Source organism: Bacillus sp. JZ34 (assembly GCF_053903205.1).
This window is the reverse complement of sequence record NZ_CP096403.1, coordinates 2,707,272-3,162,229: the sequence shown is the minus strand read 5'-3', so window position 1 is coordinate 3,162,229 and position 454,958 is coordinate 2,707,272. Positions and strand designations below refer to the sequence as shown.

Sequence of the window (454,958 nt, the reverse complement as noted above, 5' to 3'; positions counted from 1 at the left end):
CAGGCTTACCTGAAGAACATGCGGATAAAACAGCTGACTTACTCATCTTTGCAGATGAACGAGGTGTTCACTCACATGGTGCAGTGAGAATGCAATACTACTCCGAACGTACATTAAAGGGTGGATATAACCTGAACCCCGACTTAAGCTTCGTAAAAACGGGTCCAGCATCAGGGATTTACCATGGAGATAATGCGTTAGGACATTATGTGAGTTATCAAGCAATGAAAAAGGCAATCGAATTAGCAAAAACATCAGGTATCGGTGTTGTCGGTGTAAAAGAAATGGGACACAGTGGTGCGATTGGTTATTATGCACGTCAAGCAGCATTAGAAGGTATGGTGGCATTAACAGTATGTCAATCTGATCCCATGGTTGTGCCATTTGGCGGTACCGAACCGTACTTTGGCACCAACCCAATTGCTTTTAGTGCGCCTCGAAAAGATGGCAGTCCAATACTGTTTGATATGGCAACAACGGTACAAGCCTGGGGGAAAATCTTAGATGCAAGAAGTAAAAACAAGTCTATTCCAGACTCATGGGCAGTGGATAAAAATGGAGCACCAACAACAGACCCGTTTAAGGTAAATGCATTATTACCAATGGCTGGGCCTAAAGGATACGGGTTAATGATGATGGTGGATATTTTATCGGGGAGTTTACTCGGCTTGCCATTTGGCAAGCATGTCACTTCCATGTATAAAGATTTATCAGAGTACCGTCGCTTAGGGCAGCTTCATCTCGTGATCAATCCTGAATACTTTGGCGGGAAGGAGCAATTCCTGGAAAAAATATCTCAAATGGTTGAAGAATTACATGATAACCCGCCTGCTGAAGGATTTGACAAAGTGTATTATCCCGGTGAAATTCAAATAGATGTGATGAAACAGTATAAAAAAACAGGTATCCCAGTTACAAAGGAAATTTTAGATTATTTAGAGTCAGACAACATTTACTAATCATGTAATGGAAGGGGGAGAATCAGATGCGAGTATCTAAACAGGAGCTGTTTCATTTAATCAAACAGAAGCTAATCAAAGCTGGATTAAATGAAGGAGCCGCACACGATGTTTCAGATGTATTGACATTCGCCGATCATAGAGGGATCCATTCCCATGGAGCAGTACGTGTGGAATACTATGCCGAACGAATCGCAAAAGGCGGTATTACAGCAAACCCAAACTACACATTTGAACAAACAGGACCTGCATCCGCTGTCTTTAGCGGAGATAATGGTCCAGGTCACCAAGCAGCAAAACAAGCGATGGAAAAAGCAATCGAAATGGCAAAAAATTCAGGTGTGGCTGTTGTAGGCATGAAGAATATTTCGCATAGTGGTGCATTGGGTTACTTTGTTGAAATGGCAGCAGAACAGGACATGGTTGCTTTAAGTATGTGCCAATCAGATCCAATGGTCGTACCGTTTGGAGGAACAGAACCATACTTTGGCACCAATCCGATTGCTTATAGTGTACCATCGGCTGATGAACGCATAATCACATTTGATATGGCGACAACTGTTCAGGCATGGGGAAAAGTATTGGATGCCAGAAGTAAAAATGAATCGATCCCGGAAACATGGGCAGTAGATGCAGCCGGTGCACCAACAACGAATGCAAGAGATGTTCATGCACTTGTGCCAATTGCTGGTCCAAAAGGTTATGGATTGATGATGATGGTGGATATTTTATCGGGCAGTCTTCTTGGAGTACCTCATGGCGTACATGTATCCTCCATGTATCAAGATCTGACAAAAGGCCGCGATTTAGGGCAAATTCATATTGTTATCAATCCCGCATACTTCACAGATTTAACTGCTTTTAAACAACAGATTTCGACGATGCTCGATGAATTAAAAGCACAACCGGCAGCTGAAGGCTATGGAGAAATTTATTATCCGGGTGAGCGCGGTAAATTAAGAAGTGCCAAATATGATAAAGAAGGAATTGAAATTGTAGACGATATTTATAACTACCTCGTTTCAGGCGATGTTCATTACAATCGCTATCATGGAAAGAATAGATTTGCAGAATAACAAAATGGAGGATCATTATGTTATACACAATTATAAAAGAAAACACCTATCAAGATTCTATCGTGTTAATGCTTTTATCAAACAAGTTATCTGCAATAGATGGTGTAAACAAAGTATCGATCATGATGGGAACACCAGCTAACAAAGATATTTTTAAATCTTCGGGTTTAGGCACAGATGAATTGGAAAAAGCAAATCCAAATGACATTGTTATCGTTATAGATACAAATCAAGAAGAAAAAGTAGCGGCAGTGAAAGAAGAAGTAGAAGCAGCTTTAAAAGGTGATGCCGCTTCACAAGACGCATCTAAAGGCCAAGAAGCACATAACTGGAAGCGCGCAATGGAACTTGCGAACAACCCTAATTTGGCATTGATCTCCATTCCTGGTCAGTATGCAGCAATGGAAGCGGAAAATGCATTGAATGAGGGGTTACATGTATTTGTATTCAGCGACAATGTATCTAAAGAAGATGAGGTTAAGTTGAAACAAAAGGCGCATGAAAAAGGATTATTAGTAATGGGACCAGACTGCGGGACCGGAATTATCCATGGTGTGCCACTTGCATTTACAAATATCGTGAATGAAGGAGATATTGGCGTTGTGGGTGCATCAGGTACAGGAATTCAGGAAGTGACAAGCATCATTGACCGTTATGGTAAAGGTGTAACAAACGCAATTGGTACAGGTGGTCGGGATTTATCGACAGAGGTTGGTGCTATCACGGTTTTAGATAGTATCAAAGCATTGAACCAAGATCCAAAAGTAAAAGTGATTACAGTAATTTCCAAACCGCCTGCAGAGGAAGTGCAGCAAAAAGTATTAAACGTATTAAGAAATATTGAAAAACCGGTTGTTACGTTATTTTTAGGAGATCAACCAACTTATCAGGAAGAAAATATTTATCATGCGTATACACTTGAAGAAGCAGCGGTTGTATCTGTTCAATTATCCAATGGTGACAAACCGAATTTTAAACCGACATTGGCTGAAGATGTAAATGTGTCGTTAAAAGATTCACAAGTTGGTATTAAAGGTTATTACTCAGGTGGTACTTTGGCATCTGAAGCAGCTATGTTATTGAAAGAGGCATTTAAAGAGGAAGTACTTGAAGAGAAGAAAGAAGCCTATATCCTAAAAACAAAACATCATGAAATTATTGACTTAGGCGATGATATGTATACCCAAGGGAAGCCGCACCCGATGATTGATCCTGAAAAGCGTATCGAAATGCTTGAAACATCGGGAAACGACCCTGAAACAGCAGTCATCATGATTGATAACGTTATTGGCTATGGCAGTCATGATGATATGGCAAGTGAATTAGCACCAGCCATTAAACGTATGTTAGCCAATGCACATCAGGGAGGCCGCGAACTTGCAGTTCTTGTAACAGTTGTAGGTACAACTAAAGATCCTCAAGGTTATGAAAAGCAAATTGAAACCTTAAAAGAAAGTGGTGCAATCATTTGTGAGACAAACGACCAAATGGTTCGTACCGCGATTAAACTGGCACGAGGAAAAGTGGAACAGCCAGTCCTTGATATACAAAAATTTGAACATACCCAAGAAGACTTAACAGTAGACGAAAAAATTGTGTCCTTAATTAACAAGAAGCCAAGTGTCATCAATATTGGGCTGAAAAGTTTTACAGCAGCTGTTCAGAACAGCGGATCAGAGTGTGTTCAATTTAACTGGCGTCCAATTGCTGGCGGTGATGAAAAGTTAATGAAAGTACTTCAATTTCTAAACTACTATGAAGGAGAGACAATCTAATGGGGTACAAAACAATAAATGAAGCGAACGAAGCTGTTATCCAGAAGATCATAGCAGCTGAACCATTCTTAACGGATGTTGTACCTGCCAAGTCTGTGATTCCTGAATTAGAAGATTACGTGTTATTACATGCCGGGCCTCCAATTAAATATGAAAATATGACAGATCCTATGCAAGGCTCTTGTGTTGGAGCGATTCTTTTTGAAGGATGGGCAGAAGATGAAGAGGGAGCGCGTGAACTACTTGAAAACAATAAGATTACATTTATTCCATGTCATCATGTGAATGCAGTTGGACCAATGGGAGGCATTACATCACCTAATATGCCGGTTCTTGTTGTGGTGAACAAAGAGAGCGGCAACGAGGCGTACTGTCAAATGAACGAAGGCATCGGTGCAGTATTACGCTTCGGTGCTTATCATGAGCAGGTAATCAATCGCCTGCACTGGATGAAAGATGTGTTGGGTCCGGTGTTAAGTAAGGCATTAAGAAAAATTGATGGAGGCTTAAACGTTAATGTATTGATGGCTAAAGCTATAGCAATGGGGGATGAATTTCACCAGCGCAATATTGCAGCGTCATTGGTGTTTTTAAAAGAAGTTGCTCCAGTAATTGCAGCATTAGATGATGTTGAAAACGAACAAAGAACAGAAGTGATCCAATTTTTAGCTGATACAGACCAATTTTTCTTAAACATTGCCATGGCGACAGGAAAAGCAATGATGGATGCAGCGCGTACAATCAAACATGGTACAGTCGTTACCGCAATGTGCCGAAACGGTGAAAACTTTGGCATCCGTATTGCAGGTATGGGAGATGAGTGGTTTACAGCACCTGTTCATACACCACAAGGGTTATATTTTACCGGCTACTCAGCGGAAGATGCAAACACAGATATCGGAGATTCAGCGATTACAGAAACAATCGGTGTTGGCGGTGTAGCAATGATTGCTGCCCCTGCAGTAACACGTTTTGTTGGAACAGGCGGATTTAATGATGCGCTTGAAACAAGCAATCAAATGGCTGAGATCTGTGTTGGAGAAAATCCGAACTTTGTGATTCCGACGTGGGACTTCAAAGGTGCGTGTTTAGGTATTGATGCACGTAAAGTTGTTGAAACAGGCATCACGCCGGTAATCAACACAGGCATTGCACATAAAATTGCCGGATATGGGCAAATTGGTGCTGGTACAGTTCATCCTCCAATCGAATGTTTTGAGAAAGCAATCACAGCATATGCTGAAAAACTGGGTTTTCAAGAATGATTTTACAGGCAAGTGCGATTGGTTCAATCGCACTTCAGCTATTAATTGAGGGAAAAACATTTACTGTGCACAGCATTTTTGAAAAAGGTATAAATATTGTTGATCAGAATGATGAATTGATATTTATCGGCACAAATGAAAATGGGACCTTTCCATTTGGAATTTTGCTTGGTTCACAAACGAAGCAAACATTAAAAGCAGGTCTTGAGGTGGGAGATTCATTACACGTTCGCAATAACCATCTTTCCCACAACTGCTTTAAACTCAATTTTAATGCGAAAATACTTCCGTTATATACGGATTTTAAACATGCAAACATCAATAAGTTAAAAGAAAACATGAAACAGATTTCATTTAAATCGTATGAATCTACTGATTTTGAATCAGTTCATGTGTCGGACTTGATAAATAAATTACACGATCCAACTGAAAATTTAGAAGAGGAGTTTCGTTACTTTATCGGACGAGGCCAAGGTTTAACCCCAACAGGTGACGATATACTGGTCGGTATATTATATGGACATTTCATCAACTCTTTTATCGCACAAAACCACCTCGAAACATTGGGGAATCTCATTAGAAAACCCTTAACAACCCTTGTTAGCACGCGCTTTTTAACTTGTGCTATAGAAGGTTTATTTAGTTCGAAAATTACAAGATTACAACATGATCCATCTTTGAAAAGTATGAAAAGCCTTATAAAAGTAGGTTCTTCTTCTGGGATGGATACTTTATACGGAATTTATATGGCTTTAACAAAGGAGTGAAAGAAATGGGGAAAAGAGTAGTACTGGCACTAGGAGGTAATGCAATTTTACAGCCAAAACAAGAAGCAACTTATGCCAATCAACTCAAAAATGTAATCTCTGCAACACGTCATATGATTGAAATCAAAGAAGCAGGACATAAAATTGTGATTACACATGGCAATGGTCCGCAAGTGGGGAATATTATTGCTCAAAACGAAGCTGCCAAAAATGTCGTTGAACCACTGCCAATCTATGCTTGTAATGCAGAATCACAGGGATTCATTGGTTATATGCTGGAAAAAGCTTTGAAAAACCATATGAAAGAACGGGGCATTGCTGCGAATGTAGCTACATTTCTAACCATGGTCGAAGTGGACAAGGATGACAAAGCATTTGAAAAACCAACGAAACCAATAGGAGTATTTTATTCAGAGGAAGAGGCGAAGCAATTAGAAGAGAAAGGGTTTACGATGTCAGAAGATGCAGGGCGAGGCTACAGACGAGTTGTGCCTTCCCCGGAACCGAAAGTGATCCATGGAATAGAAGAGATTCGGCGTTTAATTGATGAAACGATTGTTATCTCCTCTGGCGGCGGCGGTATACCTGTATATCGTGATGAGAGCGGTCTATTACACGGTCTTGAAGCAGTTATAGACAAAGATCGTTCAGGATTAAAGCTTGCACAACAAGTAAATGCTGACGTTTTCATGATGTTGACAGACGTACCAAATGTATTTATCAATTTTGGCAAAGAAAATGAGCAAAAACTAAGCCGAATTACAGTAGAAGAAGCTGAACAATATGTGGCAGAAGGGCAATTTCCTGCTGGCAGTATGCTGCCAAAGATCCAAGCGGCTATAGAATTTGCAAAGTCAGGTAAAGAGGCAATGATTTGTTCATTGGATCAAGCGGTAGCTGCGCTAGATGGAAAAGCGGGGACACGCATAACAAAATAAGACAATCCGTGTTGTTCATAAGGAGGATAAAAAGCCAAAATTCCTCCTTTTTTCAGATATGACCACAGACAGATTTCGAAAAGATACAATCTATGAAGTCTAAATCGAAAGTCAAAGGAAGAGTAGAAAATAATGGATCATTTAAAAGTTGAAGGAGGAAGTTTGATGACAAAAGAGACGGGATCAGTTGAAGGTAAAGGAAAACAACCACTGATTCCCTATTGGGTTAAAGTTGTTATCGTATTTTTCTTCGGTTGGGTAGCTCTTTATGCAACGCGAACAATATTAAACCCGATTATGGGGGATATTGAATCAGCGTTTTCATTAAGCAAGGCACAACTTGGCTTAATTATGAGTATATTTTTCATCGGTTATGCAGGTATGAACGTTCCTGCAGGAATATTAGGAGATAAAATTGGAAAAAAACGAGTGTTGGTTCCAGGTGTTATTCTATTTGGATCGCTAGCAGCAGTTACAGGAATGATGCCTACATTTTTTCTATTTATCTCTGCATGGCTTATGGTTGGTATGGCTCAGGGGGTATATTATGGGCCGCAATATGGAATATCATCCGAAATGATCCCGAAGAACCGTTTAACATTAGGTAGTGCTGTAATTAATGCAGGGATGGCTTTCGGTACTTCAATTGGCTATTATATCTCCAGTTATGTTGTAGGAGAATGGGGATTCGGATGGAGAATTCCATTTTTTATCATCGGAGTGCCGGTTGTACTTATTGGTATTGCAATGGCAATTGTAATTAAAGACAAGCCCAAAAATGATAAAGAGGTTAAAGGCACCGCTGAACCGTTTAAGTTTTCATCTTTATTTAATAGAAACTTAATTTTGGCTTATATTATTATTTTCTGCTCTATTTACGGATTCTTTATGATTATTACTTGGTTGCCATACTATTTAGAAACAGCACGCGGTTTAACCGGAGGAAATATCGCCTTTGTTGCATCACTTGTTCCATGGGCCGCGATTCCAGGTTCATTATTTTTTAGTTGGCTGTCAGATAAGCTAGGCCGGCGTAAACCAGTTTTGCTTATGATGTTACCGTTTGGTATTTTATCAACAGCTGCAATTGTTTACTTTGATAGCTTACCAATTCTGTATATGACACTAATTGTGTATGGAATTGTAGGGAAAATTAGCGTTAATCCCGTTTTAATTGCGGTTGTAGCTAATAATGCACCAAAGCAATCATTAAGTACAGCATTTGGATTCTACAACTTTGTTGGAATGTTAGGTTCCATTTTAGCTCCGTATATTACAGGCTGGCTTACAGACGCTACAGGAAGTATGAATATAGGATTTTATTTTGCAGCAGCTCTGTTAGTCATCGCATTGATTGCAACATATTTAATAGATGAAAGTAATTTGCCCTCTGTTGATAAAGCAGCTAAAAATCATTAGTCAGTAAAAGCTTATGACTTCTTCACTGTAATTGTGATTCAAGCAGCATAACAAAGGCGACAGCCAGACTGATAGATGCAAATAATAAACAATTCGGGATCGCGGTGTAAAAATTGGGCTGCGTCTGCAAAACAGCATGGGCTAAAATGACGCTGGACAAAGCAGCGCGCTCAGGCTTGGAGGCAAATGCATATGTGAAAAGAAACAAGACGGGAAAGAACTGAGCGGCAGCTCAGCTGGAGGAAACGGAAAAGTGCTCCCGGGTCAGACATCCTGTTATACACCGATGGTTTATGTTCTCGATCCGCGTTCTTCATATGCGATGTGGAAATATTATCATTCATCAAGCGGAACCCTCGCTTATGCCTAGATAAGTTCGTATTTATATTAAAGCAATGAAAGCACCCTTTCAGCAAGGGTGCTTTTTGCTGTCTTATCAGTCCCGGTTTCTCATTTCTTGAAGAGTCATTTGACCTAATGAAGGGGCAGAAATAGCGGGGGATTCAAAAAAACTGTGCAAAATGAACTATTACTATTAATTTATATAGGGGGAAAAATATAGTATGATAAGAAATGAATAAAATACAAAAAAATTGAATATCGGCAGAAAGGAGCTCCATATGAACAAAATCGCCGCGGAAGAAGTCGCCAACATGCTCAATACATGGTACCGCGCCATTAGAAGAAGCGATGCTGAACAGTCGATCAGGCTGTTTGAACAAATCAAACCGCTGCTGGCAGACATGGAGGAAGATCAGGAAGTTTTGATCTACTATTCCCTGCTGGAACTGCGGCATAAAATTATGCTCTACGATTCGAGAGGCAAAAAGATAGAGCAGCACGACGTATCGGCCGGCGACAGTGCTGCATCACATATGACATCCTATTACTACTACCTGTTTTCAGGAGCTTATGAAGTGTATAAAAAAAATTATGAGCAGGCAATCAGCTTCTATAAAATTGCCGAGAAGAAGCTTGCTCATGTACATGATGAAATTGAAGTTGCCCAATTTCACGATAAAGTCGGAAAGCTCTACTATTACTTGGGCCAGAATATCGTCTCTTTAAACCATACCCGGCAGGCGATGGAAATTTTCAAAGGACATGGCGACCATGACATGAACCTTGTCTCAACTTATATTACAATGGCCGGAAATTATACTGAGATGGGGAAATATACAGAGGCGGAAGAATATTTAACAGAAGCAATCCATACTGTCAGAAAAGCCGGCGACCATTTTAAAGAAATGCAGCTCCTTCATAATTTTGCCTTGCTTTATGCGGCGATGGACAAATCGGACAAGAGCATTCAATTTTTGGACATCGTTTTGAATGATCATGCATATGCTGCATCTGATTATTATTTCAATGTCGTGTTTTTAATGATCAAAGAGCTGTTTAAAACCGGAGACTATGAACGCGCCGCAGCCTTTTACAAAGAAGGGAAGGAAAGGTCGCAATCTGCGGCGAATGAAATATTTGACGCTAAAATCGATCTTTTATATGCGGCTTATGCTGGATGTGGTGAACAGGCGGTTAAAGACTGCAAAGACAACATAGAAATCCTCTTTCAAGCAAAGCAATACGACAGTGCCAGAGAACTATCTCTCTTAACGGCCAATGTTTACAGATCAAAGTCTCTTTATAAAGAGGCCGCACATTTCTTTTTGGAAGCGATTAAAGCGGAAGAAAAAATGAAAAAAGTGGAGGGAATGTGATGAAAAAACTGTTCATTGTTGCTGCGATTGCTGCCGTCGTATGTTCGGGATGGTTTGCGGCAGAAACTCATTCGCCATCCGGCGACATGCAGATTGCTGAAAAGATGGTTGGTTAAAACGAATACTCGGAACAAATATTGAATATCCGCTCCTCCAGCAACGGGGCGGATTTTTCTTCGGATAAAGGTAAAGGATTGGAGGATATGAACAACACATAAGCTCTAAAATATTTAAAATTATGGCATGATAAACGCGGCTATGGCCTTGAATACATCTTCACCACTACTTATGGTGATTGAACTTGGGTCAAATTTTATAACAAAATTGTATATTTAAATTACAACAAAAAGAGAGGAATAGTCATAAATGGGTGAAAAAAATAAAGGAAAAAACTACTCTATTGAGGATCATATTTTTTCAATTTTGGTTGTTCTTCTTATGTGTGTATTTCTTATTTCTTCCCCTTTTCTGATATTCTTCGGAGTCTTTAAATTGGTGGCTTTGGCACCAGATGTGTCAATCAATACAAAAGGTACTTTTGATTCTGTGATCGTTTTATTTAAGTTTTTTGTTCTCACTGTGGTAGTTGTAGGGATTGTAGACGTAGTCTTTTCTCAGATTTTATTGAAAAAAAGGAGATTTCTCAATTTTATTATTGAAGCTTTGTTGATGTTTTGTGTTTTTTATCTATATGTATTGATTTATTCAATGAATTCTCAGGAGATTGTTATACGGAATCATGGTGTATTCTTAGTATCTTTATTTTTGTTTATTTTGTATTTGCTAATAAATGTAGCATATATCGTTTCACGACGGCTATATAAGGCAACTATGAAAAACATACAGAAAAAAAACAACTAATAGAGCAGGCTGCTGTCTGCTCTTTTAAAATTCATCTATAATTGCCAAAAGTTCTGTGTCATTAATTTGAATAGGCTCTTAATCCGAACTACGTCAAGGATTTTAGAATCAAAGTTAATCAATGTTCAACCTCTTATATTTTGGTAAGTAATGGGTGATAAGGCGAAAGCAAAGATAAGATAAGATAAGCAGCTTCAGGAACAGCAGCAAGATCTAGAGAGGTCCTAAAAGAGCTTGGTTAAAAACTTAATTTTTTAAATATTGAAAACATTTACTTTGTTTGTTATGATGCCTTTAGTAAAGTTTAGTGAATATGGATCTTAAAGACAGGGCGGGATGAAAATGGCGACGATTAAAGAAATTGCGCTTCAGGCTAAAGTATCAAGCACAACGGTTTCAAGGGTTTTGAACCATGACCAGTCATTAGCGGTGGCACCTGAAACAAGGAAGCGGATTTTGGATATTGCAGACCGGCTCGGCTATAAAAACACGCGCAGACGCCGCGACGTATATGTCTCAGAAAGCGGGGAAAGCCCGCGAATCGGCATTGTTGTCTGCCAATCACAGGAAGAAGAGCTGAACGATCCATACTTTTATTCCATCAGGCAAGGAATTGAAAGCGAGTGTTTTGATAGAGGAGCGTTTATTACGAAGTTTATTCAGCTGAGCAGCATCCGCTCAAATCAGCTTGCAGGCGATGTCGACGGCTTAATCGTCATCGGAAGGATCGATTTTGCCGGCTTGCAGCAGTGCATGGGCGCGCTCAACAACGTCGTGTACATCAACCATACAGACAATGAAGAATTGCGCGACTCGGTTGTCGTCGATTTTGAGAAGGCGACGGGGAGGGCGCTGAACCATTTGAAATCGCTCGGCTATACAAGGCTCGGTTATATCGGCGGAAGAGAAAAAGAGCACTTTCGAATCAGCGATCAGGAGACAAACGTCATTGAAATTGAAGACAAACGGCTGACTGCGTTTCTGGAGACGGCCGGTTCGGAAAACGCGAAGCATATTTATGTCGGCGAGTATTCGATGCAGCAAGGCTATGAGCTGATGAAAAAAGCGATTCTTGAGAAAAACGTTCCCGAAGCTTTTTTTATCGCCAGCGATTCGATGGCCATCGGCGCGCTCCGGGCTCTTCGAGAATCGGGACTCAAGGTTCCCGAAGATGTTGCCATCGTCAGCTTCAACGGCATTGAAGCGTCCGAATTTGCTAATCCGCCATTGACTACCGTAAAGGTTCATACAGAAGAGATGGGCCGGACGGGTGTGAAACTGCTGCTCGACAGAATGAAAGGACGGGAACTCCCGCTGAAAGTGACCGTACCTTCAGAACTGATGATTCGGGAAAGCTGCGGATTCAGCAAGCGGGGCTAATAGTAAGGATCAGGCGCTTTTCAAGGAGGTGAGGCAAATAGGTTTACTAAATGACAGTAAATAATGAAAGTGCATTTTACCCACCGTCAAAATTTCATAATTGGAGTGAAATTGATGAAAAAAATTATTTTCTCTTTTATTCTCCTGATCATTTTGCCTGCACTAGCAGCGGGCTGCTCGGGAAAGAATGCCGGAAAGAACGGAGACGTCACACTCACAATGTTTTCGACAATGACAAAAGACAGTGAAAAACAGACGCTCAGAAGCATCGCAGATGATTTTGAAAAAGAAAATGAAGGCATCAAAATCGATATCAGCTTTCCCGGACCGGACTATGAAAATATGCTGCGTGTCAAAATGGCGGCAAATGACATGCCTGACTTGTTCGATACGCACGGCTGGGCGAAGATCCGCTACGGGGAATACACCGCAGATTTAAAAGACATGGAATGGGTGAAGCATCTCGACCCAAACCTCGATCCGATTTTGAAGGATGAAAAAGGCAAAGTATATGCCTATCCTTTCAATCAGGCAAAAGACGGGATCGTCTATAATGCCGGTTTGTTGCAGAAATACGGTCTCAAGCCTCCACACACGTTGGATGAACTGATGCACGCGCTGGAAACGATCAAAGAAAAAAGCAATGGGAATGTCATTCCTTTTTGGTTCGCAGGTTCAGATAAAGGCGCTTTAGCTCAGTTTTATGATCAGTTTGCCACCCCGCTTCTCATCACAGATGATCGCCGCAATGAAAAAAAAGCTTTGGAAAACGGCACATTCAACTGGTCCGGCTACACACTTCTCGCAGAAACCTTTAAAGAAATGCAGGAAAAGCAATTGATCAATAAAGATATCCTAACGGCAAAACCGTCGCAATTGGTCGAATTAATGGCACAAGGAAAAATCGGCTTTACTCTCTCGGTCACATCGATCGGCCCTGATACGAGAGAAGTCAATCCTGATATCCAGTTAGGCGTGATGCCGACGCCAGCCGTTTATGAAGGCGACAAACCGAGCTGGATTGGAGGAGAGCGCCATACCGTTGCTGTCTGGAAAGACTCTGAACACCTCGAAGAAGCAAAGCGGTTTATTCAATTCGCCGCACAGCCCAAATATGCGAAAAAGATCGCCGAAGCCACCTCATTTCCTCAAGCGTTAACCAACACAGAAGCCGAAAACTACTATTCTAAGTTTTATGATCAATATAAAGAAATCGAAATCGAACCGTACTTTGACCGTGTCTACCTCCCGAGCGGAATGTGGGACGTCATGGGGACGACGGGACAGGAACTTTTGGCCGGTACGTTAACGCCGAAGCAGGTATCGGAAAAAATGAAACAGGAGTACAGCAGACTGCAAGATCAATAGAAAGGATCGTTTTCATCATGATGAAAAAAGAAGGGTGAAATGATGAGCGAATTAGCTAAAGGAAAAAGTCTGACTATTACGAAAAGTAAAAGGGGATTTGTGAAGAAAAGCGGATCACTCTGGTGGATGTATCTTCCCGCCTTGGCGCTTGTATCCATTTTTATGATTTATCCGTTTGCCAGCGGCATTAAAATCACGTTTACGAACTGGAACGGTTTTTCACAGTCGTATGACTGGATCGGCTTTGCCCAATATAAACGGATGCTGGCCGACCCGGCCACATGGCTTGTCGTCAGAAACACCCTGCTGTATGGACTGGGCAGTACGATTTTGCAAAATGTCATCGGTCTTCTCTATGCTCTCCTGCTGTTTAAAAGCATCAGAATGAAAGCGCTGACACGTACGGTTGTCTATTTGCCCGTCATCATCAGCCCGCTGATCATGGGGTATATCTGGTATTTCTTCTTCTCCTATGAAGGAGGCGCCTTGAACGATGTGCTGAAATTATTCGGAGCAGCTCCTGTAAACGCTTTGAGCAGCCCGGAAATCAATCCGTGGATCATCGTATTTGTGAATTCGTACCAGTTTGTCGGTATTGCGATGGTCATTTATTTAGCAGGTCTCGGAAGCATTCCGAAAGATTTTTATGAAGCGGCGCAAATTGACGGGGCAAGCGGTTTTCAGCAGTTTTGGAAGATTACGCTGCCGCTGTTGATGCCTTCTGTCACAATCAACATGGTCATCAATATCATCGGCGGACTGAAGCTGTTTGATGTCATTTTAGCGCTGACAGGCGGCGGTCCGGGAAATGCTTCGCAATCGATGTCGACTTTTATGTACGATTTGTATTTTAAAAGGCAGGATGCCGGTTATGCAGCCGCACAGGGGGTTTTCATGGCGGCGTTGATACTGCTGATCAGCTTTACGGCTCTTATTTATTTTAAGCGCAAGGAGGTCGAAGCCTAGATGAATCACCAAGAGAAAAAGAAGCGGGCGCTGTGGACGGCACTGGCGGCATGCATTACCGTTTTTCACCTGATTCCATTTTATATTTTGCTGACGACAGCGCTGAAAGCAAAGGGGGATTTCAGCTCGAAATGGAAGTTCCCTGACGAAATCAGCCTCGGTAATTTCGCAGAAGCATGGGATAAAGCAGGTCTGGCCGGCTCGTTTTTCAATACCGCTGCGATCACTCTTGCTTCGGCGGCTCTGTTGATTATGATCGGCTCTCTGGCGGCCTATCCCCTCGCCAGACGAAGAACAAAGCTCAATCAAGCCGTATACTTTCTGTTTATCGGCATTATGATCATTCCGCCGCTGACATCAATGGTTCCTTTATACAAAATGGTGGTGGAGTTCGGCATGCTGAATACGCTCGAAATCGCGATATTGAATAATACGGCGGCTTATATGCCCTTGACAATTTTTTTGTATGCCGGATTTATCCGTTCGACGATTCCGAAAGAGCTTGAAGAGGCGGCAAGAATCGACGGGGCGAGCACGGCGGGCATTTTCTTCAGAATTGTCTTTCCTTTATTAAAGCCGGTGACTGCGACGATTTGCATTATTGCCTGCGTATTCATTTGGAACGACTATCAGTTTTCGATCTTTTTCCTTCAAGACAAAAGTGTGCAGACTTTGACTGTGGCGATTGCCGGATTCTTTGGGCAAAATGCGAACAACCTGCACTTGGTGGCTGCAGCTTCACTGATGGCGATGCTGCCGATGACGATTCTATTTTTATTCCTGCAAAAGTATTTTATAAAAGGATTATCAGCAGGAGCGCTAAAAGGTTAGCGGAAATTTCACGGGGAAAGGAAGATATGAATGACTAAAATTGCTTTTATCGGAGCCGGAAGCACGATTTTTGCGAAAAATGTGCTGGGGGACTGCCTGATGGTTCCGGCGGTCAACGGATTTGAATTTGCTTTGTATGATATCGATCCGCAGCGTCTCAAAGAATCTAAAGAAATGCTTGAACATTTAAAAAACCGCTATAACAACACGGTATCGATCCGCGCTTATGACGATAGAAAAGAAGCTTTGGCGGGGGCGAAATATGTGATCAATGCCATTCAGGTCGGCGGCTATAAACCGGGCACAGTCATCGATTTTGAGATCCCGAAAAAGTACGGCCTCAAACAGACGATTGCCGATACGGTCGGAATCGGCGGGATATTCAGGGCGCTGCGGACGATTCCCGTTTTATTGGATATGGCAAAAGACATCGAATGCGCGGCGCCCGACGCCTGGCTCTTAAATTACACAAACCCGATGGCTTCTTTAACCGGTGCGCTGCTTCGCTACACGGACGTGAGAACGGTCGGTCTTTGCCACAGCGTACAAGTATGCACAAAAGACCTTTTCAAATCCCTCGGCATGAAGCATGAACGAATCGAAGAAAGAATCGCCGGTATCAATCATATGGCCTGGCTTCTTGAAGTAAAGCAAGACGGAAAAGACTTGTATCCAGAAATCAAAAAACGGGCAAAAGAAAAGCAGAAAACGAAACATGATGACATGGTCAGATTTGAACTGATGGATAAATTCGGCTACTATGTGACCGAATCATCCGAACATAACGCGGAGTACCACCCTTATTTCATCAAAAGCCATTATCCCGAACTGATTGAAGAGCTGAATATTCCGATTGACGAATATTTGAGAAGGTGCGAGAAGCAGATTCAAAACTGGGAAAAGATGCGCGGCGAAATCGTCGGCAACCGGCATTTAACCCACGAGCGGTCAAACGAATACGGCTCAAGAATCATCGAAGCGATGGAAACCGGACAGCCGTTTACATTCGGGGGAAATGTCTTGAATAAAGGATTGATTCCAAACCTTCCGGAAAAAGCCGTCGTTGAAGTGACGTGCGTCGCTGAACGGAACCGGATCACTCCGTGCGCTGCGGGCGAGCTGCCTGAACAGCTGGCGGCTTTAAACCGGACCAATATCAATACACAGCTGTTAACGATTGAAGCGGCAATAACAAAAAGAAAAGAGCACATTTACCATGCCGCATTGCTTGATCCGCATACGGCTGCGGAATTATCGATGGATGATATTGTAAGCATGTGCGATGAATTGATCGAAGCACACGGTGACTGGCTGCCGGAATTTGAATAAAAAAATAAAGCCCGAGCGAAGGGATCAGCCTTCAGCTCGGACTTTTTTCATGCGGGGGTGTGAATATTTTTCCGACTTTTGATGAAGCAATCGGAAGAATGGAGGAAGCATCGCGATCACGAGCACCACCCGCAACACTTGAACGGCGACGACGAACGTAGAGTCGGCGTGAAGCGTGACAGATGTTGTCGCCATTTCCGCGATTCCCCCCGGAGCAAACGCCAATATGGCCGTTGTCAGGGAAATGCCTGCCGCTTTAGCGGTGACGGCGGCGCTTAAAATCATCGCAATGATCAGTCCGACGGAGCTGGCAAGTGCGACGATCAGCGTTTTTCTGACGCCGATAAACATTTCTTTGCTGATTTTTGAACCGATCGTCGCGCCGAGACAAATTTGCGACAGCACTGAAAAGCCGTGGGGCCACCAGGCTGTTGCGCTGAGCCCGGTCATTGAAGCGCCTGCGATTTGCAGAACGGCCGCACCGGTCATGCTTCCGAGCAGCCATGGCGCCGGAAACCGCAGTGCTTTCATCGCTTTGCATACCCCGAATCCGCCCAGCACGATCAGCGCAGTCCATGCGATATGAGGCGCTTCAAAAGCCGATGTTCCCGCGGCGATCACTTGGCTGCCGGCAGTATGGGCGTCAGGCTGCTTCGCATTTATGAAAAAAACGAAAAAAGGAATGGTCATGACGACCAGAAGCACACGTATCATCTGCACGAGACTGACGATTGCCGTGTTCGCTCCCACTTCCTGAGCGATGCCCGGCATCGCGGAAAGCCCGCCGGGGGCCGTTCCCACAAAACTCGTCAGCATATCGGTCTTGCTGAACCTCCATAAGACAAAGCCCGACAGCATGGCGAACACGACGGAAAGGAGGAGCATGACGCCGACAATCAGCCAATTTTCCTTAAAAATCGAAATCACGGACATATTGATTTTCTGGCCGAGCTCAATTCCCAATAGCATTTGGCCGAACTGAAGCCAGCCATGATGGATGCCGTTTTGTCTGACAGCAGCCTTTAACGGTGACGGGCGAAACAGCGACAGACAAGCGGCTGCTGTCATTGTGCCGACCATCCAGCCGATCGTCATGCCGGTCAAAGAGAGAAGAAATCCCCCAAAACTGCTGATTAATATCAATAATATATCCCGAAGGAAATCTCTTTTTTCCCTCAAATGAAAAACCTTCTTCCTGATTACTGCAATCATTTTGTTCACTAAGTAAAGTAATTCTATATATCACTATATAATAATTTTAGTGATTGGTAAAATACGAATTTATTTAAAAGATTAATAAGAAAAACTGATCGTTCATTTTTGAACATAACAGATGGAACATATGAATACATTAAATTAGATTCGATCACAAATAGAGGTGAACCGATATGAAACATTCCAAGGAATCATTCACCAAAGTCAAATCGTATCGTCCGTTTCACAGCGCTTTTGATCCGTGTCCTCCGATCGGTAAAAGATATTACAGAACCCCTCCAAATCTATATCTAGGTTTTCAGCCCCGCGGCCTTCCGCAGTTTTCCCCGATGGAGGCGCTGCAAAAAGGGACGCTTTGGCCCGTATTTTACGATCATTATGAAAATCCGTATGAAGATGGGAGGTAAGGGGGGTGACGAACTCTTTACCGCAAGACTATTATCAAAGGCTCCATGAAATTCAGGCCGTCGATTTTGTCATCGTTGAGCTGATGCTTTACCTTGATACACATCCCGATGATACCGACGCCATCAGACAATACAACCAGTATGCCGGGTATTCAAGAAAACTGAAAGCGAAGTTTGAATCAAAATACGGCCCTTTGACGCAAGGGAGCCCGGATCAGACGGAATCCTATTGGAGCTGGAAAAAAAGTCCCTGGCCGTGGCAAGTTTAATAGAGGAAGGGAGTCAGGTTCATGTGGCTTTATGAGAAAAAACTGCAGTATCCTGTTAGGGTGAGAGAATGCAATCCGAGACTTGCCAAATTTTTGATTGAGCAATACGGCGGAGCGGACGGCGAATTGGCTGCGGCGCTTCGCTATTTGAACCAGCGCTACAGCATTCCTGACAAAGTCGTCGGACTGCTGACGGACATCGGTACGGAAGAGTTTGCTCACCTTGAAATGATTGCGACGATGGTATATAAATTAACAAAAGACGCGACACCCGAACAGATGAAGGAAGCCGGGCTCGGCGATCATTACGCAGACCATGACAAAGCCCTGTTTTACCATAACGCTGCCGGCGTCCCGTTCACCGCTACATACATCCAGGCAAAAGGCGATCCGATTGCCGATTTATATGAAGATATAGCGGCTGAAGAAAAAGCGAGGGCTACGTATCAATGGCTGATTGACATGTCGGATGATCCGGATTTAAATGACGGGCTGGCATTTTTACGGGAAAGGGAAATCGTTCATTCACAGCGCTTCCGCGAAGCTGTCGAAATTTTGAAGGAAGAGCGCGACAGTAAAAAAGTATTTTAAACAGCAAAAAGCCGAAATACGATTGGTATTTTCGGCTTTTTGTTTACTGCACAGGGCTCGCAAGCAGCTCTTCTGCGCGGTCGCGAAGCACATACTTTTGGACTTTTCCGGAAGCGGTCAGCGGGTATTCGTCGATCAGAAATACGTACTCCGGAATTTTGTAATATGAAAGCTGTCCTTTGCAAAAATCTCTGACATCTTCAAGCGTCAGCTTTTTGCCCGGTTTGCATTTAATAAAGGCCGCCGTTTCCCCGTATTTTTCATCAGGAACGCCGACAACCTGTACATCGACAATATCCTCATGTTCATAAAGGAATTCCTCTATTTCACGCGGGTATATGTTTTCACCGCCGCGGACGATCATATCTTTTAAGCGGCCGGTAATCCTCACGTATCCGTCCCGGTCCATTTCGGCCAAATCGCCGGTATGGAGCCAGCCGTCTTCATCAATGACCTTTTTGGTGGCTTCGTCCATTTTATAGTATCCCTTCATGACGAGGTATCCTCTTGTGCACAGTTCGCCTTGCTCGTCCGGGCCGAGCGTTTCCCCCGTGTCAGGATCCACAATTTTCATTTCTACATGCGGATGCACTTTACCGACTGTTTCAACGCGGCGTTCGATCGTGTCGGTGACCGTTGTCTGCGTAATCACGGGTGAAGACTCCGTTTGTCCGTATGCGATTGTGATATCCGTCATATTCATTTGCTTCATCACTTTTTTCATCACTTCTTTAGGACACGGGGAGCCTGCCATGATCCCGGTCCGCAATGAAGATAGGTCATAGTTTGCAAAATCGGGGTGGGTGAGCTCGGCGATAAACATTGTCGGCACACCCTGCAGTCCTGTACATCGCTCTTTTTCGACCGTTTGTAGGACGATGTCCGGTTTGAATTCGATGATCGGCAGCATGGCCGCGCCTGACGCGACACAGGCAAGCGTGCTTAGCACACAGCCGAAGCAGTGAAACAGAGGAACCGGAATGCACAGCCTGTCTTCGCTCGTCAGCCCCATTCTGTCGGCAACGATCGCCGCATTATTGACGATATTGTAGTGAGTCAGCATCACACCTTTTGGAAAGCCTGTTGTTCCCGACGTATACTGCATATTGATCACATCATCGTGTGTGAGTGATTGCTCTCTTTCGAAAAGGTCGGCATCAGAGACCGTTTCGCCCAGTTTGGCGATGTCGGCAAAAGCCGTCATATGTTCAGGGACTTTATTCTTGCCAAGGTAGACGAGATTTTTCAGCTTCGGCAGCTTTTCCGGATTTTTCATGATCTCGTCGACCATATCGATATAGGATGTCCCTTTGTAGCCGTCCATTAGAAAGAGGGTGGTGGAATCGGAATGTTCCAATAAGTACTCAAGTTCTCTCGCCTGATAGCTTGTATTGACGGTGACGAGCACAGCGCCGATTCTTGCCGTCGCAAACTGGAGCAGAATCCATTCCGGTATATTGGATGCCCAGATGGCGACATGCTCTCCTTTTTGAATGCCGAGCGCGAGCAGCCCTTTTGCAATTTTAGAGGTTTCTTCAACAAGCTCCTGATACGAATATCTTAAATCGAGCTCAGAATATACAACCGCTTCATGATTCGGAAACCGGCCGGCGGTTGATTTTAAAAGCCCGCCGATCGTTTGTTTTTTTAATGTAATCATAATGCCTCCTTGCCTCCCGAATAAAAACTGTTTCTATTATAGCACTTTGTTCTAGTACCAGGTACTATAAAGAATTAGTTTTTTCTTAGCCGGGAAGATAATGTTAATACTGTTCGGTATTGTGCAATTCCGCCGGCAGCCACGATTCCTGCAATAGCAAGAAATAGCGCTGCCCCGCCGAACTTGATGAACATCATCCCGCCTAAAAAAGGACCGATTGTCCGGGAAATATCCCAATGCAGGCCGAAAAATGCAAAATATCTGCCCCGCATATGATCGGGAGCAAGGCGCGAGACAAAGGTTTGCATGTGATTCAGCAGCATGCTTTCTGCCGCCGTAAATAAAACGGCAGTCGAGAGCAGCCAAAAGATCGATGATGAAAAAGCGAAACCAATCGCTGCCACAGCGTAGCATACATATGATATGGAAACGACCGTTTGGATGTTCAGTCCTTCCGTCCATTTGACAAGCGGAATTTGCATCGTAATGCTAAGAAGGGCGCGGCACACTGTATAAACAGTCAAGATGAATAGGAAATCTTCAAAAAGAGTTTCGAGATAAAGGCGGTAGTTTGACTCCAGTTGAGCATAGAACAGGCTGACGGGGACCGACAAGAACATCAAGGACAGAACCGGACGGTGCTGAAAAAATACCTTTTTTGCGGAAAGAAGTTTTTCCCTCTCCAAAATCTCCTTTTGCCTTTTTGACCGCCATACCTCGGGCATTTTAAAATAAACAGCAAGCCAATAGAGAAAAAACGCACATGCCTGAAAGCCGAACATCAGGCTTGGCTGATAGGAATAGACTGCAAGTCCGGCGGCCGGACCGACCGCTGCGCCCAACCCTTCAATGGCATGAAGGACAGCGAACGCTTCAGAGCGACGCCCGCTTTCGGTGCTGTCCGTTATTTGGGCCCGCTGCGCAGGGATGTACAAAGCTCCCCCAATGCCGTTCAGCACATAAAAAAGAGCGAACAGCCAAATGTGATCTGCCATCATAAAACCGGCGGCAGAGACGGTCTGAAAGGCGAGCGCCGCCAGGATCACCTTCCGTCTTCCGATCCGATCCGTCAGTCCACCTGCGGCAAGCGTCACCGCGACCTCGGTCAGCGGTCTTGCTCCGATGACGAGCATCACCGGCAATATGCCAGTTCCAAGCACATCATACAGATAAAAAAGGAGGAAAGGGGCCAGCATGGCTCCCGTTATTCCGGTCAGGAACTCTCCGAAGAAGCAAATCAGCACGGGAGAACCGTACCTTTGTTTTAAACGGTTCATTTCATATCCTCCTTCAACATAGCAGTGCAATTAGTGTAAAATGGAAAATCATCAGTAAAAAGGACAGAAAACCAGGGGAGAAATTTCCCCTTTTATAAAGCGGGGGATAACGGAGATGAAATCGATCGAACATTACATGGAACTTACCGCGGGAATTAAATGCGAAAGCGAAGGGGAGGCAGAAGAGATTTCAGTCAGTGAAATCGCGGATATTCTGTATTGTACACCGAGGAACGCAAAACTGATTTTAGCGAAACTTGAAGGTTTGCAGTGGATTGCTTGGAAAAGGGGAAGGGGGAGAGGAAACAAATCAGAAATCCGCTTTTTAAAAGAACCTTGTGAACTGCTGCTTGAAACGGCGAAAAATGATACGAAAGAAGGTAAAATCGACCGGGCGAGACACCTTCTCGAAGCATATCAGCATTCGTGCCCGGACGCTTTGCCGTCATATAAAGAGTGGCTTGAGCGCGTTTTCGGCTTTCAGACCGAATCGGAGGGCAGCAAGCAAAAAGATGTGCTGAGGCTCATGACCGCGATGGAGCCAGAGCATTTTAAGCGTCTTGATCCGTGCCGTATTTATCTGCGTTCAGAGAGCCATGTCGTTAAGCAGGTATGTGATACATTGATCCGTTTTAATGAAAAGGAAGGAGGTTTTATGCCGCATCTTGCCCACCACTGGGAATGTGACGCCGACCAAAAAACGTGGACGTTCTATTTGAGGAAAGGGATCTATTTCCATGATGGCACAACATTGACAGCTGAGGATGTTAAATACTCGTTTGAGCGTTTTATGCTGGATGATGAAAATAAATGCAAATGGCTCGCAGAGGATATCGGAAATGTTGCGGTCAGGGATGAATATAGTTTTGATATTTGTTTAAAGGCAAAAAATTCGCTGTTTTTGCATCATCTTTGCGATGAAAGGCTGTCTATTTTAAACCGCCATCAGAATGACGGACTGTTGATCGGGACGGGTCCTTTCAGACTTGTCCGCCGGGATGACCGGATTCTCGCGCTTGAAGCGCATGAGCGATATTTTCAAGGGCGGGCTTTTTTAGACCGGATCGAACTATGGTATATGGATGGCAATTTTTCTCTTGTCGACTACGGTTTTTATATGGAAAAAGAAGAACAAAGTCGGGTTTTCGATGAATGGCACGAGGAAAGGAATGTTCAGTACATCTCGGTGAATGCAAACAAATCGGGGCCTCTCAAGCATAAGGCGTTCAGGAAGGCTTTGCGGCAAATCATTTCCCCTTCACATATGGTCAGTGAATTAGCCGGACAACGGACGGCTCCGGCGGGAGGCTTTCTAAACCGGGATCTTCCGCCTGAATCCGGGGACGACGACATCGGCAAGCTGCTTATGGAAGGCCATTACAAAGGCGATCCGCTTCGGCTTTATACGTTTTCCGAACCGGATCACCGGGAGGATGCGTCATGGATCCAAAAGAGGTGCAGGCGGTACGGCATCGCACTAGAGGTTTGTTATATGAAAGCGGATGAGCTCATGAAGGAAGAAGTGATCGCAAAAGCCGATTTGATTCACGACAGTGCGACATTCGGACGTTCGGAAGAAATGAGCTGGCTGCACCTCCTTTTAACGGAAAACAGCTTTTTACACGTCCATATGCCGGGGGAATGGCAGAGGAAGTCCGCCTTGATGAGGGATCAGCTTCGTTTCATTGATGAACATTCCAAGCGGATCAGCCTTCTGTGTGAGGCGGACCGCGCCTTGGCAGAAGAGGTTTACACGATTCCGCTATATCAAAACAATATTCGCGTTAAAGCGGGGGAAGCCATTCAAGGCATTGTGCTTAACGAAGAAGGATGGATTGATTTTTACGGCATCTGGTACAAAAAAGAGGCTCTTCTGTAAGAGCCCCTCCATTGTGTTTCTTAATGACCGGAATGTCCTCCATCCGCTGACTTAATTTCCAATATGTCATCAAGAACGCCTTGCGTTCGAAATGAAATCTCATTTTCTGATCCGAGAATGAATGCATGGTTATAAGGGCCGTCCTGCGGTCTGTCCCGAAAAGAAGGCTCGATCTCGGATAAATAGCTGTACATCGTACTGTCTGCCTGTCCATTTTTGAGTAAAAGCAGAGGAGCGTGCTTTCCCAAATGGGAAAATGGCGCTCCGGCAAGCGCCAGCTCGGGCGCGGCCGTTGATGCGAAGGACAGTCCGTGTCCCGGATCTGTGATTCCCCACCCAAAACCGGTGTTTTTATCGCTGAATTTCGCAAACGCAATCGAATTTGCGACAGGAGTATCTCCGGAAATTCTTTTGACTGTTCCATATTCCTTTAATGCATCCTCCGTTTTTTCTGAAACGGCTTTTTTAGGGCCGAGAATATAGATGTTTGCTTTGCCGTCCCTTTTCTTTAATGCTGCGGCCGTCTCTTCGGGAATGCCTTTTTTGTTCACGTACAGGATCGGCTCAGGCATGTGGGCGATCCAGTTTACAGCGGGGAGCGAATAAAGTTCCGCATCTTCCTCGGATGATCCGATGATAACGCTTTTCGGATACTCATCGGCTGCATCCGCGTATTCTTTGTCAATCTCTTTTGCCAGATCAGCCTCGTTCTTCCCTTTCAGCTCTTTTATTTTAAAAGAGTTCAAAGCTTGAAGTGAATCGAATTCTCCGACAGCCATGATTTGCGTTCCGTCTGAAGTGCCCGTCGGGTTCAAGCGCTTGATTTCATTCTGAATCTGCCCGGAGATTTTCCCTTTTTCCGCGATTAAAACAGGTCCGTTATTCGGGTGATGGATCAGATCAGCTGATGCAAGAGCTGCCTGCCATGATCCGCCCGAAACTAAAATCACTGCGCCCGGCCTGTTTTGTTTATGAGTGGCCGGCCATATCGTTTGAGAGGTTTTGATGCTCATTTCTTCCGGTGTATTCGCGTCAAGTCTTGTCGTGTTCTTTGTGTTTTTCACCAGAAGCCCTTCTTCCGCTCGCTTATTGAAATCATTCGGAAGAGAAACGGCGTCTTTTTCTTTCATCTCCGAATGATTCTTCGTATGATGCTCCTTATGTCCGTCCGTCTTTCCCGAGCCGGAATTTTGGCATGCTGCGAGCGGAAGCGCGAAAACAAGCATGACAAAAAGTAAACCGGATTTCAATTTCATGGTGTTTTCCTCCTTTTTGGTCCAGATTACTGAGTAGTATACCCGGGAAATGTGCAAAACTGGTGCAGACATCTCGACATTTGTTACATATTAGAAGGCAGCGTGATGATAAATTCGCTTCCTTTCGGGGTTCTGTTTTTTACTGCAATCTGACCGCCGTGAAGCTCGACGATTTCTTTCGCGATGGCCAGGCCCAGCCCGGTACCGCCGGTTTGTCTCGATCTCGACTTATCGACCCGGTAAAAGCGCTCAAAAATATAATCCAGTTCTTCTTCCGGAATGCCGCAGCCTTCGTCCGCTATCGTAATCTTGACCTGATCCTCTGCTTTTGTTGCGGTGACGGACGCTGTTGAATCAGGATCGGAGTATTGGCGGGCGTTGTTCAGCAAATTTGAGATCACTTGTGAAAAACGGACTTCATCGACTGAGACATAAAGATCCGCCGGGATGTCGAACGAAAGGCTGATTCGTTTTTCCGAAAAAGCGACCGCCGCTTTCTGAACTTCTTTTTTTATGAATGTGTGCAGGTGAACCTGTTTCTTACTGATTTGAAATCCAGGCTGTTTCAGTTTTGTCAGCAAAAATAAATCGTCAACAAGGGTGTTTAAATTGTCCGCTTCCTCTTTGATGATCGACAAGTACTGATTTCTGGCTTGTGGATCGAGTTTATCTCTCATCGCGACATCTGTGTAGCCTTTTATATATGTGATCGGAGTCCGCAGCTCATGAGCGACGCTTGACAGAAAATCGTTTCGTTCTTTTTGAAGCCTGCTGAGATTTGAAGAAAGGCTTTCGATTGATGCGGCGAGCTCGCCGAGTTCATCGTTCCGTTTGATATCAAGCGGAATCGAAGCTTGACCGTTTTTGATACTTTCGGTTGCTTCCTTCAGTTTAATAATCGGCTTCGCTAATACACGGCTGAACCAAAGAATAGCTGCGGCAGTTAAGACGCCGGTTAAGCCAAAGCTGAGGAAAAACCGCTTCGTAATGCTTGCCACCAAGGCTTTTATCGAGGAGGTCTCCAAATACATGAAGACGTAGCCGGCCGTTTCCCGTCCGTTCATGATCGGACTGATCGTACAAATATACTTTGATGTATTCCAATGGGACGATAAAGCGGTCCCTTTCCTCGGGATGTGTTTTTCTTCGAAATGAAGGTGTTCCGTCATGTCTCCCCGGGCAGACTGCGCCAATACGCGTCTATTTTGGTCCGTTATGATTACGTTTGTCCGGGCTTCGGTTTCCATCAGGGTGACGTGGTCTATCGTCCTTTTGTCAAAATGTTTTTCGAGGACGTCTCTGTGGCTGTTGCCCCTTAGTTGGAGCGCGCGGATTTCTTCGTTTATTCTTGTGTTGATAATCGTTGTATACAGCGCCGCAAAAAGGATGGTTTCGATGAAAAGGATTAAAATGAAAAATGAACCTGCGAGCTTAAATGAAATCTTTTTCATGCTCCGGTTCCTTTGCTTGTCCATTTGTAGCCGACGCCGTAGACGGTCCGGAGATGATCTTCAACCGGAAAGCCAGCTTTTTTCAATCGGTTTCGCAAATTTCTCATGTGTGAATCGATGGTGCGGGGCTCGATATCAGAGTTGAACCCCCAGATGTTCTCAATCAATTGGTCTCTCGAAAGCGCTTGATCCGTGTGGTTTAAGAGCGTCCCGAGCAGATCGAATTCACTTGGCGTAATGCCGATTTCCCGTTGATTGACATGCAGGGTATGATGCTGTTTATTCCAGATTAAACCGCGGAACCGGATTTCATGAAACCGACGGGTCCTGCGCAGGACAGCTTCTATTCTGGCAAGCAGCACTTTTTCGCTGAACGGTTTTGTTAAATAATCGTCTGCGCCGCAATTCAATCCGCGCACAATGTCATCCTGCCCGTTTTTGGCGGTGAGCATGATAATCGGAACGTTTGTCAATCTGTGGATCTCTTGGCACACCATCCATCCGTCCATCTCAGGCATCATAATATCGAGAATAACAAGATCAAAATTGTTCATTTTTATTAAATCCAGGGCTTCTTTTCCGGTGGCGGCTTTTGTGCACGAATAATGTTCTAAATAAAGCTCCAGCAGATCGAGCATCCGGATTTCATCATCGACAAGCAGCACGTTCAATGTTTTAGCACCTCTTTAGTCAAAATAAAAGTCCGCTATTTTAAAAATATACCCTATAAGGGTATATTGATCAAGGCGGATCATCTCTTTGTTAAGAAGTATAAAAACCAGACTGCATGGTTTTGTTCGTCAGCTGCCGCCCGCTTGAACGCCTCCCGTATCGCCCGGTCTTTCACATAGTCTGCGATGTCCAAATAAAAATCAACCGTTTCCTGTTCGTCTTTAAATGCGAACTCCAGCGCGTTTCGATACTGTTCCGGACAAGGCTCAGTTATGGAAATGTCAGGCTTTCGGCCGGTAAGAGACGTATAAAATGTTAGGAACGCATTAAAGTGGCGAATTTCATCTTGTCTGATTTCTAAAATCCGCTTTTTTGTTTCGGAATCCGGCGCCTTTTGGGCGATTTTTTGATAGCAGACGACCGCGCTGTGCTCTCCGTTTACCGCTTTTTCAAGATCCTTGATCAGCTTGTCGTTTTGCCTGGCGGGATAGGCGGGAAGATACGGCTGAACATACCACATCTTTTTCACCTCAACACTTTATATTTGACGTCCTGTCATTATATGTATGTGCTTGCATGCATGTGCCTATGGAAGGTTGAGCCTCGAACATGTGTCAAAATGATGTGCGGTGAGCACAATCTATTTTAAAAAAATGAAGTTTGACGTAAAATGGTTGTTAGTGCCGAATTAATGACATACATATCAAAATGGAGTGAGACTATTGAAAAAGGTAATATTGACGGCCGTGGCTTTATTGATGTCGGTTGTTTTGTTCGCCGGCTGCCAGGCGGAAAAAGGGGGATCAGCCAAGGGGAAGTCTGAAAAAGTTCAAATTACGGTTTCCGCGGCTGCGAGTCTCAAAGATGTATTAGCGGAACTTTCCTCTGTATATGAGAAAGATCATCCGAATGTCTCCATAAAGTTTAATTTTGGTTCATCGGGTGCATTGCAGCAGCAGATCGAACAGGGCGCTCCGGCTGACTTGTTTTTTTCTGCCGCCGAGGACAAATTTAATAGAGTAGTTAATCAGGGGTTAATTGACAAAAAAGACTCTGTCAAGCTGGTCGAAAACAGTCTGGTGCTGATCGTTCCGAAAGGGAAAAATCAGCATGTCAACAGCTTCAAAGATTTGGCGGAGGGCAAAATCGAAAAACTTGCGGTCGGCAAACCCGAATCAGTGCCAGCCGGAAAATACGCAAAAGAAACGTTGACGAACCTTGACGTATGGTCTAAAGTGCAATCTAAAATCGTCTACTGCAAAGATGTAAGGCAGGTCCTTTCTTATATCGAAACAGGCAACGCGGATGCCGGAATCGTTTACCGGACGGACGCCCTTTTATCAGATCAGGTCGAGACTGTCGAGACGGCGAAAAGCGATCTGCATACACCGATTGTCTACCCGCTCGGAATTGTAAAAAATACAAAGCACAGGGAACAGTCTGAGGAATTTTATCAATTCCTGCAAAGCGACCAAGCCGTTAAGGCAATGGAAAAGTACGGATTTAAGAAGGGCTGACCGCCGTTATGCTTGAGGAATTCTTTTCCCCGATTGAAATTTCAATTCAAGTATCAGTCGCAGCGGGCATCATCGCAGTTTTGCTTGGAACTGCTGCGGCGAGGCTCCTGGCGAACAGAAACTTTAAAGGCAAGTCTGTTATCGAGACGGTGATGATGCTGCCGCTCGTTCTGCCGCCGACCGTTGTCGGATTCTTTTTAATCGTGATCTTCGGAAGGCAGAGCGTGATCGGACGCTTGATAGAAAACGTATTTCAAGCACCGGTTATTTTTACCTGGTGGGCAGCCGTGATCGCCGCTGCGGTTGTCGCGTTCCCGTTAATGTATCAGTCAGCAAAATCAGGATTTTCGGCTGTCGACCGCGATATCGAGGATGCCGCGAGGGTTGATGGAGCAAGCGAGTGGAGGGTGTTCCTCTTTGTCACCGTTCCCCTCGCATCAAATGGAATCATGACGGGGATTGTACTCAGCTTTGCGAGGGCGCTTGGCGAGTTTGGCGCAACGCTGATGTTTGCAGGTATCATCCCGGGGGTGACGCAGACGGTGCCGACGGCGATATACTTGGCGATCGATTCGGGAAATATGACGCTGGCATGGATGTGGGTCGCCTCTATCGCGATCATCTCGTTTTTGATGCTGTTTTTTGTGCAGTTCAAGCAAAAATAGCCGTATGGGGTGCAAGTGCTCATACGGTTTTTTCCCAGTTTTGGAGAATGGTTATTTTGCAGATGTTTCGATAGAATAAAGAGTAAGAAACAGAAAGGAGACGAGCTTAGTGGGAGCAGTATTTTTATCAGGCAGATCCGGGAGTGGGAAAACGACCTTTATCCTGAATGAAATCAGAGAAAAACTTCGTGATGAACCGCTCGGAAAACCGATCATTTTTCTAGTCCCGGATCAAATGACGTTTTTAATGGAATACGAGCTTAGCAAAACACCTGATTTGGGCGGAACTATCCGCGCCCAAGTGTACAGTTTTTCAAGGCTTGCCTGGCGAGTGCTCCAGCATACCGGAGGCATGAATCGGCCGTTTTTGACGGGGACGGGCATTCAGATGCTGCTGCGGAGACTGATTGAAGAGCATAAGAGCGAGTTTAAAGTCTATCAAAACGCAAGCGATAAAAGCGGATTTACGGAGCAGGTGGAACGGATGCTGACCGAATTTAAACGGCATTGTCTGCAGCCTGAAAGGATCCGGGACATGATAGAGGGGACGGGCAAATCGGAATACGAAGATGAACGGATCCTTTCCGATAAATTGCACGACTTATATATTTTATACAGCAAGCTTGAGGAAAATCTGGAGAATCAATATGTTCAATCTGAGGATTATTTGACGCTTTTGGCCGAGCAGATTCCGTATGCGGATGAGATTAGAAACGCTGCCGTTTACGTGGACGGATTTCACCAATTTACGCCACAGGAGATGAACGTGCTGGAACAGCTGATGGTACATGCGGAGGAGATCACTTTTTCGCTGACGGCGGATCAGCCGTTTACGGCCAACAGCCCGAATGAGCTCCATCTGTTCAGAATGACCGGGAAGGCGTACTATGACCTTTACCAGAAGGCGAAGGAACTTGGCCTTGATCCGTCAGAAGTGCGGCTGGAAGAAACGAAACGGCACCAGCAACATTCGGAGCTCCGGCACCTTGAACGCTATTTTGACGAGCGTCCTGCAAAACCGTATCGCGGACGGACGGAATCGCTCCGCATCATGCAGGCGTCGAACAGAAGAACCGAGATTGAAGGAATTGCGCGCGAGATTCATTCTTTAATTCGCCAGGGCCGCTTCAGGCTTAGGGATATCGCCGTTATTGCCCGCAATGTTGAAGATTATAAAGATACGATAAAAGAAGTTTTTAAAGACTGCGAACTTCCTTTTTTCATAGACGGCAAGGAATCGATGCAAAATCATCCGCTCATTGAGCTGATCCGTTCGACGCTTGATATCATTAAAGGAAACTGGCGGTATGAAGCGGTGTTCCGCTGTGTCAAAACGGAACTTTTATTCCCGGAAGGACAGCCGAAGGAACGGCTGCGCGAACAGATTGACCAGCTTGAAAACTACTGTATTGCGTATGGCATTAAAGGAGACAGATGGACAAGCAAAGATCCGTTTGTTTACAGAAGGTACTCTTCTCTGGATGAGGATTTTGCCAAGACAGACAAAGAGATTGAAACGGAAAATATGCTCAATGAACTAAAGGGCTGGATCGTTCCACCGATCCACAGGCTGCAGAAGCGCTTGAAAAAAGCTGAAACCGTCAGGGAAATGGCCGAAGCCGTTTACCTTTATCTTGAAGAAGCCGATGTTCCGATGAAGCTTGAACAGGAAAGGCGGCTGGCCGAAGAAAGCGGTAGGATTGCAGAGTCGCGCCAGCATGAGCAAGTATGGGATGCCGTTATTCAACTGTTGGACGAGTTTGTTGAAATGATGGGCACAGAGCGGATATCGTTTGCTTTATTTCAGCAAATGATTGAAACGGGCTTGGAGTCTTTGAAATTCGCGCTGATTCCGCCCGCTCTTGATCAAGTGTTTATCGGCAATATGGACCTTTCAAGGATGTACGGCACGAAATGCACATTTCTCATCGGTGTAAACGACGGCATACTTCCGGCGAGGCCTTCGGACGACGGCGTGCTTTCAGACGATGACCGGGAGTGGCTGAAACGAAACGGCGCACAGCTGGCGGCGACGGGTCGAGAGCAGCTCTTGGATGAGAATTTTCTGATCTACATGACGCTTTCCAGCCCGTCTGAAAAGCTCTATGTCTCCTATCCGATCGCAGATTCGGAAGGGAAGACGCTGCTTCCTTCAACAGTGGTGAAACGGCTGAATGAGCTGTTCCCGGACGGCGAAGAGAAGATGCTGATTCATGAACCCGAGCAGCTGGACGACGAAGCCCAGCTTGAATTTCTCGTGAATAAAGGCGCCGCCTTGAGCCATTTGGCAGGGCAGCTCGGCATTTGGACGAGGCAGTATGCGATCAGCGATGTATGGTGGAGTACATACAACTTTTTAATGAATGAGCCTGACCGCATCTTTTCTCAAAATATCCTGTCCAGCCTGTTTTTCAGAAACAAGGTCGAAAACTTGAACCGGCATGTGAGCCGCGATTTATATGGGGAGCACATTCAGGGAAGCGTGTCGCGGATGGAGACGTTCAAAGCCTGTCCGTTTTCCCATTTTGCTTCGCACGGTTTAAAGCTGAAGGAACGTCAATTTTTCAAGCTTGAAGCTCCGGATATCGGTCAGCTGTTCCACTCGGCGCTGAAGCTGATTTCAGATCGGCTTCACGAGCTTAAACTGGATTGGCGCGACTTAACGAAAGCCCAATGCGAGACTTTGTCAAGCGATGCAGTTGAACGGCTCGCGCCAAAGCTGCAAAAAGAGATTTTGCTCAGTTCGAACCGTCATCATTACGTGAAGCAGAAGCTGCAAAAAATCATTGCCAGGGTATCGGGCATTTTAAGCGAGCATGCAAAAGCAAGCGGGTTTGCCCCCGTCGGCATCGAGCTCGGATTCGGGGGGAAAGGTCCGCTTCCTCCAATGCGTTTTACCTTGAAGAACGGCTGCACAATGGAGCTTGTCGGCCGGATCGACAGAGTGGATAAAGCGGAGAGCTCAAAAGGGCTGCTGCTTAGGATTGTCGACTATAAATCAAGCGATAAAGGCCTCGATTTGGCCGAGGTGTATTACGGCCTCGCCCTGCAAATGCTGACATATCTCGATTTGTCGATCACACATTCAACCGATTGGCTCGGCATGAAGGCATCCCCTGCAGGCGTGCTTTATTTTCATGTGCACGATCCGATGATCCAGGCTTCGGTGCCGCTCGGCCTTGATGAAATAGAAAAAGAGATTTTCAAAAAGTTCAAGATGAAAGGGCTGCTCTTGGGAGACCAGGAAGCGGTCAAGCTGATGGATACCACGCTGGAACAAGGCAGGTCGAACATGATCAGCGCAGGCTTGAAAAAAGACGGCTCGCTCCGTTCGGATTCTGACGTTATTGCAGAAGAGGATTTTCATGTATTAAGGCGCCATATCCGCCGGACATTTCAGAAGGCCGGCGAGGAGATCACAGACGGTAAAGTGTCGATCGAGCCTTACAAGCTAAAAGACCGGACACCGTGCACATATTGTTCGTACCGGTCATTCTGCCAGTTTGACGAATCGCTTGAGGAAAACGAATACCGGATATTAAAACCCGAAAAAGACAACGTGATTTTGGAGCGGCTGAAAAAGGAGGATGAGACAGATGGAGATTTCTAAACCGAAGGGCAGCAATTGGACTGATGACCAATGGAAGGCGATCGTCTCATCCGGCCGGGACATTTTAGTTGCGGCAGCGGCCGGCTCCGGAAAAACGGCCGTGCTGGTTGAGCGGATCATTCGGAAAATAACGGATCAGGAACATCCCGTAGATGTCGACAGGCTGCTTGTCGTCACCTTTACGAATGCATCTGCGGCTGAAATGAAGCACAGGATCGGCGAAGCACTCGAAAAAGAGCTTGCCGAAAATCCGGGATCGCTTCATTTGCGCAGACAGCTTGCTTTATTAAACAAAGCGAGCATATCAACATTGCACTCATTCTGTCTTCAAGTCATCCGCAAATACTATTATTTGATCGATGTTGATCCGGCTTTCCGGATCGCCGATCAGACGGAAGGCGAGCTGCTTGGCGATGAGGTGCTGGACGAGCTGTTTGAAGAAGAATACAAAAAGCAAGATCCGGCCTTTTTTGAACTTGTGGACAGATATACGACAGACCGTCATGACCTCGATTTGCAGCATCTCGTCAAGCGGGTCTACGAGTTTTCCCGTTCGCATCCCGATCCGGAAGGCTGGCTTCACACATTTGTTGATCTGTATGACGCGGCTTCAGATACGAAAGTTGAGGCTCTGCCGTTTTATTCTTACATTAAAGAAGACATCGCACTCGTTCTGGAGGGGATGCGGCAAAAGCTGACGCGTGCGCTTGATTTGACGAAGCAGCCAGGGGGGCCTGCGCCGCGCGCCGAAAATTTCCTCGATGATTTAGCGCAGATTGACAGGCTGATTCAGCAGCAGAATGATTTTTCGGCTCTGTACGAGCTTGTACCGGCCGTTTCGTTTCAAAGATTGAAGCCGTGCAAAGGAGATGCGTACGATCCTCGATTGGTTGATGAGGCCGCAGATCTCCGCAACAGCGCGAAAAAGCAACTTGAAAAGCTGAAAAGCGATTATTTTAGGCGAACTCCCGAGCAGCACCTTGAGAGCTTGAGGGAAATGAAGCCGGTCATTCAGACGCTCGTCCAGCTCGTGTTGGAGTATGGCAAGCGGTTTGCGGACGCGAAAAAGGAAAAAGCGATCGTCGATTTCTCAGACCTTGAACACGACTGCCTTGCGATTTTATCCGGGAAAAACCAAGCCGGCGAAGCCGTGCCGAGCGAAGCGGCGAAGTTTTACCGCCATCAGTTCCATGAAGTGCTTGTTGATGAATATCAGGATACGAACTTGGTCCAGGAAGCGATTTTAAAGCTCGTCGCCAAAGAGGAGCATGAGGGGAACCTGTTTATGGTGGGCGATGTCAAGCAGTCGATTTACCGGTTCCGCCTGGCAGAACCGCTTTTGTTCCTCTCGAAATATAAACGCTTTACAGACGATGGCTCGGGTTCCGGTCAAAAAATCGATTTAAATAAAAACTTCAGAAGCCGTTCAGATATTTTGGACAGCACGAACTTTTTATTCAAGCAGCTCATGGGAGAAAAGGTCGGGGAAGTCGAATATGACGAACAAGCCGAATTGAAGCTTGGCGCGTCTTATCCGTCGAACGAAGCGACAAAAACGGAGCTTCTGCTCATCGAAAACCAGAGCGGCGCGCAGGATGAAGAGGCTGAAGAGCTTGAGGCGGTCCAGCTTGAAGCAAGAGCGATCGCCGGACAAATCCGCAGGCTGATAACAGAAAAATTTCAAGTATATGATGCCAAAGCGAAAGCGTCGCGGAACATCCAGTACCGTGATATCGTGGTGCTTTTGCGGTCGATGCCTTGGGCGCCGCAAATTATGGACGAGTTTAAACAGCAGGGGATTCCGGTATACGCGAACCTCTCAACGGGTTATTTTGAAGCGACAGAAGTATCGGTCACACTGTCTTTATTAAAAATCATCGATAATGCTTATCAGGACATCCCGCTTGCGTCCGTTCTCAGATCGCCTGTTGTAGGTCTTGACGAAAATGAGCTTTCCTTGATCAGAATCAAGGATAAAAAAGCGCCGTTTTACGAAGCGATGAAAGCATACCTTTCTGCAGCAGACGGCGATGAGAGGCTCAGCGAAAAGCTTCGCCGCTTTGACGCCCTGCTCAAAAAGTGGAGAGCGTATGCGAAAAACCACTCTGTGGCAGAGCTGATCTGGGAAATCTACCGGGATACGAAGTATTTGGATTATGTCGGCGGAATGCCGGGCGGAAAACAGCGGCAGGCCAATTTGCGCGCGCTTTACGACAGGGCGAGATCCTATGAAGCGACATCGTTCCGCGGTTTGTTCCGCTTTTTAAGGTTTATTGAGCGGATGCAGGAGCGGGGTGATGATCTCGGAACGGCAAGAGCTCTGAGCGAACAGGAAGACGTTGTTCGGCTGATGACGATCCACTCAAGCAAAGGGCTTGAATTTCCTGTCGTATTTACCGCCGGTCTCGGACGAAATTTTAATATGATGGACTTGAACAAGTCTTATCTGCTGGATAAAGAACTCGGTTTCGGAACGAAGTTTATTCATCCGAAGTGGCGGATCAGCTATCCGACGCTGCCGCTGATCGCGATGAAGAAAAAGCTCCGCCGCGAGCTTTTATCAGAGGAGCTGCGCGTCTTGTATGTCGCTCTTACCCGGGCCAAGGAAAAGCTGTACCTGGTCGGGACGGCTAAGGATAAAGAAAAGCTGCTTGCCGACTGGCGGTCACAAGCGGCGGGGTCTGAGTGGCTGCTTCCGGATTATGAACGGTTTCAGGCGAAATCTTACCTGGATTTCATCGGACCTGCTTTGATGAGACACAGAGATATGGATGAATCCGGCGCGCCGCTGGTGATTGATGAGATCCGTGAACATCCGGCGCGCTTTCAGGTCAGCTGGCTGTCGGCCGCGGATCTTCAAGCAGAAGATATTGATCAGGCCGGTGAAGAAAGACACGGCCGGCTCTCCCAAATTCAAATGGGGCTTCCGATCGATGGTTCGTTTGAGTATGAGCAACAAGTCAGAGAAAGGCTGACATGGTCATATCCATACAAAGACGCCGCCAAAGTCCGAACAAAACAGTCTGTCTCAGAAATGAAAAGGCAGAAGGAGTATGAGGATGAGTACGGCGACCGCTCGCTGATTCGCCCAACCAAGGATGCTCTCCTGTTTAAACGGCCGTCCTTTATGATGGCAAAAGGCCTGACCGCTTCCGAACGGGGAACGGCGATGCACACCGTCATGCAGCATATTCCGCTGACCCGTGCGCTTGAAATGAATGAGCTCAGCCGCCTCCTAGACAGGCTTGTTGAGAAAGAGCTATTAACAGAAGACCAGCGGGCAGCGATTGAGGAAGACGATATTCTCGCATTCTTTGATACGGAAATCGGACAAAAGCTTCTCGGCGCCCGCCGCGTCGAACGGGAAGTTCCCTTTAACATGACGCTGTCCGCCAAAGAGGTTTATCCTGATCTTGAGTCAGCCGACGAACCTGTATTGATACAGGGAATTATCGATTGTTTATTCGAGACGGAGGACGGTTTTTACCTTCTTGATTACAAAACCGACCGGATACACGGAAAGTACCGAAACGGATTCGAAGGGGCCGAACCGATTTTAAGGAAGCGTTACGAAACACAAATTCAGCTTTATGCACGAGCCGTTGAAACGATGATTAAAATGCCGCTCAAAGGGCGTGCACTGTACTTTTTTGACGGAGGACATGTGCTCTTATTTTAATATGAAACCGGCGTCCCCCTGACGATTTCGGGGGGAGCTTTAATGAAAAGAGAGGTGAGGCACACATGCGAATTTTACATACAGCGGACTGGCATTTGGGAAAAACGCTTGAAGGGAGAAGCCGCCTGAAAGAACAGGCGGACTTTCTTGAAGAGCTCACAAGGATCGTAAAAGATGAAAAGATCGACGCCGTTATCATGGCCGGAGACGCATTTGACACAGTGAATCCGCCTGCACTGGCTGAACAGCTTTTTTATGAAAGCCTCTCCGCCTTGTCTGACAAAGGAAACCGTCCGGTCGTCGTGATTGCCGGCAACCATGATAATCCGGACCGCCTTTCCGCGGCCTCTCCGTTAACGACAGACCATGGCATCCACTTGATCGGGTACCCGAAGACTGAGCCAGTTGATATAGAAGTCGCTTCTAGGGGGGAGATCCTGTCAGTCGCAGCGCTCGCCTATCCTTCCGAGTCCAGACTGAATGAAGTGCTGTCGGAAACATTTGACGAAAAACTGCTGCGCGACCAGTATGATGAGAAAATCAAGCAGACCTTTCAGCGTATGTGCGGCAAGGCGAGAAAGGATGCGGTGCAGATTGCGGCAAGCCATATTTATGTGGCGGGCGGCAGCCAGACGGATTCTGAGCGGCCGATCGAAGTCGGAGGCGCATATACGGTGGCTGCGGAAAGCCTGCCGGAAAACGCCGCCTATGTGGCGCTCGGGCATCTTCATCGCCCGCAGACGATCAAACGGGCCCGCACGCTTGCCAGATATTCAGGTTCACCGCTTGCCTACAGCTTTTCTGAAGCGGGATACGCAAAATCGGTCACCATTGTCGAAGCCGCACCCGGTCAAACGGCATCATGGGAAGAGGTCCATTTGACGAGTGGAAAACCGCTCGTTAAATGGAAGGCGGAAAAAGGGATGTCCCAAGTATACAGCTGGCTGGAGGAAGAGCGGGACAAAAACGCGTGGATCGACCTTGAAATCCATCTGACAGACCAGCTGTCGATTGAAGAAATTCACCGTTTGAGAAAAGCGCATCAAGGCATCATCCATATTCGTCCGGTTTTTGAGGAAGCCGCCTCGGATGAAGAGAAGATCCGGTCCAGAAACGTTCCGATTGAAGAACGGTTTATAGCGTTTTATGAAAGACAAACCGGTGGAGCGGTTCCCGATGAAGAAACCGTCAAACTGTTTCTGGAGCTCGCCGCAGGATCGGAACAGGAAGAGGGTGATGAAACATGAAGCCGATTTCTCTGTCTATTAAGGGGCTGCACAGTTTCAGGCAGGAGCAGGTGATCGATTTTGAGCGCCTGTGCGATGCCGGTGTATTCGGTATCTTCGGGCCGACCGGAAGCGGCAAGTCGTCGATTCTTGACGCGATGACTCTTGCTTTGTATGGGAAGGTGGAGCGGGCCGCCAATAATACGCACGGTATTTTGAATCATGCCGAAGATGAGCTTGCTGTATCGTTTACGTTTAAGCTGCAGACAGGCCATGAGACGGCTTATAAAGTGGAACGGGTCTTTAAGCGGACAGATGCCGTCAAGGTCAAAACATCGATCTGCCGCTTCATTGAAATGAAAGAGGAACAAATCGTTCTGGCCGATAAAGCGAATGAAGTAAACCGGAAAATCGAAGAGCTGCTGGGCTTGACGATCGACGATTTTACAAGGGCAGTCGTCCTGCCGCAAGGTAAATTCGCCGAATTTCTTTCCTTAAAAGGAGCGGAGCGGCGGCAGATGCTTCAGCGCCTGTTCAACCTCGAACAATACGGGGACAGGCTCGTCAAAAAACTGAAGAAACAGGCGCAAACAGCGCAGGCTAGAAAAAATGAGATGCTTGCCGAGCAGGCTGGATTGGGCGATGCGGGGGAAGAGGCGCTGAAACAGGCGGAACAGCATCTCGAAGAAGCTGAAAGCCTTTTGCAAAGCAAGAAGCGCGAACGAGACGCAGAAGCGCAGCGCTTTGCGGAGTATCAGGAGATTTGGAATCTGCAGCAGGAAAAAGAAAGCTATCTAAAAAAAGAGGCGGAGCTTTTAAAGAAACAGGAACAGATTCGGGAAAAAGAAAGCCGCCTGCACCTCGCCGAAACGGCAAATACGCTCAAGCCTTATGCAGACGCCTTGCTGGCAGCGCGGGAAGATGCCGAACGCGCACACCGGGAAGAAAAACAAGCGCGGGAACAATTAGAACAATATGAAGAGCTTCATAAAAAAACAGAGCGCGAGTACGAGGATTTCAGGCGTCTTAAAAATGAAAAGGAACCGGAGCTTCTCAAGCAAGAAGAACAGCTCACCGCTTTGAAGGAAATTGAAAACAAGCGGCTAGCCGCACAGGCCGAGGCCGAGAAGAAGCAGCGCGAACAGCGTTTGAAAGAAGAGGAAATCAAGCATGCGGCAGACGAGCTGGCCAAGGTGAAAAGTCTGCTTGAACGCGGGACAGCCAAGCAGAATCAGCTGAAAGCGGAGCTGAAATCTGTCCAGGTATCTAGCGAAGAGCGTAAAAACTGCCGAAATGCCAATCAGCTTGCTTTTCACATTCAACAGCTTAACAACGATGCCGCTTTAGAAAAGGAACGGCTTGGTCAGCAGGAGACGCTGATTAAAGAGCTCCAGCAAGAACAGCAAGCGGTGGATCAAAAGGTAAAAGCTGAAACCGAACGCATCGAGGCATTGTTTGCCGCTGTCGAACGAGCGTACGCGCTCGTTTGCGAAACAGACAGATCGCTCTCTGAGACCATCCGTGTGGCATCTCAAAAAAAAGAAGAGATTGCGGCAAAACGGGAACAGGCAAACCGTGATCAGCTGGCAATCGAACTGGCAAAGCAGCTCAAAGACGGAGAGCCTTGTCCGGTCTGCGGATCTGTACATCATGAAATGCCCGCCCGCGTCGGCATAGAAAGCCTGTCCTTTAAAGAGGCGGATTCCGAACTGGAGAAAACGGAAGCCATCATCGCTGAAGCCGGTGCGCTGGCTCAGGAGTTTTTCTCGGCCAAAGTGGCACTCGAACAGCAATCCGACCACCTGGTGAGCGAATGCCCGTTTTTAGTCAAGAGCAAACATGAACTGCCTGAAACCGCTGCATCGATAGAAGAAGGCACCATTCCCGAACGGTACAACCGCATCAGCTTTGAATGGAAAGGAATCAGACAGGATCTCGCCGAGACAAAAAGCAGGATGTCCAAGCTCCTTCACACATATAAAGAGCTCTGCAAGAAACGCGACCAAATCAGCGAGCGACTCAGCCATGAAGAAAGGGAGCGTAACAGGCTTCAAAACCGCGTCCGCGAATTAAATGACCAGTTAAATGAACGCCGAAAAAGCTTCGGCGAACAATTCGACGGCCTCTCTTATGAACAGGCTGAAAAATGGCAAAAAACGATTGAAGAAAAAGATCTGGCCGCAGAGGAATTCGAAAAGCGTATCGAAACGAGCGTCGGCTTTCTCACAAAACATGAACAGCAAAAAGAGAAGCTCACCGAGCGCTTGTTTGCGCTTGATAAAGAAAAGCTCGACCTCCGCTATGCGGTCGAAAGCCTTAATAAAGAAATAAACGATTATCAAAAAGAGCTGATGGGCTATCCCGATACAGCTGCGATCGACAAAAAGCTTCAAGACGTGAAAACGCAATTGGCCAAGCTGCATGAGCAGGAACAGACGCTTTACGGACGGCTCAAAGAGACCGAATCCGAAGTCAGCCGTTTAAGAGGACAGACAAAAGGGTGTGAGCTCGCTTTGCGTGAAGCGGAAGCAAGGCTTGCGAAAGCGTCGGACATCTGGCAGGAAAAATCCGGAGGTACACCGTTTGAAAAGGCCTCTGAAGTGAAAGCGAGCATTTTAGACCGCGATGATCTTGCCCGGCTGAAAGAAGACATTCAAATGCATTGGGATCAGACAAAACAGTGCGAGTCCAATATCAAGCGGATTACGGAAAAGCTTGATGGGAGATCGGTTTCTGAGGAGAGTTGGGAAAAAGCCGCCGTCACGAAGGACAAAGCTGAGGAGGCATTCAGCAAAGCCTTGGAAGAAAGGGGCGCGGCCGGCAAAGCTCTCGCCGTCATCCGCGAGAACCATAAAAGGTTTAAGGAACTTGAAGCATCATTGGCTGAATGGCAGACATACATCGACCGTCTTGATAAACTCCAAGCCGTCTTTAAAGGAAACAGCTTTGTTGAATACTTGGCAGAAGAGCAGCTTGAAAGCGTCACAAGAGACGCATCTGCAAGACTCGGCGAACTGACAAGACAGAGGTATGCGATTGAAGTCGACTCAGAAGGCGGTTTTGTGATGAGGGACGATGCCAACGGCGGAGTCAAGCGTCCTGTTACGAGTCTGTCAGGTGGGGAGACGTTTCTGACTTCACTGGCGCTTGCGCTTGCACTTTCGGCACAGATCCAGCTTCGCGGAGAGTATCCGCTCCAATTCTTCTTTTTGGACGAAGGGTTTGGCACGCTTGATCAGGATTTGCTGGATACGGTCGTGACCGCATTGGAGAAGCTTCAGTCTGACAATCTGTCGGTCGGTGTGATCAGCCACGTTCAGGAACTTCGGGCCAGGCTGCCGAAGAAGCTGATTGTCCATCCGGCTGAACCGAGCGGCAAAGGCACAGCTGTATCGCTTGAAATGATTTAACCTGATAACCAAAAAGCAGCCTTCTTCTAGTGGAAGAGGCTGCTTTATGCATTTCCGACAACATTCTGGTCGCTTACATCCGGGTCTATATAATTTGTCGCGTTTATACCATTGTTGACGATAAGGAAATCTCCAGTATTACCAGCACCAGAACCGAGTGCAGACTTTGAAGAGCTTTTTGGAGATAGATAAAAAGAATCGCCGAAATTCACTACTCCTCCTGAGATTTCATTGATTTTAATGGGTCCGACAATGGCTGGCATGATTGATCGACATCCTTTATAGAAGTCTCTGAACCAGTATATGTCGGCCGGGCGGTTATTGTGAGTTCCTTGCAGGAGGAAGCTTTCTGATATGTTTGACTCTCGCCTCGGAAATCATGCGGCGCGTCGAACCAACCTGAAAAACTGAAGAAGAAGATACCCCGGCAATTTTTACAGCTCTGACTCGAATGACGGGAACCTCATGGAAAAAAGCTGATGAGACGCCGGTTTCCGGTAATAAATGTGGTATCGGCTGCTGAAAGAGAGGGAAATCTTCCTGATTAAATGAGCCTTCATTTCCGAAAAAAAGTGAAAGGTAGCGCTGAACAGCGAGAATTTTCACTTTAGGAATAATCTCTTCGACATCCCCGATTTGCAGCGTGCTGGTGATCCCTACTGAATGAACTTTCAAAAACTTTACTTTTGACGTTCTGATCATCTTGATTCCGGCGCCAGCGGGACAAACGGCCCGACAATGAGAGATTCAGGCGGTGTATCAAAAATTGATGACAGGGAAATGCATTCTGTATCTCCGATTAAAAAAACAGATGAGCTTGAAACCCCGGTAATGTTAATATTACCTACATCCAAACAGCGGTTCACAACGGTAAAATTCATGTGTTTTCATTTCCTTTCATTTCGTCAGGAATCGATTTGAGAAAGTGTTCGATTGCCCGTGCGATATCACGCTTCACATAATCGGCCAGCCGTTCTGCATGCTCGCGGGGCTGGATGTTTTCGTCAGGCTGCACATGTTTGACGTAATAGCGGATGCGGCTGTCGATTTGCTTTCTGATGTCTTCGATGATATGGTGGCGGTTTGTATCGTCCAGTTTACTGTCATACCGGTCTTCCAGCTGTTCCAGCAAACGAGGGGTTTCTTCGTTTAAGTAGGCATCGACGAGCTGTCTCGTTTGCTGCATCAGCTGGCCGTCGAGTTCCTGCTGCAGCATTCCGATACCTGGCGGCTGCTGGCTGATTTCAAAGTTTTCCACCTGGTCAGGATCTGTCGGATTAAGCCCGATGTTGAGCGTTCCGTCCAAGCGTTCAATTTTTAATTGATCAAATTTGTATTCGATCCGGTCAATCCGGGTACCGGGATTTTCTTTCAGCTGGTTCAATTCCGACTGCAATGCGGCAATCTGCCTTTCGAGGCGCTGGATTTGCGCATCCTGCTGCTGCAAATACCCATACCAGTTCTGTGGATTGCTTTGTTTCATGAGATTACACCCCCGTGTATCCTATGGTACTGTAACAGAAGGAGCATGAAGAGGAACGAGAGTTGGTTGAGTCCCGTCTTCAAAAGCGTCGTCAAAAACTTCGCCGCCGGCGACAGGCGGGGCTGCTTCCGTGTAGCTCCCTGTATTATAAAGGTTGGAAAGTGTTTTAATGGAGCCCGCGCTCCCGATCTGCAAGACGGAAGAGTTGCTGATGCCTTCGACTCTTAAATAGTTGATTTGAATCGATTGGTTGATATAAAAATTCATGCCCCCACCTCCTTACAGGTTGCCTGCGAGCGGCTGATCAATCATATCGTTGTCATATGTGTTGGTGATGCTGTTCTGGTTATATACGCTGAGTCCGTCTCCGGTATTGAAACTGCCGGCGCCTGCGAATGTTTTAACTTCTGCATAAGGAGAAATCGTGATGCAGTCTCCGACATGAACAACGCCGCTCGTACCGACGGCATTTACTTTAAAAGCTCCGACAATAGCTGGCATGATGGCACACCCTTTAAGTAATCACACGTTTTTTATGGGCTATACACCATATCCTATGTTGATTAGGCGCTTTTGTGATAAAAAAAGAGGTTTTGCCGTGAGTGCTGATCACATGCGGGTGAAACTTATCAGATTGGAAAACGTATGAATAAGAAAAACGGTGCGATAAGGGAAGGGGGAGGAGACATGTATTTTCAATTGAATGCGGTGTCAATTGCTGCAGCCCTGCTGTTCTTTTCAGCAGCCTATGCAGTCGGAATAAAAAAACAAACTTGGATATTGCGGGGATTTCGCCGGGAAAGAGTAAGGGATCAGGATAAGCTGGCCAAAATCGCAGGGTATTTCTTTTTGAACAGCGGATTTTTGTTATTCTTGAACGGGTTTGTTTATATTCCGTATCAAGAGTCCTTTACACCTTCGGTCATTCTTGCCTACGGTGTGTGCACGATGATTTATGTTCAAAAAACAATGGCCGAATAGCCAAAGCTGCGACCTGAAATCATTGGATGAGGAAACGGAGGAGAGGGAAGGCCGGGCATCAGGCGCAGCTTGCAGTCGGAGGTCATGATGTATGGCGGCCTTTTCTTTCTTCCGCATGTATCACGCAGTTCTCATCCTTTTGCATTCGTTGGTTCAGCAAGTTGTCCAATTCCTGACTGCATTGAATGGCCTCTTTGGAGTTGATGCCGAATTTTTCGGCAGCTTCAAATAAGGCCAGTCTTTTTGCTTCAATTTTATTGTTCATCATGGCAGTCTCCAACTTTCGATTTGTATTTTGAGTCGGTGATTTCAGGTATTCAGCAATGATGTTCCTTGATATTGCTAGTATACCTTATTTTGTGTTAAAGGGATTTTTTTCGCCAATATGACAAAAAATGTGACATTTTTTTTGAAGGAGAGCGCCCGTTTATAATCGGGAAAGCTCGAAAAGCAGAAACCGCTTCCTCTGTTCGATAAAATGGAAAATTTGTTTTTGCTCATCTTCGAGTCGGCTGTATGTGACGGTTGTATAAGGATCATATTCAAGAAAAGGCGCGATTGTCTCATGCCAGTCTACCGCAAACCGCGAAAGCCGACTGATTGTAAATTGGCGGTGCAAGACGTTTTTCATTAAATTGAAGTATTGGGACTGAAAAGCCGGGATGTCGAGCAGTCTCGCAGACAGTGTATTATAGCCTTTCGCCGGAATCCTGTTATGTTCCATTTCTTCCCCGTGAATATTCCGTCCCCATGTCGCGTCATAATCCCATGGAATAATTTGAAACGTTTTTGTGCGATCGTTTAAATAAAGCGCATAGTTATGGACGAAGCCGTCGAAGTTTTGGGTGCAGACGGCGCCGATGAGCCACAGCAAATATTGTTTGACATCGAGATAGCGTTTGATTTCCTTTTCAAATATGTCGTCTTTTGCGGTATTAATAAAGTAGATAAATTCCTGGAGGTAATCATCGTGGCGGCTAGACCCCGTTTTTCTTTCATATCCCTGCATGAGATTTTGCTTAGCCTTTTTATCGAAGGAGCTCAGCAGAGAAAAATTAGCATCGTCATCAACGGCATAATAAATGGCCCCCCTTTCTAAATTTCTCCTCTTTAAGAAATGATCGTCAACAGATTCGATTTTTAAATAGATGCCTTCTTTTTTTTCGTTGAGATAAAGGAAAGCGTGCGATGCTGCCGGCGCAAGAACGCCGATTTGTTCAAAAAAATGAAAGGATAGCCTGTTTCTGATGAAAGACGGGTCGTGATATTCGGCGTTCAAATGAAACGCAGCTTCTTCAGCCTTTTCTTTTCTGTCCGGATATTGAATGAAATAGGACTTCTTTGTCAGTTTGCGGGTATGGGCCCCTCTGTATGACACTGCGACAGGCGTCTTTGCTGAACCGGTCAAGAGCATGCCCGGAACGGCTTCATCACTCCAGACGTCTTTTTTCAACTCAAGCAGATGCTTCGGATGAATGTGCAGCCTGAAGGCCGGCAAGGCAGTGGCACTCATCATCATTTCCTCCTTTTTCAGCTGACATATCATATGTGAAAACAGCCAGTCCCGGAAGCGGACCGCCTAAGTTTGAACAAAAACAGTCATTTGCCTCAGTACACTTGTCTTTACGGTGCGTATGATAAATCAGGACATAAAAAAGGAAGAACAGGAGGTTACAAGATGAGTGGTGTCCATGATCATGACATTAAAGAGGCGGTAGATCAGCTGAAGAGCGAAGGCAGAGACCATTATTTAGACCGGGAACCCGAAGAATCCGCCGGCTCGGGAAAAGAGCGGCGTCCGCATAACATTTGGGATCTTTGGTGGGGGATCAAGCCGGACAGAAGCAAAAAACATCATAAAAGCAAGAAGCATGACGACCATGAAAAACCGGATAAAAGCAAGCACGACAAAAGCAAGAAACCCGACAAAAGCAAGAAACCCGACAAAAGCAAGAAACCTGATGACTGCAAGAAACCCGACAAAAGCAAGAAACCTGATGACTGCAAAAAGCCTGACAAAAGCAAGAAACCTGACGGCTGTAAAAAACCGGATAAAAGCAAAAAGCCTCACGATTGCAAAAAACGGGATAAATGCAGAAGTAAACGCCCCGATCATCATCGCTGCAAGAAGACTCACCATCATAAACGAGGCGGCTATGAAACCATTACAAAATGGTCTGACGGAAATCTGACCGAAGTCATCTACCGGAAAAAATAAGAGAAGCGGCTTACTGCATGGTGAGCCGCCATTTTCTTTTCCGGGAAGGAACGCCCGGGACTTTCGAAGCTGTTTGCTGAAAGCGAAAAGGAATTTTCGTTTTTTTAGAGAATATGTAGAATAGTTTTAAATCATACTGCGGGGGAATATTTATGAAGTTTGCGACAGCAAAGCTACACAGCCGTACATTTGTAGGGCTTGTCATGGATGAGAAGATAATGGATTTGCAAAAGGCGGAAAAAAAGCTGTTTGAGCTTGAAACGATACCTGAAACGCTTATCGAATGCGTAAGCGAGGGAGAGAAGTTTGTCCGCCATGTCGAACAGCTAGTGGAATGGTCAAAAAAGAAAAACAGCGAAGAGAGCGGTTCGTATATTTATCCGCTGTCAGACGTTGATTTGCTTGCGCCGATTCCCGAACCGCGGAAAAACGTGATCTGCATCGGAAAAAATTATCGGGATCATGCGATTGAAATGGGAAGTGAAGCAGATATTCCCGAACATATCATGGTGTTTACAAAAGCGCCGACTTCGGTTATCGGCCACATGGAAGGGATTGATGCCCACGAAGGCGTGACAGAGGCGCTCGATTATGAAGGCGAGCTCGCGGTTGTCATCGGCAAAACGGGAAAGAACATCCCGAAAGCTGAAGCCCTCGACTATGTGTTCGGCTATACGATCATCAATGATGTGACGGCGCGCGATCTGCAAAAGAGGCACAAGCAGTTTTTTATCGGCAAAAGCCTTGATACGACTTGCCCGATGGGGCCGTTTCTTGTACATAAATCAATGATTGAAGATGCAGGCGACTTGAGGGTTGAGACGAGAGTGAACGGCGAACTCCGCCAGTCGGGCAGCACAGAGGACATGATTTTTCCGATTGCGGACATGATCGAAACGCTGTCTAAAGGAATGACGCTTGAAGCGGGGGATATTATCGCAACCGGTACGCCGTCAGGAGTCGGCAAAGGCTTTAATCCGCCAAAGTTCCTCCGAAAAGGCGATCAAGTCGACATTACGATCGAACCGATCGGAACGCTTTCCAATCCAGTGAAATAAAAAACTTTTATAAAAATATGCGAGATTGCCAGGGGGCTATTTTTCGAATCAACGGCAAGTACACAGCCTGTTTTCGACATGTGTTATGGCTGCTCGCAGATTGTTTATCAATAATGATTGATGTTTGGGAGGAAAGAAATTGTTCTTTAGAAAAATGACGGAAAAGGAAAAGAAAAGTACTGAAAAAGCGACAAAAGTAGGATTTGTTTTTTATATGATTGCTTTATCGGTAAGTTCCGCATATTCATTTTTTATAGAATCAGGATTTAATATTTCATTTTTGATTTTAATGGTTGGTTTAATCGTATTTTTTACCAGTGATTTCATATTCAATAAAATCACTGGCTAAAATGAAATGGAAGACAGACAAGCCGCTCAGCCGATCTGTAAAATGATTTGAGACACTGGGTGAAATGTTATCCCTGCCTGATAAAGGAGGATCTCGAAGGAAGGTTCAGGCAGAGTTTTGGCTGAAACGCTTTCCAATCCAGTGAAATAAAGGATTGTCAAAAGATTGGCTTTAGCATATAATGAAGCTGTCAAACTTTTTAGAAATGAGGGATGTGTGATGAGAATGGATATTGTCTTTTTTGCCCAACAAACGATCATTGCACAGCCCATGTAATATTTCGACTGGTATTCTTCAAATGGATCTGGTGATATTTCCATGGGCTGTCGAAGCGGCTCATGGAGTGTTTATATGTTGAGAGAGCCGTGTATTTGCGGCTCTTTTTTTGTTTGAAAAATCATCAGATCTTTAGGAGGAAACCACATTGAATTTATCTGCATTAGGCATCAAATATATCATGGAAGCTTTAAAGGACGAGGAAGGTCTGATTTTAGGAAGGATCGCCCTTGAGCATAAAAGGTTGTACCGGGTATGGACGGAAGAGGGAGAATGGCTGGCCGAAATCTCAGGCAGGCTGCGGTTTGAAGCGGAGAGCCGCGGAGACTACCCCGCTGTCGGCGATTGGGTGTATATGCGTCCACGCGGTGGCGAAAAGAAGGGAATGATCACGGAGATCGTTCCCCGGTTCAGCAAATTTTCGCGCAAAGCGGCGGGGGAGCCGGCAGAGGAACAGATCACCGCAGCAAACGTCAACACGATCTTTCTCGTCAATGCGCTCGGTCTGGATTTTAATGTGAGAAGAATCGAACGCTATTTGCTGCTGGCTTGGGAAAGCGGAGCCAATCCCGTCATTGTCTTGAGCAAAGCCGACATCGCTGACCGGATTGAAGAAAAGGTGCGCCAGGCGGAATCCGTGGCATTCGGGGTGCCGATTCATGTCATCAGCGCTCATGAAGGCAATGGGATGGATGAGTTGAAAGCGTATGTGAAACAAGGAGAAACCGTCGCCCTTTTAGGGTCGTCAGGCGTCGGCAAATCAACGATCATCAACTTTTTTCTGAACGAAGACAGGCAGGCGGTCCAGTCTGTCCGTGAAGATGACGACAAAGGGCGGCATACGACGACACACAGGGAAATGTTCTTGCTGCCTGAAGGCGGACTTTTAATCGATACGCCGGGGATGCGGGCATTGGAGCTTTGGGAATCGGAAGAAGGATTCAGACAGAGCTTCAGCGATATTGACCAGCTTGCAAAAAACTGCCGATTTTCAGACTGCATGCATCAAACAGAACCCGGCTGCTCCGTGCAGGAGGCGCTGGCTGACGGCAGACTCGATGCCGGCCGGTTCCAAAGCTACCTGAAATTAAAAAAAGAGCTCGAATACCTCGAAAGAAAAACGGATAAACGGGCCGCGCAGCAGGAAAAAAAGCGGTGGAAACAGATAACGAAAAGCATGAAAAAGAACAAACGCAAATAAATGAAAAAGGCGCTGATGAATGATCTCAGCGTCTTTTTTGCTGCGGAAATGACAGCGTTCACATTGTTTTGTTTAATGGACCGGTTCATGATAAGATAAGAACGATACCTGATTTGATAGGGGGAAAAATGAATATGACGCATATGCATATCACGTCTTGGGTGATCGCGCTCATTTTAGTGTTCGTTGCTTACGGACTTTACTCTTCTGGAAACAGCAAAGGCGCAAAAATTACACATATGATTCTCCGCTTATTCTATATTATCGTTATCATTACCGGGGCGCAGCTCTTTTTAAAGTTCACGGCATGGAACGGAGAATACATAGCGAAGGCCTTGCTCGGCCTCATCACCATCGGATTCATGGAAATGCTTTTAATTCGCAGGAAAAACGGAAAAGCGGCCACCGGGATCTGGATCGGCTTTATTGTCGTTCTGCTCTTGACGGTTGTGCTTGGGCTCCGTCTTCCACTCGGCTTTAAATTGTTTTAATTAAAAGACATCGGTTCTTTATGAGAACTGGTGTCTTTTTATGTCGGCGGCTTGAAGGTTGAAATCATCACGATTCGTTCCCCGTCTGAAGCGGTCCATTCGAATCTGTCCTTCCATTCCTCTTTTCGTTCGTAATGATGCTGCAGGGCGCATTGTTTCATATCATGAGAAAACTGATAAAACGAAACGCCCTTCACATCCTTTTTCCCGGGCCAAAAGCTCAAGCCGTTATAGGCGAAGACGCAGTCAAAGACGGAAAAGCCGAGGCTGTTCAGCTGATCCAAAAAAGAATAGAACTGTCCGTCTTCCAGATCGTTCAAAAATTCGAGAAATGCCTGTTTTACCGTTTTCAGATAACGGATCGATTCTCCGCCTGTCAGCTTCACGGTCTCCGGCTTTTCCGTGACGGCGAATTGATCAAACAGTTCGGCTTTTTGCCATTCTCCGTCTATGCTGATGAAAACTCCGGGACTGTTCAGGCTTTCAACCAAAAATAAATCTCCTTCTTCGTTTTCAATCAGGCAGATCCCGTCTTCCATTAAAATTTTGCCGTAAATCCATTTGCGCTTTTCGGCGTAAATTCGTTTTTGGCGTTCGGTGTCCATGGGCGGTCTCCTTTCTTATTTCGTTTTTTCCAAAACGGGCTTGTCTCATACAAGACTCTGTTGGACAATTCAACTATTATTTTAAGGTGCATAAAATAGGTAAAGTGACAAAGGAAGTGAAGCCTAAAGCAGAGGAAGAACATTAGAATTGGAGCTGATCGACAATGTGTGGAATAACGGGGTGGGTCGATTTTAAGAAGCCGCTTGTTCAGGAGCAGTCTGTCATGGAGAAAATGACTGATACGCTTTCGAACAGAGGACCTGATGATACGAATATTTGGGGAAAGCGCCATGTTTTATTCGGACATAAACGCTTGGCAGTTGTGGATCTGGAAGGCGGCAGACAGCCGATGACCCGCACACACCAAGGGTACGATTATACGATTTGCTATAACGGCGAACTCTATAATACGGAGGATTTGCGGAAAGAGCTTAGGCAGCGGGGGCATCAATTCAAGAGCCACTCAGATACAGAGGTTTTGCTTCATTCATACATGGAATGGAAAGAGGAATGCATCGACAGGCTGAACGGAATTTTTGCATTTACGGTATGGGATGAAAAGCGCGATCTTCTTTTTGCGGCACGCGACAGGCTCGGCGTTAAACCGTTCTTTTACACCGAACAGGGCTCATCATTTCTGTTCGGATCTGAAATCAAAGCGATTCTCGCTCACCCGGAAGTGAAAGCAAAGGTCGACCGTTCAGGGCTGGCCGAAATTTTCGGCCTCGGGCCGTCGCGATCGCCGGGGAGCGGTGTTTTTAAAGGAATAAAAGAGATCCGCCCGGGGCATGCGATGATTTTCTCAAAAGACGGTTTAACGGTTTGGCGCTACTGGAATGTGAAAAGCGAGAAGCATACCGACAGCTTTGACGAAACGGTGGAAAATGTGCGGTCGCTGTTTCAGGACGCCGTCACAAGGCAGCTTGTGTCTGATGTGCCGGTATGCACGTTTTTATCAGGTGGGGTTGATTCGAGCGCCATTACCGCAACGGCCGCCAAGCATTTTGAGGAAGAAGGGAAGGGGCCGCTTCATACGTTTTCGATCGATTATGAAGACAATGAACAATATTTTACGTCAAGTTCATTTCAGCCAAACGCCGACGGACCGTGGATTAAAAAAATGTCCGATGCATTCGCAACGGTTCACCACAACTGCGTGATTTCCCAGGAGGAGCTGGCCGCTTATTTGGAAGAAGCCGTACTGGTCCGTGATTTGCCGGGGATGGCTGATGTCGATTCTTCTTTGCTGTGGTTTTGCCGCGAGATTAAAAAGGACTTTGTCGTGAGTCTTTCCGGGGAATGCGCGGACGAAATTTTCGGCGGCTACCCTTGGTTCCATTCGGCAGAAGATGTGAAAGGTTTCCCATGGATGAGATCAATGGAAGAACGGATCGCACTTCTGCAGGACGGCTGGCAGAAAAAACTGAACCTCGGCGAATATGTGAAGGCGAAATACGAGGAAACGGTTAAAGAAACACCGCTGCTTGAAGGAGAAACGGGTGCGGAGAAACGAAGGAGAGAGCTGTTTTACTTAAATATGCTCTGGTTTATGACAACGCTCTTGGATCGAAAAGACAGAATGAGCATGGGGGCGAGCCTCGAAGTCAGGGTTCCGTTTGCGGACCACAGGCTTGTCGAGTATGTCTGGAATATTCCGTGGGATGTCAAAATGCATGGCAGCCGTGAAAAAGGCATCTTCCGCAAGGCTCTTGAAGGCATTTTGCCTGATGAAGTGCTGTATCGCAAAAAAAGTCCATATCCGAAAACGCACCACCCCGCTTATACGAAAGCCGTCATTCGTTGGCTGGAGTCATTGCTGGAGCAAAAAGACTCGGCGCTTTATGTTTTCTTAGACAAGAAAAAACTGGAGCGGCTGATTGAGACGGAGGGCGCATCATTTCAAGTTCCCTGGTACGGACAATTGATGAAGGGACCGCAGTTGATCGCACACCTTGCCCAAATCCATACTTGGTTTGAGAATTATCGAATTGATATTGAGGAATAACATAAAACACCCGGCATAAGCCGGGTGTTCTGCGTTTTGGCAAAAGAAACGGCGGCGTTATTTGAACACCGCCGCTGATTTCAATGATCGGCAGACTGGATGGAAGAGAGTCAAACCTGTTCTGTTTTGGAAGACGGTCCCGGCTTTAAATTGTTGATCCGTGAGACAAGATCGGTTCCGAAAGCGGAGCTGACGTCAACATCGCCCTGTTCGATGTAGCTTTCTTTATACTCGTACGCCGAAGAACCGTGTTCGGCATAATCGAGTCCGGATATTTCCTCTTCTTTTGATACCCGGATCGGAGTGAAAGCTTTCATTACTGCAGTGACAGCCGATGTAGCAGCGAGGGTCCAGGCTGCGATCGCCAAAATGCCGACGGCTTGAATGCCGAGCTGTGCGGCTCCTCCTCCGTAAAAGAGACCGCTCGATGTATTGAAAAGCCCGACTGCAAGCGTCCCCCAAACACCGCAAACACCGTGAACGGCAATGGCGCCGACGGGATCGTCAAGCTTCAGCACCTGATCGATAAACTGAACGCCGACAACTAAAATGACACCTGCGATGCATCCGATTAATATCGCGCCTGTAAATGAAACGCCGTCCGCGCCCGCGGTAATTCCGACAAGGCCGCCAAGCGCGCCGTTCAGCGTCAGGGAAGGGTCGATCCTGCCGTAGCGGAAATAAGTGAACAGCGCCGAGCTGACGACTCCGCCCGACGCGGCTAAAAGGGTTGTGGTGATGACATGCGGGACGGCGGCGGGATCAGCCGCAAGCGTGCTTCCGCCGTTGAACCCAAACCAGCCGAACCACAGGATAAAGACGCCGAGTGCGCCCAGCGGAATGCTGTGTCCTGGAATGGCATTGACCTTTCCGTTTGCATATTTTCCAATCCGCGGCCCGAGAAAGATGACAGCCGCAACCGCGCCCGCAGCACCTGTCATGTGAACGATCGCAGATCCGGCAAAATCAACAAATCCGAGGTCATACAGCCAGCCTTCCCCCCAAGTCCAATGGCCGACAACCGGGTAGATGAGACCGGTCATAAACAGCGTCAAAATCATATAGCTACCAAGCTTCATCCGTTCAGCGACAGCGCCGGAAATAATGGTCGCGCACGTAGCGGCAAACACGGCCTGAAAGACGAAAAATCCGACATCCTGATCACCTGCTAAAGCAAAACCGCTTGTGCCGATGAACCCGCCGGCGCTGTCCCCGAACATCAACGCGTATCCGGCGAAGAAATAAAGGATGGAGCCGATAGAGACCGTCAGAAAGTTTTTCATTAAAATGTTTAACGTGTTTTTAGCTCTGGTAAAGCCAGATTCAATCATCGCGAAACCGGCGTGCATAAAAAAGACGAGCAGAGTGCCGATGGCCATCCATATCATGTTGACCGAATCATTGACCGATTGCGCCGTCGGTTCTGCGGCCAGAGCTGATGCTGCGAGGAAAAAACTGAGGAACAGGACGAAAGATACCTTGGTTTTCATAAGAATCATCCTTTCTTAAAGTATCGGCAAAAAGAGGCGGGGTGGAGCCGGTCGTTTTACACAATCGCTTCTTTTCCGGATTCCCCTGTCCGGATTCGAACCGCATTTTCAATCGGGAGCACAAAGATTTTTCCGTCGCCAACCGTATTTGTCGAACATGTGCTTTCGATGATTTGGATAATTTCATCAACGCTCTCCGATTCAATCACCATTTCGACTTTCACTTTAGGCAGCAGCTTGATTTCGTAGGAGGTGCCGCGAAACAAAGCCTGTTTCCCGCGCTGTTGCCCGCAGCCGGCAACCTCTGAGACCGTTAATCCGTTTATGCCAACCTCTTCAAGCTTTTTGCGGAGGCGGGGAAACTGTTCAGGGCGTATAATCGTTTCGATTTTTTTCACAATGTAAATCCTCCTTTTGGTGTAAGGTTTTATTACGTGTATTGTTATGTTTATTATCATACGTAATATCAAATTGAAAATCAATACGAATTTTCAAAAAAATTAATCTATTAGACCTATTATCAGAGAGATCTGTATTCACAGAATAAAATTCTTGTGATGTTTTATGACATTAAAAAACCTGCTTTCAGTTGAAAGCAGGTTATGCCGCAAAGCCTTTTTGTAGCCACATTTTAGATCTCCATCTTCTGTACATCAAAATTCCCCTGACCCACTCGTCGGCGATGAAGGAAAACCATATTCCCGCCAGGCCGAATCCGAGCTGAATGCCGAAAATATAAGCGATCGGAAGGCCGATTCCCCACATTGAGACAATTGCCATATAAACCGGATATTTCGCGTCTCCAGCAGCTCTGAGAGAATTAATGATGACCACGTTAAACGAGCGGCCAGGCTCCAGGATAATCGTCAAAAGGATCAGTATACTGGCCGTTGCGATAATATCGGGATTGCTGCTGAAAATGCCGATCAGCTGTTTGGAAAACACAGCGAAGAGAACGGAAGTAAATGTTGTAATGGCCAGAGCCCACCAGAGGCTCTTCAGACAGCGGCTGTACGCTTCATCAAATTGTTTCGCGCCGATATGGCGTCCGATTAAGATTTGCGTTCCCTGGCTGATCGCTGTGCCGAAAAGCATGATGAACATCATCAAATTTTGGGTATAGACCTTTGTCGTCAGCGCCTGCGCGCCCATCAGCGTGATAAAATAGGTGACAATCATCTGTGACGCGTTATACGAAAGCTGCTCCCCTGCTGAAGGTATCCCGATTTTCAGCAGTTTTTTCAGATGGCTTTTCTTTAAGACAAACAGCCGTTTGGACAACATCGGCATGCCGACGCGCTTTTTGACGAGCAGAGCGATCGCGAACAGGCCGATGATGCGCGCGATCGAAGTGGACATTGCTACGCCGGCCACGCCTAAAACCGGAAAGCCGAACGGCCCGAATATGACAAGATAGTTGCCGGCGATGTTCAGGATATTCATGCCGATGGTTACAACCATTGTGTCCTTTGTATGCCCGTAGCTTTTCAAAATGGCGCTGAACGTCATAATGAGCGCTTGAATAAAGGACAGTCCGCCGACGATCTGGAGAAAGATGCCGGCCTCGGCCAGCAGGTTGGCGGACAGGCCCATCATCAATAAAAGCGGTTTGGCAAATATATAAATCACCGCGCTGATGAATAGACTGATGATAAAATTGGCGCTGATAGAAACATAGCCGACTTCCATCGCTTCGGCTTTTTGCCGCGCTCCTAAAAATTGAGAAATAATAACGGTTGTTCCTGTGGCGATAAAACCGAACATCACAATGATCAAGTTCAGCATTTGGTTGCTGACGCCGACGGCTGCCACGCTGTCATCGGAATATTGGCTGAGCATCAGGGTATCTGCGTTGCCCATTAACATATATAATGAAACCTCGATAAATATAGGCCAGGTCAATGCGAATAAAGAGAGGTTTTGAGGTGCTGTTTTTTTCATGGCGTTTGACCCCTTTCTTTTAAAAAATCCGTTTTATAGTGTAACGCCATTTTCTTATAATAAGAAGAGACGAAACCGATACTTCTTGGAGAAATACGACTTGATGAAAAGGGGAGAGAACATGGAACATATCATCTTTACAATTCCGCCGCTCCCTGTGTTGATTACCGGCGGAGAAGGACTGTTCAAAAAAGGGGAAAAGCATGTGAGGCGTGAATATTCCGTGTTTGATCTCTTATATGTAATACAGGGGGAACTATTTTTGACTGAGGACGGCGACCCCCATCAGATCCGGGAAGGGGAATATATCATCCTTGTACCGGGGCTTGAGCATTATGGACACCAAGGCTGTCAAGACGATACCCGCTATTTTTGGCTGCACTTTCAGGAGCCGTCTTATGGCTTTGCACAGCAGGGAGGTGAGAACTGGACCGAGCTCAAGCTGAAGAAGGGGACGTTTGAAACGCCGACATTATATCATTTAAAGATTCCGAGAAAGGGAAAGATCGACCAAAAAGCGTTTATTGAACAGCAGTTTAGACGTTTGATTGACGATTCTGCCCAAAATTCCGACCTGCCTCTTCGGAAGCAGCTCTTGTTCGAAGAGCTGCTGATTCACCTGCAGAAGGAGGCGTTCCACATTCCTTCGGCGAGTGAGCGTGTGGCATCTGAAGCGCAGCATTACATCGACCGCCACTATAAGGAGAAGCTCAGCATGGAGCAGCTCTCGGCTGCCCTTCACTATCACCAGGACTACATTACCCGCTGCATGCAAAAGGCGTTCGGCATCACACCGGGCCAATACGCCAATAAGGCGAAGGTTTTTGAAGCGAAGCGGCTCCTTTCTTCGACAAACGACAAAATGTCATCGATTGCCGAACAAGTCGGAATCGATGATCCGACTTATTTCTCAAAGCTGTTTAAACAAATAGAAGGGATTTCGCCTGTTGAATACAGAAAGATGATGAAGAGAAATATTGAGTGATATTTTCAAAGCATAGGAGGAGAAAAGTTTGGCATCCATCAATGGTGAAAAAGTAAAGCTGCGCACGATCACAATGGATGACCTGCCCGGATTATGGAGAATGATTTACGGAACCCGAAACCCTGAATGGAAAAAATGGGATGCCCCTTATTTTCCGCTTCAGCCCGAACCGTTTCAATATTTTCTCGACTCTTTTGTGCCGGCTTTAAAAGAAAAACCGCCGCGCTATTTGGCGATTGAGATCGAAGGAGAGCTGAAAGGAACCGTTTCTTACTATTGGGAGTGCCGGCCGACACGCTGGCTGGAATGCGGGATCGGCATCTATGATCCGCGGTTCTGGAACGGAGGTTACGGCACGGAAGCCGTAGAATTATGGGTCGGCTTCCTATTTGAAAACGTCGATGTGCCGAGAATCGGAATGACGACGTGGTCCGGCAACAGGCGGATGATGAGGTGCGCCGAAAAAGCGGGGTTTAAGATGGAAGGCCGGATTCGCAAAGTCAGATATTATGACGGGGTCTATTATGATTCAATCAGATACGGAATATTGCGGGAGGAGTGGGAGCTGATTTGCGGCGGTAGCTGACACGCTCTATAATGTAATATTAGATATCTTTCATCAGCGGACTAGAGGGGACCAAAATGAAAAAAACCATTTATGATGTAGCGGAAGCGGCAGGCGTTTCGATTTCCACGGTTTCCCGGGTGATCAACAATACCGGGAGAATCAGCAGGTCGACAAGGCAAAGAGTGCATGCCGTCATGAAAGAACTCGATTATCAGCCGAATGTTCACGCTTCTGCGCTTACCGGAAAGCGCACGAACATTATCGGCCTGTTGACGCCCGATATTGCAAACCCTTTTTTCGGAGAGCTTGCCAAAAGCGTTGAAGAGCGGGCGGGCGAGCTTGGATTCAGCATGATGATATGCAGTACCGACCGCGATCCGAAAAAGGAGACAACGTATTTCTCGGTGCTCAAGCAAAAAAGCGTCGACGGCATCATTTTTGCGACCGGCATCGAAAATCAGGAGAGCATGGATGCGCTCGAGGATATTGCAAAAGAGGGCATACCGCTCGTGATGATTTCTCAGGACCGCGCCCTTGTTCCGCTGGATGTCGTGGTCATCGACGATTTTATGGGCGGATACTTAGCGACGCGGCATTTAATTTCGCTCGGCCATAAGACAATCGCCTGCATCGCCGGCGACGGATCGACAACCGGAGAAAAAGACAGGCTGAAAGGCTTCCAAAAAGCGATGGATGAAGCCGGCATCAAAGTGAATGAATCGCTCATCGCCGGTACCGGTTTTTCCCTGGAATGCGGCAAAAAAGCAGCCGCTCAGATTTTCGAAAGCAACATTCCGACCGCCGTTTTCGCCATGAATGATGTGCTTGCGTGCGGAGTCATTCAGACTGCAAGGGAATGGGGGCTCCAAGTTCCAACGGATTTATCTGTCATCGGCTTTGATAATACGTTTTTAGCCGAAATGACCGATCCGCCGCTTACGACAGTGTCGCAGCCGATTGAAGAAATGGGCCGCCGTGCGGCCGAGCTGCTGGCCGAAGAAATCAGCGGCGAGAAAAGTTCGAAAAACAAAATCATTCTCATGCCTGAACTTGTCGTCAGACAGTCGACGGCACCTCCATTTAAAAAAGATGCACATGCTGAAAAGAGCGGGTTTTGATAGAAAAAACGCTCTTTTTTTAAAAAATAAGAGCAAGCGCTTGCTCTCGTTAAATCCTAAAAAGCATTGCGGATAAAATAAATACAGGGTAAAATCAGAATTGAAATGAGCAAGCGCTTTCAATATGTGAGAAGGGAGAGAAGAAAATGACAGAACGAGTGAGATGCGCCGTATTAGGGCTCGGAAGGCTCGGCTATTACCATGCGAAAAACCTCAAAACCGAGGTGCCCGGGGTCCTGCTCGCCGCTGTGGCCGATCCCGCAGAGGGGAGGGCGAGGGAGATTGCCGCCGAACTGGGTGTTGAAAAGTGGTTTGAAGATCCGTTTGAATGTCTCCACGATCCAGAGATTGATGCCGTCGTCATCGTTACACCGACATCAACCCATGCCGAAGTGATCAAACAGGCGGCCGAATGCGGCAAACAGATTTTCGTCGAGAAGCCGCTGACATTAAATCTTGAAGAATCGATTGAAATCATTTCTAAAGTCAAAGAAACGGGCGTGATTTGCCAGGTGGGGTTTATGAGGCGGTTTGATCCTGCTTATGCGGATGCCAAAAGGAGGATCGATGCCGGAGAGATCGGCAAACCGATCTATTATAAAGGGTTTACGCGCGATTTTGGCTCTCCTCCGGCCGAATTCATTAAAAAAAGCGGCGGTATTTTCGTAGATTGTTCGATTCACGATTATGATATCGCGCGTTATTTAATGGGGGCTGAAATTACTTCGGTTTCCGGCCACGGAAGGGTTTTGAAGCACGCGTTCATGCCGGGATGCCATGATGTCGATCAAGCGCTCACCTATATGGAGTTTGATTCGGGGGCGGCGGGTGATGCGGAAGCAAGCCGCAATTCGTCTTACGGCCACGATATACGCGCCGAAATTATCGGGACGGACGGCAGCATCTTCATCGGGACGCTGCGGAACCCGGCGGTTACCGTGCGGACCGGGCAGGGGAGCAGCTATAATATCATTCCGGATTTCCAGGCGAGGTTCCATGAAGCGTACTGCTTAGAGATGCAGCACTTTGCCAAGTGTGTTCGCAACAAAACGAAACCGATTGTGACTGAAGTGGATGCGGCAGTCAATCTGGAAATCGCGCTTGCGGCCTCAGAATCCTGGTCAACAGGCAAGACCGTCAAGATTCAGTATCAGACGAAACAGCTTACGGTATGAAACGGGGCTCATAAACGGGCTGTGATAAAGACAAAGTATGCCGGAGATCATCCTGCGGTCAATAGGATCAACAGAAAGAAGGGCGGAAGAAAGCATTTCTCCGCCCGATGCCGCCCTTTCTCTCAGCGTTTTCAATCAACTGCAAGCCCCTTATTGCACATTCAGATTCGGTCTCAGATTCACCCGATAGTCCACCTCGACATCCATCTTCTCCCAACGATGCAGCCACGCTTTGTCGCTCATCGGCTTCGTAAACGGAAACAGCGCTTCACCGCCGACTTCAAGCGGATCAACCCGAATGTTTTGCATGTCCTTTATCATGTCCGTTGTTTTCTTTTCCAATTCGGATTCCACATCATGGACAAGTGCGCTGAACTCGCTTTGATCCTGCAGGTTTTTGTCGCCTGTGTATTCTTCAATGCCCGCGTTTATGCTGACTTTCATTGATAAAGCTGTATTGTTTTGATTTAAGTCAAATGTGACGGTTGAGCGGGCTTGGCCGATTATGATTGACAAGTTGGGAATCGTGAGGAACTTCAGATACCTGTTATTGTTGAGCAGCTGAAAAATTTGATCGTCTATGCCGGTCAGTGTCTTCACGAATTTGTCGTTTCGGAAAAGTCCTGTTCCTTCATATGTGAACTGGTTACCATCGGTTCTGAAAACAGGCACGTAAGGATCTGAATAGTGGGTGTACAGCTGGTTTTTGAATTGATGCAGGTTAACGATGCTCATTTCACCCTGGTTGGCTCTTTCAAAATGCCTTAACGTCTGATAAAGATAAAAGTCAAAATTCTCGCTTTGCTTCAATTCGTTCAGTATATATTTGTCAAAATCGCCGTTGACGACGATGAGATAAAGGCGAGGGCCGATTTTCGGGTCTGACAGAAGCGTGTTGATAATCGGAAGTATGCCTTTTTCAGCGAGATTTTCTTCGATCATCACCATTCTCAGCTGCCCGTTTTTCAGCTCGTTGTAATAATTTAAATTAAATCGCTTGCCGACTTGTTTGATCATATTGACTTCGGTGCTGAATAGCCGCTTCTTTTCAAGGCCCACCGGAGGGACGGTGGTGCTCATTGAGATCTTTCCTTTTTTCCCTTCTTTGATATACCAAAAGGTAACCGGTGAGATTTCTTCAATCTCATTGTTTTCAACAAATGGAGAGCAGCCCTCAATCGTCATGAAAATCACAAGTGCGATACAGCCGTTTAATATGAGGCGTTTCCCGCTGATCATTGCATGCGCCCCTTTCGTTTTCCGGCGATGACAAGAATAGCCGGAGTCAATGCGTAAGTGACGGCTCCGATGGATACTTCGATCAAAAACCACATATCTTGCTGCTTTCCGGATTGCCAAAACCAGGTGCTTAACACGAGCGAAAATCCCATGAGCAATAGGAAGCTGAACAGAAATCCTCTTCGCGTCACAGGCTTGGCCATTCTTTTAAACAAAATGCGGAGGCCTCCGTAAAAGCAGAGTAAAAAAATCGCGATTACAAACGCAAAATGAAACATATGGGCAGACAGTAGAAACGTATCGATCCGCTCCAAAATCGGCGACTGCAAATAGCGGAGCATGTTTATCACCGGAAAAATGGTTTCCAGCAAATAAGAGGAGCCGTAGAAAAATAATGCACCGATAAACAAAAACAAATATTCGAAGAGTGAAATCGCATTACCGACCGATAAACATTTCAGCACATTAGCTTCCTTGCTGAACCATGGAGCCAGACAAATCAAATACTCGGGACTGGAAAAAGAAGACCACATGACGAGCAGCGCCTTCCAAGAATGTTCAGTCCAGTCAAAAGGAATCAACGGATATAAATCGGTCAAGGAAGCGATCGGGGGGATATAAAACCTGATAAAAATGAACACGATCCAAAATGATGACATAAAGGCAATGATGACAAATCGCATCGTATTTTCCATGCCGTGGGAGGCCGCATATCCGCTGATCACCAGAATCAAGATCACAAGCCAGTTGATATTGATGGCGGGAAAGATGAAGTGTCTCACCGTTTCGGCGTAGCTTGTGATCATGATCGCGATCTTTAACGCGAGCTGAATTAAGCCGATCAGGATAAAAAAGCGCAGCTTGCGTTCGCCGAAGAGAGCGGCAAAGCCTTCATAGCCTTTTGCGGCCGCTGGAGAAGACAGCCATTTGGACAACAGGTACAAGTTGAACTGTGACAGCATTCCGACAGCGAGCATAACGAACATCATGTAAGGGTGAACCAGATACATCGGCAGAACCAAGATGAAAAAAAGAACTTGCATACGGTTGGCGATGAGGGCGATGTAAATTCCGCCGAGAGGCCGTGTCTTGTGAAATAATTGAAAAGAACTCAAGCCGCTTCATCTCCTTTTAACGTACCGCCATTTTTGCAAGGTATGCAGATATTCGGGGCGCTTTTTCAGCCAGATCAAAGGACTTCGTATAAAAAGATCGAGCCAATCGCGCCAATATAACGGAGTAATCGGCGCAAAATAAGGCTGCTTGAGAGAAGTAAGCCCGTTCAAATGAACAAACAGTCCGATCATTCCGAAGATCAATCCGAAAAAACCGAGGCAGGCGGAGAACACGAGCATCGTAAAATGAATCAAAGTGTGCCCTTTAGCTACGATGTAGTTAGGCACCAAAAATGACGCGACCGTTGAGATGCCGACCAAAACGATTAGCACTTTGCTGACGAAGCCCGCCTGCACCGCTGCTTCTCCAATCACAATCCCCGAGATAACCCCCAATGTTGAACTTGATTTTGTCGGCATCCGCACGCTGGCTTCCTTAATAATTTCAATGACGAGCAGCATAAGAACCGCTTCCCAAAACGGGGTGAACGGCACTTTGCTCCTTGATTCGATCAGCACATAAAGGATCTGGAGCGGAAACATATGATAATGATGAGTCGACAAAGCCACATAAAAAGGGATGAGCAAAATAGACAGAAAAAAACTGGCGTAGCGCAGCATTCTAAAAAAGCTGGCAACCGGCCAGCGCGTCGTATAATCTTCAGCGGAGTGAAAAAGGTGAAAAAACGTGATCGGTGCATGTAATACAAACGGCGTCTGATCGACCAAAATGGCGACTTTGCCAATGCTTAAATTGTATGCGGAAATGTCGGGACGCTCGGTCTGCTGGAACTGCGGAAAAATCGAATGATGATGATCTTCAATCAATTCAGTGAGCTGTGCGGAATCGAAGATCATGTCAAAATCGGTTTCCGCGATTTTTTTTCTGGCTTCCTCAATCAATTCCGGATTGGTTAATCCGGCAATATAAACGATAACAACAGATGTTTTGCTGAGCGAACAGACCGTCAGCCTTTCCGCTTTTAAATTGGTTAAAGGCAGCCTGCGCCGCAGCAAAGAAAGATTGACGTCGAGCTGCTCGGTAAAACTGTCTTTCGGACCGTACATCACCGTTTCGGTTTGAGACGGTTCGATCTGCCGGCCGACCCGATTTTCAATGGGAATGGCAAACCACTGCTGCCTGTCCGGATCATGGATGATGATCGAACCGGACATCAGCCACTCCTTTGCGGTTTCTAAAGATACGATCGGTTCAACGTGCAAAACAAAGGTTTTTAAACAGCGATATATTGACTCTTCTTCGGCGCTCATGATCAGAGGCCTGATGATCGACTGTTGGAGCATGACCCGATCAATGATGGTATGTAAATAGTAAAATACTGCTTTTTGTCCGCCTTTTGTTTCATGCTCTTCGATCACCGCATCAGCCATACCGGCGGTGGCGTCAAGAAGGGCATCTTTCGTAATGGGAGCGCTCCGCAATCCGGCTCCCTTTCTTTTATATTTTCGAAACATGGACATCCCTCATCAGCGATTGATCATTGCCGGGTTACCGGATGTCCTTATTGTGCTCGCTGCTTCTCAGGTTTATGCGGACAGAAGCCGCGTTCCCGCAGGATCAGGTAAACAGCGAGGCGCCGAGGTAGGCGGCAAGCCCCCACATGACAGCCGCAGATCCTTTATTGAACAAGGTCATGACGACCCCCTGTGAATCGAGCTGTTTGAGAAGTCTTCCCGCTGCGGCAAGTCCAAGGAACCATAGCCACGAAACGATCATACATGCACAGGTGAACAGCCAAAGATCCGCACCTTCATACGCTAAAGAGTTGGTGCCGATCACGCCGACGATATCGAGCAAGGCGTGCGGATTTAAGAGCGATACGGCCGCAGCAAAAGCGATTTGCTTTTTGGGCGGCATAGCTTCGGACGCGTTTCCTACCGCCGGTTTGCTCTTCCATGTGATCCATCCCATATAAATGAGAAACAAAAATCCTCCGGTCAAAAGGACAAATTTAACTTCAGGAAGGCCGGCGACAGCCGCGGAAATACCTGTGACTGCCAGTATAATCAGGAGGGAATCGCACAACGATGCGGAGATCACAAGCGGCAAGACACGCCAAATGCTCGATGATGCGGCCCCTTGCTGAAAAATCAGGACATTTTGCGCGCCGAGCGGCAAGATCAGTCCAAAAGCGAGAATCATTCCGTGAATAACTGCGTTCATGACTGTTAAAACCCCTTTCATTCAAAACATCCGTTTTATTGTAGAGTAAGAAGCGGGGAATGTCTCCGGCCATTTGGCTGGTCTAATTGCCCAGCCAAATGCTATCTTTTAAAAAAGGAGCTGAACATGAAGTGAACAGACAGCTGAACAGACATTCAGACATTCCGTTATACCAGCAAATCGAACAGATCATAAAAGAGAAGATTTTACAGGGCGAATGGCCGGCCGGGACGAAAATCCCTTCACAACGCAAGCTGGCATCTATCTTTCAAGTGAATAGAAGCACGGTTACCGCGGCTCTGGACGAGCTGACAGCCCAAGGATTTCTTGAAGGCAACCGGGGCGGAGGCACAAAGGTGGCCAATCAAACATGGTCACAATTGACGGCGGGGCCGCCGCTTGACTGGACGAGTTATGTACGTTCGGGAATTCACCGTCCCAATTCAATGACGGTTCAGGAAATCAACAGGCAGGAGTTTACAGAAGGGATCATCAGGCTCGGCACAGGTGAATTAGCGCCTGAACTGCTGCCCTATCAACAGATGGAAGAGATTCTTCGCCGCGCACCGTCTGATAGGCTGATGCTCGGGTATGAAGAAGCGAAAGGAAGCCGCTATACAAGAGAGGTGCTGGCGGAGCATCTGGGCCGGAAGGGTGTGCGTGTATCGGCCGACTCGATTCTGATTGTCTCCGGAGCGCTCCAAGCGCTGCAGCTCATATCGATCGGCCTTTTGAAGCGGAGAGCCGTCGTGTTGGCGGAAAAGCCGTCATACCTATACTCGCTGCACGTTTTTCAATCGATGGACATGCGGCTTTGCGGGCTTCCAATGGATGGCGGGGGATTAGACCCGTCCGTCATTCCGGCGGTAAAAAAACGGCATGGCGCCGATTTACTGTACACGATTCCGTCATTTCACAATCCGACGGGCAAACTGATGTCGGAAAACCGGAAGCGCGAGCTGATTCAAATGAGCAAAAGGCTGTCGCTCCCGGTTATTGAAGATGACGCATACGGCGACTTGCGGCTTGACGGTCCGCCGTCATCGCCGCTGAAGGCCATGGACAGAGAAGGCAGCATTCTTTATGTCAGTACACTATCGAAAACAGTCAGCCCCGGCCTTCGCATCGGCTGGGTCGCAGGCCCGGAGCCCGTCATCGAGAGGCTGGCCGATATTAAAATGCAGACTGACTACGGCTCAAGTTCATTGTCGCAATGGGTGGCTGCAAAGTGGCTTTCAAGCGGACTTTATGATGAAAATCTCAGCTGGATCAAAGGTGAACTGAGACGAAGGCGGGATGAGGCGCTCCGGTGTCTTGAGACCTATTGCAGAGGAATCGCCCGCTGGGAAAAGCCTTCAGGCGGGTTTTACATTTGGGTCACATTTCTAAAGCCGCTCTCGCTCAGCGCTTTGTTCGAACAAGCATTACAGAAAAACATCCTCATCAATCCCGGCACTCTCTACGATAAAGAAGCTAAATACAGCATCAGATTGTCCTATTCGTACGCCTCTTTGCCAGAGCTTCGCTACGGCATTCAAACGATCGCAGAACTCGCCGGGAAGCTCATGTGAGTCCCGGCTGTACCGGCTGCTGAAAAATCGACGTTCAGCAGCCGCCCCTTTTTATTTCAGGCCTCGGGTTATTTAAAAACAGTCCAAAAAATCCCATTAACATATCATTCAAGGAACTATTGATTCATATTAGCAGCTGGATTTGCAGTAGAGGAAATCTTCATGTTTCCTCATTGTGAGAAACGCCCTATTTTTCTGAATCTTATTGACATGCCGGTGTCACAAAATATACACTTTTTTTGTCATTGAAAATGATAATCTTTATCAATTGGAGGAATGCTTTCTATGCCTGTACAAACGAGTTCTAAAAATCAAGTGTTTTTGGAGCAGCAAAATAGAAGAGAGTCTAATGCGCGTTCATATCCGAGAAGATTTCCGCTCGCCATGCAAACCGCGGAAGGTGTCTTGGTGACTGATGCGGATGGAAAGCAATATTATGACTGCCTGGCAGGAGCGGGGACGCTTGCGCTTGGTCATAATCATCCAGTTGTGATTGAAGCGATTCAAAAAATGCTTGATGAAAAACGCCCGCTGCACACGCTTGATATCACTTCGGAAATCAAAGAAGAGTTTGTCAGCGAAGTATTTGCAAGCCTTCCTGAGGCGTTTGCCAAACGGGCGAAGATTCAGTTTTGCGGTCCGACCGGCGGCGATGCGATCGAAGCCGCTCTCAAGCTTGTCAAAACGGCAACGGGGAGAAGAACCATCTTGTCGTTTCACGGTGCCTATCATGGTGCAACTCATGGAACGATGGCGCTGAGCGGTAATTTATCTCCAAAGGAAAATGTCCAGGGACTTATGCCTGATGTGCATTTCCTGCCATATCCGTATGAATACCGCTGCCCGTTTGGAAGAGGAGGAGAGGCGAGCCACAAGCTGTCGAGCGCATATATCGAAAATATGCTGGATGATCCGGAAAGCGGAATTTTACAGCCGGCCGGGATGATCTTTGAAGCCGTACAAGGAGAAGGAGGCTCAGTTCCGGCTCGGGCTGAATGGATAAAAGAAATGAGAAGGATCACAAAAGAACGCGGAATCCCTCTGATCATTGATGAAGTGCAGACCGGCATCGGCAGAACCGGAAAAATGTTTGCGTTCGAGCACGCCGGCATTATACCGGATGTCATCGTCCTTTCAAAAGCGATCGGCGGAAGTCTTCCTCTGTCTGTCGTCATCTATGATCAAGACCTTGATCAGTGGGGACCGGGGGCGCATATCGGTACATTCAGAGGGAACCAGATGGCGATGGCGGCCGGAAGTGCAACGTTAAAATATATAAAAGAGCACGATGTACTGTCACATGTAGAAAAAGTCGGCGCGAAGCTCATGCAGGAATTGCAAGACATTCAGGAACACGTTCCTGAAATCGGTGATGTCCGGGGACGGGGGCTGATGATCGGCGCCGAAATTGTCGCACCGCATAAAAAACAAAACACAAACGGCAGCTATCCGGCTGATGCGGAGCTTGCAAGCGTGATTCAAAGAAAATGCTTTGAAAAAGGACTGATCGTTGAAACGGGAGGCCGCCATGGAAGCGTGATCCGCTTCTTGCCGCCGCTCATCGTAACAGAGGCGCAAATCGACGATATCATCACGATCTTCAGAGAGGCCGTCTATGAAGCAGTCAAGTAAACAGAAAAACTTTGATTCCCTGTTTATGCACAACGGCGAACAGGGGATCAAAGCATACCGTGACGCGGCCGAGGCCGCTGTAGAGACGCTGTGGGCCGATTGGAAAAATAAAATGAAGCCCTACAGCGGGAAGATGCCGAATGAATTAAAGCACGAAATTAAAAACTTGTTTTCGTTTAAGGAAGCGGGAGAACCGCTTGCGGATGTTCTCGCCGATCTAAAAGAAGCCTATTTGCCGCACCGGATTCATGTTGAAGATCCAAAATGCGCCGCACACTTGCACTGTCCGCCGCTCATCCCGGCACTCGCTGCAGAAATGCTGATCAGTGTGCTGAATCAGTCGATGGATTCGTTTGATCAAAGCGGAGCGGCTTCATTGATCGAGGAAGAAATGGTGCAGTGGCTTTGCCGAAAGTTCGAGTACGGAAAGGATGCTGACGGAACATTTACGAGCGGAGGCACACAGTCTAATTACATGGGGCTTCTGTTGGCCCGCGATGCTTTCTGTGAAAAGCAGTGGAACTGGAACGTACAGAAGGACGGACTGCCGCCGGAAGCGGACAGGCTGCGGATCCTCTGTTCAAAGGATGCTCATTTTACCGTGAAAAAGTCGGCTTCCCAGCTCGGACTCGGAGAGCGCGCCGTCGTACTCGTCGATACAGATGATGAAAAGCGGATGAGCCTTTACGATTTAAAGCGAAAAACAACGCTGCTTGAGGAATCGGGCTTACATCCATTTGCGATTGTTGCCACATGCGGTACGACGGACTTCGGAAGCATCGATCCGCTTTCCGAGCTTGCGGATGCCGCGCATGCCGGCGGGCTTTGGCTTCACGTTGATGCCGCGTATGGCGGGGCGTTGATTTTGAGCAGAACCCGCCGCTATAAATTGGCCGGTATCGACAGGGCCGACTCCATCAGCGTCGACTTCCACAAGCAGTTTTATCAGCCGGTCAGCTGCGGCGCTTTTCTTGTCAAAGACAGAAGGCATTTCCGCTTGATTGGTTATCATGCCGATTATTTAAATCCTGAAGAGGATGAAGCGGAGGGAATCGTTCATCTCGTCAATAAATCGATTCAGACGACGAGGCGCTTTGACGCTTTAAAGCTGTTTGTCTCGCTGCGTGTGCTTGGAGAAGATACATTCGCCGAGATGATTGACTGGACATTCGCATTGGCCGAAGCGGCAGCGGAAAAAATCTCAGCAAGCGATCGGTTCGAACTGCTGAATCCGCACCCTGAACTGAACGCTGTCGTTTTCCGCTGCCTCGCCTCAGAAGACGACGCAGAGAACGACCGTTTGAATAAATGTATCCACAGAGAATTGTTCAGAATGGGACAGGCGGTGATCGCCAAGACGGCAGCAGCCGGGAAAACGTATTTAAAATTCACGCTGCTGAATCCGCGGACGACGCTTTCGGATCTTGACGACATTCTCGGCAGGATTCAAGAGCTGGCAAGTCTTTATACGAATAGCAGGAGGGTAACAAGATGAGTTCATTTAAAGAAATAGCAGAAAACGCTACGATTCAAAGTTTTTTAAATTGCTATTTGCGTGAAACCGGCATCAAAACCCGTGAGATCGCGGACGGCTCTCAAAAAACGCTGATTGTTCCGCTAAAACGCCAGCAAATCGAGCTGATCGTTCCGATCAAGTACTGGTCGAAGACGGGAAGGCACCTTTTCTCATTTCCGCTTTACTATCAAACAACCCAAAACAAGCCGCTTCCGCTCGACTATGTCACGCTCGTCTCCCTCGCTTCAAAAGAATTGCTTCTTCAGCAAAACCGCGGGGGTGCCGAGGATGAATTCTTGCTCAGAGTCATTTTGAGCTGCCGCAATATCAGCCGTTATGTGGAAGAACGGGCCGGTGATCAAAATGAGCTTAGCCGCGCTGATTTTACGTTTATCGAAGCGGAGCAGTCGCTCTTGCTCGGTCATCTGATGCACCCGACGCCAAAAAGCAGGCAGGGCATGAAACCTGAAGAGGAAAACATTTTCTCACCTGAATTGAAAGGGGAGTTTCAGCTTCATTACTTTAAGGCGCATGCCTCGCTCGTTCTGCACGATTCAAGTACTGGAACAAAAGCGCCGCTAGTCATACAAGAGGAATTGAGAAACGACCCGATGATTGATAATGCGTGGCTAGACGAGCAAACGGCCGATCCGGATTTTGCGCTTCTTCCCGCACACCCGCTCCAGGCGAGAGCTTTGCTGGAGGAGCCGTATGTGCAAAAATTGATCGATCAAGGTCTCCTTACATATCTCGGTGCAAAGGGCAGGACGTTCACGGCGACATCCTCCGTCCGCACGGTTTACAGCAAGCACTCGCGCTATATGTACAAATTCTCGGTCCCGATCAAAATCACGAATTCGCTTCGTGTGAACAAGCAGAAAGAATTGGACAGAGGTGTTGAAATGGCCCGGCTGCTTCAGACAGAACTCGGTCAAAGGTTAAAACAGGAGTTTCCGGGCTTTCACGTTATCACAGATCCTGCCTACATCTCGATTCGGGGGGAGAACGGGGAGTCCGGCTTTGAAGTCGTGATTAGGGAGAATCCGTTTTATGAAGACGACCGTTCTGCATGTCTGGTCGCCGGGCTTTGCCAAGATCACGCCTTCGGGAAAGAGTCGCGGCTGTCCTCTGTTATCCGCGGGCTGGCGTTAAAAGAAGGGCGGACAACGGAAGAAGTGAGCATTGATTGGTTTGACAAATATTTATCCATTTCGCTAGAGCCTGTTTTATGGCTGTTTGAAACATACGGGCTGGCGATTGAAGCGCACCAGCAAAACGCCGTTATCCGCTTAAAAAACGGCTATCCGGAGACGTTTTACTACAGGGATAATCAAGGCTATTACTACAGCGAATCAAAAGCCGGGATTCTTTCCAAGCTGATCGAAGACTTGAGCGAAAGGAGCGAGACGATCTGCACGGACGGCGTGGCTGTTGAGAGACTGCGCTATTATTTCTTCTTCAACCATCTGTTTGGGCTGGTGAACGGGTTTGGCTGCGAAGGGCTGATCCGGGAAGAAACGCTCCTGTCCATGATCAGAGAGCGGCTTGAAAAAGCGGAACACATTTACGGCATCACTGAGTTGACGGACAGCCTGCTTCGGTTTTCGGAGCTTCCGTGCAAGGCCAATCTGCTGACGAGATTTTACGACATGGATGAGCTGACGGGCTCGCTTGAAACCCAGTCTCGTTATACGTCTGTCGGCAATCCGCTGTTAAAGGAGGCGGCGGCCGTCTAATGAACGACCGGATCACATTTCAAAAAGCGGACTATGCAAGAGACGTATCGCTCGTCTATCGCTGGATGCAGGAGGAGCACGTCATCCCGTTTTGGCATTTAAACATGCCGTTTGCAAAATTTGAAGACCATTTTCACAAGGCCATCACAGACCCCCACCAAACGCTGTACATCGGCTCTATCGACGGTGTGCCCATGAGCTACTGGGAGTCGTACTGGGTCAAGGGGGACGTCATTGAACACCACTATGATAATGAACCTTTTGACCAGGGCATCCACCTGTTGATCGGAGAAAAAGAGTACTTGGGAAAAGGGCTGGCCCTTCCGCTTTTAAAAGCGATGGTCTGTATGCAATTTGCCGAGCCTAACACAAAAAAGGTCATCGCAGAGCCGGATATCCGCAACAAAAAAATGATTCATGTTTTTGAAAAATGCGGGTTTCGCCGGATTAAACCTGTGAATCTCCCTGATAAAACCGGATTATTGATGTTTTGCGAACGAGAACGTTTTTTTGAAAAGGGGAAAAAAGATGAACTCTACAAAGAGAGCCACTGATTTATATGATGTCATCGGCGTCGGCATCGGGCCGTTTAACCTCGGTCTTGCCGCATTAGCCGATTCCGTGCCTGAGATTAATGCGCTGTTTTTTGAACGAAATGAAAGCTTTAACTGGCATCCCGGCATGCTGATTGAAGGGACGACACTGCAGGTGCCGTTTTTAGCCGACTTGGTGAGCATGGCCGATGTGACAAGCGAATACAGCTTTTTAAACTATCTCCAGCAGCATAACCGTCTGTATTCTTTTTATTTTCTGGAAGACTTTCATATTCCGAGAAAGGAATACAACCACTACTGCCGCTGGGTGGCAGAACAGCTTGACTCGTGCCGCTTCGGGATGAATGTTGAAAGCATATCGCTCATTGAATCGAATCCGGAGGCGCTTTTTAAAGTGCGGGTCGTGAATCGGGAAAACGGCGGGGAAGCCGTTTATTACACGAGGCATGTTGCGCTTGGCATTGGGACGGGCCCGCACGTTCCCGAAACGCTCTCAGACGCTTTGGGAGGCTCGGTGTTCCATTCAGCTGAGTATTTAATGAGAAAGCCCGACGGATTTAAAGGGAAAAGGGTGGCCGTCGTCGGCTCCGGTCAAAGCGCAGCCGAGGTGTTTTATGACCTCGTCGGTGAAGATGAAGCGGAGCATGTCAGCTGGCTCACCCGCTCAAAAGGCTTCTTCCCGATGGAATATTCGAACCTCGGGCTCGAATATTTTTCACCTGATTATATCGATTTTTTCTATCAGCTTCCACAGTGGAAAAAAGATGAATTGCTAACGCAGCAGGATCTCCTTTATAAAGGAATCAGCGCGAAGACGATCAGCGATATTTATCATCTTCTGTATGAGCGGACCTGCGGAGGGCGGGAAGCGGCTTTTGATCTTCAGTCCATGACAGAAGTCAAGCAGATCGAACAGCATGGAGAAACGCTGATTCTGCACTGCGCAAACCGGGTGAATGAAGAACGGTTTGAGCGGCAGGCAGATGTGGTCGTCCTGGCGACGGGCTATAAAGAGAGGCTGCCGGAGTGTCTGGCACCTGTTGACAGCCTGATTGAAAAGGACGCGGGCGGCCGCTATGTCATTACGCGCGACTATAGACTGGTGACAGCTGCAACAGCAAAAAACCATATTTTCGTTCAAAACGGAGAGCTGCACACGCACGGTGTCGGAGCGCCTGACTTGGGACTCGGCGCTTACCGGAACTCGGTGATCATCAATCAGCTAGCCGGGAGAGAAGTATACAACGTCAGCCACAAAACGGTTTTCCAGACATTCGGAACAGGAATCACCGAAAAAACCGCGGTGCCAAACGGCTAATAAAGGAGGCATTTTCATGTTGTTTCAAGATGAATTAAAGAGGGTCCTCAATCCGGACAGGTGGACAGAAGTCAATCGGCGATTACTGGCGAAGATGCTTTCTGAGTATATGTATGAGGATATCATCAAGCCCGATTTCATTGAAACTGAAGACGGCATCAACCGGTATGAGCTGAGAACGGCGGAGGATAAGGTGTACCGGTTTGCCGCCAAACCCCGCATGTTTGACAGTTTTGACGCGATGCCGGAGACGATTGAAGTCTTCAAGAGCGGACAATGGACAAAACAAGTGAGCGCGATTGAATTTCTCCTCGATATCCAGCCGCATATCCCGATGAGTCCGGAAACAGCGGGGCATTTGATCAAAGAGTTCAACCATACGATGCTGGCGGATGCTCATCTTTTGGCAAAGGATGCGCTTACGGCTGACGAGCTGACCGAAGCCGATTATGCCGTCATTGAAGGCGAGATGACAGGCCATCCGTGGATCGTCTACAACAAAGGAAGAATCGGTTTTGGCTATGATGACTACCTCCGGTTTGCACCGGAAAATCAGAGAGCCGAACGGCTGCTGTGGATCGCTGTACACAAAGAGACCGCGTCATTCCACTCAGTTGAAGGACTCGATTATGAAACGCTGATTCATAAAGAGCTTGATGAGCTGACTTTAAGGCAGTTCGCTAAAGTGATAGAAAAGCAGGACGCAGCCAGTGAAGACTATTATTATCTGCCCGTCCACAAATGGCAGTGGACAAATACAATCATTCAGCAGTTTCCGGAAGAAATTGCTTCAAAAGCGATCATTCCTTTAGGGGAAGGCGGAGACGAGTACCTGCCGCAGCAGTCGATCAGGACCTTTACAAACATCACAAACAAACACAAGCATCATATTAAACTGCCGATGAGCATTTTAAATACGCTTGTATACAGAGGACTGCCGTCGGAGCGGACGGTGATCGCGCCGAGAATTACTGAGCATATTAAAGGGATCGCCGAAAACGACGCATTTCTAAAAGATGAATGCAGGGTGATCCTGCCGGGCGAAAATGCCAGTCTGAACGTTGATCACCAATACTATCATGCTCTTGAAAAAGCCCCGTATCAATATTTGGAAATGCTCGGCGCTATTTTCAGAGAAAGCATTTATACGTATTTGGAAGATGGAGAGCAGCCTGTTACGCTCGCTTCTTTAACATACATTGATCAAGGCGGCGTGCCGTTTATCAGGCGCCTGATCGAAAAGTCGGAGCTGTCAGCGGAGGAGTGGATCGGAAAGCTGTTTAACACCGTGATGCCGCCGCTTCTGCATTTCATGTACCGCTACGGAACCGTATTTTCGCCGCACGGACAAAATACGATTCTCGTCTTAAAAGATTATCAGCCGCACAGGCTGGCGATTAAAGATTTTGTAGATGACGTCAATATCAGCGACCAGCCGCTGCCTGAACTGAGCGGTTTGACAGAAGATTTAAAAGTCGTTCTCAGAAGCGAGCCGCCGGAAGGGCTTGTGCAGTTTATCTTTACAGGGCTTTTCATTTGCCATTTGCGCTATGTGGCCAACATTTTGGAAAATGACGGTCTGCTTCCTGAAAAGCGCCTGTGGAAAGCTTTGGCTGATGCGATTTTGGAATATCAGCAGAGATTCCCTGAACTGCATGAGCGCTTCGAATTGTTCGACTTATTCAAGCCGGAATTGACGAAGCTCTGCCTCAACAGAAACCGGATGGTCGACTACGGCTATAAGGACGGAGATGACCGCCCGCATGCCTCCGAATTCGGAAAAGTGACAAACGCGCTTGCGCAATTTAAAAAAGAGGCCGCAAAGCTTTAATGCTCATGCGGCAGAGAATGCCCCGCTTCCGGCGGGGGTTTTTTATGTCAATTTCTTATACATCAAAATATGAGGTCCGATCGGCGGTATATCGTAGACCCCGCCTTGTTCGCTGAAGCCGAGCTTTTTATAGTACCCGCTCACAGATGTCCTGGCGTTGCACCATAAAAGGTCTGCGCCTTTTTTCCGAAGAAGCTCTTCGGCATGGCGGATAAGCGTACTGCCCGCTTTTTGCTCGCGGTACCCTTCAAGTGTCGCCATCCCTCTCAGCTGATACTGTTTTTGGCCTTCAAGCTCTGAATGTTCGGCTTTATGAAAGGAGGCGATGCTGATCAGCCTGTCCCGATAATATCCGCCGAGGTGAAACGTGCCCCCGAGCAAATCGGTTTCATACTTGCATGCTTCCAGCGGCTGATTCGGCCGGAGAATGCGGTGCCTGATCTCATACGTATCTTCCGCGTTTATAGGTTTGACTTCAATCATATGATTCCTCCTTCAGTTGCAGTTCAGATTGGGCGAACGAAATTCCGCGTGCTGTTGAAACCATGACTGTCATTCCATTATATAACGTTGGCGGAAACGATCAAAGCAGTATAAACACCTTCACCTGATCTGCCTTTAAAGAATCATTTCCCCCGAGAGGCGATCCCTAATCCCTATATCGTAAATGGCGGAATATACCGTCCGTCCACATCTGTAAACTGATATTCTTTGGCTAAATCACCAACTCTTAACGCACGTCCGCTTTTCTCCATCACATCCGGATCTTTGGCCAATGCTGTGATTCCGCGTCCGACATAATAAGGCGTTTCGGTTTTCCTTAAATCTTCTGACTCCTGCCAATCCGCCTCATCTGATTCATGGTACTTCAGCACAAGTTCGGTTCTCATAAATCCCGGCGAAACGGCAAGAACGGTAATGTTGTCCCGTTTTAATTCCAATGAAAGACCGTACGCCATCCGGACGATGGCGTTCTTGGCCAAATCGTAATAAAACTGTCCGGTGTATTTGTTCTCATCCCAAAAGGTCGTATGAATGATAAGAGCTTGTTTATTTTCGCGAAGGAGCGGCACGGCGAAGTGGTTCGTCGCCAGCTGGGCGCGCACCCCTGCGGTGAACATCGTATCCCAATTTTTTAATGACAATTCCCAAAAAGGCTTTGCCTCGACACCCAGATCGTGCGCACCCCATACATTGTTGATCAAGATATCCAGTTTTCCTTGTTCTTCGCGAATTTTAGCGATGACAGCCTCTGTTTCTGAATCGTTCGTATGATCACATCTTACAGCAATACCCTTTCCGCCGGAAGCTTCAATTTGTGACACGGTGTCATCAATTGTACCGGGCCATTGATTCGTGGAAGCCCCCCTGATGCTGCGGCCTGTCATATACACGGTTGCACCGGCTTTTCCAAGTTCGACAGCGATGGCGCGGCCGGCGCCTCTGCTTCCGCCTGTTACGAGAGCGATTTTTCCTTTCAGCGGTTTCATTCATCCCATTCCTTTCATTATAAAAGATATGCTCATTATAAAAGCTGAATCTTGACAACCATTGTCATATTTTATTAAATAAGTTCATCCATTGATAAAAAAAGGTGGTCATATGAGAGGAGATCGACTGATATCTATTCTTTTAATGCTTCAGGCGCAGGGACAAATGACGGCGAAAGAATTAGCGGAAAGGCTGGAAGTCTCGGAGCGGACGATTTACAGAGATATGGAAGCGTTAAGCGGAGCTGGAATTCCCGTTGTGGCCGAGCGCGGGATTAACGGAGGCTGGTCATTGCTTGATGATTACCAAACCACTTTAACCGGTTTAAAAGAATCTGAAATACGCGCATTATTTGTCCCGCTTTCTGAACAATTGCTGGACGATCTCGGATTAACCCGCATATCCGAAGAAGCCCGAAATAAACTGATAGCCTCGCTGCCTTCGGTATATCGTCAAAACGCAAAAGACGTGTGGAACCGAATATATATTGATACCCGTGCATGGCGCCATAAGAAAGAAAAAGCAGCATCCTTTGAAGTGCTGAAAGATGCCATATGGAAAGATCAAAAATTAAAAATCGTTTATCAGCGGGCAGATGGACAAACAGCTGATCGAATTGTAGCACCGCTTGGACTGGTAGCTAAAGGGTCAAACTGGTATCTGATTGCATCTAAAGAAAATGGGGAGATTCGAAATTACAGGGCTTCACGGATTCATTCTGCCGCTCCTGTCCGCGAAACATTTGAAAGGCCCGAAAACTTTGATATTGCTCACGTATGGCAGTCTTCAACAAAGGAATTTATCGAAAGGCTGCCGACGTATGAAGTGCGGGTGAAGGCGGCGCAGGACATCTTGCCGAGGCTGTCGTTTACCAATTATTTTGTGCGGATCATCGAAACAAATGAGGTCGATCAGGAGGGGTGGATACCCGTTACATTATCTTTTGATACGGAAGAAGAAGCGAAAAGGTATATACTCGGGTTCGCAGAGCACATAAGGATCATTGAACCTAAAGAACTGCACGGGAAGATACTCAACATGGCTGAATCCATTGTTGCTCATTATAAATCCTGAAGTATTCGCGGCATATGTTACGACCATACAAAATGAACCCTGCAGGCCGCAAACGGCAAGCAGGGTCTTCGGGTTAATGAACATTGAAATATCTGGCTTCCGGATGGGAGACAACGATCGCTGATACGGAAGCTTCGGGCTCCATCATAAAGCCGTCTGTTAAATGAACGCCGATTCCTTCGGGCTGGATGAGTCTGAAGAGTTTTTCCTGATCTTCGAGATTCGGACAGGCCGGGTATCCGAAGGAGTAGCGCTGTCCCTGGTATTTCGCCTGAAAACGCTGTTCCATCGTGAAGTCTGGTGCATCAGGGAAGCCCCAGCGGTCGCGGATAACTTGGTGCGTCCGTTCGGCGAGTCCTTCGGCCAGTTCAAGAGCAAGCGCTTGTACCGCATGACTTTTCAAGTAGTCGCCTTCCTCCTTAAAGCGGTTTGCGGCTGCTCTTACATGTCTGCCCGCTGTCACGGCAAAGAACGAGACATAATCAAGCTCTCCTTTCGGTCGGACATAATCGGAAATACAGCGGTACGGAAGCTTTTCCTGCCTAGGAAAAACAAACGTTTCAAGGATGCTGTCTTTGTTCCCGGGGTCTAAAATATGGAGCGAATCCCCGTCGCTGTACGCGGGGAAAAATTGATATACGACCGCGGGGTCGAACCAGCCGTGCTCTTTCCCGTCTCTCAGCAACTCGTCAATCAGCTCTTTCAGCTCCAGTGCTTTCGGATGCTGTTCAGCCAGGAGTTTTTTGACTTTTCCTTTCAAGCCGAGGTGATGGCCGAGCAGCATTTGTTCATTGACATACGGCACGATATAGGAAAGGTCGATATTTTTCAAATAGTGCCGCTTCAAGTCTTCCGGCTGAAAGACCGGCGCCTGCGGAACGTGCGCCCGTTTTTCAAGCATTTCAATCACGGCTTTCGTCTGCTTTTTTTCTGCGACGGCGGCGGGTGCAGCAGCTTCTTTTTTCTCGAGAAACTGCGACGGGTCCGTCCGCAGCTGATTGGCGAGCGATAAGCCGTCCATGGCGTCCTTCGCGTATAAAACCGGCCCTTTATATTCAGGCGAAATTTTCATGTTTGTGAACTTTCTTGAAAGAGCGGCTCCGCCGACCATAATCGGGATGGAAATATCCGCTTTGTCGAGGTCCTGCGCTGTAACGACCATTTGCTGCGCCGATTTGACGAGCAGGCCGGACAGACCGATGATATCGGGATTCTCTTTGCGGACCGCTTCAATTAATTCCTGCGGTGTCACTTTAATCCCAAGATCGACAACCTTGTAGCCGTTGTTGCTTAAAATGATGTCGACTAAGTTTTTGCCGATATCATGGACATCGCCTTTAACGGTTGCCAAAACGATCTTTCCTTTGCCGCTGTCGTCTTTCTTTTCCATATACTGTTCGAGAAAGGAAACGGCAGCTTTCATGACTTCTGCCGACTGCAGCACTTCAGCGACAATCAGCTCATTGTTGTTAAACAGCCGTCCGACCTCCGCCATGCCATCCATAAGCGGACCGTTGATCACGTCGAGCGGGGCGGCAAATTTTTTCAACGCTTGTTCGAGATCGGGAATCAAGCCTTCTTTTGTACCCTCGATGACGTACTCAGACAAGCGCTCTTCCAGGGAAAGAGATGTTTTCGGCTGTTTGTCCGTTTTTTTCTTTCCGCGGTAGAAGTCAGTGAAGGATGCGAGCGTTTTGTCATCAGTGTGAAACAGAAGTTTTTCAGCCATTTCGACTTCTTCTTTAGGAATGGAAGCGAACCGCTCAAGCTTTTCCGTGTTGACGATCGCGTAATCAAGCCCGGCCTGTGTTGCGTGGTACAAGAATACAGCATTTAAGATTTCCCGGCCGACGGGCGGAAGACCGAATGAGACGTTGCTGACGCCGAGAATCGTTAAACATTCAGGGAGCCGCTCTTTGATGAGGCGGATGCCTTCGATCGTTTCTTTAGCTGAGCCGATGTATTGTTCATCACCTGTTCCGACAGGGAAGACGAGCGGATCGAAGATGATATCGCTGGCCGGTATTCCGTACTTTTCGGTGAGCAGCTGATGCGACCTGACGGCGACGGCCAGCTTCTTTTCCGCGGTGACCGCCATTCCCTCTTCATCGATCGTGCCGACGACGAGTGCCCCTCCGAACTGTTTGACGAGCGGAAGGATGTCAGCGAACCGTTCTTCGCCGTCTTCAAGGTTGATTGAATTGATGATCGCTTTTCCCTGTGAGTATTTCAGCGCCTTTTCAATCACCGTTTTGTCCGTCGAGTCGATGACAAACGGGGCTTTTACTTTTTTCATCGCTTCTGTTAAGAAGCCTTCCATATCTTCCGCTTCATCGCGGTCCGGGTCTGCAAGGCAGATGTCGATGACATGGGCGCCGTTTTTCACTTGGGCTCTCGCGATTTCGGATGCTTCCTCAAATTTCTGTTCGGCGATCAGCCGCTTGAATTTTCTCGATCCGATGACATTTGTCCGCTCCCCGACAAAAAGGGGACGCATCGTTTCTTCATAAATTAGTCCGTCGATCCCTGAGACGGTGTGCGGCTTTTTTTCCGAAGGGACCGTCCGCGGCGGCAGCGAGGCTACTTCATCGGCCAGCGCTTCAATATGGGCGGGCGTCGTTCCGCAGCAGCCGCCGACAATGTTCAGCCAGCCTTCTTCTGCAAACGCCTTGATTTTTTTCGCGAGCGATTGCGGTGATTCATGGTATTGTCCCTCCTCATCGGGGAGGCCGGCATTCGGATAGCAGCTGACGGCCGTCCTCGCAAGGGAAGAAAGGGTTCTGATGTGATCTGTCATAAATTCCGGGCCCGTCGCGCAATTTAAACCGACGCTGACCGGCTTCATATGCTCGAGTGAGATATAGAACGATTCGATATCCTGGCCGGCCAGTGTCGTGCCCATCGGTTCGATCGTGCCTGATACCATGAGGGGAAGGGTTTTGCTGGTTTTTTCGAAGGCTTGTCTGATGCCGATAAAGCCCGCTTTAACGTTCAGCATATCCTGGCTCGTTTCGAGCAGCAAGAGGTCGGCTCCCCCTGTGATCAGCGCTCTTGCCTGTTCCTCGTAATTATCGATCAGCTCGTCAAAGGTCGTGCCGCCGGTGACGGAAAGGGTTTTTGTCGTCGGACCCATCGCGCCGGCGACAAACCTTGGCCATTCAGGTGTGGAAAACTTTTCGGCGGCCGCTTTGGCGAGTTTGACTGAAGCGAGGTTGACTTCATAGGCGCGCTGCCCGAGGTCGTACTCGTCCAGAACGAGCCGTGTGGCTCCGAATGTATTGGTTTCGATGATATCGGCTTTAGCGGCCAGATAGGCTTCGTGGATGCCCTGAATGATATGAGGTGCCGTGATGCTTAGAAATTCATTGCACCCTTCATAGGTCTCGCCGCCGAAGTCAGCGGCGGACAAACCGGCATTCTGGATCATCGTTCCCATCGCACCGTCAAGGACGAGGATTTTTTTCTTCAGCTGGTCATTGATGTTAGACATTTGTTTTCTCCTTTTCTTTCTGGTGGATATATGCCGTCAGTTCGGCGGTTAAATCAGACCGCAAAAACGGTGTGATCAGATAAATGCCGTTGAACAGGTCGCACGCCGCATCAAGCAGGGAGCGGGCGATCGCGAGCCCTTCCTCGGCCTGTTTTTGTTTGTCATTTCCCGCCAGCGCCATCTTTTCGCGGATTGAATCGGACAGTTTGATGCCGGGGATTTCGTTGTGGATGAATTCCGCGTTGCGGCTGCTGGTCAGCGGCATGACGCCGATATAGATCGGTGTTTCAAGATGCTTTGTTTCTTCGTGGATTTTGATGAGCTGCTCCTCTGAATAGACAGGCTGGGAAATGAAATAGTCTGCGCCGCAGGCGATTTTTTTCTCAAGCCGTTTCACCGCTTTGTCAATGTGTCTGACATTCGGATTGAAGGCGGCCGCCACTGAGAAATTTGTTTTCTTGCCGAGCGGTTTACCTGAATATGACAAGCCTTCGTTAAACTGTTTGATCAGGCTGATCAAATCGAACGATGTCAGGTCATAGACGGAAGTCGCTCCCGGAAAGTCGCCGATTTTCGACGGATCGCCGGTAATCGCCAGCACGTCTGACAGCCCCAGTGTATCGAGCCCCATTAGATGGGACTGCAGGCCGATCAGGTTGCGGTCTCTGCATGTAATATGGATCAGCGACCTCATATCGAGGCGCTGTTTTAAGAGCGCGCCGCAGGCGACATTGCTGATCCTCGGTGTGGCAAGCGAGTTGTCCGCCAATGTCAGTGCATCGATTCCGGCTGATTGAAGCTCTTTAGCGGCGTGCAAAAATTTCTCAAAGTTTAATTGTTTTGGAGGATCGAGTTCGACGATAATGGACCGTTTTTGCTTGGCCAGATCGTCGAGAACGGGCTCTGTCCTTTCGTTTTGAACAGCAAGCGCCGCTTTCTTTCTGATTTTCACGTGCTTTTCGGTGACTGGAGGAAGCCCTTTGACCGCCTCAGCCATCGCCCTGATGTGGTTCGGCGTGGTTCCGCAGCAGCCGCCGATGATCCGTGCGCCTTGATTGCGGAATTCCTCCGCGCTTTCCCTGAAATATTCATCATCTGTCTCATAAACAAGCCTGCCTTCGACAAGGGACGGGAGGCTGCTGTTCGGATAGACGGAAAGATAGGCGTCTTCTAAAAGCGGGACTTCTTCAAGCGCTCTGATCATATGATAAGGGCCGAGGCGGCAGTTGATGCCAACGACGTCTGCGCCGAGGGATGCCAGCTGCTTCAGGCCGTCCGCAAGCGGGGTTCCGTCCTGAAGAACGCCCTCTTCGTGCATTGAGACATTCAAAATGATTGGCAGCTCTGTTTCCTTTCTGGCAATCTTTAAAACTTCGCGCGCTTCTTCTAAATCATAATAGGTTTCGAGCAGAAGTCCGTCCAGCTGCTCATTTAACAGAAGATAGAGCTGTTCGCGGAAGCTTCTTTTAATGTCCTCGAGAGAATACGAGTTTTTGTTGAACGTCCGGATTCCGCCGAGCGTACCGAGAACATAAGCAGAACCGGCGGCGGAGCGGGCGAGACGGACCGCTTTTTCGTTGATTTGTTTTGTTTCGTCTTCGAGCCCGTATCTGGACAGCTTGATGAAGTTTGCGCCGTACGTGTTCGTTTGAATGATATCGGCGCCGGCCTGTACATATGCTTCGTGGACGCGTCTCACTTCTTCGGGCTTGGAGATGTTCAGTTCCTCAAAACACCTGTCGATCCCGTAGGAATACAGAAGTGTGCCCATTGCGCCGTCCGCGATTAACGTTTTGCTTTTTATATCCTCCAAAAAACCCATCGTTTTCCCCCTTAAGCATTTTTGATAAACAAAAAAGTCTTCTGTGAAGCAGAAGACTTTTCATCGACATTGTCCGTCTTCTTATCTTCCAAGCAGACTGCTTGCTGGATTTAGCACCTTGGTCATGAATATTCATTCACCGGTTGCTGAGGCTTCATCGGGCCAGTCCCTCTGCCTCTCTTGATAAGAACAGCTATTTAGTTTCTATTGATTACTTTTACTCAATTTACCGAAAATCGGGAGAATAATCAACAGTAAATTAAGAATTTATCGAAAATTTATAAATTGGACATCAATCGGCAGGTCGGCTTCCCTCACCATCGCGATGATTTGCTGAAGGTCGTCTTTATTTTTTCCGGTTACGCGGACTTGATCATCCTGCACTTGCGATTTAACTTTCAGACCCGATTTTTTTATCAGGTTATTGATTTTTTTCGCGTTTTCTTTGTCGATGCCCTGAACTAGTTTTCCGCGCTGTCTGACCGTGCCGCCTGAAGCGTTCTCAAGCTTTGAGTATTCGATGTTTTTCGTCGGGACGTTCCGCTTGATCAGTTTGCCGACAAGCACGTCTTTCAGCTGGTTCATTTTAAATTCGTCGTCCGATACGAGAACGAGCTCGTCTCCTTCGAGTGTGATGCTGCTTTTTGACCCTTTGAAATCATAGCGTGTGCCGATTTCCTTGAGAGCGGTCTGAATTGCGTTTTGAACTTCAGGCAGTTCAACCTTTGAGACGATATCAAATGAGCTTTCTTTCGCCATGTGAAAACCTCCATCCATTTTACTTATGAGTCAATTATAGTAGAATAAGGTGAAACTTCCAATATCGAGCGGTTTGCCTGGCCGCGATCCGGCAATAATTTTAACATTGGAGGAATAATAAGAAAAAGAAAAACAGGCGGATAAGAAAGGAAGAAACAGTATGAAACCAGGACAGCAGCTAACATTGAAAATAGATCATAAAGCCGATTACGGTTACTTTTTGACGGACGGCGAAACGGCGGTCCTTCTGCATCAGAGCGAGATCACGGAGGATATTGAAGACAGAGAAGAGGTCGATGTCTTTTTATATGTCGATCATGAAGATCGCTTGGCGGCTACGATGAGAAAGCCGATGATCAGCGCTGAACAGTACGGCTGGGTGGAAGTCGTTGATGCCGTCAGCGGCATGGGGGTTTTCGTCGATGTCGGGCTCTCGAAGGACGCCCTCGTTGCGACAGAGCATCTCCCGCCGTATGAATCAGTATGGCCGCAAAAAGGGGACAGGCTGTACTGTATGCTGAAAATCACGGGGCACGGAAGGATGTTTGCCAAACCGGCGCCGGAGGATAAGATCAGCGAGCTGTTTAGTGAAGCTTCACCCGGTCTGATGAATAAAGAGCTCACCGGAACGATCTACCGCTTGATCGCATCAGGCTCTTTTATGATTTCCGAAACCGGCATCAGAGGCTTTATCCATTCTTCTGAGCGAAAGGAAGAGCCGAGGCTTGGGGAAAAGCTGACCGCAAGGGTGATCAAAGTAAAAGAAGACGGTTCTGTTAATCTGTCGCTTCTGCCAAGAAAGCAGGATGCCTTGTCGGTTGATGCAGAACAAATTTTGACTTATATGAGAACGAGAAACGGCGCGATGCCGTTCTGGGATAAAAGTGACCCTGAGGATATCAAAGAGCGCTTCAACATGAGCAAAGCAGCATTTAAAAGGGCGCTCGGCCATCTGATGAAACAGGATAAAATCTATCAGGAAGAGGGCTGGACATACGAGAAAAAATAAATATGAGGCGGCGTCCGATGAGGACGCCGCCGGTTTTTTACAAGTGATCAGGCTTCTTTGATTCCTGGTGTTTACCGGCTTGTCTGTTCTTTTCAGCGAGCCGGTTTTTCTGCTGGTTGACGGCGTTGTTGTCAACTGGCTTTTTATCATCATCTTTCATGAGGAAGCACCTCCTGTCAAAATGTCGCTTTTAGCTTGCACACTGCCGGCGAAACTATGTACTCTCCCAACCGCGATGTTTTTTGCCGGGAAGTTTATGCCTCCTTGTACCGCCAGCATACACATATCATAAGACCCAAAAAAAGGAGACTTGGTATGAAACATTGCTGCTCAGTTTATATTCAAAGTGTTTCGGCAGGAGGAGTCGTCAATTTTGGCGGTGCGTTCAAAATTTGTCCGATCACAATGGAAAAAGTGGTCGAGGGGTCTGGAGGTCCTGATGTCGCGACAGCGGCTGCCGGTTTTCTTGATGGAGCGCTTACACCGGTCGCCGCTGAAGGAACAGTCACCGAAGACAGCTGACGAAGAAGGCCTGCTTTTATCAAGCAGGCCTCAGCGTGTCGACAAACCCTCGCATTCGTTGTCAGGCCTGCGCGTCGGTGCTCACGAATTGCAACATTCGCTCCGCTCCGATGCTCGGCCTTCCTAAACTGCAAGGGTTTTCAATCACGCTGATAGGATGACAAAATCCCAAAACTAAGAGCCGTTTTGGGATTTTGTCAACAATCTAAGGCCTGCTTTTATCAAGCAGGCCTCTGTTTTACCTTATCTTTTGTCTTTCCCCGGAAAAAAGACCGCCAATGTTCCGGGGCCGGAATGGGCGCCGACCGCTGAACCGACCATGTTGACGACGATTTCCCCCGGCTGAAATTCGGCTTCGATCATCCGTTTGACCTCTTCGGCCGTCTCTTCGTCATCTCCGTGGCTGATGCCGACCGTCTGTCCGCTCAAATCGACGCTTCTTTCTTTCATCAATTCGATCATCCGTTTGAGCAGCTTCTTTTTGCCCCGGATTTTTTCCAAGGGGACAAGCTTGCCGTCTTCAACATGCAGGAGCGGTTTAATATTCAGCAAACCGCCGACAAAAGCCGATGCTTTGCTGATTCTTCCGCCTCTTGCCAAATAAGTCAGGTCATCTACGGTAAAAATATGTTCAAGATGTTCGCAAAAGTCCTTTACAGACGATTCAATTTCTTGTATTGTATTGCCGTTAGTTGCGAGTTTAAGGGCGTGCTTAACCGCGAGCCCATAGCCTAATGAAGCGCATTTTGAGTCGATGATCCGCAGATCGAAATCAGGGAACTCTTCCTTGACTTCGTTTGCTGCCATCACAGCCGTCTGGTATGTTCCGGAAAGCTCTGAAGAAAAGGCGATATAGAGAGCGGGTTTGTTTTCGCCGGCCAGCTCGCTGAATGCATTCTTGAACCGCATCATGGACGGCTGGGACGTTTTCGGCGCTTTGCCTTCGCGCATCGCTTCATAAACGTCCAGAGGCTGAATCGTCAGAAGGTCATCGTACTCTTTTTCATCAAGCAGCACCTTTAACGGAATAAATGAGATGTGATGTTCATCATAAAAAGATTTCGGCAAATCTGCCGCACTGTCTGCTAAAAGGTGAACGTTCATTTGAACCCCTTCTTTCTAAAAAATGGTGGAAAAGGACGCCAAACTGTCCTTCGGTATATTTCGTTTTTTAGGTCAACTATATCATATATTTTTACATTGACGTTTTCAAAATATTGTTTTAAGGGTAAACCAAATATATACGAAAGTAGCGGAGGAACTAAATATGGTCATAGCTGAAGCAAAAAAATTGTTCATTGTCATCATCGGCGCCTTGTTAAATGCCATCGGATTGAATCTGTTTCTGATTCCCGCCGATGTTTACGCCAGCGGCTTTACGGGGGTGGCGCAGCTTTTATCGAGTGCGCTTGACCAGTACAGCCCGATTTACTTTTCAACGGGGACGCTATTGTTTATTTTAAACATTCCCGTCGGGATTCTGGGCTGGCTGAAGGTCGGGCGCTCATTTACGGTTTACAGCATTTTGAGCGTAGCCTTGACGACGGTCTTTTTAGGAATGCTCCCTGAGGCGAGCCTGTCAAACGATATTTTGCTGAACGCCGTGTTCGGCGGGGTGATCGCCGCGGTCGGAATCGGCCTGACCCTTAAATACGGGGCTTCAACGGGCGGTTTGGATATTATCGCGATGATCCTGGCGAAGTGGAAAGACAAACCGGTCGGCACCTATTTCTTTATTTTAAACGGTGCGATCATTTTAACAGCAGGATTATTGAACGGGTGGGAGAAAGCATTATATACGCTCGTTACACTATATGTGACAACCAGGGTGATCGATGCCATCCACACCCGTCACGCCAAGCTCACCGTTATGATTGTCACAAAGAAAGCGGAGGAGATCAAAGAAGCGATTTACGGAAAGATGGTCCGCGGCATTACAACCGTTCCGGCGAAAGGCGCCTTTACGAATGAACAGAAAGAAATGATGATCATTGTGATTACAAGATACGAATTATACGACTTGGAAAAAATCATTAATGAAGTGGATCCAAATGCTTTCACAAACGTCGTGCAGACAACGCAGGTTTTAGGGTTTTTCCGCAAAGATTAATGAAAGGGTGAATGAATGCGGCTGATTTCCATGATTGTAATGTTGCTGTTTGTCGGTGGATGCGGGCAAAACGGGGATCAAGTCCCCGATAAGGAGGTATCAGGGGAAGTGAATAACGGGAGTGTAACATTAACGGTTGAACCCGTTCAGAAGCAGGGAGAAATCGAATTTCGGATGTCGGTTGTCAACCATACGGATGATGTGGCAGAGTTTGAATTCAGCAGCGGACAGAAATTTGAACTGATCGTCAGCGACAAAGAAGGGAATGAAAGGTACCGCTATTCGAAAGGAAAAATGTTTACGCAGGCGTTCCAGACGATGACGCTCAAACCGAAAGAGTCTTACGATTTTACTGATGTATGGAAAGAGGTGCCTGAACCCGGCACATATGAAGTAAACGTGACATTTTTGGGAAGATCGGAACAGTTTGCAACTTTGAGGACCGGCAAAACGTTTGAAGTGAAATAGCCGTCAAAAAAGGCATCCCGGGAAGGATGCCTTTTTGTATGCTGTCAGGCAGAAGGGAAGGCGGCTGCCTGAACACCGCCCTGTGACCGTTAATATTGATCCCCGTTGAAAATAGAATTTTTAACGATAACGTAGTCTACGTTGCGGATCGCATCGAGCTTGTTTCCTCCCGCGTAAGAAATGGATGATTGCAGATCCTGTTCCATTTCTGTCAGCGTATCCATGATCGCGCCTTTATGCTCCACGTACATTTTTTTGCCTTCGACATTTTTCTTTTCACCTTTTTGGTACTCAGAAGCGGAACCAAAATATTCTTTGTAAAGCTTGCCGTCTTTTTCGATCGTTGCCCCCGGCGATTCTTCATGTCCGGCAAACAGCGAACCGATCATGACCATCGTCGCCCCGAATCTGACCGATTTGGCGATGTCCCCGTGAGTGCGGATGCCGCCGTCTGCAATGATCGGCTTGCTCGCCGCTTTTGCACACCAGCGCAGCGCAGCCAGCTGCCAGCCGCCCGTTCCAAAACCGGTTTTAATTTTTGTAATGCAGACTTTTCCGGGACCGATGCCGACTTTTGTAGCGTCGGCGCCGGCGTTTTCAAGTTCTCTCACAGCTTCGGGCGTTCCGACATTTCCTGCGATCACGAAGCTGTCCGGAAGATGTTTTTTAATGTGCTGAATCATATTGATGACGGCGTTCGAGTGACCGTGAGCGATATCGATCGTGATGTAATCAGGCGTGAGATTCTCTTTCACCAGCTCTTCGATAAACGCGTATTCGTCATCTTTGACTCCGACGCTGATTGAAGAAAACAAACCGCGCGCCTTCATGTCTTTTACAAAATCGATCCGTGTTTCCGGCTCAAAGCGGTGCATCACATAAAAGTAACCGTTTTCCGCTAATGAAACAGCCAGCTTTTCATCTATAATGGTCTGCATATTGGCGGGCACCACAGGCAGTTTAAATGTTCTTCCGCCGAACTGCACGGACGGATCACATTCAGAGCGGCTCTTGACGATGCACTTTGCAGGAATTAGTTGAATATCCTCGTAATCAAACACGTTTTCCAATATAAAAACCCCCAAAAACGAATATTTATTTATTTGTTATATAAAATGTTCGCCTTTTATAATGTACTTCCTTTTGCTTCCGATGTCAAATTTTTATGTTTTGAAATTTGAACATAAAAAAGGAGCCGTGCCGATGGCACAGACTCCTCTCCGGCTGTCAAAAAGCCGGCGTGTTGTTATGATCGTTGATCTAGCTGCTCCTGAAGATCGTGAAGCTGGCGCCGTTCGGCATCAGTTGAATTGGCGTATGCCGAGGAAAGGGCGTTTTTGGCTCTTGCAACGGCTTTCGCCTTTTCGCCTGAATCTGTCGAAGCTTCAGCTTCATGAACGGCTGCTTTGGCCATTTGAAACAGTTCGTTTCTCATGTTACAGCCCTCCGCATTCCGTCGGGCCGCTCTTTTGTTCAGCCTCTTCTAATGTGGAGCGGTAAGGGAACCTGGCGGCATGCTGTTTAAGCGAATCCTTGCCTTGCTGAATAAACCGTTTTGATTTGCTGCGTTTACCCATCTTGAAATTCCCCCTTAACACGAGTGACGGTCCGGTGCGGCCGTCTTCTCATAGTATTGCCGTTTTGAAAAGCCGTTTATGAATGGCAAATTATAATATTATAAAGCGAAGTAGTCCTTCAAAAAGACTGCGATTCCGTCTTCTTCGTTTGATTTTGTAACCTTGTTTGCAACGCTTTTTACCCCTTCGATGCCGTTGCCCATCGCCACGCCGCAGCCCGCGAACTCAAGCATTTCAAGGTCGTTGTCTTCATCGCCGAAGGCAATGACCCGCTCAGGCGGTATCCCGTAATAGTCCGTGATTTTCTCTAAGCCGACCGCTTTATTGATGCCGCTTTTAATCAGTTCGATCACATGCCACGGAGCCGCCCATCTTCGATGATCGACCATCTCCGCGTGAACGTCTGACAGGTAGGAGCGGATCGCCGGAACATCCTCTTCTTTTGCGTGGATCAGTACGCTTGTCACATCCTGGCCGAGGTTTGTCCTTAAATCTCCGACCGTAATATTCGGGCTGCCCATCGTAAAGACATCAATCAGTTTTTCGTCATGATAATGAAAATAAACATCATCGACAATTTCAGCAAGGATATTATGTACGTTGTATGTCTCGCTGACTTCAATAATCTGTTTGACCACCTCGAGATCAAGAGATGTATGGAAGCGTCCCCAGCTTTGATCTTTAGGATGATGGACAAACGCCCCGTTGAAATTGACGATCGGCGTATCGAGCTGGAGCTGATCATAATACACGGAGCTTGCTCGGAACGGTCTTCCCGTAGAAATGCACACGTAATGTCCATCTTCCCGCAGCTTGCGGATGACGTCGCTGGAGCTTTCCGAGATGGTCTTGTCGTCTTTTAATAATGTACCGTCTAAGTCCAATGCAATTAAATATGGTTTTGTCTCCATAAATGCTCCTTTGTTGTGAATTTGAAAGTTCTGACTACCTATAGTGTATCTTTTTACCTTCTTTATTGTCTACATGTTAAACTTATGATGATGGACATCCTAAAAGGAGGAAGAAACAGTCGTGATCATAATCGAGAAGCAACATATTTCAAACATTCCTCTTTTGCATATTGTAAAAGAGGAGAAAAAAGAGAAAGCTCTTCCTCTTGTTTTCTTCATACATGGTTTTACAAGCGCAAAAGAGCATAACCTTCACTTCGCATATCTGCTTGCCGAAAAAGGAATGCGCGTGGTCCTGCCTGAGGCTCTTTATCACGGGGAGAGGGAAGAACAGCTCACTCAGGAAGAGCTCGCCCCGAGGTTTTGGGAGATCGTCACGAATGAAATCAAAGAGCTCGAAGTGCTGAAAAACCACTTTGAACAGGAAAACCTGATTGAAAAGGGCCGTATCGGCGCCGCCGGAACTTCGATGGGCGGTATTGTCACGCTCGGCGCTTTGACACAATACGAATGGATTACAACTGCCGTCAGTTTAATGGGCAGTCCCGCCTATGTAGAATTTTTTGATCAACAGCTCGCTTTTATGCGTGAAAAGAAAATTGAACTTCCTTTCACAGAAGGACAAATCGAACAGCAGCGCGATAAACTGAAGCGTTTTGACTTGAGTCTGCAGCCGGACAAATTGAAGATGAGGCCGCTTTTATTTTGGCACGGCAAACAGGATGGCACCGTTCCGTTTGCTTTGGCGCGCCGCTTCTATGAATCGACGATTCCGCTGTATGAAACTCGGCCTGATTTGCTGCATTTTATCGAAGATGAGCGGGCCGGGCATAAAGTATCAAGGGAAGGCCTTTTGAAAACAGTCGAATGGTTTGATGCGCACCTTTAAGTGCTATCGGTTTAGAAAATGAAAGAAGTGCGTTATACTGATGAAAAAAGGAGTGAGGAAGAGTGGATGAAGCATTAAAAGAGAACATCATGGGCGCCCTTGAACAGGTCGTTGACCCTGAACTGGGCGTCGATATCGTCAATCTCGGCCTTGTATATGACGTGGATATGGATGAGAACGGCAAAACTGACGTGACTATGACTTTGACTTCAATGGGCTGTCCACTGGCACCGATCATTGTGGATGAAGTCAAAAAAGCGCTCGCAGATATTCCTGAAGTCAAGGAAGTTGACGTTCATATCGTCTGGAATCCGCCTTGGACACGGGACAAAATGTCGCGATATGCGAAAATCGCACTTGGCATACAATAACGTTTCCAGAGCCTGCTCAACCGTTGACAGGCTCTTTCTGTTTTGAAAAGGGAGCCGCTGTAATAGATAACACGGGCGTATCCAGGCAGATCGCCACTCCCGTTATAAAAAGAACGCTTGTACAAGCGTTCTTTTTTTATTGCAAAAACGCCAGCCGGCACATTCTCCGGTTTGAAAAGCGGAGAATCCGGGAAGAAGGGAACGGAGCACGACCAAGCCGCTGAAAAAGGACCGCCGGCGGGAAGAAAGAACCAATATGAAAGATGAAAAAAATATTAAATATACAATTGAATTAATTTTTATTCATGTTATAATGTTAAATAATTTCACAAAGACCAAGAAGGTGAACTTGTTTTGAAAATAGGTATTATAGGTGCTACTGGCTATGGAGGGGCAGAGATTATGAGGATTATGAAGTTGCACCCTTATGTAGATGAATGCATATTGTATTCATCGAGTGATGAGGGAGCCCGCTATGATGCCGCATACCCGCACCTTATGAAACTGACAGATCAACACCTGCAACCGATCGAAGTAAAGAAAATTGCGAACGAAATCGATTTTTTATTTATGGCTGCGCCTCCGGGGGTATCCAGCCGGCTGACGCCACAGTTTGATGCATATGACATACCGATCATTGACCTGTCCGGCGATCTCAGGCTGCAGAACCCGAGCGCCTATGAAAAGTGGTATAAAAGGGAAGCCGCCCCTGAACACGTGATTCAAAAAGCGGTATACGGACTGTCTGAGCTGAATCGGGAAGACATTAAAACGGCGCAGTACATAGCCAATCCAGGTTGTTTCCCGACAGCGGTTCTTCTCGGCTTGGCGCCGCTCGTCAAAAGCGGCAGCATCAACGAATCTTTTGTCATCATCGATGCGAAAACAGGGGTATCGGGAGCAGGCAGAAAGGCGTCGATGGGCACTCACTTTTCAGAGATCAATGACAATTTCAAAATATATAAGGTAAACGAACACCAGCATACGCCTGAAATCGAGCAGACTGTTAAACAATGGGACTCCGCATTTAAACCGATCACATTCAGCACGCATTTAGTTCCGATGACAAGGGGCATTATGGCGACCATCTACACAGAACTGAAAGACAGCATGGATGCCGAACAGCTCCAACTTATTTTTTCAAAATTTTATAAAGATTCATACTTTGTCAGAGTGAGAGAACCCGGTTCGTTCCCTGCAACTAAAGAGGTGTACGGCAGCAATTTTTGCGATATCGGCGTTACCGTTGATGAACGGACGAACAGAGTGACAATTGTGTCAGTGATCGATAACTTGATGAAGGGAGCCGCGGGTCAGGCTGTTCAAAACTTCAACATTATGAACGGCTGGAGCGAAACCGCCGGGCTTGAATTTACGCCAATTTATCCATAAGACGGGAGAGAACAAACATATGATTCAGGTGAGTCAAGACAGCATAAAAAAAACAGACGGAAATGTCGCTTCGCCTAAAGGCTATTTGGCAAAAGGGGTTCACTGCGGCCTCCGCTATTCAAAAAAGGATCTTGGAATTATCATCAGCTCAAGACCGGCGGTGAGCGCCGCCGTTTATACGCAAAGCCACTTTCAGGCTGCGCCGATCAAGGTGACGCAGGAAAGTCTCAAAAAAAGCGCGCATCTGCAAGCCGTCATCGTCAACAGCGCAAATGCCAACGCATGTACGGGAGAGCAGGGCTTAAAAGATGCATATGAGATGCGCCGCCAAAGCGCTGATATGCTTGGGATCGAGCCGGAACTGGTGGCCGTGTCCTCAACCGGCGTCATCGGCGAATACCTCAATATGGAGAGCATTACAAAAGGCATCAGCCTTCTCGCCGAGACTGAGCCTGCCGAAGGCGATTTCGAAGAAGCGATCTTAACGACAGACACGGTGATCAAACAAACGTGCTATGAACTGATGATCGGCGGTCAAAGAGTGACGATTGGCGGAGCAGCCAAAGGGTCGGGGATGATCCACCCGAATATGGCGACGATGCTCGGCTTTGTCACAACAGATGCATGCATCGAAGAAAGCGCGCTGCAAAGGGCATTAAGGGAAATTACGGACGTTTCATTCAACCAGATCACAGTCGACGGCGACACATCGACTAACGATATGGTGCTCGTCATGGCGAACGGATGCGCCGGAAATGAGCGCCTCCATGAAGAACACGAAGATTGGCCGGTTTTCAAAAAAGGCCTGCAGCTTGCCTGCACAGACCTCGCCAAACAAATCGCGAGAGACGGGGAAGGGGCGACAAAGCTGATCGAGGTTGAAGTGAACGGTGCGAAAAGCAATCTTGAAGCGCAAATCATCGCCAAAAAAATCGTCGGCTCAAACCTTGTAAAAACCGCGGTTTACGGAACGGATGCGAACTGGGGCAGAATCATTGTCGCGATCGGAGACAGCATGGCTGCTGTGACACCGGAGAAGGTAGAAATCTACCTGGGCGGCCAATGCCTTTTTAAAAATAACGAACCGCAGCCGTTTTCAGAAGAGCTGGCCAAAACATATTTAGAAAACAGCGAAGTGAAAATCGAGGTTCGCTTGCAGGAAGGTGACGGAAAGGGTACGGCTTGGGGCTGCGATTTAACTTATGAATACGTCAAAATCAATGCGAGCTATCGGACGTAAAAAGGGGATCACAATGGATAAAACAATCGTTTTTAAATGCGGCGGAAGCGTCATCCGCGAACTATCGGACGAATTTTTTCAAAATCTGAAAGAGCTGACCGAAAGCGGCTGGAAAATCGCACTCGTCCACGGGGGCGGGCCCGATATTACAAAGATGCTGAAGAAACTCAATATTCGAAGCGAATTCGTCAACGGACAGCGTAAGACGACAAAAGCGGTTCTTGAAGTCGCTGAAATGGTCTTATCCGGTTCGATCAACAAATTTTTCGTTGCCGAGCTGACAAAGCACGGCCTTCCGGCTGTCGGCGTATCAGGAAAAGACGGGGGACTGCTCCTTGCCGACTATTTAAATGAAAAAGAATACGGTCAGGTCGGGCGCATTAAAAAAGTAAACGGCCGAATGGCCGAAGCGCTCATGGAAAAAGGCTTTATTCCGGTTATCGCCCCCCTCTCGATGACGGATGGCTGTGAGACTTTGAATGTGAACGCCGATTTGGCGGCGTCGGCTGTTGCGGCAGCCTTGCACGCTGACAAATTAATGTTTGTGACAGACGTTAAAGGGATTATGAAAAACGAAGAAATGCTGAAAGAGCTGACGCCGGCAGACATCGAAAGCCTGATTGCTGAAGGCGTGATCTCGGGAGGCATGATACCAAAAGTGCATTCTGCAAAAGAAGCCCTCACAGATGAAGTGGATGAAGTGATGATCGTGAGCGGAAAAGGATCTTTCCTCACGAAAGACGATTTCATCGGCACGAAAATCATTAAACAAAAGGAGGCCGTATCGTGAGTCATTTATTTCAGACGTACAGCCGCTGGAATATCAATATTAAAAAAGCGAAAGGCACGATCGTTCAGGATGAGAAGGGGAACGCTTATCTTGATTTCGTCCAGGGAATCGCGGTCTGCAATCTCGGGCATTGCCCCGATTCAGTGACAGCTGCTGTCAAAAAACAGCTTGATGATGTCTGGCATGTTTCCAATCTGTTTCAAAATGAGCTTCAAGAAAAGGTTGCACAGCTTCTTGCCAAAAACAGTGCAGGCGATCTTGTCTTCTTTTGCAACAGCGGGGCGGAAGCGAATGAAGGGGCGGTGAAGCTCGCACGAAAACATACGCAAAAAACAAAAATCATAACGTTTCAGCAATCGTTCCACGGACGCACGTATGCGGGAATGGCCGCAACCGGACAGGAAAAGATCAAGCTCGGATTCGGACCGATGCTTGAAGGATTCCACTACTTACCTTACAACGAGCCGAAAGCATTTGCCGAATTGCAGGATGAAAAAGATATCGCGGCAGTGATGCTCGAGCCGATTCAAGGCGAAGGCGGCGTCATCCCTGCGAGCAGGGAATTTCTGCAGAGCGTTCAAGATTTTTGCCGCGATAAGCAGGCTCTCCTTATCGTCGACGAAGTTCAAACAGGAATTGGACGCACCGGTAAAGCTTTCGGATATGAACACGAAGGGCTGTCACCTGATATCATCACCGTCGCGAAAGGACTGGGCAGCGGTTTTCCGGTCGGAGCCGTGATCGGGAAAAAAGAGCTTTCAGAAGCGTTCTCTCCGGGTTCCCACGGCTCGACATTCGGAGGGAACATGCTGGCGATGGCTGCGGCAAACGCCACGTTGGAGACCATTTTTGAAAGCAGCTTTCTTGAAGAAGTGAGCGCCAAAGGAGCATTTTTGCATCAACAGCTGAAAGAAAAGCTTCAATTTCCGCTTGTAAAAGATATCCGCGGGAAAGGGCTGATCGCCGGAATCGAGTGCAAGGAACCTGTACAGCCGCTGATCGAAGCGCTTCAAAAGGAAGGTTTGCTCGTTCTTCCCGCGGGTCCGAACGTCATCAGACTTCTGCCGCCATTGACGGTTGCGAAAAGTGAAATCAAAGCGGCCGTGGAAAAACTGAAAGCTGTCATGGCAGATCATTCAGCTGTAAAACAGTAATTTTTTTTCGATATGTAAGTATAAAAATTCATGAATATCATTATTTATTCATCAAAGGTGGGCATAAGATGGAAGGATATTTAGTTCTTGAAGATGGTACATCCTTCAGCGGTGAACTGGACGGTCTTGACGGCTGCACCGGTGAAGTCGTCTTTTTTACGGGCATGACCGGCTATCAGGAGGTTTTGACAGACCCTTCTTATAAAGGCCAGATTATTGTCTTTACGTACCCGCTGATTGGCAACTACGGAATAAACGAAAGCGATGATGAAAGCAAACGGCCTCAGGTGAAAGGGGTTGTCGTCTATGAAGCGTGCGACAGGTTTTCCCATCATCAGGCGACAGAAAGCCTTCGGGAATACTTGGCGAAGTGGGATGTTCCGCTTTTATCGCACGTGGACACAAGAGCGGTTGTTCAGCATATCAGGGCAAAGGGGACGCTGAATGCCAGACTGACGAAACAAAAGGACGGCATTCCGGCTCCGCGCCAGCTGGAAAACTATGCGGCACAGGTTGCCGGACAAAACGAAAACGGCGCCTTTAGGGAAGGCAATACGCATATTGCGGTGATCGATTTCGGCTATAAAAAGTCGATCGCTTCATCGCTTGCAAACCGGGGCTGCAAAGTAACGGTCGTTCCCTATCAAGAGATGGACGGCATTTCAAAGCTGAATCCGGACGGGATCGTCCTTTCAAACGGGCCGGGCGATCCGAAAGCGATCCTTCCATATATGGATGCACTCCGGGATATCATCTCTTCCTATCCGACTCTCGGCATCTGTCTCGGGCACCAGCTGATCGCGCTCGCATTCGGAAGCGACACGTATAAGCTTCCGTTCGGCCACAGGGGAGCCAATCATCCGGTCATGGACAAAGAGACCGGACGCGTGTTCATGACAAGCCAAAACCACAGCTATGTCGTCGATCGGGACACCATCAGCGAAAATGAATTTTCCGTCAGATTTTATCATGTCAACGACGGTTCAGTAGAAGGGCTGATGCATAAAACACTGCCTGTCATATCCGTTCAGTTTCATCCGGAAGCCCATCCGGGACCGGCTGAAAGCGAGTGGATATTCGGCGAATATTTGAAGAAATTGAACGAAGCAAGGAGAGAGATCGCCCATGCCTAAAGATCAAACCATCAAAAGCATTCTCGTTATCGGGTCGGGGCCGATTATCATCGGGCAGGCCGCTGAATTCGACTACTCCGGAACCCAGGGCTGCATGGCGCTGAAAAGCGAAGGCTACCGGGTGATTCTTGTCAACAGCAACCCGGCGACCATCATGACCGATGAATCTTTTGCAGATGAAATCTATTTTGAGCCCTTGACAGTGGAAAGCCTCACACAAATCATCAAGCGTGAAAAACCGGACGGACTGCTCGCCAATCTGGGCGGACAGACAGCGCTGAATTTGGCTGTCGAGCTCGAAAAGGCCGGCATTCTTAAAACATACGGGGTAAAGCTGCTTGGAACATCTGTTGATACGATCGAAAAGGGCGAAGACAGGGAAAAGTTCCGCGCCTTGATGAAGGAGCTGAACGAACCTGTGCCGGATTCAGAAATTGTTGACAATCATGATGATGCGCTTCGTTTTGCGCTCTCAATCGGTTTTCCGATTATCGTGCGGCCGGCCTATACATTGGGCGGAAAAGGAGGCGGCATCGCGGCGACGAAAGAGGAGTTCCTGCCTTTAATCGAAAGCGCCCTCCTCGCAAGCCCGATTCACCAATGTCTTGTCGAAAAAAGCATTGCCGGTTTTAAAGAAATCGAATACGAAGTCATGCGTGACAGAAACAATACATGCATTACCGTCTGCAATATGGAAAACATCGATCCGGTCGGCGTCCATACGGGGGATTCGATCGTTGTCGCCCCGTCGCAGACATTAACGGATGCGGATTATCAAATGCTTCGTTCTGCCAGCTTAAAGATCATTTCCGCGCTCGATGTCGTCGGCGGCTGCAACATTCAATTCGCCCTGGACCCGGAAAGCAAAAATTATTATGTCATCGAGGTGAATCCGAGAGTAAGCCGTTCATCGGCCCTCGCCTCAAAAGCGACCGGCTATCCGATCGCAAAAATGGCGGCTAAACTGGCTGTCGGCTACACGCTTGCCGAGCTGAAAAATCCGCTCACAGATTCGACATACGCCAGCTTCGAGCCTGCTCTTGACTATGTCGTCGTCAAATTTCCGCGCTGGCCGTTCGACAAATTCAAACAAGCCGACCGTAAGCTCGGCACGAAAATGAAAGCGACGGGAGAAGTCATGGCGATTGACCGCAATCTTGAAGCGGCCCTGCAAAAAGCGGTCGCATCCCTTGAGCTGAAAACGTCAGGAACCCATTTGCCCGAACTTGGCGGCGCATCTTCAGAAGTGTTGTGGAAGCTGCTTGAGACTCCTGATGACCGCCGTTTCTTTGCGGTCATGGAGCTGCTGAGCAGGGGGGCTTCCATCAGCGAGATACACGAGAAAACGAAAATCGATAACTATTTCCTTCATGTGTTTTCTAATATCATTCAGCTGGAAAACATGTTGATGGAACAGGGAGACGCGCTGTCCGTCAGCCTTTTGAAAAAGGTAAAAGAAAAGGGATTTACCGACTTTACGATCGCTTCCCTCACCGGAAAGACGGAAGAAGAAGTGCGCGCGTTCCGCAAGAAAATGGGCATAGCCGCATCCTTTAAAATCGTCGATACATGCGCAGCTGAATTTGATGCGAAGACAAACTATTTTTACTCGACGTATTTTGGGAAAAGCGACGGAGACATCTCTCAAAAAACGAAAAAGCGCGCCCTGATCATCGGTTCCGGCCCGATACGGATCGGCCAGGGAGTCGAGTTTGACTACAGCGCCGTGCACGGCGTCATGACGCTGAAAAACCTCGGGTTTGAAACGATCATGCTGAACAACAACCCGGAAACCGTCAGCACGGATTATGAAATGGCAGACCGCCTGTACTTTGAACCGATTACACCCGAGCATATTCTCAATGTCGCTGAAGCGGAAGATATCGATTTTGCGATTGTTCAATTCGGCGGCCAATCCGCCATCAATGTGGCTGAAGCGATTGAAAAAGCGGGCATCACCCTGCTTGGGACATCATCGGAAACCCTTGACATACTTGAAGACCGTGATCAATTTTATCAGCTTCTTGACGAGCTCGGCATTTCTCATGCTAAAGGAGAAACGGCTTCATCAAAAGCGGAAGCGGTGCAGAAAGCAAACGAAATCGGCTATCCTGTGCTGATCAGGCCGTCATATGTGATCGGCGGCATGGGCATGATGATCGTTCACTCCGAAGCAGAGCTCAGAGAGCTGCTGGGCGGAGCGTCGCAAATGCCTTACCCGATTCTGATCGATCAATACGTATCGGGAAAAGAGTTTGAAATCGACCTTGTCAGCGATGGCGACGATCTCTACATCCCGACTTATATCGAGCATATTGAAAAAGCGGGCGTGCATTCAGGTGACAGCTACGCGATTTTGCCGGGGCCTTCGGTCACTCCGGAGATGAAAAGCGCCGCGCGGGATGCTTCCGCAAAAATCGTCCGCAAGCTCGGATTTAAAGGTATTATGAACATTCAATTTATAGCGGACGCGGATGAACTGCTCATCCTTGAAGTCAATCCGAGGGCGAGCCGGACGGTTCCGGTTGTCAGCAAGGTGATGGGGGTTCCGATGATCCCGCTTGCGGCGCAGCTGTTGGCCGGTTCGTCACTCAAAGAGTTGAACCCTGCCGCCAAAAACTCACGCGGCGTTGCCGTGAAGTTTCCGGTCTTTTCATCGCACGCTATTCAGGATGTCGATTTGAAGCTTGGACCGGAAATGAAATCGACCGGAGAAGGCATGTATGTCGGCTTCAATCCGGAAAGCGCCCTGAAGAAAATCTTTGCGGGAATCTGGCAAACGAAAGGCTGCATTTACATGGAAGGGGCCGGCGAGCTTCGTTCTCTCGCAGAACAGGCGGGTTTCACCGTACAGTCGGACGATTTTCCAGGCTGGATCAAACGGAAAGACAAAGCGCTGCACATCCATTTAGCCGAATCAAAAGAGGCGAGCAAGCAGCGAATGGAAGCCGTCACCCACGGTGTGGCGGTGATGACAGAGGAAGAGACGGTGCGGGCATTTTTGACGAGCGGGCATGGAACGACTAAAGCCGTGTCGCTTAAAGATTTATATAAAAAGGAAGTGGAGACATGTCTACTGTAAACATCGGGGCGACCCGGGAAATCAATCTGACGGGTAAGGATTTTTTAAGCCTGAAAGACTTTTCAAAAGAAGAGATCGTTTATTTGCTGAAAGAGGCAGCAGCGATGAAGCAAAATAAAATTCAAGACATCTTTAAAGGAAAAACATTGGCGATGATCTTTGAAAAGTCGTCGACGAGAACGCGCGTATCGTTTGAAGCCGGAATGGCGCAGCTCGGCGGAAACGCCCTGTTTTTAAGCAGTAAAGACATGCAGCTGGGCAGAGGGGAAACGATCGCAGATACCGCGAAAGTGCTTTCGGGTTATGTCGACGCGATTATGATCCGCACATTCGAACACGAAAAAGTCGAAGAGCTTGCCAAGCACGCCGAGATTCCCGTGATCAACGGATTGACCGATCTTTTTCATCCGTGTCAGGCGCTTAGTGACCTCTTGACGATTCAAGAGACGAAAGGAACATTAAAAGGGCTGAAAGCCGTTTATGTTGGAGACGGAAACAATGTCGCGCATTCGCTGTTAATCGGCTGTGCGAAAGTGGGATGCGACATTACGGTTGCTTCGCCTGAAGGGTATGAGCCGAATCAGGAAGTGGTAAGACTGGCCGAGGGATTCGCCGAAGAGTCCGGAGCGGCCGTCACAATCACAAATGACCCCGTGTCAGCCGTTCAACAAGCGGATGTCATCTATTCTGATGTGTTTACAAGCATGGGCCAAGAGAAAGAAGCCGAAGAACGGATGAATATCTTTGCTCCTTATCAGGTCAACAGAGCGCTTGTCTCCCATGCCAAACCGGATTACGTCTTTCTGCACTGCCTTCCTGCCCACAGGGAAGAAGAGGTCACCGCAGAGATCATCGACGGCCCGAATTCAGCGGTATTCCAGCAGGCTGAAAACCGCCTGCACGTCCAAAAAGCTTTATTAAAAGCACTGTTATCTTAAATAAAAAACAGCTGATCACAATTGATCAGCTGTTTTTTTAGGCGAATATCAAAACGGCGATGCCGATGACAAAGCAGTAAATCGAGAAATAAACCAAGTTTCCTTTCGCCATAATATTCATGAACCAGCGCAATGAAAAGTATGTAGCGATAATCGATGCGATGAACGCAAACAAATAAGGAAGGAAAAGCTCCCCTAAACGCGGATCATGAAAAATATCGGTAATGCTTAAAATGGTCCCGCCAAGACTGACCGGTATGTACAGTAAAAATGAAAACCTGAGCGCGGTTTCAGATTTGAGGCCGAGCGCCATCGCAGGGACGATCGTCGCTCCCGAACGGCTGATGCCGGGAACAAGTGCAACCATTTGCGACAAGCCGATGATCACGGCGTCTCTCAGTCTGATTTCGCCGTCGTTTTTGCAGCCGCGCAAATTGCGAATGAGAAACAATGCCAGACCCGTGATCAGCAAAGTAACCGCGGTGATCCGGACGCCGTCTTTAAAGAAAGCCGAAATCTCATCATCAAATAAAACACCGATGACACCGGCAGGAATCGTGGCGATGATCAGATAGATGATAAACCTGAAGTCCGCTTTTCCTTTTTCATTTTTTGATGTGACATAAGACAGTCCGTTTACCGCCAGCCTGAAAATATCGTTTTTATAGACGAGCAATACGGCAATTAAAGAACCGGCATTCATTAAAAGCTCAAAACTGAAGCCTTCAATGTTCAAGCCTAAAAAGTGCTGTGCCAGCACCAAGTGGCCGCTTGAAGAAACAGGAATCGGCTCTGTGAGTCCCTGAAGCAACCCTAAAAGGATATACTTGATCAACATTAAAAAATCCATGATACTCCTCCGTTTCCCACAAGTTGTGACGCCCTTTTAAAAGACGGAATGAACGGGCGGTTCGTTTTAATTTTCGGAACACTTTTCTCATTAAACTATACAAAGCAAACAGATGTAAAGATAAAATCGACATGTTTTTTGGGAGAGTGGGGCAATCTAATAATAAAAGGGAGTGAAGCAAATGGGACAGCAGCGTCAATTCCGGCCGGGCCAAAAAGCGCCCAATAATGGAGTGTATGTGGAGATCGGCGAAACGGGAAGCATGGTTCAGAACCCTCAACAAATCAAATTGAGCGCCGGCGAGTTCTTCCCTGAAACCTCCAACCATAACCGGCTCTGGACATATAAAAGAAAGCCTTAAAAAAACAGCCGTCGGACGGCTGTCTGTCTAAAGCAAAAAACCCCGCTTTCAAAAGCCGGGGTTTTAATGTTGACTTGCATCCTGTTTAACAGGCATAATTTCTCCAAGAACAATAACGGCTGCGGTGATGATAAAGCCCATAATGACACTGGTTTGAAGGTCATACCCAGCACCGTTCATGGCGCCGACAATATAGCAGGCCATCTGCGTCAAAAGAAATGTCCAGAAAAAAGCGACCACAAATCGCACGTTTCCCACCTCGTCCTTCTCATTCAATTCTAAAACTTATCATACCATATACATAGCCAGCTGGAAAAGACATTTTAGTGAACAAGACAGGGCTTTCAACTCTGTTTTCAGAAATATCAGAAAGGGTATTTCATTAAAGTTTACTTTTCATCATGAAGACTGGGACTTTTCCTTATTCGTTTGCTGCACGTACGACATAAAATAATGAGCAGATTACGGCAGGAAGGAGGCAGGCAAGTGATGAAAATAACCGAACGTTTTTTTCAAATGGATTCAGAATGGAACGTGGTTCATCTTCCGTACAAGCCGAACGGTTTTCTGGTGTTCATTTTCGGCGACCGGAACCATTTTGTCGGGGAAGATTCGAGCTTCTGGCTTCAGCATTACGGAAGAAATCAGCTTCTAACGAGCCTGAGAAACAAAGGCTATACCCTGGTAAACAGCAATTTGTTCGGCAGGCACTGGGGCTCCGAAAAAGCGGTTGCATACGCCAAACAGCTGATTCATTACGTGTTCAAACAAGAGATTTTAAATGAAAAAATTCATCTATTGGCGGAAGGCACAGGGGCCCTCATTGCAGATGAGCTCCTTCGCTCGATCCCGAACCAAATACGTTCTGCAGCGATGGTTAATCCTTGCCTCGATCTTCAGGCTCATCATAAACGAGAAAAAGAAAACAAGTTTTTCTACAAACAGTTTATTAAAGAAATTGCCGAAAGCTACGGAATTACGGAGCGGGAGGCAGCCGATTATCCGTTCAAAAGCATATCCCCTTATCACAATCTCGTACCCGTTCATATTTGGCAAAGACTGAACGGCTCACCGTATCCGTATATGATCCATGCCAAAACGTTTGAGGAGCGCCAGCTTAAAGGCCGTCACAGCGTGGGGCTTACCCTGCACCTGTCCGAACATCCTCAGCGCATTCATTCAGCAATCGCGAACTTTTTCAAAACGCATGAAAAAGTCTTATAGAGAATAGAATAATAGCAGCCCGAAAATGATGAAAAGGGCTGTTTTTTGCTTGGTAAAAAAAGCTGAAACGAAAGGTGGTCCATCGAATGAAGCCGGCACTTGTATATGGAGCAGATGAGTTCTTCGGCCTTTCATTTTGTGAACATCTACTTGAAGAGGGTGTTGACATAGATGTAAAGCTGGAACAGACAAGCGACGAAAAAAAGCTGATGTATCTCGAAGAGCGGCTGATGTGGCTGGGAAGAAACGAGCATTTCCGTCTCATCGAAAAAGAGCTTGAAGCCCCGTACGAACAAGTCTTCATCCAATACACAGGCTCAGTGCCGGAAGAAGCGCTGGCTGCAGGCGTTGAAAACAAGCCTGTTATTCTGTTTGTCTACCAGGAACAATTCGAAGATGATTTACGCGCCGGCATGGAGGAAAAGGGTGTTGAACTGATCGTGCTTCCGGATCTGTTCGGTCCGTGGGACGTCAGGGCAGAGGATAAACAAAACAGGGACGGAGCGCTTTTTGTGAACGACGCGGCCGCACAAGCCGCTGCCTGTGCTGTTGAAAAAGATTTTTCAGATTTGCAGTTTGTACAGAAGACGCCATACGATAAAGCCGATGAGATCATTGAAGAATGGATCAGACAAATGTCTACATTTTTCGACAAAAAATAAGAAAGATCTTCCTAATTTACACTTGAAAGGATACAATAAAGATAGATTTGAATTGCTGTTTTTTCGAAAGGGAGTTGAACATGGCATGGTGTACAGGCTTGTCGCGATTTTTTTCATTCTCCTGGCGCTAAGCGGCTGCGGACAATCGCCGCTGAAAGGGAAAATTGAAAAAGTCGGTTTGCTTGTCCCTGATACGATAAATGACCAAGTATGGGGAACCAAAGGATATAAAGGATTATTAAGAATACAATCCGTCTACAATGTCGACGTCTATTATAAAGAGGGAATCGATAATGACGCTGCCATTAAAATGGCTGTAGAAGATTTTCACAAAAAAGGCGTCAACCTCATCTACGGGCACGGAAGCGAATATGAAAAAGCCTTTAATGAGATATGCAAAGATTATCCTGATATTCATTTTGTTTTAATGAACTCGAAAGCCGACCACCCAAATGTGACAAGCATATCGCTTGAAGGAGAAGCGATGGGGTTCTTCGGCGGAATGACGGCGGCCCATCAGTCAAAAACAAAGAAAATCGGCGTGCTCGCAACGTATAAATGGCAGCCTGAAGTAGAAGGATTTTCCGAAGGGGCTAAATACCTCGATCCGGACATTGAGGTGATGACAGAATATGTCGGCCAGTGGGACGACAGCGAAAATGCCGTCAAACTGTATGAAAAAATGAAGAAGGCAGGCGCGGATGTTGTGTATCCGGCCGGAGACGGGTATAATGTCCCTGTCATTGAACAAATCAAAAAGGACGGGCTGTACGCTATCGGATATGTAAGCGACCAGTCGGAATTGGGTGAGAATGTCGTTTTGACAAGCACCATACAGCATGTAGACGACGCTTATGAACTCACCGCCGACGAGTTTAATAAAGGAACGCTTAAAGGCGGCAAGCGCTCATTTGACATTCAAGACGGCGTCATCGAAATGGGAGAATTCAGCCCTGTTGTCGATCAGTCATTTCAAGAAAAGATGAATCGGCTGATTGACGAATACAAAAAAACAAACAAACTGCCAAACGAACATTGAGGTGATCAAGATGCACGAAAAATCAATGGAATTTTTGCAAATTGCCATGAAATACGTTCCTGAAGCGAAAGCAGAGATGGAGAAAGCGGGAATCGAACTTTCCCCGGAAATGCTTGAGCCATTCATGAACTTGTTTACGAAAGTGATGGCCGAGGCTTACGAGCTCGGTAAAGCGGAAGCCGGTTCAGACGCCTGACTTAAACGCCCGCAAACGCTTAAAAAGCCACTTTTCAGAAGAAGTGGCTTTTTTATATGGAAATCTTATTTTTCAAAGCGCTGACCATTGAGCCGATTTCTTTAAACACAGGCTTCAGCTCATCGAGCGAATCCATAATTTCTCCAACCTGATTCAACACGTGCATATAATCGGCTTCTTGGGATACTTCAGCGTCTTCGGCGGTTTCCGCTTCCGCATCCGTCTCCGTCTCCGTCTCTTCATGCCTGCCGGGTGCGTTTGCGCCAAACATCATTTTTGTGAAAAAATCGTCGTTCGCCACTCTTCATCCCTCCTTTTTCATATATATCACTACTATATGAATGTTTTGGTCTGCTAGATTAGACGAATATATTGCCAACTAAAAAAAAATAGGGTAGGATTAGTACCAGATACTAATAATAACTCATAACATTAGTTGGAAAAAATCATGAATAAAGGAGTCTTTCCTATGAAAGCTGGAATTATTGGAATCGGCCGGTACATCCCTGAAAAGGTGCTGACCAATTTCGACTTGGAAAAAATGGTTGAAACTTCTGACGAGTGGATTCGTACAAGAACAGGCATAGAAGAAAGAAGAATCGCAGCTGAAGATGAGAAAACATCCGACATGGCTGTGGCCGCCGCTAGAAGAGCGATGGAAGACGCAAACATCGAGGCGGAAGATCTTGATATGATTCTCGTCGCCACCGTTACTCCTGACCAGGCATTCCCGACAGTGTCCTGCATGATTCAAGAAAAGCTCGGTGCATTCAATGCCTGTGCAATGGATATCAGCGCAGCGTGCGCCGGTTTTATGTACGGTTTAGTCACTGGAAAACAGTTTATCGAAGCCGGGACGTATAAGCATGTGCTTGTCATCGGAGTTGAAAAGCTTTCAGGCATTACGGACTGGGATGACCGCAATACCGCTGTTCTGTTCGGAGACGGAGCGGGCGCCGCAGTTGTCGGGCCTGTCAGCGACGATAAAGGGATTTTGTCTTTTGAGCTCGGTGCAGACGGCAGAGGCGGAAAGCACTTGTACTTGGATGAAAAAGATCATACAATCATGAATGGCAGAGAAGTGTTCAAGTTTGCGGTCCGCCAAATGGGTGAATCCAGTGTGAATGTCATTGAAAAAGCCGGATTATCCAAAGAGGATGTCGACTTTTTGGTGCCGCATCAAGCCAACATCCGGATCATGGAAGCGGCGCGCGAACGTTTGGAGCTTCCAGTCGAAAAAATGTCTAAAACGGTTCATAAATACGGAAACACATCAGCTGCTTCTATTCCGATTTCTCTTGTGGAAGAGCTTGAAGCTGGTAAAATAAAAGACGGTGACGTCATTGTGATGGTCGGCTTCGGCGGAGGTTTGACATGGGGAGCCATCGCCATGCGCTGGGGCCGCTAAAAGAAAGGTGAGGTGCAACTTATGAATAGTAAAAGAGTAGTCATTACCGGATTAGGAGCTTTATCACCTCTTGGTAATGACGTCAAAACGAGCTGGAACAACGCGGTTAACGGGGTTTCCGGAATCGGCCCGATTACAAGGGTGAACGCGGACGAGTATCCAGCTAAAGTAGCCGCGGAACTGAAAGATTTTAAGATAGAAGATTACATGGATAAAAAAGACGCGAGAAAAATGGACCGCTTCACACAATATGCCGTTGTGTCGGCGAAAATGGCCGTGGAAGACGCGGGGCTCGACATTAACGAGAGCAACGCAGACCGGGTCGGCGTCTGGGTCGGTTCTGGGATCGGCGGCCTTGAAACGCTTGAACAGCAGTTCGAAACATTTTTAACAAAAGGACCGCGGCGCGTCAGCCCGTTCTTTGTACCGATGATGATTCCTGACATGGCGACCGGCCAGATTTCGATTTCTCTCGGTGCAAAAGGGGTCAACTCTTGTACGGTGACGGCTTGCGCGACGGGTACGAACTCAATCGGCGACGCCTTTAAAGTCATTCAGCGCGGCGATGCAGATGTCATGATCTCCGGCGGAACGGAAGCCCCGCTTACAAGAATGTCGTTTGCCGGCTTTTCCGCCAATAAAGCGCTCTCCACTAATCCGGATCCGAAAACGGCAAGCCGCCCGTTTGACAAAAACCGCGACGGCTTCGTCATGGGAGAAGGAGCGGGAATCGTCGTTCTTGAGGAGCTTGAGCACGCGTTAAACCGCGGAGCGACAATCTACGCGGAAGTGGTCGGCTACGGATCAACGGGAGACGCCTATCATATCACGGCTCCTGCGCCAAATGGGGAAGGCGGCGTCAGAGCCATGAAAGAAGCGATCAAAGATGCGGGTCTGTCTCCTGATAGCATTGATTATATCAATGCGCACGGAACAAGCACGCCGTACAATGATAAATTTGAAACGATCGCCATTAAAGAAGTGTTCGGAGAGCATGCCTACAAGCTTGCCGTCAGCTCGACAAAATCGATGACAGGGCACTTGCTCGGGGCTGCCGGAGGCATCGAAGCGATTTTCTCCGTCCTTGCCATTAAGGAAGGCATCATTCCTCCGACAATCAATATCGAAACGCCTGATGAAGATTGCGATCTGGACTATGTACCGGATCAAGCCCGCCGCCAGGACGTAAATGTTGTGCTCAGCAACTCGCTCGGTTTCGGCGGACACAACGCAACGCTGATTTTCAAAAAATATGAATAACCGCAATATAAACGGCTGCCATTTTAGATGGTGGCCGTTTTTTTTAGCGTGCATACCATACAGATGAAAAAGGAGTGTGATCTAAATGAGTATAGCAAGCACGTATGAATGGCTTGAACAGGCTTCATCCGTGCGGGAATTGTCAAGCTTTCTCCTGCCGTATTTTAAAGGCGCTTCAAAAGCGGATGCGGCGGCGATTGTCAGCCACCTGCAGACCCACGGCATGTTCCGTTCGTGGACGGACGGCGAGCGTACGATGAAGCAGCTTAAGAAAAACAGCGTATTTCAGCATGTCAGACGGGAAGAACAGCTGCTCTGCAAAAGATGGAATGGGCCGGATGTTCCGATTTTCATCCTGCCGGTCGATGAAAGAAACCGCAAAATCCGCGTCGAATTCGGCTCGAAATCAGGCCTTGCGTTCAGCGACAAATTATTTTTGTTTTTATCGGCCGATCTTCCCCGGTCATCGATTTCTGCGATCATGACGCACGAATATAATCACGTTTGCCGGTTAGAAAATATGCCGAAAGAAGAAAAAAAGATGACGCTGCTTGATACAATCATTCTCGAAGGCATCGCAGAATATGCCGTTTTCGAACGGTTGGGGGAAGCCGAAACAGCTGCATGGACGTCATATTACTCCGAAAAACAGCTTTGTCATTTCCAGGACCGGTTCGTAAAGCCTCATTTCGAGCTGCGCCGACATGATAACCGACTATTCTCCAATATTTTATTTGGAAAAGGTCCTTACCCCGACATGGTCGGATATGCTGTCGGTTACAGTATTGTAAAAAAATATTTATCGGCTCGAAATTTGAAGGTTGCCGACGTTTTATCCTTCCCGTCAGAAGACTTTATAAAGCTATCGCTTTAAAATACTAAAATTATGGGATTAAATTAATATTATTACAAAAAATCAAAAAACTCCTTGCTTTTGTAATGATTATGTAATAATATACAACTATAAAATTTTAAGATAATTCAGTCATATTAAGAAAATTCTAAAAAAGTAATATATTAGTTTTTCGTAATATTTAACTTCTGGTCTATGGAAGGGGAATCTGGATGAGCGCATTGCTGGAAGTCAATGATTTAAAAACTTATTTTTTCAGAAAAAAACAGCCGATACCCGCAGTGGACGGCGTCGATTTTTCAATCAAAAAAGGAGAAACCGTGGCGCTGGTCGGTGAATCGGGATCCGGTAAAAGCATCACGTCTCTGTCTATCATGGGACTCGTCGAGGGCTCGGGCGGAAAGATCATGAACGGTTCCATCAAGCTCGAAGGACGGGATCTCGTTACATACAAAGAACAAGATTTATGCAAGATCCGCGGAAATGAAATCTCGATGATTTTTCAGGAGCCGATGACCTCGCTCAATCCGGTTTTGACGATCGGCGAACAAATCACAGAGGTGCTGATCTATCATAAAAAGCTATCGAAAAAAGAAGCTGCCAAAAAAGCGGTAGAATTATTAAAGCTTGTCGGATTTTCGAGGGCAGGCGAGCTGATGAAAGAATATCCGCACCGCCTGTCGGGCGGCATGAGGCAGAGGGTGATGATCGCCATTGCCTTAAGCTGCAATCCGAAGCTGCTCATCGCGGATGAACCGACTACAGCGCTTGACGTCACCATTCAAGCGCAAGTGCTGGAACTGATGAAAGACCTATGCGACAAATTCGATACCTCCATACTTCTCATTACCCACGATCTCGGCGTTGTGTCCGAAATTGCGGACCGCGTGATCGTCATGTATTGCGGACAAGTTGTTGAAAATGCCACAGTAGATGAACTATTCGATGAACCCCTGCATCCCTACACAAAAGGACTGTTAAACTCCATCCCTGTTATTGAAGGCTCCATTGAAAAATTAACAGCCATTAAAGGAAATGTGCCGACGCCTGACAACCTTCCGGCCGGCTGCCGGTTTGCTCCGAGGTGTCCGAGTGCGGGCGACAAATGCTGGGGCGCGCAGCCGGACTTGAAGACGCGTCCGGACGGCCGGTCTGTCAGATGTTTTTTATATGAGGAGGGAGAATAAGGGATGACTTCATCAGCTGAACCATTACAGCCCGGAGAGGAAATGAACCCGCAAGAATCCCTTCTGGAGCTGAAAGATGTCAAAAAGTACTTTCCGATCCGCTCAGGGATATTTCAGAAAAAAATCGGCGACGTCAAAGCGGTGGACGGCATTAGCTTTTCGCTTAAACGCGGCGAAACACTCGGCATTGTCGGTGAATCGGGCTGCGGAAAGTCGACCGCCGGACGGACGATGATCCGCCTTTATAAACCGACGGCAGGACAGATCTTTTACAAAGGTCGCGACATTTCAAGTTTGTCGGAAGAAGCGTTGAGAAAGAGCGTCCGCAAAAACATCCAGATGGTTTTCCAAGATCCGTTTGCCTCACTGAACCCGAGAAAAACGCTGCGTTCCATCATCAAAGAACCCTTCAACACGCATCATATGTACAATTTCAAAGAGCGCAACGAAAAAGCCGAAGAGCTTTTGGCTAAGGTCGGGCTGCACCCGTCGTTTGCGAACCGCTATCCCCACGAATTTTCCGGAGGGCAGCGCCAGCGGATCGGAATCGCGCGGGCGCTGGCTTTAAATCCGGAGCTTATTATCGCCGATGAACCGGTATCCGCATTGGACGTGTCAATCCAGGCTCAAGTGATCAACCTGATGGAAGAGCTTCAGGAAGAATTCAATCTGACATATTTGTTCATTTCCCATGACTTGAGCGTCGTCCGCCATATCAGCGACAGGGTCGGCGTCATGTATCTCGGCAAAATGATGGAGCTGACAGACAAGCATGAGCTGTACGACAACCCGCTTCATCCATACACGCAGGCGCTTCTGTCCGCCGTTCCCGTCACTAGGAAGAAAGGCGGAACAAAGCGGGAGCGAATCGTTTTAAAAGGCGAGCTGCCGAGTCCCGCCAACCCTCCGAAAGGCTGTGTCTTTCATACGAGGTGTCCGGCCGCAAAAGCGATTTGCGCGGAAGCCGAACCTGCTTTCAAGGAAGTGAAAACAAACCATTTCGTGGCATGTCACCTTTACGAATAAAGGGGAAGGCCGTCACATATTAAATCCTTGAGAGGGGGAATGTCTTCTTTAAAAAACGGGGGTCAATCGGGTGGAAAGAAGGACAACAGTTTAATAAGGGGGAATTCATAAAATGAATAAACGCAAAACAGGATTTTCAATTTTAAGCTTGCTGCTGATCTTATCGATTTTTCTAACGGCCTGCAACAGCGGCGAAGTCGGAGGGGATGAAAAAGAAGGCAAATCTGACGGGAAGCCGCAGCAGGGCGGAGATCTGATTGCTGGATCCACAGGTGAACCGACGCTGTTTAATTCACTGTATTCAACTGATACAGCAAGTTCAGATATTGAAAGACTGATCTACAACACTTTGTTAGACGTTAATGAGAAACTTGAAGTGGAAAACCAACTCGCTGATGAAGTAAAGGAATCGGAGGATGGGTTAACATTCGATGTGAAGCTAAAAGAAGGTGTCAAGTTTCACGACGGTGAAGAAATGACAGCCGACGATGTCGTTTTTACTTACAGCATTCCGATGAGTGATGAATACGTTGGAGAACGCGGCTCAAACTTTAAAATGATAGAGTCTGTCACGAAAAAAGGTAAATATGAAGTGCAGTTTAAATTAAAGAAGCAGGATCCGTATTTTTACAATGTTACACTTGCCAGTTACGGTATTCTGCCTAAGCACATTTTAAAAGATGTCCCAATCAGCAAACTCGGTGAACACGAATTCAATCGAAAGAATCCGATTGGAACAGGACCGTTTAAATTTAAAGAATGGAAAGAAGGACAATATGTAAAGGTTGAGGCTTTTGATGATTATTATGCCGGGCGTCCTCATTTAGATTCGATCACGTATAAAATTATTCCGGATTCAAATGCAGCGCTGTCACAGCTGCAAGCTGGAGATGTCGATTACTTGGTCGTTACACCAGGACCAGACTATAAAACGGCCGAGAAATTTAACAATGTGAAGATGGAAACCGATTTAGGTTTGAATTATACGTATATCGGCTGGAACGAAAGAAATGAGCTGTTTAAGGATAAAAAGGTTCGCCAAGCGCTGACACATGCGCTTGACCGCCAGGCGCTCGTTGACCAAGTTCTAGATGGAGATGGGGAAATCGCGAACATCCCGGAAAGCCCGCTTTCATGGAACTACCCGGATAACAAAGATAAGTTTAAAACGTTTGAATACGATCCAGAGAAAGCAAAAAAACTGCTCAAAGAAGCAGGATGGACAGACTCAGATGGTGATGGGATTTTAGATAAGGACGGCAAAAAGTTTTCTTTCGTTATTAAAACGAACCAAGGAAACAAAACACGGGAAGACCTCGCGGTTGTTGTTCAGCAGCAATTAAAAGAAATTGGGATTCAAGCAAAACCGCAGATTGTTGAATGGAGTGCTTTAATTGAACAAATGAACCCACCGAATTGGGATTTTGATGCGATGATCATGGGCTGGAGCCTTGCTACGTTCCCTGATCAGAGCAACATTTTCCATTCGAAAGAAGCTGAAAAAGGACTAAACTATGTTTGGTATCAAAATGAAAAGCTTGATAAACTGCTGGATGAAGCTAAAACGTTGAAGGACCGTGAAGAATATAAAAAGGCGTATGAAGATATTTACGAAATTCTGGCGGAAGATCAGCCGTATACATTCTTGTATTATACGAATTACCATAGAGCGATGCCTAAAAATATGAAAGGCTACGTATTCCATCCGAAAGAAGATTTCTATAAAGCCGAAGACTGGTGGCTGGATCAAAAATAACGAGAATCCCTTGAGGGAAGTGTAGCTTGCAGCTTCCTTCCCTTCCTTCTTAATGACTTTTAAAAAAGGGGATAAAAAATGATTACATATATCATTCGAAGGACGCTCATGTCGATTCCAATATTATTTGGTATTACAATTTTGTCATTTGCGATTATGAAAGCAGCGCCGGGAGATCCAATGGCATTGATGATGGATCCGACCATCAGCGCGGGAGACCGTGAAAAATTCATTGAAAAATACGGGTTGGATGAACCTGAACACGTTCAATATTTAAAGTGGCTCGGAAATATGGTTCAAGGTGACTTCGGTACTTCAATCGTTAGAAAAGGAACGCCAGTGACTGATTTGATTATGGCGAGGCTGCCGAATACGTTATTGTTAATGCTCGTTTCAACCATTTTGGCTCTCCTCATATCGATCCCGCTTGGAGTGCTTTCAGCTAGGCGGCCATATTCTAAATTGGATTATGGCATCACATTCACATCATTTATCGGTCTTGCTGTCCCAAATTTTTGGCTTGGACTGATTCTAATCATGTTTCTTGCTGTTAATTTAGGATGGTTTCCAACCGGGGGCGTTATGACTCTGAATGCCGATTTTAGTTTATGGGATCGCATTCATCATCTAATTTTGCCTGCATTCGTCCTGGCGACCGCAGATATGGCGGGACTCACCCGCTACACGAGATCGAGCATGCTTGATGTGCTCAGGCAAGACTACATGCGGACAGCGAGAGCAAAGGGTTTTAAAGAAAATCGTGTCGTGTACAAGCATGGGCTTCGAAATGGTTTGCTTCCGGTTATTACGATCTTTGGTCTGATGATTCCTTCTTTCATCGGCGGAGCTGTCGTTACTGAACAGATTTTCAGTTGGCCAGGACTTGGAAAGCTGTTTGTCGACTCTGCTTTCCAGAGGGACTATCCTGTCATTATGGCAATGACGGTTATTTCAGCCACACTTGTTGTCATTGGGAATTTAGTTGCGGATATTCTTTATGCAATGGTCGATCCGCGGATTGAGTATTAATGAAGGAGGGAATTGATTCATGACACAGACAAATCCATCGACACCTTCGCCGGAGATCACATTGCAGGAAAATGTCGCACCAAAGCCCGAGACAATGACAAAAATCTTTTTTGAAAAGTTTTATAAAAACAAGCTGGCGGTAATTGGAGGAGTTTTATTATTTATTATTATCCTATCAGCGATTTTTGCTCCGGTGATCGCTCCATACCCGCCGGAACAGCAAAACCTTCTGAATAAGCTAAAACCGCCAAGTGGTGAACATCTAATGGGAACAGACAAGTTTGGCCGAGATATTTTCAGCCGTTTACTTTATGGGGCTCGGGTTTCTTTACTTGTAGGCTTTGCCTCTGTACTTGGATCGATTACGATAGGTACGGTGGTCGGCGCAATCGCCGGCTACTTTGGCGGAATAATCGACGCTATTATGATGAGACTGGTGGATATTGTATTATCCATACCCGACATCTTTCTGTTAATCACGCTGGTCACCATCTTCCAGCCGGGCATAGATAAACTGATTTTAATATTCGCCTTGACGAGATGGACGACGACAGCGCGCCTTGTCCGGAGCGAGTTTTTGTCCTTGAGGTCGAGGGAGTTCGTCTTGGCGGCGAAAACGATCGGTACAAGAAATTACAAAATCATTTTTTCTCATATCCTTCCGAATGCGATGGGGCCGATTATCGTTGCCGCGACGCTTTCCGTCGGTACCGTAATCCTTGCGGAATCGGCATTAAGCTATCTTGGATTCGGGGTTCAGCCGCCGATGGCAAGCTGGGGAAACATGCTTCAGGATGCACAGAACTTTACGATCATGATCCAGGCGTGGTGGTATCCGCTGTTCCCGGGCCTGATGATCCTGCTCACTGTGCTGTGCTTTAACTTCTTAGGCGACGGACTCCGCGATGCGCTTGATCCGAAGAATATTAAATGATTTATGCAGTGTATTACAGAGGAAATATTTTAACAAAATGGAAGGTCAATAGATTTAGTTTCAATGAATGTATGTAGTGGACATTGAACGAATGTTTCCTGTTAGTCGATAAAGAACACTTTCATAAATGAGGTACCAAAGGGAATATCATTCGTAAATCTTTGGTATCTCACTTTGTTCAAACAGAAGCAGGTCTTCCAACTCCTGAAGATCTTTTGGAACTGTTAGATGAACAAATGGGCGCTGTAGCAAAAAAATAAATCGCTTTGTTAAATGAATAGAGGTTATAACGATGTTAAGCGTATTGAAAAATAAAAACTTTTTATTTTTGATATTAGGGCGTTTGGTAACCAATATTGGGGACAGTATGTATACAGTTGCGGCAATGTGGCTTGTGTTTGATTTATCAAAAAGTACATTTTATTCCGGATTAGCTGGTTTTTTGACGATGTTCCCAACTGTTTTGCAATTTTTAACAGGTCCGATTGTTGATAAAGTCAGATTAAATAAAGTTTTGGTTTGGAGTCAACTCATCCAAGCTATTTTGGTGTTGATTATTCCGCTTTTTTATTTCATTGGATATTTGAACATTTGGATCATCATGATGATTATGCCTCTTATCGTATTCATTGAGCAATTTACTTATCCTGCGCAATCTGCCGCACTGCCTAAAATAATCAAAAGTCAAGATCTAGTTAAAGCAAACTCACTTATGTCATTTTCATATCAAGGTACAGATATTATATTTACTGGTATTGCAGGTATTGTGATTGCTTCGGCAGGAGCTATAAGCATATACTTAGTTGACTCTTTCACTTTTTTGTTAGCGGCGCTGTTTTTTAAGTGCGTAAAATTAGAACAAAAAAATGAGATAGAACATAAGCCCCGATTCCACTTCAAAAAAGTCATACACAATTATACAACGGATATAAAAGAGGGATTTACACTCATTCGTCATTCCCTCATTCCAAAAATCCTCTTGGGCTCGATGATTTCTAACTTCATGCTTAGTGCGACGATTGTGATTTTGCCAAGCTTCTCTTCGATTAGAGGAGGAGAAGAATACTATGGATATTATTTGGCTTCCATGTCATGCGGTTTACTGTTAGGTTCAATATTCGCAACAGTGTTTGGCCGATTCGCGATAGGATCACTTACGATATACGGATTTTTCATTTCAGGGGTTTTATGGAGTATTTCGGCGATCGCCACCTCTTCATACATATCGATTATTTTATTTGGTTTGTCTCAAATATCCATCGGCGTGACAAACGTCATTTTCATGTCCATTTTGCAAAGCATACTGCCGGAAGAGTTTATAGGGAGAGTTTTTTCTTTTATCGCAAGTTTGACAAGCATAGCAGCTCCTTTTGGATCTTTGCTGGGAGGGTTTACCGCGTCATTGATCGGCAGCGATAAGGTTTTCTTTATAGGAGGAATTGCCATGCTGTTTGTATCTGTTTATTGGGTGTTTCAGTCTTCTTTAAGATCAATTCCTTCATCAGAAAAAATAAACGCTAAAGAATACAGCTTTTTTACAAACGTGTTGAATAAATAATGTGTGAATTGCTTCATTCAGTCATCATGATTTTGCCCATTGTCTGGACTCCGCGATACGCTTGATCCGAAGAATATGAAATAAAAAGCTGAGGGATTGCCGCCCTTGGCTTTTTTTTAACGGCAATTGCCATAATCTCATCCGCTTGGAATAAATTCCTGCCCCCTTGCCTATACTGTGGACAACAGTTTTTATTAAAAGTGAGGGGTTAGAAATGTTGTTTCTTCATGATGTGTGGGTGAATTGGTTTGAGGGAGAAGAAAATGGCTACAACGTCTGCCACTTTCATGAATGGCGGAAGGAAGACAGTGTTGAATTGCTTGACCAGGTGCCTTTGTTAAGGGTGTCGTCCGTTTTGTTTCACTACATAGAAAATGATTTGTCAGAGCTTCCGGCCGAATTATTGAACGAGGTTCATCAAAAAGCGTATATTCGTAAAAATCATGAGCGGACACAGCTTGATCATTGTTTCGTCGTAACGGACGGCATTGGTATTCTCGCGGTCGATACGGCCGGTTACACAATACCGGTAAGAAAAAGCCGCCTCATTCCGAGACAGGAGCAGCTCGTTTATGAAATGGTGAAGGACGTTGAAGCGGAAACTTACGAGTTTGCACCAGAGAAGCTGCAATCTTCCAAAGAATACCACATTTTATCTTTATCACCGGAGCATGTCAGAGGATTAACGAGAAAAGAACGCCAGCTCAAACAGCTGCTGTTCATGGCGCTCGATCAGCTCAAAGGGCTCCAAAATCGGGCCGAGATCGCTTATTGGTACACCGAATGGAATCCGTATATGTATGAACAGATCAAGCGCATGACATTTGAAGAAATCTGGGACATGCTTTTCAATGAGACGATCGACGGATGGTCAGACAAACACAGGGACTTTTGTGAAAATTTGATTAAAGGACAGCCGTTTTTTGAAAAGCTTTGGGAAATTGAGAATGAGTCTAAAGTCAACTAAATTAAGAATCAAGACTGCCGGAAGTACGGCGGTCTTTTTATTTGTAAAAGCGAAAATTCTATATTGAAAAATAAAAAATATGAGCTGTCTTTCTGACAAAGCGGTCAATGAAGGACTGGAGACATGTGTTTTGAATCATTTATTATAGAAATATCGTGATCCGGAGGCAAGTGAATGCGGAGCTGCGGCTGTTCTCTATGAAAAACACCTTCCGATTATCGTACAAATCGGAAGGTGTTTTTGGATCAGCGTCTTTTTCGGCCGAGTCCCATCGCGTTTTCCATTTTTTTCAGCATCTTGTTTGCTGTTTGATTTGCGCGTTTGGCGCCTTCGTCCAAAATCCGGTCCAGCTCTTCAGATTCGATCAATTCGTGGTAACGGTCTTGAATCGGTTTCAGCGCGCCGATGACGACTTCGGCAAGGTCTGATTTAAATTCGCCGTAGCCTTTGCCTTCGTATTTTGCTTCAAGCTCTTCGATTGAGGCTTGTCCGAGAATCGAATAGATCGTCAGAAGGTTGGATACACCGGGTTTGTTTTCTTTATCATATTTGACGATTCCGTCGGAATCCGTGACAGCGCTTTTGATTTTTTTCTCAAGCTGTTTTGGTTCGTCGAGCAGGGTGATGAACGCTTTTTGGTTCGGATCTGATTTGCTCATCTTTTTGAGCGGGTCGGCAAGCGACATAATGCGGGCGCCGACCTTCGGTATTTTAACCTCCGGAACCGTAAAAATGTCATTATATTTCTTATTGAAACGCTCCGCCAAGTTCCGGGTTAATTCAAGATGCTGCTTCTGATCTTCTCCGACAGGGACGACGTCTGTTCCATAAAGCAGAATGTCCGCCGCCATTAATGGAGGATATGTCAAAAGCCCGGAGACGACGGCTTCCTTTCCGGCTGATTTATCTTTGTACTGCGTCATGCGCTCAAGCTCGCCGATGTAGGCGACACACTGGAGCATCCATCCCGCCTGGGCGTGTGCAGGCACTTCCGATTGGATAAACAGCGTCGCTTTTTTCGGATCGAGGCCGATCGCCAAATACAGCGCGGCAAGGTTCCGGATGTTCTTTCTCAGCGCGAGCCGGTCCTGTGGGACTGTGATCGCGTGCTGATCGACGATGCAGAAGTAACAGTTGTAGTCATCCTGCAAGTCGACAAACTGCTTCATCGCTCCGATATAGTTGCCGAGGGTGACAGAGCCGCTCGGCTGGATACCGGAAAAAATCGTTTTTTTCATGTGAATCCCTCTTTCCATTTCAAAATAAAAAGGCCCATTCTTCCCTTAAAAGAAAAGGGACGAATGAACCGTGGTGCCACCCTGATTATTTCATTATGCTCAAAATGAAATCGCTCTAGACGTTTGTAACGGAGTCTTCTCCGGCTGAGCCTACTTATCCGTGTTCGGTCAGCTGCTCCGAAGCCCATTCCACATTCGCCATTATCCGCTCCCAGCACCGCGGACTCTCTTTAAATGGGAAGAAATGTGTACTCTTCTTCTTCATCGCATGTTATTCATAATTTTATTATATATAAATTTTAAATGAAAGTCGACAGCCTTGGGGAAAAGAAAACGAATACCGGGCTGAATAAAGTTGGCGCGGCGGCATCTGGTTCGATATAAAGAATGGTTAATGTTATACGTGTAAAACGTTTTAACCTGTAAAACATAAACTTTCCTTTTAATGTGGTTACGCTTTAAAACAGAGAAGTGTATTTGTACATTTGGCAGAAAACCTGACAATCATAAATAGTTTGAATAAAAAAATAATTGAAAATTAATATTGCAATAAATTATTCTATTAATTATAATGAATTTGTTCACCTCGGTGTTACAGGTTTCTTACATAACAAATATTCAGAAAAGACGAAACAGAGGAAAAAGTATGGCAAGTGGGCCTATTACTTTTTTATGATAAATCTGAATGTTCAGGAGTAAGGAACTAAAAAAACAAGAAATTGGGGGGGTTTCTCTTTGAAGAAGCGTTTGTCATTTATCAGTTTAATGCTCATTTTCACACTCGTCCTCAGCGCCTGCGGCTTCGGCTCAAGCTCCGGTGACGGCGGTAAAAAAGACAGCAAAGGGAAAGACACATTAAATGTCAACATTAAAACAGAACCGTTTTCACTACATCCGGGACTCGCAAACGATTCGGTGTCTGCAAACGTGCTTCGTCAGACTTTTGAAGGATTGACGACAATCGGTAAAGATGGAAAGCCGGTTGAAGCGGCAGCCGAAAAAATCGAAGTCAGCGACGACCAAAAAACATACACATTCACGCTCCGCGACGCGAAATGGTCAAATGGAGATCCTGTAACAGCAGAGGATTTTGAATACGCATGGAAATGGGCGCTCGACCCTAAAAACGAATCGCAATATGCGTATCAGCTTTACTACTTAAAAGGCGGAGAAGCAGCGAACACCGGCAAAGGGAAAATTGAAGATGTCGGCGTTAAAGCTGTTAATGATAAGACTTTAAAAGTCGAGCTTGAAAAACCGACACCGTATTTTACTGAACTGACAGCATTCTACACATATATGCCAGTCAATAAAAAGGTAGCAGAGAAGAATGCGAAATGGTACACAAACGCAGATGAGAACTACGTATCTAACGGACCTTTCAAAATGGCGAAATGGAAGCACAGCGGAAACATCGTACTGGAGAAAAACGACCAGTACTGGGATAAAGACGCTGTTAAGCTGAAGAAAATCAATATGGCGATGGTCAACGATCCGAACACTGGTCTGAACATGTACAAAAAAGGCGAGCTAGACTTTGTAGGACAGCCGCTTGACCAGATTTCAACGGATGCGATTCCAAGCCTGAAAAAAGAAGGCCTGAACATTGATCCGTTCGCATCGGTTTACCTGTACAAATTCAACACTGAAGCGGCTCCGCTGAACAATGTCAACATCCGTAAGGCGCTGACATACGCGATCAACCGCGAAGCGATCGTCAAAAACATCACGCAAGCGGAACAGCTGCCTGCGATGGGATTAGTGCCGCCGGCAGTCCACGGCTTTGAGTCAAATAAAGGCTATTTCAAAGACCATGATGTTGATAAGGCGAAAGAATACTTGGAAAAAGGTTTGAAAGAGCTCGGTTTGAAAAAAGCGTCAGACCTTCCGAAAATCACGCTTTCCTTCAACACGGATGAAGCACACCAAAAAATCGCTCAAGCCGTTCAGGAAATGTGGAACAAGGAACTGGGCTTAGATGTCGAATTAGGCAATGAAGAATGGAACGTATACATCGATAAGCTCCATGCAGGAAACTATCAAATCGGCCGTTTAGGCTGGACCGCCGACTTTAACGACGGAATGAACTTCCTTGAAACATACCGCGACAAAGAAGGCGGAAACAATGATACGAACTGGGAAAACGCAAAGTATAAAGAGCTGCTGAATAAAGCATCGAGAGAAACTGATTCAGCGAAACGCATCGAGCTGATGAAAGAAGCAGAAAGCATCATCATGGATGAGCTGCCGGTCGCACCGATCTACTTCTACACAATGCCGTATCTTCATGATGAAAGCTTAAAAGACTTTGTTCTAACTGGTACTGGTGAGATCTATTTCAAAACCGCGCATTTTGAATAAAATTGCATGAAAGTATATGGGGTTTAGACTTCCCCCCATATACTTTTATTTATGAAAAGAAGTTAATAGACTGAATATTCGGAGGTGTGTAAAATTGATTAAATTTTTAGGCCGTCGTCTTGTTTATATGTTAATTTCTCTCTGGGTTATCGTCACAGCTACCTTCTTCCTGATGAGAGCGATACCGGGCGGACCCTTTTCAGGCGAGAGGAAACTTCCCCCTGCAATTGAAGCCAGTCTCAATTCCTACTATGGTTTAGACCAGCCTCTTTTTAAACAATATCTCGATTATTTAGTATCGGTAGCAAAGTGGGATTTCGGGCCGTCATTTAAATATAAGGGACAAACTGTGAACGACTTGATCAGCTCAGGTTTTCCGATTTCTTTTACACTTGGATTGGAAGCGATTTGCCTTGCGCTCGCTTTCGGCGTATTGTTTGGCGTGATCGCCGCGCTGAAGCGAAACAAGTGGCAGGACTACACAGCGATGATCATTGCGGTTGTCGGGATCTCTGTTCCGAACTTCATCATGGCTGCACTTCTTCAATACGTGCTGGCAATGAAGCTGGGCATGTTCCCTGTCGCACAATGGGAGTCATGGGGACATACTGTGCTTCCTGCCATCGCAGTCGCCTCGATGCCGATGGCGTTTATCGCTCGTTTGACGCGTTCGAGCATGCTTGAAGTGCTGAGCAGCGACTATATCCGCACGGCACGTGCAAAAGGTTTGAGCACACCGGCCGTTACGTTTAAGCATGCGATACGAAATGCCATCATGCCGGTTGTTACATATATGGGGCCAATGGCGGCGTCCATTTTGACAGGAACGTTTGTCGTCGAAAAAGTATTCGGTATACCGGGACTCGGCATGCACTTTGTCACCAGCATTACGAACCGAGACTACACGGTGATCATGGGTGTTACCGTCTTCTTCGGGGCAATCTTGCTGCTTTGCGTCTTGATTGTCGATCTTTTATACGGCTTAATTGATCCGCGCATTAAACTGTTTGGCGCTAAGAAAGGGGAGTAATAGGATGCAGCAAATACCAAAAGACATGTTTGAACCTGCAGCTGTTGACCATAGCGAAGCCGAAAAGATCTCAAAGAAAAACCTTTCATTTTGGACAGACGTATTCTTGAGATTTAAAGAAAACAAGCTGGCGCTGTTTGGACTGGTGGTTCTGATCCTGATCGCTCTGATGGCTATTTTCGCGCCGGTATTCTCAAGCTTTCAATATGAAGAAACGGATTTAACGAATGCGAACCAGCCGCCGAGCGGCGAGCACTGGTTTGGAACAGATGACCTTGGAAGGGACGTATTCGTCCGTACATGGGTCGGCGCACGCATCTCGCTGACAATCGGACTGGCTGCCGCGCTGATCGACGTTTTGATCGGTGTGATATGGGGTGCGATATCAGGCATCAGAGGCGGACGTACTGACGAAATTATGATGAGAATTGCAGATGTTTTATGGGCGATTCCTTCCTTATTAATGACGATCCTGCTGCTCGTAGTGATGGGAAAAGGCTTGGTCACGATGATCGTCGCGATGGTTATTACGGGATGGATCAACATGGCGAGAATCGTCCGTGGACAAGTACTCCAGCTCAAAAATCAGGAGTTTGTGCTCGCCTCAAGAACTTTGGGAGCGAAAAACTCGCGCATCATCAGAAAGCACTTGCTGCCCAACATCATGAGCCCGATCTTGGTCACCATGACATTAACCGTGCCTACGGCTATTTTCTATGAAGCGTTTTTAAGCTACCTCGGCCTCGGGGTTCCACAGCCGCTTGCAAGCTGGGGAACGATGGCTACAGACGGTGTGCAGGGATTGGAGTATTACCCGTGGCGCCTGTTCTTCCCGGCTACTTTTATCTGTCTGACCATGTTTGCATTCAACGTTATCGGCGACGGACTGCGCGACGCTTTAGATCCGAAGCTGCGTAAATAAAGGAGTGAGAAAGATGAAACACTTACTTGAAGTGAAAGATTTAGCCATTTCTTTTAAAACATACGCCGGAGAAGTACAGGCGATCCGCGGCGTCAACTTTCATGTTGACAAAGGAGAGACGCTTGCGATCGTCGGAGAATCCGGATCAGGCAAAAGCGTCACTTCGCAGGCGATTATGAAACTGATTCCGATGCCGCCGGGCTATTTTAAAAACGGACAAATTTTATTTGACGGACAAGATCTGGTTCCGAAAACGGAAAAACAAATGCAGTCAATCAGGGGAAAAGAGATCGGCATGATCTTTCAGGATCCGATGACTTCTTTGAACCCGACGATGAAAGTCGGCCGTCAAATCACAGAAGTGCTGTTTAAGCATGAAAAGATCTCAAAAGAAGAGGCCAATAAGCGGGCGGTAGAGCTTCTCAGCCTGGTCGGAATTCCGATGCCTGAACGCCGCGTCAACCAGTATCCGCACGAATTCAGCGGCGGGATGCGGCAGCGCGTCGTCATCGCGATGGCGCTTGCAGCCAATCCAAAGCTTTTAATCGCGGACGAACCGACGACAGCTCTTGATGTGACGATTCAGGCGCAGATTTTAGAGCTGATGAAAGAATTGCAGAAAAAGATCGAGACATCCATCATTTTTATTACGCACGATCTCGGCGTTGTCGCGAATGTCGCAGACAGAGTCGCCGTCATGTACGCGGGACAAATTGTGGAGATCGGTACGGTCGACGAGATTTTCTACAACCCGAAGCATCCGTATACATGGGGGCTGTTGGCATCAATGCCGAGCCTTGACAACGACGGTGATGAAGAATTAATGGCGATACCGGGGTCTCCGCCTGATTTGACCAATCCGCCGAAGGGCGATGCTTTTGCATTAAGAAGCCCTTACGCAATGAAAATCGATTTTGAACAAGAACCGCCGATGTTTAAAATATCTGATACACACTATGTGAAGTCATGGCTTTTGCACCCGGACGCTCCAAAAGTCGAGCCGCCGGCGGCTGTCAAAAGCAAGATGAAGGAGTTTAAAAATCAGTATGAAAAACCGGTTGAAGTGAAAGAAGGTGAATGATGTGGCAGAAAAACTGCTCGAAATCAAGAATTTAAAACAGCACTTTTCAACGCCGAAAGGGATTGTGAAAGCTGTTGACGGAATCTCTTTTGACATTTTCAAAGGAGAGACGCTCGGTCTTGTCGGTGAATCCGGCTGCGGAAAGTCGACGACTGGCCGTTCGATCATTCGTTTGTATCAAGCGACTTCCGGAGAAGTCTTGTTTAAGGGAAAGAATGTCCACGACAAAAAGTCTGCCAAGGACCTTCTCGAATTCAACCGGAAGATGCAGATGATTTTTCAGGACCCATATGCTTCCTTGAACCCACGGATGACGGTTGCCGACATCATCGCAGAAGGAATTGACATCCACGGTTTGGCCAAAACGAAAAAAGAGCGGCTTGAGCGCGTTCATGAACTCCTCAAACTCGTCGGCTTAAATAAAGAGCACGCGAACCGCTATCCGCACGAATTTTCCGGCGGACAGCGCCAGCGGATCGGAATCGCAAGGGCGCTTGCGGTCGAGCCGGAATTCATCATTGCCGATGAACCGATCTCCGCTCTGGACGTGTCCATTCAAGCGCAAGTCGTTAATTTAATGAAGGATTTACAAAAGGAAAGAGGGCTTACATACCTTTTCATCGCTCACGATCTGTCGATGGTCAAATATATCAGCGACAGGATCGGCGTCATGTATTTTGGGAAGCTTGTTGAATTGGCGCCGGCAGATGAACTGTATGAAAATCCGCTTCACCCGTATACACAATCATTGCTTTCCGCCATTCCGCTCCCTGATCCGGATTATGAGCGTACGCGCGTGCGGAAGACGTATGATCCAAGCGTCCACCAGCTGAAAGGCGACGAACAGATGGAGCTTCGTGAAGTAAAGCCCGGCCATTTCGTCATGTGTACAGAGGAAGAATTTAAAGCCTATCAAACCAAATAAACGAAGCAGGAAGACAGCCGTCACAAGGCTGTCTTTTTTTATGCCGAACAACCGCCGGCAATTTTTTGAGAAAAAATTTGAAACCTTCGCGGGAGACAACCGTCTTAGTATATGTAGGTAACATGCTCAGCTTCACTGAAGCTCCTTTCTAAAAAGATTTTGTTTAAACTAAAAAGAAAGCGGGTATATCTAAAGTGTGAAATTAGAACATCCATAAGGAGCAAATCAATGAACTGGTATGAGAAGCTTAGCGAGTATTTCCCAATTGAAGAAATGAAATCAAAAGAGCACATGGAAGCATTGTTAAAGGAACAAAACGATATTTACCATAAAGAAGAAGGCCGTCATCATGTGTTGATGTACGCCGAATTCGACTCTTTTATTTTCATCGACTATTTATTCGTTTCTAAAGACGCGCGAGGACAGGGACTTGGTTCCAAGCTGATTGAGAAGCTGAAAAAGAAAAACAAACCGATCCTCCTCGAAGTCGAGCCCGTGGATGAAGATGATGCCGATACGGCGAAACGTCTTAAATTTTATCAAAAGGAAAACTTTAAACACGCTGAGTCGATTGGTTACCGTCGCCGGTCACTCGCAACCGGCAAAGTGAACAAAATGGAGATTTTGTATTGGTCTCCAAAATCAAACACAGAGAAAGAAGTGTTTGACGCGATGAAAGAAACGTACGAAAAAATCCATACATACAAAGATGAGAAGTGGTATGGAGAATCTTATGAAGATGTGGATGACGTCCTTACGATTGTTGACGATCATAAACAAAAGAACATTTTCGATGAATTGAGCTAAATGAGAATAACAGATGGCATAAAAAAGCAAAAGTCGCTGGATTGTCAAAAAATTTCTGTTACAGACTGTTCACACTTACTTTTTTATAGTATAATACTCAATAAAGATTACTTTTTTAGATTTATTTCAATTTAAGAATACGCTAATTTCATTCTACTTTTTAAGGAGTGAAGCAATATGGTTACATTATATACATCCCCAAGCTGCACGTCTTGCAGAAAGGCGCGCGCATGGTTAGAAGAACATGATATTCCGTATACGGAAAGAAATATTTTTTCAGAGCCTTTATCAATTGATGAAATAAAAGAGATTTTACGAATGACGGAGGACGGAACAGACGAAATTATTTCAACCCGTTCCAAAGTGTTCCAAAAATTGAACGTCAACCTTGAAACAATGCCGCTTCAAGAGCTGTACCAGCTCATCAATGAACATCCGGGCCTTTTGCGCCGTCCGATCATCATTGACGAAAAGCGCCTGCAGGTTGGATACAACGAAGACGAAATCCGCCGCTTCCTGCCGCGCAAAGTGCGCACATTCCAGCTTCGTGAAGCGCAGCGTCTCGCAAACTAAAAGAAGGCTGAATTTTTCAGCCTTCTTTTTTTAATGCTTTTCACTCGTCTGTTCATAATAAATACTGGCTAGAATCACAAAAATCACCGTCAGGACGGGCAGCAGCATTTCGAGGGTGCTATGCTGCGCCATAAAGGAAGACAACTCCTGCTCCCTGACGATCATTTCGCCGCCGGTATAAGCGAGCAGTCCGCTTCCCGCGTATATGAAGAGCGGAAACTTTGCAAGGGCCGCTTGAATCAGCCTGCTGCCCCAAATGATGACCGGGACGGAGACCATCAAGCCGACAACGACTAGCATCAGGCGTCCGTGCGAAGCTCCAGCGACCGCAATCACATTATCGAGCGACATGAACAAATCGGCAATCACGATGATACGGATCGCCTTAAATAAAGATGTCCCGCCTTTGACATGCTGGGCATCTTTTTTCTCAATCAAAAGCTGATATCCTAAGTACAACAGGAAGATTCCTCCGATAAATTGCAGATAAGGAACCGCGAGCAGGTACACTGCTGCCATTGTTAGCGCGATTCTCATCATGATGGCGATCAATGTGCCGATGATGATCGCTTTTTGTCTTTGCCGTGGAGGCAAATGACGGCTTGCCATTGCAATCACAACAGCGTTGTCGCCGCCAAGTATGAGATCGATTCCGATGATCACAAGGAACGACATCAGTACATCGTGTTCCATCAACTGGCACCTCGCTTTGCCTTTGCATCGGGACTTGCCTAAAAGGCACCCGCTTCTACAGCTGCTGCTTGTACAACTAATATATGAAGCAGGCCGGAAAATATGTTAGCTTGGCTTTGAAGGCGTTTTTATTTCTTTTCCGCCTTTTTTATCATAAAATAGAAAATAAAGATTGATTATGGATAAGGTTAAGAAGTGGACGTAATGGGTAAAGTGTAGTAAAGTACAATTAATTGGGAGCTTAGTTATCCCTTCAACATCTTACAAAGAAGGGAAGGTTGGCAAATGGAAATCGAAAGAATAAACGAACATACGGTTAAGTTTTATATTTCCTACGGTGATATCGAAGACCGCGGGTTTGACAGAGAAGAAATTTGGTACAATCGAGAACGCAGTGAAGAGCTTTTTTGGGAAATGATGGACGAAGTGCACGAAGAAGAAGAGTTTGCCGTTGAAGGCCCCCTTTGGATTCAAGTGCAGGCCCTTGATAAGGGATTGGAAATCATTGTGACAAGAGCTCAGCTGTCCAAAGACGGACAAAAGCTGGAACTGCCGATTCCTGAAGATAAAAAACAGCATGTAGCAGAAGAAAGCCTTGATGCTTTGCTTGACGACTTTCAAAAAGAAGAGCAGGCAGAAGAGCAGAAACTGCAGTTTGTTTTAAAGTTTGACGATTTTGAGGATTTAATCTCACTGTCAAAAATGTCTATCAGCGGCTGCCAAACGACATTGTACTCTCACGAGAACCGCTATTATTTATTCGTGGATTTCAGTGAACTGCCTGATGAAGAGGTGGAAAACCAGCTGAGCATTCTGCTGGAGTATGCCTCAGAATCAAAGACGACGATTCATATGCTGAAAGAGTATGGAACACTGATTGCAGCGGATCATGCTCTTCATACAATAAAAAAGCACTTCGCATAAAAAAGCCGGTTTCTTTTGAAGCCGGCTTTAACTTTCTGGAACAAATATAACAAAGAGCTTCAATTCTCCACAACTTCCCTCCTCCCGTTCTACATCTTTCAAACGGCTCACCACTTTCAAAAGAAAACGATCATTTCGGACCAAACCAAATAGGGTCAATCTGATCTATACACTTCCAGTTTCATTGATTAAGATGGATTGGTGTTATGACAAATTTTGAAAGGTGAGATTGATTTGATGCGAAAAAGTTTAAAATGGATCATGGCTGTCTTTATTGGTTTAACATGTTTTTGTGCCGCTTATTCTCAAACAGCCATGGCAGCCGTACATTCCAAGACTCCGGATATTCTCGGAACAACGGGTAAAAACAATTTGAATCAGGCCTATAAAAAATACTTTGATACAAAAGGCGATAGTAAAGGCGGATCGCTGTTTCATTATATGAAGGACGGTTCAGCTTACATCGCTTCGACGACGGACGATAACCTGGGAAATGGCTACTACAGCGTCAAAACAGAGGGTATGAGTTACGGGATGATGATTACGCTGCAAATGAATGATGAGTATAAGTTCCAAAAGCTGTGGGATTTCGTCCGTAAATATATGCGCCATTCCGACAGAAGCGACAGTTTGTACGGCTACCATAGCTGGCATATGAAAACGAACGGCTCAGACGTGCAAACCATTGATCAGAATGTTGCATCTGACGGCGAGGTCTGGTTTGCGGCAGCGCTCATGATGGCATCTGGCCGCTGGGGAGATAAAAAATACCCGTACGATTACAAAGAGCGGGCTCAAGACATGCTTGACGCTTTGGCCGGTGATGGAGAATACGCCAACACAGGTAAGGAATCGCGAGTGTTTATTAAAAACAGCAAGGATCAGCGCTATGCGATGGTTCGATTCGGCCCTTATGTCAATTGGACGGACCCATCCTACCACGTTCCTGCTTTTTTCGAGTTGTTCGCTAAAAGCGCCAGAAGCAGCCAGCAGTATTTTTGGAAAGATGCAGCAAACAAATCTCGAACATACTTGTCAGAAACAACGTTTAAAAGCGTGTTAAATAACGGATCAACCGTCACCAATGCGGCCACAGGGCTGTTTCCCGATGAAGCCGGCTTTGACGGCGTAAGCGATGCGGCTCATTCCTCAACGGAAACAGACCGAAATTTCAGCTATGATGCTTGGCGGACGGTGTCTCATATCGCTATGGATCATACACTTTGGTCCTCGGCAGATAACGCATATCGCGCCAGCGAGCAAAAAGCGGTTAACAAGTTCTTGACGTTTATGAAACGGGAAAACTACGGGAGAACGGCCCATGAATATACGCTGAATGGGACGGCCGTCAAAAAAGGAAGCCCGGTTGGCCTGATCGCCGCCAATGCGGGCGGCGCGACTGCAGCAAGCGATGCATCATTAAGGACGGGATTTGCCAATGCGTTTAACAGCACATATATTCCAGAAGATTATTACGGATCATGTCTTTACATGCTGAACAGCCTTGTGGCAAACGGCAAATTTGCGATGTACCTTCCTTAAAAAATGTAATATCAAATTGAAAGACTGACCCTTCTCTGCGGAGAGGGGTTTTTAATTGGTCAGAAGTTGATCCCATAATTATCCTTTAACAAAAATTACATCTCTATTTGAGGAAGATTTTTGTGAACTTTATGAACAAAAAGAATATTATGCAGTTAAACTGTGCACGAAAAGTCGAGGAAGCTATAATGAAAGCGATTACAATGAAGGGGGAGCACAACATGACAAAGAGGGGTAGATGTTACGGCTTTACAATTTTGCTTGTGTTTGCGCTGATTTTGGGAGGATGCGGCGGAAACACGGCTTCAAATAAAGCCGCGAACGAAAAAGACTTTAAACCTTCGAAAGCAATTGAGGTCGTTGCGCCTGCCGGAGCCGGCGGGGGATGGGATACAACGGCCAGAACGATCTCGAAAATTTTAGGTGAAGAAAAATTGATTGAAAAGATGGCTGTCGTCAATAAACCGGGCGGCGGGGGAGCGTCGGGATGGTCGTATGTCCACCGCAAAAAAGGTGATAACCATACGTTGTTTGTTACATCTCCGCCGATTTTGTTCGTGCCTTTAAACGGACAATCCCAGTACGGTCACAATGATTTTACGCCGATCGCAAGCGTGATTGCCGACTACGGAGCGTTTGTCGTTCATAAAGATTCGCCTTATCAGTCGATGACAGATCTTGTGGATGCGCTGAAAAAAGATCCGAAAAAAGCCTCTATTGTAGGGACGTCTTCTCCGGGAAGCATGGACCACATGCAATTTGTCAGCGCTGTTCAAAAGGCTGGCGTTGATGCGAAAGAGCTGAAATACATTACGGCGCAAGACGGCGCCGGGATGAGCATGCTGCTCGGTAAAAAAGCCGACGTCTACTCGACGGGTGTCGGTGAAGCGGCCGAACAGGCGCGAGCCGGAAAAGTCAGAGTGCTGGCCATCACCGCTCCCGAACGCATGAAAGGAGATACGGTCAAAGATTTTCCGACCTTAAAAGAGCAGGGAATCGATGATGAATTTACGGTCTGGAGAGGATTTATGGGACCTCCGGGGATGAGCGAGTCCGCCGTAAAATATTATGAAGAAAAAATCAAAGAGATGATGGAAAAAGACAGCTGGAAATCGATTCGGGACAGCTATGGATGGACGGATAAGTTTATGGGCCATCAAGAATTCAAAGACTATCTTGACGCTCAATATAAAGAAATGGAAGCGCTCCTTGATGATATCGGATTGGGTGGCAAATAAAATGGTCTCCGCGCGGTTGCCGGCACGGGAAAGCCTTAAAAGCTTTGCCCGGCACAGCCGGCGACCGGCAAGCTGAAATCGAGAAAGGCTGGTGTAAACCATGAGAATCACAAACCGGGCCGTTTCTGTCATCATTTTGGCTGTGGCAGCCATTTACCTGGCGCTCAGCTTTAATTTAGACAGCTATCCGTACGCGGTGATCGATGCGGACGTGCTGCCGAAAAGTTTAGGCATATTGCTTCTCATTTTGGGTGTATTTCTGTTTTTTGAAAAAGATCAAAAAGATACAACGGTGAAAAAGCTGTTTCAGCTGAAGAAAAAAGACGTCAAGGTCATGATGCTCTGTGTTGCTTCTCTGTTGATCTACATTTCGATTTTGGAATTCATCGGATTTTTGCTTTCTACGGTAATGCTGCTGATCGTTTTGCCCGCGGTGTTGGGATATCGGAATTGGACAACGGCTGCGATCGTTTCACTGATTTTCAGCGGCACAATTTATTTTTCATTCAACTATGTGCTCAACATCATGCTTCCGCAGGGGGTTATGCCTTTTTAATCGAACATAAGGAGGAAAGTGCATGTTAGATAGTATATTATACGGATTTCAGGTGGCGCTGACTCCGCAGAATATCATGTTCGCTTTTATCGGGGTGCTGATCGGGACGGTTATCGGGATGCTGCCCGGGCTTGGGCCGATCACCGCGATTGCCATTATGATCCCGTTAAGTTACGGAATGGACCCGGCCTCCGCGTTAATTTTGATGGCGGGTGTCTATTACGGAGCGGTCTTTGGCGGTTCGACGTCATCGATTCTGTTAAATGCCCCCGGAGTAGCGGGCACTGTCGCGACATCGTTTGACGGCTATCCGATGGCAAAGCAGGGGAAAGCGGGAAAAGCCCTTGCCATCGCTGCAATCTGCTCTTTCGCAGGCGGAACGATCACCGTAGTTGCGCTGATGCTCGTCGCACCGACAATGGCAAACATTGCGGTGACATTTGGGCCGACAGAATATTTTGCATTGATGATGCTCGGCTTGGTGGCAATTTCAAGCCTTTCCGAAGGATCGACAGTCAAGGCGCTGATTTCTGCGACATTGGGATTTATGACCGCTACCATCGGGATTGATCCGCAGACGGGGACCGAACGGTTTACATTCGGTGCGGCAAGCCTTCTGGAAGGCATCGATTTTCTGATCGTGGCTCTCGGTTTGTTTGCACTTGCTGAAGTTGCGTTCTTGATCAAGACGCGGAACAAGCCGATGACGGAAGGAGCGTCTCAGGTCGGCAGCCTGAAGGTGACGAAAAGCGAAATGAAAGAGATTTCGGGACCGATCGCAAGGCATTCGGTCATCGGATTTTTGCTCGGCATCCTGCCCGGTGCAGGGGCGACAATTGCATCATTTATTTCTTATATTACAGAGAAGAGAATCTCAAAACATCCTGAAACGTTTGGCAAGGGAAATATCAAAGGGGTCGCAGCACCTGAGACTTCGAACAATGCGGCAACGAGCGGCGCATTCGTACCCCTTCTGACACTCGGGATTCCCGGATCAGGAACAACGGCCGTCCTGCTCGGCGCCCTTTTGGTCGTCGGCGTTCAGCCGGGACCGCTCATGCTGACGGATCATCCCGACGTGTTCTGGGGCGTGATCGCAAGCATGTATATCGGCAATTTATTTCTGCTGATTTTAAATTTGCCGTTAATTCCTTTCTTGTCAAAAATTCTTCTGATTCCGAAGCAGCTTTTAATTTCGCTCATATTTGTTTTCTGCCTGATCGGCGTCTATGCTGTGACATTTAATGTCGTACATCTTTATATTCTGGTGTTCTTCGGAATCCTCGGGTATTTTATGAGAGTGCTGTCTTTTCCGGCGGCTCCGTTTATTTTAGCTTTTATTCTCGGAAGTTTGATGGAAGAATCGTTTAGACAAGCGATGACGCTGTCATCAGGAAGCCTGTCCGTGTTTTTTGAAAGTCCCGTCACAATCGGTTTATTGATTACGGCTCTTTTGTCGCTCATCGTACCGCCGATTTCCCGGGCAATGAAGAACAAAAATAAAAAGTCGATCGATTTGGAAGGCTGAGCTTTTGATGTCCGGAACGCTACGTTTCCGGACTTTCATTTTTCACAGGCTTGTAGCGGCGTTCGGGACGTCCGACGGTTCCATAGAAAAGTTCTGTTTTTACATGCTTTTCCGCAGCTAAAAATTCTAAATAGCGCCTTGCGGTCGTCCGGCTGACACCGATGGTGCGCCCGAGGTTTTCGGCGGTGATGCCATCGCTGTTTTCGCTTTTGTTTAAAACGCCGGCTACTTTTTTCAGCGTCAGGCCGTCGATTCCTTTCGGATAATCGGCTTCAGCGGTTTGTTTTTCTTTCATGATGCTTCGCCTTTTTGCCATCAAGCTGTCAACGTCTGTCTGATCGATTGAAGACATTTCATTTACCTTGAGCCGGTAGGACCGATAGTTTAACAGCGTTTCTTTCAGCCTGGAAAACATAATCGGCTTGATCAAATAATCGACGGCTCCCGCGCGAATCGCCTGTTCGACATACTCAACTTCTTTCGCCGCCGTAATCATCATGACGTCTGTATGTCTGAGCTTTTGTCTGATCAGCCAGAGAAGCTCCATGCCTGAGCCGTCCGGCAGAAAAATGTCGAGCAGGACAAGGTCGGGCTTCACGTCCGGAAGCAAATCCTTTGCATCTTGAAAATTTTCTGCGATTCCAATAACAGAAAATCCTTCAATTTTGCTGATCAGTTTTTGATGTATGTCAGCGTTCCTGATGTCATCCTCCACGATAAACACTTGTAATGCTTTCATAGGTCAGTCCCCCAGCGTTTCTCTATTTTGGTATCACGACAGTAAACAATGCTCCGCCAAGGTCGCTTTTATCCGCTTTGATTTGTCCGTTTAACGCATTGACGGCTTCTTTGACTAAAAAGAGGCCGAGACCGCGGTGATTAGCCGCTTTTGTCGAATAAAACTTTTGAAAGATCCGCTCCTGTTCCCCCTCGGGAATACCGTCTCCCGAGTCTTCGACTTCAATTAAGATGTGATCTCCCCCGTCTGACAAGAAGACAAGGATGCTGCGGTCTTTTTTGTGGGAAACGGCGTCAAAAGCATTCTCAATCAAATTTCCTAAAATCGTAATGAATTTGCCTTTGTCCATTTCGTCCGGCAAAGCGTCCAATTTTGAGCTTTCATCGATTTCCAGGTTGATGTGCAGCTCTTTTGCACGGTTGACCTTTCCCAGCAGCAACCCGGAAAGAAGCGGATCAGGAATCGAATGGATGAGAAATCGCAGCATTTCCTGATGGCTTTTGTTCTCTTTTTGGATCAATTCGAGCGCTTCAGAATAGCTTTCCAGCTGGATCAGTCCCGCGATTGTGTTCAGCTTGTTTGAATATTCGTGGGTCTGGGCTCTCAGACCTTCCGCGTATTGCGAAGTTTGCGCCAGCTTTTTGGAGAGTTCGTCAATGTCCGTCTTTCTCCTGAAGCTTGCAACGGCCCCGCGGATTTTTTCGTTTTCGAAAATCGGCACTCTGTTGACGATTAATTCTTCATTTCCGATCGTTAATTCCTGATCTTTTTGCGCCGTTTTCGTTTTCATCACTTCGGGGAGCAGCGTATCTGGAAGAAGCTCGGAAATCGGTTTGCCGAGCCACTGATCTTCGCTTTCGACGCGAAGGAGCTCACACGCTTTTCTATTCAAGAGCGTGATTTCTTCATGTTTGTTGATGGCGATCAAGGCCTCGTGCACAGATTCTGTAATTGCCTGTTTTTCAGTATATAATTGATTAATTTCATAAGGTTCAAGACCGAAAATGGACTTTTTGACATTGCGGGAAATATAGATGGCTCCCAAAACCCCCATCAGCACGACAAATCCTAATAAAAATATTAATTTTGTCTGATATTGAGAGACGATATCCTGAATATTTTCTTTTAAAAAACCGACTGAGATGATTCCGACGATTTTGCCGTTTTCATTAAGGATCGGGGCTTTGCCCCTGATGGCCGGGCCAAGCGTGCCGACGGCTTCCGAAATATATGCTTCCCCTTTTTCAAGAGCGCGCTGATTGTCTCCGCCGACCATCGGTTTGCCGATTTTTCCCGGGTGCGGATGCGCATAGCGAATCGCATCCGCCGAGCCGATCACAATGTATTGCGCACCGGACTGCTTTCTCGCGTTTTCTGCAATTGGCTGAAGGATTCGGGACGGATCGTCCGTTTCAAAGGCTTCCTGGACGGAAGGCATCTGGGCGAGCGTTTTCGCCATATCGAGCGCTCTGGCTTGAATTTGTGTTTTTAACGAATTTTCTAAAATGATTAAATAGAGGCCGCTCATAACAGAAAGCAAGATGAATAGCAGGGTGAGAATCAGCAATGTAAGCTTGGTGGTCAGCTTCCGTTTGATGTCAAAAACTCCTTTTCTAAAAATTTCGAGTTCTATAATACTACTTTATATAAAATCAGCCTGAATTTGAAGCGTTTTCAAAAAAAGGAAAGCTTCCGCGCATGTTGAATACTTGATCAAACAGGAAGGAGAGAGACAATATGTTCAGTGCAATGATCGATCAAGAAGAGATCATCTGTCTTGCCGACGGATACAAAACCGAAGATCTCAAGCGATTGAGAAAACGACATTTATTTTACTGTCCGGTTTGCCGGTGTGAACTCGACCTGAAAGTCGGTGCCGTCAAGCTTCCACACTTCGCTCATAAGCCGGGTGCAGCATGTCCGGTGCAACATGAACCGGAGAGCTCCTATCACCTGAAAGGAAAACGGCTGTTGTACGAATGGCTCGGCAGACAAGGCTTCCGCCCGGTGCTTGAACCGTATTTGCAAGAGATCAGACAAAGGCCCGATTTGCTTCTGGAATACGGAACCCGCCAGGTTGCAGTTGAATTTCAATGTGCGAATCTCGATGCGGCAGCGTACCGAAAAAGAACGGACGGCTTTCTCAAACTGGGAATCGAGCCGTTGTGGATTCTGGGCGGTAACCGGGTAAGACGCTTGGCGGGGAGTTTTTTTCAGCTTTCAGGGTTTCACTGGCAGTTCGCTCAGAAAAGGGATAAGCCTCCTAAGCTCCTGTTTTTTTGCCCCGAACAAAAGGCTTTCATCATCCTCGAACACTTGATTCCCTTTCAAACAAACAAAACATCCGCATCCTTGCGTTTTCTCCCACTTGCTGAAGCAGGCTGGCATGATTTAACCGCATGGGAAAACTGTTCGCCTCTCCAGCTTAAAGGTTGGAAAGAAAACATCCGCAGCTTTCGAATGTCGACCGTGCGTTTTTTATCAAAAGAAGCGAAGCAGATGGCCGCGCTCTTTTATGGAAAGTACCGGCTCCCGCTCCCGTTTTTCCCCTCAGAAGTCTTTCTCCCGGTGCCGTCAGGCTATATTTTTGCCCACCCGGTTTATGTGTGGCAAGGGTACCTTTTCTTATTTATAACGAAGCATGATACGTTTCGCCTGCAGTCTGCGGTTCATTATATGGACTGGCTCGTAAAGGGCAAAAGGCTGAAGCTGAGATGGAGCGGGCAGCAAACGGCTGCTGATGCCGTTTGTGAATACATTTGTTTTTTGCATAAAAAAGGATTTTTGGAGAGGAAAGAGGAATTTTATTATTCCGCGGGTCCTGTTGCTCCGGAGCCGCGGCTGGAGACGCTGTTAAAAAGGGATGAACATTATTTTTCCGAATGATTATCAAGCCTTTCGTTCAACCTAAAGAAAGGAAGGTGGTGTCCGGGCTGTTTCAGATCAAAAGATATGTATTTTATTTTTTAACGGCGGGATTTTGCGTCTTTTTTTTCGCATATGATTTGACAAAAGACGGTGAAAAAACAGAAGATAAACACAATACAAGTTTATTGGACAACAATGGACTTGGAGTAAAGAAAGCGAGGGGATTGACAGTGGCTGAAGAAAAAAAATCGAAGAAACTGCCTTCAAGAGAAGAGGTGAAGCAAGAAGACACGTGGAGACTTGAGGATATCTTCCCGTCAGATGATGCTTGGAGCGAGGAATTTCAAGCCGTTAAAGAACTGCTGCCCAAGCTTTCCGAATTCAAGGGCAGGCTCGGCCATTCCGCCGATGATCTATATGAAGCGCTGACTTATCAGGATAAGGTGATGGAGCGTCTCGGGAAGCTGTATACTTACGCTCACATGCGCTATGATCAGGATACTGGAAATTCTTTTTACCAAGGTCTCAATGATAAAGCGGCCAACCTCTATACCCAGGCAGCGAGCGCGACGGCCTACATGGTGCCGGAAATACTATCGATTCAGGAAGAAAAGCTTCAGCAGTTCCTGCTGGAAAAAGAGGAGTTAAAGCTTTACTCGCATGCTCTCGAAGAAATCAATAAAGAGCGTCCTCACGTACTGAGCGAGGAGGAGGAAGGAATTTTGGCCGAAGCGTCTGATGTTCTTTCATCTTCTTCCAACACGTTCGGCATGCTGAATAACGCCGATATGGAATTTCCGGAGATCACCGATGAAAATGGAGAAAAGGTACAGCTCACACACGGCAATTATGTCACCTTTTTGGAAAGCGAGAACCGCGATGTCCGCCGCGCGGCATTCAAGGCGGTTTACGAAACATACGGCCGCTTTAAAAACACGCTCGCTTCCACGCTCAGCGGAGCTGTGAAAAAAGACAACTTTTATGCGAAGGTTAAACATTATAAATCGGCGCGGGAAGCTGCTTTGTCGCGAAACAGCATTCCTGAAGAAGTCTATGACAATCTTGTCAGCACGATCAACAAGCATCTCCCGCTTCTTCACCGCTATGTTGAGCTTAGAAAAAAAGTGCTTGAGCTTGATGAGGTACACATGTATGACCTGTATACTCCGCTGGTAAAGGACTCTGGAATGAAAGTTACCTACGAGCAGGCAAAGGACTATATGCTAAAAGGTTTGACGCCTTTAGGGGAAGAATATTCATCCATCCTGAAAGAAGGCTTGAACAACCGCTGGGTCGATGTGTATGAAAACAAAGGAAAACGAAGCGGCGCTTATTCTTCAGGAACTTACGGAACAAATCCGTATATTTTGATGAACTGGCAGGACAACGTCAATAATTTGTTTACGCTCGTCCATGAATTCGGCCATTCCGTGCACAGCTACTATACGAGAAAATATCAGCCTTACCCGTACGGAAACTACAGCATTTTCGTAGCCGAAGTAGCTTCTACGACGAATGAAGCACTTTTGGGAGAATACTTGCTGAATACAATCGACGATGAAAAACAGCGGCTCTACATTTTGAATCATATGCTTGAAGGCTTCAAAGGAACGGTTTTCAGACAGACGATGTTTGCCGAATTTGAACATGAGATCCATATCAAAGCCCAGGAAGGGGAACCGCTGACACCTGAGCTGTTAACGAGCATCTACTATGATTTGAATAAGAAATATTTCGGTGACAATATTGAGATTGATAAGGAAATCGGTCTTGAGTGGTCAAGAATACCGCATTTCTATTACAATTATTATGTGTATCAGTATGCGACAGGCTTCAGTGCAGCTCAGGCACTCAGTCAGCAGATTTTAAAAGAAGGCAAATCGGCTGTTGACCGCTATATTGAGTTCTTGAAAGCGGGTAGCTCGGATTATCCGATTGAAGTGCTGAAAAAAGCCGGTGTTGATATGACCTCTTCGGAGCCAATCGAAGCTGCGTGCAAAAAGTTTGAAGAGCAGCTGAACGAAATGGAAGAACTTTTGCAAAAAGTCAATCATTCATAATAGGCGAGTATATAGAAGAGGCTGCCGGTCATACCGGCAGCCTTGTTCGCGATGAGGTCAAAAACCTTTAAATGTTTTACGGTGGTTGAGGCGGCTGAGCGTGAAAAGGATTGATATAAATAAGAGAGGGGACGTAATATAAAGGGGAAACATATTCATCAAACCTAAAATATTCAAGACGAAAAAAAATAATATTGATGCAAGTCCTAAAATGATCTGAAGCATAAAAACCCTCCTAAGGACTGATAAAATTTCACAGGGGGAGACGATGCGCAAAAAGGCAGCAAAACCGGGCGCCAGTTCGCATAAATCGCGGTATGGCAACGTGCGGCGGGCTCGTTTTCTTTGTTACTTTGATCATATGATGGACATCTATTTTTTATGTTTTTGTGACAAAAATGTGAAAACTAATGAAATCAGTTGTCAAAACTCGACATGATTTGATATTATAAAGATGTGAAATTGATCACAAACAAACATTTACCCCTTTGTTTGACCGTGAAAAATTTCTCCCATCCCCTTTGTTGTCGTTAAGACATAATTAGAAACCGCGCTTATCCCGGCGCGGTTTCTTACTGCTTCAAAAAGGAACGTGCGTTCGTTTTAGCGCGAAAAAAAACACGGGAGAAACCCGTGCTATTTTTCGCATTGATAAAGCGGTCCGGCATCATGATGTCCGTTTATATAGCGCCAGAACATGCCGTGTTTCGCTTCCACTCTTTCGACTTTGCGGGCGAACGCGAGCTTTTTCATTTCCCGTTCCACCTCTTCCAGCGTCCAGTCGTAAACGACGGCAATTTCTTTGTCGGCTACAAATTGAAAGTATTCGATAAAAAGTTCGAGCGGAGGTGTTTGTGAAGGCTTCGGCTCATCGCCGAGCATCTCAAACAATACTTCTTCGTAAATCTCGTATGAATAATTTCCGGTTACTTTTAAGCCTTCTCCTTCGCGGAGACTGTTAAAAAACGTAAGAGTCGGGACAGATGCCACTTCCATTTCGGCAGCGATTTTCAAATCGCATTGCAGGGCTTTCACGGCGCTCTGCGAATGAAGATCCCTTTTAAATTCCTCCAGATCGAGCTGTGTATGCTCTGCGATCGCCAGCAGCACCTGTTCTTCGGTGATATCCTGCCGATTGAGAAACAGGCTTTCCTGCATGCATCTCAAAAACTGCAGCCCTGCTTTTCTGCCTTGCAGTTCCGCCGCTTTTAAAGCGAGTGAAGCGAGGTATGGTGCGGAGAGCGCTTTGTCATGCAGGAGCGTCCCGTCACAAGACATGCCTGATCTGCATGCGATCTTTTCCCATGCCTCTGCGAGGCGGTGCTTTTTACGTTTCTGAACGTTCAGCGCTGTGATGCTGCATGCGGCGATGATCCTTAGTGTGAAAAAACGGCCGTAGCGGATTTTCAACTTTTTGATCGCCGGCTCCAAAGCCCAGCATTCAGGAGACAAAGGGTCGACAAACATATAAATTTCCATCGGTTTTTGCGGATGTCCATGGCAATGGGAGAAAAATTGGTCACGCTGATTTAGTGTCAATGTGAACCATCCTCCATTTTAGGCTGATTTACCATATGTCTGGCTGTCAATGTCAGCCTTTCAAAAAGAAATTCCCTTATTTCGCCCTTTAAACCGACATGATCCATTGCCTCTTTCATACACGAAAGCCATGCGTCCGCCCGTTCCGGTGTGATTGGAAACGGCAGGTGCCGCGCCCTCAGCATCGGGTGTCCGTGTTCTTCTGTATAAAGCGGCGGACCGCCTAAATATTGCGTTAAAAATTGCTTCTGTTTTCTTGCCGTTTCCGTTAAGTCGTCCGGAAAAATCGGGTAGAGCAGCGGATGCCGCTTTACACGCTCATAAAAAGTATCAACAAGTTGCGATAGAAGCTCTTCTCCAATCGCTTCATAAGGTGCGTTAAACGATTGTCCCATGTTGACTACTCCTTTTAATATGGCTAATAGGAAAATATACCGATTCCTATTGCAAAAAAATATTTATCTTGTGCATCATTTATTATTTCACGATTGTATATACTTATTTTAGCAACCTCGTTCCATTTCTACAAACAAACCGACTTCTGCCTGCGGGCGAAAATCGCTGATTTTGTTTCAAATATCATATCATATTCGCTTCTTAAATGTGTATTTTTAATACCGGGAGGATCAAAGAGGAAGTAAATGAGGACAAAAAAAGCCGGAAAGCGTCCTTTCCGGCTTAAGCATAGTAATTTGAGGTGATTCTTTTTACATAATTTTGCGTTTCTTTAAAAGGGGGAATGCCTCCGTATTTTTGGACATTTCCCGGTCCGGCATTGTAGGCCGCTAATGCGAGGTTCACATTCCCGCTGTATTTATCGAGCATCTGCTTTAAGTATTTTGTTCCGCCTTCTATATTTTGTACGGGGTCAAAAGCGTTATTCACGCCAAGCGCTTTCGCCGTTGACGGCATGAGCTGCATCAGGCCCATGGCGCCGGCCGGGCTGACCGCTTTTTCCTGGTAGCGCGATTCCTGCTTGACGACGGCATGAATCAGCTTCTCATCGACTCCGTATTTTTCTGCGGCGTTTTTGATGATCTGGTCAATGCTCTGATTTTGGCCGCCGAAAGAGACGGGTTTCGCTGCGGCAGATGGGACGGCCGCAATTGCCGCAGGCTTTTCGGCTGTCAGCGGCGCCTGGAGCTGAGACCCTGTCGACACGGCCGGAACAACCGCGGGCTGTGAAGACTCCAAACCGCCGACATTGCTTAAATATTGGTTTAAAATCGAGCTGAAATCAAAACCAGCATCTTCGGGACCGCTGTCTGAAGCCGGATAAAACGACCGTATCGCCTGGAGTTCCAAGAGGGCGGCCAAATGGTTGACGTTCATTGTTTTCCCACCTTATTGATCTTTAAGTTTTTGTTCATAAAATCGGACGATTTTATTTTTGGTTTCACGCTCAGGGATGCCGAACGATTTCAGCAGTTCAGAGAAATCCCGTTTTCCGCGTTCATAGTCTGTCACTTCGAATTCAACTTCAAAGTCTTCTACCATTAAGTATCGGCTGTGATCCAAAACAATTAAGCCCTGCGGCAATTTTTTTTCTGCACGGCTTGTTGCAAGCGTTCCGAAAAGGATGAGCTCGTCCGGTTGAATGCCGAGGCGCTTCAGGCGATCGTATACCGGTCCATGCGGAATCGTGAACGTTTCAAATTCGGGATTCCCGGTCAGCTCCTGGTGGGTTTCCATCAGACCTACAGGTGCCGGCTCTTTTAATGTCAGTACATATCGCTGCTGTTTTTCGCGAATTCTTAAAGCCGCTCCTTTTTCTTTTAAAGAAAAGGAGGACGTATCGTAATAATGGTTTTTTTGTATAACAAATTGCTCGGAAGTAAATTGATAATATGATTTGATTTTCTCAAATTCTTTTTTTGTCAGCATATTTTTAAATTCGATTTCAAGTTCCTGGCTCATTCTTTAATTTTTTCATCCTCTCAGCTGGTAAAATTGCATTTTCCTTATTATCTCTTGAGAAGGAACGTTTATCAATATTGAAGCTGATATGATAAAATGAATCTGTACTTTTATTGTAAAGGAGAGCATTATGCAGAACAGAATTGAGATTACAGAAGCCAATCTGCGAAACGACCGGCTGGTGTTGACCAGCGAAATCAATGACGGAGCGGAGCGGAAACCGGCCGGACGCATGCTGACAGACTCCGATCATTTTGCATTTGTATACATACTTGAACAGGACGATTCCTTTGAATACGTCATTTTAAACGAAGGCATCTGGTCCGATCTTAAAGCGGCCCTCGACGCCAATCTTCCTGTGTTTTTACATATCGGAAACACGGAGCTGGAGCTTAACGGGTTCCATGATGAGCTCGGATATTTAATAGAGAATATTAAAGATAATGCAAATTATGGCGAAGAAATGGAAGAGAGAGTGAAACGGATATTCCTCTAGAAAAAAAGGCGATGAAATTGGGGGAAGGTTTATGGACGAAAAACAATGGGAGCAATTTTTAGCGCCGTACCGGCAGGCTGTTGAAGAGCTGAAAGTGAAGCTGAAAGGGATCCGGACCCTTTACGAATACGAGGAGGAACATTCGCCGATCGAATTCGTGACAGGGCGGGTGAAGCCTGTTCCGAGTATTCTTGAGAAGGCCAAGCGGAAAAACATTCCTCTGCACAACATTGAAAGCATGCAAGATATTGCCGGGCTTAGAATCATGTGCCAATTTTTTGAGGATATTCGCATTGTCGTCGATATGCTTCTGGCGAGAAAGGACTTCACGGTCGTGGATAAGCGCGACTATATCGCGGAACATAAAGAGAGCGGCTACCGCTCCTACCACCTCGTCGTGCTGTACCCTTTGCAGACAATCAACGGGGAAAAACAGATTTTGGTTGAAATTCAAATCCGGACGCTGGCGATGAATTTTTGGGCGACAATCGAACATTCTTTAAATTATAAATACAGCGGCAACATTCCGGAAAAAGTAAAATTAAGGCTTCAAAGAGCTTCTGAAGCAGCATCAAGGCTCGATATGGAAATGTCCGAGATCAGGGGCGAGATTCAGGAGGCTCACGTGGCATTTTCACGCAAGAAAAAGGATGAGGATGACGGTTAGGGGAAAGGAGATGGAATGATGAAGTTTGCGGTATCGTCCAAAGGAAATGATGTTTCCGATTCATTAAAAAGCAAAATTCAAACATATCTGCTCGACTTCGGTCTTGAATGCGATGAAGAAGAGCCGGATATCGTCATTTCCGTCGGCGGTGACGGAACGCTTTTATACGCATTTCACAAATACAGCGGCCGCCTCGACAAAACGGCCTTTGTCGGGGTTCATACAGGACATCTCGGCTTTTATGCCGACTGGGTGCCGACCGAGATTGAAAAACTCGTAATCGCGATTGCGAAAACGCCGTATCAAATTGTTGAATATCCGGTTTTGGAAGTTATCGTCCGCTACAATGACGGCAGCGATGAAGCGAGATATTTGGCGCTGAACGAATGTACGATCAAGAGCATCGAAGGGACGCTTGTGACAGATGTCGAAATTAAAGGGGAACTTTTCGAAACGTTCCGCGGCGACGGCCTTTGCTTATCGACCCCATCGGGAAGCACGGCATATAACAAGGCGCTCGGCGGTGCGATTATTCATCCGTCCATCAGAGCGGTCCAGCTGGCTGAAATGGCGTCGATCAACAACCGGGTGTTTCGCACGGTCGGATCGCCGCTCATTCTGCCTGAGCACCACACTTGTTTAATTAAACCGATTAATGATGTGACGTTTCAAGTCGCGATTGACCATTTGACATTGCTGCATAAAGACGTCAAGTCAATTCAATGCCGCGTCGCAAACGAAAATATCAGGTTTGCCCGCTTTCGGCCGTTTCCGTTTTGGAAAAGGGTCCAGGATTCCTTTATCGGAAAAGGAGAATAGGAAGGTTTGCTGTGAGCGATTTTTTGATGAAACAGATCATAACAGAAAAGGACAGCGGGGTTCTTTTGAAAGAATACGTCCAGCGGCTGGGCATTTCAAAAAGGATGCTGACGGACATCAAATTCGGCGGCGGGGATCTTTTGGTAAACGGCGGGCATGTAACGGTCAGATACGTTCTTCAAAAAGGGGACGAGCTCGTCATACAGTTCCCTCCGGAAAAAATGAGCGAATCTTTGCGCCCGGAAGAAATTCCGCTTGATATTTTGTTCGAAGATGACCATGTCCTCGTATTAAATAAACGGCCATGCCTGTCGTCGATTCCCTCGCGCGAGCATCCATCAGGCAGCTTGGCGAACGGTCTGATTCATTATTACCAGCGGACGGGCGTGCGCGCGACCGTTCACCTGGTGAGCAGGCTTGACCGCGACACATCGGGTGTCATGCTTGTAGCCAAGCACCGCTTCGCCCACTCGCTTTTATCGGGACTGCAAAAAAAGGGAGCCGTCAAACGGCAATATCGGGCGGTCGTCCACGGTTTGATCGCAGAAGAGCAGGGAACGATCGATGCGCCAATCGGCAGAAAATCATCGAGCATCATCGAGCGTGCGGTGATCCCCGACGGGCAAAAAGCGGTGACGCATTTTTGGGTGAACAGGCGCTTCAGCGGTATGACGGATGTCTCCATCCGTCTGGAAACCGGGAGAACCCATCAGATCCGAGTTCACATGAGTCATATCGGATATCCTTTGTGCGGTGATACGCTGTACGGAGGAACCCGCGGCTTCATTAATCGGCAGGCGCTCCACAGTGAGACGCTGACGTTTTTTCATCCCTTCACAATGGAAGAGCTGACGTTTCAAGCGCCGGTTCCGCATGATATGAGTCAGTTGATAGAGAGCTGAATTAAGCTCTCTTTTTTTATGGCTCCAAACGGAATCTTGACTCATCATAAGGCAATGAAGAGGGGACAGATTCGGTTGTCAGTTCGGGGTATCTGAAAGCGGTCAGCCTGTTGCCGAATACACAACCGGTATCGATATTGATCGTATGATGTATCATTCGCGGACGTTTGACAGGAGTGTGGCCGTACACCACCCACGGATCGCCTTTGTAATGAGCGGCCCAGTCCCGCCTGACCGGCCGTCCGTTAGGCAGCGTTTCTCCTGTAATATCTCCGTATAGCACAAACTGTTTTACTTTTCCGACAGGCTTTTTGCCGATGTCTTCCGCTTTGATGCCGGCATGTGCGACGACAAGTTCGCCGTTATGCAGGATCTCATAAAGCGGGGCGTTTTCATAAAGGCGCATGAAAAGGTCTCTGATATCCTTCTGTTTATGTTTCGGAAGGTTTCTGTATTCCGCCGCCGTCGTCTCCAGCCCGTGCTGCAGCTTCACCGGATTGCCTTTGAAAAAACGGTACAGCTTATTGCAGTGATTGCCGGGCACATATCGCACAGCTCCTTCTTCAACGGCCCGTCCTACAAATTCAACGACCTCCAGCGATTTTGGCCCTCTGTCTGTTAAATCCCCGAGAAAGACAAGTGTTCTGTTTTCCGGATGAACGGGAAACCCCGATGACAGCGAGTAACCGAGCTTTTCAATCAGCGCAATCATTTCGTCATAGCACCCGTGAATATCGCCGATTACATCATATTTCATGCGTTTTCTGCCTCCTGTCTGCGTATGTATATACATTGCCCAGTCCATATATAAATCAAGCTTCAGCGACTTTCGCCGGAGAAAATCAGGCATATTACTTTTTTTTCTGAGCGAGCATTGTTAAAATCGATTTTTACACCTGTGAGAAAAGAGTTCAGACGGTTCTTTTCCCACATGAAAATGTCTAAAAAGATGTCCCTTTTATTTTTAAAAAAGGGAACGCTAATCATACCCGGAAACCGGTTTTAGAGGAGGTACCAGTTTATGGAGCACACATCTGTCTCATCTTTAGTTGTCGTACTGATTATCGCATTTTTAACGCCCATCCTGCTGCACCGTTTCAGGTTAAGCATACCGGTGGTTGTCGCTGAAATTATCATGGGTCTTATTATCGGAAAAAGCGGGTTCGATCTGGTCGCCCAGCACGATACATGGCTCGAAACTTTATCGATGCTCGGATTTATCTTTTTAATGTTTTTAAGCGGGCTTGAAATCGATTTTTCCGCATTTGAAAAAGGAAAGAAAAAGCAGCTGCTTCCAAGCGGAAAGGAAGCGCCGAATACATTTAAAACGGCTTCGGTCATCTTTATTGCCGTCTTTATTTTATCGCTCGGCCTTTCTTACAGCTTTGTCATGGCAGGATTTATTGACAACGCCTTTTTAATGACGCTGATCATTTCGACAATTTCGCTCGGGGTTGTCGTTCCGACGCTGAAAGAAGAGCGTCTCATGAAGACGAATATCGGCCAGATTATTTTGCTTGTCGCCGTCATTGCCGATCTTGTCACGATGATTCTGCTTGCAGTGTTCGCCTCAATCTACGGGGACGAAAACAGCAATATGTGGCTGCTGATGATCTTATTTGCCGCCGGCGTCGTTTTATACCTGTTCGGAAGGGTATTTAAAAAGCGGCCTTTTGTCGAAGTGCTGTCAAAAGGAACGATCCAGATCGGCACAAGGGCGATATTTACGCTGATCATCGTACTTGTGGCGCTGTCCGAGTCGCTCGGTGCAGAAAACATACTTGGCGCGTTTTTGGCCGGGGTGCTTGTTTCGCTGCTTTCGCCGAACAAGGAGCTCGTTCAGCAGCTCGATTCATTCGGATACGGATTCCTCATCCCGATCTTCTTTGTGATGACGGGCGTCAAATTGGACATTTGGTCGCTGTTTGGCAATCCGAAAATTTTAGTGATGATCCCGCTTCTGTTTGTGGCTCTGTTAATCAGCAAAGTCGTTCCGGTGCTGTTTTTGAAAAAGTGGTATGACATGAAAACCGTGCTGGCTTCCGGTTTTCTCCTGACTTCCACGCTTTCTTTGGTGATCGCGGCGACAACGATCGGCGAGCGCATCGGCGTCATTGACGCGCAGATGTCCGGCGCGCTGATTCTGGTCGCTGTCATTACATGCATCATCACACCGACCGGCTTTAAAAAATTAATGCCGAAAACGGAAAGCGAAAAAGAGAAAAAGACGATCACCTTTATCGGCGCAAATCAAATGACGCTGCCAGTCACGCTCGAACTTTCTCCGGAAGATTATCACGTCAGAATCCTGCATGTCCGGCAGGAAAAAAAGGAAGAAAATCTGGCGGACCCGGTGTTTGATGTTGAAGTTTTGCCTGATTATGAATACGAGACGCTTCAATCATTCGGCGTTTTCCAAACGGATATACTCGTCGTGGCCACTGGCAGCGAAGAGCGCAATACAGGGATCGCACTTTTTGCGAAGGAGCAGAAAGTCGCGAGAATTATCGCCAGCGCAGATTCTCCAGACGCCGAATCCAGACTGAAAGATAACGGAATTGATACATTCTCCATTCTGCTTTCTACAAAAACGCTGCTGCGCGCGCTTATCGAGGCGCCTGGCGTTATGAAACTCCTGACGAACCAGGATGCGTCGCTGTATCAGATCAATATGAGCAATGAGCGATTTGACGGTGTTCTGTTAAGGGAGTTTCCGTTTACGGGAGATGTTATCTTCGTCCGAATTTTCCGCGGGGTGGACAGCATCGTGCCCCACGGGGATACAAGGCTGCAATTGGGTGACAGGCTGATCGCCACCGGTTCGCGCGAATATATTGCGGAATTGAGAAAAACGCTTGGAGACTGATGCTTGACCATTTTGCAATTCGTGATAAGATAAAAGTATAAACTGAATGAACAAGAAATGTTTTCCACTAGGGGAGTCCTTGATAAGGGCTGAGATAAAAGTGTGACTTTTAGACCCTCATAACCTGAACAGGTTCAAACCTGCGTAGGGAAGTGGCACGGTATTTGAGTATGTATTTATGCAAATTCCAAACCACTTTCCTTGCGGGAAAGTGGTTTTTTTATGTTCAGAATCGAAGGAGGAGCCTCGAAATGAAGTTTTCAGAAGAATGTCGAAACAGCGCTGCAAAATGGTGGGAAGGCAGTTTTGTCCATCCGTTTATTCAAGGGATTGGAGACGGCACACTTCCGGTTGATCGATTTAAATACTATGTCATGCAGGATTCCTACTATTTGACCCACTTTGCCAAAGTCCAATCCTTTGGTGCGGCATATGCTCGCGATTTATATACGACAAGCCGGATGGCTGAACACGCGAAAGGCACATATGAAGCCGAGATGTCGCTCCATAGGAAATTCACCGATCTATTGGGAATCACAAAGGAAGAACTGGAGTCGTTTCAGCCGTCGCCGACAGCGTATGCGTACACATCGCATATGTACCGTTCTGTCGTGAGCGGCAGTTTTGCGGAAATACTGGCCGCTTTGCTTCCTTGCTATTGGCTCTATTATGACGTCGGTGAGACGTTAAAAACGTGCAGGCCTGACAGCGCGATTTATCAGGAATGGATCGCGACATACGGAGGCGACTGGTTTAAAGAACTTGTGACAGAACAGATCAACCGCTTCGATGAGCTGGCTGAAAACGCCGATGAGAAAACGCGCGCGAAGATGAAGGAGAACTTCGTCATCTCCAGCTTCTACGAATACAGCTTCTGGGATATGGCCTACCAAAAAGAAAGCTGGTCAAAAAGCGGGGTGGATCAGCTTGCATCTGCACGCGATCACCGATGACAAGCACTCTGTGGAAGAGCTTGCTGCAAAAATCATCTCGATTCAAAATGCCGTTGACTTTATCCATATCAGGGAAAGATCAAAAAAAGTAAGTGAAATATCAAGTTTAATCGACCGCCTTGCCGAAGAAGGGGTTGATAAGCGGAAACTGATCATCAACGACAGGGTTGATATCGCTTTGTTTCATCACATTCACCGGGTTCAGCTGCCTTCACACGGCTTTTCCGTCAAAAGTGTGAGGAGCCGTTTTCCGCATTTGAAAATCGGAAAGTCCGTCCATTCGCCAGAAGAAGCGGTTCAGGCTGAAACTGAAGGTGCAGATTACGTGCTGTTCGGCCACATTTTTGAAACGGACTGTAAAAAGGGCCGGAAAGGAAGAGGAGCTCTCAGTCTGGCTGAAGTGAAGGCGGCTGTCCGCATTCCGGTCATTGCGATCGGGGGTATCACCGAACAACGACTGGCGGAAGTCAAAATGGCAGACGGCATCGCCGTGATGTCGGGGATCTTTTCTCATGACAGACCGGATGAGGCGGCCGCGCGGCTTGCCTGTCTCGCGAAGGGAGATTCATATGAGAAAGCGCTATGATACGATCGTGATCGGCGGAGGCATCATCGGGACATCCATCGCTTACCATCTTGCGAAAGCGGGGAAAAAAACGGCCGTGTTTGAAAGCGGAGAAGTCGGCAAAAAAGCGACGAGCGCGGCGGCGGGCATGCTCGGCGCCCATGCGGAATGCGATAAACCCGGTACCTTTTTCGAATTTGCCAGAGTCAGCCAAAAAGCCTATCAGCGGCTGACGGGCGAATTGAAAGACATAAGCGGCATCGATATCAGAAAGCATGACGGAGGGATATTAAAGCTGGCATTTTCAGAAAGCGACCGCGAACACCTGATGCAAATGGCTGCACTGGATTCAGTGGAATGGCTTGAAGCCGCTGAAGTATATGAGCTGGAACCGCATGCCGGAAAAGGGATTCTCGGCGCTAATTTCATTCGGGACGACATCCATGTCGAACCGGCCGCAGTGTGCAGGGCATTTGCCAGGGGGGCCCGGATTCTCGGTGCCGAGGTCTTCGAGTTTACCCCCGTTTTATCGATCGAATCTGAAGCGGGGGCCGTCCGCGTCACTGCTGCTTCATGCACCGCGGAGGCGGAGCACGTTGTCATTGCAAGCGGTGTGTGGAGCGGTGCTTTCTTTAAACAGATCGGCATAGACAAAAGCTTTTATCCTGTCAAAGGGGAGTGCCTGTCTGTGTGGAATGACGGCATCCCTTTGACGAGGACGCTTTACCATGATCATTGCTACATCGTTCCGCGCCATAGCGGAAAGCTTGTCGTCGGCGCGACAATGAAGCCCGGGGATTGGAATGAACAGCCGGAACTTGGCGGAATCGAGGAGTTGATCCGAAAGGCCAAGTCGATGCTCCCTGACATTGAATCCATGAACATCGACCAATGCTGGGCCGGATTGCGCCCGGAAACAGGGGATGGCAATCCATATATCGGCAGACACCCTGAAAATGACCGGATATTGTTTGCTGCCGGACATTTCAGAAACGGCATCCTCCTGGCACCTGCAACCGGTGAGATGATAGCTGACATGATCCTCGGCAATCCGGTCAAAACAGAGTGGGCCGAGGCGTTTAAAGCGGAGCGAAAGGAGGCTGTGCACAGGTGAACATTCAGCTCAACGGCCGGAAAATAGAGTGGAGAGATGACGGCGGCACGATTTACGATTTACTCGCATCCTACAGTTTGGAGAATCGTGTTGTCGTTGTTGAAAGAAACAGGCAGATTATCGGAAAAGACCAATATCAAACAGTCAAACTGGAAGAACACGATGTCATCGAAATCGTTCATTTTGTCGGAGGGGGATAAACCGTTATGTTAAAAATCGCAGATCGTCAATTCTCATCAAGATTATTGCTCGGTACAGGGAAGTATCCGTCATTTGAAATTCAAAAAGAGGCTGTCAGTGCATCTGAATCGGAGATCCTGACCTTTGCCGTCAGACGGATGAATATTTTTGAAGAATCTCAGCCTAATTTTTTGGAGCAGCTTGATTTAAGCCGTTATACGCTTTTGCCGAATACGGCGGGAGCAAAAACGGCTGAGGAAGCCGTCCGGATCGCCAAGCTTGCTAAAGCGAGTGGTCTTTGCGACATGATCAAAGTCGAAGTGATCGGCTGTGACCGTTCGCTTCTGCCTGACCCGGTAGAAACGCTGAAGGCGTCAGAAGCCTTGCTTGAAGAAGGCTTCATTGTGCTGCCGTATACATCGGACGATGTCGTCCTTGCGAGAAAGCTTGAAGAGCTCGGCGTACACGCCATTATGCCCGGGGCCTCTCCAATCGGTTCGGGACAGGGAATCGTCAATCCGCTTAACCTGTCGTTCATCATTGAACAGGCTAAGGTTCCCGTAATCGTGGATGCCGGAATCGGTTCTCCGAAAGATGCGGCATACGCAATGGAACTCGGCGCTGACGGAGTGCTTTTGAACACGGCAGTGAGCGGGGCGAAAGATCCGGTCCAAATGGCGAAGGCTATGAAGCTCGCCGTTGAAGCGGGCAGACTCGGATACCTTGCCGGACGAATTCCGGAAAAGAACTACGGCATCGCCAGCAGTCCTGAAGAAGGGAAGTTGACGATTTGACCGGCAGGTATTCAAGACAGGAGCTTTTTCACCCGATCGGACCGGACGGCCAGGAAAAATTAAGTCGCGCCCGCGTCCTGGTGATCGGTGCGGGGGCATTGGGCGCGGCCAGCGCAGAAATGCTGGTGAGGGCCGGAGTCGGTTCGCTGACGATTGCCGACAGGGATTATGTGGAATGGAGCAATCTCCAGCGCCAGCAGCTCTATACGGAACAGGATGTGGTTGATCATATGCCAAAGGCAGCCGCTGCCGAAAAAAGGCTGCGCCTGATCAACAGCTCTGTTCAAGTGACCGGCATTGTAGCAGATGTTACCGCGGAAAAAGCGCTCGAGCTTGCGGAGAAAGCATCCCTGATCGTCGATGCGACCGATAATTTTGAAACGCGGCTGATCATGAACGATGCGGCGGTCAAGTTAGGCATCCCTTTTCTGTACGGCGCGTGTGTCGCAAGCTATGGCATCACATATACCGTCATTCCGGGGAAAACGCCGTGCCTTCACTGTCTTTTGGGGCATTTGCCCGCGAATACCATGACGTGCGACACAGCAGGGGTGATCGGTCCGGTTGTTCAGCAGGTTGCCGCTTACCAGGTAACAGATGCCCTGAAGCTGCTGACAGGGCATGAACCGTCAGGAATGCTTCGCTCATTTGATATTTGGACAAATGAGCGCTCTGAAGTCCGGGCTGACGCGCTTAAACATGGCTCGTGTCCGACGTGCGGAAAAGGCGCGTTTCCGTTTCTTTCAGCTGAAAACGAAACAAAAGCAGCCGTTCTTTGCGGCAGACAAACGGTTCAGATCAGGCCGGCCGCGGAACAGCCGCCGGAGCTGGAGCCGCTTGCCGCCAGATTAAAAAAAGCCGGTTTGGATGTGACGGGAAATCCTTATTTATTATCTTGCCGTACGGAGGATTTTAAGTTCGTGATTTTTCGGGACGGACGCGCTTTGATTCACGGAACGAACGATATCAATCGCGCGAAAACGATATATCACAGGTGGATTGGCTAAAGGCCGAAGGGAGTGCAAACATCATGAGCATATACAAAGCATTAACAATCGCCGGGTCGGATTCAGGAGGCGGCGCCGGCATTCAAGCCGACATTAAAACATTTCAGGAGCTTGGCGTCTTTGGCATGACGGCTTTGACAGCGGTCACTGCGCAAAATACAACAGGGGTTCACGGCGTCTACCCGCTATCTCCGGAAGCACTCGGCACGCAGATTGATGCAGTGGCGGAAGATTTAAAACCTGACGCCGTGAAAACAGGGATGCTGTGGAGCGCGGAGATGATTGAGGTCATTGCTGAAAAAATTGCAACATACGAGCTTAAACGTGTGATTGTCGATCCTGTCATGATCGCCAAAGGCGGCGCTTCACTATTGAATGAGGAAGCAGTTGAAACATTGAAACGGCACTTGCTTCCGCTTGCTTATGCGGTAACGCCGAACATACCCGAAGCCGAAGTGCTGACAGGGAGAAGCATTCAAACAATGGAAGACCGCAAAAAAGCGGCTCGTGAATTGCATGAAATGGGCGTCCGCAACATTATCATCAAGGGAGGGCATCAGCCCGAGGATGGCAAAGTAACCGATCTCCTCTTCGATGGAGAGGTGTTCACGGAAAAAACGAACACCTATATTAAGACGAAAAATACCCATGGAACAGGCTGCACATTTGCCGCCGCTCTTACCGCGCAAACAGCGAAAGGAAACGGCATTCAAGGAGCTTTCCGCATCGCTGAGGCTTTCGTCCACGAAGCGGTTGCACACAGCCTTGATTTCGGAGCCGGCCACGGACCGACCAACCATTTTGCATATCAAAAGATATCCAATGCAGGGTTGGAACTGTAGTCCCGCAATAAAAATGAATTAATATCGCGGCAGACATCAAAAACGGTCTCTGCCGCTTTTTATATTCTGAAATTGTCAGCCTGCTATTAATTGTGATACTATATATTATGATCAGGTACTAATAAAATGTTAATCATTAGGAGGATTTCATACATATGAATTTATCACTGGAAGGCCGGAATATCGTCGTCATGGGTGTAGCAAATAAACGAAGCATCGCTTGGGGAATCGCCCGCTCGCTTCACAATGCAGGCGCAAGACTGATTTTTACGTATGCGGGTGAGCGGCTTGAAAAATCGGTCAAGGAGCTGGCCGATTCTTTGGAGCGGAACGATTCAATCGTACTTCCTTGTGATGTCACAAATGACCAGGAAATTGAAGCGTGCTTCGCCGACATCAAAAAAGAAGTCGGGGTCATCCACGGCATTGCACACTGCATCGCTTTCGCAAACAAAGAAGACTTGGCTGGAGAATACTTAAATACCACCCGCGACGGTTTTCTGCTCGCACACAATATCAGCTCTTACTCACTGACAGCGGTCGCTAAAGCGGCGCGCGGCATTATGACTGAAGGCGGAAGCATCGTCACGCTGACATACCTTGGCGGCGAGCGCGTTGTATCCAACTACAATGTCATGGGTGTTGCGAAAGCATCACTTGATGCCAGCGTCAAATACTTGGCGAGCGATCTCGGAAAAGACGGAATCCGCGTCAACAGCATTTCCGCAGGGCCGATCCGGACATTGTCCGCAAAAGGAATCAGCGACTTCAACTCGATTTTAAAAGAAATCGAAGAACGCGCACCGCTTCGCCGCACGACGACTCCGGAAGAAGTCGGCGACACGGCTGCTTTCCTGTTCAGCGACCTTTCCCGCGGTATGACCGGCGAAAACCTGCATGTTGATTCAGGCTATCATATCATCGCGCGATAACATAACGCTAAAAAGCAATCCGTTAAAGGATTGCTTTTTCTTTTCTTCTGATTTCTCCTTTTTTGCATATAGATATACCATGAACAGATCGGAGGGATCAAGATGTCTAGCAGAAAAAACGATGCGGAGCAAAAGCCGCTCATGTATATTGTGCAGCCGGACTATGATAAGGCAGAAGCGAACATGCAGGATATTCTGATTAAAAGAAAGAAGAAAGCAAAACCCGACGCTTCCGAACAAAAAGCCCGGCGAAAGGAACAGCAGGATGAAGCCGTCCGGCCAGACGAAAAGGACGGCGCCGAAGCGGTGCTTAGCGATGAGGCGAATCGGTCCGAAAAAGGAGTCAAACCGATTAAAAAGCCGCTCAGCAAGATGACCATCGCCGAGAAAATCGACTTTTTGGCAAGCCTTCCCGGCAATATGCCGAAAACTCTTTGCCTCATTGAAGCAGACGGGAAGACATACAGAGGAACGATCGCCGGAAAGAAAGGCGGTTCCGTATTTGTCAAAACGTCGAGCAAAGGGGCTCCGGCGGAACTGCCGATCGAGAGTATTACTTCCTTGCACCCGCTTGGCTTTTAAATTACACGATAAAAAAAGTCCCGATTCAGGGACTTTTTAATTTGAACGATTGATCAGTTGCGGATTTAAGCATTCGATCGCACAGAAGCATTCCAGATCCACTTCAATGCAGAAATTTGTTTTTTCCAAGCGGAACACATCGCAAATTTTGTCTTTATCTTCTGTGAAATCGAGAACGCGGCGATTTTCATCAAAGGCAATCAACAGTCTCAATGTAGCGCAGCAGTCGTCAATCTTTTCAACTCTGAAAAACACGGTGCTGAAGCAAGGGCCTGCCTGAAGCTCTCCGACATTTCCAAAGGCTACGAACGGCTTAGACTTTGAAGTGTATAAAATAAACGGAATGGTGTCGCCTAAGTGTCTCGAAGGGGAAAGCAGGTTGCTGAAACAGCTTGTCGGGCAGCCTTCTTCCTCAATGGCGTTTTGCAGATCGTGAATGTTTTCAACGGCTTCGCACACGCAGTTTTCGGCTGAACATTTCGTCATGTTATGATCCCTCCTAGTTCAGGATTTAAAAATTCATTTTTCGGCCTGGCTTTTCTATTGGTAAAAGGAGCTGCCGAAAGCCGGCAGCTTTCGTGAAAAGACTGGCATCAAGCCGATTATAACGGCCGGCTTGATGCAGTCCGACACCTTTTAACCGTGGTGCTGATTGTGTTTTTTGTCTGCTGCGCGATCAACTAGTTCAGGTGACAGACATTGAATCGCGCAGAAACAAGTCAAGTCAACCTCGATGCAAAAGTCCGTTTTCTCAAGCCCGAAAAAGTCAGGGTCACAAGGATGGCAGACGCTTAATGTGTCGCCGTTTATGTCCACAGGCCTCAGGATTGAAAGCGTTGCACAGCAATCTTTTAGACTTTCTGCCCGGAAGAAAATCGATTCGAAGCACTGCATATCATCTGAAAATCCGCCGACATTTCCAAATGTTGAAAATAAACCGCCTTTTTTGTCGTACAAAAGGAACGGAATGGTGTCTTTACCGGAAACCGTCGGACTCAGCAGATTGCCGAAGCAGCTCGTCGGACATGTTTCTTCAACTGCATCCTGTTCTTTTATAATTTGTTCTACTGCATCGCATACACAATTTTCATGCCGGCCATGATGTTTTCCGCAGCTCATGGATTTCAGCTCCTTTTTATAGGGATATTTGACTTTAGTCTTTAACAACATATGTACCCGTGCCCTTGTTGGTGTGGGTAATCGTCTATAAAAATGAAGAAAAGCAGAGCTTGATGGCTCTGCTTTTTTGTATTAAAGGAGTCCGACGATAAGTGTTGCGATAACAACGGTAAGCGTTTGGACAGCTGTAGAGACCAAGACGGCGACATCGGTATCTTCTGTTGTAACTGTGACATCGCGTGAATTGTCGATAATTAATTTTTGACGGTTTGTTTGCTTGTTTGCTGTTACCTGCAGCAAGTCTTGTGATACAAGCTCGGCAAGATCAGCATCGTCAATGATTGCCAGAACGATTGTAACAATTGCCGTCTGCACCGCAGTCATAACAGATGCGACAACTTGAGTATCCTCTGTAGAGACTCGGATATCGCAAGAATCCTTGATGATGATTGTCTCATCTGATAGCTGTTTGTTCAGGTTGAGCTGGTCGAGCTCCTGATTGATAAATGCATCGTGTTTACCGCACTTGCAGTTGTAATCGTCACAAACGTGTTTCTTAGGGTGTCTCGGATAATACTCAGTTCCCGGATGCTCGCATTCTGGATCTAGCGCAACCCAAGAATATGGTCTAGTTTCCATTTGTTTTCCTCCTTCCATTTACTATTATTAAATGTTTGAAGGCTCGAACTTGTATATGGCAGATACCCTACTCCAAATCCCCATTTTTTTCTTCGGTTTGGGCGGTGTTCTCCTGCTGCCTTCTTTGTCTCAGCTTTTCTCTTAATTTATTTTTACCTGAACGTTCTCTTCTTCGTCTCGGGCGTTCTTCGGATTGTGATGATGATTCATTGTTCGCTTCTTTCTTCTTTTCCTGCTGCCGCTGGATGAGAGCCTCGGACTGCGCCTTTAAATCTTCGAGTATTTTTAAGATGTTTTCTTTTTCTTCCTCAGACAGCGTTCGCACATTGTCTTTTGAAACGCCGTGTTTTCTAAGGATATTTTGCACAAGCGTATTTGTCAGCGGATTTACTTCCGCTTTAAGTTTTTCGCGATCTGCCAATTGTTTTTCACCTCAATTTCTCAAAAAATATTAGAAAGAAAGGAAGGCTTAAAGTATGTCAAGCTCTGTGATAAGCGCGATCAGCACTTCGGTTAAAACTTGGACGGAAAGCAGGATCTCCAGCGAGGAAAGCGTAATGGTGACATTGCGGCTGCCGATGACTTTGATGATGACTCTTCTCCTGCTTTGCAGCCTGTGTACGGCTAAAACATGTTCTGTTACGATGTCTGCTGTATCCTCGTCTTCGATCGCAAGCTGAGCCGATAAAATCGTCAAAGAGATCACAGTGGCTTGTAAAGAGAGAGCTGCTGTTATGTTTGCCGTGTTTACAGTGACATGTTCGGAATCAATCACTTCAATGAGCTGGTCATATTCCCGGTATAATTCGTCAAATGTTTCTGCGTACAGCGCTTCGGCTTTTTCATGAAACGACATAACTTTCACTCCTTTCTTATCCACACTTTATTAAATGCAGACCGGTAACTTAGCGGAATGAGGAAAACATACATTTCAGCACCCAAATTTGCTGTTTTAGGGAAGGCGGTTCCGGCATATATTTGGAAGCAGGAAAGGGGGAGCCCTGTGATACAAAGCTGGCTTTTATATATTCTATTTTCTATCGCGGTATTTCGGCTGACACGGCTGGTCGTGTTTGATACGATCATGGCGCCGTTTAGAAGCCTGTTTCACGAAGAGGTTGAAGAAAAAAACGAAAAAACGGGAGAGACCGAGACGTATCTTGTCATGAAAGGAAAAGGCGTGAGAGCGTGGATCGGCGAGCTGTTGAGCTGTTATTGGTGCACGGGTGTGTGGTGTACCGCGTTTTTGCTTGTTCTTTACGCATTTGTTCCGACCATTGCCGAATGGCTGATTCTTCTGCTTGCCATAGCAGGCCTTGCTGGGGTACTGGAAACGATCGTGTCCAAATGGCTCGATTGAATGGGGATTTATCATTGGCAACTTATGAAAAGAAGACTCATATAATGGCGTATAAGCATGAGAAAGGAAGGAATGCAATGAGACAAGTGAAAAGAAGGCAGCAAGGCCGATTAACGAACGCTTCCAGCAATCATCAGTCCACTTTCTCAAAAAAAGTGAAGAAAAAAGGCTGCGGATGCGGCAAAAAAAAGAGAACCTATTAATATCAAAAAAAGCCGGATACAGTCCGGTTTTTTTGTTGCCAATTTTTCTTCTGATGCATACACCATCATAAGGGGGAAAAGCGATGAATGTATTTGAACAGCTGGTTGAATCAATATGCCGCAAGCACGATCAAACGCAAGCCGGCCATGACCGGGTGATCTTTGAGCAGCAGAAGGAACTGGAGACATTTGACCGTTCTGCCGAACAGTTCGGCAGGCAGGTCGAAGCGTTTGCAGAGAATGCTGAAAAATGGCTGGGAGAGGACGTGAGTCTGCCGGGCATCTATAAATAATCCACGGAAGCCCTATGCATCAATCCAAGCGAATCCTATCAACTGTCATATCGTGTAGGGAGAAAAGGAGGTGCTTTAGATGGGCTTTTGTGGCGGAGGCTACGGCGGCGGCTACAGCGGAGGCTATGGCGGCGGCTATGGTTCAACGTTTGTATTGATCGTTGTCTTGTTTATTCTTCTCATTATTGTCGGCGCTTCTTTTAAATATTAGTTTTTGAGTTGAAGCGAAGAGGGCGGCGGCATGTGTGCCGGGCCCTCTTCTTTTTGAACGGGAAAAGCACAAGGCTTTTCAAAGATGCATAAGATAGCGTATCACTCCCAAAAAGGAGGCATAGGTATGGACAATCAATTTTTCAAAAACATCGAAAAGAAAACGGGCGTCAGCATGAATGAGGTCATGCAGCTTGCGAATTCGCTGCAAAATGCCAACTTCAAGGATGAAAATACGGTCCGCAGTGTGATTAAGCGTGTCGCTAAATTGGCGAACAAACGGGTTCCGAAGGAAATGGAAGATAAGATTGTTGAATCCATTGTAAGCGGCAAGGAAAAAATGGATTTCAACACGATCGCGAAAATGATGAACAGCAAAAAATAAACACCGCGCCTTCCGATAAAAGGAGGGCACGGTGTCTTTTATTGCAGCTGGACCTGGGGATTCGGGCGTAAAACAGGCTGCAAAAACCTTGAGCGGTATGCCGTTCTGCCCCTTCTGACGGAAGGGACGCTGATATACAGACGATCCTCGGCCCGGGTCATGGCGACATACAGCAGCCTCCGCTCTTCTTCAAGAGCGGTTTCGTCGCCTTTTCTCGCTGTCTCAAGGGCAAAGTCATGCGGAATCGAGCCGTCCTGCACCCCCAGGATATAGACCGTTTTGAATTCAAGCCCTTTCGCACGGTGGATTGTTAAAAGCTGAACACCGTATCCGTCAGCTGTTTGCTTTTCCGCTGCTCTCATATGATCGACATGCTCAAGAAATTCGGGGATCGTTTTGAATTTTTTTGCCGCTGTTTTGAGATCCCGCAGATCGTCAGACCCTTTTTCGAGCTTGTTTCCTTCGTTACCGCGCTTTTTTAAGTAATCGGAAAATCCCATTTTTTCCTCTGCGAAAGAGATCGCTTCAACTGGTTTCATCGTTTTTAAGCCTGTGAAAAAAGGAACGATTTTCTTTATTTTATCAAGCTGAAACGGTTTGATGTCGGTTAGTTTTTCAAGCGCGTGAACCATCGTGCAATCTTCGGTAATCGAGAGCGCTTTAAGCGTATTTAATGCGGACTGCTTGAGAAAGAGGGCGGGTAAAATCTGTTTGACGGCTTCCGCGTCATCCTGATTTTGGCTTAAGTAGAGATAAGCCAGCATCTGCCGGACGATTCTCCTGCTGTAAAACGACCGGACGCCTTGTTCAGCTGTGTACGGAATAGCTGACTGGTGCAGACGTTCAAAGATTGCGCGCCCGCTGCTGTTTGTCCGGTATAGGATGGCGAAGTCATCAGGCTTAGCGCCCATTTCAATTTTTTCTTGGATATCAGAGACGATCATAATCGCTTCTTCCTCTTCATCATAAGGATAAAATATAAGCGGTTTTTGGCGGTCATCTCTCGCGGCACTTAATGTTTTCGGAAAACGCTTTTTATTTTTCCTCACGACCATATCGGCGCTTGCCACAATCGGATGGCTCGATCTGTAATTCGTCGTGAGGCGGACCGTTTTCGCCTTCGGATAATCTTTTTCAAAATCGAGTATAAAAGAAGGGCTGCTGCCTCTGAACGCGTAGATTGACTGGTCATCATCCCCGACACAGGTCAGGTTGTTTTCCGGGCTCGCCAACAGCTTGATGATGGCATACTGAACAGGGTTAATGTCCTGAAATTCGTCGATCAAAATCGCGTGAAAGCGCGTCTGATATCGTTTTAAAATGTCTGGCTGTTCTTGAAACAGCTGCCAGCATGCAGATGCCATATCGTCGAAATCGAATTGGCGCCGCGCAGCTTTTTGTTCTTCATATTGACGGTACAGCCGGTGAACCCGCTTTTCCCATTCGTCTTCCAGCGGAATCTGTTCGCCCGGAAGATAAGCGTTCTTCCAGTAGCCGATCTGCTGGATCGCCTGATCAACCGGAAAATCTTTTTCATCAAGCCCTTCTTCGGCAAGGGCCATTTTGATGTATTGTTCTTTTTGCCATTCCCATTTCAGCAGGTGCTCGCCATTCCATCTTGCCGGATCATGGTGATAAAGAATTTTGTAGAAAAAGCTGTGGAAGGTGCCTGTCACGAGGCGGTTCACAGTCTGCATCGGCAATCCGTATTGCGAGGCCATCCGCTCTTTCATTTCTTTCACGGCTTTTGTCGTGAATGTGACGAGCAAAATGGCGGAAGGCGGGATATCGAGCCGGGATATCATATAAGCCGCTCGCGCGGTTAATACCCGTGTTTTTCCGCTTCCCGCGCCGGCCAGAACGAGAAGTGGTTCTTCGGGGGCCGTCACGGCGGCAAGCTGTTTCTCATTCAGCGGCACATTCGGAAAGACCGGTTCCGGGGCCGTTTCTTCCGCTGGGGAGAAAGGAGAATGGATGGAAGCTTCGCGAGGCGGCGTCCAGAAGTCCGCATCCGTCTTCTTTTCCTCTCCGATCGCTTTGCCTTTCGGGAGACGGAACATGCCGCTTTCTGTATAGTCGTTCTGTCTGGATTGCTCTGTCTTCTCGTTTAAGCAAGCTGCTTCACATTGAGAAAAATCCCCGTTTTCCCGGTGGGAAAAATGTGGTTCTTCATGAATCGACAATTTCAGTCTGAGTGGCAAGCCGCAATGTTTACACGTGATTCTGTCTTTTCTTGCTTCATCAAAGAGGAATTGCAGGTGTTCTCTCGAATATGTATGTATATGAATGTCTCGGTTATTGAATCGGGCGCATTTCAAAAAGAGGTCCTCCAATTAATGGGTAATCGTCTAGTGTTATGAGACAACGTCTATCATATCAAATGAAAACCGTTTAAAACAGTAGATTTTTGGGAATTAAAGCTGATGAGGAGGAGATCGAATGGGATATTTGCCGCCTGTCCATCATGATCAATATACACAGTACGCCAATCGCAGCATCAGCCAAAAATCGAACTATGCGCATATACAAAAAACCGCCAATATCCCAAGCGAGCGCGCCTACCGCGAAGTCGAAAAAAGAGAGGAAAACCAGACTGCGGCTTTTAGGCGGGTCTTGGAAAAGAAGCGAAAAAAAACGCTGAACCGCCGTGTTGCGGAAAAGGCGGAAAGCGGACGCTACGTTAACGAGTCCGTTTGAAAGATGAAACAAACCCCGGCTTTTATACCGGGGTTTTCGTTATTTTTTGCGCAGTTTTTTGAGTCCGAAATACAGAATAATCATAGCGGCCGCTCCGATCATAATCGGAGTCGTGTACGTTCTCGCCACATTTTCAACATGGTCCCACCGGCTGCCGAGCTGTATGCCGAGGTAGACGAATAATATCGACCACGGTATGATGGCCAGCACGGTCAGACCCGTGAATTTTAAAATCGGCATTTTCGCAATTCCTGCCGGAATGGAGATGGCGTGCCTGACCACGGGAATGAAGCGGGCGGAAAAGACAACGCCTCCGCCGTATTTCTCAAACCATTTTTCGGCCGTTTGAATGTGATGCTTTTGGATCAATAAGTACTTTCCGTATTTGTATAAAAACGGCCTTCCGCCGTAATAGCCGATCCAGTATAAAAACAATTGAGCAATCGTTCCCCCGATGACGCCGGCGATCACGGCCCCTGTCATCGTAATGGAGCCGCTTGACACCAAGTATCCGCCGTAGGCCAGTACGATTTCACTCGGGATGATTTCGATCATTAAACCGATTGCAATGCCGAAATAGCCAAGATCGGTCAGCCACATTAAAATATCATTCACTATGCTTCCCATTTTCGTTTTTTCTCCCTGCTTTTGATTTCATCAGCCGAACGTTGGAGCAGCCGCCGGGATGTTTCCCTGCCGTCCGCGCGAGAAACAAGCGAATCTCAAAAACCGTCCGGATGCGCCCTGTGCCATTGCCACGCGCTTTGAATGATGGTTTGTAAATCGCTGTATTGCGGCTTCCATCCGGTATCTTCCATCAGTGTCCGGCTGTCCGCCACAAGCACTGGCGGATCCCCCGCTCTGCGCTCGTCCGTTTTTGCTGCAATGCTTCGCTCTGTCATGTTTTCCGCGGTTTCAATGATTTCTTTTACGGAATGTCCGGCTCCTGTCCCTACATTATAAACATTTTGCTTCAGTCTGTCTTCATATAACCTGTCAAGAGCCGCCAGGTGGGCGGAAGCCAGATCGAGGACGTGAATATAATCCCTGATGCATGTTCCGTCCGGTGTCGGGTAATCATCTCCGAAAATGGACAGCTGCTTTCGCTGTCCCAAAGCCGTCTGCAGGACGAGGGGAGTGAGATGGCTTTCAGGATCGTGATCCTCGCCGATAGCTCCGTTTAAAGCGGCGCCGGCCGCGTTGAAGTAGCGGAGGGCTGCCCATTTGACACCGTGCGTTTTCCCGACCCAGTGCAAGTATTTTTCGATCATCAGCTTCGATTCCCCGTAAGGATTGACAGGGGAGAGGGGGGCTGTCTCTTTGATCGGGACGTTCTCCGGGATGCCATATACGGCGGCGGTCGACGAAAAGACGATGTTTTTGACGCCTTCCTTGATGACCGTTTCGAAGAATGCACAAGACTTGAGCGTGTTTTCCCTAAAGTAGAGCTCAGGCTTTTCGATCGATTCGGACACAAGGCTTTTGGCGGCGAAATGGATGACAGCATCGACATCATGATGTTTGATGTTGGCTTTGACAAGTGCCGCATCACCGATGTCGCCTTCGTAAAAGCTGATCCCGCTGACGGCTTCCCTGTGTCCGGTAGATAAATTGTCAAGCACGACGACGGAGCGGTTTTGCTTTGTTAATTCGAGTACGGTGTGGCTGCCGATGTATCCGGCTCCTCCTGTAACGAGTACGGATGTCATTGCCATGCTCCTTTCTGCGCCTCTTTTTTTAGGACGCTTTCCAGGTAGGCGAGCAGTTTTGGCCGCATCTCGTCCCGCATAAGAGCGATTTCCGTACTCGCTTTAAAACTGCCCAGCTTGTCGCCGATATCAAAGCGGCTTCCTTCCAATTTGCGCGCATACATGCTTTGTTCCCGGCAGATTTCCCTTAGTGCGTCAGTCAGCTGAATTTCATTTCCCGCACCGCGCTTCGTTTGTTCGAGCACAGGGAAAATCGAAGGCCTCAGCACATAGCGGCCCATAACCGCGATATTTGAAGGGGCTTCTTTGACAGACGGCTTTTCCACAAGATCGTCAATTTGATATACTTTGTTCTTTTGCGCGGACGTCTGAATAATGCCGTATTTGCTCACGTCCGCCGGATCGACTGGCTGAACGCCGATTACTTCTGTCTGATATTCTTCAAATACTTCGAGCAGCTGCCGAAGCGCCGGCGTTTCTGACACCATGATGTCGTCGCCGAGAAGGACGGCAAACGGCTCATCACCGATGAAATGCTTGGCCGATAACACCGCATGTCCGAGACCGAGGGGCTCCTTTTGCCGGATATAATGAATATTCGCCATATCGGCGATGTCGCGTATCTCTTTTAACACATCATTTTTTCCTTTGGCGAACAGGTTTTGCTCCAGTTCAACAGAGCGGTCAAAATGGTCTTCAATCGAACGCTTATTTCTTCCTGTAATGATAAGGATGTCTTCTATTCCTGATTGAACAGCTTCTTCCACGATATATTGTATAGCCGGTTTATCGACAATCGGCAGCATTTCTTTCGGCTGCGCTTTTGTTGCCGGCAAAAACCTTGTACCCAAACCGGCTGCTGGGATGACTGCTTTTTTTACTTTCATGGTTATTCACTCCTGGTCTTTTTTATGAATCTGTTCCGGGTTCTTGAAACACCCAAAGCCTGTTTCCGATAAAGTTGATCGCCATTCCTGCGACTGTTGCGGACATTTTGCTGACAAAAAGGGAAAGGCCGGCTTTTTGAAAAATATACAGAAGGACAAATGTAGCGCCCGCTGCTGCAAGATTGATTATGATAAACCGGACGATTTCCGCGCCATGCGCTTTTTCCTTTACTTGAAACGTCCATGTCCGATTCCAGATATAGCTGTTTGCTACGCCTGCCGAATAGGAAAACAGCTGTGCGGCCAGATAGGGTACGCGGAGGGACGTAAGGATGAAAAACACGGCGAAATCAACGAGTGTGTTTCCGGCTCCGACTATCCCGAAACGGGCGAGTGTGGTGATGTTTTTTTTGTTCATAACGGCATTCGGCTGTTTACCTCCCGTCTATTTTGTGTAGGGCTTCGTAAAAGCTTAGAAACAACTTTAATAGACAATGTTGAATAAACGATAAACAAAAGATGAACAAACTATGAAATGTTTTCTGAGGAAAAGAAAAACCGTTCCGCTTAAAAAGCGGAACGGTTACTTTTTGACCATTTTGACATGGGGGATATTCGCATCTAAAAATTCTTCAGACACGACTTTATAGCCGTGTTTTTCGTAAAAGGGAACAGCCTGTGTCTGCGCGTTCAGCATGAATTGAACCGCGCCTTGCTTGGCGGCTTCCTCTTCAAGCGCCTGAATGATCAGGTTGCCGATGCCGAGGGAGCGGTGGCTTTTCAGTACACAGATTCGTTCAAGTTTGCCATAGCCGTCGACAAGCCGTAGCCGGCCAGCGCCGATCGGCTCTTTTCCGTCATAGATGACGAGATGTGAAGATTCCTGATCGAGATGATCCATTTCTTCTTCCGGTGATACGTGCTGCTCCTTGATAAAGACTTCCTTTCTAACAAAGAAGGCGTCTTCAAGCTGTTGTTGATTCTTCACAATGACGGCTTCCACTGGCTTTCTTCACGCTCCTAAAATAAAAGTTTCATAGACGGTCCAAGATCCGTTGTCCAATTGGTAAAGCAGGTGAAAGCGGTCGATAACTTCTTCGTGGGACGCGTCTCTCATTTTCAGCGTGCCGAGGACGTCGGAATGCTCATCATCTGACAGCTTTTGTGCGACTGTGACATGGGGAACAAACGCATATTCGGGTTTGTCTTCCAAAACGCCGCTGTACATTTTTTCATGAAGCTGCGTCAATTCTTCTGTCGGTTCGGCTTTCATATAGATGACATTATTGACAGGGGCAAAGGAACTGAATTTTGTAATCTTCAGCGTGACCGGTTTCAGCTCTTTTGAAAGTTCCCTCAGGTGTCCTACGACGCTCGCGATCTCGTCTTCGGACACTTCAAAAGGTGTTCTTAATGTAAGGTGGGGCGGAATTAAAGCGTAATTCGGGTCATAGCGTTTTCGGTAGGAATTTGCAATGTCCTGAAGTTTTTTTGATGGAAATAGCACAATACCGTATTTCATTTTGTTCCCTCCTTAAACAATTGATATGGTTTAGTATATCAAAGATGGGCCGATATACAGAGAGCTACAGCATTTTTTTTAAAGCGGGGGTGATGAGCGGCTGCCAGTATGTCCACTTGTGATCCCCGTCGAAAGCTTTGAAATCGTAGTTTGTCTGCTTTTCTTCAAGCAATTCTTTTAATTGCTCATTTGGACCGGTGAAATCCAAAATTTGATCATCAGTCGTTTTGACGGCGGTTTCTTTCTCTCCGATTTGGTGGCAAATTGAAATAAGCTGCAGGGAATTGGACTGTTTCACTTTATCGAGAACATGGCGGTCGACATAAGGTGACTGCATAATGACGTTTCCGAACATATTCGGATAGTCAAGCGCCGTCATGAGGGAAACCGTTCCTCCGAGCGAATCCCCGATCAGCGTCCTGCCTGATCCGACTTGGTATGTCGGGTACTCACTGTCGGCGAAAGGGACGAGTTCATTTGCCAAAAAACGTTTATACGCTTCGAATTTTGACCCTTCCGGATGGTATGTAAGCCTTCTTTCCTGTACGTTTTTGTACGGAATGCCGATGATGATGCTTCTTTCGATTTCGCCGTTTGCCAGCAGTTCTTCCACCTGTCTGCTGATGCGCCCGAGGCGGAAATAGTCATGTCCATCCTGTGCGATGATCACATGATATTTGTAAAGCGGCGAGAAGGATGACGGCAAATAGACGAGAAGCTCCATTTCCTCGCCGAGCTCTTCCGAAAAAAGCTTCTTCTCCTGAATGACTCCTGTTTTCATAGCCAAGATGAATTCCTCCAGAAATAATGTTTGTGAACGTTTCCATTCATTTTAACACGAAATTCTCTTGTGAAAGAAGCGAAAAGGGCTGCCAAACTGTTCGGCAGCCGTGATTTTTTATGTCCGTTTTTTTTCGTACCAGGGCGTTGACGGTCTATCCGGAGGGTATCCGCAGCGTTCGCGGTACATTTTTCTTTCCTCTGTGAAATCCCACCAGCTTTTAGCGCTTTCGGGATCGTTGGCATAATGGACGATGCATCGCAGCGCATCTTCTGCACAAGGATCTTCCCAGTAGCCTTTCAGTTTTTCGAGGCGGATGATCAAATCCGCACCTGATTCATGCTTGATGTCGCCAAGGGAATAGTAGCCCAGGTCAACGGCGCACTGCGCCATTTTCGGCCCGATGGAAGGAGCGGTTTGAAACTGGGCGAGCGCCTTGATGTATGCGGCGCGCTCCAAAGACGAACCGAGCGTATGTGCAAGGACGGACAGATCCATATATGCCGTGTTTTTTATTTTTACCTTGGCTGTCCTTAAGTTTGACCGTTCTTTTTTTGTCAGAGGCAGCTTCATATGAACACCTTTTAAAGATACAGATCGAACATGTTGACGTCATAGCCGAGCTGTTTTAAATAATTAAACAGCTGGGCCCTGTGATGGAAGACGTGGGTGAGCGTTTCCGTCAGCCAGCGGCTTTGGGTCATCCCTTCATCAAGGTAAAACGGCTTTGTTTTTTTCGTCAAAAATTCCTCGTCGGAGAGGGAAGTCATATACGTTTGAAAAGCAGCGAATCCTTTCTGCATAGCTTCAGCCATTTGGTCAGCCGACTGCAATGCACTATACTTCTTTTCAATTCGGGAGATGGCGGCCTCTTCCTTTTCCTGCATGATAGCCATGTCGGCTTCTGGGATGGCCGTCAGATGGCTTGCCAGTTCTTTCAGGCTTCGCATGCGGTCGGCGGGCCGGTAAGACCAGTCAGATTCCTTCACTTTTTTCAGAAGATGACACGTGGAGCGGATGCCCGTCTCCATCTCGTGGAACAAATCGCTCCGCAGGGCTTGAACTTGCTTCATTTGCTTCATCCTTTCCATTTTGCTTTATTCTAAAAGTATCACCTAATCCTGACAGGCTTTGTCACGATTCTAAAAAAAGTCAGTCGTACCTTGCTAAAATGTCAGCAGCCTTCCGTTTCAGCTGAAGCTTGATTTCTGCGGGTTCTTTGACAGTTGCCTCAGTGCCGAGGTTCCACAAAAGTTCCCCGAAATACTCAAGTTCTGGTCTGGGGAGGTTTGCATCGATCGCCCCCGTCCCGTCATCCCGCATGGTGAGGATCTTGAATAAGTCCACATCAGCCGCAGCCCGCCTGGCTCCTCTGCGTGTCAGTTCCGCTTGCAGCCGCACCGGTTCAGAGCACTCGCTCTCCGAATGTTTGATCCAGCTGAGAACCGATGGATAGGGAAGCTGGCGGGCCAGCGGGCTGGCCGCTTTTTCCGCCCGAAGGATGCGGTCGGCGCGGAACAGTCTGAACGCCTGCCTTTTAAAGCAATAGGCCGGACAGTACCAGAAGCCGTTCCAGCTGAACAAGCCGATGGGCTGGATGGATCTCTCCGCGCAATCGTCAGTTCCGTCATAAACGACCGTCAAAACGGATTGATTGATGGCTGCATCAAGAAGCGTTTCTAAATGTTCGGCGGCTTTTGGACGATGCGGATTCCAGAACACGATTCTGTCTTTCATCGCATCAATCCGCTCCTGTGTTTCCACGGGAAGGTGGCGGTAGAACTTTTTTAAAACCATCCGCGTTTCCGCATCAAAGGGAAGCGATCCGAAAAACTGCAGAGATTGATACGCGAAAAACATAGCCGCCGCCTCTGATTGTGTAAAAAAGAGCGGCGGAAGCACAGGTTCATTCAGCAAATAATAGCCTCCGTTCGCGCCTGTTTCAGAATAGATCGGGACGCCGAGCGCGCTCAGCTCGTCCAGATCGCGGAGAATCGTGCGGTAGGAAACCCCGAATTCTGCTGCGAGCTCCCCGGCCGTAAATTTTCGTTTTGTATGAACGGTCATCATCAATTCGATTAATCGCTCTGTTTTTGGCATCTGATTCCTCCGGTTCCGTCGTTTGGTTTCATCATACCATGTTCAATATGAGGAAAGATTTAAAAATGACCCTTGAAAAATGTCTTGACTTAGGTTAAAGTAAAGAACAATCAGAAAATTGAAGAGATTCTTATCACGAGAGGTGGAGGGACTGGCCCTTTGAAACCTCAGCAACCGGTCTGCACTGACGATGTCAGTGTACCAAGGTGCTAAATCCAGCAAGCAGATGCTTGGAAGATAAGAAGAAGCGCATAATCCCCCTTCTTCTTATGAAGAAGGGGTTTTTTATTTTTAAAAGGATGGTGTCATATGACTGAACATGTACAAACAACGCTGGCGCAAATCGGCAACCGCAGTGATGAAATAACGGGAACTGTCAATCCTCCCGTTTATTTCTCTTCTGCGTACAGGCACAAAGGGATCGGGGAATCCACAGGGTTTGATTACATTCGCACAAAAAATCCGACAAGACAGCTTGTTGAAGATGCAATCGCGAAACTCGAAGGGGGAACGCGCGGCTTTGCGTTCAGTTCCGGTATGGCTGCCATTCAGACGATCATGGCTCTGTTTCAAAGCGGGGATGAGCTCATCGTTTCGTCCGATTTATATGGGGGAACGTACCGCCTTTTTGAAAACGAATGGAAGAAATACGGACTTCGCTTTTTCTACGACGATTTTTCAGACGAAGACTGTATCAAGTCGAAAATCACGAACAATACAAAGGCACTGTTTGTAGAAACGCCGACAAATCCGCTCATGCAGGAAGCTGATATTCAAAAAATCGCGCAAATCGCTAAAGAGCACGACTTGCTGCTCATTGTTGACAATACGTTCTATACACCGGTTCTGCAAAAGCCGATTGAGCTCGGCGCTGATCTTGTCATTCACAGCGCGACGAAGTATTTGGGCGGTCATAACGATCTTTTGGCGGGGCTTGTCGTTGCAAAAGGCGAAGAGCTGTCTGAGGAAATGTTCCAGCACCAAAACGCCATCGGAGCGGTTTTATCGCCGTTCGATTCATGGCTCTTAATGAGAGGGATGAAGACGCTCGCTCTCAGGATGAGACAGCATCAGGAAAACGCGCGGGAACTTGCGGCCTTTTTGGAAGAGCAGGAGGAAATTGCAGATGTTCTTTATCCGGGAAAAGGCGGCATGCTGTCATTCCGCGTTCAAAAAGAAGAATGGGTTAATCCGTTGCTGAAAAATCTCAAGACGATCTGTTTCGCCGAAAGCCTCGGCGGAGTCGAAAGCTTCATCACCTATCCGGCGACACAGACCCATATGGATATCCCGGAAGACATCCGAATTGCAAACGGCGTCTGCAACAGACTTCTGCGCTTTTCAGTCGGAATCGAACACGTCTCCGATTTAAAGCAGGATCTAAAAGCTGCGCTGGAAAAAGTAAAAGGGGAGGCGGTTCCGCATGAGTCATGAAAACTGGACGCTTGAAACAAGGCTTGTTCATAACCAAAATAAAACGGACGGAGCAACCGGAGCCGTCAGCGTGCCGATCCAGCACGCCTCAACCTTTCATCAAGGTTCTTTTGACAAATTCGGCGAATATGACTACAGCCGGTCAGGAACACCGACAAGAACGGCGCTTGAAGACACGATAGCCGAGCTTGAGGGAGGGACGAGGGGATTTGCTTTTTCATCCGGAATGGCCGCGATTTCCACCTCCTTTCTGCTTTTGTCAAAGGGCGATCACGTGCTTGTCACAAAAGATGTGTACGGCGGCACTTACCGGATGATTACGGAAGTGCTGAGCCGCTTCGGGATTGAACATACTTTCGTCGATATGACGGATTTAAATGAAATTGCTTTAAACATAAAGGAAAATACAAAAGTCATCTACCTTGAAACACCGTCAAATCCGACGCTCGGCATTACGGATATCAGAGGCGTCGTCAAGCTTGCCAAGGCGCACGGCTGTCTGACGTTTCTTGACAACACGTTTATGACCCCGGCGCTGCAGCGGCCGCTCGAGCTCGGCGTCGATGTTGTGCTACACAGCGCGACGAAGTTTTTAAGCGGACACAGCGACGTATTATCAGGACTTGCCGTTGTGAAAGACAAAAAGCTCGGGGAAGAACTTTATAAGCTGCAAAATTCGTTCGGCGCTGTTCTCGGCGTCCAAGACTGCTGGCTTGTGCTGAGAGGGCTGAAAACACTGCAGGTCCGGCTTGAAAAAGCATCTCGAACAGCTCAGCAGCTCGCTGAATTTTTTGAAAAGCATCCGGCCGTCAAACAAGTGTATTATCCGGGGCTGTCTTCGCATCCGGGTGCGTCAGTTCACAGGCACCAGTCATATGGCGCCGGCGCCGTCCTTTCGTTCGAGCTGGAGAATGCAGAAGCCGTGAAAAAGATTGTGGAACGCGTTTCTCTTCCGGTCTTTGCCGTCAGTCTCGGCGCTGTGGAGTCGATCCTTTCCTATCCGGCAAAAATGTCACACGCCGCTATGCCGAAAGAAGAGCGGGAAAAACGGGGGATTACCGACGGCCTTCTGCGGCTGAGCGTCGGTGTGGAACATGCCGATGATTTGCAGGCCGATTTTGCCCGTGCATTGGAAGCCGTATCCGGAGCGTTCGCCCGATCATAAAAGAAACCGCAGACTCTTCAGGGAATCTGCGGCTTTTTTTGCGTTTAAACCAGGGTAGAAAACCATGTGCCCAAGAGGGTGCCGACATAATTGCCGATCAGATATCCGAACGTCCCGACCAGCATAACCGGAGCGACGAGGCTCTGCCAGCCTTTGGCGATCGCCATCGCCGCCGCTGTTGTCGGACCGCCGACAGATGCGTTGCAGGCCAAGAGAATTTCCTCGAGCCGAAAACGCAACAGCTTTCCTGCGGCAAGCGTTACGAGCAGGTTGGACATGGCAACCACAAACACAAATGCCAAAAGGAGCGGTGCGTTCATGAGAATGATCCGCAAGTCTGCCGGAATGCCGATCACCACAAAGAATAAGTAAATCAAATAAGTCCCGATTTCCTGTGTGCCGCGCAGCCGTTCAAAATAGCGGGGAAAGGCGATCGTCAGCAAAATTGTCAGCGTCGTCAGCAGCAGGAACTGGTCACCCAAGATAAAGGCAAGAAACTGAAACCCGCCGTCAGAAGAAAAACGCTCTTTGAAAAAGGCCGCTGTTTTTACAGACACAGCAACGATCGCGAAGGCGGTTCCGATGTTTAAAGCAATGTCCTGCAAGGACATCTCTTTTCTTTTCCAATAGGCTTCCGCCTGATTTTTGCTGCCGGCCGTCTCTTCAGGAACGCCAAAGCGCTTTTGAAACCATTTAAGCGCCGGTATCCCCATTAAAATGAAAAAAAGAAGAGCCATCATAAAATTATCCGCAACCACCGTCGATGATACATATTCACCGGGAGTTGAGAACTTCGCGGCCATCGCCGCAAAATTCACGCCTCCGCCGATATAAGAGGCACTGATCATCCCGCCGATTTGGTCAAGGTGCGGAATCTGCTGCTTAAACAGAAAAAAAGCAATCACGCTTCCGGCAGCAGTGCCCAGGGCGCTGATGCAAAAGATCATCAAAAGCCTGCCGCTTTCTTTCAGGATCTTCCGCACATTGATTTGAAAAAGCAGCAAAGGTATCGCAAGCGGAACAACATAGGACCACACCGCATCATAGACGGGGGACTCGGCCGGTAGAATCCCCGCATTCGTAAACAGCATCGATCCGCCCAGCGCCAGTACAGCCCCCGATACTGCCGCAGCCCAGCGATACCGCTGCTCCAAATAAATACTCACCGCCGCCCACACCGCAATAAACCCCCAAAGCATCCATGCATCATCCGCTGAAATGAGTGAAGAATTCATTATATTCCCCCTATTCTCATCCTATATTTTTAATTATCAGATAATTAAATAGTGTAAAACGGAATGTCCAATTGATCAATCACGAAAAAAATAGTCACCATGTTGACAAAATTAACGAGAAAGAGTATTGTATATTCGTCAGCATGTTGACTATATTCAGAGGAGAGAACAAATGGATACCAACAGCTTAATCAACGAATTACATTTGATGCAGCAAAGCTATGCGACATTGTTTTCAGTTGTCAATAAGGTGCAAACCCGAGGTGACGAATACATGGAAATAGTAACTTCAAGGCAACACATGGCACTCATCGCCATCGCGCATTTGCCGACTGAAACTGCCACGCTTACGAATATCTCCAAAAAGCTTGGCACAACCAAACAGACCGCCAACAAGCTGATGACAGGTCTGATCAAAAAAGGCTATGTTAAATCAGTGCCAAATCAAAAAGACAAACGCTCTATTAATATTGAAATGACCGCTGAAGGAAAGAAAGCGCTGGTGGATTGTTCCGAAAGGTCCGTCTATTTCTTGGCCGACTTGTTTCAGCAGTTTACAGCCGAAGAGGTTGCGACATTTTGGCGGCTGCTGCAAAAGCTTTACCGTTTTGACGGTGAAGAACAAGACGGCTTTGAGGAGAATGCAAACATTCAGCTTGGCGTAGGAAATTCATTAGATACAGAAAAGATTCTCGGAGAATTTGAGAAACGCCGCTACGGAGGAGAAAATGATGAAAAATAATCTTTATGTAAAAGCAACAACTTTTAAAATCAAAGGAAAGGAGAAGCTCTATCATGCAAAAGATAAATTCCTGCAGACAAAGGAAACCATTCGCCGCGGCACAAAATTAGACAGGACAGGACCCTTTTTCTCAAGCTGCATTGCTCTGATCATCATTGGATATTCCTGGGGGACAAAGGCGGAATGGCTCGTCTGGTTAGGGGCGGCAAGTCTTTTGAGCAACGTTTTATTGCTGTTTGCAACATTTTTTCGCCGATATCAAAAATCGATTTGACATTCGTTTGTGCAGGATCTAGTGGCTCGCATCGTAGATCAATGAATGACTTGAAAAGGATGTTGAGAAACTTATTAGAATTGTAGAATGGTGCCATTCTTGTCTTTTTTTGTTGAAACCTCTTATTTCCATATGCGTATAAAGAAAGGGAGGTGGAAAAGTGAAACAGAAAAAAAGAGAACAACTTGTTAACCTGTTTAGTGTGTTAAATGAAAAAAAGCAGATCAACGCGGCGGTATTAGTCGCTGAAGACGGAGACATTCTTTTTCAAGGCGCCTTCGGTTATGCAAACTTGGCAGATAAGCGTTTATTGCAGGAGGATTCCTTATTTGAATTAGCATCGCTATCCAAGCCGTTCACTGCTTTGGGCATCCTTCAATTAGCACAGCAAGGGGTATTGAATATTGAGGATCCCGTAGAACGGTGGATAACCGGATTTCCTTATCAGGGCATAACGATTCACGATTTGTTGACACATACGTCGGGTCTGCCCGATTATATGGAGTGGTTTTTACAACATTGGGATCATAACAAGATTGCTGTTAATCAAGATATCGTTGATATGCTGATGAATCATCAGCCGCAACGCTATTTTGCCCCGGGTGAAGGTTGGCTGTACAGCAATACGGGATATGTGCTGCTTGCGGTTATCATTGAAAAGGCATCCGGTCTGAGTTTTGCCGAATATATGAAAAAAAGTATTTTTGAACCGGTGGAAATGCGGAACTCAAGGGTGTATAACAGAAGGCTTCAACCTGAAACCATTGAGAACTATGCGTATGGATATGTGTATGACGTGCATACAGAACAGTACGTTCTGCCTGATGATGTTGAAGAAACAAAATATGTCTCCTATCTTGACGGGATTCAGGGGGACGGAACCGTAAACTCAACCATTCATGACTTATATTTGTTTGACCAGGCCTTATATACAGATTGTTTGATCAATCAAGTCTCAAAAGAGCTTGCTTTTACTCCCGCGTCTCTGAAAAACGGAGAGTCTGTAGATTACGGGTGTGGATGGGTGCTTCGGGACAGTCCTGAAACAGGGCGAATTGTCGGTCACAGCGGCGGCTGGCCAGGCTATTCAACCGTAATGATCCGATATATCGATCAACGAAAAACCTTCATTTATTTGAGCAATGTGGAACAGGATGATGAATATGAACAGGCCATCTTTGAAGCCGTTGAAAATATCCTGTTTGACAAGGCCTACAAAATCCCTGATCGCCCTGCCGATAAAAAGAAAAAAGAGATCGATCCGGCCATTTACAAAAGATATGTCGGAAGTTATTCACTTCAGGATGGCACCGCCGCTGATGTGACAGTTGATAAAGAACGGCTTTATATGCAAATCACCGGACAGATCCGTTTTGAATTATTTCCAGCCTCGGAAACGCGCTTTTTCCTCAGGTCATTGTCTGTTGAAGTGGAATTTATTTTGGAGGATGGTGTGGTCACCCGCTTGATTATTTATCAAAATGGCGCAGAGGAAGAAGCGGTGCGGATAGTGGAATCAAGCAGCAAGGTATGAACGTTGTTTGTCATGAAGAAAATTAATCGTTCGAAGTTGTGGGGATATCAGCCTGGCTGAATTTCTGATGCCATCTATAAGGAGGTTCATGATGCTGAACAAATTTAATTTTATAAAAAATAGTCATCATGAGTTTTATGAGTTAAAAGAAAACGATCTAATAAAAGCGGAAGATAGACTTGGTTTCCGATTTCCTAAAGAACTCAGAGAATTTTATTTAGAAATTGGGTACGGGTTTATAAGAGGAATAAAAGTGCAATAAACAGATTTTTAGATCCCGCTACTATCGCAGATATCACTTTAAGGGAAGATATTTACGAATTTGACCCTGATTTAGATGATATATATGAAGATGAAGACAGGCTTGTTTTTTATGAGGTAAATGAAGGTGTATATTTAACGCTTGATTTAAATGATACCGATAAGTCATCGGTATTCTTTTTTGATAAAAAAATAGCTGACTCTATAGAGGGATTTATCAAAAAAGTTGATCAAAATGATCGATACTTTGAAGATATGGAAGAGATGGAGTTCTTACAAAGCTGGACTGCTAAAACAACAGAAAAAACCGAGCAGAAAAATATCTGCTCGGTTTAAAAACTAATACCTCGGCCATCCTTTGGAATCCCAGTATAAATCATTAATCAGCAGCTTAGGCGCTCCATTGTCAAGCGCATCATAACCATGTCTGACGATGATGTTGCCGTTCACGATATCTGCGCCGCCCGGGCCCTTCCATTGGTCGTTTCCGGAGTCGAGGATTGTGCCTCCGCCTTCCGTCATTTTCTTGCCGCTTTTGTCATAGTAAGGTCCCGTAATTTTTGTTGAGCGGCCGTAAGCGATTTTATACGTGCTGTTCACACCTTGACAGCATTTATCGAACGAAACGAATAAATAATAGTAGCCGTTTTTATATGTGATAGACGGCGCTTCAACCGCTCCGCCATGGCTCGGCCTTGATGCGATCGAATAAACCTTCCCTGTAGGTTTCATTGTTTTTTTATCAAGCTTTGTCAGCTTGATGCCGCTCCAAAACGAGCCGAAGGACAGCCACGGATTTCCTTCTTTATCAATGACTAACTCAGGGTCGATCGCATTATAATTGTTCGAGGTCGTCGTCCGGGTGACAAGCCCGTCGTCGCGCCAATTTCCGGAAGAGATCCGGTCTGTTGAAGCCAGTCCGATCGCCGAAGTATTGGAGCCGAACGCGGATACCGCATAATAAAGCCAATAGCGACCATTGTAATAGCTGATATCAGGCGCCCATTGGTTTTTTTCATGGTTTGGCACGTACTTTTTCCACCATGATAATGGAGTTGTAAAAATACTTGGCGCTGGGCTCCACGTTTTTCCGTCTGTCGATTTGATGACGCGGATTCCATTGCCGATACCAGTACCGAATGTATACCATGTATTTCCTTCTTTAATCATGGAAGGATCATGAATAACGTTGTCTCCTTTTGTATCCCAAAAAGCCGCTGATGTTGGCTCAGCTTCCGAAAAAATAAGCAGAAAAAATAAAATAAAACCAGAAATAATCGTCTTAGCCACAGTTGTTCTCCTTTCAAATCTCGATGTCCTTTAACAATCGGTCCTCCCTTTGAGAAATATTTCCCAACAACACGCACTTTATTTTAGCAGGGGTTCGGTCTCTCTCAATCAGACAAAGGACTTGTTTTGTAGTCCTGAAATAAAGTGGAAAACCTAGAAAATATCCATATTTAAAAAACAATCAAACAAAAGTCATTTTTTCGTCTGAATGTTAAAGAGTTGGAGGTGATTAATTCGACTTGCTTTGGATTATTTTGGATGTTGTGAATTATGAAAAAATAATGTGGTTGTTCAAAAGCGTTGGAAGAAGAAGCACGGTTTACCCTCGAATATTTTCATTTATCCCGAGAGGTGAATGACACTATTAGTTGATTTAGTGGGTTGAAATTGGTAATATGAATTTGATGATAGACTGTCAAAATCATAAAAAGACCACAGGTGCGTCATCAACGTATCGCTCAAACGTTCAGGTGTATTTTTTAAAAAGAAATGCATAAAATAAAAAAGACCCGACTGCGCCAACAGTCGAGTCGAGTGTACAAAGCGGCCCAACAAGGGCTTGGCTCAGTCATTTTAAATATAGACTTCCCTTTGAACTTTACCAGGGCTCAAGGGAAGTCTATTTTTCTTTTTTCGACAACACGGCAATTAACATGCCGAAAGCAATCATTAACGAGATTGTTTCGTATGCTGTCATAAGCATCACCCCCTTTCATAGGGGATGAGCCAACTTCCCTTGAGTGAGCCCGAACTTTGTACAAAGAATATTTTACCATAACTCTTTCAAATAGAGGCTGTTTTTTGTGGAATGAAGACAGAGTGTCGAGAGGTGGGAATTGAAAAAAATCAAACGCAAAAACGGCAGGAACTCCGTTGAAAATCAACGTTTTCCTGCCGTTCGATTCGGTATGATACCGACTGGGCTCGAACCAGCGACCTCTACCCTGTAAAGGTAGGCGATAGCAATCCTATAAGTCAACGGTCAGTCAGTGGTATGTTAACGAAAAAAGACGCCTATTTTGGCGCCTCTATCTCGTCTTAAATCCGTTCACAAAGCTCTCTCCGTCCTTTTCTGTCGCAATAAGCTGCTGGGCGCTTTGGCTGATTCGCTGAGCGAGCGCCTGCCGCGCTTTTCCTTCGAAGCTGTAGAGAAGCGATGAATAAACGCTGTTCATTTCTTTTTGTATATCGTCTATCTTAAACTTCGGTCTTAGTGTCGTTTTAATGCCTTCAAGCTTAGTTGCGGCCGTTACTCTCATGCCCGTTTTCAGCATTTGAAGCTGATTGCGTCGTATGAGGAGCGTATCTTCTTGATCACCGTTTAAGTTGTTGAGTGAGGCGAGTTTATTGAAATTTTCCATTATGTCATCTCCTAAAGCTTAAGCCAGTTTGCCAGCATTTTATCTTTCGATTTAAAATCTTTTGCGATCTGCGCAAGGTACCCGCTGATGTCTTCTAAATCTGAAATCGTATTTTTTAATGAGGCGATGTACGCTTTTTCGGCATGAACATCGTAAAAGAGCGGATTGCCTTTTTTGTCAAACGACTGCGCCAGGTTTTTCAGCGTATTGTTTACATCTTCGAGTGTCAGCTTGTCGTATAAACCGTGGCCGACCTGACGGTAGGTATCGTGTTTCAGATCGTTGATCTCGGCGTCGTGTTCCTGATAAGCGTTTTCGGCTTCCCGTTTCATCGTCCGGAGATCGTTGATCATCGCATTTACTTTTTGCGCGAGCTGCTTAGCGACTTCGGGTGTTACTTTAATTGCGCCACTTCCGGATGCAACTTCCGGTGGAAGCATTGCTTTTAAATTTTTATCGTATACGAGCTCATCGCCCTCTATATTTTGAACATTGCCGTTTTCGTCGAAGGTAAAGTTGCCTTTGTTGAGTCCGTGTGTATCCGGCATTCCCATTGCTGTCGTAGCAATGTAGTCTACAGCGACATTAAACACTGTGCCAAATATACCGCCGTTATACTTCGGATCTAGTCGTATTTGTCGTTCCACACGCGAAGTAGAGGGGTCTTTGGTATATATTGTTCTGCCTGCGTGTCGTTCGTACTCATCCCACCAGCCGGAACCAGTCATATCATCCGGATTGACAATCGCTTTTACAGACGAGTCATATTTGCCGCTTCGGATCTCCTTTTGCTTTTCTTCAGCATGCAATTTAACGACGGAAGGATTGTTGAATGCGACTGCGCATATATCATTGTTCACAGCGCTGTATTCAGCCTCTGCGCCGCCAAGAGAGTGTCCGGTTGTTGAAATAACCGTCGAGGTGCCTTTATACTTTTGTTTAACTTCCCGTACCAGATCGTCAGCTTGCCCGATTTGGGACGTTTTCGTAATTAATTTGTATTTACCGGTGCTAAGCATCGCGTCTTGTGAGGGGGTTGCGTTGTATTTTCCTATTGTTTTTGATGTATCCTTCGCATCTTTTTCGATTATGTATTGCGATTTCTTTTTCGGATCAAGACCCATAACAACGTTACCGCCGTCAGCGTCAACAACATCTTGAAAGAATTGGCTTTTAGGATCAGTTCCTGCGAAGGCTACGACGACATTTTTAGGGTTATCTGATTTTACCCACTTACCACCTTCAGTTTTTTTGCCCTGGGAAAAAACTACGGCATCTAGTCCTGTATCATGGTCTCTCTTAATCTTTTCGACAAACCAATAGGTTTTTTGATCTGTTTGTATTGGTTTCCCTGTCTTTAACTTACTATCTAATCTATCGCGATTGTAAGATTCTTGACTTAGCGTATAATAAGTTTTATCTGTTATTTTTGGAACTTTTATCTTGTCGCTCATATACATCGCCTCTTTATTTTTGTAAAATAGGATAAGAAAGGGTTGATTTTCAAATGAAAAAGTACATAATTATCCTTATTTTAATAATTATAGCAGTTGGGGGATTTTTTATGAAGCATCAGCACGATCAAAAAGAAAAAGAGATTGCTTTATTTGAAGAAGCTCAGAATCATATGGAAAAGTTTTTAAAAACCAATTATAAAGATGTTGATAATATCCACTTTTCCGATGATTATTATATTAATCCAATGGGAGGTATAACAGTAGAGGGGCATACGAACGGAGATAAAGAGTTTGAAGGTTTGTATGATCCGGGAAATAAAGAAATATTGTCATATACCGTGGATGCTGAACCTAAAGAAGAATGTAAAGATGAGTTGTGTACTCGATGATAGAATAATAGCCCGCTCACCAGAGACGGGCTTTTTTCTTTATATGCGCTTTTTCATGCCCTACCGCACTATATGGTTTACTGTTCGTCTTTAATCTCCTTAACATACTCTATAGGCACGTTTAATCCTCTACTAATAATAAATAATGTTGTGATGTCATATCTGTTATTCGTTTTAAATCTGCTTATTGTTGCCTCTGTAGTACCAACCAACTCAGCTAATTCCTTTTGACTTTGAATTCCCTTTTCTTTCATAACCTCAATCGATCGGCAGGTCATCAGCTTGGACTCGCGATTTATCTTTATGAAAAGACGAATCTGAGTGTTCGCATGACTTACATCATCCCGGGAACAAGCAACTATACCCTGAAGGGTTATGAAGATGTCATTGTATTAGAAAATAATGACCGAGACGCTCAGAAGGTTGATTTATTAGCTGCCTCTCCGCGACTTATGTTGACCAATAACGGAGAAACAGACGTGAAAATTAAAAACCTTGTGGTTACTCATTTCTTGTAAGATCACGCCGTAAAAAACGGTGTTTTTATTTTGCCTCGGAGGAGGTGAAAACGATGTGAGAACGGGAGGATTAAGGGAGATGTCGCAAACAAACGAATACGAAGTTTTTCAGAAAGAGATTAAAGAGATCAAGGCGGATCAAAAAACGCTTGAGAAACGTGTCAGCACCCTGGAAAGAACTTCTGAACGCCATGATCAGCAGATTATCTCTATCAATGAAAAGCTGAACAAGATCGAGGAAAACACAACTTGGATCAAGCGCAGTATCACCGGCGCGATCATTACAGCGGTCAGCACCGGCATCATTGGCGGCACAATCGCTGTTTTTTATAATCTACTGCAGAAATAAGGAGGTAAACACAATATGAAAAACTTAGACAAAGGCACGGTCATCAGGACGGTGCTTCTTTTTGTTGCATTGGTAAACCAGACATTGATCATGTTTGGAAAATCAGCTTTGCCGATCAGCGAGGATCAGGTCAATACGTTGGCCGACGCTTTGTATTTGGCCGGCTCCACGATTTTTACAATCGTCACGACGTTGGTCGCTTGGTTCAAAAACAACTATGTCACAAGCAAAGGAAAGTTGCAGAAAGAGACTTTGAAACAAAAGGGATTAACGAAATGAGGTTGCCGGCTGGCAGCCTTTTTTATTTAAAACAAAATTGGAGGAGTTCAAATGGTTAAAGTCGTGAAAAACTTTGTGAAAGTCAATCAATATACTCGGCCAGGGCTGAAGTTGGCAGGAGTGAAAGGGATTGTCATGCACTATACGGCGACGCCGGGCGCTTCTGCATTGAATGAGAGGGATTACTTCAATGGCACATGTATAGCCATTAAACGCAAAGCTTCAGCTCATTATTTTGTGGACCGTAAAGAAGCGCAGCACATCATTCCTGAAAATGAAGTCGCGTACCATGCACATGATAAAAACCGCTGTTATGTGAGTTTTCTTAAACCGAACGCCAACACAAAGTCAATCAGCGTTGAAATGTGTGTCGAAAAAGACGGCATGATTCACAGTGAAACTGTTCAGAATGCCGCTGAATTGGTTGCCGATCTGTGCAAGCGTTACGGTCTTTCTACTAACAAAATCGTCCGCCATTACGATGTAACAAACAAAATTTGTCCGGCACCGTGGGTGAGCGATTCCAGCCAGCTGGCGGCATTCAGGAAAAAAGTTGATGCTCTGCTTGGAAATAAAACTGTGTCAAAGACAACATCATCCACGAGCCAGTCAAGCAAATCAACAGGGACCATTCTGAAAAAAGGGGCGTCCGGTTCCCAGGTCAAGGCGCTGCAGAAACGTTTGATTGCCGCTGGCTTCTCACTGCCGAAATACGGGGCTGATGGGTCTTACGGAAATGAAACGGTGCAGGCTGTCAAAACTCTGCAAAAGAAAGCGGGTATCGCGGTGGATGGAATTTACGGTCCAGCAACGGAAAAGGCCCTTGCAGCCATTGAAGCGAAAAAGAAAAAGCCTTCCTCAAACGGCAAAAAATCATCTTACCCGCTGCCGTCTGGCATCTATAAGGTAAAAAGCCCACTGATGAAAGGGACAGGTGTCCGACAGATTCAAGAGGCTCTAGCTGCTCTCTATTTCTATCCAGACAAAGGAGCAAAGAATAACGGCATAGATGGTTATTACGGGCCGAAAACGGCGAACGCAGTCAAACGGTTCCAGCTTATGAACGGGCTGTCTGCTGATGGTATTTATGGGCCAAAAACGAAAGCGAAATTGGAATCATTATTGAAATGAGGCCAACATCCATTAAGACGCTGTAAGCATGGAACGGCATCAAGAATGCAAACAAGATTTATGCAGGACAAAAGATACGAGTAAAATGAACAAAGGCCCTTAAAAAAGGGCCTTTTATTAAAGAAAAGTGGTTATTAACTATTCGTAAAAATTGAATCCCAAAACCAATAAATAATAGCAGCCGCACAACTGTAAAAGTAAACCTCCGGTCTCTCTATTAAACTTGGGTATGCTGGAGTGCTATGGAAAAAAAAGATCAAGAAGTTAGCAACGAGAGACAAACCTAAATAATAAATTAAATGAATCATTGAGAACTTCTTACTAGTCTTTTTATTAAGAAAATACTGCAAAGGGAGGGCAAATACTAAGTAAGCCAGAAAAAAATAAAAAGCAAAAACCAAAATAATATAAACCTCTGTAAATGCACCAGTAATGAAATACTGTATAAGGCCTAAACACAGGGAAGAAACAATGGCAGTTAGGGAGAAATGTTTAATCTTTTTCAAAAATGACCTTCCTTTCTTTTGGTTGATATGGTAAAGTATTCAAATATAGGGAGATTTACCATAAAAGTAGGAGGGGTAAAGTTGAAAAAACTTGTATCAATATTATTTTTTATTTCTACGTTAGTTTTGTCTTTTGTCTTTTCGAATTCTGTTTTGGCTAAAGAACCGTCCCCCGTTAGTTATGAAGTCCATGAAGGATTCGTCACACTCAATATAAATGAAAGTGGAGATATGTACAAGGTTCTTAAGAATGATGAAATTCTATATGAAGGACCTTCAAACCAATATAAAGACAAATTAACAGAGGACGTCCAAAAATACAAAATAGGAGTATATGAGGGTGATAAAATAAAAAATATCTTTAGAGTCAGAGTGGCTAATTCCGAAAAAACAACATTACAATCCTCTAAGATTAACATTGCACAAACCCACAAAAGTTTTGAAACATCCTCTTTTGAGCAAAAAATCTACAACACAGCTATTGAAACCGTTACGGACAACAGTTCGGTAATACTAAAGTGGGAAAAGATCCCGAACAAAGATGGTGTATATGAGATATATAGAGACGAAGATAAAGTTGCACAAACAAAAGAATTAACTTTTATAGACAATGATGTGACACCAGGAAAAGAGTACATATATACTATTAAAACATCCATTGATATGCCTAGTAGGGAACAAAATAAACTAGAAAAGAAGTTGAAAGAAAAAGATATTACATTAACAAAAGAAGATAAAGAAACGCTCTTTTCTATCAATGGTTCCATCTCAACTCAAGTAAAGGTACCCACAAATACAGAAGACGAATTAAATAAAACTGAAAAAATTGTTGATGAAAAGATTCACTCTAAACAGAAATCCTCAGTTAATGCAATTCCTAAAGACAACATGTACTCTTTTGTTTATAAAACATTTATTCCTTACAAATCAGTGAAAGATCCCCATCCTCTGGGAACAGGTTATCTAAAGGGGGATAATCGAGGTTTTTCTTTTTATTCTAACAAATTCAGAACTGAATCAGATATACATGTACAATTTTCAGGACCAACAAGCCTTGTTCATAGAAAATCAATAGGGAAGTCTTATAGATGCAAAGATGCAGATTGTAAAACCATTCTAGAATCAGGTACAGCTAGCAGTAAAGGACTTATACACGAAGTTATCTCAAAATCAAGTTCTAAAATGGGTTGGTATGTTAGCCATGCCATAGCTTTCCCCTTTGGTATTACTTACCCTAATATTGACTACAGTTACCAAGCAGAACTTACAAAATATAAGCTAGCTATTAACGGTAATCATGACGGGGCGCCTAATCATGAATTTTACTTGCTAAGTCCAAGTGACAGTAAAATTCTCTACCAGTATCAAGTGAAAAGCAAGAATGACTTTTGGAAACTGTTAGATATGGGTTTAACAAACCCTTGGAGTGTAAGATACTAGATCCAAAAGTGACCAATAAAAAATCTAAGATATAGCCCTTCTTGTAAGAAGGGCTTACTTTATTTCCACACCGACCACATCCTCAAATTTAATGAGATTGGTATCTCCTTTTGAATCCACGACATGGAAAGTTTTCTGCTGCTGGTTTATGTAATGGATATTCCCCTCAATTTGGATGATCGCCCCGGTTTCCGAACCGTTAAGCATTGGTAGCGGCTTAAATACAGAAAAACGAACTGGTTTATTAAACTCCATTGCTTCACTTATGATCATTTCCATATCTTCGATCTGAGACATGTCAAGAACCGGCCTTTTCACTTTGTTCTGGTTACTTTCTAATTTGCGGAGCAGGCCGACATGTTCCGGCAGCATCATTGTCGTTGATTAAAAAAAGTATTTGCCAACAATTCGCCAACAATTCAATTCATCAGGGTGTATTTAAAGTAATGCATAAAAAAACAAACCCTTGATATACAAGGGTTTGTTGGTATGATTCCGACTGGGCTCGAACCAGCGACCTCTACCCTGTCAAGGTAGCGCTCTCCCAGCTGAGCTACGGAATCATGATATGTAACACTGGGTATTTGTTTTGCTGACAAGTTCTATTATATGCAGATTAGATGGGTTCGTCAACAGTTTTTTGATTTTTTTTTGAGAACTGGGAAAGAGTCTTGCAGTACGCCGCGCGTTATGAAAATATTGTCTTATATAGAAGTCAAAAGGGAGCAGAATTGGATGGATCTGATACTTAAAAGTGTTGATAGTATTTTAATCGTATTTTTAGCAATCTTTTTTATGTGGAAATTCGTTTATGAAATTAAACATGAGAAGCGGAAGGCTGTTATCTTGCTTTTGCTGCTCATCAATGTCTATTTTATTGTAAAAGTGTTCAATCTCGTGTTGCAATTGATGTAGCCAATATCAAAATGCAGTTAAGGAGACTAAAAAACCAATGAAAACAGAAAAGCAAAAAATGCTGGACGGAGAGCTTTATCTTGCTTCTGATCCGGTGCTGTGCCATGACAGACTCAAGGCGCGCAACATTACGAATGAATTCAACCATTCGAACGAAATCGACGACAATAAAAGGACCAAGCTGATCAAAGAGCTGTTTGGTTCAACAGGGGAAACGCTCCACATCGAACCGGTGTTTCGCTGTGATTACGGTTTTAATATACATGTCGGGGAAAATTTCTTCGCCAATTTTGACTGTGTTTTCCTCGATGTATGCGAAATCCGGATAGGCGATCATTGTATGCTCGGACCGGGCGTTCATATTTATACGGCGACCCATCCGCTTGATCCGTTCGAAAGGATAAGCGGTGCGGAGTACGGGATACCTGTCATCATCGGACGTAACGTCTGGATTGGCGGCAGAGCGGTCATCAATCCCGGCGTCAAGGTCGGCGACAATGCAGTGATAGCTTCCGGAGCCGTCGTGACAAAAGATGTCCCGGACAATGCCATCGTCGGCGGAAATCCGGCAAAGATCATCAAATACGTTGATAGCAAAAACACCAATTCTATGTGATTGGTGTTTTTATATAGACGCGGTGAATGTTGGAGCTGATCAAACATCCGCGGGAAGCAGATTTCTCCCGCGGATTTAAGTGTTATCGGGTGACCGTAATATTGTTGATGACCAGCTGTCCCAATGAATTGAGATACGAAAATGTCGCTTTGCCTGGGCTGACGGCTTTTACGTACACGCGGTCCGAGGTGACGCTGACGGTAATGGCGCTGCCGCTGTAGGACACGTTTGAAATGCCGACGTATTGATCTTCCTGTCCGACTTTCATCGGCCTGTTGATGACGATCGCCTGAGGGGCGAAGATTCCTTGTGCAGATGCGTGAGAAGAGAGACTTTCAGTTTTAGAGAGTTCCTGGGCTTGTACATGCATGGGACTTCCCGAAACAGCAAGCATACCTGCCAGTAATGATGAAGCAACTAAACTTTTACTTAACCACTTCATAACCATCATCTCTTTTCCTATGTGATAGTTCCAGGATATGGCATCTCCAGCCGGCAGTCAATCGTTTCCAGTGATGATTCACACATTGGACAAACGAAAACAAACATTTCGTGAAGCGGGCAGGAAGAACGGATCATCATTCCGAAGCTGTTCTTTGGTTCAAAGCGTTAATAAAGGTTTTTACATTTTTTTTGTCTTGCATGACGGGTGAATATATATATGAAAGCGTCCTGGTAAAGGTTTGATTTTTCAGCCGGATCACGGAAAGGTTTCCATGCTGCACGTCTCTTTCAATGACGCTTTCAGACAGGAGTGACAGGCCGATGCCTGTCATGAGCGTTTCTTTGATCCCCTGGTTGCTGCTGATCGTCAGAAACGACTTGACTTTCAAACCGTTTGAACGGATGACATGGTTTAAGTATTCGCGTGTACCTGAGCCGACTTCGCGTGTTACCCATGTTTGATTTTGCAGATCGGCCATTGTCACGTCCTGTTTGGCGGCAAGCGGGTGATTACTTGAAGCGGTGATAAACAATTCGTCCTGCATAAAGGCGTGGACAGAAAGCTCTTTTTCATTTGTCTGGCCTTCGATCAAGCCGATGTCCACTTTGTACAGGCGGACGGACTGCACGATTTCTTCCGTGTTTCCAATGACCGCCTTGAGTTCGAGCTCAGGATATTCTTTTTGAAGGTCGAACAAGAGCGATGGCAAAATGTATTCGCCGATTGTGAAGCTTGCACCGATTTTCAGCTCGCCTTTGATCGAGTTGTGGTGATCGAGAATGTCTTGCCGCGTTTGTTCATATATGGTGATCATTTGTTTGGCGCGGTCGTATAAAATTTCACCGGTCGGCGTGATTTTCAAATATTTCGGAGAGCGTTCAAATAATTTCGTCTGGAACTCTTTTTCAAGATTTTTAATGTGCATGCTCACGCTCGGCTGTGACATGAGAAGAAGCTCGGCCGTTTTTGTGAAATTTTTGACTTCTGCAAGGGTAACGAATGTCTTCAGCGCATCATAATGCACACGAATCTCTCCTTTATTAAAAATTTTAATAGCTGTGATAATTAATATATATTTTACTAATGTTGAGTATTCCAGTAAACTTTAAATTAGAATCTTTTTTAGGAATGTTTGGTTTGAAGCAGGCTGACGCCGAGCGGCAAAGGGGTTGTGGTGAGTGAGCGCTTACAATATTTCTTTGCAGCAAAGCCGTGATCGACAGATGTTTTGCGTCAATAAAACCGATTTGATTTATAGGAATAGTGGATATATGATGAATGTAATCCTTTTCCGTTTCAAACAAGTCATAATTTTTTTATTCCTTAGTGAGGTGGATATCGTTGCAACTTCAGGTAATGAACAGTCCTTTTAACCAGGAGCAGGCAGAGCTCCTCAACCGCCTTCTGCCAACTTTGACGGCATCACAAAAAGCCTGGCTGAGCGGTTATCTGGCGGCTGTGCAAACCGCCGATGCCGCGGCGGCGCTTGAAACATTGCCGGCGGAAGCTCCGGCTGCAAGTCCGGCCCAGCCTGTTTCCAAAGAAGTGACCATTTTATTCGGGTCGCAGACAGGAAATGCACAGGGACTTGCTGAAAACGCGGCTAAGACGCTTACAGAACGGGGCTTTCAAGTCACCGTCTCTGCAATGAGCGATTTTAAGCCGAACCAATTGAAAAAATTAAAAAACCTTCTCATCGTCGTCAGCACGCACGGAGAAGGGGATCCGCCGGACAACGCGCTGTCATTCCATGAATTTCTCCATGGCAGACGGGCTCCGAAGCTCGATGATTTCCGTTATTCTGTGCTGGCTCTTGGCGACACGTCGTATGAATTTTTCTGCCAGACCGGAAAAGAGTTTGATCAGCGGCTTGGTGAGCTGGGGGGCACAAGGCTCCATCCGCGCGTCGATTGCGATCTCGATTATGATGAACCGGCTGCAGCATGGCTTGAGGGTGTCATCTCAAGCTTAAACGAAGGACAGGAACAGGGCGCAAGCTCAGCACCTGCTCAAACGGCAGCACCGCAAGCAGCAGGAGGAGAAACGGTATATTCGAGAAAAAATCCGTTCAGAGCGGAAGTGCTGGAAAATTTGAATTTAAACGGCCGCGGATCAAATAAAGAAACGCGCCACCTTGAATTATCGCTCGAAGGCTCAGGCCTGACTTATGAACCTGGCGATGCGCTCGGCATTTTTCCGGAAAATGACCCGGAACTCGTCGACATGCTGCTGGCCGAGCTGAAATGGGATCCGAATGCTACCGTCACGGTTGATCAAGGGGAAAACCTTTCCCTGAAAGAAGCGTTGACTTCTTACTATGAAATTACGGTGCTGACAAAAAAATTTATTCAGCAGGCGGCAGAACTCATTGCAAATGAAAAGCTGCGCGAGCTTGTCGCTCAGGAAAACGCGGATCAATTAAAAGCATATATCGCAGGCCGCGACCTGATTGATTTCGTTCAGGATTTCGGTCCGATCGCAGTAGCTCCGCAGGATTTTGTTTCGATTCTTCGAAAAATTCCGCCGCGTCTTTATTCGATCGCATCAAGCTTCGCTGCAAATCCGGATGAGGTGCATTTGACGATCGGCGCTGTCCGCTACAATACGCACGGCAGAGACCGAAAAGGGGTCTGCTCGGTTTTATGTGCTGAACGCCTTCAGCCTGGCGACACGCTGCCTGTTTTTATGCAGCCGAATAAAAACTTTAAGCTGCCGGAAAATCCGGAGGCTCCGATTATCATGGTCGGTCCGGGCACAGGTGTTGCGCCGTTTAGGTCATTTATGCAGGAGCGCGAAGAAACCGGAGCACCGGGGAAATCGTGGATGTTCTTCGGCGACCAGCACTTCGTCACCGATTTCTTATATCAGACAGAATGGCAAAAGTGGCTGAGTGACGGCGTGCTGACAAAAATGGATGTCGCGTTCTCGCGGGATACGGAAGAAAAAGTATATGTACAGCACCGCATGCTTGAGCACAGCAAAGAACTGTTTGAGTGGCTTGAAGAAGGAGCGGCTTTCTACGTTTGCGGCGACAAGAACAACATGGCCAAAGATGTTCAGAACGCATTGCTTGAAATTATCGAAAAAGAAGGCGGCAAAAGCCGCGAGGAAGCTGAAGCCTATCTGGCAGAAATGAAAAAGCAAAAACGTTATCAGCGCGATGTATACTGATTTTGATTGAAAGGGGACTTTTTCAACATGGGGAACGAAATATTAAAAGCGCCTGAAGGCCCGCCGAGTGATGTAGAACGCATTAAGAAAGAAAGCAACTATTTGCGCGGCACCCTGAAGGAATCGATGCTTGAGCCGCTTTCAGCCGGAATTTCCGATGACGACAACCGTCTGATGAAGCATCATGGCAGCTATTTGCAGGATGACCGCGATCTCCGCAATGAGCGTCAAAAGCAAAAGCTTGAGCCGGCGTATCAGTTCATGCTGCGCGTCCGGATGCCGGGCGGTGTCGCAACGCCTGAGCAGTGGCTTGTCATGGATGAGCTTGCCCGGAAATACGGAAATGGCACATTGAAGCTGACAACCCGGGAAACCTTCCAAATGCACGGCATTTTAAAATGGAACATGAAAAAAACGATTCAATCGATCCATTCAGCCATGCTGGATACGATTGCAGCATGCGGGGATGTTAACCGGAACGTCATGTGCGCTTCCAATCCGTATCAATCAGAAATCCACAGAGAAGTGTATGAATGGTCGAAAAAGCTGAGTGATGACCTCCTGCCGCGCACACGTGCGTATCATGAAATCTGGCTTGATGAAGAAAAAGTGGCCGGCACGCCTGATGCGGAAGAAGTCGAACCGATGTACGGACCGCTGTATCTGCCGCGGAAATTCAAAATCGGCATCGCCGTTCCGCCGTCAAATGATATCGACGTATTTTCCCAGGATCTTGGGTTTATCGCGATTGTGGAGGATAACAAACTCATCGGCTTCAACGTCGCGATCGGCGGCGGTATGGGCATGACCCATGGAGACAAAGCAACGTATCCGCAGCTTGCCAAAGTCATTGGCTTCTGTAAGCCTGATCAGTTATATGATGTCGCCGAAAAAACGATTACGATTCAGCGGGACTACGGAAACCGCTCGGTTCGCAAAAATGCCCGCTTCAAGTACACAATTGACCGCCTCGGCTTGGAAACGGTCAAAAACGAGCTGGAAAACCGCCTCGGCTGGAGCCTCGCTGAAGCAAAGCCGTATCATTTCGAGCATAACGGCGACCGCTACGGCTGGGTAAAGGGTGTAAACGGAAGATGGCACTTTACAATGTTTGTTGAGGGCGGCCGCGTTACTGATTATGATGATTACAAGCTGATGACCGGCTTAAGGGAGATCGCCAAAGTTCATACCGGCGATATCCGCCTCACAGCCAATCAAAACTTGATCATTGCCAATGTCACAAGCCAAAAGAAGAAAAAGATCAGCGAACTGATCGAACAGTTTGGTTTGACTGACGGCAGGCATTATACAGCGCTCCGCCGCAGCTCGATCGCATGCGTCGCACTGCCGACGTGCGGATTGGCGATGGCCGAAGCGGAACGATATTTGCCAAAGCTGATTGACAAAATTGATGAAATCATTGAAGAAAACGGCTTGAAGAATGAAGAGATTACCATCCGCATGACGGGATGCCCGAACGGCTGCGCCCGCCATGCGCTCGGCGAAATCGGCTTCATCGGAAAAGCCCCTGGCAAGTACAACATGTACCTCGGCGCCGCTTTTGACGGCAGCCGTCTGAGCAAAATGTACCGGGAAAACATCGGTGAAGAAGAAATTTTAAAAGAACTTCGCGACATTCTTCCGCGCTATGCGAAAGAACGCAATGAAGGAGAACATTTCGGAGATTTCGTCATCCGCGCCGGAATTGTTAAAGAAACGACGGACGGAACGAATTTCCATGATTGATGAGCATTTTTTAAAAAACGCCTCAGCCCTTTGATTGGTGCTGAGGCGTTTTTCTGTTTACGAAAATGATCGAACCGTTTCCGACTCGATGATCATTTTCATAAACTCGGCAGCCGCCGGTGTTGCTTCTTCAAATGAGGGTGTAATCATGCCGACCTCGCGGATAATTTGAGGAGAGATGTCTTTTTTGATCAACCGATGGGATACGGAGGAAAGCGAAAAGTTAGAAATCAAGCCGATCCCCAAGTTGTTATTGACCATATTGACCAATGTTTCCGCGTTTTGCACAGTCAGATTTTCTTTTAATTCGAGGCGGTGTTTTTGAAAGATTTGAGATACCGCGACTTCGTGCCCGCCCTTGCAAAAGATCAATTCATTTTGATGTTTTTTCAGATCAATGAAAGGTGCGTCTTTTAAGTGATGATATTGCTCAGGGATGACGGCCGCCATCCGGTCTTGAAACAATACTTGACTTTCGAAACCGTCAAAGGGAGAGGCGACGATGCCTAAATCAACCAGGCGTGTTTCGACCCATTGCTTGATTTGGTCGGAGGTTCCTTCGACCAGCTCGATTTGTACGAGCGGATACTTTGACTTGAAGGAGGCGATAGCCTGCGGCAAAATATTCGCTGAGACGGCGGGGAACGAGCCAACTTTGACTTTCCCCCTGAGCAGATGATTTTCTTGATCGGCCACTTGGTATATTTTGTTTTCAATCACAATCATCTGTCTGGCCAGTACGGCGATTTCCTTTCCCGCGTCAGTAAGCTTTAACTTGTTCTGTTTATCCCGAATCAACAATTTGACCCCGAGCGACGTTTCCATGGTTTTTATGGCTTTGCTCACGGCCGGCTGTGAAATATACAGCTCGTTGGCGGCTTCTGTCATATTTAGTGTCTCCGCAACTTTCACAAAGATGTGAAGGCTGTTCATATTCATAACCAAATGGTTATACCTCCAATAATAAAAATGTATTTCAGTTATCATCCAATATAGCATATGCTGTACATGAAACAAAGAAGAAAGGTGACGGTTTATGTTTAAAGTACTGTTGGGGATCATCTCTGTAACGCTTATTTGGGGGTATACCTGGGTGACGATGAAAATCGCAATCACTGACATTCCCCCTGTTTTATTTTCGGCACTGCGGCTGTTCATTGGAGCCGTTCCTTTGTTTGTAATTCTCTTGATCAAAGGAAGGAAGCGTTCAATAGGAAAGGAGAATATCAAGCATTATCTGGTGATGAGTTTATTGATGGGTTTAGGTTATATGGGGGTGTTAACTTACGGCATGCAGTTTGTCGATTCGGGAAAAACGTCTGTATTGGTGTATACCATGCCGATTTTTGTCACTGTCATCAGTCATTTTAAATTAAACGAGAAAATCAATGTGTATAAAATGCTCGGTTTATTTTCCGGGTTGATCGGTCTTTTGTTTATATTAGGAGGAGGGATTCTGCATGTTGATCAAAATGTCATATTTGGAGAGCTTTGTGTTTTAATCGCAGCGCTCAGCTGGGGCATCGCCAATGTATACAGCAAACTGAAATTTAAAGATACAGATATGATTCATATGAATGCATGGCAGCTTCTAACAGGGGCGGTGATGTTACTGATCTTCTCTTTTATACTGGAACCGTCCCGGCCGATTCACTGGTCAAATGAAGCGATCTTATCTCTTTTATTTAACGGTTTATTCTCTACGGCTTTGACGTTCGTCATTTGGTTTTGGATCCTGAATCAAATCGAAGCGTCAAAAGCATCGATGGCTTTAATGTTTGTTCCCGTATTAGGCCTTTTATTCGGCTGGCTGCAGCTGCATGAACCGGTCACAATCAGCATCCTGATCGGCGCCTTCATGATCTGCATCGGGATTTTTATGAATACTTATCAATTTAAAAAGGTGTAAAAAAAGGCAGAGGGTCTATATGGTATGATGAAATGGGAGGGAGATTTTATGAAAATCGAACACATCGCTATATGGACGAACAATTTAGAGGAAATGAAAGACTTTTATACCCGGTTTTTTCACGGAAAGGCGAATGAAAAATACGTCAATCCGAAAAAGCATTTCGAATCCTATTTCATTCAGTTTGAATCGGGAACACGGCTTGAGCTGATGAGACGTCCCGACCTTGCAAAAGGAGAGGAAAACGCTTCCGGCTATGCACATATGGCGTTTTCCTTAGGGTCGCGGCAAGAGGTTGACGAGATGACGAGCCGCTTTGAAAAGGAAGGATACCAGGTTGCCGGAAAGCCGCGCGTCACGGGTGACGGGTATTATGAAAGCGTCATCCTGGATCCTGACGGCAACATCGTTGAGCTGACCGTTTGACGGAAAAAAGCTAATGTCCGTTTTTAGACATTAGCTTTTTCGTTTAGATGGCAGCATCGAGCTGATTGATTTTCCATTTGTTGTCTTCTTTCACAAACGTGATCTTTCTTTTCGCAGTCACCGATCCATCCAATGCCGGTACGGAAAATTCATAGGTGCGGGTATTGTTTTTTTGAGAAATCAGTTTGATTGTTGCTTTGTCCCATCCTAAGAGGTTGTCCCCATCGCCGACAGGAACGGCCATTTTTCCTTTATAAGACATAATGTTGTATTTTTCAAATCCTTTTTTAATGGCGTCTTTTGTGAAAACCGGTGCCAAGTAATCTGTTAACTTTGCTTTTGTGCTGAATTCACTGCACATATACGTATATGGAAGACCGCGGTATTCAAATGTTTTGGTTTGGCAAGTTGAGTTTTTCGCTTTTGGATTGTGGCCGCTCATCGTATTCCAAAAGTGCTCCCGTGCCTGCAAAGTCATTTGCATGACTTGTTTATTTGTTAAATTCCCTGATGTTTGGTTTTTCGCTGCGAGAGATGCTCCGGCAGGTAAGATGAGTAAAACAGCTAATAAACAAACGATTAACTTTTTCATGTTCCTCTCTCCTTAAATATATCTCTTATGTTACAAATGTTACAATAATTACAGATGGATTACAAGAGATTTGCGAGAAAAATTTTCCTCCGCTGTTTTCTAATATATGACGACATAAAAGCGACTGGGGTTATATGTTTAGGAAAATAAATTACGTCTATTGATTCGTTTTCCCGAATTTCTCTTCTCATAAACACAAAAGCTTCATGTTGAAAAAACATCTTATACTGAAAAAGAATTCCAGCTTGAACCAGCGTCAAGAGCAGGAAAGAGGACGTCTGAAACATAAAGGAATCATGTTGTTGAAAATCAGAATTTTACATAAAATCAAACTTTATCAGTAAAAAAACTGTAACGAAATTCGCATCAATCTGTCATAGCGGTGACATTTTGCTGTGTTACGATTTTCCCTGTTAGTTTCAAAAGGGCTAACAAGGGAGGATTTAACTTATGAAGAAGACAATCATGTCCTTGGCTGCAGCCGCAGCTATGTCGGCGACTGCATTCGGAGCGACTGCCTCAGCAAAAGAAATCGAAGTTCAAAAAGGAGACACGCTCTGGGGGATTTCTCAAAACTACGGAATGAACCTCAAGGACTTAAAAAAATGGAATCAGCTTTCATCAGATCTGATTTTACCGGGTCAAAAGCTGAACATTTCTTCTCAAGAAGAAAAATCTGAAGAAAAGCAGTACACCGTTCAGCTAGGGGACACGCTCTCAAAAATCGCAAAAGAGTTCGGTGTAACTGTAAGCGATCTTCAAAAACGGAACAATCTGAAGTCGGACCTGATTATTGCAGGGCAAACGATTGCGATAAATGGAGAAGCAGGAGAGGCTGCTGCTGCAGCGCCTGTGAAACAAGAGTCCGCGCAAAAACAAAACGATCAGCCTGTCAACGTGCAAAAGGAAATCACAGTGACAGCAACTGCGTATACGGCAAATGACGGGGGCATTTCAGGCATCACAAAAACGGGAGTCGACCTGAATGCGAACCGTGATGCAAAAGTCATCGCGGTTGATCCAAGCGTGATTCCGCTCGGTACGAAAGTATATGTGGAAGGCTACGGCGAAGCGACGGCTGAAGACACCGGAGGCGCCATTAAAGGCCATAAAATAGACGTATTTATTCCAGATAAAAAAGACGCTTTCAATTGGGGCGTCAAAACCGTAAAGGTCAAAATTTTAAACTAATATCAAAAAATGCAGGAGGCGCTTCATGCCTCCTGCATTTTTTTGATGGATCGATGTTTATGCTGGATGATGTTCCCCGCGACTGCTTTTCACAAAAACCGAAATCACAAGAGCAGCTGCTGCAAAGACGATGGCTACGAAATAAACCATATGAACGCCTTCTGTCATACCTTGCATGTGCAGCTCCTGACGGCTGGCTCCTGAAGAATGCGCGATAAAGCGATTCGAAACGGTCGTCAGAATTGTCGTGTACAATGCCGGACCGATGGCCCCTGACACTTGATTGACCGTATTCATAATCGCCGAGCCATGCGGGTACAGCGGTTTGGGCACCTGGTTTAAACCGAGCGTCATGATCGGAGCCATCGTTAACCCGACGCCGAGTGTGAAGCCGGCGTACAGCATCATTCCCGCCGCCATCGGCGTATCGCTTGAAATATTCGTAAACAGCGAAAGGACGGCAATCACAATGATCACCCCGGTGATCAACAGCGGTTTAAAGCCAAGCTTATCAAACAGGCGTCCTGCAACAAGAGATGTCATCGCCAGGACAAGGCCGCCCGGCAGCATAAGAATGCCTGTATAAAGCGGTGACAGCTCAAGCGCCATCTGGAAGTAAAGCGGCAAAATCAGCATCATCGAAAACTGCAGCATCATCACGATCCACATCAGGATAACCGAGACGGAAAATATTTTTGACTGAAACGGCCTCATATCAAGCATCGGCACTTTCAATTTGAGCTGGCGCATGACGAACAATATTAATCCGATGACACCGGCTGCCAGTCCGATGATCACTTTCGGACTGCTCCAGCCTGCAGCTTCCCCGGCGTTGCTGAAGCCGAAAACGATTCCGCCAAACCCGACAGTCGATAAAAGAATAGATAATATGTCAATTTTCGGATACGTCAGTTCGGTTACATTTTTCAGGCGGAACGCCGCATAAAAAATCATGAAAACCGATACTGGCAGCATCATGAAGAAAACAACGCGCCATGAATAATGCTCGACAATATAGCCTGAGATGACCGGACCGATCGCCGGGGCAAATAAAATAACGAGCGTTAGGATTCCGGTCATCGTTCCGCGTTTTTGCGGCGGAATCAAAGTCAATATCACATTCATCACAAGCGGCAGTATCAAACCTGTACCTGAGCCTTGGATGATCCGTCCGGCGAGAACGAGCGGGAAGACCGGAGCGATTCCGGCCAGAAAGGTTCCCGCCGTAAATAATGTCATCGCAGACAGAAACAACTGCCTTGTCGTAAAGCGCTGCATTAAAAACGCGGTAATCGGCACGGCGATGCCGATCATGAGCATATATCCGGTTGACAGCCACTGGGCCGTATTCGCTGAAATGCCGAAATCGTCGATGATCTTCGGCAAAGCCACATTCATGACCGTCTCATTAATCAGAGCGAGAAAATTTCCGACGATTAAAATGGCGATAATCATGAAGGAGCCTTTTTTAGCATGTTCCATTTGCATTTCCCACCCTTTATGATCGTTTTAGTAAAAAAGGAATTTGTTCGGCGGCTGCACTGAGGGGCCGACCGTTTTTTTTCGTCACTGAGAGCACATACGCACCCTCAATCATCGCCTGTATCGCGACGCTCAGCGTCTCGGCCGTTTCCGGCGCGTAGCCTGACTGGAGCAGTTTATCCTGATAGACAAGCTGCCAGTCTTGATAAACCTGTTCACAAGTTTGGCGGAGCCTTTCGCTGAACGACCACGTTTCTGCGGCGACGGATACGATCGGAATATCATCGTTTTCTTCCATGATGTATTCCTCGATTCCGTCAGCCATCATCTGGATATAAGATTGAAACGCCTTGACAGGATCAGCTTCTCGGCTGATCGCTGACAATATATACGCTTTGATTCTTTTCCCGGTTAATTGAATCGCCTCTTGCGCCAGTTCTTCTTTGCCGCCGGGAAAATAATAATAAAGCGATCCCCGCGGCGCTCCGCTTTCGGCTGTGATTTGGCTCAGACCTGTGGCATGGTAGCCTTGTTTGCGGAACAATCGTGAAGCTGCCCGCAATATTTTGTCGCGGCTGCTCATTTTTTCTGCCATCCTATCATTCCCTTATGATTTTATACTGATCGGTCTATATAATTTTAACGAAAAAAAAGACCTTTTTTGAAGGCCTGTTTTAAAAAAAGGACGATTTGTCCATATTCGGTTCACCGGGAATCCGCTGAAGGCTTAAGAAAGCCGGCAAGCAGCGGCGCCACAGCGATCACTGCCAAGATCGACAAAAGGCTGTCAGATATGAGGTGAACAAAAGTTGAATTGATGGTATAGAGTGCGAGCACCGTTAAATAAACGGCCAAAAAAACGTAGCCGAAGATTTTCTTGCGGAACGGTTTTTTGAGTTGAATAAAAAGAAACAATCCGGCCATTAAAATGATAAACGTCACAGTTCTATTCTCCCTTCGCGAATGTTTCTCAATCCTCGTATGTCCGGTTTCTTTCTTTGTTGTCTTCAAATGCCAGCTGAATGACGAATAAAAACAGACAGGCGATGATTTCCACATCCAGCGGGATGGTGATGCTGTCCATCAATTCATCAGCGAGATGGATGGCAAGCCACGTAAAAAAACATTCGATCATAAAGGTCAGAGCTTTATGACCGATCATAAAGCTCAAAATCTTTTCCGGGATTTCAAACAGCGCGCCGAGGCCAAAGGATAAAAGGATATACCAGAAGAGCGACCAGGGCGATTCGTATGTCACGCCGAAAATCGCGAAAAAGCCGGCAACGCCGAAATAATAAGACCCGAATAAGAGCGTAAACACAGTGAGGATCAAGAGAAAGATCAGAGTCACTGCGAACATGGTACCGAGAGTTTTTTTAATCATTAAACATTCATTCCTAATCATGCAGTGTATATTCATGATATCAGAAAAATATCCGGTTGTGAGTTATTAATGAGATTTTGGGGTTAAAGTTTGTGTGGAAGGGGGGAGTGGAGAGAGCGTTCTGAAAAATTCCTAAGGTGTTTTTCGAGACCTAATTAATCGCCATATATCATATTTGGAGCGTTTTCATAAGGGCTGCAATCAAGAGGATAGGATCACAAATAAAAAAGGCTGCCAGCCGGCAACCTCACTTTGTTAAGCATATTTCGTATTTGCTTGTTCTAAAACCGACGTATTTACTAGAAGAATTATTTTCGTGCCTTAGGTGATTTTCGATTTTGGTTCAATTGCTTTAATCTTTTAAATCTCATAAAGAGATTTTTATTTTCCTAGAGGGAACATATTTACAACCGCTGCGACTCCCGGTACACTACATAAAAACAGGACAGGCAGGTGCAAAAAATCAAGAGATGAAGCAGGCTTTAACTGACCAATACGGCAGCTTTACAGAGATGGCAGAAAATGAAATAGAAGGAACCGATTATTCGGTGGCTGCGCGGGATGCAGGGAGCGCACTGCTTGTGATGGCTCCCCACGGGGGCGGGATCGAACCGGGCATCAGTGAAATTGTCAGGGCTTTTGCAGCGGGTTCTTCGGTTTATTTATTGGAAGGATTGAAAAGGCGCGGCAATAAGAGTCTTCATGTGACAAGCGCCCATTTTGACTGCCCGCTTGCCGTGCGAATGGCTGCAGGACATCGATACATACTGGCGTTCCACGGATATGACGAGCCTTTCCGCCGGCATACGCTCATCGGGGGGACAGATCGAAGGCGCGCCTTGTTGTTTGCGGAGACATTGGAGAAGCACGGATTTTCTGCGGAGCTGGCGGCTGAAAGGGGATATCTTTCAGGTACAAACCCTGCAAGCATCAACAATCGCTGCCAAACAGGGTTAAGCGTGCAATTTGAAATCAGCACTGCCCAGCGGAAGGCGATGTTTGAGCAATTCACATTAAAGGGCAGGCGAACGTCTCAAAATGAGGTGTTTTCCCGCTATGTCAAAGCTTTGAAGGCAGGAGCCCGCATCGCATATGGGCCGAGTGCAGCCGGGAGCTGAGCCGGCTGTTTTTTATTTTCTCAGCATATACGCCGGCCGGCTTTCTGCCGCGACCATTTTGCCGACGCCGTTTGCCGTTGTGTACGGGCGGCGGGTTTCCCGGCGGTAGCGTGCAAGTTCGTCTTCTTCTTTAAGGCGAGCAGCATTCGCTGATTCGCTCTCTTGGGAAAGGCTCGCCATCCATGCCTCATGAAACTGGATCCCGGCTTGCCGTTTTTCAAAGAGCTCGATCCGTTTGACAGCGAACGATTCCGTGACTTTAAAGAGGTCGGCGATCATTTTAGCGGCTTGGCATCGCAGCTGGGGAAAATCCATTTTTAAAAGCATAAAAGTAGGGACGCAAAAATGGTACATAAATTGATTGGCCTGGAATTCCTGCAGCTCCCTGAACATCTGATTCATATAAAGCTGGTTTCCCGCGTGCTTTAATACGTGGCATAACTCATGGGCAAAATCCTCCCACTGCTTTTCCTTTGAAAGGCTGCTGTTGAGAATGATGCTGTACATGCCGTCATGCTTAATCATCATGCTGTTGACATTTTCATAGTGAATCCAAATGTTAAAATGAGCGGCTATGCGATTCATATCAATGTGGTGGGGTTCAAAAAAACCAAACTTTTGAAACATATTTTTGACGTATTCTTCTAGGTGAGATAAGTAAAACTTCAATACGAGACACCCTTTCGAACAAATGTTCTGTTTTTAGCGGGAAAGAAAAGCCCGTCAAAGGGGCTGTCATGTTTTCATGCAGATCTATCATATACGATGAGCAGCCTCTTTAGCAAATCTTTCCCTTTTTTATCGTCTTAACTATTAAATCGGCGCTCACCAGGTAACGTTTAATAGAAATTCCTTTTTTATCCGTTTTGTTTATCTCCGGGCTTTCGTTTTTTCTCTTTTTCTTTTAAGTATTGAATGAACTCGATGGCCTGCTGTCTGCTTTCGGGGGAAAATTCCTGCATGTCTCGGTATGCAATTTGCAGATCCGGATCTGCGATTTCGTCTTCAATCGTTTTTTTCTTTTCCGTTCCTGTCAACAGATAGTCAATCGTCACTTTATAGTAATCGGCGAGTTTTTTTAATGTTTCATAGTCCGGCTCGCTTCTTCCGTTTTCGTAATGGGAGTAGCGGGCCCGCGATACACCGATCTGCTTTGCAACTTCTTCCTGTGTCCGTTTTCCTCTCAGGCTCTTCAGTCTGCCGCCTAACATAGAATGACCTCTCTTCCTCTATTCGGCATGTTTATCTCTATTATAGATACAAAATGTATCGAAATAAACATATGATAAAAAAAGTATCAAAAAAGTATTGATGATAAGAAGTGTATCATATATAATCAAATCATCAGATACGTATTGTATCAAAAACAGGGAGTGAGAACATGTGCGAAAACGGTTGATCGAAGAGCGTTGTAAGAGGGGATGGACCCAAAAGCAAGTGTCGGAAAGGCTTGGACTCTCCGAGGTTTATGTTCGCAAAATCGAAAGGGGAACACGCAATCCCGGCAGAGAAACGATGCTGAAATTCGAAACGCTTTACTCAGTGCCTGATCGATTGCTGTTTCCCGATCTTTTTCAGGTCTGTTTGGATACATATTGTATCAACGGAACTCTGTATGAAAGAAGGCGATGTCATGAATCTTGAACATCCGATGGTCACACACATTCGAACGCACGGCTATCCAAAGGAAGCCGACAGAGAGCAAATGCGAAGACATGGCGGACCCGCCGGATATCCACAAGGAGGCAGCATGGGTAAAATTGTGATTTCCTACAGCTCAGACCGTTTTGATCAATGGCGGCTCGGCGAAGCCGGGGGATTCATCGCTTTTACGAAAGACGGAAAGCCTGTATTCCAATTCGATCGTAAAGGCCAATACGAACGGTATCTCAGACTGAACCGCAGAAGGCACAAGGAAGGGGGAAGATGAATGTCCCGTCCGCTCGATCAAAGCTATCCCTTTTCCGTTTACTCAGGGATTTTAACACCTGTGCACTACGAGAAAATAGGCAATGCCATTTGGCTGTTTTTATGGTGCATCAGTTCAACAACTAAGGAAATCGAACGCGATGGGATGACATGGGGCATCGTGCTCGGCAACAAACCGCTGAAAGCCGCAGAATTGGCTCTTCAATTCGGCGTCAACGAAAAAACGGTTAGAAGATGGCTCGCTCTTCTCGAACGAAACGGCTACATTGCAGTCACAAGAGCGCCTTACGGAATGATTTTGTCAGTCAGACATTCAAAGAAATTTGCCTATGCCAGCCATGTCCGGTCAGGCAGTTCTGTTCGGACAGAAGAGACTGGCCGTGCGGACATCCTTGTCCAATCCAATAAAGATATCACACAAATCAACACAAAACATAATATGACTTCCATAAAAACAATAGCAGACCGATTTGCCGCCCTTAGGTCTTTGCAGGAAGGAAAGCCTGTCCATCCCTCGTCAAAAGACTACCAGGCCATCGCCCGGATTGTCGCCCGCGGAGTGTCTCTTCCGCAAACAATCAAATGGCTTGAACAATGCTTTGAAGAGTATGAGGCGCGGCGCCGAAGCCGCAATGAAACGATCAAGGTCTTCAGCTACTGTGAAAAATATATAATCGGCCGGCTGGCTGAAGCGGAAGAGAAAATAACTGTCAGGAGGGAGAACAATGTCCAAAAGAACAATCGAAGAGATCATGGACGAACTGAGAAACAGGAGCTGTCTATCACAGGGGGACAAACCGGAAGAATCCGCCGCAAAACAGTATGACTGTCCGAAATGCAAAGATGAACTCGGATTTATCGAACGGCGCGGAACGATGGAAGTATGGGTATCATGCGCCTGCCGCGAATGGCGGAAAGCGCAAAAGCTGTTGAAATCGAGCGAAATCACCGAACAATTTAAAAACTTAAATTTTGCTCAGTTCAAGACGAAAGGAAAACACCAATCTGTAAAAGAGGCGTATGAATGCGCCGTTGAATATGTACAAGCTTACCGGGACATCCGGGAAAGCCGCAAAAACAGCATCGCGTTCTTGGGACGACCCGGTTCAGGGAAGACGCATTTGCTGACGGCCGCCGCCAATGAGCTGATGAGGAAGCATTTCGTACCCGTCCTTTATTTTCCTTTTGTCGAAGGATTCAACGATTTAAAACAGGATTTCTCATTGCTTGAGGATAAGCTGAACCGGATGAAGCGAGTCGAGGTGCTGTTTCTCGATGACCTGTTTAAACCGGTGGGAGGCAGGCCGCGGGCGACGGAATGGCAGATCGAACAGACATATGCTGTCGTCAATTACAGGTATTTGAACCATAAGCCGATCATGCTGTCCAGCGAGCTAAGCGTTGAAGAAATTGTCAGCATAGACGAAGCGCTCGGAACGAGGCTGGTTGAAATGTGCCAGGACTTTCTCGTCGTCCTGAACGGGAGCTCTTTCGGCATCAATCATAGACTGGGGGGGATGGTTTGATGTGCCCGCTATGTAACGGGAGAAAATCAGTCCACCAGGACGCAAGGATCGGAACGATTTTCCGCGCTTGTCCAAACTGCCGCGCTGAAAGCGGCGATTTGACGGATGTGATCAAACATCTGGAAGCACTGATTGCAAAAATGAAAACAAGGGTGAAACAAGGTGCTTAAATGTTTAAAAGCGATGATTCTCATCATCTGGACAGCGGCAAAAAGAGATGCACAAATGAAACGATGGCACGAAGAAGACGGAAAGTGAGGAAGACAAACGTGAAGAACGAAAGTGCGACGTACAGCCCGTCACCATGGCGCGTCGTCAGAACAAATAGCGACCTGTACATTTATTCAGCTTACAGTAAAGCCGAAAAGAAACGGTTTCCTTATTCCAGCGGGCGGGTGATTGCCAAAGTCGCCGACTACAGCGCATATTCCAAGGAAAAAAATGCCCGCTTAATCGCCGCGGCTCCCGAACTTTTGACCGCAGCGAAGCTCACGCTTGCCTATTTGAAGCGAAAACGGCCCGCTCGCTCTAATTCAGTTGAGAATCAATTGATAAATATTTTAGAAAAAGTCGTCGCAAACGCGGAATTTGAAGAGGAGGAAAATAGATGAACCATCCGGCAAAGATACAAGATATCCACGATACGACGGTTGCAAGCCGCCTTAAAAAAGGAAAGGTGACAGTGATCGTTCTTGATGGAATGAACGGCACAGCTTGGCAGGCCGAGGCGCCTGAACACGGCAAAACCGTCATTGAAACGAGAAAGGGAGACCTCGCAAGGGTCGAATTTGAAATCGGCTATAAGCTATAGCTCTACAACTTGAATATTTGTCCAAGACGGAAAGCCTGCGGACGCTGATCAGATGCACATCTTACTGTGCGGCTGATTGGTGTCCTTTTTTATTTCAAAAAAACGGAGGTACAAAAAATGGAAGATTTGCTTTTCGAATATAAAAGAGCGCTGAAAAACACGAAAAAACTGTATCGGGCCTATCAGGATGAACAAGGGCTGACTGCTGAACAATTGAAAGATAAAAAACTGATCAGAAACATGATGACCGATTTGGAATATGTGATCGACTGGCTTGAAAACGGAAGGGAGCCGGGAATCAGAAGGGCGATTGACAGGCGAGACGCTTATAAACGGATGCTACTGAAAGATCCGCTGATCATCGACACGTTCTCAGAACAGATTGCATTTGAACCGGCTCAAGAAGTGTCAGCGTACGATAAAGCCCGGATTGAAACCGCGCTGTCTGCCCTTACGGCACGCGAAAAAGAAATCTTCATTTTACATAAGGTCGAACAGTTTTCCTATGAGCGGATTGCCGCCATGCTCGGCATCAAAAAGTCTACTGTTCAAACCAATGTGAAACGGGCACAGCTGAAAATCGCGAAACAAATCGAAAAGCCCCTCGATTGTATGGCATAACGATATATCTGTCTTTTGTCATACGTTTGCCACCTATAAGTGAAAAGAGAAAAAATATAATAAAACATACTGTTCTTAAATGGAAGATTCATATAGCGATGAAATATTACTGTTTCCGGGAATGAGAGGCGGTGAAGATGAACAATGCCAAGGAAAAGGGATCCAAAAAGGGATGAAGCTTTTCGTCTCTATCAACAATACGGGGGAAACATTACGAATCTCGCAATCGCAAGAGAACTCGGTGTTTCAAATCAAAAAGTCAGCGTTTGGAAAACCCGTGACCGCTGGAAAGAGGCTGTAAACGGGGAGGATACGAGCAGAGGAAAAGCAGACATCCGCAATGAAGGGCTGAATGAACGGCAGCGGCTGTTTTGCATCTATTATGTGAAAAGCTTCAATGCCACCCAAGCAGCGATAAAAGCAGGCTACTCCCCTGCCAGCGCTCATGTGACAGGCTGCCGGCTTCTGAAAAACGAAAAGGTGGCCGATGAGATCAGGCGGATCAAAAAAGAGATGGTAGGGGAGATATTCGTTGAGGCGATGGATGTTCTCCAAGTCTATGTGAAAATCGCATTTGCCGATATGACCGATTATGTGACTTTCGGCAAAAAAGAGGTACAGGCTGTCGGAAAGTCCGGACCGCTGTTTGATGAAGAAAACAATCCGGTTATGAAAGAGATCAGCTTTGTCGATGTGAAACATTCCGACCTCGTCGATGGTACAGTCATCACAGAAGCGAAACTCGGGAAAGAAGGAATCGCAATCAAGCTGGCCGATAAAATGAAGGCGCTCGAGAAGCTCTCGCAGTATTTCGATCTTTTCCCTGATTCATTTAAGCGGAAAATTGAAAATGAGAAGCTGAAGCTCGCCAAACAAAAAGCCGACAAAGATGCGGAATCAGGACCCGTTGAAGTGGTCATCACCAGAAAAGGTGATTCGGCTTGATTATAAAAGAAGTCAATCCGCATTTTGAAGATTATTTGTTTAACTGGGATCAGACGTTTCAATTTCTTGTCGGCGGATACGGTTCGTCAAAAAGCTATCATACCGCTTTAAAAGTCGTATTAAAGCTGCTGCAGGAAAAGCGCACCGCTCTCGTTGTAAGGGAAGTGTTTGAAACACACAGGGATTCGACTTTTTCTTTATTCGCAACCATTATCGATGAGCTGGGTGTTCAAACGGCGGCAGAGGCCGTTTCTTCTCCGATGCACATCAGGTTTGCAAACGGCAGCCGGATTATTTTTAAAGGGATGGACAACCCGGCGAAATTGAAATCCGTCAACAACATCTCGCTGATTTGGATCGAAGAATGTTCGGAAGTGAAGTATGAAGGCTTCAAGGAACTGATCGGCCGGCTGAGGCATCCTGATCACAGGCTGTATATGATATTGACGACAAACCCAGTCAGCCAGTCAAACTGGACGTACAGACACTTTTTCAAGGATGAGCGGAACAAGCGGTTTATTTTGGATGATGAGGTTTTGTATGAAAAGCGGGTCGCTGTCGTCGGTGATACGTTTTACCACCATTCCACAGCTGATGACAACCTGTTTTTGCCGAAAAGCTACCTCAAACAGCTTGATGATATGAAAGCATATGACCCTGACCTGTACCGGATTTCCAGAAAAGGGAGGTTCGGGGTAAACGGCATTAGGGTTTTGCCGCAATTTGAAGTGATGGAGCATGAGGAGGTCATGAGGCGGATCTCCGCCATTTCCAAGCCGCTGAAGAGAACCGGAATGGATTTCGGATTTGAGGCATCATACAATGCCGTCGTCCGGGCGGCCGTCGATCCCGACAAAAAATATCTCTATATTTATTGGGAGTACTACAAAAATAAAATGACAGATGACAAGACGGCCGAGGAGCTTAACGAATTCGCGGTTACGAAGGAGCTGATCAAAGCCGATCCGGCCGAACCGAAAAGCATCCAGTTTTTCAGGCAGAACGGTTTCAACATGACAGCAGCCCGCAAGTTCCAAGGCTCGCGCCTGCAATATACGAAAAAAATCAAGCGGTTTAAAAAAATATTGTGTTCTGACCGATGTGCCAATACGATCTACGAATTGCAGCCGCTGACCTATGCGACAGATAAAGACGGCAATCTGAAGGAGGATCAGTTTACAATTGATCCGCACACACTTTCCGCGCTATGGTACGCGCTTGATGATTATGAAGTCACCGATTTGAAGGCTGAGCAGGAAGCGAGAAAACGGCCGAACAGGAAAAGGGGGAGATAGTGTATGTCAACTCAGCAAACGGTAAGAGCAAAAGTCATGAAATCCCGTTTTCACGAGCCTGTAACAAAACAAATATATGAAGATCAATTTTCGGAGATCTACGGAGATGAGATTATCGCACCGCCGTACAATTTGAAAGAACTGAAAGCCATTGCCGAATATTCTTCAATTCTCCAGCAATGCATTGACGCCTATAAAACGAATATTGCAGGGTTCGGGCTTGATGTCGAGTACGCTTTTGATTTTAATGGTGCGGATGTGACGCCCGATAAGAAAAAGGCTGCTGAGACCGATTGGACAAGGCTTGAAGATTTTTGCCGCCATCTTCATTTCGATGAATCGGCTGAAACGATTTTAAGCCATATGATAGAGGACCGCGAAAAAACGGGGAACGGGTTTTTGGAGGTGCTCAGAAACGGCACGGGGCAGCCGGCCGGAATTGAATATCTCGATGTCAAAAATATGCGCGTATGCGGATTGACAGAACCGATCGAAGTGGAATTTGCCTACATGGAAAACGGATCGCTAAAAAACATCAAAAGGGAAAAAAGGTTCCGCAAATACGTTCAGATGATTGACGGCAGAAAGGTGTACTTTAAAGAGTATGGCGATCCGCGCGTCATGGATATGACCACCGGAGCGTTTGACAGACAGACTCCGCCTGAACGAAGTGCGAATGAAGCGATCCATTTTAAAATCGGCAGCGGCGTCTACGGCGTTCCGCGCTGGATCGGAAATATTGTCAACCTGTACGGAGCGCGGAAAGCGGAAGAGCTGAATTATATGTACTTCAGACAAGGTCGGCACGTACCCGCCGTTATTACGGTTGAAAACGGCATGCTCTCAGAGGCTTCGTACAGAGAGCTGCAGGAATATATGAACGACTTGGAAGGCGTTGAAAATGCCCACAAATTTTTGCTCATCGAAGCGGAGGGGATCGCACAGGAAAAAGACATTCACGGCAGCCAGGACATTACGCCGGTGAAAGTGGACATCAAATCACTCGCTGAAATTTTGCAGGAAGATGCGCTGTTTCTTGAATATGACGAGAAAACGCGGAATAAAATCCGCTCTTCCTTCAGGCTCCCGCCGCTCTACACCGGTGATGCCCATGAATATAACAGGGCGACAGCAGATACCGCCCGCAAAATCACCGAAGAACAGGTTTTTGAACCGGAGCGGAAAATATTGATCGGCAAGCTGAATACGCTGTTTCTCCGTGATTTAAACATTTTCCATGCGAGGCTCCAATTGAAAGGACCGGACTTTCGCGATCCACTTGAGATTGCAAAAGTGCTCGGTCCTTTTATTCAAGCGGGAGCGGTATCTGCAAATGATTTGCGTGACCTGGCCGGCAGAGTGCTCGGCAAGACGCTTGATGAATGGCCGGAGGAAGAATTCAGCAGGCCGCTCGGTTACCAGCAAAGCGCAAAGCGTGCTGAAGCGGAAGCCGGAGCGCTGCTGCCCGAACTGCAGGAAGTCGTCGAGACATTGAAACAGATCACTGAAAGGAGGTGAACACTTCGTGCCGAGAGAGCTTAAAAATGCCAAGATCAATTTCGTCAGTTATGTCGACAAAGCGGCGAACAAAAAGAAATTCTTTATGACGAAATCGAGTGAACCGCCGACATTTGAAAAGGAAGTCAAGCTGATTGCGAAAGCCGAGGATGAAAAGAAGCTCGTCTACGGCGTGGTCTACGAGCCGGACATTCAGGATGCCCACGGCGATTTTATGTCGGCTGACGAAATCCAAAAAGCCGCCCACGGTTTTCTGAAAAATGCCCGGAAGATCGACAAGGATCACAATTTCCAGGGAGGCGTCGGAGAAGTCGTGGAGTCCTATGTTGCGCCGGCTGATTTTGAAGTGAACGGCGAAACGATTGTGAAAGGCTCTTGGGTGCTGGTGACAAAAGCCGGCGATGAGATCTGGGAACAGATTAAAAAAGGAAGCATCACCGGCTACAGCATGGCGGGCACTGCCGAAACGGTCGAACACCCGCCCCGCGCCGGCTCTAAAACCGATGAGACCGGCAGTTTCTTTCAGCTGTTTAAGCAGTTTTTTGCCGGCGACAAACAAAAAACGGGAGAGGAAGAAAAAAAGATGAAACGATCAGAAGTTCAAGGAACGATTGAAGCCGTCTTGGTTCCGCTTCTCAAACGTCTTGACGATTTGGAAGGGGATAAAGCGGCGGAAGAAAAAGAGCAGCAGACAGACCAGGATGCACATGTGAAGGAAATCGTCGAGGACATGCTCGCCCCTCTGATTGCGCGCATCGAAGCACTCGAAAAGATGAGAGGTGCCTCAAAGCAGGCAGCGGCTGAAAAAGAAGGAGAAGAAGAAGTTAAAAAATCGATTTGGAGCGGATTGCTTTAATTTGGAGGAGGAAGAACATGAGAAATCAAGAGATTATTCGTAAAGCCGAGATGTCGCTTGCGACGTTGAAAAGCGGAGGATTAATGAATCCGGCGCAGGCTTCTGCATTTATTCGCATGGTGCAAAACACGCCGACAATTTTCAGCGAATCACGTGTGATTCAAATGGAAAACGACTCGCAAAAATTTGAAAAAATCGGTTTTGGCCAGCGGATTTTAAGAGCGGCTGATGAAGGTAAAGCATTGGCGAAGGACCAATTAACCGCACCGGTGACCAGCACAGTTGAACTGAATGCGAAAGAAGTCATTGCCGAAGTCAACATTACTTATGACACGCTCGAAAATAACATTGAAAAAGACGGCCTTCAACAGACGCTGATGCAAATGCTGGCGGAACGGGCCGCTGTGGATATTGAAGAACTGATCGTCAACGGTGATGTTGCGTCTTCAGATCCATACCTTGCTCAACTTGACGGAATCCGGAAGCAGTCCGTCTCTCACATCGTCGATGCAGGCGGGGAGCAAATCAGCCGACAGCTTTTCAAACAGGGACTGAAAGCTGTTCCGGCAAAATATATGCGCGTTCCGCAGGAATTCAGATTCTACACATCGCTCGGTCAGGAGATCGAATGGAAAGACCGCGTCGCAGACCGTCAAACCACTCTCGGGGATGCGGCTGTACAGGGCGGGCTTTCAACCGCTTTTGGCGTGCCTGTTAAAGGGGTCTCAAATATTCAGCCGTATGCGTACGGAGAAGGAGATGCAGCCGCCGAAGCATCAGACATTATTTTGACGCATCCGAAAAATATTATTCTCGGTTTCTCGCGCAATATCAGAATTGAAGTCGATAAAGACATTCGCGCGCGCAAATTTATCATTGTCCTGACGGCAAAACTGGACAGCAAATTCGAAGAAGAAGACGCGGTTGCAAAAATCGTCAATGTAAAAGAGTAAATGCCTGAGTCCGAACGTTTTCACTGAAAGCATCGCCAATCGGCGGGAAACGAGTCCGAGCACAAGCGAAAGCGCCCCGGACAAACAGCTAAAAGCTCTGGAAGGATGTGATGAACATGCTGATCACGCCCGACGATATCATCCAATATTCCGTTATTGAAGCCGTGAAAAACCGGCCGCAGGAATTGCTGTGGCAGGATATCCTTGAAGCCGAAGCGGAAGCCGAGCAGATCACGGGGCATCGTTTTACAGATGAAAAATATGATCCGCTGCCGGAAAAGGCAAGGCTCGCTTTGCTGCAGCTGGCACAGTACTTTGCATTGAAAAACGGTGATGAATCGCTTTTGAAAGGCTACAAATCTGAGAAATTGGGTGACTACTCCTATACGCTCTCAAGAAGCGGTGGCCTGGCGAAGCCCGACGTCTATAAACTGCTCGAAGAATTTATTCTTGATTATCAATCTGTCCGATTCAAGGTACGACCGCTATGAGCTACAAAAGTCTATTAAGCGACCGTTGCGATATCTATCATTTAAAGGAAGATCATGCAGAGGAAGCAAGGTACGGCATTCCCGTGCCAAACCTGCAGCCGATTCGCACATACGGGGAAACCCCCGATCTTCAAAACGTTCCCTGCTATTTTACGGAAAAAAATCAGTCGATCGTCCAGCAAGATCCCGAACAGGTCATTTATCATTCATATTTGGCCCATTTTCCGGCGGATGCAGATGTGCGCCTTCACGATCTTGCGGTCTGGAACGGTGTCAGCTACACGCTCCAGCAGCCGCGCAACATCAAAGGCCATCACCTGGAAGTCTTAGCGGTCAGGGATGAAAAACTATGAAAATCAAAGGATTGAAACAGCTATCGCGGACGTTGGAAAAAGCGGGGCAGAGCGGCTTTCGAACTGAAGCTGCCAAGTGGCTTGAACAGACGGGAACCGATTTTTTAGATCTGGTCCGCGACGAAATCGTACGCGCCGGATCGATTGATACCGGCAGCCTTATGCGCTCTTTCAAGCGAGGGGCTGAAGGGAACATATGGGAAATCGAAAAAGGCGGACTCACGCTTGAAGTCGGGACGGAGTTAGAGTACGCCTCATTCGTAAATGACGGCCATTGGACAGGCGGAAAAGAGGAAGTCAGGTGGATTCCGGGACAATGGCACAGCGGCCGATTTCAATACGATCCCGTTTCTTCGTCCGGCATGGTTTTAAAACGGCAATGGGTAAAGGGAACAGGCTATTGGGAGCATGCGCTTTACATATTTGAGCGTTTATTTGAAAAACGCCTGAATGAAGAGCTGCAAACATGGCTGAATTCCCTTTAAGGAGGTGAAGCTTTGAACGACGAAACGGGATCTGTTATGAATTTCTTTTATCAAGTCTTTCCTGTCGTCTGTTATGAAAAGGAAATACCCGACCATTTTCAAATACCGTCGCTATATTTTCCTCCCCCTTCTGTTTTTGATGAAAATGATACAGTTTCAACATTTAAAAAAGTCTTCACCCTGAATGTGAAACTGTTTCACCATGATTCACAGCAGGCCCACGATCATGCCGAGCGCATTGCAGACGCCGTAAGGGAAGCGCGACACATCATCCCGCTCATTGACCGGTCGGGTAAAGACACGGGAGACAGCTTGAGGATCAGCCGGATCGAGACGAGGATAGGGGATTCCGGCACCGCGTCCATTATTATTCAATGGAACAGCCGCTACTGGTACAAACGGGAAAACGAACTTTCTCTGGAAACAATCGATTTTACAAACGGGGTGAAATAATTGACAGTCAGCAAAAAAACAAAGACCGAAGCAAAAAAGGCGCCTCTTGAGGAACGAGAAGCGCTGTTCTACATCGAGGATCTGAGGGAGCACGCGAAAGAGCTTTTCGGCATTAAACCGGAAGTTCTCGACGGTGCTCTTTTTCATGTGAAAGAAGAGCAGATTTCAAAGCTTGAGGCAAGTCAGCTTATTCAAACATTTTTAGCCAAGGAGGTCATGAATTAATGAACGGCGGAACATTTACACCAGGCAAAGAAAAAGATCGTGCCGGCATTTATTTTAATTTTAAAACGACAGCAGAGGAGCGGATTTCCGTCGGGGACCGCGGCACAGTTGCCCTTCCTGTCGTCATGAGCTGGGGGGAGCCGAAATCATTCGTATCGATTTCCAGCATTGAAGATTTAAATAAAAAAGTGGGATTGAACATCGATGATCCGTCTCTTCTGCTTTTCCGCGAAGCGAAGAAAAACGCACAGACCGTTTTGCTGTACCGTCTGAACACAGGAGCGCCGGCGAAAGCCCAAATCGGCGAAACGCTGAGTGTAACGGCAAAATACGGGGGCGAGAAAGGGAACGACATTTCAATCCGCATTTCCGAAAATGTGCTCGATTCTAAAAAGTTTGATGTTACAACCTTTGTCGGAACAGATGAGGCTGACCGGCAAACCGTCAAAACGGCAGAAGAGCTTACCGTAAATGCGTACGTCACGTTTCAAGGGGAAGGCGCGCTTGAGCTGACAGCGGGCACAAAGCTTTCAGGCGGTGAGAACGGAACGGCAAGTGTTGCCGATTACACCGCGTTTTTAGATGCTGCCGAAACGGAATACTTCAATACGATCGCACTTCCGGTTGCAGACAATGAACAGCTGAAAGCCACTTTTGCCGCTTTCATCAAACGCCTTCGCGACAAGCAGGGTCAGAAAGTCCAAGGCGTAGTCGCCGATTATGCCGGAGACGATGAAGGCATCATTAATGTAACGGGAGGCGTTGTGCTGGAAGACGGCACAGAAATCACGCCTGAAAAAGCGACAGCATGGGTCGCGGGAGCAAGCGCAGGCGCGACTTTTAACCAGTCGCTGACATTTGTCGAATACGAAGGAGCTGTTGATGTTCTGAACCGTCTGGATGAAGATCAGGTCATCGAACGTCTGAAAAAAGGCGAGTTTTTATTTACGTTTGATGCACGCGATCAATCGGTCAGTGTCGAAAAAGACATCAACTCTTTAACGAGTTTCACTGCCGACAAAAACAAAAAATTCTCGAAAAATAAAATCATCCGCGTCCTTGACGGAGTTAACAATGATTTGACCCGCGAATTAAAGGCTTTAATCAAAGCGCGAAAAGCAAGCGGCAGCGACATTCCTGCGTCCGACGATGGTTTGCAGTACGTCAAAACGCTGATCATTCAGTATATGACGGCGCTTCAGGAAGCCGGCGGCATTACCGGTTTTGATTCTGAAAGCGATATTGCCATCACACTGAATGAAGACCGCGACGGGTTTTTAATCGATTTGGCCGTTCAGCCGGTTGATGCAGCAGAAAAATTCTACTTTAATGTGGAGGTAAAATAATATGGCATTAAAAGCGCAAAACACGATTTCCGGAAAAGAAGGCCGTCTTTTTCTCGACGGACAAGAGATGGCTCATATCAAAACATTTGAGGCAAACGTCGAAAAGAATAAAGCCGAAGTCAATATTATGGGCCGCCGCATGACGGGCCACAAGACAACAGGTGCAAACGGCACGGGGACGGCGACATTTTATAAAGTCACGTCTCAATTTGTCACATTAATGATGAACTATGTAAAAAAAGGCGATGATCCGTATTTCACGCTCCAGGCCGTCCTTGACGACCAGTCATCAGGCCGCGGAACGGAACGTGTCACACTGTATGACGTGAATTTTGACTCAGCCAAAATCGCCGGCCTTGACGTCGATTCAGAAGCGCTGGAAGAAGAAGTGCCGTTCACATTTGAAGATTTTGACGTTCCTGAAAAACTGAAAGATACGTTTTAAAAAAGAGCCCCGTATCCCGCTTTTCAAACTTAGATCGCAAAGGCTGGTCTTAAAGAAGGAAGCCGATTCAGTAGTCAGGACATTTAACACCAAGCACTCTCGCCAAGCGAGGGTGCTTTTTCATTGCCAATTTAAAAATTGAATGTTAAAGGAGCAAGCAGACATGAGCGAAAAACAAGAAGAAAAAGTATATGATTTATCCTTTTTTATGCCGGGACAAACCGTTGAAGCCGAGGAAATCAAAGTGCCGATCTCAAAGCGGTTCGTCGATAAAAAGGGCAATGTCATTCCGTTTGTGTTTAAGCCGATTACAACCGAGCGCATTGACGAGCTTGAAAAAGAAAATACGACTTATAAAAACATCAAAGGCAGGGGCCGCGTCAAGGATCTCGACACCCAGCGCTTTTACGCCCGAATCGCCATTGAATCGACGATCTATCCTGATTTCCGTTCAAAGGAATTAAGGGACGCCTATCAAACGGCCGATCCGGTCGAAGTAGCCAAACGCGTTCTGTCAGTCGGAGGGGAATATGCGAACTGGCTCAACAAAGCGATTGAAATCAACGGCTTTGAAGACGACCTTGAAGATCTGGAAGAAGAAGCAAAAAACTAATCCAGGATGGGAATAAAGAAGCGGTGTATCTCTATTTTGCGATGCACGAACTTCACTATTCTCCATCCCAGCTCCGGGAGCTGTACGAAGCCCCAAAACCGTTTAAAGCATTTTTATACGGACTCATCAGCTACAAACTTCAAATCTTGGAAAAAGAAGCGAGGAAAGGAGGTACATAATCCATGGCAAAACTGACGGCACGTTTTGACCTTGAAGACCGGGTATCTAAGAAGCTGCGAAGGATTCAGAAGGGGTTTAAAGACCTGGAAAAAAGACGAAAAAAACTCAGCCGCCCGTTCGCAATGAAAATAAAAACGAAAACAGCAGAGAAAACATTGAAAAAACTTAATGTTTTCTTAAAAGCCAACTTGAAATCATGGCAGCTTGAAATTTCAGCAGTTGATAAAGCCGGCAAAACGATTGACAATATTTCAAATCAGCTTAAGCAAAAGCTGCCTGGCAATTATCAATTTTCAATTGTAATAAATGATCAGGCAACACCGGGCATTCAAAAGATCAGAAGCATCATGTCTGATTTGTCATCAGCTGAATACTTCTTAACTGCAGCCGTTAACGACCGAGTCACCCCGGCTGTTCAAAAAATTTCCGGCTACATGAAGGGTGTATTGCAAAAAGGATACTCTGCAACGCTCTATGTCATTGATAAAATCACCCAGACAGCCAGCAGGATTTCCTCCTATTTGAATAATCATTTAGCAAGGGAATATCAAGCCACCCTTACGATTAACGACCAGGCCACCGCGAAAATGAATGCCTTGCAAAAAAAGCTTAACAGCATCGAGGCCAAACGTATCCTTAAAATTGACGCAATTGTAAAAACGGAACAAAAAGAAGACAGCAAAGATTCGGATGGGAAAGCTGAGGCCGTATGGACTAAAATTCTAAAGTGGGGTAAAGAAAAATTTGTTGACTGGGTGAAGGGGCTGCCGGAGAAGATTTGGGACAAATCATTTGATGCCATCCTCGGTAAGCTGTTTAAAGGTGAAGAAAGTGGAGGCGGTTGTTGCTGCTGTGGGGGAGGCGGAGGTTCTATAATCAATGAACCTGCAACAAGCAGCAGGCCAGGAAGTGAAGAAACCACTACTAATGGAGAAACAAGATCGGGAAGAAACAGATCCGGCGGCAAGTTTATGAAAGGTCTTCGAAAAGTGGGGAAAGTTGGAGGCAAAGCCCTCCCATATGCTGGAGCGCTTTTATCAGCGACTGAGTTAATGGATATGAACAAAGAAAACGCAGGTGAAAAAGTCGGTTCGGCAGGCGGAGGAATTGGCGGCGGTTTAGCTGGCGCAGCAGCAGGAGCTGCAATTGGCACAGCGATTCTCCCTGTGGGGGGAACGGCAATCGGCGGTGCCATTGGAGGTATGGTCGGAAGCATGGGCGGCTCAAGCATCGGTGAATATTTCGGGAAGATGTTCGATGACAATGGCGGTGTCGAGAAAGCATGGAATACGATAAAAGATAAATCGGCTGAGGCGCTCGGGGCCATTCAAGAAAACTGGTCGATGATAGCAGGATGGTTTACAGATAACGTTTGGAATCCTGTTGTCGGTAAGGTGGTTGAAGTAGCGACAGGGATTTTGAATCAGCTGACAACAGCTTGGACGATGATTCAGGAAACATTCATGACAGTGGCGGGCTGGTTTGCGGAAAATGTCTGGAATCCTGTTGTCGGCAAGGTGATCGAAGTAGCGACAGGGATCTGGAATCAGCTGACAACAGCCTGGACGATGATTCAGGAAACATTCATGGTTGTCGCCAGCTGGTTCGCAGAAAATGTCTGGGATCCGGTTGTCGGCAAAGTCATTGAAGTAGCGACAGGGATTTGGAATCAGCTGACAACGGCCTGGACGATGATACAAGAGACATTCACGGCGGTCGCCGGCTGGTTTGCGGAAAACGTTTGGAATCCCGTAGTTTCAAAAGTCATTGAAGTGGCAACTGGAATTTGGAATCGTTTTCAATTTACATGGAACATGATCAAAAGAGTTTGGGGCGCGGTTTCCACATGGTTTATGAATACGGTTTGGAATCCGTTAAAAAATACGTTTTCAACCGTAAAAGAAGCCATTGGAGAAAAATTTCAAGCGGCCAAAAAAACGGTAACAGACATTTGGAAAGGCGTCGCCGGCTGGTTTGAGAAAAATATTCAAAAGCCAATTGTAAAGATTGCCGGATTGATCAGCGACGGTTTTGAGAAAGCATTTGGATGGGTAGGCAAAATATGGGATAAGGTTGGCGGTGGTATTGATGCCGTCATCAACTTCATGACAGGAGATAATCCTGATAAAAATGCAACAGGCGGCTACATCACAAAACCGACCATCTCCTGGATCGGTGAAGCCGGAAACGAATTTGTCATCCCGACGGAAAACAACCGGGGACGCGGGAAGATGCTGCTTGCCCAGGCCGCGACTAAGCTCGGCATGCGCGTTGTTGACGACATGGGGGCCGCGGCGGGAGACGGGGGAGCTTCTTCTCCGGTTTCAAGCACCGCTTCATATTCGGCTTCTGTGTCGCCTGCTGTCGGCGTCGGGAATATAACGGCAGAGGCGCAGGCTTTCGGCCGGGAATTCACCGACGGCTTTGACAAAGGGATCGGCTCAAACGCTCCTTCCCTTGATCAATGGAAGCAAAAAAACATCAGCAAGCCGTTTAGCAGCCTGCCGGCAGAATCGTCTAATTACGGAAAACAGGCGGTCACCGGGTTTGCTTCCGGGCAAAATGCTACCGCGACCGGAACGGGCGGTTTTCTTCAAGCAAAAGTAAATACGCCTTATCAAACAACGGTGAAGACGTCATCTTCCTGGGGCGCAAATACAGTCAAAAACTTCGCTTCCGGGCAAAATGCAACACCGACCGGGACATCGCAGTATGTTGATAAAAATATCAACAAGCCGTTCCTTGATTCAAAACAGTCGGCTACAGGCTGGGGATCAGGCATGGTCGGACACTTTATCAGCGGCATGAATGGAAAAGGCAGCGAAGTTTCTCAAGCTGCAAAAAACTTAGCGAAAAAAGTGGAAAAAGCGTTCCGCGAAGAGCTGGATATTCATTCTCCGTCCCGGGTAATGATGAATCTTGGGCGTTTTGCGTCGGTTGGGATTGTCAAAGGTTTAAGTTCTGTCGATGTCAAAAGTTTTGCGGAAAAACAAGCGGGCTCACTGGCAGCTGCGTTTTCCGGAATCGGAGCCGTCGGTGGAAATGTAAAGTCGTGGCTAATGCAGGCGATCATGGCTACCGGTTCACCGGCGTCGTGGCTGCAGCCGCTTTCTGTCATTGCTCAAAAGGAATCCGGCGGAAATCCGCGCGCCTCTAACGGCTGGGACATTAACGCCAAGCGGGGAGACCCGAGCAGAGGTTTGATGCAGACGATCGGCCAAACGTTTAATGCGTACAAAGGAAAAGGAATGAATGATATTTTCAATCCTGTTCACAACGCGGTAGCGGCCATCAATTACATCAAATCACGATACGGGTCGCCATTTAACACGCCGGGGATTAAAAGCATGGCAAGAGGCGGAGCTTATAAAGGCTATGCCAACGGCGGCCTGATCACTAGCGAGCAGATCGCCCGCGTGGGTGAAGGCGGCAAGCGCGAATGGATCATTCCCGAAGAACGCGGCATCCGCGGCAGATATTTGCTTCAACGGGCTGCAGGCGCGCTCGGAATGGAAGTGCATAACCCCGCTGAAGGATCCGGTTCCATTTCAAGCGGTCAGGCGGCTGCAGCCACCGCAGGCGGGGCCCGATCCCGGCAGCCGGCTGGAAACGGCGCCAAAGAAGTCAACATCTATATTACCGGCGACAATCATTATCACAGTGAACGCGACCAGGAAACATTGATTGCGAAAATCAAGCGCGCTCTTGTCGATGAGCTTGAACGGGATATTCATATTGGGACGAAAGGAAGCGTAGCTTATGACTAAATCCGTGTACGAATTTTGGCTGACGCAAGGAAAGGAAAAGCTGCGCCTCCCTGTGCTTCCCGAGCAGCTTGACGTCAGCAATAATCTTGCGAACGAGTCTGTAAAGGTGTCAAAGTTCGGCGAGGTTACATTTATCAATGAACCGGGAGCAAAGACGATTTCATTTTCGTCTCATTTTCCGAAAAAGTATTCTCCGCTTGCGGAATATAAAGGGTTTCTTTCGCCGGAGAACGCGATTCTCAAAATCGAGAAGTGGATGAAAGCAAAAAAAACGGTTCAATTTCTCGTCACGGGCACGAAGATCAATTTCACATGCAGCATCGAAAACTTTTCGCATCGTGAGGGTGAAAAGGATATCGGTGACCGGGATTTTGATCTCACATTAAAAGAGTATCAAACAGCATCACCTCGGAAGATCAAGCAAAAAAAGAAAACGAAGAAAAAACGGCCGTCCAAACCGGCTCCAAAAATGTACACCGTCAAAAAAGGCGATACGCTCTGGCACATCGCAGGCCGTTTTTACGGAAACAGCCAGGAATGGCGGAAAATTTGGAACGCGAACAAACAGGCGATGATCAAACGAAGCAAGCGAAACATCAAACAGCCGGGGCACTGGATTTTTCCGGGGCAAAAGCTGAAAATACCATAAAACGATGCGCCGGGTGAACCGGCGTTTTTCTGTTAAATCAAAAGCAGGGGATAGCGATGATCGAATTATTTGTCATAAAAGAAAGCGAATGGTATGAACTTGTCACCGAAAGCGTCACATTGGAAGGAGAAAGGTACCAGGCGCCTCGTTCGATCGAAGCGTCGATTGTGATCAAGCAGGGAAGCCATAAATATTACAGCGTGCAGGAAGGCGATACCGTTTTATTTAAATGGAAAGGAAAAGAACTGTTTCGCGGAATTGTGTTCAGCAGGGTGCCGAAAGAATACACGCTCACGTTTAAAGCGTACGACATGCTTCAGTACTTGGTGAAAAACCAGGATGTTTATGTATTCTCGAACAAAACGGCCGCTGACATTGTCAAACGAATTGCGAACGATTTTCAAATTCCCAAAGGCGCGATCGCAAGCACCGGACATACGATTAAATCACTCGTCTTTAAAGACAATACGAGCCTGTATGACATCATCTTAAAAGCGCTGAGGGAAACAAAAAAGCAAACCGGAAAAAACTATCAGCTGTATGCCGAAAAGGGAAAGCTGTGTTTAAGAGCATGGCCCGAGCCGGAGGATATCTGGGTTTTGGAAACAGGTGTGAACATTACGGACTACGCTTACAGTACGTCAATCGATGAAACGGCAACCCGGGTGAAGCTGAGAAAGCAGAAAGATAACAAAACCTATACCGCATCAGCCAGTGATGAAGCCGGTATGAAAAGATACGGCATTCTCCAGTATACAGAAACGGTTTCGGATGATATTAACGAGGCGCAGCTGCGCGACCGGGCGAAGAAGATACAGGCTGAAAAGAAAGGCGTCAAAAAAGAGCTAAAAAGCATACAGGCGCTCGGTATACCGGAAGTCCAAAGCGGACTGCCGGTTTATATATCGATTCCGGAAGCGGGCATTAAAGAAACCTATTGGGTTGATAAAGATAAACACGATTTTGCAGGGACAAAGCATGTGATGACGATTGATGTCGTCGCGAAAAATACAATACCTGAAGGAGCGACTTCATGAAATTAAGCGATGCGATAAAAGAGCTGGCTCTTGGAGCCGTAAACGCTGAATCGCCTGTTGATGTCATGCCGGCTGAAGTCGTGTCCGCTTCTCCGCTCAAGCTGAAGCTCCGCAATCATGATAAATTGGTGATCCCCTCCGACTTACTGGTGGTGGCCAGGCATTTGACAGAACATACGGAACAGATCCGGATTGACGGAGAAGACAAAACGATTCGCTTTTACAGCCAATTGCATGCCGGCGACCACGTGATGATTGCCGCCATGCCTGGAGGGCAGTCGTTTTTCGTGATAGACAGAGTGTAGGAGTAGGAGGTGGCTCGGATGGCTCTTTCACCGGAAGTATCTTTTGAAGATATCGATGATGACAGCGAAGTGATTGAGACTTCAAAAACGTACAAAATTGATTTTGAAACAGGCAGGATGACAGGTGATATGATTTCAGGACTCGCAGCGATGGAACAAATGGTTTACATGGCGCTGAGAACTGAGCGCTACACATATGCCGTTTACAGCCATAATATCGGAAATGAACTGCAGGAGGTTCTTTCAGATCATGAAACGACCGACGCTTATAAAGAAATGGAGATACCGAGACTGATCGAGGAAGCCCTCATATATGACGACCGAATTTCTGCGGTAACCGATTTCGAGATTGAGCGTCAAGGTGATGCCTTCTATGTGTCTTTTTCGGTTGAAACCGATGAAGGGACATTGGAAATCGAGGAGGTGATAGGGGAAGATGTTTGAAAACCAGACATTTGAAGAGATTATGGAACGCATGCTTGAGCGGGTTTCGGATGAGATTGACAAGCGTGAAAACAGCGTTATTTGGAATGCGCTTGCCCCGGCAGCTGCCGAGCTGGCGCTTTCTTATATTTGGCTTGATCAAGTGCTGAATTTGGTTTATGCGGATACGGCTGAGGGCGAATATTTGGACAGAAGGGCGGCTGAGGCCGGTCTTGAGCGCTATCAAGCGTCCAAAGCTATTTGGTCAGCAGCCTTTACGGATGGAGTATCAGTTCCCACCGGAACCCGCTTCTTTCTGGAAGACTTATATTTTACCATGCTCGAAGACGGCAAGCTTGAATGTGAAACGGCCGGGACAAAAGGAAACGCCAATCTGTCGGGGCGGCCTTTACTTCCGCTCGATACCATTCCAGGGCTTGAAAAGGCGGTTATGGGAAGTCTTGAAATTCCCGGCCGTGATGAGGAGACGGATGAATCGCTGTATGAAAGGTATTTGATCCGCGTCCGCCGCGAAGCGGTCAGCGCGAATCAGATGCATTACAAACAATGGGCCGAAGAAGTGGACGGCGTGGGCAAAGCGAAGGTCTTTCCGCTGTGGAATGGCGAGGGAACCGTAAAGGTTGTCATTACAAACGCGAAAATGGAACCTGCCTCTGATGCATTAATCGAAAGAGTCAAGCAATATATCGATCCCGATCCGGGAAAAGGGGAAGGTATGGCGCCGATCGGAGCTTATACTGCGGTTGAAAGTGCGGTCTGGAAAGACGTCAGCATATCTGCAAAAATCATTCCTGAATCAGGCCGGACGATCGATGAAGCCAAACAGGAAATTGTAGAAAAAATCACAGCGTTGTTTAAAGAAATGGCCTTTAAAGAAAGCGTCATCCGTCTCTCGCAGATCAACAACATGATCTATGAATCGTCCTCTGTCAGTGACTATTCGGAAGTCTTCATCAACGGGGAAGCGAAAAATCTGCAGTTGACAGAAACGGAAATTCCAAAGCTGGGGCAGGTGACCATCATTGAGCAAGATTGATGAAATGGCTTTTCATCTGCCGCCATACTTGACGGAAATCCGGGAGATCCAAGATATTTTAGCGGCCGAGGCGCCAGAATTTGAGAAGCAAAATCAAGAGATTTTCGATATAACAGACCAGCTTTTCGTCACGACGGCCACATGGGGGCTGGACAGGTGGGAAAAGATTTTGAATGTCAGACGCGAGGCTTCAGACGGCGTTAATATTCGAAGGGCACGACTGTTAACCAAGATGTCCAATATTCCGCCGATTACTGCGCGCTCGATCGAGCGCGCAGTCAATGCCTTTTTAAAACAGCCGTCCGCATCCGTCAGACTGACGGCCGGACGGTATCATTTTTTGCTGAGCGTAAACGGTGAGGATCTGCAGTTTATACCTTCGATCATTCAAACTGTCAATCATATGAAGCCCGCCCATTTGGCTTATACATTCCGGGGCGGGTTTCATTATGAATATCGGCCGCCGAAAAGCATTCATAACAGACTTGTTTTAAGAAGCAAAAACCGATTTTTCGGTACGATACCGGTTTATTTGGACGGACAGTATCTGCTTGATGATTCATTCTACTTGAACGGTTTTCGAGAAATCGACGGTCTGCCCCGCAGGTTTAAACAGCAGCTCACACTGCGCCACAAGAAGCGGCAATATATCCGGTCCGCCTTGAGCTTGACGATAAAGGCGGCCGCTGAAAACCGGCGGAAACAGCAAACAAAAGCAGGCATGAAAACCGGCATTACCAATCAAAACAAACAGATCCAGTCCTTCAAAATTAGCTGCAAATGCGAGCATGAATTTAAGCAAGCAGGCGCGCTAGAAATGAGGGAGAAGTGGTGGACGTTAAACGGCGCATTTTTGCTCGACGGAACGAAGCAGCTGGCAGCAGCGGCGCAAAAAATCGCATTGTAAAGGAGAAATCAAAATGGCACAACAATTAACAGTGACAACGCTTTATGCGAGACAGCAAATGGCAAAAGCACGGGCTGAGGGGGGCAAGCTCACCAAAATCACAAAAATGGCTTTCGGAAACGGAGGTACAAACGATAAAGGTGAACCCGTTGCTTTACAGGGCAACGAACAGGCGCTGAAAAACGAACTCTTGCAAAAGGAAATCGACGGCTTTGTCTTCATGGAACCGGCGAAAGTCCGCTATACATGCACTTTGGGAGAAAGCGAACTGGCAGGAGAGACGATCAACGAGCTTGCCCTTGTCGATGAAGCCGGAAAATTCACAGCGGTCAGAACGATGACAGACAAGCAAAAAGACGGCGACATCGAGTTCGTCTTCGAAATCGACGACATTTATTAAAGGAGCTGAAACAAGGTGGACATCCAAAAACCGAGACGCCAGGTTCCTGTTTTTTTATCCTAAATAAGAAGCAAATACACCAGAGTGGTGCCAAACCTAAAAAAATACAGCAATAGTCATCACAATTGAATGAGAGGCGAAAACAGGATGGATATAAAAAAACCAATGAGTTTTAAAACAACAGATCGTGCCCATGCTGATCTTTTTAATAAAGTTGTCGATCAGCTCAATGAAAATGATCAACTGATTGTAAACTATATTGATGAGATCGATCAAAAAACAGCAACAAAAAAAGAGCTGGATTCACATGTGAAAGACGGCACACTGCATATTACAGAACATGATCGACACAGGTGGAATGAAAGTCAACTGTTTAATATTACTCAGGAAGATGGGCAAGGGAAAATTAATATTCATGAAAATGAAGATTTTCATGTTGTCCTCCCTCAGCATACAGGACTTATTCACTTTACGGCGGAGTCAGGGGCACTAAACGGACCTGGTCCTTCTATCAGAGGAATTTGGACATGTAATTCTGAGGGAAATGAAGGACAAATCATCGCTTTTGACAGAGCAAATAAAACCTATCGAAAATCAATTTTGGGGGGTAAATGGACGGAATGGACGGAATTGGAAACAACAGCAGGGTCTCAAACAAAAGTGGATGCTCATGCGGACAACCCCGACCTTCATATTTCCGAACAAGAACGTAAAAAATGGAGTAGCGGACAATTATACAAGTTAACGAATGATCAAGGTTCAAGGACAAGATTGCAAAGTGGAGCAGATATTTTAAAACTGCCGACCGGATTTTATGTTGCATTAGGGAATGAGGTACAAAATAACCCGGTTCAAGATAGTTCCTGGTTTACCTATGATGTCATTGAGGCTGATTTAGAACGAAAAACAATATATGCATGGCGGACTTATGATAATACATTATGGCATGGATCTGTTCATACTGATGGAATTTTTAAGGGATGGAAGCGAATTATAACAGCTGCTGATTTAGAGCCTGCCTGGACCGAAGTTCCCCTTAAGAACGGAGCTTCCCATGGTGATCGAAAGGTGCGTTGTGGTTTAATAGGCGGACTTCTAATATTAGAGGGGGAAATTGTGACAAAAAGGGGTGTTGTTTTTGGGACACTTCCGGAAGCCTATCGGCCGTCAAAATTTCGAAGCAGAATTGTTCCGATTTTCGGTACCACAGGGATGACTAAGTTATATATTGAACCTGATGGAAATATGAGATTGGAAGGCCAGATTGCAGATAAACTTGAGAACATTACATCTTATGGTTTAGATGAAGTGATTCCCCTTTAAAAAGTAAGGGGTTATACATTTTGATATCATACTTTTTTGTCGGCATAATGAATGTCGAGTACATGTGTAAAGGGGGATAAGAGACGGTGCAATCAAACGATATTTTTCAGAAAGAGATTACAGAATTAAAGTCCGGGCAAAAAATACTCGAAAAACGCGTCAGCACACTCGAACGAACATCAGACCGCCACGATCAGCAAATCATCTCAATTAACGAAAAACTGAACAAAATCGAAGAGAATACAACTTGGATCAAGCGCAGCATCACAGGCGCGATCATTACAGCGGTCAGCACCGGCATCATCGGCGGAGCGATCGCTGTTTTTTATAATTTATTGCAGAAATAAGGGAGGACAAGATGATGAAACATATCGACAAAGGCACGGTCGTCAGGACGGTGCTTCTTTTTATTGCGCTGGTCAATCAGACGTTGATCATGTTTGGAAAGCCGGTTTTACCGGTCGCCGAAGATCAGATTCATACATTGGCGGATGCCCTGTATTCGGCAGGGTCTGCGGCTTTTACGATCGTTGCATCACTGGTTGCCTGGTATAAGAACAACTATGTGACGAGCAAAGGGAAAATGCAACAAGAGGTTTTACAGAAAAAAGGTTTAACGAAATGAAGCCGTCTTTGAGGCGGCTTTCTGAATTGAATGTGAAAAGGAATGATGAAGTTTGGTCAAAGTCATCAAGAACTTTGTAAAAGTCAATCAATACACCCGTCCCGGGCTGAAGCTTGCGGCAGTCAATGGAATTGTCATGCATTGGACGGCGACGCCCGGGGCTTCCGCTTTAAATGAGCGCAATTATTTCAATGGCACTTGCATTATTGACAAGCGTTATGCCTCGGCTCACTATTTTGTCGACCGCCATGAGGCACAGCATGTTATTCCCGATCAGGAAGTCGCTTATCATGCGCATGATCAAAACCGCTGCTATGTCAGCTTCCTGAAGCCGAATGCCAATACCATGGCGCTCGGGGTCGAAATGTGCGTGGAAAAAGACGGTACCATCCATGAAAAGACGATTCGCAATGCGGCAGAGCTTGTAGCTGATTTGTGCAAGACATACGGTTTGTCCACAGATCGGATTGTCCGCCATTACGATGTCACCAACAAAAGCTGTCCAACCCCGTGGGTGAAAGATGCCGGCCAATTGTCAGCTTTCCGTAAAAGAGTAGACGCCCTTTTGGGAACGAAAACCGTATCCGTGTCGGCTGCCTCCACCAGCAAAACAAGCTCATCGTCGGGCATTATACTCAAAAAAGGAATGTCAGGCGCTCATGTGAAAAAGCTGCAAACGCGCTTGATCGCGGCCGGTTTTTCGCTGCCCAAATACGGGGCGGACGGAAGCTACGGAAACGAGACGGTGCAAGCGGTTGCTTCTTTACAAAAGAAAGCGGGAATTAAAGCCGATGGCATTTACGGCCCGGCAACTGAAAAAGCCCTCACAGCCGCTGAAGCGTCAGCGGGCGGTAAGAGCAAGACATGGACTCTTCCCGCCGGCATTTATAAGGTGAAAAGCCCGCTGATGAAAGGAACGGCCGTCACACAAATTCAGACAGCCCTTGCGGCTCTTTATTATTACCCTGATAAAGGGGCCAAAAACCACGGGATCGACGGATACTACGGAGTGAAGACGGCAAACGCGGTGAAACGTTTTCAGTTGATGTACGGTTTGGGGGCGGACGGAATATACGGACCGAAGACAAAAGCGAAAATCCTTGCTCTCTTGAAATAAAGGAACTTTTAAAGTTCCTTTATATTTTTAAAATTTTCAAAAATATATATTCACAACCATACTTGTATGGTAGTATGGCAGAGAGGAGGTGAGAGTCATGACAATGAAACAGTTAAACCCGCGGTCTGTCAGAGACCAAATCTATCGGATGCTGAAGGAAGAAATCATGAAGTTTCGGCTTGTGCCGGGTGAGCTGATATCGGAAAAAGAGATTTCAGAACGGTATGAAGTCAGCCGCACTCCGGTCAGAGAGGCTTTTTTGCAGCTGTCGAGAGAAGGGCTTCTCGAAGTCTATCCGCAGAAAGGAACCCGCGTATCGCTAATTGATCTTGATCTGGTGGAGGAAGCGAGGTTTATGCGGGAAAACCTGGAAAAGGCTGTAGCTGAACTGGCGTGTGAAGACTTTCCGGAGGAAGCTATGTTTAAGTTGGAGCAGAATGTGAAGATGCAGGAATTATCGATTGCACAGAAAAACTATGAAAGTTTGTTTGAATTGGATGAAGCTTTTCATCAGGCGATTTTTGAAGGCTGCGGAAAAGCGAATGTTTGGGCTGCGATTCAGCAGATGAACGTTCCCTTCCAAAGAATCCGTTTATTAAGGCTTGCCGCCGATTTTAACTGGAATACCATTCATCAGCAGCACGGGGCATTAACAGAAGCGATTCGAACAAAACAGAAGGCGAAAGCTAAGAAAATTGCCGAGGAGCATTTGCAGCTGGTCATCGTTGATAAACAGATGCTCATTAATGAGTTTCCCGGTTATTTCAAAAGTAAGCGCTTTTAAAGGAGTGGTGATGTGAAAGCTGCGGTGATGACGAAGCCATTTTCAATTGAATTTCGCGACGTTCCGCGTCCCGAACCGGCCAGCGGCGAAGTCCTTGTCAAGGTAAAGGCCGCCGGGATTTGCGGCAGTGATGTGCATTTTTACGACGGTTCAAATCCATATGCACAGTACCCTCAGATTTTTGGTCATGAGCTCGCAGGCATCATTGAAAAAACGGGGGCCGGGGTGAGGGAGCGATCCGCGGGCGAAAGGGTCGTAATTGAACCGGCTATTCCGTGCGGAGGCTGTTACCCTTGTCGGAAAGGGAGGACAAACGCCTGTGTGAACATCGATATGATCGGATCGGTTCGCAGAGGAGGCTTCGCTGATTTTATCATTGTCCCGGAAACGCATGTCCATCCGATTCCTGAGCAAATGGATTTTGCAGCCGCAGCGTTGTGCGAGCCGTTTTCCATCGGAGCGCAGGCGGTTCGGCGGGCAGCTATTCAAACAGGCGAAACGATTGTCATATTGGGAATGGGTCCGATCGGGTTAACGATTTTGGCACAGCTTAAAAAGCGCTTTGACTCCCGTGTAATCGCTGTCGATCCCGTACGGGAAAGGCTTGAGCTTGCCGAAGCATTCGGTGCGGATGCCGTTATACAGCCTGGTGAAGAGGATGCCGAGCAAATGATTCTGAAGCTGACAGACGGAGAAGGAGCGGGGATTGTGTTCGAAGCGGCCGGGATTCCCGCGACGATTGAGCAATCCGTCCATTTGGCAGCTGCCGCCGGGCGCATTGTCATTGTCGGCTTAACGGGGGAAAATGTGACGATTCCGGGTCTTCTTCTCACAAAGAAAGATATTGAAATTTATGGAACAAAACACAGTGTCAATCAATTTCCCGACGTCATTCAATTTTTGAATGAAAACCCCGAAATAGCCCGATCTTTTGTCACTGAGATCATGCCTTTTACAGAAATAGAAGAGGCGTTGAAAAAAGCGAAAAACTGTCCCCATCAGGTCACAAAGATCATTTTATCTTATTGAATCGGTGAGGAGGAAGTGTGATGAAAATGGTTTTCAGATGGTATGGAGAAGGAAACGACTCCGTCACCCTTGAGCAGATCAGGCAAATTCCCGGTGTAGAGGGGATCGTTTGGGCGCTTCATCATCAGCCGCCAGGTGAAGAGTGGCCATTGGAAGAAATGTTAGAAGTGAAGCGGCAGTGTGAACAGCACGGTTTTCACATTGAAGTTGTTGAAAGCGTTAACATTCATGAGGATATTAAGCTCGGGCTGCCGACGAGAGATCTGTATATTGAAAAATACAAGCGAACGATTGAAAATTTGGCCAAAGCCGGCGTAAAAGTGATCTGCTACAATTTTATGCCTGTATTTGACTGGCTGCGGACCGATTTATACAAAAAGGCTCCAGACGGTTCCACCGCTCTGTTTTATGAGCACGCAAAGGTGCACACAATCGATCCTTTTGCGCTTGTCGATCAAATCGCCAAGCATCCCGAATTCACGATGCCGGGCTGGGAACCGGAGCGGCTGGAGCATCTGACAAGGCTGTTTGAAGCCTATCAAAATGTGACGGAGGAGGATCTGTGGAGACATCTTCACTATTTTCTTGAACACATCATTCCAACCGCCGCACGCTGCGGAATCACAATGGCGATCCATCCCGATGATCCGCCGTGGCCGGTTTTCGGACTCCCGCGCATCATGACCTCAGGAGAAAGCATCGGGCGGCTGCTACAGCTTGTCGATCATCCGGCGAATGGCGTGACACTGTGCAGCGGTTCATTGGGCGCAAATCCCGAAAATGATCTTACCGCCATGATCCATGCGTATGCCAACCGGATTCCATTTGCCCATATCCGCAACGTCAAAGTCTACGAAAACGGCGATTTTATCGAAACATCGCACAGAACAAAAGATGGCACAGTTGACATTTGCGGGATTGTCAAAGCCTATCATGAAACAGGTTTTTCAGGCTATGTGCGTCCGGATCACGGCCGCCACATTTGGGATGAAAAGTGCAGGCCCGGCTACGGTCTGTATGACAGGGCGCTCGGTATCATGTATTTATGGGGCATATGGGATTCGCTTAATAGAGAAGAACAGGGGGCTTCAAAATGCTTGAAATCCATGAAAATTTAGCGAGGAAAACTGCGGTCATCACAGGCGGCAGCGGGGTGCTTTGCGGCGCGATGGCGAGAGAGCTCGGCCGGCAGGGTATGAATGTTGCCATTCTTAATCGAACCGTTGAAAAAGGAGAACTCGTGGCCGAAGCTATTCGAAAAGCCGGCGGCGCAGCGATTGCCGTTGAGTGTGATGTCATCAGTCAACGAAGCGTTGAACGGGCGAAGCGCGTTGTGGTCGACCGATTCGGCGGCTGTGATCTATTGGTGAACGGGGCCGGCGGCAATCACCCCAATGGCACGACATCAGATGAAACATTCAACTCCGAGCACCTCTTCCAGGACAACATCAAGACATTATTTGATCTGAACTGCGATGATGTCGGTTCTGTTTTCAATTTAAACTTCCTCGGTTCTTTCATTCCAACACAGCAATTTGCAAAAATGATGCTGAACCAAAAAGGGGCATCCGTGATCAATATTTCTTCAATGAGCGCTCAAACTCCGATGACGAAAGTGCCTGCTTACAGTGCTGCGAAAGCGGGCATCGACAATTTCACGAAATGGCTGGCCGTCTATCTGGCCGAAACGGGGATCAGGGTCAACTCCATTGCCCCGGGATTTTTCCTAACCAATCAAAATGAACGGCTTCTTCTTGATCAAAACGGCGAATTTACCGACAGGGCAAAGAAGATCATCTCTCACACCCCGATGAAGCGTTTCGGCAGCCCGGAAGATTTGCTGGGGACGCTGCTTTGGCTGGCGGATGAGAATATGTCCGGATTTGTTACCGGTATAACAGTGCCGGTGGATGGCGGGTTTACGGCTTATGCCGGTGTCTAAACGATGCGATAAAGGAGGCCGATACATGAAGCAGATTGTGTGTGAAAAGCCTTATCATTTTAAAATGACGGATGTGAAAATACCGGAACTTAAGGATGGGGAAGCATTGGTCCGCATCAAACGGATCGGAATTTGCGGGACCGATTTTCACGCTTATTGCGGAAAACAGCCGTTTTTCTCTTATCCAAGGGTGCTCGGACACGAGCTGTCCGGTGAAATTGTCAGCATCGATGATACCGGCGGAACGCTTAAGCCTGGCGATCAAGTGTCAATTATTCCTTATTTGGAATGCGGAACATGCATCGCCTGCCGGCACGGCCGGCCCAACTGCTGCGTGAATCTGAACGTCCTCGGTGTTCATACAGACGGGGGCATGCGGGAATACATAAACATCCCGGCAGACCACCTGTTAAAAACAGAAGGATTGACGCTCAGCGAAGCTGCTGTCATTGAATGTTTGAGCATCGGCGCCCACGCTGCAGAAAGGGCAAATATCAAAAAAGGGGAAGCGGTGCTTGTCGTTGGAGCGGGTCCCATCGGGCTCAGCGTGATGAGATTCGCAAAATTGAAGGGGGCGAAAGTCATCGCGATGGATGTCAGGAATGAGCGCCTCACATTTAGCCGTGAATGGGCTGAAGCCGATGAAGTTGTATTAGCGGGAGAACATGTGGCGGATGAGATCAAACGGTTGACGAACGGCGACTATCCGGCGGCTGTCTTTGACGCGACAGGGCACCTTGGATCGATGAACAGCGCTTATCAGTACGCCGCACACGGGGGCCGGCTGATCTATGTTGGGCTGGTTCACGGCCATCTGGTCATGCCCGATCCTGAAATCCACAAGCGGGAGCTGACCATTTTATCCAGCCGCAACGCATTAAGAAGCGATTTTGAGACGGTGATAAAAGCCATCAGGGATGGCGGAGCGGATGCGAACCGGTTTGTTACCGGACAGATTGCGTTTCGCGATGTTGTTGACGGATTTCAATCAGCACTTGCTCCGGAAACCAATCCTGTGAAAGTGTTGATCCATCTGTAATACCACATAAAATGAAAGCGTTTTCTAAATTCCGGAAAGAGGGGGTTGCCCATGTTTTCAAACGGCCGCGGGTTTGTCATCGTGATGCTTTTTCTGGCGGGAGTGATTAATTATTTGGATCGTTCAGCATTGTCTGTCGCCGCTCCTTTTATTCAGGAAGATTTGAACATACGTCCGGCGCAGATGGGCATGCTGTTCAGCAGTTTTTTCATCGGATATGCCATCTTTAATTTTATCGGCGGCTGGGCATCAGATAAGTATGGAGCGAAACATACGCTGTCGGCTGCAATGGTCGTATGGTCGGTTTTCAGCGGGGCCATTGCACTGACATATAATTTCGTCTCACTGTTTATCATCCGCGTCATTTTCGGCATGGGGGAAGGTCCGCTGTCAGCTGCAACGAGCAAGTCGGTCAACAATTGGTTTCCGCAAAAAGAAAGAGCAAGGGCGCTTGGCATGACGATGTGCGGAACGCCGCTCGGCGGAGCCATTTCAGGACCGATCGTCGGATTGATCGCGATCCATTGGGGGTGGAAGGCTTCCTTTGTGTTGATCATGATCATCGGGCTTATCTGGACTTGGTTCTGGATGAAATTCATGAAAGATAAGCCGGACGACTCCCGCAGTTTGTCCCCTGAAAAAGAAGCGCGTCCGAAAAAGGATACCGGCATCCCGCTGTCTTTTTATTTGAGGCAGCCGACCGTGCTGTTTACGGCGTTCGCATTCTTTTCTTACAACTATATTTTATTCTTTTTCTTAACGTGGTTTCCGAGCTATTTAACGTCAGCCCGGGGGCTGAGCATACACGATATGAGCGTTGCAACGATGATACCGTGGGTTGTCGGATTTCTCGGTCTCGCGCTTGGGGGATTTATATCGGATTATCTGTTCAAGCTGACGGGCAAACAGATGTTTTCGAGAAAAGCCGTGCTTGTGTGCTGCCTTTTGGCTGCGGCGGTATGCATTGGATTTGCCGGGCTTGTCACGACTGCGTTTGGAGCTGTTGCCCTTGTCGCACTATCGGTTTTCTTTTTGTATTTGACCGGCATCACATACTGGGCGATTATACAGGATATCGTTCATCCGGACAGGGTCGGGGGTGTGAGCGGATTCATGCACTTTCTTGCCAATACGTCCGGTATTATCGGTCCGACCGTTACAGGGTACATCGTCGAGTATACCGGGGCTTTCACAAGCGCTTTTTTGCTTGCGGGAGGGCTGGCGGTGGCAGGTTCTATTTGCGTCGCTTTGTTTGTGAAACCGATACGTTCTGAGAAGCTGCCTCAATCTGTTGCAGAAGGCGGACAGGGGCATCCTTTATGATGCACATACTGCTGAAGGCATAAAAAACCCCCTTCTCAGCAGGGAAGGAGGTTGAAAGTTCAGGCTTCACGGTTTGTTTTTTCTTTTGTTCAGCGTTTTAATGATTTTCTCGCTTCTTCTTCTGAGAAGAGAGGTATAGTCTGACAGGCCAAATTTTGCGAAATCGACGTGTTTGACTTGTTTTTTCAGTTTTTTCACAGCATCACCTAATTCAGCGCTTTTAGTTGATTGGTTTATTGTATGTATGAAACGGGAAAACGGAATAAGGACGGGAGAATTTTCCCGTCCTCGTTAAGCTTTTTTTCTTTTATACTCGCCGATCAGCCGTTCGTTTTGCCGGAAAATCCGTTCGGTATGGGGGCTGACTTCGTATTTCGCGATATTGGTTTTGGATTGCTTTTTAAACATTTTAAAGGCGAGGCGCTTTTTTGCGCTTTCATGGTCTTGCTGAAAAGCAGGCTCCATCAGTCGTCACCGTCCTCTTCGTTTGGTAGCAGAAGATCATAGATGCTTGTTAAAGAAGTAAACAGGAGGTAGTCAAATTCTGTGACAAGGTCTTCTGAGGTTAACTTCATGACATAGTCAAAATCGTGGATGGAAAAAGGAATGAGGACCATTTTTCCATTTTCTTCATAATAAACGTCTTTGCGCTCAAGCTTTTCTTGAACATCGAAGCGGTTTTCCATATGCTCAAGCAAATGATCCTTGCTTTCTTCTGAATTATATTCGCAAAGTGCAGCGGATATATTCATTTTTTCGGCAAATCGTTTGATGAGCTTTTCGATCCCTTCTGCATATGCTTCTATATTTCCATAATAGATGTGGATCGGTTCGTTTTTCAATAGGTATTGAAACGTTTTCAGCCTGTTTTGATATGTGTGGAGGAGGTCGTTGTTTTCTTCGAGAAGCATTCTTGTGTCTGTCGCGAGTTCGGAGCTGCCGAGCTTTTTAAAGTAAGCGTTTAAGAAAATAAAAGCGTCTGTCAGCGTGAAAAAAACGGCAACGATCAAGTAATGAAGCGGGTTTGTGAAAATCGACTGCGGATCGTGCGTCCAATAAATCACGGCGCCGATAACATAAAGCAGGTACCATGTTTTTCGGATCGCGACCGTTTTTTCGGTGAGCTTTTTTTCAAAACGCCACACGGCAGCCACATACAGAGCCAGCGCCAATACAATGAGCCAAACAAGGAATTGATAAAATAGCAGCATAACTGGTTTCCCTCTTCCCGAGAAATAGTGCAGTTCCTATTCTATTGTTATGCCAGCTTTCTTTTAAACATGAAAACTCCCGTCCTGGATTCGGACGGGAGTGTGCTGATTAAAAGAATAAATCTAGTATGAAATAGGCAAATGCACCGATGGTTGCCGAAATGGGAAGGGTAATGACCCATGTGATCAACATCCGCTTTGCGGTGCCCCAGTTTACGCCTTTCACCCGGTGGGAAGCGCCTACGCCTAAAATGGATGAAGAAATGACGTGTGTCGTGCTGACAGGCAAATGGACGATCGTCGCACCAAAGATGATGAGGGCTCCCGTCAAATCTGCAGAGACACCGTTGACGGGACGGATCTTCATGATTTTTCCGCCGACGGTTTTGATGATTTTCCAGCCGCCGACAGATGTTCCGAGTCCCATGGCTGTGGCGCATGCAAGCTGCACCCAGAACGGGATGTCAGTTGTACTGTGCAAGTTACCCGCAATTAAAGCCATCGTAATGATACCCATCGCTTTCTGTGCATCGTTCGTGCCGTGTGTATAGGACTGTATGGCAGCTGTCGCGATTTGAACGCGCCGGAACCGCTTATTCGTTTTGGCCAGATTGCTGTTCTTAAAAATGACTTTGACGATGCTGTAGATCAAATATCCTAAAACAAACGCCAAAATGGGCGATAATATAAGTGCTTCGATAATTTTAATAAATCCGTGGTATTTAATCGCGGCGAATCCTTCCGATGCGATGACAGCTCCGGCAATCGCTCCGATGATCGCGTGGGATGAGCTGCTGGGAATGCCGAAATACCAAGTCACCAGGTTCCATGTAATGCCTGCGATAAGAGCTGCAAGGATCACGACCGATCCGTTTTCCAGTTTGAAAGGGTCGGCGATGTCGCTCGTAATGGTTTTCGCTACGCCTGTGAACGTCATGGCGCCGGCGAAGTTCATAACTGCCGCCATTATAATGGCGTGCCTTGGTTTTAACGCTTTTGTCGATACCGAGGTGGCGATCGCATTTGCCGTATCATGAAAACCGTTGATAAAGTCAAATGCCAAAGCAAAGATGACAATCAGTATGGTTAATACAAATAAAAGATCCATTATAATCCCTCGTTACGCATTTTTCATTATGATGGTTTCTAAATTGTTTGCTACACTTTGGCATGAATCTGCGATTTCTTCTAGCGTCTCATAGATTTCCCTGTACTGGATCACTTTAATCGGATCGGTCTCTTTCCCGAAAAGATTCTTCAGCGATTTGCGGTGCAGGTTATCGCAGTTATGTTCGTATTCTTTAATTTTAATGGCGTGCGGCTGAATTTCTGTCAGGCGATTTTCCGCCAGCAATTCAATTGTCAACAGAATTTCTTTTGCGCATTCTCTGATATAGCCGCTGAATTTATCAATATGCTCATCTGAAGATGTGATCGAGAAGATTTCCATCATGGCTGAAAAGTGTTCGATACCGTCGAGTACATCATCGAGGCTGTTTGTAAGCTGAAGGATGTCTTCGCGTTCGATCGGCGTGATAAATGCTTTGTTCAGCTCCTTAATCATCGTATGTACATAATTATCTCCTTTTGTCTCATACTCTTTTAAGGTATCCGCGAATTCTTTAAGGGTTGTCTGATTCGTCACTTTATAGTTAACAAAATACTCAGCTGTTTCGTCTAAATTTTTTGCAATTTCCGTCAAAAGCACGGAAAACTTGTCTTTTTTTCTTTTCAACATTTGTAACCCTCCATTGTTTAAATGAGACAATGCACACATCAAAATATTATATAACTTTTTGTCGAAAAAAAACAGGTGCAGTCGAAAAAAACCATTTAATTTTTAGATATTCACATCTTTTAGGTGGGCGCAAGCACCAGCTGCCATCCGGGATTTTATGATGATAATAGGCGTTTTCTCCTTTCAGCTAATTGTGTCAAAAGAACGAATGACAGGATTTTTTTGAGGAATTTGGGAGTTTGGGTTCAAAAAAATAGAAAATTGGGAGTTTTCCTTATTTTCAGTTCGCTTTCCTGTTATAGTAGTAATAAACTGGAAAGGAAGGTGATCTGATGAGACGGTTAGCTTTCTTAGTTGTTGCGATTTGCTTGGCGGTTGGTTGCTTTTTCAGTCCGGTGTCAAAAGCAGAAGGGGTTATGAGCGGCGGAGATGGTGATAAAGTCGCCGTCGGGAAAGACGGTATGGTGGCTACGGCCCATCCGCTTGCATCAAAAATCGGAGCCGAAGTGTTGAAAAAGGGCGGGAATGCCATTGATGCAGCAATTGCGATTCAGTATGCTCTGAATGTAACGGAGCCGATGATGTCGGGAATCGGCGGCGGTGGATTCATGATGGTCTACGATGGCGAGACGAAGGAAACGTCGATCGTCAACAGCAGGGAGCGTGCTCCACAGGGTGCCGAACCTGACATGTTTTTGGATGAAGACGGAAAGGTGATTCCTTTTTCAGAAAGGTCGAGACACGGAAATGCGGTCGGTGTGCCGGGAACGCTGAAAGGGCTCGAAGCAGCGCATAAAAAGTGGGGAACGAAGAAAATGGAAGACTTGATATCGCCTTCCGTTAAGCTTGCAGAAGAAGGGTTCCCGATCGATTCGGTTTTGGCCGATGCGATAAAGGACCATCAGGACAAGCTCAGCAAAACGGCCGCAAAGGATATTTTCCTTCCCGACGGTGAACCTTTGAAAGAAGGCGATATCCTCGTACAAAAGGATTTGGCCAAGACGTTTAAATTAATACGGAAAGAAGGGTCAAAAGCCTTTTATGATGGAGAAATCGGCCGGGCGATTGCAGATGTCGTGCAAGATTTCGGGGGTTCGATGACACCTGATGACCTGTCCCGCTATGAGGTCACAACAGATAAGCCGATCTGGGGCGAGTACCACGGCTATGATATCGCAAGCATGCCTCCTCCAAGCTCAGGCGGAGTGTTCATGCTGCAGATGCTGAAATTGATTGATGATTTTCATTTATCGCAATACGATCCAAAATCATTTGAAAAATATCATCTGCTCGCGGAAACGATGCACCTCGCCTATGCGGACAGGGCGGCATATGCGGGCGATCCGGAATTTGTCGATGTTCCGCTCTCAGGGCTGCTCGATCCCGATTATATTAAGGAGCGGCAGCAGCTGATCAGCCTTGATTCGATGAACCGCGATGTGAAAGCAGGCGATCCGTGGAAATACGAGGCGGGAGAGCCGAATTATGAGATCGTGCCTCAGCCTGAAGATAAGACGATCGGGGAGACGACGCATTTTACCGTCACGGACCAGTGGGGCAATGTTGTCTCTTATACGACTACGATTGAACAGCTTTTTGGAACGGGGATTTTAGTGCCCGGGTACGGACTGTTTTTAAACAATGAACTGACCGATTTTGATGCGGTTCCAGGCGGAGCGAACGAAGTTCAGCCGAATAAAAGGCCGCTTTCAAGCATGACGCCGACGATCGTTTTTAAAGACGAAAAACCGGTGCTGACTGTCGGTTCCCCGGGAGGAACGACGATCATTGCTTCCGTTTTCCAGACGATCTTGAATTATTTTGAGTACGGCATGAGCCTTCAGGATGCGATTGAAGAGCCGAGAATCTATACGAACAGCCTGACTTCTTACCGCTATGAATCGGGAATGCCGGAGGATGTCAGACTGAAGCTCAATGACTTCGGCCACAGATTCGGTGCGAATCCGGTTGATATCGGCAATGTCCAAAGCATTTTCATTGACCGGGAGAACAGAACGTTTATGGGGGTTGCAGATTCAAGCAGAAACGGGACGGCGGTCGGCGTCAACATTAAGACATCGGCTAAATAGCGGAAGCAAGGGCTTGGTCTAAGGCTTTTAGATCAAGCCTTCTTCCGTCTGTCAGCGGGGAAAAGAGGATTTTTTTCGAAAGAAGAGAAATATATTTTTTGTAAGCGTTTACTAAGTTGCGAAGGAGGGAGACCATGATTCACACGTTGGCAAATGGATTTTACCGCTTTTGCGAGTGGGTGATGCGGCTCGCCTATTTGAATCTGTTGTGGATCGGCTTCACGCTGGCGGGAGCGGTCATCTTCGGTTTAGCGCCGGCGACTGCCGCGATGTTCGCTGTGACAAGACAGTGGGCGCTGGGAAAGATGGATATCCCGGTGTTTCAGACGTTTTATCAGGCGTTTAAAAAGAAATGGGCCAAAGCAAGCGTTCTCGGTTTGATATTGGGTCTGGTCGGTTTATTGCTGATTGTTGATTTTCAAATTGCGGCCGTCTATTTTCACGATCAGCCGGTTGTCTTAAGTCTGTTCATCAGTTTGTTTATCATTTACGCCATCATCCTCTTTTACGCTTTTCCAATTGATGTCCACTACGATTTAAAACGGATTGCAGTGCTGAAATACAGCTTTATCATCGGCTTTTCCCGTCCGCTCACCTCGTTTTTCATGCTGATCAGCGCGTTTGGCATGATTCTGCTCGCTTTATTTCATGTCACATTTCTTCTATTCTTCAGCGGCAGCGCTTTAAGCTTCATTTTGACGAAGCTCTCGTTTCAGGCGTTCCGCGCAATAGACGGGCGCCGGACAGATAAACAGGCTGCCGTCACACGCTTGAAATGAAGGTGTTCGTTCGGTGAACCGGTATCAGCATTTAAAAATTAAAGATCAATTGTTTATCTTGATTTCATTGATCATGGCTGTTTCGCTCATCTTGATCTTGAGTGGCGTTCAATACGCGTTCCGTGTCTATGACCAGCAGATTTACAGGAAGTCGTCACAGGTGCTGATGTTATCATCAAAAAGCATTGAAGATGAATTGAAAAAGATTGAGGATGTGTCATATCAACTGACCACTGACGCCGCCATCCAAGCAAACCTTCTGAAAGCCGGCCGCGGCCAAAACAAATACGTGACCTACCGAATGAAAAGCAAAATCTGGGATAAGCTTGCCGAATATACCGGCTCTAAGCGGTACATTAAATCGATTCATTTGTTTGATGCTTCCGGAACCGAGTATTCCGCAGGTGCGAATTTAACCGAAGCATTGCGGGAGCAAAAGAATGCGCTGATCGAAAAAGCGTCGCGCCAAAAAGGCAGCAACACGTGGGAGCCCATGCCGGGTGAAACCGGCGAGCTGTTATCCGTCCGGGAAATTCGCTCCTATGAGCGTTTAAACCTTGACCATCTGGGAACAGTGGTGATTGTCGCCGATTTAAAACGGGTCATCGGCGATCTTCCGAAAGACTGGGGGGAAGGCGCAGGCAAGATTGCGATGTCGGACGGGCAGGAGCTGTTTTTTTCTGAAATGCCTTTCAGCCAAACCGATGGACTACGTTTATCTTCTCACGCAGAAAACGGATATGACATTGTGGAGGAAAACGACCAGCGCTTTTTCGTTTCATATGTCAAATCAGCGTATAAGAATTGGACGTATTGGAGCCTGATCCCTTTTGACGCGATGTTTTCTAAAATCTCTGCGATGAAGACGATCCTGATTTCCCTTTTTATCCTCTTCTTTTTGATTGCGGTTCTTTTTGGAAGAAAAATGGCCAGGGGCATTACGAGTCCGATTGAGAAGCTGGTGGCAGCCATGAAAAATGTCCAAACCGGCGATTTTAAACTGGCGCCGCTCACTCGTGCTCCTTCAGACCGGCAGGATGAAGTCAGCGTCTTAAACCGCAACTTTTTTAAAATGGTTGAACGGATCAATGAACTGATTGCCGAGAACTACGAGAAGCAGCTGATGCTGAAAGAGACGGAATTCAGAGCGCTCCAAGCGCAAATTAACCCCCACTTTTTATACAACACGCTCGAGTCGATCAACTGGCTGGCAAAAACGAACCGTCAGCCGCAAATTTCAAAGATGACGGAATCCCTCGGGTTTTTGCTCAGGAATGCCATCAATATGAAAAACGACGTGGTGACGATCGAGGAAGAAGCTGAAATTGTGCTCCACTATTTTACCATTCAGCGTTTTCGCTTTGAGGAGCGGCTCGTTTTTGAACTCGACATTGAGCCGGCGGTGAAAAAATGCCGCGTGCCAAAGCTTGTCCTCCAGCCTTTGGCTGAAAATGCGATTACATACTGTCTCGAGCCCTTCATTGAACCTTGCCATATTCACATTAAAGCATATAAAAAAGGCGGGTTTGTATATTTAACGGTTACCGACAACGGACCGGGCATGGATGAAGACTTTTTGGAAAAAGCGAGAAAAGAGCTTGTCCGGACAAGAGGCAGAGGAATCGGACTGCAAAATATCGATGAGCGCATTCAGCTGATGTTTGGCAAAGGGTACGGCTTGACGATTTCAAGCGAAAAGAACAAGGGAACCGAAATGTTAATTAAAATACCATTTCAAAGCGGGGTGTGATGATGTATAAAGTGCTGTTGGCGGACGATGAACGGATTATTCTCGACGGCATCTCCAGCATGATCGAGTGGAGTTCGTTCGAAACGTCTTTGATCGGAGCCGCACAAAACGGGATTGACGCTTACCGCCTGATTATGGAAGAGCGGCCGGACATTGTGATCAGCGATATTAAAATGCCCGGGATGGGAGGACTCGAACTGATCGAGAAAGTGTCCCGCGACTACCCGTCAATCCGGTTTATTTTGCTGACGGGCTTCGGCCAGTTTGAATATGCAAAAAAAGCGATGTCATACGGAGTCAGACATTATTTGCTCAAACCCTGCAATGAAAACCACATTACAGATTCGCTTCAAAGCGTGATCGGCGAGCTGAAAAAAGAGGAATCGGCGCAAAAAGTAAAAAATGATCTGGAGATGATGAAGCCGCATCTTATGAAGCAAATGTTAAAAGAGCTGGTCACGGGCAGCCGCATCGAGGATGAAACGTGCCTGCGCTTTTTTTCAGAGCAAAAGGTCATCAGACTGATCCTGTTTTCCGTCCGGGACGGGGATGACAAAGACTATGCCCAAGGTGTTGAGTCCATTGCGGATGAGGTGCTGAACGGTTCTGTCATCACTTCGGCCTGCGTTCAACAAGTGCTTGTTTGTGCAGTTGACGGAAAAGTCGCTCCTGCCGTACTTGAGGAAAAAAAGAAAAGCGTCCAAGAACTTTCACGCCATCTGCTTCAATTTGAACCTGAAGCATCACTCAGCGAAAGCGGCAGTATCAGCGAAGCCTCCGCTATGTACGAAAAGGCATACGCACAGATCGTCCAACATGAAGGAGAGACATCGGTTTTAATCGGGAGGATGCTCGATCTCATCGAAAAGGAGGCCTCAAATCCGAAGCTTTCGCTGAAATGGGCAGCCCGCAACATGCTGTACATGAATCCGGATTATCTCGGCAAGCTGTTTAAACAGGAAACCGGTGAAAGGTTTTCAAGCTATGTTGCAAAGGTGCGCATCGAAAAAGCGATCGCGAAGATGAAGAAGTCTAAAAACACGGCCATCGGCGCACTGGCAGAGGAGCTGGGGTTTGGCCACAATCCGAAATACTTCAGCCTTGTTTTTAAAAAATACACAGGACTCACCCCGTCAGAATTTCGAAAAAAAGAAGAAAACACGTTTTAATGCCGCCGGTATATTCGGCGGTTTTTTGCGTATTGACGGAATCTCTGTTTTTTTAACATTCTTCTCTGTTTTTTGAGTTTCTGGGACAAAAAGTTGAATTTAAAATGAAATGTAAGCACTTACAAAATAAGGAGGGGAAATGTTGATGAGAAGATTTGTGTTTTTCTCATTTTGCGTTTTGCTGACGCTCGGCCTGTTCGGATGCAGTTCAAACACTGAAGAGGCGGCCGGTGCGGACGGCAAAAAGAAGGTTACCTTGAGGGTCGCGTGGTGGGGCGGACAGCCTCGGCATGATTATACATCAAAAATCATCGAGCTGTATGAAAAGGAACACCCGCATGTCAAAATCGAAGCGGAGTTTGCGAATTGGGACGATTATTGGAAAAAGCTTGCCCCGATGTCTGCGGCGGGTCAGCTGCCAGATGTGATTCAGATGGATATGGCGTATTTATCCCAATACGGCAAGAAAGGCCAGCTTGAAGACCTGACTCCGTACGTCAAGGACGGGACCATCAATACCGAATCGATTGATGAAAAGACGATCAAAGGCGGCAAAATCGGTGATCAGTTATACGGCTTCCCGCTCGGTGTGAATGTGCTGTCGGTGATTACAAATGATGACATGCTAAAAGAAGCGGGCGTTGAAATTGACGACGGCAGCTGGACGTGGACCGATTTTGAAAACCTAGCGCTAGAGGTCGAGGAGAAGACGGGGCAATACGGTTCAAACGGCATGCATCCGCCTGATGTCTTTTTCCCTTATTACTTGAGGACGAAGGGCGAGCGCTTTTATAAAGAGGACGGCACAGGCCTTGCTTATTCAGACGACAAGCTGTTTGTCGATTACTTCAAGCGTCAGGTGAAGCTCGTTGATGAAAAAGCATCGCCGACACCTGATGAAAGCGCGCAAGTGAAGGGAATGGAGGACGATTTTATCGTTAAAGGCCGAACGGCTGCAACATGGAATTATTCAAATCAGTTTTCGGCATTCGCACAGCTGACCGATGCACCTCTGTCATTAAAACTGCCTCCTGAACAGGCGAAAGAAAAGGCGCTGTTTTTAAGGCCGAGCATGCTGTTTTCAATCCCGAAAAGCTCCGAGCAAAAAAAAGAAGCGGCTGCATTCATCGACTTCTTTATTAACAATGAAAAAGCCAATGCCCTGATCAAAGGAGAAAGAGGCGTGCCGGTTTCCTCCAAAATTGCGGAAACGGTGAAGAAAGAACTGAGTGAAGAGGAGAAAAAGATTTTCGAATATGTCGAACGGGCTTCGGAGTCCGCGGGGGAAGCGGAACCGCCTGAACCGATCGGCAGCGCCGAAGTTATCAAACTGCTAAAAGACACATCAGACCAGATTTTGTTTAAAAAGATCACGCCTGAAGAAGGAGCCGCGAAGTTCAGAAAAGAAGCGGACGCGATACTGAAAAGAAATCAACAATGATAAGCGGGACAAGTGGAGGAAGGCCGCTCATCAAATGCAGGAGGAAGTGAACGTGAAGCGAAAAAATAGAATTGACAATTTGGCGGGTTACGCCTTTATTTCCCCGTTTATTATCGGATTTTTATGCTTTACCGTCATTCCGATGGGAGCCTCGCTGTTTCTGTCTTTTACAAGCTACGATCTGTTCACCCCGCCCAAATGGGTCGGCCTTGACAACTATAAGGCGATGCTGACAGATGATGAAAAGTACTGGGGCTCGCTGAAAGTGACGTTTTATTACGTGCTCGCGGGTGTTCCGCTGCGCCTCGCGTTTGCGCTTTTCATTGCGGTGATTTTGAACAGAGCCGAAAAAGGTGTCGGCATTTACCGGACGCTCTTTTATCTCCCGTCCATTATCGGCGGCAGCGTGGCGGTCGCGATTATGTGGCGAAATGTATTCGGCAATGACGGTGTTATCAATGCGCTTTTGTTCTTCCTCGGATTTGACAAGAAGATTCTTTGGTATCAGGATCCGACAAGCGCATTGTGGACCTTGATTCTTTTGTCGGTGTGGCAGTTCGGCTCTTCCATGCTGATCTTTCTTGCCGGATTGAAAAATATCCCGCCGATGTATCAGGAAGCGGCAAGCGTCGACGGTGCAAACAGATTTCAGCGTTTTTTTCTCATTACGCTCCCGCTTCTCAGTCCGATCATCTTTTTTAACCTGGTGATGCAGACCATTTCAGCCTTCATGACCTTTACGCCGGCCTACATTATTTCAAAAGGGGAAGGCGGTCCGCTTGACGGGACGCTTCTATATTCCCTCTATTTGTTCCAGCGGGCCTTCAACTTTTTCCAAATGGGCTACGCATCGGCGATGGCATGGGTGATGCTCATCCTGATCGGCCTTGTCACTTTCATATTGTTCAAAACTTCATCCTTATGGGTGCATTACGAATCGAAGGAGGGGTAGCTGGTGGAGCCGGTAAAAGACATTTCGGGGCGGGCGGCGCCTGCCCCGCTTCCCGCAGGAACGGGAAAGAAAAGAGCCGGGCAGCTCGTGTTCCATATCGCGACTGCCGGTCTTGCGATCATCCTTTTGTATCCCGTTATCTGGCTGATCGCAAGCTCGTTTAAAGAAAGTGCGAGCATATTCGCCACATCCCATTCGCTCATCCCGGACCCTTTGATCCTGTCCAATTACACGGAGGGCTGGAAAGGGATCGCCGGACAGCCGTTCATCACATTTATTAAAAATTCGCTTATCATCGTCGGCCTTTCGACGGTCGGTGCGGTCTTGTCCTCAGCGTTCATCGCTTACGGATTCGCACGGATTCCGTTTAAAGGGAAGGCGTTTTGGTTTAGCTGCATGATGGTGACGATGATGCTGCCGCACGAGGTGCTGATGATTCCGCAATACATCATTTTTGCAAAACTGGATTGGCTGAATTCATTCAAGCCGATCGTTGTTCCCCAATTTTTCGGGCACGCGTTTTTTATCTTTTTGATGATTCAGTTCATCAGGACGATCCCGGTAGAACTCGATGAAGCGGCAAAAATTGACGGCTGCAGCCGTCTCGGCATCTTTTTCAGAATCATTTTGCCATTGATCGCACCGGCGCTCGCGACGTCCGCCATCTTCTCGTTTTACTGGAAGTGGGAGGAGCTGATCAATCCGCTTCTTTACTTGAACAAGCCGGAGCTTTACCCGGTTTCTCTGGCACTAAAGCTGTTTTTAGATACGGAAACGGCGTCTAACTGGGGGGCGATGTTTGCGATGTCAGTCGTCTCACTCGTCCCGGTGATTCTCGTATTTTTCGTTTTTCAAAAATCGATCGTCCAAGGAATCAGCATGAGCGGATTAAAATAACAAAGGGGAGAAAAATGCATGACAAAGCTTGTTTTTGATGAAGAAAAACTGAATGAAGTGATCGACAGAATCGTCAAGCGGACATTTCAGATGGATTTCGAATGGGATTGGCCGGGCGGTGTCGCGTTTTACGGCGTCGCTGAGGCGTATGAAGCAACCGAAAATGACAAATACCTCGAACTTTTGAAAAACTGGACGGATGAAAAGCTTGAAGACGGCTTGCCTAAGCTGTCGATCAACGGGGTATCCATCGGCCATACCCTTCTGTCGCTCTACCAGGCGACAGGAGATGACCGTTATCTTGACACCGCCCGGCAAATGGCGGACTATGTGCTCCGCGAAGCGCCCCGGTTCGCAGATGGGATTTTGCAGCACACCGTCAACTCAGAGAAACATGTATTCCCTGAACAGGCATGGGTCGATACGATGATGATGGCGGGCTTGTTCCTTCTCCGAATCGGCAAAACTGTCGGCAGCGAGGCATATTTTGAAGACGGGCTGCGCCAGTATCACGGCCATGAGGAATTTTTGCAGGACATGGAGACCAATCTCTATTATCACGGATGGGACCATGTGGCCAAAAACAATCTGTCAGGCATATTTTGGGGAAGGGGAAACGGATGGGCCGCTTTGACAATGGCTAAAGCGCTCCCTTTGATCGATGTTACGTATCCTTCATACATGATCATTGACGGTTCACTTCGAGACTTGTTGAGCGCGCTTGTCAGGCTTCAGCATCCTTCTGGTTTATGGCACACCGTACTGACGGATCCTGATTCATATCTTGAAGTGTCGGGATCTGCGGGGATTGCTTCCGGCCTGCTGTCCAGAGGCTCGCTATACCACAAATCCGTTCAGAAGGCGCTCACAGCCATAACAGATGCGGTCGCGCCTGACGGAAGGGTGGAACGCGTTTCAGCGGGCACAGCAGTGATGCGGGATGCACAGGGATACAAAGACGTTCCGTATAAACGGATTCAAGGCTGGGGACAGGGGCTTGCCCTGACGTTTTTGGCAGACGTCGTCCGCTCCAAGTCGCGCGCGTTCCAATAGAAATTGAAAAAGAAACATTCTTTTCATTGCAGTGGGGGGAGAGGGATGAAAAAGCTGCATCAAAGATATGTTTCACGGCGAAAAGGAAGTTTTTTTAAAAAAAGCTTTGTGCTGATTCTGCTGATTGCGTGTATTCCTGGCTTATTGACGGGTGCAGGAATCTATTTGTTTTCCGCTGCAAAAATTGAAAAAGAGCTCCAACAAATGCACGAGAACCAGGTGAAACGCCAAATCAGCCAAATCGATGACAAGCTGGAAGGGCTTGAGATCATGCTCTCCCAGCTTGCATATGATCCGCGCCTGATGAACGGTCTGGCCGATGCCGATCTGCAAACGGATTTTCAAACGACGTACAGGCTCTCAAAATCGCTGTTTGTGCTTCAGGATCAAAATCCGCTCATTCACAAGGTTGAACTGTTTATTCAAGGGAAAGAGCCGATTCTTTTAAATCCAGAATACAGCGGAATGACCGACCGGAACATCTTAAAGGCCTATCATTCGTTGCTTGAAGGCGGTCAAAACGTTTATTGGAAAGACATGAGCGCCGCTCCTTACGGAATGGCGCTTGTCCACAAAATTCCGGGAGGCATCTCAGAGCCGTTCGGCGCGCTGATTTTAACGCTTGACGAAAAAGAAATGGGGCATTTGCTGGAAAGCCTTTCACCGTATTCAAAGGGAACAGCGCTTCTTTTTCATCATAATCAAAAGCCTGTTTTTTCCGGGAGCAAACGCGGCAAAGCCAATTTTGAAAGCGTTTTAAAAGGGAGGCTTGAGAAACAAAAAAATCAACAGGGCTCCTTTGTGATGGATTGGGGCGGAGGGGCGTATTCCGTTTCATACGGACGAATGGACAGATTAAACCAGGAATGGACCTATGTCTCGGCTTCACCGATGTCGGCGATTACGGCTCCGGTGTTGTTTTTATCGAAGCTCGTCGCGTCGGTCAGCATCGCCGGGATCGTTCTTGCTTTCATTCTGTCATGGTATGCGTCACACAAAATTTATTCACCTGTCGCAAGGCTGATCAAGCTCTGTTCAGGAGAGGGTAAGGCCGCTCATTTTCCGGATGAATTTCATTGGCTCGAGAAGCGCTGGGAAGACCTGACTGAGGAAAGCGGCAGACTGAAAAAGGAAATGCCCCAGGCTGCAAACGTTTTTTTTCAGCGCCTTCTCGGCGGATACTTTGCAGATGAATCAGAGAGGAATTTGAGAGATCGTCTGAAAAGGTGGGGCTGGGAAGCGAAAGACAATGTGTTTACCATCATCGATATCCAGCTGACGGGACTTTACGAAGGGAACGGAGCTTTTACAAAAAAGGATGAAAGTCTGACGGGTTTTTTGCTGGGCAACATTACGCGCGAACTGGCTGGTAGGACTTTCAAACATATTTATATGACCGATGTCCGTTCGTTATCGCTTGCTGTGCTGCTGATGAGCGGCAGGAAAACAGCCTTCAAGGAAGAAACCGCCCAATTTGTCCGTGAGCTGACGGATGTGATCTGCGGCATATCAAGACTCCACGTCACAGTGACGGTATCAAAAACCGCTCACATGTTAAAAGACATTCCCGGCATGTATGAAGAGGTGAAAGAAGGCAGGCATTACAGACAGTTCGAAAACGCCAGCCAGGTGATCGATTTAAGCCGGAAGGAAGACATGCCTCCCGTTGAATCATACTATCCGTTCACTCTTGAAAAAGAGGTCGTCAGGGCGTTACGGCTTGAAGAAAGGGATGAAGTCGAAAGGCGGATCAGGCTGTTCATCCGGGAACTGTCCGAAAAAGGAAAGACGGAAATCCGCATCCAGCCGGGCATGATGCAGCTGTTGGCAAAGATCCAGGAAGAGATCTTTCATTCCGGCCTTCACCCTTATGAATTGTTCAGCCGAAAAAATCTGCTGCAGGAGCTTTCAGAGCTGAGGGAGCCGGAAAGGGCCGTCGGCTGGATGATGGAGCGTGTCGTAAGCCCGTATCTTAAAGAAATGGAAGGCAGGAAAAACAGACAGCAAAAACGGCTTGTCGAACAGGTGCTTGAGATGATTCATCAGCATTATATGAACGATATCTCGCTTGAAAGCTGCGCTGATCAAGCCGGGACGAATTCGTATACGCTGAGCAAAGCTTTCAAACAAGTAACCGGCATCAATTTTATCGACTATGTTACCCGTCTCAGAATCGAAAAAGCGAAAGAGCTTCTTCTTGAAACGAATAAAAAAATCCATGACGTTTCTGAAGAAGTCGGCTACAGACACAGCTATTTCAACCGGATTTTCAAGAAGCAGGTCGGCATTCCGCCGAGCCGCTACAGGCAGATTCATCAGGAATCTTCGTGAAAGGGAGAGTGTTATGAAACGAACAGACGAAAAGCCAAAAGTGTCAGTATATTTGGCCGGGGATTCGACCGTCGCAGACTGTCCTCCGCATGAAGCGCCGATGGCCGGCTGGGGACAGATGCTTCCGCTGTTTTTCTCAGATGAGGCTGCGGTCGTGAATATGGCAAAAGGCGGGGCCAGTTCGAACAGTTTCATTGATGAAGGCCGGCTCGATGACATTACGGAGCGGCTTGGGCCTGGTGATTATGTGTTGATCCAGTTCGGCCACAACGATCAAAAACCGTACGGAACAGACCCGTATACAACCTATCAGGAGCATCTTGTCCGCTATGTTGAAGCGGTTCGCGAAAAACAGGCGACTCCGGTTTTGATCACTTCCGCAGAGCGCAGACGCTTTGATCAAAACGGAAAGCCTGCCGACACACTCGGAGATTTTCCGAAAGCGATGAAGGCGCTCGCTGACCGCTTCGAAGTTCCGCTCATCGATTTATGGTCCAAAACAAAAGCGCTCTATGAATCTCTCGGAACGGAAGACTCAAAACAGCTGTTCGTCCACTTTCAGCCGCATGAACATCCTCATTATCCAAATGGAATTGAAGACAATACTCATTTTTCCGAGGCGGGGGCCCGTCAAGTCGCCTGGCTGGTAACAGAAGGAATCAGAGAGCTCGGCCTGCCTCTAGCGGCTTATCTTCATTGTGAAAGGAGCGACTTCCGTGCCGAAGTGTAATGCAAGAGAAGGAAGCCTGATTTATCAAAACCCTTTATCGTCTCCTGAAGATCTCCGCGGCTGGGTGATGGAAGGAAAAGGAATCGTTCGTTTTCCGAACGGCCGCCTGCATATGGAGAATGAACTCGATGCTGAGCAATATGGAGACGATGCCCATTTTGTTTACTGGTGTCCAGAGACATTCCCTGATGGAATAGTTGTGAAGTGGGATTTCTATCCTGTGCGGGAGCCCGGCTTATGCATGATATTTTTTGCAGCCACCGGGATCAATGGGGAAGATTTATTTGACGGGCGGCTGGCGGAGAGAACAGGGAAATATCCGCAATATCATTCAGGGGACATCAACACATTGCACCTGTCGTATTTCAGACATAAGCATGCTGATGAAAGAGCATTCCGAACATGCAACCTCAGGAAAAGCCGCGGTTTTCACCTCGTCTGTGAGGGAGCCGACCCGCTTCCGCCCGCTAATGACGCTTTGCCTCCCTACCGAATGAAGCTCATAAAAGACGGGGTATCCGTTCATTTTTCAATCAACGGGCTGCCCATTTTGGAATGGGAGGATGACGGCAGGCGTTTCGGCCCGGTTTACGGAGGAGGAAAAATCGGTTTCAGGCAAATGGCTCCGCTGAAAGCAGCCTACGCCAACTTTGAAGTGCGCAGGCTGCTTTGCGACTGAAAGGAGGATCGGACATGCGGGAAAAAGGCATGATGGCGATGATGTACGGCGCTTGTGAAGCGATCATGAAAATCGCCTGGCTGAACGCGCTCTGGGTTCTATTCACGCTGGGAGGAGGCGTTGTTTTCGGCTGGGCTCCGAGCACGGCCGCGATGTTCATGGTCGTGCGCAAGTGGCTGCTCGGCCGGACGGACGCACCGGTATTCAAAACGTTTTATCAAACGTATAAAAAAGAGTTTTTCAAAACAAACGGACTTGGCCTCATCCTCCTCGCCGCCGGCACAATTTTATTAGTAAACTATCAATTTTTCCGCGTCCGTGAGGATTTATTTTCAATCATCATCAGCTATGCCACACTGATGGCCGGACTCATGTATGTCGTAGTTTTCGTGTATATTTTTCCGCTTTACGTTCACGTTCAGCTGCCGTTTGCCCGCTATTTTTCACAGGCTGCACTGATCGGTCTCGTTCGTCCTTTGACGACGGCCGGAATGGCTGCTGCTGGAGGCTTTGTCGTTTATGTGCTGTTGACGGTTCCGGGACTGATTCCATTTTATGGTGTCAGTTTGTTTGCTCTTGTATTAATGTTCATCGCACATCGCTGTTTTTTGCGCCTGGAAGGCTAGTGAACCGTGCAAAAATGAGAAAAGTGAGCAAAAAAGTATCAATTGAAAAAGGAGAACCGCTTTAAATCGGACTTGAACACATCTTTTCCCTTCGGCAAAAAAGTGCAATTGAATAAAAATGGAAGCCGTAATAGAATCCCTTTTAAGTAAGCGCTTACAAAAAGGCGAAGGGAGAAGATGATGAAAAAAGGAAAGAAAAGGTGGAAGAAACTGTTGGCCATGTCATCTCTATTATTCATTACGCTTGTGACCGGCTTCTCGGAACAAGCGGAAGCAGACGGGCGGACGGCTGTGCAGGCAAGGCAAATGGAGTCGCTGAACCGGGGGCTTGTCGCTGTTAAAACGGGGAACGGTGTCTTTGTGAGCTGGCGGCTGCTCGGAACCGAGCCCGCTTCTGTTTCATTTAATGTGTATCGAAACGGAAAGAAGCTGAACGGTTCCCCGATTACATCGAGTACAAATTATCAGGATGCAGGCGGGGATTCGAATGCCGTTTACCAGGTGCGCGCCGTTTTGAACGGCGTGGAGCAGGCTCCTTCTGAAACCGCCGGAGTTTGGAATAAACCATACAAATCTGTTCCGCTGCAAAAACCGGCCGGGGGAAAAACGCCTGATGGGGTGTCATTCACATACAGCGCCAATGATGCGAGCATCGGCGATCTTGATGGAGACGGCGAATATGAAATCATTCTCAAGTGGGATCCTTCCAATTCAAAGGATAATTCACAGGACGGATACACGGGAGACGTGCTGATTGACGCATACAAGCTTGACGGGACCATGATGTGGAGAATCAACCTTGGCAAAAACATTCGCGCCGGCGCCCATTATACACAGTTTCTCGTCTATGACTTTGACGGCGACGGAAAAGCGGAAATCGCCATGAAGACAGCCGACGGGACGAAAGACGGCAAGGGAAAGGTGATCGGAAATGCAAACGCCGATTATCGCAATGCCCAAGGCCGAATTTTGTCAGGGCCTGAGTATTTGACGGTTTTTAAAGGCGATACAGGCGCTGAGCTTACAACGGTCAACTACGAACCTGCCCGGGGAAATGTAGCCGATTGGGGAGACAGCTACGGCAACAGGGTTGACCGCTTTCTGGCCGGTGTCGCATACCTTGACGGGGAGCGGCCGAGTTTTGTCATGGCACGCGGTTATTACACGAGAACAGTGCTTGTCGCTTACAACTTTAGAGGCGGAAAGCTGACCAAACTGTGGACGTTCGATTCGGACGCTCCCGGAAATGGCGCCTATGCCGGTCAAGGTAACCACAGTTTGAGCGTCGCTGATGTTGACGGAGATGGAAAGGACGAAATCATATACGGAGCGATGGCTGTCGATCATGACGGTAAAGGCCTTTATTCAACCGGATGGGGACATGGGGATGCCATGCATACAGGAAACCTGGACCCCTCAAGACCGGGACTCGAAGTCTTTCAAGTGCATGAAAACAGCAATTCTCCCTATGGATTGTCTTTCCGGGACGCGAAAACGGGAAAGATCATCTGGGGAGTGCACGCAGGCAAGGATGTCGGACGCGGGATGGCTGCTGATATCGATCCGCGCTACGAAGGAGCGGAAGTATGGGCGTACGGCGGTCTTTATACGGCAAAAGGCGTAAAAATCGGGAGCACATTGCCTTCATCAACGAACTTCGGCATCTGGTGGGACGGCGATCTCCAAAGAGAGCTTCTGGACAGCAACAGAATTGATAAATGGGATTATCGAAATTCGCGAACCGTTAACTTGCTGACAGCATCTGGAGCTTCGGCAAATAACGGAACAAAAGCGACGCCGTCCCTGCAGGCTGACATTCTCGGAGACTGGCGCGAAGAAGTGATCTGGCGAGCAGATGACAGCAGCGAACTGCGCATCTACACGACGACAGATATGACGGAACACCGCTTGTATACGCTGATGCATGATGCCGTCTATCGCCTCGGAATCGCCTGGCAGAATGTCGGCTACAACCAGCCGCCGCACACCGGCTTTTATTTAGGCGAAGGCATGCAGACACCTGAGAAGCCGAACATTTATACACGCTGATGGAAAAGGGGAGCTGCATAATGAAGCGATATGTTCGTTGCGTATGGGCCATCCTTCTCCTTTTCTTCTTCAGCACGGGGATTGAGGGACCTGCGCAGCCGAAAGCCGCTGCCGCACATCACAGTCAGGATCTTTTTCTGTTCGATTTTGGAAAAGGTCCCGCTGAGAAGGATTATGTGAAAGTGAACGAGGCCTCCGCGTATCAAAATGGTAAAGGCTACGGGTTTTCACGGGCAGGGAACGCTGTGTGCAAAAAGACGCAAAAAAAAGAAGCGCTCAAGAAAGACTATTGTGTCGTGAACCGGACGGCTTTTCTGGCGGTTCTTTCTCCTGGCGAATACCGCGTAACCGTATTTGCCTCATCCCGCGGTGAATTGAAGCTTTATGCCGAAGGAGAGAAAATGGGAACGATCCCGGCCGGAGCAAAGGGAAGTTCAGCCGAAAAAGCGTTCACCGTTACGGTGGAAGACGGGCGTCTCGATTTGGAGTGGAAAGGACCTCAGCCAAAAGTGTATGCCGTCGAAATTTCGAAGGTGTATCGGTTTGATTTCGGTGACGGGCCTCTTGCTTCGGGCTTTATTCCGATAGACGCGCAATCGGCTTATACCCCTTTAAAAGGCTACGGATTTGACGACACAACAAAGGTGACTTGTACGGACCGCGGTATCGCCGATCCGCTTCGTTCAGACTTTTGCATACCGGATGGAACGGCGTTTACGGTCGATTTGCCTGACGGTCAATATCATGTCCGGCTGATAACCGGAGATGCCCGGGCAAAAACGAACATGGACGTACGGGCAAATGGCATGATTCAGCTCTATTCATTTGGAGCGGAAGCGGGCGGATACAACGAAAAAACGTTTCCGATTCATATTTCCGGTGGCCGCCTTTCCATTCAAGCCATAGCAGCGAGAACAGGGCCGCGCCTCAATGCGCTGGTCTTGACGAAGACGGCTTATCATGTAACGGATGACAAGACGACGGTTTTTCTGGCGGGAGATTCCACGGTTTCCGATTATGAACCAGGTTATGCGCCGATGGCAGGCTGGGGGCAATTTTTAGGCGGCTATTTCTCGGATGAAATCGTCATCGACAACCAGGCGAAACGCGCGAGAAGCGCGAAAAGTTTTGTGGATGAACGGTCGCTGGATACGATTTTAAACCGGATGAAACGGGGCGATTATTTGTTGATTCAGTTCGGCATCAATGACGCCGGGCAAGATCCGGCCCGTCATACAGATCCGTATACGACATTTCAGGAATACTTGAGAACCTACATTAACAAAGCCCGCGAAAAAGGAGGACGGCCTGTGCTCGTCACTTCTCAAAGTAAACGAACCTATGATGAAAAGGGCGTTTTTTACAACAGCATCGGAGAATATCCGAACGCAATGAGACAGCTCGGACGGGAAATGAACGTTCCGGTGCTCGATTTAAATAAAAAGAGCATTGATTATTACAACGAGATCGGCGTTGAAGCGACTAAAAACGTATTTATGTTTTTAGAGCCGGGAGAAAGCCCGAATTATCCAGACGGAATCCAGGACAGGGTGCATGTTCACGAGTTCGGCGCCAACCAATTGGCAAGGCTCGTGACAGAAGAAATCGCCGATATGAACATGTATCCGCTGAAACATTCGCTCAAGAAATAAGGTGTCGGGAGAGCCGGTCTCCGGTTCTCCCGTTCGCCATTCCAAACCGTAAAGGGGAGAGAGGACGATGGGAGAAAAAGACGTACATGCAGCAGCTGAACGCGTTCGGCCGGTGAAATCGACGGCAAAACCGAGGCAAATGGAACGCTTGAACCGCGGACTTGTGGCCGTAAAAACAAAAAAAGGGGTTTTTCTCAGCTGGCGGCTCTTAGGAACAGATCCGGAAGAAACGGCTTTCAACCTATATCGCAACGGTCACAGAATCAACTCAACACCCGTTTCATCATCGACCAACTTTCTTGATAAACACGGAAACGGAGAATCTGTTTATTATGTGACAAAGGTTCTCGGAGATCAGGAAGTCGAGCAGTCGCACAAAACAGCTGTCTGGCAGAAGCCGTACTTGGATGTTCCGTTAAACAAGCCTGACGGCGGGACAACTCCTGACGGCGTACAGTATACGTACAGCGCCAATGACGCGAGCATCGGAGATCTCGACGGCGACGGAGAATACGAAATTGTGCTCAAATGGGACCCGTCCAATTCGAAAGATAATGCACACAACGGCTATACCGGAGAAGTCATCATCGATGCATATAAGCTTGATGGGACATTCATGTGGAGGATTCATCTCGGGAAAAACATCCGCGCGGGCGCCCATTATACGCAATTGATGGTCTATGATCTTGACGGCGACGGGAAAGCGGAAATCGCCATGAAGACAGCTGACGGAACGGTTGACGGAACTGGTCGGGTGATTGGCGATCCTGCTGCCGATTACAGAAATGAAAATGGACGAATTTTGGACGGGCCTGAATATTTGTCGATTTTTCACGGGGAAACGGGAAGGGAATTGGCAACCATGGATTACGATCCGCCGCGGGGCAGGCTTGAGGATTGGGGAGACGGATACGGCAACCGCATGGATCGATTTTTGGCAGGCATCGCCTATTTGGACGGTGAAAGGCCGAGTCTTGTTATGGCGCGCGGCTATTACACAAGAACGGTGCTTGCCGCTTACAACTTCCGGGACGGCAAGCTGACCAAGCTATGGACATTTGACAGCGACAAGCCCGGAAACGAAGGCTATGCAGGGCAGGGAAACCATAGTCTGAGCGTCGCGGATGTCGACGATGACGGGAAAGATGAGATCGTCTACGGTGCGATGGCCGTGGATCATGATGGAACAGGGCTTTATACGACAGGGCTTGGGCACGGTGACGCCATGCATGTGAGCGATCTTGACCCGGATCGACCCGGGCTGGAAGTCTTTCAAGTGCATGAAGACCCGCGCCTTCCGTACGGTCTCTCATTTCGCGATGCGGGTACAGGGGAGATCCTCTGGGGAGTGCCGGCCGATACAGATGTTGGACGGGGAATGGCCGCGCATATCGATCCCCGCTATAAAGGCTCGCTTGTCTGGGCGATCGATCCCCCGGGTAATGAAGGGAAATCATACGGCCTCTATACGAGTAAGGGAGAAAAGCTCAGCGACGCCGCTCCGGCTTCGGCCAATTTTGGGATTTGGTGGGACGGCGATCTTCTCCGCGAGCTGCTTGACCACGATTGGAAAGAACCCGCCGGCATCCCGAAAATTGATAAATGGGACTATCACAGCGGCAGGCTGGTCAATCTGCTCACTGCTGACGGAACGCTGTCTAACAATTGGACGAAAGGGACGCCCGTGCTTCAGGCCAATCTATTCGGCGATTGGCGCGAAGATGTCGTATTCCGCACCGCGCGAAGCGATGCTCTGCGAATATACACAACGACCGAGCTGACTGAACATCGTTTCTATACGTTCATGCACGATCCCGTCTACCGCTTGGGGGTAGCCTGGCAAAATGTCGCTTACAATCAGCCGCCTCACCCCGGATTTTATTTGGGAACCGGAATGGACAAGCCGCCCCGGCCGAATATTTATACCGCTCCCTGTAAGAAACATGAAGAGTGACAGAGATCGCCGGTTCATTCAGGTTTATTCAATATACAAAAAAGTATGATTGTAATCTCACAGCCTGTTCCCATAAAATGAATGGTAAGCGATTTCATTTCAAAATGAAAAGAGGGATTCATATGGAGTATCAGGCGAGTGATACACGCTATGAAAATATGAAATACAACCGCTGCGGGCATTCAGGTTTAAAACTGCCTGCTTTGTCTTTAGGGCTTTGGCATCATTTCGGAGAAGCCAATTCGTTTCAAAATGCCAAAGCACTGTTAAGAAAAGCATTCGATCTGGGAATCACCCACTTTGACTTGGCGAATAATTACGGTCCGCCCCCCGGTTCTGCCGAAGAAACATTCGGAAAAGCGCTGAAAACCGATTTTGCCCGCTACCGTGATGAAATGGTCATCAGCACGAAAGCCGGCTATACGATGTGGCCCGGACCATACGGCGATTGGGGGTCAAAAAAGTACCTCGTCGCAAGCCTTGATCAAAGTTTAATACGAATGGGCATAGATTATGTCGATATATTTTATTCGCACCGCCCTGATCCCCATACACCGCTGGAAGAGACGATGGGAGCGCTCGCCCATATCATCAGGCAAGGAAAAGCTTTATATGTCGGTCTGTCGAACTACAGCGCCGAACAGACCGAAAAAGCGGCCGATATTTTGCAAGAATACGGGGTTCCGCTCCTCATCCATCAGCCCAAATATTCAATGTTCCACAGAGAACCGGAAAACGGCCTGCTGCAAGTGCTGCAGAAAAAAGGAGCCGGGGCGATCGCGTTTACACCTCTTGCTCAAGGGCTTTTATCAACGAAATATTTGAATGGGATTCCCGCCGGGTCAAGAGCCGCAGATGTGAACAGTCCGTTTTTGCAGGCCGAGAGCATCACAGAAGACGTGCTCGGCAAAGTCCGCAAGCTGAATCAAGTGGCAGTCGAACGCGGCCAATCCCTGCCGCAAATGGCGATAGCCTGGCTTTTAAAAAATCCGCGCGTCACCTCGGTGCTGATCGGTGCAAGCAAAACCGAACAGATCGAAGAAAATGCCGCTGCTCTTAAGTCCGCTCGATTCTCAGCTGAAGAGCTCGACACAATTGATAAAATTCTTTCATATAAAAGGAGTGGTCGTGATGACAATCAGCATCTATCTGGCCGGCGATTCGACCGTCCAAAATTATAAGGCGGATTCGCCTCAAGGAGGCTGGGGCGAATTTCTCCAGTCTTATGTATCCGGAAATGTACAGGTGATCAACCGGGCCATCGGGGGGCGAAGTTCAAAAACGTTCGTTGAAGAAGGAAGGCTTGCATCGATTTTAGATGTAATCAAACAGAACGATTGGCTGTTCGTTCAGATGGGGCACAATGACGCGTCGAAAGACAAACCAGAACGCTATACTGAGCCGTATACAACGTATAAACAATACTTGAAAATGTACGTCGACGGCGCGCGTCAAAAAGGAGCTTCGCCGCTTCTCATCACGCCTGTCGCAAGGCTCCATTACAAGGACGGCGTCTTTTTGAACGATTTCCCGGACTACTGCATCGCGATGAAGCAGGTGGCAAGTGAAGAAAACGTCCGCTTGATCGATTTAATGGACAAAAGCCTGCAGCATTTTGCGGAAAAAGGGTACAGCGAAGTATTTAAATATTTTATGATCTCGGAAAATGTCAACGACTACACACATTTTACGAAAAAAGGGGCCCGGGAAATGGCGAAGCTTGTCTCTATCGGCATTCGAGAGCTCGGTCTGCCGTTTGTTAAAGAGACGGTATGAAGATGAACGGAAAACTGTACCACGGCGCTTGCTTTTATCCCGAATTATGGGATGAGGACGTGCTGGATGAAGATATCTGGATGATGAAGCGAGCCGGGATTAATGTCGTCAGAATCGGGGAGTTTGCCTGGTCAAGGATGGAGCCGGAAGAAGGAAGGATCGATGTCGGATTTTTTGCCGGCGTCATCCGAAAGCTCCACGACAACAAAATTGAAACGGTCATGTGCACACCGACTGCGACACCGCCGATCTGGCTGACCCACGGGCATCCGGAAAGAATGCATGTGAATGAAAAAGGAGAGACGATGGGACACGGTTCGAGGCAGCATGCCTGCACAAACCATCCGTATTTTAGAGAGCGGGCCCGCCTGATCATCAAACATATCGCCAAAGAGCTCGGAGAACTGCCGGGATTGATCGGGTGGCAGCTTGACAATGAATTCAAATGCCATGTCGCAGAATGCATGTGTGAAACGTGCAACACATTATGGCACAAATGGCTGGAAGACCGCTATCAGACGATTGACCGTCTGAATGAGGCTTGGGGTACAGGCGTATGGAGCGAAACGTATCAGCGCTTCGAGCAAGTTCCGCAGCCTGGACCGACCCCGTTTTTGCACAATTCTTCTTTAAGGACGATGTATCAGCTGTTTTCGATGGACAAGATTTCTGAATTTGCGCGTGAGCAGGCTGAGGTGATCAGAACATATTCCAACGCCCCGATCACCCATAACAGCAGCGTCATGTTCGGCGTTGATCATGAAGATCTTTTCAAGAGCCTTGATTTCGCCTCGTTTGATACGTACGCCAGCCAGGAAAACAGTGCCGCCTTTTTGTTTAATTGTGATTTATGGAGAAACATTAAAAAAGGACGGCCGTTTTGGATAATGGAAACGAGCCCTTCCTACAGCGCTTCGCTTGAAAGCTATGCCGTGCCTCATCAAAACGGCTATTTGAAGGCTGAAGCGGTCTCTTCTTATGCTCTTGGCGGAGCCGCGTTCTGCTATTGGCTGTGGCGTCAGCAGAGAGCCGGATCTGAACAGCCGCATGGATCAGTGATCAGCGCATGGGGGGAGCCTGATGTGGGATATGATCATGTGCTCGAAGTCGAGCAGGCGAGACGGGAGGTTGAGCACATCATGCTGGCGACGGACCCTTTGCAGGCTGAAACAGCCGTCGTCTATTCGGATCGTGCAAAGGTGTTTTTGAAAACGGAGCCACATCGGGGTCTTCACTACAGAACACTGATCACCGAGTTTTATAACCGATTGTTAAAGATGGGCATTCACAGAGATGTCATTCTTGAAGGGAGCTCGCTTGACGGCTATAAACTGCTGTTTACGCCGTTTATTCACTATCTTCCGCCTGCGTTTATCAAAAAAGCCGAAGCCTTTGCACAAAATGGCGGCATTTGGATTGCGGGTCCGCTGACGGGCGGAAGAACAGAAAATCATACGGTTCACACTGATTGCGGATTAGGGGAGTTGGAAAAAAGTTCCGGAGTCAAAACGCTTTATACATTTCCGATGGATGAGCGGAAATCGAGTGGAACGGCGTTTGGCGTAAAGGCGCCGCTGAGTCTGTGGAGCGCTGTTTTTGAAGCCGGCGGCACCGAGGCTGTCGGGATAATTGAAAAAGGCCCGGCGTCAGGAAAAGCGTTCATCACAGAGCATAAATGCGGAAAAGGAAAAATCGTCATGCTCGGGTCGATGCCGGCAGGCGAAGCGGGTGACATCATGATGAAAAAGCTGATCAGTCATTACGCAGAAGAAGCGGGTGTTACACAGAAAACCGATGCCACTCCCGGAACAGTCGTCGCGCCCCGGAAAGGAGCAGACGGTCTTGTCTGGGTCGTGATCAATATGGACGGCAAAGGAGGCGCAGTGACACTTGACGGAAACGGAACCGATTTATTGTCCGACAGGTCCTTATCCGGACGCGTGACACTCGGCCCGCACGAATACCGCGTGGTTTTGTTTTCAGAGAATAAATGAATCGCCGCAGGCGCTTGCCCGCGGCTTTTTGTTTCGTTTTGCTAAAAAAGGGATGATTCCTGCAAAAAAGGAGCAGACACCTCTCCAATATAAGCAAAAAAGGAATATTGACGGTCAAAAGGCTAAACAGGAAAATATTCACTGACCAATCGGTTAAACAGAAAGGAGGAACACTTATGAAAGCACAGACTGAACTAAAATGGCTGAATAGGGCGCCTGCCGCGTTCGGCGGGGTGACCTGGGGAGTTCCTTGGGCAAAAGGAGTGCTGCAAAAAGGAGAAACGGTCGCCATTGCTTCGAAAAACGCCCCGTGTTTGCAAACATGGCCGCTCGCGTATTGGCCTGACGGCTCGCTTAAATGGACGGGGCATGCCGCAGTCTTCCCTAAAGAAAGCGGCAGCCGATTTACATTGAAAAAAGGGGGGGCATGCGTCCCTAAAACCGTCATGAATGTCAGTGAGCAGAAAGATGAAATCACGGTGAATACGGGCGCGATAGTCTGCAGGCTTGGAAAATCGGGGACGGAACTCATCCGTTCGATTTCCATTTCCGGGGAAATGATGGCGAAAGAAGGGCGGCTCATCGCTTTAAAAGAAAAAAGAACCGGCTCAGATTCACAATGCATGTATCATATTGAACGGTTTGAGAGCATGATCAAACGTACGGCAATCGAACAAAACGGTCCGGTTAAGACAGTCGTCAAGATTGAAGGCGTCCACCGCGGCGGAGGCATCGATGTTTGGCTCCCTTTTACCGTCAGGCTGTCTTTCTATGCCGGTGATCCGTCCATCCGGATCGTGCACACGATCTTCATCGACTGTGAAGCAGAAACAGAATGGATCAAAGGACTCGGTTTCGAGATGAGCGCGGTTTTGAGCGGAGCGCCGAGAAACAGGCATATCCGCTATGCGGCCGACGGAGGGATTTACGGAGAGGCTTCTCAGCTGCTTGTGACGAGAAGATTCAATGAAACAAACGGATTCTATGAACGACAGATTGCGGGACAGCCTGTACCGGAAAAGTCGGCAGTCGTGCGCGATGCCGAGAGAAACGCCGTCTGGAACGATTTCAAGCTCATCCAGGATTCCCCTGTTCACTGGCGCTTAAAAAAGCGAACCGGCAAAGGCTGCGCCTGGGTGGACGCGATTCATGGGGAGAGAGCGAAAGGGCTGATGTATGCAGGCGGGGAAAACGGCGGCATCGCACTCGGGCTCAGGAACTTCTTTGAAAAATATCCGTCATCGCTTGAAGCGAAAGGTCTTGCCGGCGGGAAAACGAAATTGGCGGTATGGTTTTGGCCTCCTGAAGCTGAAGCGATGGATTTCCGTCATTATTCAAAAGACACTCATGTTGAAAGCGCATATGAAGGGTTTGCCGAAATGAGGTCAACGGCCGTCGGCATTGCCAATACGAACGAAGTCAGCCTCGCCTGTTTTGCAAATCCGCCGAGCGATGAAGAGCTGAATAGAGCGGCGGACGAATGGCAAAATCCCCCGCTGCTTATTTGTGAGCCTGACTATTATTATCACACCCGCGCGCTGGGCGTTTGGAGCCTGAAAGATAAACGGCACCCGCTCTCGGCTGTGCTTGAAGATCAGCTTGACGAGGCTCTCAAGTTTTACATGAACGAAGTCGATCAGCGGAGCTGGTACGGCTATTGGCATTACGGTGATGTGATGCATACGTACGATGCCGTCCGGCATGTATGGCGGTACGACCTTGGCGGCTATGCATGGCAAAATACGGAACTCGTTCCGAACCTCTGGCTTTGGCAGTCTTTTTTCAGATCCGGTACGGAAGACATCTTCAGAATGGCGGAAGCGATGACCCGTCACACTAGCGAAGTCGACTGCTATCATTTCGGGGAGTATAAAGGCCTCGGTTCAAGGCACAATGTCCTCCATTGGGGCTGCGGGTGCAAGGAAGCGAGAATCAGCATGGCCGGCCTTCATAAGCCTTATTACTTTTTGACGGCGGACGAGAGAACGGGAGACGTGTTATCTGAAGTAAAAGATGCCGATCGAGCGCTTGAGACGCTTGATCCGATGAGAGCTTATTATCCGGAAAAAGAGTTTCCCGCCCACGCAAGAGTAGGCCCCGACTGGGCGGCGTTCTGTTCCAACTGGCTGACGGAATGGGAGCGGACAGGCGATGAAGCGTACCTTGATAAAATCAAACGGGGGATCGGCCGGCTTAAAGCGCTGCCGCTTCGTCTGTTGTCCGGACCGACTTTCGGATACGATCCTGAAGCTTCAGATCTGCTTCATATGGGGGACGGGAATCATGGCGGCTATCATATGGTCATCGCCTTCGGTGCCCCGCAAACATGGATGGAGCTTGCAGAACTGCTTGAGGATGTTGAATGGAAGGAGATGCTAGGGGAATTCGGCGCATTTTATTTGCTGACTGATGAAGAAAAGCGCAAAAGGAGCGGCGGGAAGCTTCACGATGATTTATTTCACTGGCCGATGTTCTCCGCTGCCATGGCCGCTTACGCTGCCTGGCTCCACCAAGACCGGAAGCTCGCCGAACAAGTGTGGCGCCTGTTGCTCGATGAAAAACAAAGCCATACACCGTTGCCGATCACTCCAAAACAAATCCATGCCTGGAAAACGATCACGGAAATTCCCTGGGTTACAACAAACTGCGTCTCACAATGGTGCCTAAACTTGATAGCCGTGCTCGAGCTGCTTAAAGATATGCCGCCCGATCTGGACATGCAAGAAAAGATCATCAAGGCAATGAAAGAACATCCCGCTCGCACATGAAGGCAAAAAATGAAGGTTGCCGGAAAAATGTAAGCGCTTTAAATTTAAGTGGAACAATTGAGACGATCAAAAGGGGGAATTGTACAATGGCAAGACTGAAGCTGAAGGGAAACAAATGGCTCGCTGCACCCGCTGTTTTTTTGCTCTTGATGGGGTGCAGCGCAAATGAGACGGCCAATCAAGACGGGAAAGGAAAAGAAAAGGATGCCATTCATATTATGGCTCCGCTCCTGTCGCCGGAAAGTCCGGGAGAAAACAGCCCGTCTTTAAAAGCGCTCGAAACATACACGAAAAAACAAATCAAAGTGACATGGGTTCCGAACTCTTCCTATAATGATAAATTCAACATCGTCATGGCCTCGGGAGATTTGCCGCAAGCCATCGTCGTCACGGACAAGTCCCCGGGGTTTATCAAGTCTGTCAAATCAGGTGCGTTTTGGGAGCTTTCACCTTATTTAAAAGACTACCCGAACCTCGGAAAGGCCGATAAAAAAGTGATGAAGAACAGTTCCATCAACGGCGAGATTTACGGTATTTACAGGGCGAGGGACCTGATCCGCGCTTCGATCATCATCAGAACGGACTGGCTCGAAAATGTCGGTCTGGAGATGCCGAAAACAATCGACGAATTTTACGACGTGCTGAAAGCGTTTAAAGAAAAAGACCCCGATGGAAACGGGAAAGACGATACGTACGGCATGGTGGTGCCGAAATGGATGGGGCTTGGCAACGGGAGCCCGTGGGATATTATGCAGACGTGGTTCGGCGCACCAAACCGCTACGGAATAGACGAAAAAGGTGAACTCATTCCGGACTTCACGACAGAAGAGTATATGGAAGCGCTGCGGTTTTTCAAAAAGCTGTATGATGAGGGACTGATCAATAAAGACTTCGCCGTCATGGATTCAGCGAAGTGGAACGATCCAATCGTCAAAGGAAAAGCGGGTGTCATCGTCGATACCGGTTCGCGGGCCTCACAAATTCAAAGCGCAATGGAAGAAGCAGATCCCGCTAACAAGGATGTGATCGACGTCACCGGAACGGTTAAAGGCCCGAAAGGAACGTATACATTCCCGACATCGGGATACGCCGGAATGATTGCCATTCCGAAAGCGAGCGTCAAAACGGAAAAAGAATTGAAAGAAGTGCTCAGCTTCCTGGATAAAATGAACGATGAAGAGGCACAAATTATTGCCAACAACGGTATAAAAGGGCGCAACTATAAGCTTGAGAACGGAACGTACACGTCCCTTGAAAAAAATAATAAAAAACTGCTTTATGAGCACGAAGGTCTTGCGCAGTTCAGCATGGGCATTCCCGAACAAAGATACCATGTGGAAAAACAAGAATCAAAGCTGTTCAAACACCGTGAACAGATTCTCAAAGAAGGGGAAAAAATCGCCGTATTCAATCCGGCTGAATCGCTCGTTTCAGATGTTTACACCCAAAAAGGGGCACAGCTTGACAATATCATTCTCGATGCCAAAACACAGTTTATCATCGGCGACATCGATGAAAAAGGCTTTCAAGATGCCGTGCAGCTTTGGTATAAAAGCGGTGGTGAAGATTTGATGAAAGAACTGAACAAACGCTACAAGGAGACGAAATAGCTCAGATCTTCACCAGTATACCGAAAGGGGGGATGCAGCACGTGGAAATCACCGCTAAAACAGGGAAAACCGCTGTTGAGACAGAAAAGAAACCGACTGGGCTGCAAGCTGTAAAACGGGATAAATGGCTTTATCTTCTGCTTGTTCCCGGTGTTTTATATTTTCTCATATTTAAATATTGGCCGATGTGGGGCGTGTTCATTGCTTTTAAAGATTATTCGCCTTATCTCGGATTTTGGCAGAGCGAATGGGTCGGGTTCGAGTATTTTAAAGATTTCTTTATGAACCCTGACTTTTTCCGCCTGCTCCGCAACACGCTCATGCTCGCCGCTCTCGATTTGATTTTTGCATTTCCGGCTCCGCTGATTGTCGCACTCATGCTGAATGAACTGCGGCATGCCATCTATAAACGGTGCATTCAGACGTTTATATATGTTCCGCATTTCGTCTCATGGACGATCGTCGTCAGCATGACATTTGTCTTTTTTACAGTTGATACGGGCGTGATGAATAAAATGCTGCAAAGCATAACGGGAAAAGAGATTGCTTTTCTCTCGGATCCCGAATGGTTCAGGCCGATGATTGTGCTGCAAAGCATATGGAAGGAGACGGGCTGGGGAACGATCCTGTTTCTGGCAGCGCTCGCTTCGGTTGACCAGGAGCAGTATGAAGCGGCAGTGATGGACGGGGCAGGCAGATTAAGGAGAATGTGGCACATTACCCTTCCGGCCATCAGAAGCACGATCGTCGTGCTTCTCATCTTAAGAATCGGCAGTTTTTTAAACATCGGCTTTGAACAGATTTTTTTAATGACCAACTCTTTAAACCGGAGCGTGGCTGAAATTTTTGACACGTATGTCTATGTTGTCGGAATTACGCAAGGCGCATACAGCTATAGTACGGCAGTCGGGCTTTTTAAATCGGTTGTCGGAATCATTCTGATATTCGGCGCCAATTATATCGCGAAAAAGTTTGACCAGGACGGTCTGTTTTAATGAATGGAGGTGAAAAGGATGTCCGGTTCGGAAACGATCCATAACACAAAAGCGGGGCGGGTATTCGATTGGTTTAATGTGCTCTTTCTCGGCTGCTGCGGGCTGATAACCGTCTTGCCTTTTCTGTATATTATCGCGGGATCTTTTGCAACGGAGGCCGAGCTGGCGGAAAAGAGCTTCTTTATCTTTCCTGAGACATTCTCGCTTGACGCGTACCGCTATATTTTTTCAACGCCGACATTTATCAGGAGCATGGGGGTGTCTGTGTTCATTACGGTTGTGGGAACGATCGTCCAGCTCTTTTTTACATTTACGATGGCCTATCCTCTTGCGAAACGGCACATTAAGGGAAGAAACCTGCTTTTGAATCTCGTTATTTTTGCGATGCTTTTCAGCGGAGGAATGATTCCGACGTATATTGTCGTCAAATCACTGGGACTGCTCGATTCGTACTGGGCGCTAATATTGCCGATGGCGATTAATCCGTTCAATCTTATTATTATTAAAAACTTTTTTCAGCAGCTTCCGAAAGAACTTGAGGAGTCGGCAAAGATTGACGGCTGTTCAGAAATCGGCGTGTTCTTAAGGATCGCGCTGCCGCTGTCAAAGCCGATTATTGCAACTTTTGCGCTGTTTTATGCGGTCGGGATTTGGAACGACTTTTTCCATGCTTTGCTGTACATCAATGACAGCGCGAAATGGCCGCTGCAAATGGTGCTGCGCCAAGTGACGATTCTTTCGGATCTGACAGGGACGACGAATGATATGATGGAAGCGGTGCCGCCTGAACAATCGATTAAACTGGCCGTTATCGTCATTGCGACGCTGCCGATTTTAGCCGTGTACCCGTTTTTGCAGAAGCATTTTGCCAAAGGCATTCTGATCGGGTCTGTGAAGGGATAAAAAAACCGCCTGGCTCATGAGCCGGCGGCTTACGGCTCAGGCGGCTGAGCCGTTTTTATTTCTTTTTTTCATCCAAAAATAAACCGGGAGACCGACGAGGCCGATCAAAATCGACCACAGGCAGCTGTAAAAGTCAGTGATAAGCGTGCTGACAAGAACAAACAATGACCCGAGAATAGCCGCAACAGGCAGGTAAGGGTAGAGCGGCACGCTGTAAGCTCTCCCTTGGCCGTTCTTCCGTCTCCGCAAAATAAACACCGCGAAAAACGCCATGACATAGAAGATGTAAATCATAAAAATCGAAACCTCTGACAGCTTTTCCGGATTGCTGATGATCATTAAGATGACAGCGAACATCATCTGGACGATGACCGCGATCCAAGGCGTATGGAATGCCGGATGAACATGCGAGATCCAGCGGGAGAACGGAAGCTGTTTTTTCTCAGCCATCGCAAAGATCACGCGCGGAAAAGACAGAACTTTTCCGTTTAAGCAGCCGAAGATGCTGACGATAATTCCGATGGAGATCAGCTTGCCGCCGATCGGCCCGAACAGCATTGTCGCGGCTGTGCTTGTCGCATTTTCGCCAAGCTTGACAATCTGATCGGCAGGAAGAATGTGAAGCAGCGCCAAGTTAATGAACAGGTAGCAGGCTGTGACGATCAGTATCCCGCCTGTCATCGCTTTCGGGAGCACTTTTTCCGGGTTCTTCATTTCTCCGCCGAGTGCCGCAAGAAGGATCCAGCCGTCATACGCGAAGAGCGTCGCCAATACCGCCGCTCCGAAGTTTTGGCTGGCGATGCTCTCCGTAACTGTACTGAAAATATGTTCATCGCCATGCCATAGACCGAACACAATGATACATACAATGGGAATCAGCTTTCCGATCGTTGTGACCGTCTGTACCGCTCCGCCGTATTTTGTTCCGACGATGTTGACGATGCATAAAAAGGCGACGGTGATAATGCCGATGAGTGCAGTCCATGATTTATCCCAGGAAAACAAGTTGGCCACTAGCGAGCCGAAATATAATCCGAGTGCGCCGATGATGGCCGGTCCGTAGATGATAATCTGCACCCAGCCGCATAAGAACCCCCAGAACTCGCCGTAAATTTCTTCAAGATATGTGTAAAGCCCGCCCGTTTTCGGAATTTGAGCGCCCAGTTCGGCGATTGTCAGCCCGCCAGCTAGCGTCAAGATTCCGCCAAGGAGCCAGGCGAAAAGAGCAATTTGTGCGTTTCCGGAATAGGAAAGCACGCTGCCGGGCTTCATAAACACGCCGGAACCGATGATCGTTCCAATCACAAGAGATAGCGCAAATAACAAGCCTATCTCTTTTTTTAGTCCGTTTGCTTCTGCATTCATTGCGATGCCTCCCATTGATGTAATCTCTTTTATAGAAAACTATTTTTATATTGTAATACCTTTTTTAAAAAAGAAAAATTAAATAAATTTTCAGATTTTCGCATTTTTTGTGTATGTTAAACATTTTAAGGTCGTAAAACCCGAAGGGGACAGGAATAACCGAACCTTTTTAAGTCATTTCGGAGTTATTGTTAGTTTTTTAGGGACAGACAGGAAAGAAGGTCCTGTAAGACGGTTTGGTTGACTTTTCAAATCAAATCGCCTATTTTTGAGAAAGAAGAAATCTCGAATTCGAGATATTTAATGAGGAGATGATAGAATGAACGTAAATGGCATCCACCACGTATCCGCTTTAACTGCCAACGCTCAACATAATCTGGATTTCTATGTCAAAGGGCTTGGCATGAAACTGATAAAAAAATCGGTCAATCAGGATGAGCCGACGATGTATCATTTGTTTTACGGTGATGAAGTCGCGTCTCCGGGTTCAGATTTGACATTTTTCGAAATTCCGATGCTTGCCAGGAGACGGGAAGGGACGAACTGCATTTCGTCCGTATCACTTCGGGTTCCCGGCGAACAAGCACTCGAATTTTGGAAGAAGCGGCTTCATGAGCTCGGCGCAGAGACTTACGACATCGAGACGCGTGCGGGGCGGAGCGTTCTCCGCTTTTTAGACCATGAAGGACAGAACATGATGCTTGTGGCTGATGAAAAGGGAAAAGATCATGGAGTGCCTGTGAAAAACGGCGTCATTCCTGAGGAGGTCGCGATCAGGGGGCTCGGCCCGGTCGAATTGACTGTCAAGGACGCCGGTCCGACAGCTGCGGTGCTGACCGATATTCTCGGCTTTCATAAAATCGGTGAGGAACAGGCTGATGAAACCGGCCGTACGCTTCACATTTTTGAATCGGGTGAAGGAGGAGCAGGCGCGGAGGTGCATGTGAAAGAGTCAGATGACGGCAGAAGAGAGCGTCCCGGGAGAGGAAGCGTCCATCATGTCGCATTCCGTGTCAAAGATGAAGAAGAACTTAAACAGTGGCATGAGAAAATCAACGAGAACGGCTTTACGAATTCAGGGATTGTGGAGCGCTATTATTTTAAGGCGCTGTATTTCAGAGAACCGAACGGCATACTTTTTGAGCTGTCGACTGACGGGCCGGGCTTTGCCGTTGATGAATCGATCGATGAGCTCGGCCGAAGCCTTGCGCTGCCGCCGTACCTGGAACATCGGCGGAAAGAGATTGAAGCGCGGCTGAAACCGATTCAATAGAAAACGAGGTCCTGAAAAGGACCTCGTTTTTTTATATAAAAGGCATCCGGCGCAGCCGACAGCCTAAAAGGGGGGCATGCTGTTAAGATGATGCGGATTCTTTTTGGTCAAGCGTCATTTGTTTTGTCATTGTTTTGCCGTTTCGAATGAGGGTAACCTTTACCGTATCCCCGATTTTTGCATCGTTGTAAAGAAGGTTGCGCAGCGCGCTTCCCGTATCGGTTTCTTTTCCGTTAAAGCTGATGATGACATCGTTCTCTTTAAGGCCCGCTTTATCAGCAGGGGAGCCTGAAGCGACCTGGCGGATGTAGACGCCTTTGTTTAACTGGCTGCCGCTTAATCCGAGGGTGCCTGTTTGATAGTTTTCCGGCACCTGCTCAAGATCCATCATGCCGATTCCGATAAACGGACGCTCAATTTTTCCTTTAGACATCAGCTCTTCTGCAATCGGTTTGACATCATTGCTTGGAATCGCAAATCCGATGCCTTCCACTCCGCTTTCACTGATTTTCATACTGTTGATGCCGATCACTTCTCCCTTTGTATTCAAAAGGGCGCCTCCGCTGTTGCCGGGATTGATGGCCGCGTCTGTTTGAATGACGTTCATCTCGGTTTGGCCTGCGGACGTATCAACGGAAACGGTCCGATCAACACCGCTGATGATGCCTTGCGTCACCGTTCGGGACAGATCTTTGCCGAGCGGATTTCCGATTGCAATGACCGATTCACCCGCTTTCAAGCTTGAAGAATCGCCGAAAGATGCGACTTTTTCGACGTGTTCAGCGGAAATTTCAACAACGGCAAGGTCTGTCAAGGAATCGCTGCCCAGCAATTTTCCTTCCACTTCTTTGCCGTTTGACAGGGAAACCGTCAGTTTAGATGCGCCTTCGACAACGTGGTTATTTGTAATAATGTATGCTTTGCCGTTTGCTTTTTTATAAATGACACCTGAGCCTGTGCCTGTTTCTTGTTCGCTTGAACTGCTGCTGTTGCTGTTGCTTTCAAACCCAAACATACCGCTCTCCGTTTGTTTTTGATAGTTTGAAATACCGACGATGGCGGGAGATACATTTTCCACCATTGTTGAAATGTCAGACGAATTGGTGCTGGACAATTTTTCGGTATTCGCTTTATTGGAAGAAGCCGATGAGTTCGCAGTCTCATTAGTTTGTGTCTGGACAGATGTATTGGCCGTTTCGTCTTTGCTATGCTGGTATGTCGTGACACCGAGAACGAGGCTTCCCCCGATGATGCCGCTGAGGATCGGCGTCATCCATGAGAGTCTCCGCTTTTGCTGTTCTGCTTTTTTTATCGCCTGGTCGGGCTTTTGATCGGAGACGATGAGTTCGTTTTTCGTTTCAAGCTGATCTTCTCTATTATATTCCATCATTTTCACGCTCCTATTGTTATCATATCCTTTGATGCCTCAATCATAATCAAAGACTGTGGGATAAACATGAAAACATTGTGGGAAATTGTCAAAGAAAAAGGATAGAATAAATAGGGTGCTATTTATAATATGACATGTCAGAGGTGTTCTAAACGTTGAAAAAGATTGGATTTATCGGATACGGAAGCATGGCGCAGATGATTGCAGTGAAACTGCTTGATCAGGAGAAAATCAGCGATGACATGGTGGTCGTCAGCTCAAGGAATGATGGGAAAACAGGGGAGCTGAGAAAACTTTACCCGAATGTCGCCTTTCAATCAGCCGAAGAGCTCGCCAAACAGTGCGGCCTGATCTTCATCTGTGTACCGCCGATGGCGGTAAAGGAAACGCTTGTGAACATACAGCCGTTTCTTCAGGAGGATGTCCACATTGTTTCGATTGCCGCGGGGGTCGAGCTTGACCGGCTTCACGACTGGACAAGCGGACAGGTGACGAGATACATTCCGACCCTCACATCTGAAGCCGGGATCGGTGTTTCGCTTGTTGTCCACGGCGAGCGGGTTGCTGAGGCGGACAAAAGCCGGCTGGAAGAATATCTTTCCGTTTTCAGCACAGTCAAACAGATACATGAGAGAGATATTGACGCTGCGAGTAATTTAACAAGCTCTTCACCGGGGTTCATCGCTTCGATCTTTGAAGAAAGCTGCCGTCAGAAACAGCAGTCTTACGAAAGAAGACGCGTTTCAATTTCTGATTCATTCATTGCTGGGAACGGGCAAGCTGTTAATGGAAAAAGACATGACGTTTGCACAAACGCTTGATCGGGTGGCGACAAAAGGCGGCATAACCGGAGAAGGGGCGGAGGTCATTCAAAATGCCATGCCGGAAGTCTTTGAGGAGCTGTTTGCCAGAACGATGAAGAAGTATGAAGACATTAAAGACGCTGTCCGCCGGCAGTGAGCTGCGGCATTTATCGACATATCCGGACATCCCAAAGCTGCCTGATCAGGCAGCTTTTTTATTTGCATTCGACAACATTCATCAAAATTCCAATTTTATATTAAATTTCTAAAATTACCAATGGTTATTGCATTTCTATTAAAATTCTAATATAATTTGTTAGAATATTCCCAAAATAATAAAAAATTTGAGACGTTTTTCATAAGGGGTGGTTTTTTGTGAAGCTGTATATGTCTGTTGATATGGAGGGGATTTCCGGACTTCCGGATGATACGTTCGTCGATTCAAGCAAGCTGAACTATGAGAGAGGCCGGAAGATCATGACGGACGAGGCCAATCATGTGATTGACGAAGCGTTCAAAAGCGGATGCAGAGAGGTGCTTGTCAATGACAGCCACTCTAAAATGAACAATCTGTTAATTGAGCGGCTCCATCCTGAAGCGCTGCTCATTTCGGGAGATGTCAAACCGTTTTCGATGGTCCAGGGACTTGACGATACATGCGATGGTGCCGTGTTCGTCGGCTACCATGCGAGAGCATCGATGAGAGGCGTGATGTCTCACAGCATGATTTTCGGCGTCAGACATTTTTACATAAACGATCAGGCGGTGGGCGAGCTGGGGTTCAACGCTTATGTTGCCGGTTATTACGGCGTCCCGGTTATCATGGTTGCCGGTGACAGCGAGGCAGCAGCTGAGGCGGAGGAACTGATTCCGAACGTAACGACAGCGGCCGTCAAGGAAACGATATCCCGTTCGGCGGTCAAATGCCTGACGCCGGAGAAAGCGGGGCAGCTATTAAGAGAGCGGACGGCATATGCGATTCAAAACCGCGATCAAGTCAAGCCGCTCACGCCTCCGGACAGGCCGGTGCTGCGGATTGAGTTTGCCAATTACGGGCAAGCCGAGTGGGCGAGTCTGATGCCGGGTGCTGAAATCGAACCGCAAACGACGACTGTCCGCTATCAAGCGAAAGACATTCTTGAAGCCTATCAAGCGATGCTTGTCATGACCGAGCTTGCGATGAGAACAACATTCTCCTAGGAAGGTGGGATGAAAATGGCGGGTTACATCATGAAGCGGCTTCTGTCGATGCTGGCGACCATTTTGGTGATCACGACATTGACCTTTGTGATGATGAAAGTGATTCCGGGCTCTCCCTTCAATGAAGAAAGAAACACGAATGAAGCGGTTCAGCGCAACCTTGAGGCTTACTATCAGCTTGATGAGCCTCTCTTTGTTCAATATTTGTATTATGTCAAGTCGATCGTTACCTTTGATTTCGGGCCATCGATCAAGCAGCCTTCACAAAGCGTGAACGATTTGCTGTCAAGAGGGTTCCCTGTTTCATTTGAGCTGGGGATGACGGCGCTGATTATGGCGGTCATTTCCGGGATCGTACTCGGAATCTTTGCCGCGCTGCGGCAAAACGGCGTCATCGACTATATAGCAATGACCATTGCCGTTCTCGGCATTTCGGTTCCCAACTTTATTATGGCGACCTTGCTGATACAGCAATTCGCCGTCAATTGGAACATATTCCCTCCATCGACATGGACGAGCCCGCTTCATATGGTGCTTCCGACTGCGGCTTTGGCAATGGGGCCGCTGGCGATTATCGCCAGGCTGACCCGTTCCAGCATGATTGAAGTGCTGACACAGGATTATATCCGAACGGCCCGGGCTAAAGGGCTTTCCCCTTTTAAAATTGTCATGAAGCACGCCCTGAAAAACGCCCTTATGCCAGTCGTAACGATTCTCGGGACGCTTACCGCTTCGATTTTAACGGGCAGCTTCGTCATCGAAAAAATCTTTGCGATTCCGGGCATGGGAAAATATTTTGTTGAAAGCATCAACTCCCGCGATTACCCCGTGATTATGGGCACCACCGTTTTTTACAGCATCATCCTCATCATCATGTTGTTTCTTGTCGACATGGCCTACGGAATCCTGGATCCGCGTATTAAACTGCATAAGAAAGGGTGAGCATATGAGCCTTCCAGTCCGCACAGAAAACGAAGCGTCTTCAGCCAGTGATATCCCTGTTGAATGGTTTGCCCCGCTGAAACAAAAGCAGGATGAGCGTGAATCCGTTGCAAGGCCGAGCCTGTCATACTGGCAGAACGCCTGGCGGATTTTAAGAAAAAACAAGCTGGCGATGGCGGGATTGGGCGTGTTAATCTTCCTGTTCATCATGGCTGTTCTCGGACCGGTTCTTTCTCCGCACAGCGTCACCCAGCAGACGCTTTCCGAGCAAAACCTGCCTCCGTCGATGGAGCATTGGTTCGGAACCGATGAGCTCGGCCGCGATGTGTTTACAAGAACGTGGTATGGAGCGAGGATTTCACTGTTTGTCGGCGTGATGGCGGCTTTAATCGATTTTGCAATCGGCGTCATCTATGGCGGTATCTCCGGCTATAAGGGCGGCAAAACAGACCATGTCATGATGCGGGTCATCGAAGTGCTGCATGGACTGCCTTATTTATTGGTCGTCATTCTTCTCATGGTCATGATGGGGCCTGGACTCGGGACGATCATCGTTGCGCTGACTGTCACCGGCTGGGTCGGCATGGCGCGGATCGTCAGGGGTCAGGTTTTGAAGGTGAAGCATGATGAGCATGTTCTCGCATCCAAAACCTTCGGAGCGAAAACGGTAAGGATCATCAGGCGGAATCTCCTTCCGAACATGATGGGAGCGATCATCGTCCAGATGACCTTGACGGTGCCGTCGGCCATTTTTGCCGAAGCGTTTCTCAGCTTCCTCGGTTTGGGCATTCAAGCCCCGTTTGCGAGCTGGGGTGTCATGGCGAACGACGGCCTTCCGGTGATCTTATCGGGACACTGGTGGCGGCTGTTTTTTCCTGCTTTCTTTATTTCATTAACAATGTTCGCTTTTAATGTCGTTGGAGACGGACTGCAGGATGCGTTAGATCCGAAGCTGAGGAGGTAATGTGTTTTTGCGGAAAAAAGTATTGGAAGTCGAGAATCTGCATGTTTCATTTACGACATACGGCGGCACGGTCAAAGCCGTCCGCGGCGTGAGCTTTGAGTTATATGAGGGGGAGACGTTTGCGATTGTCGGTGAGTCGGGATGCGGAAAAAGCGTGACATCGCAAAGCATCATGCAGCTTTTGCCGAAGTTTTCGGCAACGATCACAGACGGTGCGGTCCGCTTTAAGGGAAAAGACTTGCGCCATCTGTCCGAAAAAGAGATGAGAAAGATCAGAGGGGCCGAAATCTCAATGATCTTCCAGGATCCGATGACAGCCCTGAATCCGACCTTGACCGTCGGAGACCAGTTGACAGAAGCGCTTTTGGAACATCGGCCCGTGTCTAAAACAGACGCTCGAAAAGCGGTCATTTCGATGCTTGAGCTCGTCGGGATTCCGAATCCGAAAGAGCGTTTGAGGCAGTATCCGCATCAATTCAGCGGCGGGATGAGGCAGCGGATCGTGATCGCCATGGCGCTCATCTGTGAACCGGAGATTCTGATTGCGGATGAACCGACGACCGCGCTCGATGTTACCATTCAGGCGCAAATTCTTGAGCTGTTTAAAGACATTCAGCGGAAAACCGGTGTATCCATCATTTTAATCACCCATGATTTAGGCGTAGTCGCACAGACGGCGGACAGAATCGCCGTGATGTACGCTGGGAAAATAGCGGAAACGGGAGCGAGGAGGGATATTTTTTACCAACCGCAGCATCCGTATACAAAAGGCTTGCTGCATTCCGTTCCGAGGCTTGACCTTGAAGGTGGAGACCTCGTTCCGATTGACGGGACGCCGCCAGATTTGTTTTCTCCGCCTGAAGGGTGTCCGTTTACGGCGCGCTGTTCCCATGCAATGGAAGTGTGCGGCAAGGTTTATCCTGCCGTTGCAGAAGTCTCGGCGGGGCATCGTGTGTGCTGCTGGCTTCAGGATGAAAGAGCGAAACGGGCTCTGCTGACAACATAATCATGAAATCGATTTTCAATGGGGGGATTTGATGAAAAGGCTAGCGAGCGTATTGGTTGCCGCAGTTGCGGTCATTCTGCTGTTCGGATGTACGGCAAATGAACAGGCTGGGCAGGAAACGAAGAAGAAAGCGAAAGAAACGGCTGGAGAACAAGTCCTGAGGCTGAACAATGAAAATGAACCGACATCTTTCGATCCGCCGATCGGCTTTAATAATGTCTCATGGCAGGCGCTGAACAATCTGATGGAAGGTTTGACTAGGCTTGGCGCAGACCATGAACCGGAAGCGGCGTCCGCCGAAAAGTGGAACATTTCCGACGATGGGAAGACATATACTTTTACAATCCGTGATGATGCCAAATGGTCGAACGGAGACCCTTTAACCGCTGGGGATTTTGAATATGCGTGGAAGCGTCTGCTCGATCCGAAAACGGGCTCTTCCGCCGCGTTTTTAGGCTACTTTATCGAAGGCGGCGAGGCCTTTAACAGCGGAAAAGGTGCGAAGGATGATGTCAAAGTCAAAGCGGAGGATGAAAAAACGCTTAAGGTGACACTCGAAAGTCCGCAGCAGTCGTTTTTAAGCATTGTAGCCAATCCGGCTTTTTTCCCGGTTCCTCAGAAAATCGCCGAAAAAAATCCGAAATGGCATGAAGAAGCTGCTACATTTGTCGGCAACGGTCCGTTTAAACTGACAGAATGGAAGCATGATGAAAGCTTTACGATGGTAAAGAGCGATACGTATTGGGACCGGGATACTGTGAAGCTTGATAAAGTGACATGGGCGATGGTCGATGACAGAAATACCGACTACCAAATGTTCGAGTCGAATGAGCTCGATACGGCTTATGTCCCGGCTGAAATGAGCGAGAAGCTGATAGGTTCTGACGAGGTGAAGGTGTTCGATCAGGCAGGTCTTTACTTTTATAGATTCAATGTCAATAAAGAACCGTTCCAGAATGAAAAGATCAGAAAAGCGTTTGCGATGGCCGTCGATCAGCAGGAAATCGTCGATTATGTCACAAAAAACGGTGAAAAACCGGCCCGCGGGTTTGTGTCTTCGGGAATCAAAGGGCCGAACGGCAAGGATTTTCGCGAGGAAGGCGGCGATTTGCTCAAATATGACGCCGATGAAGCGAAACAGCTGCTCGAAAAAGGCATGAAGGAAGAAAACTACGAAAAGCTGCCCGCCGTTACGCTGACATACAGCACAAAACCGGAGCATAAAAAAATGGCGGAAGCGATTCAGCAGAAGCTGAAAAGTACGCTCGGCGTCGATGTGAAGCTCGCCAATATGGAATGGAATACATTCCTTGAAGAACAGAAGGCGCTCAAATTTCAATTTTCCCAAAGCTCTTTTCTGGCTGATTATGCGGATCCGATCAACTTCCTGGAAAGCTTTCAAACGGGTAACGCAATGAACAGAACCGGCTGGAGCAATTCAGAGTATGACGAACTGATCAAGGCGGCGAAAAATGAAGCTGATGAAGAAAAACGCACAGAGCTGCTGCATCAGGCTGAAGAACTGCTGTTTGAAGGGATGCCGATCATACCGATCCACTTCTATAATCAAGTCCATTTGGAAAAGGAGAATGTGAAAGGCATCGTCCGTCATCCGGTTGGCTACATTGAACTGAAATGGGCCGAAAAAACGTCATGATCAAACTTGTCCGTCTGCCACTTTCTTTGTGCACGCCACCGCACAGAGGCGGGCGGACTTTTCATAAAGGGGGATGTCTCAGTTGAATATTGCGCCTCAAAGATTAATGCAGGGAGATACAGTCGGTGTGATTGCGCCGGCCAGTCCGCCCGTCCCCGAAAAGGTTGACCGCGCCGTCCGATTTTTAAAAGAACTCGGGCTTGAAGTCAAAGTGGGACGTTCAGCCATTGAAAGACACGGCTATTTGGCGGGGAACGATGAAGAGCGCTTGGAGGATCTGCACGACATGTTTGAAGACCGTTCGGTCAAAGCTGTCATCTGTGCCTGCGGAGGTTACGGCACGGCGAGGATTGCCGAGAACATTGACTACCGACTCATCAAAAGCCGCCCGAAAATTTTTTGGGGCTATTCAGACATCACTTTTTTACATACAGCGATCAGGCAAAACACCGGACTTATTACATTTCACGGTCCGATGCTCAGTTCGGATATCGGCAAAGAAGATGTGCATCCGCTCACCCGGCGCTCTTTCCGGCAGCTGTTTCAAAAAATGACGCTCACCTATACAGAGGAGCTGTCGCCTTTGGAAACGCTCGGAAACGGTGCGGCGAAAGGGGAGCTTGTCGGCGGAAACCTCGCTCTTCTGGTGACGACGCTCGGTACGCCTTATGAAATTGATACGAAAGGAAAGCTTTTGTTTATCGAGGATGTCGATGAAGAGCCTTACCGAATTGACCGGATGCTGAATCAATTGAAAATGGCCGGGAAATTATCGGACGCCGTCGGCATCCTGCTGTGCGATTTTCATAACTGCTCCCCGAAAAAACGCGGTGAGTCACTTACATTAAAAGAAGTTTTCCAAGATTATATCGCCGCTGCAGGAAAACCGGCGCTGTCAGGCTTTAACATCGGCCATTGTTCACCGAATATCGCCGTTCCGGTGGGGGCGCAAGCCGTCCTTGACGCCGACAAAAAACAGCTTACGATCGATCCGGGAATTTCTTGATGAAAAAAGGAGGCTGCTATGAAGATTGCCGAAATGACGACAAACCGTATCGCCGTGCCGCTGAAAAAACCGTTTAAAACAGCGCTTCGAACTGTCCGCACAGCGGAAGCCGTCATTGTCAAATTAACGGCTGAAAACGGGATGACAGGCTGGGGCGAAGCGCCTCCGACTGCCGTCATTACCGGTGAGACGCTTGACAGTATTGAGGGGGCAGTCAACACGATATTCGCACCGGCGCTCTCCGGGCGCAATTTGCGAATGGCGGAGGCGATATTTCATGACATCGACAAGCTGATTGTTGGAAATACAAGCGCAAAGGCCGCTGTAGAAACAGCCGTCTACGATTGCTTGGCGCAGCTTTGCGGTCTTCCCCTGTATCAATTGCTGGGCGGATACAGGCGGGAGATCGAGACGGATTTTACTGTCAGCGTCAATGACCCGGAAGAAATGGGGAAAGACGCGGCCCGTTATGTAAAAGATGGGTTTCGTACGCTCAAAATTAAAGTAGGAAAAAACGACATGGCAACAGACCTCGAACGGATCAGGGAAATCCGCAAACAAGCGGGGGGCGCTGTCCGGATCCGTGTGGACGCCAATCAAGGCTGGACGGCGAAACAGGCTGTCAAAGCCATTCGGAAAATGGAGGATGAGGGGCTTTCGATCGAGCTTGTCGAACAGCCGGTCCACCGGTGCGATCTCGAAGGCTTGAAACAGGTGACAGATGCTGTCGATACGCCGATTATGGCGGACGAAAGCGTGTTTACCCCAAGGGATGCTTTTCACGTGCTGAAAACGAGAAGCGCCGATCTCATCAATATTAAACTGATGAAAGCGGGCGGCATCAGCCAGGCGTTGAAAATCAACGCCATGGCAGAAGCGTGCGGAGTGGAATGCATGGCCGGAAGCATGATCGAAACAAGGGTCGGCATCACAGCAGCCGTCCACTTCGCAGCAAGCCAGAAAAATGTGACAAAATTCGATTTTGATGCGCCGCTCATGCTGAAGAAGGATATTGTTGAAGGCGGCATCCGCTATCATGGAGGAACGATCACGATACCGGATGCTCCCGGACTCGGTATCACGAAAGTCAACCATTGAGAGGGGGAAGACGAATGAGCCTTTATACGACAACCGTCTCGGTCGCCAACGTCTGGACCAGTCCGGAAGCACCGCGCCGCATTGACCGGTTGATGCTGGCAAATCCCGTACATGTAAGAAGCTGGCTTGACGCAATGTCCTTCGATGAGCGTCTTGAGCTGTGTACGGCAAACCTTGTTCAAACACAGGTGCTTTTCGGAGAAGATGTGCAGCTTATAAAAGAGCGGGAAGGCTGGGCTTTCGTCATCATTCCCGGGCAGCCGTCTGCAAAAGACGAACGCGGCTACCCGGGCTGGATACCAAAGGAATGCCTGGCCGAAAAAAGCCCGGCGAAGTCTGAGACAAGCGCCGTCATTCAAAAACCGACGGCTTTTCTATATGATGACAAGAAAATGAAAGTTCTTGAGCTGAGCTTTCTCACTAAGCTGCCCGTTTTGTCTTCGGACGGCATTTGGTTTGAGGTTGATACACCGCTCGGACGCAGATGGCTGAAAAAAGAAGATGCGGATATCGAAACACCTGTAAAAGGCAGTGGAGACGACATCGTTCAAACCGGTGAGGCGTTTTTGAACCTGCCCTATCTTTGGGGAGGAATGAGTGGTTTTGGCTACGATTGCTCAGGATTTGTCTTCAATATGCTGAAGGCGAACGGCTGCTCAGCGCCGCGCGATGCCGGCGATCAGGCGAACAGCGGAAAAGAGGTGTCCTTCAGCAGCCCGAAGCGGGGCGATCTACTGTTTTTCGCATATGAAGAAGGCAAAGGGCGGGTTCACCATGTCGGCATTTACTGCGGAAACGGAGAGATGCTGCACTCTCCAAAAACGGGAAAATCGATTGAGGTCATACCTCTTAAAGGCACAATTTATGAAAAAGAGCTGTGTGCCATCAGGCGCTATTTTTAATTAAAACGGGGGGATTGGCATGCAAACCGGCGCTTTATTGAAAGTAAGCCGTCTCAAAATGCACTTTGACGCCGGAAGGGGCAAAACGGTCAAAGCGGTCGACGGCATTTCATTTGATATTAAAGAAGGAGAGACGTTCGGACTCGTCGGAGAATCGGGCTGCGGCAAGTCGACTTCCGGAAGGGTGCTGATGCGCCTTTATCAGCCGACAGAGGGCGAGGTTACATATCGGGGAAAAAACATCCACAATTTGAGCGATGATGAATCATTCCAGTACAACCGCAAAATTCAAATGATTTTTCAAGACCCCTATGCTTCACTAAATCCGAGGCTAACGGTCAGGGAGATTATGACAGAGCCCATGGAAATCCACGGCCTGTACGGAGGGAAAAAGGCGCGTCTTGAAAAAGCGGACGAGCTTCTGGAAGCAGTCGGCCTGCACAAAAGCTTTGCCAATCGCTATCCCCATGAGTTCAGCGGCGGACAGAGGCAAAGAATCGGCATCGCCAGGGCGCTTGCGCTTGAGCCTGAATTTATCGTCGCTGATGAGCCGATATCCGCACTTGATGTCTCCGTCCAGGCGCAAGTCGTCAACCTTTTGAAAAAGCTGCAAAAGGAAAAAGGGCTCACGTTTTTATTTATCGCCCACGATCTTTCCATGGTGAAGCACATCAGCGACCGGATCGGCGTCATGTATCTCGGGCACATGGTCGAGATCACCGACAGCGGCCGGCTTTATCAAGAACCGCTGCATCCTTACACCCAGGCGCTTTTATCGGCTATCCCGATTCCCGATCCGGATGTGGAAGATAAGCGGAAACGAATCATACTGAAAGGCGAGCTGCCAAGTTCGATCGATCCGCCGAGCGGCTGCGTTTTCAGAACGAGATGTCCCGCCGCGACGGACATTTGCACCGCCAAAAAACCGCTCTTAAAAGAAGCCGATGACGGTCATTTTGTCGCCTGCCATCTGTATGACGGCGACGCGAGAAATGAGGAGGACGGCCTGAAGGTGACGCTGCAGGCGAGGTGAATATAGAAAGAAGGAGCCCTTGTTACAGGGCTCCTCAGTTTGCCGGCGACTTTTCAGAATCGCTCAGCCGCTCATGCCAAATGAAACAAGGATCAGGCGCCGCCTTGGTGACATCCGGTAGAAGTACGCTCAATCGGCAATGTACAGCATCTGAAAGACCCGCCGGATTTTATGATCTCGGATAAGTCGATTTCGATGACCGTATAGCCCCTTTTTCTGAGCTCCTGATTCACGTGGCGGTTAACAGGCAGGCTGATCACGGTTTTATTGCCGATGGACAGAACGTTTGTACCGAGTTGGAACTGTTCATCATCCGTAATTTCGATCATCTCATAGCGTTTTTTCAAGACGTCGTATTCTCTTTCTCCTAAGGCTTTTGGATAGACAAGCGCTTCTGTCGGCGAAAGAATGTTGAAGACGCAATCCAGATGAAGGAACGTTTCTTCAAACGGAACCGGTATGACTTCATAAGAGGGAAGCCTGCGCTTCAGTTCTTGGACGGCCGAGAACGTCGTTCTGTGGCTGATACCGGCATATATGGTATTTTGGTCGACGAGGATGTCGCCGCCTTCGATTTGATAGCCTTCATTAAATGTGGCCCAGGAGATCTGTTCTTTTGCCAGCCATTCCTGCAGGACGTTTTCTTCGCCCTGGCGGATGTCGGCTGATAGCTGCGCGGAAAACACAGTGTCTCCGATCGTAAACCCGATATCGCGCGTGAAAACCTGTTCCGGAAATTGGCTTAAAGCAGGCAGAATCACGACTTCAATACCCCGGCTCTCCAATTCTTTTATCAATGTATGATGCTGGCGGACGGCCAGCGTTTTATCGATATTATCTTTTTGAAAATACTTTTGTGTTTCATTGATCACTTCTGCAATCTCCATATATTCCGGTCTGCATAACACCACTTTTTTTAAGACGTCGTATTCGCTTGTACAGCCCGCCCCGCGGTTTTTTTTCGATAATGCTGAGTCCATTTTGATTCCCCCGTCCTCTCTTTAGTCATTTCATTATTCCCTTCCCGCAGCGAGAAATAAACCTTTTAGCCAGAAAATCTGACAGTCAGCCGGATAAAAAAGTTTAGACAAATGAATTCTAATAGTGTTTAATATAGAAAAAATCCACTTTACAAACGCATCTTAGTAGACATCAAAGGAGTAATGGATGATGAATGGACCTGAAAAGAGATACTGCAAAGAATCAAAAGTTGTCAAAACAAGCAGGGTATTTCCGCTTGATACGAACAATCACAACACCTTGTTCGGCGGCAAGCTGATGAGCTATATCGACGATATCGCTTCGATTTCGGCAGCGAGACACTCGAGGTGTGAAACCGTGACAGCTTCCATGGATTCCGTCGATTTTCTCGAACCGATCCGCCAGGAGGATTCAGTCTGCCTTGAATCTTATGTGACATGGGTCGGCAGAACGTCAATGGAGGTATTCGTCAAAGTCATTAAAGAGCATTTGCTGACAGGCGAACGAAAGCTTGCGGCGACATCCTTTTTAACCTTCGTGGCGCTTGATCAGGACGGCAATCCTCAGGCCGTTCCCCAAGTTGTACCGCAGTCTGAAGAAGAAATCATGCTGCACCAGACCGCCCGGCAGCGCGCCGAAGAACGGAAAAACCATCGCAAACACAGCAAAGCACTGGCCCAGGCGCTGGCTGTGGACAAACCTTGGTAAACATACGAACAAAACCCCGGCTCAGCATCAGTTTGCCGGGGTTTTGCTGTGCAATGAATACACAACCCAATATTTGTTCAAAATAAATGACAAAAAACGGAAAGAAGTTTTGGGTGAAATGCTTGAATTTGTATGGACTTTTTTAGCCAAACCTGCTTTAGTGTTCTCTATAGCTTATATTCTTTTTCGAATCGCAGGGAAGAAAGCCGTTTCGCAAATGACGAACTTCGATCTTTTGCTGACATTTGCGATCGGAACGATCATCAGCGAACCGATTCTTACTTCTAAAATCTCAATGTCCATTTATTATGCCCTTTCCTTTCTGATCTTCTATTTGTTGATTGAAAAGCTGTCATTACACAATAAATGGCGCTGGTTTCTTGTCGTCAGCCCGACTGTGCTGATTCGAAACGGCAATATTGATGAAGGGGGATTAAAAAGAGAGCGGCTGACCGTCAATGAACTGCTCGGCAAATTGCGCGAAAAAGGCTATGCCGATCCGAAAGATATCGACATCGCCCTGATTGAAGAATCGGGCCAGATCAGCGTGATTCCCAAATCGGAAGCGAGGCCTGTACAGCCGCGGGACCTCAGCTTGGAGACGAAGCGGAATTTCGTGCCGATTCCGCTTATTTTAGACGGCGAAATCATCGAACACAATTTAAAATACTTGAAAAAAACGAAAGAATGGCTGTTTCAAAAATTAGAGGATCAAGGGATTAAGCAAGCGATGCTGCCAACCATTACGCTCGGCACCCTGAACGAAAAAAATGAGATTATGATTGATAGGGAAGATCCCGGCAGCCCGTTAACTGATGATCCATATCTTTATAAACCGGGGCAAGACCATTAATTTTCGCCGAATAGGCGATTTTTTTATTTTGTGTTATTTCAGAAAAATATTAAGAGTCTGTTCTTTGCTACATCTGTAAAATGAAACGGGTCATATGTCATGAAAGTTGAAAATGGTGTCACAAAAAATAGGAGGAAAATATGTTGTTTTCTGTATTTTTATAGCATATATTAGTTTTTGTGAAAAAATTTTGATGGTAGGTGCAATTGATGAAAAGGTTTTTTAGTGTAATAATTTTGGGCGCCCTGCTGCTGCTCGGCACTTCTGTGCCAATCGAAGCGGCAGACTACGGACGCGACGTCCTCGGCTCAAAAGACGGCTGGGGCGCTTATGGAAAAGGAACGACCGGAGGCGCTGACGCTTCTTCTGATCAGGTATATACGGTCAAAAACCGCAAGCAGCTTGTTGAGGCATTAGGGGGAGACAATAAAAAGAACAGCGAAAATGATACGCCGAAGATCATCTATGTGAAGGGAACAATCAATCTTAGTGTTGATGATGACAACAATCCTTTAGGCTATGAAGATTATAAAGACCCTGAATATTCGATCGAAGCGTATCTCAAAGCTTATGATCCGAAGAAATGGGGGATAAAGGAGCCGTCAGGAAAGCTTGAAGAGGCAAGGCTCCGCTCCAAAGACAATCAGAGGGAGCGTGTCTTGATCAGAGTCGGTTCAAACACGACGATAATCGGGCTCGGAGATGATGCGAAAATCGTCGGCGGAGGCCTTTATGTCAAAAACGCGGAAAACATCATTATCCGCAATATCGAATTCGAAAACGCGTACGATTTCTTCCCTGGCTGGGATCCGACGGATGGGAGCAGCGGAAACTGGAATTCAGAATATGACAACCTGCTGATTGAAATGTCCAAAAATATTTGGATCGACCACTGCTCATTCAATGACGGAGATCAGCCTGATGAGCTGAACGAAACGTATTTCGGGCGTGAATTCCAGCATCACGACGGACTGCTGGATATCAAAAAGCAGTCGGATTTTATTACGGTATCCTACAGCATATTTTCAGGACATTCTAAAAACACGATTATCGGATCAAGCGACAGCTACAAAGCAGACAACGGTCATTTAAGGGTGACATTCCACCACAATCTCTACGAAAATATAAAAGAGCGGGCACCGCGCGTCCGCTACGGAAAAGTGCACATTTACAACAACTATTTTAAAAGCACGAAAGACAGCTACAATTATTCATGGGGTGTAGGCTATTCTTCAAAAATTTATGCTGAGGACAACTACTTCGACCTGCCGGAAGGAACGAAGCCTCAAAAATTGATGAAGGTCTTTAAAGGTGACGCTTTATATGAAAAAGATACGGTCGTAAACAACCAAAAAAGCGTCGCAAAAATCGATGTTGTCAGCACATACAACCAAGCAAACCATACGTCTGTCAAAAAATCGGCCGGCTGGAAGCCGACGCTGTTTGAAAAAATCGACGACGCAGAAGATGTGCCGACAATCGTTGAAGCGCAGGCAGGCGCAGGAAAACTGAAGTAATATACGCAAAGCGGACATGGTGTCCGCTTTTTTTTGTTCGGGTATCTTGCAATACAAAATACCATATGTTATGATTCATCTATCTTGTATTGCAAGATACATAAAAGAGGTGGCTTATGAGTTCAACGCAAATGCTGAAAGGGATTTTAGAAGGATGTCTGCTTGCTGTCATATCCGAAGGGGAGATATACGGCTATGAAATGACAAAGGTGCTTGCAGGATACGGTTTTTCGGATATCAGCGAAGGAAGCATCTATCCGATTCTCCTGCGCATGCAAAAGGAAAAATGGGTGGAGACCGAACTAAAACGGTCGGCGAGCGGCCCGAAGAGAAAATATTACAGACTGACACCCCTTGGCGAAGCGGAGCTTCGATCGTTCATCGGGCGTTGGAAGGCATTATCCGGGAACGTCAATGCGCTGCTCGAAAAAAAACTGAAGGAGAAGTGAAATCGTGCTATCAAAAGACATGCAAAACGTATTGGACGACATGAGATTGTATTTAATGTCTGTAGGAAAAAGCGACAAAGAAATCGAAGGGATCATGAATGAGCTGACAGTTCATGCCTTGGAAGGGGAAAAGGAAGGAAAAACCGTCCGGCAAATTTTTGGGGATTCTCCCAAGTCATATGTTCAAGCACTGTCAAAAGAGCTTTCATCAAGGCCTGGGGAGATCGCCAAGTTGTTCTTTGCCATTTTGATCGGCGCGATATCCTATTTTATATTCAGTGACGCCGTGAACGACAGCCTCAATTATTCGGTCTATGTACTGGCAGGCTATCCGCTTTATATTTTGCTGGCAGCGGCTATGTTACCGCTGTTGGGCCGCGTTTCAGCGTTTAAAGGGAAGAAAACGGCCTTCATGTATACGGTGATGTACACCGCTTTGACGTTTTTTCCGATTTTGGCGATTATTTTTATTGATCGGCAATTCGGGACACCTATTCTTTCGTTTGACGGGGGAAGCCGCTGGCTGATTATGGCTCTGTCGTTTCTCGTGATCGTACTTTTGTCTTTCAGGTTGAAAGCTGCAGCCTTGTCCATATTGCCGCTGCTTTTAGCCGGAACGCATTTTTTGTTTCAGTATATGAAGTGGGATTCAGCTGGAGCTATGATGGCAGAGACTTATATTCCCTACATCGGGCTGCTGCTCGTCATGTTCATTGAGACAAAGCGTGCCAAAAATACGGCTCAATATGAATGAAATACGGAAGAGCATGATATTTTTTAAGGTAAAGACTCTTGCCTTTTGGCGATCACAATGTTTATGATCAGAGCATGAAAGGTGGCCGATATATGGATATGATGTGGGGCTATGTACTCGTCTTTATTTTGGCTGCGATTCCGTGGTTTGAAGTGATCGGTGTCGTGCCGCTAGCGATCGTTGCCGGGCTTAAACCGGTTCCGTCCGCTATTATCGCACTATTCGGAAATCTGTTAACTGTACTGCTGCTTATTTTTTTAATTGACAAAGTGAAGGCGTGGCTTGAAAGAAAACGCGGGGAGCGGGGAACGGAGACCGATAAGCTCTCAAAAAGGAAAAGCAGAGCGAAAAAAATATGGCTGACCTACGGCATCCCTGGCCTTTCTTTCGTCGGACCTTTCTTTATCGGCTCCCACTTAACCGCGTTTATGTGCATGGGCTTCGGGGCCAAGCACAGGCAAACGGCGCTCTGGATGACGGGGAGTCTCACGGTATGGACAGCGGTGTCGGCTGTCGCTGCCTACTACGGTTTCAGTTTCCTCGCTCCTGAAAATGAAGGGCTGCTGAAAAATATCTTTAAACAAGAGGAGTGAAGTTATGCCGTTTTTAAAGGATTTATCTCCAGTTGAAGAGATGGCGCCGACAGTCGGGGTGCTTTTTTCGGCGGTCAATGAAAACATCGAACGGCTGAAATCAATCGTCTCCGGCATCAGCCGGGAGGAGCTGGAATATAAAGGGGAGCATGGCGACAAAAACAGCATCGCCCAGCTGATCTATCATTTAATCAATGTCGATATTCGCTGGGTATACAGGCTGAAGGGAAGCGAATTTCCCAGAGAGCTGGAAGAGAAATACGGGCCGATGACAGATGAAAACGGACGTTTGCCTGAGGTAAAAGGCTTACCCTTATCCGTGTTAATCGAGTGGTATGACGAGGTGCTGGAGATGTTGAAACGCACCGTTAAAGGCTTCTCGGAAACAGACTTGTTGAAGAAGGTTCCGTATGAGGGAGGGTTTTCGACCATCCGCTGGGGAATCTGGCATATGTCTGATCATAACCGCTATCACCAAGCGCATATCCAGGCCTGCTTAGGGGAGTACCGCAAGCAAAACAGTTGATTTTTTCGAATGATTTGGTATGATGCTAATTAGCAAACTTCATAGCGTTAAAGTTTTCTAGGGTTCCGCACATTCGGATGTGGTCTGGTCCGAGAGAAAACACATATGATTTGTTCATATGCACACGGAGGGATAAAAGCCCGGGAGTATCGTTTTCATCGATAACCCGGGTTTTTTCTTTTGCTGAAAATGAATTGGAGGGATTTTGATGAGATGGGGCAGTGTCATACTTGCAGCCTTGTTTGAAATTGGCTGGGTCATGGGGCTGAAACACGCTGATTCGGCTCTTGAATGGATCGGCACGGCGGCGGCCGTCGCGATGAGCTTTTATATACTGGTGAAGGCGGGAGAGAAGCTGCCGGTCGGAACCGTGTATGCCGTATTTACCGGTCTCGGCACAGCGGGAACGGTCGTCTGCGAAATCGTCTTGTTTCATGAGCCGGCAAATATCGCCAAGCTTGCTCTGATCGGTGTTTTGCTATGCGGCGTGATCGGCTTGAAGCTTGTAACAAATGAAGAGAAAGGGGAGGCGTCATAATGGAATGGATCTGCCTCATCGCCGCCGGTATACTGGAAATGCTCGGCGTGACGATGATGAACCAGTTTCATAAAGACAAGCGGCTGAGATGGATCTTATTGTTGATCATCGGTTTTGTCGCTTCGTTTTTCTTGCTATCCCTTGCGATGGAGACGCTGCCGATGGGAACGGCGTATGCAGTTTGGACAGGGATCGGCACGGTTGGAGGTGCGCTTGTCGGCATCCTGTTTTACGGAGAGCCGAAAGACGGAAAACGCATCTTTTTCATCGCGCTCATTTTGGGATCAGCCGTCGGACTGAAACTGATAAGCTAGCGTCCGGCCCGTGCACTTTATGGCAAATGGGCGTCCGTAAATTGATTTTTCAATAAACTCCAGTATAATGAAAAGATAGTTTACGAATTACAAGCAAAGAGGGTTTTACGAAAATGAATGCATATATGAAACAGCAGTTATCGCAATATCAGGAAATCAATAACGATAAGGCCCGCCTTCTGGTCAGCTGTCCGGATCAGCCTGGAATCGTCGCCGCCGTTTCTTCCTTTTTATTTGAAAATGGCGCGAATATTATTGAATCGAGCCAGTATACGACAGACCCTGAAGGAGGCCGGTTCTTTCTGCGGATTGAGTTTGAAGCCGAAGGCATCCGCAAAAAGATCGAACAGATGAAAGCGACATTCGCCACTGTGGCGGAGTCCTTCCAAATGACGTGGAGCATGAATTTGGCGAGCGAGCTGAAACGCGTCGCTATCTTCGTTTCAAAAGAGCTTCACTGCTTGCATGAACTGCTGTGGGAGTGGCAGAGCGGCAATTTGATGGCGGAAATTGCAGCGGTTATCAGCAATCATGAAGATGCAAGAGAAACCGTTGAATCGCTGAATATTCCGTTCCTTTACATGAAAGCGAACAAAGACATCCGTGAGGAAGTGGAAAAACAGCAGCTGAAATGGCTTGAAGAGTACCGTGCGGATGTCATCGTTCTCGCCCGCTACATGCAGATTTTAACGCCTGATTTTGTCTCGGCTCATCCAAACAAAATCATTAATATTCACCACTCATTCCTGCCGGCTTTTATCGGAGCGAATCCGTATAAACGGGCATATGAAAGAGGCGTTAAACTGATCGGAGCAACATCGCATTATGTGACAAACGAATTGGATGAAGGACCGATCATCGAACAGGATATCGAACGGGTCGACCACAGAGACAATGTGGAAGCATTGAAAAACATCGGCCGCACGATTGAGAGAAGCGTTTTGGCAAGAGCGGTCAAATGGCACTTGGAAGACCGGATTATCGTGCATGGAAACAAGACGATCGTCTTTAATTAAATTGTTTGATCTCCCTCTTGACAGAGGCGTTTTTCCTAGGCATAATAATAAAAAATCACGAGCGTTGAAGAGGGCCAGTAAGCAGTTCTTTCTGTGAAAGAGAGTGAAATGGCATGCTGAAACATTTCACCACATGAAACCTGCTGAACCTGCCTCGGAGTCTCAGGGGGAAAACCTGGGCGCATACCCTGGCGTTAAAGGGGAAAGAGGAGTGCGCTTTTTTCTCGCGCATTCAATGAAGGTGGTACCGCGGAAAGCTCTTTTCGTCCTTTTATTTGGACGAAAAGGGCTTTTTTTGTTGGCTTCTGCCAGATCATCTCGGAGGGAAAAAATGTGAAAAAACAACGGATTGTCATTAAAATCGGAAGCAGTTCATTAACCAATTCGAAAGGCAGCATCGATGAGGCGAAGATCAATGACCATGTTCGGGCGATAGCTGCTCTGAAAAAAGAAGGCCACGACGTCATCTTTATTTCGTCCGGCGCTGTCGCTGCGGGATTTTTACAGCTCGGCTATCCCGCGAGGCCTGTCACGCTAAAGGGGAAACAGGCTGCAGCGGCCGTCGGCCAGAGCTTGTTAATGCAGACATACATCAAGCATTTTGCAGACCGCGATATCAAGCCTGCGCAAATTTTATTGACAAGAAACGATTTTGCCAAACGGGAACGGTATCGAAATGCATATGCGACCATTATGGAACTGATTGAACGGGGGCTTGTCCCGATTATTAATGAAAATGATTCGGTATCTGTTGAAGAATTGACGTTTGGGGACAATGACATGCTATCCGCCCTGGTGAGCGGACTGATTCATGCCGACAAACTCATCATTTTAACGGATATTAACGGCCTCTATGATTCGAATCCGAATGAACATCCTGATGCCCGCCGTTTTGATTACATTCCCGAAATTACGGACGAACTTTTGGGCTGCGCCGCATCCGCCGGTTCAAAAGTCGGGACGGGCGGAATGAAGTCGAAGCTTTTGGCGGCAAAAACCGCTCTTTCACTCGGCGTCAATGTTTTCATAGGCGCCGGAGAGGGAGATGATAAGCTGATTCAGATTTTAAAAGGAAACGGGGACGGCACCTATATCGGCCAATCCGACCTGTCTTCCGTCAACAATCATAGACAGTGGATCGCTTTTCACTCTCCTGTCACAGGGAAGATTACCATTGATGAGGGGGCTGAGCTGGCGATTACCGAAAATGGTGGCAGCTTGCTGCCGGCCGGCGTAACAGCAATATCCGGGGATTTTCCGAAAGGGGCGGTTGTCGAAGTTTACGGACCGAACGGCTTGGCCGGAAAAGGCCAAACGCTGTACTCCGCAGCAGAACTTGAAGAGGTGAAAGGGAAACGAAGCGATGAGTTCCATCATGAAGAAGGGATAGAAGTCATCCATCGAAATGATTGGGTAAGTATTAAAGAATAAGGGGATGAAAGAATGAGCGAAGTGATTGAAAAAGCAAAAAAGGCTAAAGTCGCAAAAGAAGAACTGGTTCATCAGCCGACTGCAAAGAAAAATGAGGCGCTTTCCTTCATCGCCGAGGCGCTCCGCTTTAAGCAAGATGAGATATTGGCAGAAAACGAGAAAGATATCGTTCGCGGCAAAGAAAAAGGCTTTTCACCTGCGCTGCTTGACCGACTTGCCTTAACGCCGGAGAGACTGAATGATATGGCAGACGCCGTCATGCTGCTCATCAAGCTTGAAGATCCTGTGGGGGAAACGCTTGAAACGATCCGCAAAGACAACGGGCTTTTCATTGAAAATGTCAGGGTTCCGCTCGGAGTCGTCGGCATGATCTACGAGGCCCGGCCGAATGTAACGGTCGACGCCGCGACCCTCTGTTTGAAAACGGGAAATGCCGTCATCCTGCGGGGCAGTTCATCAGCCATCAACAGCAATCAAGCGCTCGTCCGCGTGATCAGAGAAGCGCTCGAACAATCTGCGCTTCCGGAGGATGCCGTTCAGCTCATTGAAGATACAAGCAGGGAAGCGGCAAAACAGCTGTTCACTTTAAACGACGGCTTGGATGTCCTGATTCCGCGAGGAGGGAAAGACCTCATTGATATGGTGGTGCGGGAATCCACAGTGCCTGTCCTTGAAACAGGCGCGGGAAACTGTCACATATTCATTGATGAATCGGCTCGGTCCGACATGGCCGAGCAGGTTGTAATCAATGCCAAAACGCAGCGTCCTTCTGTCTGCAATGCGATTGAAACGGTGCTTATCCATAAAGACTGGGCGAAGAAGCATACGACAGCGCTGCTTCAAAAGCTTGAAGAAGCAGGCGTTGAAATCAGGGGAGACGAAGCTGTATGTGCGCTGCTGCCATCTGCGGTTCCTGCTCGCGAGACCGACTGGGAAACCGAGTTTCTTGCGCCGGTTGTCAGCATCAAAATTGTCGCCGGAATCGATGAAGCCATCCGGCACATCAGGCAGTACGGCACGCGTCATTCGGAAGCGATTCTGACTGAAAATCAGGAAAACGCCCGGTTTTTCTTAACGTCTGTTGACGCTGCAGCGGTTTACCACAATGCTTCCACGCGTTTTACGGACGGCTTTGAATTCGGCTATGGCGCCGAAATCGGCATCAGCACGCAAAAGCTTCATGCAAGGGGGCCGATGGGCCTTAAAGCGCTGACTTCTTCTAAATATATCATTAAAGGAAACGGGCAAATCCGGATATGAAAGTGAAACATCCTGTCTTGACATGCAGACAGGATGTTTTTTTGTTGCGTTTTCGTATTTAATTTTATAAAATTTAATTGTGCACAATATAAATTAAAGGAGACGATAAATCATGAAACCGATATTTACCTCGCAAGCTACTGCCAAAGGCGGCAGAGACGGACAAGTCACCTCATCTGACCGCGTCCTTGAACTGGAGCTGGCCATGCCGGGAACGCCAAAAGCCAAGAAGAACGAAAATGCCACCAATCCGGAGCAGCTGTTTGCTGCCGGATACGCGGCATGCTTTGACAGTGCATTGCAATTGACCGCCCAAAAAGCGCGTCTTCGAATGGAGACAGAGGTGACGGCAAACATCAGCCTTCTGAAAGATGAAGCAGATGGAGGCTATAAGCTCAGTGTCACGCTGCAAGTAAAAGGAACCGGCGTTGAACAGTCGGAGCTCGAAAAACTCGTTCATCAAGCTCATACCGTTTGTCCGTATTCAAAAGCGATTTCCGGAAATGTTGATGTCAGCCTTGAAGTCATTTCTTAAAAAAAGGCGCCTTCATATCGAAGGCGCCTTTTTGCTGACTTTACAGCGCATCTGTTTTTTTCGTCAATGAAGCCAGAAGGGATTCAAGCGTTTGTTTCAAGTTCTTCAGTTCGCCAGCCGACAGATCGGTCTGGGCGATCATGTGTTGCGGAATGCTGCTCGCTTTTTCCTGAAGTGCCTGGCCGCCTGCTGTCAGTCTGACGACCACAGACCGTTCATCTTCAGGTGACCGCTCCCTTGTTAAAAGCCCGTGCTGCTCCATCCTCTTCAGCATCGGCGTCAGTGTGCCGGAATCAAGATAAAGGAGCTTGCCCATTGTTTTGACGTTTAATTCCCCGTGCTCCCATAATAAAAGGAGTGCGAGGTACTGCGGATACGTAATATTGAGTTTATCAAGCAGCGGCTTGTAAAGCTTCGTCATTTCACGCGAACTGGCATAAAGGAGAAAACAAAGCTGTCTGTCAAGCCTCATATGTTCAAATTCGTTTGTCATCGTTTCACCAACTCTTTTTTATGTTCCTTTTTATTGTATAAGATTTTTCGTTTTTTTCCCATTGTTCTTCAGAAAACCCGAAAAAACAAAAACGGATGTTTAAAAAACTCATTTTGTGAAATATAAAGAGTAGAGGAAAAAAACGTAAGGAGGAATCAGGATGACTGCATTATTTACAGCAAAAGTCACGGCAAAAGGCGGAAGATCAGGACATGTCACATCAGATGACGGGGTTTTGGATCACAACATTGTCATGCCAAATGAAAAAAAAGAAGGCGAATCAGGGACAAATCCTGAACAGCTCTTTGCGGCGGGATACGCGGCGTGCTTCGGCGGCGCATTGGAGCATGTCGCAAAACAAAAAGGCATTAACATCGATTCTGAGGTTGAGGGCCATGTGAGCTTGCTGAAGGATGAGAGTGACGGCGGTTTTAAAATCGGCGTCAAGCTGATCGTCACCTCAGGCGGGGTAGACAAAGAAAAAGCGAAAGAGCTGGTCGAAGCCGCTCATGACTTTTGCCCTTATTCAAAAGCGACGAGAGGAAATATCGACGTCAGCCTTGAAGTAAAATAAACAAACGGGAAAGATGAAAACGAGAAAGCAAACAAAGCTTGTTTGCTTTCTTTTTTAGAAAGGAGCAGCAAATGGCATATCTTAAAAAAGCGCTTGTATTCGCCGTGCTCTCTGCCGCCTTCGTCCTTGCAGGATGCGGAACCGGAGCGAAGGAGAACAACGGAAATCAACCCTCGGCTGATACGGCCAAACAGAAAGCGCCTGATTTGAAAACATATTCTCTTGACAAAAATATCCGGTCTGAAGAAGATTTTGATTTGATAGGCAAGTATGTTCATGCCGAAGACGACCAAATCACGCTCGAAATAAAGGATAAGGAACTGATTGTCCCGAAAAGCAGCCGTTTTCACAGCGAAGAAGACCATGATGACTTAATCGGGAAGCTTGTGAAGGTAGAGGTGGACGGAAAAACGCAAGAAGCCGAAGAAGCTGAGCTCATGCCGCAGTCAAAAGCCGACCAAAACGGCGTATATGAACAGGAGAATGACGGCAGCCGAAAAATCATTGCCGCGTTTGTCAGCGAATCGGAACAAAACATTACAATCAAAACAAAAGCTGGGGAAAAAACTTATCAGAAAACAGCCGATTTTGAGAGGGATGTCGCCGAAGCACCTGAAAAACTGAAAGGGAAAATCGTCAGGCTTGAAATTGAAAAGGATGGAAAGGCGGAAAGCCTTGATTTGGAATCTGAAGATCAAAAGCTTGAATGGTATGAGCCGTCAGCTTCAAAATGAAAAAGCTTCCTTCATCAGGAAGCTTTCTTTATTTTAATATTCCACTTTTTGATCGGTCGTTTCCCACGTGAGAAAGGGTTCAAGCTTTGCTTGAAGGTCCATTTTATAAAAAGGAATTGTCCGTTCGCTTTGCGTTTTTGTGATTTCTTCATAAATAAAAGAATCGTCAAAACCGGCCGATGCGGCATCTGAATGCTGAGCGGCGAAGTAAACTTCCTTCGGTCTCGCCCAGTAGATGGCTCCCAGGCACATTGGGCACGGTTCACAGCTTGTATAAAGAATGCAGTCGTTCAGCTGATAATCGCCAAGTGCTTCACAGGCGAGCCGAATAGCCGTTACCTCAGCATGCGCGGTCGGATCATTGCTTGTTGTGACATTGTTTTTTCCCTCGGCAATAATTTGGCCGTCTTTGACAATCACAGCGCCAAAAGGTCCGCCCGTGCCGCTTTTCACGCTCTCCACTGCAAGGTCGATTGCGCGCTGCAAAAATGCTTCATGATTCATTTCTGTATCCTCCTTGGTTGTCCTGCCTTCTTATTATAGCTGATGAATCTTGTAAAATAAACGCGCATCAGAATATTCAGTATGTTTGATTTCGAACGGACCATCGCATACAATGAATGCTAGAATGATGAACGGAGGATGATGTTTTGCTTACATTGTATATTGCAAGACACGGTCAGACGGAATGGAATATTGAAAAAAGAATGCAAGGCTGGGAAGACTCCAATTTAACGGCTTTGGGGCTGGCAAATGCAAACGCCCTCGGCGAACGGCTGAAAGATGTTCAATTCCAAGCCGCATATTCCAGTCCAAGCGGCCGGGCTGTTGATTCTGCGCGGGCTATGCTGCAGAACCGCAGTGTTCCCTTTATAACAGACGACAGATTAAAAGAAATATCGATCGGCCGCTGGGAAGGAAAAACGTATGATGAGATCAAAAAAAGCGATCCTGACTTGCTGGAAGCGTATTTTAATGCGCCTGAAACATACATGCCTGATGAAGGGGAGAGCTTTTACGATTTTGAAAGACGGGTCAGCCGGGTGTATGAATTCATTCTCCGCCGCCATCGGGAAGGCAATGTCCTCATTGTCAGCCATTCCGTGTTTATTTTGATGCTTTTGAATCTGTTAAAAAAGAGGCCGGTCAGTGAACTATGGAACTCCAGCTATGTTCATGACACAGCTCTTGCAGTTGTAGCAGTTTCTGATGATGGAAGGGTCACAATCGAAAGAGAAGGAGACGGGGAACATAGAGTAGAAGCAAAGAATGCCACCTGGTAGGCATGCCAAAAAGCCTGATTTCAACAATCAGGCTTTTAGCGTGTCGACAAACCCTTGCAGGCCTGCAAAGGCGGTGCTCACAGGATCGGCGGCAAACCATCCAGGCGTCCTACCTGAACGCCGCTGTCATCATATCCTGTGAAAGTCCGCTCCGAGCCTCTTAGCCGGAATACATTTTGGCACTGAAGCTGTGGAGCGTGGCAGCGGAAATCGTTTTGTTTTTTGAAAGACAAACGGTTTTGACATCTGCCGCATCTGCTTCCGCTTTTTTTCCGAAAAGGAAGACCGTAAGAGAAAGAGGGCCTTTTGCGATTTGCTGATACGCCAGAAGGCAAAGGTTGTCGGCGATTGTGCGGCTGATCATGCGGCGTGCTGACCACAGCTGCTGCTGTCCTTCTTCATCTAACTGAATATATGCTGCGGCTCGTTTTTTCGTAAAGAGTCCTGACAGGCCGTTTTGTTTGATCTGCTTCATGAGAGCGAGCGGTTCAGACAGCGGGGGCGCGGTCAGTCTGTAGCTGTCAGGGGAACATTTGGCCGCAGCCAAAAAAGACATGATCGGCAGGTAGCCTGCCAGACGCCCGCCGCTCTGGAAGAGCTTCTCTGCAAGCATTTGATCGGTCTTTTTCATGCGGATTTCTGTAAAGTGCAGAAGATGCTGCAAATCATCGAGCGTGTGTAAAAATCCATTGAGTTCATGTTCCATTTCGGATTGCGCCTGATCGATCCCGTATGTCCTTGCTGTTTTCACGCTGGAGAAAAGAACATGAAAATGGCGGTTCAAAAGGTTTATTAAATCGCTGATTCGCTGGTGGGAATAGCGAAATTGGCGGGCGAGCGCGTGCAGATCATTGATGTTCAGCCGGATCGTCATGTCAGCTCCTCGGCTTTCAGCTGAAGCCGCTCAATTTCTTCGGACGCCTGCTCCTTAATGGCCCTCAGCCTGTCATACACGCGCGATTCCGCCCGGTCAAGATCGTCCAAAAGTGCGTCATACATTTCGCGCGCCTGTCCGCGCCATCCGTTGATATACATTTGGTGTGCTTTTAAAATAGAAGAACTTTCCTGCCTCAGCTCATCAATGGCGGCAGTCACTTCTTTTACGTATAGCTGAAGAGAGTGAATGTCTTCCTGATATATTTTTCGTTTGATTTTTCGTTCTAACGCTATTCCATCGTCAATCACTACATATTTTCCTTCCCTTCCATCATCTACTACAAATATGTTAAAAGAAAAGGATACGGAAGGAAATCGTACGAATGAATCAAAAGTCTTAATGATTTTTGGGCGGTCATACCTTATATAACGGTTCTTTAGGCCTAAAAAGGGCTGAGGACATGAAAAGAGCCGCCCGTGTGAACAGGCAGCGTTTGTGTTGGATTTTTTTTGGAATTAAACAGTCTGAGCGAGTTTGCCTCTTGCTTGTTTGGCTGCTTCAACCATATGTTTAAGCGCTGCGATCGTTTCTTCAGGCTGTCTCGTTTTTAAACCGCAGTCAGGGTTTACCCAGAAGCGGTCAGCCGGGCAGACTTTCAGCGCATCTTCTATAATCGTGAGCATTTCATCGCTGGAAGGGACGCGGGGACTGTGAATATCATAGACGCCAAGCCCGAGTCCTTTCAGGTAAGGATGCTGTTCCAGATAATCAAGGAATCCGCCGTGGCTTCTGCTGTGCTCGATCGTAATGACGTCTGCGTCAAGATCTTCGATCGTGTCTACAATATCTTCAAAGTTGCTGTAGCACATATGCGTATGGATTTGCGTCGTATCTTCTACTGATGAAGTGGACAGTCTGAACGCTTCGGCAGCCCATTTAAGGTACTCGTCCCAATCCCGTTCTTTAAGCGGCAGGCCTTCTCTCAAGGCGGGTTCATCGACCTGGATGATTTGAATGCCTGCTTTTTCGAGCGCTTCAACCTCTTTGCGGAGAGCTTGGGCGATTTGGAAGGCAATCTCTTTTCTCGGCAGATCATAGCGGGCAAAGGACCAGTTTAAAATCGTAACAGGACCTGTCAGCATGCCCTTGACTTTCTTCGAGGTCAAGGATTGGGCGTAAACTGTTTCTTTTACCGTCATCGGCTCTTTAAACTCGACATCTCCGTAGATGACCGGCGGACGGACGCAGCGGGAACCGTATGACTGAACCCAGGCGTATTTGGTAAAGGCGAATCCTCCGAGCTTTTCACCGAAATATTCAACCATGTCTGTCCGTTCGAATTCTCCGTGAACGAGAACGTCAAGTCCGAGGTCTTCCTGAATGTCAATCCATTTCTTTGTTTCTTTCTGAATAAATACTTCATACTGCTCGTCAGACCATTCTTTTTTCCGCCATTTTTGCCGCGCGCTCCGCACTTCCGCCGTCTGCGGGAAGCTGCCGATCGTCGTTGTCGGCAATAGAGGAAGTCCGAGAGATTCATTTTGGATCCGCAGTCTTTCTTCAAAAGCTGTCGAGCGTTTAAAGTCTTCCTCGGTCAGCTTGTCTATTTCTTCGGCAAAGGCCGAATTTGTCGCTGCACCGTATTGTTTGAGAGCTTGAAGGTGCCCGTGAGCTTCATCGATTTCCGTTTGGATGGCCGCTTTTCCGGAAACAAGTCCGTTCTTCAGCAGTGTAAGCTCCAGAAGCTTTTCTTTTGCAAAAGATAAACCGTTCAAGAGATCATCGGCAAGCTGCTCGTCCGGGTGTTTTGCGACAGGGACGTGAAGCAGGCTGTTTGAAGGCTGAATCCAGACTTCGTCAACACCCGCACTCTGGATCAGCTCAAGCGTCAGGTCCAGGCGTTCTTCGAGATTGGCTTTCCAAATGTTGCGCCCGTCTAAAATACCGGCGGCAAGGACTTTGCCTTTAGGAAAACCGTGCGCTTTTAAATGCTCGAAGTTTTTCCCTTTATCATGAACAAAATCAAGACCAATCCCGGCGACAGGAAACGATATCAGCTCTTCATAAGCGTCAACCGAATCAAAGTAGGTTTGCAGAAGGATATTCACTCCAGGGACTTCCTCTGTAATCGTCTGATAGATTTCTTTGACTGCAGCCGCTTCTTCATGTGAAGCCGTCACTAGAGCAGGCTCGTCGATTTGCACCCATTTGCCGCCTTCCTGCTCAAGCTCTTTCAGAACTTGGATGTAAAGAGGCGTCATTTGGCTATAAATATCTTTGATATCTTGTTGTTCATAGCCTTTTGCAAGGGCTACGAAAGTGTAAAGGCCGAGTATGACGGGCTTCGTTTCTGTTCCCAATGCTGCTTTTGCTCTTTTATAATCTTCAAGCGGTTTGTTTCTCGTCACGCGGTATTGTGCGCCTTTTTCAAATTCAGGCACAATATAATGGTAGTTTGTGTTAAACCATTTTGTCATTTCACACGATACAGCATCTTTCGTGCCTCTCGCCATTGCGAAATAAGTATCTAACGGATCATGTACATCCTTGAATCTTTTTGGAATCCAGTTGAACATCACCGCCGTGTCAAGAACGTGGTCGTACAGGGTAAAGTCGGAAACCGGTATGATATCGATTTGCTGATCAAGCTGGGTCTGGAGGGCTGCTAAAAATTGTTCGTCCATTTCTTTTAAAAAGGTCTCACGGTCTGTGTTTCCTTTCCAATAAGCCTCAAGCGATTTTTTCCATTCTCTGTTCAAGCCGATTCTTGGAAATCCCAAGCTACTCGTTTTTACATTTGTCATTCTGGTCTCCTCCTTTTAGTGTTCAATAAAAAAAGACACTCACACTTCGGACAATGAGAAGGTGAATGCCTGAAAACAGCATTTTGCGAACGAGAAATAAACGTAGCGATTGTTACGTCAACTCGAACACCTCCTATCGACCGTAGGTTGATGGTGCGTCAGAACAGGCAGGTCTCCTGGCTCATGAATCGACGGTTATTTCCCCCTTCCCGTATAGAAACAGTGGGTTTTATGAAATAACCTCCTCATTCACAGTGGCGGGACCGCGTCGGATTTTCACCAAACTTCCCTTTTAAAATCTAACCTCGTTAGATTACCATGTTCCCGGCGATGAAATTGTTTAGTAGATTATATACCGTCACGATCTTTTAGTCAAAATAATTTTTGAATTCTTGCAATTAAAAAGATTCGGCCTTATCAATAGCCATGAAAAAGGCCGCCGACATTGTCGGCAGCCTCCTTAGGCTGTTAAAGGGAAAGAAGTTTTGCTTCGCCGGCTTTTTCCGCCAGTACCTCCGGCGCCGACAAATATAAGAATCCATTGCCGATCAGCGCTTTTGAGTAATCAAGAGGAAGCGTGCGGCGGATTAACTGAGCATACAGTTCCGGTTCTGTCAGCTTCCGTTTAAACGCCTCTTCTTCAGCTGACTTGATGAGAGCGAGCGCGCCGCTGACGTGCGGTGTGGCCATCGATGTTCCCGTCAGCTTTCCATATTGATGATCGGGCAATGTAGAGAGGATTTCTTCTCCTGGTGCAACGAGGTCAATTTCTTTGTTCGCATTTGAGAATTCGGAAGACTCCCGCGTCAATGACACAGACCCGACAGCGATGACTTCGTTGTATGCAGCAGGGTATGAGTACTCCTCTGTACGGTCATTGCCGTCGCCTTCGTTTCCGGCGGCGCAGACGACGAGCACTCCGTTTTTCACGGCGTTTGTCACCGCTTCTTTCAATTCCGGAACGTCGGCAGGTCCGCCGAGCGACATTGAAATGATATCGGCTTTTTGTTCGACGGCGTAGTTGATCCCGTTGATGATCCATTCATAATCGCCGCTGCCGTCTTCACCGCCGAGCACCTTGACGATTAATAGGTTCGCTTCAGGTGCCACGCCGGAGATGCCGCCGTTTTGATCGTTTGCGGCAATCGTACCCGCCACATGGGTGCCATGTCCATTATAATCATGAAATTGATCTTCTTTTCCATTGTCATCATCAGTAAAGTTTCTGCCTCCGATGATTCGGTCTGCCAAATCGGGATGGGTTGCGTCACAGCCTGTATCAAGCACTGCGACAGTGATATCTTTTCCTTTAAAACCTTGTGACCACAGCTCCGGTGCCTTAATCGCATCGATTCCTTCCGGCAATTCGTTCACGTCCATCAGCTTTGTGTCAGTGACATAAGGAATTAATCGCATTTGCATTTCAAAGCCCTCCCTGTTATATGCTGCTTTAGATGGGTTACAAGGTGCGTGATTTTATTGTAAAACATTCACTTTGTTAAAAAAAGGTTCATTTGTATGAATTTTATGAAAAGTTAAAAAATATAGATAATAGAGGAGAAAAGTCGAATAACTGCGAACAATGCTGGAATTGTAAGCGAAAAGACCTGTGAAATCGACGAAAGGGCGAGAGAATCACTATATATATGAGATTTCGCTTCATCATATTATCCCGGCAAAAGGATATCCTATTAAAAAAAGGAGTTGATACAGGGTGAAAGAACAAGAAAACGAAAAAAGAGACGAATTGTCAATCGAGCAGGCGGAGTTTGTGCCGCATCCAAAATATGAAGGAGAATACGCGCTTTTGCTGCACGAAAACTATCACCTGCTGTCAAAGGACGACCTTGAACAGGATAGCGAAAAGTAAGAACGGAGCTCGGCATCTCGGCGAAAGAGCTGGTTTAATTTTGACGAAAAAGGGAATCAACCATAATAGAGAGCATTAAGTTTGCTTTTCTTATTGACAGTTATCCTTTTTTTCTGTAATCTCATTGTGTCCGGTAAATACAGCTCTTCGTTAGGTGAGGCTCCTGTATGGAGATACGCTGCTGCCCAAAAATGTCCAAAGACGCCAATGGGTCAACAGAAATCATCGATCTAAGGTGATTTTTAATGCAGCTGGCATGCTGCCTATGCCATACAGTGCTAAAGCTCTACGATGGAAGGCGTTAGGGTTTTATTTTGTATGGCTTTTAACACCTTCATTTCAATGAAATAGGTGTTTTTTTATTTTTTGAGGAAAGTGAACTTTCCGTATTAAACAAGGAGGTGGAAGTATGGATTCTCCCCATTCGAGGCGGTTTAATCATACGAGAAATATTTTACAGCATCACACATTGATTGATGAGGAGATCCTTATACTTCACCCCTTTTGCTATGGTGATATAAGGATCTCCTGAAAAGGGAGGTACAGATTGCCATGGTAAAAAACATGACATATGATGAACTGATTTTACGCATTATTATTTTACTGAGAGACGGAAAACGAAAAGAGTTTCAAAACGTTTTAGAGGAACTGCAGCCTTATGATATGGCGATTCTGTTTAAGGAAATGCCCGAAAAGCACCGCGGCCGGTATCTGTCTTTTTTAACGGTTGAAGACATTACCGATCTCATGGGCGAACTGGACAGAGAAGAGCAGCTTGTCGTTCTGAACAAGGTCGGCAAGGAAAAGGCGATCCATGTGATGAATAAAATGGACAACGACGACCTTGCCGCGCTCTTCGAGGAAATGGACTCAGAGCTGAAAGACCAGCTTCTTTCCAGTATGGAAGCGGAAGAATCTGAAGCGGTCCGCGTTCTGATGAACTACCCGCCTGAAACAGCGGGAAGAATCATGACAAACCGCTATGTCTGGATTCCGCAGCATTACACGGTAAAAGAAGCGGTTGTCAAGCTGAAAAGCTTTGCGGAAATCGCGGAGTCGATCAACTATTTATACGTTATCAATGAACAAAAGCAGCTTGTCGGGGTTATCTCATACCGGGATCTCATTTTGGCAGAACCCGATGAGAAGGTTCAGGAATTAATGTTTACAAGGGTCATCTCGGCGGACGCTCTTCAAGATCAGGAAGAAGTCGCAAGGCTCATTGAGCGGTACGACTTTCTGGCGATTCCCGTTGTAGAAAAAAACCATGAGCTTGTCGGGATCGTAACGGTCGATGACATTATTGACATCGTCATCCAAGAAGCGAATGAAGACTACGAAAAATTTGCTGCATCAGGTAAAGCAATCACGTTTGATACAAAATCGTATGTCGCTGCATATCGACGTCTGCCGTGGCTGATCTTGCTTCTGTTCATCGGTTTGATCTCAGGCAGCATCATGAGCTATTTTGAAGACACACTGCAGCAGGTTGTCGCATTGGCCTTTTTTATGCCGATGATCGCAGGAATGACGGGTAACACCGGGACGCAGTCTCTCGCTGTCGTCATCAGAGGGCTGTCAAAAGAAGAACTCAATAAAAAAACGATTTTCCGCTTGATTTTCCGGGAGCTCAAGGCCGGCATTATTATCGGCGTTGTTTGTGCGGTCGTGATTACAGGAATCGCGATTGTATGGCAGGGGAATCTGCTGCTCGGATTTGTGGTAGGGACTTCGCTCTTTGCCACACTGATCATCGGAACGATGGCGGGAACGATCGTCCCGATCATCCTTCACAAGTGCAACGTCGACCCTGCGATTGCATCGGGTCCGCTGATCACAACTTTAAATGACATTTTGTCACTGCTGATCTACTTCGGTATTGCAACTGCATTCATTCATTCACTGTAAGACAGCAGCCCTCCTTTTTTAGGGAGGGTTTTTTGCTTGCCAGAATCCGTAAAAGCCTATATATTTTAGGCAGAGATCAGGGGGGATTGGTATGAGAAGATTTGCAGCTGTGCTGATTTGTTTAGCCGTTGCAATGGTTGCTGCCGGCTGTCAGAATGAAGATGAAGGAAAAGACAGGCGGCTCGTCGCAGTCGAGGGTATGCTTGAGGCGATATTGAACGATGATGTGTCAAAGATGAAGCGGTTGTACGTGGAGGGCGCAACCCCCTCTCCGGAAACAATCCTGGAAAACAAACAGAAATGGGGAATTTCCGGGCTTCGTGCTGATGATTTTCAAATTTCTGAAGCGAGCATCCATGTGTTTCATGCCGCTTACAAGATGGAAAATACCGGTCAGCCCGGAACGATCGCGTTTCGGATACGCAATGATCCAGATAAAGGCGTTATGATTGATTTCATCGGATACATAAAGGAAACGAAACAGCAGGAAAACAGGTGACGAATCATCCGGAGGGTATGATTCGTTTTTTTAGCGGTTTTTGTATTTAAAATGAGCGTTAAGCTGTCCTTCGAGCATTTTCTTTCTGAGCTGCTGGTCGTTTTTCAGTCTCTGTTCTTTTTTGCGCATATCTTTGAGGATTTCTGCCGTCTGAACACCGTCTTCCCGCTTGTTTGCGATTTCCATCAGCCGTTCGACGTCAGCAAAGGAATACTTGCGCGTGCCTCTTGAAGAGCGCTGCGGATAGATCAGCTTGCGTTCTTCATAATAGCGGATCTGCCTGACCGACAAACCCGTCAGCTCGCTGACAATGCCAATAGAAATCACTTTTTTATCTTTATAAGAAAGATCTTCGACTGTCATTTTCCCACCCCTAAGATGACTTTTTTTGTATTATATAAGAAAACGCGCGAAAAAACCTGACGTTTGTTAGAAAATCTAACATTGTTGAAAAACTTTTAAAAAAATCGCGGAAGAAAAGTTTACAGGAACCATGCAAGGGGTAAAAGTGTTTTGTATGCTGTAGATACAGACTGATGAGGGGGAATCATTGGATGAAGGAACACAAAGCGGTCTCACTCGCCAAAGAAATCGTTGCTTTAGACATTAAAAGAGACGAATTGCTCGAGACATTAATGAATCTTGCCGGAAAGGATGCGTTTCCGCTGCTGAGGGCGGTGCAGAACGGCATTTATCAAAAGTCCTCTTAAATCCGGAAGCGGGAGTGAAAGCAAACTTTACACGGCCTTAAAGCCTGGTTAATAAATAAGGTCTATTCTTATATTACAACACACGAAAATGAAAGGAGAAGATCATGAGCAGGTTGTTAAAAAACGCTTTGGAAAAGGAAAGAAACCATTACTCAAAAAAACTGAGCTCACTCGGTGAGTATAATCAGGATGTTTTGCAGAGGATGACGATTACGGAGCTCAGAAAAGAATATTTTTATTTTTTCCGGAAAAATAAAGCCCGTGTTCAAAATCGGCCATTTTGAAAAAACGGGCTTCTTTTTAATATCTTAAAAAAAATAAGCAGGAGTTTTCTTTCGAATAACGAAAATATATACTTATAGAATATGGGAAAAGCATGACCCTTTCTTTTTCTACATTTGTAAGGGTTTTCATTTCCCGGGTTCATTTTAAGAAAATAGTATAAGAGGTAGATGATATGAGACTTTCGTTTAATGAGGAAGAAGTTCACCGTGCTATGTCGCTGTACAAGGTTTTTGCCAGGGCTTTTAAAAGCGTTTCAGAACATAGTATTCGGGACAGCAAGGAACACGGCTTTAATCCTACAGAATTTGCTGTATTGGAGCTTTTGTATACGAGGGGAGCCCAAAAGCTGCAGCAAATCGGCTCGAGGCTGCTCCTTGTAAGCGGAAACGTAACCTATGTGATCGACAAATTGGAAAAAAACGGTTTCATCAAACGAGAGCAGGACCCGAAAGATAAACGGTCTGTCTATGCGAATTTGACAGAGAAGGGAAAGGCATATCTCGATGAGATTTATCCGATCCACTCCCTGAGAATTGCGCGGGCTTTTTCAGGCTTGACAAAAGAGGAACAGGAGCAGCTGATGGCCCTTTTAAAAAAAGCCGGAATCCACAGCCAGCACCTATTGTTTCGCTGAAAAAGTCAATTTTCCGAACGGTCAATTTCTTTTAAGTGATCGAGAATAGCTTTGATCTGTTTGTCTTGGGGCTGTCTGAAGAAGCTTTCGAAAGGGCATCCGAGCTCCTTTGTGCGTTTGATGACAGCCTCCATCGTAAAATTTGAGGGTGCCAAGTCTGAATGGACTTCATCCCAAAACAGTGGTGCGGCCACTGTGCCAATCTCATTGCCTCTTGTGGAATACGGGCAGATGATCGTTTTTCCCGGAGCGTGCTGCACATAATCAATATAGAGTTTTCCGCCCCTGTTTTTAATCAGGCGTTCGGTTGTGAACAGATCGGGAAAAAGTGAGACGCAATAAGAAGCCGCAAAGCTTGTGAAAAGGCGGGTTTCTTCATAAGTAAAGGCGTTTTTTGAAATCGGAATATAGATTTGTATCCCTTTATTTCCCGACAGCTTTGGAAAAGACAAGAGGCCAAGCTGTTCAAATAAACGGTGCAATTCATTCGCGGCTCTGACGGCCTGTGGAAACTCCGACCTTGAAGGCGGATCGAGATCGAAAACGATTTCGGTCGGACGGGTCGTATCCGCTGTTTGAAAAGGGATATGGAACTCCAGCGCAAGCTGATTGGCAAGCCACAGCAGAACTGAATAATCGCTGCAGATGATATGCTCGTGCTCGTCATCCCGAATGGTCGTGATAAATTCGGGTGCGTAGTCGGGCTTGTTTTTTTGAAAAAAAGATTCTCCGCCGGAACCGTGCGGATAACGGATAACGGTAAGCGCCCGATTGTCGAGAAACGGAAGCAGAAAATCGCCGATTTCATTCAGATATCCGATGTAATCCGCTTTTGTTTTATTACTTTTAGGAAAGATGACTTTATCAAGGCTTGTCAGCTGCAAATCGGGGTGGACGTTTCTTGAATGAAGCAGCAGGTGCTTGTAAGTACAATCTTCCCAAGCCATGTCAAATTCAAAAGAAACAAACGACACCTCGCGCAATGTCCCGTAATGAATCGTTAAATAATGGACCGTCATGCAAATCGACGGATCTATGGTATATTCGCCGGGCTTTGTTTCGGTTCCGTACTGCTTGACGATTGAAAGAATGGCGTTTCTTTCCTGTTCTCCGAGTCCATGGGAAACCGAACCGACTTCTTTGATTTGACCGCGGTCATAGACGGCGATTGTCAAATAACGGTTTGCCATGTTGTAGCCTGTCATAAATACAGCTGCTTTTTTGTAGTTTTTGAGCTTGAGCCATTCGGCTGTTTTTTTATTTTCAGCCCAGCGGCTGTCTTTTTTCTTCGCAACAATTCCCTCGCCGTCAAACCTTTTAACAGCATTCCATAGAGCATGGAAATCTGAAGTGTCAGGGATGTATTGAATTCGTGCGTGAGCCATCGGATCGGGAGCCATCGGCAAGCCGAGTTCTTTCATCAGGTCGGAAAGCACGCGTTTTCGTTCGGTATAGGGGAGTGAGGTTAAACTTTCTCCTTTAAAGACCAGTAAATCAAAAGCGAGGTACTGACACGGTTTCTTCGCGGCAGCTTGTTCAATCAACTCGGCCTTTTTGCTTAACCCTCTTTTTTGGACGTATTCAAACCGGGAACGAAAACGGTTTGTCAACGACACAATTTCCCCGTCAATCGTGATCGGCAAGTGTTCTTTGAGATTTTCGATCATGCTTTTTGCAAATTCCGTAATTTCCGGAAATGTGTTTTCGAGCGGCTGCGCGTTTCTGCTGATGAGCGAAACGTCGCCGGCCGCAGAAATTTTTAAAAGCCCCCGATACCCGTCATACTTGGCTTCATACCGCCAATTGCCGCCTGAAGGAGCGGATGTGGTCAACACGGGCTGCATCGTAATTCCCATTTTTTATTTTGCCTCTGAAGCTTTTTTGCGCGACGTTTTTTTCTTTTTTTCCCCGGTTCCTTTTGCAACAGGCGTTTTTGCCGCTTCCCGGTCAGGCGCTTTTGTCCGTTCGATGCTGGCTTGGAGAGCGCTCACGAGATCGATGACATCCTCGCGCGGAGCGGCGGCTCCGGCATTTGGTGTGACACCCTCATTATGATCGATTTTCTCTTTGATTTTATCCATCAGCGCAAGTCTGTACGTATCTTCATATTGTTCAGGCGCAAATGTCGTCGTCAGCTCGTCTATTAGTGAAATCGCGGTTTGCAGCTCTTTTTCGTTGACCGCGGTTTCCTCCGGAACACCGGGTACGTGGGCCGCGTTTCGGACTTCATCAGGGTAGTGGATAGACTCCATTAAAATGCAGTTCTCGTAGACGCGAAGAATGGCGAGCTGTTTTTTGGAGCGGATGGTCATATGGGCGATTCCGATCTTTTCTGTTTTTCTGAGCGCTTCGCGCAAAAGTGAGTACGCTTTTACACCGTTATCTCCCGGTCCGACGAAATATGAACGGTTGAAATAGATGGGGTCGATTTCCTTTAGCTGGACAAAATCAACAATTTCGACAGCTTTGTCTTCCTGCTCTTCTTTGAGCTGTTTCAGCTCATCGTCCGATAAGACGACGTATTTGCCTTTAACATATTCGTAGCCTTTGACGATGTCGTCGGGCGCGATTTCCTGGTGGCAGTTTGTGCACTTTTTCTCATACTGAATCGGGGCGCGGCATTCTTTATGAAGCGACCTTAATTTAATATCCTTATCCTCTGTCGCTGCGAACAGTTTAATGGGGATATTGACAAGGCCGAAGCTGATTGAGCCTTTCCACATCGTATGCATCGGTTCGGTTCAACTCCTTTTCTTTTATTGATGCCTCTCTGCAGATTGTTTCATGAATAGCAACTTATGGATAACAGCGCGAAAAAAAGCATCCAGGCTTCGGCCCGGATGCTTGCGGCGATACAGTGATTTGCTTGGGGAAAGCGCTTAGTTCGGCTCGGGTTCCTCCTGCAAAGACGGCCTGTTCTTTCTGGCGAGAGAAGATGAAAAATATTGATATCTGCTTTTGCTTTTGTGCTTCGCGGCGTACATGGCCATGTCGGCTTTTCTCATCAGCTCATCACCGTCTGTTCCATCGGCCGGAGAAACGGCGATTCCGATGCTGACGGATGTTTTGAGGCGGTGCTCTTTAATGTGAAAAGGCGTTTCAAACTGACTGATCAATTGCCTGGTCAGCTGATCGGTTCCATGTAAAGGGGCGACAATGATAAATTCGTCACCGCCTAACCGGGCGATGAAGCCTTCATCAGGCACACAATGCGCCAAACGCTGTGCTGCTGCCACCAGCAGCAGATCTCCGACGTCGTGGCCAAGGGCGTCATTAAACACTTTGAAACGGTTTAAATCCAAAAACAATACGGCCGTCCCCGTCTTCTGCCGCTCCAGAGCATTTGCGAGATGGTCGACTGCATACCGTCTGTTTGGCAAATCTGTCAACGCGTCATAGTGAGCCATTCTATGGATTTTGCGTTCTGCTTCACGCTGGTTTGTCATATCTTTACAAATGACATAAATGCTGTCAAGCTGCTTTCTGACGTATACCGGTATCAGCGTCACATTTACATCAAAACGCTTTTCAGCTATTTCGATTTCCGTGTCGCGGTTGAGGGCCTGTTTTTCATTTTGGACCTGAAGAAACCAGTTGAGCAGTCTGTCATGATCCTCCTGTCGAAAAAACGAAGACAGGCGCTCAGGCTCAACTCCCATTTTTTCAAGAAGGCTGTATCCCGATGAATTGGCGGAAAGCATTTTGCCTTCAAGCGAAAACACGTAGATCGGATCAATGTTGTGGTTAATTAAGGACTGGAACCGTTCCTCATTATCTTTGATTTTCTCGATATGAAACAGCAGACGCTTGTCAGTGAAGGCGCCGAAAATCAAGAAGCATTGAAGCATCAGGCTGACAAGTACGATCATAATGCCCAGTTCAATTGCATCGATTCCTTCGCGGCCTGTATCACGGCCGTCAGTCATGAAAAGCGTAGCTGCTGCCATTCCTGTATAGTGCATGCCGGAAATGGCGCCGCCCATTAAAAGCGCGCTTCCGATTTTAATGAACAAGATCCGAAAGGAGCCGGTTTTTTTGGCGAATACCACTGACAGTTTTAAGGCAGCGAAGGAGGCGAAAATGGCGATTGCAAAAGAGGCGGCATAAAGAACGGGATGATAGACGATTGTCATATTCTCCATCGCCTCCATCCCGAGAAAATGCATGGATGCGATCGCACTTCCCATTGCAAGGGAGCCCGCCGCCAGTCTTGCATTCGTCGGTTCTTTTCCATTCACAACATAAAATGAAATGAGCGAGCCTGCGAAAGCGGCAACAATCGAAAGCAAGACGAATCTCAAATCGTATTTCATTTCTTCGGCTGTCTGAAATGACAGCATCCCGATAAAGTGCATAGACCAGATACCAAGCCCCATCGTGAGGGATCCGGCCAAAAGCCATCCGATATTTTTCCTGCCCTTTGTATGGACGACCCGTTCCGATAAATCAAGGGCTGTGTATGCTGCCAAAACCGCAGTGATATAGGATAAAAGAACGAACCATCCATTATATTCACCAAAAACTTCTGTCACTTTCTTCTCCGCCTTTTTGTACTATGATGAAAAATCTGAATTTCTATACTGTATTATGAAAGGCCAGACTGCCGTACTCTTAACCGTTGACATAAAAAAAGCGGCAATAGCGCTACATCCGGTATAATTCGTGAATTATACTATATATAATGAAATTCGCCAATAAAAAATGATATCCTTCTGCTCTTTCTAAGGAGGACTTCCCATTTTGCTCTTCAATTTTCCTGAATTGTGTTAAAATCGTTTTTGTACGTTCTTTGGAACTTGAAATTATCAATCGTCAAAGGTTGTGGTCGATATCGAGGAGTTTATTTTATCATTGGCTGAGGCGTTTAAGAGCCTCTCGTATTTAGGGATTTTTCTGGCGCTGTGCATCGAATTCGTGCCGGCTGAAATCGTTCTGCCGCTTGCCGGTTACTGGGTGTATCAAGGCGATATGTTGCTGATCGGGGTCGTTGCCGCAGGTTCACTGGGAGGTGTCGCAGGTCCGCTGACGCTTTACTGGCTCGGGAGGTACGGGGGGCGGCCGTTTTTGGAGCGCTACGGCAAATACTTCTTCATTAAGCCTGAAGCGCTCGAAAAATCGGACAGGTTTTTTGAAAAGCACGGGGGGTTTGTCGCATTCAGCGGCCGGTTTATACCGGGCATCAGAACGCTGATTTCCATTCCGTGCGGACTCGCTAGAATGAACGTGTGGGTGTTTTGTATTTATACATTCCTTGCGATCACGCCGATTACGTTCGTCTATGTCTATTTAGGCTTTTACCTCGGCGAAAACTGGAGCAAAGTCGGCAGCCTATTGGACGGATACCTTCTTCCGGTCGGCATCGGATTCATCGTTTTGTTCGTTCTTTACCTTTGGGTGAAAGGCAGGCGGAAGAAAGTCAAATCGCAAAGCGTTTCAACTTTTTTAAATAAAAATAAGGATTGACAGCCGGGCGCATATGAGGTTAATATTATCTTATAATTCAATATTTTCTTTTATCCCAAAGGGGAGTAGCGTCCGGATGTTAAAACCGGAAACAAAGTCGTCAGTTCATGGATGTTCATCCATCGGCTTTGTTGGCATGATTTAATCAATGATAACCATGTCTAGCAAGACCTTTGCCTAATGTTGGCAGAGGTCTTTTTTGTTTTCTGAAAATACCCTGCTGCATTAGCGGGAATAAGAGAAAGAGACAATCACTTAGGAGGAATTATAAAATGGATGCAGCATTATTACTTGAATATGGTTGGGTTCTTCTCATCCTAGTCGGGCTGGAAGGTATTTTGGCCGCGGACAATGCCCTCGTCATGGCGGTCATGGTTAAACACTTGCCTGAAAAAGACAGAAAAAAAGCGCTCTTCTACGGGTTGGCCGGCGCGTTTGTGATGAGGTTCGGCGCTTTGTTTGCGATCTCTTTTCTTGTCAACGTCTGGCAGGTGCAGGCGATCGGCGCCGTCTATCTGCTTTACATCTCCATTCACCATATTTTGAAAACCCATGTTTTCAAAAAGGACGAAAAGGTGAAAGAGTCGAAGCAAAGCGGTTTTTGGCCGACGGTTATCAAAGTTGAGCTGGCGGACATCGCGTTTGCCGTCGACTCGATTTTGGCGGCGGTTGCGCTGGCTGTCACACTTCCGGCAACGAACCTGCCGCAAATCGGCGGACTTGACGGCGGACAGTTCATGGTGATTTTAGCCGGTGGGATTATCGGACTGATTATTATGCGTTTTGCTGCAAGTCAATTTGTGAACTTGTTAAAGAAACGTCCGAGCCTGGAAACGGCTGCTTTTCTGATTGTCGGCTGGGTTGGTGTGAAACTGACGCTCTATACGCTCGCACACCCGCAAATCAACATCGTCTCTGAACATTTTATTCATTCAGGTACTTGGAAGTTCATCTTCTGGGCGGTGCTGATCGCTATTGCGCTCGGGGGATGGTTTATGACAAATCCGAACAAACACGAGAATAAAGCTGCAGAGGAGTAAACAGCTTTCGCCAGACTGCCGGTATTCATCGGCGGTCTTTTTTGTTTGCCCGCACTGGGAAGCACCAGGGATGATTGCCCTAGTCCAACCGAAATAAGATTTCATTTTATTAACAGGCGTGTTACAAAAACGGCGGGAAAACCCCCTTAATCGTCAAACAGATCACGAATTGTTCTAGGAGATCAAACAAATCATTGTCACAATTGAAAAATTAGAAATGAATACCGCGTTTTCTCCTTTGCGAATCCCTATCAAATTAGCTATCATTAATGAGTAGTATAGGGAGGAACTGAGGTGAAACCAGTGCTTAGCCTTTTGTTTAAGACAGGAAAAAAGAAACAACAATCATTAGAAGAGTCTGTAATAAGCATACAAAAAGGAAATCAGCAGTTGCAAAACGAGCTTATCCATCAGTATAAGCCTTTTGTGGCTAAAACGGTTTCATCCGTGTGCAAACGATATATAGATGAAAAAGATGATGAATTCAGCATCGGCTTGATTGCATTCAATGAAGCCATTGAAAAATATTCTTCTGATAAAGGAAATTCTCTGCTGGCATTTGCAGAGCTGATCATTAAGCGCAAAGTCATTGATTATATCAGAAAAGAAGCGAGAAATGCCCAGAATATCAATATGGACATGCAAGAAGGAGAAGAACAGGAATCCTCTCAAAGCATGATTGAAGCGGAGCTTTCCATTCATGAATTCAACCGCATGCTCGAACAGGAGCAGAGGCGGGAGGAGATTTTCCATTTTAAAGAAAGGCTTAAAAGTTTTGGCCTGTCTTTTTCCGATTTGCTGGAGCATTCGCCGAAACATACGGATGCAAGGCAAAACGCCATCAAAGTGGCATATACGCTAGTCGAACATGAAGAGTTAAAAAAGATCTTGTTTGAAAAAAAGCAGCTTCCCGTCAAACAGCTTGAAAAGCTGGTGGCTGTCAGCAGAAAAACCGTAGAGAGAAACCGCAAATATATCATTGCTATGGCGATCATTATAACGGGCGATTATGTTTACCTTAAAGATTATCTAAAAGGGGTGCTCAATTCATGAGAAGAGGAATTATTGTAGAAAAAAATAAAAAATTCGTCACATTGCTAACCCCTGACGGACAATTTTTAAAAGCAAAGAGCACAGAGGAAGATTATGAAATCGGTCAGGAAATTGCTTTTCCCGCGGAGACGAGAATGTCGAGGAAGCGTGCGGGCTTTTTTGATCTGCTTTCGCTCCGTCCGCTGAAAGCAGGCGTTTTTTCAATCGCGGCGATCATGCTGCTCGCTTTCATGATCATCCCTGATGTTTTAAACAATAAAGCATACGCCTATATGACGATCGATATCAACCCAAGCTTTGAATTGACACTCAACAAAAACTGTGAAGTGATCGATTTGGTGCCGCTGAACGAGGATGGGAAGGACTTAATGAGCAGTATAGAAAATTGGGAAAAGTCTGACTTTAAAGAAGTGATCAGTGAAATTGTCGAAGACAGCGATAAGAGCGGTTATGTCACCGAATCAAAAGAAGTGCTTATCGCCACCGTATATGAAAACAATAAAGATGACACATATAAGGCGACGGTAAAAAGCGAAATCGATCATGTAGCGAAAAAATACGAGCAGCAGAACTATAAGATGGAAGCGGTGGAATCAGACCTGGATACGCGTGCAAAAGCTCAAAAAGAAGGCATCTCAACAGGCCGTTATATCCGTTCCCACAAAGATGAATTAGAAGACAAAAACAAAGATGATGACAATGAAGATAACAAAGATGATCAAAATCAGGGAGAAGACACAGGAGAAAAAGAGAAAGCTGTGAAAGAAGAAGATCAGCCGGAACAACATACGGATGATGAAGAATCAGATACGGAAGATCATCCGGACGGCGAAAAACCTTCAGATCAAGATCACTCTCAATCTGATCAAGAAATGGAAAAAGAAAAGGAGTCAAAATCCCCTAATACCGAAAACCCTCAAGAACATAACCATAATGACAAAGACGGTCAGCAGTCGGAGGAAGGAACGCAGAGAAGCGGTTCCGGCACAAATCAAGAGAGCCCTAAAACTCCTTATCAAAAGGAGAAAAAACCTTCTGACCAAACAAATCAACAAGAATATCCGCCGAGCGGGCCCGGCGAATAAACCATAGGGTATTTATTTGTCAGTATGCCCATTCATTTGAGCTTGTGCCTGCTGTACAAGTCGTTTTGTCATTTCCCCGCCTACAGACCCGTTTGAGCGAGCGACCGAGTCCGAGCCGAGCTGGACGCCGAACTCCTGGGCGATTTCATATTTGAACTGGTCTAAAACCTGCTCCGCCCCGGGAACGACGAGTTTATTCGTTCTTGCCATGATTCTCAACTCCTTTTTCAATTGGTACTGCTTGTTTAGTTTGAAATGGACTGAGGCTTTTTATGCTGGCAATTGTTGAAGGTGTAAAAAAACGCCTGGCTCAATAGCCAGGCGCACCGGTCAGCGGCGATTACTTCATTTCATATTTTAAGAAGACGCTGTCAATCATGGAATGGGCGGTCGCCTGTATGTGCGAAGCGATAACGGATAGCACAGTGACAGCGGTGATATCTCTCGCTTTGTTCCATTCGGGATCGGCCAGATCTTGATAAAAACCGCGGAGCTGTCCAGTCTGCTCGATGACGATTTTTTCGAGCGCCGATTCATTCAGCGTATAGTCTTTGATCCGGTACACATAATCGAGAACCCGCGCATACCCTTCATAAAAGCGCAGCGGACTCACCACATCATCTGAGCGGTCTGTAATCGTATTAAAAACCGTTGTTAAGATTGGACGGATCGTTTCGAAGTCATAAACCGATTTTAAGTCTCGTACAATGAGAAGGATGACGGCTTGGTCGATGGAATATTTTTTGCCCAGTTCCGGATGTCCCATCAGATCTTTTATATCGCGTTTGATCCAGTTTTGGATGGCTGTCGATTTTAAGGATGTCAGTTCGCACAAATTTCCAAGTTCAACAATTTCATTTGTGGAAAGCCCGTGTTCCGTTTTTGGCTTTTTTCGTTCGTACCGGACAATGAATTCGGGGATGTCCAAATTGTCTTCCGGCTCATCGGGCGCCAAATCGGCCGATCTCAAAAGAATCGCAAGCGGACTGACATCCAGCTGCCCTTTTAAAGCGTACATCAGTTTGGCCATTTCCAGGCGAGTCAGTTTAAAAGGTTTCATCATTCCACCTCATTATGTATTAAAATGAAATAGCAAACAATATAAACATTATCTTACGTCTTATCACTTGCATTTTCAATTCTATGCCGTATAATTTTATTATACGAGTTCATTTGATCTTATTATAACATGGAGGTAATCATGGGAAAAAGAATCTTTCTCTTTCTTTTATCGAACATTTTAGTTATTACGACGATCGGTATTGTGCTGTCCATTATCGGTTCGCTGACAGGCGTAGGCACGTATTTCACGGCTGGCGGCGGCATCAATATTGTTGCGCTTCTCGTATTCAGTGCGGTTGTCGGCTTTGTCGGCTCCTTTATGTCGCTTTTGATGTCAAGATGGATGGCGAAAATGGCGATGGGCGTTCAGGTGCTGAATCCTGATAAGCAAACGCTCAGCTACGAAGAGCAGCAGCTCGTTGACCGGGTATATAAGCTGTCCCGCGCTGCCGGACTGACAAAGATGCCTGAAGTCGGCATCTACAATTCACGCGAAGTGAATGCCTTTGCGACAGGGCCGTCCAAAAACCGCTCGCTTGTCGCTGTATCGACGGGTCTTCTTCAGGAAATGGATGACGACGCAGTGGAAGGCGTTCTTGCTCACGAAGTCGCGCATATCGCAAACGGCGATATGGTGACAATGACGCTCCTTCAGGGAATCGTCAACACGTTTGTTGTTTTCTTCGCCCGGATTGCGGCATGGGCTGTTTCACGCGTTGTCCGTGAAGAGCTGGCGCCGATCGTTCACTTTATCGCGGTCATCGTATTCCAAATCGTGTTTTCCATTCTCGGAAGCCTTGTCGTGTTTGCGTACTCCCGCCACCGCGAATATCATGCGGATAGAGGAGGAGCGGACCTTGCAGGCAAGGATAAGATGATTCACGCGCTCCGCTCGCTTGAGCAGTACACTTCAAGAGTCAAAGAAGAGCAGGCATCTGTTGCCACTTTGAAAATCAACGGGAAAAAGCACACATCGCTTTTCTCAACACACCCTGATTTAAGCGACAGAATCCGCCGTCTGGAAGCAAAATAATCAATATGCAAACCCCCTTTTTCAAGGGGGTTTGCTTTTTAAATTTAAAAATCGAAAATCGGCTGTACATAAGAGCATGTTTCCTTTAAAATGGAACACGTTATACACAAGAAGCGCAACTTTTGAATATTGAAAAGAAGGAACGATTATGAAGGTTTTATTGAAAAAACTACTGCGCGTGCTGTCTCCTGTACAGCTGATCGCGCTCTATTATTTTTTGGCGGTGACGGTTTCCGTTATATTATTAAGTCTGCCCGTTGCACACAAGAATGATGTGGAATGGTCATTTATCGATGCCCTTTTTACTGCGGTGAGCGCAGTGAGCGTAACCGGTTTGACGGTTGTTGATACAGCTGATACATTCAGCACAGCCGGAATATGGATTTTGGCGTTTGTTTTGCAGTTTGGCGGGATCGGTGTGATGGCGCTCGGAACATTCGTCTGGCTGATTTTCGGCAAGCGGATCGGTTTGAAAGAGCGCCGGCTGATTATGACCGATCAAAATCAATCCAACTTATCGGGCCTTGTCAAGCTGATGAAGCACGTGCTCGGCTTGATCCTGCTGATCGAGCTGTTTGGCGGGCTGATTCTCGGCACTTACTTTTTAAAGTATTTTGATACACCTGGGGAAGCCTTTATACACGGGTTTTTTACGAGTATCAGCGCAACGACCAATGCCGGTTTTGATATTACCGGCAACTCGCTGATTCCGTTTCAGCACGATTATTTTGTCCAGTTTATCGTCATCATGCTGTTGATTTTGGGTGCGATCGGCTTCCCGGTGCTGATTGAGGTAAAGGATTTTCTGCTCAGCAAAGAGCGCAAATTCACTTTCAGCCTGTTTACCAAACTGACATCAGTCACTTTTTTCCTTTTAGTGATTGGAGGCGCGATCGGCATATTCGCCACGGAAGCGCGCTTTGCCTTTTCAGGAAAATCGTGGCACGAAATCATATTCTATTCGTTGTTCCAGTCGACGACGACCAGGAGCGGCGGACTCGCGACGATCGACATCAGCCAATTCACGCATACGACCATTTTGTTTATGTGCATGCTCATGTTCATCGGCGCTTCGCCAAGCTCTGTCGGCGGGGGCATCCGGACAACGACCTTTGCCTTAAACCTGTTGGCGCTGTATCACTTCGCGCGGGGAAATAAATCGGTGAAGATTTTCAAACGTGAACTGCACCAGGCGGACTTAATGAAGTCATTGATTGTGACGCTGATGGCGGTTATTCTCGTTTTCGGCTCGACACTCATTTTGACAATGACGGAAAAACATTCTTTGCTTGAACTGCTGTTTGAAGTGTGTTCCGCCTTCGGTACGACCGGCTTGTCGATGGGCATTACTTCAGATTTGAGCACGATCGGCAAAAGTGTCATCATCCTTCTGATGTTCATCGGCCGAATCGGCATTGTCACGCTGCTTTATTTATTCGGCAGAAAAGAAATCGAAGCGAACTACCATTATCCAAAGGAAAGAATAATTATCGGATAAGAAAGACAGTTTAGTTAAACTGTCTTTTTTTATGATCATAAAGTCGGTCGCTGTATTTATTTGTATGATATAATGCTTAAATGGCGGATTGAAAAAAAGGGGGAAGCAACGATGAAAATGAGAGTCATCCATTTGTTTATAGCCGCCGGATTTCTATTGCTCGCCGGAGCCTGTTCTAACGAGCCGACAGCAAAAGAAAGCATGGATCAATATGTAAACAAATGGAACGATCAAAAATTTGAAGAAATGTATGAACAGCTGTCGGCTGAAGCGCAAAAATCGATTTCAAAAGACGATTTCATCAAGCGCAATCAATCCATTTATGAACAGATCGGAGTTTCCGATTTGAAGGTTTCAGCCGTCGATAACGATGAAGATGAAAAAAATAAAGAGAAAAAAGATGCAGTGACAATACCGTATAAAGTCAGCATGAATACATTGGCCGGCCCCGTTTCTTTTGAAGGGAAGGCAAAGCTTGTCAAAGAAAAAAAAGACGGTGACACGTCATGGAAAGTCAACTGGAACCCATCCTTTATTTTTTCACAGCTGAAGGAAGGGGAGACCATCCGGATTACCGCCAAGGAACCAGCGAGAGGCATCATTTATGACAGAAACGGAAAGAAACTCGCTACGAATGCGACAGTGCCTGAAATCGGCGTCGTTCCGGGGCAGCTCGGAGATGATAAAGATGGTGTCATCAAAAAGCTCGCGAACATGCTTGACATGGAAAAAGAAGACATCGAAAAACAGCTGTCCGCAAGCTGGGTGACGGACGAATCATTCGTTCCCTTGAAAAAAGTGAAGCCTGGTAGCACAGAGCTTCTTAAAAAAGCGACCTCTCTTCCCGGGGTTTTGAAACAAGACACGCAATCAAGATACTATCCTTACGGTGAAAAAGCCGCACATCTTACCGGTTACATACGGCCGATTACCGAAGAGGAATTAAAGCAGAATAAAGAAGGCTACAGCGAGCATTCACTGCTCGGAATCGTCGGTCTCGAACACATTTATGAAAAAGAACTCAGAGGAGAAATCGGCTGGACGATTTCGATTCCTGAATCAAACGCGACGGTTGCCTCAAAGGATGCAAAAGACGGAAAAGACATCCATACCACGATCGATATCAACAAACAGGAAGAACTGTACAACCAGTTAAAAGATGACTCCGGTGCTGCCGTTGCGTTAGAGCCGCAGACTGGAGAAACGTTGGCGCTTGTCAGCGCGCCTTCATACGATCCGAACGGGTTTTTGTTTGGCTGGAAAAAAGGAGAATGGGAAAAACTCAACAAAGATGCGTCTGCGCCATTCACCTCTAAATTTAATAAAACCTATGCTCCGGGTTCAACGATCAAACCGATCACGGCTTCAATCGGTCTGAAAAATGACGCGATCAAAGCGGATGAACCTAAGAAGATCGAAGGGAAGGAATGGCAGAAAGATTCGTCATGGGGCGGATATAAAGTCACACGGGTTTCCGATCGATTAAGCGATGTCAACCTGGAAAACGCGCTGATCACTTCCGACAACATTTATTTCGCGCAGACCGCCCTTGACACAGGGAAGGATCAATTTGTCGAAGGCCTGAAATCATTCGGCTTCGAGGAAAAACTTGATTATGAATTCCCGACGAAGTCTTCCTCCATATCAAACGAAGGAATCGACTCGGATATTCTCCTTGCCGATTCAGGATACGGACAGGGGCAAATGCTGATGTCGCCGATACACCTCGCGGCAAGCTATACGCCTTTCTTGAACGATGGTAATCTGATCAAGCCGCACCTGATCAAAAAGGACGGCGAAGAGAAAGAAATATGGCATAAAAACGTACTGCCCACAGGCGGAGCAGAAGCGATTACAAAAGGATTGAAAGGCGTTGTAGAAGACCCTCGCGGCTCGGCTTACAAGCCGGTTGTCAAAGGGCTCACGATCGCAGGGAAAACGGGAACGGCCGAGCTGAAAACGAAGAAAGACGAAAAAGGTAAAGAAAACGGCTGGTTCACCGCTTATGATTACAAAAACAAAAACCTTTTAATCACGATGATGATCGAGGATGTGTCAGATCGCGGCGGCAGCTCATATGTCGTCAATAAAGTGAAAAAAGTGTTTAAATAAGCACCCTTCAGGGTGCTTATTTTTTTGCCGAAAACTGGATGTGTGGAATGTACGGAAACGGAAAGGATATGGATGAAACGACAAAAGAAAGGAATGTCATCATGAAAAGAAAAGTTGCCAGAAATGAAGCGGCTCTTAACAATAAAACGCCTGCTGAAAGCATGCATGATCATCAATACATGACCCAATATGATGCCGAAAACGGAGACAGGGGCGCCAACCGCAACTCGAAACAAGGGAAGCAGGGAGAATCACGCCAATGAAAAAACATCAAAAAAGCAAGGATATGCAAAACCATAAAAAACCGATGAATCCAGATGTGCTTCAAGAGGAATTTTCAAACGAACTGGGCGATGTCAACGCCTTTAAATTGATTGATGTGATCGAGAACAATAAAAAGAAGAACAAAAAGGCGGACGGACAGCAGCGGGATAAAGATTAAAACTGCGGATCAAACGAGAAAGGTGCAAATCGGAAACGATTTGCACCTTCCAGCGTGTCGCCAGTTGTCAGGCCTGCGCGTCGGTGCTCACGAATTCTAACATTCGCTCCGCTCCGATGCTCGGCCTTCCTAGACTGCAAGGGTTTTCAATCACGCTGATGGGATGAAAAAATCTGAAAGGTCCAAATCGGAAACGATTTGGACCTTCATTTATTTTAAATAAGGGTTATATCCGTTGTCTTTTTTCAACATCCTCATTAAATTCGTCATTTTCAATTCGATGAATGGCTGGGCGACCGTTTTCACAAATCCGCTTGATAAGCAGAAAGTTAAAATCGCCGTGGCGATGATTAATAGTGTCAGACTTTGATAATCGGCAAGCCATTCTTCCGCTCCCGTTTTTCTGAACGACTTGATGATAAAGCCGTGCAGCAGATAGACATAAAATGTGCGCGTTCCCCACAGGGTAAAGAAATACCGCCTTTCAGGCACAAGCGCCATGAACGCGAAGGTTGAAGCGAACGTGATGACGAGGAGCGCCACTCGGTTTAACCCGCTTTTTATACCGACATCGCCGAATTCCGAATAGGGTTTGGACCCGAACAGCCAGGAGTAATCGAAGTCTACAAAAAAGTAGAAAACGAACGTTGCTGCTAAAACGGCTAGAGCGGCCTGCTTGCCTTTCCAGCCTCTCAGTATTTTAAAATGGTCTTTTTGCAAATAATAGCCCGCCAAAAAGACCGGGAAGAAAACAAACGTGCGGGACAGGCTGAGCGTGTTGCTGATCAAGTCGATATATCCGACAAGAACGGCGATCGCAAAGCTTGCGGCAAACGCCCATTTCGCCGGCAGTTTTGTGAATGGAAACAACAGGATATTCCAAAAGAACAGGCTCAGCAAAAACCAAAGCGACCATTGCGGTTCAATCGGATTTGCGGCCGTTAAGCTTTGATCATCGATAAAGGAATAAAACAGCGTATAGATTCCCTGGAAAATCAAATAAGGAACAATCAGCTTCCAGGCGATTTTTTTGACATAGCCGTGGCGGTTGAACCCTTTTGCAAAATAGCCTGATATGAGAATAAAAGCAGGCATATGAAACGTGTAAATAAATTTATAAATATGAAGCAGAGCATCATTATCATGAATATAGGACCTGATTATATGTCCGAATACGACGAGAAAAATTAATAGGAATTTTGCATTGTCGAAATAGCTGTCGCGCGAAGTCGCCATAACATCACCCTTTCACAAACATTTTCAGGAGACGCCGGTGCGGGAAGCGTCTGAACCCCGGAACATTCTTTCCGGAATGACGTCTTCCACCAGTCTGGCCTCATTTTAAAATTTTAAAATAGAAAGCATGTGTTTTCCTATGCATTAAGTCTTATTGTTAGGTCGATGTAATTGAACAGTAAGGAACTTTTATATCGTCATCTTCCTGTAAAATAGGCGGAAAGGTTGTAAAAGTTCGAAACAAATGAAGGAAGATTTTCCGGTTTGTAGAATAATTGGAGGACAGGTTTTCAAGAAGGAGTGTAATAAATGGAGGAAACTCTTGATTTGAATGAATCCTTAAATCTGCAAAACCAGCTGAACAGACTGAAGAAAGAGAACGCCAAGCTGAAAGCGGATTTGTATCAGTATGAGCTGCTGTTTAACGGGACGCTGGACGCTATTTTTATATTGGATAAACAGATGAACATCATCCAGGCGAATGATGCCGCCTGCAAAATTCTGCAAAGCCAAAAAAAGAATTTGCTGGACCGGTCGGCGCTCGACTTCCTGCACGCCGTCCCGCCGGATGAACTGAACCAGAGCATTCAACGCTTTTTGGAGCGGGGATATGCGAAAAAAGAAGTGGCCATCAGGCTTGACAACGGATCTGTCAAATATATCGAGTTTACTGCAAGCAAAGGAATCGGTGAAGACTGCTATTTTGTCGTCATGAGGGACATTTCATCGAAAAAAATATTGGAGCGGGAGCGCACCATTAATGAAAAGCTGTTTAAAGATTTGTTTCACCGCGCGGTTGAAGGAATCGTCATCTTTGATAAACAAGGCTGTTTCATCGATGCGAACCATTCGTTTTGCCAGAGCTTCGAAATTGAAAAAACAGAGCTTTCAAAACTGAAGCTGTCTCAATTCGTATCCCCTGAAAACAAGGGGCGGCTCGATAAAATCTGGAATGCTCTTTTCAGAAGAGGGAAAGCAAAAGGGGAGCTTCCTGTCCGGCTCAGATCAGGAGAAGACCGGCTGTTTGAGCTTACGATAACCTCGAACATTTTAAACGGCTTTTACATGTCGATTATGAGGGATATTACCGAGAAGCGCTCGATGGAAAAACAGCTGTTTAAAAGCGAAGAACGCTTTAGAGAAGTCTTTGAAAATGCGATGGATGCCATTATACTGATGAATAACGACGGCCGCATTGTCAAAGCGAACCAGTCGGCCTGCAAAATCTTCGAACTGCCGATGGAACAGCTTCTCAACAAGAAGATGACCGATTTTATTGATCAAACCGATCAGAGGTACCATGCCATTCAAAAGCAGTATGATCAAAAAGGGGAAATCCGGGCGGAACTGCTGTTTCGTATGGCAAACGGACAATATAAAGAGCTTGAGTTCACGTCAAAACGGATCATGTTCGACAGCCAGGACCTAACCATTTTAAGAAATGTCAGCGACAGAAAACGAATGGAACAAGAATTGCGGGAAAGCGAATTGAAGTTCAGAAAAGTATTCAACGGATCAATGGACGGAATCGTTCTTTTCAACAACCAGTACGACATTATCGATGCGAACCCCCTTGCCGGAAAAATTCTCAGCACCCCTCTTGAACAGCTGAAAACGTCCAATCTACTTGATGTCATCTCCGGCTATCATATAGAAAATGCAGCTTCTCCCGCTAAAACGATTTCCTTAGAAGAAATGGACAATGACATCCCATTCCTGCTGAGCGACCAAAAACGGATTCTTGAATTTTCATTTAAAAGAAATATCATTCAAAATATGAACTTGGCGATGCTCAGAGACGTGACAGAACGAAAAGAGCTTGAAGAGCGGCTCCGCAAGTCTGATACCCTTCACGTCGTCGGCGAACTCGCAGCCGGAATTGCCCATGAAATCCGCAACCCGATGACGGCGTTAAAAGGATTTATCCAGCTGCTGAAAGGCAGCATCCAAAATGAGGATCACGCGCTTTACTTTAATGTCATCACATCAGAACTCAAAAGGATTGAATCGATTATTACGGAGTTTCTCATCCTTGCAAAACCGCAGGCGATTATGTATGAAGAAAAAAATATCGTCAAAATCATGCAGGACACAATGGATTTGCTGCACGCTCAGGCAAACCTTGACAACGTTCAGATGCATCTGAAGTGCGAAGGCGGCATTCCGCTGATTTATTGCGAGCCGAATCAGCTGAAACAGGTATTTATCAACATTTTGAAAAATGCGATTGAAGTGATGCCTGACGGAGGCAACGTATATGTGTCGATCAAACCGAAAGGAGACGACCATATCATTATCTCGCTTGCTGACGAAGGAATCGGCATGACAGAAGACAAATTGAAGAGGCTCGGCGAACCTTTTTACACGACAAAAGAACGGGGCACTGGACTCGGGCTCATGGTCAGTTATAAAATTATTGAAGAGCATAATGGAAAAATCGAAGTTGAAAGTGAAGAAGGGAGAGGCACGACATTCCATCTGACTCTCCCGATCAGACAGCATCATGAGGAGGAGGCTTAATCGCATCGTGGGCTTTTATATTGAAATGACCTCGCCTTTTGGACAAGCTTACATTGTCGAGGAAAATCACCACATTACACATTTGCTATTTGAAAAAGATGAACTAAAACAGCTCCAGCAAGGCGGCTTGGAGCTTCGCCGGACCGAAACGGAATTGTTGAAGGAGGCAAAGCGCCAGCTCGAAGAATATTTCAGGGGGGAGCGGAAGACGTTCACCCTTCCTCTCCGCCAGGATGGAACCCCGTTTCAGAAAAAAGTGTGGGAGGCGCTGCAGTTGATCCCGTACGGTGAATCACGGAGCTATTTAGATATCGCGTGCGCCGTCGGGAATCCGAAAGCGGTTCGCGCAATCGGCCAGGCCAATAAAAGAAATGCGCTGCCGATTTTGATCCCGTGCCACCGTGTCATCGGTAAAAATCGTTCTTTAACGGGGTACTCCGGAAATGAAACGGATAAAAAAGCGGTGCTGCTCGACATCGAAAATATTGCATATAAGGGAAAATAATATACGAGCTCGCCGTTTCTTTTTTTCGTCAGCGACATATAATTTTATTAAGTTAAAAATGTTGGTCTTGGTAAAAAAGGAGGACGAATAAGTGAAAACGAACCGCCCGAACAAAATAGCAGGATACGCGGAATTGTTCGTCAAGCTGCACGTGTTGACCGAAGAGCAGAAGAAAGACATCATCAAATCGATTAAAATCCGCTAAAGCGGCCTAAGTAAGGGCTTCAGCGGAAAACAGCGCTTCAATTTCTTCTTCAAACCTATCTGTGATAATCCCTTTTTCCGTAATGATGCCTGAGATTAAATCGTGCGGCGTGATATCAAAAGCAGGGTTGAACACTGGCACCTCTTGCGGAGCTATTTGCGTTCCGTTTATCAGCCTGACTTCATCCGGATCGCGTTCTTCAATCGGAATGTCGTCGCCGCATGAAATCGAAACATCAAAAGTTGACAGGGGAGCGGCGATAAAAAACGGGATTTGAAAGGCTTTGGCGAGGATTGCCAAGCCATATGTTCCGATTTTATTGGCTGTATCTCCGTTTCTCGCGATCCTGTCCGCTCCGACAATGACGGCTGAAATGTTTTTTTCTTTCATCGTATGGGCAGCCATGCTGTCTGTAATCAGCGTCACGTCAATTCCCCCCTGCATAAGCTCCCACGCCGTCAGGCGCGCCCCTTGCAGGACAGGCCTCGTTTCACAGGCATAAATATGAAGGTCGAGGTCCTTTGTTTTGGCAAGATAAAACGGGGAAAGGGCCGTACCGTACCTGCTTGTCGCAATCGAGCCGGCGTTGCAGATGGTCATGATGCTGTCACCCGATTTGAACAAATGCAGTGCATTCTGTCCGATTTGCCGGCACGTTTCTTCGTCTTCAACCTGGATCTGAATAGCTTCATGGATCAGATTTGTTTTTGCTTCATTGACCGATTTTGCGTCCTCCGCACTTTTTACCAGCCGATTGAGAGCCCAGGATAAATTGACGGCTGTCGGCCTTGCCTGATTGAGTTCATCTTTGATTTTTCCGAGTTCCACCAGAAACGCGGAAACGTCAGATGTATCGATGCTTTGTGCGCAAAGGGCGAGTCCGAAGGCGGCTGTAATGCCGATGGCAGGTGCCCCCCTCACTTTCAGCGTTTGAATCGCATCATAGACGTCTTCTTTTGTTGTGAGGTGCAGGTATTCCGTCTTTTCGGGAAGCTTTTGCTGGTTCAGAATTTTTACCGATGCTTCTTCCCATTCGACAGAGCGGGGCACCGCAAATTGTTCAGGCATGTCATTCACTCCTTAAGTGCGTTCCGAAACGCTTCAATCAAGTCTTTTGGCGTCCGGAAACCACTGCGTTTTTCTATGAATGCTGCGCCTATTTTAAGGGCGAGCTTTTTTTGGCTGATTCTCCGGGAAAACGGAACGATTGTTTCAAGGTCCGCCACATGGGCAAGGCCGATCGTCCGGCGGATCATTTCGCAGCCGGCAAAGCCTGCTGCGTCTTCAAACGCCTGCTTCAGAACTGATTCAAGGCGTCCTTTCTCATTTTTGCAAGCGTCAAGAGCATCGTTTTCCCATGCTTCGCTGAATGTCCGGCTGAACGTATGCCAGACGGTCTCGACATGGCGGTATAAAGGAGCCCGCCTGTTTTCTTCGCGGGAAAGCGCGTGCAGCAGCAGGTTGGCGATAAACTGTCCAATGTCAAACCCGATCGGGCCGAAAAACGCAAATTCAGGGTCGATGATTTTCGTTTCGGCTTCTTCACTTGCGAAAATGCTGCCTGTATGAAGGTCGCCGTGGATCAGCGTTTCCTCTGCAGACAAAAAGCGCTGTTTCAGTTTTGCCGCTTCAATTTTTAATGCTTCATTGCGCCAAAGATCTTCCGCTTCATCGCGAAGCTCTTCTTCGAAATCGTTTGTCTCATGATCAAAGAAAGGGTCTGTGAACACAAGGCTTTCTGTAATATCGCACAGATCCGGATTCGTAAACTGCTTCACAAGCCGCCCTTTAACTGTTGGGTCAAGTGCATATTCAGACGAGTAAAAATGTGTTTTTCCAAGGAATTCTCCGATGTCTTCCGACAGGTGCGGATAATCCTTCCCGTCAATCAGTCCTTTTCTGGCGATTTCCAAGTGAGAAAGGTCTTCCAATACGGTAACGGCAAGCTCGGTGTCAGAATAGTACACGTTCGGGACAAGGTGCGGGACATGCTCGGCTTGGCGGATCAGCGCACTGCTTTCGATTCTCGCCCTGTCAAGCGACAGCGGCCAGCTTTCGCCGACGACTTTCGCATAAGGCACCGCCTGTTTGATGATCAGCCCTTTTTGCTGCTCTTTGTCATACACGCGGAAGACCAAATTCAAGTTTCCGTCCCCGATCTCCCGGCATGTCAGGGTGCTTTTGCTTGGAAAAAGCCCGAGGCGAACGGCCAGCGCGGCCGCGGAGCTTTCGGTCAAAGTTTCGTATGCTGCGGTTTTCGTTACGGTCATGTGTGATTCCCCCTAAATGTCGTTAACAATAAAAAAGCCTCTTTCTCATCGAGAGAAAGAGGCTGATTTGTCGCGTTCGCCTCTCTTATCTCTCAGAATTCAAAGTCTGATGGAATTAGCACCGTGCCCTAGCGGCGCAGAATTTCGCGCCCCATTTCACAATGGTATTACGGTCGGTTGCTGTTGGGGTCATTAGGCCAGTCCTTCACCCAACTCTCGATAAGAGAAATCAATATAAAATTTTGAAATTTCAGTTCGGTCAGTTGCTGAAAATGTTACCAGCATCTCAGTTTTCTTGTCAACACTTTTTTAATATAAATCTCTGCGAATGTCCTCAAAAACCGGAATTTGCCCCCGCGCTTTTTCAATGTCCCCGAGGTTGATTTCGGTCCTGATGACGGCTTCACCGCTCCCTGCTTCAGCGAGGGTGCGGCCGAGCGGATCAATGATGATGCTGTGACCCGCAAATTCGTTTGCCGGGTCACTTCCCGCTCGGTTGCAGGCTGCGACAAAGCACTGATTTTCAATCGCTCTGGCTTTTAAAAGGCTTTGCCAGTGATCGAGGCGGGCGAGCGGCCATTCCGCCGATACAAAGATGATGCCCGCACCTTCCTTCGTATGTTTTCTGATCCATTCCGGGAAACGGATGTCGTAGCAGATAAACCCCGCAGCCGGGATCCCTTCAAGCTCGAAGCTCCCGTCGCCTGAGCCCGCTGACAAATAGAGGTGTTCGTCCATCAGCTGGAAAAGGTGAGCTTTGCTGTATTCTTTGATCAAATGTCCGTTTTTGTCTGCGATGTACATGATATTGTACACACCGCTTTTTTTCTTAACGGCGACAGAGCCGCATATGATATGGACACGGTTTGCTTTTGCCGTTTCCTGCAGCCATCTCTTCGTTTGCCTGCCTTCTTCATCTGCGATGGAGCCGAGATTTTTTAAATCATAACCCGTCGTCCACAGCTCGGGAAGGAGAAGAACATCCGCTTTTCGGCTTTCCTGTTCGATCAGCTGCTCCGCTTTTTTAAAATTTTCAGAAGGATTGCCGTATGCGATATCGAATTGCAGACATGAAATTGTCAGCTTCAATCTGGATCACCTCATTTTTTTCTTTACATTTTACATTTAACAATATATGATGATGGACTATCATTTCAAGAATTTTTCAAAAGCGGGTGAATCATATGAAATTTGAGCTTTCAGATGTGCTGAAACAGCTGCCTGAGCAGTTTTTCGCTTCCTTGGTGAAAAAGGTGAATGAAAAAATCGCCGCCGGCCATGATGTGATCAATCTCGGCCAGGGGAATCCCGATCAGCCGACACCTGATCACATCGTTGATACAATGGCGCAAGCCGTTCGCAACCCTGAAAACCATCAGTATTCCTCCTTTCGCGGCAGCCGTTCACTCAAGGAGGCGGCAGCCGCGTTCTATCGAAGGGAATACGGTGTAGAGCTCGATCCCGAACGCGAAGTCGCTGTATTGTTCGGCGGAAAAGCCGGTCTTGTCGAGCTTCCGCAATGTTTGTTAAATCCGGGGGATGCCGTGCTCGTTCCCGATCCCGGCTATCCCGACTACTGGTCGGGCGTTGAGCTGGCAAGAGCGAACATGGCAACGATGCCGCTTACAGCGGGCAATCAGTTTCTGCCTGACTACAGCCGGATTCCGAAGGAAGTGAAAGAAAATGCGAAGCTCATGTATTTAAATTATCCAAACAATCCAACCGGTGCCCAAGCCACGCCTGTTTTTTTCGAAGAGACTGTCCGGTTTGCCAAGTCGAACGGAATTTGCGTCGTCCACGATTTTGCCTACGGTGCGATCGGCTACGACGGCAAGAGGCCTGTCAGCTTTCTCGAAACGGAGGGGGCAAAAGACACAGGAATCGAAATTTACACGCTTTCCAAAACGTATAATATGGCTGGATGGCGGGTCGGGTTTGCAGTTGGCAACGCATCTGTGATCGAAGCGCTGAACCTTTATCAGGACCATATGTATGTCAGCCTTTTTAAAGCGGTCCAAGACGCCGCGGCAGCCGCGCTTCTATCAGACCAAGCGTGTGTCAAGGAGCAAAATGAGCGCTACGAAAAAAGGCGGGATGTATGGATTCGTGCGGTCCGCGAAATCGGTTGGCACGCGGATGCTCCGCAAGGTTCTTTTTTCGCCTGGATGCCTGTCCCTGACGGGTATACATCTGAGGCTTTTTCCGATCTGCTTCTCGAAAAAGCGAATGTCGTCACAGCGCCCGGCATCGGCTTCGGCAAATACGGAGAAGGCTATGTGAGAGTCGGCCTCTTGACAAGCGAAGAGCGGCTCCGGGAAGCGGCTTCGCGCATTGCCAAGCTGAATATATTCAAAAAGACCGGCCACAGTCATTGACAACCGGGAAAAACGATGGGATAATTCAAAATAATTTATAAAATCAATATTCTTATCAAGAGCAGGCAGAGGGACAAGCCCGATGAAGCCCGGCAACCGACTTTTTAAGCACGGTGCTAATTCTTGCAGCTGACGCTGAGAGATAAGGATTCGAACCTGAAATGCGAAACCTCTTTTAGCTAAAGCAGCAAAAGAGGTTTTTTATATGCATGAAGCAGGAAGGAGCTACAGAATGAGTGAACTTTTGGCAACATATGTTTTGACAGATCAAGGATGTGACGCAGAAAAGCGGGCCGAGCAAATCGCGATCGGACTGACGGTCGGGTCGTGGACAGATCTGCCGCTCTTAAAGCAGGAACAGCTGAAAAAGCATAAAGGACGCGTCGTCAAGGTCGAAGAAACAGAAAGCGCGCTGGGGGAAAAACAGGCAACGGTCACCATCGCTTATCCGGAAGCCAATTTTACAAGCGACATTCCCGCTGTGCTGACGACCGTTTTTGGAAAGCTGTCTCTCGACGGAAAAATTAAATTGGCGGATTTGGAGTTTTCGCAGTCTTTTAAACAATCATTGCCGGGTCCGAAATTCGGCGTATACGGGATCCGGAAAAAAATCGGCGAATTTGAAAGGCCTCTGTTGATGAGCATTTTTAAAGGCGTCATCGGCCGCGATATGGAAGACTTGAAGGAACAGCTTAGGCAGCAGGCGCTCGGCGGAGTGGATTTGATCAAGGACGATGAAATCTTATTCGAAACAGGCAGTGCCCCCTTTGAAAAACGAATCACGGAAGGAAAGAAAGTGCTTGAGGCAGCTTTTGAAGAAACAGGGCGCAAAACGCTGTATGCCGTCAACCTGACGGGCAGGACAATGGAGCTGAAATCGAAGGCGAGAAAAGCAGCCGAGCTCGGAGCCGATGTGTTGCTGCTGAATGTGTTTGCCTACGGGCTCGATGTTTTGCAAAGCCTTGCGGAAGACGACGACATCCCGCTGCCGATCATGGCGCACCCGGCAGTAAGCGGCGCACTCACTTCGTCGCCGCATTACGGTTTTTCCCATTCGCTCTTGCTCGGCAAGCTCAACCGGTATGCGGGTGCTGATTTCAGCCTGTTCCCTTCACCGTACGGAAGCGTTGCTCTGCCGAAGCGGGATGCGCTTGCCATATATGATGAATGCACGAAGGAAGACGTTTTTAAACCGACATTCGCCGTCCCGTCGGCCGGTATTCACCCCGGCATGGTGCCGCTCTTGATGAAAGACTTCGGCATTGACCATATCATCAACGCAGGCGGGGGGATTCACGGTCATCCAAACGGAGCGGCAGGCGGAGGAAGAGCGTTTCGGGCGATCATTGATGCCGTCCTGGAAGCGGAGCCAGTCGAAGAAAAAGCAAAGCGTTCTCCCGATTTGAAGCTCGCCCTTGAAAAATGGGGAAGGGTTGAGGTTTCCGTATGAGGCAGCCGCTTATCATTTGCGATTTTGACGGAACCATTACAACAAACGACAACATCATCAGCATTATGAAACAATTTGCTCCAGAAGAGTGGCTCGCTTTAAAAGACGGGGTTCTGTCCAGGGACATATCGATTAAGGACGGGGTCGGCAGAATGTTTCAATTGCTGCCGACAAGCCTGAAAGAAGACATTATGGGATATGTACTGAAACAAGCCGAGATCCGCCCCGGGTTTACAGAGTTTGTCTCTTTCCTGGATGAGCAGGGTCTTCCGTTTTACGTCGTGAGCGGAGGGATGGACTTTTTCGTCTATCCACTGCTTGAAGGCATTGTCGAAAAGGAACGCATTTACTGCAATGAGGCCGGCTTTTCAGGGCGCAATATCGAGATCCGCTGGCCGTATCCGTGTGACGGCAGCTGCGGAAATGAATGCGGCTGCTGCAAGCCTTCTATCATCCGCCGGCTGAAAGGCTGGGACGATTTTGTTGTCATGATTGGGGACTCTGTTACAGATGTTGAAGCTGCCAAATGTTCCGACTTGTGCATCGCGCGCGATTATTTGCTGCGGGAATGTGAGGGACTCGGCCTGAAGCATGCGGGATTCGGCGATTTCCGTGATGTAAAGCGAATACTTGAAGAGACCGCGGAGGTGAAAGAATGGACCCTGAGCAAAAATGGCACGAACTTGCCGAGGTAAAAAAAGAGCTTGCGGAAAGGGATTGGTTCCCTGCGACAAGCGGCAATCTGTCAATCAAAGTATCAGAAGACCCGCTGCGATTTCTCATCACAGCAAGCGGAAAAGATAAGCGAAAAGCATCCGCGGAGGATTTTCTGCTGGCGGACGAAGAGGGGAGACCGGCGGAGACCGGACATACGCTGAAACCGTCGGCGGAGACGCTGCTGCACACCCGTGTCTATCAAAATACAAACGCGGGCTGCTGTCTTCACGTCCATACGATTGACAACAATGTTATCTCAGAGCTTTACGCAAAAGAAAAGCAAGCGACATTCAGAGGCCAGGAAATCATAAAGGCGCTCGGTCTTTGGGAGGAAAATGCGGAGGTTGCGATCCCGATTATCGAAAACAGCGCTCATATTCCGGATTTGACGGCGGATTTTGCCGGACACCTTTCAGGCGATTCAGGGGCAGTGCTGATTCGCAGCCACGGCATTACCGTCTGGGGAAAAACGGCATTTGAGACAAAGCGGATGCTTGAAGCGTATGAATTCCTGTTCAGCTGGCATTTAAAACTGAAAGCTTTGCAGGCTTACCACGTTAATTAAAAAGGGGGAGAAAGCATGGCAACAATTCGAATCCATGATGAACAAAACACGACCATTGAAAAGCAGGAAGAAGTAGAACAATTTCTAAAGGAGCAGGAGGTCATTTATGAAAAATGGGATATCACAAAGCTGCCGGCCGGCTTAAAAGAAAAATACGATTTGACCGATGAAGAGAAACAGGAGATTTTAGACGTCTTTGCCGCTGAAATCAAAGACATTTCAGAACGCCGCGGCTATAAAGCGAGCGATGTCATCTCGCTTTCCGACCAAAATCCGAAACTCGATGAGCTCTTGAAAAATTTCAAACAGGAACATCATCATACAGACGATGAAGTCAGATTTATCGTCAGCGGCCACGGCATCTTTGCGATAGAAGGAAAAGACGGCACATTTTTTGATGTCCTCTTAAATCCGGGAGATTTGATCTCCGTTCCTGAAAACACCCGCCATTATTTCACGCTTCAGGAAGACCGAAAAGTCGTGGCTGTCAGAATCTTTGTGACGACAGAGGGCTGGGTGCCGATTTATGAGAAAGAGAGTGTGAGCCGATAATGAAAAAGCGTCCGTGTGGACGCTTTTTTATTTGTTTCTGTCATAAAGGGCCTTGATGTGGCCTTCATGAAAGGAGAGATGCTGTTTTTCATTTTGATAGTATTGAAGACGGTCAAATACAGAGCCGGTGTGAAGCTCGAACTTATGGCCGTCCGGATCTGAGAAATAAATTGAATCTTTGTCGCCTTCATGCCGTTTTCTGCCCTTTAGCACGTTTACACTTAAATCGCGTAATTTCTTTTCCCAGAACGGCAAATCTTCCTGTTGAATCGAAAAGGCGATATGGGTGTAAGAGTCGTGGATTTCCTGTCTCTTAATGTCTTTCTCTTCGTTTAATGCGAGCCAGATGCCGTTCAGGTCAAAATAAGCGGTTTTCTCGGCCTTTACGAGCCACTTGGCATCAAACACCTTTTCATAGAATGAAATAGAGACGGACAGGTCAGAGACTGAAAACAAGAGATGATTGATACCGAGAATATTATTGTTTGCCATTGCCGTTTATTCCTCCCGTTAGATGTATTTCAAATCCGTCCAGCTCTTTGGTGATTTGCCTGAATAGAAAAGCGAGCACAGCCGCGTCATCAAGCCAGCCGACACCTGCGAGAACATCGGGAATCAAATCGATCGGAGACAGCACATAAATCAATGCCAGCGCGGCCAGTAAAATCGTTTTTTTCGGGAATAAGGGGAAGTCTCCCTTTCTCCAGGCTCTAAATGCCTTGAAAAACAATAAGAGGCCTGAATACGCTTCTTTCACGGCAAAGATGGTTCGGAGCCTTGACACTGGTTTTTTCATCATTTAGACCTCCTTCTATCCTCATGAACTCTTTTAAAGGTGTTTGCCGTATTTCATCGATGGGTATTACACTTTTAATTCCACAATTCTATTATACTCGATTTCAAAATAATTTTTTGAGAAATAGGTTTACAAAATAAGTATAATCTGTAATAATGCTCAAGTACGCAAAATCTGGATGGTTCTAAGAAACGATATGTCGGTAAGGGGTGAAGCGTATGCAAAATTATGTTGAAAAAGAAGCATTGCTCGTTTCCATCAGCAAGAAGCGGCAAATGATGGTTGAAGCCGCTGAAATCTATGGATTTACAGGGGATGAAACGATCAGGCGGAGCCAGGAGCTGGATCAATTAATTTATGAATATCAAAAACTGTCTATGAATGAAAATGCGTCGGACCATCTGCTGCAGGATTTTTTAGGCCGCATCGACTGTCTGACCGTTGAAAAATATACGGCATAGTGACTGAACGAAAAAGAGCTGCCGTGAAAGGCAGGCTCTTTGCAGGAACGGGGAAGCCTCAGTCAACCTGTTCCTTTGAAGTCGGCAGCGTAATCGTTACAGTCGTTCCTTTATGCTGTTCGCTTTCGATCTGAATGGTTCCCCCGTACATGGAAATGATGCGCTTGCACACGACAAGGCCGAGTCCGGTTCCCTTTTCCTTTGACGTGACAAAAGGCTGGAAAATACTCTCCATCATTTCTTTTGGAATGCCTTCTCCAATATCCTTCACAATAATTTGCGCCTTCTCTTGATGATGTTCGATTTGAATGAGCAGCTTTCCGCCGTTTTTCATCGATTCAAGAGCATTTTTGGCGACGTTCAAGACAACCTGCTTAATATGATCTTTTTTACAATACACATAAGCCGGGTCTTCTCCACAGTCTTGAAATTCCACTTCCACATTATATAAATTTGCCTCAGAATGAATAATCGGCATGATTTCGTCAATCATTTCATTCATGGCGTTAAGCTGCCACTGCTCTGCCGTCGGCTTTCCGAGCACGAGAAACTCGCTGACAATCTGGTTGATCCTCCGGATTTCCTGGTCGATGATTGAGAAATACATTTGATCTTCTTTTGATTGATATTTTTTTTGCAGGAGCTGGATAAAGCCGCTGATACCTGTCAGCGGGTTTCTGATTTCATGAGCGGTGCTCGCTGCCAGGGTGCCGATTAATTCGAGCTTCTGGGCTTCATTTTGGGCGCGCTCCTGCTTGGTCCGCCGCTTCAGCAGCACATACTGGAGCATGAGGAACATAATATTCAGCAGAATGAAAATACTTAAAAATGACAGCAGAAGACTGTGAACGATTTCATCAAGCTGGACCGGTTCCGGATAAACTTCAAGCTTCCAGTCGATCTGATCCAAAAAAGCATCGACGGTGCCGCCGTCCGGCTTCTCAGGAGGAGAATGGCCTGCTGTAAAGACAATCTGATTCTTCTGGTTGAGAATTTTGATATAAAGCTCAGGGCTCAGGACGTTCATGATATTTTTCAGATAATCGACGCGGATCGAAGCCAGCAGAAAATTTGTCGTTCTGCCTTCGCTGTCATAGACAGGAGTAAAAATATTCAGCTCCAGCCTGTCCGACACTGTATGTATATCGTCTGTGATCACGGATTTCTTTGATTTTTCCGCTTTTTGCAGAATGTTCTTGTATGAAACCTTCTTTTTTTCTTTGACGGGAGACGTGCTCACCATGACATCGCCGTCTTTATTTAAAAGGTATAAAGCCGAAAAACGCGGTTCTTTTTTATACGTTTCCGTCAGGATTCGTTTGATATGCTGCTCATTAACAGGGTGGTTGAGGGCCGTGGCAAGGGAGCTGAGCCTTGCTTCTGTTTCGCCGATCAGGTAGTTGATTTGGTTGCGGTGAATATTGAGCATGAGAGTCGCAGTCTGACGGTGCTTTTCAGTGATATTTTCTCGTTCTTGTTCGTATACAAAAAAGCTTATAATGAAGGCGGGGATCATCACCAAGATCAAATAAAGCCTGACTTTCTTCCATAGATTTTTCAAATTGCGCATATTTTTACTCTCTCCCAATCGATACAGGAATAGGGGTATTATATCACTAGTGAGAGCCGATTTATAGAAAAGATAACCAATACCGTGAAAATAGGACACAATACCGGGGAATTTCCGGATATATCTATTTGATGTTCGATTCCTACTCATCATAACATGGTTTGAATGTTAACAGTTGACATTTTCCTCATAGTTTATTAATGTTTTCCTGTAGTTGTTTCTTTGGAGATGAGAGATATGAGTAATAGAGAACAGGAACAGTCCTTGAAATTATTTATTGTATTATCTCGAGCGTACAGATCCATTAATGATCATATGAATAAACATATTCATCATCATGGTCTGAATCCAACCGAGTTTGCCGTTTTAGAACTCCTCTATCATAAAGGGGATCAGCCCCTTCAGCAAATAGGGGATAAGATTCTACTGGCGAGCGGGAGTATTACATATGTGGTTGACAAGCTTGAGCAAAAGGAGCTGATCGCGAGAAGAGCCTGTGCGACCGACCGCAGGGTGACCTATGCGCAAATTACAGATAAAGGCACCAAGCTCCTGGAGAAGATTTTTCCGGGTCATGCAGAAGAGCTTCACCACATGATCAGCGTGTTAAGCGATGAGGAGAAAGAAGCCTGCATCGAAATGCTGAAAAAAGTCGGGCTGAACGCAAGAAATATTTATAAGGGCAAAGAATAAGGAAGCTGCCAAAAGGCAGCTTCCTATTCTTTTTTATTCAAGTTTTCCTGGCCGATCGGCAGGATGAGGATTTCAACGCGTCTGTTTTTCCTTCTTCCTTCTTCGGTGTCATTTGAAGCGATCGGTTTAAATTCTCCGTAGCCTTTCGCGCTGAATATCTTGGCGTCAAGCTTGGGATTTTCGATTAAAAGCCCCATGAAATTGACTGCCCGCATCACGCTTAAATGCCAATTTGATTTAAATTGAGAATTTCGAATCGGCACATTGTCCGTATGTCCGCTGATTACGATATTGCGGGGCGGATTCAAGACGAGAAGGTCGGATACTTCCTTGGCCAGCGGAATGTCCTGCTGGCGGATCTCCGCTTTTCCGGAATCAAAAAAGATATTATCCTCGATGGAAAGGAGGAGGCCTTCGTCTGTCAGCTTCGTATTGACCTGTTTTTCAAGACTTTTCTCTTTAATAAACCGGTTGACCTGCTCCTGAATTTTTTTCAGCGACTGCTTGTCTTTTTCTTTTTGATCTTGAGAGAGATCTTTTGCTTGGTCAGGGCTTTTTCCATCTTCGGTTGTGCTCGTTTTCGGCTCGGTGAAGCTGGAATAATCCATCATTCCTGTTCCGCCGGTAAATACGGCATTGAATGATTTAGACAGCATATCGAACTTCTTGGCGTCGATCGAGCTCATGGCAAACAGTACGATGAACAAGGCCAAAAGCAGTGTCAGCAGGTCGGCATATGGGATGAGCCAAGACTCATCCACGTGTTCTTCATGGTCTTTTTTGTGCTTCTTTTTTCTAGCCATTGCTGCTGTCTCCTTTGTCTCCTTCTGGGATGACGATGCTGGAGCGTTCGCTTGGAGAGACATACATCAAAAGCTTTTGTTCAATGACTTTTGGCGCCTGGCCTTCCAAGATCGAAAGGATGCCTTCAATCATGACTTCGCGGACTTTGACTTCCTGTTTGGATTTCCGCTTTAATTTATTGGCAAAAGGATGCCATAGTACATATCCGGTGAAGATCCCGAGAAGGGTCGCGACAAAAGCGGCGCTGATCGCATGTCCAAGCGCTTCAGTGTCGCTCATATCCGCAAGCGCTGCGATCAGTCCGACAACAGCGCCCAAAACGCCGAGTGTCGGCGCGTATGTGCCCGCCTGGGTAAAAATGCCCGCTCCGACTTGATGTCTTTCTTCCATTGCTTCAACTTCTTCAGTTAAAACGTCCCTGATAAATTCGGCACTTTGGCCGTCTACTGCCATGCTCATGCCGTTTTTCAAAAATTCATCATCGATCTCATTCAAATTTGCTTCCAAAGCGAGAAGTCCTTCACGTCTTGCGATTTGTGCCCACTCGGAAAACATCGGGATCAATTCGTTGATTTCGATCATCTTCTTCTCTTTGAACAAGATGCCGAAGAGTTTGGGAACCTTTTTGATCTCGCGGATTGGAAAAGCGATCACAACTGCTGCGATTGTACCGACAAGGATGATCAGCCATGCCGCGGGATTGACGAGAACGGAAGGGCTGACACCTTTCATGACCATGCCGACACCTACTCCGATGATAGCTAAGATGATTCCAATTAACGATGTTTTGTCCATTTTTTCACCAATTCCTTTAACTAACTTTTCTATCGTTAATATCGGTGTTGCGTGATAGGAACTTTAGGGTGTTTCTTAAATTGTTTCAAAATCATGGTGAAAAGGGACTTTAGGGTTATTTAATGCTAAAAAATAGAATTTTTGTGATTCTTACGTTGTATGTAAAGCGGCCTCCGCAATTGGAGGCCGTTATGTGTGTTATGCGGTTGGTTTCACCAAGATTTCATCGTTTTCAACGATAACCGCAAAACCGTTGATGTGTTCTTCTTCAAGCAGCAGATCGGTCATTTGATCTTCGACTGCTGTTTGAATGGTTCGTCTTAATGGGCGGGCGCCGAAGGCCGGATGGTATCCGATTTCAGCAATTTTTTCTTTTGCTTCATCTGAAACTTCAAGCGTCATGTTTTGCTCTTTTAACGTTTCTTCAAGCTCTTCCAGCAAGAGAGTGACGATCTTGACCAGATCTTCTTTTTCGAGCGGCTGGAACTCGATGATGCTGTCAAATCTGTTCAGGAATTCCGGCTTAAAGTAGCTGCTTAGGGAATCGATCATTGATTGTTCGCCCATTACTTGTTCTTCCCGGTTAAAACCGACGGTTGTCCGCTTTTCAGATACTCCGGCATTGCTTGTCATAATGATGACGGTATCTTTAAAGCTGACCGTCCGTCCCTGGCTGTCTGTCAGACGTCCGTCTTCCATGATTTGCAGGAACATGTGCTGAACATCGGGATGGGCTTTTTCGATTTCATCAAGCAAAACGATGCTGTACGGGTTCCTCCGGACTTTTTCGGTGAGCTGTCCGGCTTCTTCGTGGCCGACATATCCAGGAGGTGAACCGATCAGCTTCGATACGGCGTGTTTTTCCATGTATTCGCTCATATCGAGGCGGATGACGGCATCCTTCGTGCCGAACAGTTCTTCCGCAAGCCTTTTAGAAAGTTCTGTTTTACCGACACCTGTCGGGCCGACGAACAGGAATGAACCGACTGGCCTGTTTTTTGATTTCAGGCCGGCGCGGCTTCTTTTGACGGCTTTTGCCACTTTTTTTACCGCTTCTTTTTGACCGATCACGCGGCTTGAAAGGTTTGCTTCAAGCTCTTTCATTTTCTTCTGATCGTCGTGCTGAAGCTTGCCGACCGGAATGCCGGTTTTTTGTTCGATGATCGCTTGAATGTCTTCAGCTTTAACGGTTGCCCGTTTTTCTTTCGCATGGTTTTCCATTTTTTTGTGCAGTGCTTCTTCTTCATCGCGGAGCTTTGCTGCAAGCTCATAGTTTTCTTCCTGCAGCGCTTTAGCTTTTTCCGCTTCGATTTCTTTCAGGCGTTGGGAAGCTTGTTCACCGCTGACCGTGTCGATTTTCAAGTTCGCTTTTGAACCGGCTTCATCCAAAAGGTCGATCGCCTTATCGGGAAGATGACGGTCCTGAATATAGCGGCTAGACAGAACGACGCAGGCTTTGATCGCTTCATCCGTGTAAGTTACATCATGATACGCTTCGTATTTTTCTTTCAGCCCGTTTAAAATCGCCGCGGTCTGCTCAATTGTCGGTTCATGCACCATGATCGGCTGGAAGCGCCGCTCTAATGCTGCATCTTTTTCGATTTGGCGATATTCTTTCAAGGTCGTCGCGCCGATGACTTGCAGTTCGCCTCTGGCAAGCGCAGGTTTTAAAATGTTGCTGGCGTCCATGGAGCCTTCGGCAGAGCCTGCTCCGACAAGAAGGTGAATTTCGTCAATAAACAAGACCGCGTTTTTGCGTTCTTTCAGCTCTTTCATCAGCTGTTTCATTCTTTCTTCAAATTGTCCTCTGATGCCGGTGTTTGCTACGAGGGAAGCGACATCAAGCAGGTAGAGTTCTTTGTTTTTCAATTTATTTGGAACATCGCCTTCGGCGATTTTGAGAGCAAGTCCTTCAGCAACGGCTGTTTTACCAACGCCCGGTTCACCGATTAAGACAGGGTTGTTTTTATTTCTGCGGTTTAAGATCTCGATTACACGGGCCACTTCATCATCGCGGCCGATCACCGGATCGAGCAAGCCTGTCTTTGCGGCATTCGTTAAGTTGACGGCAAGTTCATCGAGCAAGCCTTTTTTGGCAGCGGTTTGCGTCTGCGCTTGTGATGGCTGGCTGAAGAAAGAACCTCCTCCGCCAAAAAAATGATTTCCTGAAAACATAGAAGGCTGAGTCAGCTCTTTATAGCAGTCTTTACATAAATCCATTTGCTTTTTTGTAAAGTTGATTTGCATGTTCAGGCGAATCGTCGCCTCATTTTTTTGACAATGTTGACAACGCATTTGCCAAAACCCCCTTTATTGAATTTGACCTTTTTTGACCAATTGACTTTGAAAAAATGGTCTGCAATTTGACCATTTCTGACTATTAGTATACATTGACCTTCTTTGACTTTCAAGTTCTATGCTTTTTTCTTTTTGTTCCTGAATGAGAAGTTGTCCTTCTTTTTAAAGGACATGGCTCATATGGTGTAGAAAGGGAATTCGTTTACGGAGGAGTCGTATGAGTCAATCACATGGATCAGCCTTTCAGCTGGCATTTGTTTATGTAGGAACGGTCGTCGGAGCCGGATTTGCAACTGGAAGAGAAATCGTCGAGTTTTTTTTAAGATTCGGCTGGCCGGGATTAGCCGGAATTTTGATCAGCGGACTGATGTTTACATTTCTCGGCGCAAAAATGATGCTGATTGCGGTCAGAATCAATGCCAAATCTTATCAGGAGCTGAATCAATATTTATTCGGCCATACGCTCGGGAAATTTGTCAATGTCTTCATGCTCGTGATTTTGCTCGGCGTGACGTCTGTCATGCTGTCCGGAGCGGGGGCGATATTTGAGGAACAGCTCGGCTTTTCAAACCAAGCGGGGATGATTGCGACGATTGCCTTGAGTCTGTTTGTCATGATGAAGGGCGTTAAAGGGATATTCGGCGTCAATGTCATTGTCGTTCCGCTGCTGCTTCTGTTCACAGTCATCGTCCTGTTCGATTCGTTTATTTTCAGAGGGCCGGAGATCCACAATTTGGCGGCATTCTCGGCGGCAAAACCCGATTGGATTTTATCCGCTGTTTCGTACGGCGCTTTTAATTTGTCGCTCGCACAGGCGGTTCTCGTGCCGATCGCTTCTGAACTGAAATCTGAACGGCTCATTATAAAAGGAGCATTAATCGGAGGGTGTCTGCTTACCCTTGTGTTGATCGCGAGCTTTCTGTCTCTTTCAACATTGCCTGATGTCCTGTTATACGAAGTTCCGATGGCACAGGTTGTATTCATTGTCCAACATTCTGTCCATATCATCTATCTGTTTATCATTTTCGGGGAAGTCTTCACATCGGTCATCGGCAATTTATATGGTCTTGAAAAGCAGATTAATGAATATCTTCATATGAAAAGCCTGTATGTATTTATGTTCATCCTGCTGACAATCTACTTGACGGGACAAATCGGCTACGGAAAACTGATATCGACCATTTATCCTTTGTTCGGCCAGCTGAGCCTCGTCTTTATATTCTTTTTGATCGTCAAAAGGGTGCCTGAGCGTTGAATGGCAGGCATTGCACTTGGCGAAACATGCGATTTGTGATAAGATGGCGAAGGAAAATTGAAACAAAATCCGCTTGAAACTGCGGGAGAGGTTCTAGCAAAACCCTCTATAAAAAACTAAGGAAAGCTGTATCCTTGGGGTATGGCCTTTTTTATTGTTTTTTTGCTAGAACACTTTTCTCACAGAGAAAGGTGTTTTTTCGTTTAGATATCAGTGAATCTCTTCTTTTATGAAATACTGACGGAAAGCGGAGAAGGAGGAATTATGAAACAGGAAAAAGCGATCGTCGTATTCAGCGGCGGTCAGGACAGTACGACTTGCCTTTTGTGGGCGCTTCGGCAATTTCAGGAGGTGGAAGCGGTCACCTTCCAATATAATCAGCGGCACCGAGAGGAAATCGAAGTCGCGAAAAAGATCGCTGAAAAGCTTGGCGTCAAGCATCACCTTCTTGATATGGAACTGTTAAATCAGCTCGCGCCGAATGCTTTGACAAGGGATGATATCGAGATTGAGGCGAAAGAAGGCGAACTTCCGTCCACTTTTGTTCCGGGACGCAACCTCGTGTTTTTATCGTTCGCTTCGATCCTCGCCTACCAGGTCAGCGCGCGGCACATCATAACAGGTGTATGCGAGACGGATTTCAGCGGCTATCCGGATTGCCGGGATGAGTTCGTCAAATCCTGCAATGTCACTGTCAACTTGGCGATGGAGCGCCCGTTTGTCATCCACACGCCGCTGATGTGGCTGAACAAGGCGGAAACGTGGGAGCTCGCCGATGAGCTTGATGCGCTTGATTTCGTGAAAAACGAGACGCTGACGTGCTACAACGGAATCATTGCCGACGGCTGCGGCGAATGCCCGGCCTGCAAACTTCGGGCGAATGGCTACAATGAATATATGAAAATGAAAAAGGAGCGAGCTTAACAGTGCTTACACAAATTTACCCGCAACCAAGCCATCCTTACTCTTTTGAACTAAATAAAGATATGCAGATGTCAGCCGCGCATTTTATTCCGAGAGAGGATGCGGGCGCATGCAGCAGAGTCCACGGCCATACGTATACAATCAATATCACGATTGCCGGGGATGAATTGAATGAATCAGGATTCCTTGTCAACTTCAGCACCATTAAAAAATTGATCCACGGGGAATACGATCATACGCTTTTAAATGACCATCAGGAATTTTCGGGTGAAAGCGCGGATCGGATCCCTTCGACAGAAGTGGTGGCGAAAACGATTTACGATAAAACAGAGGCTTATTTGAAAGATCTCAAAAACCGTCCGCATTGCGTTCAGGTGTTTGTCAGGGAAACGCCGACAAGCTATGTCGTCTACCGTCCGAAACCGGGTGTTCACAATGGCTAAGCCGATTCCCGTACTTGAAATTTTCGGTCCGACGGTTCAGGGAGAGGGGATGGTCATCGGGCAAAAAACGATGTTTGTCAGAACAGCCGGCTGCGACTATTCGTGCAGCTGGTGCGATTCAGCTTTTACCTGGGACGGTTCGGCGAAAAAAGACATCAAATGGATGACCGCTGAAGAAGTATACGAATCTCTTAAAGACATCGGCGGAAACGCCTTCTCGCACGTTACGATTTCAGGAGGCAACCCGGCGCTTTTAAAACAGCTGGACGGACTGATTTCCCTTTTAAAAGAAAACGGTATACGGACAGCGCTTGAGACGCAAGGGACGTTTTATCAAGACTGGTTTGCCGGAATCGATGATTTAACAATTTCGCCAAAGCCGCCGAGCTCCAATATGAAAACCGATTTTAACAAGCTTGATCATATTGTTGAAAAACTGAAAGAGCACGGCCGGGCGGAAGCGGCAAGTTTGAAGGTCGTCATATTCACGGCGGAAGACCTTCAATTTGCAAAGCAAGTTCACCAGCGTTATCCTGATGTCCCGTTCTTTCTCCAAGTCGGAAATGACGACGTTCATACAGAAGACCAAGAGCGGCTCGTCGAACGGCTGCTTCAAAAGTATGAACAGCTGGTAGAAGCGGTCACGCGCGACCCTGAATTGAACCGCGTCCGCGTTCTCCCGCAGCTCCACACCCTGATCTGGGGTAACAAACGAGGCGTTTGATTGAAGAAAGGAAGATGAATGATGACCACAAGAAAAGATTCAGAACTCGAAGGCGTAACCCTTCTTGGAAATCAAGGCACCAATTATTTGTTTGACTATTCTCCGGAAGTGCTTGAGTCTTTCCCGAATAAACACGAAAACAGGGACTATTTCGTGAAATTCAACTGCCCTGAATTCACATCCCTGTGCCCGAAAACCGGACAGCCCGATTTTGCCACGATCTATATCAGCTACATCCCTGATAAAAAAATGGTAGAAAGCAAGTCTTTGAAACTGTATCTCTTCAGTTTCCGAAATCACGGCGATTTTCACGAAGACTGCATGAACATCATCATGAACGATTTAATTGAGCTGATGGACCCGCGCTACATCGAAGTCTGGGGCAAATTCACCCCGAGAGGCGGAATCTCGATCGACCCGTACACCAACTACGGCAAGCCCGGCACAAAGTATGAAAAAATGGCCGAGTATCGGATGATGAATCATGATTTGTATCCGGAAACGATTGATAATCGGTAAGAGGTGCAGGAGAAGTGAGGGTTTGTGATCGATGTGTGACTGGAGTGACAGTAAAAGTGTGACTCGGGTGTGACCCGAAAATAGCGAAGTGTGACCCGTGAAAATACGGTATTTTGTATAGAAATAATGGTCGAGGGGATAGAAATGTTTGTGACCTAGACGTGCAATTACGCACGTCTATTTTTTTTTCATGTAGAACGTTCCTACGGTATTTACCTTGCGCATACGTCGTTTTTAAAAGGCGTCTATGATTCCGAGACGCTGGAAGAAATCGGCCTATATGCGGTACGTCAAACGTTCATCGGAACGAAACGAAAGCATATTCGGAATCTGGCCGGCTACTACAACGGCGTGCTTGACCGGATGCTAGACCGCCTATACGAGACAAGATTCGATTCGTTAATCGAAGAGTGAAAGGGATATCTTCGCCATTCGCCTCGTTAACGTCTTCGTTCGCTAGTTCGTCGCCAACTTCGCGATCTCTTTCGTTCGGGTTTCGTTAATTTTCGCCAGTTATTCGTCTTGTTTCGTTCGTTTATTCGTGAAAAATACTGCTTTATTCTCGTTTTAAAAGAGTTATTTTTCGGTTTTCACTTGAAGTGACTAAATAATTCAGTTATTCTGACAATGAGGAGGGGATGAGATGTATATGCGGGGGAGACGAAGACCGGCGATTAAACATAGTGAGAAAAATACATACGAAAGTAAGACTCTGTCTGATGTGTGTAAACAAATTTGTAACGTAAAAATGTCTGAAGGACTTACGAAAGAAACAATTGATCGCTATCGCCGGGTTTGTGAGAGTGTGGAAGAATTCGCGGAAATTAAAGGACTGTCCACCAATGTTGAATCTATAGATGTCGAGTTTGCGAGGCAGTACATGACCTATATACTGCACGAGAAGAAAACGTTTAAGGGACACCGTTATAAACCGGAAAGTGTGAAAACTCCAGGGTGTTCTCCGAAATATGCAAATGACCACCTGAAAACTATGAGAGCAGTTTTTACTTTCTGTATAAAGGAAAATATGATTTCGGAAAATCCATTTCAAAAAATAAATAAAGTCAAGCAGCCGGAACCTATAATTCAAATATTATCTGTAGAGGAGATGAAGCAGCTTTTAAAAACACCGAATAAGCGAAAGTTCTCTGAGTTTAGAGATTACGTGGTTATGATGTGTTTAATTAACTCTATGTGTAGAATCGGAGAAATCGCCACTTTAGAGATCGAAAATATAAATTTTGAGTTGAGCTACATTATTCTTGAAGCTCAAAAAACAAAAACGAGAAAAGGCCGTATGATTCCATTAGATAAAAATACAATGCAGCTGCTTAAAAAGTTATTGTTAAGAAATACGCGATTTAAGCCTAGCAAGTATGTCTTCATTACGGAGGAAGGGACAAGACTAACGACCGACAATTTTAGAAAACGGCTTGCGGATTACGCTCATCAGGCAGGAATAAATAAAAGAGTCCATCCGCATTTATTTAGACACACCGCGGCGAGCATGTTTTTGCAGGCAGGAGGGGATCTTAGGCACCTCCAGACGATCATCGGCCATAAAGATTTACGTATGGTATTACGATATACTCATCTGTCATTAGAATCCCTCGCAAGGCAACAGAGTGAATATTCGCTAATAAACCAAGTGGTAGATGGGTTAAATAAGCCAAGGAAGACAAAAAGAAAATACGGAAGGTAGGAAATATCGTGACTCAAAAGAAAAAAATTTTCTCGGTAGAAGAAAGTCTTCCTGATCTCTCTGGAATGTTTAATAATATCTCGGCATCGCCAAACCCAAAGCAAATTACAATTGAAAAAGCACTTACAATTATTCTCCGACAGATGGAAGTAAGCGGGAATAGGGAGCGGACAATTAGCGATTACCATCTTCATGTATCACATTTTAAGGAATCAGAAGAATTAACATATCTACATGAAATTACATATAAGTCGATTCATTCATGGCTTGGAAACATGGATGTCAGTGCACAAACAAGGCTCACGCGTTTGAAATGTCTCAAAGCATTTTTATCGCGTTGTTTCGATAATGGATGGTTCGAATCGAAGTTTTGGAAGAACGTAAAGGTGAAGGTCGACAATAAAGTTAAAGAGGGGGCGACGGATCAGGAAATCAAAATCTTACTTTCGTTATTAGATTTAACCGACTTTGTACAGCTACGTGATGCGACAGCATTGCTTCTTATGTATAAAACAGGTATGCGTGTAGGGACGCTCGCAAACTTAAAAGAAGAACATGTCGATTTTAATGGAGAATTACTTCGGTTAAGTGGTGAAATCGTTAAAAATCGAGAACCTTTACTACTGCCCTTTGATGAGACTCTCGCTCAACTTCTCTCTGTACTGGTGAATAAAAACGCCGAAATCCGCCGAGCATATAAGAAGGACAATAAATTTGTTTTTTTAACAAAGTACGGCAATCAAATAGCAACAGGGCCGTCGAATAACAATATTCAAAAACGGTTGAACAGGTATGCGCGTGAGTACGGATTAAAGAATATAAATCCGCACGCATTAAGAAGGGGCTTTGCGAAATCCTTGCTTGAAAAAGGCGCAAATTTAACTGACATTTCAAGAGCGCTGGGACATAGTGATCTTTCGGTAACGACTAAATATTTATATTTAGATAAGAATGAAGTGGCCGAGAGTTTGCGGAGGTTTTTGTGAATAAAGGTCGGTGGCGAGCCGGAACGCTACACGTTTAATCCTAACGTGTTTTATCGACAGTCCAAGACGCCTGACAAGACGTTGCTTGCGATGTTTAACGTGAAGAAGCCGTAGATGAACGAAAAGAGGGCGCCAATTATGGCGCCTTTATTAGTTTTCAATTCCTCTGTTACTTGCGTGTGTAAAAAGTGAAAGTAATGACCAGAATAAATTCTGCCTAGTCATGAAAATGAATCATTTAACAATTATATATTAATAGCAAAAATTATAAAATAAGGGAAATAATGTTGAAAATCATCGTATTCTAGTTTAGAATAAAGTTACAAATAATAGAAAGGGGGCTTTTGTTTTGAGTAAGAGAGTAGTGAGCATTGTCGCGACCGTTTTAAGTTTTGTGTTGTTTTTAGCTTTTACAATGCCGTCAGTTAGCTATGCTTTTGCTTCAAGTAAGGGGACATTAAGTGTTGAAAAGGATAAGTACATATCTATTTTAGACGCTTTGGAGAACTCTATTGTGAAAAAGGGTTCTGGTTATGAAGTCGACACTAAAGTAGCTCAAGACTTCGGTCTAAATGCTATTGAAATTACTAATTTAAAAGAATTTGTAAAAAGTAGTTCAAGCCAACAAATTGAAAAGACGTTAAAAGAAGTGCCTCAAGCTAAGGAGCAAGCGAAAAAAGAAAAAACTACAACTTTCGAGATTGCCGGTTTTAAGGAAAAATTGACTGCTGCTATGTACGCGGTATTTGTCACACTTTGCGGAGTAACTTTAGCTCAACAATTTATTTCTGATATGTATGAATATGGCGCTTATAAAGCATGCCACGCCCTCGGTAAAAAACATAAAAGCATAAAAGAAGCATGTAAAATAACAGGGCATTGGTAAAAAAAAATAAGAGGGCGGTAAAACTGCCCTCTTATTTTTTGATAAGCTCTAGCTCTTGAAGACTTTTAAAAAGTTTTTTCAAACCGTAAACCGTAATTAAGCCGGACAAAGTTAAGCCACCAATAAAATACAGCGATAAGTATAATGCACCCATTGTGACTATCCTTTCTTGCTTGAATTTTATTTAGTTGTTAACTTATTATAGCATATAATCCAAACTATTTCCAACACAGGAAAAGGTCCCGTTACGTCATATACTCTTCTTCATACCGCATCTGCGGCACTCCCGAAGGAAAATTCCGTCCTTCACCGAGCTTTTAAACAGCGTATAATCACAGTTGTCGCAGCGGCCATAATGAACATCCGGATATTCCTTGTAGTCGTATATAATCGTTATGTCGTATCCTTTTGTTTCGTAAACCATTCGGCCTCACCCTCCAACTATTAGAATGCGGCAATAGTGCATTCAATTCAACGCCATTCATGGAACGAAGGAATCCGCAGTAATCCGTTTTCAGTCTTGACCCGGTGTTTGACGCGGCACCCAACCGGCTCAATATAAACGTACTTCTCCGTTTCTTCGACGTCTTTTCTCTCAGCGTGTAGCTTCCGCCGCGCATCCTAAGGCATAAACTCCATAACGCCGGCATACTCTGGCCGTCTATGTCGAAAGAAGCAGCGCACTGTCTTCCTTGCGCAATCCCTTGTCGCGCGTTTTAACTTTTATTTTATACATTCGAATGAATAATCTAAATTAAGAGTCCCTAATTCTACAGTGGGATTCCCTCCTGAATTAAAGCAATTTTGAGAGAGAGTTTGTATTTCTTTATTATTGAAAAAGCTTTTAGAAAAAATTAAAGACGCTGTTATCACGAGTGTGAAAGGAATTATTATAGATATCCGAGGTAAATTTGTTAACTTCTTTAATTTCATTCAGATAGTTATCCTTCCATTATGAGAGTTTTTCTCTTATTATCACTTTTTTGTTTTAAAGTTTCACCCCATATTTTCACTAGTTCATTCAATAAACAAGGAAGAACATTTCCAGAATTGCCACCACTTTTTCTTGCGAACGGCGCCCAGCATTTTTTGAGTTTCCTGGGATTCACGAAGGGATTTCATCAGCATTTCGTCTCTTTCCTTCTGCCGTTTCTCAAAAAGTTCAATGCGTTCCAGCATCATTTTATTGAATTCCTCTTGTTGTTTGACAAATTGAGATAAGGCGTGATCTATATTCAGGCCGTCCAGCATATCTTTTAGTCCACACAGTGGCCTGAACGTAACAGATACGCAGTTGTTATCTATTATTGATCTATAGAAAATTCTTTTTCAGGCAGTCCCAAAATATCTGTATTATTAGGAATATAACCAAGCAACCGTAACATTGCTACAATTTGCCCCTTATGATGAAACTCATGCGTAATAGAATGGACTAGTAATTGGTGTGGTGTTTTTTTTACGATTCCACTGCCCGCTTTCCAAGAAGGCTCTTTTTCGATAAAATCATCAAATTTCTCAGTGAATTGTTCAAACACAGTATCCACATATATATCAGCCTGTTGAAAATAACGTTGAATATCTTCTATCTGCATATTATGGAGTGCTTCCTTTGTTATGAGTGGTGAAGTTGTTTTTGAAAGCACAAAAGAACCCAGCCAAGCATGATAACAACCAGCCACATGAACTAAAGAATCTCTTATACTTTGAAAACCAAATCCAAACTCTTTTGTAAAATCATTTTTATTCAATACTTTACACTGGTCTAGTAAAATCTGTCTTGTTTGTTTCACCCAATCATATTCGTGTTTTTCCATCACTATCCCACCCCTTAAAACATATCAAAATATTCTTCTAATTATACACAAATGTGTACCATCATTAATGCTTGATTTAATCGAACTTTAATGCAGGCAAATCAAGGCGCTCTATTTTGAGGGGGAAAAGATACATAATAATGATACATAGCCAAGTGCGACCGATAAAATGAAGAAATTGAAGAGTTTAAAACTGCGAAAATACATATGGAAAATCATTGAAGAAAACATGACGGTATATACATCCCGAGAAATAATAAGATAATGAGCTTGTTGCAGTTATGCAAAAAGAATGCAGAGACCAAGATTGCGAATACTAAAAATAGACGCCAACTATGGCGTCATAAGCTCCTTGATACCCTTTAAAATAAAGAGTTATAAAAATTGACCGGCATCAACTCTAGTGGAATCTTTCTCCTTAACCAGTTTTAACGTGGCCACGATTAGAAAGCTGACAATCACTAGTAAGAGCCATGAACTCACTTTTCCTAGATGAACGAGACTCCACGCGCTGGTTTGGTTTGGATATGTCCAGGCTCCAAAAAACGTTGCGATATTTTCGGCTATCCATATAAAAAATCCGATGAGCACAAAAGAAAGTGCGAGCGGCATACGGTAACGAATTCCATTAACCTCGTATATGACCCATGATTTCCAAAAGACAATTACTACAAGTCCAGATAACCAAAAGCGGACGTCAATCCAATAATGATGGAGGAAAAAATTCAAATAAATCGCAGCGGCAAGAGGTACAACGACGAAAAACGGCGGCCACTTAACCAGTTCAACCTTAAGCCTCCTCCACGCCTGGCAAAGATAACTGGCGACACTTGCATACATAAAGCCGCTATATAAAGGCACTCCAAAGATTTTGGAATAACCTTCCTCTGGATAAGACCAGGAGCCCATTTGCACCTTGAAAAGTTCAAGAGCTAGTCCAATAAGGTGGAACAATGTGATCACCTTTAGTTCATCCCGTGTTTCAAGCCCGGAATACACCATCCACCACTGCATGAGAAGGCAGATGATGAGCAGCCAGTCATACCGCGGCAGGAAGGGAAGAGGAATGATTTGTGTAATTGCCAAAGAGGCAAAAATAACGACAGGAAATAAACATGACAAGGACTGCTCCCAACCAAAACGAACGAGTTGATTAAGTGCTCTCATCATGTGTGCCTCCGAAGTTTTTTTCTGAATATATGCGAGGCCAGCTTAGTATTGCAGCTAAACAGATTTACGGGTATGCGCATAAGATCACCGCCGAATAGGCTAAATTTTTAATCATGAGTGTCTTCATCACTTCGGTATTCCAAAATATCTCCGGGTTGACATTCTAAAGCCTTGCAAATCGCCTCTAAAGTTGATAATCGAATAGCCTTTGCCTTTCCGTTTTTTAATATAGAAAGATTCGCCATTGTGATTCCAACCCTCTCAGAAAGTTCCGTTACGCTCATTTTTCTTTTAGCAAGCATCACGTCAATATTGATAATAATTGCCATTGTTTTCACCTCAGACTGTTAAATCATTTTCTGATTTTATATCAATCGCTTCTTGCAATAGCCTTTGGAGAACAGCAGCAAAGACGGCGATAACCATTGAAGCAAAAATAAGGACCAGTCCGATTAGTATGATGCCAGGAGCGTCGTCCATCTCCGCGATGAGATAGAAGAGCGGCATGCCTGCCGCTAATAAAATACTGATGGTGATTGCACAGTATTTTATATTCTTTAAAGCCCGTACAGACAATTTCGAGAAAGCTTTATTGTGGTCAATATAGCTTAAAAGTTTACAGGCTTGATACAGAGCAAAGTAAAAAGGTATCGCCGCTGCATACAAATCGATATAAACGAGATATTTCAGATAAGAAATATCTGGATACAAATCAGCTGCAAAATTCGCTATCTTCGGCACGAAAAATATGCACAAAGCAAGAACTGGGATTCCAATAAGAATAACAGCTATCTTTAAAAAGAGTGTTGATCCACGTTTCATAAAGAGCACCTCACTTATTTTGTCGATTTGAATTTAACACATTATTTATCGTTTTACAATAAAAAATTATTGATAAAGGTGATTTTATTGTTGTTATGGTATGATATCTTTTTGATTTTAGACAAGCGTTTATAAAGCTATGCAAAGAAATACGTCAGCGGAGTATACATCACCTCTTTTGGACCTTTGCGGCTTCCGCCAAACGAAAAGATCAAGCTTAAAGCGTCTTTCGAACGATAGCTTATATGAACGCAGGTTCGAGACAGTCAATGGATTGAAAAACGCTGGTTATGCGATAGTTAACCGGAACTCAGCAGAACCATATCGTCAAATAAATCCTAGGGTGAAAAAGCTCAAACGTACCATAAAGGAATATGTGTCAACAAGGAGACAATAAAACAGCTTCCGATTGGCATGTCTTTGCCCATAACGTGAAGACTCGGGTTGAAGTCGAGGAGTTATTTGAGGTGAAGACCGAAGACGATTAGTGTGGTGAAAACAGAAAAGAGAATGTTGTTAGATTTAAATAAAAATAAGACGCCAATTAAGGCGCCTTCATCTCGTCTTAAATCCATTCACAAAACTTTCTCCGTCCTGCTCCGTGTTAATAAGCTGCTGGGCGCTTTGGCTGATTCGTTGAGCAAGCGCCTCTTGCGCTTTTCCTTCAAAGCTGTAGAGAAGCGATGAATAGACGCTGTTCATTTCTTTTTGTATATCGTCTATCTTAAACTTCGGTCTTAGTGTCGTTTTAATGCCTTCAAGCTTCGTTGCGGCTGATACCCTCATGCCCGTTTTCAGCATTTGAAGCTGATTGCGCCGTATGAGGAGCGTATCTTCTTGATCACCGTTTAAGTTGTTGAGTGAGGCTAGTTTATTGAAATTTTCCATTATGTCATCTCCTAAAGCTTAAGCCAGTTTGCCAGCATTTTATCTTTTGATTTAAAATCTTTTGCGATCTGAGCAAGGTACCTGCTGATGTCTTCTAAATCTGAAATCGTATTTTGTAATGAGGCGATGTACGCTTTTTCGGCATGAACATCGTAAAAGAGCGGATTGCCTTTTTTATCAAACGACTGCGCCAGGTTTTTCAGCGTATTGTTTACATCTTCGAGTGTCAGCTTGTCGTATAAACCGTGGCCGACTTGACGGTAGGTATCGTGTTTCAGGTCGTTGATCGCAGCGTCGTGTTCCTGATAAGCGTTTTCGGCTTCGCGTTTCATCGTCCGCAGATCGTTGATCATCACATTTACTTTTTGCGCGAGCTGTTTGGCAACTGCGGGTGTTACTTTAATTGTGCCACTTCCGGATGCAACTTCCGGTGGGAGCATCGCTTTTAAATTTTTGTCATAAACGAGCTCATCGCCCTCTATATTTTGAACGTTGCCGTTTTCGTCGAAGGTGAAGTTATTACTTCCGACCCAATGCGTATCAGGCATTCCTAAGATTGCGGTCTGAAAGAAATACCCAGCGTTTTGCCCGATTTGTTGGAATACATCGCCCTGCATTCTCGCCTCGCGCACCGCATTTGATAATTCAGGGTCCTTCGTATAAATTGTCGTACCGTTGTGCCGGTCATACTCGTTCCACCAGCCGGCCCCGACCATATCATCCGGGTTGATAATCGATTTTATGGATCGGTCATATTCACCGTTATTAATTTTTTTTTGCTGCTCCGCAGAGTGTAGGTGGACGATTGAAGGGCTGTTAAACGCTACGGCATAGACATTATTGTTGACCGCACTGTATTCAGCCTCTGCGCCGCCGAGAGAATGTCCGGTTGTTGAAATGACCGTCGAGGTGCCTTTATACTTTTGTTTAACTTCCCGCACCAGATTGTCAGCTTGCCCGATTTGGGACGTTTTCGTAATTAACTTGTAGTTACCGGTGCTAAGCATCGAGTCTTGTGTCGGAGTTCCGTTATATTTTCCGAGTGTTTTAGAAGTATCTTTCGCATCTTTTTCGACTATGTAGTGTTCCTTCTTTTTCGGGTCAATTCCCATTACAACGTTCCCGCCGTCAGCGTCAATAACATCTTGGAAGAATTGGTTCTTAGGATCTGTTCCCGCGAAGGCTACGACGACGTTTTTTGGTGTGTCAGGTTTAACCCATTTACCGTCCTTTTTCTTCGCTTGAACAAATACATACGCGTCGAGTCCGGTGTCAGAGTCCCTTTTAATTTTATCAACGTAATAAGCCTTATTTGATTTACTCTCTATAGGTGTTCTATCCTTGAAAGCTTCTTTCATTTTATTGCTACTATATGTGTTTTGGCTAAGAAAATAATAATCCTTATCTGTTACATTAGGAATATCGCTTATGAGGACATTAAGTCAATTGATTATTCTGATGACTACGAAGTGAACCCAATGGGCGGAATTGATATTAAAGGGTATCTAAATGGTGATAAGCAAAAGAAAATATGGGGTATTTATGATAAGTCAAATGACGAAGTAGGGTCCTTCACAGTCGATGCTGAAAGAAAGCCCGAATGTAAAGATAAAATTTGCGATTATTAATAAAAGGTCCGACTCGATTGAGCGGGCTTTTTTCTATTTTTATCTCACGTTTGTTTAACTAATCAGTTTTATTACCCCTGATAATAAATAATGTTGTGATATCATTTCTAGTATTTGTTTTAAACCTACCGTAAAGCATTACATCGTTACACGCATGAAGGGTGAGCTTTACCCGGTGGAAAAAGAGATTTTCGAAGAGAATTACGAGAAAGTTAGCGAATGACTGAGGAGCCAAATAAACGGTGCCCGTTAAACTCAGATCCCTGAGAAATCTATATTAATTTTTGATGAACCTGTCGTGATATTTCCCTAATGAGGATGTCGATATTAGTCCGTCATAAATGTTTTGGGTACGCCATAAAAGAAAAGATTGCGGATATTAAAAAACCCTTTTAAAATGAGTGAACCTTTTTCCTTACTTCTACAACGTTCCCATGAATAGCCGGAACGATTTAGCTCAGCTCAATCTTGTGAGGAAGGGTATACTTTAGAAAAAGCTTAATATACTGAGGTGAATATTGAAAATATGGATTCGGCATTGAATAATTTAATCATCAGTTGCCATTACGCTTTATTGGGGGCAATTCCATACAAATTAAGGGGACTCGCAGTCAAGTTAGAAAATGAAACGTTATACTGGAAAGGCTATTTTAACGGGGAACCGACAGACGATGAAATAGAAATGCTGAGCGTAGCTTGTACAGAGGTACTTGCTGACTTTCCACATATTAAGGACTGTGAAGAAGAGTATATCAATCATAAGTTTCCTTTAAAAATGGATAAATTACAGTTTTGGGCATTTTTAAGATGGGAAGACAACGAGCATGATGAAATAGGATAAGCTGTAAAACACTTTATTATAATTTGTTACGGAGTTTGGTGTGAAGTGTAATAAACGAAAGGTGAATTCATTTTAAGATTATAGGGATTAAAGCTTTAATATGCATAGTTGGTTATCGGGAAACCACTTTCAAAAACGCACAAGTTCACAATAATAAAAAGATATTCATGTTGATTAGGCGTGCATCATTGCATGTCTATTCTTTTTGGAAAGAACTTTTACCTAGAACTAAAGAACTTAAAAAGCGAGAATGACACAAATTTTATTAGTTCTATTGTCTTATTTTTTATACATAATACCAAAAATACACTTCAAATGATTTATAATGAAGCGTGCCTAATAATTAGCAAACATGGAACGTGATTCAATAAAAACGTATAAGGTTATTGCAGTATGAACTGGAGGATACAGTTTTGAAATATAAAAAAGCAGCAGCGCTTGGAATTGGTTTACTTTTATTTATAGGCGGATGTCAGAACAGAGAGGAGTCTGACATTAGCGTCCAAGATTACACAGGACAAGATTTTCATATTCAGAGCAGGGGTTATCAGAAAGAAACCGCTGAGATCGCAGAAGCGCATCGAGATGAGGTTGAAAAAACCGTAAAAGATTATTTCTTGGATCAATATAGAACAAAGGTAAAAGTCCATAACATTGTCGGAGGGCATGGATTTGTTACTGTGTATGCTGAATCGGTCGGAAAATTGCATTTCTACACAAGCGCAAAAATTAAAATTGATTTGGACAAGAAAGAGGTGCAGACTGACGCGATCCGTTCATCGGAGTTGGACGTGAAAGACTCGATTACAAGCGCGATATACGCATTGGCTTTTGAAGACGAATTTGCCGCGCTAGATTACTATTTAGAGAAGCTAACAGAAGAAGAGCCGATTGTAGGCAAAACGCAGGCAGCCGTTGATAACACAAGCGGTAAGGGATATCAGACGCCTTATTATGCTGTTTCTTTAACTGCTGATTGGAAGGATGACCTTTATTCAGCATATTTAGAAAACCCGAAAAGAAGCAAACAAGACTGGCAGGAAAAATTAGAAGATGAAGAAATCACCCCAAAATCATGTGATATCAATATAAATTTATATATGAAAAAAGCACATACAAGGCCAAGTGAACGCATTTATAATCAAGTGGTGCAGGATATTGAAGACATGGAAGAGCTGGCACCAGGGACTTACAGCATTTACTTGAATGACAATAGAATCGATAAAAACTTAGGATTTAATCCAAGAAAAAGCACGCTTGGACGATAATGTCTTCCTAAACTGATCATGAAATTGAAAATGTACTGATACGGAGATCTATTTTAAAATAATGTTTTAAGGAGCCGGAAAGCGGTCAGGTATTTCATTTCATTCCGCACGGTCGCCGGTTTTTTCAGCTGTTCAATCAAAAAGCGGCATCGATTACGGCGCGGCGCGATGCTTCAAATAGCAAACTTCTTCGGGACGATGCAGGGAACAGAGGAAAAAAACCGCCGGACCCGGGTGGCAGGCGGTTTTTTCTTTTGCAGAAAAACTTGTGGAAATAAAGCTGCGTGGAAATCGTGAATATGTGCTGTAAAGGGCGGCTGATTAATGCAGGGAATCTTTAATAATTTTATAGTTTTTATGATTGACGACGGTTAAGGAGTCCAGTTCCAAGTCTCTGTAGTTTTCCATAATCGTAACATCGACGATCACAGAGTTTTCGTTTACTTTCTCTACGATTCCGGTGAGTCCGTTTTTAAATTCGATGACGTTCCCGACTTTTGCAATTTTCAAGTGACTTCCTCTCCTTTAAAGTAAATTAACCTATTGAAAGTATTTTGCAATATTTTCTTGGAGAAGTAAAGCAATTTGGGAAGCGGCATCACTATTGTTGTACCCGGTGTGACTTAATGTTATAGTTAATTAGTTAAAGATGATGAGAGAAAAGGGGAGAGAACAGGTGACAGAGCAAAATGCCATCGATCAGATCGAGCAATTAAGGTCAGGGAGCATTCATGAACTCCACGTAAAAAAAGAAGATTTTCTTTCTTTCAGAGCCATCTTAACAAAGCAGGAAGATTTTAAGCATTTTCGCGGCATTGCCCAGCATGGCGGAGATATTATATTTCAATATATGAAAGAGGCAAGAAGCTGAAAAAGGCTTTCTCAGACCGGCTGAGAAAGCTTTTTTATTTGTGTGAAGCCATATGTTTCTGGAGATTTTGGTATTCTCTGCATGAAATCGTCCGGCCGTCTGCAATAATGTGACAACCGGACAGTTTGATGGAAGGCATGCCAACATTTTGGCAATGAAATCAGCGATTCGTCTTGTTAGTGTAAAACATATGTTTTTTTCGATGAAGATTTGACAAGGAGGAAGGAAATGAAATCGAAATTTGCTGCGCTAGCTGCGTTTTTAATCTGCATGCTGCCGGCAGCAAGAATCGAACATGCTCAAGCTGTCATGTTGTTCTCGAAAAAAGATAAACAGGAAATGGAACGGCTGATGGAAAGCCTTAAACAGGAAGAAAATCCTGCTTTTCAATTAACAGATGAAAAAAGCTTCATTGAAGCCGCGCATCTGCCGGCTGAAGAGGAGCAGGAAAAAGAAGAAGCTGATGAAGAGACGACGGATCTTTCACATAAAGAAAAAGATCTTTTATCAAGGCTTGTACATGCCGAAGCGAAAGGCGAGTCATTTGAAGGAAAAGTGGCTGTTGCCAATGTCGTCCTGAACCGGGTGGAAGACGGCCGATTTCCTGACAGCGTAAAAAGCGTGATCTATCAAAGAAACGCTTTTGAGCCCGTTCTAAACGGCAGCATCGAGAAAAAAGCAGACCGCGAATCAGTTGAAGCTGTGGAAGAAGCGGTAGATCAAAATAAAAAAGAAACAGACGCTTTATTTTTCTATAATCCCGACATCGCTTCTGATGACTGGATTAAAACAAGAAAAGTCGTGAAGCGCATCGGCAATCATGTCTTTGCGATCTAAAAAGCAGTCAGGGCCATCCGCCTTGACTGCTTTTTATATGCAATTCTTTCTCACTTTTCACAGCCCAAGAAAAAATTTGTTTTTGATACTTTATGAAAATCAATTTTCAATGAAAAAGAAAATAATTTTTAGACTTGTCTCATATGATGGGATAAACCCGTGAGACAAGGAGAGACCTCATGAACCGTTTTGTAAAAGGAATCGTTCTTCTTTCGCTAGCTGCTTTTTTTGCAGAATGTCTTGAATTTGTCATCAACATGATTCTTGCACGGGAGCTTGGCGAGCATGGCATGGGGCTCTACATGAGTGTTTTGCCTTCCATTTTTTTAGTTGTGGTGATTGCTAGCCTTGAGCTGCCTGTATCGATATCGAAGTTTATCGCCGAGTCCACCCCGAAGCTGCACGAAAGCATGCTGAAACATGCATTGCGGATGACTGCGGTCTGCACGGTTTTTTCCACGGCAGCTGCAGTGATCATTCTTCCATTTATTCCGGTTTTTGATTCTTACCACCCTCTGATCAGAGGGCTTGTGATCGGGATGATCCCTACGGTTGCCTTTACGTCGATCGCGAGAGGCTACTTCATGGGCGTTCAGCAAATGGGTAAAATCGCAACGGCGAATGCCCTGAAAAAAATCTTTCAGCTCATCGGCTTGTTTTTATTTTTTCAATGGTATTCCTTTGAATTGGATACTTCTCTTCTGATCTCGTTGTTTGTCCTTGTTGCAAGTGAAGTGGTCGTGTTTGTTTATCTGTTTTCTCAGTTTGTTTTGGTCAGGCGCGCCGCTCAAAAAGGGCAGCAGATCCACCTGCGGAGAAACGATGTTTTAAAGCGCCTGCTCACGGTTTCGATCCCGACGACGGGGCTGCGCGTTTTTCACGCTGTGACAAACGCAGTTGAACCTTTTTTGGTGAAGGGGACGCTGCTTGCCGCTGGCGTATCGAGAACATCGGCCATCGACCAGTTCGGCATGCTTTCGGGGGTGGCGATGACAATCGGCTTTTTTCCGGCTTTCATCGCCCATTCACTGATGGTCGTCATGATCCCGAGCATTTCCGAAAGCTACGCTTACGGACAATACGAAAGAGTGATCAAACGGATTAAACAGGCGATCTTCATCACGCTGTTTTACGGCATACCGTCCGTTATGGTGATGTATCACTTTGCAGAGCCGCTGACCCACTTATTTTTCGATTCGGTTAAGGCGTCGTTTTACCTGAAAATGCTGTGGCCGTATTTTTTATTTCACTTTTTTGCCATGCCGTTTCAGGCCTGTTTAATCGGAATGGGGTTGGCCAAAGATGCCTTTTATCATAATGTATGGGCCAGTGTTTTGTCGTTTTTGATGATGTATGTTCTCGGATCCATGCAGACATTGCAGATGACGGGGATCATCCTAGCGATGAATACCGGAATGATTTTGCTGACGGCGCTGCATTATGTGACGATTTGCAAAGAGCTGGGCGTCACGCTTTTTTTGACAAACAAATCCCGATCTCCGAGAATTGAAAGCCGCTGATTGACCCTCTTCATAGTTTTGGTTTTTGCGGGGAAGCTAATACTAAAAAGAAGGGGAGTTCATATGCGAAGAATCAGTCTTATTTATCCGCTCATCCTGGTGCTTTTTTTCGGAGCCTTCGTATTTCAGCCGCAGGCCTCTGCAAAACATGCTTCTCCGGCAGTCATGCAGATGAACACGGTGGAGGGGCAGCGCGTCGTCATTCCCGCCGAAGGCCAAAAGACGATCGTTCATTTTTGGACGACCTGGTGTCCGCCGTGCCGTGAAGAGCTTCCGCGATTCCAATCCTACTATGAAAGCAAGCAATCCGGAGTAAAGCTCGTGACCGTGAATCTGCTGAATGCCGAAAAAAACGAACAGAAGGTGAAACAGTTTATTAAAGCAAACAAGCTGACATTTCCGATCGTTTTTGACAAAAAGGGCGAAATGATGAAAGCCTACAATGTCATGACGATTCCAACAACATTTTTCTTTAACGAAAAAGGAGAGCTGGAGAAATCGGTTGTCGGACCCATTACTGTGGAACAAATGAAAGAATGGGCAGGGAAAAGCTGAGCCGGGGGTTCAGCTTTTTTTTGAAATCTAAATGATAATTAATATCATGAAGAAATTATAATAATTATTATTTGAAAACGTAGAAAGCCGTGCTATAATGAGAAATAGAAAAGGGTGTGTTCAATGGACAAGATGCAGTCATACCCTTTATATAAATAAAATACTCCATGTTTATGCTGCCGATGAGGCGGCAATTTGTTTTTTAAGAAGGAAATTGACGATGAATTACATTCTCAATTAGGGAGGATATTGGAGATGCAATTAGAGATCGGGAAACAATCGCAGCAGAACCGTCACACGTTTCATTTTGAAAATTGGAGGCAGCACGGGGAATTGATTGCTGCGCTTTTGTCGGGTTTGTTGATTCTTGCAGGCTGGCTGTTGTCCGGCAATAAAACATTGTCCGTTGTTCTGTTTATTTTAGCTTTTTGTATCGGCGGCTTTGCCAAAGCGAAAGAAGGTATACAAGAAACGCTGGCGGAAAAAACGCTGAATGTTGAACTTCTGATGATTTTTGCGGCGGTCGGGTCAGCGCTGATCGGCTACTGGGCTGAAGGGGCCGTGTTAATTTTTATCTTTTCTCTCAGCGGGGCGCTTGAAACGTATACATTAAATAAAAGCAAACGCGATTTGACATCGCTGATGAAATTGGAGCCGGAGGAAGCCGTTTTGCTCGAAGAAGAAAGAACAAGAACCGTGGCGGCGGCCGATCTTCAAGCGGGCGACCTCATTCTTATTAAACCCGGGGAACGCATTGCGGCAGACGGGGAGATCGAATCGGGAAAAACGAGTATCGACGAATCGGCACTAACGGGTGAATCAATCCCCGCGGAAAAAACCCTCGGAGACGCGGTTTTTGCGGGTACAGTCAATTTGAGCGGATCGCTCACCGTCCGTGTCACAAAGACAAATGAAGATTCGTTGTTCAAAAAGATCATTCGGCTCGTTGAGTCTGCACAAAACAGTGTTTCGCCGTCACAGGCGTTTATTGAGCGGTTTGAAAATATTTACGTTAAAGGGGTTTTGCTTGCTGTCGGACTGCTGCTCTTTCTGCCACATTTTCTGCTTGGCTGGAGCTGGAGCGAGACATTTTACAGAGCGATGGTGTTCATGGTCGTTGCTTCGCCGTGTGCCCTTGTCGCTTCAATCATGCCTGCCGCGCTGTCTTTAATCTCGAATGGCGCAAGAAACGGCCTGCTTGTCAAAGGCAGTGTTTTTCTTGAAAAACTCGGCAACAGCAAAATCGTTGCATTGGATAAAACGGGAACGATTACGAACGGAAAGCCCGGCGTGGAAGATATGCTTTTAGCTGCTGATATCGAGGAGCGCGAATGCTTGGAGGCTGCTGCTGCGATTGAGAAGCAGTCAGGCCATCCGCTTGCCAAAGCGATTGTCGAGTATGCAGAAGCAAAAGGTATCGAGCCTCCCGCAAATGTGTCGATCGAGGAGACGTCAGGGTTTGGCGTTCAGGCTCGATATAATGGAGAGACATGGCTGATCGGCAAAGCCGGATTTGTCGGGGAAGAGGCAGCCGGGCAATTTCTCACGACGGCTGTTCAGGAGCTTGCCAAGCAGGGAAAAACAATTGTGTTCGTGAAAAAAGGCGAAAAAATCGCGGGGTGTTTTGCATTAAAAGACCAAATCAGACCGGAAGCTAAAGCGGTGATCGAAGAGCTGAATGCGCTTGGTGTTCAGACGGCAATGCTGACCGGGGACCAGCCTGAAACCGCAGCGGCCATCGCACGAGAAGCGGGCTTGAAAATCGTCGTTTCAGAATGCCTTCCTGACAGAAAAGTAGAGGAAGCGCAAAAGCTGAAAAAAACATACGGAACAATCGTTATGGTGGGAGACGGAATCAATGATGCACCGGCCCTTGCCGCCGCTGATGTGGGGATCGCAATGGGGGGAGGCACAGATGTCGCACTGGAAACAGCGGATGTTGTTTTAATGAAAAACGAATTGACAGGACTGACCAAAATGATTCGGCTCTCCCGGAAAATGAATACGATCATTAAACAAAACGTGATTTTCTCTCTTGGTGTGATCTGTCTTTTAATCTGCAGCAACTTTCTTCAAATTCTTGATCTGCCACTCGGTGTCATCGGACATGAAGGCAGCACGCTGCTTGTTATTTTAAACGGTCTCAGGCTGCTGAAATCCTAAATAAAGAAACGGCTGCATGCTAACGGCAGCCGTTTTTTCACATCAGAGGGCTGTTTGAGGAAGAGGCGGCAATAATAGAAGGGGGTGGCATCCTCACAATACATAAGCGGTGAGCAAGAGACGGGAAAAACTGATACAATAGATGTGATGCTTTTACATGTTAAATGTATGGTACGGAAACTGTCTCAAGGAGTGAAAAGGAGCATGGAAAGAATTGAACAAATCTCTTCCTGGCTGAAAGAAAAAAACATATCTTCGGCTTTTATTCATTCAAAAGAAAACGTATTTTATCTTACCGGCTTTTATACAGAACCGCACGAACGGCTGATGGGCGTTTTTATTTTTCAAGATGAAGAGCCGTTTTTTGTTTGTCCGCAAATGGAGGCTGGTCAGGCGAGAGCAGCCGGCTGGGCGTATGAGATCATCGGATACGGGGATCATCAAAACCCTTGGGAACTCATATCCTCAGCGCTTCAAAAGCGAAACAGCCAATGTTCAAAAGTGGCGGTTGAAAAAGAAACGCTTGCTCTGTCGCGCGCCGAAATGCTGCAGGCGGTCACAAGCGGTGCGGAGCTTGTCTCTGCAGAAGAAAGGCTGAACCAAATCCGCGTCATCAAAGACGAAAAAGAAATCAGCATCCTCCGTGAAGCGGCCAAGCTTGCCGATTACGGAGTCGAAGCAGGAGCCGCTGCATTAAAAGAGGGGATAGCGGAAATCGATGTCGTCGCTAAAATCGAGTATGAGCTGAAGAAAAAAGGAGTCCAGGGGATGTCGTTTTCCACAATGGTCCTTTTCGGAGAAAAGTCAGGACAGCCGCACGGAAACCCGGGCAGCCGCACGCTTAAGCCGGGCGATTTCGTCCTCTTTGATTTAGGCGTGATCATTGACGGTTACTGCTCTGATATTACAAGAACGCTCGTGTATCAAAATGTGAGTGAAAAACAAAAAGAAATATATGATACGGTGCTTCAGGCCGAAACAGAGGCGCTTAAGATGAGCAAGCCCGGTGTCAGAATCGGTGATCTTGATTTAAAAGCGCGCGGCATCATCGAAAAAGCGGGCTATGGCGATTACTTTCCTCACCGTCTCGGGCACGGGCTCGGGATTTCGCCTCATGAATATCCGTCCATGAGCCATAACAATGATGAGCTTTTAAAACAAGGTATGGTATACACGATTGAACCCGGCATCTATGTGCCGGAAATCGGAGGGGTGCGCATCGAGGATGATGTACTTGTCACTGCCGATGGAGCAGAAGCGCTGACAAAGTATCCAAAAGAGCTGACTGTCATTTCATAAAAAACGGAACCCGCGCCCGCGCGCGGGTTCTTTTTTATGCTGACGTGAATCGTTTGTCTTATTACCCGCGTCAATCCTTTGAAATGAAAAAATCGTCAAAGGAACGGAATGGTTTGATCTCGTGTTTTTCTTTAAGCGGTTTCATCGCTGCTTTTGAAGACAGTACGATAACGATACATAATAGAATCAGAATGAAGATACCCATTTTTCTTCCCCTTTCTGGAATGAAAACGTGTTCAGCACCGGTGCTGCCTTCATTCTAAATTATGAAACGCTTTCCATATCAAGCCCTAAATTAATAAAAAACCCTGATGTCAGGGTTTTCAGGAATTTTGCCTAGCCGCTTAATATGATTGACGTTGAAAAAGTCTTCTGATGATCGTTTGATGAATGAATCTACAGCGCCTTTTTGTTTTTATTATGGGGATTTAGATTGATCAAAAGATAATCGGATTGCATCATTATTCTCATGTGAAAAATTTGTATACTAAGCTCAAAAGAAGGGAGGGATTAAATGGGACAAACGCTGACAAATTAAATCTGCCGCAGACAATTTCATCTCTCATCCAGATATTTCAGTCCCCGCAATGATTGCGGATTCACCCCCACACAAATAAGCGTTAAAAAACTTCTCTAATGATTTGAAGTCCATTATCTATGAAAGGAAGCTAGCAAAGAGTGAAAACATTAGGATATGTACTGTTTTTGTCGATATTTGCTTTTGTCAGTATCGTACCGGCAGCTGACGCGAAAGTGATTGATCATGACAAAGTGCAAGGCTTCAGTGAAGTAACCCCTGTGACGGTTTCTCAAAAAGCGGCCAAACGTTTTCAGCCTTATTTAAAGGTCGCAAGCGGCTGCGTGCCTTTTCCCGCAGTTGACGCACAAGGCAATACAAGCGGAGGCCTGGAGCCTACCGGAGCGCCCGAAGGACACTGCAGCAAAAGCGTGGGACAAGTGTACTCCCGCTCTGCATGGTACAATGGAGTATGGGCGATTATGTACGCATGGTATTTTCCTAAAGATTCACCTCTGCCTTTTAAAGCATTCGGCCATCGACATGACTGGGAAGGAATCGTCGTATGGATCGATAACCCGGCAAATCAAAATCCAAAAGTGTTTTCCATCGCTTATTCTCAGCACGGTAAATTTCAAAAAACAGCTCCAAACAACAAGATCATGGAAGGTGATCATCCGAAAATCCGCTATGATGCTCCTCAAGCACCGATTAACCACAGTTTATATGTGGACAGCGCAAAGGGCGGAACCCAGCCTCTCATCGGATGGGAAGATTTGACGCCCGCCGCAAGAAACGCATTGAACACGACGGATTTCGGAAGCGCAAACGTTCCTTTCAATGATCACAATTTCATGAATAACCTTGGAAAAGCATGGTTTAGATAAAAATATTTCGTGTATCGGCTGATTGTGAAATATTTTCATATCAGCCGGTTTTTTTCTCCGTACATCTTCTTCACTGTTTTCTTCATATTTATAGAACCCCGAAAAAAATTTCGAAAACGATCAAAATCCACGTCTCCAAGCGATATAATTTCTTTATGACGCGAAATGATCCGGCATGTATGAAAAGATTTGAAAGAAAGAAGGGAAACGAATGGCAAATATCAGGGAAATAGCTGAAACCGCAGGGGTTTCCATCACGACTGTTTCAAGGGTTCTCAACGGCCATCCGTATGTCAAAGAAGAAAAACGCCAAAAAGTTCTTGAGACGATTGAACGTCTCGAATATGCAAGGAATATGCATGCCGTTCATTTATCCAAAGGCTTTTCAAATATGATAGGTGTTGTGCTGCCGACCATCGGCCTCCCTTATTTCGGCGAGCTGCTGGAAGGAATCGCTGAAGAAGCTGCAAAGGAAGGCGTTCACTTTTCGCTTTATCAAACAAATTATCAATTGGAAAAAGAAATTTTTGCATTGGAGCAGCTGAAACAAAGACAGGTGGACGGCCTGATTTTCTGTTCAAAAGCGATGTCTGATGAAGCGCTTTTGGACTGGCATGAGACCGGTCCGTTCATTCTGTGCCAGGACTCAAGCGAACGGTATTTTTCAACGGTCAGCATTCCGCACAAAGATGCTTTCCGGTTAGGACTGGATTTTTTGATTGAAAAGGGGCACACAAAAATCGCCATTGGTTTGGCAAGGAAAAATGGCATGAACAGCCATTTTCGCCTTGAGGCATACAAGGAAGCTTTGGCCGCGATCGGGGAGCCTTACCGGGAAGAATGGGTATTCGAGCGGTCGCTGACGATAACCGACGGGCAAAAGCTGTTCTCTGAATGGAGAGAGATGGAGGAGAAGCCGACAGCTGTTTTTATCGCCAACGACCAAGTAACAGCCGGTATGTTTCTTGAAGCGCAGCGTCATCAGGTGGATATTCCCGGAAGCCTCGCCATTTTAAGCTGTGACAACCAGCCAATCAGTGAAGTGCTGGGCATTTCAACGATCAAAATTAATATAAAGGAAATGGGGAAGCATGCATTTCGCCTTTTGCGAAAAAGAATCGGCGGTGCCAGCCCGGAAAAACAGACCGTTCCATACAAGCTGATCAAAAGGGCGACTGTGTAATGTAATCAAAACATCAATCATTTTCCAGACAGTGATCAAATTTCGACATTTTTCATCAAAAAGGTCAAAATAAATTGACGCGCTTTCATGAGTTTTGTACGATATGAGAGATTGATGACAAAAAGGAGCTGAGGATCGTGAACAGATCCTTTACCGTTGAAAAGGTACTCAACAACAACGTTTTAATCGCTCTCCATGATGATTACAGAGAAGTTGTCTTAATTGGCAAAGGAATCGGTTTTGGCAAAAAGCGCGGAGACCTTATCGAACATGAGAACTATGAAAAAATGTTTATCTTGGAAAATGATAAGGAACAATCGCAGTATAAGAAGCTCCTCACTTATGTCGATGAAAAAATGGTTGATATCGCCAATGATGTTATCTACCATATCGCGCAAAAAATCGGCCAGCCGCTGAACGAACACATTCATGTCGCGTTGACGGACCATATCGCATTTGCGGTTAAGCGCTTAGAAAAGGGATTTGATATGAAGAATCCGTTTTTGCTTGAGACGGAATCGCTTTATCCGAAGGAATACGAAGTCGCCAAAGAAGCCGTCGATATGATAAATGAAAAATCAGACATTCAGCTGCCTGAAGGCGAAATCGGGTTTATCGCACTTCATATCCACAGTGCGATGACGAACCGCCCGCTTTCTGAAGTCAATCAGCATTCCCAACTGATCTCCAGGCTTGTCCAGGTCATCGAGGATTCGTTCCAGATGCAGGTCAACAGGGAAAGTGTGAACTATTTGCGGCTGATCAGGCACTTGCGCTTTACGATCGACAGGATTAAACGGGACGAGCCGATTCAGGAGCCGGAAAAATTAATGTTATTGTTGAAAACGGAATATCCGCTGTGTTACAATACTGCTTGGAAGATGATCAAGATCTTGCAGCAAGCGCTCAAGAAACCGGTTCATGAGGCAGAAGCCGTTTATTTGACATTGCATTTGTACCGTTTAACTAATAAAATTTCATAACGCCTTTATAACGTGTTACTGATTCGATCAGGCATGAGTGAAAAAAGGGAAGAAATGAAGACGCTGTCTTTTGTTTCTTAGTGTACCCGCTTTCACCCATGCCTTTTTTGTCGTTCTAAAGGCGAAATGTAAACGGTTTATTTGGATGAAAAAGCAGTCTTTTGAACGAAGTTGTCATGAATTTTTGCTGTAAGGTCAAACTATCCTTAGAGGGGGTTAAAACATGTTTAAATCGCTATTTGGCGTTCTGCAAAAAATTGGACGGGCGCTGATGCTTCCTGTTGCGATCCTGCCGGCTGCAGGGATTCTGCTAGCGCTTGGTAATGCCATGCAAAATCCGCAGATGACAAAAGTCGCACCATTCTTAACGAACAGCACCGTTCAGCTTGTTGCGAAAGTGATGGAAAGTTCAGGTGACGTCGTGTTCACCAACTTGGCGCTCCTTTTCGCAGTCGGGGTTGCCATCGGTTTGGCTAACGGCGACGGTGTTGCCGGAATCGCCGCTATTATCGGATATCTTGTTATGAATGTCACGATGAGTGCAGTGCTTCTTCAAAACGGTTCGATTCCAAGCGACGCAGTTGAAAGAGCACAGTTCTTTACTCAAAACCATCCGGAATACACGACAATGCTCGGCATACCGACATTGGCAACGGGGGTATTCGGGGGTATTATTGTCGGTGTCCTGGCCGCTGCCATGTACAACCGATTCTACACAATCGAGCTTCCGCAGTATTTAGGATTCTTTGCCGGAAAGCGCTTTGTTCCGATCATTACATCGATTTGTGCATTGCTGCTGGGACTCGTCATGCTGTTTATCTGGCCGCCGATCCAAGGCGCGCTGAACAGCTTTTCGACAAACTTGCTTGCAGCAAATGAAGCGGTCGCAGCTCTCATTTTCGGAATGATTGAGCGGGCCCTGATCCCGTTCGGTCTGCACCATATTTTCTACTCGCCGTTCTGGTACGAGTTCTTCAGCTATACGAATCAGGCGGGAGAAATTGTCCGCGGTGACCAAAGAATTTTCATGGCGCAAATCAAAGACGGCGTCGATTTGACAGCGGGTACATTTATGACCGGTAAGTATCCGTTCATGATGTTCGGTCTTCCTGCGGCAGCGCTCGCTATTTATCATGAGGCAAAACCGCAGAACAAAAAGCTTGTTGCCGGTATTATGGGTTCAGCAGCATTGACATCATTCTTAACAGGGATCACTGAGCCGATCGAATTCTCATTCTTGTTCGTCGCTCCGATTCTGTTTGCGATTCACTGTGTGTTTGCCGGCCTGTCATTCATGATGATGGACATTTTAAATGTTAAGATCGGGATGACATTCTCCGGCGGTTTGATCGACTACTTCCTGTTCGGAATTCTGCCGAACCGCACAGCTTGGTGGCTTGTCATTCCTGTCGGTTTAGTCCTGGCTGTCGTCTACTACTTCGGATTCAGATTTGCCATCCGCAAGTTCAACTTGAAAACGCCTGGACGCGAAGATGCAGCTGCAGAATCCGCTGATGAAGGCAAAGAAGCAGCAGGAGATCTTCCTTATCAAATTCTAGAGGCGATGGGTGACCAAGAAAACATCAAACACCTTGACGCTTGTATCACAAGACTTCGCGTCACAGTCAACGATCAGAAGAAAGTTGACAAAGAGCGCTTGAAAAAACTCGGCGCATCTGGCGTGCTGGAAGTCGGCAATAACATCCAAGCGATTTTCGGACCAAGATCCGACAATTTAAAATCGCAAATGCAAGACATTATGTCAGGCCGCACGCCGCGTCCTGAAAAAGCACCAAACGCTGCCGAGGAAGTAGAGCAGCAAATCGAAGAAGTCATGGTCGAGCCTCTTCAAAATGAATCAGGTGAAGAAGTATTCGTTTCACCGCTTGCTGGTGAGCTTCATCCGATTACAGATGTTCCGGATCAAGTATTCTCCGGAAAAATGATGGGCGACGGATTCGCGATTCTTCCTGCAGAAGGCACAGTTGTGTCACCTGTAAGAGGGAAAGTGCTGAACGTGTTCCCGACAAAGCATGCGATCGGTCTGCAGTCTGACGGCGGCAGAGAAATTCTGATCCACTTTGGAATCGATACGGTCAGCCTGAAAGGTGAAGGCTTCACTGCATTTGTTTCTGAAGGTGACCGGGTTGAGCCGGGCCAGAAACTGCTTGAAGTCGACATTGAAAAAGTGAAGGACAGCGTACCTTCCCTGATGACGCCGATCGTGTTCACGAACCTTCAAGAAGGCGAAAGCGTGAGCTTAAAGGCAGAAGGCAATGTCAGCCTGACACAGGACGATATCGTCCGCGTTGAAAAATAAATTCACAAAATGGCCGTACTTGTCAGATGACATGTACGGCTGTATGATATAATATTGTGAATGTACTAAAAGCTTTAAATTAAAAGGAGATTGATAAAAAATGGCACAAAAAACGTTTAAAGTAACTGCAGATTCTGGAATCCACGCTCGTCCAGCGACTGTTCTTGTACAAACAGCAAGCAAATATGATGCAGATATCAATTTGGAATATAACGGAAAAACCGTCAACCTTAAATCAATTATGGGTGTTATGTCACTAGGTATTGCTAAAGGTGCTGAAATTACGATTTCTGCTTCCGGCGCTGATGAAAATGATGCTCTTTCCGCACTTGAAGAAACAATGAAAAGCGAAGGTTTAGGCGAATAATGCTTGAACTAAAAGGAATAGGCGCTTCAGCCGGTATTGCGATCGCAAAAGCATATCGGCTTGAGGAGCCTGATCTAACGGTTGAAAAGAAAAACATCTCTGATTCTGATGCGGAAGTAAATCGTTTTGAAGACGCCATCGAGCGTTCTAAAAAAGAGCTTGAAATCATTAAAAACCATGCATTGAAAGAGCTTGGAGAAGATAAAGCGGAAATCTTTTCTGCACATTTGTTAGTATTAAGCGATCCGGAACTGTTAAACCCGATTAAAGACAAAATCAAATCGGACTCCGTCAACGCGGAATTCGCTTTAAAAGAAACGGCCGACATGTTCGTCACAATGTTCGAGTCGATGGATAACGAATATATGAAAGAACGCGCCGCAGACATCCGCGATGTCACCAAGCGTGTCACAGGGCATCTTCTCGGCGTTGAAATTCCGAACCCGAGTCTGATTTCCGAAGAGGTCATCATCGTAGCCGAAGACTTGACACCGTCTGATACAGCGCAACTAAACCGCAACTTTGTTAAAGGGTTTACAACAGATATCGGCGGACGGACGTCCCACTCAGCCATCATGGCGCGCTCGCTTGAAATTCCGGCCGTTGTCGGCACAAAAGCGGCAACAAAAGGCATTCAAAACGGCGTAACAGTGATCGTTGACGGTATCAATGGCGATGTCATCGTTGATCCTGCCCAGGAAACAATCAGCGAATACGAAGAAAAGCATCAAGCCTTCCTGGCGCAAAAAGCCGAATGGGCGAAGCTTGTCAATGAACCGACTGTAACGAATGATGGACATCATGTGGAACTTGCCGCTAATATCGGTACACCTGATGATGTAAAAGGCGTTCTGGAAAATGGAGGAGAAGCAGTCGGCCTTTACCGGACTGAATTCCTTTACATGGGCAGAGACCAGCTTCCGACTGAAGAGGAGCAATTTGATGCCTATAAAACCGTTCTTGAGCGTATGGAAGGCAAATCAGTTGTCGTTCGTACTCTTGATATCGGCGGAGACAAAGAGCTTCCATATTTAGAACTGCCAAAAGAAATGAACCCTTTCTTGGGATACAGAGCGATCCGTCTTTGCCTTGATGAGCAAGAGATTTTCAGAACGCAGCTTCGTGCGCTGCTTCGGGCAAGTACATATGGAAACTTAAAAATTATGTTCCCTATGATCGCGACTGTAAACGAATTTAAAGAAGCGAAAGCAATTCTTTTAGAAGAAAAAGAAAAGCTGAAAGCTGAAGGTCAACAAGTTTCCGAAGACATTGAAGTCGGTATGATGGTTGAAATCCCTTCAACAGCTGTGATCGCTGATCAATTCGCTAAAGAAGTGGATTTCTTCAGCATCGGAACGAATGACCTGATTCAATATACGATGGCTGCTGACCGGATGAATGAGCGGGTATCTTACCTTTACCAGCCGTACAATCCTGCGATTCTCCGCCTGATCACGCTTGTCATTGAAGCGGCCCATAAAGAAGGAAAATGGGTCGGCATGTGCGGCGAAATGGCGGGAGATGAAATCGCGATCCCGATCCTGCTCGGTCTTGGACTGGACGAGTTCTCAATGAGCGCGACGTCAATCCTGCCGGCAAGAACGCAAATCAGCAAGCTTTCTAAAAAAGAGACGGAATCGTTCAAAGAGCAAATTCTGTCCATGAGCACAACAGAAGAGGTTGTACAATTCGTAAAAGAAACCTTCAATATGGCATAAGCGATTGAAAATCCGGACAGGCATAACCAATGCCCGTCCGGGTTTTTTTGTTGATCTGAATGATCTCGGCTGCGGCGGAAATAATACATGTGACCAATAGTTAGAAAGGGGGATTTTGATATGCCCAGGCAGCCATTCAAACCGGGTGATGAGGTCTATGTCATTTACCGGAACCCGCATGCCGCCAATGTCGCGCATATAAAGGAAGCTGAAGTCGTTGATCACCCGCTTCACGAAGGTGAACTGGCATTGTTTATGTATGATACATATCACGCCTTTGCCGAAGATGATGCAGTTTTTTCTTCATATGAAGAGGCGGAACGGCTTTACCGTGAGTTATTTGACGGGGTATGAAAATATTACCGGTATATCACATCCTCTAAATGCAAAAAGTAACGGAAATAAGCAAAGGATGTGTCTGTTTCCAATGGTAAAACCGTTTGTTCCCCAGCTCGTCTATATTGAACCGAGAGCGCTGGAATACCCGCTGGGAAAAGAGCTGAGGGATAAATTTTCAAACATGGGGCTTGAGATCAGGGAAACGACTTCACACAATCAGGTGAGGAATATCCCGGGGGAAGGCCACCTGCAAAAATACAGAAATGCGAAATCCACTTTGGTCATCGGCGTCAGAAAAACATTGAAATTCGATTCATCAAAACCGTCCGCAGAATACGCGATTCCGTTTGCAACAGGGTGTATGGGTCACTGCCATTACTGCTATCTGCAGACGACAATGGGCAGCAAGCCGTATATCAGAACGTACGTCAATGTGGAGGAAATACTTGATCAGGCGGACCAGTATATGAAAGAACGCGCTCCCGAGGATACGCGGTTTGAAGCTTCTTGCACATCTGATATTGTCGGGATTGACCATTTGACACACACATTAAAGCGTGCAATTGAGCATTTCGGTCAATCCGACCACGGTAAATTGCGTTTCGTGACAAAATTCCATCATGTCGACCATTTGCTTGATGCCAAGCACAACGGAAAAACGCGTTTCCGCTTCAGCGTAAATGCCGATTATGTCATCAAAAGTTTTGAACCCGGCACATCCCCTTTGGATAAACGGATCGAAGCCGCCGTGAAAGTAGCGGAAGCAGGCTATCCGCTTGGTTTTATCATCGCTCCGATTTATATTCATGACGGCTGGCAGGAAGGCTACAGAGTGCTGCTCGAAAAGCTCGATCGTGCGCTGCCGCAGCATGCTAGGCGCGACATTACCTTTGAAATGATCCAGCACAGATTCACGAAGCCGGCAAAAAGAGTCATTGAAAAAAACTATCCAAAGACAAAGCTCGAACTGGATGAAGAAAAACGGCGCTATAAATGGGGCAGATACGGGATTGGCAAATATATATACCAGAAGGATGAAGAAGCAGAGCTTCGCAGCGCCCTTGAAACGTATATTGATAACTATTTTCCCGAAGCAAAAATCGAATATTTCACATAACAGAGCTTTAGCCGGAAAAGCTCTGTTTTTTGTTTTGAGATGTTAAAAAAGGGTTTTTCCACTCCATTAAGACCGCATAATGAAGCGATTCCTCATCTTCAATGTAGCCGGGAATCACGCAAACCGGCGATCGTCCGCACTGGAGCAGGAATGAGAGCACGGGATCGCGCTTTTCCCCGTCCAATACAGCTTGAACATACTGTTCGGGCGTCATTTCTTCAGCCGACTTGTGATAATGGGGAATCCGTCCGCCGCCAATGAGCCGCTTGAGCCCTTTAAAAACCGTCAGTTCATACATGGACTGCATCAGCCGCTTTCCGATGCCGAGTTTTCGATAGTGAGGGGACACGGAAATATCGACGACATAAAGGGAGTTTCCATCGTTTTGATGTGTGCCGATATACCCGTTGTCTGTCACTTCGTCCCAGCTGTGGTGAGGATGATGCGGATCAAAATCAGTCATGAGCGCCGTCATCGAACCGATGATTCGGCCTTCGGAAACCGCGCAAAGTGCACCATCGGGAAATCGTTCAATATGGGAATGGAGCTGCTTTTCATTCCACAAAAGGTCTTCCGGAAACGGAGGCGGAAAGCATTCTCTTTGGAGTGCAATCAAATCGGGAATATCTTTGTTGTTGTAATTGCGGATGTCCACCTGCTGATAAGAAATGCCGTTATCGACGTAAAACTGTTTATAGATCGCCCATCACTCCTTTTGATATTTCCTTCATTATACCGTTATTTTAGCAGGCTATCTTAATTTTGCGAAATTTTGGCCGATAAAAAGAATATGAAGGTGCATGTAAAGGAGGGTTTCATTTGTTTAAAAAACTGCATGTCAAAATTGCCGGATTTGTTGCCATCCTGCTGATTTTGACGGTTATCGTCCTACAGTTTTCCACAACACATTTGTTGAAATCGATGCTTGAAGATCAAGCAAAAGAATCGACTTCAAGTCTGCTTAACTCGATCAAAGGTAATATCGAGCTTCAATTAGAAAACTATGAAATCGCTTTAAATCGTATGAGCGACAGTCGAATGGCGCAGTCATTTTTAGAAGATGATCAAAATAAATTATTGGGCAGACTGATCAACGACGAATTAAAGCAAATCAAGGATAAAAACGAATTTGTCACCAATGCGTATATAGCGACTTCAAAAAAAGATATATGGATATACCCGAAAGCCGAATTTGATAAAGATTTTGACCCGACGACCCGGCCCTGGTACACATCGGCTGCCAAAACGTCTGATCAAGTGATCTGGACAGAGCCGTATCAAGATGTCGTGTCTGGAGAGATGATGGTCGCAGCGGCTAAAGCAGTCGTTGTCGACAATAAAGTATTAGGCGTCATCAGCTTAGATATTTCATTGAATTCATTAAACAAAATTATCGAAAATCAAAAGATGCCATATGACGGCTACGCATTTATTTTGGACCAAAACGGGACAATGCTTGCCCACCCGTCAAAACAAGGTGACGATATATCGAAAGACAAAACATATCGGGACATCCCGTCATCCAAAGACGGAATCAAAGTAGGCAAAGATACTGTGATCGCTTATCAGACCGTCGGTGGTACGGGCTGGAAAGTCGGTACGCAATTCGACACGGCGAAGCTGATGTGGGTCGCACAGGAAATGAACAAAATGGTCATGATCGTTTCAATCATTGCTTTGGCAGCGGCGATCATTTTAAGCTATTTCCTTGCCAAAACGATCACAGGCCCGATTAAGCAGCTGATTGCCAAAACAAAGGCTGTCGCGGGCGGTGATTTGACGGTCCAGACAGCAGCTGCCTCAAAAGACGAAATCGGTATATTAACAAAAGACTTCAACAAGATGGTCGAAAACATGAAAGAAATGATTGTGCAAGTCGGAACCTCGTCCGGAAAAGTATCGAAAACGACCGATCAATTAAGCGCTGTTTCAAAAGAAACGGTTTCTGCGAGCGATGAGATTGCCAAAGCAATCGAAGAAGTGGCGACAGGTGCGACAGAACAAGCGGCAGAGATCGAAAATGTAAATGAACAATCCGAACGGCTATCTGTCAAAATTAAAGAAATTGAACATCATGCCGACAGCATCAAGAAGCTTTCGAGAACATCAGAAGATGCAAGCTATACAGGAATCGATGCCCTCGGGCAGCTGCTTGCAAAATCAAATGAAGCCAACTCGGAGACGAAGAAAGTGGAACATATGCTTTTGCAGCTTGAAGAAAAAACGAAAAACATTGAAGAGGTTGTTACAGCCATCTCGGCGATCTCTGATCAAACAAACCTGCTTGCTCTGAACGCCAGCATTGAAGCAGCCCGTGCCGGCGAAAGCGGACGCGGTTTTGCGGTAGTTGCAGATGAGGTGAGAAAGCTTGCCGAACAATCGGCGGTCTCTTCACAGCATATCAGTGAAACGGTCAAGCAGATTCAGCTGGAAACGAAAGAAGCCGTATCAGCGATGACGGAAGCAAGCAAGATGAATGAAGAGCAAAATGGAATGATTCATGAGACAGGAGAAGCGCTCAGCAAAATTACTGCAGAAATGCAGGCGCTCGTCAACTCAATTGACCACATTTACTCTGAAATCTCTGGTATGAGCGGAGAACAGCAAAAAATGTCTGATTCGATCCAAAGCATTTCAGCTATTTCCCAGCAGTCAGCAGCGGCTGCGGAAGAGGTCAGCGCTTCGACAAACGAGCAGCTGACAGCGCTGGAAAGCATCGCCAAATCGGCTGAAGCGCTGAGTGAGGCCAATCAAGAATTATTAAATGCGATCAATAAGTTTAACGTGTAATAAAGAAGTCCCTCTTTTTGAAAGAGGGACTTTTTCAACGCTCACAATCCCAATTTTCAGAATATACATGTTACACTATAAATATGAAGGGAGTGATGATTGTGGACTTAAAGATGAATGGCAAAACGGCGCTTGTGGCAGCAAGCAGCAAAGGACTAGGCAATGCGATTGCAAAAGCCCTTGCGAAAGAAGGGGCAAATGTCATGTTGTCCGGGAGACACGAAGCGGACTTGAAAAAAGCTGCGGAAGAGCTGAATGGACTCGGCGGCGGATCCATCTCATATCAAGTATGCGATCTTGCAGATGCTGACGGGATCAAAGCGCTCGTTCAAAAGACCGCTGACACATTTGGAACGATCGATATGCTCGTCAACAATGTCGGAGGACCGAAAGGCGGCAGCCTGCTCGATCTGACAGACGCTGACTGGACTTCTTCATTTGAATTGCATCTGCTCAGCTATGTCCGTTTAATCCGCGAAGCTTTTCCATATCTAAAAAAGGATGGAGGCCGCATTGTTAATATCGCTTCTTCATCAGTCAAGCAACCGATTCCGGGGTTGCTGCTTTCCAACACGTTTCGAATGGGAATCGTCGGTCTGACAAAATCCATTGCGGAAGAGTTGGCCGAACACCGCATTTTGATCAACACGCTCGCCCCTGGGAGAATCGCGACAGATCGCGTGGCAGAGCTTGACCGGCTCAAAGCCGAGAAAACAGGCCTTTCCGAGCAGCAGGTGAAGGAAAGCTATGAGAAAGAGATTCCGCTCGGCTCCTACGGAAAACCTGACGACTTTGCACAATATGCAAGCTTTCTTTTATCAGAATGCAATACATATATGACTGGACAGACTCTGCTGATAGACGGCGGAATGGTAAAAGCAATTTAAGGGGGATGACATCATGAAAAAAACGATCGGATTTATCGGACTCGGAGTAATGGGAAACAGCATGGCCTCGCATATTTTAGCTGCAGGCTATCCCGTCAGCGTCTATACGAGAACAAAACAGAAAGCGGACAGCCTCGTGGAAAAAGGGGCGGAATGGAAATCATCCGTCAAAGCACTGGCGCAGTCGTCTGATGTGATCATCACAATGGTCGGCTACCCAAAAGACGTTGAAGAAGTTTACTTTGGAAGCGAAGGCATTATTGAAAATGCCAAAACAGGTTCTTACCTCATCGATATGACGACTTCCAAGCCTTCTCTCGCCAAACAAATCGAGGCTGCTGCAAAAGAGAGAGGACTTTACGCTTTAGATGCTCCGGTTTCAGGCGGGGACGTCGGCGCGAGAAACGGCACGCTCGCCATTATGGTCGGAGGAGAACGGAAAGCCTTTGATGAATGCTACCCGATCTTTTCGATCATGGGTGAAAATATCCAATATCAGGGGCCGGCCGGAAGCGGCCAGCATACGAAAATGTGCAACCAGATTGCGATTGCTGCAGGTATGATCGGTGTCGCAGAAGCGATGGCCTACGCCAAAAAATCCGGACTCGATCCCGACAATGTGTTAAAAAGCATTACGACCGGCGCTGCGGGAAGCTGGTCCCTCTCAAATCTCGCGCCTAGAATGCTGAAAGGCGACTTTGAACCGGGCTTTTACGTCAAACACTTTGTTAAAGACATGGGCATCGCGCTAGAAGAAGCGGAGTTGATGGGCGAGAAAATGCCGGGGCTCGAGCTTGCGAAAAGCCTTTACGACACCCTTGTGGAAAAAGGCGAAGAAAACAGCGGCACCCAAAGTGTGTACAAGCTTTGGACAGAATATAAATAACGAAAAAAAACCACTTGCTCAATGCAAGTGGTTTTTTGCTGGTTCTTATTTTCCGATGAACTGCTGAGTCCAGTAGTTGCCGTCTTTCACATATCCAACACCGATATGCGTGAAGTTAGGGTTCATAATGTTTTTTCTGTGACCTTCACTGTTCATCCAAGCTTTGACAACTTCCTGAGGCGTTTTTTGGCCTTTCGCGATGTTTTCTCCGGCAGTGCGGTATGTGATGCCGAATTTCTTCATCATGTCAAATGGAGAACCGTAAGTCGGGCTGTTGTGATCAAAGTAATTGTTATCTTTCATATCTTGAGATTTCGTGCGGGCAACCTTGCTCAGTTTTTCATCCAAAGTAAGAGGTTTTAGTCCTTGTTTCTTTCTTTCCGCATTCGTCAGCTCAACAACTTCTTTTTCATACGCGCTTACAGAAGAAGATGAAGGCGCTGTATTTTGCTTTTGCTGTGAAGTCTGCTCTTTTGAAGCCGCAGGCTTTGAAGCTTCCTGTTTTTGAGTCTGCGTGCTTTCAGGCTTTGAAGCTTTAGGCTGTTGAGTGGCTTGTTTCATATAAGAATGAAGCAGGGACTGAATTTTTTCCTGGTCAGCTTTAGAAAGCTGGTTCATGTTTTGGATATTCAGTTTGCCTGCGAGATCAGTTACATTTATGGAATGAACGGTTTTGACTTGTACTTGCTGCTGCTCTTTAGCGTCAGCGTGTTGAACGCCGCTGAATGTGAAGAGCGTTGCTGCAGCTGCTGCTGATAAAAGAAAAGCTTTTTTCATAAACAGTAATCCTCCTAAATGTTGTAGTTGTTGTTGTTTCGTACACTAGAATCATAACACGGCTTTTTTGAAATAATAGATCCATATATTCCCTTTGACAAGGTATTATTGTTAATTTTGACATAAAAAAAGAAAAACCCTTTGCTGCCAATATGCAACCAGATCGCTCTTTTACGCGTCTTGTCATAAACGTGGTAAAATTTAAATGTGTTAGTTAAATTTTAATATAAAAAGAGATTGACAGCTTTTTTAAAAACTTTAGATTGTAACAACCATTACAAAAGTGTTACAATATATCTCAGTTAATTAATGTAAAAATTGAATATTGTGAGAGGAGAGAGAGTTTCAGTGACAGAATCTCAACATGATCCGGCTGAAATCAAAAAGAGCAGGCGTTCGCGTTTATGGCGGATCAACCTGTACTTCTTTGCGGTGTTCACTTTGTTCGCTGCGCTGATCGTCAAGCTGGGCCTCGTGCAAATCGTCAATGGGGAAGCGTATGAGCAGGAAGCTTCGAAAACCGAGGCGAAAATTGCGTCATACCCGGCGCCGCGGGGTAAAATGTATGACAGATACGGGCGGGTGGTTGTCGACAACCAAAGCGTTCCCGCGATCACATATACGATGATGACAAGCACAAAAACGGAGGAAAAAATCAGCACAGCCAAAAAACTCGCAGAATTGATCGATATCGATACTTCGTTTCTGAAAGAAAGAGATTTGAAAGATTACTGGCTTGCCAGACATCCGAAAAAAGCTGCTGCACTTCTGAAAGACGGCGAGAAAACCCTCAAGTCTGATCAAACATACAAGCTGCAGGTAGACCGCGTTCCGGCGGAAGAGATCAAAGCGCTGGAAAAGGACAAAGACGAGCTTAAAGTCGCCGCGATTTTCAGAAGGTTTTCAGGCGGCTATGCGTATGAGCCGCAAATCGTCAAAGCGATGAGCCCGAAAACCGAGGGGAAAAACGATGCGCAGCTCCTTGATGAGAAGGCTTCAAAACAGATGCCGGCCAACGATTTAACGTATGAGGAAGTCTCACGCGTTTCCGAGCATCTTGAAGAGCTTCCCGGCGTTGACGTCATCATGGACTGGACCAGGAAATATCCTTATGAAAAAACGCTCTACTCCATTTTCGGAGGCGTCACAACGCCTGAGCAAGGGCTTATCAAGGACCGGGAAGACTTTTACCTGACAAGGGGATATGCCCGGAATGACAGAGTGGGAAAAAGCTATCTCGAGTATCAATATGAAGAATATTTAAATCCGAAAAAAGCGAAAGTGCAATATACAGAAAACCGCTCAGGCAAGGTCATCAGCCAGGAAACGGTTGATGAAGGAAGACGCGGCTACGATCTGCAGCTGACATTCGACATGGAGCTCCAAAAGAAAGTCGAAGAAGCTATCGAAGAGGAGCTTAATAAATTCCGCGGCTCAAACTACATGCTGGACAGAGCGTTCGTCGTCATGATGGATCCGAATAACGGAGACATTCTGTCCATGGCCGGAAAGCGAATCATCGACGGCAAAATCACCGACTATTCAATCGGCGCGTTTACGACCCAGTATGAAATGGGATCAGCAGTCAAAGGCGCGACCGTGCTGGCCGGTTATCAGGACGGCATGCCGCATGGGCAGATGTATTTGGATAACGGAAAGCTGACTTTCGCAGGGCCTGTTATAAAAGGTTCCTATACCGACACAATTGGATGGGCTAATGAAGTCAAAGCGCTTCAAAAAAGTTCAAACGTTTATATGTTTCATGTGGCCATGAGGATTGCAGGAATTACGTATGTACCGAACGGCCCGCTTCCAGCGAACCTAGAGGACTTAAATAAAATGAGATATTACTTCAATCAATTTGGCCTTGGGGTAAAAACAGGCATCGACTTGCCGCAGGAGTCGGCCGGGATGCAGACAAATCCAAAAATAGTCGGGGGTCTCCTTCTCGATGAAGCAATCGGCCAGTTTGACACGTACACGCCTTTGCAGCTCGCTCAATATATGTCTGCGATTGCCAACAGCGGTTACAGAGTGCAGCCGAGAGTCGTGAAAAGCATTCACCAACCTGAAAGCGAAAAGCTCGGACCTGTCATTGAAGAGCGTTCTGCCAATGTGCTCAACAAAATCAACAACTCCCAAAGCGATATTGAAATCGTGAAAACCGGTTTGAAACGGGTCACTCAGCCAGGGGGAACGGCAGCCGGGACATTCGGTTCACTTGATGTATCAGGCAAAACCGGAACGGCACAGGCACCTTACTACGGCACGAACAGAAGCTGGTGGGGAACGATGAGTTACAACCTAACCTTTGCCGGTTACTATCCTTCGAAAAATCCTGAGGTTGCTTTCAGCGTTGTTGTTCCGTCTATGACCACTGATAAAGGCGGAATCAACAAAAACATCGCCGCCAAAATCGTCAAAGCCTATGTCGATCTGCAAAAAAAATACAGCAAGGATTAGACAAAAAAGAACACGGATTTTTTCCGGGTTCTTTTTTTGTTATCAAAATTTGACGAATGCTAGAAGTTTTGAAGGAGATTTCTCGTATTTTAGCGAATCCTTTTAAGCAAAATAGTTTTAATGAATGCTGGTCATGAATAGGGTATAAAGGAGGGATATGATGGAACAAAAAACAAAACGTTTTGAGCAATATAAGCCCCATATGAATTTACAGGCAGTCCTGTCAGCTAACGGCCGTTTTATATACATATCTGCAAATTGCAAAGAACTCTTAAGCTACCAGCAGAATGAACTGATCGGTACGTATTTGAAGGACTATTTACACGAAGACGATCTTTTTCTGGTAGAAAGCTATTTTTACAATGAGCATCATTTGCTGCCTTGCACCTTCAGATTTGTGAAAAAAGACTACACGATGATCTGGATCGAAGCATCGATCGATTTCGTCACGACCCATGTTGGAGAAAAAGAACGCGAGATTGTACTCAAAATGAAAGTGTTTGAAGACCGTCCCTCTAAGAAAAGCAGCTCCATAAAAGAGGAAGACACACCGGAAGAAGCTGCCAGGCTGCCGGCAAAAGAGGAATTCGAAGCCATGGTGGAAGGCTTGCCAAACCCTCTGTGCATCAGCGTTCAAGGGGAAATAGTCTACGTCAATGACGCCATGGTCAACCTGCTCGGAGCCGAGCACAAACGGCAAATTATCGGAAAGTATTCCTACGATTTTATCGAGAAAGAGTACCATGACATCGTCAAAAACCGTATCAAGCGGATGCAGCAGGGACTTGATGTCGGAATGATCGAGCAAACTTGGCATAAGCTCGACGGCACGCAGATTCACCTCGAAGTCAAGGCGGCGCCGACCATTTATCAAAACCAGAAAGCGGAGCTGCTCCTGCTCATTGACATTTCATCGAGGAAGAAATTCCAGACCATTTTGCAAAAAAGCAGGGAGCGCTATCAGCTCTTGATTCAAAACTCAATCGATACGATAGCCGTTATTCATAAAGGTAGATGGGTCTTTATGAATGAATCAGGCATTCGTCTGTTTGAAGCAAAGACGTATGAGGATTTAATCGGCAAAGATATTTATGAACATTTGCATCCGTGCGATCACGAAGATGTCAAAGCGAGGCTGGAACGGATTACAGACCGAAAATCCGAATCTGAAATCATAAAGCAGACGTGGTATACATTTGAAAAAAGGCTCATCTATACAGAAATGGTTTGCATCCCTACGACATTTTTCGGGGAAACGGCCGTTCAGGTGATTTTAAGGGATATTTCTGAACGCAAGCAGACCGAAGAGCTGATGGTCCGTTCGGAAAAACTGTCGATCGCCGGACAGCTTGCAGCCGGGATCGCCCACGAAATCCGCAATCCGCTCACCGCGATTAAAGGGTTTTTACAGCTGATGAAGCCCACGATGGAAGAAAATGAACATTATTTTAATATTATCTTTTCCGAATTAAGCAGAATCGAACTGATCTTGAGCGAACTTCTCATGCTGGCAAAGCCGCAGCAAAACGCATTGAAAGAAAAGCTAGATCTGATCAGGCTGATCCGCGAAGTGACGGCTCTTTTAGAAACGCAGGCCAACTTAAACGGCATTTTGATCAATACGATCCTCCCGGACAATATCTATATTAAAGGGGATCAAAATCAATTAAAGCAAGTGTTTATCAACCTGATCAAAAACGCCGTCGAATCCATGCCGAACGGCGGTACGGTCCATTTGACCGTCAGAGAAACCGAAGATTCGGTCATCGTCGAGGTGGAGGACGAAGGAGAAGGAATACCTGAACATGTCATGAAGCGAATCGGCGAGCCGTTTTTGACGACGAAGGAAAAAGGAACAGGCCTCGGTTTGATGGTCACCTTCAATATCATCGAAAATCACAACGGAACAATCGAAGTCGACAGCAAAGCAGAAAAAGGCACGACATTTAAGATTTCATTTCCAAAATAAAAAACAACGGCGTAAAAGCCGTTGTTTACGTAGTCTGTATCGATTGCCTCTTATTGAAAACAAAGGACTCCAGCCGGTCAAGACCTTCCCTTAGCGTATCAGGAGAATATGCGTAAGAGATCCTCACATAGCCTTCCCCGTATTCAGAAAACGAGCTGCCCGGCACGATCGCAAGCCCCTCTTCCTCAAGAAGCGACATGCAGAAATCAAAGGAAGACATTCCAAACGATTTGATGGACGGGAAAATGTAGAATGCTCCCGACGGTTTAATCACATCGAGGCCCATTGTCACAAGTCTGTCGTACACGTAGTCAAGCCGTTTTTTATATTGCTCGCGCATGATCAGCGCATCATCAAACCCGTTGGTGACGGCTTCCAGAGCTGCTTTTTGAGAGATCGATGAAGCGCATGATACGTTGTATTGATGGACTTTTAAAATATGTTTGGCGATTTCCTTCGGCGCGAACAAAAATCCGATTCTCCAGCCTGTCATGCTGTGGGATTTGGAAAGTCCGCCGATGACGATCGTCTGGTCCCTTAACACAGACGCGATGGAGTGGTGCGGTCTGTCAAAAGTGAGTTCGCTGTATATTTCATCCGAAAGCACAAAGACGTTTCGACCTTTTAAAAGGGAGGCGATGTCCTTCAGCTCTTCTTCGGACAGCGTCATTCCCGTCGGATTTGACGGATAAGGAAGAACAACACATTTTGTCTTCGGCGTCAGCGCTTCCTCGATCAATTTTGCTGTCAGCTTAAAGCCGTGAGACGTGGTGTCAATGATCAATGGAGACGCTCCGCACATTTTGATGATCGGCTCGTATCCGGGGTATACCGGCCCCGGAAGAATGACTTCATCGCCAGGTGATAAAATCGTGCGGAATGCCGAATCGATGGCCTGGCTGGCTCCGGTCGTCACAATGATCTCGCTTTCCGCTTCATAATTTAAATCGGCTTTTTTCTTCATATAAAGCTGTACAGCCTGCCTCAGTTCGGGATATCCGGCGTTGTGAGTGTAAGATGTTTGATTCTCATCTATCGCTTTTTTGGCGGCCTGTTTGACATGGTGGGGGGTGAAGAAATCAGGCTGGCCGATTGTTAAAGAGATTACGTTTTCGTACTGGGATACAAGGTTTGAGAACTTGCGGATCCCTGAGATTTCGATTTCTTTTACATTTGGATTAAGCAAATGTTCCATTTAGCATCACCTTAAAAATGTTATGGTTTATCTTATTTTACCATCATCAGACCAATTGTCATCTTTTAATCAATCAATTTTATAAAAACTCGTAACAAGTATATGCAAAACAATGCAAGGTATGCGGACATGCGGATGGCAGCAGATAGAAAAATAAGACAATCAAACGATTGTCTTACGTTATATTTCGTTTAGTAGCCGTAATCGAAGTCAACATCTTCTTTCCACGAAATATATATTTGTTCTTCACTGTCTGAAGCATCCTTGAGCATTTCTGTGTAAACGGCACGGCTGACCCCTTCTAAAATGGTCATTTCATGATTTTTAATCGTTACAATTGTTCCCATCATAAACACCTTTCCTGAAAAATCCTTGACCATTGTAACACGATAAATGTCAAAGTCAATGAAAAACTTGTGAGCCGTACATTAATTTAACTTTAAAAAAACGTGATACGTATTGATAATATTCAGCGAATCTTAGTAGTATATAGAAGTCAAGATGTTAGGAGGAAAAGCACATTGGAATTGGAATTAGACAAACACGAAACTGCTCCTGAAAGGAGCGAGTATGCCGGAATCGGCGCGCGTTTTGTAGCTTCCCTGCTCGACGGATTGATTCTCGGGATTCCCGCATATATTTTCACGTACGTTTTAACAGCGGCGTTGATGTTGGGAAATTCGGATATCATGCTCATGATGGAGACTGATCCCGAGTATTTGAGCGATCAGGAAATCTTTACGTTTATCATCAGCATGTTCAAAACCATAGCGATCGTTGGAAGTATTACTTTTATTGTTTATTTTCTTTATTACACGCTGATGGAATCATCCAAATGGCAAGGGACGCTCGGCAAGAAAATCATGAACGTTCAGGTGGCGAAAGCAGAAGGCGGAAGAATCTCTTTCGGCCGTGCGGCCGGAAGGTTTCTGGCCAAAAGCTTTCTTTCTCCGATTTTGTTGGTCGGCTACATTATGGCCTTTTTCACAGAAAGGCGCCAGGCGCTTCATGATATGTTGGCAGGAACCATTGTCGTAAAAAAATAACGGGTAAAAGACAGCACGCTTTCAGCATGAATGCGTGCTGTCTTGTTCAGGAAAATGTTTCACGGCAGGAATAAAAATAAGGAGGCATCAATCCAGATGGATACTCAGCCGGAACGTGAACAAGCTGTAAAGCGGGCGCAAAGAACGGGAATCAAGCTCTTTTTGACGTTGCCGATTCTATCTTGGGCGTTATACGATTTTGCAAACACGATTTTTTCATCAAACATTGTGACGATCTTTTTTCCTTTTTATTTGCAGGAGGCAGTCGGCGAAAACGCCAGCATGAATCAGGTGGCAAGCACTTTTATCTCCTATTCGAACGCAGCCGCAAGCTTCCTGCTCGTCATTTTCACGCCTTTATTCGGGGTGTTGATTGACCGGACGGGCAGAAAGAAAAAATACATCGGTCTGTTTACGATGATTTGTGTTTTGTGCACCATCTTAATGGGGGTTTTTGCGGGCGCTTCGTTTCAGAAGGACATATACGGGCTTCCGTTATCTTTGATCCTTGTTGTTGTCATGTTTGTGACCGCAAAGTTTTTCTATCATTCAAGCTTGGTGTTTTATGATACGATTTTGGCTGATTTGGGTACAAAAGAAGAAATTCCTCTCTTATCAGGATTCGGGATTGCGATCGGATATATCGGTACTTTGGCCGGCTTAACGGTTTACCTTCTGGTCGGGAACCAGGATTTTCACCGTGCTTTCATCCCGTCGGCTCTCTTGTTTTTACTTTTTTCACTTCCGTATTTGCTCTTCACGAAAGAGAAAAGAAAACCGGAACCGAAAGAAAAAAAATCGTTTTTCAGCGGATACAGGGAAATCGTGCAGACGTTCAAGGACATTCGCCTGTACAAACCGGTCTTCTTGTTCATGATCGCCTACTTTTTCCTGAATGATGCGCTTGCTACAGCAATAGCCATGATGGCGGTTTATTCAAAAACGGTCATCGGTTTTACGACCGGTCAATTTGTATTACTTTACCTTGTTTCAACGGTCTCAAGCATCATCGGTTCATTTTTGCTCGGCTTTGTAACAAAAAAGATCGGCGCTAAACACGCAGTCAGTCTTGTCGCCGCCATTATGATCACCGCTTTGACGATTGGAGCATGCACGACGTCAACAGTCTTGTTTTGGATTGCGGGAAGCCTTTTCGGTATCTCGCTTGGAGGCACATGGGTCGCATCAAGGACACTGATTATCGAACTGACGCCCGAGCATAAAAGAGGCGAATTTTTCGGATTGTTTGCTTTGTCGGGGAAAATCTCTTCCATTTTCGGTCCGGTCCTGTACGGATCGATTACTTTGCTGTTCAGGGATTTAGGGAACATGGCCAGCAGAATGGCTTTCGGATCTTTAGTGTTATTGGCAGCGATCGGCCTGATCATTCATCAAAATGTTAAGGCAAAAGCTTAACCCAGAGCATCAACTTTTAACAAAAGACGCCGATATAAAAAGTAAACACAAAGTAGGATAGAGAGGGATATCAGTGTCTTCAAACCAACAGGAAATTTTATTAAGTTCGGGAACCAATGAATTAGAAATCGTGAAGTTCGAAGTTGGTCTCAACATTTTCGGCATAAATGTCATGAAAGTCAGAGAAATCATTCAGCCGGTTGACATTACGAAAGTGCCTCATTCGCACAAGCATATGGAGGGCATGATCACATTGCGCGGGGAAATTCTTCCCGTCATTGATTTATTCTCTTTCTTCGGCGTCGAACACGGTGAGGACGAGCATCAAGAAAAATACATTGTGACGGAATTCAACAAGCGGAAAATCGTCTTTCACACTGGATCGGTTTCGCAGATTCACCGGGTGTCGTGGGAAGAAATCGAGAAGCCGACCGCTTTAAATCAAGGAATGGACCGTCACCTTACCGGCATCATTAAGCTCGACGGCACAATGATTTTCCTGCCTGATTACGAAAAAATCATTTTTGATCTTGAGTCTGAGTCAGGTACGGACCCTTATCAAATGAAAGATGAAAAATTTGATCAGAGACGGACTGACAAAAAGCTGATGATTGTCGAAGACTCTCCGCTCCTCTTGCGGCTTTTGGTGGAAAAGCTGAATGAAGCAGGGTATAACAACATCGTGTCTTTTGAAAACGGAAAAGAGGCTTACGAACATGTGCTTCAATTGATGGAAGACGGCACAGCCCTTCACGAAAAAGTCGATCTCATGATCACGGATATTGAAATGCCGCAGATGGATGGACACCGGCTCACAAAGCTGTTAAAAGATAACCCGCTGAGTTCGGAGCTGCCGATCTTGATTTTCTCTTCTTTGATTACAGACGATCTTCGCCATAAAGGGGAACAAGTCGGAGCTGACGAACAAATCAGCAAGCCAGAGCTCAACGAACTGATCGAAAAGCTTGATAAATATATTTTCAAGAACTAAAAAAAGCCTCTTTTTGAGGCTTTTTTTATTAAAAATAGCTTTCGCCAAGCTTCTTGAAGACGGGCTTTGAGGCAGGGCGCTTCCGGTTTGTGACGAGCGGTTTTTCCTTAATTCCCGTGTAGTTTTGAAGAAGCTGTTTCGCTATATTCAAGGACATATGAGCTTTAGGGTTCCGATACGAATGATTTAATGTACCTAAGTGTGGAAGGCTTGCGAAGTCTTCTTTTGTTGGAGGCATGTGAAAAAAGTAGTCTCCGAGAGAAATCAGCACATCTGACTGCTGCTGGCTGAATCTTGGATTTTTCGAAAAGTGAAGGCCTACCTTTTTACCCTTTCCTTCATTAAGCAGCTTTTGCAAAGCTTTCTTTTTCAGAAGATACAGGTATTTGGGATTAGTCGCGGTTTTTGCATGGCGATTAACTGTATAAATCGCTTTTGAAAGGTTTTCAACTGTCGGTTTTAATTCTTTCGTATGATTATGGTCGTCCATTTTTTCTCTCCTATCCATTCGTTTCTAGATCACCTCCTAAAGTTGCAAGGCTTATGTCTAAATTATACGAAATAGAACAGAAAATGCAAATATCTCATAGAAAAAACGCGCGATTTTTTAAGGAATCGCGCGTTTTCATCTTTATAAAACAGAGTTCATTTTTGCTTTTGTATTTTTTTGTCTCTTCAGCGCCGCTTGAACGTCGATTTCCGCGTTCTCGGCGCTTAATTTAGGCAGGACGATAAAATAGTACATCGCCGCCAGCAGAATAATTCCCGCCAAACCGTAATATATATAATCCACATCGGCGATGATTCCCGGGAATAAAACAGCGATCACGCCAAGCGCTGAGGATTGCGCCATCATTGTCAGCGGATCGGTCCACCCGCTGACTCTTCCCATCAGCCTTGGGTGGACGATTTTGGGAATCCAGCCGCCAAGCGCTGTGTTGATCGGTCCGATGCATATCCCGGCAAGAAACGCAGCCGAGTAATATACGGGCAATTGATCTGTAAAGCCAAGCAAAATGATAAAGGCACCCGCAATAAAAATCGGGACTGACATCATGTATGCCGGCTTCACTTTTTTTTCAAGCAGAGCGGCGACGGCAATCCCTGTCAAAAGTCCGATACCCAGTACGATTGTAAAGAGGGATGTGTGCCACTCATAACTGTCAGGGGACAGCTCATACTTCATTTTAAACATCGGCAGAACCGAAAGTCCCCCGCTGACAAGTCCGAAGATAAAATATCCGAATACGAGAGAGGCAAGCAATTTATTTTTTAATATATAAACGATGCCTTCCTTAAAATCGTGCATCGAATCTTTGACGGTCATGTTTTTCCAGCCTTTTTGCCCGTTCGGCTGCCGCGCTTCTAGCGGAATATCGCAGGAACGGATTAAAAAGCCGGATACGATAAAGCTCACAAAATCAAGAGCGATAGCACCATGCAGGCCGATCGTCTTGTACATAAAAGCTCCAATTCCTACGCCGAACAATAGAAACAGGCTGAAAAGCATCTGGTTCAGTCCGGCTGCCTTTGCATACTGATCCTTTCTTAAAATGGCCTGGACCAAACTTGCTTCGGCCGGGTAGAAAAATTTTGTAACCGCGCTTCTGATAAATAGAACTAAAAACACAAGCGGTATGATCTGAAGATACAGTACAAAGAAAAGAACGACAGTCAATCCCGCTCTGATCCAATCACAGTTTTCCGCGACTTTCTTGCGGTCAAAACGGTCAGCGACCACCCCGACGATAAAGAATACAAAAACCGTCGGCAAGGAATACATCAGCTCGGCGATTGTCGTGTAGGCCGGCTGGCTGCTGAACCGGTCGAGCAAGAAAAAAGCGAAAGCCATGTTTCCGACTGTCGTTCCCATTTGAGAAGCGAAAGCTGCGAAAAAAAGTCGGACGAAATTACGATTTTTAAAAAGATCCATATATACGCTCCTTACCCTAAAGGTCCCATTATATCTTAATACAAGATGTTGTATTGTTCAAATTGCATTTGTCTGGAAATGTACTGGTCTAAGGTGTAATGGACACTCGGGTTCCGTTGGGTACGATAGAAGCAAGTTCCAGAACATCCTGATTGTGCATGCGGATACATCCCCTTGAAACAGCTTTGCCAATTGACGCCGGGTTATTCGTGCCATGGATGCCGTAGTGCTGTTTTGAGAGGCTCAGCCAGTAGGCGCCGAACGGGCCGCCCGGATTTGGCTGCCGGTTGACAATGACAAATTCGCCTCTCGGCGTCTGTGTGAGGATTTTTCCGACGGCAATCGGATATGTTTTTACAAGTCTGTTTTGCTCATATAATCTGAGCGTTCTCCCGCTGAGAGACACGACAATCCGGTAAGGGATTGTGTCCGGGTTTCTAATGCCGGGAATGATAATCGATTGGCCTGCGGACACTTGGCCGCCGTTTAAGCCCGGATTCGCCTGCAGCAAAGCCTGCCGGGTCATTCTGAAATCGGCGGCGATGCTTTCCAGAGTTTCTCCAGATTTTACTTGGTACATCAGCAATAATCAGCACATCTCCTTTTCAAAACGAAAAGAGAGCCTTTTCCGCTGCTAATATATAGACGGAAAGAGGCTGGGGAAGTTTCGTTTTTTTAATGAGGATTGGATGAAATGAGCGGGAATGCTTTTACTTAATGTATGCAGATGCCTTTCATTTTGAGCCAAAAGGCCGGTTAAGGATTAAGTGGATTCAAGCTGGAACACGGTGATTTCAGGCTTTGACAAAAAGCGGAGCGGCAGCCTGGTCGTGCCGATTCCTCGATTGACATAGATTTTCATTCCAGCTGTTTCATACATCCCTTCCGTATAAATTTCTCCGTACGGAGGCGTGATTAAAGGACCAAATACGGGAATCTGAATTTGTCCGCCGTGGGTGTGTCCGGATATTTGCAAATTGACGGGGTATTGTTTTGCCGTTAAAGCAGCGTCTGGCTCATGGACGAGCAAAATCGAGAAGGCTTTTTTACTCAGTTTTGACAGGATGCCTTCATAGTCGGGGCTGCCGAGCATCAAATCATCGAGTGACGCGATCTCTATTACGCTTCCGTCTATCAATTCAAGCTTCATGAAGTCGTTTCGCAGCACCTGAAAACCGGCCGATGCCATGAGCGTCTGATAGACTTTTGTTCCATAGCCGCCGTGATCATGGTTTCCGAATATGGCAAGCTTTCCATAGGGGGCTGAAAGCTTTTTTAAGGCGTTGACAGCATGCTCGTGTTCCCGGTAGCGATGCGGTTTATCTATTAAATCCCCGCTGAATACGATAAGGTCCGGGGAAAGGGCGTTCACTTGGCTGACAACATTTGAAAGCTCGTCTGCTGTAAAGTATTCGCTTAAGTGGGTGTCGCTGAATTGAACGATCCGAAACTGGTCAAACCCTTTAGGAATGAGACGATGCCGAATGGGAATCAAGTTTGTTTCAAGCATGTGCGGCTCGAGATAGCGCGCATAGCCCAAGCCGCCGGCAGCGGTAAAGAGCCCTGCTGCAGCAAGGCCTAAGAAGCCTTTTAAAAATTGTCTTCTGGACGGATTTTTCATAAGCAACCAACCTTTAATAGAATCTCTACATTATATCATCCAGAAAAGCCATTTTAGGACAGTCCGCGTGTTTTGTTAATTTTTTTTAACTTATATGATAAACTATGAATTGAATGAATACTCATTCATAAACAAGGGGGATGGATATGGACAGAAAAGTTGTAATCGTGACCGGCGGGTCGAGCGGAATGGGAAAAGCGATCGCCAAAAAGCAAGCCGAAGAAGGCTGGAATGTGATGATTACAGGCAGAACGCAAGAAACGCTTGAAGCGGCCAAAGAAGAAATTGAAACATTTACGGGGCAGGTGGCTATATGCCGGATGGATGTCAGGTCTGTTGAAGATGTGGAACAGATGATCACAGAGACGGCAGGACGCTTTGGTACGATCGACGCTTTGGTTAACAATGCCGCAGGGAACTTTATCTGCCCTGCTGAAAAACTGTCGGTCAACGGCTGGAAGGCGGTCATCGATATCGTGCTGAACGGCACATTTTATTGCAGCCAGGCAGCCGGCCGCTACTGGATCAAGGAAAAAAAACGCGGCCAGATTTTAAATATGGTCGCGACATATGCATGGGGCGCGGGTGCCGGTGTCGTTCATTCCGCGGCGGCAAAAGCAGCTGTCCTGTCGCTGACGAGGACGCTTGCAGTCGAGTGGGGAAGTGCATACGGGATCAGGTGCAATGCCATCGCGCCCGGTCCGATCGAGAGGACGGGCGGTGCCGAAAAATTGTTTGAATCGGAAGAAGCCGCGCACGCGACAATCAAAAGCGTTCCGCTCAACAGGCTGGGAACCCCTGAAGAAATCGCGGGACTCGCCGCATTTTTGCTTTCTGAACAGGCGGGATATGTCAACGGGGAGTGTGTGACGATGGACGGCGGCCAATGGCTGAATCCCCGTCCGTTTTAAGATTTCAAATTCAAAGGTGCGGGCCGGTATGGTATAATCAGACAAAGATTAGAAGCAGGTGATATGCCATGTTGGATCCACTCGATATTTTAACGAACATTGAAGATGTTATTCCATACTATCAGCCGATCTTCAGTGCTGAAGAACAAAAGGTGATCGGCTATGAAGTGCTGGGGCGTATCAAGGTAGAATCTGAAGTGAAGAGTCTCGGGCCGTTTTTTTCTGATCCGACAATTCCTGAAGAATACAAGAAAGAGGTTGATCTCAAGGTGATCCGCCAGGCGCTTGATCATTTTTTGGAGAGCGGGCGCGACCTGCTCATCTTCGTCAATCAAGATGCAAATGTGCTGATGATGGATCACGGTGAATCGTTCCTCGACCTGTTGATGGAATATCAGGATAAAGGGCTCGAGCTCAACCGTTTCGTTATCGAAATCACGGAGCAAAAGTTTGAAGGGGATATTGAACAGCTGCATCATTTGCTGACCTACTACCGTACATACGGAATTAAAGTCGCTGTTGATAATATCGGAAAGGAAAGCAGCAACCTCGACAGAATCGCTCTTCTTTCCCCTGATCTGTTAAAGATCGACCTTCAGCCGCTCAAGCTGTCTTCTCCTTCGCCATCCTATGAATATGTGCTTTACAGCATATCGCTCCTTGCCAGAAAAATCGGCGCCGCATTGCTTTACGAGGATATTGAGGCGAGCTTTCAGCTGCAATACGCATGGAGAAACGGAGGCCGGTATTTTCAGGGGCAGTATCTTGAACTGCCGAAGGATGAATTTATCGAACGGAATGTATTAAAGGACCGGCTGCATGCCGAGTTTCACCAATTTATCACACATGAGAAGAAGAAGCTAACCATTTTGTACGACCACTCTGAGCAGTTTTACAAACGGATTCATCAGCTTGTCACATCGCTAAAGAAAACAGCTCAGTCAGACGATGAGTTTCTCTTCAATCTCGGAAAAGAACTGACCGATTGCAGCTTTAGAATTTACATGTGCGATGAAGACGGGATTCAGCTGACGAAAAACGTGTTTAAACATGATGGAGCATGGATATTTCAGCCTGAGTACATCGGCAAAAACTGGAGCTGGCGCCCTTATTTTCTCGAGAATATCATGAGGATGAGAACGATGAGAAAAGGGTTTTTCAGCGATTTGTACAGCGATATCGAAACGGGGGAAATGATCAGAACATTTTCCTATCCGATGGATGAAGAATTGTATCTGTTCATTGACCTGTCCTACTCATATTTATACGAACAAGACGGATTAATTTAAGCGGCGGCCTTTCGCCGCTTTTTCTTTTCGAAAAAATGAATCCCGAGAGGTTTGTTTTGCGTATATAAAGGAAAATGTAAAAATATATGCTAAAAAAGGGGCGGATCATATGAAGAACGTTTGGTCATTCTTACTGTGCGGACTATTGACTGCGGCTTTTGTATTCCTCTGTGCGGATTTTGCCGAAGCCGGAGAAAAACCGACAAGAGCGTCGTTATTTGAGACCCTTCAATCCGTATCCGACGTCCATTTTCAGCTGACCGAAAAGGAAAGAACGAAAAAAGACATGATATCCCTCTTGGAACCTTATATGGAACACGCCATGGCAGCGAAGTACGTGGAGGCGAACGCCTTTCCCGAACAAGCGGGGTGGATTTTTTATGGGACAGACGCGCCGGAAGTTGCAATCCCTTTCTTCAGCTATGATGAAAACACAAAAGTGGCGGTGAAAGACGGAAGCTATACCGTATACGAATGTGTTGGAGATCAAGACCGCGGTCCTGTTTCATATCAAAAAAATTATCAGACGGTGACGCTAAAGAATATCGGCGGCAGCTTCAAAGTAACGGCTATCGGCCAATCTGATACAAAACCGGCTGGAGAAGACATGATGGCCGAACAACCGGACGAGAAAGAAACAAACTCGAATTTTGCGGATAACAAGGAAGAAGACCACGCTGTATTCCCGCTGTTTGTCATCGATGTTAACTGGACATTGGCCGAACTTTTCAGCTAGAAAAAGAATTTTTAAAAAATTCATTGACAATGATACTGATAATCATTATCATTTAATTATAGAGAGATGAACCTCTCTGTTCCCCAACCCCTCTATCAGATCAAGATTTTAAAAAACTTGGCGCTGCCCCCGCCAAGTTTTTTATTTGCGTGGAATCCTGCATTGCAAATGGCTGCGGGATTTTTGGGCTTTAGGTGTGGGACAGGAATAAGACAATCCTGTTGCCCCATAAATCTAAATTGGTGGTTAAAAAGGCTCCTCTGCAGTCAAAAAAATATTTTTCATGTATGACATGAAAAAAGAAAACTCAAACTATGAAAAGCGGTTTTTCTTTTTCATGATCAGAAAGGAAAAATGTCATCGGCTGATACTTTGTGGTATGATGCGTGTAGAACTTGTATTATAATTAATACTTGTTGATCCTGAAGTTGTTTTTTTGAAAGGAGTCTTTTTTAGAATGTCACAATTAATGGGTATCATCACGAGACTGCAGAGCCTGCAGGAGACTGCGGAGGCTGCCGGAGAACCGACGCAGCGCAATTTTGAAGTAAACGGAGAAAAAATTTGCAGCGTAAAATATTTTGAAAAAAACCAAACATTTGAGCTGACAGTTTATCAAAAAGGCGATAAGCCTACCACATTTCCGTTTGACAACATCGATATGATTTCAATCGAAATCTTTGAACTGCTTCAGCAATAGGAGGATATGGCATGAAAGCTTTTCCAAGCGTTATTTGTCCGAATTGCAAAACAACCGAGCATATGGATCAAGTGCTGACAGCCCAGTCCAATCAGAATGTAATTTACAGATGTGACAGCTGCGGGTTCAGCTTGAAAAATATACCGACCAAAAAAGGATAGCAGACAGACGAATCGTTCCATCTTCGGTGCAGATCAAAAATGAAAAGGGGCATTCCAATGGCTGATTCTTTTCTTTTTTATAATCTTTCTGAAGATCAAATGACATTTCCTGAAGTGATCGGGAGACTGAAGGCGTTCATACGCCAAGATCCGCGGGCAAGCTATCTGCTGTCCGTCGGAACAGACTCGCAAATCCATCAGAACTGCACAAAGTTTATCACGGCTATCCATTTGCACCGCAAGGGCAAAGGAGCGTGGGGCTGTCTGAAAAACACGGTTGTCAACAGACCGATACATAGCCTCAGGGAGAAAATATCGCTTGAAACAGCTTACAGCCAAGAGATTGCCGCATATCTTTTAAATGATTACTTTAATGAAATTATGGATCTGCTTCTTCCGTTTACAGACGAGGGAGCAGATTTAACCCTTGAAGTTCATTTGGATATCGGAAAAAAAGGAATGACAAAGGATTTAATCCAGGAAATGACGGGCCGGATCACCTCCATGGGAATCTGTGCCAAAATTAAACCTGACTCCTATACAGCTTCAAGCTATGCAAACCGGTACACAAAATAATTGTTTGAAAGAAAATCGAACAGATGTCGAAATGTGCGGTTGACGTTTGAATTGCAATTTCATATTCTAGCCCTATAGAAACTAGAGAGAACATATTGTTTCTGACTCTAGCTAAATCAATTAGGGGGCTGGTTAAGAATGGAACGCTTTTCAGAAGAAGAGAGAAAACTGTTGCTGAACGTACTTTTGGACCATGAGTATGCCGTAGAGCTACTAAGCAGTGAGATCAATGATATAGAAACGGGTACAAAAAATGTGGATAGCCTGACATATAAAAAACTGGTTACCTTATACGACCGTGTCCGGTCTGAAAATTAGGTCAGATTATATCAATTGATACTCATTAGAGTATCTTTTTTGTTTCCTAAAAGGATATGGAATGATAAACTGACCTTGGAAGAAAGGAAAGTTTTCGACAAATATTGATATCGTTTATATTATTGTAGTATAGGGAAAATATGCGTTGATGGATTAAAGCTGAAAAGGAGTCGAAAAATCATGATTAGTATGCAATCAGATGAACTTCTTGAAACGACAGTAGGTCAGTTTATGATCGATGCTGATAAAGTAGCCCATGTTCAAGTCGGAAATAATCTGGAACATGCCCTTCTCGTGTTGACGAAAACCGGATATACCGCGATCCCTGTACTTGATGCTTCTTTCCGTTTGCACGGATTAATCGGAACGAATATGATCATGGATAAAATCTTCGGCTTGGAACGAATCGAATTTGAGAAGCTTGACAAGATTCATGTTGAAGAAGTCATGCTGACAGACATCCCACGCTTGAAAATTGACGACCCGATCTTAAAAGGATTCGGACTGGTCATCAACAACGCGTTTGTATGTGTCGAAAATGAAGAGCAGGTTTTCGAAGGCATTTTTACAAGGCGTGTCGTGTTAAAACAGCTGAATAAGCATTTGAGAACGTTGAATAAATAGGCGCGGCAGCGGCCTATTTTTTATTTGCAGCGCTCCACCAAACCCTCCGCACATTCTCCGAAGCCTGACTTTCCGCTTGATTAAAAAACAGCCGTTTGATTAAATGTATGATAAGAAAAACTTATTGGAATGAGGAATGTCCATGCAGCTTCAAGAGCTCCACATGCTTGTCGTTCTGGCGGAAGAATTAAATATGCGGAAAGCGGCTGAACGCCTGTTTGTTTCCCAGCCGGCTTTGTCCCAACGCCTGCAGACCATTGAGAAATCATGGGGAACGAAAATTTTTTTGAGATCGCAAAAAGGGCTGACGGTTACGTCTGCCGGAGAAAAAATCATCCAGTTCGCAAAAGATGTGACATTGGAACAGGAAAAAGTGAGAGAGAATATCGATGAGTTGGAGGGCGAGATTCACGGTACGCTCAAATTGGCGGCCGCTTCGATCATTGGGCAGCATTGGCTTCCCAACGTTCTGAAAACCTATGTCAAACAATATCCAAACGTGAAAATTTCGCTCGTGACCGGATGGAGCAGCGAAATGCTGAAAAGCCTCTACGAAGACCATGTTCATGTCGGCATTATCAGAGGAAACCCGGAATGGAAAGGACCGAAGCATTACTTGATGCGGGACGAATTGTACCTTGTCGATACAGAGATCCGTAACATTGAGGACATTGCCAAAACGGAACGGCCGTTCATCCAGTTCAAAAGCGACAGCACGTACTATCAGGAAATTCAGCACTGGTGGCATCAAAAGTTTAAAACGTCGCCAAAGCAGACCATTATTGTCGACCAAATTGAAACATGCAAACAGATGGCTTTCCACGGAATCGGCTATGCGATCCTTCCATCTGTGACGCTTCACGGAAGCGGGAGCCATGTTCATCAAATCCCGCTGCTTGACGCTAAAGGAAAAGCAATCGGCAGAGATACGTGGCTGCTCGGTTATGAGCCGGCTTTCCAACTGAAGCAAGTACAGGCGTTTGTAGAGGTTGTGAAAGAATGTACGGCAACTGAATAAACATCAGAAAGGCAGGACTCAAAAAAGAGGGCTGCTTTTTTTGTGCGATTTATTGACATTGATAATCATTATCATTTAAAGTGTATCTATATAATAATGAAAATCATTATCAATTTCAGAGGTGATTCTGTTGTCTAAAGCATTAATTGCATATGCCAGCATGTCCGGCAACACGGAGGATATCGCGATGATCATCAAAGATACATTGAAGGAGAACGGTTTTGATGTCGCAATTCAGGAAATGGATGATGTCGATGCCGATTCATTGGCTGAATACGATCTTCTTTTAATCGGCACCTACACATGGGGAGACGGGGATCTTCCTTATGAAGCGGAATCGTTTTACGACGAGGTCTCTTCGCTTGACCTTAAAGGAAAGAAAGCGGCATGCTTCGGATCCGGCGACTATGCATACCCCCGCTTTTGCGAAGCGGTCAACACGTTTTACAGCATGCTAGAACGAACCGGCGCCGACCTTTATCGAGAGACCTTGAAAATAGAACTTGCCCCCGAAACGGATGAAGATGCCGAGTGCTGCAAGGAATTTGCCGAAGGTTTTATAAGATGGGCAGAACACGAAAAGCGGCAGGCTGAGACCCATGTTTCATAAAGGTGCGACGGCCGTCGCTTCGGCAAAGCATTCCGGTTACTTTGTCGCCATCAAGCGGGAAGGGATTTTTCACTACTCACTTGAGCAAGGCTGGACAAAGCTCTTTCAATTAAAAAGCAAAATATGTTCCATCACCTATATCGGCGATTATTTATTCGGCGCAGGGGAGAGGGGAACGATTATCAGATCGTCTGACCAAGGAGCAACCTGGTCAATCTCAAGCTTTCCGACAAACGCTACGATTTGGTCGATCACAGGGAGAACGGACGGCTTTGTTTGTGCCCATGGGAAGCATTGCATTTACATATCAGAGGATTTCGGCGTCTCATGGAAAATCGTCAAGCCGTTTTCCGGTTTGAGTCATCCGCCCGTTATCCGCTCTCTGTGCCTCCATGAGGAGCGCCTTTACATCGGAACGCAGATTCATGAAGTGCACGGTGGTGTTTGGGCATACGATTTGGCAGCAGAATCGGCTTTTTTGATCAAAAAAGAAACCGGCCGCATGACCGCCTCGATGATCGCATTTGAAGGCGAATGGCTGGTTTGTGCGATGGGATCCAAAAAAGGAAATCACGGTGCCGTCAATTTGGTCAACATCCACACGAATGATGAAATACAAATCAGGCAGGGCCTTGTTGAAAATGAAGAATCATTCCTGGATGTGTCCGAAGACAACGGAATCATCTATGTCACATCGGCTCAAGACCGAGACGGATTTTCAAGAATCTACCGGCTTGATTTCTTTGAAAGAGAGCTGAAATGGTTTGACACGATTAAAGGGCATGGATTCAGAGTCGCCAATCAAAAGGAGAACTTCTTTTGCGCGGGTCTTTATGAATGCAAATTTGTCAGGCCTTATGAACAGCCTGCTGCAGCCCACTGATTTTATAGCGTTTTATAGGAGGAATAACGATGGGGAAAGTTTTGCTGGTTTATGCAAGCATGTCTGGAAATACAGAAGCAATGGCCGATTTAATCGAGAAAGGCCTTCTTGAGGGCGGGGCCGAAGTTGACCGCCATGAAGCGATGGATGTAGATGCGGCGCTCTTTAACGATTATCAGTATATGATATTTGGCGCTTATACATGGGGCGACGGGGATCTCCCGGATGAGTTTTTGGATATTTACGATGATATGGAAGGGATGGATTTCACAGATAAGATGTTTGCCGTTTTCGGGTCCGGAGATACTTCTTACGAGCATTTTTGCGGTGCCGTCGACATACTTGAGGACAAAATCAAAGAGCTTGGCGGAGACACGGTGCTTCCGTCCGTCAAAATCGAAATGAATCCGGAAGATGAAGAAGAAGACATGCTGCTTCAATTCGGCAGGGATTTTGCAAAGAAATGTGAAGTGCCGGCATGACATTTGCTAAAAAAGGAAACGGGACGCCCCCTTTCCTTTTTTTCTTGTTTTTAAATCTTTCCTTTGATACAGTAATGAGGAGAAAAAGAGAAGGAGGACTTACATAATGAAAATGATGGATGCAAATGAGATTATCTCATTTATTCAAAATAGTAAGAAATCAACACCTGTTAAAGTGTATGTGAAAGGCGACCTTGAAGGAATTGACTTCGGCGCTTCAGCCAAGCCTTTTATTACAGGGCATACTGGGGTAGTATTCGGTGAATGGGCGGAGATTCAAGCTGCGCTCGAAGCAAACAAAGGTAAAATTGAAGACTATGTTGTCGAAAACGACCGCCGCAATTCGGCGATCCCAACGCTCGATTTGAAAAATATTAAAGCGCGAATCGAGCCGGGTGCGATCATCCGCGATCAAGTGGAAATCGGCGACAACGCCGTCATCATGATGGGAGCTTCCATCAACATCGGCTCTGTAATCGGCGAAGGAACGATGATCGATATGAATGTCGTGCTGGGCGGACGAGCTACCGTCGGCAAAAACTGCCACATTGGAGCGGGTTCCGTGCTTGCCGGTGTCATTGAGCCCCCTTCAGCAAAACCTGTCGTTATTGAAGACGATGTCGTCATCGGTGCAAACGCCGTCGTACTTGAAGGCGTGACTGTCGGAAAAGGAGCCGTCGTTGCTGCCGGCGCAATCGTTGTGGAAGATGTGGCACCTTACACAGTAGTTGCCGGAACGCCTGCGAAAAAAATCAAAGACATCGATGAAAAAACAAAAGGCAAAACAGAAATCAAACAGGAATTGCGTCAGCTTTAAGAAGCGGCGGCGAAAAGTGCGTGGATGTGACAATCCACGCATTTTCGTATCGCCGGGGAGGTTAGAAAGATGAAATTGGACGAATTAGCAGCGATTCGCAGAGATCTGCACCAAATTCCTGAACTCGGTTTTCAGGAATATAAGACACAGGCTTATCTTTTGAACCACTTACTAAAGCATCCGGAAGACCGGATTGAAATCGAAAAGTGGAGAACCGGACTGTTTGTAAAGGTTAAAGGGACAGCCCCTGAACAGATTTTGGCTTACAGGGCGGATATGGACGGGCTCTCGATTCGGGAAGATACCGGATATTCTTTTTCTTCCGTACATCAGAACAGGATGCATGCGTGCGGGCATGATTTCCATATGACGATTGCCCTCGGCATCATCGATCATTTCGTCCGCAACCCGGTTAAACAAGATCTGTTGTTTTTGTTCCAGCCTGCTGAAGAAGGGCCGGGCGGCGCTGAACCGATGCTTGAAAGCGATTTGTTTAAAAAGTGGGAGCCGAGCATGATCACAGCGCTGCACATCGCGCCTGAGCTCCCGGTCGGAACGATCGGAACGAAAAGCGGGCTGCTCTTTGCCAATACGTCAGAGCTTGTAATCGAACTTGAAGGAAAGGGCGGGCATGCCGCATATCCCCACCTTGCAGAAGATATGGTGGTCGCCGCCAGTTCGCTCGTTACGCAAATGCAGTCGATCGTAGCCAGGAATGTCGATCCGCTGGACAGTGCTGTCATTACCATAGGGACGATTACAGGCGGATCGGCACAAAACATTATCGCTCAGCAAGCAAGGCTTGAAGGGACGATCAGGACGCTGTCCCCAGCGTCAATGGAACAGGTGAAGAAAAGGATCGAGGCGATGGTGAGCGGCCTGGAAACGGCTTATCAATGCAACGGTAAAGTCAGCTATCCGGCAGCATATTATCAGGTCTATAATTCAAGCGGTTTAGTTGAAGACTTTATGCAGTTCGTTTCTGAAAGCGGCCTTGCAGAGGTCATCCGTTCAAAAGAAGCGATGACAGGAGAGGACTTCGGCTATATGCTGAAAAAGTATCCGGGCTTCATGTTTTGGCTCGGCGTCGATTCACCTTACGGACTCCACCATGCCAAACTGCAGCCGAAAGAGGAAGCGCTTGAGACGGCAGTCCGCGTTATGACGGCTTATTTCTCTTCCAAAGCCAATTAGAACAAGCGGCTGGTATAAAAAATCAGCAAACGTGGCATCTTAATTGGTGGAGGTGTTTCTTCATGTCGAAAAAAATCGGAATCGAACAATCTCTTTCTGATGTCGAGGCTGCTTTGAAGGAAAAAGGGTATGAGGTTGTAACGATGAAAACCGAAGACGATGCAAAAGGCTGCGACTGCTGTGTTGTCACTGGTCTGGACACTGACATGCTCGGGATTTCAGATACGATGACCGGAGCATCTGTCATTCAGGCGACTGGTTTAACTGCCGATGAAATCTGTCAGCAGGTTGAGCAAAAACTTCAGTAATAAACATAAAACCGAAGTTCCAGCTTCGGTTTTAACTTGTTTTTCCAAAAAAACGGCTGTCGGGTGTTAAACGGTTGTTTCATCATCCGGAGGCATGTTACACTTTTTTTAAAGGCTTAAAAAAAGAACAACCGCTAATTTAAATTTATTATCAATTAATATTGACTAAAAATATGGTAAGTATTATAATGAATTATGTATGTGATGTTATTAACTAAATGAGAATTTAATATTTAAATTCTCATTTTGATATGGGTAGCAGAACCCAAAAATCACAATTGGAGGGATACATAAAATGGCAGAACGCATGGTAGGTAAACAAGCGCCGCGCTTTGAAATGGAAGCGGTTCTTGCAAACAAAGAATTTGGAAAAGTAAGCCTTGAAGAAAACATGAAAAATGATAAGTGGACGGTTCTATTCTTCTATCCTATGGACTTTACTTTCGTGTGCCCGACAGAAATTACAGCAATGTCTGACCGTTATGACGAGTTTGAAGACCTTGATGCAGAAGTAATCGGCGTTTCAACTGACACCATCCACACTCACTTGGCATGGATTAACACAGACCGCAAAGAAAATGGTCTCGGCCAGCTGAAATACCCGCTTGCTGCCGACACAAACCATGAAGTATCCCGTGAATACGGCGTACTGATTGAAGAAGAAGGTGTGGCGCTTCGCGGATTGTTCATCATTAATCCAGAAGGCGAACTTCAATATCAAACAGTGTTCCATAACAACATCGGCCGTGATGTAGACGAAACATTGCGCGTGCTTCAAGCGTTGCAAACAGGCGGTCTTTGCCCTGCAAACTGGAAACCGGGTCAAGCAACTCTTTAATTTTTATTCTCAAATTAGAAATCAGATTGGAAAGGTCTAACATTTGTTAGACCTTTTTAATCGACAAAAATGACAATGGAGGAAAAATCATGAAATTACGCCAGCCGATGCCGGAACTGACCGGCGCAAAAGAGTGGTTAAACGGAGAAGTGACAAAAGAGCAGCTTATCGGAGAAAAGCCGACATTAATTCATTTTTGGTCGATCAGCTGCCACTTGTGCAAAGAGGCGATGCCGCAAGTCAATGAGTTCCGCGACCGCTACAGCGATAAACTAAACGTGGTGGCCGTGCATATGCCGCGTTCAGAAGACGATTTAGACTTGAATAAAATCAAAGAGGTTGCCGCTGAACATGATATTACTCAGCCTGTTTTTGTTGACAGCGACCATAAGCTGACTGACGCTTTCGAAAATGAATATGTTCCGGCTTATTACGTTTTTGATAAAACAGGCCAGCTTCGCCATTTTCAAGCTGGAGGAAGCGGGATGAAAATGCTCGAAAAACGTGTAAACCGTGTTCTTGCCGAAACAGAACAGTCTGCTGAATAAAGATGAAAAGCCCCGTTTTCATGGGGTTTTTTGTTTATTCGGCTCCTCATTGCAAAAAAAGCAAAAAAATTTCCTCTATCCGCCCCTTTCGACAAATGGATCATTAGACACTGTTTATTTTACTTGATGAGTCTTATGTCCTGTTTTTGTTTCAGGAGTATTTCTGACTTTCCCTGTACACAACAAACTGCGAATTCGACAAGTGAAATCTGGCAATTTTGAATATTCTGGATTTATAAGCCGGATTAATCATTGATATTTCACACTTTCCATCACGATTAAACAGTAGAGTCTATTCCTAAATTATGTTTCGTTGAAAAGTAATTTTCTATGTTCCTTCATTATTTACCATTTTTCGACAATGGGTTTAGAGTAGGCCGAAATGCTTCGAAAACTCCTCAGGCTTCAAGTTTTCCGGAAATTTAGTTCTATTTTCTTAACGGAAAGCAACAGTAGAAAAACGAAAAAATAGTTGATAAAATTAGTTTGGTAATCTAATATTTTTATTGGAAGGTTTATTTATTCTGATAGGAGGGTATAAACGGTATGTTTAACGAGAGGGAAGCATTGCGTTTAAGATTGGAGCAGCTGAATGAGGCTGAGGTTAAGGTGATTAGGGAGTATCAAATTGAGCGGGATAATATATATGCAAAGCTGCGTGAATTGGATCGTCCATCCAGCTTTAATGATACAAAAAAAGATTTTCGCCCGGAGCGTAAAACGGAATCTCTCCCTGTTTTAGCTGAATTAGCTGCGCAGGAGATGAAGAGCTATCAGCAACAACAGCAGCAGCCGCAAGCATCTCAAAAGAACCAGCAGCAGACTTCTCCGCAAACCTCCTCACTGCCTGCCGGAATTCCAGATGGAACGACAAGGCGCAGAAGGGGTACAGCACGTCCAGGCTCAAAAGCTGCAAAACTGCGTGAAGCGGCGATTAAAACATTAAAACGCCATAATGCGGCCATCAAAAGCTCCGAACTTCAAAAAGAAATCGAAAAAGAGAGCGGACTTGAGATCCCTAATATGACAACCTTTATGCAAAGCCTGATTAAAATGTACCCGGAAGTCAAAAAACCATACCGCGGTCAATATATATTAGAGGGTGAGATTTCTACCGAGACAGAGCAGCAATAGTCAAACCCTTGCTTTTCCAGATAGCGTTTCCATTTTGAGGAACACCAAGGCGGCCGCTATATACGCCGCCGCCCTAATCAACTGCTTGAGACAATCGACTCAAGCGGTTTTTTATAAAATCCAAATTATTCCTTAAAGTGGTATTCAATTTAAAGGTTTTGTTTCTTTGTCTTTGCGTTTAATTTGATAGACCCATTTTTGCGGGGTTGTTTCTTCTTTCGTCTGCTTTTTCCATTCAGTTATTTTCTGATCCATTTTCGTGTCATTTTGTTTGATGACGCTCAATTGCTGTTGGAGCTGATCGACTTGCTCCGTAACTGTTTGAAGTACCGCCTCGATCTGCTCTGACCGTTCAAAAAGCTCTTCGTTTTGTTCAAGCGCCTTCTCCGTCTGCTGAGATGTATCAATATCGGCAAAATGAGAAGCGATCCACTTATCACTTTCATCGAGCTGCCTTTTATAGGATAAAATCGTTTCGTAAAACAGCGCTTCTTTTGTTTTTTCAGCCTCCAAAAGGCGGTTTTTCGTTTCTGTCACCCGCTCTTTTAATACCGCAACATCTGTTTCGATTTGTTTGAGCTGAAGACCTTTAGCATGAAGTTCGTCTTTCAGGCGGGCATTTTCGTGTGCAGCGTTTTCGAGCTCATGCTCCTTTTTTTCCCTCAGCGTTTTTTCTTTTTCCGCATGAAGCTTTTCATATTCTATTTGGCTATGTAAGCTTTTTTTCTCTTCTTCGGCTTTTACATTTGTTAAATGAAGGCGGTGCTTTTCTTCTATCTCTTGTTTTCTTGCATAGGTTTCTTTTTGAAGGAGCTCCTGAAGAACAACGATTTTACCCAGCAGTTCGCTTTTTATCCGGTTGAGCGTTTCGGCCGACTCGTCTTCCTTGTTTGCCGAAATCCGCTCCAGTTCGATTGACAGCTGCTGAAGCTGCTGCTTCAGCGCTGCGTTTTCCTGGCTGAGCTTATGATTTTTTTGATGAAAATAGCTTGCTTCAAGCTCGTGGATCAATTGATGTGACCTTGCCAGCTCCGCTTTTAAAAAAAGGTTTTCCTGTGATAAATCATGAAAATAAGGCAGCGAACCCGTTGTTTTTTTCATGGTGACCAGCCCCCTATTAATGTTACAACTACAATATGCATAAATGAAACACGGCATGCCTTTTGAAAAAGAGATTTTACAGACTTGTTCGGATTTCTAAAATTTTGCTATGATGTTCGCAGGCAGAAACACGCGAAGGAAGGTTGAGCTGCATGAAAGAAATACATGTCATATTATCGGGGGGCCTTTCACGCCGTTTTGGGGAACCGAAAGCGTTTGCCCGCTGGCAAGGCAAGCCGCTTTATCAATGGTGCAAACATGCGCTGGGAGGCGATGTCCTGATATTGAGCCGTCCGGGGCTGACGGAGCGGTTTAAAGAACTCGGGGAAAAAGCGGTGCTGGAAGATATCGAACCGTTCAGTGGGAGAGGGCCGCTTGCAGGTATGTACACAGCCATGGTTCGGGCGGAAGGGGAATGCTATATTTTTTCGGCCTGTGATACCCCGCTTGTCCGGCAGGAGACCATATCGGCTTTAAAACGGCAGATGACCCCGGCGGATGACGCCGTCGTGCCGGTCGCAGACGGAAGGGCGCAGCCGCTTGTTGCTGTCTACAGCAGAAGGGTGAAATCCGTCCTCCTCGAACAGCTTCAGCAGAACGAGCTGAAGATCAGCAGTTTCCTCGACCGCATCCGCGTCAAGTATATTGAAGCTGATAGGGTCGGGGCAGAGCCGTGGGAATTTATAAATGTCAATAAAAAGTCGGATTTAGATAAAATAGAACCGTTCTTTCCGGGATGAAATATTTTATTATAGATTGCAAGGGTTTTTCGGAAAGTGTTTTTCAAAAAACAGCGGACGGAAAAATGATATGATATAGAAAAGGAAGTAAAGGGGATCATCCTGATGCATGAACGGTATTCAAGACAAATCAGATATCAAAACATCGGACAGGCGGGTCAGGACAGAATCAGGCAGAGCCATGTTTTGATCGTCGGAGCCGGGGCGCTCGGCACGTCGGCTGCCGAGGGGCTTGTGCGCGCAGGCATCGGTACACTGTCTATTATAGACCGCGATTATGTGGAATGGAGCAACCTGCAAAGGCAGCAGCTCTATACAGAGAAAGACGCGGAGGAAAGGCTTCCGAAAGCGGCAGCCGCAAAAGAACGTCTTTCCCAGATCAATCGCGATGTTGAGCTTCGTACATATGTTGCCGACGGCACCGTGGAAACACTCAGACCGCTGATCAAAGAAGCGGATGCTGTCATCGATGCAACGGATAACTTTGAGACCCGCATGATCATCAATGACCTTGCCCAAGAGACGGGCACTCCGTGGGTTTACGGCGCTTGTGTCAGCAGTCAGGGCATGTATATGACGATTATTCCTAAAAAAACGCCGTGCCTTGCCTGCCTGTTTGAAGATGTTCCGATTGGCGGGGCTACATGCGACACGTCGGGGATTATTTCGCCGGCCGTTCAAATGGTGTCGGCTTATCAGCAAGCTGAAATTCTAAAAATCTTAACGGACAACCAAGATGCGCTTGAAACCGCTTTTGTCACGTTTGATTTATGGGCGAACACCCACTTTCGAATGGAGATCGGCCGCAATGAGACATGTCCTTCGTGCGGAGAAACGCCGGTTTTTCCTTTCCTCAGCAACATGAGCCAAAAAAAAGCCGACGTTCTGTGCGGAAGAGAGACCGTCCAAATTCGCAGCGATATGTTAAAACGGCTGCCTAAAGAGGAACTCATGAAAAAACTTTCGGGCATCGGAAAAGTGGATGCGAATGATTATTTGCTGCATGTACAATACGAGACATTCAGAATCGTCATATTTAACGATGGAAGAGCCCTTGTTCACGGCACAAATGATATAAAAGAAGCCAACTCCATATTGGCGAGAGTCATCGGAATGTAACAACAGGAGGTTTTTTTAATGATTGAAAAAAGAACGCCCATTCCAGTTTTTGAAGCCGCTGCGCGTGTCTCTCGGCACTGGAAGCAGGGAGATACAGAGTGGATCCATCTTGAGGAGAGTCTCCATAGATTTTTAGCCGAAGATGTAAAGGCTGATCACGACGTACCCGCTTTTGACCGTTCGCCGTACGACGGCTTTGCTGTCCGAGCTTGCGATACCGCCGGTGCTTCACGGGAAAATCCGCTGCAATTCGAGGTGGTTGATCACATTGGAGCCGGAGCCGTGTCAGGTAAAACGCTCGGTCCTTTTCAAGCTGTCAGAATTATGACCGGAGCGCAGATTCCGGAGGGCGCTGATGCGGTAGTCATGCTTGAGCTGACGAAAACCTACTCAGAAGACGGTAAAAACTATATGGTGTTAAAACGCTCATTGGAGCCGGGAGAAAATATTTCAAAAACCGGAGAAGATGCGAGAAAAGGATCAGTGCTTGTGAAGAAAGGAACCCGGATCACGCCGGGTGTTGTCGCTTTGCTTGCAACATTCGGATATGCAGTGGTACCTGCAGTCAAAAAGCCTGTGGTAGGCATCATTGCCACCGGAACGGAGCTCCTGAATGTCAGCGATCCCCTCGTTCCCGGAAAAATCCGCAACAGCAATGCAGGCATGGTGGCCGCCCAGGTTGAAGAAGCAGGCGGAACCCCCCTTTATTTAGGGAAGATTTCTGATCGATTTGACGAAAGCTTTGCAGCGGTGGAAAAAGCTTTGGACAAGGTGGATTTTCTGATTACGACCGGAGGGGTGTCCGTAGGGGACTTTGATTTTCTGCCGGCAATTTACGAAAAGCTCGGGGCCGAGGTCCTGTTTAATAAAGTGGCCATGCGTCCGGGAAGTGTAACGACTGTTGCTCAATTAAACGGCAAATTGCTGTTTGGGCTCTCCGGGAACCCGTCAGCCTGCTTCGTTGGATTTGAGCTGTTTGTCAAGCCGTCCCTCCACACCTGGCTGCATCATCAAAAGCCGTATTCTTTATGTGCAGGTTTTAAGCAAGGATTTTCCAAAGCCTAATCCGTTTACAAGATTTGTCCGCTCGTTTGTATCCATTAAAGACGGGGCGCTTCATGCGGAGCCTGTCGGCCTAGATAAATCGAGCGCCGTCACGTCGCTGGCAGATGCCAATGCGCTGATGGTTTTGCCGGGCGGAACGAGAGGCTATGAGGCCGGGGCAAGAGTGCATGTTCTGTTATACCGGGATGAGAACGGAAGTGAAGAGCTGTGGCCGCACATTTTCCAATCCTCCAGATCGTAGGGTACCAAAACAGCGGCAAAACGACGTTCGTTGAAAAACTAGCGGAAAAGCTCGGTCAGCTCGGAGTCAAGATTGGCTGTCTGAAACACCACGGACATGGAGGAGAACCGGATGTTTTCGCCGAGGGAAAGGATTCCGACCGCTTTTTTCGGGCGGGAGCGGCTGCGTCCGGCGTCGAAGGAGCAGGCGTTTTTCAGCTGAGGGCGCGCGGCGAGTGGACGCTTGATCAACTGATTGCCGCTTATAGCGTTTTAGCGGTTCAGTGTCTTCTCATCGAGGGATTTAAACATGCGCCATATCAAAAAGTTGTCATGGTCAGAAACGAAGCGGACTGTCAGCTCTTGGAGGAATTGGACGGCATCATCGCCGTCATTTATCAAAAGAGCGAGCCGAAAACGGATGTTCCATCCTTTCATATTGAAGACCCGAGCGCCGTGGCTTTTATTCTGAATCATCTAAAGGAGGAAGGCGTTTGTCTGAACGATTTGTTATAACAAAAGAGCCGATTGTCATCGAAGATATCGTCAAAAAAGTTGAAAAAAGGGAAGCCGGTGCCATCACGACGTTTATTGGAACAGTGAGAGAATGGACAAATGGAAAAAAGACACTCTATCTCGAATATGAAGCATATGTTCCAATGGCGGTCAGCATGCTTGCTCAGATCGGGAAAGAAATCAATGAAAAATGGCCTGGTACAGCTGCAGCGATTACCCATCGCATCGGCAGGCTGGACATCTCCGACGCGGCCGTGGTGATCGCGGTGTCGTCACCTCACCGGAAAGCGGCATATGAAGCGAACGAATATGCGATCGAAAGGATAAAGCAAATCGTGCCGATTTGGAAAAAAGAACATTGGGAGGACGGCGAGACTTGGATCGGCGACCAGCTTGAGACAACTGAATACCCGGAAGGGAAACCAGATTTGGAAGCAGCGGCTTCCGACAGAAAAAGAGGTGCTGACCTTTGATTAAAATTTTACTGTTTGCCCAGCTTGCCGAACAAGCGGGTGCGCAGAGCGTTGATATAGATGAAGAAAAAACGACAACAGACGACATCAGACAGTTTTTAAAAGAAACTTACAATCTTCAGGGGACGGACCGAGCGATGATCGCTGTCAACGAAGTGTACAGAAGAGGAAACAGTGAGGTTAAGTCTGGAGATACGGTTGCTCTTATTCCCCCGGTCAGCGGAGGTTGAGAACGTCGGTCGGTTCAGGCATAGAGCCTGTTACCGACCGACGTTTTTTTTCGAACCGTTTTCCAGATAAATAAAACAGCCGCGCCGTTCTTTCGAAATGTTTGGTTCTAATTTTTGAATCAAGTCATAAAGCTCACTAATACGGTGAACGTTAAAATTGGTTCTTTCTTTCAGTTTCATTTTCAGTTCTTTTGTCGTTACAATTTTTCCTTTTTGCTGTTTAATAATGTCTACGCAATGTGCTGCATAATACTCTTTAGTGGAACGTCTATGTCGCTGGATTTGTCTGTCAAGTTCTCCTAACCTTGCGTAAATCCCTTCGCGTTCTTTCCGGAAGTCCTTCCAGATTTTTTGTTCCAATTCACCTAAGAGGAGAAGCTGTTTTTTTAAAGCCTCTCTTTTCGCCATTGCAATCAACTCCGTCATTCATAATTTGATAACATTTTCTATTATTTTACATCATCTTCCTTCATTCATCAAAAAATTTCCTTTGCCAACAAGAAACTATTTTTTATTGACTGTCACATTTTAAAAAGGATTTATTTCAAGCGGAAGAAGGAGGAAAACTCCATAATAAGTCTGAATTTTGTAAAATCGGTGGAATTTTATTTCGCAAACCGATATATTAGATGATGTGTCCTTGTTTTACATGAATTGGAAAGGTGCTGGTGCAAATGGAGTCCCTTAAAAAACTAAAAGATTTTTATTGGCCTTATAAAAGAATGTTCTTGTGGTCGCTTGTGTCGATGCTTCTGATGACGGCGATCACTGTTGTTTACCCGATTATTCTGCAAATGACAATTGATGAAGTGATTCTCGGCGGAAGGTACGGTTTGGTCATATGGATCAGCCTCGGGTTCATCGCTGTCATGGCGGCGAAGGGCGCAGCTACTTTTTTTCATCAGTATCTTGGAGATATGTTCGGAATCCGCTCGGTCTACCGGTTAAGAAAAGAGCTGTATGCGAAGTTGCAGCGTCTGCCGTTCAAGTATTATGACAGCGCTAAAACGGGAGATTTAATGTCGAGGCTTACGGCTGACGTCGAAGGCATCAGATTCTTTTTATCTTTCGGTTTTGCTGAGGCGATTCGCTTTATCCTGCTTGTCACCTTCAGTCTGTCTGTCATGTTTTCTTATTCTGTGCCGCTGACTCTGGTAACGATTGCTTCTCTGCCGTTTTTAGGAGCGGTTGTCTACAGGTTTGATAAAAAAGTGCATCCGGCTTTTCGGAACATAAGAAAATCTTTCGCCCGTTTAAATACGAAAGTTCAGGAAAATATCAGCGGCATGAATACCGTTAAATCTTTATCAAAAGAAGATTTTGAGATTCAAAACTTTACTCATTCAAATGACCATTTTCGAAATAAAAACTTAAACGCTTCGTTTATCATGTCTAAATTCTTTCCGCTGATGGAGTTTATCGGCAATATTTGCCTCGTTGCCCTGTTGTCGTTCGGCGGCTGGCTCGTGATGCAAAACAGCTTAAAACCGGGGGAGCTTGTCGCTTTTTTCAGTCTTGTCAATTACTTGATGTGGCCGATCATGAACCTCGGTTATGTCATCAACCTGTTTTCACAAGCGAAAGCATCAGGAGAGCGGCTGCTGGAAATTCTTGATGTCAAAGAGGAAATCACCGACAGCGGACATGCGGTGAAAAACGGCAGACTGAACGGCGATGTCGTATTCAGCGATGTTTCCCTTCAATATACAAAAGAAAACGCTGAAGCACTGCATGGAGTGTCTTTTCAAGCCGAGCGCGGCAAAACGATTGGGTTAATCGGTGCGACGGGGTCAGGAAAGAGCAGTATCATTCAACTGCTGAGCCGCTTTTATGAGCCGACATCCGGCCGGATCATGATCGACGGCAAGCCGCTTGAACACTACTCATTAAAAATGCTGCGCTCCAATATCGGCGTCGTCCCGCAGGAATCGTTTTTATTTTCATCAACGATCAGATCAAACATATCTTATGGAAATCCTGATGCATCAATGGAAGAGATCATCGAAAGCGCGAAAAGAGCTCAGGCGCACGATTTTATCATGGAGCTTCCGAACCAATACGATACGATGCTCGGCGAGAGGGGGCTCGGACTGTCCGGTGGCCAAAAACAGCGAATCGCGATTGCGAGGGCGATTTGTCTGAACCCGGGCATTCTCATCCTCGATGATTCGACGAGTGCCGTTGACATGGAAACGGAGCACCGTATTCAGCTTGCATTGCGGGAAGTGATGCGGGATCGGACGACGTTCATCATCGCTCACAGAATCTCATCCTTAAAGCATGCCGACGAAATTCTTGTGCTCGATAAAGGTGTTGTTAAGGAAAGGGGAACACACGAACAATTATTGGAAGAAAACGGTTTATACAAACGGATTTTTGATTTGCAGTATAAAGATCAAAATGTGTTGAATGAGCCGCATTTTGCAGGATAGGAGGCTCTTGCTATGGAAAATCAGGCGAAAAAACAAACATTGATGAACCGGTTTTTTTATACTTCAGACCAAATCATTGAAAAGCCTTTTAACTGGGCGCAGATGTGGAGGCTGCTCAAATATTTAAAGCCTTACCGAAAAAATCTGCTGCCGCTCTCCTTTTTAACGGTCATGATCTCGGCGGCGATCCGGCTGACGGTGCCGATTTTGATCGGCGTCTATGCGCTCGACAAAGCAATCGCAGGCCGGGATATGAATCTTCTTGCGATTCTGATCTCCGTCATCAGTGGATTATATCTTGTCAATTATGTTAGCAATGTGTTGAGAATCCGCTGGATGAACAAGCTTGGCCAGCATGTCATTTATGATCTCAGACAGCATTTATTTACGCATGTTCAGCGGCTGTCGCATCGCTTTTTCGATGAGCGTTCGGCAGGTTCTATCCTTGTCCGGATCATGAATGACATCAATTCTCTGCAGGAATTATTTACGAGCGGAGTCATCAATTTATTGATGGATATCCTGCTCCTCTTCGGTATTATCGTCATTCTGTTTTCGCTCAGTCCTGAGCTGACCATCGCCATCATGGTGACGCTGCCTGTTATGTTCTTCATTTCAACCAATCTCAGAAGGAAAATCCGACGATCCTGGCAAAAGGTGCGCTTAAAGCAGTCCAAACTGAATTCCCATTTGAATGAAAGCATTCAAGGCATCCGGGTCACTCAGGCATTTACGCAGGAAAAAGAGAATATGATGTATTTTGAAGGCGTCAACAGCGAGAACTTTGAAGCCTGGCGGGAAGCGACGAAAAAAAATGCGACATTCCGCCCGCTTGTAGAAATGACAAACGCCGTCGGGACGGCCATTTTAATCTGGTACGGCACAAGCTTAATTATCAATGAAACGATTACGATCGGTGTATTTGTCTCATTCGCCTTCTATCTCGGAATGTTCTGGGAGCCGATTTCAAGGCTCGGCCAAGTCTACAACCAGCTGTTGATGGGGATGGCTTCGTCAGAGAGGATATTTGAATTTCTGGATGAAAAACCGAGTGTCGCAGACAAGGAAGATGCGGTCAAAATTAAAGAATTAAAAGGCCGGATCGAATTTGAACAGGTGGAATTTTCTTATGACGGGAATCGCAAGGCGCTGCACAGCATTTCATTTGAGGTGCCGGCGGGAACATCGCTCGCGCTTGTCGGACATACAGGATCAGGGAAGACGACGATCGCGAATCTGATCAGCAGGTTTTACGATGCAACAGGCGGGACTGTCAAAGTGGACGGAATACCGATTACCGATATCTCGCTTTCCGATCTTCGTTCGCAAATCAGCATCGTGCTGCAGGATACGTTTATTTTTTCCGGAACGATTATGGAAAATATTCGTTTTGGCCGTCCGAATGCCGCCGATGAAGAAGTGATCGAAGCAGCAAAAGCTGTCGGGGCCGATTCGTTTATTTCAGCGCTTCCGAATGGATACGCCACAGAAGTGGAAGAACGCGGCAATGTATTATCGGCAGGTGAGCGGCAGCTCATTTCATTCGCGAGGGCGCTCCTGGCAGACCCTCGCATTCTGATCCTTGATGAAGCAACCGCAAGTATTGACACAGAAACGGAAGTCAAGATTCAGGCTGCATTGAAAACCCTGCTCCATGGCAGAACGGCTATTATGATCGCTCACAGGCTTTCAACGATAAGGGATGCGGATAAAATCCTGGTTCTTGACCACGGCCGGAAAATAGAGGAAGGAAATCACCAGGAATTAATCGAAAAACGTGGAATGTATTATGAGCTGGTGAAAGCGCAGTATCAAATGTTTCAGCGAAACTAAACTGAAACCGTCCGCGGCCGCATATTCTGAAATGCGGCCGGGGCGTTTTTTTGAGAAAACAGAGGTGAAACATTTTAGATGATTCTGCGTATAAACTGGTAATTCATTTTTTAAGGGGGATACATATGGAAACGCATTTAGAAACTGAAAAAGTAAAAAATCCGTCATTGTTCGGATTGATTACCCATCCCGGAGAACAGTTTGAGAGAATGAGAGAAAAGCCGGCTGTCTGGTTTCCGCTTGTTATTGTTTTATTATTGTCGGTTACTGGCGCGTATATGCTCAGCGAAAAAACGGTGTTATCTACCGATTTGTCGGAAATGCCGGGAGATGATGAAACATTTGAAGCCACTATGAAGAGAATCGGGATCATCGGCGGGATCATCGGCGGGATCATCGGCTTTGTGATTGCCTTGCTGATCAGCGCTTTAATCTATTGGCTGATTGTCAAAATCGGAAGAGGAACAACCAATTTTGTTCACATGTTTTCGCTGTCTGTTTTTACATATTTTATTGCGGCTATCGGGCAATTCATAGGCGGGCTTGTGATCTATTATTCAAATATTGATCCCACGATCGCCATCACGTCTTTAAGCAGCATCATCCCGGCAGACGAGCCGCTCAAATCGGTATTAGGTGTATTTGATATTTTCACCATCTGGTCGCTCGCACTGGTTGCACTGGGTCTCCAAAAGGTTGGGGGCATCTCCAAAAAAGCGGCTTGGACCGGTGTGATCATTTTATTTGTGATCTCCATTTTGCTCGCTTTAACAGGCGGAATCGCGAGGAATTTCTTCGATACATTTGAAGGAGCAATGTAAATGAAAAAAATATGGATCGGCATTATCATTGTTGGGGCTGCTGCGCTTTTTATCGGACTCAACCTCTACCGCTCGGTGCAAACGGGCGGAGGGGCTGAAACAGCGGTCCAAACCGTCAAATTGGAAGAGAAAGAGATTTCTTCTGAAGTCATGGTTCCGGGCGCCCTAAAGTTTGCCAACGAACAATACGAATATTTTGAACCCGAAAAAGGGAAAATTGCCGACATCAAAGTAAAAGAAGGCGACAAGGTGAAAAAAGGAGATGTGCTTTTCACCTATACGAACGAAGAAATTCGCCTGGAAAAAGAACAGAATGCTTTATCCATTCAATCGAAGGAACTCCAGCTTGAACAGGTAAAGCGAAAAATCAGCAGTCTAAAAAGCAAGGAAGACGAGCTGAAGGCTGAGCTGGGAGCGGAAAAAGCCAAAAGGCAAATGGATGACGAACGGTCCCAGCTTGAAATGGAAGAAAAATCGCTTCAGCTTGAGCTGAAACAAGCCGACCTGCAAAAGGAAACGCTCGCGAAAAAATCAGCAGCGCTGCAAGTAAAAAGCGGCATTGACGGGACAGTGATCACCGCTGATAAACAAGCCGCCTTAAAGCAATCGGATATTCAAAAGCCGGTTATACATATAGGTAACGAGGACAAGCTTGTCGTTAAAGGCGTGTTGTCAGAGTATGACACATTGAAAGTGAAAAAGGGACAGAACGTGACCATCACGTCGGATGTCATCCAAAATAAAGAGTGGCGGGGCAGAATCTCTCAAGTCGGATTGGTTCCCGAAGAAGAGGCGTCTGCAGGTGCTGCGGGAGGAAAGGAACAAGCTGTTCAATATCCGTTTGAAGTCAAAATAAAAGGGGAGCGTCCTAAAGCAAAGCCCGGCTTCAATATGATTCTCAAAATCCAGACGGACAAAAGAACCATTCAGGCTCTTCCTGAAGATGCCGTCAAGCAGGATGATGATCAATCATACGTGTATGCCGTCAGAGACGGAAAGGCGAAACGGATCAATGTCAAAACCGGCGAGAAAGCAGATGGCGTCGTTGAAATTACCGGCGGTCTGACGAACAATGATCGGGTTATCGCAAACCCGGCCGAGGACATGAAAAGCGGAACGGAAGTGAAGCTTCAATGATTGAGCTTTCCCGCGTGAAAAAAAGCTACCAAATCGGAGGGGAAACCATTGATGTTCTCAGGGAGATCAATATGAAAATTGAGCCGGGTGAATATCTGTCCATCATGGGGCCTTCCGGTTCTGGAAAATCGACAATCATGAACATTATCGGCTGTCTTGACCGCCCGACATCGGGTATTTACAGGCTGGACGGCGAGGATATTTCATCATATGGTGAAAGGGAGCTTGCCGGCGTCAGAAACCGTTTAATCGGTTTTGTTTTTCAGCAGTTTCAGCTTCTGCCGAGACTGAATGCCATAAAGAATGTGGAGCTTCCGATGATCTACTCCGGCATTCCAAGAAAAGAGCGGCGGGAGCGGGCCGAACGGGCGCTTGAAAAAGTCGGGCTCAAGGACAGAATGCGCCATTTGCCGAACGAGCTTTCCGGCGGCCAAAAACAGCGTGTAGCCATCGCAAGAGCGATCGTCAATGAACCGAAGCTGATATTGGCCGATGAACCGACCGGAGCGCTCGATACGAAAACAAGCCGGGACATCATGGAGCAATTCACCGAATTGAATGAGGAAGGAACGACGGTGGTGCTCGTCACCCACGAACCGGAGATTGCAGATTATACAAGCCGGATCATCATGGTGAGGGACGGTGTGATCGTCTCGCCGGAAACAGAGCGGAGGGGGACGGTGCAATGAATCTCATCGAAAACTTGAGAATGGCGTTAAGTTCCATCCTTTCCCATAAACTGCGCTCGATTTTAACAATGCTCGGAATCATTATCGGTGTAGGCTCTGTTATTGTCGTTGTTGCAGCGGGGCAAGGAGGAGAGCAGATGCTCAAGCAGACGATCAGCGGGCCCGGCAACACGGTCGAAATCTATTATCAGCCCAGCAATGAAGAATTAACGGCCAATCCCAACGCCTATTTAGACGCCGGCTTCACCGAAGAAGACATCAGAAGTTTAAAGTCACTCGAAGGTGTGAAGCATGTCGTTGCGAAAACTACCGAGTCTATGAATGTCCGCTTCCGGGATGAAAAAACGGATGCCGCTGTAAACGGCATTAATGACGGATATATCAGCATCAACTCGATGGAAATCGAAAAGGGAAGAGAGTTTTCAGAAGAGGATTACAATGCCGGAAGCAGGGTCGCCGTCGTCTCGCCGAAACTTGCGGAGGAACTTTTTTCTAAGCAGTCGCCTCTCGGCCGCGTCGTATGGATCAATGGCCAGCCCGTTGAAATCATCGGCGTATTAAAAGAAGAAACCGGGCTGCTTGCGTTGGGGATGAATGAGATGTATGTTCCGTTTTCAATGTTAAAATCGTCCTTCGGCATCAGCGACTATGACTCTGTCTCCGTTCAAGCTGAATCTGCCGACCATCTGCAAGCCGTCGGAAAGCAGGCTGCCGCGGCCGTAAACAACAATCACGGCACCACGGACTCGTACGAAGTGATGAACATGGAGGCCATAGCGGCCGGGATCAGCCAGATTACAACAATTATGACGATGTTCATCGGCTCAATTGCAGGCATATCTTTACTCGTTGGCGGGATCGGCGTCATGAATATTATGCTGGTGTCGGTCACGGAACGGACGAGGGAAATCGGGATTCGAAAATCGCTTGGTGCAACAAGAGGCCAGATTTTGATGCAATTTTTAATAGAATCGTCTTTGATCACGCTGATTGGCGGGGTGTTTGGCATCGGCCTCGGATACGGCGGAGCCGCCCTAGTTTCGTTTTTTGCCGGTTGGCCGCCGCTCGTTTCCTGGCAGGTGGTCCTCGGAGGCGTCCTGTTCAGCATGGCGATCGGGGTTATCTTTGGCCTCATCCCGGCCAATAAAGCGGCCCGCCTTCATCCGATTGATGCATTGAGGTATGAGTAAAGCGGCATATAGCCGTCAGCCGATAAGCGTCACTTTGAAACACCCGCTCCTACTCATGAGCATCGACTTAGCAGGCCTGACAACGAATGCGAGAGTTTGTCGACACGCTGAAACCGCCTTTAGAGGCGGTTTTTTTGTATGCGAAAATTAAACTAAATTTAAAAATACACTTCTTACATTAATGATAGACTTAAAAGTGCTGAAAAATTGATCATTATGTTATGAAAGAGGTATTACAGGAGGAATTTTAGAGTGGAAGCCAATATAGAAACAGCAACTCAAGTAAAAAAACCGTCACTGTTCGGTATCATCACGAGCCCTGTCCGTCAGTTTGAAAGAATGAGAGAAAGGCCCGCAATTTGGCTGCCGATGATCATCGTGCTGGCGTTATCCGCCTTTTCCGTTTATCTTGTTTGTTGGGAACTAAGTGAGTTTCTTGGTTTGGATATAGATCCTGGACTAGAAGCCGCCCGTAATGTTTTTCAGTCTGTCATATTCTTCGTGCTCAGCGCTTTAGTATTGTGGCTGATTGCTAAAATAGGCGGCGGAAACACCAATTTTGCCTGCATGGTGTCTCTGTCTGTCTTTGCCACATTTGTACCTGTTATCAGAGACGTCATCATCGGTTTGGTGTATTATGCTTCGAATTCTGAGATCGCGTTTTCGTTCTCATCTCTTGATGGATATATTCCGGCCGAAGAGCCTCTTCTGAGCGTCCTGGAGATGTTTGATGTTTTTACAATCTGGGCGTATGTGCTGGTGGCGGTAGGACTGCAAAAAGCAGCGGGCACTTCAAAGAGGGCGGCTTGGATCGGCGTTTTCGTCATATTTATTATGATGCTGATGTTGTCTATTTTATTAGGCTTATGGCAAGTATTTTTAGAACTTCATTAGGCTGATGCATTATTGTAAAACCTCATGCGGCGAGCATGAGGTTTTTCTGAATGGTGTTTGAAGGAATAGATAATAATAATGTCACATATTTTTGCGGATTTTTATAGTTTATACAGTTTACAAACGGTACATATCACGATAATATGTTAAAATGTGAAAGATTTTGATGGTTATTGAATGAATTTGAAAGATTTTTGTTGAGTTATGTCGAAAAAGCGTTTACAATGTAATTGTAAGCTAAATGAAGGCGTTTCCAAAAGGGGTGATAATGTGTTGACTCCCGAACGGCATCAGCTGATTATTGACGAGATTGAAAAGCATGATGTCGTGAAAATCCAGTACTTAATGAATTTAACGAACGCATCTGAGTCAACGATCAGAAGAGATTTGTCGACGCTGGAAGCCCGCGGATATTTAAAGCGTGTTCATGGAGGGGCATCGAGGCTTTCCGATATTCGTACAGAGCCTGACATGCTAGAGAAATCATCCAAAAACCTTCATGAAAAGAGAAAAATCGCTCAAGAAGCGGCCTCACTTCTTGAAGAAGGCGATTGTATCTACCTTGATGCCGGAACGACCACATTGCAAATGATCGATTTTATCGATCCGGAGATGGATATTATCGTGGTCACAAATGGAGTCATGCACATTGAGGCATTAGGTAAAAAAGGCATTACTTTTTATTTATTAGGCGGGTATGTGAAGTATAAAACCGGAGCAATCGTGGGCGGTTCGGCTTTATCAGCCATCAGCCAATACCGGTTTGACAAAAGCTTCATCGGCGTCAATGGCATTCATAAAGAAGCGGGATTTACGACTCCGGATCCTGAAGAAGCGCTTTTGAAAACAAAAGCTGTCAACCAGGCGAAAAAAGCATTTATTTTAGCTGACGTTTCCAAGTTTGGGGAAATTTCATTTTCTGCCTTTGCCGGTTTAGACGAAGCAACTATCATTACAGCAGGATCTGCAAAACATTCATTTGATAACTATCAAGAAAAAACTGTCGTAAAGGTAGTGAAAACATGATATACACTGTAACTCTCAACCCATCGGTCGACTATATTGTTCACGTTGAAGAATTTTCCGTAGGCGGGCTGAATCGTTCAGTCTATGACACGAAATATCCCGGAGGCAAAGGAATCAATGTCTCACGCGTACTGAACAGACACCATGTACCTTCTAAAGTTCTCGGTTTTATCGGCGGTTTTACCGGGGGGTACATCAAATCATTTCTCGAAGAAGAGAAGCTTGAAACGGCTTTTCATGAGGTGAATGGAGACACGCGCATCAATGTCAAATTGAAGACCGGGGATGAGACGGAAATCAACGGGCAGGGGCCCGTCATCAGCCAAGAAGATTTCGCGGCCTTTTTAGACCAGTTTTCAGCGATGAAAGAAGGGGACATTGTCGTATTGGCTGGCAGCATTCCTTCTTCATTGCCGCAGGACACCTATGAAAAGATTGCAGAAAAGTGTGAAGAGCAAAATGTCCGGGTTGTCGTTGATATTTCGGGTGAGGCACTCCTAAAAGCAGCAGAAATGAAGCCGCTTTTAATGAAACCGAACCATCACGAGCTCGGTGAAATGTTTGGAACAACCATCACTTCAGCGGAAGAAGCGGTGCCTTACGGTAAGAAACTCGTTGAACGCGGGGCCGAAAACGCGATCGTTTCCATGGCTGGGGAAGGCGCACTTTTATTTACAAAAGACGGCGTCTACCATGCCAACGTACCTAAAGGAAAGCTCGTGAACTCAGTCGGCGCCGGAGATTCAGTGGTTGCAGGCTTTCTCGCAGGCATTGAAAAACAGCTCGACATCAAAGAAGCTTTTCGCTTAGGTGTCGCGTCAGGAAGCGCAACCGCCTTTTCAGAGGAGCTGGGAACGGAAGAGCTCGTTCACAAGCTGCTTCCGGAAGTTCAAGTCAAAGCGATTTAAAGGAGGAAAGGTTATGAAAATAACAGAGCTACTAACGAAGCATACGATCAAGTTAAACCTTGAGAGCAGCCAGAAAGAAAACGTTATCGAAGAACTCGTCAGCGTTTTGGATCAGGCGGGCAAGTTGAATGATAAAGAAGGCTACAAAGAAGCCGTGATCAACCGTGAGAAACAAAGTTCCACCGGTATCGGCGAAGGCATCGCCATCCCTCATGCGAAAACGGCAAGCGTTAAAGAGCCTGCGATCGCGTTCGGCCGTTCAAAAGACGGCGTCGATTATGAATCCCTTGACGGCCAGCCAAGCCATCTTGTTTTCATGATCGCTGCTACAGACGGCGCGAATAACACTCACTTGGAAGCATTGTCAAGACTGTCGACTTTGCTTATGAGGGAAGAGATTCGCAAACAGCTGCTTGAAGCTTCATCCGAAGACGAAATCATCGACATCATCAATCAGCATGATAAAGATGATGAAGAAGAAGAGCAGGCCGAAGAAGCATCTGCACCATCAGCAAAAGGAAAAATCCTTGCGGTTACAGCATGTCCGACAGGGATCGCCCACACGTTCATGGCTGCCGATGCTTTGAAAGAAAAAGCGAAAGAGCTCGGCGTTGATATCAAAGTTGAAACGAACGGTTCAAGCGGTATTAAAAATGGTCTGACAGCGCAGGAAATCGAAGATGCGGTTGCGATCATCGTCGCCGCCGATAAGCAGGTTGAAATGGATCGCTTTCAAGGCAAACATGTCATTGAAGTACCTGTAACAGCAGGAATCAGACGTCCGAAAGAGCTGATTGAGCAGGCGCTGAAACAAGACGCGCCTATCTATCAGGGTAAAGGCGGCGGTGCATCTGCATCTGCTTCTGAAGACGGAGCTGCCAAAGGAAAAGGCGGCGGTTTCTACAAACACTTGATGAGCGGTGTCAGCAACATGCTGCCATTCGTCGTCGGGGGCGGGATCTTAGTTGCGGTTTCATTCTTCTGGGGAATTAACGCGACCAAACCGGGAGATCCCACTTATAATGAGTTTGCAGCTGTATTAAATACTATAGGCGGAACTCAAGCACTTGGATTAATTGTCGCTGTACTGGCCGGATTTATCGCGATGAGCATCGCGGATCGTCCGGGGTTTGCGCCTGGTATGGTCGGAGGTTTCATGGCGACGCAAGCCGGCGCCGGTTTCTTAGGCGGACTGATTGCCGGTTTCTTGGCTGGTTATATTGTTGTCCTATTGAAAAAAGTGTTCGCTGGTCTGCCGCAAGTGCTTGACGGATTAAAACCTGTCCTTCTTTATCCGTTGTTTGGAATATTCTTGACCGGAATCATCATGCATTATGTTGTCAATACGCCTGTCAAGTATATTATGGATGGCATGACACATTGGCTTGAAGGTCTTGGAACAGGAAACCTTGTTGTAATGGGTATTGTTTTAGGCGGTATGATGGCGATTGATATGGGCGGTCCGATCAACAAAGCGGCCTTCACATTCGGTATCGCGATGATTGAAGCTGGAAACTTTGGACCTCACGCAGCGATCATGGCGGGCGGTATGGTGCCTCCGCTTGGAATTGCCCTTGCAACGACTTTCTTTAAAAATAAATTTTCAAAACGGGATCGCGAAGCCGGAATTACCAACTACGTGATGGGCTTGTCATTTATTACTGAAGGTGCGATTCCTTTTGCGGCAGCCGATCCGGCGCGCGTCATTCCTGCTTCTATCATCGGATCAGCAGTTGCCGGAGGTTTGTCTCAATTTTTCCATGTCACACTGCAAGCGCCGCATGGCGGAATATTCGTTCTCTTCTTTACGACGAACCATGCGCTGCTGTATCTCCTCAGTATCTTGATTGGTGCGGTTGTGACGGCTCTCATTCTCGGCATCTTGAAAAAGCCGGTTCCAACTGAAAAATAAGTGCTGAAAGTGCCACAGTAATTCCTGTGTGGCACTTTCTTTTTTACCGTTTTTGCCGGAAAGTGAACGCGGGAATTATGTATTCGGCAGGAACTTGTGATAAAGTATAGGAAAGCTTTATTTTGCATGTATGCTGTGACAGACTGTTTTTAGGAGGAAGCGTTTTGACTGAAGAAAAATCCACCCAAAATAAAAACTCTCTCTTTGAATGGGTAAAAGCCATTATTATCGCAGTCGTTCTGGCGTTATTGATCAGGGCATTTTTATTCGAACCGTATTTAGTCGAAGGTACATCAATGGATCCGACGCTGCACGACGGAGAGCGGCTGTTCGTCTATAAAACGGTTAAATACGTAGGCGAATTTAAGCGGGGAGATATCGTCATTATCGACGGCGATGAAAAAAATGTCCATTATGTGAAGCGCTTGATCGGCCTGCCGGGAGATACCGTGCAAATGAAAGACGACACGCTGTACATAAACGGGAAAAAGGTGTCTGAGCCGTATCTTTCGGAAAACAGAAAAGAGGCGGAAGCAGTCGGCGTCAAGCTGACGGGCGATTTCGGCCCTGTGAAGGTTCCGGAAGGCAAGTATTTCGTGATGGGAGACAATCGCCAGAGATCGATGGACAGCCGGAACGGACTCGGACTGATCGATAAAAAACGAGTGGCCGGGACTTCACAATTTGTGTTTTTCCCGTTCAACCAAATCCGAAAAACAGACTGAAAAATGCCTGATGTCCATTTGGACAATCAGGCATTTTTGCTTGATTTATGCGGATAATGATGCCAGTACTGCGATAAACAGTACGGTAACGAACACAGAGGCCATAATCAGAAGAACGCTGTATAAGATTCTGATTTCCGCGGCTTCTTTTCCCCTTTTTGACAGCATTCGTTTCGCCGCGATATGAACGAACACGTAAATCATGGCAATCCCGATGTAAAGGCCCACATCCCGTGCTGTAAAGCCGGTTACGGCAAGATAAACCCCTGCGAAAAAAATAAACATGCAGTATTCCGTCAAAGTGATAAGCTTCATGTCTTCCTCCGTCTAACGATCCGAGTTTTCTTCAAATATCACCTTTTTATAATATATCTTTTGCAGCCATCCCACAAGGAGGCCGAAGCCGATCAGCAGACAGGAAAATATCAAAAAGTCCGAGGTCCACATATCAAACCCTTTGAAAAGCCCGATAGACATCGTAGAAATCACCATGGCCACTGACACGAAAAGCGCTTGGCGCGGCCTTGAATTGATCCACCTGATGATATCAGGATCATCTTTTAATTTCATTATTCCTTCCCCCATTCTTCAATAATTGTAACATATTGTCACAAAGAAAGTGTGAACAAGTGTTTTTTTGATATATTTTTCTTTAAAACTTTATCGTAAAAAAGCAAAGCATTTCTCTTGCGGAATTTTCGTGTTATACTCTTTTTAATGAAGTATAGATGGAGGATTTTAAATGATAGCTGTTCAAAATGTCAGCTTGCGGTTTGCGGACCGGAAGCTGTTTGAAGATGTAAATATTAAGTTTACGCCGGGTAACTGCTACGGATTGATCGGAGCAAACGGCGCCGGAAAGTCCACTTTTTTGAAAATATTATCAGGTGAAATCGAGCCTCAGACGGGCGAGGTTCATATGAGCCCGGGCGAACGCCTTGCCGTCCTGAAGCAGAACCACTTTGAGTATGAAGAGCATGAAGTGCTGAAAGTCGTGATCATGGGGCATAAACGCCTTTATGAAGTCATGCAGGAAAAAGACGCGATTTACATGAAACCCGATTTTTCAGATGAAGACGGAATCCGCGCCGCAGAGCTTGAGGGCGAATTCGCCGAGCTGAACGGCTGGGAAGCCGAAGGGGAAGCTGCGATTTTGTTAAAAGGCCTCGGCATTGCTGAAGAACTGCATACGAAGAAAATGGCGGATTTGGGCGGTTCCGAAAAGGTGAAGGTCCTCCTTGCACAGGCCCTGTTCGGAAAGCCTGACGTCCTTCTTCTCGATGAGCCGACCAACCACTTGGATATTCAGGCGATCCAGTGGCTTGAAGAGTTTTTAATCAATTTTGAGAATACGGTTATCGTCGTATCGCATGACCGCCACTTTTTGAATAAAGTATGTACGCATATCGCCGACCTGGATTTTAACAAAATTCAAATTTATGTCGGAAACTATGATTTCTGGTATGAATCAAGCCAGCTTGCGCTTAAAATGAATCAGGAAGCCAATAAGAAAAAAGAAGAGCAGATCAAACAGCTCCAGGAGTTCGTTGCCAGATTCAGCGCCAACGCCTCAAAATCGAAGCAGGCGACATCAAGAAAAAAAATGCTTGAAAAAATTACGCTTGACGATATTAAGCCGTCATCGCGCAAGTATCCGTACGTACATTTCACACCTGAACGCGAAATTGGAAACGATGTGCTTGTTGTCACAGACCTGTCGAAAACGATTGACGGTGTCAAGGTGCTTGACTCGGTCAGCTTTATGATGAATAAAGAAGATAAAATCGCCTTTACAGGCCGGAATGAGCTTGCCGCTACTGTGCTCTTTAAAATCCTTGCCGGGGAAATGGAGCCTGACAGCGGATCGTTTAAATGGGGCGTCACAACATCCCAGGCGTTTTTCCCGAAAGACAACAGCGAGTATTTTGAAAACAGCGATTTAAACCTTGTCGACTGGCTCCGCCAATTTTCGCCGCATGACCAAAGCGAAAGCTTCCTGCGCGGATTTTTGGGCCGGATGCTGTTCTCCGGGGAAGAAGTGCTGAAAAAAGCAAGCGTTTTGTCAGGGGGAGAGAAAGTCCGCTGCATGCTGTCCAAAATGATGCTGTCCGGCGCCAATGTGCTGATGCTTGATGAGCCGACCAACCATTTGGATCTCGAATCCATTACAGCGCTGAATAACGGTTTAATCAGCTTTAAAGGCGCTATGCTGTTTACATCTCATGACCATCAGTTTGTCCAAACAATTGCCAACCGGATCATCGAAATCACGCCAAACGGAATCGTCGATAAACAGATGAGCTATGATGAATTTTTGGAAGACAAAGCGGTTCAGGACAAGCTTGCTGAACTTTACGCGTAATGATAGAAAACCCGCCTTAAAAAGCGGGTTTTTTTATAAAAAGGGAGATGGTTGCCGTGTCATGCCGCAAGGCTCTTGAGCAATATATTCAAGCAACAAACACACATGAGTTTGAGAATGTCAAAAAGCTCCTTCATCCCGACGCTGTGTACTGGTTCTCGGATGAAACGTGCTCGGGCGTTAAGGAAATTCAGCGTTATTTTGAAAACGCCTGGAAGCAAATCGAAAACGAAGTATACAGCGCCAGTCATATCAGTTGGATCACGGAAACGGACGAACAGGCCGTCTGTCTTTATACATACGAATGGAAAGGGTTTTTTAGGGGCGAACCGGTTCAAGGGGCAGGCCGTGCGACAAACGTATTTGTAAAGGACGAGTCAGGAAGCTGGAAGCTGAAGCATGAACATTTAAGCAGTTTGCCCAAATCATGAGGAGGCGGGGCATTGGACGGCTTTATAGATCCATCTATGTACGGAAGTTAGAAAGGCTGGCAGCATGCGGAAATGATATAAAAGGACCTCAGAAAACTTCTGAGGTCCTTTTGTGCGGAAGGCTTTAGATCGCCCAGTTGCCGTTTCTGAAAATCGGCTCTCTTTTTCCGTCTGCTGTGATTCCGTCTATATTCATTTCTCCTGAACCGATCATGAAGTCAACATGTGTAATGCTTTCGTTTAATCCTTCTTTCGCCAGCTCTTCGCGCGACATCTGCTTTCCGCCTTCGATGTTGAATGCGTACGCACTGCCGATTGCGAGGTGGTTTGAGGCGTTTTCGTCAAACAGCGTGTTGTAAAACAGAATATTGGACTTGGAAATCGGCGAATCGTGGGCAACGAGCGCAATTTCGCCTAAGTAGTGTGAACCCTCATCCGTTTCGATCAGCTCTTTTAAAATCTCTTCACCTTGTTCAGCTTTGACATCGGTGATCCGTCCGTTTTCAAATGTCAGCTGAAAGCCGTCGATCAGATTGCCGCCGTAGCTTAACGGCTTTGTGCTTGAAACAGTGCCGTTCACTCCGTCTTTTTTCGGAGCGGTGAATACTTCTTCTGTCGGCATATTGGCCATGAACTCGATGCCGTTTTCGTTTGTGCTTCCGGCGCCGACCCACAGGTGCTTCTCAGGAAGCTCGATCGTCAAATCTGTTCCTTTTGCTTGGTAATGAAGGGCTTGGTAATGCTTGTCGTTTAAGACGCTTACTTTATCGCGCAAAGTTTGATCGTGATCTTTCCACGCCTGGACAGGATCTTCACGGTCGACGCGGGTCGTTTTGAAGATCTCATTCCACAGCTTTTGCATCGCTGTCTTTTCATCTGCGTCAGGGAATACTTTTTTGGCCCAGGCCGGTGAAGGTGCTGCGACGACAGTCCAGCTGACTTTATCCGATTGAATCATTTGCCTGTATGTATGCATCGCCTTTCCGGCGGCTTTTTGCTGGGCCGCGATTTTTTTGGAATCGATGCCTTTCAAAAGATCAGGGCTTGAAGAGACAATGGAAATAAAAGCGGCGCCTTCCTTAGCGAGCGTCTCCAGACCTTTCGCTTCCCACTCAGGGAATTCTTCAAAGGCTTCCGCTGGGGCCAGCTCATATTTCAGCCTTGTCACCTCATCATCCTGCCAGCGGACCGTTACGTTTTTTGCCCCTCTTTGATAGGCGCTTTTGACGAGGAGCCGTGCAAAATCGCGTACTTCTGTTGACGCGTTGATAACGACTTTCTGTCCTTTTTGAACGTTTACACCGACTTCGGCTACAAGCTTCGCATATTTGCTCAGTTTATCAGTAAACGAATTCATTGGCAAAACCTCCTTTATTGTCCATAACATCATATCAAATATTTGATTGAAAAGAAAAAAAAGACGCAGCCCGGTAAGGCTGCATCTTTTTTAACGGTTGATTTTGGCCGTTTGGCCGGGGGGCGAGCTTGGCATGTTTGCAAGGGAGATGCTCATCCCCCCGAGAATAATACCGCTTAATATAACGGTGATGGCCAGGCGTCTTCCCATATCTCTAAGCATGTTCTTCCTCCTTATCGTTTCTCCATTCCTCACGATATGAAAGAAGCAGGGAAAAAAGACGCGAAAACAAAAATTATTTAGCCGCTTTTTGCAATTTATCGATCACTTCAAGAGAGCGGCCCGTTCCGATGGCGACAGACTCGAGCGGATTTGCAGCAACATGCACGGGCACAACGATTTCCTGTGATAGCCATTCTTTGATGCCGTTCAATAGCGCGCCTCCTCCGGTTAAAATCACGCCCCGGTCGACAATGTCTCCGCTCAGCTCGGGAGGACAGTCTTCAAGCGTCGCTCTGATGGCTTCGATAATATGAAGGAGCGATTCGCGCATCGCCTTCTGAATCTCTATTGATTCCAGGGTAATTGTTTTCGGCAGGCCTGTGACAAGGTCGCGCCCTCTGACTTCCATCGTTTTCGTCTCATGGTCAATCAATGCGTAGCCGATCTCAATCTTGACTTCTTCGGCCGTCCGTTCACCGATCAGCAGGTTGTATTTTTTTCTGACGAATGACACGATGTCTTCATCAAGCTGGTCGCCGCCGATCCGGATCGAGTGGCATGAGACTACGCCTCCGAATGAAATGATCGCCACTTCTGTCGTGCCGCCGCCGATATCGACGACAACGTTTGCGACAGGTTCATCGACAGGCAGGTCTGCGCCGATGGCGGCAGCGACAGGCTCCTCAATCAAATGGACTTGCTTGGCTCCGCAGTTTTTGACAGCATCGCTGATCGCGCGACGTTCAACCGCGGTTGAACCGGATGGCGTGCAGACGACGACGCTCGGCTTTCTGAAGGTAAAGCCGATGTTCTTTCCGGCTTTTTTCATAATCTGCTTCAAGAGGTCTGTCGTCATGTCATAATCGGCGATGACTCCGTCTTTCATCGGTCTGACCGCGACGATTTTTCCCGGTGTCTTTCCGATCATGTTTTTGGCTTCTGTGCCGACCGCCAATACGCTCTTTGTTTCCGTATCCACGGCGACAACGGAAGGCTCATTTAAAATGATTCCTTTGTTTTTGCTGTAAACCAATATGTTAGCTGTGCCTAGATCAATTCCGATCTCGGTTGTTTGAAACATGTTTTCACCCAATCTCTATTTAAAATTTTTCCGAAAAACGAAATTTTCTTCGTGCTGAAAAAATGAATTTCATTTAAATTTTCTCAAATGATCGGCGATTTTTGGGGGTTTGTGACGAGTTTGAAACCAATCTGTAAAATGCTGTCCTCATATTGACATGATGAGAAAAATATTCATTTTTATGACCGAATTTTTGTCAAAGAAACGTTCAATAAGGGAAACCTTTTTCAGTCTTCGTTCGTCTATCGTTATGCTAAGACAATATCTTAGAAAAATAGAAACAAAAGAGGAAGTAGGCGAAAGTTTTGAAAGCAATTGGAGTTGTGAGAAAAGTAGACGAACTCGGCCGGATCGTGATGCCGATTGAATTGAGAAGAGCTTTGGATATTTCGATCAAGGACAGCATCGAATTCTTTGTCGACCAAGATAAAATTGTCCTGAAAAAATATAAACCGCACGGTGTGTGCCTGATGACCGGTGAAATCACTTCTGAAAACCGCGAGTACGGAAACGGGAAAATTACGCTGAGTCCTGAGGGGGCCGAATTGCTTTTGGAAGAAATAAGAGCTGCCTTAAACGAAGTGAAAGCATAAGATTTGAAGCCCTTCATCAGAAGGGCTTTTTCTTGCGTCGGCAGAAGATAAAACCGCCGTCACTGAAAAATTCAGCCATAGAGACGATAAATACTTCGAACAATCCTCTCAAATGTGGTGTAAAGAATGTTACAATTGACTGAGAAATACAAGTGGCAGGTGGGGGTATGAAAAGATATCAAGGACGAATCATTGCAACCGTGCTGGCAATGACTTTTATCATGTTTTGGAATTTTTTATTCTATGGGGTGTTGGGAAATAAAATCAATTGGACGGTTGATCTGCTGTTTACACTGGTGACATTAATCAGCGTTTGGTGGCTCACGCTTTATATCGATGAGTCCAATCAGCTTGTCTATAAACTGAAGGAAAGCGAAAAGAAATACAAAGAGCTTTCTTCAGAAACCAACCGCATCATGGATAACCTTCAGGAAATCGTCTTTCAGACGGACCGGATAGGATACATTACATTTTTGAATCAGGCGTGGACAACGTTGACCGGATACAGTGTTGAAGAGAGTCTTGGAACGATGTACAACGATTACTTTGACCATGAAGAACGGATCTCGAATCACCTGATCGCCCAGCTGAAGAACAAGGAGCCTGAAGGCAGGATCGAGGTGCTCTACCATCGCAAAGACGGAAGCAAGTTCTGGGGCGAAGTTCACTATAAACTTTATTATAAAAACGGTCAATTTACGAGCAGCTTGGGGACGCTGACTGATGTGACAGAACGGAAAAAAGCGGAGATGGAATTGTTCAAGTCGAATCAGCGGCTGGCTATGCAGTCTCAGAAGCTGGCGATGGCCGGGCAGCTCGCCGCGGGAATAGCTCACGAAGTCAGGAACCCGCTGACATCGGTAAACGGATTTTTGCAGCTGATGAAAGCGGAATATCCCGACCGGAAAGATTACTTTGACATTATTTTCTCAGAGATTAAACGAATCGATTCCGTGCTCGGCGAACTGCTTGTACTGGCCAAACCGCACCAGGTTCAATTTAAAAAGATCAACATCAATTCGGTTCTTCAGCAGGTGACAACGCTTCTTGAGACCAACGCCGTGCTTTCCCACATTAAGATCGAAAAAGCGTTTCAGTACGGGGAGGAGTGGGAAATAAACGGCGATGAAAATCAAATCAAACAGGTATTCATCAATTTAATAAAAAACGGGATAGAAGCGATGCCTGACGGCGGAAAAATCACGATCTCCTCGGAGGTTGAAGGTGACTATGTGAAAATCAGCATCAAAGACGAAGGGGGCGGCATTTCCCAAGCCGATTTGGCAAAGCTCGGGGAGCCTTTCTTCTCAACGAAAGAAGAAGGGACGGGTCTTGGGCTGACGATTTGCCTGAATATTATCGGCGCTCACAACGGAGAAATGAAAATCGACAGCGAATTGGGCGAGGGAAGCACATTCCACATCCTGCTTCCGATCGACAAAGGGGCGGCATCCGAAGAGAACGATATTCAGCAAGGATGCTGCAGCCGCGCAACGATAAAATAAAAGAGGAAAAATTCCACTTCATATGATAGAATTTGTTCAGATTGACCCATGGAGGAATTACCGATGAAAAAAGAATTTGCAGTAATTGGACTCGGCCGGTTCGGCGGCAGCATTTGTAAAGCATTGAGTGAAGAAGGGCTTGAGGTAATGGCGATCGACAGAGATGAAGATCGCGTAAACGAATACGCCAAAATTGCCTCACATGCTGTGATAGGAGACACTACAGACGAATCAGTGCTGAAAAACCTTGGACTGCGCAATTTTGACCACGTCATTGTAGCGATCGGGGAGAACATTCAAGCGAGCATTTTGACAACGCTGATTTTGAAAGAGCTTGGTGTGAAAATGATTACCGTCAAAGCTCAAAACGATTATCACGAAAAAGTATTATCCAAAATCGGAGCGGACCGGATCGTTCATCCGGAGCGTGAAATGGGAAAAAGAATCGCCCACAACATCGTCTCCAACAATGTGCTTGATTATCTTGAACTTTCTGATGAGCACAGCCTTGTCGAAATCGCAGCGAACGGCAAACTGGCCGGAAATACGCTGCTTGACCTTGATATCCGGGCCAGATACGGAATTAATATTGTCGCGATCAAGCGGGGGAAAGAAGTCATCGTATCTCCGCTTGCCACCGAAGAGATTCAAAAAGACGATATTTTAATCGTCATCGGCTCAAATCCTGACATTGAGAGATTTGAAAAAAAAGTTTTTCAACATTAAAATGCCATCGATCAGCCGCGGGAACCCCACAGCCCGCGGTTTTTTTGATCTTTTCATTGACTGTTTCAAACGATTCGGCTACGATATTGAACCATATCCATATAAAAATGAGAGGGGACATATATCTTTGGACAATGAGATGTTCATTCACCGGCTTGGCGCCGCCAGTCATCGCAAAAAAGCGGATACTGTAATTAAAAACGGAAAGATCATGGATGTTTTTAATCAGGAATGGTTGAAGACAGACATAGCTATCACAGACGGGGCCATCGTCGGTTTGGGCGATTATGAGGGGGACAATACCATTGACGCAGAAGGACAAATGATCGTTCCAGGCTTTATCGACGGTCATGTCCACATTGAGTCTTCAATGGTGACGCCGCCCGAATTTGCCAAAGCGGTGATTCCCCACGGTGTAACAACCGTTGTCACCGATCCCCATGAAATCGCGAATGTCTCAGGAGTGAGGGGTCTTGAGTTCATGTTGGAGCAGGCTAAGATGACAAGGCTGAACATTCGTTTTATGCTCCCTTCTTGTGTGCCTGCGGCACCATTTGAAAAATCGGGTGCGGTTTTGAACGCTGCGGATTTACATCCTTTTTACAGCCGCGAAGAGGTGCTCGGGCTTGCGGAAGTGATGGACTATGTGGCCGTTGAAGCGGGAGAGCCGGATATGGTGCAAAAACTCATGGATGCCCATAAAGCGGACAAGCGGATCGACGGACATCTGGCCGGCTTGTCAGCCGGGTTCATCAATGTCTATAGAGCGGCGGGCGTGCTGACAGACCATGAGGTCACGACACCTGAAGAGGCGCTTGAACGGGTCAGAAGAGGAATGTACGTCATGCTGAGAGAAGGCTCTGCGGCAAAGAATACACGTCATGTTTTGCCTGCGGTTAATGAGAAAAATGCGAGACGCTTCTTTTTCTGTACGGATGATAAGCATTTGGATGAACTGGTCGATGAAGGAAGCATTAACCATCAGGTCAAGCTTGCCATTCAAGAGGGACTTGACCCGTTTCTCGCATATCAAATGGGCAGCCTCAATGCAGCGGAATGCTTCGGGTTAAAGACGAAGGGAGCGGTTGCCCCGGGTTATGACGCAGACCTCCTTTTCATCAGCGATTTTGAGAACGTCAGCATTTCAAAGACGATGATCAACGGCGTGATCTGGAGCGGGGCAGAACAAAGCGAATGGACGGACGGCAAAGCGGCACCTGCTCTGCTCCAATCTGTCCGTCTCCCTGATTTACATGAGGATGATCTGGAAATTCCGATCGTTCAAGGGAGTGAAATCAGGGTCATTGACATTATCCCCAATCAGCTTGAAACAAAGCTGTCCCTGGCCAAGCCGAAAAGCGGCGCTTTTTTTCAGCCGGATCTGGAAAGCGATCTGTTGAAAATTGCAGTGATTGAGCGCCATCGCGGCGTTAAAGGAATCGGACTCGGCGTTGTCAGGGGCTTCGGTCTAAAAGAAGGCGCCATCGCGACAACGATTTCTCATGATTCCCACAATTTAATCGCTGTCGGTACAAATGATCAAGACATCTTAAAAGCGGTTGAACGTCTCGGAGAAATCGGGGGAGGCCTCACCATTGCAAAAGGAGGGAAGGAGCTTCAATCCGTCGCTCTGCCGATTGCCGGCCTCTTGTCGGACAAACCGCTTGAGACGGTAAACGAAAGCTTAAAATCTCTTCATGCAGCATTAACGGAGACAGGATTTTCAGGAGCGTTTAATCCTTTTCTGACGCTTTCTTTTTTAGCGCTTCCTGTTATCCCCGACATTAAAATGACGACAGAAGGCTTGTTTGATGTTAAAGCGTTCAGGCATATCCCGATTCAACCATAAAAAAACGGATGCACACCGGTGCATCCGTTTTTTTGCTCAAGCCGCGATTAGACTTCCATAATAATCGGAAGGATCATCGGGCGGCGTTTTGTTTTTTCGTAGAGGAACGGAGCGAGCGTGTCTGTGATCTCGTTCTTAATTTCAGACCACTGCGTCGTTTTGCGTTCCATCACTTTTTTAAGGTGTCCTGCAATCAGATCCTGGGCATCGTTGATTAAATCACCGGATTCTCTCATGTAGACAAATCCTCTGGAAATTAAGTCAGGTCCTGCGGACACTTTGAACTCTTTCATGTTGATGCTGACAACGACAATGACAAGCCCTTCTTCAGAAAGAATCCGGCGGTCGCGAAGCACGATGTTCCCGATGTCGCCGATGCCGCTTCCGTCAATATAGACATTGCCTGACGGGATTTTACCTGCGACTGAGGCTTCTTCGCTTGTCAAAGCAAGCACTTCGCCGTTGTCCATAATAAAGCAGTTTTCCTCAGGAATTCCGCAGTCTGTCGCAAGTTTGACGTGCATTTTCTGCATTCTGTATTCACCGTGAATCGGCATGAAAAACTTTGGCTTGATGAGGCGGAGCATCAGCTTTTGCTCTTCCTGTCCGCCATGTCCTGATGTATGAATGTTAGTCACAGCTCCGTGGATGACATCAGCGCCCGCCCGGTAAAGCTGGTTAATTGTGCGACTGACGCTGATTGTATTGCCCGGGATCGGAGATGATGAAAATACGACCGTATCCCCGGGAATGATGGAAATTTGCCGGTGTGTGCCGTTAGCAATTCGGGATAGCGCAGCCATCGGTTCACCTTGGCTTCCGGTACAAAGAATCGTCACTTTGCCGGCAGGAAGCCTATTGATTTCATTCGCTTCAACAAACGTATTTTTCGGACACTTAATATACCCGAGCGTTTGGCCGATTTCAATCGCCGACTCCATGCTTCGTCCAAATACGGCAACCTTCCGTCCGTTTGCAACAGCTGCTTCGATCACCTGCTGCAGGCGGTGGATGTTTGACGCGAAGGTTGCGAAGATGATCCGCCCTTCAACTTTTCGGAAAATATCATCAATGCTTTCTCCGACTTTGCGCTCTGACATCGTGAAATCAGGGATTTCACTGTTGGTGCTGTCAGAAAGCAGGCAAAGCACGCCTTCTTTTCCGATTTCGGCCATCTTGGTCAAGTTGGCAGGTTCGCCTACCGGTGTAAAATCGAATTTAAAGTCACCGGTATGTACGATGTTTCCTTGCGGTGTTTTTACGACAATCCCGTATGAGTCCGGAATGCTGTGGGTCGTCCTGAAAAAAGAAACCGACGTTTTTCTGAATTTGACGATATCGTCTTCTTCAATGATATGAAGCTTTGTTTGACGCAGCAGACCGTGCTCTTCAAGCTTCTTTCTGAGAAGGCCGATGGCGAGCTGTCCGCCGTAAACGGGAATGTTCACCTGTTTGAGCAGGTACGGAATTCCGCCGATATGGTCTTCGTGGCCGTGCGTAATAAAAAGACCTTTGATTTTTTCTTCGTTTTTGACTAAATAAGTGTAGTCGGGGATGACATAGTCGATTCCGAGGAGCTCGTCTTCCGGAAACTTAATCCCCGCATCGATGAGCACGATCTCGTCCTGAAACTGGACCCCGTACGTGTTTTTGCCGATTTCCCCAAGTCCTCCAAGGGCAAATACAGCCGTTTGATCATTTTTTACAAATTTCATTCATTCATAACTCCAATACTTTAAAATTTTCGCTTTGCTTTTCATATTCTAAAAAAGCGTCTTCAACTTGCTGTATAAACTCAATATTGTAGTTGTATTGTTTTAATTTAGATCTGACTTCACGTTCAGATTGAGCTTCCACAAAAATTGAATCTGTTTTTTCACGAACAGGTACTTCGTCATTGCTTGCTTGATAAAATACCTTATAGATCATCCAAATCTCTCCTTAACTGCCGATTGTTAGACTCATCTTTCTATTATATTCGAAATTGCCTCATAAGAAAAGCGCTTGAGAAAAAAAGGACTCTTCCACATGAGTGAAGGTCCTTTTAGGCAATCGACTTTCTGCGCATCATGCCATTCAGCTGTTTTTTTAATTTTTTCCGCAGTCGGCGTAGCATACGGATTCCTCCTTTCTCTGACTTGTCCGGTCACTACCGTATCTCTTTAGTTCTATTATATGATGAATCCGTCTATTGTTACATGGATATTATTGGCATGTTGATTTTGTTTTGATTTTGGAGTGAAAAGGTTTTCTCGCGTACGCAGTTTTTGTATGATGGTACAGGAGAACCATCAATCATACTAGCTAAGGGAGAAGGATTCACTGCCATGGATAAAAAGCTGATTTTCTTTGATATCGACGGAACGATTTATGATCATGATAAACGGATTCCCGACACCGCGAAACAGGCTGTCTCCGATTTAAAAGCGTACGGCCATCATGTTTTCATCGCATCAGGCCGGGCGCCGTTTATGGTCAGGCCTGTGCTTGAAGAATTGGGCATCGATTCTTTTGTCTCTTATAACGGACAATATGTCGTTTTTGAAGGAGAGGTCATTTATAAAAACCCCATTGCCGAACAGTCACTGGAAGCGCTGCTTGCGCATTCGGACAGCTGCGGCCATCCCCTCGTCTTCATGGGAGAAGAGGGGATGCGCACTACATCTGCCGGCCATCCGTTCGTCCACGAAGGAATCGGCAGCTTAAAAGTCAATCCGCCGGAAGAGGACCGCGCCTATTTTAAAGGTAGGGACATTTTTCAGGTCCTCTTGTTCTGTAAGCAAGACGAGGAAGAGCAGTACAGCCGGTTTCAGGAGTTTGATCTCGTCCGCTGGCACGAGCGCTCCACAGATGTGCTGCCTTCTGGCGGTTCGAAAGCGGAAGGAATCAAAAAAGTCATTGAAAAGCTTCCGTTCGACAGAGAGGATACTTACGCGTTTGGAGACGGTCTGAACGACCTGCAGATGATCGAGTTTGCGGGAACCGGAGTGGCGATGGGCAACGCTGTGCCTGAGCTGAAAAAAATAGCCGACTTTGTCACAAAGCCCGTCGATGAAGACGGCATTCAATACGCGGTAGAAGCCCTCGGGCTTTTGAAACCATAAAAAAACGGATCTTGTCTGATCCGTTTTTTTATGTGCATTATCTGCCGACAGGCGTTGCGTTTTCGGGTTGTTTCAGCGGGTTTTCTTTGTCGATATGGTCGTAAAACATAATGCCGTTTAAATGATCGATTTCATGCTGGAATACGATTGCCGGAAATCCTTTTAAGCGGATGTCGACGTTTTCGCCATCAAGTGTCGTTCCTTTGACCCGGATCCGTTCATAGCGCGGAACATATCCGGGAATCGGTTCGTCGACGGACAGGCAGCCCTCGCCGCTTGTCAAATAGCATTTTTGAACAGAGTGGCTGACGATCTTCGGATTGAAAAGCGCATAGCTGTAAAGTGTCCCGTCTTCATTTTCGGCATGAACTGCGATCATTCGTTTATTGATATTAATTTGCGGAGCGGCTAGGCCGACACCAGGACGAAGGTTGTACTTTTGAGCGATTTCAGGGTCCTGGCTGTTTTTGATAAACTCGATCATGTCGCTCAGCTGTTTGATTTCTTCTTCGCTAGCTGGCAATTGAACTTCTTCGGCGACGGTTCTTAAAGCGGGGTGCCCGTCGCGGACAATGTTTTCCATTGTGATCAACATCTTCACTCCCAACGATTCATTATGTAAAGTATAGCGGATATTGCTCTTTTCGCGCAATCTCTGTGCATGATAAAATGACCAGCCGAAGGAGGCTGGTCATGACGGATTCATCAGGGGCTAGCAGCCTAAATAAGCGGCCCCTACAATAATCAGCAGAATAAAGAGAACGACGATCAAAGCGAATGTGCGGCCGTAGCCGTATCCATAACCGCCGCCGTACCCGTATCCAGGGCAGCAATAACCGTACATATGAAGACCTCCTCCGTTATTTTACGCCAGCCTTTTCTTTTTGGTAGGCATGGCGTCTAATATAAATTATGTAAAAGTCCAACGGTTGTATAGTCGAATGCCCAACTTCAAGGAATTTTCCCTGAATGTTTTGGTCTAAAAGCGAAGGCGGCGGCATACCGATCTGATATCGGCTTGTCCATACGCTTTAGACTTCTGTTGTCAAACAAACGAATTCATTTTATAGTGGAATTTGTCGAGATTGGGGGAAGTTCGAAGTGAAATTTTCAAACATGCGGGTGCCAGCAGGCATCGTTGTTCTTTTCACGGCAGCATTTGTACTATCAGGCTGTCTCTGGAAAGATCCTGTCGAGTCTTTTCACGGCTCGCTGGAGAAGATCGTGGAATTGGAAGAGCCTTTTAAACAAGAGCAGGGTTCCCTTAAAAGTCTGGAAAAAGCCGAATCTAAGCTTTACGAGGAAATGATCAGGCTCAATATGGATGATTTTGACCGAATCGCTGCGCTCTCTGACAAAGCGCTCAAGAAAGCCGGAAACCGCGAGAAGCACTTGAATTTTGAGAAAGAAAGCATAGACGAAGCAAAGCAGGAGTTTGAAGCGAATAAAGCGTCGGCGGAAAAAATCGAAGATCAGAAGGTCAGGAAAAAAGCTGAGAACGCTGCTTCTTTTATGGAAAAGCGCTACAAAGCCTACGACTCGCTTTATGACGCTTATCAGAAAGCAATCGGCCTTGACAAAGAGCTGTACAAGCTGCTCAAAAACAAAGGTCTTAAACTGGATGACCTTGAGGCACAGCTGAAAAAAATCAATCAATCGTATGACAAAGTGCTGAAAGAAAGCAAACATTTCAATGAGTATACAAAGGATTACAACAAAGCCAGAAAAGATTTTTACAAGGCTGCGGGATTTGAGATGAAAGAGGGCTGAATATTCAGCCCTCTTTTTTCGACAAAATCTGTATTGCTATTGTAATACAGAATGCTGTCTATACTAGAACAGTTTGAAACAGTCTGAACAGCGCTGAAACAGAAATTCAGTAAAGCGAATACATTTATTGAATTTCAGGAATGAAATCGATTGACGAGTATGATCGACTGGTGTAAACTTAGCCTTGGTGGAACTTGTTGTATTAGTTTGTCATAAACTATAAATGATACAGTTTTAGAACGCGTTGTGCTGTCCTTACATAAAAGTTTCGACAACCATCAAAGCGGCTAATAAGAAATAAATATGAGTTGCGCCCGTCAATTTAGGACACCCTAATTCTGTATGTATAAGGGATACACGTCTATGACTGTCAAAAGAAAGGAAGAGGTGACTTTATATGGCTGCAAAAACGAAAAAAGCAATCGTTGATAGCAAAAAGCAATTCGATGCCATTAAAAAGCAGTTCGAAACGTTTCAAATTTTGAATGAAGAAGGCGAAGTCGTTAATGAAGCGGCAATGCCCGATCTATCTGATGATCAATTAAAAGAATTAATGCGCCGCATGGTGTATACACGCATTTTGGATCAGCGTTCTATTTCTTTGAACAGACAAGGCCGCCTTGGCTTCTACGCGCCGACTGCCGGTCAGGAAGCGTCTCAAATTGCTACGCATTTCGCGCTTGAAAAAGAAGACTTTGTTCTTCCTGGCTACCGTGATGTTCCGCAGCTGATCTGGCACGGACTTCCGCTTTATCAAGCATTCTTGTTCTCTCGCGGACATTTCCGCGGCAACCAAATGCCGGATGATGTCAATGCGCTGTCACCGCAAATTATTATCGGTGCGCAATATATCCAGACGGCTGGCGTTGCACTCGGCTTGAAAAAACGCGGCAAACAGGCTGTGGCGATCACTTATACTGGAGACGGCGGTGCTTCCCAAGGTGACTTCTACGAAGGCATCAACTTTGCCGGTGCGTATAAAGCTCCAGCTATTTTCGTTGTTCAAAACAACCGCTATGCGATTTCTACACCTGTTGAGAAGCAATCAGCAGCTCAAACAATCGCACAAAAAGCTGCGGCTGCAGGTATCGTCGGCGTTCAAGTAGACGGCATGGATGCCCTTGCTGTATACGCTGCGACACGCGAAGCACGCGAGCGCGCTGTAAACGGCGAAGGCCCTACCCTGATCGAAACGCTTTGCTTCCGTTACGGTCCTCATACTATGGCCGGTGACGACCCGACGAAATACCGTACGAAAGAAATCGAGAATGAGTGGGAGCAGAAAGATCCGCTTGTCCGTTTCCGCAAATTCTTGGAAAACAAAGGCCTTTGGTCTGAAGAAGAAGAAAGCAAGGTAATTGAAGAAGCGAAAGAAGAAATCAAGCAGGCGATCAAAAAAGCTGACGAAGAGCCGAAGCAAAAAGTGACCGACCTGATCGACATCATGTATGAAGAGCTTCCTTACAACCTTGCAGAACAAAAGGAAATTTATAAAGAGAAGGAGTCGAAGTAAGCCATGGCGCAAATGACAATGATTCAAGCAATCACTGATGCGTTACGCACAGAACTGAAAAATGACGAAAATGTCTTAGTTTTCGGAGAAGACGTCGGTGTTAACGGCGGCGTGTTCCGTGCGACTGAAGGATTGCAAAAAGAGTTTGGTGAGGATCGCGTATTTGACACTCCTCTTGCTGAATCTGGTATCGGCGGCCTTGCACTCGGCTTAGGCTTACAAGGCTTCCGTCCTGTAATGGAAATTCAATTTTTCGGCTTTGTGTACGAAGTGATGGACTCAGTTTCCGGACAAATGGCACGGATGCGCTACCGTTCCGGCGGCCGCTGGACTTCACCAGTGACAATCCGCTCTCCGTTCGGCGGCGGTGTTCATACGCCTGAACTTCACGCGGACAGCTTGGAAGGACTCGTTGCACAGCAGCCTGGACTTAAAGTCGTCATTCCTTCAACTCCGTACGATGCTAAAGGACTTTTAATCTCCGCGATCCGCGATAACGATCCGGTTGTCTTCCTTGAGCATATGAAACTTTACCGTTCATTCCGTCAGGAAGTTCCTGAAGAGGAATACACAATTGAAATCGGCAAAGCCGATGTGAAACGCGAAGGAACAGACCTTTCTATCATCACATACGGAGCGATGGTTCACGAGTCATTAAAAGCTGCGGAAGAGCTTGAAAAAGAAGGCGTATCTGCTGAGGTTGTCGACCTTCGCACAGTCAGCCCGCTTGACATCGACACGATCATCGCATCTGTGGAAAAAACAGGCCGCGCGATCGTCGTTCAAGAGGCGCAAAAACAGGCTGGAGTGGCTGCAAACGTTGTTGCCGAAATCAACGACCGCGCGATTTTGAGCCTCGAAGCTCCGGTGCTTCGCGTCACTGCTCCTGATACGGTATTCGCATTCTCTCAAGCTGAAAGCGTATGGCTTCCAAACCATAAAGACGTGCTTGAAACTGCGAAAAAAGTATTGGAATTCTAATAAGATCTGAACAATAAGGGAAAAGCTGATACCAGCCTTTTTCCCTTCATGCATTTCCACAGTCAGTCGGAGAAACTGTAGCCGTCTACTGACAGTCAGCCTAAATAAGCAGGCTGGCCATTATATCAACTACGTAATAATCTTAGGAGGTCGAAAACTGTGGCATTTGAATTTAAACTTCCGGATATCGGGGAAGGAATCCACGAAGGCGAAATCGTAAAATGGTTCGTCAAGCCAAACGACGAGGTAAACGAAGATGACGTTTTGGCAGAGGTCCAAAACGATAAAGCAGTTGTAGAAATTCCTTCACCTGTTAAAGGAAAAGTATTAGAATTAAAAGTTGAAGAGGGAACAGTCGCAACCGTTGGGCAGACAATCATCACATTTGATGCACCAGGTTACGAAGATCTTCAATTCAAAGGCGACGAATCAGGCGAAGCGAAAGCGGAAGAAGCTGACAAACAAGAAACTGATGCACCAGCAGAAGCAGCGGAAGCAAACGAGCAAGCGGATGCAGATCCGAATAAGCGGGTCATTGCAATGCCATCTGTACGCAAGTATGCCCGTGAAAAAGGCGTTGATATCGTGAATGTTTCAGGTTCGGGCAAAAACGGCCGCGTTCTGAAAGAAGATATCGACAGCTTCTTAAACGGAGGAACTGCCGGAAACGCTCAGGCTGCTCAAGCTGAAGAAAAAGCAGAGCCTGCTGCACAAAAACCTGCAGCGGCGGTTCAAGTGCCTGAAGGCGAATTCCCTGAAACACGCGAGAAAATGAGCGGAATCCGCAAAGCCATCGCAAAAGCTATGGTCAACTCAAAACATACCGCTCCACACGTTACACTAATGGACGAAGTCGATGTGACAAACCTTGTCGCTCACCGCAAGCAGTTTAAACAAGTTGCGGCTGATCAAGGAATTAAGCTGACTTACCTGCCTTACGTGGTAAAAGCTTTAACATCAGCTCTGAAAAAATATCCAGTCCTGAATACATCAATTGACGACAATACAGATGAAGTGATTCAGAAGCACTACTACAACATCGGTATTGCGGCAGACACTGACAAAGGCCTGCTTGTGCCGGTCGTTAAAAATGCGGACCGCAAAGCTGTTTTTGAGATTTCAAATGAAATCAACGAACTTGCGACAAAAGCACGCGACGGCAAACTTGCTCCTGCTGAAATGAAAGGCGCTTCTTGCACAATTACGAATATCGGCTCTGCCGGCGGTCAATGGTTCACACCGGTTATCAACCATCCGGAAGTTGCGATCCTTGGAATCGGCCGCATCGCTGAGAAAGCTGTCGTTCGTGACGGCGAAATCGTCGCTGCACCTGTTCTGGCTCTTTCTCTAAGCTTCGACCACCGTATGATCGACGGCGCAACTGCACAAAACGCATTAAATCACATCAAGCGTTTGCTGAACGATCCACAATTAATTTTAATGGAGGCGTAATGTAATGGTAGTAGGAGATTTCCCTATTGAAACAGATACTCTTGTCATTGGTGCGGGACCTGGCGGCTATGTAGCTGCCATCCGCGCTGCTCAGCTTGGACAAAAAGTAACAATCGTTGAAAAAGGCAATCTTGGAGGCGTATGTCTGAATGTCGGATGTATCCCTTCAAAAGCGCTGATCAATGCAGGCCACCGCTATGAGAATGCAAAGCATTCTGAAGAGATGGGGATCACTGCTGAAAACGTAAAAGTTGACTTTACAAAAGTTCAAGAATGGAAAGCCTCTGTCGTTAATAAGCTTACCGGCGGTGTTGAAGGCCTTCTGAAAGGCAACAAAGTCGACATCGTAAAAGGCGAAGCGTACTTTGTAGACAGCAATTCTGTACGCGTGATGGATGAGAATTCAGCTCAGACATACACGTTCAAAAATGCGATCATTGCAACGGGTTCTCGCCCTATCGAATTGCCAAACTTCAAATATAGCGACCGCGTACTGAATTCAACAGGCGCGCTTGCACTGAAAGAAATTCCTAAGAAGCTCGTTGTCATCGGCGGCGGCTACATCGGAACTGAGCTCGGTACTGCATATGCAAACTTCGGCACTGAAGTTGTCATTCTTGAAGGCGGAGAAGAAATCCTTCCAGGCTTTGAGAAGCAAATGAGCTCTCTTGTTAAACGTAACCTGAAGAAAAAAGGCAACGTTGAAATCCATACAAAAGCTATGGCTAAAGGCGTAGAAGAAAAAGCTGACGGCGTAACCGTTACGTTCGAAGTGAAAGGCGAAGAGCAAACGATCGATGCGGACTACGTACTTGTCACTGTCGGCCGCGTTGCAAACACGGACGAGCTTGGACTTGAACAAGTAGGCGTTGAAATGACGGACCGCGGCATCATCAAAACGGACAAACAATGCCGTACAAACATTCCGAACATCTATGCGATCGGTGACATCATCGAAGGTCCTCCGCTTGCACATAAAGCTTCTTATGAAGGTAAAATCGCTGCTGAAGCGATTGCCGGAGAAGCAGCGGAAATCGACTATCTCGGAATTCCTGCGGTCGTCTTCTCTGAGCCTGAACTTGCATCTGTGGGTTACACTGAAGCACAGGCTAAAGAAGAAGGTCTTGCAGTGACTGCAGCCAAATTCCCGTTTGCTGCAAACGGACGTGCGCTGTCATTAAACGAAACTGACGGTTTCCTTAAACTTGTAACACGCAAAGAAGACGGTTTAGTCATCGGTGCACAAATTGCCGGAGCAAGTGCTTCTGACATGATTTCTGAGCTGAGCTTGGCAATCGAAGCAGGCATGACTGCTGAAGATATCGCCATGACAATCCATGCTCACCCTACATTGGGAGAAATCACAATGGAAGCTGCAGAAGTTGCCATTGGCATGCCGATTCACGTTGTAAAATAATTAAATGAAAAACCCCCAGCAGGGGGTTTTTTTATGTATTTTAGCAATTGCTCAAGATAGAAAATCCCCTTGCACATACACAGGGGATTTTTAATGCTTCAATTCTTTTTGAAGAAGCTTTACAATTTTATCTTTATCTTTTATTTTTCCTTCAATTTTAACCAGTACTTTTTTATCATGAACAAGCAGCAAGCTTGGAAAGATTTTAACCTCTTTTTTCCACTGGCCTTTTTCATGTGAAATTTCCATATTTGAAACCTGTTCGGGAAATTCTTTTTTTAAATCCAAAAGCGCATCATAGTAAGCCACTTCCTGCCCCATATGCTCGTCATCGGAAAAAAAGATGAGCTTGAGGTGGCGTTGGTTGGCGCTTTGCTGCTGCTCATGGTCAGGCATGATGTGAGATAAAGAACATCCACTCGTCAAAAAAAGGAAACAAATTGCGGCGGTGAATATCGCTCGAAACCACATGACGTCTCCTCACCTCTCTATATAATGCAAGCCGATTTTCCTGTTCGATTAGTAAACAATTCCTATTTTATCATGATAATTGAAATAATCTTTCGTTGTTACCCATTTGTTACACAATTGATAACTGCTGTTTTATTTATGAGACGTTGCAGATTGAACGGATTTGATGGGTACATAGTCGGAATCAGCAGGGAAGCGTTCTGCATAAGCTTTAAGCAGGAATACATATATAACATGAATGGCCTTTTTTTCGAAAAAAGAGCAAAAATGATTTAAATGTGTTATACAATTAACCGTTGACAATATTAATGTGACATAATATTATAAAGGTAACAAATTTAAACGCTTCCATTTTGAAAAGAAAAGGGGAATGAAAGATGGGCACGATCGTTTGTCAAGACTGCAATGAAACCATTCAGCATTTTGAAGATGAGAAAGTGACGATTCTTTACGGAACGTGCGGACAGTGCAACTGCCATCTTAGAGAGGAAGAATAGAAAAAAGCATGCGGCCATTTACAGTGCCGCATGCTTTTCTGTTTTTTACAGGATTGCTTGCTGTTCTTTAATGACGCGGATCATATGGAGGGTGTCATCTTCCGGTCCCTGAACAGGCAGCCCTGCTTCGAGGTTCTTTTCGATGTAGTTGATATTATCCTCGGTAATGATCTCGCCTGGAATGAAGATCGGTATCCCTGGCGGATAAACCATCACAAATTCGGCAATGATTCTGCCGGCGGCTTTTTTAAACGGAATAATTTCCGTATTTGCATAAAAAGCGTCACGCGGTGTCATTGCAAGCGCTGGAATGTTTGGCAGAAGCACTTCAGGCTTGCGTCTGTTTTCCGCAGCAGAGGCGGCCTGCTGAGCGATGTCGGCTAAGCCTTTGATCAGCGCATCCGCATCCTCTTTCCGGTCTCCCGGTGTAAAAATGCACAGGATGTTGTATAAGTCAGAAAGCTCCACTTCGATTTGACATGACTCGCGCAGCCATTTTTCCACATCATGCCCGGTCAGCCCGAGGTCTTTCACAGATATGATCAATTTGGTCGGATCATAGTTAAAAGCCGCTTTGGAGCCGAGGATTTCCCTCCCGACGCATGAAATACCGTTGATTTCATTGATGCGATCCCTTGTTTCATCAGCGAGCTTAATCGTTTGTTCGATCAGTTCGTGTCCTTCTGTGGCTAAGCGTTTTCTTGCGACATCAAGTGAAGCGAGCAATAAATAGGAGGTCGATGTCGTCGTCAGCATGCTTAAAATCGATTGAACTCTTTCTTTTGAAACAAGACCTTCTTTCATATTGAGAATCGAGCTCTGTGTAAGGGATCCTCCGAGCTTATGAACGCTCGTCGCCGCCATATCCGCTCCGGCCTGCATGGCAGAAAGAGGCAGATCTTCGTGGAAATGGATGTGAACGCCGTGTGCTTCGTCAACAAGCACAGGGATATGAAATGAATGAGCCAGCTCCACGATGCTTCTTAAGTCTGCAGCTATGCCGAAATAAGTCGGGTTGATGACTAGAAGCCCCTTTGCGTCAGGATGCTCAAGCAGCGCTTTTTTCGCTGATTCAGGGGTGATTCCGTGTGAAATTCCCAACTCATCGTCAATTTCCGGATGGATGAAGATCGGTACTGCGCCTGAGAAGACGATCGCTGACATGACCGATTTATGAACATTTCTTGGCACGATGATTTTGTCTCCGGGGCCGCATACGGCCATGACCATCGTCATGATGGCGCCGCTCGTTCCCTGAACGGAAAAAAACGTGTAGTCGGCTCCGAATGCTTCAGCCGCCAGATCCTGCGCCTGTTTGATGATTCCTTTCGGTGCGTGCAGATCGTCGAGAGGCTCGATATTGATTAAATCTATGCTTAATGCGTTTTCTCCGATAAACGCCCTGAATTCAGGGTCCATCCCGGAGCCTTTTTTGTGCCCGGGTATATGGAACTGGATCGGGTTTTTGCCGGCGTGTTTTTTTAATCCGGTATATAGGGGTGTTTCGTGCTGCAACAATTGTTTTCCCACCTTCATGATAAACCTGCTATTTCCTTAAAGACTATTCTTTATCAAAAATCGTTGAGTTATTTTGCGTTTTTGCTTGATGGCATAAAACAAATGAATTATATTATGTTCTTGAAAGAATGTAAAGAACATTTTATCATCTTTAAGGCTTCTCTGTCCCTTTGGATAGTCGCAAAAAAGAAAACCAATACTAAAGCCAAACAAGCCGTCAGGCCGAACTGCACAAGGAGATGAACCAAATGGAAGAAGGATACCAATATCCGATGAATGAAGACTGGAGCACAGAGGAAGCGATAGACGTTATATCGTTTTTTCAGACGGTTGAGCTCGCTTATGAAAAAGGCGTTGAGCGCGATGTACTAATGAGTGCTTACCGCCGCTTTAAAGAAATCGTTCCGGGAAAAGCGGAGGAAAAAAAGCTCTGCAGCCAGTTTGAAGAAGCGAGCGATTACTCTCCGTATCAGGCAGTCAAAAAAGCAAAGGAACAAACGGAAAATACGAAAATTAAAATGTAATGAGAAAATCCAAAACAAAAAGGGATGGGCACATCAGGCCATCCCTTTTTGTTTAAACCGATACTTTCTGCGTCAGGCGGTAAAGGAAGGCGAGCTTTTCAAAAGCCGCTTCGATTTCGGATAGAAACGCCTCTTCGCTCATTTGCAGCACTTCGTCTTTTGCAAGCTGAATACCGCAAAGCGCTTCTGCTTTCTTCACGTTGGCGAGACGTTCAAACAGGTTCTCCAGCTCTTTATCGTCCATCTCAGACTGTCTTATGACGCCCGGTTTCGTATGATCGGCCGACCAGACAAAACGGCTTGGAATGTTGCTTTCAATGTCCGGCAGATGCTTTTTAAACAGCTGGCCGTATTCCTGCTTGAGAGGAGACTCATAGATCAATGCAAACCATACGAACACGTGGGTTTCCCATAAACCAATTTGGAAATGAGGCAGCTTTTTATAGCCGCGCTTATTGTTTGCAAAAGCAACCCAGCTGTCGTCCGGCGGATTGACCGAGCGGCGCGCGTGTTTTGCGACGTGGACAAACATTTCATCTCCTGTCAATGCGGACAGTACAGGCGCAAAATGATCGCCGAGCCCTTCAAGTTTCGGGCGCACGGTTTCTTTCAGAACGCTCATCCGCGCATCTAAACCTTCTATTGTAAATGTACGAAAATCCTCTTCAGTAAAACGCAGACTGCTCATTGTGTTCCTCCTTGTCCAATCAGTAAAGATATTGTATCACAGTCGGCTTTTCAAACAAAAAATTACGTTTCGCTTCGCGGATTTTGGGGAATCGTTAGGTAAACACACAATTTTTAGAATAACGTTGCGAATGTTTGAGCACTTCATACGATATGAATAAGAAATTAATATAAATCACGCTTAGGACTAAAACCAGAAGGATTCTCTTTGACATCAATTTTCTCTGGAGGGGGCGTAGGGCACATGAAACCAATTGTGAAACAAGGATTGAAAGAGGAAAAAGACAATCGGGCCGCTGTTTGGAGGCTTGAGGTCGATTATGAACTTGCAACGCTTTTTGAAGCCATGGAAAAAAAGGATGAAACCCAAATCGAGTTGAGCAAGCGCAAACTGGAACGACTCAGAAAAGAATGGATTAGATTATATGGTTGAAACCATAATAAAAACGAACCGTTTGAGAGGTTCGTTTTTATCTGGGCCGCCTGATCATTTGTCATTTTTCTTGATTTTTCCCGGCTAATATCAGTATGCTATGAATAAGTCAACAGGTATACATAGAAAAGAGGTAGTGTGATGACAAACTGGAAGGAAATCGACCGCCTGGCGAAAAGCTGGGTGAAAGAAGCTGGTCAGAGAATTCAGCAGTCAATGAAAGAAAAGATGACAATCGAAACGAAATCGAATCCAAATGACCTTGTCACAAACATTGACAAGGAAACAGAGCGTTTTTTCATTGAAAAAATCCAATCGGTTTTTCCGGATCATCATATTCTTGGCGAAGAAGGCCAGGGGGACAAGCTTACATCTTTGGACGGCATCGTTTGGATCATCGATCCGATCGATGGCACGATGAACTTTATTCATCAAAAACGCAATTTTGCGATTTCAATCGGCATTTTTGAAAACGGAAAAGGCAAAATCGGTTTGATTTATGATGTGACTCACGAAGAGCTTTATCATGCTTTTCAAGGCGAAGGTGCGTACATGAATGATACAAAGCTCGGCAAGATGAAAGAAGTGCCGCTTGAAGAATCAATTCTGGCCATCAATGCGACATGGATCACCGAGAACAGACGGATCGATCCAAGCGTATTATCTCCGCTTGTCAAGCGCGTCAGAGGGACCCGGTCATACGGTTCAGCGGCTTTGGAACTCGCTTATGTTGCAGCCGGCAGAATGGATGTGTATGTGACGATGAGACTCGCTCCTTGGGATTACGCCGCCGGCTGCATCCTGCTTGATGAAGTCGGCGGAACATATACGACAATTGACGGGAAGCCGCTTAATTTTCTTGAAAACCACAGCATCGTAGCCGGCAATCCGGCAGCTCACCGGGCGATTTTCAACGAATATTTGCCGCATGAATAGCAGGTCTTTCTCTTCTTCCGATTTCGCCTTTTTTGAGGAGCTGGCCGAAGCAAGCCCCGGGTGGGCGAAGGAAGAGCTTGACGGAAACAGCCTGGAACGCTATATGAGTGCTTATGCGATGTATAACGGTGAATGGCTCGTGTGGGAAGACAGGGGCCTGCCGGCGGCTCTGAGCTTTCATCTCGAATGGGCGCCTTCTAACGGCAAGCCTTGGCTCGGAACGCTTCTTGTCCATCCCGATTTCCGCCAAAAAGGCCGGGCAAAAGAAGTGATTGAAACGATCGGTAAACGTTTGAAAGAAAAGGGACATAAAGCGTTGTTTGCGGCGGTGCCATATGAAAAGGACGCGTGGCTGAACAGGCTCGCCCGTTCGGGATTTGAACAGCTGAAAACGGAAAAAGATAAAGAGGGAAAACGATATGTGATTATGGTGTTGCCCCTTGCTTGATGCTTCAATGAGACTTGTTTGACAACAGGTCTCATTTTTTATGATTTTTTGAAACATAATGCTACTTCGTTTGTCTATGATGATGAGGCCTTAATTTGATGTAAAGGAATTGTGGTGGAAATTGATTGAACTATTTAGTGATTATGTGCTCCATTTTGAACGTTATTTTATTTTAAGCAGGCAGAGCATGCTTGTCATTCAGTGGTGTTTGACAGGCCTTGCCCTTCTGTATGTCGTGTCATTTCATCCGAAAGTGAGCAGGCGGCGCCTCTTTTTTTACGCAGGCATCGCGCTCAGGCTGATTTTGGTAGGCGCCCTTTCGTTTGAATTGGCTCACCAAATGAAAGCCGCTGAGTTTTCAAACCTGTACATAGAAGAACAAGATGCGCTCCTGCCTTTTATGCAGTTTTTGCTGTTCGGCTATATTTTGCTTGTCTCATTTCATTATATGATGACACTCGCAGAAAAAGGGGGCAAGGGGCTGTTTTTTGCATTTGACATTGCGGTGATGACGATGCCGTTTTTCCAATCGCTGTTCGGCTCTGCTGTCTATTTAAAGGAAAACAGGGCTGATCTCGAACAATTGCTGCTTGTATTGGTGCTGCTCATCGGGGTTCCGGGGCTGATGATCTGCTTGTTTTTTCAGCTTTATTGGAAAAGAAACCGTTACGTTCTCCTTTTGATTTTTTACATTGTGACGATCGGCGGTTTCTTCATCAAAAAGCTCGGCTACGAATTTTTTCCGCTGAACGTATTTCTGACCATGCTCGGTTTTCTTATGACATATCACTTGCTGAATGGCTCGAGAAAGCCTTTTTTGATGGTGAAGCGTGTTTTAGCCGCGGGCACCGCCGTATTTTTCACACTACTTCTTAACCCTTTTTACAATTTGGCAGATGCCGCTTTTACAATCTCACACCCTGAGGTTTCAGACGTGGTTGATGCCAATTTTCAACCTGTTTCGGTTAAAGAAGCGAAGCAGACTGTCAGCTCGTTTTTTCCGACGGACAGCTTGATCTATTTGTCAGCCACCAACCAGGATTTTCACAACGTTTATCATTTTAAAACGAAGGATTACGAGGCGTACGTTGACGGTTGGACGGGGGGTGATCACCAATTATTACAATCAAAAAGAGCCTAGCGGGAATATCCTGTCCGATCAGGCGTATATCAAGCGGTCGAAGCAATTTCTGCGGGAACACGGCCGCGAACTTGACAAACAAATCAAGGCAAAAGTAAGCCGTGATGACGACGAAGCTACTGTTGAATTTTACCGTGAAGGCCAGGATCCTGAATTAAGCACAATGGGGTTTACTTGGAGGAAGGAAACACTGATAGGTTTTTCCGAGGACACGTCTGTTTACAACTTAGAAAGCGTGAAACAAGCCCGCGTTTCTGGTCAGGATATCGAGCGGGGTGTTGAAGCGGTCTATCGTAAGCTGGGTATACCCGTCTCAGCTTATCAGCTGACAGATATTGATTTATTATTTCCATCCAGCCTCAACTCGGCATCCATAAACGTGAAGACAAGCGACGGAACGGAGATGGCGTTCCATCCTGTAACAGGTGCATTAACGGCTATTACGTTCAAATCTGAAAGCGCCTTGCCTTATCGCGGACAAGAGCTCGAAAAACGCTTGCTTTCATTATTTGATCAAGACCTTTCTCAGCTGAAAAGGGTGGAGTTAGAAAAGGATCTGATAGAATTTCAGAAAAAAGAAAGCGATGCTGTATTAAATACGAGCTGGACCATGACGAAGCATGAAGAGGGAGCTTATCTGACGGTGAGAAAGGACATTCGCAAAGCGGATGAAAAGCCCCCCTACACATATGCAGACGGGGAAAAGGCTTTTCGGAAAGTGTCTGAACACTATCAAAAAGGGTTGGTTTATTATAAACGGACGAAGCTTGTGATTGTTTCAGACGGGGATCAAAAGAGCCGGTATGCGTGGCTTGTCATCATCCAGCCGTTCGGCTCAAACGAACATGATGCATACTTGGTTGATGCCGTAACAAATGAGGTGAAACAATTTGATGACAAGTGAAGAAAAAAAAGCGGTGTTTCTTGATTTGTATGAGCTCTATCAAGAAGGTGAACTGGAAGAGGAAACCGTGATCTGGATGAAAGAGCATGAGCAGGTTTTTCAAGGCCAGGCTGAAGAGGCAGCAGTCGAGAATAGAACGCTTCCCGGCATACAAAAGGCAGATGATCGTCAGCAGCTCCGTCATATCATGGTTTTTGTTTACTCGTTGTATGGTGCTTTCCTGCTCCTTTCGATTTGGATGACGGTGTGGTTTTTTTTCTAAATGGCTTCCAATAAAAAACAGACGATTGAAGAACTGTACAGGGAATATTATCATGACATTATGTACTATTTGTACAGGCGAACCCATCAGCTTGAGACGGCGAAAGACCTGGCACAGGATACGTTTCTGAAAGCTTTTGCGGGCCTGGAGTCTTTCAGAGGCCATTCCTCGATCAAAACACGGCTGTATACGATCGCGCATCATACGTTTATCAACTGGTACAGAAAAGATAAAAAAATCCGGTTTTCCGATGTGACGGCCTGCGGCGACATGGAACAGCACACGTTTGAAATGCCTGAGCGCCATTTGGCAAACGCCATAAGGCAGGAGGAGCTGAAACATCACATTGACCGGCTGAAAGAACATTACCAGACCGTACTTATTTTAAGAGAGTTTCAGGAGCTTTCCTATGAGGAAATAGCGGAAGTGCTCGATTGGAAACTGTCAAAGGTAAAAACCAATCTTCACCGGGCTCGCCTTGAGCTGAAAAAAAGCTTGGAAGGCAGGGAGGTTTAACAATATGAAATGTCATCTTGTGAGAGATTTACTGCCTCTATACATAGAAGGCGATTGCAGCCGCAAAACGGAACATTTGGTTATGGCGCACATCAAAACGTGTGCAGATTGCCGGGAAATGTATGACATGATGAGGGAACCTGTCAATTTTCATGATGACGACAGATTGCCAACGGAAGCAGGAGAAGCGGAAGAACAAAAATTCAGGAAAGCATACTATCAAAGGCTGATTCTCAAAGGGGCAGCGCTTTTTGGCGGAGGCTACTTGCTGATGCTTTTGATTTATTTATTCTTTTTATAAGAACTGGCGGGTAACCTGCCGCCAGTTTTTTTGGAATTTAATAATCAAAAGCCCCTTCAGCCGGAAGGGGCTCTTTTTTATTCAAGCAGGCCTTTTTCGCGCATTCTTTTTTTGAGAGTAAAACCGCTCCCCATAATGACGATCAGAATTGCGACGGCAATTGCGACGCCGGCAGCGCTTTTTTCGGCGACTGCAACGCCGATCATCATGATGCTGATCACTGCAGCAAGTGCGAATAATAAGAATATCCATTTGATTTGTTTCACTGTTTTCCCATCCCCTTAGTATGAAGTCTACTCTTAGTTTACAGAAAATCGCGCTGAATAGAAAGGGTCAACCGAAGCTGGATATTTGAAAGAAATTGAAATAACTTCGTTCGTCAGTTATAATATGAAAGATTATCTAAATTTTTTAGGAGATGAAAATGTGAAACTTCGAGAAGATCTTCGCAATATCGCTATTATCGCCCACGTTGACCATGGAAAAACGACGCTTGTGGATCAGCTCCTCCATCAGGCTGGCACATTCCGTGCAAATGAAAACGTGGCGGAGCGCGCCATGGATTCCAATGACTTGGAAAGAGAGCGCGGCATTACGATTTTAGCGAAAAATACAGCGATTAACTATAAAGATACACGCATTAATATTTTGGATACTCCGGGACACGCAGATTTCGGCGGGGAAGTTGAGCGGATCATGAAAATGGTCGACGGCGTTCTGCTTGTTGTTGACGCTTATGAAGGCTGCATGCCGCAAACCCGCTTTGTGCTGAAAAAAGCACTTGAGCAAAACTTGACGCCAATCGTTGTTGTCAATAAGATCGACCGCGATTTTGCCCGGCCTGAAGAGGTCGTTGACGAAGTGCTCGATTTGTTTATCGAGCTTGATGCCAATGAAGAACAGCTTGAATTCCCGGTTGTTTACGCTTCTGCGATCAACGGCACCGCTTCAGCTGATCCGAAGCAGCAGGATGAAAATATGGAAGCTTTATTCGAAGCGATTGTCAACCATATTCCTTGTCCTGTCGATAACCATGAGGAGCCTTTGCAGTTCCAGGTCGCTCTGCTTGACTACAATGATTATGTCGGCCGTATCGGAATCGGACGCGTGTTCAGAGGAACGATGAAGGTCGGACAGCAAGTTGCTTTAATGAAGCTTGACGGTTCTATCAAGCCGTTCCGCGTAACGAAAATCTTCGGTTTCCAGGGCTTGAAAAGAGTCGAAATTGAAGAAGCGAAAGCCGGCGACCTTGTCGCGGTATCAGGAATGGAAGACATCAATGTCGGAGAGACCGTCTGCCCGATTGAGCATCAAGAGGCGCTTCCGGTTCTGCGCATTGACGAGCCGACGCTTCAAATGACGTTCGCGGTTAACAACAGTCCTTTTGCCGGTCGCGAAGGAAAATATGTCACGGCCAGGAAGATTGAAGAGCGCCTTGAACAGCAGCTTCAGACAGATGTCAGCCTTCGAGTCGATCCGACGCCATCTCCTGACGCCTGGGTCGTATCCGGTCGCGGTGAGCTGCATTTGTCGATTTTAATCGAAAACATGCGCCGTGAAGGCTTTGAACTGCAAGTATCGAAGCCGGAAGTCATCATTAAAGAAATCGACGGCGTTCGCTGTGAGCCTGTTGAACGCGTGCAAATCGATGTGCCTGAAGAGCATACCGGATCTGTAATGGAATCAATGGGCGCGCGCAAAGGTGAAATGATCGACATGATCAATAACGGAAACGGGCAGGTCCGCCTGATTTTCAACGTTCCTTCACGCGGATTAATCGGCTACTCAACCGAATTCCTTTCCCTTACACGCGGTTTCGGGATTTTAAACCATACGTTTGACAGCTATCAGCCTGTTGAGCCTGGGCAAGTCGGCGGACGCCGCCAAGGTGTGCTTGTTTCAATGGATACCGGGAAAGCTTCAGCTTACGGCATTCAAGGCGTTGAAGAACGCGGCGTGATTTTTGTCGAGCCGGGCACAGAAGTATATGAAGGCATGATCGTCGGCGAGCACAACCGTGAAAACGACCTTGTCGTCAACATCAATAAAATGAAGCAGCAGACAAACGTGCGCTCAGCGACGAAAGATCAGACGGTCAGCATGAAAAAACCGCGTATCATGTCGCTTGAAGAATCGCTTGAATACTTGAACGAGGATGAGTACTGCGAAGTCACGCCTGAATCCATCAGATTGAGAAAGAAAATTCTCGACAAAAACGAACGCGAAAAAGCAGCGAAAAAGAAAAAGCTGGCAGGATTGTCGTAACATTTGCAGAACCTAAAAAAAGAGCAACCCAACTAAGCAAAGGGGAGGGGAATCTTTTTGACTGATGTAAGTGAACGGCTGTCGTTTTTTGCCGCTCTTTATAAAGTGGACCAGAATCCTGAGGCGGGAATGTGGTGGCTTTATGCCACCATCTTCGTCCTGTCTGCGGTCGTCTTTAAACTGGGGTTCGCCAAACGGCTGCCGCTGTTGAAAACGGCGATCATTTACTTTTTTCTGGCGCTAGGCTGTACGTTTTTAACTTTTTTCGGCGTTTTTCTGCCGGTTGGAGAAGGGCTGATCGTAGCCGTTTTAATCCTTTCGATTTACAAAATCCGTCTGCACCGTTCGAAAAAAGAGCAGACGGGGGCGAATACGTAGAAAAGACATAGCCAAAGAAGGCTATGTCTTTTCTGTATCCGCCAGAAAATCCGCTGTTAATAAGTCCCGAAACAAAGCCCTGGCAAAAAGAATCTCATCTGCTGAATACCGGCTTAAAAATCGTTTAAACCTTTGTTCGATTTTTTCGTGCTCACGCTGGTGAAGGTGATGAATACTTCTCCCTTTATGGCTTAAGCGGAAGTAGATTTCTTTTTTATTGTCGCTGAGCTGTGTCTTGCTGACGAGGCCTTTTTCGGTCAGCTTTGCGGTGATCCTTGAGACCGTCGCTTTTGAAAATCCCATTTTCTCGGAAATCGAGGTGACGTTGATCGGTTCGTGGTCGCCAATGCAGCTGATCGTATGGATGTCAGACATGTTGAGTTTCAGTTCAGCTCCGAATTCGCGTTCCATCTTTTTCATTTCAGCGGAGATGCGCTCTTTCATGACGGTTTCTTGCTGCTCTTGCTGATGAATGAGCCTGATGTACAGATCGAATATTTCTTGTTTTGCGTGTGTTAAATGCTCCATGCAGAAAATCGGCTCCTTTAATCGATGTTTCTGCTTTGATTATATCATTTTGTTGCGCATGAAACAAAATGATTAAACAGACTGAATGTGAGAGTTCCCGCACCAGCGGTGGATACCATCGGCAATCAATTGCTCCGCGTTTTCCATGGATTCGTCGACAGCCCAGGCCACGTGACCGTCGGGACGGATCAGCGCTGCTTTTACCCCATTCCATTCAGGCCTGCCGTCAATTGCTTTCACTTGTATACGCCGGACGTGAGGAAGGATGGAAAATTCCTTCGTTTCTATCCCGAATGTTGCTAATAAAAAGCGTCCATCACGGAGAAAAGTGTAGAGCCGTTTGACAGTACCATCTGAAAAGGTCAGATCGATATCTGGGAGACGTTTTCCGTTCAGCTCATGTTCAGGCATCTTTTCATCTGCTTCGTATTGCACGCTGAGCGCCGTAATTTGTTCTGCCAGATAGCGATTGACGTCTGAAAATCCGAGAATGCCGGATAATAATTCGCGGAGGTACAGGCCTTCACGTGTAAAATCAAACAGCTTTGTTTGGATTTGTGTATTGACGAGCAGCGCTTCCCCGACAGGGTGTCTTTCATTATGGTAACTGTCAAGCAGCCAGTCGGGGCACCGTCCGTTGATCTTTGCCGCGAGTTTCCAGCCAAGGTTCATCGCGTCCTGAAGCCCGACATTTAAACCTTGCCCTCCCGCGGGAAAATGAATATGCGCGGCATCTCCAGCCAAGAAAATTCTGCCGGAACGGTAATGCTCCGCCAACTTGCTGGCATTTCCGAAGCGGGACATCCAAACCGGGCTGTCCATTCCAAGGTCCGTGCCGCAGATGCGGTTGAGTTCTGTTTTTAATTCTTCCAGTGTGACGGGCTCGTGAAGCAAAGCTTGAGGCATGTGCGGCGCCGTTATGAGGACGCGGAAAATGCCGCCGTCTAAAGGCACGATCACAACGGCACCTTCACGGTTCTCGCAAGTATAAAAATGAGATTCCGGCGGATTTTCAAGCGACACATCACCAAGCATTGCCGTGATATTTGCATCAGTTCCGGAAAAAGCGATGCGCGCCTGTTTGCGAATGATACTTCCGGCTCCGTCAGCACCGACGATATAGGAAGCGGTTAGAAAGGACAGGCCGTCGGGTCCCTGGACGACGAGCTCGGCGGTTTCCTCATGCTCGCGGACAGCGAGAACTTCATGACCGCGAAGGATGCAGACACCGAGATTTCGCGCATGTTCCTCAAGCAGCTTCTCAGTTTCGTATTGGGGGATGAACAATGTAAAATTGGCTTGCGTGTCAAGCGCAGAAAAGTCCAATCCAGTCTTCAGACCGGCAAAATGCCCCGAAGGAATCGGTTTGCCAATTTCCTTAAACTGTTCTCCAAGCCCCCTCATTTCAAGTATCTCGATTGAGCGCGGATGCAGTGTGAGCGCTTTTGAGAATGGAGAAGGCTCTTTCAGCCGTTCGACAATACAGGTCCGGACACCGGCCAAAGCCAGCTCGGAAGCCGTCAGCAGACCGACGGGGCCGCCGCCTGCGATCAGTACATCAAAATCCATGATGAATCACTCCTTTTTTGTTACTCATGAAACAATTTTAACATACTACAAATGAAAATGTTTATCAACTATAATCTTTAATTTTGTTACTGATGTAACAAAAAAGGCGATAAAAAAGCATGGAGCTTGTCCATGCTTTACGACTTGATCTGCTCTTTATCTTTTCTGTGCGGATATAACTTAAAACGGCCGGTTTTCATCCGGTTTTCGGTTTTGATTTTAATTCGTTCGCTGCATTCATGGCACATATAAGTATGTATCGGCCGGTTTCGGAGACGTTTGGCAATGAGTGTGTCATCATCGATTTTTTCGATTTTGTCACACAATGAACACTTTACCCTCACTTGATTCACCTCGCTTACGATTCATTATACCTTAATCAATCGGACAAATAAATTTTCTCCTTTAGAAAAAAGGAAAAAGCCTGTGCCGTCAAGAAAACAGTGGCACAGGCTTTTAAAAGTTATGGCTGCCGATTTTTCATATGCTTGTTCGATTGCTTATTTTGCTCCTTTTCAAGCTGTTTCTGGTTTCTGTCATTCAGCTGGTCGTTGTTGGATTTTGTAGGATTTGTTTGCTGATTGTCTGTTGCGTCGTTCGGCACTTCAGGAAGGACGCGCCCGACGATGGCTGCCAGCTCGTCGAGAATCCCTTTGACAGGACGTCCCGCTTGAATTTCCCTGCCCATTGCCCGCAGGCGGTTGACGGTGTCGGGATCTGCGACAACGGCGGCGTTTGCTCCGTAAGGGTCATTCTGCAGCGCTTCAGCCACGGAATACTTAATAGATTCGACTTTGCTGCGCTCCAAATTGTCTTTCACATCAATTCCGACGACGGCTAGCCTGCCGAGCACGACGGCGGTCGCATCATTGACACCCGGAACGCTTTCAGTGATCTTCACAAGGCGCCGCGAGATGGCTTGCCCGTCTTTACGGTTCACCGGCTCTTGGGAGCTGTTTTTTACTTGAATCGGTTTGTTGCCGGGAAGCTCGTTCGCTTCATTTCGGGCATTATTTTGAATGCCGCAGGCTGAAAGCAGCATAACGGTTTGAATTAGGATCAAAAAAAAGATTCGCACTTG

Annotated in this window: 474 protein-coding genes, 1 tRNA gene, 10 pseudogenes, 9 riboswitches and 2 other annotated features (1 of these 496 only partly in view); of the genes and pseudogenes, 336 read left to right on the top strand and 149 right to left on the bottom strand. The window is 46.4% G+C overall.

Going from position 1 to position 454,958, the window contains the following annotated elements; genetic code table 11:
* The 16 genes from allD (M1D90_RS16025) to melA form a co-directional block, all read left to right on the top strand.
* Positions 1-959, top strand: the 3' portion of a protein-coding gene (allD, locus tag M1D90_RS16025; protein ID WP_020450842.1) for an ureidoglycolate dehydrogenase. Its footprint begins 70 nt before the window's first position; only the last 959 of its 1,029 coding nucleotides appear in the window; its start codon lies beyond the left edge, outside the window; the stop codon is at positions 957-959.
* Between the two features lie 26 nt (positions 960-985).
* Positions 986-2,035, top strand: coding sequence for an ureidoglycolate dehydrogenase (gene allD, locus M1D90_RS16020; protein WP_020450843.1), 1,050 nt, complete (start codon positions 986-988; stop codon positions 2,033-2,035).
* A 17-nt stretch (positions 2,036-2,052) separates the two neighbouring features.
* Positions 2,053-3,810 (top strand): acyl-CoA synthetase FdrA, encoded by a 1,758-nt coding sequence (locus tag M1D90_RS16015; RefSeq protein ID WP_075212923.1) that lies wholly within the window; start codon positions 2,053-2,055, stop codon positions 3,808-3,810.
* Positions 3,810-5,075, top strand: coding sequence for a YlbE family protein (locus tag M1D90_RS16010; RefSeq protein ID WP_035339038.1), 1,266 nt, complete (start codon positions 3,810-3,812; stop codon positions 5,073-5,075). The genes M1D90_RS16015 and M1D90_RS16010 overlap by 1 nt, the downstream gene beginning before the upstream one ends.
* On the top strand, positions 5,072-5,842 hold the full coding sequence (locus M1D90_RS16005; protein WP_075212922.1) for a DUF2877 domain-containing protein: 771 nt from the start codon (positions 5,072-5,074) through the stop codon (positions 5,840-5,842). Before M1D90_RS16010 ends, M1D90_RS16005 begins: the two co-directional genes overlap by 4 nt.
* 5 nt (positions 5,843-5,847) lie before the next feature.
* The gene (gene arcC / locus M1D90_RS16000) at positions 5,848-6,780 is read left to right on the top strand and encodes a carbamate kinase (protein WP_020450847.1); all 933 of its coding nucleotides are present in this window, start codon (positions 5,848-5,850) and stop codon (positions 6,778-6,780) included.
* A 165-nt stretch (positions 6,781-6,945) separates the two neighbouring features.
* Positions 6,946-8,199 carry an MFS transporter gene (locus M1D90_RS15995; RefSeq protein WP_075212921.1) on the top strand — a complete coding sequence of 418 codons (1,254 nt, stop codon included), beginning with the start codon at positions 6,946-6,948 and terminating at the stop codon, positions 8,197-8,199.
* Between the two features lie 190 nt (positions 8,200-8,389).
* Positions 8,390-8,569 (top strand): DUF2690 domain-containing protein, encoded by a 180-nt coding sequence (locus M1D90_RS15990; RefSeq protein WP_255265632.1) that lies wholly within the window; start codon positions 8,390-8,392, stop codon positions 8,567-8,569.
* Between the two features lie 250 nt (positions 8,570-8,819).
* Positions 8,820-9,917 carry a Rap family tetratricopeptide repeat protein gene (locus M1D90_RS15985; RefSeq protein ID WP_025811723.1) on the top strand — a complete coding sequence of 366 codons (1,098 nt, stop codon included), beginning with the start codon at positions 8,820-8,822 and terminating at the stop codon, positions 9,915-9,917.
* Positions 9,917-10,033 carry a hypothetical protein gene (locus M1D90_RS15980; protein ID WP_020450851.1) on the top strand — a complete coding sequence of 39 codons (117 nt, stop codon included), beginning with the start codon at positions 9,917-9,919 and terminating at the stop codon, positions 10,031-10,033. The genes M1D90_RS15985 and M1D90_RS15980 overlap by 1 nt, the downstream gene beginning before the upstream one ends.
* A 250-nt stretch (positions 10,034-10,283) precedes the next feature.
* The gene (locus M1D90_RS15975; protein ID WP_026579936.1) at positions 10,284-10,778 is read left to right on the top strand and encodes a hypothetical protein; all 495 of its coding nucleotides are present in this window, start codon (positions 10,284-10,286) and stop codon (positions 10,776-10,778) included.
* A 342-nt stretch (positions 10,779-11,120) separates the two neighbouring features.
* Positions 11,121-12,158: a LacI family DNA-binding transcriptional regulator gene (locus tag M1D90_RS15970; RefSeq protein WP_035339032.1), complete on the top strand. Its 1,038-nt coding sequence runs from the start codon at positions 11,121-11,123 to the stop codon at positions 12,156-12,158.
* 114 nt (positions 12,159-12,272) lie between these two features.
* Positions 12,273-13,526 (top strand): ABC transporter substrate-binding protein, encoded by a 1,254-nt coding sequence (locus M1D90_RS15965; protein ID WP_020450853.1) that lies wholly within the window; start codon positions 12,273-12,275, stop codon positions 13,524-13,526.
* Positions 13,527-13,568: 42 nt separating this feature from the next.
* Positions 13,569-14,492, top strand: coding sequence for a carbohydrate ABC transporter permease (locus M1D90_RS15960; RefSeq protein WP_025811719.1), 924 nt, complete (start codon positions 13,569-13,571; stop codon positions 14,490-14,492).
* Positions 14,493-15,323: a carbohydrate ABC transporter permease gene (locus tag M1D90_RS15955; RefSeq protein WP_025811718.1), complete on the top strand. Its 831-nt coding sequence runs from the start codon at positions 14,493-14,495 to the stop codon at positions 15,321-15,323.
* Positions 15,324-15,353: 30 nt separating this feature from the next.
* On the top strand, positions 15,354-16,652 hold the full coding sequence (gene melA, locus M1D90_RS15950; protein ID WP_065643354.1) for an alpha-galactosidase MelA: 1,299 nt from the start codon (positions 15,354-15,356) through the stop codon (positions 16,650-16,652).
* A gap of 24 nt (positions 16,653-16,676) precedes the next feature.
* Here melA and M1D90_RS15945 read toward each other — a convergent pair whose 3' ends face one another.
* A complete protein-coding gene (locus tag M1D90_RS15945) occupies positions 16,677-17,831 on the bottom strand; it encodes an AbrB family transcriptional regulator (protein WP_256164217.1) in 1,155 nt (384 codons plus the stop codon).
* 209 nt (positions 17,832-18,040) lie between these two features.
* On the opposite strand from M1D90_RS15945, the gene M1D90_RS15940 reads away from it, so the two are divergent.
* Genes M1D90_RS15940 through M1D90_RS15930 form a run of 3 tightly spaced genes read left to right on the top strand, consistent with a single transcriptional unit; the run spans position 18,041 to position 19,134 of the window.
* On the top strand, positions 18,041-18,274 hold the full coding sequence (locus tag M1D90_RS15940; RefSeq protein WP_020450858.1) for a spore coat associated protein CotJA: 234 nt from the start codon (positions 18,041-18,043) through the stop codon (positions 18,272-18,274).
* A 5-nt stretch (positions 18,275-18,279) separates the two neighbouring features.
* Positions 18,280-18,543, top strand: a complete 264-nt coding sequence (locus M1D90_RS15935) for a spore coat protein CotJB (protein ID WP_020450859.1) — start codon at positions 18,280-18,282, stop codon at positions 18,541-18,543.
* Positions 18,544-18,564: 21 nt separating this feature from the next.
* Positions 18,565-19,134: a manganese catalase family protein gene (locus M1D90_RS15930; protein WP_023856600.1), complete on the top strand. Its 570-nt coding sequence runs from the start codon at positions 18,565-18,567 to the stop codon at positions 19,132-19,134.
* A gap of 43 nt (positions 19,135-19,177) precedes the next feature.
* Here M1D90_RS15930 and M1D90_RS15925 read toward each other — a convergent pair whose 3' ends face one another.
* Together M1D90_RS15925 and M1D90_RS15920 are read right to left on the bottom strand one after the other, a co-directional pair.
* A complete protein-coding gene (locus M1D90_RS15925; protein WP_456282871.1) occupies positions 19,178-20,794 on the bottom strand; it encodes an AMP-binding protein in 1,617 nt (538 codons plus the stop codon).
* A gap of 74 nt (positions 20,795-20,868) precedes the next feature.
* Entirely contained in the window at positions 20,869-22,071 is a 1,203-nt protein-coding gene (locus tag M1D90_RS15920) for an MDR family MFS transporter (RefSeq protein ID WP_023856602.1), read from the bottom strand.
* 115 nt (positions 22,072-22,186) lie between these two features.
* On the opposite strand from M1D90_RS15920, the gene M1D90_RS15915 reads away from it, so the two are divergent.
* Positions 22,187-23,950, top strand: coding sequence for an ABC transporter substrate-binding protein (locus M1D90_RS15915; RefSeq protein WP_025808275.1), 1,764 nt, complete (start codon positions 22,187-22,189; stop codon positions 23,948-23,950).
* 20 nt (positions 23,951-23,970) lie between these two features.
* On the opposite strand, the gene M1D90_RS15910 is transcribed toward M1D90_RS15915, so the two are convergent.
* The 4 genes from M1D90_RS15910 to M1D90_RS15895 form a co-directional block, all read right to left on the bottom strand.
* Positions 23,971-25,206, bottom strand: a complete 1,236-nt coding sequence (locus M1D90_RS15910) for a cell wall-binding repeat-containing protein (protein WP_043054266.1) — start codon at positions 25,204-25,206, stop codon at positions 23,971-23,973.
* A gap of 83 nt (positions 25,207-25,289) precedes the next feature.
* Positions 25,290-26,657 carry a sensor histidine kinase gene (locus tag M1D90_RS15905; RefSeq protein WP_043054267.1) on the bottom strand — a complete coding sequence of 456 codons (1,368 nt, stop codon included), beginning with the start codon at positions 26,655-26,657 and terminating at the stop codon, positions 25,290-25,292.
* Positions 26,654-27,295 carry a response regulator transcription factor gene (locus M1D90_RS15900; protein ID WP_243456959.1) on the bottom strand — a complete coding sequence of 214 codons (642 nt, stop codon included), beginning with the start codon at positions 27,293-27,295 and terminating at the stop codon, positions 26,654-26,656. The genes M1D90_RS15905 and M1D90_RS15900 overlap by 4 nt, the downstream gene beginning before the upstream one ends.
* A 113-nt stretch (positions 27,296-27,408) precedes the next feature.
* Positions 27,409-27,849, bottom strand: a complete 441-nt coding sequence (locus M1D90_RS15895; protein WP_020450867.1) for a ferritin-like domain-containing protein — start codon at positions 27,847-27,849, stop codon at positions 27,409-27,411.
* Positions 27,850-28,087: 238 nt separating this feature from the next.
* Between M1D90_RS15895 and modA the strand changes: the two genes are divergently transcribed.
* From modA to sbcC, 6 genes are all read left to right on the top strand, one after another.
* Positions 28,088-28,846 carry a molybdate ABC transporter substrate-binding protein gene (gene modA / locus M1D90_RS15890; RefSeq protein WP_243456960.1) on the top strand — a complete coding sequence of 253 codons (759 nt, stop codon included), beginning with the start codon at positions 28,088-28,090 and terminating at the stop codon, positions 28,844-28,846.
* A gap of 8 nt (positions 28,847-28,854) precedes the next feature.
* A complete protein-coding gene (gene modB / locus M1D90_RS15885; protein WP_003180426.1) occupies positions 28,855-29,511 on the top strand; it encodes a molybdate ABC transporter permease subunit in 657 nt (218 codons plus the stop codon).
* Between the two features lie 109 nt (positions 29,512-29,620).
* Entirely contained in the window at positions 29,621-33,121 is a 3,501-nt protein-coding gene (addB, locus tag M1D90_RS15880; protein WP_145654186.1) for a helicase-exonuclease AddAB subunit AddB, read from the top strand.
* Entirely contained in the window at positions 33,108-36,800 is a 3,693-nt protein-coding gene (addA, locus tag M1D90_RS15875) for a helicase-exonuclease AddAB subunit AddA (RefSeq protein WP_145654187.1), read from the top strand. Before addB ends, addA begins: the two co-directional genes overlap by 14 nt.
* Before the next feature lie 65 nt (positions 36,801-36,865).
* Positions 36,866-38,047, top strand: a complete 1,182-nt coding sequence (gene sbcD, locus M1D90_RS15870; protein ID WP_059231169.1) for an exonuclease subunit SbcD — start codon at positions 36,866-36,868, stop codon at positions 38,045-38,047.
* Entirely contained in the window at positions 38,044-41,436 is a 3,393-nt protein-coding gene (gene sbcC / locus M1D90_RS15865; protein WP_128822813.1) for an exonuclease subunit SbcC, read from the top strand. Before sbcD ends, sbcC begins: the two co-directional genes overlap by 4 nt.
* Positions 41,437-41,480: 44 nt before the next feature.
* Here the strand turns inward: sbcC and M1D90_RS15860 are convergent, their stop codons facing one another.
* The 6 genes from M1D90_RS15860 to M1D90_RS15835 are packed head-to-tail and all read right to left on the bottom strand — an operon-like array spanning position 41,481 to position 43,420.
* Positions 41,481-41,699, bottom strand: coding sequence for a spore germination protein (locus tag M1D90_RS15860; protein WP_016885923.1), 219 nt, complete (start codon positions 41,697-41,699; stop codon positions 41,481-41,483).
* A 55-nt stretch (positions 41,700-41,754) separates the two neighbouring features.
* Positions 41,755-42,138, bottom strand: a complete 384-nt coding sequence (locus M1D90_RS15855) for a spore germination protein GerPE (RefSeq protein ID WP_105979079.1) — start codon at positions 42,136-42,138, stop codon at positions 41,755-41,757.
* A complete protein-coding gene (locus M1D90_RS15850) occupies positions 42,135-42,317 on the bottom strand; it encodes a spore gernimation protein GerPD (protein WP_105979078.1) in 183 nt (60 codons plus the stop codon). The genes M1D90_RS15855 and M1D90_RS15850 overlap by 4 nt, the downstream gene beginning before the upstream one ends.
* On the bottom strand, positions 42,314-42,919 hold the full coding sequence (gerPC, locus tag M1D90_RS15845) for a spore germination protein GerPC (protein WP_039072655.1): 606 nt from the start codon (positions 42,917-42,919) through the stop codon (positions 42,314-42,316). The genes M1D90_RS15850 and gerPC overlap by 4 nt, the downstream gene beginning before the upstream one ends.
* A gap of 21 nt (positions 42,920-42,940) precedes the next feature.
* On the bottom strand, positions 42,941-43,186 hold the full coding sequence (locus tag M1D90_RS15840) for a spore germination protein GerPB (RefSeq protein ID WP_039072656.1): 246 nt from the start codon (positions 43,184-43,186) through the stop codon (positions 42,941-42,943).
* 12 nt (positions 43,187-43,198) lie between these two features.
* Positions 43,199-43,420 carry a spore germination protein gene (locus M1D90_RS15835; protein WP_096747992.1) on the bottom strand — a complete coding sequence of 74 codons (222 nt, stop codon included), beginning with the start codon at positions 43,418-43,420 and terminating at the stop codon, positions 43,199-43,201.
* 186 nt (positions 43,421-43,606) lie between these two features.
* On the opposite strand from M1D90_RS15835, the gene M1D90_RS15830 reads away from it, so the two are divergent.
* The gene (locus M1D90_RS15830) at positions 43,607-43,900 is read left to right on the top strand and encodes a DUF3784 domain-containing protein (protein ID WP_128822808.1); all 294 of its coding nucleotides are present in this window, start codon (positions 43,607-43,609) and stop codon (positions 43,898-43,900) included.
* Positions 43,901-43,982: 82 nt separating this feature from the next.
* On the opposite strand, the gene M1D90_RS15825 is transcribed toward M1D90_RS15830, so the two are convergent.
* Together M1D90_RS15825 and M1D90_RS15820 are read right to left on the bottom strand one after the other, a co-directional pair.
* Positions 43,983-44,165 (bottom strand): aspartyl-phosphate phosphatase Spo0E family protein, encoded by a 183-nt coding sequence (locus M1D90_RS15825; RefSeq protein ID WP_020450876.1) that lies wholly within the window; start codon positions 44,163-44,165, stop codon positions 43,983-43,985.
* A 162-nt stretch (positions 44,166-44,327) separates the two neighbouring features.
* Positions 44,328-45,413, bottom strand: a complete 1,086-nt coding sequence (locus M1D90_RS15820; protein ID WP_025811689.1) for a CotH kinase family protein — start codon at positions 45,411-45,413, stop codon at positions 44,328-44,330.
* A 165-nt stretch (positions 45,414-45,578) separates the two neighbouring features.
* On the opposite strand from M1D90_RS15820, the gene cotG reads away from it, so the two are divergent.
* The 5 genes from cotG (at position 45,579) to M1D90_RS15795 (ending at position 49,493) form a co-directional block, all read left to right on the top strand.
* Positions 45,579-46,118: a spore coat protein CotG gene (cotG, locus tag M1D90_RS15815; protein WP_145654188.1), complete on the top strand. Its 540-nt coding sequence runs from the start codon at positions 45,579-45,581 to the stop codon at positions 46,116-46,118.
* A 152-nt stretch (positions 46,119-46,270) separates the two neighbouring features.
* Entirely contained in the window at positions 46,271-47,176 is a 906-nt protein-coding gene (locus M1D90_RS15810; RefSeq protein ID WP_020450879.1) for a fumarylacetoacetate hydrolase family protein, read from the top strand.
* A gap of 139 nt (positions 47,177-47,315) precedes the next feature.
* On the top strand, positions 47,316-47,525 hold the full coding sequence (locus M1D90_RS15805) for a hypothetical protein (RefSeq protein ID WP_023856615.1): 210 nt from the start codon (positions 47,316-47,318) through the stop codon (positions 47,523-47,525).
* 424 nt (positions 47,526-47,949) lie between these two features.
* The gene (rsgA, locus tag M1D90_RS15800; protein WP_023856616.1) at positions 47,950-49,002 is read left to right on the top strand and encodes a ribosome small subunit-dependent GTPase A; all 1,053 of its coding nucleotides are present in this window, start codon (positions 47,950-47,952) and stop codon (positions 49,000-49,002) included.
* A gap of 134 nt (positions 49,003-49,136) precedes the next feature.
* On the top strand, positions 49,137-49,493 hold the full coding sequence (locus M1D90_RS15795; RefSeq protein WP_456282870.1) for a YisL family protein: 357 nt from the start codon (positions 49,137-49,139) through the stop codon (positions 49,491-49,493).
* Between the two features lie 38 nt (positions 49,494-49,531).
* Here the strand turns inward: M1D90_RS15795 and M1D90_RS15790 are convergent, their stop codons facing one another.
* Positions 49,532-50,098, bottom strand: coding sequence for a DUF2777 domain-containing protein (locus tag M1D90_RS15790; protein ID WP_020450883.1), 567 nt, complete (start codon positions 50,096-50,098; stop codon positions 49,532-49,534).
* Positions 50,099-50,262: 164 nt separating this feature from the next.
* On the opposite strand from M1D90_RS15790, the gene asnB reads away from it, so the two are divergent.
* Positions 50,263-52,104 (top strand): asparagine synthase (glutamine-hydrolyzing), encoded by a 1,842-nt coding sequence (gene asnB, locus M1D90_RS15785; protein ID WP_020450884.1) that lies wholly within the window; start codon positions 50,263-50,265, stop codon positions 52,102-52,104.
* A 110-nt stretch (positions 52,105-52,214) separates the two neighbouring features.
* Here the strand turns inward: asnB and M1D90_RS15780 are convergent, their stop codons facing one another.
* The 3 genes from M1D90_RS15780 to M1D90_RS15770 all read right to left on the bottom strand — a co-directional run bounded on the left by M1D90_RS15780 (position 52,215) and on the right by M1D90_RS15770 (position 55,535).
* The gene (locus M1D90_RS15780; protein ID WP_456282869.1) at positions 52,215-53,594 is read right to left on the bottom strand and encodes an ammonium transporter; all 1,380 of its coding nucleotides are present in this window, start codon (positions 53,592-53,594) and stop codon (positions 52,215-52,217) included.
* Positions 53,595-53,650: 56 nt separating this feature from the next.
* Positions 53,651-53,992, bottom strand: coding sequence for a P-II family nitrogen regulator (locus M1D90_RS15775; protein WP_020450886.1), 342 nt, complete (start codon positions 53,990-53,992; stop codon positions 53,651-53,653).
* Between the two features lie 202 nt (positions 53,993-54,194).
* Positions 54,195-55,535, bottom strand: coding sequence for an MATE family efflux transporter (locus M1D90_RS15770; protein ID WP_023856619.1), 1,341 nt, complete (start codon positions 55,533-55,535; stop codon positions 54,195-54,197).
* A 121-nt stretch (positions 55,536-55,656) separates the two neighbouring features.
* Between M1D90_RS15770 and M1D90_RS15765 the strand changes: the two genes are divergently transcribed.
* The 4 genes from M1D90_RS15765 to M1D90_RS15750 all read left to right on the top strand — a co-directional run bounded on the left by M1D90_RS15765 (position 55,657) and on the right by M1D90_RS15750 (position 59,381).
* Positions 55,657-56,520, top strand: a complete 864-nt coding sequence (locus tag M1D90_RS15765) for a helix-turn-helix transcriptional regulator (protein WP_023856620.1) — start codon at positions 55,657-55,659, stop codon at positions 56,518-56,520.
* A gap of 28 nt (positions 56,521-56,548) precedes the next feature.
* Positions 56,549-57,106: a GNAT family N-acetyltransferase gene (locus tag M1D90_RS15760; RefSeq protein ID WP_020450889.1), complete on the top strand. Its 558-nt coding sequence runs from the start codon at positions 56,549-56,551 to the stop codon at positions 57,104-57,106.
* Between the two features lie 56 nt (positions 57,107-57,162).
* Positions 57,163-58,206, top strand: coding sequence for a LacI family DNA-binding transcriptional regulator (locus M1D90_RS15755; RefSeq protein WP_020450890.1), 1,044 nt, complete (start codon positions 57,163-57,165; stop codon positions 58,204-58,206).
* 146 nt (positions 58,207-58,352) lie between these two features.
* The gene (locus M1D90_RS15750) at positions 58,353-59,381 is read left to right on the top strand and encodes a Gfo/Idh/MocA family oxidoreductase (RefSeq protein ID WP_039072660.1); all 1,029 of its coding nucleotides are present in this window, start codon (positions 58,353-58,355) and stop codon (positions 59,379-59,381) included.
* Between the two features lie 150 nt (positions 59,382-59,531).
* Here the strand turns inward: M1D90_RS15750 and M1D90_RS15745 are convergent, their stop codons facing one another.
* From M1D90_RS15745 to M1D90_RS15730, 4 genes are all read right to left on the bottom strand, one after another.
* A complete protein-coding gene (locus M1D90_RS15745) occupies positions 59,532-60,620 on the bottom strand; it encodes a Ger(x)C family spore germination protein (RefSeq protein ID WP_023856623.1) in 1,089 nt (362 codons plus the stop codon).
* Positions 60,617-61,735 carry a GerAB/ArcD/ProY family transporter gene (locus tag M1D90_RS15740; RefSeq protein WP_043054278.1) on the bottom strand — a complete coding sequence of 373 codons (1,119 nt, stop codon included), beginning with the start codon at positions 61,733-61,735 and terminating at the stop codon, positions 60,617-60,619. Before M1D90_RS15740 ends, M1D90_RS15745 begins: the two co-directional genes overlap by 4 nt.
* Before the next feature lie 6 nt (positions 61,736-61,741).
* Positions 61,742-63,211, bottom strand: a complete 1,470-nt coding sequence (locus M1D90_RS15735) for a spore germination protein (RefSeq protein WP_023856625.1) — start codon at positions 63,209-63,211, stop codon at positions 61,742-61,744.
* 103 nt (positions 63,212-63,314) lie between these two features.
* Positions 63,315-63,920, bottom strand: coding sequence for a LysE/ArgO family amino acid transporter (locus M1D90_RS15730; RefSeq protein ID WP_025811677.1), 606 nt, complete (start codon positions 63,918-63,920; stop codon positions 63,315-63,317).
* Positions 63,921-64,018: 98 nt separating this feature from the next.
* Between M1D90_RS15730 and M1D90_RS15725 the strand changes: the two genes are divergently transcribed.
* The 7 genes from M1D90_RS15725 (at position 64,019) to M1D90_RS15695 (ending at position 74,078) form a co-directional block, all read left to right on the top strand.
* Positions 64,019-65,491: an aminotransferase-like domain-containing protein gene (locus tag M1D90_RS15725; RefSeq protein ID WP_101561220.1), complete on the top strand. Its 1,473-nt coding sequence runs from the start codon at positions 64,019-64,021 to the stop codon at positions 65,489-65,491.
* Positions 65,492-65,776: 285 nt separating this feature from the next.
* Complete coding sequence (locus tag M1D90_RS15720; protein WP_039072663.1) at positions 65,777-67,123, top strand: aspartate aminotransferase family protein; 1,347 nt, start codon at positions 65,777-65,779, stop codon at positions 67,121-67,123.
* Positions 67,107-68,618 carry a pyridoxal phosphate-dependent decarboxylase family protein gene (locus M1D90_RS15715; protein ID WP_328066668.1) on the top strand — a complete coding sequence of 504 codons (1,512 nt, stop codon included), beginning with the start codon at positions 67,107-67,109 and terminating at the stop codon, positions 68,616-68,618. The genes M1D90_RS15720 and M1D90_RS15715 overlap by 17 nt, the downstream gene beginning before the upstream one ends.
* A complete protein-coding gene (locus M1D90_RS15710) occupies positions 68,615-70,375 on the top strand; it encodes an IucA/IucC family protein (RefSeq protein WP_456282868.1) in 1,761 nt (586 codons plus the stop codon). The genes M1D90_RS15715 and M1D90_RS15710 overlap by 4 nt, the downstream gene beginning before the upstream one ends.
* Positions 70,375-70,929, top strand: a complete 555-nt coding sequence (locus tag M1D90_RS15705) for a GNAT family N-acetyltransferase (protein ID WP_026579915.1) — start codon at positions 70,375-70,377, stop codon at positions 70,927-70,929. The genes M1D90_RS15710 and M1D90_RS15705 overlap by 1 nt, the downstream gene beginning before the upstream one ends.
* A complete protein-coding gene (locus tag M1D90_RS15700; RefSeq protein ID WP_456282867.1) occupies positions 70,904-72,247 on the top strand; it encodes a lysine N(6)-hydroxylase/L-ornithine N(5)-oxygenase family protein in 1,344 nt (447 codons plus the stop codon). Before M1D90_RS15705 ends, M1D90_RS15700 begins: the two co-directional genes overlap by 26 nt.
* 16 nt (positions 72,248-72,263) lie before the next feature.
* Positions 72,264-74,078, top strand: a complete 1,815-nt coding sequence (locus M1D90_RS15695; protein ID WP_020450902.1) for an IucA/IucC family protein — start codon at positions 72,264-72,266, stop codon at positions 74,076-74,078.
* 42 nt (positions 74,079-74,120) lie between these two features.
* Here M1D90_RS15695 and M1D90_RS15690 read toward each other — a convergent pair whose 3' ends face one another.
* Together M1D90_RS15690 and M1D90_RS15685 are read right to left on the bottom strand one after the other, a co-directional pair.
* Positions 74,121-74,561 carry a GNAT family N-acetyltransferase gene (locus M1D90_RS15690; protein ID WP_023856633.1) on the bottom strand — a complete coding sequence of 147 codons (441 nt, stop codon included), beginning with the start codon at positions 74,559-74,561 and terminating at the stop codon, positions 74,121-74,123.
* A gap of 173 nt (positions 74,562-74,734) precedes the next feature.
* Complete coding sequence (locus M1D90_RS15685) at positions 74,735-75,568, bottom strand: dehydrogenase/reductase SDR family member 1 (protein WP_456282866.1); 834 nt, start codon at positions 75,566-75,568, stop codon at positions 74,735-74,737.
* 112 nt (positions 75,569-75,680) lie between these two features.
* On the opposite strand from M1D90_RS15685, the gene M1D90_RS15680 reads away from it, so the two are divergent.
* The gene (locus M1D90_RS15680) at positions 75,681-76,643 is read left to right on the top strand and encodes a helix-turn-helix transcriptional regulator (protein WP_025811664.1); all 963 of its coding nucleotides are present in this window, start codon (positions 75,681-75,683) and stop codon (positions 76,641-76,643) included.
* Positions 76,644-76,716: 73 nt separating this feature from the next.
* Here the strand turns inward: M1D90_RS15680 and metH are convergent, their stop codons facing one another.
* The 3 genes from metH to M1D90_RS15665 all read right to left on the bottom strand — a co-directional run bounded on the left by metH (position 76,717) and on the right by M1D90_RS15665 (position 82,714).
* A complete protein-coding gene (gene metH / locus M1D90_RS15675; protein ID WP_456282865.1) occupies positions 76,717-80,133 on the bottom strand; it encodes a methionine synthase in 3,417 nt (1,138 codons plus the stop codon).
* Complete coding sequence (locus tag M1D90_RS15670) at positions 80,126-81,955, bottom strand: bifunctional homocysteine S-methyltransferase/methylenetetrahydrofolate reductase (protein WP_025811662.1); 1,830 nt, start codon at positions 81,953-81,955, stop codon at positions 80,126-80,128. Before M1D90_RS15670 ends, metH begins: the two co-directional genes overlap by 8 nt.
* Before the next feature lie 78 nt (positions 81,956-82,033).
* A riboswitch (SAM riboswitch) is annotated at positions 82,034-82,145 on the bottom strand.
* 77 nt (positions 82,146-82,222) lie between these two features.
* A complete protein-coding gene (locus M1D90_RS15665; protein ID WP_003180528.1) occupies positions 82,223-82,714 on the bottom strand; it encodes a YajQ family cyclic di-GMP-binding protein in 492 nt (163 codons plus the stop codon).
* A gap of 140 nt (positions 82,715-82,854) precedes the next feature.
* Here M1D90_RS15665 and M1D90_RS15660 point away from each other — a divergent pair.
* Positions 82,855-83,723: pseudogene (locus M1D90_RS15660) on the top strand (CvfB family protein).
* A gap of 37 nt (positions 83,724-83,760) precedes the next feature.
* Here the strand turns inward: M1D90_RS15660 and M1D90_RS15655 are convergent.
* On the bottom strand, positions 83,761-83,883 hold the full coding sequence (locus M1D90_RS15655) for a DUF3941 domain-containing protein (protein ID WP_023856637.1): 123 nt from the start codon (positions 83,881-83,883) through the stop codon (positions 83,761-83,763).
* Between the two features lie 155 nt (positions 83,884-84,038).
* Here M1D90_RS15655 and M1D90_RS15650 point away from each other — a divergent pair, with 155 nt between their 5' ends.
* Positions 84,039-84,245 carry a spore germination protein gene (locus M1D90_RS15650; RefSeq protein WP_026579910.1) on the top strand — a complete coding sequence of 69 codons (207 nt, stop codon included), beginning with the start codon at positions 84,039-84,041 and terminating at the stop codon, positions 84,243-84,245.
* Between the two features lie 243 nt (positions 84,246-84,488).
* Here the strand turns inward: M1D90_RS15650 and M1D90_RS15645 are convergent, their stop codons facing one another.
* Positions 84,489-85,349 carry a DegV family protein gene (locus tag M1D90_RS15645; RefSeq protein ID WP_039072668.1) on the bottom strand — a complete coding sequence of 287 codons (861 nt, stop codon included), beginning with the start codon at positions 85,347-85,349 and terminating at the stop codon, positions 84,489-84,491.
* 163 nt (positions 85,350-85,512) lie between these two features.
* Here M1D90_RS15645 and M1D90_RS15640 point away from each other — a divergent pair, with 163 nt between their 5' ends.
* Together M1D90_RS15640 and M1D90_RS15635 are read left to right on the top strand one after the other, a co-directional pair.
* Positions 85,513-86,355 carry a YitT family protein gene (locus tag M1D90_RS15640; RefSeq protein WP_020450912.1) on the top strand — a complete coding sequence of 281 codons (843 nt, stop codon included), beginning with the start codon at positions 85,513-85,515 and terminating at the stop codon, positions 86,353-86,355.
* A 15-nt stretch (positions 86,356-86,370) separates the two neighbouring features.
* Positions 86,371-86,823 carry a BsuPI-related putative proteinase inhibitor gene (locus M1D90_RS15635; RefSeq protein ID WP_079289421.1) on the top strand — a complete coding sequence of 151 codons (453 nt, stop codon included), beginning with the start codon at positions 86,371-86,373 and terminating at the stop codon, positions 86,821-86,823.
* A gap of 89 nt (positions 86,824-86,912) precedes the next feature.
* Here M1D90_RS15635 and guaC read toward each other — a convergent pair whose 3' ends face one another.
* From guaC to M1D90_RS15615, 4 genes are all read right to left on the bottom strand, one after another.
* Positions 86,913-87,893: a GMP reductase gene (gene guaC / locus M1D90_RS15630; RefSeq protein WP_020450914.1), complete on the bottom strand. Its 981-nt coding sequence runs from the start codon at positions 87,891-87,893 to the stop codon at positions 86,913-86,915.
* Positions 87,894-88,069: 176 nt separating this feature from the next.
* Complete coding sequence (locus M1D90_RS15625; RefSeq protein ID WP_020450915.1) at positions 88,070-88,258, bottom strand: DUF3813 domain-containing protein; 189 nt, start codon at positions 88,256-88,258, stop codon at positions 88,070-88,072.
* A gap of 1 nt (position 88,259) precedes the next feature.
* The gene (locus M1D90_RS15620; protein WP_003180548.1) at positions 88,260-88,400 is read right to left on the bottom strand and encodes a hypothetical protein; all 141 of its coding nucleotides are present in this window, start codon (positions 88,398-88,400) and stop codon (positions 88,260-88,262) included.
* A gap of 98 nt (positions 88,401-88,498) precedes the next feature.
* A complete protein-coding gene (locus tag M1D90_RS15615) occupies positions 88,499-89,311 on the bottom strand; it encodes a Cof-type HAD-IIB family hydrolase (RefSeq protein WP_020450916.1) in 813 nt (270 codons plus the stop codon).
* 121 nt (positions 89,312-89,432) lie between these two features.
* On the opposite strand from M1D90_RS15615, the gene M1D90_RS15610 reads away from it, so the two are divergent.
* The 9 genes from M1D90_RS15610 to argF all read left to right on the top strand — a co-directional run bounded on the left by M1D90_RS15610 (position 89,433) and on the right by argF (position 100,300).
* Positions 89,433-90,200: a prolyl oligopeptidase family serine peptidase gene (locus tag M1D90_RS15610; protein ID WP_003180551.1), complete on the top strand. Its 768-nt coding sequence runs from the start codon at positions 89,433-89,435 to the stop codon at positions 90,198-90,200.
* 62 nt (positions 90,201-90,262) lie between these two features.
* Complete coding sequence (locus M1D90_RS15605; RefSeq protein ID WP_003180552.1) at positions 90,263-90,571, top strand: metal-sulfur cluster assembly factor; 309 nt, start codon at positions 90,263-90,265, stop codon at positions 90,569-90,571.
* 354 nt (positions 90,572-90,925) lie between these two features.
* Entirely contained in the window at positions 90,926-91,963 is a 1,038-nt protein-coding gene (argC, locus tag M1D90_RS15600; RefSeq protein WP_456282864.1) for an N-acetyl-gamma-glutamyl-phosphate reductase, read from the top strand.
* Between the two features lie 19 nt (positions 91,964-91,982).
* A complete protein-coding gene (gene argJ, locus M1D90_RS15595) occupies positions 91,983-93,203 on the top strand; it encodes a bifunctional ornithine acetyltransferase/N-acetylglutamate synthase (RefSeq protein ID WP_023856641.1) in 1,221 nt (406 codons plus the stop codon).
* 13 nt (positions 93,204-93,216) lie between these two features.
* The gene (argB, locus tag M1D90_RS15590; RefSeq protein WP_020450920.1) at positions 93,217-93,993 is read left to right on the top strand and encodes an acetylglutamate kinase; all 777 of its coding nucleotides are present in this window, start codon (positions 93,217-93,219) and stop codon (positions 93,991-93,993) included.
* Positions 93,990-95,147 (top strand): acetylornithine transaminase, encoded by a 1,158-nt coding sequence (locus M1D90_RS15585; protein ID WP_095290020.1) that lies wholly within the window; start codon positions 93,990-93,992, stop codon positions 95,145-95,147. The genes argB and M1D90_RS15585 overlap by 4 nt, the downstream gene beginning before the upstream one ends.
* Positions 95,148-95,215: 68 nt before the next feature.
* Positions 95,216-96,280, top strand: coding sequence for a carbamoyl phosphate synthase small subunit (locus M1D90_RS15580; RefSeq protein WP_043054285.1), 1,065 nt, complete (start codon positions 95,216-95,218; stop codon positions 96,278-96,280).
* On the top strand, positions 96,273-99,362 hold the full coding sequence (locus M1D90_RS15575) for a carbamoyl phosphate synthase large subunit (protein ID WP_456282863.1): 3,090 nt from the start codon (positions 96,273-96,275) through the stop codon (positions 99,360-99,362). The genes M1D90_RS15580 and M1D90_RS15575 overlap by 8 nt, the downstream gene beginning before the upstream one ends.
* Entirely contained in the window at positions 99,350-100,300 is a 951-nt protein-coding gene (argF, locus tag M1D90_RS15570; protein WP_020450924.1) for an ornithine carbamoyltransferase, read from the top strand. The genes M1D90_RS15575 and argF overlap by 13 nt, the downstream gene beginning before the upstream one ends.
* A gap of 37 nt (positions 100,301-100,337) precedes the next feature.
* Here argF and M1D90_RS15565 read toward each other — a convergent pair whose 3' ends face one another.
* Positions 100,338-101,150: an undecaprenyl-diphosphate phosphatase gene (locus M1D90_RS15565; RefSeq protein WP_146873598.1), complete on the bottom strand. Its 813-nt coding sequence runs from the start codon at positions 101,148-101,150 to the stop codon at positions 100,338-100,340.
* Between the two features lie 181 nt (positions 101,151-101,331).
* Here M1D90_RS15565 and M1D90_RS15560 point away from each other — a divergent pair, with 181 nt between their 5' ends.
* Positions 101,332-101,511: a YjzC family protein gene (locus M1D90_RS15560; RefSeq protein ID WP_003180573.1), complete on the top strand. Its 180-nt coding sequence runs from the start codon at positions 101,332-101,334 to the stop codon at positions 101,509-101,511.
* Between the two features lie 63 nt (positions 101,512-101,574).
* On the opposite strand, the gene M1D90_RS15555 is transcribed toward M1D90_RS15560, so the two are convergent.
* Complete coding sequence (locus M1D90_RS15555; protein WP_009328851.1) at positions 101,575-101,769, bottom strand: YjzD family protein; 195 nt, start codon at positions 101,767-101,769, stop codon at positions 101,575-101,577.
* Between the two features lie 231 nt (positions 101,770-102,000).
* Between M1D90_RS15555 and M1D90_RS15550 the strand changes: the two genes are divergently transcribed.
* The 4 genes from M1D90_RS15550 (at position 102,001) to M1D90_RS15535 (ending at position 104,632) form a co-directional block, all read left to right on the top strand.
* On the top strand, positions 102,001-102,735 hold the full coding sequence (locus M1D90_RS15550) for a hypothetical protein (RefSeq protein WP_035338967.1): 735 nt from the start codon (positions 102,001-102,003) through the stop codon (positions 102,733-102,735).
* 86 nt (positions 102,736-102,821) lie between these two features.
* The gene (locus M1D90_RS15545) at positions 102,822-103,397 is read left to right on the top strand and encodes a hypothetical protein (RefSeq protein ID WP_035338965.1); all 576 of its coding nucleotides are present in this window, start codon (positions 102,822-102,824) and stop codon (positions 103,395-103,397) included.
* 85 nt (positions 103,398-103,482) lie between these two features.
* Positions 103,483-104,436 (top strand): BMP family ABC transporter substrate-binding protein, encoded by a 954-nt coding sequence (locus M1D90_RS15540; protein WP_020450927.1) that lies wholly within the window; start codon positions 103,483-103,485, stop codon positions 104,434-104,436.
* Between the two features lie 10 nt (positions 104,437-104,446).
* Positions 104,447-104,632 (top strand): ComZ family protein, encoded by a 186-nt coding sequence (locus M1D90_RS15535; protein WP_011197761.1) that lies wholly within the window; start codon positions 104,447-104,449, stop codon positions 104,630-104,632.
* A gap of 52 nt (positions 104,633-104,684) precedes the next feature.
* On the opposite strand, the gene M1D90_RS15530 is transcribed toward M1D90_RS15535, so the two are convergent.
* A complete protein-coding gene (locus M1D90_RS15530; RefSeq protein WP_050820917.1) occupies positions 104,685-104,933 on the bottom strand; it encodes a hypothetical protein in 249 nt (82 codons plus the stop codon).
* A 168-nt stretch (positions 104,934-105,101) separates the two neighbouring features.
* Between M1D90_RS15530 and M1D90_RS15525 the strand changes: the two genes are divergently transcribed.
* From M1D90_RS15525 to M1D90_RS15480, 10 genes are all read left to right on the top strand, one after another.
* A complete protein-coding gene (locus M1D90_RS15525) occupies positions 105,102-106,040 on the top strand; it encodes a beta-ketoacyl-ACP synthase III (RefSeq protein WP_003180588.1) in 939 nt (312 codons plus the stop codon).
* 21 nt (positions 106,041-106,061) lie between these two features.
* Positions 106,062-107,300: a beta-ketoacyl-ACP synthase II gene (gene fabF / locus M1D90_RS15520; protein WP_003180590.1), complete on the top strand. Its 1,239-nt coding sequence runs from the start codon at positions 106,062-106,064 to the stop codon at positions 107,298-107,300.
* An 85-nt stretch (positions 107,301-107,385) separates the two neighbouring features.
* The gene (locus M1D90_RS15515) at positions 107,386-108,174 is read left to right on the top strand and encodes a DUF2268 domain-containing protein (protein WP_023856645.1); all 789 of its coding nucleotides are present in this window, start codon (positions 107,386-107,388) and stop codon (positions 108,172-108,174) included.
* A 191-nt stretch (positions 108,175-108,365) separates the two neighbouring features.
* Positions 108,366-109,340, top strand: coding sequence for an ABC transporter ATP-binding protein (locus tag M1D90_RS15510; protein WP_003180594.1), 975 nt, complete (start codon positions 108,366-108,368; stop codon positions 109,338-109,340).
* 42 nt (positions 109,341-109,382) lie between these two features.
* Entirely contained in the window at positions 109,383-110,366 is a 984-nt protein-coding gene (locus tag M1D90_RS15505) for an ABC transporter ATP-binding protein (RefSeq protein ID WP_171866277.1), read from the top strand.
* Positions 110,367-110,478: 112 nt separating this feature from the next.
* Positions 110,479-112,122: a peptide-binding protein gene (locus tag M1D90_RS15500; protein WP_003180598.1), complete on the top strand. Its 1,644-nt coding sequence runs from the start codon at positions 110,479-110,481 to the stop codon at positions 112,120-112,122.
* Between the two features lie 78 nt (positions 112,123-112,200).
* Positions 112,201-113,151, top strand: coding sequence for an ABC transporter permease (locus M1D90_RS15495; protein WP_011197765.1), 951 nt, complete (start codon positions 112,201-112,203; stop codon positions 113,149-113,151).
* A 19-nt stretch (positions 113,152-113,170) separates the two neighbouring features.
* Positions 113,171-114,085, top strand: a complete 915-nt coding sequence (opp4C, locus tag M1D90_RS15490; protein ID WP_003180601.1) for an oligopeptide ABC transporter permease — start codon at positions 113,171-113,173, stop codon at positions 114,083-114,085.
* A 292-nt stretch (positions 114,086-114,377) separates the two neighbouring features.
* A complete protein-coding gene (locus M1D90_RS15485; protein WP_011197766.1) occupies positions 114,378-115,643 on the top strand; it encodes an MFS transporter in 1,266 nt (421 codons plus the stop codon).
* A 214-nt stretch (positions 115,644-115,857) separates the two neighbouring features.
* Positions 115,858-116,610 (top strand): YjbA family protein, encoded by a 753-nt coding sequence (locus M1D90_RS15480; RefSeq protein ID WP_003180605.1) that lies wholly within the window; start codon positions 115,858-115,860, stop codon positions 116,608-116,610.
* A 245-nt stretch (positions 116,611-116,855) separates the two neighbouring features.
* Here M1D90_RS15480 and trpS read toward each other — a convergent pair whose 3' ends face one another.
* Entirely contained in the window at positions 116,856-117,848 is a 993-nt protein-coding gene (gene trpS, locus M1D90_RS15475) for a tryptophan--tRNA ligase (RefSeq protein ID WP_065643382.1), read from the bottom strand.
* A gap of 52 nt (positions 117,849-117,900) precedes the next feature.
* Positions 117,901-118,122 (bottom strand) — a binding site (T-box leader).
* Between the two features lie 461 nt (positions 118,123-118,583).
* Here trpS and M1D90_RS15470 point away from each other — a divergent pair.
* The 7 genes from M1D90_RS15470 (at position 118,584) to spxA (ending at position 125,547) form a co-directional block, all read left to right on the top strand.
* Positions 118,584-120,209, top strand: a complete 1,626-nt coding sequence (locus M1D90_RS15470; protein ID WP_020450931.1) for a peptide ABC transporter substrate-binding protein — start codon at positions 118,584-118,586, stop codon at positions 120,207-120,209.
* A gap of 94 nt (positions 120,210-120,303) precedes the next feature.
* Positions 120,304-121,239, top strand: a complete 936-nt coding sequence (locus M1D90_RS15465; RefSeq protein WP_020450932.1) for an ABC transporter permease — start codon at positions 120,304-120,306, stop codon at positions 121,237-121,239.
* 4 nt (positions 121,240-121,243) lie between these two features.
* Positions 121,244-122,161 carry an ABC transporter permease gene (locus tag M1D90_RS15460; protein WP_023856653.1) on the top strand — a complete coding sequence of 306 codons (918 nt, stop codon included), beginning with the start codon at positions 121,244-121,246 and terminating at the stop codon, positions 122,159-122,161.
* A gap of 13 nt (positions 122,162-122,174) precedes the next feature.
* The gene (locus M1D90_RS15455; protein WP_020450934.1) at positions 122,175-123,242 is read left to right on the top strand and encodes an ABC transporter ATP-binding protein; all 1,068 of its coding nucleotides are present in this window, start codon (positions 122,175-122,177) and stop codon (positions 123,240-123,242) included.
* A 1-nt stretch (position 123,243) separates the two neighbouring features.
* Entirely contained in the window at positions 123,244-124,167 is a 924-nt protein-coding gene (locus tag M1D90_RS15450; protein WP_023856654.1) for an ABC transporter ATP-binding protein, read from the top strand.
* 228 nt (positions 124,168-124,395) lie between these two features.
* Complete coding sequence (locus tag M1D90_RS15445) at positions 124,396-124,974, top strand: GNAT family N-acetyltransferase (protein ID WP_003180619.1); 579 nt, start codon at positions 124,396-124,398, stop codon at positions 124,972-124,974.
* Positions 124,975-125,151: 177 nt separating this feature from the next.
* The gene (gene spxA, locus M1D90_RS15440; RefSeq protein ID WP_003180621.1) at positions 125,152-125,547 is read left to right on the top strand and encodes a transcriptional regulator SpxA; all 396 of its coding nucleotides are present in this window, start codon (positions 125,152-125,154) and stop codon (positions 125,545-125,547) included.
* A gap of 30 nt (positions 125,548-125,577) precedes the next feature.
* Here spxA and M1D90_RS15435 read toward each other — a convergent pair whose 3' ends face one another.
* On the bottom strand, positions 125,578-126,240 hold the full coding sequence (locus M1D90_RS15435; RefSeq protein WP_020450936.1) for a TerC family protein: 663 nt from the start codon (positions 126,238-126,240) through the stop codon (positions 125,578-125,580).
* Between the two features lie 178 nt (positions 126,241-126,418).
* Here M1D90_RS15435 and M1D90_RS15430 point away from each other — a divergent pair.
* The 6 genes and pseudogenes from M1D90_RS15430 (at position 126,419) to M1D90_RS15405 (ending at position 132,028) form a co-directional block, all read left to right on the top strand.
* A pseudogene (locus M1D90_RS15430) lies at positions 126,419-126,544 on the top strand (hypothetical protein).
* Complete coding sequence (gene mecA, locus M1D90_RS15425; RefSeq protein WP_003180627.1) at positions 126,526-127,164, top strand: adaptor protein MecA; 639 nt, start codon at positions 126,526-126,528, stop codon at positions 127,162-127,164. Before M1D90_RS15430 ends, mecA begins: the two are co-directional and overlap by 19 nt.
* A 237-nt stretch (positions 127,165-127,401) precedes the next feature.
* On the top strand, positions 127,402-128,706 hold the full coding sequence (locus M1D90_RS15420; RefSeq protein WP_456282862.1) for a glycosyl hydrolase family 8: 1,305 nt from the start codon (positions 127,402-127,404) through the stop codon (positions 128,704-128,706).
* Between the two features lie 221 nt (positions 128,707-128,927).
* A complete protein-coding gene (locus M1D90_RS15415) occupies positions 128,928-129,944 on the top strand; it encodes a tripartite tricarboxylate transporter substrate binding protein (protein ID WP_223254839.1) in 1,017 nt (338 codons plus the stop codon).
* 100 nt (positions 129,945-130,044) lie between these two features.
* Complete coding sequence (locus tag M1D90_RS15410) at positions 130,045-130,500, top strand: tripartite tricarboxylate transporter TctB family protein (protein WP_105979048.1); 456 nt, start codon at positions 130,045-130,047, stop codon at positions 130,498-130,500.
* Between the two features lie 22 nt (positions 130,501-130,522).
* Positions 130,523-132,028 (top strand): tripartite tricarboxylate transporter permease, encoded by a 1,506-nt coding sequence (locus M1D90_RS15405; RefSeq protein ID WP_003180636.1) that lies wholly within the window; start codon positions 130,523-130,525, stop codon positions 132,026-132,028.
* A gap of 19 nt (positions 132,029-132,047) precedes the next feature.
* On the opposite strand, the gene M1D90_RS15400 is transcribed toward M1D90_RS15405, so the two are convergent.
* On the bottom strand, positions 132,048-132,767 hold the full coding sequence (locus tag M1D90_RS15400; protein ID WP_020450941.1) for a response regulator: 720 nt from the start codon (positions 132,765-132,767) through the stop codon (positions 132,048-132,050).
* Between the two features lie 22 nt (positions 132,768-132,789).
* Positions 132,790-134,334, bottom strand: coding sequence for an ATP-binding protein (locus M1D90_RS15395; RefSeq protein WP_195536175.1), 1,545 nt, complete (start codon positions 134,332-134,334; stop codon positions 132,790-132,792).
* Positions 134,335-134,504: 170 nt separating this feature from the next.
* On the opposite strand from M1D90_RS15395, the gene M1D90_RS15390 reads away from it, so the two are divergent.
* Together M1D90_RS15390 and pepF are read left to right on the top strand one after the other, a co-directional pair.
* Positions 134,505-135,653 carry a competence protein CoiA family protein gene (locus M1D90_RS15390; protein ID WP_195536176.1) on the top strand — a complete coding sequence of 383 codons (1,149 nt, stop codon included), beginning with the start codon at positions 134,505-134,507 and terminating at the stop codon, positions 135,651-135,653.
* A 212-nt stretch (positions 135,654-135,865) separates the two neighbouring features.
* The gene (gene pepF, locus M1D90_RS15385; protein ID WP_324250906.1) at positions 135,866-137,695 is read left to right on the top strand and encodes an oligoendopeptidase F; all 1,830 of its coding nucleotides are present in this window, start codon (positions 135,866-135,868) and stop codon (positions 137,693-137,695) included.
* A gap of 57 nt (positions 137,696-137,752) precedes the next feature.
* Here pepF and M1D90_RS15380 read toward each other — a convergent pair whose 3' ends face one another.
* The 5 genes from M1D90_RS15380 to M1D90_RS15360 form a co-directional block, all read right to left on the bottom strand.
* On the bottom strand, positions 137,753-137,920 hold the full coding sequence (locus M1D90_RS15380) for a hypothetical protein (protein ID WP_023856663.1): 168 nt from the start codon (positions 137,918-137,920) through the stop codon (positions 137,753-137,755).
* Positions 137,921-138,331: 411 nt separating this feature from the next.
* Positions 138,332-139,234 carry a protease adaptor protein SpxH gene (gene spxH, locus M1D90_RS15375; protein WP_003180650.1) on the bottom strand — a complete coding sequence of 301 codons (903 nt, stop codon included), beginning with the start codon at positions 139,232-139,234 and terminating at the stop codon, positions 138,332-138,334.
* Positions 139,231-139,629: a globin domain-containing protein gene (locus tag M1D90_RS15370; RefSeq protein WP_003180652.1), complete on the bottom strand. Its 399-nt coding sequence runs from the start codon at positions 139,627-139,629 to the stop codon at positions 139,231-139,233. Before M1D90_RS15370 ends, spxH begins: the two co-directional genes overlap by 4 nt.
* Positions 139,630-139,912: 283 nt before the next feature.
* Positions 139,913-140,566, bottom strand: a complete 654-nt coding sequence (locus tag M1D90_RS15365) for a lytic transglycosylase domain-containing protein (protein ID WP_020450947.1) — start codon at positions 140,564-140,566, stop codon at positions 139,913-139,915.
* A 12-nt stretch (positions 140,567-140,578) separates the two neighbouring features.
* Positions 140,579-141,151 carry a CYTH domain-containing protein gene (locus M1D90_RS15360; RefSeq protein ID WP_020450948.1) on the bottom strand — a complete coding sequence of 191 codons (573 nt, stop codon included), beginning with the start codon at positions 141,149-141,151 and terminating at the stop codon, positions 140,579-140,581.
* A 130-nt stretch (positions 141,152-141,281) separates the two neighbouring features.
* Here M1D90_RS15360 and M1D90_RS15355 point away from each other — a divergent pair, with 130 nt between their 5' ends.
* The 4 genes from M1D90_RS15355 to M1D90_RS15340 are packed head-to-tail and all read left to right on the top strand — an operon-like array spanning position 141,282 to position 144,035.
* Positions 141,282-141,647 carry a UPF0738 family protein gene (locus M1D90_RS15355; RefSeq protein WP_003180659.1) on the top strand — a complete coding sequence of 122 codons (366 nt, stop codon included), beginning with the start codon at positions 141,282-141,284 and terminating at the stop codon, positions 141,645-141,647.
* A 31-nt stretch (positions 141,648-141,678) separates the two neighbouring features.
* The gene (locus tag M1D90_RS15350; protein ID WP_003180661.1) at positions 141,679-142,314 is read left to right on the top strand and encodes a GTP pyrophosphokinase; all 636 of its coding nucleotides are present in this window, start codon (positions 141,679-141,681) and stop codon (positions 142,312-142,314) included.
* Positions 142,315-142,332: 18 nt separating this feature from the next.
* Positions 142,333-143,133 carry an NAD kinase gene (locus M1D90_RS15345; protein ID WP_023856668.1) on the top strand — a complete coding sequence of 267 codons (801 nt, stop codon included), beginning with the start codon at positions 142,333-142,335 and terminating at the stop codon, positions 143,131-143,133.
* A 26-nt stretch (positions 143,134-143,159) separates the two neighbouring features.
* A complete protein-coding gene (locus M1D90_RS15340; RefSeq protein WP_456283510.1) occupies positions 143,160-144,035 on the top strand; it encodes an RluA family pseudouridine synthase in 876 nt (291 codons plus the stop codon).
* Positions 144,036-144,051: 16 nt separating this feature from the next.
* Here the strand turns inward: M1D90_RS15340 and prpE are convergent, their stop codons facing one another.
* On the bottom strand, positions 144,052-144,792 hold the full coding sequence (gene prpE, locus M1D90_RS15335) for a bis(5'-nucleosyl)-tetraphosphatase PrpE (protein WP_195536180.1): 741 nt from the start codon (positions 144,790-144,792) through the stop codon (positions 144,052-144,054).
* Positions 144,793-145,056: 264 nt separating this feature from the next.
* Here prpE and M1D90_RS15330 point away from each other — a divergent pair, with 264 nt between their 5' ends.
* The 10 genes from M1D90_RS15330 to M1D90_RS15285 all read left to right on the top strand — a co-directional run bounded on the left by M1D90_RS15330 (position 145,057) and on the right by M1D90_RS15285 (position 153,870).
* Positions 145,057-146,901: a monovalent cation:proton antiporter family protein gene (locus M1D90_RS15330; RefSeq protein WP_023856670.1), complete on the top strand. Its 1,845-nt coding sequence runs from the start codon at positions 145,057-145,059 to the stop codon at positions 146,899-146,901.
* 59 nt (positions 146,902-146,960) lie between these two features.
* Positions 146,961-147,069: riboswitch (TPP riboswitch) on the top strand.
* Between the two features lie 83 nt (positions 147,070-147,152).
* Positions 147,153-147,854 carry a thiaminase II gene (gene tenA, locus M1D90_RS15325; RefSeq protein ID WP_020450953.1) on the top strand — a complete coding sequence of 234 codons (702 nt, stop codon included), beginning with the start codon at positions 147,153-147,155 and terminating at the stop codon, positions 147,852-147,854.
* Positions 147,829-148,440: a thiazole tautomerase TenI gene (gene tenI, locus M1D90_RS15320; RefSeq protein ID WP_023856672.1), complete on the top strand. Its 612-nt coding sequence runs from the start codon at positions 147,829-147,831 to the stop codon at positions 148,438-148,440. The genes tenA and tenI overlap by 26 nt, the downstream gene beginning before the upstream one ends.
* Positions 148,424-149,533: a glycine oxidase ThiO gene (gene thiO, locus M1D90_RS15315; protein WP_105979040.1), complete on the top strand. Its 1,110-nt coding sequence runs from the start codon at positions 148,424-148,426 to the stop codon at positions 149,531-149,533. The genes tenI and thiO overlap by 17 nt, the downstream gene beginning before the upstream one ends.
* Positions 149,530-149,733, top strand: a complete 204-nt coding sequence (gene thiS, locus M1D90_RS15310) for a sulfur carrier protein ThiS (protein WP_020450956.1) — start codon at positions 149,530-149,532, stop codon at positions 149,731-149,733. Before thiO ends, thiS begins: the two co-directional genes overlap by 4 nt.
* 6 nt (positions 149,734-149,739) lie before the next feature.
* A complete protein-coding gene (locus M1D90_RS15305; protein ID WP_020450957.1) occupies positions 149,740-150,507 on the top strand; it encodes a thiazole synthase in 768 nt (255 codons plus the stop codon).
* Positions 150,504-151,514, top strand: a complete 1,011-nt coding sequence (locus tag M1D90_RS15300) for a thiazole biosynthesis adenylyltransferase ThiF (protein ID WP_105980879.1) — start codon at positions 150,504-150,506, stop codon at positions 151,512-151,514. Before M1D90_RS15305 ends, M1D90_RS15300 begins: the two co-directional genes overlap by 4 nt.
* A gap of 23 nt (positions 151,515-151,537) precedes the next feature.
* Positions 151,538-152,356, top strand: coding sequence for a bifunctional hydroxymethylpyrimidine kinase/phosphomethylpyrimidine kinase (gene thiD, locus M1D90_RS15295; RefSeq protein WP_106070976.1), 819 nt, complete (start codon positions 151,538-151,540; stop codon positions 152,354-152,356).
* Positions 152,357-152,511: 155 nt separating this feature from the next.
* The gene (gene fabI, locus M1D90_RS15290; protein ID WP_003180687.1) at positions 152,512-153,288 is read left to right on the top strand and encodes an enoyl-ACP reductase FabI; all 777 of its coding nucleotides are present in this window, start codon (positions 152,512-152,514) and stop codon (positions 153,286-153,288) included.
* A gap of 102 nt (positions 153,289-153,390) precedes the next feature.
* Positions 153,391-153,870 (top strand): CotO family spore coat protein, encoded by a 480-nt coding sequence (locus M1D90_RS15285; protein ID WP_023856675.1) that lies wholly within the window; start codon positions 153,391-153,393, stop codon positions 153,868-153,870.
* A gap of 36 nt (positions 153,871-153,906) precedes the next feature.
* Here the strand turns inward: M1D90_RS15285 and M1D90_RS15280 are convergent, their stop codons facing one another.
* The 5 genes from M1D90_RS15280 to M1D90_RS15260 all read right to left on the bottom strand — a co-directional run bounded on the left by M1D90_RS15280 (position 153,907) and on the right by M1D90_RS15260 (position 156,484).
* Positions 153,907-154,356, bottom strand: a complete 450-nt coding sequence (locus M1D90_RS15280; protein ID WP_023856676.1) for a CotY/CotZ family spore coat protein — start codon at positions 154,354-154,356, stop codon at positions 153,907-153,909.
* A gap of 150 nt (positions 154,357-154,506) precedes the next feature.
* Complete coding sequence (locus M1D90_RS15275; RefSeq protein WP_003180694.1) at positions 154,507-154,989, bottom strand: CotY/CotZ family spore coat protein; 483 nt, start codon at positions 154,987-154,989, stop codon at positions 154,507-154,509.
* 132 nt (positions 154,990-155,121) lie between these two features.
* Complete coding sequence (locus M1D90_RS15270) at positions 155,122-155,628, bottom strand: spore coat protein (protein WP_003180696.1); 507 nt, start codon at positions 155,626-155,628, stop codon at positions 155,122-155,124.
* Positions 155,629-155,695: 67 nt separating this feature from the next.
* Positions 155,696-156,049, bottom strand: coding sequence for a hypothetical protein (locus M1D90_RS15265; protein ID WP_003180698.1), 354 nt, complete (start codon positions 156,047-156,049; stop codon positions 155,696-155,698).
* Between the two features lie 48 nt (positions 156,050-156,097).
* Positions 156,098-156,484, bottom strand: coding sequence for a spore coat protein (locus M1D90_RS15260; protein ID WP_003180700.1), 387 nt, complete (start codon positions 156,482-156,484; stop codon positions 156,098-156,100).
* Positions 156,485-156,631: 147 nt separating this feature from the next.
* Between M1D90_RS15260 and M1D90_RS15255 the strand changes: the two genes are divergently transcribed.
* From M1D90_RS15255 to M1D90_RS15235, 5 genes are all read left to right on the top strand, one after another.
* Positions 156,632-156,988, top strand: a complete 357-nt coding sequence (locus M1D90_RS15255; RefSeq protein WP_003180704.1) for a DUF1360 domain-containing protein — start codon at positions 156,632-156,634, stop codon at positions 156,986-156,988.
* Positions 156,989-157,065: 77 nt separating this feature from the next.
* Positions 157,066-157,191, top strand: a complete 126-nt coding sequence (locus M1D90_RS15250) for a hypothetical protein (protein WP_254926386.1) — start codon at positions 157,066-157,068, stop codon at positions 157,189-157,191.
* Between the two features lie 83 nt (positions 157,192-157,274).
* Positions 157,275-157,484: a hypothetical protein gene (locus M1D90_RS15245; RefSeq protein ID WP_020450964.1), complete on the top strand. Its 210-nt coding sequence runs from the start codon at positions 157,275-157,277 to the stop codon at positions 157,482-157,484.
* A gap of 79 nt (positions 157,485-157,563) precedes the next feature.
* The gene (locus M1D90_RS15240; protein WP_020450965.1) at positions 157,564-157,695 is read left to right on the top strand and encodes a YjcZ family sporulation protein; all 132 of its coding nucleotides are present in this window, start codon (positions 157,564-157,566) and stop codon (positions 157,693-157,695) included.
* A gap of 126 nt (positions 157,696-157,821) precedes the next feature.
* Positions 157,822-158,079 carry a stage VI sporulation protein F gene (locus M1D90_RS15235; RefSeq protein ID WP_020450966.1) on the top strand — a complete coding sequence of 86 codons (258 nt, stop codon included), beginning with the start codon at positions 157,822-157,824 and terminating at the stop codon, positions 158,077-158,079.
* A 38-nt stretch (positions 158,080-158,117) separates the two neighbouring features.
* Here the strand turns inward: M1D90_RS15235 and M1D90_RS15230 are convergent, their stop codons facing one another.
* Positions 158,118-160,397, bottom strand: a complete 2,280-nt coding sequence (locus tag M1D90_RS15230; protein WP_456282861.1) for an ATP-dependent helicase — start codon at positions 160,395-160,397, stop codon at positions 158,118-158,120.
* 121 nt (positions 160,398-160,518) lie between these two features.
* On the opposite strand from M1D90_RS15230, the gene M1D90_RS15225 reads away from it, so the two are divergent.
* Positions 160,519-160,776: a hypothetical protein gene (locus M1D90_RS15225; protein WP_003180714.1), complete on the top strand. Its 258-nt coding sequence runs from the start codon at positions 160,519-160,521 to the stop codon at positions 160,774-160,776.
* Positions 160,777-160,815: 39 nt separating this feature from the next.
* Here M1D90_RS15225 and M1D90_RS15220 read toward each other — a convergent pair whose 3' ends face one another.
* The 10 genes from M1D90_RS15220 to M1D90_RS15175 all read right to left on the bottom strand — a co-directional run bounded on the left by M1D90_RS15220 (position 160,816) and on the right by M1D90_RS15175 (position 167,775).
* Positions 160,816-161,403 (bottom strand): DedA family protein, encoded by a 588-nt coding sequence (locus M1D90_RS15220; protein ID WP_020450968.1) that lies wholly within the window; start codon positions 161,401-161,403, stop codon positions 160,816-160,818.
* Between the two features lie 95 nt (positions 161,404-161,498).
* Entirely contained in the window at positions 161,499-162,485 is a 987-nt protein-coding gene (gene galE, locus M1D90_RS15215; protein WP_456282860.1) for a UDP-glucose 4-epimerase GalE, read from the bottom strand.
* Entirely contained in the window at positions 162,482-163,378 is an 897-nt protein-coding gene (galU, locus tag M1D90_RS15210; protein WP_161517787.1) for a UTP--glucose-1-phosphate uridylyltransferase GalU, read from the bottom strand. The genes galE and galU overlap by 4 nt, the downstream gene beginning before the upstream one ends.
* A gap of 16 nt (positions 163,379-163,394) precedes the next feature.
* The gene (locus M1D90_RS15205) at positions 163,395-163,790 is read right to left on the bottom strand and encodes a GtrA family protein (RefSeq protein WP_023856679.1); all 396 of its coding nucleotides are present in this window, start codon (positions 163,788-163,790) and stop codon (positions 163,395-163,397) included.
* Between the two features lie 165 nt (positions 163,791-163,955).
* On the bottom strand, positions 163,956-164,375 hold the full coding sequence (locus tag M1D90_RS15200) for a GNAT family N-acetyltransferase (RefSeq protein ID WP_003180726.1): 420 nt from the start codon (positions 164,373-164,375) through the stop codon (positions 163,956-163,958).
* A 9-nt stretch (positions 164,376-164,384) separates the two neighbouring features.
* A complete protein-coding gene (locus tag M1D90_RS15195; protein WP_003180728.1) occupies positions 164,385-164,894 on the bottom strand; it encodes a YjcG family protein in 510 nt (169 codons plus the stop codon).
* Between the two features lie 64 nt (positions 164,895-164,958).
* Positions 164,959-165,681 (bottom strand): esterase family protein, encoded by a 723-nt coding sequence (locus M1D90_RS15190; protein ID WP_128822764.1) that lies wholly within the window; start codon positions 165,679-165,681, stop codon positions 164,959-164,961.
* Positions 165,682-165,792: 111 nt separating this feature from the next.
* Positions 165,793-166,248, bottom strand: a complete 456-nt coding sequence (locus M1D90_RS15185) for a helix-hairpin-helix domain-containing protein (protein WP_003180732.1) — start codon at positions 166,246-166,248, stop codon at positions 165,793-165,795.
* Between the two features lie 11 nt (positions 166,249-166,259).
* On the bottom strand, positions 166,260-166,748 hold the full coding sequence (locus M1D90_RS15180; RefSeq protein WP_003180734.1) for a DinB family protein: 489 nt from the start codon (positions 166,746-166,748) through the stop codon (positions 166,260-166,262).
* Positions 166,749-166,827: 79 nt separating this feature from the next.
* Entirely contained in the window at positions 166,828-167,775 is a 948-nt protein-coding gene (locus tag M1D90_RS15175) for a helix-turn-helix transcriptional regulator (protein WP_328066510.1), read from the bottom strand.
* A gap of 127 nt (positions 167,776-167,902) precedes the next feature.
* Positions 167,903-168,019: riboswitch (SAM riboswitch) on the top strand.
* Between the two features lie 65 nt (positions 168,020-168,084).
* Here M1D90_RS15175 and M1D90_RS15170 point away from each other — a divergent pair.
* Both M1D90_RS15170 and metC read left to right on the top strand, forming a co-directional pair.
* Positions 168,085-169,209 carry a methionine biosynthesis PLP-dependent protein gene (locus M1D90_RS15170; protein WP_003180736.1) on the top strand — a complete coding sequence of 375 codons (1,125 nt, stop codon included), beginning with the start codon at positions 168,085-168,087 and terminating at the stop codon, positions 169,207-169,209.
* A complete protein-coding gene (metC, locus tag M1D90_RS15165; protein ID WP_101560724.1) occupies positions 169,199-170,374 on the top strand; it encodes a cystathionine beta-lyase in 1,176 nt (391 codons plus the stop codon). The genes M1D90_RS15170 and metC overlap by 11 nt, the downstream gene beginning before the upstream one ends.
* A gap of 44 nt (positions 170,375-170,418) precedes the next feature.
* Here metC and M1D90_RS15160 read toward each other — a convergent pair whose 3' ends face one another.
* Complete coding sequence (locus tag M1D90_RS15160; protein WP_035338952.1) at positions 170,419-171,609, bottom strand: DUF819 family protein; 1,191 nt, start codon at positions 171,607-171,609, stop codon at positions 170,419-170,421.
* 172 nt (positions 171,610-171,781) lie between these two features.
* On the opposite strand from M1D90_RS15160, the gene M1D90_RS15155 reads away from it, so the two are divergent.
* From M1D90_RS15155 to M1D90_RS15140, 4 genes and pseudogenes are all read left to right on the top strand, one after another.
* The gene (locus M1D90_RS15155; protein WP_195536183.1) at positions 171,782-172,351 is read left to right on the top strand and encodes a MarR family winged helix-turn-helix transcriptional regulator; all 570 of its coding nucleotides are present in this window, start codon (positions 171,782-171,784) and stop codon (positions 172,349-172,351) included.
* Positions 172,341-172,625, top strand: coding sequence for a hypothetical protein (locus M1D90_RS15150; RefSeq protein WP_101560727.1), 285 nt, complete (start codon positions 172,341-172,343; stop codon positions 172,623-172,625). Before M1D90_RS15155 ends, M1D90_RS15150 begins: the two co-directional genes overlap by 11 nt.
* A gap of 160 nt (positions 172,626-172,785) precedes the next feature.
* Positions 172,786-174,159 carry a serine hydrolase gene (locus M1D90_RS15145; RefSeq protein WP_212930469.1) on the top strand — a complete coding sequence of 458 codons (1,374 nt, stop codon included), beginning with the start codon at positions 172,786-172,788 and terminating at the stop codon, positions 174,157-174,159.
* An 88-nt stretch (positions 174,160-174,247) separates the two neighbouring features.
* Positions 174,248-174,684, top strand: a pseudogene (locus tag M1D90_RS15140) (SMI1/KNR4 family protein); the annotation flags it as partial.
* A 75-nt stretch (positions 174,685-174,759) separates the two neighbouring features.
* On the opposite strand, the gene M1D90_RS15135 reads toward M1D90_RS15140, so the two are convergent.
* From M1D90_RS15135 to M1D90_RS15120, 4 genes are all read right to left on the bottom strand, one after another.
* Positions 174,760-175,710, bottom strand: coding sequence for a glycoside hydrolase family 43 protein (locus tag M1D90_RS15135; RefSeq protein WP_146873575.1), 951 nt, complete (start codon positions 175,708-175,710; stop codon positions 174,760-174,762).
* 619 nt (positions 175,711-176,329) lie between these two features.
* Positions 176,330-176,380 (bottom strand): hypothetical protein, encoded by a 51-nt coding sequence (locus M1D90_RS15130; RefSeq protein ID WP_228767678.1) that lies wholly within the window; start codon positions 176,378-176,380, stop codon positions 176,330-176,332.
* A 358-nt stretch (positions 176,381-176,738) separates the two neighbouring features.
* Positions 176,739-177,071 (bottom strand): hypothetical protein, encoded by a 333-nt coding sequence (locus tag M1D90_RS15125; protein ID WP_020450980.1) that lies wholly within the window; start codon positions 177,069-177,071, stop codon positions 176,739-176,741.
* Positions 177,072-177,082: 11 nt separating this feature from the next.
* A complete protein-coding gene (locus M1D90_RS15120; protein ID WP_020450981.1) occupies positions 177,083-178,525 on the bottom strand; it encodes a lipase family protein in 1,443 nt (480 codons plus the stop codon).
* Between the two features lie 53 nt (positions 178,526-178,578).
* Between M1D90_RS15120 and M1D90_RS15115 the strand changes: the two genes are divergently transcribed.
* Positions 178,579-178,917, top strand: coding sequence for a DUF1433 domain-containing protein (locus tag M1D90_RS15115; protein ID WP_020450982.1), 339 nt, complete (start codon positions 178,579-178,581; stop codon positions 178,915-178,917).
* 77 nt (positions 178,918-178,994) lie between these two features.
* On the opposite strand, the gene M1D90_RS15110 is transcribed toward M1D90_RS15115, so the two are convergent.
* The gene (locus M1D90_RS15110) at positions 178,995-179,171 is read right to left on the bottom strand and encodes a helix-turn-helix domain-containing protein (RefSeq protein ID WP_044805482.1); all 177 of its coding nucleotides are present in this window, start codon (positions 179,169-179,171) and stop codon (positions 178,995-178,997) included.
* 343 nt (positions 179,172-179,514) lie between these two features.
* On the opposite strand from M1D90_RS15110, the gene M1D90_RS15105 reads away from it, so the two are divergent.
* From M1D90_RS15105 to M1D90_RS15090, 4 genes and pseudogenes are all read left to right on the top strand, one after another.
* A complete protein-coding gene (locus tag M1D90_RS15105; RefSeq protein WP_456283508.1) occupies positions 179,515-179,784 on the top strand; it encodes a hemolysin XhlA family protein in 270 nt (89 codons plus the stop codon).
* A 15-nt stretch (positions 179,785-179,799) separates the two neighbouring features.
* On the top strand, positions 179,800-180,063 hold the full coding sequence (locus tag M1D90_RS15100; RefSeq protein ID WP_020450985.1) for a phage holin: 264 nt from the start codon (positions 179,800-179,802) through the stop codon (positions 180,061-180,063).
* Between the two features lie 51 nt (positions 180,064-180,114).
* Positions 180,115-180,828, top strand: a pseudogene (locus M1D90_RS15095) (peptidoglycan recognition protein family protein); the annotation flags it as partial.
* A gap of 105 nt (positions 180,829-180,933) precedes the next feature.
* Positions 180,934-181,194: pseudogene (locus tag M1D90_RS15090) on the top strand (peptidoglycan-binding domain-containing protein); the annotation flags it as partial.
* Positions 181,195-181,328: 134 nt separating this feature from the next.
* On the opposite strand, the gene M1D90_RS15085 reads toward M1D90_RS15090, so the two are convergent.
* Complete coding sequence (locus M1D90_RS15085; protein WP_146874217.1) at positions 181,329-181,700, bottom strand: UPF0715 family protein; 372 nt, start codon at positions 181,698-181,700, stop codon at positions 181,329-181,331.
* 81 nt (positions 181,701-181,781) lie between these two features.
* Here M1D90_RS15085 and M1D90_RS15080 point away from each other — a divergent pair, with 81 nt between their 5' ends.
* The gene (locus M1D90_RS15080) at positions 181,782-183,140 is read left to right on the top strand and encodes a DUF3238 domain-containing protein (protein WP_188016673.1); all 1,359 of its coding nucleotides are present in this window, start codon (positions 181,782-181,784) and stop codon (positions 183,138-183,140) included.
* Between the two features lie 54 nt (positions 183,141-183,194).
* Here M1D90_RS15080 and M1D90_RS15075 read toward each other — a convergent pair whose 3' ends face one another.
* Complete coding sequence (locus tag M1D90_RS15075; protein WP_146874213.1) at positions 183,195-183,515, bottom strand: YolD-like family protein; 321 nt, start codon at positions 183,513-183,515, stop codon at positions 183,195-183,197.
* 115 nt (positions 183,516-183,630) lie between these two features.
* Positions 183,631-183,703, bottom strand: a tRNA-Val gene (locus tag M1D90_RS15070).
* A 172-nt stretch (positions 183,704-183,875) separates the two neighbouring features.
* Here M1D90_RS15070 and M1D90_RS15065 point away from each other — a divergent pair.
* Both M1D90_RS15065 and M1D90_RS15060 read left to right on the top strand, forming a co-directional pair.
* Positions 183,876-184,055, top strand: coding sequence for a hypothetical protein (locus tag M1D90_RS15065; protein WP_011197793.1), 180 nt, complete (start codon positions 183,876-183,878; stop codon positions 184,053-184,055).
* A 37-nt stretch (positions 184,056-184,092) separates the two neighbouring features.
* Positions 184,093-184,671, top strand: coding sequence for a maltose acetyltransferase domain-containing protein (locus M1D90_RS15060; protein ID WP_023856696.1), 579 nt, complete (start codon positions 184,093-184,095; stop codon positions 184,669-184,671).
* 82 nt (positions 184,672-184,753) lie between these two features.
* Here M1D90_RS15060 and M1D90_RS15055 read toward each other — a convergent pair whose 3' ends face one another.
* Both M1D90_RS15055 and M1D90_RS15050 read right to left on the bottom strand, forming a co-directional pair.
* The gene (locus M1D90_RS15055) at positions 184,754-185,113 is read right to left on the bottom strand and encodes a hypothetical protein (protein WP_023856697.1); all 360 of its coding nucleotides are present in this window, start codon (positions 185,111-185,113) and stop codon (positions 184,754-184,756) included.
* A gap of 136 nt (positions 185,114-185,249) precedes the next feature.
* Positions 185,250-186,140, bottom strand: coding sequence for a LysR family transcriptional regulator (locus tag M1D90_RS15050; protein ID WP_020450991.1), 891 nt, complete (start codon positions 186,138-186,140; stop codon positions 185,250-185,252).
* Between the two features lie 317 nt (positions 186,141-186,457).
* Between M1D90_RS15050 and M1D90_RS15045 the strand changes: the two genes are divergently transcribed.
* Positions 186,458-188,287 carry an assimilatory sulfite reductase (NADPH) flavoprotein subunit gene (locus tag M1D90_RS15045; protein WP_341045185.1) on the top strand — a complete coding sequence of 610 codons (1,830 nt, stop codon included), beginning with the start codon at positions 186,458-186,460 and terminating at the stop codon, positions 188,285-188,287.
* A gap of 27 nt (positions 188,288-188,314) precedes the next feature.
* Positions 188,315-190,033: an assimilatory sulfite reductase (NADPH) hemoprotein subunit gene (gene cysI, locus M1D90_RS15040; protein ID WP_145624454.1), complete on the top strand. Its 1,719-nt coding sequence runs from the start codon at positions 188,315-188,317 to the stop codon at positions 190,031-190,033.
* Between the two features lie 57 nt (positions 190,034-190,090).
* Here the strand turns inward: cysI and M1D90_RS15035 are convergent, their stop codons facing one another.
* Positions 190,091-190,978: a LysR family transcriptional regulator gene (locus tag M1D90_RS15035; protein WP_101560734.1), complete on the bottom strand. Its 888-nt coding sequence runs from the start codon at positions 190,976-190,978 to the stop codon at positions 190,091-190,093.
* Positions 190,979-191,069: 91 nt separating this feature from the next.
* Between M1D90_RS15035 and M1D90_RS15030 the strand changes: the two genes are divergently transcribed.
* Together M1D90_RS15030 and M1D90_RS15025 are read left to right on the top strand one after the other, a co-directional pair.
* A complete protein-coding gene (locus tag M1D90_RS15030; protein WP_023856700.1) occupies positions 191,070-191,942 on the top strand; it encodes a DMT family transporter in 873 nt (290 codons plus the stop codon).
* A gap of 48 nt (positions 191,943-191,990) precedes the next feature.
* The gene (locus M1D90_RS15025) at positions 191,991-192,368 is read left to right on the top strand and encodes a VOC family protein (RefSeq protein WP_023856701.1); all 378 of its coding nucleotides are present in this window, start codon (positions 191,991-191,993) and stop codon (positions 192,366-192,368) included.
* Between the two features lie 43 nt (positions 192,369-192,411).
* On the opposite strand, the gene M1D90_RS15020 is transcribed toward M1D90_RS15025, so the two are convergent.
* Positions 192,412-192,960 (bottom strand): IseA DL-endopeptidase inhibitor family protein, encoded by a 549-nt coding sequence (locus M1D90_RS15020; protein ID WP_023856702.1) that lies wholly within the window; start codon positions 192,958-192,960, stop codon positions 192,412-192,414.
* 450 nt (positions 192,961-193,410) lie between these two features.
* On the opposite strand from M1D90_RS15020, the gene M1D90_RS15015 reads away from it, so the two are divergent.
* Positions 193,411-194,151 carry a 3D domain-containing protein gene (locus M1D90_RS15015; protein WP_025811608.1) on the top strand — a complete coding sequence of 247 codons (741 nt, stop codon included), beginning with the start codon at positions 193,411-193,413 and terminating at the stop codon, positions 194,149-194,151.
* 57 nt (positions 194,152-194,208) lie between these two features.
* Here M1D90_RS15015 and M1D90_RS15010 read toward each other — a convergent pair whose 3' ends face one another.
* The 4 genes from M1D90_RS15010 to M1D90_RS14995 all read right to left on the bottom strand — a co-directional run bounded on the left by M1D90_RS15010 (position 194,209) and on the right by M1D90_RS14995 (position 197,017).
* Positions 194,209-195,633: a DHA2 family efflux MFS transporter permease subunit gene (locus M1D90_RS15010; RefSeq protein ID WP_456282859.1), complete on the bottom strand. Its 1,425-nt coding sequence runs from the start codon at positions 195,631-195,633 to the stop codon at positions 194,209-194,211.
* Between the two features lie 16 nt (positions 195,634-195,649).
* The gene (locus M1D90_RS15005) at positions 195,650-196,228 is read right to left on the bottom strand and encodes a TetR/AcrR family transcriptional regulator (RefSeq protein WP_145624458.1); all 579 of its coding nucleotides are present in this window, start codon (positions 196,226-196,228) and stop codon (positions 195,650-195,652) included.
* A 110-nt stretch (positions 196,229-196,338) separates the two neighbouring features.
* Positions 196,339-196,575 carry a hypothetical protein gene (locus tag M1D90_RS15000; protein WP_020451001.1) on the bottom strand — a complete coding sequence of 79 codons (237 nt, stop codon included), beginning with the start codon at positions 196,573-196,575 and terminating at the stop codon, positions 196,339-196,341.
* Between the two features lie 28 nt (positions 196,576-196,603).
* Positions 196,604-197,017 (bottom strand): regulatory YrvL family protein, encoded by a 414-nt coding sequence (locus M1D90_RS14995; RefSeq protein WP_128822748.1) that lies wholly within the window; start codon positions 197,015-197,017, stop codon positions 196,604-196,606.
* Between the two features lie 470 nt (positions 197,018-197,487).
* Here M1D90_RS14995 and M1D90_RS14990 point away from each other — a divergent pair, with 470 nt between their 5' ends.
* A complete protein-coding gene (locus M1D90_RS14990) occupies positions 197,488-198,135 on the top strand; it encodes a poly-gamma-glutamate hydrolase family protein (RefSeq protein ID WP_020451003.1) in 648 nt (215 codons plus the stop codon).
* A gap of 12 nt (positions 198,136-198,147) precedes the next feature.
* On the opposite strand, the gene M1D90_RS14985 is transcribed toward M1D90_RS14990, so the two are convergent.
* Both M1D90_RS14985 and xre read right to left on the bottom strand, forming a co-directional pair.
* The gene (locus M1D90_RS14985) at positions 198,148-198,804 is read right to left on the bottom strand and encodes an ImmA/IrrE family metallo-endopeptidase (protein ID WP_128822743.1); all 657 of its coding nucleotides are present in this window, start codon (positions 198,802-198,804) and stop codon (positions 198,148-198,150) included.
* Positions 198,805-198,992: 188 nt separating this feature from the next.
* Positions 198,993-199,346, bottom strand: coding sequence for an HTH-type transcriptional regulator Xre (xre, locus tag M1D90_RS14980; RefSeq protein WP_020451005.1), 354 nt, complete (start codon positions 199,344-199,346; stop codon positions 198,993-198,995).
* A 172-nt stretch (positions 199,347-199,518) separates the two neighbouring features.
* Here xre and M1D90_RS14975 point away from each other — a divergent pair, with 172 nt between their 5' ends.
* The 40 genes from M1D90_RS14975 (at position 199,519) to M1D90_RS14780 (ending at position 230,907) form a co-directional block, all read left to right on the top strand.
* Positions 199,519-199,779, top strand: a complete 261-nt coding sequence (locus M1D90_RS14975; RefSeq protein ID WP_026579871.1) for a helix-turn-helix transcriptional regulator — start codon at positions 199,519-199,521, stop codon at positions 199,777-199,779.
* Positions 199,769-200,065: a hypothetical protein gene (locus M1D90_RS14970; RefSeq protein WP_035399943.1), complete on the top strand. Its 297-nt coding sequence runs from the start codon at positions 199,769-199,771 to the stop codon at positions 200,063-200,065. Before M1D90_RS14975 ends, M1D90_RS14970 begins: the two co-directional genes overlap by 11 nt.
* Complete coding sequence (locus M1D90_RS14965; protein ID WP_026579869.1) at positions 200,066-200,890, top strand: helix-turn-helix domain-containing protein; 825 nt, start codon at positions 200,066-200,068, stop codon at positions 200,888-200,890. It begins immediately after the preceding gene.
* Entirely contained in the window at positions 200,790-201,590 is an 801-nt protein-coding gene (locus tag M1D90_RS14960; protein WP_456282858.1) for an ATP-binding protein, read from the top strand. Before M1D90_RS14965 ends, M1D90_RS14960 begins: the two co-directional genes overlap by 101 nt.
* Positions 201,590-201,760: a hypothetical protein gene (locus M1D90_RS14955; protein ID WP_165395376.1), complete on the top strand. Its 171-nt coding sequence runs from the start codon at positions 201,590-201,592 to the stop codon at positions 201,758-201,760. The genes M1D90_RS14960 and M1D90_RS14955 overlap by 1 nt, the downstream gene beginning before the upstream one ends.
* 99 nt (positions 201,761-201,859) lie before the next feature.
* Complete coding sequence (locus M1D90_RS14950; protein WP_026579867.1) at positions 201,860-202,201, top strand: hypothetical protein; 342 nt, start codon at positions 201,860-201,862, stop codon at positions 202,199-202,201.
* Entirely contained in the window at positions 202,198-202,401 is a 204-nt protein-coding gene (locus M1D90_RS14945) for an XtrA/YqaO family protein (protein ID WP_020451011.1), read from the top strand. Before M1D90_RS14950 ends, M1D90_RS14945 begins: the two co-directional genes overlap by 4 nt.
* A 117-nt stretch (positions 202,402-202,518) precedes the next feature.
* Entirely contained in the window at positions 202,519-203,022 is a 504-nt protein-coding gene (locus tag M1D90_RS14940; protein WP_020451012.1) for a sigma-70 family RNA polymerase sigma factor, read from the top strand.
* A 144-nt stretch (positions 203,023-203,166) separates the two neighbouring features.
* Positions 203,167-203,967: a terminase small subunit gene (locus M1D90_RS14935; RefSeq protein ID WP_026579866.1), complete on the top strand. Its 801-nt coding sequence runs from the start codon at positions 203,167-203,169 to the stop codon at positions 203,965-203,967.
* Entirely contained in the window at positions 203,964-205,262 is a 1,299-nt protein-coding gene (locus M1D90_RS14930; RefSeq protein WP_456282857.1) for a PBSX family phage terminase large subunit, read from the top strand. Before M1D90_RS14935 ends, M1D90_RS14930 begins: the two co-directional genes overlap by 4 nt.
* A 3-nt stretch (positions 205,263-205,265) precedes the next feature.
* The gene (locus M1D90_RS14925; RefSeq protein WP_197407246.1) at positions 205,266-206,780 is read left to right on the top strand and encodes a phage portal protein; all 1,515 of its coding nucleotides are present in this window, start codon (positions 205,266-205,268) and stop codon (positions 206,778-206,780) included.
* Between the two features lie 7 nt (positions 206,781-206,787).
* Positions 206,788-207,636, top strand: coding sequence for an XkdF-like putative serine protease domain-containing protein (locus tag M1D90_RS14920; RefSeq protein WP_145624468.1), 849 nt, complete (start codon positions 206,788-206,790; stop codon positions 207,634-207,636).
* A 17-nt stretch (positions 207,637-207,653) separates the two neighbouring features.
* On the top strand, positions 207,654-208,589 hold the full coding sequence (locus tag M1D90_RS14915) for a phage major capsid family protein (RefSeq protein ID WP_020451017.1): 936 nt from the start codon (positions 207,654-207,656) through the stop codon (positions 208,587-208,589).
* 116 nt (positions 208,590-208,705) lie between these two features.
* The gene (gene yqbG / locus M1D90_RS14910) at positions 208,706-209,080 is read left to right on the top strand and encodes a protein YqbG (RefSeq protein ID WP_456283506.1); all 375 of its coding nucleotides are present in this window, start codon (positions 208,706-208,708) and stop codon (positions 209,078-209,080) included.
* Entirely contained in the window at positions 209,077-209,433 is a 357-nt protein-coding gene (locus tag M1D90_RS14905) for a YqbH/XkdH family protein (RefSeq protein ID WP_149169400.1), read from the top strand. The genes yqbG and M1D90_RS14905 overlap by 4 nt, the downstream gene beginning before the upstream one ends.
* Positions 209,430-209,918, top strand: a complete 489-nt coding sequence (locus tag M1D90_RS14900) for an HK97 gp10 family phage protein (RefSeq protein ID WP_026579861.1) — start codon at positions 209,430-209,432, stop codon at positions 209,916-209,918. Before M1D90_RS14905 ends, M1D90_RS14900 begins: the two co-directional genes overlap by 4 nt.
* Positions 209,919-209,930: 12 nt before the next feature.
* The gene (locus tag M1D90_RS14895; RefSeq protein ID WP_020451021.1) at positions 209,931-210,371 is read left to right on the top strand and encodes a hypothetical protein; all 441 of its coding nucleotides are present in this window, start codon (positions 209,931-209,933) and stop codon (positions 210,369-210,371) included.
* A complete protein-coding gene (locus tag M1D90_RS14890; RefSeq protein ID WP_020451022.1) occupies positions 210,372-210,596 on the top strand; it encodes a hypothetical protein in 225 nt (74 codons plus the stop codon).
* Complete coding sequence (locus M1D90_RS14885) at positions 210,596-211,942, top strand: phage tail sheath family protein (protein ID WP_224066944.1); 1,347 nt, start codon at positions 210,596-210,598, stop codon at positions 211,940-211,942. The genes M1D90_RS14890 and M1D90_RS14885 overlap by 1 nt, the downstream gene beginning before the upstream one ends.
* Before the next feature lies 1 nt (position 211,943).
* Entirely contained in the window at positions 211,944-212,387 is a 444-nt protein-coding gene (locus M1D90_RS14880) for a phage tail tube protein (RefSeq protein WP_003180830.1), read from the top strand.
* 163 nt (positions 212,388-212,550) lie between these two features.
* On the top strand, positions 212,551-213,000 hold the full coding sequence (locus tag M1D90_RS14875) for a phage tail assembly chaperone (protein ID WP_095290086.1): 450 nt from the start codon (positions 212,551-212,553) through the stop codon (positions 212,998-213,000).
* A 41-nt stretch (positions 213,001-213,041) separates the two neighbouring features.
* A complete protein-coding gene (locus M1D90_RS14870; RefSeq protein ID WP_095290311.1) occupies positions 213,042-213,179 on the top strand; it encodes a hypothetical protein in 138 nt (45 codons plus the stop codon).
* Between the two features lie 3 nt (positions 213,180-213,182).
* Positions 213,183-216,947 carry a transglycosylase SLT domain-containing protein gene (locus M1D90_RS14865; protein WP_456282856.1) on the top strand — a complete coding sequence of 1,255 codons (3,765 nt, stop codon included), beginning with the start codon at positions 213,183-213,185 and terminating at the stop codon, positions 216,945-216,947.
* Positions 216,940-217,596 (top strand): LysM peptidoglycan-binding domain-containing protein, encoded by a 657-nt coding sequence (locus M1D90_RS14860; RefSeq protein WP_026579858.1) that lies wholly within the window; start codon positions 216,940-216,942, stop codon positions 217,594-217,596. The genes M1D90_RS14865 and M1D90_RS14860 overlap by 8 nt, the downstream gene beginning before the upstream one ends.
* Before the next feature lie 56 nt (positions 217,597-217,652).
* Positions 217,653-218,633, top strand: coding sequence for an XkdQ/YqbQ family protein (locus M1D90_RS14855; protein ID WP_026579857.1), 981 nt, complete (start codon positions 217,653-217,655; stop codon positions 218,631-218,633).
* Positions 218,630-218,938 (top strand): DUF2577 domain-containing protein, encoded by a 309-nt coding sequence (locus M1D90_RS14850; RefSeq protein ID WP_023856723.1) that lies wholly within the window; start codon positions 218,630-218,632, stop codon positions 218,936-218,938. Before M1D90_RS14855 ends, M1D90_RS14850 begins: the two co-directional genes overlap by 4 nt.
* Positions 218,939-218,956: 18 nt before the next feature.
* On the top strand, positions 218,957-219,382 hold the full coding sequence (locus tag M1D90_RS14845) for a DUF2634 domain-containing protein (RefSeq protein WP_456282855.1): 426 nt from the start codon (positions 218,957-218,959) through the stop codon (positions 219,380-219,382).
* On the top strand, positions 219,375-220,418 hold the full coding sequence (locus M1D90_RS14840) for a baseplate J/gp47 family protein (protein WP_095290098.1): 1,044 nt from the start codon (positions 219,375-219,377) through the stop codon (positions 220,416-220,418). The genes M1D90_RS14845 and M1D90_RS14840 overlap by 8 nt, the downstream gene beginning before the upstream one ends.
* Complete coding sequence (locus M1D90_RS14835) at positions 220,405-221,325, top strand: YmfQ family protein (RefSeq protein ID WP_065643291.1); 921 nt, start codon at positions 220,405-220,407, stop codon at positions 221,323-221,325. The genes M1D90_RS14840 and M1D90_RS14835 overlap by 14 nt, the downstream gene beginning before the upstream one ends.
* 13 nt (positions 221,326-221,338) lie before the next feature.
* Complete coding sequence (locus M1D90_RS14830) at positions 221,339-221,725, top strand: phage tail-collar fiber domain-containing protein (protein ID WP_020451034.1); 387 nt, start codon at positions 221,339-221,341, stop codon at positions 221,723-221,725.
* 147 nt (positions 221,726-221,872) lie between these two features.
* Positions 221,873-223,048, top strand: a complete 1,176-nt coding sequence (locus M1D90_RS14825) for a hypothetical protein (RefSeq protein WP_025811599.1) — start codon at positions 221,873-221,875, stop codon at positions 223,046-223,048.
* Between the two features lie 86 nt (positions 223,049-223,134).
* The gene (locus tag M1D90_RS14820) at positions 223,135-223,395 is read left to right on the top strand and encodes a hemolysin XhlA family protein (RefSeq protein ID WP_023856725.1); all 261 of its coding nucleotides are present in this window, start codon (positions 223,135-223,137) and stop codon (positions 223,393-223,395) included.
* A 14-nt stretch (positions 223,396-223,409) separates the two neighbouring features.
* Positions 223,410-223,673: a phage holin gene (locus M1D90_RS14815; protein ID WP_026579849.1), complete on the top strand. Its 264-nt coding sequence runs from the start codon at positions 223,410-223,412 to the stop codon at positions 223,671-223,673.
* A 52-nt stretch (positions 223,674-223,725) separates the two neighbouring features.
* A complete protein-coding gene (locus tag M1D90_RS14810; protein ID WP_023856727.1) occupies positions 223,726-224,790 on the top strand; it encodes a peptidoglycan recognition protein family protein in 1,065 nt (354 codons plus the stop codon).
* A 97-nt stretch (positions 224,791-224,887) separates the two neighbouring features.
* Positions 224,888-225,574 (top strand): GntR family transcriptional regulator, encoded by a 687-nt coding sequence (locus tag M1D90_RS14805; protein WP_328066525.1) that lies wholly within the window; start codon positions 224,888-224,890, stop codon positions 225,572-225,574.
* Between the two features lie 12 nt (positions 225,575-225,586).
* A complete protein-coding gene (locus M1D90_RS14800) occupies positions 225,587-226,603 on the top strand; it encodes a zinc-binding alcohol dehydrogenase family protein (protein WP_023856729.1) in 1,017 nt (338 codons plus the stop codon).
* Between the two features lie 20 nt (positions 226,604-226,623).
* Positions 226,624-227,721: a mannonate dehydratase gene (gene uxuA, locus M1D90_RS14795; RefSeq protein WP_328066526.1), complete on the top strand. Its 1,098-nt coding sequence runs from the start codon at positions 226,624-226,626 to the stop codon at positions 227,719-227,721.
* Positions 227,697-228,545 carry an SDR family oxidoreductase gene (locus tag M1D90_RS14790; RefSeq protein WP_456282854.1) on the top strand — a complete coding sequence of 283 codons (849 nt, stop codon included), beginning with the start codon at positions 227,697-227,699 and terminating at the stop codon, positions 228,543-228,545. The genes uxuA and M1D90_RS14790 overlap by 25 nt, the downstream gene beginning before the upstream one ends.
* Before the next feature lie 25 nt (positions 228,546-228,570).
* Positions 228,571-229,584 (top strand): zinc-binding alcohol dehydrogenase family protein, encoded by a 1,014-nt coding sequence (locus M1D90_RS14785; protein WP_268509256.1) that lies wholly within the window; start codon positions 228,571-228,573, stop codon positions 229,582-229,584.
* A 51-nt stretch (positions 229,585-229,635) separates the two neighbouring features.
* Complete coding sequence (locus M1D90_RS14780) at positions 229,636-230,907, top strand: MFS transporter (protein ID WP_023856732.1); 1,272 nt, start codon at positions 229,636-229,638, stop codon at positions 230,905-230,907.
* Between the two features lie 66 nt (positions 230,908-230,973).
* Here M1D90_RS14780 and M1D90_RS14775 read toward each other — a convergent pair whose 3' ends face one another.
* From M1D90_RS14775 to M1D90_RS14755, 5 genes are all read right to left on the bottom strand, one after another.
* Positions 230,974-231,105 (bottom strand): hypothetical protein, encoded by a 132-nt coding sequence (locus M1D90_RS14775; RefSeq protein ID WP_023856733.1) that lies wholly within the window; start codon positions 231,103-231,105, stop codon positions 230,974-230,976.
* A 93-nt stretch (positions 231,106-231,198) separates the two neighbouring features.
* Complete coding sequence (locus M1D90_RS14770) at positions 231,199-231,372, bottom strand: type II toxin-antitoxin system SpoIISB family antitoxin (protein ID WP_023856734.1); 174 nt, start codon at positions 231,370-231,372, stop codon at positions 231,199-231,201.
* Positions 231,372-232,118, bottom strand: a complete 747-nt coding sequence (locus M1D90_RS14765) for a type II toxin-antitoxin system SpoIISA family toxin (RefSeq protein ID WP_023856735.1) — start codon at positions 232,116-232,118, stop codon at positions 231,372-231,374. Before M1D90_RS14765 ends, M1D90_RS14770 begins: the two co-directional genes overlap by 1 nt.
* A 109-nt stretch (positions 232,119-232,227) precedes the next feature.
* Entirely contained in the window at positions 232,228-233,226 is a 999-nt protein-coding gene (locus M1D90_RS14760; protein ID WP_075212749.1) for an inorganic phosphate transporter, read from the bottom strand.
* A 12-nt stretch (positions 233,227-233,238) separates the two neighbouring features.
* Positions 233,239-233,856 carry a DUF47 domain-containing protein gene (locus tag M1D90_RS14755; protein ID WP_023856737.1) on the bottom strand — a complete coding sequence of 206 codons (618 nt, stop codon included), beginning with the start codon at positions 233,854-233,856 and terminating at the stop codon, positions 233,239-233,241.
* Between the two features lie 332 nt (positions 233,857-234,188).
* On the opposite strand from M1D90_RS14755, the gene ggt reads away from it, so the two are divergent.
* The 22 genes from ggt (at position 234,189) to M1D90_RS14645 (ending at position 264,054) form a co-directional block, all read left to right on the top strand.
* Positions 234,189-235,946: a gamma-glutamyltransferase gene (gene ggt, locus M1D90_RS14750; RefSeq protein ID WP_026579843.1), complete on the top strand. Its 1,758-nt coding sequence runs from the start codon at positions 234,189-234,191 to the stop codon at positions 235,944-235,946.
* Between the two features lie 134 nt (positions 235,947-236,080).
* Positions 236,081-236,725 carry a YesL family protein gene (locus tag M1D90_RS14745; RefSeq protein ID WP_003180888.1) on the top strand — a complete coding sequence of 215 codons (645 nt, stop codon included), beginning with the start codon at positions 236,081-236,083 and terminating at the stop codon, positions 236,723-236,725.
* Between the two features lie 13 nt (positions 236,726-236,738).
* Positions 236,739-238,475: a sensor histidine kinase gene (locus tag M1D90_RS14740; RefSeq protein WP_456282853.1), complete on the top strand. Its 1,737-nt coding sequence runs from the start codon at positions 236,739-236,741 to the stop codon at positions 238,473-238,475.
* A 2-nt stretch (positions 238,476-238,477) separates the two neighbouring features.
* Positions 238,478-239,644: a response regulator transcription factor gene (locus tag M1D90_RS14735; protein WP_265143768.1), complete on the top strand. Its 1,167-nt coding sequence runs from the start codon at positions 238,478-238,480 to the stop codon at positions 239,642-239,644.
* A gap of 145 nt (positions 239,645-239,789) precedes the next feature.
* A complete protein-coding gene (locus M1D90_RS14730; RefSeq protein WP_026579841.1) occupies positions 239,790-241,085 on the top strand; it encodes an ABC transporter substrate-binding protein in 1,296 nt (431 codons plus the stop codon).
* A 34-nt stretch (positions 241,086-241,119) separates the two neighbouring features.
* Positions 241,120-242,037 (top strand): carbohydrate ABC transporter permease, encoded by a 918-nt coding sequence (locus tag M1D90_RS14725; protein WP_031305097.1) that lies wholly within the window; start codon positions 241,120-241,122, stop codon positions 242,035-242,037.
* An 87-nt stretch (positions 242,038-242,124) separates the two neighbouring features.
* Positions 242,125-242,934: a carbohydrate ABC transporter permease gene (locus tag M1D90_RS14720; RefSeq protein WP_243941130.1), complete on the top strand. Its 810-nt coding sequence runs from the start codon at positions 242,125-242,127 to the stop codon at positions 242,932-242,934.
* 18 nt (positions 242,935-242,952) lie between these two features.
* Positions 242,953-243,987 carry a glycoside hydrolase family 88/105 protein gene (locus M1D90_RS14715; protein ID WP_456282852.1) on the top strand — a complete coding sequence of 345 codons (1,035 nt, stop codon included), beginning with the start codon at positions 242,953-242,955 and terminating at the stop codon, positions 243,985-243,987.
* 45 nt (positions 243,988-244,032) lie between these two features.
* On the top strand, positions 244,033-246,318 hold the full coding sequence (locus M1D90_RS14710) for a helix-turn-helix domain-containing protein (RefSeq protein ID WP_105979013.1): 2,286 nt from the start codon (positions 244,033-244,035) through the stop codon (positions 246,316-246,318).
* A gap of 13 nt (positions 246,319-246,331) precedes the next feature.
* Positions 246,332-247,048 carry a rhamnogalacturonan acetylesterase gene (locus tag M1D90_RS14705; RefSeq protein WP_106070997.1) on the top strand — a complete coding sequence of 239 codons (717 nt, stop codon included), beginning with the start codon at positions 246,332-246,334 and terminating at the stop codon, positions 247,046-247,048.
* Entirely contained in the window at positions 247,035-247,727 is a 693-nt protein-coding gene (locus tag M1D90_RS14700) for a YesU family protein (protein WP_023856748.1), read from the top strand. The genes M1D90_RS14705 and M1D90_RS14700 overlap by 14 nt, the downstream gene beginning before the upstream one ends.
* Positions 247,728-247,741: 14 nt before the next feature.
* Entirely contained in the window at positions 247,742-248,353 is a 612-nt protein-coding gene (locus M1D90_RS14695; protein WP_456282851.1) for a YesL family protein, read from the top strand.
* Between the two features lie 180 nt (positions 248,354-248,533).
* A complete protein-coding gene (locus tag M1D90_RS14690; protein ID WP_456282850.1) occupies positions 248,534-250,402 on the top strand; it encodes a rhamnogalacturonan lyase in 1,869 nt (622 codons plus the stop codon).
* 20 nt (positions 250,403-250,422) lie between these two features.
* Entirely contained in the window at positions 250,423-252,054 is a 1,632-nt protein-coding gene (locus M1D90_RS14685) for a rhamnogalacturonan acetylesterase (RefSeq protein WP_456282849.1), read from the top strand.
* Positions 252,055-252,121: 67 nt separating this feature from the next.
* Complete coding sequence (locus tag M1D90_RS14680) at positions 252,122-254,008, top strand: rhamnogalacturonan lyase (RefSeq protein WP_456282848.1); 1,887 nt, start codon at positions 252,122-252,124, stop codon at positions 254,006-254,008.
* A gap of 122 nt (positions 254,009-254,130) precedes the next feature.
* Complete coding sequence (gene mgrA / locus M1D90_RS14675) at positions 254,131-255,189, top strand: L-glyceraldehyde 3-phosphate reductase (RefSeq protein WP_216920395.1); 1,059 nt, start codon at positions 254,131-254,133, stop codon at positions 255,187-255,189.
* Positions 255,140-255,784: a rhamnogalacturonan acetylesterase gene (locus M1D90_RS14670; RefSeq protein ID WP_023856752.1), complete on the top strand. Its 645-nt coding sequence runs from the start codon at positions 255,140-255,142 to the stop codon at positions 255,782-255,784. The genes mgrA and M1D90_RS14670 overlap by 50 nt, the downstream gene beginning before the upstream one ends.
* A complete protein-coding gene (locus tag M1D90_RS14665; protein ID WP_456282847.1) occupies positions 255,781-257,778 on the top strand; it encodes a beta-galactosidase in 1,998 nt (665 codons plus the stop codon). Before M1D90_RS14670 ends, M1D90_RS14665 begins: the two co-directional genes overlap by 4 nt.
* A 176-nt stretch (positions 257,779-257,954) precedes the next feature.
* A complete protein-coding gene (locus M1D90_RS14660) occupies positions 257,955-260,546 on the top strand; it encodes an exo-rhamnogalacturonan lyase family protein (RefSeq protein WP_456282846.1) in 2,592 nt (863 codons plus the stop codon).
* 86 nt (positions 260,547-260,632) lie between these two features.
* Positions 260,633-262,156, top strand: a complete 1,524-nt coding sequence (locus M1D90_RS14655) for an extracellular solute-binding protein (protein ID WP_020451070.1) — start codon at positions 260,633-260,635, stop codon at positions 262,154-262,156.
* 41 nt (positions 262,157-262,197) lie between these two features.
* A complete protein-coding gene (locus M1D90_RS14650) occupies positions 262,198-263,151 on the top strand; it encodes an ABC transporter permease (protein ID WP_020451071.1) in 954 nt (317 codons plus the stop codon).
* 18 nt (positions 263,152-263,169) lie between these two features.
* Positions 263,170-264,054 carry a carbohydrate ABC transporter permease gene (locus M1D90_RS14645; RefSeq protein WP_456282845.1) on the top strand — a complete coding sequence of 295 codons (885 nt, stop codon included), beginning with the start codon at positions 263,170-263,172 and terminating at the stop codon, positions 264,052-264,054.
* Positions 264,055-264,090: 36 nt separating this feature from the next.
* On the opposite strand, the gene M1D90_RS14640 is transcribed toward M1D90_RS14645, so the two are convergent.
* A complete protein-coding gene (locus M1D90_RS14640) occupies positions 264,091-265,419 on the bottom strand; it encodes an APC family permease (RefSeq protein WP_429716592.1) in 1,329 nt (442 codons plus the stop codon).
* Between the two features lie 319 nt (positions 265,420-265,738).
* Between M1D90_RS14640 and M1D90_RS14635 the strand changes: the two genes are divergently transcribed.
* On the top strand, positions 265,739-266,692 hold the full coding sequence (locus M1D90_RS14635; protein WP_026579835.1) for a ring-cleaving dioxygenase: 954 nt from the start codon (positions 265,739-265,741) through the stop codon (positions 266,690-266,692).
* Between the two features lie 82 nt (positions 266,693-266,774).
* Here the strand turns inward: M1D90_RS14635 and M1D90_RS14630 are convergent, their stop codons facing one another.
* Positions 266,775-268,079: a S1C family serine protease gene (locus M1D90_RS14630; RefSeq protein WP_145624494.1), complete on the bottom strand. Its 1,305-nt coding sequence runs from the start codon at positions 268,077-268,079 to the stop codon at positions 266,775-266,777.
* A 158-nt stretch (positions 268,080-268,237) separates the two neighbouring features.
* Between M1D90_RS14630 and proG the strand changes: the two are divergent.
* From proG to M1D90_RS14580, 10 genes and pseudogenes are all read left to right on the top strand, one after another.
* A pseudogene (proG, locus tag M1D90_RS14625) lies at positions 268,238-269,042 on the top strand (pyrroline-5-carboxylate reductase ProG).
* Between the two features lie 218 nt (positions 269,043-269,260).
* Complete coding sequence (locus tag M1D90_RS14620; protein WP_023856762.1) at positions 269,261-270,085, top strand: M55 family metallopeptidase; 825 nt, start codon at positions 269,261-269,263, stop codon at positions 270,083-270,085.
* A gap of 15 nt (positions 270,086-270,100) precedes the next feature.
* Positions 270,101-271,027 carry an ABC transporter permease gene (locus M1D90_RS14615; protein WP_023856763.1) on the top strand — a complete coding sequence of 309 codons (927 nt, stop codon included), beginning with the start codon at positions 270,101-270,103 and terminating at the stop codon, positions 271,025-271,027.
* 4 nt (positions 271,028-271,031) lie between these two features.
* Positions 271,032-271,991, top strand: coding sequence for an ABC transporter permease (locus M1D90_RS14610; protein ID WP_023856764.1), 960 nt, complete (start codon positions 271,032-271,034; stop codon positions 271,989-271,991).
* A gap of 7 nt (positions 271,992-271,998) precedes the next feature.
* Positions 271,999-272,997: an ABC transporter ATP-binding protein gene (locus M1D90_RS14605; protein ID WP_456282844.1), complete on the top strand. Its 999-nt coding sequence runs from the start codon at positions 271,999-272,001 to the stop codon at positions 272,995-272,997.
* A 31-nt stretch (positions 272,998-273,028) separates the two neighbouring features.
* The gene (locus M1D90_RS14600; protein WP_456282843.1) at positions 273,029-274,654 is read left to right on the top strand and encodes a peptide ABC transporter substrate-binding protein; all 1,626 of its coding nucleotides are present in this window, start codon (positions 273,029-273,031) and stop codon (positions 274,652-274,654) included.
* 73 nt (positions 274,655-274,727) lie between these two features.
* On the top strand, positions 274,728-275,660 hold the full coding sequence (locus M1D90_RS14595; RefSeq protein WP_456282842.1) for a S66 peptidase family protein: 933 nt from the start codon (positions 274,728-274,730) through the stop codon (positions 275,658-275,660).
* Positions 275,661-275,678: 18 nt separating this feature from the next.
* Positions 275,679-276,758 (top strand): mandelate racemase/muconate lactonizing enzyme family protein, encoded by a 1,080-nt coding sequence (locus M1D90_RS14590; protein WP_195257745.1) that lies wholly within the window; start codon positions 275,679-275,681, stop codon positions 276,756-276,758.
* A gap of 14 nt (positions 276,759-276,772) precedes the next feature.
* The gene (locus tag M1D90_RS14585) at positions 276,773-277,660 is read left to right on the top strand and encodes a C40 family peptidase (protein ID WP_059231328.1); all 888 of its coding nucleotides are present in this window, start codon (positions 276,773-276,775) and stop codon (positions 277,658-277,660) included.
* Positions 277,661-277,679: 19 nt separating this feature from the next.
* Positions 277,680-278,693: an ABC transporter ATP-binding protein gene (locus tag M1D90_RS14580; RefSeq protein WP_456282841.1), complete on the top strand. Its 1,014-nt coding sequence runs from the start codon at positions 277,680-277,682 to the stop codon at positions 278,691-278,693.
* Positions 278,694-278,785: 92 nt separating this feature from the next.
* Here M1D90_RS14580 and M1D90_RS14575 read toward each other — a convergent pair whose 3' ends face one another.
* Positions 278,786-279,673 (bottom strand): dimethylarginine dimethylaminohydrolase family protein, encoded by an 888-nt coding sequence (locus M1D90_RS14575; protein ID WP_003180960.1) that lies wholly within the window; start codon positions 279,671-279,673, stop codon positions 278,786-278,788.
* A gap of 190 nt (positions 279,674-279,863) precedes the next feature.
* On the opposite strand from M1D90_RS14575, the gene M1D90_RS14570 reads away from it, so the two are divergent.
* The 13 genes from M1D90_RS14570 to M1D90_RS14510 all read left to right on the top strand — a co-directional run bounded on the left by M1D90_RS14570 (position 279,864) and on the right by M1D90_RS14510 (position 290,168).
* Complete coding sequence (locus M1D90_RS14570) at positions 279,864-280,382, top strand: acyl-CoA thioesterase (protein WP_023856769.1); 519 nt, start codon at positions 279,864-279,866, stop codon at positions 280,380-280,382.
* A 118-nt stretch (positions 280,383-280,500) separates the two neighbouring features.
* Complete coding sequence (locus M1D90_RS14565; RefSeq protein WP_026579830.1) at positions 280,501-281,235, top strand: DUF421 domain-containing protein; 735 nt, start codon at positions 280,501-280,503, stop codon at positions 281,233-281,235.
* Positions 281,236-281,444: 209 nt separating this feature from the next.
* Positions 281,445-282,752, top strand: coding sequence for a pectate lyase family protein (locus tag M1D90_RS14560; RefSeq protein WP_456282840.1), 1,308 nt, complete (start codon positions 281,445-281,447; stop codon positions 282,750-282,752).
* A 116-nt stretch (positions 282,753-282,868) separates the two neighbouring features.
* The gene (locus tag M1D90_RS14555; RefSeq protein ID WP_020451091.1) at positions 282,869-283,201 is read left to right on the top strand and encodes a PadR family transcriptional regulator; all 333 of its coding nucleotides are present in this window, start codon (positions 282,869-282,871) and stop codon (positions 283,199-283,201) included.
* A 4-nt stretch (positions 283,202-283,205) separates the two neighbouring features.
* Complete coding sequence (locus tag M1D90_RS14550; protein ID WP_101560775.1) at positions 283,206-283,955, top strand: DUF1129 domain-containing protein; 750 nt, start codon at positions 283,206-283,208, stop codon at positions 283,953-283,955.
* A 92-nt stretch (positions 283,956-284,047) separates the two neighbouring features.
* Entirely contained in the window at positions 284,048-284,548 is a 501-nt protein-coding gene (locus M1D90_RS14545; protein ID WP_020451093.1) for a small multi-drug export protein, read from the top strand.
* 4 nt (positions 284,549-284,552) lie between these two features.
* On the top strand, positions 284,553-285,074 hold the full coding sequence (locus tag M1D90_RS14540; protein ID WP_020451094.1) for a DinB family protein: 522 nt from the start codon (positions 284,553-284,555) through the stop codon (positions 285,072-285,074).
* 46 nt (positions 285,075-285,120) lie between these two features.
* Positions 285,121-285,223: riboswitch (guanidine-I (ykkC/yxkD leader) on the top strand.
* Positions 285,224-285,282: 59 nt separating this feature from the next.
* Positions 285,283-285,612: a DMT family transporter gene (locus tag M1D90_RS14535; protein WP_020451095.1), complete on the top strand. Its 330-nt coding sequence runs from the start codon at positions 285,283-285,285 to the stop codon at positions 285,610-285,612.
* Positions 285,612-285,926: a DMT family transporter gene (locus tag M1D90_RS14530; protein ID WP_101560776.1), complete on the top strand. Its 315-nt coding sequence runs from the start codon at positions 285,612-285,614 to the stop codon at positions 285,924-285,926. The genes M1D90_RS14535 and M1D90_RS14530 overlap by 1 nt, the downstream gene beginning before the upstream one ends.
* Positions 285,927-286,039: 113 nt before the next feature.
* Positions 286,040-286,942, top strand: a complete 903-nt coding sequence (gene purU / locus M1D90_RS14525; protein ID WP_020451097.1) for a formyltetrahydrofolate deformylase — start codon at positions 286,040-286,042, stop codon at positions 286,940-286,942.
* Positions 286,943-286,997: 55 nt separating this feature from the next.
* Positions 286,998-287,216 (top strand) — a binding site (T-box leader).
* A gap of 59 nt (positions 287,217-287,275) precedes the next feature.
* Positions 287,276-288,373 (top strand): glutamate 5-kinase, encoded by a 1,098-nt coding sequence (gene proB, locus M1D90_RS14520; RefSeq protein ID WP_026579826.1) that lies wholly within the window; start codon positions 287,276-287,278, stop codon positions 288,371-288,373.
* Positions 288,374-288,385: 12 nt separating this feature from the next.
* Positions 288,386-289,633, top strand: coding sequence for a glutamate-5-semialdehyde dehydrogenase (locus tag M1D90_RS14515; protein WP_149169424.1), 1,248 nt, complete (start codon positions 288,386-288,388; stop codon positions 289,631-289,633).
* Positions 289,634-289,745: 112 nt separating this feature from the next.
* Positions 289,746-290,168, top strand: coding sequence for an organic hydroperoxide resistance protein (locus M1D90_RS14510; RefSeq protein ID WP_396279119.1), 423 nt, complete (start codon positions 289,746-289,748; stop codon positions 290,166-290,168).
* A 40-nt stretch (positions 290,169-290,208) separates the two neighbouring features.
* On the opposite strand, the gene M1D90_RS14505 is transcribed toward M1D90_RS14510, so the two are convergent.
* The gene (locus tag M1D90_RS14505) at positions 290,209-290,661 is read right to left on the bottom strand and encodes a MarR family winged helix-turn-helix transcriptional regulator (RefSeq protein ID WP_020451102.1); all 453 of its coding nucleotides are present in this window, start codon (positions 290,659-290,661) and stop codon (positions 290,209-290,211) included.
* Between the two features lie 160 nt (positions 290,662-290,821).
* Between M1D90_RS14505 and M1D90_RS14500 the strand changes: the two genes are divergently transcribed.
* Complete coding sequence (locus M1D90_RS14500; RefSeq protein WP_020451103.1) at positions 290,822-291,235, top strand: organic hydroperoxide resistance protein; 414 nt, start codon at positions 290,822-290,824, stop codon at positions 291,233-291,235.
* A gap of 71 nt (positions 291,236-291,306) precedes the next feature.
* Entirely contained in the window at positions 291,307-291,969 is a 663-nt protein-coding gene (locus M1D90_RS14495; RefSeq protein WP_020451104.1) for a hypothetical protein, read from the top strand.
* Positions 291,970-292,002: 33 nt separating this feature from the next.
* Here M1D90_RS14495 and M1D90_RS14490 read toward each other — a convergent pair whose 3' ends face one another.
* On the bottom strand, positions 292,003-292,473 hold the full coding sequence (locus tag M1D90_RS14490; protein WP_023856775.1) for a nucleoside deaminase: 471 nt from the start codon (positions 292,471-292,473) through the stop codon (positions 292,003-292,005).
* Positions 292,474-292,619: 146 nt separating this feature from the next.
* On the opposite strand from M1D90_RS14490, the gene M1D90_RS14485 reads away from it, so the two are divergent.
* Positions 292,620-293,252, top strand: a complete 633-nt coding sequence (locus M1D90_RS14485; protein WP_456282839.1) for a histidine phosphatase family protein — start codon at positions 292,620-292,622, stop codon at positions 293,250-293,252.
* A 160-nt stretch (positions 293,253-293,412) separates the two neighbouring features.
* Here the strand turns inward: M1D90_RS14485 and M1D90_RS14480 are convergent, their stop codons facing one another.
* The 4 genes from M1D90_RS14480 to M1D90_RS14465 form a co-directional block, all read right to left on the bottom strand.
* Positions 293,413-294,126, bottom strand: a complete 714-nt coding sequence (locus tag M1D90_RS14480; RefSeq protein WP_026579821.1) for a hypothetical protein — start codon at positions 294,124-294,126, stop codon at positions 293,413-293,415.
* Positions 294,123-294,437, bottom strand: coding sequence for a hypothetical protein (locus M1D90_RS14475; protein ID WP_020451108.1), 315 nt, complete (start codon positions 294,435-294,437; stop codon positions 294,123-294,125). Before M1D90_RS14475 ends, M1D90_RS14480 begins: the two co-directional genes overlap by 4 nt.
* A gap of 207 nt (positions 294,438-294,644) precedes the next feature.
* Positions 294,645-296,933 carry a 5-methyltetrahydropteroyltriglutamate--homocysteine S-methyltransferase gene (gene metE, locus M1D90_RS14470; protein ID WP_145654213.1) on the bottom strand — a complete coding sequence of 763 codons (2,289 nt, stop codon included), beginning with the start codon at positions 296,931-296,933 and terminating at the stop codon, positions 294,645-294,647.
* Positions 296,934-297,082: 149 nt separating this feature from the next.
* A riboswitch (cobalamin riboswitch) is annotated at positions 297,083-297,271 on the bottom strand.
* Positions 297,272-297,401: 130 nt separating this feature from the next.
* Positions 297,402-298,355 carry a S8 family peptidase gene (locus M1D90_RS14465; RefSeq protein WP_023856779.1) on the bottom strand — a complete coding sequence of 318 codons (954 nt, stop codon included), beginning with the start codon at positions 298,353-298,355 and terminating at the stop codon, positions 297,402-297,404.
* A gap of 292 nt (positions 298,356-298,647) precedes the next feature.
* On the opposite strand from M1D90_RS14465, the gene M1D90_RS14460 reads away from it, so the two are divergent.
* The 3 genes from M1D90_RS14460 to M1D90_RS14450 all read left to right on the top strand — a co-directional run bounded on the left by M1D90_RS14460 (position 298,648) and on the right by M1D90_RS14450 (position 301,210).
* Entirely contained in the window at positions 298,648-298,803 is a 156-nt protein-coding gene (locus M1D90_RS14460; protein WP_020451111.1) for a transcriptional regulator SplA domain-containing protein, read from the top strand.
* Between the two features lie 139 nt (positions 298,804-298,942).
* A riboswitch (M-box (ykoK) riboswitch) is annotated at positions 298,943-299,107 on the top strand.
* Between the two features lie 248 nt (positions 299,108-299,355).
* A complete protein-coding gene (gene mgtE, locus M1D90_RS14455) occupies positions 299,356-300,711 on the top strand; it encodes a magnesium transporter (protein ID WP_020451112.1) in 1,356 nt (451 codons plus the stop codon).
* A 91-nt stretch (positions 300,712-300,802) separates the two neighbouring features.
* Positions 300,803-301,210, top strand: a complete 408-nt coding sequence (locus M1D90_RS14450; RefSeq protein ID WP_020451113.1) for a hypothetical protein — start codon at positions 300,803-300,805, stop codon at positions 301,208-301,210.
* Between the two features lie 30 nt (positions 301,211-301,240).
* Here the strand turns inward: M1D90_RS14450 and M1D90_RS14445 are convergent, their stop codons facing one another.
* On the bottom strand, positions 301,241-301,573 hold the full coding sequence (locus M1D90_RS14445) for a MerR family transcriptional regulator (protein ID WP_020451114.1): 333 nt from the start codon (positions 301,571-301,573) through the stop codon (positions 301,241-301,243).
* 191 nt (positions 301,574-301,764) lie between these two features.
* On the opposite strand from M1D90_RS14445, the gene M1D90_RS14440 reads away from it, so the two are divergent.
* From M1D90_RS14440 to M1D90_RS14430, 3 genes are all read left to right on the top strand, one after another.
* Positions 301,765-301,920 (top strand): hypothetical protein, encoded by a 156-nt coding sequence (locus M1D90_RS14440; RefSeq protein WP_096748033.1) that lies wholly within the window; start codon positions 301,765-301,767, stop codon positions 301,918-301,920.
* A gap of 104 nt (positions 301,921-302,024) precedes the next feature.
* Complete coding sequence (locus M1D90_RS14435; protein WP_020451116.1) at positions 302,025-302,204, top strand: hypothetical protein; 180 nt, start codon at positions 302,025-302,027, stop codon at positions 302,202-302,204.
* A 173-nt stretch (positions 302,205-302,377) separates the two neighbouring features.
* Entirely contained in the window at positions 302,378-302,839 is a 462-nt protein-coding gene (locus tag M1D90_RS14430) for a MarR family winged helix-turn-helix transcriptional regulator (protein WP_020451117.1), read from the top strand.
* 5 nt (positions 302,840-302,844) lie between these two features.
* Here M1D90_RS14430 and M1D90_RS14425 read toward each other — a convergent pair whose 3' ends face one another.
* The 3 genes from M1D90_RS14425 to M1D90_RS14415 form a co-directional block, all read right to left on the bottom strand.
* Positions 302,845-304,695 carry a DNA ligase D gene (locus tag M1D90_RS14425; RefSeq protein WP_456282838.1) on the bottom strand — a complete coding sequence of 617 codons (1,851 nt, stop codon included), beginning with the start codon at positions 304,693-304,695 and terminating at the stop codon, positions 302,845-302,847.
* A gap of 3 nt (positions 304,696-304,698) precedes the next feature.
* Positions 304,699-305,571: a non-homologous end joining protein Ku gene (gene ku / locus M1D90_RS14420; RefSeq protein WP_026579818.1), complete on the bottom strand. Its 873-nt coding sequence runs from the start codon at positions 305,569-305,571 to the stop codon at positions 304,699-304,701.
* Between the two features lie 147 nt (positions 305,572-305,718).
* A complete protein-coding gene (locus M1D90_RS14415) occupies positions 305,719-307,371 on the bottom strand; it encodes a diguanylate cyclase domain-containing protein (protein WP_023856782.1) in 1,653 nt (550 codons plus the stop codon).
* A gap of 289 nt (positions 307,372-307,660) precedes the next feature.
* Here M1D90_RS14415 and M1D90_RS14410 point away from each other — a divergent pair, with 289 nt between their 5' ends.
* The 4 genes from M1D90_RS14410 to M1D90_RS14395 all read left to right on the top strand — a co-directional run bounded on the left by M1D90_RS14410 (position 307,661) and on the right by M1D90_RS14395 (position 311,480).
* Positions 307,661-308,302 carry a DedA family protein gene (locus M1D90_RS14410; protein WP_026579816.1) on the top strand — a complete coding sequence of 214 codons (642 nt, stop codon included), beginning with the start codon at positions 307,661-307,663 and terminating at the stop codon, positions 308,300-308,302.
* 272 nt (positions 308,303-308,574) lie between these two features.
* Positions 308,575-309,342 (top strand): TerC family protein, encoded by a 768-nt coding sequence (locus M1D90_RS14405; RefSeq protein WP_020451122.1) that lies wholly within the window; start codon positions 308,575-308,577, stop codon positions 309,340-309,342.
* Positions 309,343-309,636: 294 nt separating this feature from the next.
* Positions 309,637-310,395 carry an RNA polymerase sigma factor SigI gene (sigI, locus tag M1D90_RS14400; RefSeq protein WP_023856784.1) on the top strand — a complete coding sequence of 253 codons (759 nt, stop codon included), beginning with the start codon at positions 309,637-309,639 and terminating at the stop codon, positions 310,393-310,395.
* Complete coding sequence (locus tag M1D90_RS14395) at positions 310,392-311,480, top strand: anti-sigma factor domain-containing protein (RefSeq protein WP_039072685.1); 1,089 nt, start codon at positions 310,392-310,394, stop codon at positions 311,478-311,480. Before sigI ends, M1D90_RS14395 begins: the two co-directional genes overlap by 4 nt.
* 12 nt (positions 311,481-311,492) lie before the next feature.
* Here the strand turns inward: M1D90_RS14395 and M1D90_RS14390 are convergent, their stop codons facing one another.
* Positions 311,493-311,690, bottom strand: a complete 198-nt coding sequence (locus M1D90_RS14390) for an alpha/beta-type small acid-soluble spore protein (RefSeq protein ID WP_020451125.1) — start codon at positions 311,688-311,690, stop codon at positions 311,493-311,495.
* 130 nt (positions 311,691-311,820) lie between these two features.
* Positions 311,821-312,540 (bottom strand): DUF1836 domain-containing protein, encoded by a 720-nt coding sequence (locus M1D90_RS14385; RefSeq protein ID WP_101560785.1) that lies wholly within the window; start codon positions 312,538-312,540, stop codon positions 311,821-311,823.
* 141 nt (positions 312,541-312,681) lie between these two features.
* Here M1D90_RS14385 and htpX point away from each other — a divergent pair, with 141 nt between their 5' ends.
* The 5 genes from htpX to M1D90_RS14360 all read left to right on the top strand — a co-directional run bounded on the left by htpX (position 312,682) and on the right by M1D90_RS14360 (position 317,627).
* Positions 312,682-313,575 (top strand): protease HtpX, encoded by an 894-nt coding sequence (htpX, locus tag M1D90_RS14380; protein ID WP_025811991.1) that lies wholly within the window; start codon positions 312,682-312,684, stop codon positions 313,573-313,575.
* Positions 313,576-313,723: 148 nt separating this feature from the next.
* Positions 313,724-315,073, top strand: a complete 1,350-nt coding sequence (locus tag M1D90_RS14375; RefSeq protein ID WP_309539896.1) for a TrkH family potassium uptake protein — start codon at positions 313,724-313,726, stop codon at positions 315,071-315,073.
* A 111-nt stretch (positions 315,074-315,184) separates the two neighbouring features.
* Positions 315,185-317,185 (top strand): penicillin-binding transpeptidase domain-containing protein, encoded by a 2,001-nt coding sequence (locus M1D90_RS14370; protein WP_020451129.1) that lies wholly within the window; start codon positions 315,185-315,187, stop codon positions 317,183-317,185.
* A 47-nt stretch (positions 317,186-317,232) separates the two neighbouring features.
* The gene (locus M1D90_RS14365; RefSeq protein WP_023856450.1) at positions 317,233-317,448 is read left to right on the top strand and encodes a hypothetical protein; all 216 of its coding nucleotides are present in this window, start codon (positions 317,233-317,235) and stop codon (positions 317,446-317,448) included.
* Complete coding sequence (locus tag M1D90_RS14360; protein ID WP_020451131.1) at positions 317,445-317,627, top strand: hypothetical protein; 183 nt, start codon at positions 317,445-317,447, stop codon at positions 317,625-317,627. The genes M1D90_RS14365 and M1D90_RS14360 overlap by 4 nt, the downstream gene beginning before the upstream one ends.
* Positions 317,628-317,837: 210 nt before the next feature.
* Here M1D90_RS14360 and M1D90_RS14355 read toward each other — a convergent pair whose 3' ends face one another.
* A complete protein-coding gene (locus M1D90_RS14355) occupies positions 317,838-318,863 on the bottom strand; it encodes an acyltransferase family protein (RefSeq protein ID WP_025810280.1) in 1,026 nt (341 codons plus the stop codon).
* 309 nt (positions 318,864-319,172) lie between these two features.
* Between M1D90_RS14355 and M1D90_RS14350 the strand changes: the two genes are divergently transcribed.
* The 3 genes from M1D90_RS14350 to M1D90_RS14340 all read left to right on the top strand — a co-directional run bounded on the left by M1D90_RS14350 (position 319,173) and on the right by M1D90_RS14340 (position 322,093).
* Positions 319,173-321,383, top strand: a complete 2,211-nt coding sequence (locus tag M1D90_RS14350; protein ID WP_020451133.1) for a PAS domain-containing sensor histidine kinase — start codon at positions 319,173-319,175, stop codon at positions 321,381-321,383.
* A gap of 7 nt (positions 321,384-321,390) precedes the next feature.
* Positions 321,391-321,888 (top strand): methylated-DNA--[protein]-cysteine S-methyltransferase, encoded by a 498-nt coding sequence (locus tag M1D90_RS14345; RefSeq protein WP_095290327.1) that lies wholly within the window; start codon positions 321,391-321,393, stop codon positions 321,886-321,888.
* A gap of 91 nt (positions 321,889-321,979) precedes the next feature.
* Complete coding sequence (locus tag M1D90_RS14340) at positions 321,980-322,093, top strand: hypothetical protein (protein ID WP_023857319.1); 114 nt, start codon at positions 321,980-321,982, stop codon at positions 322,091-322,093.
* Positions 322,094-322,099: 6 nt separating this feature from the next.
* Here M1D90_RS14340 and mtnA read toward each other — a convergent pair whose 3' ends face one another.
* The 3 genes from mtnA to M1D90_RS14325 all read right to left on the bottom strand — a co-directional run bounded on the left by mtnA (position 322,100) and on the right by M1D90_RS14325 (position 325,452).
* A complete protein-coding gene (mtnA, locus tag M1D90_RS14335; protein ID WP_026579811.1) occupies positions 322,100-323,161 on the bottom strand; it encodes an S-methyl-5-thioribose-1-phosphate isomerase in 1,062 nt (353 codons plus the stop codon).
* A 5-nt stretch (positions 323,162-323,166) separates the two neighbouring features.
* Positions 323,167-324,363 carry an S-methyl-5-thioribose kinase gene (mtnK, locus tag M1D90_RS14330; RefSeq protein WP_020451136.1) on the bottom strand — a complete coding sequence of 399 codons (1,197 nt, stop codon included), beginning with the start codon at positions 324,361-324,363 and terminating at the stop codon, positions 323,167-323,169.
* 82 nt (positions 324,364-324,445) lie between these two features.
* A riboswitch (SAM riboswitch) is annotated at positions 324,446-324,589 on the bottom strand.
* 83 nt (positions 324,590-324,672) lie between these two features.
* On the bottom strand, positions 324,673-325,452 hold the full coding sequence (locus tag M1D90_RS14325; protein ID WP_020451137.1) for a carbon-nitrogen family hydrolase: 780 nt from the start codon (positions 325,450-325,452) through the stop codon (positions 324,673-324,675).
* 95 nt (positions 325,453-325,547) lie between these two features.
* Between M1D90_RS14325 and M1D90_RS14320 the strand changes: the two genes are divergently transcribed.
* From M1D90_RS14320 to M1D90_RS14300, 5 genes are all read left to right on the top strand, one after another.
* A complete protein-coding gene (locus M1D90_RS14320; RefSeq protein WP_020451138.1) occupies positions 325,548-326,738 on the top strand; it encodes a pyridoxal phosphate-dependent aminotransferase in 1,191 nt (396 codons plus the stop codon).
* Positions 326,739-326,787: 49 nt separating this feature from the next.
* Positions 326,788-326,887: riboswitch (SAM riboswitch) on the top strand.
* Positions 326,888-326,970: 83 nt separating this feature from the next.
* Positions 326,971-328,188: a 2,3-diketo-5-methylthiopentyl-1-phosphate enolase gene (gene mtnW / locus M1D90_RS14315; protein ID WP_256163703.1), complete on the top strand. Its 1,218-nt coding sequence runs from the start codon at positions 326,971-326,973 to the stop codon at positions 328,186-328,188.
* The gene (gene mtnX, locus M1D90_RS14310) at positions 328,185-328,883 is read left to right on the top strand and encodes a 2-hydroxy-3-keto-5-methylthiopentenyl-1-phosphate phosphatase (RefSeq protein WP_456282837.1); all 699 of its coding nucleotides are present in this window, start codon (positions 328,185-328,187) and stop codon (positions 328,881-328,883) included. The genes mtnW and mtnX overlap by 4 nt, the downstream gene beginning before the upstream one ends.
* Positions 328,844-329,470 carry a methylthioribulose 1-phosphate dehydratase gene (locus M1D90_RS14305; RefSeq protein ID WP_039072688.1) on the top strand — a complete coding sequence of 209 codons (627 nt, stop codon included), beginning with the start codon at positions 328,844-328,846 and terminating at the stop codon, positions 329,468-329,470. Before mtnX ends, M1D90_RS14305 begins: the two co-directional genes overlap by 40 nt.
* A gap of 15 nt (positions 329,471-329,485) precedes the next feature.
* Positions 329,486-330,022, top strand: coding sequence for a 1,2-dihydroxy-3-keto-5-methylthiopentene dioxygenase (locus M1D90_RS14300; protein WP_039072689.1), 537 nt, complete (start codon positions 329,486-329,488; stop codon positions 330,020-330,022).
* Positions 330,023-330,049: 27 nt separating this feature from the next.
* Here the strand turns inward: M1D90_RS14300 and fosB are convergent, their stop codons facing one another.
* Positions 330,050-330,514, bottom strand: coding sequence for a metallothiol transferase FosB (gene fosB, locus M1D90_RS14295; protein ID WP_212110489.1), 465 nt, complete (start codon positions 330,512-330,514; stop codon positions 330,050-330,052).
* The gene (locus tag M1D90_RS14290) at positions 330,501-330,818 is read right to left on the bottom strand and encodes a YkvA family protein (RefSeq protein WP_023857313.1); all 318 of its coding nucleotides are present in this window, start codon (positions 330,816-330,818) and stop codon (positions 330,501-330,503) included. Before M1D90_RS14290 ends, fosB begins: the two co-directional genes overlap by 14 nt.
* 218 nt (positions 330,819-331,036) lie before the next feature.
* Here M1D90_RS14290 and M1D90_RS14285 point away from each other — a divergent pair, with 218 nt between their 5' ends.
* The gene (locus M1D90_RS14285; RefSeq protein WP_026579805.1) at positions 331,037-331,279 is read left to right on the top strand and encodes an aspartyl-phosphate phosphatase Spo0E family protein; all 243 of its coding nucleotides are present in this window, start codon (positions 331,037-331,039) and stop codon (positions 331,277-331,279) included.
* Between the two features lie 58 nt (positions 331,280-331,337).
* On the opposite strand, the gene M1D90_RS14280 is transcribed toward M1D90_RS14285, so the two are convergent.
* A complete protein-coding gene (locus M1D90_RS14280) occupies positions 331,338-332,849 on the bottom strand; it encodes a PAS domain-containing sensor histidine kinase (protein WP_020451146.1) in 1,512 nt (503 codons plus the stop codon).
* A gap of 237 nt (positions 332,850-333,086) precedes the next feature.
* On the opposite strand from M1D90_RS14280, the gene M1D90_RS14275 reads away from it, so the two are divergent.
* A complete protein-coding gene (locus tag M1D90_RS14275; RefSeq protein WP_020451147.1) occupies positions 333,087-333,542 on the top strand; it encodes a MarR family winged helix-turn-helix transcriptional regulator in 456 nt (151 codons plus the stop codon).
* A gap of 23 nt (positions 333,543-333,565) precedes the next feature.
* Here M1D90_RS14275 and motB read toward each other — a convergent pair whose 3' ends face one another.
* From motB to M1D90_RS14260, 3 genes are all read right to left on the bottom strand, one after another.
* Complete coding sequence (gene motB, locus M1D90_RS14270; RefSeq protein WP_020451148.1) at positions 333,566-334,345, bottom strand: flagellar motor protein MotB; 780 nt, start codon at positions 334,343-334,345, stop codon at positions 333,566-333,568.
* Entirely contained in the window at positions 334,338-335,141 is an 804-nt protein-coding gene (gene motA, locus M1D90_RS14265) for a flagellar motor stator protein MotA (RefSeq protein ID WP_020451149.1), read from the bottom strand. The genes motB and motA overlap by 8 nt, the downstream gene beginning before the upstream one ends.
* Before the next feature lie 198 nt (positions 335,142-335,339).
* Positions 335,340-337,436: an ATP-dependent Clp protease ATP-binding subunit gene (locus M1D90_RS14260; RefSeq protein WP_149169431.1), complete on the bottom strand. Its 2,097-nt coding sequence runs from the start codon at positions 337,434-337,436 to the stop codon at positions 335,340-335,342.
* A gap of 220 nt (positions 337,437-337,656) precedes the next feature.
* Here M1D90_RS14260 and M1D90_RS14255 point away from each other — a divergent pair, with 220 nt between their 5' ends.
* The 8 genes from M1D90_RS14255 to M1D90_RS14220 all read left to right on the top strand — a co-directional run bounded on the left by M1D90_RS14255 (position 337,657) and on the right by M1D90_RS14220 (position 344,878).
* Complete coding sequence (locus tag M1D90_RS14255) at positions 337,657-338,694, top strand: YkvI family membrane protein (protein ID WP_020451151.1); 1,038 nt, start codon at positions 337,657-337,659, stop codon at positions 338,692-338,694.
* Between the two features lie 81 nt (positions 338,695-338,775).
* A riboswitch (PreQ1 riboswitch) is annotated at positions 338,776-338,820 on the top strand.
* A gap of 138 nt (positions 338,821-338,958) precedes the next feature.
* The gene (gene queC / locus M1D90_RS14250) at positions 338,959-339,618 is read left to right on the top strand and encodes a 7-cyano-7-deazaguanine synthase QueC (RefSeq protein WP_075213206.1); all 660 of its coding nucleotides are present in this window, start codon (positions 338,959-338,961) and stop codon (positions 339,616-339,618) included.
* Between the two features lie 2 nt (positions 339,619-339,620).
* Positions 339,621-340,061, top strand: coding sequence for a 6-carboxytetrahydropterin synthase QueD (gene queD, locus M1D90_RS14245; protein ID WP_023857309.1), 441 nt, complete (start codon positions 339,621-339,623; stop codon positions 340,059-340,061).
* Positions 340,054-340,785: a 7-carboxy-7-deazaguanine synthase QueE gene (gene queE, locus M1D90_RS14240; RefSeq protein WP_035338861.1), complete on the top strand. Its 732-nt coding sequence runs from the start codon at positions 340,054-340,056 to the stop codon at positions 340,783-340,785. The genes queD and queE overlap by 8 nt, the downstream gene beginning before the upstream one ends.
* Positions 340,786-340,806: 21 nt before the next feature.
* Positions 340,807-341,304, top strand: coding sequence for a preQ(1) synthase (gene queF, locus M1D90_RS14235; RefSeq protein WP_009328607.1), 498 nt, complete (start codon positions 340,807-340,809; stop codon positions 341,302-341,304).
* Between the two features lie 643 nt (positions 341,305-341,947).
* On the top strand, positions 341,948-343,006 hold the full coding sequence (locus M1D90_RS14230) for a tyrosine-type recombinase/integrase (RefSeq protein WP_149169432.1): 1,059 nt from the start codon (positions 341,948-341,950) through the stop codon (positions 343,004-343,006).
* An 8-nt stretch (positions 343,007-343,014) separates the two neighbouring features.
* On the top strand, positions 343,015-343,992 hold the full coding sequence (locus M1D90_RS14225; RefSeq protein ID WP_095240287.1) for a tyrosine-type recombinase/integrase: 978 nt from the start codon (positions 343,015-343,017) through the stop codon (positions 343,990-343,992).
* A gap of 349 nt (positions 343,993-344,341) precedes the next feature.
* Positions 344,342-344,878 (top strand): hypothetical protein, encoded by a 537-nt coding sequence (locus M1D90_RS14220; protein WP_216920456.1) that lies wholly within the window; start codon positions 344,342-344,344, stop codon positions 344,876-344,878.
* A 250-nt stretch (positions 344,879-345,128) separates the two neighbouring features.
* On the opposite strand, the gene M1D90_RS14215 is transcribed toward M1D90_RS14220, so the two are convergent.
* From M1D90_RS14215 to M1D90_RS14180, 8 genes are all read right to left on the bottom strand, one after another.
* Positions 345,129-345,302 (bottom strand): hypothetical protein, encoded by a 174-nt coding sequence (locus M1D90_RS14215; protein WP_149169434.1) that lies wholly within the window; start codon positions 345,300-345,302, stop codon positions 345,129-345,131.
* Positions 345,303-345,895: 593 nt separating this feature from the next.
* Entirely contained in the window at positions 345,896-346,060 is a 165-nt protein-coding gene (locus M1D90_RS14210) for a DUF3967 domain-containing protein (protein ID WP_224066980.1), read from the bottom strand.
* A 122-nt stretch (positions 346,061-346,182) separates the two neighbouring features.
* On the bottom strand, positions 346,183-346,692 hold the full coding sequence (locus M1D90_RS14205; RefSeq protein ID WP_095290342.1) for a DinB family protein: 510 nt from the start codon (positions 346,690-346,692) through the stop codon (positions 346,183-346,185).
* A gap of 375 nt (positions 346,693-347,067) precedes the next feature.
* Positions 347,068-347,859, bottom strand: coding sequence for a DUF817 domain-containing protein (locus M1D90_RS14200; RefSeq protein ID WP_023857306.1), 792 nt, complete (start codon positions 347,857-347,859; stop codon positions 347,068-347,070).
* A 110-nt stretch (positions 347,860-347,969) separates the two neighbouring features.
* Entirely contained in the window at positions 347,970-348,191 is a 222-nt protein-coding gene (locus M1D90_RS14195) for a helix-turn-helix domain-containing protein (RefSeq protein WP_020451161.1), read from the bottom strand.
* A gap of 10 nt (positions 348,192-348,201) precedes the next feature.
* Positions 348,202-348,684 (bottom strand): DUF2975 domain-containing protein, encoded by a 483-nt coding sequence (locus tag M1D90_RS14190; protein ID WP_456282836.1) that lies wholly within the window; start codon positions 348,682-348,684, stop codon positions 348,202-348,204.
* A 555-nt stretch (positions 348,685-349,239) separates the two neighbouring features.
* Entirely contained in the window at positions 349,240-349,572 is a 333-nt protein-coding gene (locus M1D90_RS14185) for a hypothetical protein (RefSeq protein ID WP_020451163.1), read from the bottom strand.
* Between the two features lie 11 nt (positions 349,573-349,583).
* A complete protein-coding gene (locus tag M1D90_RS14180) occupies positions 349,584-351,002 on the bottom strand; it encodes a lipase (protein ID WP_456283504.1) in 1,419 nt (472 codons plus the stop codon).
* Between M1D90_RS14180 and M1D90_RS14175 the strand changes: the two are divergent.
* The 3 genes and pseudogenes from M1D90_RS14175 to M1D90_RS14165 form a co-directional block, all read left to right on the top strand.
* A pseudogene (locus tag M1D90_RS14175) lies at positions 351,000-351,200 on the top strand (DUF1433 domain-containing protein); the annotation flags it as partial. The gene M1D90_RS14180 and the pseudogene M1D90_RS14175 overlap by 3 nt on opposite strands.
* Positions 351,201-351,726: 526 nt before the next feature.
* Positions 351,727-352,041 carry a hypothetical protein gene (locus M1D90_RS14170; RefSeq protein WP_075213209.1) on the top strand — a complete coding sequence of 105 codons (315 nt, stop codon included), beginning with the start codon at positions 351,727-351,729 and terminating at the stop codon, positions 352,039-352,041.
* Positions 352,042-352,454: 413 nt separating this feature from the next.
* On the top strand, positions 352,455-353,309 hold the full coding sequence (locus M1D90_RS14165) for a DUF1672 family protein (RefSeq protein ID WP_020451167.1): 855 nt from the start codon (positions 352,455-352,457) through the stop codon (positions 353,307-353,309).
* 321 nt (positions 353,310-353,630) lie between these two features.
* On the opposite strand, the gene M1D90_RS14160 is transcribed toward M1D90_RS14165, so the two are convergent.
* Positions 353,631-353,819 carry a YkvS family protein gene (locus M1D90_RS14160; RefSeq protein ID WP_003181225.1) on the bottom strand — a complete coding sequence of 63 codons (189 nt, stop codon included), beginning with the start codon at positions 353,817-353,819 and terminating at the stop codon, positions 353,631-353,633.
* A gap of 142 nt (positions 353,820-353,961) precedes the next feature.
* Between M1D90_RS14160 and M1D90_RS14155 the strand changes: the two genes are divergently transcribed.
* From M1D90_RS14155 to M1D90_RS14130, 6 genes are all read left to right on the top strand, one after another.
* A complete protein-coding gene (locus M1D90_RS14155; protein WP_371268714.1) occupies positions 353,962-354,180 on the top strand; it encodes a hypothetical protein in 219 nt (72 codons plus the stop codon).
* A 228-nt stretch (positions 354,181-354,408) separates the two neighbouring features.
* The gene (locus M1D90_RS14150; RefSeq protein ID WP_020451169.1) at positions 354,409-355,017 is read left to right on the top strand and encodes a cell wall hydrolase; all 609 of its coding nucleotides are present in this window, start codon (positions 354,409-354,411) and stop codon (positions 355,015-355,017) included.
* A 179-nt stretch (positions 355,018-355,196) separates the two neighbouring features.
* Positions 355,197-356,537, top strand: coding sequence for a polysaccharide biosynthesis protein (locus tag M1D90_RS14145; protein ID WP_020451170.1), 1,341 nt, complete (start codon positions 355,197-355,199; stop codon positions 356,535-356,537).
* Between the two features lie 63 nt (positions 356,538-356,600).
* The gene (gene stoA / locus M1D90_RS14140; RefSeq protein WP_023857302.1) at positions 356,601-357,092 is read left to right on the top strand and encodes an endospore biogenesis thiol-disulfide oxidoreductase StoA; all 492 of its coding nucleotides are present in this window, start codon (positions 356,601-356,603) and stop codon (positions 357,090-357,092) included.
* Between the two features lie 255 nt (positions 357,093-357,347).
* A complete protein-coding gene (locus M1D90_RS14135; RefSeq protein WP_105980913.1) occupies positions 357,348-359,255 on the top strand; it encodes a heavy metal translocating P-type ATPase in 1,908 nt (635 codons plus the stop codon).
* A gap of 204 nt (positions 359,256-359,459) precedes the next feature.
* Positions 359,460-360,554, top strand: coding sequence for a M24 family metallopeptidase (locus M1D90_RS14130; RefSeq protein WP_095290355.1), 1,095 nt, complete (start codon positions 359,460-359,462; stop codon positions 360,552-360,554).
* A 70-nt stretch (positions 360,555-360,624) separates the two neighbouring features.
* On the opposite strand, the gene M1D90_RS14125 is transcribed toward M1D90_RS14130, so the two are convergent.
* Positions 360,625-360,759 (bottom strand): hypothetical protein, encoded by a 135-nt coding sequence (locus tag M1D90_RS14125; RefSeq protein WP_003181237.1) that lies wholly within the window; start codon positions 360,757-360,759, stop codon positions 360,625-360,627.
* Between the two features lie 473 nt (positions 360,760-361,232).
* Between M1D90_RS14125 and M1D90_RS14120 the strand changes: the two genes are divergently transcribed.
* The 8 genes from M1D90_RS14120 (at position 361,233) to splB (ending at position 369,985) form a co-directional block, all read left to right on the top strand.
* The gene (locus M1D90_RS14120) at positions 361,233-361,958 is read left to right on the top strand and encodes an NPP1 family protein (RefSeq protein WP_023857300.1); all 726 of its coding nucleotides are present in this window, start codon (positions 361,233-361,235) and stop codon (positions 361,956-361,958) included.
* Between the two features lie 211 nt (positions 361,959-362,169).
* Complete coding sequence (locus M1D90_RS14115) at positions 362,170-363,141, top strand: LacI family DNA-binding transcriptional regulator (RefSeq protein ID WP_456282835.1); 972 nt, start codon at positions 362,170-362,172, stop codon at positions 363,139-363,141.
* Between the two features lie 137 nt (positions 363,142-363,278).
* Positions 363,279-364,124, top strand: coding sequence for a glucose PTS transporter transcription antiterminator GlcT (gene glcT / locus M1D90_RS14110; RefSeq protein WP_003181243.1), 846 nt, complete (start codon positions 363,279-363,281; stop codon positions 364,122-364,124).
* Between the two features lie 223 nt (positions 364,125-364,347).
* Entirely contained in the window at positions 364,348-366,444 is a 2,097-nt protein-coding gene (ptsG, locus tag M1D90_RS14105) for a glucose-specific PTS transporter subunit IIBC (protein WP_020451176.1), read from the top strand.
* Positions 366,445-366,544: 100 nt separating this feature from the next.
* Positions 366,545-366,811: a phosphocarrier protein HPr gene (locus tag M1D90_RS14100; protein ID WP_003181247.1), complete on the top strand. Its 267-nt coding sequence runs from the start codon at positions 366,545-366,547 to the stop codon at positions 366,809-366,811.
* The gene (gene ptsP / locus M1D90_RS14095; RefSeq protein WP_020451177.1) at positions 366,811-368,529 is read left to right on the top strand and encodes a phosphoenolpyruvate--protein phosphotransferase; all 1,719 of its coding nucleotides are present in this window, start codon (positions 366,811-366,813) and stop codon (positions 368,527-368,529) included. Before M1D90_RS14100 ends, ptsP begins: the two co-directional genes overlap by 1 nt.
* A gap of 120 nt (positions 368,530-368,649) precedes the next feature.
* A complete protein-coding gene (locus M1D90_RS14090; RefSeq protein ID WP_023857298.1) occupies positions 368,650-368,883 on the top strand; it encodes a transcriptional regulator SplA domain-containing protein in 234 nt (77 codons plus the stop codon).
* A 73-nt stretch (positions 368,884-368,956) separates the two neighbouring features.
* Entirely contained in the window at positions 368,957-369,985 is a 1,029-nt protein-coding gene (gene splB, locus M1D90_RS14085) for a spore photoproduct lyase (protein WP_023857297.1), read from the top strand.
* Positions 369,986-369,992: 7 nt separating this feature from the next.
* Here splB and M1D90_RS14080 read toward each other — a convergent pair whose 3' ends face one another.
* The gene (locus M1D90_RS14080) at positions 369,993-370,685 is read right to left on the bottom strand and encodes a GNAT family N-acetyltransferase (protein WP_023857296.1); all 693 of its coding nucleotides are present in this window, start codon (positions 370,683-370,685) and stop codon (positions 369,993-369,995) included.
* Between the two features lie 221 nt (positions 370,686-370,906).
* Here M1D90_RS14080 and M1D90_RS14075 point away from each other — a divergent pair.
* From M1D90_RS14075 to M1D90_RS14060, 4 genes and pseudogenes are all read left to right on the top strand, one after another.
* Positions 370,907-371,833 (top strand): annotated as a pseudogene (locus M1D90_RS14075) (HAMP domain-containing protein); the annotation flags it as partial.
* The gene (locus tag M1D90_RS14070) at positions 371,828-372,775 is read left to right on the top strand and encodes a methyl-accepting chemotaxis protein (RefSeq protein ID WP_373368584.1); all 948 of its coding nucleotides are present in this window, start codon (positions 371,828-371,830) and stop codon (positions 372,773-372,775) included. The pseudogene M1D90_RS14075 and the gene M1D90_RS14070, both read left to right, overlap by 6 nt.
* Positions 372,776-372,876: 101 nt before the next feature.
* Positions 372,877-373,662, top strand: coding sequence for an SDR family oxidoreductase (locus M1D90_RS14065; protein WP_023857294.1), 786 nt, complete (start codon positions 372,877-372,879; stop codon positions 373,660-373,662).
* Positions 373,663-373,675: 13 nt separating this feature from the next.
* Complete coding sequence (locus M1D90_RS14060; protein WP_095290363.1) at positions 373,676-374,548, top strand: NAD(P)-dependent oxidoreductase; 873 nt, start codon at positions 373,676-373,678, stop codon at positions 374,546-374,548.
* 45 nt (positions 374,549-374,593) lie between these two features.
* On the opposite strand, the gene M1D90_RS14055 is transcribed toward M1D90_RS14060, so the two are convergent.
* The gene (locus M1D90_RS14055; RefSeq protein ID WP_456282834.1) at positions 374,594-375,325 is read right to left on the bottom strand and encodes a CAP domain-containing protein; all 732 of its coding nucleotides are present in this window, start codon (positions 375,323-375,325) and stop codon (positions 374,594-374,596) included.
* A gap of 348 nt (positions 375,326-375,673) precedes the next feature.
* Here M1D90_RS14055 and M1D90_RS14050 point away from each other — a divergent pair, with 348 nt between their 5' ends.
* Positions 375,674-377,788: a peptidoglycan D,D-transpeptidase FtsI family protein gene (locus M1D90_RS14050; RefSeq protein WP_050820755.1), complete on the top strand. Its 2,115-nt coding sequence runs from the start codon at positions 375,674-375,676 to the stop codon at positions 377,786-377,788.
* A 160-nt stretch (positions 377,789-377,948) separates the two neighbouring features.
* Positions 377,949-379,757: a PAS domain-containing protein gene (locus M1D90_RS14045; protein ID WP_023857291.1), complete on the top strand. Its 1,809-nt coding sequence runs from the start codon at positions 377,949-377,951 to the stop codon at positions 379,755-379,757.
* A 14-nt stretch (positions 379,758-379,771) separates the two neighbouring features.
* Here the strand turns inward: M1D90_RS14045 and M1D90_RS14040 are convergent.
* Both M1D90_RS14040 and M1D90_RS14035 read right to left on the bottom strand, forming a co-directional pair.
* Positions 379,772-380,952: pseudogene (locus tag M1D90_RS14040) on the bottom strand (aminotransferase A); the annotation flags it as partial.
* A gap of 191 nt (positions 380,953-381,143) precedes the next feature.
* A complete protein-coding gene (locus tag M1D90_RS14035; protein ID WP_020451187.1) occupies positions 381,144-381,299 on the bottom strand; it encodes a hypothetical protein in 156 nt (51 codons plus the stop codon).
* A 174-nt stretch (positions 381,300-381,473) separates the two neighbouring features.
* Between M1D90_RS14035 and M1D90_RS14030 the strand changes: the two genes are divergently transcribed.
* The 3 genes from M1D90_RS14030 to M1D90_RS14020 all read left to right on the top strand — a co-directional run bounded on the left by M1D90_RS14030 (position 381,474) and on the right by M1D90_RS14020 (position 384,405).
* The gene (locus M1D90_RS14030) at positions 381,474-381,998 is read left to right on the top strand and encodes an RDD family protein (RefSeq protein ID WP_020451188.1); all 525 of its coding nucleotides are present in this window, start codon (positions 381,474-381,476) and stop codon (positions 381,996-381,998) included.
* Positions 381,999-382,094: 96 nt separating this feature from the next.
* Positions 382,095-383,414: an MFS transporter gene (locus M1D90_RS14025; protein WP_020451189.1), complete on the top strand. Its 1,320-nt coding sequence runs from the start codon at positions 382,095-382,097 to the stop codon at positions 383,412-383,414.
* A 73-nt stretch (positions 383,415-383,487) separates the two neighbouring features.
* On the top strand, positions 383,488-384,405 hold the full coding sequence (locus tag M1D90_RS14020; protein ID WP_020451190.1) for a chemotaxis protein: 918 nt from the start codon (positions 383,488-383,490) through the stop codon (positions 384,403-384,405).
* Positions 384,406-384,433: 28 nt separating this feature from the next.
* On the opposite strand, the gene M1D90_RS14015 is transcribed toward M1D90_RS14020, so the two are convergent.
* From M1D90_RS14015 to M1D90_RS14000, 4 genes are all read right to left on the bottom strand, one after another.
* Positions 384,434-384,895, bottom strand: coding sequence for a YkyB family protein (locus M1D90_RS14015; RefSeq protein WP_020451191.1), 462 nt, complete (start codon positions 384,893-384,895; stop codon positions 384,434-384,436).
* 141 nt (positions 384,896-385,036) lie between these two features.
* Positions 385,037-386,338 carry an MFS transporter gene (locus M1D90_RS14010; RefSeq protein ID WP_020451192.1) on the bottom strand — a complete coding sequence of 434 codons (1,302 nt, stop codon included), beginning with the start codon at positions 386,336-386,338 and terminating at the stop codon, positions 385,037-385,039.
* Between the two features lie 88 nt (positions 386,339-386,426).
* On the bottom strand, positions 386,427-386,924 hold the full coding sequence (locus tag M1D90_RS14005) for a L,D-transpeptidase family protein (RefSeq protein ID WP_020451193.1): 498 nt from the start codon (positions 386,922-386,924) through the stop codon (positions 386,427-386,429).
* 177 nt (positions 386,925-387,101) lie between these two features.
* Positions 387,102-387,959, bottom strand: a complete 858-nt coding sequence (locus M1D90_RS14000) for a metallophosphoesterase (RefSeq protein ID WP_023857290.1) — start codon at positions 387,957-387,959, stop codon at positions 387,102-387,104.
* Positions 387,960-388,105: 146 nt separating this feature from the next.
* On the opposite strand from M1D90_RS14000, the gene fadH reads away from it, so the two are divergent.
* From fadH to rok, 18 genes are all read left to right on the top strand, one after another.
* Positions 388,106-388,870 (top strand): 2,4-dienoyl-CoA reductase, encoded by a 765-nt coding sequence (fadH, locus tag M1D90_RS13995; RefSeq protein ID WP_105978959.1) that lies wholly within the window; start codon positions 388,106-388,108, stop codon positions 388,868-388,870.
* Positions 388,871-388,938: 68 nt separating this feature from the next.
* Complete coding sequence (locus M1D90_RS13990) at positions 388,939-390,159, top strand: EAL domain-containing protein (RefSeq protein WP_095290375.1); 1,221 nt, start codon at positions 388,939-388,941, stop codon at positions 390,157-390,159.
* Positions 390,160-390,268: 109 nt separating this feature from the next.
* The gene (locus tag M1D90_RS13985) at positions 390,269-390,895 is read left to right on the top strand and encodes a DUF3993 domain-containing protein (protein ID WP_105978958.1); all 627 of its coding nucleotides are present in this window, start codon (positions 390,269-390,271) and stop codon (positions 390,893-390,895) included.
* Between the two features lie 457 nt (positions 390,896-391,352).
* A complete protein-coding gene (locus M1D90_RS13980; protein ID WP_003181299.1) occupies positions 391,353-391,595 on the top strand; it encodes a YkuJ family protein in 243 nt (80 codons plus the stop codon).
* An 11-nt stretch (positions 391,596-391,606) separates the two neighbouring features.
* Positions 391,607-391,756 (top strand): hypothetical protein, encoded by a 150-nt coding sequence (locus tag M1D90_RS13975; protein ID WP_020451198.1) that lies wholly within the window; start codon positions 391,607-391,609, stop codon positions 391,754-391,756.
* 57 nt (positions 391,757-391,813) lie between these two features.
* On the top strand, positions 391,814-392,332 hold the full coding sequence (locus tag M1D90_RS13970; protein WP_020451199.1) for a ribonuclease H-like YkuK family protein: 519 nt from the start codon (positions 391,814-391,816) through the stop codon (positions 392,330-392,332).
* 138 nt (positions 392,333-392,470) lie between these two features.
* Positions 392,471-392,650, top strand: a complete 180-nt coding sequence (gene abbA, locus M1D90_RS13965) for an antirepressor AbbA (protein ID WP_003181305.1) — start codon at positions 392,471-392,473, stop codon at positions 392,648-392,650.
* Positions 392,651-392,830: 180 nt separating this feature from the next.
* On the top strand, positions 392,831-393,274 hold the full coding sequence (gene cbpB, locus M1D90_RS13960) for a cyclic-di-AMP-binding protein CbpB (RefSeq protein WP_020451200.1): 444 nt from the start codon (positions 392,831-392,833) through the stop codon (positions 393,272-393,274).
* A 142-nt stretch (positions 393,275-393,416) separates the two neighbouring features.
* Positions 393,417-394,292, top strand: coding sequence for a LysR family transcriptional regulator (locus tag M1D90_RS13955; RefSeq protein ID WP_023857289.1), 876 nt, complete (start codon positions 393,417-393,419; stop codon positions 394,290-394,292).
* A 130-nt stretch (positions 394,293-394,422) separates the two neighbouring features.
* Positions 394,423-394,902, top strand: a complete 480-nt coding sequence (locus M1D90_RS13950) for a flavodoxin (protein ID WP_020451202.1) — start codon at positions 394,423-394,425, stop codon at positions 394,900-394,902.
* Positions 394,892-395,785 carry a WD40/YVTN/BNR-like repeat-containing protein gene (locus M1D90_RS13945; protein ID WP_212110497.1) on the top strand — a complete coding sequence of 298 codons (894 nt, stop codon included), beginning with the start codon at positions 394,892-394,894 and terminating at the stop codon, positions 395,783-395,785. Before M1D90_RS13950 ends, M1D90_RS13945 begins: the two co-directional genes overlap by 11 nt.
* Before the next feature lie 29 nt (positions 395,786-395,814).
* On the top strand, positions 395,815-396,267 hold the full coding sequence (locus M1D90_RS13940; protein WP_020451204.1) for a flavodoxin: 453 nt from the start codon (positions 395,815-395,817) through the stop codon (positions 396,265-396,267).
* Between the two features lie 106 nt (positions 396,268-396,373).
* Positions 396,374-397,084 carry a 2,3,4,5-tetrahydropyridine-2,6-dicarboxylate N-acetyltransferase gene (gene dapD / locus M1D90_RS13935; protein ID WP_065644039.1) on the top strand — a complete coding sequence of 237 codons (711 nt, stop codon included), beginning with the start codon at positions 396,374-396,376 and terminating at the stop codon, positions 397,082-397,084.
* A 69-nt stretch (positions 397,085-397,153) separates the two neighbouring features.
* Positions 397,154-398,278 (top strand): N-acetyldiaminopimelate deacetylase, encoded by a 1,125-nt coding sequence (locus M1D90_RS13930; RefSeq protein ID WP_065644040.1) that lies wholly within the window; start codon positions 397,154-397,156, stop codon positions 398,276-398,278.
* A gap of 62 nt (positions 398,279-398,340) precedes the next feature.
* Positions 398,341-398,586 carry a YkuS family protein gene (locus M1D90_RS13925; protein WP_003181323.1) on the top strand — a complete coding sequence of 82 codons (246 nt, stop codon included), beginning with the start codon at positions 398,341-398,343 and terminating at the stop codon, positions 398,584-398,586.
* Positions 398,587-398,881: 295 nt separating this feature from the next.
* Positions 398,882-399,424, top strand: a complete 543-nt coding sequence (gene ahpA / locus M1D90_RS13920; RefSeq protein WP_020451207.1) for a biofilm-specific peroxidase AhpA — start codon at positions 398,882-398,884, stop codon at positions 399,422-399,424.
* An 89-nt stretch (positions 399,425-399,513) separates the two neighbouring features.
* Entirely contained in the window at positions 399,514-399,972 is a 459-nt protein-coding gene (locus tag M1D90_RS13915; protein WP_020451208.1) for a redoxin domain-containing protein, read from the top strand.
* Between the two features lie 546 nt (positions 399,973-400,518).
* On the top strand, positions 400,519-401,106 hold the full coding sequence (gene rok, locus M1D90_RS13910) for a transcriptional regulator Rok (protein ID WP_020451209.1): 588 nt from the start codon (positions 400,519-400,521) through the stop codon (positions 401,104-401,106).
* Between the two features lie 144 nt (positions 401,107-401,250).
* Here the strand turns inward: rok and M1D90_RS13905 are convergent, their stop codons facing one another.
* Positions 401,251-402,207 carry a coiled-coil domain-containing protein gene (locus tag M1D90_RS13905; RefSeq protein WP_023857286.1) on the bottom strand — a complete coding sequence of 319 codons (957 nt, stop codon included), beginning with the start codon at positions 402,205-402,207 and terminating at the stop codon, positions 401,251-401,253.
* Between the two features lie 152 nt (positions 402,208-402,359).
* Here M1D90_RS13905 and mobA point away from each other — a divergent pair, with 152 nt between their 5' ends.
* The 6 genes and pseudogenes from mobA (at position 402,360) to moaD (ending at position 406,569) form a co-directional block, all read left to right on the top strand.
* Positions 402,360-402,947 (top strand): molybdenum cofactor guanylyltransferase, encoded by a 588-nt coding sequence (mobA, locus tag M1D90_RS13900; protein WP_023857285.1) that lies wholly within the window; start codon positions 402,360-402,362, stop codon positions 402,945-402,947.
* A gap of 105 nt (positions 402,948-403,052) precedes the next feature.
* Positions 403,053-404,066: a molybdopterin-synthase adenylyltransferase MoeB gene (locus M1D90_RS13895; RefSeq protein ID WP_026579783.1), complete on the top strand. Its 1,014-nt coding sequence runs from the start codon at positions 403,053-403,055 to the stop codon at positions 404,064-404,066.
* An 18-nt stretch (positions 404,067-404,084) separates the two neighbouring features.
* Positions 404,085-405,372, top strand: a pseudogene (locus tag M1D90_RS13890) (molybdopterin molybdotransferase MoeA).
* Positions 405,339-405,866 (top strand): molybdopterin-guanine dinucleotide biosynthesis protein B, encoded by a 528-nt coding sequence (gene mobB / locus M1D90_RS13885; RefSeq protein ID WP_128822362.1) that lies wholly within the window; start codon positions 405,339-405,341, stop codon positions 405,864-405,866. The pseudogene M1D90_RS13890 and the gene mobB overlap by 34 nt, the downstream one beginning before the upstream one ends.
* Complete coding sequence (locus M1D90_RS13880) at positions 405,845-406,339, top strand: molybdenum cofactor biosynthesis protein MoaE (protein ID WP_020451215.1); 495 nt, start codon at positions 405,845-405,847, stop codon at positions 406,337-406,339. Before mobB ends, M1D90_RS13880 begins: the two co-directional genes overlap by 22 nt.
* Positions 406,336-406,569 carry a molybdopterin converting factor subunit 1 gene (gene moaD, locus M1D90_RS13875; protein ID WP_023857283.1) on the top strand — a complete coding sequence of 78 codons (234 nt, stop codon included), beginning with the start codon at positions 406,336-406,338 and terminating at the stop codon, positions 406,567-406,569. The genes M1D90_RS13880 and moaD overlap by 4 nt, the downstream gene beginning before the upstream one ends.
* A 30-nt stretch (positions 406,570-406,599) precedes the next feature.
* On the opposite strand, the gene M1D90_RS13870 is transcribed toward moaD, so the two are convergent.
* A complete protein-coding gene (locus M1D90_RS13870) occupies positions 406,600-406,977 on the bottom strand; it encodes a Rok-like winged helix domain-containing protein (protein ID WP_020451217.1) in 378 nt (125 codons plus the stop codon).
* Positions 406,978-407,243: 266 nt separating this feature from the next.
* Here M1D90_RS13870 and M1D90_RS13865 point away from each other — a divergent pair, with 266 nt between their 5' ends.
* From M1D90_RS13865 to lepB, 11 genes are all read left to right on the top strand, one after another.
* Positions 407,244-409,001: an ABC transporter ATP-binding protein gene (locus M1D90_RS13865; RefSeq protein WP_411202479.1), complete on the top strand. Its 1,758-nt coding sequence runs from the start codon at positions 407,244-407,246 to the stop codon at positions 408,999-409,001.
* A gap of 12 nt (positions 409,002-409,013) precedes the next feature.
* Complete coding sequence (locus M1D90_RS13860; RefSeq protein ID WP_026579782.1) at positions 409,014-410,834, top strand: ABC transporter ATP-binding protein; 1,821 nt, start codon at positions 409,014-409,016, stop codon at positions 410,832-410,834.
* Positions 410,835-410,959: 125 nt separating this feature from the next.
* The gene (locus M1D90_RS13855; protein WP_020451220.1) at positions 410,960-411,655 is read left to right on the top strand and encodes a Yip1 family protein; all 696 of its coding nucleotides are present in this window, start codon (positions 410,960-410,962) and stop codon (positions 411,653-411,655) included.
* Positions 411,656-412,792, top strand: a complete 1,137-nt coding sequence (locus M1D90_RS13850; protein ID WP_075213220.1) for an efflux RND transporter periplasmic adaptor subunit — start codon at positions 411,656-411,658, stop codon at positions 412,790-412,792.
* A complete protein-coding gene (locus M1D90_RS13845) occupies positions 412,789-413,481 on the top strand; it encodes an ABC transporter ATP-binding protein (RefSeq protein WP_020451222.1) in 693 nt (230 codons plus the stop codon). Before M1D90_RS13850 ends, M1D90_RS13845 begins: the two co-directional genes overlap by 4 nt.
* Positions 413,478-414,671: an ABC transporter permease gene (locus tag M1D90_RS13840; RefSeq protein WP_144497603.1), complete on the top strand. Its 1,194-nt coding sequence runs from the start codon at positions 413,478-413,480 to the stop codon at positions 414,669-414,671. The genes M1D90_RS13845 and M1D90_RS13840 overlap by 4 nt, the downstream gene beginning before the upstream one ends.
* A 252-nt stretch (positions 414,672-414,923) precedes the next feature.
* A complete protein-coding gene (locus M1D90_RS13835) occupies positions 414,924-415,565 on the top strand; it encodes a Yip1 family protein (RefSeq protein WP_456282832.1) in 642 nt (213 codons plus the stop codon).
* 270 nt (positions 415,566-415,835) lie between these two features.
* Positions 415,836-416,591: a DeoR/GlpR family DNA-binding transcription regulator gene (locus tag M1D90_RS13830; protein ID WP_020451225.1), complete on the top strand. Its 756-nt coding sequence runs from the start codon at positions 415,836-415,838 to the stop codon at positions 416,589-416,591.
* The gene (gene pfkB, locus M1D90_RS13825; RefSeq protein WP_020451226.1) at positions 416,588-417,499 is read left to right on the top strand and encodes a 1-phosphofructokinase; all 912 of its coding nucleotides are present in this window, start codon (positions 416,588-416,590) and stop codon (positions 417,497-417,499) included. Before M1D90_RS13830 ends, pfkB begins: the two co-directional genes overlap by 4 nt.
* A gap of 13 nt (positions 417,500-417,512) precedes the next feature.
* Positions 417,513-419,411, top strand: coding sequence for a PTS fructose transporter subunit IIABC (locus M1D90_RS13820; protein WP_020451227.1), 1,899 nt, complete (start codon positions 417,513-417,515; stop codon positions 419,409-419,411).
* A gap of 164 nt (positions 419,412-419,575) precedes the next feature.
* Positions 419,576-420,136 (top strand): signal peptidase I, encoded by a 561-nt coding sequence (gene lepB, locus M1D90_RS13815; RefSeq protein WP_146873448.1) that lies wholly within the window; start codon positions 419,576-419,578, stop codon positions 420,134-420,136.
* 45 nt (positions 420,137-420,181) lie between these two features.
* Here lepB and M1D90_RS13810 read toward each other — a convergent pair whose 3' ends face one another.
* Positions 420,182-420,451, bottom strand: coding sequence for a hypothetical protein (locus M1D90_RS13810; RefSeq protein ID WP_020451229.1), 270 nt, complete (start codon positions 420,449-420,451; stop codon positions 420,182-420,184).
* Positions 420,452-420,463: 12 nt separating this feature from the next.
* Positions 420,464-420,706, bottom strand: a complete 243-nt coding sequence (locus tag M1D90_RS13805; RefSeq protein ID WP_020451230.1) for a hypothetical protein — start codon at positions 420,704-420,706, stop codon at positions 420,464-420,466.
* Between the two features lie 172 nt (positions 420,707-420,878).
* On the opposite strand from M1D90_RS13805, the gene M1D90_RS13800 reads away from it, so the two are divergent.
* Positions 420,879-422,498 carry an ABC-F family ATP-binding cassette domain-containing protein gene (locus M1D90_RS13800; RefSeq protein WP_456282831.1) on the top strand — a complete coding sequence of 540 codons (1,620 nt, stop codon included), beginning with the start codon at positions 420,879-420,881 and terminating at the stop codon, positions 422,496-422,498.
* A gap of 56 nt (positions 422,499-422,554) precedes the next feature.
* Entirely contained in the window at positions 422,555-422,929 is a 375-nt protein-coding gene (locus tag M1D90_RS13795; protein ID WP_020451232.1) for a YybH family protein, read from the top strand.
* Positions 422,930-423,053: 124 nt separating this feature from the next.
* Here the strand turns inward: M1D90_RS13795 and M1D90_RS13790 are convergent, their stop codons facing one another.
* The 3 genes from M1D90_RS13790 to mreBH all read right to left on the bottom strand — a co-directional run bounded on the left by M1D90_RS13790 (position 423,054) and on the right by mreBH (position 425,589).
* Positions 423,054-424,286 carry an aminopeptidase gene (locus tag M1D90_RS13790; RefSeq protein ID WP_020451233.1) on the bottom strand — a complete coding sequence of 411 codons (1,233 nt, stop codon included), beginning with the start codon at positions 424,284-424,286 and terminating at the stop codon, positions 423,054-423,056.
* 90 nt (positions 424,287-424,376) lie between these two features.
* Positions 424,377-424,508 carry a protein YkpC gene (locus tag M1D90_RS13785; RefSeq protein WP_003181378.1) on the bottom strand — a complete coding sequence of 44 codons (132 nt, stop codon included), beginning with the start codon at positions 424,506-424,508 and terminating at the stop codon, positions 424,377-424,379.
* A gap of 73 nt (positions 424,509-424,581) precedes the next feature.
* Complete coding sequence (mreBH, locus tag M1D90_RS13780) at positions 424,582-425,589, bottom strand: rod-share determining protein MreBH (RefSeq protein ID WP_020451234.1); 1,008 nt, start codon at positions 425,587-425,589, stop codon at positions 424,582-424,584.
* 305 nt (positions 425,590-425,894) lie between these two features.
* Between mreBH and M1D90_RS13775 the strand changes: the two genes are divergently transcribed.
* The 4 genes from M1D90_RS13775 (at position 425,895) to ade (ending at position 430,262) form a co-directional block, all read left to right on the top strand.
* On the top strand, positions 425,895-426,182 hold the full coding sequence (locus M1D90_RS13775) for an AbrB/MazE/SpoVT family DNA-binding domain-containing protein (protein ID WP_095290390.1): 288 nt from the start codon (positions 425,895-425,897) through the stop codon (positions 426,180-426,182).
* Between the two features lie 167 nt (positions 426,183-426,349).
* Positions 426,350-427,687 carry an ATP-binding protein gene (locus tag M1D90_RS13770; RefSeq protein ID WP_146873450.1) on the top strand — a complete coding sequence of 446 codons (1,338 nt, stop codon included), beginning with the start codon at positions 426,350-426,352 and terminating at the stop codon, positions 427,685-427,687.
* 63 nt (positions 427,688-427,750) lie between these two features.
* Complete coding sequence (locus M1D90_RS13765) at positions 427,751-428,413, top strand: potassium channel family protein (RefSeq protein ID WP_020451237.1); 663 nt, start codon at positions 427,751-427,753, stop codon at positions 428,411-428,413.
* A 127-nt stretch (positions 428,414-428,540) separates the two neighbouring features.
* Positions 428,541-430,262: an adenine deaminase gene (gene ade / locus M1D90_RS13760; protein WP_456282830.1), complete on the top strand. Its 1,722-nt coding sequence runs from the start codon at positions 428,541-428,543 to the stop codon at positions 430,260-430,262.
* A gap of 47 nt (positions 430,263-430,309) precedes the next feature.
* Here the strand turns inward: ade and rnjA are convergent, their stop codons facing one another.
* Entirely contained in the window at positions 430,310-431,977 is a 1,668-nt protein-coding gene (gene rnjA / locus M1D90_RS13755) for a ribonuclease J1 (protein WP_020451239.1), read from the bottom strand.
* A 4-nt stretch (positions 431,978-431,981) separates the two neighbouring features.
* The gene (locus tag M1D90_RS13750; protein ID WP_020451240.1) at positions 431,982-432,191 is read right to left on the bottom strand and encodes a DNA-dependent RNA polymerase subunit epsilon; all 210 of its coding nucleotides are present in this window, start codon (positions 432,189-432,191) and stop codon (positions 431,982-431,984) included.
* A gap of 398 nt (positions 432,192-432,589) precedes the next feature.
* Here M1D90_RS13750 and M1D90_RS13745 point away from each other — a divergent pair, with 398 nt between their 5' ends.
* Positions 432,590-433,366, top strand: coding sequence for a Cof-type HAD-IIB family hydrolase (locus tag M1D90_RS13745; RefSeq protein ID WP_456282829.1), 777 nt, complete (start codon positions 432,590-432,592; stop codon positions 433,364-433,366).
* A gap of 37 nt (positions 433,367-433,403) precedes the next feature.
* Here the strand turns inward: M1D90_RS13745 and def are convergent, their stop codons facing one another.
* Together def and M1D90_RS13735 are read right to left on the bottom strand one after the other, a co-directional pair.
* Positions 433,404-433,958: a peptide deformylase gene (def, locus tag M1D90_RS13740; RefSeq protein WP_026579776.1), complete on the bottom strand. Its 555-nt coding sequence runs from the start codon at positions 433,956-433,958 to the stop codon at positions 433,404-433,406.
* A 120-nt stretch (positions 433,959-434,078) separates the two neighbouring features.
* Positions 434,079-434,210: a YjcZ family sporulation protein gene (locus M1D90_RS13735; protein ID WP_003181399.1), complete on the bottom strand. Its 132-nt coding sequence runs from the start codon at positions 434,208-434,210 to the stop codon at positions 434,079-434,081.
* 257 nt (positions 434,211-434,467) lie between these two features.
* On the opposite strand from M1D90_RS13735, the gene M1D90_RS13730 reads away from it, so the two are divergent.
* The 5 genes from M1D90_RS13730 to lpdA all read left to right on the top strand — a co-directional run bounded on the left by M1D90_RS13730 (position 434,468) and on the right by lpdA (position 440,499).
* The gene (locus M1D90_RS13730; protein WP_130569306.1) at positions 434,468-435,136 is read left to right on the top strand and encodes a YkyA family protein; all 669 of its coding nucleotides are present in this window, start codon (positions 434,468-434,470) and stop codon (positions 435,134-435,136) included.
* Positions 435,137-435,533: 397 nt separating this feature from the next.
* On the top strand, positions 435,534-436,649 hold the full coding sequence (gene pdhA / locus M1D90_RS13725) for a pyruvate dehydrogenase (acetyl-transferring) E1 component subunit alpha (RefSeq protein WP_020451244.1): 1,116 nt from the start codon (positions 435,534-435,536) through the stop codon (positions 436,647-436,649).
* Between the two features lie 3 nt (positions 436,650-436,652).
* Entirely contained in the window at positions 436,653-437,630 is a 978-nt protein-coding gene (gene pdhB / locus M1D90_RS13720; protein ID WP_020451245.1) for a pyruvate dehydrogenase complex E1 component subunit beta, read from the top strand.
* Positions 437,631-437,789: 159 nt separating this feature from the next.
* Positions 437,790-439,082, top strand: a complete 1,293-nt coding sequence (locus M1D90_RS13715) for a dihydrolipoamide acetyltransferase family protein (protein WP_026579774.1) — start codon at positions 437,790-437,792, stop codon at positions 439,080-439,082.
* Positions 439,083-439,086: 4 nt separating this feature from the next.
* Positions 439,087-440,499, top strand: coding sequence for a dihydrolipoyl dehydrogenase (lpdA, locus tag M1D90_RS13710; RefSeq protein WP_020451247.1), 1,413 nt, complete (start codon positions 439,087-439,089; stop codon positions 440,497-440,499).
* A 90-nt stretch (positions 440,500-440,589) separates the two neighbouring features.
* Here lpdA and M1D90_RS13705 read toward each other — a convergent pair whose 3' ends face one another.
* Positions 440,590-440,970, bottom strand: coding sequence for a hypothetical protein (locus tag M1D90_RS13705; protein WP_020451248.1), 381 nt, complete (start codon positions 440,968-440,970; stop codon positions 440,590-440,592).
* 377 nt (positions 440,971-441,347) lie between these two features.
* Here M1D90_RS13705 and M1D90_RS13700 point away from each other — a divergent pair, with 377 nt between their 5' ends.
* Positions 441,348-441,467, top strand: a complete 120-nt coding sequence (locus M1D90_RS13700) for a GapA-binding peptide SR1P (RefSeq protein ID WP_020451249.1) — start codon at positions 441,348-441,350, stop codon at positions 441,465-441,467.
* A gap of 45 nt (positions 441,468-441,512) precedes the next feature.
* Here the strand turns inward: M1D90_RS13700 and M1D90_RS13695 are convergent, their stop codons facing one another.
* A complete protein-coding gene (locus tag M1D90_RS13695) occupies positions 441,513-442,985 on the bottom strand; it encodes an aminotransferase class I/II-fold pyridoxal phosphate-dependent enzyme (RefSeq protein WP_095290397.1) in 1,473 nt (490 codons plus the stop codon).
* Between M1D90_RS13695 and M1D90_RS13690 the strand changes: the two genes are divergently transcribed.
* Positions 442,974-443,228: a hypothetical protein gene (locus M1D90_RS13690; protein ID WP_023857271.1), complete on the top strand. Its 255-nt coding sequence runs from the start codon at positions 442,974-442,976 to the stop codon at positions 443,226-443,228. The two genes, M1D90_RS13695 and M1D90_RS13690, sit on opposite strands and share 12 nt — an antisense overlap.
* Positions 443,229-443,233: 5 nt before the next feature.
* Entirely contained in the window at positions 443,234-443,509 is a 276-nt protein-coding gene (locus tag M1D90_RS13685; RefSeq protein ID WP_020451251.1) for a UPF0223 family protein, read from the top strand.
* 52 nt (positions 443,510-443,561) lie between these two features.
* Here M1D90_RS13685 and M1D90_RS13680 read toward each other — a convergent pair whose 3' ends face one another.
* The gene (locus tag M1D90_RS13680) at positions 443,562-444,197 is read right to left on the bottom strand and encodes a YktB family protein (RefSeq protein WP_128822377.1); all 636 of its coding nucleotides are present in this window, start codon (positions 444,195-444,197) and stop codon (positions 443,562-443,564) included.
* A 243-nt stretch (positions 444,198-444,440) separates the two neighbouring features.
* Here M1D90_RS13680 and M1D90_RS13675 point away from each other — a divergent pair, with 243 nt between their 5' ends.
* The 8 genes from M1D90_RS13675 to M1D90_RS13640 all read left to right on the top strand — a co-directional run bounded on the left by M1D90_RS13675 (position 444,441) and on the right by M1D90_RS13640 (position 449,137).
* A complete protein-coding gene (locus M1D90_RS13675) occupies positions 444,441-444,629 on the top strand; it encodes a hypothetical protein (protein WP_020451253.1) in 189 nt (62 codons plus the stop codon).
* A gap of 141 nt (positions 444,630-444,770) precedes the next feature.
* On the top strand, positions 444,771-445,565 hold the full coding sequence (locus M1D90_RS13670; RefSeq protein WP_245118686.1) for an inositol monophosphatase family protein: 795 nt from the start codon (positions 444,771-444,773) through the stop codon (positions 445,563-445,565).
* A complete protein-coding gene (locus M1D90_RS13665; RefSeq protein ID WP_146873456.1) occupies positions 445,558-446,013 on the top strand; it encodes a GNAT family N-acetyltransferase in 456 nt (151 codons plus the stop codon). Before M1D90_RS13670 ends, M1D90_RS13665 begins: the two co-directional genes overlap by 8 nt.
* Before the next feature lie 187 nt (positions 446,014-446,200).
* The gene (locus M1D90_RS13660) at positions 446,201-447,154 is read left to right on the top strand and encodes a hypothetical protein (protein WP_456282828.1); all 954 of its coding nucleotides are present in this window, start codon (positions 446,201-446,203) and stop codon (positions 447,152-447,154) included.
* Complete coding sequence (locus M1D90_RS13655) at positions 447,102-448,058, top strand: hypothetical protein (RefSeq protein WP_456282827.1); 957 nt, start codon at positions 447,102-447,104, stop codon at positions 448,056-448,058. Before M1D90_RS13660 ends, M1D90_RS13655 begins: the two co-directional genes overlap by 53 nt.
* Positions 448,048-448,320, top strand: a complete 273-nt coding sequence (locus M1D90_RS13650) for a hypothetical protein (RefSeq protein WP_456282826.1) — start codon at positions 448,048-448,050, stop codon at positions 448,318-448,320. The genes M1D90_RS13655 and M1D90_RS13650 overlap by 11 nt, the downstream gene beginning before the upstream one ends.
* On the top strand, positions 448,321-448,836 hold the full coding sequence (locus tag M1D90_RS13645) for a sigma-70 family RNA polymerase sigma factor (protein WP_456282825.1): 516 nt from the start codon (positions 448,321-448,323) through the stop codon (positions 448,834-448,836).
* Between the two features lie 4 nt (positions 448,837-448,840).
* Entirely contained in the window at positions 448,841-449,137 is a 297-nt protein-coding gene (locus M1D90_RS13640) for an anti-sigma factor family protein (RefSeq protein WP_020451259.1), read from the top strand.
* Positions 449,138-449,214: 77 nt separating this feature from the next.
* On the opposite strand, the gene M1D90_RS13635 is transcribed toward M1D90_RS13640, so the two are convergent.
* Positions 449,215-449,403: a YlaF family protein gene (locus tag M1D90_RS13635; RefSeq protein WP_020451261.1), complete on the bottom strand. Its 189-nt coding sequence runs from the start codon at positions 449,401-449,403 to the stop codon at positions 449,215-449,217.
* A gap of 160 nt (positions 449,404-449,563) precedes the next feature.
* Here M1D90_RS13635 and typA point away from each other — a divergent pair, with 160 nt between their 5' ends.
* Positions 449,564-451,402: a translational GTPase TypA gene (gene typA, locus M1D90_RS13630; RefSeq protein WP_020451262.1), complete on the top strand. Its 1,839-nt coding sequence runs from the start codon at positions 449,564-449,566 to the stop codon at positions 451,400-451,402.
* 57 nt (positions 451,403-451,459) lie between these two features.
* Entirely contained in the window at positions 451,460-451,780 is a 321-nt protein-coding gene (locus tag M1D90_RS13625) for a YlaH-like family protein (RefSeq protein ID WP_003181448.1), read from the top strand.
* Between the two features lie 21 nt (positions 451,781-451,801).
* Here the strand turns inward: M1D90_RS13625 and M1D90_RS13620 are convergent, their stop codons facing one another.
* From M1D90_RS13620 to M1D90_RS13605, 4 genes are all read right to left on the bottom strand, one after another.
* Positions 451,802-452,308, bottom strand: coding sequence for a MarR family transcriptional regulator (locus M1D90_RS13620; RefSeq protein ID WP_020451263.1), 507 nt, complete (start codon positions 452,306-452,308; stop codon positions 451,802-451,804).
* Positions 452,309-452,380: 72 nt separating this feature from the next.
* Positions 452,381-453,877, bottom strand: coding sequence for a monooxygenase (locus M1D90_RS13615; RefSeq protein ID WP_456282824.1), 1,497 nt, complete (start codon positions 453,875-453,877; stop codon positions 452,381-452,383).
* 137 nt (positions 453,878-454,014) lie between these two features.
* Complete coding sequence (locus M1D90_RS13610; RefSeq protein WP_003181456.1) at positions 454,015-454,221, bottom strand: YlaI family protein; 207 nt, start codon at positions 454,219-454,221, stop codon at positions 454,015-454,017.
* Positions 454,222-454,340: 119 nt separating this feature from the next.
* Positions 454,341-454,955, bottom strand: coding sequence for a YhcN/YlaJ family sporulation lipoprotein (locus M1D90_RS13605; protein WP_020451265.1), 615 nt, complete (start codon positions 454,953-454,955; stop codon positions 454,341-454,343).
* Positions 454,956-454,958 lie beyond the last annotated feature (3 nt).

What these genes read in the sequence shown, in the direction of transcription:
- allD (WP_020450843.1), top strand. Translation starts at nt 986, where the DNA reads ATGCGAGTATCTAAACAGGAGCTGTTTCATTTAATCAAACAGAAGCTA.
- M1D90_RS16015 (WP_075212923.1), top strand. Translation starts at nt 2,053, where the DNA reads ATGTTATACACAATTATAAAAGAAAACACCTATCAAGATTCTATCGTG.
- M1D90_RS16010 (WP_035339038.1), top strand. Translation starts at nt 3,810, where the DNA reads ATGGGGTACAAAACAATAAATGAAGCGAACGAAGCTGTTATCCAGAAG.
- M1D90_RS16005 (WP_075212922.1), top strand. Translation starts at nt 5,072, where the DNA reads ATGATTTTACAGGCAAGTGCGATTGGTTCAATCGCACTTCAGCTATTA.
- arcC (WP_020450847.1), top strand. Translation starts at nt 5,848, where the DNA reads ATGGGGAAAAGAGTAGTACTGGCACTAGGAGGTAATGCAATTTTACAG.
- M1D90_RS15995 (WP_075212921.1), top strand. Translation starts at nt 6,946, where the DNA reads ATGACAAAAGAGACGGGATCAGTTGAAGGTAAAGGAAAACAACCACTG.
- M1D90_RS15985 (WP_025811723.1), top strand. Translation starts at nt 8,820, where the DNA reads ATGAACAAAATCGCCGCGGAAGAAGTCGCCAACATGCTCAATACATGG.
- M1D90_RS15980 (WP_020450851.1), top strand. Translation starts at nt 9,917, where the DNA reads ATGAAAAAACTGTTCATTGTTGCTGCGATTGCTGCCGTCGTATGTTCG.
- M1D90_RS15975 (WP_026579936.1), top strand. Translation starts at nt 10,284, where the DNA reads ATGGGTGAAAAAAATAAAGGAAAAAACTACTCTATTGAGGATCATATT.
- M1D90_RS15970 (WP_035339032.1), top strand. Translation starts at nt 11,121, where the DNA reads ATGGCGACGATTAAAGAAATTGCGCTTCAGGCTAAAGTATCAAGCACA.
- M1D90_RS15965 (WP_020450853.1), top strand. Translation starts at nt 12,273, where the DNA reads ATGAAAAAAATTATTTTCTCTTTTATTCTCCTGATCATTTTGCCTGCA.
- M1D90_RS15960 (WP_025811719.1), top strand. Translation starts at nt 13,569, where the DNA reads ATGAGCGAATTAGCTAAAGGAAAAAGTCTGACTATTACGAAAAGTAAA.
- M1D90_RS15955 (WP_025811718.1), top strand. Translation starts at nt 14,493, where the DNA reads ATGAATCACCAAGAGAAAAAGAAGCGGGCGCTGTGGACGGCACTGGCG.
- melA (WP_065643354.1), top strand. Translation starts at nt 15,354, where the DNA reads ATGACTAAAATTGCTTTTATCGGAGCCGGAAGCACGATTTTTGCGAAA.
- M1D90_RS15940 (WP_020450858.1), top strand. Translation starts at nt 18,041, where the DNA reads ATGAAACATTCCAAGGAATCATTCACCAAAGTCAAATCGTATCGTCCG.
- M1D90_RS15930 (WP_023856600.1), top strand. Translation starts at nt 18,565, where the DNA reads ATGTGGCTTTATGAGAAAAAACTGCAGTATCCTGTTAGGGTGAGAGAA.
- M1D90_RS15925 (WP_456282871.1), bottom strand. Translation starts at nt 20,794, where the DNA reads ATGATTACATTAAAAAAACAAACGATCGGCGGGCTTTTAAAATCAACC.
- M1D90_RS15920 (WP_023856602.1), bottom strand. Translation starts at nt 22,071, where the DNA reads ATGAACCGTTTAAAACAAAGGTACGGTTCTCCCGTGCTGATTTGCTTC.
- M1D90_RS15915 (WP_025808275.1), top strand. Translation starts at nt 22,187, where the DNA reads ATGAAATCGATCGAACATTACATGGAACTTACCGCGGGAATTAAATGC.
- M1D90_RS15910 (WP_043054266.1), bottom strand. Translation starts at nt 25,206, where the DNA reads ATGAAATTGAAATCCGGTTTACTTTTTGTCATGCTTGTTTTCGCGCTT.
- M1D90_RS15905 (WP_043054267.1), bottom strand. Translation starts at nt 26,657, where the DNA reads ATGAAAAAGATTTCATTTAAGCTCGCAGGTTCATTTTTCATTTTAATC.
- M1D90_RS15900 (WP_243456959.1), bottom strand. Translation starts at nt 27,295, where the DNA reads ATGCTCGATCTGCTGGAGCTTTATTTAGAACATTATTCGTGCACAAAA.
- M1D90_RS15895 (WP_020450867.1), bottom strand. Translation starts at nt 27,849, where the DNA reads ATGTGGTATGTTCAGCCGTATCTTCCCGCCTATCCCGCCAGGCAAAAC.
- modA (WP_243456960.1), top strand. Translation starts at nt 28,088, where the DNA reads ATGTCGGTTGTTTTGTTCGCCGGCTGCCAGGCGGAAAAAGGGGGATCA.
- modB (WP_003180426.1), top strand. Translation starts at nt 28,855, where the DNA reads ATGCTTGAGGAATTCTTTTCCCCGATTGAAATTTCAATTCAAGTATCA.
- addA (WP_145654187.1), top strand. Translation starts at nt 33,108, where the DNA reads ATGGAGATTTCTAAACCGAAGGGCAGCAATTGGACTGATGACCAATGG.
- sbcD (WP_059231169.1), top strand. Translation starts at nt 36,866, where the DNA reads ATGCGAATTTTACATACAGCGGACTGGCATTTGGGAAAAACGCTTGAA.
- sbcC (WP_128822813.1), top strand. Translation starts at nt 38,044, where the DNA reads ATGAAGCCGATTTCTCTGTCTATTAAGGGGCTGCACAGTTTCAGGCAG.
- M1D90_RS15860 (WP_016885923.1), bottom strand. Translation starts at nt 41,699, where the DNA reads ATGCCAGCCATTGTCGGACCCATTAAAATCAATGAAATCTCAGGAGGA.
- M1D90_RS15855 (WP_105979079.1), bottom strand. Translation starts at nt 42,138, where the DNA reads ATGATCAGAACGTCAAAAGTAAAGTTTTTGAAAGTTCATTCAGTAGGG.
- M1D90_RS15850 (WP_105979078.1), bottom strand. Translation starts at nt 42,317, where the DNA reads ATGAATTTTACCGTTGTGAACCGCTGTTTGGATGTAGGTAATATTAAC.
- gerPC (WP_039072655.1), bottom strand. Translation starts at nt 42,919, where the DNA reads ATGAAACAAAGCAATCCACAGAACTGGTATGGGTATTTGCAGCAGCAG.
- M1D90_RS15840 (WP_039072656.1), bottom strand. Translation starts at nt 43,186, where the DNA reads ATGAATTTTTATATCAACCAATCGATTCAAATCAACTATTTAAGAGTC.
- M1D90_RS15835 (WP_096747992.1), bottom strand. Translation starts at nt 43,420, where the DNA reads ATGCCAGCTATTGTCGGAGCTTTTAAAGTAAATGCCGTCGGTACGAGC.
- M1D90_RS15830 (WP_128822808.1), top strand. Translation starts at nt 43,607, where the DNA reads ATGTATTTTCAATTGAATGCGGTGTCAATTGCTGCAGCCCTGCTGTTC.
- M1D90_RS15825 (WP_020450876.1), bottom strand. Translation starts at nt 44,165, where the DNA reads ATGAACAATAAAATTGAAGCAAAAAGACTGGCCTTATTTGAAGCTGCC.
- M1D90_RS15820 (WP_025811689.1), bottom strand. Translation starts at nt 45,413, where the DNA reads ATGAGTGCCACTGCCTTGCCGGCCTTCAGGCTGCACATTCATCCGAAG.
- cotG (WP_145654188.1), top strand. Translation starts at nt 45,579, where the DNA reads ATGAGTGGTGTCCATGATCATGACATTAAAGAGGCGGTAGATCAGCTG.
- M1D90_RS15810 (WP_020450879.1), top strand. Translation starts at nt 46,271, where the DNA reads ATGAAGTTTGCGACAGCAAAGCTACACAGCCGTACATTTGTAGGGCTT.
- M1D90_RS15795 (WP_456282870.1), top strand. Translation starts at nt 49,137, where the DNA reads ATGACGCATATGCATATCACGTCTTGGGTGATCGCGCTCATTTTAGTG.
- M1D90_RS15790 (WP_020450883.1), bottom strand. Translation starts at nt 50,098, where the DNA reads ATGGACACCGAACGCCAAAAACGAATTTACGCCGAAAAGCGCAAATGG.
- asnB (WP_020450884.1), top strand. Translation starts at nt 50,263, where the DNA reads ATGTGTGGAATAACGGGGTGGGTCGATTTTAAGAAGCCGCTTGTTCAG.
- M1D90_RS15780 (WP_456282869.1), bottom strand. Translation starts at nt 53,594, where the DNA reads ATGAAAACCAAGGTATCTTTCGTCCTGTTCCTCAGTTTTTTCCTCGCA.
- M1D90_RS15770 (WP_023856619.1), bottom strand. Translation starts at nt 55,535, where the DNA reads ATGAAAAAAACAGCACCTCAAAACCTCTCTTTATTCGCATTGACCTGG.
- M1D90_RS15765 (WP_023856620.1), top strand. Translation starts at nt 55,657, where the DNA reads ATGGAACATATCATCTTTACAATTCCGCCGCTCCCTGTGTTGATTACC.
- M1D90_RS15755 (WP_020450890.1), top strand. Translation starts at nt 57,163, where the DNA reads ATGAAAAAAACCATTTATGATGTAGCGGAAGCGGCAGGCGTTTCGATT.
- M1D90_RS15750 (WP_039072660.1), top strand. Translation starts at nt 58,353, where the DNA reads ATGACAGAACGAGTGAGATGCGCCGTATTAGGGCTCGGAAGGCTCGGC.
- M1D90_RS15745 (WP_023856623.1), bottom strand. Translation starts at nt 60,620, where the DNA reads ATGATCAGCGGGAAACGCCTCATATTAAACGGCTGTATCGCACTTGTG.
- M1D90_RS15735 (WP_023856625.1), bottom strand. Translation starts at nt 63,211, where the DNA reads ATGTTTCGAAAATATAAAAGAAAGGGAGCCGGATTGCGGAGCGCTCCC.
- M1D90_RS15730 (WP_025811677.1), bottom strand. Translation starts at nt 63,920, where the DNA reads ATGAACGCAGTTATTCACGGAATGATTCTCGCTTTTGGACTGATCTTG.
- M1D90_RS15725 (WP_101561220.1), top strand. Translation starts at nt 64,019, where the DNA reads ATGCTATCTTTTAAAAAAGGAGCTGAACATGAAGTGAACAGACAGCTG.
- M1D90_RS15720 (WP_039072663.1), top strand. Translation starts at nt 65,777, where the DNA reads ATGCCTGTACAAACGAGTTCTAAAAATCAAGTGTTTTTGGAGCAGCAA.
- M1D90_RS15715 (WP_328066668.1), top strand. Translation starts at nt 67,107, where the DNA reads ATGAAGCAGTCAAGTAAACAGAAAAACTTTGATTCCCTGTTTATGCAC.
- M1D90_RS15710 (WP_456282868.1), top strand. Translation starts at nt 68,615, where the DNA reads ATGAGTTCATTTAAAGAAATAGCAGAAAACGCTACGATTCAAAGTTTT.
- M1D90_RS15705 (WP_026579915.1), top strand. Translation starts at nt 70,375, where the DNA reads ATGAACGACCGGATCACATTTCAAAAAGCGGACTATGCAAGAGACGTA.
- M1D90_RS15700 (WP_456282867.1), top strand. Translation starts at nt 70,904, where the DNA reads ATGAACTCTACAAAGAGAGCCACTGATTTATATGATGTCATCGGCGTC.
- M1D90_RS15695 (WP_020450902.1), top strand. Translation starts at nt 72,264, where the DNA reads ATGTTGTTTCAAGATGAATTAAAGAGGGTCCTCAATCCGGACAGGTGG.
- M1D90_RS15690 (WP_023856633.1), bottom strand. Translation starts at nt 74,561, where the DNA reads ATGATTGAAGTCAAACCTATAAACGCGGAAGATACGTATGAGATCAGG.
- M1D90_RS15685 (WP_456282866.1), bottom strand. Translation starts at nt 75,568, where the DNA reads ATGAAACCGCTGAAAGGAAAAATCGCTCTCGTAACAGGCGGAAGCAGA.
- M1D90_RS15680 (WP_025811664.1), top strand. Translation starts at nt 75,681, where the DNA reads ATGAGAGGAGATCGACTGATATCTATTCTTTTAATGCTTCAGGCGCAG.
- metH (WP_456282865.1), bottom strand. Translation starts at nt 80,133, where the DNA reads ATGTCTAACATCAATGACCAGCTGAAGAAAAAAATCCTCGTCCTTGAC.
- M1D90_RS15670 (WP_025811662.1), bottom strand. Translation starts at nt 81,955, where the DNA reads ATGGGTTTTTTGGAGGATATAAAAAGCAAAACGTTAATCGCGGACGGC.
- M1D90_RS15665 (WP_003180528.1), bottom strand. Translation starts at nt 82,714, where the DNA reads ATGGCGAAAGAAAGCTCATTTGATATCGTCTCAAAGGTTGAACTGCCT.
- M1D90_RS15655 (WP_023856637.1), bottom strand. Translation starts at nt 83,883, where the DNA reads ATGAAAGATGATGATAAAAAGCCAGTTGACAACAACGCCGTCAACCAG.
- M1D90_RS15650 (WP_026579910.1), top strand. Translation starts at nt 84,039, where the DNA reads ATGAAACATTGCTGCTCAGTTTATATTCAAAGTGTTTCGGCAGGAGGA.
- M1D90_RS15645 (WP_039072668.1), bottom strand. Translation starts at nt 85,349, where the DNA reads ATGAACGTTCACCTTTTAGCAGACAGTGCGGCAGATTTGCCGAAATCT.
- M1D90_RS15640 (WP_020450912.1), top strand. Translation starts at nt 85,513, where the DNA reads ATGGTCATAGCTGAAGCAAAAAAATTGTTCATTGTCATCATCGGCGCC.
- M1D90_RS15635 (WP_079289421.1), top strand. Translation starts at nt 86,371, where the DNA reads ATGCGGCTGATTTCCATGATTGTAATGTTGCTGTTTGTCGGTGGATGC.
- M1D90_RS15625 (WP_020450915.1), bottom strand. Translation starts at nt 88,258, where the DNA reads ATGAGAAACGAACTGTTTCAAATGGCCAAAGCAGCCGTTCATGAAGCT.
- M1D90_RS15620 (WP_003180548.1), bottom strand. Translation starts at nt 88,400, where the DNA reads ATGGGTAAACGCAGCAAATCAAAACGGTTTATTCAGCAAGGCAAGGAT.
- M1D90_RS15615 (WP_020450916.1), bottom strand. Translation starts at nt 89,311, where the DNA reads ATGGAGACAAAACCATATTTAATTGCATTGGACTTAGACGGTACATTA.
- argJ (WP_023856641.1), top strand. Translation starts at nt 91,983, where the DNA reads ATGATTCAGGTGAGTCAAGACAGCATAAAAAAAACAGACGGAAATGTC.
- argB (WP_020450920.1), top strand. Translation starts at nt 93,217, where the DNA reads ATGGATAAAACAATCGTTTTTAAATGCGGCGGAAGCGTCATCCGCGAA.
- M1D90_RS15580 (WP_043054285.1), top strand. Translation starts at nt 95,216, where the DNA reads ATGGAAGGATATTTAGTTCTTGAAGATGGTACATCCTTCAGCGGTGAA.
- M1D90_RS15575 (WP_456282863.1), top strand. Translation starts at nt 96,273, where the DNA reads ATGCCTAAAGATCAAACCATCAAAAGCATTCTCGTTATCGGGTCGGGG.
- argF (WP_020450924.1), top strand. Translation starts at nt 99,350, where the DNA reads ATGTCTACTGTAAACATCGGGGCGACCCGGGAAATCAATCTGACGGGT.
- M1D90_RS15565 (WP_146873598.1), bottom strand. Translation starts at nt 101,150, where the DNA reads ATGGATTTTTTAATGTTGATCAAGTATATCCTTTTAGGGTTGCTTCAG.
- M1D90_RS15560 (WP_003180573.1), top strand. Translation starts at nt 101,332, where the DNA reads ATGGGACAGCAGCGTCAATTCCGGCCGGGCCAAAAAGCGCCCAATAAT.
- M1D90_RS15550 (WP_035338967.1), top strand. Translation starts at nt 102,001, where the DNA reads ATGAAAATAACCGAACGTTTTTTTCAAATGGATTCAGAATGGAACGTG.
- M1D90_RS15545 (WP_035338965.1), top strand. Translation starts at nt 102,822, where the DNA reads ATGAAGCCGGCACTTGTATATGGAGCAGATGAGTTCTTCGGCCTTTCA.
- M1D90_RS15540 (WP_020450927.1), top strand. Translation starts at nt 103,483, where the DNA reads ATGGTGTACAGGCTTGTCGCGATTTTTTTCATTCTCCTGGCGCTAAGC.
- M1D90_RS15535 (WP_011197761.1), top strand. Translation starts at nt 104,447, where the DNA reads ATGCACGAAAAATCAATGGAATTTTTGCAAATTGCCATGAAATACGTT.
- M1D90_RS15525 (WP_003180588.1), top strand. Translation starts at nt 105,102, where the DNA reads ATGAAAGCTGGAATTATTGGAATCGGCCGGTACATCCCTGAAAAGGTG.
- fabF (WP_003180590.1), top strand. Translation starts at nt 106,062, where the DNA reads ATGAATAGTAAAAGAGTAGTCATTACCGGATTAGGAGCTTTATCACCT.
- M1D90_RS15515 (WP_023856645.1), top strand. Translation starts at nt 107,386, where the DNA reads ATGAGTATAGCAAGCACGTATGAATGGCTTGAACAGGCTTCATCCGTG.
- M1D90_RS15510 (WP_003180594.1), top strand. Translation starts at nt 108,366, where the DNA reads ATGAGCGCATTGCTGGAAGTCAATGATTTAAAAACTTATTTTTTCAGA.
- M1D90_RS15505 (WP_171866277.1), top strand. Translation starts at nt 109,383, where the DNA reads ATGAACCCGCAAGAATCCCTTCTGGAGCTGAAAGATGTCAAAAAGTAC.
- M1D90_RS15500 (WP_003180598.1), top strand. Translation starts at nt 110,479, where the DNA reads ATGAATAAACGCAAAACAGGATTTTCAATTTTAAGCTTGCTGCTGATC.
- M1D90_RS15495 (WP_011197765.1), top strand. Translation starts at nt 112,201, where the DNA reads ATGATTACATATATCATTCGAAGGACGCTCATGTCGATTCCAATATTA.
- opp4C (WP_003180601.1), top strand. Translation starts at nt 113,171, where the DNA reads ATGACACAGACAAATCCATCGACACCTTCGCCGGAGATCACATTGCAG.
- M1D90_RS15485 (WP_011197766.1), top strand. Translation starts at nt 114,378, where the DNA reads ATGTTAAGCGTATTGAAAAATAAAAACTTTTTATTTTTGATATTAGGG.
- M1D90_RS15480 (WP_003180605.1), top strand. Translation starts at nt 115,858, where the DNA reads ATGTTGTTTCTTCATGATGTGTGGGTGAATTGGTTTGAGGGAGAAGAA.
- trpS (WP_065643382.1), bottom strand. Translation starts at nt 117,848, where the DNA reads ATGAAAAAAACGATTTTTTCCGGTATCCAGCCGAGCGGCTCTGTCACC.
- M1D90_RS15460 (WP_023856653.1), top strand. Translation starts at nt 121,244, where the DNA reads ATGCAGCAAATACCAAAAGACATGTTTGAACCTGCAGCTGTTGACCAT.
- M1D90_RS15455 (WP_020450934.1), top strand. Translation starts at nt 122,175, where the DNA reads ATGAAACACTTACTTGAAGTGAAAGATTTAGCCATTTCTTTTAAAACA.
- M1D90_RS15445 (WP_003180619.1), top strand. Translation starts at nt 124,396, where the DNA reads ATGAACTGGTATGAGAAGCTTAGCGAGTATTTCCCAATTGAAGAAATG.
- spxA (WP_003180621.1), top strand. Translation starts at nt 125,152, where the DNA reads ATGGTTACATTATATACATCCCCAAGCTGCACGTCTTGCAGAAAGGCG.
- M1D90_RS15435 (WP_020450936.1), bottom strand. Translation starts at nt 126,240, where the DNA reads ATGGAACACGATGTACTGATGTCGTTCCTTGTGATCATCGGAATCGAT.
- mecA (WP_003180627.1), top strand. Translation starts at nt 126,526, where the DNA reads ATGGAAATCGAAAGAATAAACGAACATACGGTTAAGTTTTATATTTCC.
- M1D90_RS15420 (WP_456282862.1), top strand. Translation starts at nt 127,402, where the DNA reads ATGCGAAAAAGTTTAAAATGGATCATGGCTGTCTTTATTGGTTTAACA.
- M1D90_RS15415 (WP_223254839.1), top strand. Translation starts at nt 128,928, where the DNA reads ATGACAAAGAGGGGTAGATGTTACGGCTTTACAATTTTGCTTGTGTTT.
- M1D90_RS15410 (WP_105979048.1), top strand. Translation starts at nt 130,045, where the DNA reads ATGAGAATCACAAACCGGGCCGTTTCTGTCATCATTTTGGCTGTGGCA.
- M1D90_RS15405 (WP_003180636.1), top strand. Translation starts at nt 130,523, where the DNA reads ATGTTAGATAGTATATTATACGGATTTCAGGTGGCGCTGACTCCGCAG.
- M1D90_RS15400 (WP_020450941.1), bottom strand. Translation starts at nt 132,767, where the DNA reads ATGAAAGCATTACAAGTGTTTATCGTGGAGGATGACATCAGGAACGCT.
- M1D90_RS15390 (WP_195536176.1), top strand. Translation starts at nt 134,505, where the DNA reads ATGTTCAGTGCAATGATCGATCAAGAAGAGATCATCTGTCTTGCCGAC.
- M1D90_RS15380 (WP_023856663.1), bottom strand. Translation starts at nt 137,920, where the DNA reads ATGCTTCAGATCATTTTAGGACTTGCATCAATATTATTTTTTTTCGTC.
- M1D90_RS15370 (WP_003180652.1), bottom strand. Translation starts at nt 139,629, where the DNA reads ATGGGACAATCGTTTAACGCACCTTATGAAGCGATTGGAGAAGAGCTT.
- M1D90_RS15365 (WP_020450947.1), bottom strand. Translation starts at nt 140,566, where the DNA reads ATGAACGTCAACCATTTGGCCGCCCTCTTGGAACTCCAGGCGATACGG.
- M1D90_RS15360 (WP_020450948.1), bottom strand. Translation starts at nt 141,151, where the DNA reads ATGAGCCAGGAACTTGAAATCGAATTTAAAAATATGCTGACAAAAAAA.
- M1D90_RS15355 (WP_003180659.1), top strand. Translation starts at nt 141,282, where the DNA reads ATGCAGAACAGAATTGAGATTACAGAAGCCAATCTGCGAAACGACCGG.
- M1D90_RS15350 (WP_003180661.1), top strand. Translation starts at nt 141,679, where the DNA reads ATGGACGAAAAACAATGGGAGCAATTTTTAGCGCCGTACCGGCAGGCT.
- M1D90_RS15345 (WP_023856668.1), top strand. Translation starts at nt 142,333, where the DNA reads ATGAAGTTTGCGGTATCGTCCAAAGGAAATGATGTTTCCGATTCATTA.
- M1D90_RS15340 (WP_456283510.1), top strand. Translation starts at nt 143,160, where the DNA reads ATGAAACAGATCATAACAGAAAAGGACAGCGGGGTTCTTTTGAAAGAA.
- prpE (WP_195536180.1), bottom strand. Translation starts at nt 144,792, where the DNA reads ATGAAATATGATGTAATCGGCGATATTCACGGGTGCTATGACGAAATG.
- M1D90_RS15330 (WP_023856670.1), top strand. Translation starts at nt 145,057, where the DNA reads ATGGAGCACACATCTGTCTCATCTTTAGTTGTCGTACTGATTATCGCA.
- tenA (WP_020450953.1), top strand. Translation starts at nt 147,153, where the DNA reads ATGAAGTTTTCAGAAGAATGTCGAAACAGCGCTGCAAAATGGTGGGAA.
- thiO (WP_105979040.1), top strand. Translation starts at nt 148,424, where the DNA reads ATGAGAAAGCGCTATGATACGATCGTGATCGGCGGAGGCATCATCGGG.
- M1D90_RS15305 (WP_020450957.1), top strand. Translation starts at nt 149,740, where the DNA reads ATGTTAAAAATCGCAGATCGTCAATTCTCATCAAGATTATTGCTCGGT.
- thiD (WP_106070976.1), top strand. Translation starts at nt 151,538, where the DNA reads ATGAGCATATACAAAGCATTAACAATCGCCGGGTCGGATTCAGGAGGC.
- fabI (WP_003180687.1), top strand. Translation starts at nt 152,512, where the DNA reads ATGAATTTATCACTGGAAGGCCGGAATATCGTCGTCATGGGTGTAGCA.
- M1D90_RS15285 (WP_023856675.1), top strand. Translation starts at nt 153,391, where the DNA reads ATGTCTAGCAGAAAAAACGATGCGGAGCAAAAGCCGCTCATGTATATT.
- M1D90_RS15280 (WP_023856676.1), bottom strand. Translation starts at nt 154,356, where the DNA reads ATGACGAAATGTTCAGCCGAAAACTGCGTGTGCGAAGCCGTTGAAAAC.
- M1D90_RS15275 (WP_003180694.1), bottom strand. Translation starts at nt 154,989, where the DNA reads ATGAGCTGCGGAAAACATCATGGCCGGCATGAAAATTGTGTATGCGAT.
- M1D90_RS15270 (WP_003180696.1), bottom strand. Translation starts at nt 155,628, where the DNA reads ATGGAAACTAGACCATATTCTTGGGTTGCGCTAGATCCAGAATGCGAG.
- M1D90_RS15260 (WP_003180700.1), bottom strand. Translation starts at nt 156,484, where the DNA reads ATGTCGTTTCATGAAAAAGCCGAAGCGCTGTACGCAGAAACATTTGAC.
- M1D90_RS15250 (WP_254926386.1), top strand. Translation starts at nt 157,066, where the DNA reads ATGAGACAAGTGAAAAGAAGGCAGCAAGGCCGATTAACGAACGCTTCC.
- M1D90_RS15245 (WP_020450964.1), top strand. Translation starts at nt 157,275, where the DNA reads ATGAATGTATTTGAACAGCTGGTTGAATCAATATGCCGCAAGCACGAT.
- M1D90_RS15240 (WP_020450965.1), top strand. Translation starts at nt 157,564, where the DNA reads ATGGGCTTTTGTGGCGGAGGCTACGGCGGCGGCTACAGCGGAGGCTAT.
- M1D90_RS15235 (WP_020450966.1), top strand. Translation starts at nt 157,822, where the DNA reads ATGGACAATCAATTTTTCAAAAACATCGAAAAGAAAACGGGCGTCAGC.
- M1D90_RS15225 (WP_003180714.1), top strand. Translation starts at nt 160,519, where the DNA reads ATGGGATATTTGCCGCCTGTCCATCATGATCAATATACACAGTACGCC.
- M1D90_RS15220 (WP_020450968.1), bottom strand. Translation starts at nt 161,403, where the DNA reads ATGGGAAGCATAGTGAATGATATTTTAATGTGGCTGACCGATCTTGGC.
- galE (WP_456282860.1), bottom strand. Translation starts at nt 162,485, where the DNA reads ATGACATCCGTACTCGTTACAGGAGGAGCCGGATACATCGGCAGCCAC.
- M1D90_RS15205 (WP_023856679.1), bottom strand. Translation starts at nt 163,790, where the DNA reads ATGAACAAAAAAAACATCACCACACTCGCCCGTTTCGGGATAGTCGGA.
- M1D90_RS15195 (WP_003180728.1), bottom strand. Translation starts at nt 164,894, where the DNA reads ATGAAATACGGTATTGTGCTATTTCCATCAAAAAAACTTCAGGACATT.
- M1D90_RS15185 (WP_003180732.1), bottom strand. Translation starts at nt 166,248, where the DNA reads ATGAAGCTGCCTCTGACAAAAAAAGAACGGTCAAACTTAAGGACAGCC.
- M1D90_RS15180 (WP_003180734.1), bottom strand. Translation starts at nt 166,748, where the DNA reads ATGAAGCAAGTTCAAGCCCTGCGGAGCGATTTGTTCCACGAGATGGAG.
- M1D90_RS15175 (WP_328066510.1), bottom strand. Translation starts at nt 167,775, where the DNA reads ATGCCAAAAACAGAGCGATTAATCGAATTGATGATGACCGTTCATACA.
- M1D90_RS15170 (WP_003180736.1), top strand. Translation starts at nt 168,085, where the DNA reads ATGACTGAACATGTACAAACAACGCTGGCGCAAATCGGCAACCGCAGT.
- metC (WP_101560724.1), top strand. Translation starts at nt 169,199, where the DNA reads ATGAGTCATGAAAACTGGACGCTTGAAACAAGGCTTGTTCATAACCAA.
- M1D90_RS15160 (WP_035338952.1), bottom strand. Translation starts at nt 171,609, where the DNA reads ATGAATTCTTCACTCATTTCAGCGGATGATGCATGGATGCTTTGGGGG.
- M1D90_RS15155 (WP_195536183.1), top strand. Translation starts at nt 171,782, where the DNA reads ATGGATACCAACAGCTTAATCAACGAATTACATTTGATGCAGCAAAGC.
- M1D90_RS15150 (WP_101560727.1), top strand. Translation starts at nt 172,341, where the DNA reads ATGAAAAATAATCTTTATGTAAAAGCAACAACTTTTAAAATCAAAGGA.
- M1D90_RS15125 (WP_020450980.1), bottom strand. Translation starts at nt 177,071, where the DNA reads ATGGAAAATTTCAATAAACTCGCCTCACTCAACAACTTAAACGGTGAT.
- M1D90_RS15120 (WP_020450981.1), bottom strand. Translation starts at nt 178,525, where the DNA reads ATGAGCGACAAGATAAAAGTTCCAAAAATAACAGATAAAACTTATTAT.
- M1D90_RS15115 (WP_020450982.1), top strand. Translation starts at nt 178,579, where the DNA reads ATGAAAAAGTACATAATTATCCTTATTTTAATAATTATAGCAGTTGGG.
- M1D90_RS15110 (WP_044805482.1), bottom strand. Translation starts at nt 179,171, where the DNA reads ATGAAAGAAAAGGGAATTCAAAGTCAAAAGGAATTAGCTGAGTTGGTT.
- M1D90_RS15105 (WP_456283508.1), top strand. Translation starts at nt 179,515, where the DNA reads ATGTCGCAAACAAACGAATACGAAGTTTTTCAGAAAGAGATTAAAGAG.
- M1D90_RS15100 (WP_020450985.1), top strand. Translation starts at nt 179,800, where the DNA reads ATGAAAAACTTAGACAAAGGCACGGTCATCAGGACGGTGCTTCTTTTT.
- M1D90_RS15075 (WP_146874213.1), bottom strand. Translation starts at nt 183,515, where the DNA reads ATGATGCTGCCGGAACATGTCGGCCTGCTCCGCAAATTAGAAAGTAAC.
- M1D90_RS15065 (WP_011197793.1), top strand. Translation starts at nt 183,876, where the DNA reads ATGGATCTGATACTTAAAAGTGTTGATAGTATTTTAATCGTATTTTTA.
- M1D90_RS15060 (WP_023856696.1), top strand. Translation starts at nt 184,093, where the DNA reads ATGAAAACAGAAAAGCAAAAAATGCTGGACGGAGAGCTTTATCTTGCT.
- M1D90_RS15055 (WP_023856697.1), bottom strand. Translation starts at nt 185,113, where the DNA reads ATGAAGTGGTTAAGTAAAAGTTTAGTTGCTTCATCATTACTGGCAGGT.
- cysI (WP_145624454.1), top strand. Translation starts at nt 188,315, where the DNA reads ATGGGGAACGAAATATTAAAAGCGCCTGAAGGCCCGCCGAGTGATGTA.
- M1D90_RS15030 (WP_023856700.1), top strand. Translation starts at nt 191,070, where the DNA reads ATGTTTAAAGTACTGTTGGGGATCATCTCTGTAACGCTTATTTGGGGG.
- M1D90_RS15025 (WP_023856701.1), top strand. Translation starts at nt 191,991, where the DNA reads ATGAAAATCGAACACATCGCTATATGGACGAACAATTTAGAGGAAATG.
- M1D90_RS15020 (WP_023856702.1), bottom strand. Translation starts at nt 192,960, where the DNA reads ATGAAAAAGTTAATCGTTTGTTTATTAGCTGTTTTACTCATCTTACCT.
- M1D90_RS15015 (WP_025811608.1), top strand. Translation starts at nt 193,411, where the DNA reads ATGAAGAAGACAATCATGTCCTTGGCTGCAGCCGCAGCTATGTCGGCG.
- M1D90_RS15010 (WP_456282859.1), bottom strand. Translation starts at nt 195,633, where the DNA reads ATGGAACATGCTAAAAAAGGCTCCTTCATGATTATCGCCATTTTAATC.
- M1D90_RS15005 (WP_145624458.1), bottom strand. Translation starts at nt 196,228, where the DNA reads ATGGCAGAAAAAATGAGCAGCCGCGACAAAATATTGCGGGCAGCTTCA.
- M1D90_RS14995 (WP_128822748.1), bottom strand. Translation starts at nt 197,017, where the DNA reads ATGATTAAAAAAACTCTCGGTACCATGTTCGCAGTGACTCTGATCTTT.
- M1D90_RS14990 (WP_020451003.1), top strand. Translation starts at nt 197,488, where the DNA reads ATGAAGCAGGCTTTAACTGACCAATACGGCAGCTTTACAGAGATGGCA.
- xre (WP_020451005.1), bottom strand. Translation starts at nt 199,346, where the DNA reads ATGTTAGGCGGCAGACTGAAGAGCCTGAGAGGAAAACGGACACAGGAA.
- M1D90_RS14970 (WP_035399943.1), top strand. Translation starts at nt 199,769, where the DNA reads ATGAATCTTGAACATCCGATGGTCACACACATTCGAACGCACGGCTAT.
- M1D90_RS14965 (WP_026579869.1), top strand. Translation starts at nt 200,066, where the DNA reads ATGTCCCGTCCGCTCGATCAAAGCTATCCCTTTTCCGTTTACTCAGGG.
- M1D90_RS14960 (WP_456282858.1), top strand. Translation starts at nt 200,790, where the DNA reads ATGTCCAAAAGAACAATCGAAGAGATCATGGACGAACTGAGAAACAGG.
- M1D90_RS14955 (WP_165395376.1), top strand. Translation starts at nt 201,590, where the DNA reads ATGTGCCCGCTATGTAACGGGAGAAAATCAGTCCACCAGGACGCAAGG.
- M1D90_RS14945 (WP_020451011.1), top strand. Translation starts at nt 202,198, where the DNA reads ATGAACCATCCGGCAAAGATACAAGATATCCACGATACGACGGTTGCA.
- M1D90_RS14940 (WP_020451012.1), top strand. Translation starts at nt 202,519, where the DNA reads ATGGAAGATTTGCTTTTCGAATATAAAAGAGCGCTGAAAAACACGAAA.
- M1D90_RS14935 (WP_026579866.1), top strand. Translation starts at nt 203,167, where the DNA reads ATGCCAAGGAAAAGGGATCCAAAAAGGGATGAAGCTTTTCGTCTCTAT.
- M1D90_RS14925 (WP_197407246.1), top strand. Translation starts at nt 205,266, where the DNA reads ATGTCAACTCAGCAAACGGTAAGAGCAAAAGTCATGAAATCCCGTTTT.
- M1D90_RS14915 (WP_020451017.1), top strand. Translation starts at nt 207,654, where the DNA reads ATGAGAAATCAAGAGATTATTCGTAAAGCCGAGATGTCGCTTGCGACG.
- yqbG (WP_456283506.1), top strand. Translation starts at nt 208,706, where the DNA reads ATGCTGATCACGCCCGACGATATCATCCAATATTCCGTTATTGAAGCC.
- M1D90_RS14905 (WP_149169400.1), top strand. Translation starts at nt 209,077, where the DNA reads ATGAGCTACAAAAGTCTATTAAGCGACCGTTGCGATATCTATCATTTA.
- M1D90_RS14900 (WP_026579861.1), top strand. Translation starts at nt 209,430, where the DNA reads ATGAAAATCAAAGGATTGAAACAGCTATCGCGGACGTTGGAAAAAGCG.
- M1D90_RS14885 (WP_224066944.1), top strand. Translation starts at nt 210,596, where the DNA reads ATGAACGGCGGAACATTTACACCAGGCAAAGAAAAAGATCGTGCCGGC.
- M1D90_RS14880 (WP_003180830.1), top strand. Translation starts at nt 211,944, where the DNA reads ATGGCATTAAAAGCGCAAAACACGATTTCCGGAAAAGAAGGCCGTCTT.
- M1D90_RS14875 (WP_095290086.1), top strand. Translation starts at nt 212,551, where the DNA reads ATGAGCGAAAAACAAGAAGAAAAAGTATATGATTTATCCTTTTTTATG.
- M1D90_RS14870 (WP_095290311.1), top strand. Translation starts at nt 213,042, where the DNA reads ATGCACGAACTTCACTATTCTCCATCCCAGCTCCGGGAGCTGTACGAA.
- M1D90_RS14865 (WP_456282856.1), top strand. Translation starts at nt 213,183, where the DNA reads ATGGCAAAACTGACGGCACGTTTTGACCTTGAAGACCGGGTATCTAAG.
- M1D90_RS14860 (WP_026579858.1), top strand. Translation starts at nt 216,940, where the DNA reads ATGACTAAATCCGTGTACGAATTTTGGCTGACGCAAGGAAAGGAAAAG.
- M1D90_RS14855 (WP_026579857.1), top strand. Translation starts at nt 217,653, where the DNA reads ATGATCGAATTATTTGTCATAAAAGAAAGCGAATGGTATGAACTTGTC.
- M1D90_RS14850 (WP_023856723.1), top strand. Translation starts at nt 218,630, where the DNA reads ATGAAATTAAGCGATGCGATAAAAGAGCTGGCTCTTGGAGCCGTAAAC.
- M1D90_RS14845 (WP_456282855.1), top strand. Translation starts at nt 218,957, where the DNA reads ATGGCTCTTTCACCGGAAGTATCTTTTGAAGATATCGATGATGACAGC.
- M1D90_RS14840 (WP_095290098.1), top strand. Translation starts at nt 219,375, where the DNA reads ATGTTTGAAAACCAGACATTTGAAGAGATTATGGAACGCATGCTTGAG.
- M1D90_RS14830 (WP_020451034.1), top strand. Translation starts at nt 221,339, where the DNA reads ATGGCACAACAATTAACAGTGACAACGCTTTATGCGAGACAGCAAATG.
- M1D90_RS14825 (WP_025811599.1), top strand. Translation starts at nt 221,873, where the DNA reads ATGGATATAAAAAAACCAATGAGTTTTAAAACAACAGATCGTGCCCAT.
- M1D90_RS14815 (WP_026579849.1), top strand. Translation starts at nt 223,410, where the DNA reads ATGAAACATATCGACAAAGGCACGGTCGTCAGGACGGTGCTTCTTTTT.
- M1D90_RS14805 (WP_328066525.1), top strand. Translation starts at nt 224,888, where the DNA reads ATGACAATGAAACAGTTAAACCCGCGGTCTGTCAGAGACCAAATCTAT.
- uxuA (WP_328066526.1), top strand. Translation starts at nt 226,624, where the DNA reads ATGAAAATGGTTTTCAGATGGTATGGAGAAGGAAACGACTCCGTCACC.
- M1D90_RS14790 (WP_456282854.1), top strand. Translation starts at nt 227,697, where the DNA reads ATGCTTGAAATCCATGAAAATTTAGCGAGGAAAACTGCGGTCATCACA.
- M1D90_RS14785 (WP_268509256.1), top strand. Translation starts at nt 228,571, where the DNA reads ATGAAGCAGATTGTGTGTGAAAAGCCTTATCATTTTAAAATGACGGAT.
- M1D90_RS14780 (WP_023856732.1), top strand. Translation starts at nt 229,636, where the DNA reads ATGTTTTCAAACGGCCGCGGGTTTGTCATCGTGATGCTTTTTCTGGCG.
- M1D90_RS14770 (WP_023856734.1), bottom strand. Translation starts at nt 231,372, where the DNA reads ATGGAGCCTGCTTTTCAGCAAGACCATGAAAGCGCAAAAAAGCGCCTC.
- M1D90_RS14765 (WP_023856735.1), bottom strand. Translation starts at nt 232,118, where the DNA reads ATGCTGCTATTTTATCAATTCCTTGTTTGGCTCATTGTATTGGCGCTG.
- M1D90_RS14760 (WP_075212749.1), bottom strand. Translation starts at nt 233,226, where the DNA reads ATGGATCTTTTATTTGTATTAACCATACTGATTGTCATCTTTGCTTTG.
- M1D90_RS14755 (WP_023856737.1), bottom strand. Translation starts at nt 233,856, where the DNA reads ATGTTGAAAAGAAAAAAAGACAAGTTTTCCGTGCTTTTGACGGAAATT.
- ggt (WP_026579843.1), top strand. Translation starts at nt 234,189, where the DNA reads ATGAGACGGTTAGCTTTCTTAGTTGTTGCGATTTGCTTGGCGGTTGGT.
- M1D90_RS14745 (WP_003180888.1), top strand. Translation starts at nt 236,081, where the DNA reads ATGATTCACACGTTGGCAAATGGATTTTACCGCTTTTGCGAGTGGGTG.
- M1D90_RS14735 (WP_265143768.1), top strand. Translation starts at nt 238,478, where the DNA reads ATGTATAAAGTGCTGTTGGCGGACGATGAACGGATTATTCTCGACGGC.
- M1D90_RS14730 (WP_026579841.1), top strand. Translation starts at nt 239,790, where the DNA reads ATGAGAAGATTTGTGTTTTTCTCATTTTGCGTTTTGCTGACGCTCGGC.
- M1D90_RS14725 (WP_031305097.1), top strand. Translation starts at nt 241,120, where the DNA reads ATGCAGGAGGAAGTGAACGTGAAGCGAAAAAATAGAATTGACAATTTG.
- M1D90_RS14715 (WP_456282852.1), top strand. Translation starts at nt 242,953, where the DNA reads ATGACAAAGCTTGTTTTTGATGAAGAAAAACTGAATGAAGTGATCGAC.
- M1D90_RS14710 (WP_105979013.1), top strand. Translation starts at nt 244,033, where the DNA reads ATGAAAAAGCTGCATCAAAGATATGTTTCACGGCGAAAAGGAAGTTTT.
- M1D90_RS14705 (WP_106070997.1), top strand. Translation starts at nt 246,332, where the DNA reads ATGAAACGAACAGACGAAAAGCCAAAAGTGTCAGTATATTTGGCCGGG.
- M1D90_RS14695 (WP_456282851.1), top strand. Translation starts at nt 247,742, where the DNA reads ATGCGGGAAAAAGGCATGATGGCGATGATGTACGGCGCTTGTGAAGCG.
- M1D90_RS14690 (WP_456282850.1), top strand. Translation starts at nt 248,534, where the DNA reads ATGAAAAAAGGAAAGAAAAGGTGGAAGAAACTGTTGGCCATGTCATCT.
- M1D90_RS14685 (WP_456282849.1), top strand. Translation starts at nt 250,423, where the DNA reads ATGAAGCGATATGTTCGTTGCGTATGGGCCATCCTTCTCCTTTTCTTC.
- M1D90_RS14680 (WP_456282848.1), top strand. Translation starts at nt 252,122, where the DNA reads ATGGGAGAAAAAGACGTACATGCAGCAGCTGAACGCGTTCGGCCGGTG.
- mgrA (WP_216920395.1), top strand. Translation starts at nt 254,131, where the DNA reads ATGGAGTATCAGGCGAGTGATACACGCTATGAAAATATGAAATACAAC.
- M1D90_RS14670 (WP_023856752.1), top strand. Translation starts at nt 255,140, where the DNA reads ATGACAATCAGCATCTATCTGGCCGGCGATTCGACCGTCCAAAATTAT.
- M1D90_RS14665 (WP_456282847.1), top strand. Translation starts at nt 255,781, where the DNA reads ATGAAGATGAACGGAAAACTGTACCACGGCGCTTGCTTTTATCCCGAA.
- M1D90_RS14660 (WP_456282846.1), top strand. Translation starts at nt 257,955, where the DNA reads ATGAAAGCACAGACTGAACTAAAATGGCTGAATAGGGCGCCTGCCGCG.
- M1D90_RS14655 (WP_020451070.1), top strand. Translation starts at nt 260,633, where the DNA reads ATGGCAAGACTGAAGCTGAAGGGAAACAAATGGCTCGCTGCACCCGCT.
- M1D90_RS14645 (WP_456282845.1), top strand. Translation starts at nt 263,170, where the DNA reads ATGTCCGGTTCGGAAACGATCCATAACACAAAAGCGGGGCGGGTATTC.
- M1D90_RS14640 (WP_429716592.1), bottom strand. Translation starts at nt 265,419, where the DNA reads ATGAATGCAGAAGCAAACGGACTAAAAAAAGAGATAGGCTTGTTATTT.
- M1D90_RS14635 (WP_026579835.1), top strand. Translation starts at nt 265,739, where the DNA reads ATGAACGTAAATGGCATCCACCACGTATCCGCTTTAACTGCCAACGCT.
- M1D90_RS14630 (WP_145624494.1), bottom strand. Translation starts at nt 268,079, where the DNA reads ATGGAATATAATAGAGAAGATCAGCTTGAAACGAAAAACGAACTCATC.
- M1D90_RS14615 (WP_023856763.1), top strand. Translation starts at nt 270,101, where the DNA reads ATGGCGGGTTACATCATGAAGCGGCTTCTGTCGATGCTGGCGACCATT.
- M1D90_RS14610 (WP_023856764.1), top strand. Translation starts at nt 271,032, where the DNA reads ATGAGCCTTCCAGTCCGCACAGAAAACGAAGCGTCTTCAGCCAGTGAT.
- M1D90_RS14600 (WP_456282843.1), top strand. Translation starts at nt 273,029, where the DNA reads ATGAAAAGGCTAGCGAGCGTATTGGTTGCCGCAGTTGCGGTCATTCTG.
- M1D90_RS14595 (WP_456282842.1), top strand. Translation starts at nt 274,728, where the DNA reads ATGTCTCAGTTGAATATTGCGCCTCAAAGATTAATGCAGGGAGATACA.
- M1D90_RS14590 (WP_195257745.1), top strand. Translation starts at nt 275,679, where the DNA reads ATGAAGATTGCCGAAATGACGACAAACCGTATCGCCGTGCCGCTGAAA.
- M1D90_RS14585 (WP_059231328.1), top strand. Translation starts at nt 276,773, where the DNA reads ATGAGCCTTTATACGACAACCGTCTCGGTCGCCAACGTCTGGACCAGT.
- M1D90_RS14580 (WP_456282841.1), top strand. Translation starts at nt 277,680, where the DNA reads ATGCAAACCGGCGCTTTATTGAAAGTAAGCCGTCTCAAAATGCACTTT.
- M1D90_RS14575 (WP_003180960.1), bottom strand. Translation starts at nt 279,673, where the DNA reads ATGGACTCAGCATTATCGAAAAAAAACCGCGGGGCGGGCTGTACAAGC.
- M1D90_RS14570 (WP_023856769.1), top strand. Translation starts at nt 279,864, where the DNA reads ATGAATGGACCTGAAAAGAGATACTGCAAAGAATCAAAAGTTGTCAAA.
- M1D90_RS14565 (WP_026579830.1), top strand. Translation starts at nt 280,501, where the DNA reads ATGCTTGAATTTGTATGGACTTTTTTAGCCAAACCTGCTTTAGTGTTC.
- M1D90_RS14560 (WP_456282840.1), top strand. Translation starts at nt 281,445, where the DNA reads ATGAAAAGGTTTTTTAGTGTAATAATTTTGGGCGCCCTGCTGCTGCTC.
- M1D90_RS14555 (WP_020451091.1), top strand. Translation starts at nt 282,869, where the DNA reads ATGAGTTCAACGCAAATGCTGAAAGGGATTTTAGAAGGATGTCTGCTT.
- M1D90_RS14545 (WP_020451093.1), top strand. Translation starts at nt 284,048, where the DNA reads ATGGATATGATGTGGGGCTATGTACTCGTCTTTATTTTGGCTGCGATT.
- M1D90_RS14540 (WP_020451094.1), top strand. Translation starts at nt 284,553, where the DNA reads ATGCCGTTTTTAAAGGATTTATCTCCAGTTGAAGAGATGGCGCCGACA.
- M1D90_RS14535 (WP_020451095.1), top strand. Translation starts at nt 285,283, where the DNA reads ATGAGATGGGGCAGTGTCATACTTGCAGCCTTGTTTGAAATTGGCTGG.
- M1D90_RS14530 (WP_101560776.1), top strand. Translation starts at nt 285,612, where the DNA reads ATGGAATGGATCTGCCTCATCGCCGCCGGTATACTGGAAATGCTCGGC.
- purU (WP_020451097.1), top strand. Translation starts at nt 286,040, where the DNA reads ATGAATGCATATATGAAACAGCAGTTATCGCAATATCAGGAAATCAAT.
- M1D90_RS14515 (WP_149169424.1), top strand. Translation starts at nt 288,386, where the DNA reads ATGAGCGAAGTGATTGAAAAAGCAAAAAAGGCTAAAGTCGCAAAAGAA.
- M1D90_RS14510 (WP_396279119.1), top strand. Translation starts at nt 289,746, where the DNA reads ATGAAACCGATATTTACCTCGCAAGCTACTGCCAAAGGCGGCAGAGAC.
- M1D90_RS14505 (WP_020451102.1), bottom strand. Translation starts at nt 290,661, where the DNA reads ATGACAAACGAATTTGAACATATGAGGCTTGACAGACAGCTTTGTTTT.
- M1D90_RS14500 (WP_020451103.1), top strand. Translation starts at nt 290,822, where the DNA reads ATGACTGCATTATTTACAGCAAAAGTCACGGCAAAAGGCGGAAGATCA.
- M1D90_RS14495 (WP_020451104.1), top strand. Translation starts at nt 291,307, where the DNA reads ATGGCATATCTTAAAAAAGCGCTTGTATTCGCCGTGCTCTCTGCCGCC.
- M1D90_RS14490 (WP_023856775.1), bottom strand. Translation starts at nt 292,473, where the DNA reads ATGAATCATGAAGCATTTTTGCAGCGCGCAATCGACCTTGCAGTGGAG.
- M1D90_RS14480 (WP_026579821.1), bottom strand. Translation starts at nt 294,126, where the DNA reads ATGACGATCCGGCTGAACATCAATGATCTGCACGCGCTCGCCCGCCAA.
- metE (WP_145654213.1), bottom strand. Translation starts at nt 296,933, where the DNA reads ATGACAAATGTAAAAACGAGTAGCTTGGGATTTCCAAGAATCGGCTTG.
- M1D90_RS14465 (WP_023856779.1), bottom strand. Translation starts at nt 298,355, where the DNA reads ATGCAAATGCGATTAATTCCTTATGTCACTGACACAAAGCTGATGGAC.
- mgtE (WP_020451112.1), top strand. Translation starts at nt 299,356, where the DNA reads ATGGTAAAAAACATGACATATGATGAACTGATTTTACGCATTATTATT.
- M1D90_RS14450 (WP_020451113.1), top strand. Translation starts at nt 300,803, where the DNA reads ATGAGAAGATTTGCAGCTGTGCTGATTTGTTTAGCCGTTGCAATGGTT.
- M1D90_RS14445 (WP_020451114.1), bottom strand. Translation starts at nt 301,573, where the DNA reads ATGACAGTCGAAGATCTTTCTTATAAAGATAAAAAAGTGATTTCTATT.
- M1D90_RS14440 (WP_096748033.1), top strand. Translation starts at nt 301,765, where the DNA reads ATGAAGGAACACAAAGCGGTCTCACTCGCCAAAGAAATCGTTGCTTTA.
- M1D90_RS14435 (WP_020451116.1), top strand. Translation starts at nt 302,025, where the DNA reads ATGAGCAGGTTGTTAAAAAACGCTTTGGAAAAGGAAAGAAACCATTAC.
- M1D90_RS14430 (WP_020451117.1), top strand. Translation starts at nt 302,378, where the DNA reads ATGAGACTTTCGTTTAATGAGGAAGAAGTTCACCGTGCTATGTCGCTG.
- M1D90_RS14425 (WP_456282838.1), bottom strand. Translation starts at nt 304,695, where the DNA reads ATGGGAATTACGATGCAGCCCGTGTTGACCACATCCGCTCCTTCAGGC.
- ku (WP_026579818.1), bottom strand. Translation starts at nt 305,571, where the DNA reads ATGCATACGATGTGGAAAGGCTCAATCAGCTTCGGCCTTGTCAATATC.
- M1D90_RS14405 (WP_020451122.1), top strand. Translation starts at nt 308,575, where the DNA reads ATGGATGCAGCATTATTACTTGAATATGGTTGGGTTCTTCTCATCCTA.
- M1D90_RS14395 (WP_039072685.1), top strand. Translation starts at nt 310,392, where the DNA reads ATGAGAAGAGGAATTATTGTAGAAAAAAATAAAAAATTCGTCACATTG.
- M1D90_RS14390 (WP_020451125.1), bottom strand. Translation starts at nt 311,690, where the DNA reads ATGGCAAGAACGAATAAACTCGTCGTTCCCGGGGCGGAGCAGGTTTTA.
- M1D90_RS14385 (WP_101560785.1), bottom strand. Translation starts at nt 312,540, where the DNA reads ATGAAACCTTTTAAACTGACTCGCCTGGAAATGGCCAAACTGATGTAC.
- htpX (WP_025811991.1), top strand. Translation starts at nt 312,682, where the DNA reads ATGGGAAAAAGAATCTTTCTCTTTCTTTTATCGAACATTTTAGTTATT.
- M1D90_RS14375 (WP_309539896.1), top strand. Translation starts at nt 313,724, where the DNA reads ATGAAGGTTTTATTGAAAAAACTACTGCGCGTGCTGTCTCCTGTACAG.
- M1D90_RS14370 (WP_020451129.1), top strand. Translation starts at nt 315,185, where the DNA reads ATGAAAATGAGAGTCATCCATTTGTTTATAGCCGCCGGATTTCTATTG.
- M1D90_RS14365 (WP_023856450.1), top strand. Translation starts at nt 317,233, where the DNA reads ATGTACGGAAACGGAAAGGATATGGATGAAACGACAAAAGAAAGGAAT.
- M1D90_RS14360 (WP_020451131.1), top strand. Translation starts at nt 317,445, where the DNA reads ATGAAAAAACATCAAAAAAGCAAGGATATGCAAAACCATAAAAAACCG.
- M1D90_RS14355 (WP_025810280.1), bottom strand. Translation starts at nt 318,863, where the DNA reads ATGGCGACTTCGCGCGACAGCTATTTCGACAATGCAAAATTCCTATTA.
- M1D90_RS14350 (WP_020451133.1), top strand. Translation starts at nt 319,173, where the DNA reads ATGGAGGAAACTCTTGATTTGAATGAATCCTTAAATCTGCAAAACCAG.
- mtnA (WP_026579811.1), bottom strand. Translation starts at nt 323,161, where the DNA reads ATGCCTGAACAATTTGCGGTGCCCCGCTCTGTCGAATGGGAAGAAGCA.
- mtnK (WP_020451136.1), bottom strand. Translation starts at nt 324,363, where the DNA reads ATGACCGTAACGAAAACCGCAGCATACGAAACTTTGACCGAAAGCTCC.
- M1D90_RS14320 (WP_020451138.1), top strand. Translation starts at nt 325,548, where the DNA reads ATGAAATTTGAGCTTTCAGATGTGCTGAAACAGCTGCCTGAGCAGTTT.
- mtnW (WP_256163703.1), top strand. Translation starts at nt 326,971, where the DNA reads ATGAGTGAACTTTTGGCAACATATGTTTTGACAGATCAAGGATGTGAC.
- mtnX (WP_456282837.1), top strand. Translation starts at nt 328,185, where the DNA reads ATGAGGCAGCCGCTTATCATTTGCGATTTTGACGGAACCATTACAACA.
- M1D90_RS14305 (WP_039072688.1), top strand. Translation starts at nt 328,844, where the DNA reads ATGGACCCTGAGCAAAAATGGCACGAACTTGCCGAGGTAAAAAAAGAG.
- M1D90_RS14300 (WP_039072689.1), top strand. Translation starts at nt 329,486, where the DNA reads ATGGCAACAATTCGAATCCATGATGAACAAAACACGACCATTGAAAAG.
- fosB (WP_212110489.1), bottom strand. Translation starts at nt 330,514, where the DNA reads ATGGCAAACAATAATATTCTCGGTATCAATCATCTCTTGTTTTCAGTC.
- M1D90_RS14290 (WP_023857313.1), bottom strand. Translation starts at nt 330,818, where the DNA reads ATGAAAAAACCAGTGTCAAGGCTCCGAACCATCTTTGCCGTGAAAGAA.
- M1D90_RS14285 (WP_026579805.1), top strand. Translation starts at nt 331,037, where the DNA reads ATGCAAAATTATGTTGAAAAAGAAGCATTGCTCGTTTCCATCAGCAAG.
- M1D90_RS14280 (WP_020451146.1), bottom strand. Translation starts at nt 332,849, where the DNA reads ATGCGCAATTTGAAAAATCTATGGAAGAAAGTCAGGCTTTATTTGATC.
- M1D90_RS14275 (WP_020451147.1), top strand. Translation starts at nt 333,087, where the DNA reads ATGAGTAATAGAGAACAGGAACAGTCCTTGAAATTATTTATTGTATTA.
- motB (WP_020451148.1), bottom strand. Translation starts at nt 334,345, where the DNA reads ATGGCTAGAAAAAAGAAGCACAAAAAAGACCATGAAGAACACGTGGAT.
- motA (WP_020451149.1), bottom strand. Translation starts at nt 335,141, where the DNA reads ATGGACAAAACATCGTTAATTGGAATCATCTTAGCTATCATCGGAGTA.
- M1D90_RS14260 (WP_149169431.1), bottom strand. Translation starts at nt 337,436, where the DNA reads ATGCGTTGTCAACATTGTCAAAAAAATGAGGCGACGATTCGCCTGAAC.
- M1D90_RS14255 (WP_020451151.1), top strand. Translation starts at nt 337,657, where the DNA reads ATGAGTCAATCACATGGATCAGCCTTTCAGCTGGCATTTGTTTATGTA.
- queC (WP_075213206.1), top strand. Translation starts at nt 338,959, where the DNA reads ATGAAACAGGAAAAAGCGATCGTCGTATTCAGCGGCGGTCAGGACAGT.
- queE (WP_035338861.1), top strand. Translation starts at nt 340,054, where the DNA reads ATGGCTAAGCCGATTCCCGTACTTGAAATTTTCGGTCCGACGGTTCAG.
- queF (WP_009328607.1), top strand. Translation starts at nt 340,807, where the DNA reads ATGACCACAAGAAAAGATTCAGAACTCGAAGGCGTAACCCTTCTTGGA.
- M1D90_RS14230 (WP_149169432.1), top strand. Translation starts at nt 341,948, where the DNA reads ATGTATATGCGGGGGAGACGAAGACCGGCGATTAAACATAGTGAGAAA.
- M1D90_RS14215 (WP_149169434.1), bottom strand. Translation starts at nt 345,302, where the DNA reads ATGGTTTACGAAACAAAAGGATACGACATAACGATTATATACGACTAC.
- M1D90_RS14210 (WP_224066980.1), bottom strand. Translation starts at nt 346,060, where the DNA reads ATGATGCTGGAACGCATTGAACTTTTTGAGAAACGGCAGAAGGAAAGA.
- M1D90_RS14205 (WP_095290342.1), bottom strand. Translation starts at nt 346,692, where the DNA reads ATGGAAAAACACGAATATGATTGGGTGAAACAAACAAGACAGATTTTA.
- M1D90_RS14200 (WP_023857306.1), bottom strand. Translation starts at nt 347,859, where the DNA reads ATGAGAGCACTTAATCAACTCGTTCGTTTTGGTTGGGAGCAGTCCTTG.
- M1D90_RS14195 (WP_020451161.1), bottom strand. Translation starts at nt 348,191, where the DNA reads ATGGCAATTATTATCAATATTGACGTGATGCTTGCTAAAAGAAAAATG.
- M1D90_RS14190 (WP_456282836.1), bottom strand. Translation starts at nt 348,684, where the DNA reads ATGAAACGTGGATCAACACTCTTTTTAAAGATAGCTGTTATTCTTATT.
- M1D90_RS14185 (WP_020451163.1), bottom strand. Translation starts at nt 349,572, where the DNA reads ATGGAAAATTTCAATAAACTAGCCTCACTCAACAACTTAAACGGTGAT.
- M1D90_RS14170 (WP_075213209.1), top strand. Translation starts at nt 351,727, where the DNA reads ATGGATTCGGCATTGAATAATTTAATCATCAGTTGCCATTACGCTTTA.
- M1D90_RS14155 (WP_371268714.1), top strand. Translation starts at nt 353,962, where the DNA reads ATGAGAGAAAAGGGGAGAGAACAGGTGACAGAGCAAAATGCCATCGAT.
- M1D90_RS14150 (WP_020451169.1), top strand. Translation starts at nt 354,409, where the DNA reads ATGAAATCGAAATTTGCTGCGCTAGCTGCGTTTTTAATCTGCATGCTG.
- M1D90_RS14145 (WP_020451170.1), top strand. Translation starts at nt 355,197, where the DNA reads ATGAACCGTTTTGTAAAAGGAATCGTTCTTCTTTCGCTAGCTGCTTTT.
- stoA (WP_023857302.1), top strand. Translation starts at nt 356,601, where the DNA reads ATGCGAAGAATCAGTCTTATTTATCCGCTCATCCTGGTGCTTTTTTTC.
- M1D90_RS14135 (WP_105980913.1), top strand. Translation starts at nt 357,348, where the DNA reads ATGCAATTAGAGATCGGGAAACAATCGCAGCAGAACCGTCACACGTTT.
- M1D90_RS14130 (WP_095290355.1), top strand. Translation starts at nt 359,460, where the DNA reads ATGGAAAGAATTGAACAAATCTCTTCCTGGCTGAAAGAAAAAAACATA.
- M1D90_RS14125 (WP_003181237.1), bottom strand. Translation starts at nt 360,759, where the DNA reads ATGGGTATCTTCATTCTGATTCTATTATGTATCGTTATCGTACTGTCT.
- M1D90_RS14115 (WP_456282835.1), top strand. Translation starts at nt 362,170, where the DNA reads ATGGCAAATATCAGGGAAATAGCTGAAACCGCAGGGGTTTCCATCACG.
- ptsG (WP_020451176.1), top strand. Translation starts at nt 364,348, where the DNA reads ATGTTTAAATCGCTATTTGGCGTTCTGCAAAAAATTGGACGGGCGCTG.
- M1D90_RS14100 (WP_003181247.1), top strand. Translation starts at nt 366,545, where the DNA reads ATGGCACAAAAAACGTTTAAAGTAACTGCAGATTCTGGAATCCACGCT.
- ptsP (WP_020451177.1), top strand. Translation starts at nt 366,811, where the DNA reads ATGCTTGAACTAAAAGGAATAGGCGCTTCAGCCGGTATTGCGATCGCA.
- M1D90_RS14090 (WP_023857298.1), top strand. Translation starts at nt 368,650, where the DNA reads ATGCCCAGGCAGCCATTCAAACCGGGTGATGAGGTCTATGTCATTTAC.
- splB (WP_023857297.1), top strand. Translation starts at nt 368,957, where the DNA reads ATGGTAAAACCGTTTGTTCCCCAGCTCGTCTATATTGAACCGAGAGCG.
- M1D90_RS14070 (WP_373368584.1), top strand. Translation starts at nt 371,828, where the DNA reads ATGGTCGAAAACATGAAAGAAATGATTGTGCAAGTCGGAACCTCGTCC.
- M1D90_RS14060 (WP_095290363.1), top strand. Translation starts at nt 373,676, where the DNA reads ATGAAAAAAACGATCGGATTTATCGGACTCGGAGTAATGGGAAACAGC.
- M1D90_RS14055 (WP_456282834.1), bottom strand. Translation starts at nt 375,325, where the DNA reads ATGAAAAAAGCTTTTCTTTTATCAGCAGCAGCTGCAGCAACGCTCTTC.
- M1D90_RS14045 (WP_023857291.1), top strand. Translation starts at nt 377,949, where the DNA reads ATGGAACAAAAAACAAAACGTTTTGAGCAATATAAGCCCCATATGAAT.
- M1D90_RS14035 (WP_020451187.1), bottom strand. Translation starts at nt 381,299, where the DNA reads ATGGGAACAATTGTAACGATTAAAAATCATGAAATGACCATTTTAGAA.
- M1D90_RS14025 (WP_020451189.1), top strand. Translation starts at nt 382,095, where the DNA reads ATGGATACTCAGCCGGAACGTGAACAAGCTGTAAAGCGGGCGCAAAGA.
- M1D90_RS14015 (WP_020451191.1), bottom strand. Translation starts at nt 384,895, where the DNA reads ATGGACGACCATAATCATACGAAAGAATTAAAACCGACAGTTGAAAAC.
- M1D90_RS14010 (WP_020451192.1), bottom strand. Translation starts at nt 386,338, where the DNA reads ATGGATCTTTTTAAAAATCGTAATTTCGTCCGACTTTTTTTCGCAGCT.
- M1D90_RS14000 (WP_023857290.1), bottom strand. Translation starts at nt 387,959, where the DNA reads ATGAAAAATCCGTCCAGAAGACAATTTTTAAAAGGCTTCTTAGGCCTT.
- fadH (WP_105978959.1), top strand. Translation starts at nt 388,106, where the DNA reads ATGGACAGAAAAGTTGTAATCGTGACCGGCGGGTCGAGCGGAATGGGA.
- M1D90_RS13990 (WP_095290375.1), top strand. Translation starts at nt 388,939, where the DNA reads ATGTTGGATCCACTCGATATTTTAACGAACATTGAAGATGTTATTCCA.
- M1D90_RS13985 (WP_105978958.1), top strand. Translation starts at nt 390,269, where the DNA reads ATGAAGAACGTTTGGTCATTCTTACTGTGCGGACTATTGACTGCGGCT.
- M1D90_RS13980 (WP_003181299.1), top strand. Translation starts at nt 391,353, where the DNA reads ATGTCACAATTAATGGGTATCATCACGAGACTGCAGAGCCTGCAGGAG.
- M1D90_RS13975 (WP_020451198.1), top strand. Translation starts at nt 391,607, where the DNA reads ATGAAAGCTTTTCCAAGCGTTATTTGTCCGAATTGCAAAACAACCGAG.
- M1D90_RS13970 (WP_020451199.1), top strand. Translation starts at nt 391,814, where the DNA reads ATGGCTGATTCTTTTCTTTTTTATAATCTTTCTGAAGATCAAATGACA.
- abbA (WP_003181305.1), top strand. Translation starts at nt 392,471, where the DNA reads ATGGAACGCTTTTCAGAAGAAGAGAGAAAACTGTTGCTGAACGTACTT.
- cbpB (WP_020451200.1), top strand. Translation starts at nt 392,831, where the DNA reads ATGATTAGTATGCAATCAGATGAACTTCTTGAAACGACAGTAGGTCAG.
- M1D90_RS13955 (WP_023857289.1), top strand. Translation starts at nt 393,417, where the DNA reads ATGCAGCTTCAAGAGCTCCACATGCTTGTCGTTCTGGCGGAAGAATTA.
- M1D90_RS13945 (WP_212110497.1), top strand. Translation starts at nt 394,892, where the DNA reads ATGTTTCATAAAGGTGCGACGGCCGTCGCTTCGGCAAAGCATTCCGGT.
- M1D90_RS13940 (WP_020451204.1), top strand. Translation starts at nt 395,815, where the DNA reads ATGGGGAAAGTTTTGCTGGTTTATGCAAGCATGTCTGGAAATACAGAA.
- dapD (WP_065644039.1), top strand. Translation starts at nt 396,374, where the DNA reads ATGAAAATGATGGATGCAAATGAGATTATCTCATTTATTCAAAATAGT.
- M1D90_RS13930 (WP_065644040.1), top strand. Translation starts at nt 397,154, where the DNA reads ATGAAATTGGACGAATTAGCAGCGATTCGCAGAGATCTGCACCAAATT.
- M1D90_RS13925 (WP_003181323.1), top strand. Translation starts at nt 398,341, where the DNA reads ATGTCGAAAAAAATCGGAATCGAACAATCTCTTTCTGATGTCGAGGCT.
- ahpA (WP_020451207.1), top strand. Translation starts at nt 398,882, where the DNA reads ATGGCAGAACGCATGGTAGGTAAACAAGCGCCGCGCTTTGAAATGGAA.
- M1D90_RS13915 (WP_020451208.1), top strand. Translation starts at nt 399,514, where the DNA reads ATGAAATTACGCCAGCCGATGCCGGAACTGACCGGCGCAAAAGAGTGG.
- rok (WP_020451209.1), top strand. Translation starts at nt 400,519, where the DNA reads ATGTTTAACGAGAGGGAAGCATTGCGTTTAAGATTGGAGCAGCTGAAT.
- M1D90_RS13905 (WP_023857286.1), bottom strand. Translation starts at nt 402,207, where the DNA reads ATGAAAAAAACAACGGGTTCGCTGCCTTATTTTCATGATTTATCACAG.
- mobA (WP_023857285.1), top strand. Translation starts at nt 402,360, where the DNA reads ATGAAAGAAATACATGTCATATTATCGGGGGGCCTTTCACGCCGTTTT.
- M1D90_RS13895 (WP_026579783.1), top strand. Translation starts at nt 403,053, where the DNA reads ATGCATGAACGGTATTCAAGACAAATCAGATATCAAAACATCGGACAG.
- M1D90_RS13870 (WP_020451217.1), bottom strand. Translation starts at nt 406,977, where the DNA reads ATGGCGAAAAGAGAGGCTTTAAAAAAACAGCTTCTCCTCTTAGGTGAA.
- M1D90_RS13865 (WP_411202479.1), top strand. Translation starts at nt 407,244, where the DNA reads ATGGAGTCCCTTAAAAAACTAAAAGATTTTTATTGGCCTTATAAAAGA.
- M1D90_RS13860 (WP_026579782.1), top strand. Translation starts at nt 409,014, where the DNA reads ATGGAAAATCAGGCGAAAAAACAAACATTGATGAACCGGTTTTTTTAT.
- M1D90_RS13855 (WP_020451220.1), top strand. Translation starts at nt 410,960, where the DNA reads ATGGAAACGCATTTAGAAACTGAAAAAGTAAAAAATCCGTCATTGTTC.
- M1D90_RS13850 (WP_075213220.1), top strand. Translation starts at nt 411,656, where the DNA reads ATGAAAAAAATATGGATCGGCATTATCATTGTTGGGGCTGCTGCGCTT.
- M1D90_RS13845 (WP_020451222.1), top strand. Translation starts at nt 412,789, where the DNA reads ATGATTGAGCTTTCCCGCGTGAAAAAAAGCTACCAAATCGGAGGGGAA.
- M1D90_RS13840 (WP_144497603.1), top strand. Translation starts at nt 413,478, where the DNA reads ATGAATCTCATCGAAAACTTGAGAATGGCGTTAAGTTCCATCCTTTCC.
- pfkB (WP_020451226.1), top strand. Translation starts at nt 416,588, where the DNA reads ATGATATACACTGTAACTCTCAACCCATCGGTCGACTATATTGTTCAC.
- M1D90_RS13820 (WP_020451227.1), top strand. Translation starts at nt 417,513, where the DNA reads ATGAAAATAACAGAGCTACTAACGAAGCATACGATCAAGTTAAACCTT.
- M1D90_RS13810 (WP_020451229.1), bottom strand. Translation starts at nt 420,451, where the DNA reads ATGAAGCTTATCACTTTGACGGAATACTGCATGTTTATTTTTTTCGCA.
- M1D90_RS13805 (WP_020451230.1), bottom strand. Translation starts at nt 420,706, where the DNA reads ATGAAATTAAAAGATGATCCTGATATCATCAGGTGGATCAATTCAAGG.
- M1D90_RS13800 (WP_456282831.1), top strand. Translation starts at nt 420,879, where the DNA reads ATGATAGCTGTTCAAAATGTCAGCTTGCGGTTTGCGGACCGGAAGCTG.
- M1D90_RS13790 (WP_020451233.1), bottom strand. Translation starts at nt 424,286, where the DNA reads ATGAATTCGTTTACTGATAAACTGAGCAAATATGCGAAGCTTGTAGCC.
- M1D90_RS13785 (WP_003181378.1), bottom strand. Translation starts at nt 424,508, where the DNA reads ATGCTTAGAGATATGGGAAGACGCCTGGCCATCACCGTTATATTAAGC.
- mreBH (WP_020451234.1), bottom strand. Translation starts at nt 425,589, where the DNA reads ATGTTTCAAACAACCGAGATCGGAATTGATCTAGGCACAGCTAACATA.
- M1D90_RS13770 (WP_146873450.1), top strand. Translation starts at nt 426,350, where the DNA reads ATGAAAAGATATCAAGGACGAATCATTGCAACCGTGCTGGCAATGACT.
- M1D90_RS13765 (WP_020451237.1), top strand. Translation starts at nt 427,751, where the DNA reads ATGAAAAAAGAATTTGCAGTAATTGGACTCGGCCGGTTCGGCGGCAGC.
- rnjA (WP_020451239.1), bottom strand. Translation starts at nt 431,977, where the DNA reads ATGAAATTTGTAAAAAATGATCAAACGGCTGTATTTGCCCTTGGAGGA.
- M1D90_RS13750 (WP_020451240.1), bottom strand. Translation starts at nt 432,191, where the DNA reads ATGATCTATAAGGTATTTTATCAAGCAAGCAATGACGAAGTACCTGTT.
- M1D90_RS13745 (WP_456282829.1), top strand. Translation starts at nt 432,590, where the DNA reads ATGGATAAAAAGCTGATTTTCTTTGATATCGACGGAACGATTTATGAT.
- M1D90_RS13735 (WP_003181399.1), bottom strand. Translation starts at nt 434,210, where the DNA reads ATGTACGGTTATTGCTGCCCTGGATACGGGTACGGCGGCGGTTATGGA.
- pdhA (WP_020451244.1), top strand. Translation starts at nt 435,534, where the DNA reads ATGGCTGCAAAAACGAAAAAAGCAATCGTTGATAGCAAAAAGCAATTC.
- pdhB (WP_020451245.1), top strand. Translation starts at nt 436,653, where the DNA reads ATGGCGCAAATGACAATGATTCAAGCAATCACTGATGCGTTACGCACA.
- lpdA (WP_020451247.1), top strand. Translation starts at nt 439,087, where the DNA reads ATGGTAGTAGGAGATTTCCCTATTGAAACAGATACTCTTGTCATTGGT.
- M1D90_RS13705 (WP_020451248.1), bottom strand. Translation starts at nt 440,970, where the DNA reads ATGTGGTTTCGAGCGATATTCACCGCCGCAATTTGTTTCCTTTTTTTG.
- M1D90_RS13700 (WP_020451249.1), top strand. Translation starts at nt 441,348, where the DNA reads ATGGGCACGATCGTTTGTCAAGACTGCAATGAAACCATTCAGCATTTT.
- M1D90_RS13685 (WP_020451251.1), top strand. Translation starts at nt 443,234, where the DNA reads ATGGAAGAAGGATACCAATATCCGATGAATGAAGACTGGAGCACAGAG.
- M1D90_RS13680 (WP_128822377.1), bottom strand. Translation starts at nt 444,197, where the DNA reads ATGAGCAGTCTGCGTTTTACTGAAGAGGATTTTCGTACATTTACAATA.
- M1D90_RS13675 (WP_020451253.1), top strand. Translation starts at nt 444,441, where the DNA reads ATGAAACCAATTGTGAAACAAGGATTGAAAGAGGAAAAAGACAATCGG.
- M1D90_RS13670 (WP_245118686.1), top strand. Translation starts at nt 444,771, where the DNA reads ATGACAAACTGGAAGGAAATCGACCGCCTGGCGAAAAGCTGGGTGAAA.
- M1D90_RS13665 (WP_146873456.1), top strand. Translation starts at nt 445,558, where the DNA reads ATGAATAGCAGGTCTTTCTCTTCTTCCGATTTCGCCTTTTTTGAGGAG.
- M1D90_RS13660 (WP_456282828.1), top strand. Translation starts at nt 446,201, where the DNA reads ATGCTTGTCATTCAGTGGTGTTTGACAGGCCTTGCCCTTCTGTATGTC.
- M1D90_RS13650 (WP_456282826.1), top strand. Translation starts at nt 448,048, where the DNA reads ATGACAAGTGAAGAAAAAAAAGCGGTGTTTCTTGATTTGTATGAGCTC.
- M1D90_RS13645 (WP_456282825.1), top strand. Translation starts at nt 448,321, where the DNA reads ATGGCTTCCAATAAAAAACAGACGATTGAAGAACTGTACAGGGAATAT.
- M1D90_RS13640 (WP_020451259.1), top strand. Translation starts at nt 448,841, where the DNA reads ATGAAATGTCATCTTGTGAGAGATTTACTGCCTCTATACATAGAAGGC.
- M1D90_RS13620 (WP_020451263.1), bottom strand. Translation starts at nt 452,308, where the DNA reads ATGGAGCATTTAACACACGCAAAACAAGAAATATTCGATCTGTACATC.
- M1D90_RS13615 (WP_456282824.1), bottom strand. Translation starts at nt 453,877, where the DNA reads ATGGATTTTGATGTACTGATCGCAGGCGGCGGCCCCGTCGGTCTGCTG.